This window comes from Streptomyces siamensis (assembly GCF_039543605.1).
GTDB lineage: Bacteria > Actinomycetota > Actinomycetes > Streptomycetales > Streptomycetaceae > Streptomyces > Streptomyces siamensis.
The window spans coordinates 57,672-414,608 of sequence record NZ_BAABKB010000008.1 but is presented as its reverse complement, the minus strand read 5'-3'; the positions used below and the strand labels follow the sequence as shown (position 1 = coordinate 414,608).

At 71.9% G+C, this 356,937-nt stretch carries 313 protein-coding genes, 7 tRNA genes and 1 rRNA gene (1 of these 321 cut by a window edge); 200 read left to right on the top strand and 121 right to left on the bottom strand.

Translation table 11 applies throughout. The annotated features are described in order from the left end of the window. Positions 1-194: 194 nt before the first annotated feature. Positions 195-311 (top strand): 5S ribosomal RNA (gene rrf, locus ABEB03_RS15945). 1,387 nt (positions 312-1,698) lie between these two features. Beyond that, positions 1,699-2,595, top strand: coding sequence for a hypothetical protein (locus tag ABEB03_RS15940; protein ID WP_345648349.1), 897 nt, complete (start codon positions 1,699-1,701; stop codon positions 2,593-2,595). Positions 2,596-2,698: 103 nt separating this feature from the next. Here ABEB03_RS15940 and ABEB03_RS15935 read toward each other — a convergent pair whose 3' ends face one another. Then, positions 2,699-3,991 carry a DUF1015 domain-containing protein gene (locus tag ABEB03_RS15935; RefSeq protein WP_345648277.1) on the bottom strand — a complete coding sequence of 431 codons (1,293 nt, stop codon included), beginning with the start codon at positions 3,989-3,991 and terminating at the stop codon, positions 2,699-2,701. 72 nt (positions 3,992-4,063) lie between these two features. Here ABEB03_RS15935 and ABEB03_RS15930 point away from each other — a divergent pair, with 72 nt between their 5' ends. The 4 genes from ABEB03_RS15930 (at position 4,064) to ABEB03_RS15915 (ending at position 8,237) form a co-directional block, all read left to right on the top strand. Further along, positions 4,064-5,131, top strand: coding sequence for an HAD hydrolase-like protein (locus ABEB03_RS15930; protein WP_345648274.1), 1,068 nt, complete (start codon positions 4,064-4,066; stop codon positions 5,129-5,131). Between the two features lie 69 nt (positions 5,132-5,200). Further along, a complete protein-coding gene (locus ABEB03_RS15925) occupies positions 5,201-6,244 on the top strand; it encodes a FecCD family ABC transporter permease (RefSeq protein ID WP_345648271.1) in 1,044 nt (347 codons plus the stop codon). Between the two features lie 92 nt (positions 6,245-6,336). After that, the gene (locus tag ABEB03_RS15920) at positions 6,337-7,374 is read left to right on the top strand and encodes a FecCD family ABC transporter permease (RefSeq protein ID WP_345648346.1); all 1,038 of its coding nucleotides are present in this window, start codon (positions 6,337-6,339) and stop codon (positions 7,372-7,374) included. Then, positions 7,371-8,237 (top strand): ABC transporter ATP-binding protein, encoded by an 867-nt coding sequence (locus tag ABEB03_RS15915; RefSeq protein WP_345648268.1) that lies wholly within the window; start codon positions 7,371-7,373, stop codon positions 8,235-8,237. The genes ABEB03_RS15920 and ABEB03_RS15915 overlap by 4 nt, the downstream gene beginning before the upstream one ends. Before the next feature lie 133 nt (positions 8,238-8,370). Here the strand turns inward: ABEB03_RS15915 and ABEB03_RS15910 are convergent, their stop codons facing one another. Then, positions 8,371-8,718 carry an SCP2 sterol-binding domain-containing protein gene (locus ABEB03_RS15910; protein WP_345648265.1) on the bottom strand — a complete coding sequence of 116 codons (348 nt, stop codon included), beginning with the start codon at positions 8,716-8,718 and terminating at the stop codon, positions 8,371-8,373. Between the two features lie 42 nt (positions 8,719-8,760). Here ABEB03_RS15910 and ABEB03_RS15905 point away from each other — a divergent pair, with 42 nt between their 5' ends. The 5 genes from ABEB03_RS15905 to ABEB03_RS15885 all read left to right on the top strand — a co-directional run bounded on the left by ABEB03_RS15905 (position 8,761) and on the right by ABEB03_RS15885 (position 14,397). Further along, the gene (locus ABEB03_RS15905; protein ID WP_345648262.1) at positions 8,761-9,150 is read left to right on the top strand and encodes a hypothetical protein; all 390 of its coding nucleotides are present in this window, start codon (positions 8,761-8,763) and stop codon (positions 9,148-9,150) included. A 7-nt stretch (positions 9,151-9,157) separates the two neighbouring features. Continuing rightward, entirely contained in the window at positions 9,158-9,973 is an 816-nt protein-coding gene (locus ABEB03_RS15900; protein ID WP_345648258.1) for a TlyA family RNA methyltransferase, read from the top strand. Further along, positions 9,970-10,875 (top strand): NAD kinase, encoded by a 906-nt coding sequence (locus ABEB03_RS15895; RefSeq protein ID WP_028805222.1) that lies wholly within the window; start codon positions 9,970-9,972, stop codon positions 10,873-10,875. Before ABEB03_RS15900 ends, ABEB03_RS15895 begins: the two co-directional genes overlap by 4 nt. A 179-nt stretch (positions 10,876-11,054) precedes the next feature. Continuing rightward, positions 11,055-12,785, top strand: coding sequence for a DNA repair protein RecN (gene recN, locus ABEB03_RS15890; RefSeq protein WP_345648253.1), 1,731 nt, complete (start codon positions 11,055-11,057; stop codon positions 12,783-12,785). Positions 12,786-13,260: 475 nt separating this feature from the next. Then, positions 13,261-14,397, top strand: a complete 1,137-nt coding sequence (locus tag ABEB03_RS15885; protein WP_345648250.1) for a glycosyltransferase family 4 protein — start codon at positions 13,261-13,263, stop codon at positions 14,395-14,397. A gap of 20 nt (positions 14,398-14,417) precedes the next feature. On the opposite strand, the gene ABEB03_RS15880 is transcribed toward ABEB03_RS15885, so the two are convergent. The 3 genes from ABEB03_RS15880 to ABEB03_RS15870 all read right to left on the bottom strand — a co-directional run bounded on the left by ABEB03_RS15880 (position 14,418) and on the right by ABEB03_RS15870 (position 19,462). Continuing rightward, complete coding sequence (locus ABEB03_RS15880; RefSeq protein ID WP_345648247.1) at positions 14,418-16,046, bottom strand: PucR family transcriptional regulator; 1,629 nt, start codon at positions 16,044-16,046, stop codon at positions 14,418-14,420. 129 nt (positions 16,047-16,175) lie between these two features. Beyond that, the gene (locus ABEB03_RS15875; RefSeq protein ID WP_345648242.1) at positions 16,176-17,564 is read right to left on the bottom strand and encodes an FAD-binding oxidoreductase; all 1,389 of its coding nucleotides are present in this window, start codon (positions 17,562-17,564) and stop codon (positions 16,176-16,178) included. An 89-nt stretch (positions 17,565-17,653) separates the two neighbouring features. Continuing rightward, a complete protein-coding gene (locus ABEB03_RS15870) occupies positions 17,654-19,462 on the bottom strand; it encodes a glycoside hydrolase family 15 protein (RefSeq protein ID WP_345648343.1) in 1,809 nt (602 codons plus the stop codon). Positions 19,463-19,953: 491 nt separating this feature from the next. On the opposite strand from ABEB03_RS15870, the gene ABEB03_RS15865 reads away from it, so the two are divergent. From ABEB03_RS15865 to ABEB03_RS15795, 15 genes are all read left to right on the top strand, one after another. Continuing rightward, complete coding sequence (locus ABEB03_RS15865; RefSeq protein WP_345648239.1) at positions 19,954-21,603, top strand: CTP synthase; 1,650 nt, start codon at positions 19,954-19,956, stop codon at positions 21,601-21,603. A gap of 98 nt (positions 21,604-21,701) precedes the next feature. Continuing rightward, a complete protein-coding gene (locus tag ABEB03_RS15860) occupies positions 21,702-22,328 on the top strand; it encodes an NUDIX hydrolase (protein WP_345648236.1) in 627 nt (208 codons plus the stop codon). Between the two features lie 184 nt (positions 22,329-22,512). Further along, positions 22,513-24,594 carry a tetratricopeptide repeat protein gene (locus ABEB03_RS15855; protein ID WP_345648233.1) on the top strand — a complete coding sequence of 694 codons (2,082 nt, stop codon included), beginning with the start codon at positions 22,513-22,515 and terminating at the stop codon, positions 24,592-24,594. A gap of 171 nt (positions 24,595-24,765) precedes the next feature. Then, positions 24,766-25,881 carry an alanine dehydrogenase gene (gene ald / locus ABEB03_RS15850; protein WP_345648340.1) on the top strand — a complete coding sequence of 372 codons (1,116 nt, stop codon included), beginning with the start codon at positions 24,766-24,768 and terminating at the stop codon, positions 25,879-25,881. A gap of 422 nt (positions 25,882-26,303) precedes the next feature. Next, the gene (locus ABEB03_RS15845) at positions 26,304-27,431 is read left to right on the top strand and encodes a ParA family protein (protein ID WP_345648230.1); all 1,128 of its coding nucleotides are present in this window, start codon (positions 26,304-26,306) and stop codon (positions 27,429-27,431) included. Then, complete coding sequence (locus ABEB03_RS15840; protein WP_345648227.1) at positions 27,416-27,985, top strand: hypothetical protein; 570 nt, start codon at positions 27,416-27,418, stop codon at positions 27,983-27,985. Before ABEB03_RS15845 ends, ABEB03_RS15840 begins: the two co-directional genes overlap by 16 nt. Positions 27,986-28,003: 18 nt before the next feature. Then, the gene (locus ABEB03_RS15835; RefSeq protein ID WP_345648224.1) at positions 28,004-29,401 is read left to right on the top strand and encodes a segregation and condensation protein A; all 1,398 of its coding nucleotides are present in this window, start codon (positions 28,004-28,006) and stop codon (positions 29,399-29,401) included. Next, complete coding sequence (gene scpB, locus ABEB03_RS15830; protein WP_345648219.1) at positions 29,398-30,060, top strand: SMC-Scp complex subunit ScpB; 663 nt, start codon at positions 29,398-29,400, stop codon at positions 30,058-30,060. Before ABEB03_RS15835 ends, scpB begins: the two co-directional genes overlap by 4 nt. Then, entirely contained in the window at positions 30,060-31,130 is a 1,071-nt protein-coding gene (locus tag ABEB03_RS15825) for a pseudouridine synthase (protein ID WP_345648214.1), read from the top strand. The genes scpB and ABEB03_RS15825 overlap by 1 nt, the downstream gene beginning before the upstream one ends. 226 nt (positions 31,131-31,356) lie before the next feature. Then, positions 31,357-32,385 (top strand): sigma-70 family RNA polymerase sigma factor, encoded by a 1,029-nt coding sequence (locus tag ABEB03_RS15820; RefSeq protein ID WP_345648211.1) that lies wholly within the window; start codon positions 31,357-31,359, stop codon positions 32,383-32,385. Then, entirely contained in the window at positions 32,382-33,077 is a 696-nt protein-coding gene (locus ABEB03_RS15815; RefSeq protein ID WP_345648206.1) for a DinB family protein, read from the top strand. The genes ABEB03_RS15820 and ABEB03_RS15815 overlap by 4 nt, the downstream gene beginning before the upstream one ends. Before the next feature lie 31 nt (positions 33,078-33,108). Beyond that, a complete protein-coding gene (locus ABEB03_RS15810; protein ID WP_345648203.1) occupies positions 33,109-34,524 on the top strand; it encodes an MFS transporter in 1,416 nt (471 codons plus the stop codon). Between the two features lie 166 nt (positions 34,525-34,690). Beyond that, the gene (locus tag ABEB03_RS15805) at positions 34,691-35,446 is read left to right on the top strand and encodes an NUDIX hydrolase (RefSeq protein ID WP_345648200.1); all 756 of its coding nucleotides are present in this window, start codon (positions 34,691-34,693) and stop codon (positions 35,444-35,446) included. After that, positions 35,446-36,468, top strand: coding sequence for an ADP-ribosylglycohydrolase family protein (locus ABEB03_RS15800; protein WP_345648197.1), 1,023 nt, complete (start codon positions 35,446-35,448; stop codon positions 36,466-36,468). Before ABEB03_RS15805 ends, ABEB03_RS15800 begins: the two co-directional genes overlap by 1 nt. A gap of 3 nt (positions 36,469-36,471) precedes the next feature. Continuing rightward, positions 36,472-37,224: a nucleotidyltransferase domain-containing protein gene (locus ABEB03_RS15795; protein WP_345648194.1), complete on the top strand. Its 753-nt coding sequence runs from the start codon at positions 36,472-36,474 to the stop codon at positions 37,222-37,224. Here ABEB03_RS15795 and ABEB03_RS15790 read toward each other — a convergent pair. The 4 genes from ABEB03_RS15790 to ABEB03_RS15775 all read right to left on the bottom strand — a co-directional run bounded on the left by ABEB03_RS15790 (position 37,168) and on the right by ABEB03_RS15775 (position 39,851). Beyond that, positions 37,168-37,893 carry a nucleotidyltransferase domain-containing protein gene (locus tag ABEB03_RS15790; RefSeq protein ID WP_345648191.1) on the bottom strand — a complete coding sequence of 242 codons (726 nt, stop codon included), beginning with the start codon at positions 37,891-37,893 and terminating at the stop codon, positions 37,168-37,170. The two genes, ABEB03_RS15795 and ABEB03_RS15790, sit on opposite strands and share 57 nt — an antisense overlap. Positions 37,894-37,914: 21 nt before the next feature. Beyond that, positions 37,915-38,379, bottom strand: coding sequence for a Rieske (2Fe-2S) protein (locus ABEB03_RS15785; RefSeq protein ID WP_345648182.1), 465 nt, complete (start codon positions 38,377-38,379; stop codon positions 37,915-37,917). Beyond that, positions 38,376-38,960: a DUF6529 family protein gene (locus tag ABEB03_RS15780; RefSeq protein ID WP_345648179.1), complete on the bottom strand. Its 585-nt coding sequence runs from the start codon at positions 38,958-38,960 to the stop codon at positions 38,376-38,378. Before ABEB03_RS15780 ends, ABEB03_RS15785 begins: the two co-directional genes overlap by 4 nt. A gap of 201 nt (positions 38,961-39,161) precedes the next feature. Then, the gene (locus tag ABEB03_RS15775; protein WP_345648337.1) at positions 39,162-39,851 is read right to left on the bottom strand and encodes a hypothetical protein; all 690 of its coding nucleotides are present in this window, start codon (positions 39,849-39,851) and stop codon (positions 39,162-39,164) included. Positions 39,852-40,036: 185 nt separating this feature from the next. On the opposite strand from ABEB03_RS15775, the gene ABEB03_RS15770 reads away from it, so the two are divergent. From ABEB03_RS15770 to der, 6 genes are all read left to right on the top strand, one after another. After that, positions 40,037-40,468, top strand: a complete 432-nt coding sequence (locus tag ABEB03_RS15770; RefSeq protein WP_345648176.1) for a YidB family protein — start codon at positions 40,037-40,039, stop codon at positions 40,466-40,468. Positions 40,469-40,589: 121 nt separating this feature from the next. Beyond that, the gene (aroH, locus tag ABEB03_RS15765; protein ID WP_028805244.1) at positions 40,590-40,952 is read left to right on the top strand and encodes a chorismate mutase; all 363 of its coding nucleotides are present in this window, start codon (positions 40,590-40,592) and stop codon (positions 40,950-40,952) included. Beyond that, positions 40,949-42,034 (top strand): prephenate dehydrogenase, encoded by a 1,086-nt coding sequence (locus ABEB03_RS15760; RefSeq protein ID WP_345648171.1) that lies wholly within the window; start codon positions 40,949-40,951, stop codon positions 42,032-42,034. Before aroH ends, ABEB03_RS15760 begins: the two co-directional genes overlap by 4 nt. Positions 42,035-42,291: 257 nt before the next feature. After that, on the top strand, positions 42,292-42,984 hold the full coding sequence (gene cmk, locus ABEB03_RS15755; RefSeq protein WP_345648166.1) for a (d)CMP kinase: 693 nt from the start codon (positions 42,292-42,294) through the stop codon (positions 42,982-42,984). 53 nt (positions 42,985-43,037) lie between these two features. Further along, on the top strand, positions 43,038-43,655 hold the full coding sequence (locus tag ABEB03_RS15750; RefSeq protein ID WP_425589242.1) for a lysophospholipid acyltransferase family protein: 618 nt from the start codon (positions 43,038-43,040) through the stop codon (positions 43,653-43,655). A 77-nt stretch (positions 43,656-43,732) separates the two neighbouring features. Then, positions 43,733-45,208: a ribosome biogenesis GTPase Der gene (der, locus tag ABEB03_RS15745; RefSeq protein ID WP_345648160.1), complete on the top strand. Its 1,476-nt coding sequence runs from the start codon at positions 43,733-43,735 to the stop codon at positions 45,206-45,208. A 57-nt stretch (positions 45,209-45,265) separates the two neighbouring features. Here the strand turns inward: der and ABEB03_RS15740 are convergent, their stop codons facing one another. Together ABEB03_RS15740 and ABEB03_RS15735 are read right to left on the bottom strand one after the other, a co-directional pair. Then, the gene (locus ABEB03_RS15740) at positions 45,266-45,664 is read right to left on the bottom strand and encodes a hypothetical protein (RefSeq protein WP_345648157.1); all 399 of its coding nucleotides are present in this window, start codon (positions 45,662-45,664) and stop codon (positions 45,266-45,268) included. 110 nt (positions 45,665-45,774) lie between these two features. Then, positions 45,775-46,548, bottom strand: a complete 774-nt coding sequence (locus ABEB03_RS15735) for a hypothetical protein (protein ID WP_028805249.1) — start codon at positions 46,546-46,548, stop codon at positions 45,775-45,777. A gap of 536 nt (positions 46,549-47,084) precedes the next feature. On the opposite strand from ABEB03_RS15735, the gene ABEB03_RS15730 reads away from it, so the two are divergent. Both ABEB03_RS15730 and ABEB03_RS15725 read left to right on the top strand, forming a co-directional pair. Beyond that, positions 47,085-47,753, top strand: coding sequence for a transglycosylase family protein (locus tag ABEB03_RS15730; protein WP_345648152.1), 669 nt, complete (start codon positions 47,085-47,087; stop codon positions 47,751-47,753). Positions 47,754-47,871: 118 nt separating this feature from the next. Beyond that, a complete protein-coding gene (locus ABEB03_RS15725; RefSeq protein WP_345648149.1) occupies positions 47,872-48,600 on the top strand; it encodes a LysM peptidoglycan-binding domain-containing protein in 729 nt (242 codons plus the stop codon). Here ABEB03_RS15725 and ABEB03_RS15720 read toward each other — a convergent pair. Genes ABEB03_RS15720 through ABEB03_RS15710 form a run of 3 tightly spaced genes read right to left on the bottom strand, consistent with a single transcriptional unit; the run spans position 48,497 to position 52,756 of the window. After that, positions 48,497-49,216 carry an ATP-binding cassette domain-containing protein gene (locus tag ABEB03_RS15720; RefSeq protein ID WP_345648146.1) on the bottom strand — a complete coding sequence of 240 codons (720 nt, stop codon included), beginning with the start codon at positions 49,214-49,216 and terminating at the stop codon, positions 48,497-48,499. The genes ABEB03_RS15725 and ABEB03_RS15720 overlap by 104 nt on opposite strands. Then, positions 49,213-52,263, bottom strand: coding sequence for a branched-chain amino acid ABC transporter permease/ATP-binding protein (locus ABEB03_RS15715; protein WP_345648142.1), 3,051 nt, complete (start codon positions 52,261-52,263; stop codon positions 49,213-49,215). The genes ABEB03_RS15720 and ABEB03_RS15715 overlap by 4 nt, the downstream gene beginning before the upstream one ends. Before the next feature lie 10 nt (positions 52,264-52,273). Continuing rightward, positions 52,274-52,756 (bottom strand): hypothetical protein, encoded by a 483-nt coding sequence (locus tag ABEB03_RS15710; protein ID WP_345648139.1) that lies wholly within the window; start codon positions 52,754-52,756, stop codon positions 52,274-52,276. Between the two features lie 121 nt (positions 52,757-52,877). On the opposite strand from ABEB03_RS15710, the gene ABEB03_RS15705 reads away from it, so the two are divergent. The 4 genes from ABEB03_RS15705 to ABEB03_RS15690 all read left to right on the top strand — a co-directional run bounded on the left by ABEB03_RS15705 (position 52,878) and on the right by ABEB03_RS15690 (position 56,338). Then, positions 52,878-53,408 (top strand): hypothetical protein, encoded by a 531-nt coding sequence (locus tag ABEB03_RS15705; protein WP_345648136.1) that lies wholly within the window; start codon positions 52,878-52,880, stop codon positions 53,406-53,408. Further along, positions 53,383-54,669, top strand: coding sequence for an ABC transporter substrate-binding protein (locus tag ABEB03_RS15700; protein ID WP_345648133.1), 1,287 nt, complete (start codon positions 53,383-53,385; stop codon positions 54,667-54,669). The genes ABEB03_RS15705 and ABEB03_RS15700 overlap by 26 nt, the downstream gene beginning before the upstream one ends. 121 nt (positions 54,670-54,790) lie before the next feature. Further along, positions 54,791-55,771 carry a helix-turn-helix transcriptional regulator gene (locus ABEB03_RS15695; RefSeq protein ID WP_345648130.1) on the top strand — a complete coding sequence of 327 codons (981 nt, stop codon included), beginning with the start codon at positions 54,791-54,793 and terminating at the stop codon, positions 55,769-55,771. A gap of 351 nt (positions 55,772-56,122) precedes the next feature. Beyond that, positions 56,123-56,338 (top strand): I78 family peptidase inhibitor, encoded by a 216-nt coding sequence (locus ABEB03_RS15690; protein WP_345648127.1) that lies wholly within the window; start codon positions 56,123-56,125, stop codon positions 56,336-56,338. Positions 56,339-56,469: 131 nt separating this feature from the next. Here ABEB03_RS15690 and ABEB03_RS15685 read toward each other — a convergent pair whose 3' ends face one another. Together ABEB03_RS15685 and ABEB03_RS15680 are read right to left on the bottom strand one after the other, a co-directional pair. Next, the gene (locus ABEB03_RS15685) at positions 56,470-57,495 is read right to left on the bottom strand and encodes a phosphatase PAP2 family protein (RefSeq protein WP_345648124.1); all 1,026 of its coding nucleotides are present in this window, start codon (positions 57,493-57,495) and stop codon (positions 56,470-56,472) included. Between the two features lie 239 nt (positions 57,496-57,734). Continuing rightward, positions 57,735-58,904: a glycosyltransferase family 39 protein gene (locus ABEB03_RS15680; RefSeq protein WP_345648121.1), complete on the bottom strand. Its 1,170-nt coding sequence runs from the start codon at positions 58,902-58,904 to the stop codon at positions 57,735-57,737. A gap of 259 nt (positions 58,905-59,163) precedes the next feature. On the opposite strand from ABEB03_RS15680, the gene ABEB03_RS15675 reads away from it, so the two are divergent. Continuing rightward, positions 59,164-60,771 carry an MFS transporter gene (locus ABEB03_RS15675; protein WP_345648118.1) on the top strand — a complete coding sequence of 536 codons (1,608 nt, stop codon included), beginning with the start codon at positions 59,164-59,166 and terminating at the stop codon, positions 60,769-60,771. Between the two features lie 267 nt (positions 60,772-61,038). Then, positions 61,039-62,229 carry an acyl-CoA dehydrogenase family protein gene (locus ABEB03_RS15670; protein ID WP_345648115.1) on the top strand — a complete coding sequence of 397 codons (1,191 nt, stop codon included), beginning with the start codon at positions 61,039-61,041 and terminating at the stop codon, positions 62,227-62,229. Between the two features lie 44 nt (positions 62,230-62,273). Here ABEB03_RS15670 and ABEB03_RS15665 read toward each other — a convergent pair whose 3' ends face one another. Then, positions 62,274-62,711 carry a cell division protein SepF gene (locus tag ABEB03_RS15665; RefSeq protein WP_345648111.1) on the bottom strand — a complete coding sequence of 146 codons (438 nt, stop codon included), beginning with the start codon at positions 62,709-62,711 and terminating at the stop codon, positions 62,274-62,276. A 290-nt stretch (positions 62,712-63,001) separates the two neighbouring features. On the opposite strand from ABEB03_RS15665, the gene ABEB03_RS15660 reads away from it, so the two are divergent. Then, positions 63,002-64,282, top strand: coding sequence for a DUF5685 family protein (locus tag ABEB03_RS15660; RefSeq protein WP_345648107.1), 1,281 nt, complete (start codon positions 63,002-63,004; stop codon positions 64,280-64,282). Between the two features lie 178 nt (positions 64,283-64,460). Here the strand turns inward: ABEB03_RS15660 and ABEB03_RS15655 are convergent, their stop codons facing one another. Continuing rightward, positions 64,461-65,417 carry an ABC transporter substrate-binding protein gene (locus tag ABEB03_RS15655; protein WP_345648104.1) on the bottom strand — a complete coding sequence of 319 codons (957 nt, stop codon included), beginning with the start codon at positions 65,415-65,417 and terminating at the stop codon, positions 64,461-64,463. A gap of 443 nt (positions 65,418-65,860) precedes the next feature. On the opposite strand from ABEB03_RS15655, the gene ABEB03_RS15650 reads away from it, so the two are divergent. The 11 genes from ABEB03_RS15650 (at position 65,861) to ABEB03_RS15600 (ending at position 81,106) form a co-directional block, all read left to right on the top strand. Further along, the gene (locus ABEB03_RS15650; RefSeq protein ID WP_345648101.1) at positions 65,861-66,712 is read left to right on the top strand and encodes an amino acid ABC transporter permease; all 852 of its coding nucleotides are present in this window, start codon (positions 65,861-65,863) and stop codon (positions 66,710-66,712) included. After that, a complete protein-coding gene (locus tag ABEB03_RS15645) occupies positions 66,709-68,463 on the top strand; it encodes an FAD/NAD(P)-binding protein (protein WP_345648098.1) in 1,755 nt (584 codons plus the stop codon). The genes ABEB03_RS15650 and ABEB03_RS15645 overlap by 4 nt, the downstream gene beginning before the upstream one ends. 129 nt (positions 68,464-68,592) lie before the next feature. Beyond that, positions 68,593-69,345 (top strand): amino acid ABC transporter ATP-binding protein, encoded by a 753-nt coding sequence (locus ABEB03_RS15640; protein WP_345648335.1) that lies wholly within the window; start codon positions 68,593-68,595, stop codon positions 69,343-69,345. A 76-nt stretch (positions 69,346-69,421) separates the two neighbouring features. Continuing rightward, entirely contained in the window at positions 69,422-70,501 is a 1,080-nt protein-coding gene (locus ABEB03_RS15635; RefSeq protein ID WP_345648095.1) for an LLM class flavin-dependent oxidoreductase, read from the top strand. Next, complete coding sequence (locus ABEB03_RS15630; RefSeq protein ID WP_345648092.1) at positions 70,498-71,832, top strand: NtaA/DmoA family FMN-dependent monooxygenase; 1,335 nt, start codon at positions 70,498-70,500, stop codon at positions 71,830-71,832. Before ABEB03_RS15635 ends, ABEB03_RS15630 begins: the two co-directional genes overlap by 4 nt. 4 nt (positions 71,833-71,836) lie before the next feature. Further along, positions 71,837-72,619 (top strand): DUF1684 domain-containing protein, encoded by a 783-nt coding sequence (locus tag ABEB03_RS15625; protein ID WP_345648090.1) that lies wholly within the window; start codon positions 71,837-71,839, stop codon positions 72,617-72,619. A 259-nt stretch (positions 72,620-72,878) separates the two neighbouring features. After that, a complete protein-coding gene (locus ABEB03_RS15620) occupies positions 72,879-73,778 on the top strand; it encodes a S1 family peptidase (RefSeq protein ID WP_345648086.1) in 900 nt (299 codons plus the stop codon). A gap of 242 nt (positions 73,779-74,020) precedes the next feature. After that, on the top strand, positions 74,021-75,028 hold the full coding sequence (locus ABEB03_RS15615) for a slipin family protein (RefSeq protein ID WP_345648331.1): 1,008 nt from the start codon (positions 74,021-74,023) through the stop codon (positions 75,026-75,028). Positions 75,029-75,317: 289 nt separating this feature from the next. After that, a complete protein-coding gene (locus ABEB03_RS15610; protein WP_345648083.1) occupies positions 75,318-76,400 on the top strand; it encodes a S1 family peptidase in 1,083 nt (360 codons plus the stop codon). Positions 76,401-76,628: 228 nt separating this feature from the next. Further along, a complete protein-coding gene (locus ABEB03_RS15605) occupies positions 76,629-80,135 on the top strand; it encodes a DNA polymerase III subunit alpha (RefSeq protein WP_345648081.1) in 3,507 nt (1,168 codons plus the stop codon). Continuing rightward, on the top strand, positions 80,132-81,106 hold the full coding sequence (locus tag ABEB03_RS15600) for a DNA polymerase Y family protein (protein ID WP_345648078.1): 975 nt from the start codon (positions 80,132-80,134) through the stop codon (positions 81,104-81,106). Before ABEB03_RS15605 ends, ABEB03_RS15600 begins: the two co-directional genes overlap by 4 nt. Positions 81,107-81,171: 65 nt before the next feature. Here the strand turns inward: ABEB03_RS15600 and ABEB03_RS15595 are convergent, their stop codons facing one another. Further along, positions 81,172-81,546 carry a cupin domain-containing protein gene (locus tag ABEB03_RS15595; protein WP_345648327.1) on the bottom strand — a complete coding sequence of 125 codons (375 nt, stop codon included), beginning with the start codon at positions 81,544-81,546 and terminating at the stop codon, positions 81,172-81,174. A gap of 105 nt (positions 81,547-81,651) precedes the next feature. Between ABEB03_RS15595 and ABEB03_RS15590 the strand changes: the two genes are divergently transcribed. Continuing rightward, on the top strand, positions 81,652-82,095 hold the full coding sequence (locus tag ABEB03_RS15590; protein WP_345648074.1) for a MarR family winged helix-turn-helix transcriptional regulator: 444 nt from the start codon (positions 81,652-81,654) through the stop codon (positions 82,093-82,095). Positions 82,096-82,266: 171 nt separating this feature from the next. Then, positions 82,267-83,127, top strand: coding sequence for an esterase/lipase family protein (locus tag ABEB03_RS15585; protein ID WP_345648071.1), 861 nt, complete (start codon positions 82,267-82,269; stop codon positions 83,125-83,127). A gap of 58 nt (positions 83,128-83,185) precedes the next feature. On the opposite strand, the gene ABEB03_RS15580 is transcribed toward ABEB03_RS15585, so the two are convergent. Next, the gene (locus ABEB03_RS15580; RefSeq protein ID WP_345648068.1) at positions 83,186-84,229 is read right to left on the bottom strand and encodes a lytic polysaccharide monooxygenase auxiliary activity family 9 protein; all 1,044 of its coding nucleotides are present in this window, start codon (positions 84,227-84,229) and stop codon (positions 83,186-83,188) included. A gap of 284 nt (positions 84,230-84,513) precedes the next feature. Here ABEB03_RS15580 and ABEB03_RS15575 point away from each other — a divergent pair, with 284 nt between their 5' ends. The 3 genes from ABEB03_RS15575 to ABEB03_RS15565 all read left to right on the top strand — a co-directional run bounded on the left by ABEB03_RS15575 (position 84,514) and on the right by ABEB03_RS15565 (position 88,102). Further along, positions 84,514-85,182 (top strand): DUF4328 domain-containing protein, encoded by a 669-nt coding sequence (locus tag ABEB03_RS15575; RefSeq protein WP_345648064.1) that lies wholly within the window; start codon positions 84,514-84,516, stop codon positions 85,180-85,182. A gap of 269 nt (positions 85,183-85,451) precedes the next feature. Then, positions 85,452-87,527, top strand: coding sequence for a hypothetical protein (locus ABEB03_RS15570; RefSeq protein ID WP_345648062.1), 2,076 nt, complete (start codon positions 85,452-85,454; stop codon positions 87,525-87,527). A 125-nt stretch (positions 87,528-87,652) separates the two neighbouring features. Then, positions 87,653-88,102, top strand: a complete 450-nt coding sequence (locus tag ABEB03_RS15565; RefSeq protein ID WP_345648059.1) for a GNAT family N-acetyltransferase — start codon at positions 87,653-87,655, stop codon at positions 88,100-88,102. Positions 88,103-88,313: 211 nt separating this feature from the next. On the opposite strand, the gene ABEB03_RS15560 is transcribed toward ABEB03_RS15565, so the two are convergent. Next, on the bottom strand, positions 88,314-88,448 hold the full coding sequence (locus ABEB03_RS15560) for a hypothetical protein (RefSeq protein ID WP_345648056.1): 135 nt from the start codon (positions 88,446-88,448) through the stop codon (positions 88,314-88,316). A 137-nt stretch (positions 88,449-88,585) separates the two neighbouring features. Between ABEB03_RS15560 and ABEB03_RS15555 the strand changes: the two genes are divergently transcribed. Beyond that, on the top strand, positions 88,586-89,200 hold the full coding sequence (locus ABEB03_RS15555) for a class I SAM-dependent methyltransferase (RefSeq protein ID WP_345648053.1): 615 nt from the start codon (positions 88,586-88,588) through the stop codon (positions 89,198-89,200). 114 nt (positions 89,201-89,314) lie between these two features. Here the strand turns inward: ABEB03_RS15555 and ABEB03_RS15550 are convergent, their stop codons facing one another. Next, positions 89,315-89,815 (bottom strand): ribonuclease FAU-1 family protein, encoded by a 501-nt coding sequence (locus tag ABEB03_RS15550; RefSeq protein ID WP_345648050.1) that lies wholly within the window; start codon positions 89,813-89,815, stop codon positions 89,315-89,317. Continuing rightward, on the bottom strand, positions 89,796-90,725 hold the full coding sequence (locus ABEB03_RS15545; RefSeq protein WP_345648047.1) for a GNAT family N-acetyltransferase: 930 nt from the start codon (positions 90,723-90,725) through the stop codon (positions 89,796-89,798). Before ABEB03_RS15545 ends, ABEB03_RS15550 begins: the two co-directional genes overlap by 20 nt. A 70-nt stretch (positions 90,726-90,795) precedes the next feature. Here ABEB03_RS15545 and ABEB03_RS15540 point away from each other — a divergent pair, with 70 nt between their 5' ends. Next, positions 90,796-91,164 carry a GntR family transcriptional regulator gene (locus tag ABEB03_RS15540; protein ID WP_345648042.1) on the top strand — a complete coding sequence of 123 codons (369 nt, stop codon included), beginning with the start codon at positions 90,796-90,798 and terminating at the stop codon, positions 91,162-91,164. Between the two features lie 125 nt (positions 91,165-91,289). On the opposite strand, the gene ABEB03_RS15535 is transcribed toward ABEB03_RS15540, so the two are convergent. Both ABEB03_RS15535 and ABEB03_RS15530 read right to left on the bottom strand, forming a co-directional pair. After that, positions 91,290-92,042 carry a DUF72 domain-containing protein gene (locus ABEB03_RS15535; protein ID WP_345648038.1) on the bottom strand — a complete coding sequence of 251 codons (753 nt, stop codon included), beginning with the start codon at positions 92,040-92,042 and terminating at the stop codon, positions 91,290-91,292. Between the two features lie 83 nt (positions 92,043-92,125). Beyond that, positions 92,126-93,220: a DUF5925 domain-containing protein gene (locus ABEB03_RS15530; RefSeq protein ID WP_345648035.1), complete on the bottom strand. Its 1,095-nt coding sequence runs from the start codon at positions 93,218-93,220 to the stop codon at positions 92,126-92,128. A 167-nt stretch (positions 93,221-93,387) separates the two neighbouring features. Here ABEB03_RS15530 and ABEB03_RS15525 point away from each other — a divergent pair, with 167 nt between their 5' ends. Next, positions 93,388-94,809 (top strand): GH39 family glycosyl hydrolase, encoded by a 1,422-nt coding sequence (locus ABEB03_RS15525; protein ID WP_345648324.1) that lies wholly within the window; start codon positions 93,388-93,390, stop codon positions 94,807-94,809. Between the two features lie 169 nt (positions 94,810-94,978). On the opposite strand, the gene ABEB03_RS15520 is transcribed toward ABEB03_RS15525, so the two are convergent. From ABEB03_RS15520 to ABEB03_RS15500, 5 genes are all read right to left on the bottom strand, one after another. Further along, entirely contained in the window at positions 94,979-98,833 is a 3,855-nt protein-coding gene (locus tag ABEB03_RS15520) for a lipopolysaccharide biosynthesis protein (RefSeq protein WP_345648032.1), read from the bottom strand. Continuing rightward, a complete protein-coding gene (locus tag ABEB03_RS15515; RefSeq protein WP_345648321.1) occupies positions 98,826-99,599 on the bottom strand; it encodes a polysaccharide deacetylase family protein in 774 nt (257 codons plus the stop codon). Before ABEB03_RS15515 ends, ABEB03_RS15520 begins: the two co-directional genes overlap by 8 nt. Positions 99,600-99,619: 20 nt before the next feature. Then, the gene (locus tag ABEB03_RS15510; protein WP_345648029.1) at positions 99,620-100,633 is read right to left on the bottom strand and encodes a glycosyltransferase family 2 protein; all 1,014 of its coding nucleotides are present in this window, start codon (positions 100,631-100,633) and stop codon (positions 99,620-99,622) included. After that, a complete protein-coding gene (locus tag ABEB03_RS15505; RefSeq protein ID WP_345648026.1) occupies positions 100,630-101,448 on the bottom strand; it encodes a glycosyltransferase family 2 protein in 819 nt (272 codons plus the stop codon). Before ABEB03_RS15505 ends, ABEB03_RS15510 begins: the two co-directional genes overlap by 4 nt. A 417-nt stretch (positions 101,449-101,865) precedes the next feature. Continuing rightward, the gene (locus ABEB03_RS15500) at positions 101,866-102,210 is read right to left on the bottom strand and encodes a hypothetical protein (protein WP_345648023.1); all 345 of its coding nucleotides are present in this window, start codon (positions 102,208-102,210) and stop codon (positions 101,866-101,868) included. 529 nt (positions 102,211-102,739) lie between these two features. Between ABEB03_RS15500 and ABEB03_RS15495 the strand changes: the two genes are divergently transcribed. Beyond that, positions 102,740-103,549, top strand: a complete 810-nt coding sequence (locus ABEB03_RS15495) for an SGNH/GDSL hydrolase family protein (RefSeq protein ID WP_345648020.1) — start codon at positions 102,740-102,742, stop codon at positions 103,547-103,549. 3 nt (positions 103,550-103,552) lie between these two features. On the opposite strand, the gene ABEB03_RS15490 is transcribed toward ABEB03_RS15495, so the two are convergent. The 4 genes from ABEB03_RS15490 to ABEB03_RS15475 form a co-directional block, all read right to left on the bottom strand. Then, positions 103,553-105,202: a serine/threonine-protein kinase gene (locus tag ABEB03_RS15490; protein WP_345648017.1), complete on the bottom strand. Its 1,650-nt coding sequence runs from the start codon at positions 105,200-105,202 to the stop codon at positions 103,553-103,555. A gap of 45 nt (positions 105,203-105,247) precedes the next feature. Continuing rightward, positions 105,248-107,107 (bottom strand): nickel transporter, encoded by a 1,860-nt coding sequence (locus tag ABEB03_RS15485; protein ID WP_345648014.1) that lies wholly within the window; start codon positions 107,105-107,107, stop codon positions 105,248-105,250. After that, positions 107,104-108,819 carry a tetratricopeptide repeat protein gene (locus ABEB03_RS15480; RefSeq protein ID WP_345648011.1) on the bottom strand — a complete coding sequence of 572 codons (1,716 nt, stop codon included), beginning with the start codon at positions 108,817-108,819 and terminating at the stop codon, positions 107,104-107,106. The genes ABEB03_RS15485 and ABEB03_RS15480 overlap by 4 nt, the downstream gene beginning before the upstream one ends. Before the next feature lie 122 nt (positions 108,820-108,941). Further along, positions 108,942-110,480, bottom strand: coding sequence for a DUF4331 domain-containing protein (locus tag ABEB03_RS15475; RefSeq protein ID WP_345648008.1), 1,539 nt, complete (start codon positions 110,478-110,480; stop codon positions 108,942-108,944). A gap of 238 nt (positions 110,481-110,718) precedes the next feature. On the opposite strand from ABEB03_RS15475, the gene ABEB03_RS15470 reads away from it, so the two are divergent. The 3 genes from ABEB03_RS15470 (at position 110,719) to ABEB03_RS15460 (ending at position 112,455) form a co-directional block, all read left to right on the top strand. Next, on the top strand, positions 110,719-111,261 hold the full coding sequence (locus tag ABEB03_RS15470) for a sigma-70 family RNA polymerase sigma factor (RefSeq protein ID WP_095933278.1): 543 nt from the start codon (positions 110,719-110,721) through the stop codon (positions 111,259-111,261). Beyond that, positions 111,258-112,070 (top strand): anti-sigma factor, encoded by an 813-nt coding sequence (locus ABEB03_RS15465; RefSeq protein WP_345648001.1) that lies wholly within the window; start codon positions 111,258-111,260, stop codon positions 112,068-112,070. Before ABEB03_RS15470 ends, ABEB03_RS15465 begins: the two co-directional genes overlap by 4 nt. A 115-nt stretch (positions 112,071-112,185) precedes the next feature. Next, the gene (locus ABEB03_RS15460) at positions 112,186-112,455 is read left to right on the top strand and encodes a hypothetical protein (RefSeq protein WP_028801703.1); all 270 of its coding nucleotides are present in this window, start codon (positions 112,186-112,188) and stop codon (positions 112,453-112,455) included. 159 nt (positions 112,456-112,614) lie between these two features. Here ABEB03_RS15460 and ABEB03_RS15455 read toward each other — a convergent pair whose 3' ends face one another. The 3 genes from ABEB03_RS15455 to ABEB03_RS15445 all read right to left on the bottom strand — a co-directional run bounded on the left by ABEB03_RS15455 (position 112,615) and on the right by ABEB03_RS15445 (position 115,791). Then, positions 112,615-113,835 (bottom strand): CaiB/BaiF CoA transferase family protein, encoded by a 1,221-nt coding sequence (locus ABEB03_RS15455; RefSeq protein WP_345647996.1) that lies wholly within the window; start codon positions 113,833-113,835, stop codon positions 112,615-112,617. Positions 113,836-114,043: 208 nt separating this feature from the next. Next, positions 114,044-114,826 (bottom strand): ABC transporter permease, encoded by a 783-nt coding sequence (locus ABEB03_RS15450; protein WP_345647993.1) that lies wholly within the window; start codon positions 114,824-114,826, stop codon positions 114,044-114,046. Further along, complete coding sequence (locus ABEB03_RS15445) at positions 114,823-115,791, bottom strand: ATP-binding cassette domain-containing protein (protein ID WP_345647990.1); 969 nt, start codon at positions 115,789-115,791, stop codon at positions 114,823-114,825. Before ABEB03_RS15445 ends, ABEB03_RS15450 begins: the two co-directional genes overlap by 4 nt. A 63-nt stretch (positions 115,792-115,854) precedes the next feature. Between ABEB03_RS15445 and ABEB03_RS15440 the strand changes: the two genes are divergently transcribed. Then, positions 115,855-116,574 carry a TetR/AcrR family transcriptional regulator gene (locus ABEB03_RS15440; protein WP_095933273.1) on the top strand — a complete coding sequence of 240 codons (720 nt, stop codon included), beginning with the start codon at positions 115,855-115,857 and terminating at the stop codon, positions 116,572-116,574. 61 nt (positions 116,575-116,635) lie between these two features. On the opposite strand, the gene ABEB03_RS15435 is transcribed toward ABEB03_RS15440, so the two are convergent. The 3 genes from ABEB03_RS15435 to hmgA are packed head-to-tail and all read right to left on the bottom strand — an operon-like array spanning position 116,636 to position 120,035. Then, complete coding sequence (locus tag ABEB03_RS15435; protein WP_345647985.1) at positions 116,636-117,853, bottom strand: type ISP restriction/modification enzyme; 1,218 nt, start codon at positions 117,851-117,853, stop codon at positions 116,636-116,638. A 42-nt stretch (positions 117,854-117,895) separates the two neighbouring features. Continuing rightward, on the bottom strand, positions 117,896-118,645 hold the full coding sequence (locus ABEB03_RS15430) for a GntR family transcriptional regulator (RefSeq protein WP_345647982.1): 750 nt from the start codon (positions 118,643-118,645) through the stop codon (positions 117,896-117,898). 49 nt (positions 118,646-118,694) lie between these two features. Next, entirely contained in the window at positions 118,695-120,035 is a 1,341-nt protein-coding gene (hmgA, locus tag ABEB03_RS15425) for a homogentisate 1,2-dioxygenase (protein ID WP_345647979.1), read from the bottom strand. A 200-nt stretch (positions 120,036-120,235) separates the two neighbouring features. Between hmgA and ABEB03_RS15420 the strand changes: the two genes are divergently transcribed. From ABEB03_RS15420 to ABEB03_RS15370, 11 genes are all read left to right on the top strand, one after another. After that, on the top strand, positions 120,236-121,048 hold the full coding sequence (locus tag ABEB03_RS15420) for a nuclear transport factor 2 family protein (RefSeq protein WP_345647976.1): 813 nt from the start codon (positions 120,236-120,238) through the stop codon (positions 121,046-121,048). A gap of 47 nt (positions 121,049-121,095) precedes the next feature. Continuing rightward, positions 121,096-121,713 (top strand): TetR/AcrR family transcriptional regulator, encoded by a 618-nt coding sequence (locus tag ABEB03_RS15415; RefSeq protein WP_345647974.1) that lies wholly within the window; start codon positions 121,096-121,098, stop codon positions 121,711-121,713. A 415-nt stretch (positions 121,714-122,128) separates the two neighbouring features. Next, entirely contained in the window at positions 122,129-124,441 is a 2,313-nt protein-coding gene (locus tag ABEB03_RS15410; protein WP_425589240.1) for a molybdopterin oxidoreductase family protein, read from the top strand. A 121-nt stretch (positions 124,442-124,562) separates the two neighbouring features. Beyond that, positions 124,563-125,966: a CitMHS family transporter gene (locus ABEB03_RS15405; RefSeq protein ID WP_345647967.1), complete on the top strand. Its 1,404-nt coding sequence runs from the start codon at positions 124,563-124,565 to the stop codon at positions 125,964-125,966. Beyond that, positions 125,966-127,210, top strand: a complete 1,245-nt coding sequence (locus tag ABEB03_RS15400; RefSeq protein ID WP_345647964.1) for an MFS transporter — start codon at positions 125,966-125,968, stop codon at positions 127,208-127,210. Before ABEB03_RS15405 ends, ABEB03_RS15400 begins: the two co-directional genes overlap by 1 nt. 101 nt (positions 127,211-127,311) lie before the next feature. Beyond that, positions 127,312-128,001: a hypothetical protein gene (locus ABEB03_RS15395; protein ID WP_345647961.1), complete on the top strand. Its 690-nt coding sequence runs from the start codon at positions 127,312-127,314 to the stop codon at positions 127,999-128,001. Positions 128,002-128,056: 55 nt separating this feature from the next. Beyond that, on the top strand, positions 128,057-128,773 hold the full coding sequence (locus ABEB03_RS15390; protein WP_425589239.1) for a class F sortase: 717 nt from the start codon (positions 128,057-128,059) through the stop codon (positions 128,771-128,773). Between the two features lie 335 nt (positions 128,774-129,108). Next, complete coding sequence (locus ABEB03_RS15385; protein WP_345647955.1) at positions 129,109-130,452, top strand: ABC transporter ATP-binding protein; 1,344 nt, start codon at positions 129,109-129,111, stop codon at positions 130,450-130,452. 20 nt (positions 130,453-130,472) lie between these two features. Continuing rightward, positions 130,473-130,925 carry a DUF3574 domain-containing protein gene (locus tag ABEB03_RS15380; protein ID WP_345647952.1) on the top strand — a complete coding sequence of 151 codons (453 nt, stop codon included), beginning with the start codon at positions 130,473-130,475 and terminating at the stop codon, positions 130,923-130,925. 105 nt (positions 130,926-131,030) lie between these two features. After that, the gene (locus ABEB03_RS15375; protein WP_345647949.1) at positions 131,031-132,419 is read left to right on the top strand and encodes an aldehyde dehydrogenase family protein; all 1,389 of its coding nucleotides are present in this window, start codon (positions 131,031-131,033) and stop codon (positions 132,417-132,419) included. 17 nt (positions 132,420-132,436) lie between these two features. Continuing rightward, positions 132,437-133,519 (top strand): Zn-dependent alcohol dehydrogenase, encoded by a 1,083-nt coding sequence (locus ABEB03_RS15370; RefSeq protein ID WP_345647946.1) that lies wholly within the window; start codon positions 132,437-132,439, stop codon positions 133,517-133,519. Between the two features lie 64 nt (positions 133,520-133,583). On the opposite strand, the gene ABEB03_RS15365 is transcribed toward ABEB03_RS15370, so the two are convergent. The 3 genes from ABEB03_RS15365 to ABEB03_RS15355 all read right to left on the bottom strand — a co-directional run bounded on the left by ABEB03_RS15365 (position 133,584) and on the right by ABEB03_RS15355 (position 136,246). Further along, the gene (locus ABEB03_RS15365; RefSeq protein ID WP_345647943.1) at positions 133,584-134,573 is read right to left on the bottom strand and encodes a DMT family transporter; all 990 of its coding nucleotides are present in this window, start codon (positions 134,571-134,573) and stop codon (positions 133,584-133,586) included. Between the two features lie 119 nt (positions 134,574-134,692). After that, positions 134,693-135,418, bottom strand: a complete 726-nt coding sequence (locus ABEB03_RS15360) for an ArsR/SmtB family transcription factor (protein ID WP_425589238.1) — start codon at positions 135,416-135,418, stop codon at positions 134,693-134,695. Positions 135,419-135,604: 186 nt separating this feature from the next. Further along, positions 135,605-136,246: a TetR/AcrR family transcriptional regulator gene (locus ABEB03_RS15355; protein ID WP_028801683.1), complete on the bottom strand. Its 642-nt coding sequence runs from the start codon at positions 136,244-136,246 to the stop codon at positions 135,605-135,607. Positions 136,247-136,335: 89 nt separating this feature from the next. Here ABEB03_RS15355 and ABEB03_RS15350 point away from each other — a divergent pair, with 89 nt between their 5' ends. The 3 genes from ABEB03_RS15350 (at position 136,336) to ABEB03_RS15340 (ending at position 138,561) form a co-directional block, all read left to right on the top strand. Then, a complete protein-coding gene (locus ABEB03_RS15350; protein WP_345647935.1) occupies positions 136,336-137,487 on the top strand; it encodes an acyl-CoA dehydrogenase family protein in 1,152 nt (383 codons plus the stop codon). 69 nt (positions 137,488-137,556) lie between these two features. After that, complete coding sequence (locus ABEB03_RS15345) at positions 137,557-137,811, top strand: YiaA/YiaB family inner membrane protein (protein ID WP_345647931.1); 255 nt, start codon at positions 137,557-137,559, stop codon at positions 137,809-137,811. A 123-nt stretch (positions 137,812-137,934) separates the two neighbouring features. Continuing rightward, positions 137,935-138,561 carry a TetR/AcrR family transcriptional regulator gene (locus tag ABEB03_RS15340; RefSeq protein WP_095933411.1) on the top strand — a complete coding sequence of 209 codons (627 nt, stop codon included), beginning with the start codon at positions 137,935-137,937 and terminating at the stop codon, positions 138,559-138,561. Positions 138,562-138,582: 21 nt separating this feature from the next. On the opposite strand, the gene ABEB03_RS15335 is transcribed toward ABEB03_RS15340, so the two are convergent. Continuing rightward, positions 138,583-139,044 carry a MaoC family dehydratase gene (locus ABEB03_RS15335; RefSeq protein ID WP_028801679.1) on the bottom strand — a complete coding sequence of 154 codons (462 nt, stop codon included), beginning with the start codon at positions 139,042-139,044 and terminating at the stop codon, positions 138,583-138,585. A 107-nt stretch (positions 139,045-139,151) separates the two neighbouring features. Between ABEB03_RS15335 and soxR the strand changes: the two genes are divergently transcribed. Continuing rightward, entirely contained in the window at positions 139,152-139,649 is a 498-nt protein-coding gene (soxR, locus tag ABEB03_RS15330) for a redox-sensitive transcriptional activator SoxR (protein WP_095933253.1), read from the top strand. A gap of 279 nt (positions 139,650-139,928) precedes the next feature. Here the strand turns inward: soxR and ABEB03_RS15325 are convergent, their stop codons facing one another. From ABEB03_RS15325 to ABEB03_RS15315, 3 genes are all read right to left on the bottom strand, one after another. After that, entirely contained in the window at positions 139,929-140,996 is a 1,068-nt protein-coding gene (locus ABEB03_RS15325) for an RNA ligase (ATP) (RefSeq protein WP_345647923.1), read from the bottom strand. Between the two features lie 85 nt (positions 140,997-141,081). Further along, on the bottom strand, positions 141,082-141,858 hold the full coding sequence (locus ABEB03_RS15320; RefSeq protein WP_345647920.1) for a 3-keto-5-aminohexanoate cleavage protein: 777 nt from the start codon (positions 141,856-141,858) through the stop codon (positions 141,082-141,084). Between the two features lie 478 nt (positions 141,859-142,336). Further along, the gene (locus ABEB03_RS15315) at positions 142,337-142,939 is read right to left on the bottom strand and encodes a hypothetical protein (RefSeq protein ID WP_345647917.1); all 603 of its coding nucleotides are present in this window, start codon (positions 142,937-142,939) and stop codon (positions 142,337-142,339) included. Between the two features lie 286 nt (positions 142,940-143,225). On the opposite strand from ABEB03_RS15315, the gene ABEB03_RS15310 reads away from it, so the two are divergent. Further along, positions 143,226-146,012, top strand: a complete 2,787-nt coding sequence (locus ABEB03_RS15310; RefSeq protein WP_345647914.1) for a penicillin acylase family protein — start codon at positions 143,226-143,228, stop codon at positions 146,010-146,012. Positions 146,013-146,072: 60 nt separating this feature from the next. Here ABEB03_RS15310 and ABEB03_RS15305 read toward each other — a convergent pair whose 3' ends face one another. Then, on the bottom strand, positions 146,073-147,389 hold the full coding sequence (locus tag ABEB03_RS15305) for a serine-threonine protein kinase (protein WP_345647911.1): 1,317 nt from the start codon (positions 147,387-147,389) through the stop codon (positions 146,073-146,075). Positions 147,390-147,475: 86 nt separating this feature from the next. After that, a complete protein-coding gene (locus ABEB03_RS15300; protein WP_345647909.1) occupies positions 147,476-148,753 on the bottom strand; it encodes an exo-beta-N-acetylmuramidase NamZ family protein in 1,278 nt (425 codons plus the stop codon). 579 nt (positions 148,754-149,332) lie between these two features. Between ABEB03_RS15300 and ABEB03_RS15295 the strand changes: the two genes are divergently transcribed. The 3 genes from ABEB03_RS15295 to ABEB03_RS15285 are packed head-to-tail and all read left to right on the top strand — an operon-like array spanning position 149,333 to position 152,396. Then, positions 149,333-150,097 carry an SDR family oxidoreductase gene (locus tag ABEB03_RS15295; RefSeq protein ID WP_345647907.1) on the top strand — a complete coding sequence of 255 codons (765 nt, stop codon included), beginning with the start codon at positions 149,333-149,335 and terminating at the stop codon, positions 150,095-150,097. Then, the gene (locus ABEB03_RS15290; RefSeq protein ID WP_345647904.1) at positions 150,094-151,761 is read left to right on the top strand and encodes a class I adenylate-forming enzyme family protein; all 1,668 of its coding nucleotides are present in this window, start codon (positions 150,094-150,096) and stop codon (positions 151,759-151,761) included. Before ABEB03_RS15295 ends, ABEB03_RS15290 begins: the two co-directional genes overlap by 4 nt. Before the next feature lie 41 nt (positions 151,762-151,802). After that, positions 151,803-152,396: a TetR/AcrR family transcriptional regulator gene (locus ABEB03_RS15285; protein WP_345647901.1), complete on the top strand. Its 594-nt coding sequence runs from the start codon at positions 151,803-151,805 to the stop codon at positions 152,394-152,396. Between the two features lie 213 nt (positions 152,397-152,609). Here the strand turns inward: ABEB03_RS15285 and ABEB03_RS15280 are convergent, their stop codons facing one another. From ABEB03_RS15280 to ABEB03_RS15250, 7 genes are all read right to left on the bottom strand, one after another. Next, entirely contained in the window at positions 152,610-153,824 is a 1,215-nt protein-coding gene (locus tag ABEB03_RS15280) for an acyl-CoA dehydrogenase family protein (RefSeq protein WP_345647897.1), read from the bottom strand. Positions 153,825-153,830: 6 nt separating this feature from the next. After that, on the bottom strand, positions 153,831-154,853 hold the full coding sequence (locus tag ABEB03_RS15275; RefSeq protein ID WP_345647893.1) for a phosphotransferase family protein: 1,023 nt from the start codon (positions 154,851-154,853) through the stop codon (positions 153,831-153,833). Positions 154,854-155,032: 179 nt separating this feature from the next. Beyond that, positions 155,033-155,329, bottom strand: coding sequence for a hypothetical protein (locus ABEB03_RS15270; RefSeq protein ID WP_345647890.1), 297 nt, complete (start codon positions 155,327-155,329; stop codon positions 155,033-155,035). Positions 155,330-155,607: 278 nt separating this feature from the next. Next, on the bottom strand, positions 155,608-155,937 hold the full coding sequence (locus ABEB03_RS15265) for a DUF202 domain-containing protein (RefSeq protein ID WP_345647887.1): 330 nt from the start codon (positions 155,935-155,937) through the stop codon (positions 155,608-155,610). After that, on the bottom strand, positions 155,934-156,326 hold the full coding sequence (locus ABEB03_RS15260) for a YidH family protein (protein WP_345647884.1): 393 nt from the start codon (positions 156,324-156,326) through the stop codon (positions 155,934-155,936). The genes ABEB03_RS15265 and ABEB03_RS15260 overlap by 4 nt, the downstream gene beginning before the upstream one ends. A gap of 244 nt (positions 156,327-156,570) precedes the next feature. Then, on the bottom strand, positions 156,571-157,086 hold the full coding sequence (locus ABEB03_RS15255) for an NUDIX hydrolase (protein ID WP_345647881.1): 516 nt from the start codon (positions 157,084-157,086) through the stop codon (positions 156,571-156,573). Positions 157,087-157,224: 138 nt separating this feature from the next. After that, entirely contained in the window at positions 157,225-158,118 is an 894-nt protein-coding gene (locus tag ABEB03_RS15250; protein WP_345647878.1) for a DMT family transporter, read from the bottom strand. 283 nt (positions 158,119-158,401) lie between these two features. Here ABEB03_RS15250 and ABEB03_RS15245 point away from each other — a divergent pair, with 283 nt between their 5' ends. From ABEB03_RS15245 to ABEB03_RS15225, 5 genes are all read left to right on the top strand, one after another. Then, positions 158,402-160,057, top strand: coding sequence for an FAD-binding dehydrogenase (locus ABEB03_RS15245; protein ID WP_345647875.1), 1,656 nt, complete (start codon positions 158,402-158,404; stop codon positions 160,055-160,057). 163 nt (positions 160,058-160,220) lie between these two features. Continuing rightward, positions 160,221-161,171, top strand: coding sequence for a hypothetical protein (locus tag ABEB03_RS15240; RefSeq protein ID WP_345647872.1), 951 nt, complete (start codon positions 160,221-160,223; stop codon positions 161,169-161,171). 61 nt (positions 161,172-161,232) lie between these two features. Continuing rightward, positions 161,233-162,798 carry an APC family permease gene (locus tag ABEB03_RS15235; protein ID WP_345647869.1) on the top strand — a complete coding sequence of 522 codons (1,566 nt, stop codon included), beginning with the start codon at positions 161,233-161,235 and terminating at the stop codon, positions 162,796-162,798. 114 nt (positions 162,799-162,912) lie between these two features. After that, positions 162,913-163,734, top strand: coding sequence for a molybdopterin-dependent oxidoreductase (locus ABEB03_RS15230; RefSeq protein WP_425589237.1), 822 nt, complete (start codon positions 162,913-162,915; stop codon positions 163,732-163,734). Further along, on the top strand, positions 163,718-164,362 hold the full coding sequence (locus tag ABEB03_RS15225) for a cytochrome b/b6 domain-containing protein (protein WP_345647866.1): 645 nt from the start codon (positions 163,718-163,720) through the stop codon (positions 164,360-164,362). The genes ABEB03_RS15230 and ABEB03_RS15225 overlap by 17 nt, the downstream gene beginning before the upstream one ends. An 18-nt stretch (positions 164,363-164,380) precedes the next feature. Here the strand turns inward: ABEB03_RS15225 and ABEB03_RS15220 are convergent, their stop codons facing one another. From ABEB03_RS15220 to ABEB03_RS15205, 4 genes are all read right to left on the bottom strand, one after another. After that, positions 164,381-165,406 (bottom strand): L-idonate 5-dehydrogenase, encoded by a 1,026-nt coding sequence (locus ABEB03_RS15220; RefSeq protein WP_345647863.1) that lies wholly within the window; start codon positions 165,404-165,406, stop codon positions 164,381-164,383. 13 nt (positions 165,407-165,419) lie between these two features. Further along, on the bottom strand, positions 165,420-166,178 hold the full coding sequence (locus tag ABEB03_RS15215; RefSeq protein WP_345647860.1) for an SDR family oxidoreductase: 759 nt from the start codon (positions 166,176-166,178) through the stop codon (positions 165,420-165,422). Between the two features lie 59 nt (positions 166,179-166,237). Next, a complete protein-coding gene (locus ABEB03_RS15210; RefSeq protein ID WP_345647857.1) occupies positions 166,238-167,635 on the bottom strand; it encodes a GntT/GntP/DsdX family permease in 1,398 nt (465 codons plus the stop codon). A gap of 198 nt (positions 167,636-167,833) precedes the next feature. After that, positions 167,834-168,358 (bottom strand): gluconokinase, encoded by a 525-nt coding sequence (locus ABEB03_RS15205; RefSeq protein ID WP_345647854.1) that lies wholly within the window; start codon positions 168,356-168,358, stop codon positions 167,834-167,836. Between the two features lie 130 nt (positions 168,359-168,488). Between ABEB03_RS15205 and ABEB03_RS15200 the strand changes: the two genes are divergently transcribed. Further along, positions 168,489-169,190, top strand: a complete 702-nt coding sequence (locus ABEB03_RS15200; protein WP_095933227.1) for a FadR/GntR family transcriptional regulator — start codon at positions 168,489-168,491, stop codon at positions 169,188-169,190. A gap of 20 nt (positions 169,191-169,210) precedes the next feature. Here the strand turns inward: ABEB03_RS15200 and ABEB03_RS15195 are convergent, their stop codons facing one another. From ABEB03_RS15195 to ABEB03_RS15180, 4 genes are all read right to left on the bottom strand, one after another. Then, complete coding sequence (locus ABEB03_RS15195; RefSeq protein ID WP_345647850.1) at positions 169,211-169,585, bottom strand: YchJ family protein; 375 nt, start codon at positions 169,583-169,585, stop codon at positions 169,211-169,213. 14 nt (positions 169,586-169,599) lie between these two features. Continuing rightward, entirely contained in the window at positions 169,600-170,979 is a 1,380-nt protein-coding gene (locus ABEB03_RS15190) for a M1 family metallopeptidase (protein ID WP_345647847.1), read from the bottom strand. 77 nt (positions 170,980-171,056) lie between these two features. Beyond that, a complete protein-coding gene (locus ABEB03_RS15185) occupies positions 171,057-174,932 on the bottom strand; it encodes a Pls/PosA family non-ribosomal peptide synthetase (RefSeq protein WP_345647845.1) in 3,876 nt (1,291 codons plus the stop codon). A 327-nt stretch (positions 174,933-175,259) separates the two neighbouring features. Further along, positions 175,260-175,344, bottom strand: a tRNA-Leu gene (locus ABEB03_RS15180). A gap of 187 nt (positions 175,345-175,531) precedes the next feature. On the opposite strand from ABEB03_RS15180, the gene ABEB03_RS15175 reads away from it, so the two are divergent. The 3 genes from ABEB03_RS15175 (at position 175,532) to ABEB03_RS15165 (ending at position 178,298) form a co-directional block, all read left to right on the top strand. Then, positions 175,532-176,857, top strand: coding sequence for a M20/M25/M40 family metallo-hydrolase (locus ABEB03_RS15175; RefSeq protein WP_345647843.1), 1,326 nt, complete (start codon positions 175,532-175,534; stop codon positions 176,855-176,857). Between the two features lie 157 nt (positions 176,858-177,014). Further along, positions 177,015-177,248 carry a chaplin ChpH gene (gene chpH, locus ABEB03_RS15170; protein ID WP_028801648.1) on the top strand — a complete coding sequence of 78 codons (234 nt, stop codon included), beginning with the start codon at positions 177,015-177,017 and terminating at the stop codon, positions 177,246-177,248. A 165-nt stretch (positions 177,249-177,413) separates the two neighbouring features. Beyond that, positions 177,414-178,298, top strand: a complete 885-nt coding sequence (locus ABEB03_RS15165; protein WP_345647840.1) for a chaplin family protein — start codon at positions 177,414-177,416, stop codon at positions 178,296-178,298. 123 nt (positions 178,299-178,421) lie between these two features. Here ABEB03_RS15165 and ABEB03_RS15160 read toward each other — a convergent pair whose 3' ends face one another. Then, positions 178,422-178,610, bottom strand: a complete 189-nt coding sequence (locus ABEB03_RS15160) for a DUF5703 family protein (RefSeq protein WP_028801646.1) — start codon at positions 178,608-178,610, stop codon at positions 178,422-178,424. Positions 178,611-178,657: 47 nt separating this feature from the next. On the opposite strand from ABEB03_RS15160, the gene ABEB03_RS15155 reads away from it, so the two are divergent. Next, complete coding sequence (locus tag ABEB03_RS15155; RefSeq protein ID WP_095933220.1) at positions 178,658-179,344, top strand: hypothetical protein; 687 nt, start codon at positions 178,658-178,660, stop codon at positions 179,342-179,344. Between the two features lie 129 nt (positions 179,345-179,473). Here ABEB03_RS15155 and ABEB03_RS15150 read toward each other — a convergent pair whose 3' ends face one another. Continuing rightward, positions 179,474-181,777 (bottom strand): ATP-dependent RecD-like DNA helicase, encoded by a 2,304-nt coding sequence (locus tag ABEB03_RS15150; protein WP_345647835.1) that lies wholly within the window; start codon positions 181,775-181,777, stop codon positions 179,474-179,476. Then, entirely contained in the window at positions 181,774-182,757 is a 984-nt protein-coding gene (locus ABEB03_RS15145; protein WP_345647833.1) for an aldo/keto reductase, read from the bottom strand. The genes ABEB03_RS15150 and ABEB03_RS15145 overlap by 4 nt, the downstream gene beginning before the upstream one ends. 152 nt (positions 182,758-182,909) lie before the next feature. Between ABEB03_RS15145 and ABEB03_RS15140 the strand changes: the two genes are divergently transcribed. Together ABEB03_RS15140 and ABEB03_RS15135 are read left to right on the top strand one after the other, a co-directional pair. After that, the gene (locus ABEB03_RS15140; protein WP_345647831.1) at positions 182,910-183,965 is read left to right on the top strand and encodes an LLM class F420-dependent oxidoreductase; all 1,056 of its coding nucleotides are present in this window, start codon (positions 182,910-182,912) and stop codon (positions 183,963-183,965) included. 225 nt (positions 183,966-184,190) lie between these two features. Next, positions 184,191-184,979, top strand: a complete 789-nt coding sequence (locus ABEB03_RS15135; protein ID WP_345647829.1) for a ferritin-like domain-containing protein — start codon at positions 184,191-184,193, stop codon at positions 184,977-184,979. Positions 184,980-185,006: 27 nt separating this feature from the next. Here ABEB03_RS15135 and corA read toward each other — a convergent pair whose 3' ends face one another. After that, a complete protein-coding gene (gene corA, locus ABEB03_RS15130) occupies positions 185,007-186,005 on the bottom strand; it encodes a magnesium/cobalt transporter CorA (RefSeq protein ID WP_345647826.1) in 999 nt (332 codons plus the stop codon). 97 nt (positions 186,006-186,102) lie between these two features. Here corA and ABEB03_RS15125 point away from each other — a divergent pair, with 97 nt between their 5' ends. The 4 genes from ABEB03_RS15125 (at position 186,103) to mshC (ending at position 189,607) form a co-directional block, all read left to right on the top strand. Beyond that, positions 186,103-186,789, top strand: coding sequence for a histidine phosphatase family protein (locus ABEB03_RS15125; protein WP_095933215.1), 687 nt, complete (start codon positions 186,103-186,105; stop codon positions 186,787-186,789). 120 nt (positions 186,790-186,909) lie between these two features. Continuing rightward, entirely contained in the window at positions 186,910-187,500 is a 591-nt protein-coding gene (locus ABEB03_RS15120; protein ID WP_345647823.1) for a DUF3090 domain-containing protein, read from the top strand. Continuing rightward, the gene (locus ABEB03_RS15115) at positions 187,464-188,282 is read left to right on the top strand and encodes an SCO1664 family protein (protein WP_345647820.1); all 819 of its coding nucleotides are present in this window, start codon (positions 187,464-187,466) and stop codon (positions 188,280-188,282) included. Before ABEB03_RS15120 ends, ABEB03_RS15115 begins: the two co-directional genes overlap by 37 nt. 95 nt (positions 188,283-188,377) lie before the next feature. After that, on the top strand, positions 188,378-189,607 hold the full coding sequence (gene mshC / locus ABEB03_RS15110; RefSeq protein ID WP_345647817.1) for a cysteine--1-D-myo-inosityl 2-amino-2-deoxy-alpha-D-glucopyranoside ligase: 1,230 nt from the start codon (positions 188,378-188,380) through the stop codon (positions 189,605-189,607). A 90-nt stretch (positions 189,608-189,697) separates the two neighbouring features. Here mshC and ABEB03_RS15105 read toward each other — a convergent pair whose 3' ends face one another. From ABEB03_RS15105 to ABEB03_RS15065, 9 genes are all read right to left on the bottom strand, one after another. Next, the gene (locus ABEB03_RS15105; RefSeq protein WP_345647814.1) at positions 189,698-190,348 is read right to left on the bottom strand and encodes a hypothetical protein; all 651 of its coding nucleotides are present in this window, start codon (positions 190,346-190,348) and stop codon (positions 189,698-189,700) included. A gap of 55 nt (positions 190,349-190,403) precedes the next feature. Next, positions 190,404-192,155 (bottom strand): S8 family peptidase, encoded by a 1,752-nt coding sequence (locus tag ABEB03_RS15100; protein WP_345647811.1) that lies wholly within the window; start codon positions 192,153-192,155, stop codon positions 190,404-190,406. A gap of 432 nt (positions 192,156-192,587) precedes the next feature. Then, positions 192,588-193,766, bottom strand: coding sequence for a PAC2 family protein (locus ABEB03_RS15095; protein WP_345647808.1), 1,179 nt, complete (start codon positions 193,764-193,766; stop codon positions 192,588-192,590). Positions 193,767-193,969: 203 nt separating this feature from the next. Then, positions 193,970-194,641 (bottom strand): FadR/GntR family transcriptional regulator, encoded by a 672-nt coding sequence (locus ABEB03_RS15090; RefSeq protein ID WP_028801633.1) that lies wholly within the window; start codon positions 194,639-194,641, stop codon positions 193,970-193,972. A 140-nt stretch (positions 194,642-194,781) separates the two neighbouring features. Then, a complete protein-coding gene (locus ABEB03_RS15085) occupies positions 194,782-195,840 on the bottom strand; it encodes an LLM class flavin-dependent oxidoreductase (protein WP_345647802.1) in 1,059 nt (352 codons plus the stop codon). A 200-nt stretch (positions 195,841-196,040) separates the two neighbouring features. After that, a complete protein-coding gene (locus ABEB03_RS15080) occupies positions 196,041-197,657 on the bottom strand; it encodes a glycerol-3-phosphate dehydrogenase/oxidase (protein WP_345647799.1) in 1,617 nt (538 codons plus the stop codon). Positions 197,658-197,665: 8 nt separating this feature from the next. After that, positions 197,666-199,204 carry a glycerol kinase GlpK gene (gene glpK / locus ABEB03_RS15075; protein WP_345647795.1) on the bottom strand — a complete coding sequence of 513 codons (1,539 nt, stop codon included), beginning with the start codon at positions 199,202-199,204 and terminating at the stop codon, positions 197,666-197,668. A gap of 140 nt (positions 199,205-199,344) precedes the next feature. Then, the gene (locus ABEB03_RS15070; protein WP_028801630.1) at positions 199,345-200,139 is read right to left on the bottom strand and encodes an MIP/aquaporin family protein; all 795 of its coding nucleotides are present in this window, start codon (positions 200,137-200,139) and stop codon (positions 199,345-199,347) included. An 808-nt stretch (positions 200,140-200,947) separates the two neighbouring features. After that, the gene (locus ABEB03_RS15065; protein ID WP_345647790.1) at positions 200,948-201,712 is read right to left on the bottom strand and encodes an IclR family transcriptional regulator; all 765 of its coding nucleotides are present in this window, start codon (positions 201,710-201,712) and stop codon (positions 200,948-200,950) included. Positions 201,713-201,981: 269 nt separating this feature from the next. Between ABEB03_RS15065 and metH the strand changes: the two genes are divergently transcribed. The 4 genes from metH (at position 201,982) to ABEB03_RS15045 (ending at position 210,236) form a co-directional block, all read left to right on the top strand. Beyond that, a complete protein-coding gene (metH, locus tag ABEB03_RS15060) occupies positions 201,982-205,509 on the top strand; it encodes a methionine synthase (protein WP_345647788.1) in 3,528 nt (1,175 codons plus the stop codon). Between the two features lie 141 nt (positions 205,510-205,650). Further along, positions 205,651-206,352, top strand: a complete 702-nt coding sequence (locus ABEB03_RS15055) for an HAD family hydrolase (RefSeq protein ID WP_345647785.1) — start codon at positions 205,651-205,653, stop codon at positions 206,350-206,352. A gap of 628 nt (positions 206,353-206,980) precedes the next feature. Continuing rightward, the gene (locus tag ABEB03_RS15050; protein WP_345647782.1) at positions 206,981-208,585 is read left to right on the top strand and encodes an ABC transporter substrate-binding protein; all 1,605 of its coding nucleotides are present in this window, start codon (positions 206,981-206,983) and stop codon (positions 208,583-208,585) included. Between the two features lie 67 nt (positions 208,586-208,652). Beyond that, positions 208,653-210,236, top strand: coding sequence for an ABC transporter substrate-binding protein (locus tag ABEB03_RS15045; RefSeq protein ID WP_345648313.1), 1,584 nt, complete (start codon positions 208,653-208,655; stop codon positions 210,234-210,236). 132 nt (positions 210,237-210,368) lie between these two features. Here the strand turns inward: ABEB03_RS15045 and ABEB03_RS15040 are convergent, their stop codons facing one another. Next, on the bottom strand, positions 210,369-211,040 hold the full coding sequence (locus tag ABEB03_RS15040) for a response regulator (RefSeq protein WP_010988071.1): 672 nt from the start codon (positions 211,038-211,040) through the stop codon (positions 210,369-210,371). A gap of 14 nt (positions 211,041-211,054) precedes the next feature. Further along, a complete protein-coding gene (locus ABEB03_RS15035; RefSeq protein ID WP_345647777.1) occupies positions 211,055-211,963 on the bottom strand; it encodes a RecB family exonuclease in 909 nt (302 codons plus the stop codon). A gap of 213 nt (positions 211,964-212,176) precedes the next feature. On the opposite strand from ABEB03_RS15035, the gene ABEB03_RS15030 reads away from it, so the two are divergent. The 3 genes from ABEB03_RS15030 (at position 212,177) to ABEB03_RS15020 (ending at position 215,700) form a co-directional block, all read left to right on the top strand. Further along, positions 212,177-213,973 (top strand): site-2 protease family protein, encoded by a 1,797-nt coding sequence (locus tag ABEB03_RS15030; RefSeq protein WP_345647774.1) that lies wholly within the window; start codon positions 212,177-212,179, stop codon positions 213,971-213,973. Positions 213,974-214,034: 61 nt separating this feature from the next. Beyond that, a complete protein-coding gene (locus ABEB03_RS15025; RefSeq protein ID WP_028801621.1) occupies positions 214,035-214,937 on the top strand; it encodes a tRNA (adenine-N1)-methyltransferase in 903 nt (300 codons plus the stop codon). A 187-nt stretch (positions 214,938-215,124) separates the two neighbouring features. Next, positions 215,125-215,700 carry a hypothetical protein gene (locus ABEB03_RS15020; protein WP_345647771.1) on the top strand — a complete coding sequence of 192 codons (576 nt, stop codon included), beginning with the start codon at positions 215,125-215,127 and terminating at the stop codon, positions 215,698-215,700. Positions 215,701-215,827: 127 nt separating this feature from the next. Here the strand turns inward: ABEB03_RS15020 and ABEB03_RS15015 are convergent, their stop codons facing one another. Further along, positions 215,828-216,133: a ferredoxin gene (locus ABEB03_RS15015; RefSeq protein ID WP_345647769.1), complete on the bottom strand. Its 306-nt coding sequence runs from the start codon at positions 216,131-216,133 to the stop codon at positions 215,828-215,830. Between the two features lie 254 nt (positions 216,134-216,387). Between ABEB03_RS15015 and arc the strand changes: the two genes are divergently transcribed. The 5 genes from arc (at position 216,388) to prcA (ending at position 222,075) form a co-directional block, all read left to right on the top strand. Then, entirely contained in the window at positions 216,388-218,154 is a 1,767-nt protein-coding gene (gene arc / locus ABEB03_RS15010; protein ID WP_095933197.1) for a proteasome ATPase, read from the top strand. 234 nt (positions 218,155-218,388) lie between these two features. Continuing rightward, positions 218,389-219,900, top strand: coding sequence for a depupylase/deamidase Dop (gene dop / locus ABEB03_RS15005; protein ID WP_345647765.1), 1,512 nt, complete (start codon positions 218,389-218,391; stop codon positions 219,898-219,900). 156 nt (positions 219,901-220,056) lie between these two features. Then, positions 220,057-220,275, top strand: a complete 219-nt coding sequence (locus tag ABEB03_RS15000; RefSeq protein ID WP_028801616.1) for a ubiquitin-like protein Pup — start codon at positions 220,057-220,059, stop codon at positions 220,273-220,275. 147 nt (positions 220,276-220,422) lie between these two features. Continuing rightward, the gene (gene prcB, locus ABEB03_RS14990; protein ID WP_425589236.1) at positions 220,423-221,268 is read left to right on the top strand and encodes a proteasome subunit beta; all 846 of its coding nucleotides are present in this window, start codon (positions 220,423-220,425) and stop codon (positions 221,266-221,268) included. Positions 221,269-221,325: 57 nt separating this feature from the next. After that, entirely contained in the window at positions 221,326-222,075 is a 750-nt protein-coding gene (gene prcA / locus ABEB03_RS14985; protein ID WP_028801614.1) for a proteasome subunit alpha, read from the top strand. A 99-nt stretch (positions 222,076-222,174) separates the two neighbouring features. Here prcA and ABEB03_RS14980 read toward each other — a convergent pair whose 3' ends face one another. Then, positions 222,175-223,194 carry a LacI family DNA-binding transcriptional regulator gene (locus ABEB03_RS14980; protein WP_345647759.1) on the bottom strand — a complete coding sequence of 340 codons (1,020 nt, stop codon included), beginning with the start codon at positions 223,192-223,194 and terminating at the stop codon, positions 222,175-222,177. 107 nt (positions 223,195-223,301) lie between these two features. On the opposite strand from ABEB03_RS14980, the gene ABEB03_RS14975 reads away from it, so the two are divergent. The 12 genes from ABEB03_RS14975 (at position 223,302) to ABEB03_RS14920 (ending at position 235,529) form a co-directional block, all read left to right on the top strand. Then, positions 223,302-224,561: an MFS transporter gene (locus ABEB03_RS14975; protein ID WP_345647756.1), complete on the top strand. Its 1,260-nt coding sequence runs from the start codon at positions 223,302-223,304 to the stop codon at positions 224,559-224,561. A 9-nt stretch (positions 224,562-224,570) separates the two neighbouring features. After that, on the top strand, positions 224,571-225,932 hold the full coding sequence (pafA, locus tag ABEB03_RS14970) for a Pup--protein ligase (protein ID WP_062672158.1): 1,362 nt from the start codon (positions 224,571-224,573) through the stop codon (positions 225,930-225,932). 129 nt (positions 225,933-226,061) lie between these two features. Then, positions 226,062-227,063 carry an FKBP-type peptidyl-prolyl cis-trans isomerase gene (locus ABEB03_RS14965; RefSeq protein ID WP_345647753.1) on the top strand — a complete coding sequence of 334 codons (1,002 nt, stop codon included), beginning with the start codon at positions 226,062-226,064 and terminating at the stop codon, positions 227,061-227,063. Positions 227,064-227,132: 69 nt separating this feature from the next. Continuing rightward, the gene (locus tag ABEB03_RS14960; protein ID WP_028801609.1) at positions 227,133-227,504 is read left to right on the top strand and encodes an FKBP-type peptidyl-prolyl cis-trans isomerase; all 372 of its coding nucleotides are present in this window, start codon (positions 227,133-227,135) and stop codon (positions 227,502-227,504) included. 124 nt (positions 227,505-227,628) lie between these two features. Beyond that, positions 227,629-228,582 carry a helix-turn-helix transcriptional regulator gene (locus ABEB03_RS14955; RefSeq protein WP_345647749.1) on the top strand — a complete coding sequence of 318 codons (954 nt, stop codon included), beginning with the start codon at positions 227,629-227,631 and terminating at the stop codon, positions 228,580-228,582. 16 nt (positions 228,583-228,598) lie between these two features. Continuing rightward, complete coding sequence (locus ABEB03_RS14950) at positions 228,599-229,624, top strand: helix-turn-helix transcriptional regulator (RefSeq protein ID WP_095933190.1); 1,026 nt, start codon at positions 228,599-228,601, stop codon at positions 229,622-229,624. Positions 229,625-229,716: 92 nt separating this feature from the next. After that, positions 229,717-229,977, top strand: coding sequence for a hypothetical protein (locus tag ABEB03_RS14945; protein ID WP_425589241.1), 261 nt, complete (start codon positions 229,717-229,719; stop codon positions 229,975-229,977). Between the two features lie 19 nt (positions 229,978-229,996). Further along, on the top strand, positions 229,997-230,191 hold the full coding sequence (locus tag ABEB03_RS14940) for a hypothetical protein (protein WP_345647741.1): 195 nt from the start codon (positions 229,997-229,999) through the stop codon (positions 230,189-230,191). 238 nt (positions 230,192-230,429) lie between these two features. Further along, positions 230,430-230,714, top strand: coding sequence for a Sec-independent protein translocase subunit TatA (gene tatA / locus ABEB03_RS14935; RefSeq protein ID WP_028801604.1), 285 nt, complete (start codon positions 230,430-230,432; stop codon positions 230,712-230,714). 47 nt (positions 230,715-230,761) lie between these two features. Continuing rightward, positions 230,762-231,709 carry a twin-arginine translocase subunit TatC gene (tatC, locus tag ABEB03_RS14930; protein WP_345647736.1) on the top strand — a complete coding sequence of 316 codons (948 nt, stop codon included), beginning with the start codon at positions 230,762-230,764 and terminating at the stop codon, positions 231,707-231,709. Between the two features lie 30 nt (positions 231,710-231,739). Continuing rightward, the gene (locus ABEB03_RS14925; RefSeq protein WP_345647733.1) at positions 231,740-232,630 is read left to right on the top strand and encodes a diacylglycerol kinase; all 891 of its coding nucleotides are present in this window, start codon (positions 231,740-231,742) and stop codon (positions 232,628-232,630) included. A gap of 40 nt (positions 232,631-232,670) precedes the next feature. Next, a complete protein-coding gene (locus tag ABEB03_RS14920) occupies positions 232,671-235,529 on the top strand; it encodes a DEAD/DEAH box helicase (RefSeq protein ID WP_345647731.1) in 2,859 nt (952 codons plus the stop codon). A 249-nt stretch (positions 235,530-235,778) separates the two neighbouring features. Here the strand turns inward: ABEB03_RS14920 and atzF are convergent, their stop codons facing one another. The 4 genes from atzF to ABEB03_RS14900 are packed head-to-tail and all read right to left on the bottom strand — an operon-like array spanning position 235,779 to position 242,416. Continuing rightward, entirely contained in the window at positions 235,779-237,440 is a 1,662-nt protein-coding gene (atzF, locus tag ABEB03_RS14915) for an allophanate hydrolase (protein WP_345647728.1), read from the bottom strand. Positions 237,441-237,483: 43 nt separating this feature from the next. Further along, positions 237,484-240,999, bottom strand: coding sequence for a 5-oxoprolinase/urea amidolyase family protein (locus ABEB03_RS14910; protein ID WP_345647725.1), 3,516 nt, complete (start codon positions 240,997-240,999; stop codon positions 237,484-237,486). Then, complete coding sequence (locus ABEB03_RS14905) at positions 240,996-241,595, bottom strand: urea amidolyase associated protein UAAP2 (protein WP_345647723.1); 600 nt, start codon at positions 241,593-241,595, stop codon at positions 240,996-240,998. Before ABEB03_RS14905 ends, ABEB03_RS14910 begins: the two co-directional genes overlap by 4 nt. Further along, entirely contained in the window at positions 241,592-242,416 is an 825-nt protein-coding gene (locus ABEB03_RS14900) for an urea amidolyase associated protein UAAP1 (protein ID WP_345647720.1), read from the bottom strand. Before ABEB03_RS14900 ends, ABEB03_RS14905 begins: the two co-directional genes overlap by 4 nt. 159 nt (positions 242,417-242,575) lie before the next feature. On the opposite strand from ABEB03_RS14900, the gene ABEB03_RS14895 reads away from it, so the two are divergent. The 6 genes from ABEB03_RS14895 (at position 242,576) to ABEB03_RS14870 (ending at position 248,267) form a co-directional block, all read left to right on the top strand. Then, positions 242,576-243,223, top strand: coding sequence for a TetR/AcrR family transcriptional regulator (locus ABEB03_RS14895; RefSeq protein WP_345647717.1), 648 nt, complete (start codon positions 242,576-242,578; stop codon positions 243,221-243,223). 453 nt (positions 243,224-243,676) lie between these two features. After that, positions 243,677-245,266 (top strand): ATP-binding protein, encoded by a 1,590-nt coding sequence (locus ABEB03_RS14890; RefSeq protein ID WP_345647714.1) that lies wholly within the window; start codon positions 243,677-243,679, stop codon positions 245,264-245,266. Continuing rightward, positions 245,263-245,670, top strand: coding sequence for a roadblock/LC7 domain-containing protein (locus tag ABEB03_RS14885; RefSeq protein WP_345647711.1), 408 nt, complete (start codon positions 245,263-245,265; stop codon positions 245,668-245,670). Before ABEB03_RS14890 ends, ABEB03_RS14885 begins: the two co-directional genes overlap by 4 nt. After that, positions 245,667-246,119, top strand: a complete 453-nt coding sequence (locus ABEB03_RS14880; protein WP_345647708.1) for a DUF742 domain-containing protein — start codon at positions 245,667-245,669, stop codon at positions 246,117-246,119. Before ABEB03_RS14885 ends, ABEB03_RS14880 begins: the two co-directional genes overlap by 4 nt. Further along, positions 246,100-246,720, top strand: a complete 621-nt coding sequence (locus ABEB03_RS14875; protein ID WP_345647705.1) for a GTP-binding protein — start codon at positions 246,100-246,102, stop codon at positions 246,718-246,720. The genes ABEB03_RS14880 and ABEB03_RS14875 overlap by 20 nt, the downstream gene beginning before the upstream one ends. 80 nt (positions 246,721-246,800) lie before the next feature. Next, entirely contained in the window at positions 246,801-248,267 is a 1,467-nt protein-coding gene (locus ABEB03_RS14870; protein ID WP_345647702.1) for a cytochrome P450, read from the top strand. Between the two features lie 137 nt (positions 248,268-248,404). Here ABEB03_RS14870 and ABEB03_RS14865 read toward each other — a convergent pair whose 3' ends face one another. Then, the gene (locus ABEB03_RS14865; RefSeq protein ID WP_345647699.1) at positions 248,405-249,379 is read right to left on the bottom strand and encodes an RluA family pseudouridine synthase; all 975 of its coding nucleotides are present in this window, start codon (positions 249,377-249,379) and stop codon (positions 248,405-248,407) included. A gap of 4 nt (positions 249,380-249,383) precedes the next feature. Then, positions 249,384-250,934, bottom strand: coding sequence for an amino acid permease (locus ABEB03_RS14860; protein ID WP_345647695.1), 1,551 nt, complete (start codon positions 250,932-250,934; stop codon positions 249,384-249,386). A 278-nt stretch (positions 250,935-251,212) separates the two neighbouring features. On the opposite strand from ABEB03_RS14860, the gene ABEB03_RS14855 reads away from it, so the two are divergent. From ABEB03_RS14855 to ABEB03_RS14845, 3 genes are all read left to right on the top strand, one after another. Further along, positions 251,213-251,863 (top strand): PadR family transcriptional regulator, encoded by a 651-nt coding sequence (locus ABEB03_RS14855; RefSeq protein WP_257004633.1) that lies wholly within the window; start codon positions 251,213-251,215, stop codon positions 251,861-251,863. Between the two features lie 184 nt (positions 251,864-252,047). Then, a complete protein-coding gene (locus ABEB03_RS14850) occupies positions 252,048-253,064 on the top strand; it encodes an ATP-binding cassette domain-containing protein (protein WP_345647688.1) in 1,017 nt (338 codons plus the stop codon). Further along, a complete protein-coding gene (locus tag ABEB03_RS14845; protein ID WP_345647685.1) occupies positions 253,061-253,837 on the top strand; it encodes an ABC transporter permease in 777 nt (258 codons plus the stop codon). The genes ABEB03_RS14850 and ABEB03_RS14845 overlap by 4 nt, the downstream gene beginning before the upstream one ends. Positions 253,838-253,998: 161 nt before the next feature. Here the strand turns inward: ABEB03_RS14845 and ABEB03_RS14840 are convergent, their stop codons facing one another. Both ABEB03_RS14840 and ABEB03_RS14835 read right to left on the bottom strand, forming a co-directional pair. Continuing rightward, the gene (locus ABEB03_RS14840) at positions 253,999-254,835 is read right to left on the bottom strand and encodes a siderophore-interacting protein (protein ID WP_345647682.1); all 837 of its coding nucleotides are present in this window, start codon (positions 254,833-254,835) and stop codon (positions 253,999-254,001) included. A 101-nt stretch (positions 254,836-254,936) separates the two neighbouring features. Next, complete coding sequence (locus ABEB03_RS14835; protein WP_345648307.1) at positions 254,937-255,875, bottom strand: 5'-3' exonuclease; 939 nt, start codon at positions 255,873-255,875, stop codon at positions 254,937-254,939. 173 nt (positions 255,876-256,048) lie between these two features. On the opposite strand from ABEB03_RS14835, the gene ABEB03_RS14830 reads away from it, so the two are divergent. The 4 genes from ABEB03_RS14830 (at position 256,049) to ABEB03_RS14815 (ending at position 262,072) form a co-directional block, all read left to right on the top strand. Next, positions 256,049-257,146 carry a quaternary amine ABC transporter ATP-binding protein gene (locus tag ABEB03_RS14830; protein WP_345647679.1) on the top strand — a complete coding sequence of 366 codons (1,098 nt, stop codon included), beginning with the start codon at positions 256,049-256,051 and terminating at the stop codon, positions 257,144-257,146. Beyond that, entirely contained in the window at positions 257,139-259,748 is a 2,610-nt protein-coding gene (locus tag ABEB03_RS14825) for an ABC transporter permease/substrate binding protein (protein WP_345647676.1), read from the top strand. The genes ABEB03_RS14830 and ABEB03_RS14825 overlap by 8 nt, the downstream gene beginning before the upstream one ends. A gap of 869 nt (positions 259,749-260,617) precedes the next feature. Continuing rightward, the gene (locus ABEB03_RS14820) at positions 260,618-261,199 is read left to right on the top strand and encodes a helix-turn-helix domain-containing protein (RefSeq protein WP_345647674.1); all 582 of its coding nucleotides are present in this window, start codon (positions 260,618-260,620) and stop codon (positions 261,197-261,199) included. A 51-nt stretch (positions 261,200-261,250) separates the two neighbouring features. Next, positions 261,251-262,072, top strand: a complete 822-nt coding sequence (locus tag ABEB03_RS14815; RefSeq protein ID WP_345647671.1) for a helical backbone metal receptor — start codon at positions 261,251-261,253, stop codon at positions 262,070-262,072. Here ABEB03_RS14815 and ABEB03_RS14810 read toward each other — a convergent pair. Further along, positions 262,041-263,174, bottom strand: a complete 1,134-nt coding sequence (locus ABEB03_RS14810) for a TDT family transporter (protein ID WP_345647669.1) — start codon at positions 263,172-263,174, stop codon at positions 262,041-262,043. The genes ABEB03_RS14815 and ABEB03_RS14810 overlap by 32 nt on opposite strands. A 70-nt stretch (positions 263,175-263,244) precedes the next feature. Between ABEB03_RS14810 and ABEB03_RS14805 the strand changes: the two genes are divergently transcribed. After that, a complete protein-coding gene (locus ABEB03_RS14805) occupies positions 263,245-264,216 on the top strand; it encodes a LysR family transcriptional regulator (protein WP_345647667.1) in 972 nt (323 codons plus the stop codon). A gap of 188 nt (positions 264,217-264,404) precedes the next feature. On the opposite strand, the gene ABEB03_RS14800 is transcribed toward ABEB03_RS14805, so the two are convergent. Both ABEB03_RS14800 and ABEB03_RS14795 read right to left on the bottom strand, forming a co-directional pair. Further along, on the bottom strand, positions 264,405-265,082 hold the full coding sequence (locus ABEB03_RS14800; RefSeq protein ID WP_345647665.1) for a gamma-glutamyl-gamma-aminobutyrate hydrolase family protein: 678 nt from the start codon (positions 265,080-265,082) through the stop codon (positions 264,405-264,407). Positions 265,083-265,179: 97 nt separating this feature from the next. Then, the gene (locus tag ABEB03_RS14795) at positions 265,180-265,950 is read right to left on the bottom strand and encodes a FadR/GntR family transcriptional regulator (RefSeq protein WP_345647662.1); all 771 of its coding nucleotides are present in this window, start codon (positions 265,948-265,950) and stop codon (positions 265,180-265,182) included. A 77-nt stretch (positions 265,951-266,027) separates the two neighbouring features. Between ABEB03_RS14795 and ABEB03_RS14790 the strand changes: the two genes are divergently transcribed. From ABEB03_RS14790 to ABEB03_RS14770, 5 genes are read left to right on the top strand one after another with little or no spacing between them, the layout of a single operon-like run. Continuing rightward, entirely contained in the window at positions 266,028-267,398 is a 1,371-nt protein-coding gene (locus tag ABEB03_RS14790; protein ID WP_095933161.1) for a glutamine synthetase family protein, read from the top strand. 8 nt (positions 267,399-267,406) lie between these two features. Further along, positions 267,407-268,786 carry an aldehyde dehydrogenase family protein gene (locus tag ABEB03_RS14785; RefSeq protein WP_345647657.1) on the top strand — a complete coding sequence of 460 codons (1,380 nt, stop codon included), beginning with the start codon at positions 267,407-267,409 and terminating at the stop codon, positions 268,784-268,786. After that, positions 268,783-269,574, top strand: a complete 792-nt coding sequence (locus ABEB03_RS14780) for a 3-oxoacyl-ACP reductase (protein ID WP_345647654.1) — start codon at positions 268,783-268,785, stop codon at positions 269,572-269,574. Before ABEB03_RS14785 ends, ABEB03_RS14780 begins: the two co-directional genes overlap by 4 nt. Positions 269,575-269,601: 27 nt before the next feature. Beyond that, a complete protein-coding gene (locus ABEB03_RS14775; RefSeq protein ID WP_345647652.1) occupies positions 269,602-270,858 on the top strand; it encodes a haloacid dehalogenase-like hydrolase in 1,257 nt (418 codons plus the stop codon). Between the two features lie 29 nt (positions 270,859-270,887). Then, positions 270,888-271,805: a DUF2510 domain-containing protein gene (locus ABEB03_RS14770; protein WP_345647650.1), complete on the top strand. Its 918-nt coding sequence runs from the start codon at positions 270,888-270,890 to the stop codon at positions 271,803-271,805. Between the two features lie 31 nt (positions 271,806-271,836). Here the strand turns inward: ABEB03_RS14770 and ABEB03_RS14765 are convergent, their stop codons facing one another. Further along, a complete protein-coding gene (locus ABEB03_RS14765) occupies positions 271,837-273,039 on the bottom strand; it encodes an amino acid deaminase/aldolase (RefSeq protein ID WP_345647648.1) in 1,203 nt (400 codons plus the stop codon). Positions 273,040-273,309: 270 nt separating this feature from the next. Between ABEB03_RS14765 and ABEB03_RS14760 the strand changes: the two genes are divergently transcribed. Next, positions 273,310-275,106, top strand: a complete 1,797-nt coding sequence (locus tag ABEB03_RS14760) for a hypothetical protein (RefSeq protein ID WP_345647646.1) — start codon at positions 273,310-273,312, stop codon at positions 275,104-275,106. Next, positions 275,103-276,329: a type VII secretion-associated serine protease mycosin gene (gene mycP / locus ABEB03_RS14755; protein ID WP_345647644.1), complete on the top strand. Its 1,227-nt coding sequence runs from the start codon at positions 275,103-275,105 to the stop codon at positions 276,327-276,329. Before ABEB03_RS14760 ends, mycP begins: the two co-directional genes overlap by 4 nt. A gap of 12 nt (positions 276,330-276,341) precedes the next feature. Here the strand turns inward: mycP and ABEB03_RS14750 are convergent, their stop codons facing one another. Further along, a complete protein-coding gene (locus tag ABEB03_RS14750; protein WP_345647641.1) occupies positions 276,342-277,310 on the bottom strand; it encodes a serine hydrolase in 969 nt (322 codons plus the stop codon). Positions 277,311-277,458: 148 nt separating this feature from the next. Between ABEB03_RS14750 and ABEB03_RS14745 the strand changes: the two genes are divergently transcribed. Further along, entirely contained in the window at positions 277,459-278,190 is a 732-nt protein-coding gene (locus tag ABEB03_RS14745) for an SseB family protein (protein ID WP_345647638.1), read from the top strand. 7 nt (positions 278,191-278,197) lie between these two features. On the opposite strand, the gene ABEB03_RS14740 is transcribed toward ABEB03_RS14745, so the two are convergent. Continuing rightward, entirely contained in the window at positions 278,198-278,554 is a 357-nt protein-coding gene (locus tag ABEB03_RS14740) for a DUF1844 domain-containing protein (RefSeq protein WP_028801570.1), read from the bottom strand. A gap of 368 nt (positions 278,555-278,922) precedes the next feature. Here ABEB03_RS14740 and infC point away from each other — a divergent pair, with 368 nt between their 5' ends. The 10 genes from infC (at position 278,923) to ABEB03_RS14690 (ending at position 290,217) form a co-directional block, all read left to right on the top strand. After that, positions 278,923-279,609 carry a translation initiation factor IF-3 gene (gene infC, locus ABEB03_RS14735; RefSeq protein ID WP_345648304.1) on the top strand — a complete coding sequence of 229 codons (687 nt, stop codon included), beginning with the start codon at positions 278,923-278,925 and terminating at the stop codon, positions 279,607-279,609. A 152-nt stretch (positions 279,610-279,761) separates the two neighbouring features. Then, positions 279,762-279,956: a 50S ribosomal protein L35 gene (gene rpmI / locus ABEB03_RS14730; RefSeq protein WP_007829094.1), complete on the top strand. Its 195-nt coding sequence runs from the start codon at positions 279,762-279,764 to the stop codon at positions 279,954-279,956. A gap of 97 nt (positions 279,957-280,053) precedes the next feature. After that, on the top strand, positions 280,054-280,437 hold the full coding sequence (gene rplT / locus ABEB03_RS14725) for a 50S ribosomal protein L20 (RefSeq protein ID WP_016642495.1): 384 nt from the start codon (positions 280,054-280,056) through the stop codon (positions 280,435-280,437). A gap of 200 nt (positions 280,438-280,637) precedes the next feature. After that, positions 280,638-281,498, top strand: a complete 861-nt coding sequence (locus tag ABEB03_RS14720; RefSeq protein ID WP_345647631.1) for a TrmH family RNA methyltransferase — start codon at positions 280,638-280,640, stop codon at positions 281,496-281,498. A 51-nt stretch (positions 281,499-281,549) separates the two neighbouring features. Then, positions 281,550-282,722 (top strand): sensor histidine kinase, encoded by a 1,173-nt coding sequence (locus tag ABEB03_RS14715; protein WP_345647628.1) that lies wholly within the window; start codon positions 281,550-281,552, stop codon positions 282,720-282,722. Between the two features lie 180 nt (positions 282,723-282,902). Continuing rightward, a complete protein-coding gene (pheS, locus tag ABEB03_RS14710) occupies positions 282,903-284,027 on the top strand; it encodes a phenylalanine--tRNA ligase subunit alpha (protein WP_028801566.1) in 1,125 nt (374 codons plus the stop codon). Then, the gene (gene pheT / locus ABEB03_RS14705; protein WP_345647623.1) at positions 284,027-286,531 is read left to right on the top strand and encodes a phenylalanine--tRNA ligase subunit beta; all 2,505 of its coding nucleotides are present in this window, start codon (positions 284,027-284,029) and stop codon (positions 286,529-286,531) included. Before pheS ends, pheT begins: the two co-directional genes overlap by 1 nt. A gap of 434 nt (positions 286,532-286,965) precedes the next feature. After that, complete coding sequence (locus tag ABEB03_RS14700; protein WP_345648301.1) at positions 286,966-287,961, top strand: PP2C family protein-serine/threonine phosphatase; 996 nt, start codon at positions 286,966-286,968, stop codon at positions 287,959-287,961. Between the two features lie 252 nt (positions 287,962-288,213). Then, complete coding sequence (locus ABEB03_RS14695) at positions 288,214-289,554, top strand: transcriptional regulator (RefSeq protein WP_095933128.1); 1,341 nt, start codon at positions 288,214-288,216, stop codon at positions 289,552-289,554. Between the two features lie 117 nt (positions 289,555-289,671). Further along, complete coding sequence (locus tag ABEB03_RS14690) at positions 289,672-290,217, top strand: NUDIX hydrolase (protein ID WP_165338362.1); 546 nt, start codon at positions 289,672-289,674, stop codon at positions 290,215-290,217. Positions 290,218-290,244: 27 nt separating this feature from the next. On the opposite strand, the gene ABEB03_RS14685 is transcribed toward ABEB03_RS14690, so the two are convergent. Together ABEB03_RS14685 and ABEB03_RS14680 are read right to left on the bottom strand one after the other, a co-directional pair. Continuing rightward, positions 290,245-290,502, bottom strand: coding sequence for a hypothetical protein (locus ABEB03_RS14685; protein ID WP_028801562.1), 258 nt, complete (start codon positions 290,500-290,502; stop codon positions 290,245-290,247). A gap of 239 nt (positions 290,503-290,741) precedes the next feature. Then, positions 290,742-291,602 (bottom strand): 3-hydroxybutyryl-CoA dehydrogenase, encoded by an 861-nt coding sequence (locus ABEB03_RS14680; RefSeq protein WP_345647611.1) that lies wholly within the window; start codon positions 291,600-291,602, stop codon positions 290,742-290,744. Positions 291,603-291,771: 169 nt separating this feature from the next. Here ABEB03_RS14680 and ABEB03_RS14675 point away from each other — a divergent pair, with 169 nt between their 5' ends. Further along, positions 291,772-293,052 (top strand): glycoside hydrolase family 10 protein, encoded by a 1,281-nt coding sequence (locus tag ABEB03_RS14675; protein ID WP_345647608.1) that lies wholly within the window; start codon positions 291,772-291,774, stop codon positions 293,050-293,052. A gap of 21 nt (positions 293,053-293,073) precedes the next feature. Here the strand turns inward: ABEB03_RS14675 and ABEB03_RS14670 are convergent, their stop codons facing one another. Together ABEB03_RS14670 and ABEB03_RS14665 are read right to left on the bottom strand one after the other, a co-directional pair. Beyond that, positions 293,074-293,277, bottom strand: coding sequence for a DUF1918 domain-containing protein (locus ABEB03_RS14670; RefSeq protein ID WP_095933123.1), 204 nt, complete (start codon positions 293,275-293,277; stop codon positions 293,074-293,076). A 93-nt stretch (positions 293,278-293,370) separates the two neighbouring features. After that, the gene (locus tag ABEB03_RS14665; protein WP_425589235.1) at positions 293,371-294,546 is read right to left on the bottom strand and encodes a DMT family transporter; all 1,176 of its coding nucleotides are present in this window, start codon (positions 294,544-294,546) and stop codon (positions 293,371-293,373) included. On the opposite strand from ABEB03_RS14665, the gene ABEB03_RS14660 reads away from it, so the two are divergent. The 3 genes from ABEB03_RS14660 (at position 294,545) to ABEB03_RS14650 (ending at position 297,171) form a co-directional block, all read left to right on the top strand. Next, the gene (locus ABEB03_RS14660) at positions 294,545-295,981 is read left to right on the top strand and encodes an aminotransferase-like domain-containing protein (protein WP_345647602.1); all 1,437 of its coding nucleotides are present in this window, start codon (positions 294,545-294,547) and stop codon (positions 295,979-295,981) included. The two genes, ABEB03_RS14665 and ABEB03_RS14660, sit on opposite strands and share 2 nt — an antisense overlap. Before the next feature lie 117 nt (positions 295,982-296,098). Continuing rightward, positions 296,099-296,536, top strand: a complete 438-nt coding sequence (locus tag ABEB03_RS14655) for a GNAT family N-acetyltransferase (RefSeq protein ID WP_345647599.1) — start codon at positions 296,099-296,101, stop codon at positions 296,534-296,536. Positions 296,537-296,598: 62 nt separating this feature from the next. Further along, a complete protein-coding gene (locus ABEB03_RS14650; protein ID WP_345647596.1) occupies positions 296,599-297,171 on the top strand; it encodes a histidine phosphatase family protein in 573 nt (190 codons plus the stop codon). Positions 297,172-297,306: 135 nt separating this feature from the next. On the opposite strand, the gene ABEB03_RS14645 is transcribed toward ABEB03_RS14650, so the two are convergent. After that, a complete protein-coding gene (locus ABEB03_RS14645; protein ID WP_345647593.1) occupies positions 297,307-297,759 on the bottom strand; it encodes a DUF6314 family protein in 453 nt (150 codons plus the stop codon). A 137-nt stretch (positions 297,760-297,896) separates the two neighbouring features. On the opposite strand from ABEB03_RS14645, the gene ABEB03_RS14640 reads away from it, so the two are divergent. Then, on the top strand, positions 297,897-300,377 hold the full coding sequence (locus ABEB03_RS14640; protein WP_345647590.1) for an alpha-L-arabinofuranosidase C-terminal domain-containing protein: 2,481 nt from the start codon (positions 297,897-297,899) through the stop codon (positions 300,375-300,377). On the opposite strand, the gene ABEB03_RS14635 is transcribed toward ABEB03_RS14640, so the two are convergent. From ABEB03_RS14635 to ABEB03_RS14625, 3 genes are all read right to left on the bottom strand, one after another. After that, positions 300,364-300,801, bottom strand: a complete 438-nt coding sequence (locus ABEB03_RS14635; protein ID WP_345647587.1) for a carboxymuconolactone decarboxylase family protein — start codon at positions 300,799-300,801, stop codon at positions 300,364-300,366. The genes ABEB03_RS14640 and ABEB03_RS14635 overlap by 14 nt on opposite strands. After that, a complete protein-coding gene (locus ABEB03_RS14630; protein WP_345647584.1) occupies positions 300,798-301,217 on the bottom strand; it encodes a MerR family transcriptional regulator in 420 nt (139 codons plus the stop codon). The genes ABEB03_RS14635 and ABEB03_RS14630 overlap by 4 nt, the downstream gene beginning before the upstream one ends. A gap of 130 nt (positions 301,218-301,347) precedes the next feature. Then, the gene (locus ABEB03_RS14625; RefSeq protein WP_345647581.1) at positions 301,348-302,154 is read right to left on the bottom strand and encodes a LysR family transcriptional regulator substrate-binding protein; all 807 of its coding nucleotides are present in this window, start codon (positions 302,152-302,154) and stop codon (positions 301,348-301,350) included. Between the two features lie 85 nt (positions 302,155-302,239). Between ABEB03_RS14625 and ABEB03_RS14620 the strand changes: the two genes are divergently transcribed. The 6 genes from ABEB03_RS14620 to ABEB03_RS14595 all read left to right on the top strand — a co-directional run bounded on the left by ABEB03_RS14620 (position 302,240) and on the right by ABEB03_RS14595 (position 307,709). After that, on the top strand, positions 302,240-302,653 hold the full coding sequence (locus ABEB03_RS14620) for a DUF5997 family protein (RefSeq protein ID WP_345647578.1): 414 nt from the start codon (positions 302,240-302,242) through the stop codon (positions 302,651-302,653). 200 nt (positions 302,654-302,853) lie between these two features. Then, entirely contained in the window at positions 302,854-303,882 is a 1,029-nt protein-coding gene (argC, locus tag ABEB03_RS14615) for an N-acetyl-gamma-glutamyl-phosphate reductase (RefSeq protein WP_345647575.1), read from the top strand. After that, on the top strand, positions 303,879-305,048 hold the full coding sequence (argJ, locus tag ABEB03_RS14610; RefSeq protein WP_345647572.1) for a bifunctional glutamate N-acetyltransferase/amino-acid acetyltransferase ArgJ: 1,170 nt from the start codon (positions 303,879-303,881) through the stop codon (positions 305,046-305,048). The genes argC and argJ overlap by 4 nt, the downstream gene beginning before the upstream one ends. After that, complete coding sequence (gene argB, locus ABEB03_RS14605) at positions 305,045-305,953, top strand: acetylglutamate kinase (protein ID WP_345647569.1); 909 nt, start codon at positions 305,045-305,047, stop codon at positions 305,951-305,953. The genes argJ and argB overlap by 4 nt, the downstream gene beginning before the upstream one ends. Further along, a complete protein-coding gene (locus ABEB03_RS14600) occupies positions 305,950-307,149 on the top strand; it encodes an acetylornithine transaminase (protein ID WP_345647566.1) in 1,200 nt (399 codons plus the stop codon). Before argB ends, ABEB03_RS14600 begins: the two co-directional genes overlap by 4 nt. Positions 307,150-307,166: 17 nt before the next feature. Then, positions 307,167-307,709, top strand: a complete 543-nt coding sequence (locus ABEB03_RS14595) for an arginine repressor (RefSeq protein ID WP_095933109.1) — start codon at positions 307,167-307,169, stop codon at positions 307,707-307,709. Positions 307,710-307,835: 126 nt separating this feature from the next. Here ABEB03_RS14595 and ABEB03_RS14590 read toward each other — a convergent pair whose 3' ends face one another. The 5 genes from ABEB03_RS14590 to ABEB03_RS14570 all read right to left on the bottom strand — a co-directional run bounded on the left by ABEB03_RS14590 (position 307,836) and on the right by ABEB03_RS14570 (position 312,268). Further along, positions 307,836-308,624 (bottom strand): FAD:protein FMN transferase, encoded by a 789-nt coding sequence (locus tag ABEB03_RS14590; RefSeq protein WP_345647562.1) that lies wholly within the window; start codon positions 308,622-308,624, stop codon positions 307,836-307,838. Continuing rightward, positions 308,617-309,405: an FMN-binding protein gene (locus ABEB03_RS14585; RefSeq protein WP_345647559.1), complete on the bottom strand. Its 789-nt coding sequence runs from the start codon at positions 309,403-309,405 to the stop codon at positions 308,617-308,619. The genes ABEB03_RS14590 and ABEB03_RS14585 overlap by 8 nt, the downstream gene beginning before the upstream one ends. A gap of 19 nt (positions 309,406-309,424) precedes the next feature. Further along, complete coding sequence (locus ABEB03_RS14580; RefSeq protein ID WP_345648293.1) at positions 309,425-310,762, bottom strand: ferredoxin reductase family protein; 1,338 nt, start codon at positions 310,760-310,762, stop codon at positions 309,425-309,427. A 225-nt stretch (positions 310,763-310,987) separates the two neighbouring features. Then, positions 310,988-311,677, bottom strand: coding sequence for a L,D-transpeptidase family protein (locus ABEB03_RS14575; RefSeq protein ID WP_345647556.1), 690 nt, complete (start codon positions 311,675-311,677; stop codon positions 310,988-310,990). 3 nt (positions 311,678-311,680) lie between these two features. Beyond that, on the bottom strand, positions 311,681-312,268 hold the full coding sequence (locus tag ABEB03_RS14570; RefSeq protein ID WP_345647553.1) for a pyridoxamine 5'-phosphate oxidase family protein: 588 nt from the start codon (positions 312,266-312,268) through the stop codon (positions 311,681-311,683). 621 nt (positions 312,269-312,889) lie between these two features. On the opposite strand from ABEB03_RS14570, the gene ABEB03_RS14565 reads away from it, so the two are divergent. The 5 genes from ABEB03_RS14565 to ABEB03_RS14545 all read left to right on the top strand — a co-directional run bounded on the left by ABEB03_RS14565 (position 312,890) and on the right by ABEB03_RS14545 (position 319,125). Continuing rightward, entirely contained in the window at positions 312,890-314,083 is a 1,194-nt protein-coding gene (locus ABEB03_RS14565; RefSeq protein ID WP_095933104.1) for an argininosuccinate synthase, read from the top strand. A 109-nt stretch (positions 314,084-314,192) separates the two neighbouring features. Next, complete coding sequence (argH, locus tag ABEB03_RS14560; RefSeq protein ID WP_345647549.1) at positions 314,193-315,632, top strand: argininosuccinate lyase; 1,440 nt, start codon at positions 314,193-314,195, stop codon at positions 315,630-315,632. Positions 315,633-316,002: 370 nt separating this feature from the next. Then, a complete protein-coding gene (locus ABEB03_RS14555; RefSeq protein WP_345647546.1) occupies positions 316,003-316,974 on the top strand; it encodes an aldo/keto reductase in 972 nt (323 codons plus the stop codon). An 85-nt stretch (positions 316,975-317,059) separates the two neighbouring features. Next, the gene (locus ABEB03_RS14550; protein ID WP_345647543.1) at positions 317,060-317,611 is read left to right on the top strand and encodes a TetR/AcrR family transcriptional regulator; all 552 of its coding nucleotides are present in this window, start codon (positions 317,060-317,062) and stop codon (positions 317,609-317,611) included. Continuing rightward, positions 317,608-319,125, top strand: a complete 1,518-nt coding sequence (locus tag ABEB03_RS14545) for an MFS transporter (protein ID WP_345647540.1) — start codon at positions 317,608-317,610, stop codon at positions 319,123-319,125. The genes ABEB03_RS14550 and ABEB03_RS14545 overlap by 4 nt, the downstream gene beginning before the upstream one ends. Before the next feature lie 80 nt (positions 319,126-319,205). Here ABEB03_RS14545 and ABEB03_RS14540 read toward each other — a convergent pair whose 3' ends face one another. After that, a complete protein-coding gene (locus ABEB03_RS14540) occupies positions 319,206-319,895 on the bottom strand; it encodes a lysophospholipid acyltransferase family protein (protein WP_345647537.1) in 690 nt (229 codons plus the stop codon). Positions 319,896-320,285: 390 nt separating this feature from the next. Here ABEB03_RS14540 and ABEB03_RS14535 point away from each other — a divergent pair, with 390 nt between their 5' ends. The 3 genes from ABEB03_RS14535 to ABEB03_RS14525 all read left to right on the top strand — a co-directional run bounded on the left by ABEB03_RS14535 (position 320,286) and on the right by ABEB03_RS14525 (position 322,580). Continuing rightward, the gene (locus ABEB03_RS14535; protein WP_345647534.1) at positions 320,286-321,449 is read left to right on the top strand and encodes a glycerophosphodiester phosphodiesterase; all 1,164 of its coding nucleotides are present in this window, start codon (positions 320,286-320,288) and stop codon (positions 321,447-321,449) included. A gap of 74 nt (positions 321,450-321,523) precedes the next feature. Continuing rightward, positions 321,524-322,018, top strand: coding sequence for a sigma-70 family RNA polymerase sigma factor (locus tag ABEB03_RS14530; protein WP_345647531.1), 495 nt, complete (start codon positions 321,524-321,526; stop codon positions 322,016-322,018). A 58-nt stretch (positions 322,019-322,076) separates the two neighbouring features. Next, entirely contained in the window at positions 322,077-322,580 is a 504-nt protein-coding gene (locus tag ABEB03_RS14525; RefSeq protein WP_345647528.1) for a GNAT family N-acetyltransferase, read from the top strand. A 191-nt stretch (positions 322,581-322,771) separates the two neighbouring features. Here the strand turns inward: ABEB03_RS14525 and ABEB03_RS14520 are convergent, their stop codons facing one another. Together ABEB03_RS14520 and ABEB03_RS14515 are read right to left on the bottom strand one after the other, a co-directional pair. Continuing rightward, complete coding sequence (locus tag ABEB03_RS14520; RefSeq protein ID WP_425589234.1) at positions 322,772-323,242, bottom strand: hypothetical protein; 471 nt, start codon at positions 323,240-323,242, stop codon at positions 322,772-322,774. Position 323,243: 1 nt separating this feature from the next. Continuing rightward, positions 323,244-323,603 carry a hypothetical protein gene (locus ABEB03_RS14515; RefSeq protein WP_345647525.1) on the bottom strand — a complete coding sequence of 120 codons (360 nt, stop codon included), beginning with the start codon at positions 323,601-323,603 and terminating at the stop codon, positions 323,244-323,246. A gap of 69 nt (positions 323,604-323,672) precedes the next feature. Here ABEB03_RS14515 and ABEB03_RS14510 point away from each other — a divergent pair, with 69 nt between their 5' ends. The 9 genes from ABEB03_RS14510 (at position 323,673) to ABEB03_RS14470 (ending at position 336,053) form a co-directional block, all read left to right on the top strand. Further along, the gene (locus tag ABEB03_RS14510; protein ID WP_345647522.1) at positions 323,673-324,314 is read left to right on the top strand and encodes an HAD family hydrolase; all 642 of its coding nucleotides are present in this window, start codon (positions 323,673-323,675) and stop codon (positions 324,312-324,314) included. 315 nt (positions 324,315-324,629) lie between these two features. Then, positions 324,630-325,721 carry a methionine ABC transporter ATP-binding protein gene (locus ABEB03_RS14505; RefSeq protein ID WP_345647519.1) on the top strand — a complete coding sequence of 364 codons (1,092 nt, stop codon included), beginning with the start codon at positions 324,630-324,632 and terminating at the stop codon, positions 325,719-325,721. Beyond that, positions 325,718-326,464 (top strand): methionine ABC transporter permease, encoded by a 747-nt coding sequence (locus ABEB03_RS14500; protein WP_345647517.1) that lies wholly within the window; start codon positions 325,718-325,720, stop codon positions 326,462-326,464. The genes ABEB03_RS14505 and ABEB03_RS14500 overlap by 4 nt, the downstream gene beginning before the upstream one ends. A 121-nt stretch (positions 326,465-326,585) precedes the next feature. After that, positions 326,586-327,416, top strand: coding sequence for a MetQ/NlpA family ABC transporter substrate-binding protein (locus ABEB03_RS14495; protein ID WP_345647514.1), 831 nt, complete (start codon positions 326,586-326,588; stop codon positions 327,414-327,416). Between the two features lie 201 nt (positions 327,417-327,617). Continuing rightward, positions 327,618-328,253: a GNAT family N-acetyltransferase gene (locus ABEB03_RS14490; RefSeq protein ID WP_345647511.1), complete on the top strand. Its 636-nt coding sequence runs from the start codon at positions 327,618-327,620 to the stop codon at positions 328,251-328,253. Between the two features lie 136 nt (positions 328,254-328,389). Continuing rightward, entirely contained in the window at positions 328,390-329,601 is a 1,212-nt protein-coding gene (cbiE, locus tag ABEB03_RS14485; protein WP_345647508.1) for a precorrin-6y C5,15-methyltransferase (decarboxylating) subunit CbiE, read from the top strand. Positions 329,602-329,946: 345 nt separating this feature from the next. Then, positions 329,947-333,684, top strand: a complete 3,738-nt coding sequence (cobT, locus tag ABEB03_RS14480; RefSeq protein WP_345647505.1) for a nicotinate-nucleotide--dimethylbenzimidazole phosphoribosyltransferase — start codon at positions 329,947-329,949, stop codon at positions 333,682-333,684. Between the two features lie 241 nt (positions 333,685-333,925). Next, complete coding sequence (gene cobA, locus ABEB03_RS14475; RefSeq protein ID WP_345647502.1) at positions 333,926-335,170, top strand: uroporphyrinogen-III C-methyltransferase; 1,245 nt, start codon at positions 333,926-333,928, stop codon at positions 335,168-335,170. Between the two features lie 64 nt (positions 335,171-335,234). Next, on the top strand, positions 335,235-336,053 hold the full coding sequence (locus ABEB03_RS14470; RefSeq protein WP_345647499.1) for a TrmH family RNA methyltransferase: 819 nt from the start codon (positions 335,235-335,237) through the stop codon (positions 336,051-336,053). Positions 336,054-336,129: 76 nt separating this feature from the next. Here ABEB03_RS14470 and ABEB03_RS14465 read toward each other — a convergent pair whose 3' ends face one another. After that, positions 336,130-337,434: a serine/threonine-protein kinase gene (locus tag ABEB03_RS14465; protein WP_345647496.1), complete on the bottom strand. Its 1,305-nt coding sequence runs from the start codon at positions 337,432-337,434 to the stop codon at positions 336,130-336,132. A gap of 196 nt (positions 337,435-337,630) precedes the next feature. On the opposite strand from ABEB03_RS14465, the gene ABEB03_RS14460 reads away from it, so the two are divergent. The 4 genes from ABEB03_RS14460 (at position 337,631) to ABEB03_RS14445 (ending at position 340,095) form a co-directional block, all read left to right on the top strand. After that, the gene (locus ABEB03_RS14460) at positions 337,631-337,906 is read left to right on the top strand and encodes a hypothetical protein (protein ID WP_028801520.1); all 276 of its coding nucleotides are present in this window, start codon (positions 337,631-337,633) and stop codon (positions 337,904-337,906) included. A 199-nt stretch (positions 337,907-338,105) separates the two neighbouring features. Then, the gene (locus tag ABEB03_RS14455) at positions 338,106-338,315 is read left to right on the top strand and encodes a hypothetical protein (RefSeq protein ID WP_028801519.1); all 210 of its coding nucleotides are present in this window, start codon (positions 338,106-338,108) and stop codon (positions 338,313-338,315) included. Positions 338,316-338,791: 476 nt separating this feature from the next. Continuing rightward, positions 338,792-339,733, top strand: coding sequence for a phosphotransferase enzyme family protein (locus ABEB03_RS14450; protein ID WP_345647489.1), 942 nt, complete (start codon positions 338,792-338,794; stop codon positions 339,731-339,733). A 74-nt stretch (positions 339,734-339,807) separates the two neighbouring features. Continuing rightward, positions 339,808-340,095 carry a TFIIB-type zinc ribbon-containing protein gene (locus ABEB03_RS14445; RefSeq protein WP_028801517.1) on the top strand — a complete coding sequence of 96 codons (288 nt, stop codon included), beginning with the start codon at positions 339,808-339,810 and terminating at the stop codon, positions 340,093-340,095. Positions 340,096-340,270: 175 nt separating this feature from the next. On the opposite strand, the gene ABEB03_RS14440 is transcribed toward ABEB03_RS14445, so the two are convergent. From ABEB03_RS14440 to ABEB03_RS14420, 5 genes are all read right to left on the bottom strand, one after another. After that, positions 340,271-340,345 (bottom strand) — tRNA-Val (locus tag ABEB03_RS14440). A 40-nt stretch (positions 340,346-340,385) separates the two neighbouring features. Next, a tRNA-Val gene (locus ABEB03_RS14435) sits at positions 340,386-340,457 on the bottom strand. Between the two features lie 20 nt (positions 340,458-340,477). Next, a tRNA-Val gene (locus tag ABEB03_RS14430) sits at positions 340,478-340,549 on the bottom strand. A gap of 1 nt (position 340,550) precedes the next feature. After that, positions 340,551-340,624, bottom strand: a tRNA-Cys gene (locus ABEB03_RS14425). Between the two features lie 39 nt (positions 340,625-340,663). Beyond that, a tRNA-Gly gene (locus tag ABEB03_RS14420) sits at positions 340,664-340,736 on the bottom strand. Positions 340,737-340,892: 156 nt separating this feature from the next. Between ABEB03_RS14420 and ABEB03_RS14415 the strand changes: the two genes are divergently transcribed. Genes ABEB03_RS14415 through ABEB03_RS14405 form a run of 3 tightly spaced genes read left to right on the top strand, consistent with a single transcriptional unit; the run spans position 340,893 to position 343,625 of the window. Further along, positions 340,893-341,936 carry a chorismate-binding protein gene (locus ABEB03_RS14415; RefSeq protein WP_345647485.1) on the top strand — a complete coding sequence of 348 codons (1,044 nt, stop codon included), beginning with the start codon at positions 340,893-340,895 and terminating at the stop codon, positions 341,934-341,936. Next, positions 341,933-342,757, top strand: a complete 825-nt coding sequence (locus ABEB03_RS14410) for an aminotransferase class IV (RefSeq protein ID WP_345647483.1) — start codon at positions 341,933-341,935, stop codon at positions 342,755-342,757. Before ABEB03_RS14415 ends, ABEB03_RS14410 begins: the two co-directional genes overlap by 4 nt. Positions 342,758-342,803: 46 nt before the next feature. After that, positions 342,804-343,625 (top strand): GNAT family N-acetyltransferase, encoded by an 822-nt coding sequence (locus ABEB03_RS14405; RefSeq protein ID WP_345647480.1) that lies wholly within the window; start codon positions 342,804-342,806, stop codon positions 343,623-343,625. A 130-nt stretch (positions 343,626-343,755) separates the two neighbouring features. On the opposite strand, the gene ABEB03_RS14400 is transcribed toward ABEB03_RS14405, so the two are convergent. After that, positions 343,756-344,274, bottom strand: coding sequence for a DsbA family protein (locus ABEB03_RS14400; protein WP_345647477.1), 519 nt, complete (start codon positions 344,272-344,274; stop codon positions 343,756-343,758). Between the two features lie 204 nt (positions 344,275-344,478). Between ABEB03_RS14400 and ABEB03_RS14395 the strand changes: the two genes are divergently transcribed. Both ABEB03_RS14395 and ABEB03_RS14390 read left to right on the top strand, forming a co-directional pair. Beyond that, on the top strand, positions 344,479-344,922 hold the full coding sequence (locus ABEB03_RS14395) for a hypothetical protein (protein ID WP_345647474.1): 444 nt from the start codon (positions 344,479-344,481) through the stop codon (positions 344,920-344,922). Between the two features lie 145 nt (positions 344,923-345,067). After that, positions 345,068-345,220, top strand: a complete 153-nt coding sequence (locus tag ABEB03_RS14390) for a hypothetical protein (RefSeq protein ID WP_190034526.1) — start codon at positions 345,068-345,070, stop codon at positions 345,218-345,220. 141 nt (positions 345,221-345,361) lie between these two features. Here ABEB03_RS14390 and ABEB03_RS14385 read toward each other — a convergent pair whose 3' ends face one another. Next, a complete protein-coding gene (locus ABEB03_RS14385; protein WP_345647465.1) occupies positions 345,362-345,919 on the bottom strand; it encodes a CGNR zinc finger domain-containing protein in 558 nt (185 codons plus the stop codon). Positions 345,920-346,257: 338 nt separating this feature from the next. Continuing rightward, entirely contained in the window at positions 346,258-346,671 is a 414-nt protein-coding gene (locus tag ABEB03_RS14380) for an SsgA family sporulation/cell division regulator (protein ID WP_003959770.1), read from the bottom strand. A 191-nt stretch (positions 346,672-346,862) separates the two neighbouring features. Between ABEB03_RS14380 and ABEB03_RS14375 the strand changes: the two genes are divergently transcribed. The 7 genes from ABEB03_RS14375 to ABEB03_RS14345 all read left to right on the top strand — a co-directional run bounded on the left by ABEB03_RS14375 (position 346,863) and on the right by ABEB03_RS14345 (position 355,272). Further along, the gene (locus tag ABEB03_RS14375; protein ID WP_345647460.1) at positions 346,863-347,297 is read left to right on the top strand and encodes a TIGR02611 family protein; all 435 of its coding nucleotides are present in this window, start codon (positions 346,863-346,865) and stop codon (positions 347,295-347,297) included. A gap of 82 nt (positions 347,298-347,379) precedes the next feature. Beyond that, a tRNA-Val gene (locus tag ABEB03_RS14370) sits at positions 347,380-347,454 on the top strand. 1,193 nt (positions 347,455-348,647) lie between these two features. Then, positions 348,648-349,937: an ABC transporter substrate-binding protein gene (locus ABEB03_RS14365; RefSeq protein WP_345647457.1), complete on the top strand. Its 1,290-nt coding sequence runs from the start codon at positions 348,648-348,650 to the stop codon at positions 349,935-349,937. Beyond that, positions 349,937-350,905, top strand: coding sequence for a carbohydrate ABC transporter permease (locus ABEB03_RS14360; RefSeq protein ID WP_179332342.1), 969 nt, complete (start codon positions 349,937-349,939; stop codon positions 350,903-350,905). The genes ABEB03_RS14365 and ABEB03_RS14360 overlap by 1 nt, the downstream gene beginning before the upstream one ends. Further along, complete coding sequence (locus ABEB03_RS14355) at positions 350,902-351,780, top strand: carbohydrate ABC transporter permease (RefSeq protein WP_345647451.1); 879 nt, start codon at positions 350,902-350,904, stop codon at positions 351,778-351,780. The genes ABEB03_RS14360 and ABEB03_RS14355 overlap by 4 nt, the downstream gene beginning before the upstream one ends. A 1-nt stretch (position 351,781) precedes the next feature. Beyond that, positions 351,782-352,402: a hypothetical protein gene (locus ABEB03_RS14350; protein WP_345647448.1), complete on the top strand. Its 621-nt coding sequence runs from the start codon at positions 351,782-351,784 to the stop codon at positions 352,400-352,402. A 137-nt stretch (positions 352,403-352,539) separates the two neighbouring features. After that, positions 352,540-355,272, top strand: a complete 2,733-nt coding sequence (locus ABEB03_RS14345) for an exo-rhamnogalacturonan lyase family protein (protein WP_345647445.1) — start codon at positions 352,540-352,542, stop codon at positions 355,270-355,272. A 10-nt stretch (positions 355,273-355,282) separates the two neighbouring features. Here ABEB03_RS14345 and ABEB03_RS14340 read toward each other — a convergent pair whose 3' ends face one another. Next, a protein-coding gene (locus ABEB03_RS14340; RefSeq protein WP_345647442.1) for an SCO7613 C-terminal domain-containing membrane protein crosses the window boundary here: on the bottom strand, positions 355,283-356,937 show its 3' portion. 817 nt of this gene lie beyond the right edge of the window; only the last 1,655 of its 2,472 coding nucleotides appear in the window; the start codon falls outside the window, past its right edge; the stop codon is at positions 355,283-355,285.

Genomic DNA, 356,937 nt, shown 5'->3' with positions numbered 1-356,937 from the left:
ATCTGGAAGCGCCGTAAGGCGTGGAGGTGACTGGTACTAATAGGCCGAGGGCTTGTCCTCAGTTGCTCGCGTCCACTGTGTTGTTCCCAGACAACGAACGGTTGTGCTGGCTGAACAGTTCCACTTGATCAATTGAAAAGTGTGCTAGTTCGCTGCCCGTTCGAGACCCTGTTTTTCAGGGTGTCTGAAAGGGTTTCGGTGGTCATAGCGTGAGGGAAACGCCCGGTTACATTCCGAACCCGGAAGCTAAGCCTTACAGCGCCGATGGTACTGCAGGGGGGACCCTGTGGGAGAGTAGGACGCCGCCGAACAAATTTTGGAGGACCTCTGGTCCCAGCGACTCGCTGGGACCAGAGGTCCTTTTTTGTTTTTCCGAAGCGCGCCGGGTACCCGACTGCGCGAGAATGACTTGCGGTACCGAAGACAGGAGTCACCATGTCCCCCAACTCTCCCGACGAGCGTCCGGAGCGCGATCAGCGCCGCCGGGACAGTGGTGACCGCGGCGGCTACCGTGGCGGCCCGCGCCGCGACAACGACCGTGGCGGCTACGGCCGGCGCGACGACCGACGTGATGACCGCCGAGGCGACGACCGTGGTGGCTTCCGCCGCGACGACAGCCGTGACAGCGGTGGTTTCCGAGCCCGCGACGACCGGCGTGACGACCGTCGCGACGGCGACCGTGGCGGACGACCGCCGTTCCGTCGTGACGACCGGTCCGGTGGGCCTCGTCGCGACGACCGTGACCGTGGTTTCCGCAGGGACGGGGACCGTCCGGCGTACCGCCGTGACGACCGGCCCGGTGGCCCGCGCCGCGACGACGACCGCGGTGGCTACGGCCGCCGTGACGACCGTCGTGACAGCGGCGACCGTGGCGACCGCGGTGGTTTCCGCCGTGACGACAGCCGTGGTGGCGACTTCCGTCGTGACGACCGACGTGACGAGCGCCCTGCCTACCGCCGCGACGACCGCAGGGACGACCGGCGTGACGACCGCCGCGGCGACGACCGCGGTGGCTTCCGCCGCGACGACCGTCGTGACAGTGGGGACCGTGGCGACCGCGGTGGTTTCCGTCGTGACGACCGTGACCGTGGTTTCCGCAGGGACGGGGACCGTCCGGCGTACCGCCGTGACGACCGGCCCGGTGGCCCGCGCCGCGACGACGACCGCGGTGGCTACGGCCGCCGTGACGACCGTCGTGACAGCGGCGAGCGTGGCGACCGCGGTGGCTTCCGCCGTGACGACAGCCGTGGTGGCGACTTCCGTCGTGACGACCGGCGTGACGAGCGTCCGGCCTACCGTCGCGACGACCGTCGTGACAGCGGCGACCGTGGCGACCGCGGTGGCTTCCGTCGCGACGACAGCCGTGGTGGCGACTTCCGTCGTGACGACCGACGTGACGAGCGCCCTGCCTACCGCCGCGACGACCGCAGGGACGACCGGCGTGACGACCGCCGCGGCGACGACCGCGGTGGCTTCCGTCGCGACGACCGCGGCCGTGACGACCGTGGACGCGGTGGCCCGCGTCGTGACGACCGGAGCGGACGCCCCGGCGGCTTCCGCGGTCGCGACGACCGCCGGGGCGGCGACGACCGGCGCGGCGGTGGCGGCCGCTACCGCGAGGAGCGGGACCGCGACCGCGAGCCGATCAAGCGGCTCCCGATCCCTGACGACGTCACGGGCCACGAGATCGACAAGGACGTGCAGCAGGAGCTCCAGAGCCTGCCGAAGGGCCTCGCCGAGGACGTCTCGCGCAACCTGGTGATGGTCGCCCGGCTCATCGACGAGGACCCCGAGGGCGCTTACGCCTACTCGAGGATCGCGCTGCGGCTGGCCTCGCGCGTCGCCGCCGTTCGTGAGGCGGCCGGCTTCGCCGCGTACGCCAACCAGAAGTTCAGCGAGGCGCTCGCCGAGTTCCGCGCCGCGCGCCGGATGACCGGCAGCGTGGAGCTGTGGCCCGTCATGGCGGACTGCGAGCGCGGCCTCGGACGGCCCGAGAAGGCGCTGGACATGGCCGGTGCCCCCGAGGTGCAGAAGCTGGACAAGGCCGGTCAGGTCGAGATGCGTCTGGTGGCCGCCGGTGCGCGCCGCGACATGGACCAGCTGGACGCCGCGATCGTGACCCTCCAGAGCCCGGAGCTGGCCTCGAACTCCGTGCAGCCGTGGACGGCGCGCCTGCGTTACGCGTACGCCGACGCGCTCCTCGCCGCCGGCCGCGAGGACCAGGCCCGTGAGTGGTTCGCGAAGGCCGTCGAGTCCGACAAGGACGGCAGCACCGATGCCTCCGACCGGCTCGCCGAGCTCGACGGTGTCGAGTTCGTCGACGTGCTCGTCGACGACGAGGACGAGGACGGGGCCAAGACGGTCGCCACGCAGCCGGAGGCCGAGGCCGAGGAGACGGCCGGGACCGCTGCCGAAGCGGACGCCGACCTCGACGCCGACTTCGAGGACGAGGACCAGCTCGACGAGGACGAGGACGAGGACGACGAGGCCGACGACGAGGCCGAGTCCGCCCCCGACGCGCAGCCCGAGGCCGGCGGCGACGCGGCGGACCGCGACGCTGCGGACTCCGACGGCGGCGAGGCTCCGCGCGGCTGACACCCTGCCCCGCCCCGCGACAGCGGGGCGGAAGGCGCACGACATGCACGGGCGGCGGGACTCCGGAAGGAGCCCCGCCGCCCGTCGGCGTTTCCGCGTGGGTTCAGCGGGCCAGCGCCCGCAGTACCAGCCCCGAGGCCGGCTTCGGCCCGAACGACGTCGACTTGCGGGGCATCTTGACCCCCTGGCGCGCGAGGTCGCGTACGACCTCCTCGCGGACCGGATGCATCAGGACCGCTGTCCCGCCGTCGCGTTCCGCCTTCTCGACCGTGGCGGTCGTGTCGTGGATGTACGCGATATGCGCGGGCGAGTCCTCGGGGATGGCCCAGATGTGGTCGAGGAGCGTGGCGTGCAGGACGGTCGCGTCGAGGGTGCGCCACGCCTCGGGGCGGTCGGCCGGGATCGTCCGGGCGAGGAGGGCCTGGTCCGGGCGGTCGAGCAGGTGGAAGGCGCCGTCGCCCGCCAGGAGGAAGGCGTTCCCGTCGGCGGCGGCCACCGCCAGGGCCTTCAGCGCCTCGGGGAGGGGCGCGTCGAGGCGGCGTACGCGGAAGGAGTCCCCGAGCGCGGCCAGGGCGTCGGGCACGGGCAGCTGGTGCAGCAGGCGGTGGATGGCGCGGACGCGCAGCGGATAGCGCGCCGTGTCCACCAGCAGTACGAGGCCGAAGTCCCACGGGCTGGGCGAGGGGTGCTCGGCGCGTAGCCGCAGGTAGGTGGCCCAGCGGTGGTGGCCGTCGGCGATGAGCGCCTGGTGGTGGCCGAGATCTGTCTGGATCTCGGCCAGTTCGGCAGGGTCGGTGACCGCCCACAGGCGGTGGCCGATGCCGTCCTCGGTGACGGTCGCGAGGAGCGGCGGGAGTTCGGCCGTCCGCTCGATGACCGCGGCCGTGCCCACGCGGGAACCGTTGCCCCGGTAGGTCAGGAGCAGCGGTTCGAGGTTGGCGGAGGTGGCGCGCATCAGGGCCGCGCGGTCCGCGACGACATGCGGCATGACGTCCTCGTGCGGGAGGACGACCCCCTCCGAAGGCTCCGAGAGGCGCAGGGCGCCGATGACGCCGCGTTGCAGATGGTCGCCGTCGCGTTGTTCGTAGACGTACAGGCCCGGCTCGGAGTCGGTCGTCAGTACGCCCTCGGACAGCCAGCGGCTCAGGGTGTCGGCCGCCTGCCGGTTGCGGGCTTCGGGGGTCACGTCCTGGGGGAGGATCAGCCGGACGATGTTGTGGGGGTCGGCGGACTCGAGTTCGATCAGCCCGTCGGGCCGCACGATGACGTCGTACGGCGGGGACGTCACGGCGGCCAGGCTGCCGACCCGGTCGGGGTCGTAGCGCAGGCCCCGGAACGGGGTCAGTTCGAGGCCGCTGCGCGCCGGTGTTTCCTCCGCGGGACCTGCATAGTTCATTGGGGCATCGTAAGTGCGTCGGTGGCATGAGCGATGATCGGGGGAAAGTGGTCGAACGAGGAGCGATACGCAATGAGCCAGACCGTCCGGACCCGGCCCAAGGGCAGTGACCAGGCATTGAGCGAGGCGTACGACACCGCTCTGCTCGATTTGGACGGAGTGGTCTATGCGGGTGGTAGCGCGATCGCGTACGCCGTGGAATCGCTCGGTACGGCCCGCTCCGGCGGCATGCATCTCGCGTACGTCACGAACAACGCGCTCAGGACACCGGACGCGGTGGCCGCGCATCTGACCGAGCTCGGGACGCAGACCGACGCCGCCGACGTGATCACTTCGGCGCAGGCCGTGGCACGGCTCATCAGCGAGCAGGTGCCCGCCGGTGCGCGCGTGCTGGTCATCGGCGGCGACGGCCTGCGGGTCGCGCTGCGCGAACGCGGGCTGGAGCCGGTGGAATCCGCCGACGACGACCCGGCGGCGGTCGTCCAGGGATACGGCGGGCCGGACCTGCCCTGGGGCCGCTTCGCGGAGGCGTGCTACGCCATCGCGCGCGGTGTGCCGTGGTTCGCGTCCAACACCGACCTCACGATCCCGAGCGCACGCGGCATCGCCCCCGGCAACGGCGCGGCGGTCGAGGTCGTCCGTATCGCCACCGGTGCCGAGCCGCAGGTGGCGGGCAAGCCGCTGCCCCCGATGCACCGCGAGACGATCCTGCGGACCGGGGCGAAGCGCCCGCTGGTGGTCGGGGACCGGCTGGACACGGACATCGAGGGCGCGTTCAACGGCGAGGTGGACTCGCTGCTCGTGCTGACCGGCGTGACGGACGGCGCACAGCTCCTCGCGGCGCCGCCGCAGCACCGGCCGACGTACGTGGACGCGGATCTGCGCGGTCTGCTCACCGGCCAGCCCGAGGTCGTCGAGGCGGGCGAGGGCTTCCGCTGCGGCGGCTGGACGGCGACGGCCCGCCGTTCGAGCGGCTCCTCGGGGCAGGCCCGGCCGGGCGACGCGGGGAGGCTGGAACTGGAGGGCGACGGCGAGGCCATCGACGGGCTGCGGGCGCTGTGCGCCGCGGCGTGGACGGCGGCCGGCGAGGGCACCTGCGCACTGGACGGTGGGAAGGCGCTGGCCAGACTGGGGCTCTGAGCAGGCGTTGTCCCGGCGGGTGCTGACGGGGGATCGAGACGCAATGCGAGGGTAGGCTAACCTAACCTCGTGTTGGTCGACAGTCCTCCCGAACAGCGCGCGGAGTCCGCCTCCGCGCCCCCAACCCGCCGGGCGATACGTGCCTTTGGGCTCCTCGCCTCCGCCGGGATCCTGGTGCTCGTCGCCCTGGCGAGCATCGCGGTCGGTGCGAAAGCGCTGCCGCTGGACCAGGTCTGGCACGGCCTGTTCCACGACTCGGGGACGTACGCCGACGTCGTGGTGCGTGACCGGGTGTCCCGTACCGTGCTCGGCCTGCTCGTCGGTGCCGCGCTGGGGCTGTCGGGTGCCGTCCTCCAGGCGCTCACCCGCAATCCCCTGGCGGACCCCGGACTGCTGGGCATCAACGCGGGCGCGTCCGCCGCGGTCGTCACCGCGATCACGTACTTCGGGGTCACGAGCCTGAGCGGCTACGTCTGGTTCGCCTTCTTCGGCGCGGCGGCCGTCGGAGCGTTGGTCTGGTTCCTCGGCGGCAGCCGCGGCGCGACCCCGGTGCGGCTCGCGCTCGCGGGCACGGCCATCAGCGCCGCGCTCTACGGCTATCTCCAGGCCGTGATGATCACGGATGACGCGGCGCTGGGCAAGATGCGCTTCTGGACGGTCGGATCGCTCGCCTCGGCCACCGACTCGACCATCGAGCAGGTGCTGCCGTTCCTGGTGGTCGGCACGGTCGCCGCGCTGGCCCTGGCCCGGCCGCTGAACGCGGTCGCGATGGGGGACGACACGGCCCGCGCGCTCGGCGCCAACCTCAACCGGACCCGCGCCCTGTCCATGGCCGCCGCCACCGTGTTGTGCGGCGCCGCGACCGCCGCGTGCGGGCCGATCGTGTTCGTCGGGCTCATGGTCCCGCACGTCGTACGGTCCTTCACCGGCCCCGACCTGCGCTGGATCCTGCCGTACGCCACCGTCCTGTCGCCCGTGCTGCTGCTCGGCGCCGATGTCGTCGGACGGCTGGTCGCCCGGCCGGCGGAGCTCCAGGTCGGCATCGTCACCGCCGTCCTGGGCGGCCCGGTCTTCATCTTTCTCGTACGGCGACGGAGGACGGCACAGCTGTGAAGAACACCGGCGACCAGGCCTCCGTCCAGAACATCGCGCACGACGCCGGCACTCCGGCCTTCGCGGAGAAGAGAAGCGACCCGGCCCCGGGCATCCGGGGTGTCCGCGCGGTCCGCGCACGCGGCGGCCTCTCCGTCCGGTTCGACGTCCGGGCGTTCACCGTCGTCGTCCTGCTGCTGGTGGCCGCACTCGCTGCGAGCGTGGTGCTGATCGGCACCGGCGACTTCCCGATCCCGGCCGCGGACGTGCTCAAGACGCTGTTCGGCGACGGAGACCCCGGCCAGGAGTTCATCGTCAACGACCTGCGCCTGCCGCGCGTCCTCGTCGGCCTGCTCGTCGGGGCCTCCCTCGGCCTCGGCGGAGCGCTCTTCCAGTCCATCTCCCGCAACCCGCTGGGCAGCCCGGACGTGCTCGGCCTCGGCCAGGGCTCGACGGCCGGCGCCCTGATCATGATCGTGCTCTTCTCGGGGAGCGCGGACCAGGTCGCGCTCGGGGCGCTCGTCGGCGGACTCGTCACCGGCCTCGCCATCTACCTGCTCGCCTGGAGGCGGGGCGTGCACGGCTACCGGCTGGTCCTGGTCGGCATCGGCGTCTCCGCGATCGTCACCGCCGTCAACGGCTATCTGCTGACCAAGGCTGACATCGTCGACGCGGCCCGCGCCGTCGTCTGGATGACGGGTTCCCTCAACGGCCGTGACTGGGAGCAGGTGTGGCCCCTGCTCGTCCTGTGCGCGGTCCTCGTCCCGCTCGTCCTGGCCAACGCCCGCGGGCTGCGCATGATGGAGATGGGCGACGACGTCTCGAACGCGCTCGGAGTGCGCGTCGAGCGGACACGGCTGCTGCTCATGCTCGCCGCCGTACTGCTCACCGCGGGCGCCACCGCCGCCGCCGGCCCCGTCGGCTTCGTGGCACTCACCGCGCCGCAGCTCGCCCGGCGGCTGACCCGCTCGCCCGGACCCAACCTGGTGCCGTCCATGTGCATGGGCGCGACGCTGCTGATCGTCGCGGACTGGGCCTCGCAGCGGGCCTTCGGCGCGGACCAGCTGCCCGTCGGCGTGGTCACCGGCGTACTCGGCGGCGTGTACCTGCTGTGGCTTCTGGTCACCGAGCGCAAGGCGGGACGCATATGAGCATCAGCGGACCGGACATGAACAACCGGAGGAGCACTGTGAACCGCCTGTCCGCCGACGAGGTCACCCTCGGATACGACCAGCGCGTCATCGCGGAGAAGCTGTCGGTGGAGATCCCCGACAACTCCTTCACCGTCATCGTCGGCCCGAACGCCTGCGGGAAGTCGACGCTCCTGCGCGCCCTGTCGCGGATGCTGAAGCCCACCCGCGGCCGGGTGCTCCTCGACGGCCAGGTGATCCAGTCGATGCCCGCCAAGAAGGTGGCCCGCACGCTCGGACTGCTGCCGCAGTCGTCGATCGCCCCCGACGGGATCACGGTCGGCGACCTGGTCGGCCGGGGCCGCTACCCGCACCAGGGACTGCTGCGGCAGTGGTCGGCGGAGGACGAGCGGGTGGTCCAGGAGTCCATGGCGTCGACCGGTGTCGCCGAACTCGCGGACCGCTACGTCGATGAACTCTCCGGCGGCCAGCGGCAGCGGGTGTGGATCGCGATGGCGCTCGCCCAGCAGACCCCCCTGCTGCTCCTGGACGAGCCGACGACCTACCTCGACATCCAGCACCAGATCGACGTGCTCGACCTGTGCGCGCAGCTCCACGAGGAGCAGGGCCGCACCCTCGTCGCGGTCCTGCACGACCTCAATCACGCGGCCCGGTACGCCACCCACCTCATCGCCCTGCGCGGCGGCGAGGTCATCGCCGAGGGCGCGCCGAACGACATCGTGACGGCCGAGCTGGTCGAGCAGGTCTTTGGTCTGCGCTGCCAGGTCATCGACGACCCGGAGACGGGGACGCCGCTGGTGGTGCCGGCTGCCCGCAGGGCGCGACGGGCGACAGTGGCCGCCGCGGCCGCCGAAGGGGCCTGAGAGAAGGCTCCGGGGCCCGCACGGGCCCCGGGAGCGACAACGGGCCGGGACGGGATCCGACGGATGCAGGTCCCGACGGGCCGCGACGGCGGGACAACGGCGGGACAACGGCTGGAGAAGGGCTGGAGAAGGGCTAGAGAAGGGACCGGAGCCGGAACAGGTCCCGCAGGCCGGCCTCCAGCCGTACCCGGCCCGAACCCCAGGCCTTCGCGAAGTTCAGCTCGCCGTTCACCATCGACACCAGGTCGTCGCCGCTCATCGTGAGCCGTATCTGGGCTCGCTCGCGCGGCGTGCCGGGCAGCGCGTCGAGGACCTCGATCCGGCCGTCCTTGAGGCGGCCCACGAAGGTGATGTCGAGGTCGGTGATACGGCAGCTGAGCGAGCGGTTCAGGGCCGCCGCGCTGCGTACGTCCCCCTCGGCGCCCGCCAGGTTGTCAGAGAGCTTGTCGAGTGCGGTGCGGCACTCCTCAATCGTCGCCATCGCGATCGACGTTACCGCAGCGCTTCGCGGTAGCGTCGGGGCATGAGCGAGTCAGTTCCCGAGGCCGGGGTCCCGGCGCAGCCGCCGGCCGTGGAGCCCGCGCCGCAGGTGACGGCGCCCGAGAGCGGGCCGTCCGGCGTGCACTCCCGGACGGCCGGACCCGAGGGCGAGGAGGCGCGGGACACCGTCCCCGACGTCGAACCCGCGTACGATCCCGCCGCCCCGGCCCCACTGGACGTCCCCCGCACCCCGACCGGCAACGCGGACGTGGACGCCCAGCTGGACCGGCTGACCGACGCCGACCACCTCGCCACGGACGGACACGTCGAGGTGTACGAGGATGTACACCGGGGGCTGCGCGACGCGCTCACCGCGCTCGACGCCCGCCCGGGACCTCCGGCGCCCCCGACGACGTATGGCACTAGGAGCTGAACCGAACGTGGCAGGAGTGGCACGCCGCCGCCTCGACGCCGAGCTGGTCCGCCGGAAGCTCGCACGCTCGCGCGAGCACGCCAGCCAGCTGATCGCCGCGGGAAGGGTCACCGTCGGCAAGACACTCGCGACCAAGCCCGCCACTCAGGTGGAGACCGCGGCCGCGATCGTGGTCACCCAGGACGACAGCGACCCCGACTACGTCTCGCGCGGCGGGCACAAGCTCGCCGGCGCCCTGGAGGCGTTCGTACCGCAGGGGCTGAAGGTCGCAGGACGGCGGGCGCTGGACGCCGGCGCGTCCACCGGAGGCTTCACCGACGTCCTGCTGCGCGCGGGCGCCGCCCACGTCGTCGCCGTCGACGTGGGATACGGACAACTCGCCTGGTCTCTGCAGAGCGATGAACGCGTCACCGTCAAGGACCGTACGAACGTACGCGAGTTGACGTTGGAGGCGATCGATGGGGAGCCCGTGGACCTTGTTGTCGGGGATCTGTCCTTCATCCCGCTCGGACTGGTGCTGCCCGCCCTGGTGCGGTGCGCGGCGCCGGACGCCGACCTGGTGATGATGGTCAAGCCGCAGTTCGAGGTGGGGAAGGAACGGCTGGGGAGCGGCGGTGTCGTCCGCAGCCCCGAACTGCGCGCCGAGGCCGTGCGCGCGGTGGCCGGACGAGCCCGGGAGCTGGGGCTCGGAGTGGAGGGTGTGACCGCCAGCCCACTGCCCGGACCCTCGGGCAATGTCGAGTACTTTCTGTGGCTGCGTGCCGGGGCACCCGAACTCGACCCGGCCGACGTTGACCGTGCAGTGGCGGAGGGGCCGCGTTGACACAGACCCGAGCTCGTACTGTTTTCCTGCTGGCCCACACGGGGCGGCCGGCGGCCATCCGCAGCGCCGAGCTGGTCGTCCAGGGGCTGCTGCGCTCCGGGATCGGCGTACGGGTCCTGGAGGCGGAGGCGGCCGACCTGCCGCTGCCCGGCGAGGTGGAACTGATCGGGGAGGCGACGCCGCAGTGCCTCGACGGCTGCGAGCTGCTCATCGTCCTCGGGGGTGACGGCACCCTGCTGCGCGGCGCGGAGTTCGCCCGAGCCTCCGGGGTGCCCATGCTCGGGGTCAACCTCGGCCGCGTCGGCTTCCTCGCGGAGGCCGAGCGGGACGACCTCGACAAGGTCGTCGACCGTGTCGTCACCAAGGCGTACGAGGTCGAGGAGCGCATGACCGTCGACGTCGTCGTGCACCGCAACGGCGACATCGTGCACACGGACTGGGCGCTCAACGAGGCCGCCGTGCAGAAGGTGTCCGCCGAGAAGCTCCTCGAGGTCGTCCTGGAGATCGACGGGCGGCCCGTGACCGGCTTCGGCTGCGACGGCATCGTCTGCGCGACCCCGACGGGCTCCACCGCCTACGCCTTCTCCGCGGGCGGGCCCGTCGTGTGGCCGGAGGTGGAGGCGCTGCTCATGGTGCCCATCAGCGCGCACGCGCTGTTCGCCAAGCCCCTCGTCACCTCGCCGGACTCCGTGCTGGCCGTGGAGGTGCTGCCGCACGTCCCGCCGGGTGTCCTGTGGTGCGACGGCCGGCGGACCGTGGAGCTGCCGCCCGGAGCCCGAGTGGAGGTGCGGCGGGGCGCCGTGCCGGTACGGCTCGCGCGGCTGCACCACGCGTCCTTCACCGACCGGCTCGTGGCGAAGTTCGCGCTGCCGGTCTCGGGGTGGCGGGGAGCCCCTCACTAGACGCACGCAGGGGCCTGCCACACGCGTGCGGCGGGCCCTTCGTCCGTGTGACGGACCGCTCGCAAACCCACTCCCGCGGGTGACAAGGGCGTCTTTGCGGTCCCTTGTCACCTGCGTCTTCGCTCCGGCGGGGCGGGGCCCGTCGCACACACGGGCTCCGACCTCGTAAGGTCGTGTCCGTGTTGGAGGAGATGCGGATACGGTCGCTCGGAGTCATCGACGACGCCGTCGTCGAGCTGTCGCCCGGCTTCACCGCCGTGACCGGTGAGACCGGTGCGGGCAAGACGATGGTGGTCACCAGCCTCGGGCTGCTGCTGGGCGGGCGCGCGGACCCGGCCCTCGTACGGATCGGCGCGAAGAACGCGGTCGTGGAGGGGCGGATCGCCGTACCCGCCGGCGGGACCGCCCTCGTACGGGCCGAGGAGGCCGGTGCGGAGCTCGACGACGGAGCCCTGCTCATCAGCCGTACCGTTTCCGCGGAGGGCCGTTCACGGGCGCACCTCGGCGGACGCTCGGTGCCGGTGGGCGTCCTCGCGGAGCTCGCCGACGAGCTCGTCGCCGTGCACGGCCAGACCGACCAGCAGGGGCTGCTCAAACTGTCCCGGCAGCGGCAGGCGCTCGACCGGTACGCGGGGGACGCCGTCGCGGTGCCGCTCGCCAAGTACGCGGGCGCCTACCGGCGGCTGCGGGCCGTCTCGGTGGAACTGGAAGAGATCACCACGCGAGCGCGCGAGCGGGCCCAGGAGGCCGACATGCTCCGCTTCGGACTCGACGAGATCGCGGCCGTCGAGCCGCGGGCCGGCGAGGACGTCGAGCTGGCCGCCGAGGCCGAGCGGCTCGGCCACGCGGAGGCGCTCGCCTCGGCCGCCACCGCCGCGCACGCCGCGCTGGCGGGCAATCCCGAGGACCCCGAGGGAATCGACGCCACCACGCTCGTCGCGGGCGCCCACCGGGCGCTGGAGGCCGTGCGGTCCCACGACTCCGCCCTCGCCGCCCTCTCCGGGCGCATCGGCGAGATCGGGATCCTGCTCGGCGACGTCGCGGGCGAGCTGGCCGGATACGCCGACGACCTCGACGCCGACCCGCTGCGGCTCGCCGCGGTCGAGGAGCGCCGTGCCGCGCTCACCCAGCTGACCCGGAAGTACGGCGAGGACATCGCCGCCGTGCTCGCCTGGGCCGAACAGGGCGCCGCGCGCCTCACCGAACTCGACGGCGACGACGAGCGGATCGACGAACTGACCGCCGAACGGGACGCGTTGCGCACCGAACTGGGCGGACTCGCACAGGCCTTGACCGACGCGCGCACGGAGGCGGCCGCTCGTTTCGCCGCCGCCGTCACCGCCGAACTGGCCTCGCTCGCCATGCCGCACGCGCGCGTGTCCTTCGACATCCGGCAGACGGACGACCCGGACGGAGTCGAGCTCGGCGGGCGCACCGTCGCGTACGGGCCCGCGGGCGTCGACGAGGTCGAGCTGCTGCTCGCCCCCCACCCCGGTGCGCCCCCGAGGCCCATCGCCAAGGGCGCGTCGGGCGGTGAACTCTCGCGCGTGATGCTCGCCGTCGAGGTGGTCTTCGCGGGCACGGACCCGGTCCCGACCTATCTGTTCGACGAGGTCGACGCCGGCGTCGGCGGCAAGGCCGCAGTGGAGATCGGACGCCGGCTCGCCAAGCTCGCCAGGACCGCCCAGGTCGTGGTCGTGACGCACCTGCCGCAGGTCGCGGCGTTCGCCGACCGGCAGCTGCTCGTCGAGAAGACCAACGACGGGTCGGTCACCCGGTCCGGCGTGAAGGTCCTGGAGGGCGAGGAGCGGATCCGTGAACTGTCCCGGATGCTCGCCGGACAGGAGGACTCGGAGACGGCGCGGGCGCACGCCGAGGAACTGCTCGCGACGGCGCGCGCCGACGGCTAGGTGGGTGTCGTCCGGATCGGCCCGCGTCCGCGACGCCCGGCACGGCACCTCGCCGCGTTGCCCGCCGGGCGTACGCCGTCGGGGCCCTCGGCCGCCGTGGGTCTGCCTTCGACGGGGCCGCCCTACCGTGCCGCCGTCGGTTCGGCCGGGCCGTTCGCGGGACTTCGGGCGCGTTGGGGGGTGCGGCGGCGTGAACATGTTGTCGCACGCCTTGCGAAGGGGCCGACGCACCCCCGCCAACCCCTCCCACATGCAGGGGACTTCTCACCCGTGTGAGTGATCGGCCCCGGCGAGTCGCCCCGTCCGCCGCGCCCCGTACCGGCGACGGTCCCGGAACACCCGTACGGCCTGGCATCCTTGGCGGAGTACGCGAAGTCCGCGGAGCACGCGGAGCGCGCTGTGCGGCACACTCCCGCACGAACCTTCTGTACGTTTCTTCGTGACCGTCCGATGCCGAAACAGGAGCCCCGGCCGCGTGACCCACGTGAGCAGCCACCCGCCGCACGGCCAGTCCGCCCTGCGCACCGTGCAGGTGCTCGGCGGCGGGAGCGCGGGCAGCAGCGCGCACGTGCGGTCTCTCGCCGCCGGCCTGGTGGCCCGAGGGGTGCGCGTCACCGTGTGCGCTCCCGCCGAGGCCGACCGGGCGTACGGCTTCACGCACGTGGGCGCGCAGCACGTGCCCGTGCCGCGCAGCAGCGATCCCGCCTCCGTGGCCGCGCTGCGGGCGGCGTGCGCGGACGCCGACCTGGTCCACGCGCACGGACTGCACGCCGGCCTGCGGGCGACGCTGGCCCTCAGCGGACTTCGTGTACCGCTCGTCGTCACCTGGCACACGCGCGCGCACGCCGAGGGAGCCCGGGCCCATCTGCTGAGGCTGCTGGAACGGAGGGTCGCCCGGACCGCCGCCGTGGTGCTGGGCACCTCCTCCGATCTGGTGGACCGGGCGCGCAGGAGGGGCGCGCGCGACGCACGGCTCGCCGCCGTCGCCCTGCCCGCACCCCGCACCCCCGCGCAGCCGCAGGACCCCGACCTCTCGCCGCTCAAGTTGCGCGCCGAACTCGGCGCCACCGAACGCCCGTTGCTCATGGCCGTCGGCTCGCTCGACCGGCACCGAGGGTACGACGTCCTGCTGGACGCGGCACGCTCCTGGCGGCGCCTCGATCCCGTGCCGCTGCTCGTCGTCGCGGGGGAGGGACCGTTGCGGGCGGTGCTCCAGCGGCGGATCGAGGACGAAGAGCTGCCCGCCCGCCTGATCGGACGGCGCGGTGACGTCGCGGACCTCCTCTCGGCCGTCGATCTCGTACTGCTGCCCAGCAGTTGGGAGTCCCGCTCGGTCCTCGCACAGGAGGCCCTGCACGTGGGCGTGCCGCTCGTCGCCACCGCGGTCGGCGGCATCCCCGAACTCGTGGGCGACGCCGCCGAACTCGTCCCGTACGGCGACGCGGACGCCCTCGCCGAGGCAGTGGTGCGCCTGCTCGGCGACCCCGCACACCGGGAACTCCTGAAGGAGCGGGGCGTCCGGCAGGCCGCCGGCTGGCCGACCGAGGACGAGACGGTGGCTCAAGTGCTCAGCGTCTACGACGAGTTGACGCAGACCCAGCCCCTCGTCTGAGTCCTCGCGCCACGGACCGGCTACGGGACGTGGCGGCGGGCCCGCAGCGCCAGGCTCAACGCCATGACCGTCTGCGGGTCGTCCAGGTCCGTGCCGAGCAACTCCCCGATCCTGGCAAGGCGGTTGTAGAGGGTCTGCCGGTTCAGGTGCAGCTCGCGGGCGGTCTCCGCCTTGCGGCCCGCGTGCGCCAAGTAGGTCTCCAGAGTGGGCAGCAGAGGCGGCTTGGATCGGTTGTCGTGGTCGCGCAGCGGGCCGATCGCGCGGTCCACGAAGGCCGCCAGGTCCGGATGGTCGCGCAGCCGCCACAGCAGCAGGTCGATGTCCAGGCGGCGTGCGTCGTACCAGGGGCGGTCCGACAGGCCCTGCGCCGCCGTCGCCGTCTCCGCGGCATGCCGCAGACCGGCCGAGGCGGCGGCCCAGCCGCCCGCGACGCCGACGACCACCACCGGCGGCTGTGCACCGGGCCGTTGCATGCCCGCGCGTTCCACACCGGCCCGCAGTGCCGCGGCGACCCGGTCCGCCACCGTCGGGCGTTCGGACTCCGAGCGCAGGCCGACGAGCAGTGGCACGCGGCCCTCGACGGGGCGCACGCCGAGCAGCAGCGGGACGCCGACCGAGGCCAGCTCCTCGGCGACCGCGCGGGCCAGGACCGCCCAACCACCGCCGGGGGAGGGGCCGTCGGCGAGGCGCATCACCATGGGGAGGAGCGGTCCGGCACCGGGCTTGAAGCCGAGCACCCGGGCCTGCGCGGGCGCGTCCTCGGCCGCGATACGGCCCTCGGCGAGATCGGTGAGGAAGTCGCCGCGCCCGCGCGCCGCGAGCTCCTCCTCCTGGCGGGCCTGCATCAGCACGACGGCCAGGATGCCGGCGGCCCGCTCCGCCGCGATCCGGTGCACCGGGGCGACAGGATTGCCGACCGGCAGCAGCACGAGACGCGCCCGCACCGAGCCCGAGCCGGGGCCGCCCCCGGGCACGTCCACGAGCGTCGTACCGGCGGGCGGCTCCTGCTTGTGCTGGCCGCGCAGGCCCTCCCACACCTGGAGCGGGTCGGCACCGGCGGACTTCGTCCCGGCGGCGTACAGGAGCTGTCCGTCCGCCGTCTCCAGGAAGACCGGGTCGCCGCTGAAGTCCGCCAGGATGTCGAGGACTTGGGGCACACCGCCGCCGCCGAGGAGTGCCTCCGTGCAGCGCCGGTGCACCTCCTCGGCCTGCTGGAGCAGCGCGTAGTGGCCGTTGACGATCTCGGTGTGCACCTCCTCCGTGACCGTCACGAACGGCACTTCGCGGTGCAGCTGGACCAGCGGGAGACCGGCGGCCCGTGCCGTGTCGACGAGCGCGGAGGGCAGCCGGGTGAAGCGTGGTCCCAGCTCCACGACGAGCGCGGCGATACCGCGCTCGGCGAGGGTGCGGACGAAGGCGCGCTGGTCCGCGGGGCGGGTGCCTAGCCCGTATCCCGTCGTCAGGAGCAGTTCGCCGCCCTTGAGCAGCGAGGCGATGTTCGGGACCTCGCCCGCGTGCACCCAGCGCACGGTGCGCTGCAGGCGGTCGGCTCCGGCGAGGATCTCCGGCAGTCCGCTGCGCAGTCCGGGCAGCTCGAGGGCCCGCTGCACGGTGATTCCGGCGCCCTGGGTGTCGTAACGGCTGTCCATACGGCGGACGCTACCCGTCGATGCGTTCCGGGGGCATCTTCCGGGGCTCCGGGAAGCTCCGCGGGACCGTCCCCGGCAGGCACCACGGGTCCGGTCGGAGGATGCCGGGCCCGGCGCCGGCCGCCGCGCTCACTCCGGCACGGGCCTGATGTTGTGGTTGAAACGGAAGACGTTGTCCGGGTCCCACGAGGCCTTCACCGCGGCCAGACGTCTGACGTTCTCGGCGCCCAGACCGGCCACGACCCGGTCCGCGCCCTCGTCGCCGATGAAGTTGAGGTAGACGGCGCCGGTGCTCCAGGGCCGTACGCTCTCCCGCACCTCCCTGACCCAGTCGATGCACCGTTCGTCGTCGGCGGGGTCCTCCCAGACGCCGAAGGGATGCACCACCCAGGGCGCGTCCCGGTACGGCACCGGGTAGTCGGCGGGCCCGGTGGTGATCGCGCCGCCCTGCGGGAACAGCACGTGCTGGGTTCCCGTGGGCACGGGCACCCTCTCGCCGAGGGAGTGGAAGACGTCGAGCATGGGGTCGGGGGCCGCCGCCATGTACTCCGCGGACCAGTAGTTGCGCATGTCGGGAGGGTCGTCGAACATCGTCTGGAACTCCGCGTACGGCATGGCCGTCACGATCTCCGCCTCGTGCGGCAGCGCCAGCAGCGGCTGGGCGACCTTGCGCAGATCCTCCTCGGCGCCCGCGTACGTCACCACGGCGGCGAGCAGCCGCGTGCCCACCAGATGGGCGGGGACGAAGTTCTCCGGGGGGCCGGTCAGGTAGAGGATGCCGCCGCCCGCCTCCTGCGGGCCGGTCGTGATGATCTCGCGGTAGGTGCGCAGCACGTCGGGCCCGTGCTCGGGCAGGAAGATCACCAGGGCGAAGGAGAACTCGGGCAGCTCGTGCAGGTGCAGGGTGAGCGCGGTGGCGACACCGAAATTCCCGCCGCCGCCGTGCAGCGCCCAGAACAGTTCCGGGTTCTCGTCGTGGCTCGCGCGGACGGCCGTACCGTCCGCGGTGACGAGCTCGACGCCGAGCAGATTGTCGATGGCGAGGCCGAACGCCCGGTCCAGCCAGCCGGTGCCGCCGCCCAGCACGAAGCCGCCGACGCCGGTCGTGGAGGCGCGGCCCCCGGTGGTCGCCATGTGGTGGGGCTGGGTGGCGGTGTCCATGTGCCTCATGGTGGCGCCGCCCTGGATGCGTACGCTCGCCGATCCGGGGTGCACCGTGACCTCGTGCATCCGCCGCAGGTCGATCACCAGTGCGGCGTCGCCGAGGGCCATGCCCGCCACGCTGTGCCCGCCGCCGCGGACCGCGACCGCCAGGTCCAGGTCCCGTGCGAAGCGGACCGAGCGGATCACGTCGGCCTCGTTCTCGCACTGGGCGATCACGGCGGGCCGCCGGTCGATCATCGCGTTGAAGACGACCCGGGCTTCGTCGTAGCCCGGATCGTCAGGGGCGAGGACCTCGCCGCTCAGATCCGTACGGAGCGCGTCGAGTGCCGCGCCCGCCTTCGAAAGGGGAGCCATCGCAGCCGCCCCCTTTCCGGCAGGGGACAGGACTGATTCAAGCGTAGGCGGGCACGGCCGATCCCTCTTGTTCGACGGGGTGCGCCGGGTCAGCCGCCGTACGCTCCCGAGGCCGTCAGACGCAGTGCCGTGTCGATCAGGGGGACGTGGCTGAACGCCTGCGGGAAGTTCCCCACCTGGCGCTGCAGGTTCGGGTCCCACTCCTCGGCGAGCAGCCCGAGGTCGTTGCGCAGGGCCAGCAGGCGCTCGAACAGCTTGCGGGCCTCGTCGACCCGGCCGATCATCGCGAGGTCGTCCGCCATCCAGAACGAGCAGGCGAGGAAGGCGCCCTCGTCGCCCTCCAGACCGTCCACGCCCGCGTCCTCACCGGCCGTCGGGTAGCGCAGGATGAACCCGTCCGGGGTGGACAGCTCCCGCTGGATCGCCTCGATCGTGCCGATCACCCGCTTGTCGTCCGGCGGCAGGAAGCCCATCTGCGGGATCAGCAGCAGAGAGGCGTCCAGCTCCTTGGAGCCGTACGACTGCGTGAACGTGTTGCGCTCCTTGTCGTAGCCCTTCTCGCACACGTCCCGGTGGATGTCGTCGCGCAGTTCGCGCCACTTCTCCAGCGGACCGTCCGCGTCACCGGACTCGATGAGCTTGATGGTGCGGTCGACGGCGACCCAGGCCATCACCTTGGAGTGCACGAAGTGCCGGCGCGGACCTCGCACCTCCCAGATGCCCTCGTCGGGCTGGTCCCAGTGGTCCTCCAGGTAGCGGATCAGCTTCAACTGGAGCAGCGAGGCGTAGTCGTTGCGGGACAGGCCCGTCATGTGGGCCAGGTGCAGGGCCTCGGTGACCTCGCCGTACACGTCGAGCTGGAGCTGGTGCGCGGCGCCGTTGCCCACGCGGACCGGCATCGAGTTCTCGTACCCGGGGAGCCAGTCGAGTTCCGCCTCACCCAACTCCCGCTCGCCCGCGATGCCGTACATGATCTGCAGGTTCTCCGGGTCGCCCGCGACGGCGCGCAGCAGCCATTCGCGCCAGGCGCGCGCCTCCTCGCGGTAGCCGGTGCGCAGCAGCGAGGAGAGGGTGATCGCGGCGTCCCGCAGCCACGTGTACCGGTAGTCCCAGTTGCGTACGCCGCCGATCTCCTCCGGGAGCGAGGTCGTCGGGGCGGCGACGATCCCGCCCGTCGGCGCGTACGTCAGGGCCTTCAGCGTGATCAGCGAGCGGACCACGGCCTCGCGGTAGGGCCCGTGGTACGTGCACTGCTCGACCCAGTCGCGCCAGAACCCCTCGGTGGCCACCAGGGACTGCTCCGGCTCGGGCAGCGCGGGCGGCTCCTTGTGCGAGGGCTCCCACGAGATGGTGAACGCGATCCGGTCGCCCGGCGCCACGGTGAAGTCGGCGTACGTGGTCAGCGCCTTGCCGTAGGTCTCACAGGCCGTGTCGAACCACACCGAGTCCGGTCCGGCGACGGCGACGGTGCGTCCCTCGTGCTTGTGCACCCAGGGGACCACTCGCCCGTACGAGAAACGCATCCGCAGCGCGGAGCGCATCGGCACCCGGCCGGTGACGCCCTCGACGATCCGGATCAGCTGCGGCGCGCCGTCACGCGGCGGCATGAAATCGATCACCCGGACCGTGCCCCGCGGGGTGTCCCACTCGGATTCGAGGATCAGCGAGTCGCCGCGGTACCTGCGGCGTGCGGCCGTCGGCGGTTCGGCGTCGGCCGCGTGCGCCGGGCCGAGCCGCCAGAACCCGTGTTCCTCCGTGCCGAGCAGCCCCGCGAAGATGGCATGCGAGTCGAAGCGGGGCAGGCACAGCCAGTCGACTGTGCCGTCCCGGCAGACCAGCGCGGCTGTCTGCATGTCTCCGATGAGTGCGTAGTCCTCGATGCGCCCGGCCACGTGCATCTCCAGTCGAACGGCCACGTCGCCCCCCGTCAGGGGCGGTCGCTCTTGCGGTCAGGGGAACGTATGTAATGCGAAGCGTCTGTTGTTGCGGAACGTCGGTGTTGCGCCGCTGCGGAACGTCAATTGTCGGTGCGATTGTCGTTGCGAAACGAACTGACGAGCTCTCTTTGTTCCGGGGTACGGGCGGGGATGGTGCCGTGTGCCGGCCGGGCTCGGCAGCGAGTGTCCGAGCAGGATACGACGCACCTGGAAGATCCGCGTGCCGCTCACGGCAACCCGGGTGGGCCGATCGAGTGAGGGCTGTGCGGGCTCTGTGCCCAGGTGTGCGCGGAGCGTGGCCGGAAGCGGTCCTGTTCTGTCGCTGATACCCTGGTAGCCCGTGGACCGGTGGGCAAGAAACCCCCGAACCGCAGCGACGGCACCTCCGGAAATCTCCGGACCCCACGCCGGCACGCACCCCAGACCGCGACCACGGGAGCCCCCCTTTGGCCATGCCGCCCAAATCCACGACGACCAAGCACATCTTCGTCACCGGGGGTGTCGCCTCCTCCCTCGGCAAGGGCCTCACCGCCTCCAGCCTGGGCGCGCTGCTCAAGGCGCGGGGCCTTCGGGTCACCATGCAGAAGCTCGACCCGTACCTGAACGTCGACCCCGGCACCATGAACCCGTTCCAGCACGGCGAGGTGTTCGTCACCAACGACGGCGCCGAGACCGACCTGGACATCGGTCACTACGAGCGCTTCCTCGACGTGGACCTGGACGGCTCGGCCAACGTCACCACAGGTCAGGTGTACTCGACGGTGATCGCCAAGGAGCGCCGCGGCGAGTACCTGGGCGACACCGTGCAGGTCATCCCGCACATCACCAACGAGATCAAGCACCGTATCCGCCGCATGGCCACCGACGACGTCGACGTCGTCATCACCGAGGTCGGCGGCACGGTCGGCGACATCGAGTCCCTGCCGTTCCTGGAGACGGTCCGCCAGGTCCGTCACGAGGTCGGCCGCGACAACGTCTTCGTGGTGCACATCTCGCTCCTTCCCTACATCGGCCCGTCCGGGGAGCTGAAGACGAAGCCGACGCAGCACTCGGTTGCGGCGCTGCGCAACATCGGTATCCAGCCGGACGCGATCGTGCTGCGCGCCGACCGCGAGGTGCCCACCGCCATCAAGCGCAAGATCTCGCTGATGTGCGACGTCGACGAGGCGGCCGTGGTCGCGGCCATCGACGCCAAGTCGATCTACGACATCCCGAAGGTCCTGCACACCGAGGGCCTGGACGCGTACGTCGTGCGCAAGCTGGACCTGCCCTTCCGCGACGTGGACTGGACGACCTGGGACGACCTGCTCGACCGCGTCCACAACCCGCTCCACGAGATCAACCTGGCCCTGGTCGGCAAGTACATCGACCTGCCCGACGCCTACCTCTCGGTCACCGAGGCGCTGCGCGCCGGCGGCTTCGCCAACAAGGCCCGCGTGAAGATCAAGTGGGTCACCTCCGACGACTGCAAGACCCCGGCGGGCGCCGCGAAGCAGCTCGGCGACGTCGACGCCATCTGCATCCCCGGCGGCTTCGGCGACCGCGGCGTCTCCGGCAAGGTGGGCGCCATCCAGTACGCCCGCGAGAACAAGATCCCGCTGCTGGGCCTCTGCCTCGGCCTCCAGTGCATCGTGATCGAGGCCGCGCGCAACCTGGCCGACATCCCGGACGCCAACTCCACCGAGTTCGACTCCGGCACCGCGCACCCGGTCATCTCCACCATGGCCGAGCAACTCGACATCGTCGCCGGCGAGGGCGACATGGGCGGCACCATGCGCCTGGGCATGTATCCGGCCAAGCTCGCCGAGGGCTCCATCGTGCGCGAGGTGTACGACGGCAAGGAGTACGTCGAGGAGCGCCACCGTCACCGCTACGAGGTGAACAACTCCTACCGCGCCGAGCTGGAGAAGAAGGCCGGTCTGCAGTTCTCCGGCACCTCCCCGGACGGCAAGCTGGTCGAGTACGTCGAGTACCCGCGCGACGTCCACCCGTACCTGGTCGCCACCCAGGCCCACCCCGAGCTGCGTTCCCGCCCGACCCGCCCGCACCCGCTGTTCGCGGGGCTGGTCAAGGCGGCCGTGGCACGCAAGACGGGCAAGTAACGCAAGGGTTGTACGGTGACCGGGGTGCGCGTCTTGCGAGGTGCGCGCCCCGGTTCCGTCACAGGACCGGATCTTTCGCACGTGTGGGAGGACAGGCCATGACGATCAAGGACACCGCCGAGGAGTGGGAGATCCGGGCGACCGAGACCCCGTTCAAGGGCAACAAGACCTCGGTGCGCACCGACGACGTGGTCATGCCCGACGGCTCGGTGGTCCGCCGCGACTACCAGGTCCACCCCGGGTCCGTGGCCGTCCTCGCCCTCGACGAGGAGGACCGCGTCCTGGTCATCCGCCAGTACCGCCACCCCGTGCGCCACAAGCTCTGGGAGATCCCCGCGGGCCTGCTCGACATCCCCGGCGAGAACCCGCTGCACGCCGCGCAGCGCGAGCTCTACGAAGAGGCGCACGTCAAGGCGGAGGACTGGCGCGTGCTGACCGACGTCTACACCACTCCGGGCGGCTGCGACGAGGCCGTGCGGATCTTCCTCGCCCGCGACCTCTCCGAGGCGGAGGGCGAGCGCTTCGAGGTCGAGGACGAAGAGGCCGACATGGAGCTGGCCCGGGTGCCCGTCGCGGACCTCCTCCGCGGTGTGCTCGGCGGCGACCTGCACAACAACTGTCTGGTCGTCGGCGTCCTCTCGCTGATCGCCGCACGGCAGGGCGACGGCCTCGACGCGCTGCGCCCGGCCGAGGCGCCCTGGCCCGCGCGCCCCTTCGAGGTCTGACACCCGCCCACGGGTTCCTGCCGCCGCGCGCGGCACACCGCCGGTCCTACGATCGCCTGATCCGATCGGGGGATGTGTCCGCCGCGCTCCGCACGGTTCGTCGCAGAGCGTGAACTAGGCTCTGGAAACGCCCGAACCGGAGTCCCGGCGGGCTTGCGCGTGCAGTGGGACGGGAGTGTGGCCCGTGACGGAACCGGCCGTGGAAGACGACGGCACGAACGTGTCGGCGAAAGGACAGCCGCCGGCTGTCGAGTCCGTTTCCACGCAAGGTCAGTTCCTCGGCCGCACAAGAGAGTTGAAGGAACTCAGGGCCGACATCGAGCGCGCGGGCCTGGACACCCTCTCCGGGCGCAAGGCGCCTCGCGCGCGCGTGCTGCTCATCGCGGGCAAGCCCGGATCCGGCCGTACCGCGCTCGCCGAGGAGCTCTCCCGGCAGGTTGCCGAGCGTTACCCCGACGGGGTGCTGCGCGCGCGGCTCACCGAACCCGACGGCACCCGGGTGCCCACCGAGCGCACCGCGCGCGAGCTGCTCGTCGCCCTGGGCCTGACGACACCTCCCGGAGCCGACGCCGACGACCTCGGCGAGGCCCTGCGCGAGGCCCTCGCCGTGCGCCGGGTGGTGCTGCTGCTCGACGACGCGGCCGACGCCGAGCAGGTCGACGCGCTGCTCCCGGACGCCCCCGAGTGCCTGGTCGTCGCCGTCTCCGGAGGGCCCCTCACCGGCATCGCGGACGTCCGCCCCTGCACGCTGGGCGGCATGGACACCAAGTCCGCCCTCGAACTCCTCGGCCGATACACCGGCTCGGTCCGTATCACCGTCGACCCGCTGGCCGCCGAGGGTCTGGTCGAGCTGTGCGCGGGCCAGCCCGCGGCGCTGGCGCTCGCCGGCGGCTGGCTCGCCGCCCGGCCCGCGTCGGCCGTCGCCGACCTCACCAAGCACCTGCGCACCGACGGCGAGGAGGGCACGCCCGTCGACCGCGTCTTCCGCCTCTCGTACGGCTCGCTCCAGGCCGCCGCGGCGCGGACGCTGCGTCTGCTGTCCCTGGCCCCCGCGGGCCTCGTGGACCCGCACACCGCCTCCGCGCTGGCCGGCTGTTCGGTCGGCGCGGCCCGCTCCGCCCTGGACGAATTCGTCACGCTCGGTCTGCTGCGCTTTGTCGAGTCGCCGCTGTCGCAGTACGAGGTGCCCGGCTGTCTGCTGCCCCTGCTGCGGGCGATGACGGAGATCCACGACCGCCCGTCCGAGCTCCAGCTGGCCCGCGCCCGCATGCTGGAGCGGACCGTGCGGCTGCTGGTGTCCTGCCGCGCCATCACGGAGACCGACAGCTCGCCGGCCCGCGAGAAGCTCGCCGGGATGCCCCGCGCCCTGCGCTTTCCCACCCCTAGGGCCGCCGCCGAGTGGCTGGAGATCCGGCAGCCCGCGCTGCTGGCCTCGGCCCGGCTCGCGGTCGCCGACGGGGAGCTGGACACGCTGGCCCGCCGCCTCATGGCCGCGCTGGTCAGGGCGCTGGTCGCACACGTCGGGACACGGGCCGCCGCCCCCGAGCTGTACGGCATCCACCGACTCGTCCTGGACGTCGCCGAGCGGCGCAGCCTGCCGCGCGAGAAGGCCGCGGCGCTGCTGAACCTCGCCGACCTGGACGCGCAGACCGGCCGGACCGCCGACGCCCTGGTCCGCTACCGGGCGGCGCTGGACGCCGGACGCGAGGCGAACGACCCGTATGCGACCGGCCGCGCGATGGAATCCGTAGGCGGTGCCCATCAGGAGCTCGGGGACTTCGACCGGGCCGCCGACTGGTACGGCAGGGCGCTCGCCCAGCGCCTGGCCCGTGGGGAGCGCGTGGACGCCGCCCGGCTGTACGGCCGCATCGCCACCGCGCACACGTACGCGGGCCGCTACGGCGAGGCCCTGCGCAACTGGCGCGCCGCCGTCACCGGACACCGGCGCAACGCCGACGTGGCCGCGCAGGCACGGGCGTTGAGCGAGATGGCCCGGGTGCAGGAGTACGCGGGGCGGCCCGAGGAGTCGCTGCGCACCTGCCAGGAGGCCGTCGAATGGGCGCGGCACGCGGACGACGTGCGCCTGCAGGCGGCGCTCCAGCTCAGGCTGGCCGACACGCTGGACCGGCTCGGGGACCCGGCGGCCGCCCGGCTGCACCGCGGCGCGGCGGAGCGCATGCTGGGAGACGAGCTCCCCGAGGGCACATCCAGCCAGGAACATGACGCTAACGCCTACGAAATCCGCAGTGCATCCGCTGAAGATTGATGCATTGAAAGGCTAGACAGAGAGAATCCCTTCATTAGACTGGCTCCGCCGCGTCCTTTCGTGGTGTCTCCCGATGTGCTCCGGTACGTCAGGTATGACATGCATTGCCTGGCTTGCATCGCCTCGGCATGCATAGCCCCAGAACCCTCTGAGCCAAGGACCGTGATCGACGTGAAGGTCGGCATCCCCCGCGAGGTCAAGAACAACGAGTTCCGGGTGGCCATCACCCCCGCCGGCGTGCACGAGCTGGTGCGCCACGGCCACCAGGTCGTCATCGAGCGCGGCGCCGGTGTCGGCTCGTCGATCCCGGACGAGGAGTACATCGCCGCAGGCGGGCAGATCCTCGAGACGGCCGACGAGGTGTGGGCCGCCGCCGACCTGCTGCTCAAGGTCAAGGAGCCGATCGCGGAGGAGTACCACCGCCTCCGCAAGGACCAGACGCTCTTCACCTACCTGCACCTGGCCGCCTCCAAGGAGTGCACGGACGCGCTCCTGGAGTCCGGCACCACGGCGATCGCGTACGAGACGGTCGAGCTCCCCAGCCGCGCGCTGCCCCTGCTGGCCCCCATGTCGGAGGTCGCGGGCCGTCTCGCCCCGCAGGTCGGCGCCTACCACCTGATGCGCGCGGCCGGCGGCCGTGGCGTGCTGCCCGGCGGTGTCCCGGGCGTGCTGCCCGCCAAGGCCGTCGTGATCGGCGGTGGCGTCTCCGGCTGGAACGCCGCGCAGATCGCCATCGGCATGGGCTTCGAGGTGACGCTGCTCGACCGCGACATCAACAAGCTGCGCGAGGCCGACAAGATCTTCGGCACGAAGATCAAGGCCGTCATGTCCAACTCCTTCGAGCTGGAGAAGGCCTGCCTGGAGGCCGACCTCGTGATCGGCGCCGTGCTCATCCCGGGTGCCAAGGCCCCGAAGCTGGTCACCAACGAGCTGGTGTCCCGGATGAAGCCGGGAAGTGTCCTTGTCGACATCGCGATCGACCAGGGCGGCTGCTTCGAGGACTCGCGTCCCACCACCCACGCCGAGCCGACCTTCCCGGTCCACAACTCGGTCTTCTACTGCGTCGCCAACATGCCCGGCGCGGTGCCCAACACCTCCACGTACGCGCTGACCAACGCCACGCTGCCGTACATCGTCGAGCTCGCGGACCGCGGCTGGGTCGAGGCGCTGCGCCGTGACCCCGCGCTGGCCAAGGGTCTCAACACCCATGACGGCAAGGTCGTTTACCGCGAGGTCGCCGAGGCGCACGGCCTCGAGCACGTCGAGCTGGAGACGCTGCTCGGCTGAGTCATCGACCGGTAAAAAGTCGATACTCCCCGGTCCGCGCTTCGCTCGATCGGGGGGAAAACGTCACAGGTCGTCAACACCGCGCACCCGGCCGGACCTTGCCCGACAAGGTCCGGCCGGATGTGTGTCGGGTCACTTTGCGACACTCGTTCAACTCGCCGCGAACATAACCATTCGACCGATTCGCACACCGGTGAAACCTGCCGTGCGACGGCCTTACGCCCTTGACAGAGGGGTGTTCGGTTGCCGACACATCGGGTCGGGTCCGGCGGATTGTGTTGCTGCGGACCGGTGACACGCCATAGAGTCGCCAACCGTCGGCATGGTGCCACGCTGACCTATCTAGAAGTTTCCTGGTCACCAAGGAGGTAAGACGACTTGTGAATGAGTCGACATTTACTCCCGGGGGTGGTCAACCAGGAATGCCGGCGCGGGGCCAGGGCCCCACGGAGCTCAAGGCTGTCGGCTCCGTCGCTGTCCGAACCTTCGCAGCCCACCAGAGTCCCCGGATGACTCAGACAGCACACCAGAGCATGGATGGCCATCACGTGAACGCCATGGCCGGCAACGGAAGTGGCGAGAACCACACCCACTTCGCCGACTACGACGAACTGCCCGAGGGGCACTTCTACGACCCCGACGCCGAGTACGAGCCCGATCCGGAGTACGCGGCCACGCTCGCGCCCGACGCGGCCCGCCAGCGCCGCGAGCGCATCGGCCCGACCGGCCGCCCGCTGCCGTACTTCCCGATCCCGGGCCCGCTGACCGACCACGGCCCCGCGAAGATCATCGCGATGTGCAACCAGAAGGGCGGCGTCGGCAAGACCACGTCGACCATCAACCTGGGCGCCGCGCTCGCGGAGTACGGCCGACGGGTCCTGCTCGTCGACTTCGACCCGCAGGGCGCGCTCTCGGTCGGTCTCGGCGTCAACCCCATGGAGCTCGACCTCACCGTCTACAACCTGCTCATGGAGCGGGGCATGGCGGCCGACGAGGTGCTCCTGAAGACAGCGGTCCCGAACATGGACCTGCTGCCCAGCAACATCGACCTGTCCGCCGCCGAAGTGCAGTTGGTGAGCGAGGTCGCCCGCGAGTCCACGCTGCAGCGCGCCCTGAAGCCGCTGATGGCCGACTACGACTACATCGTGATCGACTGTCAGCCCTCGCTCGGCCTGCTCACCGTGAACGCCCTGACGGCGGCTCACAAGGTGATCGTGCCGCTGGAGTGCGAGTTCTTCGCCCTCCGTGGTGTAGCGCTGCTCACCGAGACCATCGAGAAGGTCCAGGAGCGGCTCAACCCCGAGCTGGAACTCGACGGCATCCTCGCCACGATGTACGACTCCCGCACGGTGCACAGCCGTGAGGTGCTCGCGCGCGTGGTCGAGGCCTTCGACGATCACGTCTACCACACGGTGATCGGCCGCACGGTCCGCTTCCCGGAGACCACGGTCGCCGGTGAACCGATCACCACGTACGCCTCCAACTCCGTCGGTGCCGCCGCCTATCGCCAGCTCGCCAGGGAGGTGCTCGCCCGGTGTCACGCCGAGTGAGTCTGCCGGGGGCCGACGAACTGTTCCGTACCACCGGGGGAATGGCGCTCCAGGCGTCCACGCCCTCCCGCCGGACCAATGGCGAGGCGCGGGTTCCGGCGCCCGCGGGTGACAGCGACGCGGCCGCCGCGGCGGAGGACGCGCCTCAGTCCGTGCCCGTCCAGGGCGGCGACGGCGAGGGCGACGAACACGTCGCGGCCGACGCCGAGCCGGCCGACGCGGGCGAGTCCCGCAGCCGGGGCGCCGCCGCGGAGCGCACGGGACGGCGCCAGGCGCCGCAGGAGGGCTCCTCCGCCGCCCAGCCGTCCCGCAAGCGGGGGCGGGCCGCCAACCGCCGGCCCAGCGGCCGGGAGCGGCACGACGAGAAGATCACGGTGTACGTGTCCGCCGAGGAGCTCATGGACCTCGAGCACGCCCGGCTGGTGCTCCGCGGCGAGCACGGTCTCGCCGTCGACCGCGGGCGCATCGTGCGCGAGGCGGTGGCCGTGGTGCTGGCCGACCTGGAGTCCCGGGGGGACGCGAGCATCCTCGTACGACGGCTGCGTGGGCGGTAGCGGTAGCCTGCGACGGCTATGACCTCGAACGACGCCCCTGTCCCCGCCGCCGGCTCCGGCGGGCGTCGGCGTGTCCTGGGGCGGGGCCCCGGGGCGACGCCCCCGCCCGAGACGCCGACCGCGGCCTCGCCGCCGCAGCCTCCGGGCGGAGCGCCCGCTCTTCCGGCGGAAGCCGAGGCGGCCGCGTCTGCGCAGGTGGACGAGGCGGCGAGCGGGCCGGTCGCGTCGGCCGAGGCGGTCGGCCCGGCCGCGCGGGTCGGGGCGGGTGAGGCGCCCACCCGGGGCGAGCAACCTGCCGCGGTCGTGGAATCCGAGGCGGTCGTGGAGACCGTCGAGGTCGTGCAGTCCGTCGAGGTCGTGCAGCCCGAGGCGGTCGTGGAATCCGTCGAGATCGCGCAGTCCGTCGAGGCCGTGGAGCCTGTCGAGGCCGTGGAGCCTGTCGCCGTCGAAGGTCTTGCCGGCGTTGTACCCGGGGCCGGGGCCGGGGCCGGGGTCGGGGCCGCGACGCAGGGCGCCGCGGACGTCGGTACGGATGCCGTGCCTGCACCCTCCGAGGGCTCCGACGACGCCGGTGACGGGGTCTTCAAGGTGCGGCTCTCGAACTTCGAGGGCCCCTTCGACCTGCTGCTCCAACTGATCTCGAAGCACAAGCTGGACGTCACGGAAGTGGCGCTGTCCCGCGTGACCGACGAGTTCATGGCGCACATCAGGGCGATGGGACCGGACTGGGACCTCGACCAGACGACCGAGTTCCTGGTCGTCGCGGCGACCCTGCTCGACCTCAAGGCGGCCCGGCTGCTGCCCGCCGCCCAGGTCGAGGACGAGGCCGACCTGGCGCTGCTGGAGGCCCGGGACCTGCTCTTCGCGCGGCTCCTGCAGTACCGCGCGTACAAGCAGATCGCGGACATCTTCAACGCGCGGCTGGAGGAGGAGGCCCGCCGGTACCCCCGTACCGTCGGGCTCGAGGCCCACCACGCGGAACTGCTGCCCGAGGTCGTCATCAGCATCGGGCCGGAGGGCTTCGCGAAGCTCGCGGTCAAGGCGATGCAGCCGAAACCCAAGCCGCAGGTCTACGTCGACCACATCCACGCGCCGCTGGTCAGCGTGCAGGAACAGGCCGGGATCGTGGTGGCGCGGCTGCGCGAACTCGGCGAGGCGAGCTTCCGCGCGCTGGTCGAGGACACCGACGACACCCTCACCGTCGTGGCCCGCTTCCTGGCCCTGCTGGAGCTCTACCGGGAGAAGGCCGTCGCCCTCGACCAGGAGGAGGCCCTCGGGGACCTGCTGGTGCGCTGGACGGGCGGCGAGGGCGACGAGCAGCCCCGGGTCACCGACGAGTTCGACCGGCCCCCCGAGGACCCGACGGGCAAGGACGACGCCAAAGGGACCGGCACGGGCAAGGAGGAGAAGGCGTGAGCGAGGACACCAGCGAGATCCCGGCGGGGCTGCGCACCGTCGCCGACCTCGATCTCAAGCCCGCCCTGGAGGCCGTCCTCATGGTCGTCGACGAGCCGGCCACCGAGGAGCACCTCGCCAAGATCCTGGAGCGGCCGAAGCGGCAGATCGCGGACGCGCTGCGGGAACTGGCCGACGAGTACACGGTTCAGGGCCGAGGCTTCGAGCTGCGGCTCATCGCGGGCGGCTGGCGGTTCTACACCCGGCCCGCGTACGCCACGGCCGTGGAACGCTTCGTCCTGGACGGGCAGCAGGCCCGGCTCACCCAGGCGGCGCTGGAGACGCTCGCGGTCGTCGCGTACCGCCAGCCGGTCAGCCGTTCCCGGGTCTCGGCGGTCCGCGGAGTGAACTGTGACGGTGTGATGCGCACCCTCCTCCAGCGCGGTCTGGTCGAGGAGGCGGGCACGGAACCCGAAACAGGTGCGATCCTGTACACGACGACGAACTACTTCCTGGAGCGAATGGGCCTGCGCGGCCTGGACGAGCTCCCGGAGCTCGCGCCCTTCCTCCCCGAGGCGGACGCGATCGAGGCCGAGACGCAGGAAGGTGTTCCGTCGTTCGACCCGGACGCACCTGACGCTCCGGGGACAGACGACGCAGACGACCAGACGGAATTTTGATGCGAAGCAGCGGCAGCGGCAGCGGCAAGAGCGGCGGGCGCGGTAACTTCCGCGGTGCCGGCAACAACAGGGACCAGAAGCAGGGGCAGGGACGCCCCCGCAAGCCCCGCCCCGAGGAGCGCCGCTACGACGTGGGCCCCGGGGCCTCCCCGGACGGCCCGAAGTCCGGACGCGGCAGTGCGGCCCGCGGCGGCGCCAAGGGCGGACCCAAGCAGAGCCAGCAGCGTGGCGGCCGCACCGAGCCCGCGCGCTCCCGCGAGTACGAGACGCGGGCCGAGGAGCGCAACCGGGACCGGTACGCGGGCAAGAAGGACATCAAGCTGCCCAAGACCTTCCCCGGCGCCGAGCAGGAGGGCGAGCGCCTGCAGAAGGTGCTCGCGCGAGCGGGCTACGGCTCCCGGCGCGCCTGCGAGGAACTGGTCGAGCAGGCCCGGGTCGAGGTCAACGGCGAGATCGTCCTGGAGCAGGGGCTGCGCGTCGACCCGGAGAAGGACGAGATCAAGGTCGACGGGCTGACGGTCGCGACGCAGTCGTACCAGTTCTTCTCGCTGAACAAGCCCGCCGGTGTCGTCTCGACGATGGAGGACAACGAGGGACGTCAGTGCCTCGGCGACTACGTGACGAACCGCGAGACGCGGCTCTTCCACGTCGGCCGGCTCGACACCGAGACCGAGGGCGTCATCCTGCTCACCAACCACGGTGAGCTGGCCCACCGCCTGACCCACCCCAAGTACGGCGTGAAGAAGGTCTACCTCGCGCACATCGTGGGTCCGATCCCGCGCGATTTGGGCAAGCGACTCAAGGACGGCATCCAGCTGGAGGACGGGTACGCCAAGGCGGACCACTTCCGCGTCGTCGAGCAGACCGGCAAGAACTACCTCGTCGAGGTGACCCTCCACGAGGGCCGCAAGCACATCGTGCGCCGCATGCTCGCCGAGGCCGGTTTCCCCGTCGACAAGCTGGTGCGGGTGGGCTTCGGCCCGATCACCCTGGGCGACCAGAAGTCGGGCTGGCTGCGCCGCCTGTCGAACACCGAGGTCGGCATGCTGATGAACGAGGTCGGCCTCTAAGGCTCCCGCGACCCACGACGGCCGGTTCCGGAACTTCTCCGGGGCCGGCCGATTCGTTTTCGCCGCCCCGCCGGTCTGTACCGGTGAACGATCCGCCGGTCTGCGCCGGCGGGGACGCTCCGGTCCGCGCCGGTGTGCCCTCCGCCGGATCCGGGCCGGCGCGGGCACCGCCGGTCCGTACCGGCGCGGGAGCCGCCGGGCGTGGGCCGGCGGGAAGGGAGCGGGCATGGCCGCGACGACCGACCGCGAGGAGTTCGTACGGCTCACGGATCCGTACCGGCGGGAGCTGCTCGCGCACTGCTACCGCATGCTCGGATCGGTGGACGACGCCGAGGACCTCGTCCAGGAGACCTATCTGCGGGCCTGGCGGGCGTACGGCGGGTTCGAGGGCCGGGCGTCCTTGCGGACCTGGCTGCACCGGATCGCCACGAACACGTGCCTGACGGCCCTGGAGGGCCGTGTGCGCCGTCCGCTGCCCGCCGGCCTCGGCGGGGCCTCCGACGCGCCCGAGGAGCCGCTGAGGGCCCCCGCGACGGACGTCGAGTGGCTCCAGCCGCTGCCCGACACTCTCGTCGACCCCGCGACCGTGGTGGCGGCCCGGGGGAGCCTGCGGCTCGCGCTCGTCGCCGCGCTCCAGAACCTGCCCGCCCGGCAGCGGGCCGTGCTCATCCTGCGTGACGTGCTGGCCTGGCGCGCGCCCGAGGTCGCCGCGTTGCTCGGGACCTCGACCGCGGCCGTCAAGAGCACCCTCCAGCGCGCGCGTGCCCGGCTCGACGAGGTGGCGCCCGAGGAGGACCTGGTGACCGAACCGGACGTAGCCCGGGACCGCGAGCTGATCGACCGCTACATGGCGGCCTTCGAGCACGCCGACATGGACGCCCTGCTGGAGCTCCTCCAGGACGGTGTCGAACTGGAGATGCCTCCTCACCTGGACTGGTTCCGCGGCACCAAGGACGTGCTGCGTTTCCTGGGGGTGCGGGTCGGCGAGCCGGGACGGGTCCGGATGCTGCCGACGGGGGCCAACGGACAGCCCGCGGTGGGGTCGTACGAGAGGGGCGCGGACGGCGCGTACCGGGCGCACTCCTTGCAGGTGCTCGATGTGACCGGCGCACATGCCCCGGATCTGCGCGACGCGCACGCAGCGCCTGCGCTCGGCGTACGCGGAGCGCGCATCGGGCGGATCACCGCCTTCCTCGACCCGGACCTCTTCGCGCGCTTCGGCCTGCCGAAGGTGCTGCCGCAGGTGCTCCGGTGAACTCCGGCGAGCTCCTGGAGCGTTCGCTCGCGTATGCCCTGGGAAGCGTCGCGGTGGTGGCGCCCGGCACGCTGGGACGGGCCACGCCCTGCGCGCGCTGGGACCTGGGGGAGCTGCTGCGGCACCTCGACGACTCGGTGGACGCGCTGTACGAGGGTGTCACCGACGGGCAGGTGGGACGGTGTCCCACCGCCGGCGCCGCCGATCCGGTGTGCGCCTTCCGGGAGCGTGCCTGCGCGTTGCTCGGCGCCTGGGCGGTGGCCTTCGGCGACGTGCCGCACGCGGGCCGCCCGCCCGGCAGGGACGGGCCTTCGGCCGGGGGCGCCGCGAGTCGCGGCCAGGCCTTCGCGTGCGGCCTCCCGGGCACGGGCGAGCCCCTCGTGGGCGTGGGCGACCGGTCGCTCGGGCTGGGCGTGCTCGCGGCGGTCGGCGCCGTCGAGATCGCGGTGCACGGCTGGGACGTGGCGCAGGCGTGCGGGACGTCCCGGCCGATCCCGCCGGCGCTCGCCGCCGAACTGCTGCCCGTGGCGCGGTGCGTCGTGGACGACGCCGACCGCGGGGTGCGCTTCGCCGAACCGGTGGGCGCGCCGACGTCGTGGCCCCGGCCCGGAGACCGTCTGGTGGCCTTCCTCGGGCGGCGCCCCGGACCGCCGCGATTCCTTTCCGGACGGGGTCCGGTCTGCCTTCCGTGAGTGATCCCTCGACCTCACGGAAGGAACCGACATGGCTGACACCCTGCGCGCCCCGGTCCGCGAATCCGCTTCCGGTGCCGCACCGCCACGACGCGCGTGGACCGTCGTACTGGCCGGACTCGGGGCGCTGCTCTGCTCCCTGGACGTGGTCGTGGTCTCCACCGCGCTGCCCGCGCTGCGGGCGGACTTCGGGGCGAGCCTGTCCGACCTGGAGTGGACGATCAACGCCTACAACCTCGTCTTCGCCTGTCTCACCCTGACCGGTGCCGCGCTCGGCGACCGGTTCGGACGGCGCCGCATGTACGTCGCGGGACTCGCCGTCTTCACCGCGGCCTCGGCCCTGGCGGCTCTCTCGGGAAGTCCCGGACAGCTGATCGCCGCGCGTGTGGTCCAGGGCGCCGGCGCCGCCGTCCTGCTGCCGCTCACGCTCACCCTCATCAGCGACGCGTTCCCGGCGGAGAAGCGGGGCGTCGCCATCGGCCTGTGGGGCGGGGTGACCGGGCTGGGTGTGGCGGCCGGACCGGTGCTCGGCGGCGCGGTCACCGAGGGCCTGTCCTGGCAGTGGATCTTCTGGCTGAACGTGCCGACGGGGCTTGCGATGCTGCCGGCGGCCGCCCGCAGGCTGCGGGAGAGCCACGGCCCGCGTCCACAACTCGACGTCGTGGGACTGCTGTTGGCGGCTGTCGGGCTGACCGGACTCTCGTGGGCACCGGTGCGGGCCCCGGAGGCGGGCTGGGGGAGTGCCGAAGTGCTGGGCGCGCTGGCTGTCGGACTGGTCTTCGTGGCGGCCTTCCTCGCCTGGGAGCACGCGCGGGCCCGCTACCCGATGCTGCCGCTCACCCACTTCCGCCGGCGCGGCTTCTCCACCGCCAACGGCGCCGCGTTCCTGACGTTCATGTCCCTGCTCGGCTCGCTCTTCATGATCTCGCAGCTCTTCCAGCTGGGCCTCGGCAACTCCCCGCTGGAGGCGGGCGTCCGCATCCTGGTGTGGACGGGGATGCCGCTGCTCGTCGCGCCGCTCGCGGGCGCGCTCGCCGACCGGTTCGGCAACCGGCCCTTCATGCTCGCGGGACTCGTCCTGCAGGCCGTCGGGATCGGCCTGCTGGCCCGGCAGGTCGAACCGGGCGTCTCCTACGGCAGCCTGGTCCTGCCGCTGATCGTCGCGGGTGTCGGGATCTCCATGGTCTTCCCCACCGTGGCGAACGCGGTGACGTCGTCGGTGCCGCCCGAGGAGGCGGGCGTCGCGGCCGGGGTCAACAACGCGCTGCGCGAGCTGGGCGGGGTCTTCGGAGTCGCCGTGGCCGCGGCCGTGTTCACGCGGTACGGCGGCTACGGCTCGGCGCGGTCCTTCGTCGACGGCTGCGGACCCGCGCTCTGGGTCTCCGCGGGGGCTGCCGCGGCGGGCGCGGTGGTGGCGGCGTTCGCGCCGTCGCGCGCCGGAGACTGACACCGGGGCCGGGCGGACACAGCCGGGGGACCGCGCACCCCGGATCCGTCCGCCCGGCGCCATATTCCCGCGCTCAAGGGCTTGTTGACGCCCACCCACCCCTTTATAGTCGTACTGACCATAGTCAGAGTGACCATAAAAGTGACGGTGAGCAGGGGGTGGGGGCGTGCGCGGGAAGGAGAGCCGTGCGCCGGGCGGCACAGCACCGGAGGGCTACGACAAGTACGCGTTCGAACCCTTCGCCGTCACCGTCGACCTGGCCGTCCTGACGGTTCGCGCCGGCGCACTCCAGGTGCTGCTCGTCGAGCGGGGACAGGAGCCCTACGCGGGCCGCTGGGCACTGCCCGGCGGCTTCGTGCTGCCGCACGAGTCGGCGGAGGCGGCGGCTCGCCGCGAACTCGCCGAGGAGACCGGCCTCTCGGACCTCTCCGGACTCCACCTGGAGCAGCTGCGCACCTACAGCGAGCCCGACCGCGACCCCAGGATGCGCGTCGTCTCCGTCGCCTTCGCCGCGCTGCTCCCGGACCCTCCCGAGCCGCGCGGCGGCGGCGACGCCGCACAGGCCCAGTGGCTGCGGTTCAACGCGCTTGGCCCGCTCGCCTTCGACCACGACCGGATCCTCGCGGACGCCCACGAACGCGTCGGCGCCAAGCTCGAGTACACCTGTCTCGCGACGTCCTTCTGCCCGCCCCGCTTCACCCTCGGCGAGCTGCAGCAGGTCTACGAGACCGTGTGGGGCACTGCCCTCGACCGGCCCAACTTCCGGCGCAAGGTCCTCGCCACGCCCGGATTCGTCGAACAGGTCCCCGGCGCCGCGCGCCTGACCGGCGGCCGCGGCAAGCCCGCCGCGCTCTACCGCGCGGGCGGCGCCAAAGCCCTGCACCCGCCCCTGCTGCGTCCCAGTTCGGAAGGACGGCCCTGATGACCGCCACGACTCTCGCCAAGCGCGCCGCCACCGGATCTCTCATCGGCCTCGCCCTCGGCGACGCGCTCGGGTACCCGACCGAGTTCAACTCCGTCCCCGCGATCCTCGACAAGTGCGGGCCCTGGCGGCAGATGGCGCTGCCCACGCCCGCGAAGGTCACCGACGACACCCAGATGACGCTGGCGCTGGCGCGGGGCCTGCGCACGGCCATGGACCGCGGACTGCTCGGCCCGCTGCGGATGGAACGGCCGGTCCGCGAGGAGTTCGTGGACTGGTACCAGTCGCCCGACAACAACCGCGCGCCCGGCCGCACCTGCCTCGTCGCCTGCAACCTCCTCAAGAACGAGAAGCGCCGCTGGCAGGAGGCCAGCCAGATCGGCTCCAAGGGCTGCGGCGCCAACATGCGCGTGGCTCCCGTCGGACTGGTCCGCGGACTCAGTGACGAACAGCGCGCCGGTGCGGCGCAGCTCCAGGCCGCGCTCACCCACGGACACCCCACCGCCCTCGCCGCCGCGGACCTCACCGCGCAGGCGATCTGGCTCCTCACCCAGGGCGTCGAGCCGATGGGCCTCGTCGGCCGGCTGCGGTCGTACGCGTACGAGAACCGCCACCGCTACCACTCCCGCTGGCTCGGTGACCTGTGGACCTACAGCGAGGACCCCACGCCCGAGGCGTTCATCACCCGCGGCTGGGACGAGTGCCTCGCCGCCCTGGACCAGCTGCGGCACGCCGTGCGGACCGTCTCGCCCGAGAGCGACCCCTGCATGGCCACCGGCGGCGGCTGGATCGCCGAGGAGGCCCTCGCCACCGGCCTGCTGTGCTTCCTGCTCTTCGTCGACGAGCCCCTCACCGCGCTGCGCCGGGCCGCCTGCACCTCGGGCGACTCCGACTCCATCGCCTGCCTGACGGGCGCCTTCGCCGGCGCCTACCACGGCTCGGACGCCTGGCCGACGGCCTGGGCCGACCGGATCGAGTACCAGGGCGACCTCATGTCACTGGGGGCGCTCTGGGACGCTTGACGGATGACGGACGTCCTCGACATCGACCTCAAGACCGTGGTGGCGCAGCAGCCCGACCCGGTGCTCTTCGCCACGGTCTCCGGAGCCCATCTCTACGGCTTCCCCTCGCGCGACTCCGACGTCGACCTGCGGGGCGTCCACCTGCTGCCCGCCGCCGAACTCGTCGGCCTGCGCGAACCGGAGGAGACCCGGTCGCGCATGTGGTTCGAGGACGGTGTCGAGATGGACCTCGTCACCCACGACCTGCGCAAGTTCGTCCGGCTGATGCTGCGGCGCAACGGCTATGTGCTGGAGCAGCTCCTGTCCCCCCTGGTCGTGCACACCACCGAGGCGCACCGCGAGCTGGTCTCGCTCGCCCCCGGCGTGCTCACCCGCCATCACGCCCACCACTACCGGGGCTTCGCCGCGACGCAGTGGCGGCTGTTCGAGCGGACCGGCGAACTCAAGCCGCTGCTCTACACGTTCCGTGTGCTGCTCACCGGCGTCCATCTGATGCGCAGCGGTGAGGTGCAGGCCCATCTGCCCACGCTCGTCGGGTGCGTGGCCGAGGCCCCCGCCCGGCTGCCCGACCTGATCGCCGCGAAGGCGGAACGGGAGCACGGCGCGGCCGACGTCGACCACGCGCGCGTGCGGGACGACGTGGAGCGGTTGCACACCCTGCTGGACGCGGCCCAGGACGCCTCGGCGCTGCCGGACGCCTCAACCGCCCACGACGCCCTGCACGACTTCGTCGTCCGGGTCCGCCTGGAGGGCTGAGGCGCGGCGCACCCGGACCAGGAAGTCCTCCACGCGGGCCCGGTCCGGCTCGTACGGGAGGGGACTTCCCGCGGCCGCCTCGTCGGTCTCCGCCGCCAGCCGGGACATCCAGGCCTCCACCCGCTCCCACGGGACCTCGCCCCGCTTCACCGCGAGGAGCGGCTCACGCTGCTCGCCCACGTCGATCCGGAGCTCGCCGGTGCGCAGGAGATCGCGGCACGTCGTGAGAAGGCGCAGCAGGTGCATGGCGTGCTTCCAGCGCGGGGCGCCGTGCCTGCGGACGTCGGCGTCGAGCTTCTTGCGCTGCCCCATGGCGTAGCGCGCGAACGTCTCGTGCGCCTGACGGGACAGGAAGGCCTGGCGCAGGGAGAGCAGTTCGCGGCCGGTGGCGTCGGCGTACTCGACGAGCGGGGAGTGCAGGCACTCCAGGACGTTCGGGTTGGCACGCAGGGCGAGGGTGCAGAACCGCTCCAACTCCCAGCCGAACTGTTCCTCGGCCGGGCCCTCCACGTGCGTCGGCGGCTTCTCGAAGCGCCAGAAGAGCGGGGTGGGGACGAGGAACACGCCCCGGCGGTCGATGTCGCTCGTGTCGGTGGCCAGCCCGAAGGCGCGTGACCCCATCACGCAGGAGTAGATCGTGTGGTCACGCACCAGGGCCGCGGCATCCATTCCTGGAGCGTACGTGCTGCCTCAGGTCAGCCGGATCGAATTTCCTTCGACGGTGATCTTCTTGGCGGGCAGCGGACGCGGAGCCGGGCCGGCCTTCACCGCGCCGTCCACGACGCTGAACTTGCTGCCGTGGCAGGGGCAGTCGATCAGGCCGTCGACCACGCGGTTCACCGTGCAGCCCTGGTGGGTGCAGATCGCCGAGAAGGCCTTGAACTCGCCCTTCTTCGGCTGGGTGACGACGACCTTCTGCTCCTTGAAGATCTTGCCGCCGCCCACCGGGACGGCGGCCTTCGTGGTCAGCTCCTTGCCGCCGGACGCCGCCGCGGACGGCGCGGCCGAGGGAGCCTTCGACGTGTCGGCCAGCGGGGCCTCGGAGGGAGACGACTCCGACTCGCTGCTGCTGTTGTCGCCGTATTTGCTGCACCCCGCGAGCAGTGCGGCCGTCCCTGTCGCGAGAACCGTGCGCCGCGTCGAGCGGTTGGTCATGTCGTCACTCCGAACGTACGGAAGAACCAGAGGGCAGAGGTCAGCCAGATGGCCGTGAGCACGGCGAAGACGAGGCCGCCGATGATCGGCAGCAGCCAGCCGGGCAGGCGCTCCGAGCGGAGCAGCAGCATCTTGGCACTGAAGGCGCCGAAGAAGAAGCAACCCAGGAGGGAGTGCCACAAGACGCGCGATTCGTACGTCTGATAGCCCAATGCGTACAGACAGTGCACAGCGACCGGGACGGCCACGAGGAAGGCGATGCGGCCCGACCAGCGGTGCAGCGCCGGCGCCCAGCCCGGGCCCGGCAGTCTGCCGTAGACCATGAACGCCGAGACGACCTGGACGAGCGCGAAGAAGAAGGCGGCCGTCGCGAGCCAGGACTTCACGGCGCCCGTGCTGCTGAAGCCGGCGATGTTGAAGGCGGTCCCGGCCGGGTCGTGCACCTTGCCGTAGGCGCCCAGCCCGACGGCGACCGCCGCGGCGACCAGGGCCGGGACGAGGTAGCGGGCCGGGTGCGAGCGGCGGGGGACGGGCCCCGGCGAGGGGAAGCCCTGGGTGGCGGCGTTCGGGTCCACGGTCATATCGGTTCCCTGGTCAGGAAGGACGGGGTCCGGCGGGGGACGGGACGGGTGCCGGTGGTGCGAGTGCGAGTGCGGGTGCAGGGTCGTGGGTGTTCGCGGAGCGTGCGGCAGGGAGGGACGGGGGCGCTGTGCGGGTGCGGGTACCGATCGGGGTGCGGGCACCGGTGCCGTCGCGGGGCGGCGGACGGAGACCGCTGCGGGTCAGGGAGTGACGGGCTTCGCCGTGATCGTCCGGCCGTCGACCGTCACGGCACCGGTCTCCGGATCGATCCTGGGCGCCGTGGACGGCCTGCCGTCGCGGTCGAGGACGCCGACCTGACGACCGCCCGGCAGCACGATCCAGCCGCCGTCGATCTTCGCGCCGCGCACCGTGGCGGTCGCCCGGTACAGGCCGGACGGCTTGACCGCCTTGTCGGCGGTGAATCCGTAGCGGTGCCCGCCCAGATCGACGGTTCCGCGGATCCGCTTGCCGTCCCGGAGGGTGCCGTCGAGCTTCGCGCCGTTCTTCCCGGTGAGCTTCATGGTGCCGTCGTCCTCTACGTCGCCCTTCAGCCAGGACTCCTTGTCCCGTCCGTCGCAGAAGTAGGCGATCGCCCGGCCGCCGCGCAGTGAGACGGCGACCGCCGACGAGTCGTCGTCGGTACGGCCCGCGTAGTCGGCGTCGGCCGCGGCGCTCCGGGACGGGCGAGCGGACGCCGTCGACGGTGCGGCCGGGGACGCGGGCGTGGGTGCGGTCGGGCCGGCCGTCGCGCCGGGCGACACGGCCGTGGCGGGCGGTTCCTCCTGGGCCGAGGACGCGTTCCTCGTCCCTGTCGTCGCGTTGAGCGACAGCAGGAACACCCCGAGCAGCAGTCCCGTCAGCAGGGTGAGAAGGGGTCCTGGACGCTTCATGCGGGTCATACGGGCCTCCCCCGAGGCGAGCCTCCTGCCATGACAGCGGACGCGCGCCCCGGCGTCCAGAGGCGCACAGGGGTGTTCTCACCACAAGTGGCGGAATACAGCGATTCGCGTGAGATTGGCAGAGTCTGAGGCCGGGAGGCGACCTGCCCCCGGCCCTCCTCTGGAAAGGCGTGACCATGGCGGGTAACGATCTCGGCAGCCTGCTCGGCGGCCTCCTCGGCGGCTCAGGCCAGAGCGGCGCCGCGGGCGCCCCCGGCGCGGGCAACATCCTCGGCGCCCTGCTCGGAGCCCTGAGCGGCGGCGGCTCGGGTGCCGCGGGCGGCAATCCGCTGGGCGGCCTGCTGGACATGCTCACCAAGGCGGGCCTGGCGGAGCAGAAGGACTCCTGGGTCGGCACGGGCGAGAACCAGTCCGTGACGGGCGCGCAGATCCAGCACGCGCTGCCCGACGACGCCCTCAAGCAGGTCGCCGACGAGGCCGGGATCACCACCGACCAGGCCGCGACCCAGATCGCCGAGAACCTGCCCCGGGCCGTCGACAAGCTGACGCCCGAGGGACGGATGCCCGCAGGGTCCCTGGAGGACCTCATCAGGGCGCAGAACCTCTGAGAAGCACCGGTCCGTAGGGGCGTCCGCTCGTCTCGGCAGGCGGGCGCCCCGCCCCCGCGTGTCGCGGGCTGACTACGCTGGTGCGTTCAGACACGTACGTACATCAGCGAGGAGCATCACCGTGGCGGTACGAGCGGTCCGGGGCGCCGTCCAACTGGAACGGGACGAGGCCGGGCACATGGACGAGCAGGTCAGCGAGCTGCTCACCGCCATCCTGGAGCGCAACGCGCTCACCGCGGACGACCTGATCAGCATCTGGTTCACCGCCACGCCCGACCTGCACAGCGACTTCCCGGCCGCCGCGGCCCGGGGACTCGGCATCGTCGACGTCCCGCTGATCTGCGCGCAGGAACTGGACATCGAGGGCGCGATGCCCCGGGTCGTACGGGTCCTCGCGCACATCGAGTCCGACAAGCCGCGCGCCGACGTGGTGCACGTCTACCTCGGCGCCGCCGGCGCACTGCGCAAGGACATCGCCCAGTGAGGACCGCACTCGTCATCGGGACCGGGCTGATCGGCACGTCTGCGGCCCTCGCGCTGGCGGCCCGCGGGGTCGTCGTCCACCTCGCCGACCACGACCCGGAACAGGCCCGTACGGCGGCGGCGCTCGGCGCCGGCACGGACGAGCCGCCGCAGGGGCCCGTCGACCTGGCGATCGTGGCGGCGCCGCCCGCGCACGTCGCGGCCACGCTCGCGGACGCCATGCGCCGCGGGGTCGCGCGCGGCTACCTCGACGTCGCCAGCGTCAAGGGCGGACCGCGCCGTGAGCTGGAGGCACTCGGCCTCGACCTGTCCTCGTACATCGGTACGCACCCCATGTCGGGCCGCGAGAAGTCGGGCCCGCTGGCCGCGACGGGAGACCTCTTCGAGGGCCGTCCCTGGGTGCTCACCCCCACCCGCGACACGGACACCGAGGTCCTGAACCTCGCCCTGGAGCTGGTGTCGCACTGCCGTGCCGTGCCGGTCGTCATGGACGCGGACGCCCACGACCGGGCCGTCGCCCTCGTCTCGCACATGCCGCACCTGGTCTCCAGCATGGTCGCCGCGCGCCTGGAGCACGCGGAGGAGGTGGCGGTACGGCTCTGCGGGCAGGGCATCCGCGACGTGACCCGAATCGCCGCCTCGGACCCGCGGATGTGGATCGACATCCTCTCCGCGAACCCGGGGCCGGTCGCCGACCTCCTCGCGGACGTCTCCTCCGACCTCGACGAGACCGTCCAGGCGCTGCGCTCCCTCCAGTCCTCCGACGAGGCCAAGCGCCGCGAGGGTGTCGACGGCATCCAGGACGTGCTGCGCCGCGGCAACGCGGGCCAGGTCCGGGTCCCCGGCAAGCACGGTTCGGCTCCGCGCGTGTACGAGACCGTGGCCGTCCTCATCGACGACCAGCCCGGTCAGCTGGCCCGCATCTTCGCCGACGCGGGGATGGCCGGCGTCAACATCGAGGACGTACGCATCGAGCACGCCACCGGCCAGCAGGCCGGACTCGTCCAGCTGATGGTGGAGCCCAAGGCGGTGCCGGTGCTGAGCGCGGCGCTGCGCGAGCGGGGCTGGGCGCTGCGGCAGTAGCGGCCGGCCGCCGGGCGGGACGGGCCGCCGACGTGGCCGTCCCGCGGCTCCGCGGCGGTGGCCCCCGGCGGCCTGGCGGGCTCCCGAGGGGCGCGGTCGGGCGTCCGCGGGCGGGCACGGCGGCCGGCCCCGGCGTGGGCCGGTGATCCGGCCGCGGGAAGGGCCAGTGATAAGGGGTCCGCGAAGCCAGTAACCTTGGGCGGGGCGCGATCGTGCCCCCATACCCATCACCCCGTACCAGGAAGGTGTCCGTCACCGTGGAAAAGGCCGCCCGGACCGCTCCGGCTGTGATTGTCGCCATCGACGGCCCCTCCGGCACGGGCAAGTCGAGCACCTCGAAGGCCGTCGCCGCGCAGCTCGGCCTGAGCTACCTGGACACGGGGGCCCAGTACCGGGCGATCACGTGGTGGATGGTGAGCAACGGCATCGACGTCGCCGACCCCTCCGCGATCGCCGCGGCGGCGGAGAAGCCGGAGATCATCTCCGGCACCGACCCCTCCGCGCCGACCATCACGGTCGACGGGACCGACGTCGCCGGCCCGATCCGCACGCAGGAGGTCACCTCCAAGGTCAGCGCGGTCAGCGCGGTCCCCGAGGTACGTGCCCGCATCACCGAGCTCCAGCGCTCGCTCGCCGCCTCCGCCGCGTACGGGATCGTCGTCGAGGGCCGCGACATCGGCACCACCGTGCTGCCGGACGCCGACCTGAAGATCTTCCTCACCGCCTCCCCGGAGGCCCGCGCCGCCCGCCGCAGCGGTGAGCTGAAGGGCGCGGACGTCAACGCCACGCGCGAGGCGCTCATCAAGCGGGACGCGGCCGACTCCAGCCGCAAGACGTCCCCGCTGGCCAAGGCGGACGACGCGGTCGAGGTGGACACCTCCGACCTCACGCTCCAGCAGGTCATCGAGTGTGTGGTCACCCTCGTCGAGGAGAAGCGGGCCGCCAAGTGACCGCACCCTCCGAGAGGGGCGCCGAGGTCGGGCGCCGCATCGGCGTCGGCCTGATGTACGGGCTGTGGAAGCCGCGCGTCCTGGGCGCCTGGAAGGTACCCGCGACGGGCCCGGCGATCCTGGCCGTGAACCACTCGCACAACATCGACGGCCCGATGGTCATGGGCGTCGCGCCCCGGCCCACACACTTCCTGATCAAGAAGGAAGCGTTCATCGGGCCGCTCGACCCCTTCCTGCTGGGCATCGGCCAGCTGAAGGTGGACCGCGAGACCACCGACCGCACGGCCATCACCCAGGCGCTCGGCGTCCTGGAGAACGGCGGCGTCCTCGGGATCTTCCCGGAGGGCACGCGCGGCGAGGGCGACTTCGCCTCGCTGCGGGCCGGCCTCGCGTACTTCGCCGTACGCAGCGGAGCCCCGATCGTGCCGGTGGCGGTGCTGGGAAGTTCCGACAGGCGGAGCCGGTTGGTCAAGGGGCTGCCCCCGCTGCGCAGCCGGGTCGACGTCGTCTTCGGCGACCCGTTCGACGCGGGCGACGGCACCGGGCGGCGCACGCGCAAGGCGCTGGACGAGGCCACCACCCGCATCCAGAAGCACCTGAGCGCCCATCTGGACGAGGCCCGGCGTCTGACCGGACGCCGGGAAAACGCCGGGCGCCCCACCGGGCACTAGGCGACACTTGAGTAGTGGATCTCCCGGAGGCGGGCGGTCCACCGATCACCACGAATGAACGACGAGGTACGGACTTCATGAACGACCACATCCAGCCCGAGGGCTCGGCAGAGCACGACCACGGGGCACTCGGCGACGTCGAGTACGCGGAGTTCATGGAGCTCGCCGCGGAAGAGGGCTTCGACATCGAGGACGTCGAGGGCGCGATCGAGGCGGCGGGCCACGGCCCGCTGCCCGTCCTCGCCGTCGTCGGCCGTCCCAATGTCGGCAAGTCGACCCTGGTGAACCGGATCATCGGCCGCCGTGAGGCGGTCGTCGAGGACAAGCCGGGCGTCACCCGTGACCGCGTCACCTACGAGGCCGAGTGGGCGGGCCGCCGCTTCAAGGTCGTCGACACCGGCGGCTGGGAGCAGGACGTCCTCGGCATCGACGCGTCGGTGGCCGCGCAGGCCGAGTACGCGATCGAGGCCGCCGACGCGGTCGTCTTCGTCGTCGACGCCAAGGTCGGCGCCACCGACACCGACGAGGCCGTCGTCCGGCTGCTGCGCAAGGCGGGCAAGCCCGTCGTCCTGTGCGCCAACAAGGTGGACGGGCCGAGCGGCGAGGCCGACGCCTCGTACCTGTGGTCCCTCGGTCTCGGTGAGCCGCACCCGGTCTCCGCGCTGCACGGTCGCGGCACCGGCGACATGCTCGACGCGGTCCTGGAGGCGCTGCCCGAGGCCCCGGCGCAGACCTTCGGCTCCGCCGTCGGCGGCCCGCGCCGCATCGCCCTCATCGGCCGCCCGAACGTCGGCAAGTCGTCGCTGCTCAACAAGGTGGCGAACGAGGAACGCGTCGTCGTCAACGAACTCGCGGGCACCACCCGCGACCCGGTCGACGAGCTCATCGAACTCGGCGGTGTCACCTGGAAGTTCGTGGACACGGCGGGCATCCGCAAGCGCGTCCACCTTCAGCAGGGCGCCGACTACTACGCCTCGCTGCGCACGGCCGCCGCCGTCGAGAAGGCCGAGCTCGCCGTCATCCTGCTCGACGCGTCCGAGACGATCTCCGTGCAGGACCAGCGGATCGTCACCATGGCGGTCGAGGCGGGTCGGGCGATCGTCCTCGCCTTCAACAAGTGGGACACCCTCGACGAGGAGCGCCGCTACTACCTGGAGCGCGAGATCGAGACCGAGCTCGGCCAGGTGGCGTGGGCGCCGCGCGTCAACGTCTCGGCGCGCACGGGCCGTCACATGGAAAAGCTCGTCCCGGCGATCGAGACGGCCCTGGCCGGCTGGGAGACCCGCGTCCCGACCGGCAGGCTGAACGCCTTCCTCGGCGAGCTGGTCGCCGCCCACCCGCACCCGATCCGCGGCGGCAAGCAGCCCCGCATCCTGTTCGGCACGCAGGCGGGCACCAAGCCCCCGCGGTTCGTGCTCTTCGCCTCCGGTTTCATCGAGCACGGCTACCGTCGCTTCATCGAGCGCCGGCTGCGCGAGGAGTTCGGCTTCGAGGGCACGCCGCTGCACATCTCGGTGCGGGTGCGCGAGAAGCGCGGCGCGAAGAAGAAGTAGCGGACATGAGGAAGGGCCGGCTCCCCCGGGGGAGCCGGCCCTTCCTCATGGGCGGGGTCAGAGACCTCGACGCGGCGCGGGCGGCAGCGCGGCCGGGATGTGGTGCATCCCGGTGCTGTGCTGCCGCCCGCCGGGCTGCCAGATGGCCGTCGCCGTCGTGGTGTGACCCTGCTGCACGGCACTCTGCCGCGCGGAGTGCGCGCCCGCGCTGTAGGAGTTGTACGAGCTGGACGCGCCGTACGCGGTCGCACCGCGCGGCATGCTCCCGAAGGCCGTGAAGCCCAGATCCTCTTCGCCGTGCCGGTCGCCGGGCAGAGTCCTGAAGGTCCTGAGCCACTCGGCGTACAGCGCGTCGTAGATCGGCGTGGCCGATGGACCGCCCGAGGTGTCCTGCGCCGATCGCGCGGGCGGGTCCGGCTGGAAGGGCCGGCGGCGGGGGGCTTCGTAGGTGTGCACGTATGTGCCAACGACCCCGCCGCCCAACGGATGCGGCCACCACGTCGCTTTCGCAGGTCAACCGGAGTGTGCCCGGCGCACTTTCGCGCCCGGGCTCCCCGGGGGCCGGCTCAGGTGCCCGCGAGCGGCATGGTGGCGGCGACGAGCTTTCCGTTGGCCGCCGCCTTGTCCAGCGCGTCGCGCAGCAGGTCCTCGCGGGGCTGGCGGCCGATCGAGCCGACCGGGGCCGCGAACAGGAGCACCTGCTGGTGCTTGTTGGCGGCCGACCGCCAGCTCTCGGCGACCTGGAGCGCCTGGTGGGCCTGCCACCAGGCGACGGGGGAGCCACCGCCGGTGCCCGGCTGGAGCACGGCGTGCAGCTGGCCCATGGCGAGCAGCACGGACCAGCCGTGCAGGACCGGGGGCACCGCGTTCACCGCGGTCACCGGCATGAAGCCCTGCTCGATGAGGAGGGGGAGGAAGTCGTCGCCGATGTCGGTCGAGCCGGGACGCACGATGGGGCCGGTCGGCTCGACGACGAGCGCCGGGTGCAACTCGCCGTTGATCAGGACGAGTCCGCTGGTGACACCCAGCACGGCCTGCTCGGGGACGAACTCGGTGGGGATGCCGTCGGGGTGGATCGAGCGGACGGCGCCCTGCAGCTGCTCCTCGGTGACCTGCACGACCTGTGAGGGCAGGCAGGTGGCGTGGGCGAAGGCCAGGACGGCTGTCTCGTCGCCGATGAACAGGACGGTGCTGGTCCGCTCCTGTTCCGAGTCGCCCGGGGTGCGGCAGGACGTGCAGTCGTAACTGCCGGGGGCGTTCTCTCCGGCGAGCAGCCGGTCGGCTTCTTCGTCGCCGATCTCGGCGCGTACGTCGTCGCTGACGTCGAGCATGCGCGGCACGGTGGCTCCTCGGGAATGCGGTGCGCGGTGATGCCGGGTGGCTCCCGGCCCATGAACCCGGGGGATCCCGGCTCATGAAGATGACAACGGGCGATCTGTGGCCGGAGTCACGCCCGAGCGCGAACGGAATCGAACCATCCGACGCCCAGGGTGAGATCGCCTCCGGAATCGGTCACTCCCAGTCAACTTGTCGGAATGCCAAGGAAGTTGAGTTGGTGAAGTGGGTCACAGGTCGCGAAGATGACAGGTCGATAAATCCTGAAATCACCCAATGAAGTGGGTGGCCGAAAATCGACGATACTCGCGGTAACGGCTAACTGGCCTCGAATGACAAGGAGTTGGTTGATATCGGGGCGGTCGGCTCCCTAGATTCCTCGGCCGTGTGCAACGAGCACCGCTCGGGCAGGTCCGCCGGCCGAACCATCCAGCTCTCAGTACAGCCTCCGGCGGACGGGGCGGAGCGCGCCGACCGCGTCCCATGCGCGGGCCGTCGCGCCCCGCCCTGGGGGACCCCGGGTGTTTCGAGAGGGAATTACATGTCCGAATGTGCCGAGAACACCCATCAGGCTCGTACGGCCGGCAAGGCCCGTACGACGGCGGTCCTCGCCGGGGCGGCACTCCTCGCCCCGCTCGGACTGCTCGCCGCGAGCGGTGACGCCGCCGCGGCCGACAGTGGAGTGTGGGACCGCATCGCGCAGTGCGAGAGCGGCGGCAACTGGCACATCAACACCGGCAACGGCTACTTCGGAGGGCTCCAGTTCTCCGCGGGTACCTGGCGCGCGTACGGCGGCACCGCCTACGCGTCGAGGGCCGACCAGGCCTCCAGGAGCGCGCAGATCGCCGTCGCCACCAAGGTCCAGCGGGCGCAGGGGTGGGGCGCGTGGCCCACCTGTGCGGCGCGCGCCGGAGCCTACGGAAACGCGCCCGCGTCCTCGGGCGCCGGATCGGCCGCGGGGACGGCCGCCACGAAGTCGACACCCAAGTCGGCCCCGTCGAAGCCGAAGCCGTCGAAGACGCCGGCACGCCCGTCGGGCCACACCAACCGTGACGCGTCGCGAGGTGACTACACCGTCCGCAGCGGCGACACGCTGAGCGGTATCGCCGAACGGCACGGCACCACCTGGCGGAAGGTCTACGCCGCCAACAGGGCCGTCATCGGCGACGACCCCGACCTGATCGTGCCCGGGCTGCGGCTCGACCTCTGAGTCGCGCCCCCCTCGTCCCGGGCATGCGGCCCCGCCCGGTCCTCCGACCGGGTGGGGCCCCGGCCGCACCGGGCGCGGCTCGACCGGCCGGGCCGAGGCGCCGCCTAGCGTGGGCGCGATGTTCCTCATGCCGACCCGGCCGGTCACGCCGCCCCTGTCGATCAACCGCCTCCGGCAGGCGGCCGAGCACGCCAGACACGCGGCCGGGCGCCTCGGGCACGCGGCCGCGGCCGCCACCGTCGTGGCCGTCACCGCGCTGGCCGTCCTCGTGCCCTCGGACGCGGTCGCCGCGCCCCCGCCCCCGCTTCCCGGCCCCGACACGACACGGGTGTCGTACGACTGCGCGAAGGACCAGTGGCCCTGGGGCTGCGTCGCCGAGTGCGAGAGCGGCGGCCGCTGGGACGCGAACACGGGGAACGGCTTCTACGGCGGGCTGCAGTTCTGGCAGCCCACCTGGGAGGCGTTCGGCGGACTCAAGTACGCCCGGCGTGCCGACCTCGCCACCCGCGCCGAACAGATCAAGATCGCCGAGAAGGTGGTGGCCTCCCAGGGCTGGGGAGCCTGGCCCGTCTGCTCCCGGAGATACGCGCTCCAGGGCCGCATGCACGTGGTCAAGCACGGCGAGACGCTCGCGTCGATCGCCCGCAAGTACAAGGTCAAGGGCGGCTGGCAGGCGCTGTACAAGGCCAACAAGCAGATCGTCGGAAGCTCGCCGGACAAGCTGAACGAGGGCACCCTGCTGGTCATCCCGGAGGGTTCGGCCGGCTCCCGCCACCTGGGCCTCGTCCTGTTCGGTCCGCCGCTGCGCCCGTCGCTCTTCGCGCAGGCTCCGCCGCCTCTCCGCTGAACACGACCGCGCCCCGGCTCAGTTCGTACACGAACGTCGTCCGGTCGGTCCGCCCGCGCAGCCCCGGCGGCAGTCGCTGCTCCGCGACCACCACACACGCGTCGAGACCGGCCAGCAGGTCGTACGTCCGTGCCGCGACCGCCGGGGACATGCCCTGCGCGGGTTCGTCTACGAGCACCACCCGTGCGCGGGCGAGCAGGGCGCGGGAGACGGCGAGCATCCGCTGCTCACCGCCCGAGAGCGTGCCCGCGCGACGGGAGAGCAGGGGCTCCAGCCGCGGGTAGGCGTCGAGGGCTGGGGAGAAGTCGCCCGCGGCGAGCTCCAGGTTCGCGCGCACGGTGAGCGAACCGAAGACGGCCCGGCGCTCGGGGACGAGGCACAGGCCGAGCCGGGCGCGTTCGTGCGTGGTCCGGCGGGTGACGTCGACGCCGTCCCACACGACCGCCCCGCCGGACAGCGGCACGGTTCCGGCCAGCGCGTGCAGCGCCGTCGTACGGCCGGATCCGTTGCGGCCGAGCAGCACGGTGAGACCGGGGCCCGGGGCGACCAGGGTCACGCCGTGCAGGGCCTCCAGCGGGCCGTAGCGCACGCGCGCGTGGCGCAGGGCGATGCTCAACCGCCGTACCTCCTCTCCAGTACGCGGTCGGCGGGGCCGGACGTGACGACCCGTCCCGCCACCATGACGTGGACGGTGTGCGCCAGGTCGGCGACGAGATCGAGGTCGTGCTCGACGACGAGGAGGGCGGTGCCGTCCGCGGCGAGCGCCCGCAGCACGCGTGCCAGCGCGGTCACTTCGGGGGCGTCGAGTCCTGCCGCGGGCTCGTCCAGCAGCAGCACCCGGGGACTTCCCGCGAGCGCCCGGGCCAGCTCGACGCGCCGGAGCGTGCCGGTGGGCAGCCCCGCCGCGGGGAACGCCCGCACCGGTCCGTCGAGGCCGAGGAGCCGCAACGCCCGTTCCGCGGCCTCCGGATCGGCGGTCCGGCCCTGCTCGGCACCGACCCGGACGTTCTCGGCCACGGTCAGGGAGGGGAAGACGGCGAGCTGCTGGAAGGTCCGCGCGATCCCCAGCCGGGTGCGCGCGTGCGCGGGGAGCCGGGTGATGTCCCGCCCACCGAGCAGCACCCGGCCGCCCGACGGGCGCAGCGTGCCGGCGAGGCAGTGGAAGAGGGTGCTCTTCCCGGCGCCGTTGGGCCCGACGACGGCCGTGACGCGTCCGGGCCGGACGTCCAGGTCGACCCCGTCGAGGGCGGTGAACCCGCCGTACCCGACGCGCAGACCGCGGGCGCGCAGGGACACGGAGAGGGGCGCCCGCGGCTCGGCGCCCACCGGGGGCGCGGAGCCGGCCCCCGGTCCGGTGCGGCACCCCGTCGGGGCGGGCGCTCGGGGCCGACCGCGGGGCGGCGAGGCTGCCGGCGCCCCGGGCCGGGTGTTCGGGGACGGCGGAAGGGCGGCATCCGGTCGGGTGTACGGGGACGGCGGGGGAGTAGGTCCCGGGCGGGTGCGCGGGCCGGGCGGGGCGGTGCGGCCCTGGTCGCTGCCCGGGGCGGGTACGGCGGCAGGGCTCGGTGTGCCGGAGTGCGGCGCGGGGCGGCCGGCCGGTCGGGTGTGCGGGGACGGCGGAGGAGCGGCTCCCGGCCGGGTGTGCGGGCCGGCTGGGGCGGTGTGGCTCTGGCCGCTGGGCGGGGAGGTGTGGCTCTGCTCGCTGCGCGGTGCGAGTACGGCGGCAGGGCCAGGCGTGCCGGGGTGCCGCGCGGGCCGGCCGGTCGGCGGGGTCGCCACGGGCAGCAGTCGCCGGCGCACTCGCGACCCCAGCGGGGTCAAGGACACCACGCGGCGCGGCCGGAGGCGGGAGGCCGCCGTGCGCAGCGCCTCGTAGGGACCGCCGGGGAAGCGGCCGACGAGGACCGCCAGCACGCCGACCAGGGCCGCCGCGACGCCGCCGCGCGCCCCCGCGTCGAGGCCCACCAGCAGAGCCGCCGCGGCCAGTGCGCCGAGGACGCTGTCCGCGCCGAGGACCACGACCGCCGCGAACCACAGCAGCCCGCGGACCGGGTCGTAGGCCGTGGCGTCGAAGGCGCGCAGCCCCATGCCGAGCATCCCGCCGCCCAGCGCGGCCAGCGCGGCACCCGCGACGAACGCGGCCAGCTTCAGGGCCGGGACGCGGACACCCGCCGCCGAGGCGCCCGGCTCGTGGTCGCGCAGGGCGGCGAGGGCGCGGCCCGTCCGTCCCCGGCGCAGAGCGTTCGCCGCCAGCAACGCGACCGTCAGCAGCCCCAGTTCGAGCAGGTAGTACGCCCGGTCGCCGCCGAAGCCGGCCGGGCGGCCGAGGGAGAGGCCCGACGTGGCGTACGGCTGGGCGAAGACGAACCGGCTGACCCCCACCCCCACGGCGAACGTCGCCAGCGCGAGCGCCAGTCCGTGCCGCCGGATGGCCGGCCACCCGGTCAGCACACCGAGCGGCGCGACCAGGAGCACGGCCACCGCGAGCGCGGCCAGTTCGGGAAGGCGCGGCAGGCCGGGGAAGCGGCCCGCGGCGAGCAGCGCGGTGAAGAGGGCGCCCAGACCCGCGTACGCGGCCTGTCCCAGCGAGATCTGGCCGCCGCGACCGGTGACGACGACGAGCGACAGCAGGACCACGCCCAACGCCGGCACCTGGACCGACGTGTGCAGGTCCGAGCCCGCGAACCCGAGGGGCAGCAGGAAGAGGACGACCGCCACGATCCACGCCCCCGGCGGCGTCGTCACGCGGGCCGTCGCCGTGCGCGGCAGCGCGTCACGGGTGCCGATGCCGGGCAGGACGAGCGCCGAGACGAGCAGCGCCACCACGAACAGGTTCGCGCCGACCGCCTGGAGCAGCGGTTCGGCGCGGCCCGCGGGGTGCAGCCGGGTCAACTGGCTCTGCCCGACCGCCACGCCGAGGGCGACGACGACGGCGACGGGGAGACTGCGCATCCGCGCGGCCACCGCCACCGCCATCACCTCCATGACCAGCAGCGGCATCCCGTACGGGTCCAGGCGCACGTACGGGGCGAGGAGCACGCCGGTCAGACCGGCCGTGAAGGAGCCGAAGGCCCAGCCGGCCGCCGCCACCCGGTCGGCGTCGATGCCGCCGAGCACGGCGAGCGGGCGGTCGTCGACGACGGCGCGCAGTTCGACGGCGAAGCGGGTCCGCCGCCGCGAGCCCGGCGGGCGTCCCCTCGGCGAACGCAGTACGGCGCCCACGGCCGCGGCGAGCGCGAGGGCCACCGCCGACTGCCCCCAGGGGTCGGCCGACACCACGGTCGGAGCGTCCGCCCGTGCCCCGGTGCCCCACACCAGTGCCGCCCCGCCGACCAGCAGCACGAAGACGCCGATCGACGCGACCAGTGTCTGCGCCGGGTCGCCGCCGAGCACGGCCAGCGGCCGGAACACGAAGCGCTCCAGCGCCACTCCGATGGCGGGGGCCACCACGAGCAGGGTCACGGCGGTGCCGAGCGCGAGCGGCCAGCCCCACTCGACGGTGAACTGGCGCAGCAGGAAGGCGCACACCATGGCGACGGCGCCGTGCGCGAAGTTGAGCACCCCGGTGGCGCGGTGAGTGACGATCAGACCGATCCCGGTGAGCGCGGCGGCACTTCCCACCGAGAGACCGGCGAGGGTGAGGTCGTACGTCAGCGAGGCCACGGGAGGGCCGTCAGTCGTCCGGACCGGCGGCGGACGGCTCGCAGATCGGGCACGGTCCGAGCTCCCCGCTCGCCAGGACCCGCGAGTCCACCGGCACCGCCTGCGCCTTTCCGGCGACCAGCGGGCAGTCGGCGCGATGCCACAGCGTGCCGCCCGGCACCATCGACAGGTCGCCGCTGGAGGCCAGGGGCGCGCCCACGGCGGGCCCGGACTCCGCCGCCCCGGCGGGCCCGGCCGCCACCAGCAGTCCGTACAACTCCTCGACGCGCGCCGACGCCAGTGCGTTCCTGCCGTGCGTGAGCAGCACCGCGCCCGCGACGATCAGCGCCGCGCCGGGCACCGTGCACGAGGCGAGGTACGGCAGTTGGCGCTCCGCGTAGCGCTCGCCCGAGATGCCGTACCAGCCGATGACGCACAGCACCGCTCCGGCGGCGAGCGCGGCCCACCCGGCCCACAGGACGGGGTGCACGGTCCGCAGTCGAGATGTCCGCATCCGGGCTCCCACACGTCGTGTGTCTGTCCATGTCAGCCAATGGCTTGCACTATGCCTTCTGGAAGCTGACCCTGAAAGCACCGGGCGCACATGGCCCGGACTACACCCGGTGGTGAGCCAGATGGTTCTCGGGAGCGAACTCAGGCGGCCGAGTGGCCGGGCAGCGGCGGCGGTTCTCGTCCTCGCCGCCGCCCTCACGGCATGCGGCGACGACAGCGGCGGTGGAAGCGGCGCACCGCCCGCGCCCTCCGTGGAGCGGTCCGCGGACCCCTCGACCGGCGGCACCGCCCCGTCCGACCCGGCGGCGGCCGAGAAGGAGATCGAGCGGAACTGGGAGAAGTTCTTCGATCCCGCCGTCCCCCAGAAGGACAAGCGGAGCGTCCTGGAGAACGGCGACGCCATGACCGAGGTCCTGAAGAGCTTCAACGGGGACAAGCGCGGCCAGGAGGTGCAGGCGCACGTCGAGAAGATCGAGTTCACGTCACCGCGGGACGCGGACGTCACGTACTCGCTGACCCTGAAGGGCGCGACCGCGCTGCCGGGCGCCTCCGGGACGGCCGTCGAACAGGACGGCACCTGGAAGGTCTCCGTCAAGACCCTGTGCGCACTGGTCCAGTTGAGCGGCAATGAGTCGCCCGGCCCGGGCTGCTGAGGGGCTCGCCCTCGCGCTGCTCCTCCTGCTGGGCACGGCCTGCGGCAGCCGCCTCCCCGAGAGCGACTTCGAGAACCGGTCCACCCCCACCCGGCAGGGAGGCACCGCCCCGATCCGGGTCGGCATCGTCACCAGTGCCACCAGCCCCGTCGGCGGTTCGGCCTTCACCGGCCCGCGCGACGGGGCGAAGGCCTACTTCGACCGCCTCAACGCCCGGGGCGGCATCGACGGGCGCCGCGTCGAGGTGCGGCTGTGCGACGACGGCGGCAGCGGTGTGGGCAACAACGAGTGCGTGCACCGGCTGATCGACGAGGACAAGGTCGTCGCCCTCGTCGCGACCACGGCCCTCGACTACGCCGGCGCCCCCCGCGTGTCGCACGCGCGCGTGCCCGACATCGGGGGCCAGCCGATCGGGCCGGCGTACGACACCTACCCGCACCTGTACGGGATCTACGGGAGTCTCGCGCCCCGGGACGGAACGCCCGGCTGGGGCGGGAAGCTGTACGGGGGCACCGAGGTCTACCGCTACTTCAAGCGCGTGCACGGCGCCCGCACGGCCGCCGTCGTCTCCTACAACCAGTCCGCGTCGGCCGCCTACGCCCGGCTCGTCACCCAGGGCCTGAAGGCCGAGGGCTACCAGGTGGTCACCGAACAGGTCGACTTCGCGCTGCCCAACTTCCGTGCCGCCGCCGCCGATCTGAAGGACCGGGGAGCCGACCTGGTCTTCGACGCTGTCGACACGCACGGCAACGCGCAGCTGTGCAAGGCGATGGACGACGTGGACGCCGAGGTCATCGCCAAGGTCACCAACGTGCAGAACTGGACGTCCACCGTGGCCGAGGACTACAAGGACTCACCGCGGTGCCGCAACGCCCTGTGGGCCACCGGGTCCAGCCGCGACTACGAGGACACCGCGAACCCCGCCGTACGCGAGTTCCGGGACGCGACCAAGGGGTTCGGGTCGCACTCCCAGTGGCAGCTGGAGGGCTGGGCGGCCGCACGGTGGTTCGCCGACGCGGCGAAGTCCTGCACGGCGGCCGGGGTCACCCGCGCGTGCGTCGACGCCTTCATGAACCGCGGTGAGCCCTACACCGCGGGCGGGCTGCTGCTCCCGGTCACGTACGAGCGGCTGGCGGAGCCGCCGACGACACGGCGGGCCTGCCTGTCGGTGGCCCGCTGGAAGGACGGCCGGGGCTGGGTCTCCCAGGGCGACATGAACTCCACCTGCTTCCAGGTACCGCAACTGTCCTACCGGCCCTGAGCCCCCGGGCCGCCGTCAGGACTCCCCGGCTCGGACCGGCAGTCGTGGGGAGTTCCTGCCGACGCGGGCACCGAGTCCTTGCGGACCGAAGATGTCCGCAAGGGCTGACAGACTCGGGCCCATGTTGGACACCTCCGCACGGCTGCTCCGTCTGCTGTCACTGCTCCAGGCCCACCGGGAATGGTCGGGCGCCGACCTCGCGGAGCGTCTCGGCGTCACGCCGAGGACGGTCCGACGCGATGTGGACCGGCTGCGCGAGCTGGGCTACCCGGTCAACGCCAGCCCCGGCACGGGCGGCGGCTACCAGCTCGGCGCGGGGGCCGAACTCCCGCCGCTGCTGCTGGACGACGACGAGGCCGTGGCCGTCGCGGTCGGCCTGCGCACGGCCGCGGGCCAGGGCATCGAGGGCATCGGCGAGACCTCCGTCCGCGCCCTCGCCAAGCTGGAACAGGTACTGCCGCACCGGCTGCGCCGCAGGATCGGCGCTCTGAACGCGTTCACCGTGCCGATGCTGCGCGGCCCGCAGCCCTCGGCGGTCGACCCGGCCGTCCTCACCGAACTGGCCAACGCCTGCCGCGACGGCGAGCGGCTCCGCTTCGAGTACCGCGACCACGGCGGCTCCTCGACCCGCCGCACCGTCGAGCCGCACCGCCTGGTGTGCACCGAACGCCGCTGGTACCTGGTCGCCTGGGACGTCGACCGCGACGACTGGCGCACCTTCCGGGTGGACCGTGTCACGCCCAGGCCGCCGCACGGACCGCGCTTCCCGCCCCGCACCCCACCGGCCGAGGACCTCGCCGCGTACGTCTCCAAGGGCGTCTCCACCGGCGCGTACGCCACGCACGCCGTCATCCGGCTGCTGGTGCCCCTGGAGGAGGCGGTCGAGCGGATCTCACCGTCCGCCGGAACACTCGAGGCCTCCGGTCCGGACAGCTGTGTCCTGCGGACCGGGGCGGCCAGTCTCGACGTCATGGTCGTGCATGTGACGATGACGGGACTCGAGTTCGAGGTCCTCGAACCCGCCGGGCTCACCGACGCGCTCACCGCGGCCCGGGACCGGCTGTCCCGGGCTCTGGAGCGGAGTTCACCGGCACAGCCGTGATGTGCACCGTGGGCCATGGGCCGGCCGACCACATGAGGGGTTCCTGCGCCGGAACGGGTATTTCCCATGGGGCGTCAGATTTCACGGCGGGCCCGGGAATCGGAATGGAAAGGCCGCACCGAGGCATTGGATCCGCACATTCCATCGAGCTGTTCGGGACGGTGCCACGCCGGCTCCGAATTACGTTCGAAGGAGTGCAGAACGCGTAGGGAACCCCTCGTGCGTGTGACGGAGTTCGGCCGAAACACGTGTCGTGATCCTGTGACAGAAGTGTGACCGGAGGGGTATGGGTGACGCTGGGTGGCGATCCGGACTTCCCCGGCCGGGGCGACGCCGCCTAACGTGGCCGTCATGGCACCCATTCCCCCTCATTCCGCAGAGCCCCAGGACAGTCCGGAGAGTTACGTAGGACTGGAGGCGAGCAGCGCCGAGCGCCGTGCCCGGGAGCACGGCTGGACCACGGTGCGCTCGCTGCCCCCGGGCGCGATCATCACCATGGAGTACCTCGTGGGGCGGCTGAACTTCGAGGTCACGGACGGCAGGGTCACGCGCTGCTGGAAGGGCTGACGGCACCGCATCGACGGGACCCGGCGGTCCTGTCGGGACCGACCGACGCGCGAAGGCCCCCGGCTGTCAGGAGCCGGGGGCCTTCGCGGTGCGGGGAGAGGTGTGCGTACCGGCCCCGCCGTCGGTCGTCCTCAGCCGCCCGTCAGAGGGCGGGCCGAGGTGGTGGCCGAGCGCGCCACCCGGTCGGCGTGCGGCGGGCGGCGGCTGCCGACCGGGGTGACCGGGGTGCGCTCCGAGCGGGCCGTGTGCGGGCCGGGGGCCAGGTACACCGGCGCCCGGGGCGCGCGGACGGAGGCGGCCGGCTCCCGCGCGGGGACGTCGCCGTCCGCGGTGGCGGGGTGCGGCACCATGGCGGGCGCGCCGACCGGCGAGGCCGCGGGGGCGGGCACGGCACGGCCGCGACGGGCGCGCAAGGAGTCGCGCAGCGAGAAGATCCCGGCCTCGGCGCGGGCGATCAGCGGCTCGCACCAGGGCAGCGCCAGCAGGATCAGCAGACCCGCGGCCCAGCCGAGGAGTACATCGCTCAGCCAGTGCGTGCCGAGGTACACGGTGGTCAGACCGACGCCGAGCGACGTCACCGCGGAAAGCGCGGACAGCCAGCGCCGGGCCCGTGGGGTCGAGGCCAGATAGGCCAGGATGCCCCAGGTCACAACGGCGTTGGCGGTGTGGCCCGAAGGAAATATATCGCCGCCCAGGCCCATCTCGTTCGAGCCGATGGTGATGGCGTAGTGGGGGCCGAGGCGGCCCATGCCCAACTTGGCGGCGCCGACCGTGATGTTGAGGAGCAGCAGCGAGGCGCCCAGCGTGAGCAGCGGGCGCAGGGTGTGCTGCCGCCAGGAGCGCCACCCCAGCCAGGCGGCGACCATCACGGCGGTGGGGCCGCGCTGGCCGAGCACCACGTAGTAGTCCAGGAACGCGTGGATCTCCGGCCATTGCTGGTAGGGCCGGAAGAACATGACCTGCCAGTCGAATCTGACCAGCCATGAAGTGATGGCGACGGCCCACACGATGGCCAGGTAGAAGGCCAGGGTCGCCGCGAACAGCACGACCCTGTGCCGGCTCATCCTCGGCACGTCGATGTGGGCCGGCCGTTCAGGTTCACGGTCGAGCCGGGCGAAGACCCGGTCCAGACGGGTCAGGTTTCGTTCGGTACGCACTCAATCGACGTTACAGCGAGTGAGCTGCGTTCCAGGCCGAATCACTCGCTTTGTGATGACGATGTGATGTGGGATTCCTCTCAGGTCCGTGTTTATTTTCTATGAATGTCTAATCCTCGGAGAGTGGACTCCGTAATTCCATTGATCCGTCCGTGGTTCGGTTTTATGACGCTTATATATTCGTTCACCGAATGCTGGGCTGGAATTCTCCGGCAGCTCACCGGGCGTCCGGGAGTCGATCATGGCGGACCTGAGCCGTTCAGCCAGAAGGCGCCGTAGACCGCGGAGGCCGCCGCCACGCCGCCCAGGATCGCCGCCGACCTGGGTGTACGCAGCCGGGACAGGGCCAGGGCGAGGGGCAGCAGAAGGGGGAAGGCGGGCAGCAGGAGGCGCGGTTTCGAGCCGAAATAGCTCGACGCGCACAGGGCGAGCGCGGTGACGACCCCCGAGTACACCAGGAGCGGCAGCGGCTGCCCCTGGCGCACGCACGTCACGTACAGCCAGACGACCAGCGCGACGCCGACGATCAGTCCGACGCCGGCCAACGCCGAGGGGAAGGAGGTGAACTTGTCGGCCACGAAGCGCGCGAAGGCGTAGCCGCCGTCGAAGCCGTTGCGCCAGCCCGCCTGCACGTCGAGGTAGCCGAGCGGGCCCTTGCCCGTGCGACGGCCGACCCAGAGCACGTAGCCGGCGGCGCCGAGCGGCGCCAGAAGCATGCCGAGGGCGCGCCGCCACCGGGGCGCGCCGTCCGGGCCGGGCGCGCTTCGGTCCCGTACGAACGACATGACCGCTGTCACCCAGACGGCCGCGACCACCGCCACCCCCACCGGCCGGGTCAGTCCCGCGAGCGCGGCGAGCAGGCCCGCCGTGATCCAGCGGCCGGTCAGCACCGCGTACAGCGACCAGGCGGCGAGCGCCGTGAACAGTGACTCGCTGTACGCCATCGACTGCACGACACCGATCGGCAGCACCGCCCACACCAGCACGGCGCAGACGCCCGCCCGCCGCCCGTACACGTGCTCGGCGACGGCGAAGATCCCCCAGGCCGCGGCGAGCGACGCCGCCGTGCTCACCAGCAGGCCCGCGTCCGCGGACGACAGCGGCGTGAGGGCCGAGCCGAGACGCTCCAGCCAGGGCAGCAGCGGGAAGAAGGCGAGGTTCGAGTGCACGTCCCCGTTCGGCAGCCGCACCTCCCAGCCGTAGCCGAGGTCGGCGACACGGGTGTACCAGAGCGCGTCCCAGCGGGCCGTGAGCAGGGTGTGCGCGCTCTTGCCGTTCGCCGCGCTCCACGCGGCGAGGACCACGAGCCCCAGCGCGCGGACGCCCGCGTACCCGAGCAGGGCGGGGGCCGCGCGGCGCAGGGCCCCCGCGCGGGGCGGCTTCGCGACAGGTGTCTCAAGATCGGTCACGGGCTCGATTATCGATGTCGCCCGGAACCGTCGAGCCCGGCGGGGCGTGGTGCTCCGAGGGGAGCGTGGCGTACGCCACACCCAATGCAGGAAGAACGTGAGAGGTCTGCCACGCGTCATCGCCGGGAACTCGCGTACTGTGGCGGCTCACTCGCCTTTGTTGCGTGGGCCGGGACTCCGCTCCCCCAGGCCACAGCCCCAGGGAGTCCCCACCCTGAGGTTTCCGCCGAACGCGAGGGAACATCTGGGAGGTACGTACATGTCCGGGACGACCACGGCCGCTGCGCGATGCCGTAGGGAGACCGGGGCCGGTGCCAACCGCTGGGTCGTCCTCGTCGTCCTGTGCGTCAGTCTGCTGCTGGTGGCGCTCGACGCCACGGTGCTGCACGTCGCGGTGCCCGCCGTGACCGAGGACCTCAGGCCCGGCGCGATAGAGCTGCTCTGGATCGTCGACATATATCCGCTGGTCTGCGCCTCGCTCCTCATACTCTTCGGCACGCTCGGTGACCGCGTCGGCCGTCGACGCGTCCTGCTGCTCGGATACGCCCTCTTCGGCGTCGCCTCGGCCGTCGCGGCCTGCGCCGACAACGCGCAGGTCCTGATCTTCGCGCGGGCCCTGCTCGGCGTCGGCGGCGCGATGATCATGCCCGCGACGCTCTCGATCCTGCGCCAGGTCTTCCCCGACCGGCGGGAGCGGGCCCTGGCGATCGGCATCTGGAGCGCGGTCGCCGCCGTGGGCGCGGCGGTGGGACCGCTGCTCGGCGGCTTCCTCCTCGAACACTTCTGGTGGGGGTCCGTCTTCCTGGTCAATATCCCGTTGATGCTGGTCAGCCTGCCGATCGGACGGATGCTGCTGCCCGAGTCGAAGGGCGACCGCAACGGTCCCTGGGACATCGTCGGTGCCCTGATGGCGGCTGCCGGACTCTTCGGGCTCGTCCTCGGCGTGAAGCGGCTCGGCGGCGGGGAGGCCCCGTTCGGCCCGCTCACGCTGGGCGCCCTGCTCCTGGGCGGCGCGCTGCTGGCCGGCTTCGTCCGGCGCCAGCGGCGGCGTGCGCATCCGCTGGTCGATCTGCGGATGTTCGCGCGGCCCGCGTTCAGCACCTCGGTGGGATGCATCGTCCTCGCCATGCTCGCCCTGGTCGGTCTGGAGCTGATCGCGGCGCAGTACCTCCAGCTCGTGCTCGGTCTCTCGCCGCTGGAGACGGGGCTGCGGCTGCTGCCGCTCACCGTCGCGGCGATGGCCGCCGGGCTCGCCGGGGCGAAGATGCTGCGGCGGTTCGGCCCGCGCGCGATGGTCAGCCTCGGCTTCTGCCTGACCGCCGCCGCGGTCGTCACGCTGACCGCGATGGGCGGGAACGACAACACGGGGCTGCTGCTCTTCGGCTTCGTGCTCCTCGGCTTCGGTCTGGAGACCACGCTCTTCGGGGCGTACGAGTCGATGCTGAGCGAGGCGCCGCCCGCGCAGGCCGGTGGGGCCGCCGCCATCGGCGAGACCTCGTACCAGCTGGGTGCGGGTATCGGCATCGCGCTGCTGGGGAGTGTGATGAACGCCGCGTACAAGCCGGGGCTCTCGTCGGTTCCCGGGGTTCCGGCCGCCGACTCGACGGCGGCGGGGCACTCGCTCGGGGAGGCGTACGAGGTCGCCGGGCGGCTCGGCGGGGCGCCCGGTGCGGCCCTTCGGCATGCCGCGCGGGACTCCTTCGTGCACGGACTGCATGTGACCCTGCTGGTCAGTGCGGGCCTGCTGATGCTGGGCGCGGTGATGGCGCTGCGGCTGCCGCGGGTCATGGAGTGCCCGGCGCCGGCGGCGGGTCCGGCGGAGATCCCGGCACCCCGCGAGGTCGCCGAGTCCCGCGTGACCGCGTAGCCCTCCCCGCCCGTGCGCCCTCCGGCTCCGCCGGCCGGCCCGTGCGGGTCGTCCGGAAGGGCGCGTGCCCGTGACGCGTGGCCGTGCGTTCGTGACGCGTGACCGTGCGTTCGTGGCCCTGCGTTCGTGACGCGTGGCCCTGCGTTCGTGGCCGTGCGTTCGCGGTCGTGTGGGGGAGGGCCCCTGGACGTGCGGGACACTGCGTCGTAACGTCGGCCGCGACGTCGTAACTAACACTGCTAGTTTTAGCGTGCCGGAGGCTGCCCCATGTCCGCGTCCTCGAAGCTCCCGCCCTTCGACCCCGCCGACCCGCTCGGCATCGACGACCTGCTGGACCCGGAGGACCTCGCCGTCCGCGACACCGTGCGGACCTGGGCGGCCGACCGGGTGCTGCCGCACGTCGCCGAGTGGTACGAGAGGGGCGAGCTGCCCGGCATCCGGGAACTGGCGCGGGAGCTCGGCGCCATCGGGGCACTCGGCATGTCGCTCCAGGGGTACGGATGCGCCGGAGCGTCCGCGGTGCAGTACGGCCTGGCCTGCCTGGAACTGGAGGCCGCCGACTCCGGCATCCGCTCCCTCGTCTCCGTTCAGGGCTCCCTCGCCATGTACGCCATCCACCGGTTCGGCAGCGAGGAGCAGAAGCAGACCTGGCTGCCTCGGATGGCGTCCGGCGAGATCATCGGGTGCTTCGGGCTCACCGAGCCCGACCACGGTTCCGACCCCGCCTCCATGCGCACCCACGCCAAGCGCGACGGCGGCGACTGGGTCCTCAACGGGCGGAAGATGTGGATCACCAACGGGTCCGTGGCCGGGGTCGCCGTGGTCTGGGCCCAGACGGACGACGGAATCCGCGGCTTCGTCGTCCCCACCGACGTGACCGGCTTCTCCGCGCCCGAGATCAAGCACAAGTGGTCGCTGCGGGCGAGCGTCACCAGCGAGCTCGTCCTGGACGACGTACGGCTGCCCGCGGACGCCGTGCTGCCGGACGTCGTCGGGCTGAAGGGACCGCTCAGCTGTCTCTCACACGCCCGCTACGGGATCGTGTGGGGCGCCATGGGCGCGGCGCGGGCCAGTTTCGAGGCCGCCGTCGAGTACGCGAAGACGCGCGAGCAGTTCGGCCGACCCATCGGCGGCTTCCAGCTGACCCAGGCGAAGCTCGCCGACATGGCGGTCGAGCTGCACAAGGGAATTCTGCTCGCCCACCACCTCGGGCGGCGCATGGACGCGGGACGGCTCCGTCCCGAACAGGTCAGTTTCGGCAAACTCAACAACGTGCGGGAGGCGATCGAGATCTGCCGCACCGCACGGACGATCCTCGGCGCCAACGGAATCTCGCTCGAATACCCCGTGATGCGGCACGCCACGAATCTGGAGTCGGTGCTCACCTACGAGGGCACCGTCGAGATGCATCAACTCGTGCTGGGCAAGGCGCTCACCGGACTCGACGCCTTCCGGTAGAGCCCTGGGGACCCCGTGGGGCAGGGCCGGTGAGCGGCCCTGCCTCAGCTCTGGTTGAAGAAACCGTCCGTCTGACGGCCGGCGGCATCGCCGCTGACGATCTCCGTGTTGGCGGGGGTCAGCAGGAAGACCCGGGTGGCGACCCGCTCGATCGTGCCGCGCAGGCCGAAGGTCAGGCCGGCCGCGAAGTCCACCACGCGCTTGGCGTCGGCGGGCTCCATGGACGTGAGGTTGATGATCACCGGGACGCCGTCCCGGAAGAGCTCGCCGATGCCGCGCGCGTCCCGGAAGCTGTCCGGGGTGACCGTGCCGATCCGGCGGCCCTTCTCCTCCGCCGTCTCGGACGCGACCTTCACCCGCGGGTCGGTGACCCAGGCCTCGCCGGACTCCTGTCCCTCGGCGTAGTCGTCGTCGTAGTAACGCTCGTCATCGTTGTCGTCGACGAGGCCAAGCCAGGCACTCGCCTTGCGCACCGATCCCATGGACGCCTCCTCTCACAGCGGTCTTTCGTGCTTTCCGCATCCCCATGGTCGTCCATGATGCGGATGTCGCGCCAAGTGGATAGACGCCGCGCGGGGGTTTCGTGACGGTACTGGTGCACAGCGAATCCGTCGAGAGCCCCGGTATCCCAAGGGTGTTGCTGTGTACGGCTGCTGACTGAGAGTGAAATATGATTTCCCACGGCGTTCGGGTGACGGTCGGTGCGTACGGGTGAACGGAGTGGTCGTTAGGATGCCGCCGCTCAACGTCGTACGTGTCACGGGGGAGTGTCGTGTTCGGAATCGTGAGGCCCTGCAGCCACCGTCTCGGTGAAGGACTCAAGACCCAGTGGATGGCCCACTTGTGCGGGCTGTGCCTCGCGCTGCGCGGTGACCACGGGCAGTTCGCGCGGATCGTCACGAACTATGACGGTCTGCTGATATCCGTTCTGACGGAGGCTCAGGCGGAGCGGGCGACGGGATGGCGCCGGACCGCCGGGCCCTGCCCGCTGCGCGGCATGCGCACCGCCTCCGTCGCTCAGGGCGAGGGTGCGCGCCTGGCCGCCGCCGTCTCGCTGGTGCTCGCCTCGGCGAAGGTCCGCGACCACGTGGCCGACGGGGACGGGCTGTTGGCGCGTCGGCCCGTGGCGCTCGCCGCCCGCCGGGTCGCCGCGAGCTGGGGCAGGGCCGGCGCGCGCACCGGTTCCGACGTCGGCTTCGACACCGCCGTGCTCGTCGACGCCGTGGACCGGCAGATCGGCATCGAGGCGCTGGCCGGGCCCGGAACGCCGCTGCTCACCGTCACCGAGCCGACCGAGACCGCCACGGCCGCGGCCTTCGCGCACACCGCCGTACTCGCCGGCCGGGCCGGCAACGCGGAGCCGCTCGCCGAGGCGGGACGGCTCTTCGGGCGGCTGGCGCATCTGCTGGACGCCGTCGAGGACAGGGAAACTGACGCCGCGTCGGGAGCGTGGAACCCGCTCACGGCCACCGGGACGTCGCTCAGCGAGGCGCGGCGGCTCGCCGACGACGCCCTGCACGGGATCCGGCTCGCGCTGCGTGAGGTCGAGTTCACCGACGGCAAGCTGGCGCACCTGCTGCTGGCGCACGAGCTGGGCCGGTCGGTGGACCGCGCGTTCGGCTCGTCCACCTGCGGGCACACGGCGGACGGCGCGCACGGAGGCGCGGGCGCGCACGGGCCGGCCGGTGGCGTGCACCTGGCCGAGGGTTCGTTCGGGCCGCCCCAGCAGGGCGGTCCGTACGGCCCGCAGAGCCCCCACGCCCCGCACGGTCCCTACGATCCGCAGAACCCGTACGCCGGTGGCGGCACCCCCTTCGGCGGCGGTCCCTCCTTCCAGCCGCCCGGCCCCGGAAGGCGCGGCTTCTGGGCCGGGTGCGCCGCCGCGATCGGCCTCTGCTGCACCTGCAAGGTCTGCTGCGCCGAGGAGTACGAGGGTCCCTGGTCGCGCAAGAAGCGCGAGGGCTGCCTCAGCGACTGCGACTGCAACTGCTGCGAGGCCTGCCAGTGCTGCGAGTGCTGTGAATGCTGCTCGTGCTGCGACTGCGGGCTCTGAGGGTCCGCGGGCGGGAGCGAGTCGCGTGCTCGCCGCGGGTCGGGGGCGCGCCCCGGCCCTTGGCGCGGGGGCGGACACGCCCCCGCCCTCGCCGCGGGTCGGGCATGACCTGCGGCAAGGGCGGGTGGCCGTGTGTTCCGCGGGGCGATCAAGTGCCCTTCAACGGCCGTGAGTCGACTCAGTCCTTCAGCTCCGGCGGCGAGATCCGCGACGTCTCGATGGCCGAGCCGGTCGTCCCCCACTTGTCGAGGATCTTCGCGTAGGTCCCGTCGGCGATCAGCTTGTTCACCGCGGCCCGGAAGGCGGGTGCCAGCTTCGTGCCCTTCTTGAAGGCGAAGCCGACGTCGAGGCGGTGGAACTCGTTGAGGAACTTCACGCCCTGCTGGTGGGCGACGGCGTAGCGCAGGCCGTTGATGGTGCTCATCACGATGTCGCTGCGGCCCTGTTGCAGCGACGACCAGATGGCGCCCTGCTCGCTGTACGTCTGCACCTTGTACGGCTTCTTGCCGGCCTCGGCGCAGGCCTTCTTGTTCTCCTCCAGCGTCGCCTCGAAGGTCGTCCCCGCGGCGGTCGCGACGTTCAGGCCGCACAGCTGCGTCAGTTCGGTGATCTTCGAGAGCTTGCTGTCGGCGCGGGTGGCGAAGCCCTGGCCGTCGTTGATGTAGGTGACGAAGTCGATGGTCCTGCGGCGTTCGTCGGTGACACCGAAGTTGCTGGCGCCGAAGTCGTACTTGCCGCTGTCCAGGGCCGGCAGGATCGCCTCGAAACTGGCCGACTCCTGCTTCAGCTCGATGCCGAGCGTCTTCGCGACCGCGTTCGCGAAGTCGACGTCCTGGCCGGTCAGGGTCTTCCCGTCGGTCAGGTAGGTGGTGCCGGGCGGGGCGCCGGAGATGCTGACCCCGACGGTGAGCGAGGTGGTGCCGGCCGGCAGCAGCCGGGCCGCGGCCTCGTCCTTGTGGACGGCCGAGACGACGTCCGTGGTGGGGATCTTGTCGGCCTTGGCCGCGGCTCGGGCGGTACCCGCCCCGCCGGTGCCGTCCGAGCCGGAGCCGCAGGCGGTGAGCAGCAGTGTCGCGGAGGCAAGAAGGGCAAACGTCGCAAAATACCGATTTCGGGTACGCGTGAACGTACTCATCGTGTGCGGTCTCCTGAAGGCAGGCGGCGAGAAGCGAGAAGGCGTGACGCGGTGCGGCGCGACGCCGGGAGGGGAGGGGTACGCGTGTGAAGGCGGGGAAGGCCGGGAGAACGGCGAAAAAGGCGAGACGCGACAACTGCCCGAGAGGGCGTGCGCGCAGGGGGTCAGCTCAACAGGACGAGGACCACACTCGACCGAAGTCGATGTGGGAGCGCGTGACCAGCCACTGCTGCGGATGCATGCGCCAAGTGGAACAGGCATCCGTTTCCGCGTCAACTGGCCTGAGACGTACGGCTCACAGTGTGGACATGCTTGACAGTGAACGGAAACGGCACCGTACTCTCGATCGACGGCCCTGCTGAGGGGTTCGGCCGTCGGCGCCCCGAGGCGCTCCGTGTGAAGGCATCCACCGTGTTCGATCCGACGTATCACGGAGCCTTCGCATGTCCTCCGACACACTCACCAAGGCCGCCGCAGCCGCACCACAGGAAGCGGCGCCCCTGCGCATCGTCCCGCAACGCCGTCTCGGACTGTGGACCACCGCGGTCGCGGTCCTGGTCCTGCTCGCGCTCGGCCTCAACTCCCTTGCGCACAACGACGCCTTCCAGTGGGACGTCGTCGGCGACTACTTCACCTCGGCCTCCGTACTGCGCGGCCTCTGGCTCACCCTCTGGCTGACCGCGGTCGTCATGGCGCTCGGCTTCGCCCTCGGCACCCTGCTCGCCGCGTTCCGCCTCTCCACCAACCCCGTTCTGCGAGCAATCAGTTGGGGGTACGTCTGGCTCTTCCGGTCGATGCCGATCCTGGTGCAGCTGCTGTTCTGGTTCAACATCGGGGCGCTGTATCCGCAGATCCTCGGTGTGAAGACGGTGGACCTGCTGGGCCCGGTCACCGTCGCCGTCCTCGGACTGACCCTGCACGAGGCCGCGTACGCCGCCGAGGTGGTGCGCGGCGGCATCCTCTCCGTCGACCGCGGCCAGATCGAGGCGGCACAGGCGCTGGGCCTGAGCCGGTGGCGCCGCTGGCGCAGGATCGTGCTGCCGCAGGCGATGCGCTCCATCGTGCCGCCGGCCGGGAACATGCTGATCGGCACCCTCAAGGGCACGTCCATCGTCAGCGTCATCGCCGTACAGGACCTGCTCTACTCGGTGCAGCTCGTGTACCACCGCACCTACCAGGTCATGCCGCTGCTCATGGTGGCCACGCTCTGGTACGTCGTCGTCACCTCCGTGCTGAGCGTCGGCCAGTACTACGTCGAGAAGCACTATGCGCGCGGCTCGGAGCGCACGCGATGAGGCCCTCGCTGGTGATCGTCGGAGCCGGTCCGCGGGGGACCGGCCTGCTGGAGCGGATCGCCGCCAACGCCGCGGAGCTGTACGGGGACCAGGACCTGGACATCCATCTCGTCGACCCCTATCCGCCCGGCGCCGGACGCATCTGGCGCGAAGCGCAGTCACCGCTGCTGTGGATGAACTCGCAGGCCCAGGACGTCACGATGTTCACCGACGCGACGGTGGACATGGCGGGGCCGGTCCTCGAAGGCCCCACCCTGCACGAATGGGCGAGCCTGGACGGACGCACCTTCGCGGACCGGCCCCGGCAGGGCGCCTACATGCGTTGGGTGTACGAGCGTGCCGTGGCCGCGCTGCCGCCGGGCATCCAGGTGCACCACCACGCGCGGCGCGCCCTGCGGGTCGGCGGTCCCGCCGAGGGCCGCCAGCAGGTGTGGCTGGAGGGCCGGCCCCGGCCGCTCCTCGCCGACCTCGTCGTCCTGACCCTCGGCCATCTCGACGCCGAACCCGACGACGAGCAGCGCGCGTTGTCCGCCCATGCCCGCGAGCACGGTCTGGTCCATCTGCCGCCCGACTTCACCGCCGACAGCGACCTGTCCGTCCTCGCCCCCGGCGAACCCGTCCTCGTGCGCGGCTTCGGACTGGCCTTCGTCGACCTGATGGTGCTGCTCACCGAGGGACGCGGGGGACGGCACGACGGAGAGACGTACCATCCGTCCGGCCGTGAGCCCATCCTCTACGTCGGATCCCGGCGAGGCGTCCCCTACCACTCCAAGATCGGCTACGACTGGGAGGGCGAACGGCCCCCGCTGCCCCGCTTCTTCGGACCGGCCGAGGTCGAATCGCTCCTCGCGCGCCCCGGCGGCTTCGACTTCCGCGAGGACGTCTGGCCCCTCATCGAGAAGGAACTGGGCTTCGCCCACTACCACCGGCTGTTCTCCGCGCACCCCGAACGCACCCGCACCGCGTGGTCGGACTTCGAGGAGAAGTACGCGGCCGACGACGCCGCCGGGATCCGGGCCCTGGTGGCCGACGCGGTGCCCGACCCCGCCGACCGGCTGGACCTGACCGCCCTCGACCATCCGCTCGAGGGAGTGCGGTACGCCTCGCCCGAGGACCTCCAGAGCGGCCTGCGCAGTTACATCGAACAGGATCTGAGCCGACGTCACGATGCCGCGTACAGCCCGGACCTGGCGGTCTTCCTCGGGCTGCTCTCGGTCTACGGCCAGCTGGTCCGGCTCGGCGACATCGGCTCGTGGTGGCACGGCTTCTTCAGCTATCTGGCGTCGGGCCCGCCCGGCCCGCGGCTGCGGCAGATGCTCGCCCTGTCCCGGGCCGGAATCCTCAGGTTCGTGGGCGCCGGCATGACCGTCACCGCCGAGCACGGCGTCTTCCGGGCGAGCGGCGCCGGCGTGCCCGGCGCGACCGTCGAGGCCCGCGCACTCGTCGAGGCCCGCCTGCCCCACCCCACCGTCGCACGCAGCCGGGACCCCCTGCTGCGCGAGCTGCACGCCGACGGGGCCGCCACGACCCCCGAGGGGCTGCTCGCCGTCGACCCCGCGGACGGCCGGATCCTGGACGCCTCCGGCACCCCGCATCCCCGGCGCTTCGCGCTCGGCCCGCACACCGACGCCCGGGGTTCCGGCGCCTTCACCCGGCCGCGCACCGGCGGCCCGGCCTTCCGGCAGAACGACGCGACGGCGCGTGCCGCGCTGGACTTCCTGCGCGCACTGCCCCGCCGCGCCGCCGCCTGATGCCGTACCCGTCTCCGTCTCCGTCCTCCGTGAAGGGAACCACCACCGATGAACGCGCCCGACGAGGCCACCGGCGAGAGCGCCGTCTCCGCCGCGGCGGCCGGCACGAACCAGGCCGGGGCCACCGCCATGGTCGACATCACGTCCGTCCGCAAGAGCTTCGGTCCACTGGAGGTGCTCAAGGGCATCGACCTCCAGGTGCGCGCCGGGGAGGTCACCGTCGTCATCGGGCCCTCCGGCTCCGGCAAGTCGACGCTGCTGCGCACCATCAACCACCTGGAGAAGGTCGACCAGGGCCGGATCAGCGTCGACGGCTCGCTCGTCGGCTACCGGCGCTCCGGCGACAAGCTGTACGAGCTGCCCGAACGCGAGATCCTCGGACAGCGCACCCGGATCGGCTTCGTCTTCCAGAACTTCAACCTCTTCCCGCACCTCACGGTGCTGGAGAACATCGTGGAGGCGCCGGTCCACGCCCTGAAGCGGCCCCGTGAGGATGCCGTCGCCGCGGCACGCCGGCTGCTCGACCGGGTCGGGCTCGCCGACAAGGCGGACGCCTATCCGAAGCAGCTCTCGGGCGGCCAGCAGCAGCGCGTCGCCATCGCCCGGGCCCTCGCTCTCGAGCCGAAGCTGCTCCTCTTCGACGAGCCGACCTCCGCCCTCGACCCCGAACTGGTCGGCGAAGTCCTCGACGTCATCAAGGACTTGGCGCACCGGGGCACCACGATGATCGTCGTCACGCACGAGATCGGATTCGCCCGCGAGGTCGCCGACACCGTGGTCTTCATGGACGACGGCCGCATCGTCGAACAGGGCGCCCCCGGCGACGTACTGGAGCACCCCGCGCACGAACGCACCCGGGCGTTCCTCGCCAAGGTCCTGTGAACGGGTCCCGCGAGCACGGGCCCCGAGTGGCCCTGGCCCCATGGATCCCACCACCCCCACCGAAAGGTTCCGCGTCATGACCGCACAGCCCGGCCGGGCGCTTGTGCATCTGGCCGCCGCCCTCGACCGGCAGGAGGTTCATGACGCCGCCTCCCTCGGGGAGTCCGTGCGGCTCGCGGAGCTCGGCGCGCTCGACTTCGTCACGCTCGGCGACTCCTTCGCGCGGCCCGGACTCGACGCGCTCGCCGTCCTGGCCCGGCTCGCGCCCGCCACCCGGCGGATCGGTCTGGTGCCGACCGTGACCACCACCCACACCGAGCCCTTCCACGTCCAGGCCGCCGTCGCGACCCTCGACTGGGTCAGCCGGGGCCGCGCCGGATGGCACATCGACGTGTCGACCACCGAGGGCGAGGCCCGGCTGTTCGGCCGGCGCCACGCCGCTCCCGCCGACGCCCTGTGGCGGGAGGCGGGGGAGGCCGCCGATCTGGCCGCCAAGCTCTGGGACAGCTGGGAGGACGACGCGGTGATCCGCGACGAGGCCACCGGCCGCTTCGTCGACCGGGACAAGCTGCACCACGTCGACTTCGAGGGCGGCGCCTTCGCCGTCCGGGGTCCCTCGACCGTGCCGCGCCCTCCGCAGGGCCACCCCGTGCGGGTGGTCGACGCCACCGAGCGGCACGCCCGGCGGACGGCCGCCCGGTACGCGGACGTGGCGCTCGTCCGGGTCGCGGGCCCGGCGCAGGCGCGTGCCGTGCGCGACGAACTGCGGACGGCCGTGGCCGAGTCCGGACGCGACCCCGAGGGCCTGCGTGTGCTCGCCGGCCTCTCGGTCGACCTCGGCGACGGCGAGCGCGCCGCCGAGCCGGGCCACGGCGGCGGCGGACCCCGGCAGACCGCGCAGGGCCCGCTGTACCGCGGCGGCCCCGTCGACCTCGCCGAACTGATCGCGGCCTGGCACCGGGCCGACGCCGTCGACGGTTTCCACCTCACGCCCGTCGAGCCGCGCCGTGACCTGGAACGGCTCGTCAACGGAACGGTCCCGCTGCTCCAGCACCGCGGACTGTTCCGCACCTTCTATCCGGGCAGCACGCTCCGGGAGCACCTGGGGCTGGCGCGGCCCGCCAACCAGTACGCCGTGACAGGGGGAGCGTCATGACCGTACGCAAGCAGATCCATCTCGCCGCGCACGTCCCCGGCACCGACGACACCGTCCGTTCCGACCCGCGCTCCGGGTCCCCGGCCGAGTTCGCCTCCTTCGCCCACCTGGCGCGCACCGCCGAACGCGGACTCTTCGACTTCCTCCTGGTCGAGGAGGGGCTGCGGCTGCCCGAGCACAAGGGACGCATCCACGATCTCGACGTCGTGGGACGGCCGGAGACCCTGACCGTGCTGAGCGCGCTCGCCGCGGTCACCGAGCGGCTCGGACTCGCCGCCGCGGCCTGTACGGCCTTCCACGAGCCGTACGAACTCGCCCGGCGACTCGCCACGCTCGACCACCTCAGCGGGGGCCGGGCGGCCTGGAACGCGGTGACGTCGCCGGACGCCCGGACGGCCGAGAACTTCCGGCGCCTCGCCCACCCGGACCCGGCAGGCCCTCCCGAAGCTCCCGACTGCGCAGGGACGGTGCGCGACCCGCTCGCCCGTGCCGCCGAATTCGTGCAGGTCGCACGGGAATTGTGGGACTCCTGGTCGCCCGAGGGGACGCCCCGCCCGTTCGCGTACCGGGGCAGGCACTTCGACATCGCGGGCGAGTTCACCGTGCCGCGCGCGCCGCAGGGGCACCCCGTGGTCATCGGATCCGCGGACTCGCCGCAGGACCGTGAGCTCGCCGCGTCCGCCGCCGACGTCGTGCTCACGCGGCACGGCACGCCGGAGGAGAGCCGCGCGGTCTACGGCGACGTGAAGGGACGCCTCGCCGCGTACGGCAGGGCGCCTCAGGACCTCAGGATCATGCCCGGGGTCAGCGTCGTCCTCGGCGACACGGCCGCCGAGGCACAGGAACGGGCGGCCACGGCCAGACGAGAGCGGATCTCCCCGCAGAACGCGATCGTCGCCCTGGAACGGATCTGGGGTGTGGACCTCTCCGCCTACGATCCCGACGGCCCCCTCCCCGACATCGACCCGGACCCCGGATCGACCCTCGTGCGGGGCCGGGCGCGGGCCGCCGAACTCCTCGCGGTCGCCGAGATGTGGCGGACCCTGTCACGGGAGAAGGGCCTGTCCATCCGGCAGACCGTCATCGAGGCGTCCCCCCGGCAGTCCTTCGTCGGCACCCCGCAGGCCGTCGCCGACGAACTCGACGAACTGGTCCGGACGGACGCCGTCGACGGGTTCGTCCTCCTACCGCATCCGACTCCCGGTGGACTCGACGAGTTCGTCGACCGGGTGGTGCCGCTGCTCCAGGAGCGCGGCACGTTCCGCACGGAATACACGGGCACCACGTTGCGCTCACACCTCGGGTTGCCGGAGCCCGTATGGAAGGGTTGATCACATGACGACGGACGCATCCGAGGACTGGAAGCACTGGCACGAGCACCGCACGAAGACGGTGGCCGAACCCTACGGACCGCTCGCCCTCACGGGCACGCACTGGATCGAGGACTATCCGGAGGGTCGACTTCCGGACATCCCCGGACAATGGACGGCCAAGGACGACGGCGTCGTGCTGGAGGCGGTGGACGAGGACGGACTCACCCTCGACGGACAGCCCTTCACCGGCGAGGTCGTGCTCGACGCCGACTACGGGCCGGCCTCCGGAGCGCGCGTGGGACACGGCGAGCGCCGCTTCGTCGTCCTCGTGCGCGAGGGAGTCTGGGGCGTGCGCGACTACGACCCCGCCGCACCCACGCGCCAGGCCTTCGAGGGCATCGAGGCGACCCCTTACGACCCGCGCTGGTCGGTGCCGGGGCACTTCACGCCGTACGGGGAGGACCGCACCGTACGCGTCGAGAACGCGGACGGCGTCGCGCGCGGCCTCGGGCTCGGCGGAGTCCTCGCCTTCACCCTGGACGACCAGGACCTGACGCTCCAGGTGTCGGTGGAGGGCGACGGCTCGCTGTGGGCCGTCTTCGCCGACACGACCAGCGGCGACAGCAGTTACCGCTTCCGGTTCCTGCGCCCGGCGGCGCCCGACGACGAGGGGCGTACGACGGTGGACTTCAACCGTGCCGTGCTCCCGCCGTGCGCGTTCGCCGACCACTTCATCTGCCCGTTCCCGCCGCCCGGCAACACGCTGGACGCGGCCGTCGAGGCGGGTGAGCGCCGACTGCGCTGACCGCCGGAACCCCGAAGGCGGCCGGGGGCCGCGCACGTGCCGGGACCGGGGGCCGACAGCGCGGGGACATACGCAAGTTGAACGCTGCACGGCCGAAAGGTGCCCTTGCGCCGGTCGGCCGTGCCGCCGAATACTCCCTCCAGCGCTTGTCAGGAGCACGGCTTGTCCGGAATCCGGATGAGCGGGCCCCCGGCTGCGCCTCACGGGCCCTCAACCCCACGAGACGAGGACCCCCGACTTCCCTTCGGAGGAACGAAACGTGAGGATCAAGCGCACCACCCCCCGCAGCGGCATAGCGAGACGGACCCGGCTGATCGCCGTGACCACCGGACTCGTGGCCGCGGCCGCGTTCGCGGTCCCCAACGCGAACGCATCCGACGCCCAGACCTTCAGCACCACTCAGCTGAGCAGTGTCAACAAGTCGGTACTCAAGTCCGATGTCGCGGGCACCGCATGGGCGGTCGACGCCAAGACGAACCGGGTGGTCGTCACCGTCGACAGCACGGTCTCGAAGGCCGAGATCGCCAAGATCAAGAAGGACGCGGGCGGCAACGCCGACGCGATCACCATCAAGCACACCCCGGGCAAGTTCAAGAGGCTGATCACCGGCGGCGACGCCATCTACGGCGGCTCCTACCGCTGTTCGCTCGGCTTCAACGTGCACAGCGGGAGCACCTACTACTTCCTGACCGCCGGCCACTGCGGTGAGGTCGCCTCCACCTGGTACTCCAACTCGGGCCACACCACGACGCTGGGCACGAACGTCAGCTACAGCTTCCCGACCAACGACTTCGCGCTGGTCCGCTACACCAACTCCTCGATCGCGCACCCGAGCGCGGTCGGCAGCCAGACCATCACCCGCGCGGCGACGCCCAGCGTCGGCACGACCGTCTACCGCCGTGGCTCGACCACCGGTACGCACAGCGGCCGGGTCACCGCGCTGAACGCCACGGTCAACTACGGCGGCGGCGACGTGGTCTACCAGATGATCCAGACCACCGTCTGCGCCGAGGGCGGCGACAGCGGCGGCCCGCTGTACGGAGGCTCCACGGCCTACGGCCTCACCTCCGGCGGCAGCGGCAACTGCAGCTCCGGCGGCACGACCTTCTTCCAGCCGGTCGTCGAGGCGCTGAACTACTACGGCGTGAGCGTCGGCTGACCGACGGATCACCGACCGACGGATCACCGGCCGTCGGACGACCGACCGACTGACCCACCGACCGGACCGGCAACCCCCCACGTCACCCGGCCGGACCAGCAGCAGCCAGCAGCAGGCGAGCCCCCGCACCCAACCGGCGTGCGGGGGCTCGCCCTTGTTCAGGTGACGGAGTTACCTTCGAAGTACATGCCGTGCGCGCTGTACGCGTCTGATGCGCCCACTTCGGACCCTGGGGGGCCGTGATGGTCGAGGAGCTGGTGGCGGCGGGAGTCGCCGTCGCGTCCGCGGGGCTGGTCTATGCGCTGGCCGGTGCCCGAGTGGTCAAACAGTACGAACGGGGCGTGGTGCTACGGCTCGGCCGCCTGCGCTCGGACGTGCGAGGCCCGGGCTTCACCATGATCGTTCCGGTCGTGGACCGGATCCGCAAGGTCAACATGCAGATCGTGACGATGCCCGTGCCGGCGCAGGAGGGCATCACACGGGACAACGTGACCGTGCGGGTGGACGCGGTCGTCTACTTCAAGGTGGTCGACGCGGCCGACGCGGTCATCCAGGTCGAGGACTACCGGTTCGCTGTCTCGCAGATGGCGCAGACCTCGCTGCGGTCCATCATCGGCAAGAGCGATCTGGACGACCTGCTGTCCAACCGCGAGAAGCTCAACCAGGGTCTGGAGCTGATGATCGACAGCCCCGCGATCGGCTGGGGCGTGCAGATCGACCGTGTGGAGATCAAGGACGTGTCGCTGCCGGAGACGATGAAGCGGTCCATGGCCCGGCAGGCCGAGGCCGACCGTGAGCGCCGTGCCCGGGTCATCAACGCGGACGCGGAGCTGCAGGCCTCCAGGAAGCTGGCGGAGGCGGCCGGGGTGATGTCCGAGCAGCCTGCCGCGCTCCAGTTGCGGCTGCTGCAGACGGTGGTGGCCGTCGCGGCCGAGAAGAACTCGACGCTCGTGCTCCCGTTCCCGGTGGAGCTCCTCAGGTTCCTGGAGAAGGCGCAGCAGTCGGTCGGGGTGCAGCAGCCCGCCGTGCCCGAACAGCCGGTCGAGGCAAGGCAGTCGGCCGGGCTCCAGGACGCACCGCAGCCGGCCGGAGCGCAGCAGTCGGTCGAGGCGCTGCGGCCCTCCGTCCCGGCCCCGGCACCTTCACCGGCCGAGGTCCAGGAGCCCGGTCCATCGGTGCGGGAGCAACTTCCTTCCCCCGAAGTTCCCTTGAGCGAAGAGTCCGAGGGGTCGAAAACAGGACATGACTAGTCCTCACCGTCCGCACAACGGTCACCTGCACGCAGTGTTTGCACCGGAAACCCACGTGGCGCTACCACGCACAGTCAAGGCGCAGGGGGCGTACGCCCGTTGGCGTACGCGCGTCCTGAAGTCGACCTTGTGTGCCCCCTGTGTGCCTGGGAATAGTGGGCTGGGAACAACCGGCACGGACGCGGTTTGACGCGGCTTTTTGTCGTGCGCCGGGCCCGTGCGCGTACGCCTTCCGGTCTCGGAGGTCCCCCACGACCTTCGCGACCGACCCCCCACAGGAGGACGTCAGTTGAAGCACCGACGCATACCCAGGCGGCGTGCCGTCATGACGGGTGCGGGCATCGCCGCGCTCGTCGCCGCGGGAGTCACCTTCCAGACTGCGAACGCGAGCGAGGCGCCGAGGACCAGCACGCCGCACACACTCTCGGTCGCGGCGGCCGGAAAGCTCGCCTCGACCCTCGGCAAGGACCTCGGCGCCGACGCGGCGGGAACGTACTACGACGCGAAGTCCCGGCACCTCGTCGTCAACGTGCTCGACGAGACCGCGGCCGAGGCCGTCACGAAGGCCGGCGCCAAGGCCAGGGTCGTCGAGAACTCCCTCGCCGAGCTGAAGAGTGCCCGCGCGACGCTCAGCAGCGACGCGACCATCCCCGGTACGTCGTGGGCGACCGACCCGGAGACCAACAAGGTCGTCGTCACCGCGGACCGCACGGTCTCCGCGGCCGAGTGGACCAAGCTCTCCAAGGTCGTGAAGGGGCTCGGCGCCAAGGCCGAACTCCAGCGCACCAAGGGAGAGTTCAAGCCCTTCATCGCCGGCGGCGACGCCATCACCGGCTCCGGCGGGCGCTGCTCGCTCGGCTTCAACGTGGTCAAGGACGGGCAGCCGTACTTCATCACCGCCGGGCACTGCACCGAGGCGATCTCGACCTGGTCGGACTCCAGCGGCACCGAGATCGGCAAGAACGAGCAGTCCAGCTTCCCGGACAACGACTTCGGTCTGGTCAAGTACACCGGGAACGTCGAGCACCCGAGCGAGGTCGACCTCTACAACGGCTCCACGCAGGCCATCGCCAAGGCCGGCGACGCCACCGTCGGCATGAAGGTGACCCGCAGCGGTTCCACCACCCAGGTGCACGACGGCACGGTCAAGGGCCTGGACGCCACCGTGAACTACGGCAACGGCGACGTCGTCAACGGACTCATCCAGACCGACGTCTGCGCCGAGCCCGGTGACAGCGGCGGCTCGCTCTTCTCCGGCGACACCGCGATCGGCCTCACCTCCGGCGGCAGCGGCGACTGCACCTCGGGCGGCGAGACCTTCTTCCAGCCGGTCACCGAGGCGCTCTCGGCCTTCGGCGCCCAGATCGGCTGACGGCTCACCGTCCCGGCAGAGTCCCGTCCCCGCGCAGGCTGCGGGGGCGGGACTCCGCCGTGTGCGCCGAAGAGATCCCCGCGGCCCTGGCCGGCCGGTGTTTGCGCAGGTGGGAAGGGCTCGGATGGATCTCGCACAGTAGTTCGAAAATTGGTCTATGGTGGGGGTGAGGTAATTGGGAACGAATGTTCGAGAGCTCGTGCGGGCTCACGGGTGCGGGAGGTGCGTGTGCCGGGATTCACGCATCTGCACACCGTGTCCGGGTTCTCCCTGCGGTACGGAGCCTCGCACCCGGAGCGGCTGGCCGAGCGTGCCGCCGAGCGGGGCATGGACGCCCTCGCCCTCACCGACCGGGACACCCTCGCGGGCTCGGTCCGGTTCGCCAAGGCGTGCGCCGGGGCGGGTGTCCGTCCGCTGTTCGGCACCGAGCTCGCGGTGGGGGAGCCCGAGCGCGGCGGGAAGCGGCGCGCCCCGGTCCGCGGCGGCGCCTTCGTCGACGAGTCGGCACCTCGTGCGACCTTCCTCGCCCGGGACGGCGCGGCGGGCTGGGCCGACCTCTGCAGAATCGTTACGGCCGCGCATGCGGGAGACCCGGGCGACCGGCCCCGGCTGTCCTGGCCGGACAACCACGCCGAAGGCCTGACCGTACTCCTCGGTCCCGCCTCCGACGTCGGCCGCGCGCTGGCCGCCGGACGCCCCGACCGGGCCGCGAAGCTGCTCGCGCCCTGGCGGGAGGTCTACGGCGACGCCCTGCGGCTGGAAGCGGTGTGGCACGGCCGCGAGGGGACCGGGCCGGGATCCCTGCGGCTGGCCGCCCGCACGGTCGGGTTCGCCGCCGAACAGCGGGTGCGCCCGGTGCTCAGCAACGCCGTCCGGTACGCCGACCCCGGCATGGGCCCGGTCGCCGACGTCCTGGACGCCGCCCGGCTGCTCGTCCCGGTCGACCCGCGCCGCGGGCTGGACTCGGGTGAGGCCTGGCTCAAGGACGAGGCCGCCATGCTGGGCGCGGCCGAACGGATCGTCGAGGCCGCGGGCTACCGCCGTGACACCGCGCACCACCTGCTCGAACAGACCCGGGCCACCGCCGCCGCCTGTCTCGTCGACCCGGAGGACGACCTGGGCATCGGCACCGTCCACTTCCCCGAAGCGCACCTCGTCGGCGCGGGCCGCCGCACCGCCCAGCGGGCCCTGGCCTCCCGCGCGGCGGCGGGCATGGTGCTGCGCGGCTACGACCGTGACCGGGCCTACTGGGAGCGGATGCACCAGGAGCTGGACATCATCGCCCATCACGACTTCGCCTCCTACTTCCTGACGGTCGCCCAGGTCGTGGACGACGTACGGGACATGGGCATCAGGGTCGCCGCGCGCGGCTCCGGCGCGGGCTCCCTCGTCAACCACCTCCTCGGCATCGCGCACGCCGACCCCGTCGAGCACGGGCTGCTGATGGAACGCTTCCTGTCCAAGCGGCGCGCGGTGCTGCCCGACATCGACATCGACGTCGAGTCCGCGCGCCGTCTGGAGGTCTACCGCGCGATCATCGCCCGGTTCGGCACCGAGCGGGTCGCCACGGTCTCGATGCCCGAGACCTACCGGGTCAGGCACGCCGTCCGCGACGTGGGCGCCGCCCTCTCCCTGGACCCGGCCGACATCGACCGGATCGCCAAGTCCTTCCCGCACATCCGTGCCCGCGACGCCCGCACGGCGATGGAGGAACTGCCCGAACTGCGGGAGCTGGCACAGGAGTGCCGGCAGGACGGGGAGAAGTACGGGAAGCTGTGGGAGCTGGTCGAGGCGCTCGACGCCCTCCCGCGCGGCATCGCCATGCACCCGTGCGGCGTGCTCCTCTCCGACGCCTCCCTGCTCGCCCGTACGCCGGTCGTGCCGACCAGTGGCGAGGGCCTACCCATGTCGCAGTTCGACAAGGAGGACGTGGAGGACCTCGGACTGCTCAAGCTCGACGTGCTGGGCGTGCGGATGCAGTCCGCGATGGCGCACGCGGTGGCCGAGGTGGAGCGGGCGACGGGCGACCGGCCGGACCTCGACTCGGTGCCGCCGGGCGACCCGGCGACGTACCGGCTGATCCAGTCGACCGAGACGCTGGGCTGCTTCCAGATCGAGTCCCCGGGCCAGCGCGACCTGGTCGGACGGCTGCAGCCCGCGACCTTCCACGACCTCGTGGTCGACATCTCGCTCTTCCGGCCGGGGCCGGTCGCCGCCGACATGGTGCGGCCGTTCATCGAGGCGCGGCACGGCCGGGCGCCGATCCGCTATCCGCACCCCGACCTGGAGCGGCCGCTGAAGGAGACGTACGGGGTCGTCGTCTTCCACGAGCAGATCATCGACATCGTCGACATCATGACCGGCTGCGGACGCGACGAGGCGGACCGGGTGCGGCGCGGGCTCTCCGACCCCGAGTCGCAGGGGCGGATCCGGTTCTGGTTCGCGCAGCACGCGGCGGCGAAGGGGTACGACGCCGAGACCGTCGCGCGCACCTGGGAGATCGTCGAGGCCTTCGGGTCGTACGGTTTCTGCAAGGCGCACGCGGTCGCCTTCGCCGTGCCGACGTACCAGTCGGCCTGGCTGAAGGCCCATCACCCGGCCGCCTTCTACGCCGGGTTGCTCACCCATGACCCCGGGATGTACCCGAAGCGGCTGCTGCTGGCGGACGCGCGGCGGCGAGGGGTGCCGATCCTGCCGTTGGACGTGAACCGGTCCGCGGTCGCTCATCGTATCGAACTGGTGTCTGATTCACGGGGGTCGGAGAGCTGGGGTCTCCGGCTGGCGCTCTCCGACGTGCACGGCATCAGCGAGGCCGAGGCCGCGCGGATCGCGGACGGGCAGCCCTACGGCTCGCTGCTCGACTTCTGGGAGCGGGCCCGGCCGAGCCGCCCGCTCGCCCAGCGGCTGGCCCAGGTCGGCGCGCTGGACGCCTTCGGCGCCAACCGCCGTGATCTGCAACTGCACCTGACCGAACTGCACCGGGGCGCGCGGGGCGGGCGGGCGGATCAGCTCCCTCCCGCACTCCTGGACATGGGGGAGGCGCCCTCGGACGGAGGGCGGACGACGGCACCGGCCGGGCTGCCCGATCTCTCCTCGGCGGAGCGGCTCAGCGCCGAGCTCGGTGTGCTCTCCATGGACGCCTCCCGCAATCTCATGGACGACCACCGCGGGTTCCTGGAGGAGCTGGGCGTGGTCACGGCGCGCCGGCTGCGGGAGGCGCGGCACGGTGAGACCGTCCTGGTGGCCGGGGCCAAGGCGGCCACCCAGACCCCGCCGATCCGGTCCGGCAAGCGAGTCATCTTCAGCACCCTGGACGACGGCACCGGCCTGGTCGACCTCGCCTTCTTCGACGACTCGCACGACGCCTGCGCCCACACCGTCTTCCACTCCTGGCTGCTGCTGGTGCGCGGAGTGGTGCAGCGCCGTGGCCCGCGCAGCCTCAGCGTGGTGGGCGCGGCGGCCTGGAACCTCGCCGAACTGGTCGAACTGCGCGCCCGGGGCGGCCTCGACGTGGTCGCCGCGCACCTCGCCGAGCCCGCAGCACGGAAGCCGGAGCCGGGTGAGCGCGGGGAGCCGGCCGGGCCGGGGAAGTCCGGCGGCGGTCCGGCGCAGGGCCGCACGATCCGCATGTCCACGGGGTACGAGATGCACCCCTGGGCCGATCTGCGTCCCGCGGGCGAAGGGCCCGCGGGTGGAAAGAAGTTGTGGCACCAGAGTCCGGGGAGTGCGGGATGACCATCCTCTGCGTACGTTTCCAGCTGCCTCCGATGTACGAGGCGGGCCTGCCTCGACTCCTCGGACTCCTGGAGGACTTCACCCCCGTCGTCGAGGCGCTGCCACCCGACGGGGCGCTGCTGGACCTGCGGGGTGCCGAGCGGTACTTCGGGCGCAGCGCCGTGGAGCTGGCCTCACTGATCCGGTTGCGGGCGCTCGCCCTGCACGGGATCGACTGCGTGATCGGCGCCGGACCCGGTCCGATGCTCGCACGGATGGCCCTGCGGGACGCCGTGCCGGGGGTGACCCCCGTGGTGCCCGGGGAGTCGGACGCCGTCGCCGGGTTCCTCGCCGAGCGGCCCGTCGCCGCGCTGCCGGGAGTCGGCGGCGCCACCGCCCGCACCTTGTGCGAGTACGGCCTCGACACCATCGGCAAGGTCGCCGCCGCACCCCTGTCCACACTGCAACGCCTCACCGGCGCCAGGGCCGGCCGCGAACTGCGTGAGAAGGCGTCCGGCATCGACCGCGGCCGGGTCGTGCCGAACGCCGCCTCACGCTCCCTCGCCACCGAACACCCCTTCCGAAGGGACGAGTTGGACTCCTCCCGGCATCGTCGCGCGCTGCTCGGTGCGGCCGAGGACCTGGGTGCCCGGCTGCGCGCCCTGGAGAAGGTCTGCCGCACGCTGACCCTCACCGTCCGGTACGCCGACCGCTCCACGACCACGCGCAGCCGCACTCTGAAGGAACCGACCGCCCATACGTCGGCGCTCACCGACACGGCGTACCGCATGTACGAGGCGCTCGGCCTCCAGCGGGCCCGGGTCCGGGGGATCGCCCTGCGCGTCGAGGGGCTCACCCCCGCCGAACAGGCCTCGTACCAGCTCACCTTCGACCCGGTGGACGAGAAGGTCCGCCGTATCGAGGAGGTCGCGGACAGGGCGCGGGCGAGGTTCGGGCCGCATGTGATCGGGCCGGGGACGCTGGCCGCGTGACGTCCCGGGCCCGGCCGGGGCCGGCCGCTGTGACAGGACGTGACCCGGATCGGTTCGCGACGCTCCTAGTTGGCCCACGGAGGCGTGAGGACCGAGCCGTCGGCCAGCTCCGCCCGGAGGCCGACCGACGTGGTGACCCAGGAGACGGCGGTCTCCCGGGTCGGGTTCTCGACGCCGAGGGTGGCGCCCGGATTGATGATCACGGTGTCGCCCGCGGTCACCCGCTCGGTGCGGCCGTCGAGCGTGATCAACAGTTCGCCGGACAGGAGATGGAAGATCTCCTCATGGCTGACGGTGTGCTCCGGGGCCTTGAGCCCCGCGGGGATCTCTCCCCGCCAGGCGCACAACTCCTTGCTCCCGCTGCGGGGAGTGGCGTACGAGACGAATCGGGCGCCGTGGATCTCGTGGACGACGGCTTCGGGCGAACGGACGACGGGCATGGGCGACTCCTGGATCGAGGGAAGATGGTCAAGCTGCTTGACCATTTCGACGGGTTCTATGGTCAAGCTGCTTGACCAATTCGTCAAGGGTGTTTCAATGCACCCGTGCAGAACTCCGAAGCCATGGCCCTCTCCGTCGCTCTGCTCGCCGTCGCGGGCGAGCTGACGCAGCGCATCAACGACGGTGTCGTGGAGCGCGGGTTCGAGGGGCGGCCCGCCTACGGCTTCGCCTTCGCCCGACTCTCCGCCGGTGGTGCGACGGCCACCGACCTCGCCGCTCATCTCGGGGTCACCAAGCAGGCCGCCAGCCAGCTGGTCGACGAACTCGTCCGCAAGGGGTACGTCGAGCGGCACCCGCACCCCGACGACGCGCGCGCCCGCCTGATCGTGCTGACCGAGCGGGGCTGGGCCTGTACGCGCGCCGCGGAGGAGGCCGCCGCCGACGTCGTGCGCGCGTGGAGCGACCTGCTGGGCGAGGGTGAAATGCGCGCGTTGCACGACCGTTTGGCGCGCATCGCGCCCTATGGTCCCATCAGGCCTGCCTGGTGACGGTTCATCGGGTGTAGCCGCCACCTTTAATTACCGCTGGAAGTTTTTACTCGCGCGTAACTTCACACCGGAGCTACTCGCCCGTAACTTGACGAGTGAACAGCATCCTCGTGATCCGGATCACAGGGCGTACGCCGTCGCAACTCCCTTGAGCCGCAAGGAGATCACCCGATGCTGCCCTGGAAACGAGTGCTCAGACCCCTCGCCGCGCTGTTGCTGACCGCCGCGGTCGCCGTCGTCCCCGCCGCCACCGCCCAGGCGGAATCCGCCCCCAGCCACGGCTGGAACGACTACTCCTGCAAGCCGTCCGCCGCCCACCCCCGCCCCGTCGTCCTCGTCCACGGCACCTTCGGGAACTCCGTCGACAACTGGCTGGCCCTCGCTCCCTACCTCGAGGTCCGCGGCTACTGCGTCTTCTCCCTCGACTACGGGCAGTTGCCCGGAGTGCCCCTCTTCAACGGCCTCGGCCCCATCGACAAGTCGGCAGGACAGCTCCAGGTCTTCGTCGACAAGGTGCTCGCCGCGACCGGCGCCGCCAAGGCCGACCTCGTCGGCCACTCGCAGGGCGGCATGATGCCCCGCTACTACCTCAAGTTCCTCGGTGGGGCCGCCAAGGTGAACGCCCTCGTCGGCATCGCGCCCGACAACCACGGCACCACCCTCAGCGGCCTCACCAACCTGCTGCCGTACTTCCCGGGCGCCGAGGACCTGCTGAAGGCGACCACTCCCGGACTGGCGGACCAGATCGCCGGCTCCGACTTCCTGACCAAGCTCAACGCCGGCGGCGACACCGTCGCGGGTGTCCACTACACGGTCATCGCCACCAAGTACGACGAGGTGGCCACGCCCTACCGTTCGCAGTTCCTCAGCGGGCCCGACGTCGACAACGTCCTCCTGCAGGACCTGTGCGGGCTGGACCTCTCCGAGCACGTGGCGATCGGTCTCTTCGACCGTATCGCCTTCCACGAGGTGGCGAACGCCCTCGACCCGGCGCACGCCAAGGCCACCACCTGCGCCTCCGCGTTCAGCTGAGCACGCCGCCGGGGGCTGTCCGGCCTGAGCCGCCGGACAGCCCCCGCATTCCCCGTGTCTAGCGGCCGCGGCGGCCCCCCGTGACCGCGCGGCGCCGGACCGAGGCGAACAGGGTCGCGGCGCCGAGCGCCAGGGCGGCGGCTCCGCCGATCGCGACGTAGGGCGTGCGGGCGTCGCCGCCCGTCTCGGCGAGGTTCCCGGAGGAGCCGGCCGCTTCCGGCCGGTTCGAGCCGTCCGTGCCCGCCCCGGCGGGCTCGGCCGAGGCATCCGCGCCGGCCGCGTCCGTGGCCGCCTTCGGCTCCGCGGACGTACGGGCGTCGTTGTCGCCGTGGCCGTGGTGCTCGACCGTCGACCTGTCGGTGCCGTCCTCGATCTGCTCCTCGGAGGGCGCCGAGGCGGTCGGTGCCGGAGCGGTGCCGCCCGAGGAGCCGCTGCTGTCGCCGCCGCCGTCGTCACTGCCGCTCTTGCCGCCGAAGGTGACGTCGGAGCAGGAGTAGAAGGCCTCCGGGCTGTCCGAGCGCTGCCACACCGCGTACAGCAGCTGCTTGCCGGAGCGCTCCGGGAGCGTGCCGGAGAAGGTGTAGAACCCGCCCGAGGCGACCGGGTCGGTGGCCGTCGCGACCGGGTGCGCCAGATCCAGGTCGTCCCAGGCGAGCGGCTTCGACGGGTCGTAGCCGACCTTGGTCACATACACCTTGAACGTGCCCTTGTGCGGCGCGGTCACACGGTACTTGAAGGTGTACGCGCCGCTGCTCACGGAGGTCGCCGGCCAGTCGGCGCGGGCCAGGTCGAGCCCCTTGAACTCGTCGTTGTTCGCGCTGCACAGCTTCCCGTCGGGTATCAGCTGCTGGTGCCGCCCGTTCGCGTCGCCGATCCGGATTCCGTTCCAGTCGTACAGCGCCTGCGTCCCGCCCGCGGCGACGGCCGCCTTGCAGGCGTCCGACTTCGGGCTCTCGGGGCCCTCCGCGTAGCACTGGGACACCCGGCTGACCGGGTCGCCCATCGAGCCGTGCGCGGACGCGGGGGCGACGGCCAGTGCCGAGAGCGTGAGCGGGGCGATGCCGACGGTGACGACGGCGGCGGCCTTGCGGCGTGCGGACATGAGGGAACTCCTCGGAAACGGTCCTCGGTGTGGGGTGGATCCCGCGGGGGTGATCAGCAAACTAGCCCCAAGAAACCGGAAAATCGCCTGCTGGAGGGGGGTGGGGGAGATCCTTATGGCGCCGTTAAGGCGGGGCTAACGGGGGGCTGAGGAAGGAGGGTGTGGCAGCCCCGTCCAGCTGTGTCCCACTCGCTGCACCGTCCGTGGCCCATCCGCTCCCCGAGCGTTAAGATCCGCTGCCGACCTGCGAGGAGTCCGGACGGGCGGCCTCCAGGAGGTGTGGAATGGTCGGAACGGTCAGGTTGTCGCGCGGGCAGGCCTGGTTCGCCGGCGTCGCGCTCGCCGCGTTCGCGCTGGTGACTCTCGCGGCCGGGCTGGTGGCATGGCACAAGTACCGACTGCTGGTGGGGCCGATGACGCCCGGGCCGTACGTCGACAACCCGCTGGTCGAGGCCGACACGTATTTCAGAAACCTGATGGGCTGGCGAACAGGGCTGCTCCTCGTGGCCCTGGTCCAGTTCAGCATCTGCCTCGCCAACGTGCGCGATGTCGCGGACGTGCTCTGGCGCCAGGGGCAGCGTCGGCGCAGGGCGTGGCTGGTCTTCGGCTGGGTGATACCGGTGGCGCAGCTCTTCGTGCCCAAGATGTTCGTCAACGATCTGTGGGCTGCCGGCCAGCCGGAATCGCGGCGTGGACGCGGACATCCCCTGCTTACGGCGTGGTGGCTCTCCGTCCTGGTGGCGGCGAACTCCTCTGCGTTCGACGATGCCTCCAAGGACCTGAAGAAGGCTGTCACCACGGACCAGGCGCGTCATGCCCTGCGGCAGATCATCATCGGCGACGGTCTCTACATCTGCGCCGCTGTGCTCTCGATCGTCGTCCTCTGGCAGCTCGTCCGCCGGTTGGAGCGCGCCGCGTCGATCGCGCCCGTCGAGGTGCGGGCGACAGGCTGAACACGGCCGGGCGCAACGGCAGCGGGACGGCCTTGGGGGGCCGCTCGGCGGGGCCGCGGAGGACCGGTGGGACGGCGCTGGAGGTGACGTCGGACACCGCTGGGTAAATTTCACCCCACCCGAAGGTAGATTCCCGCCATCGAGCGGATAAAGTCCGACCACCTTTTTGAAGAGAGAACATCCGCACACAGCTGCTTCCGGCCAGGGTCGTCCGATCGTGCCGGTCGGCGAGCGCGCGCGAGGATGTTGAGTTGCCTGGAGCCCCCCAAGTGTCAGCAACGCCCCTGCCCGCCCGGTTGCGCACCGCAGCGGCACGTTTCCTCCTGCCCACGGTGCTCGCGGTGTCGTTCGCCGTTCAGGCGGTGGGCGCCTTCCTGCCCTCCGTCCCCCTTCTCGTGGCCTCCACCGCTGTCGGACTCGCGGCGGACATCGCCCTGCACCGGTGGCAGCGCAGCATGGCCGCCGCCCTCGGCAAGCTGCACGCCACCGTCTTCGTGCGCCAAGTGGTCCGCGACCTCCTGATGGTGGCCGGCCTGATCCGCATCGAGGATCAGGACTACGAGAAGAAGTACCTGGCGCTCGTCTGCGGCCTGCTGGTCTTCTACGCCCTGCACTCCGCCTGCCAGGCGCTGGCGATCCTCGTGCGCCGCACCCGCACCCTGCCCGTGGTGACACGGAACATCGACGCCTCGGCGCTGCGGCTGAGCGCCGCTCCGCCGGCGCTGCTGATGAGCCGCTCCGGTCAGCGGCTCCTCCTGTTCGGCCTGCCTTCGGCGGCCGGCCTCGTGATCACCGCGGCGGGCGGCTCGGCCTGGTGGGCCGCCGCGGGAATCGCACTGTCCGTCGCCTGCGCGACGGTGGCCGTCGGCATGCTGGCGACGCGGCTGAGCCGAGGACGCAGGCCGGTGACGAGCGAGCAGGCGCTGGAGTGGTTCGAGGCATGGCTCGCCGAGTACCGCCCGACCGTGGGCATGTACTTCTCCGGCGGGACGAGCTCGGCCTACCAGGCGAACATGTGGCTGGAGCCGCTGGCCCGGCTGGAGGGCCGCCCGGTGATCGTGCTGCGTGAGCGCTTCATGGTGAAGCACATCGCGTCCACCGACATCCCGATCGTGTGCCTGCCGAAGGTCGCCGACCTGATGAGGCTTGAGCAGTCGACGCTGAAGACGCTGATCCACCCGTCGAACTCGGGGAAGACCTCGCAGGTGCTGCGGATCCCCACCATCAAGCACGCGTTCGTCAATCACGGCGAGAGCGACAAGCTGTCCAGCTGCAACCCGTACGCGAAGGCCTACGACGAGGTGTGGGTGGCCGGTCCCGCGGCACGCGAACGGTACGCCCTGGCGGCCGTGGGCGTCGACGACCGCGACGTCGTGGAGATCGGACGTCCGCAGCTGGACGCCATCGAGCCGTACTCCGGTGCGCCCGCGGGCCCGTACACCACCGTCCTCTACGCCCCCACGTGGGAGGGCTGGGACGGCAACCCGGGCAACACCTCGGTCGTCGAGGCCGGTGAGAACATCGTCCGCGCCCTCCTCGCCGATCCCCGCGTCCGTCTCCTGTACAAGCCGCACCCGCTGACCGGATCGGTCGATCCCCGGGCGGGAGCCGCGAACACCCGGATCCAGGAGATGATCCGCGCCGCGAACGCCGTGCGTGCCGCGGAGCACGCCGCGGAGCGGCCCGCGCCCACCGCGGCGGCGGAACTCGCCCGGCGGACCGCCGAACTCGACGCTCTGACCACGTCCTCGTTCCGGGCGAGCGCGGACGACGCGGAACGGATGCTCGTCCAGACGGTGCCCGCACCCGGCCGGGCCGCGGCGGTGGCCGCCGCGACCGCCGCCTGGGAGGCCGCGTACTGGGCCTCGTTCCCGGCGTGGGAGCACCGGATCGTCGTGGGGGCGCGGCCGAACGTCTACGCCTGCTTCAACAGGGCCGACCTGCTGGTCAGCGACGTCTCCAGCGTCATATCCGACTATCTGGCGAGCGAGAAGCCCTACGCCGTCGCCAACACCAGCGGGCTTTCCGAGCAGGACTTCCGCGACACCTTCCCGACCGTCCGGGCCGGGGTCGTCCTCACTCCGGACGCCGCCGGCGTACCGGCTCTGCTGGAGACCGTGCGCGAGCCGGAGAAGGACCCGTTCGCCGGGGCCCGCAGCGAGCTCAAGCAGCACCTCCTGGGCCCCTCCGACCCGCCGTCCGTCGTCCGCTTCGACGAGGCCGCCCGTGCGCTGTGCGCGGCGGCCGACGGACACCGGGCGGGCATGGCGCTCCGCGCGCTCCCGGTCATCCCGGCACAGCGGGAGGCGGCGGCGACGCCGGACGCCGAGCACGCCAGGGGCTGAGCGCCGCCCCGCACCGGGGATCCCGTGGTCGGCGCCGGAGATCCCGCGGCCGGTGCCGGCGGGGGAGTCGGGTGGCGGCGCCCGGCGAGTACGGATGCCGCGATCAAGTAGGTAGCGTTCGCGGCATGACAGAAGAGGAGATCCGGCCGGCCGTCGCCGCCGACGTGCCGGCCGTGAAGGCCGTGATCGACACGGCGTTCCATCCGTACATCGAGCGCATCGGGCTGGTCCCGGCGCCCATGGAGGCGGATCACGGGGCGAACGTGGCCGCGGGCCATGTGTTCGTCACGGGGGAGCCGCTGACGGGGCTCGTCGTGGTCGAGGCGCGCGAGGACCACCTGTACCTCGACATCATCGCCGTCCGACCCGACGCGCACGGCACGGGCGTGGGGCGCAGGCTTCTGCACTTCGTCGAGGCACACGCGCGTGAGCTCCGGCTCCCCGAGATCCGGCTGCTGACGAACGCGAAGATGTGGGAGAACCAGAAGATCTACCCGAAGTACGGGTACGAGGTCGTGGAGCGCCGCGTGGACGGCCCGTACGACCGGGTCCACTACCGCAAGCGGCTGGACTGAGCGTCCGGGCGGAGGCGGGTGACCGCGGCGCGGGCGGACCGACGGCCGGGCGTCGGGCGGGTCATTCCCGCGCGGATGGACCGGCGGCAGTTTGTGTCACCGAGCGCGTCCGGAGCGACGGCCGGGGTCCGGCGCGGCGCGCGTCCGGAGTGACGGCCCGGCCCGTTGCCACGGTCGGCCGTCATGATCTGGGGGTTGTCGGGCCGCCGGATCAGCCGTCCGGCCACCACGTTCGTGCGATGTCCTTCCGGACTTCGGGGCGCCCGGCGGGGCGCTCGTCGGTCTCGTCCCGCACACGGCGGGAGTCCGACTTCCTCTGGGGCTTCTGCACGGTCACACGGCGCATCGCTGCCTCCTTGTGCCTACCGATTTCCGCGGTCGTACGGAGGTAGACCCTTTCCGGGAGAGTTACTCATCGGCCGGGATCTGTCTGTGGCGCCTGTCACGAATCGGCTGTCAGTGGTGGCTGTCACCCTGGGGCCCATGACGCATCACACTGACACGAATCCGGGAGCGGGCGTCGACTGGGACGCGGAGTCCGTCACCTTCGACGACGAGCCCGACCACGGTCTGCGCGACCCGGTCGTACGCGAGGCGTGGGCGGCCAGGATGGCGGCGTGGCTGCCACGTCAAGCGTCCGACGTCCTCGACGTCGGCTGCGGCACCGGCAGCCTGTCACTGCTCGCGTCCGAGCGCGGGCACCGGGTCACCGGGGTCGACGCCTCGCGCCGCATGGTCGAGCTCGCCCGCGCCAAACTGGCCGGTCGTGACGCGGTGTTCCTTCTCGGTGACGCGGCGGCACCGCCCGTCGGCGAGGAGCGGTTCGACGTGCTGATCTGCCGCCATGTGCTGTGGGCGCTGCCGGAGCCCGGGCGCGTCCTGCGGCACTGGCGCGGGCTGCTGCGCCCGGGAGGGCGCCTCGTGCTCGTCGAGGGCCGGTGGGGGACCCTGAGCCCGGTCGGGCTGCCCGCCGAGCGGCTGGCCGCCCTGGTGGAGCCCCTGGTGGCGGGCCTGACCGTGGAGCCGCTGTCGGGCGACGCGCGACTGTGGGGCCGCGAGGTCGACGACGAGCGGTATGCGGTGGTCGCCACCGCCTGACCCCGGAGTGAGCCCCGCCAGGCGGGTGCCGGGCGGGACTCGGGGCGTCGTCGGGGTCAGGCCGGATCAGGCCGTGCCGCGCGTCGCGGACCCGGGCCGATCCGAACGACACCCCTAGTCCAGCAGGGACTCGAAGTCGCCCTCGCGCGCGAGGTGTTCGAGCTCGTCCAGGGCGTGCTCGGCGGCGGTGGCGGCCTCCGGATCGGTGCTCGCCAGACCGCTGGCCGCGAACTCGTCCTCGTCCAGGCGCAGTACGGTCCTGCCGTCGGCCGAGCGCCACAGGTCGAGGTCGAGGTCCTCGACGACCAGCTCGTCGCCGGAGACCGTCGCCGGGCGCGTGATGTCGCAGTACCAGCCCTTGAGCACGCCCTCGGCGTCGCGGACCTCCTTCACCGAGTACCAGCGGTCGCGCCAGTAGTGCTCGGTGAAGACGTCACCCCGCTCGAACCGCACGAAGCCGAAGTCGCGGGCGTCGTCGCCCGCCCACGGCGCGCGCACGGTCACCCGGTTGCCGTCGTCCCGCAGCAGCTCGGCCGGGTAACTGATCTTCGTACGCCCGTACTTGACGAGTACGACCCTCAACGAGCGCCGTTCGTCAGACGAGTTCGCGGGCATACGTCACCTCCGTCGCGCAGATCTGGTAGCCCAGCCACCGGTTGATCGCGAGCATCGGGCCGTTCCCCGAGTCGTTGCCCGTGAAGGCCTGGGTGAAGCCGGCGGCGCGGGCGCGGTGCAGGGAGTGGTTCTTGGCGAGCTTGGCCAGGCCGCGGCCGCGGAAGGCGCGGGCGGTGCCCGTCATCACCGTGCCGTAGCGCGTGCCGCCGTCGGTGCGGGCCGCACTGAACGCGGCGGGTCGGCCGTCGACCACGGCCACCGACGTCAGTTCATGACTGAGGAGCGGATGGTGCCAGGTCTCCTTCAGCCATGCCGCATAGTCCGTGAACTCGCGGTCGAGATCGCTCGGTTCGTCCAGCAGCGTCTCCGCGTCCAGCTCGAACAGAGGACGCGGGTCGTCCGCGAAGTCCGCGGCGGTGCGCAGCTCGACGCCCGCGGGCGTCTCCTGGAGCGGCGGCAGGGGGGTGTTCGCCAGGTCGAAGCGGAGGAAGTGGGCGGAGCGGCCGGCGCGATAGCCACGCTTCTCGGCGAAGGCGCGGTCCGCGGGCCTGTCGAGCACCCATGTGTGCAGCTTCTTCGCGCCCAGGGCGCCGAGCCGCTCCTCCGCGGTGCTCACCAGCAGCGCGCCCGCGCCGCGTCCGGTCCGCTCCGGGTGCACGTACACGGTGAGGGAACCCTGACCCGGCTCGGGGCTGTCGTACACCATGCCCACCTGCGCGGTGCCGATCAGTTCGCCGTCCTCCTCGGCCAGCAACAGCCGGTAGTGGGAGTCCGGGTGAGCGTGCTCCACGTCATGGGCGACGGACTCGGGCGTGAAGAGCATGAAGGGGAGCGCCAGGTGACGGATGCGGGCGAAACCCTCGGCGTCCGCCGGGTCTCCGAGGCGCAGCTCGCGGACGATCACTGTCATGGGGCCGCACGCTACGCGTGCGTCACGGCGGATGCCTCTCATTTTCGGGCGCGTACGGGACAATCGCTGCGTGACGTTGAAGATCCACATTCATGAGGGGGCCGCTCCTTACGAACAGGTGCGCGCCCAGATCTCCGAGCAGGCCCGTTCCGGAGCGCTGCCGGTCGGCTACAAGCTGCCCACGGTGCGGGGGCTCGCCGAGTCGCTCGGCCTGGCCGCCAACACCGTCGCCAAGGCGTACCGGGCCCTGGAGGCGGACGGGGTGATCGAGACGCGGGGCCGCAACGGCACGTTCGTGGCCGCCGCGGGCGACGCCGCCTCGCGCGAGGCCGCCACCGCGGCCCAGGGGTACGCCGAACGCGTACGCCGCCTCGGGCTCAGCGAGGAGGCGGCCCTCGACGCCGCACGGGACGCCCTGCGGGCGGCGTACGGGGCCTAGGTGCTCCGCGCGCACTTGGCCGACGTCCGGGTGCGGCTGCGTCGTGGGTGGTCGCGCTGTTCCCCGCGCCCGTGCGGGGGCACGGGTGTGGCCGGCGCCCGGTGCATGGAGTGCGCGGGCGGGCGCTACGGGGTCCGCGTGACGGTCAGTCCCGCCGTGCGTGCGGCGCGGGCGAAGGCGACCGCGTCGTGGACCGCCGCCCCGTTCGGATCGTTGTTGAAGTACGCGTACACCTCCTGGCCCTCGGGCCAGGCGTCCGCGATACGCCCCGCCCACGACGCCAGCGACCGCCGGCCGTAGCGCGGCCACTGCCGGGCGCGTCCCTCGTGGAAGCGGACGTAGCCCCATGCGGCGGTCCGCCACAGCGGGGTCGCCGGCCGGGCCAGCACGTCGGCCCAGCACAGCGCCGCGCCCCGCGCCTCCAGCACCTCGCGCACCCGGGGCGTCCACCACGAGTCGTGACGCGGTTCCACGGCGACCCGCGTGTTTGACGGGAAGCGGGCGAGGCAGTCGTCGAGGAGTCCGGGGTCTGCGTGCAGCGTGGGCGGCAGCTGGAGCAGGACCGGTCCGAGACGGTCGCCGAGTCCGGAGGCGTGGTCCATCAGCCGGTGCACCGGCTCCTCCGGGTCGCGCAGCCGCTTGATGTGGGTCAGATAGCGGCTCGCCTTGACGGCCACGACGAAGCCGTCGGGGGTGCGCTCCCGCCAGCTCTCGAACGTCTCGCGCGACGGCAGCCGGTAGAACGCGTTGTTGATCTCGACCGTCGCGAAGTGCGCCGCGTACTCCTCCAGCCAGAGCCGCAGGGGCAGTCCGTCCGGGTAGAGGACGCCGCGCCAGTCCTTGTACTGCCACCCCGACGTGCCGACGTACAGGGTCATGCCTCCATGAAAACACCGGACCGTCCGCCGCACCCGGGCGCGCTGCGCACCGCACCCGGGGGCGGCCTACCGGGGGCGCGGCCTTACAGGTACAGCCCCGCGTCCGCGCCGTCGCGCTGGTCCGGCACCGACGTCGGGCTGGTGCCCCGGCGCAGCGCGTACAGCTCCGCGAGGGTCGCGCCGTCGCGCGGGACGCCCTCCTCCGTGCCGAGCCAGCCGACGGCTTCGGAGCGGGTCAGCGGCCCGACCTCGATACGGGCGAGGCAGCGGCCGGGGCGGACCACGGCGGGGTGCAGACGCTCCAGGTCCTCGTTCGTCGTGACGCCCACGAGGACGTTGCGGCCCTGGCCGAGCAGTCCGTCCGTGAGGTTGAGCAGACGGGACAGCGCCTGGCCCGCCGTGTGCTTCGCCTCGCCGCGGATCAGTTCGTCGCAGTCCTCCAGCAGGAGCAGCCGCCAGCGGCCCTTGCCCGTGGCGTCCTCCTCGCCGATCGCGATGTCCATCAGATAGCCGACGTCGGAGAAGAGCCGCTCGGGGTCGAGGACGCAGTCGACCTGGCACCAGTCGCGCCACGAGCGGGCCAGCGTGCGCAACGCCGAGGTCTTGCCGGTGCCGGGCGGGCCGTGCAGGAGCAGCAGCCGGCCGGCGATGTCCTCGGGGGTCGTCTTCATCAGGTGGTCCATCGCGTCGGCCACCGGCTCGGTGTAGTTGGCGCGGACCTCCTCCCACGTACCGGCCGAGATCTGACGCGTCGTGCGGTACGGGCCGCGGCGCGGCGAGACGTACCAGAACCCCATCGTCACGTTCTCCGGCTGCGGCTCGGGTTCGTCCACGGCGCCCTCCGTCGCCTGGCCGAGCACCTTCTCGGCCAGCTCCGCGCTGGTGGCGGTCACGGTCACGTCGGCGCCGCGGTTCCACCGGGAGACCAGGAGGGTCCAGCCGTCGCCCTCGGCGAGGGTAGCGCTGCGGTCGTCGTCGCGCGCGGAGCGCAGCACGCGTGCGCCCGGCGGGAGCAGGGTCGCCCCGGACCGTACGCGGTCGATGTTCGCCGCGTGCGAGTGCGGCTGCTCGCCCGTCGCGAAGCGGCCGAGGAACAGCGCGTCGACGACGTCCGACGGCGAGTCGCTGTCGTCGACGTTGAGCCGGATCGGCAGAGCGTCGTGTGGGTTGGCAGACATGCCGCCATGATCCGTCACACGGGCTTCGCATGCACCCGGTTTCCGTAGTGCGCCGCGAGTGTCACCCGAGGTCCGGTGCTTCCGGTGTGTCCCTTCCATCCTGTTACAGGGCTGTGCACTCACGGGATCTGTCCGACGGCCAAGACCCGCGGTTACTGTTGCCCATGATGGGACGTCATGGGTGGAATTCGGGGGCACGGCGGTGGCGGCTGACCGCGCTGCTCGGCGTCGGTGTGGCCGCTCTGGCCCTGGTGGTGACCCTGCTCAACACGCTTCCGGGGGACGGCGGGGGTACGGCCGGCACCACCCGCGACGGGGACAAGGTGCACGGCACGCCCGTCACCCCGCCCGGGTCGCCGCGGCCGGACGTGGGCTGGGGCTTCACGCACACCCAGTTCAGTGCCGACGAGGGCAGCGACGCCGCCGTCGAGCGGGCCGAGGGGCTGCTGGAGAAGCAGTCGATGCCGCAGAACCAGCACATCATGGGCTGGGGCGCGGACAATCCCGAGCCGTCCGAGGGGCGTTACGACTTCTCCGCGATGGACCGGCGCATCGACTTCGTCCGCAAGACCGGCGGCACCCCGGTCGTCACCCTGTGCTGCGCACCGGACTGGATGAAGGGCGGCAAGGCGGGCGCCGGCAACACCGACTGGAGTCAGTCCTCCCTGGAGACGGCCCCGGAGCGGTCCCACTACAAGGACTTCGCCGCGCTCGCCGCGACCGTCGCCAAGCGCTATCCGGACGTACGCCACTTCATCGTCTGGAACGAGTTCAAGGGCTTCTGGAACGACAGCGAGGGCCGCTGGGACTACGAGGGCTACACCGAGCTCTACAACCTCGTCTACAAGGCGCTGAAGAAGGTCGACAAGGACATCATGGTCGGCGGGCCCTATCTGGTCATGGACAGCCTCGACCCGCGGCAGAAGGAAGGCGCGTCCACGACGCTGAAGGGCACCTGGGGAGCCATGGACCAGCGGGTCCTCGACGCCTTCGACTACTGGAACAAGAACAAGGCCGGAGCGGATTTCGTCGTCGTCGACGGTTCCAGCTACACCAATGACGACGAGATGCTGCCCGACGAGTTCGCGGCCACCGACAAACTCACCGCGGTCGGGGAGTGGGTGCGGGCGCGCACCCACGACCTGCCGCTGTGGTGGGCCGAGTACTACGTCGAACCGGCCGACGGCAAGGACGAGCGCAACGGCTGGTCCGAGACCCACCGCGTGGCGGTCCAGGCCGCCGGCATGATCGCGATGGTCAAGGGCGGCGCGTCGTCCGGCTTCTACTGGAATCCGGAGGACGAGAAGGGCACCGACTGCCCGGGCTGCCTGTGGACACCGACGGACACCGCCGGCGGGGGCGGGAAGCTCCCCATGTACGACCTGGTGACCCGCTTCGGCAAGGAGTTCGCACCGGGCACGGCGTACAGGTCCGTGTCCGTCGCCGCGGACGACACGCCCAACGTCCGCGTCCTCGCCACCGACAGGACCGTGCTCGTGGTCAACACGCTCGACCGCTCGATCAGCGCGAAGGTCGACGGCAGACGGTTCGAGATGGGCGCGTACGAGGTGAAGTGGCTGACGCGCTGAGCCCCGGGTGCGAGATGCGGGCGCCGATGTGATGAGCCCCCTCGTCCGTGGTGCGGGCGCCGACGTGCCGAGCCCCCGGTACGCGGTGCACGCGTCGCCCTGCTGAGCCGCACGAGCGAGGGGACCCGCGCGGAGAACCGCGCGAGCCCCCTCGTCCTCGGCACGGGCGCTACTTCATGGTCAGGAACCGCTGCACCATCGAGGCCAGCAGCACCGCGAGCAGCGGCAGCGAGAACCAGAAACTGCTCTGCAGCCACCGCAGTTGCCGCACGCTCGGCCGTGCCGCGACACGGACGACCTCCCGGGCGGCCAGCAGCACGATGAGCGCGATCGCCGCCAGGCCGCCCACGACCGACCACGGCGTCCAGGTGATCTGGGGCCCGATCGGTCCGGGCTCGGCCTTCTCGACCTTGCCCGAGGGCTGCTTGCGCAGCGCGTACATGGTGACGTCGTCGTTGGCCAGGACCTTCTTCAGCTCCTGGCGGTCGTCGAGGTTGGTGATCAGCCGCGACTCCCACGTCGCCGAATAGCCCACGTCCAGTTCGAGGTAGACCACCTGACTGCGGTTGATCATCAGGTACGAGTTCGGGCCCGCGTCCTTGAGGGCCTTCACGAGCCCGGAGACCAGCACCGGGTCGGCGGGCGCCAGCGTGGGCACGTACTGCACCTTCTCCATGTCCTTCGCGCCCCACGGCATCGCCGGCGTCACGTTGTCGACCGTGTCGTTGCTCAGCCACAGCAGCCGGACCGTCGGATCGTCGTGCTCGTACACGTAGTTCATGGCCGCGACCTCGCCCGACCTGATCCGCTCGAAGGGCTCGTTGCCCCAACGGGCCACCAGGAAGCCGCTCATGAGCAGCAGTCCCGCCATCAGGGCGGCGACCGGTGCGAGGCTCACCCGGTCCCGCTCACGTTCCTTCGCGGTGATGCCCGTGCGCGGGAAGAACGCGAGTCCGGCCAGCAGGGCCGCGCCCGGCAGCGCGAACATGAAGACCCGCAGGGCCATCTCGCCGCCGTACGACTGCATGCCGAAGCCGAGGAACGGCACGAAGGTGAGGACGAGCAGGGACCGCTCGCGGTACTTGTGGTCGCGCCGCCGCCACCAGCCCCAGCAGGCGAACGCCATCACGCCGCCCGCGAGCAGGACGCGGGTGTACAGGACGAGCTTGTGCGAGGAACTGCCGCCCTGGATGCGCCCGGAGACCGACGTCGACACATTGCTGCCCACGCCGCCGACGCCACCGAACAGGTCGTCGAAGTGCCCCGACCAGTAGGGCTCGGCCATGAAGCTCAGCCAGACCGCGACCAGCACGGCGAACAGGATGGGCAGGCCGCGCAGTTCACAGCGGCCGATGAGCACGAGGACCGCGAGGACGCCCAGCATCACGAACGGGGTCAGCTGGTGCGCGGGCACGGTCGCCGCGAACAGCCCCGTCAGGACCATGAGGAGCACGGCCTGCTGGCGGCGGTTCGTCGGCTCGACCTCCGCCTCGCCGGGACGCGCCTTCGTCCACAGCACCCGCGGGGCCCGGAACCACACGAGCAGGATGGCCACGAAGACGAGGTAGAGCAGATAGGTGAAGCCTTGTGGTGAGAAGTAGTCCTGGCCGACCCAGCCGCTGAGCGCGAAGATCCAGATGCCGGTCCACTTGGCGCGCCAGCCGGCCCGCAGTGAGCGCACCAGCAGGAACATCGGTGCCAGGTAGAGAAGTTGGACGGTCATCGGCCACCAGCGGATGACCTCGGTGAGGTCGCCGGCCCCGCACGCCTTCGCGACGAACGCGGCCACCGCGAAGAAGCCCGGCCAGCTCCAGCGGGCGTCCAGGTCGGGCACCGCGGACCCGGTCCGGTCGATGTAGTCGAGGAAGCCGAGGTGCTGCCACGCCGTCGCGAACCGCGGCTCGGTCTCGATCACCGCGGGCAGCGCGTGCAGCGACACCACGGTGGCGAGCAGTGTGACGTACAGCAGTCCGCGGTGCTCGCGGGCGGTCCACAGCAGCGACGCGAAGACGACGATCAGCAGGGCGGCCCCGACCAGGGTCGGGAGCGGCAGTACGGAGATGAGGCCCAGGCCGCCCATCTCGTCGAGCGAGCGGTCGTCCAGGGCGAGCGCCGGGACCCAGTACAGCAGCAGCGCCGAGATCAGTAGGCAGCCGAGGACCACACCGGGTCGGGACGGGTGCCGCAGCCGTTCGCGCAGCGACGGCAGGACGTCGTCCGGCGGCGCAGGCGGGTCCGTGTCCGGCCGCGCCGCGGCGGCGGAGACGTTCGGCACCGGCTTGCGTGCCATCGCGGCGACACCGTCCGTGCCGTCGGTCTCGAACGGCGCGTCGACCTCGGGTGCCTCCGCCGGACCCAGCGACGCCTCGGAACCCGGTTCGCGCGCCTCGACGGGCAGCCCGACCGAGGGCCCGGGCTGCGCCCGCAGCGCCCAGGTCGGCCGGCGCTCCGGCCGTGCCCTGGGTGTCCCGGTGGGCGGGGTGCCCGGGCCCGGCCGTACGTCCGGCCTGCGCTCCTGGTGGTCGAAGTCGACGTGGACGCCCAGGGCGAGGGTGTCCGCGTCCAGCGCCCACGCGGGCCCGTGCCGCCCCTCGCGGGCCTTCGCGGCGGGAGCCTCGCGGGCCCCCAGGTCGGCGAGGTCGCCGTCCGGCGCGGCGTCCGCGGGCAGTTCGGCGGGCGGCGCGGTGCGCACGATCCGGTACAGCCTGGGGGCGGCGATCATGACGATCACCGCGAGGCTGGAGATCTCCGCGACGCCGGCGCCGGTCAGGCCCATCCGGGGCAGCAGGAGCACGGTCAGGCCGAGGACCAGGACGCACAGCAGGCCCTGCAACCAGGCCAGTCCCGCGGTGCGGCTCTGCGCGCGCAGGACCGCGAAGTACGTCTCCATCACGACCCGCAGCACCGCGCCGACGGCGAACCAGCGCAGCAGCGGGGTCGCCGCGTGCGCGTACCCCTCGCCGAAGACGTGCAGGATGAACGGGGCGCCGAGGAACAGCAGTCCGCACACCGGCAGCATGATCCGGGCCATGCGCTTGAGCGCGGCCCGGGTGTTGGCGGCCAGACGTGCCGGGTCGTGCGAGCCCTCGACGGTCAGCGAGGCGCCCATGTTGATCGCCAGCAGGTTGACCGTGCCGCCGATCGTGGTGGTGATGTAGAAGTAGGCGTTGTCGGCGGAGCTGACCTGCGACGCGATGATCACCGGGACGAGGTAGACCACGGCGAGCGAGAACAGGGAGCCCGTGTAGTCCCCGGCGAGGAAGCGGCCGATCTCCTTGAGGGAGGGCGGTTTCGCGTGGTCCGCGGTTGTTTTCACATGCCGGGGCACCAGTCGCCGGAACACCAGCAGGCCGAGCGGCACCACGGACAGGGCGATCGCGGCGACCCAGGAGACGAAGACGCCCGTCGTGGGGATCGCGGCGGCGAGACCGACGAGCAGCAGCAGTTTGGCCGCGGAGAACACGGTGTTGCCCACCGGTACCCACAGGGCGCTGCGCAGCCCGGTCAGCACACCGTCCTGGAGCGTCAACAGGGACCATGCGACGACCGCGAGGACGAACCCGAGGCCGTTGAGCGGTCCGTGCAGGAAGCGGTACGACGGGCCCCACAGGTTGAGCGTGAGCAGGAAGACCCCGGCGGCCAGCGCCACGACCACCGAACTGCCCGCGTACGTACGCAGGATCAGGCGCCCGGTGCTGCGTCCGGCGACCGGGATGAAGCGGGCCAGCGCGCCCGTCAGCGTCACCGCGGTGAGGCCGGCGAGGAGCTTCATCGCCGCGATGGCGGCGGAGCCCTGGCCGACCGCCGACTCGGAGTAGTAGCGGGCCGCGATCAGCCAGTAGCCGAGCCCGAGCACGGCGGAGATGCCGGTGTTGAGCATCAGCGCGTAGGCGTTGCGGAACAGCTGGTTGCCGCCGTCGGCGCCCTTGCCCTTGCGGCCGGGCAGGCGGAACCGGCGCGCCGGCGGCTGTTCGGGCGCCTCGGCGGGCGTGGAGGCCTGGGCTGTGGTCGTCGTGTCAGACACGGGAACGGATGGCCTTCCGGCGGACCTGTCGTGCTCTTCGGACCATGGCGTACCCCTTGGTGAGGGCGCGGTCCCGGGCGAAGTTGCGGGTGATCGCACGGCCTTCGACGAGCTGCTCGAACTCGTCGATGCCGGTCGTGCGGCGCACGGTGACGCGTTGCAGGGCGTACGGGCCCTGGCGGCGGCGCGCGAGGGCGTTGCCGACGGCGAGCGACTGGGCGAACCCCGCCTCCCGCACCGTACGGCGCACCCTGCGGCTGGAATAGCCGTACGGGTAGGCGAACGAGACCGGGCGCGCGCCCAGTTCGTCGGCGATGATCTCCTTGCAGCGCAGCAGCTCGGACCAGAGCGCCTCGTCGGTGATCTGGTCCAGCTCCGGGTGGGTGTGGCTGTGCCCGCCGATCTCCACCTGCTCCCCGGCGAGTTCGCGCACCTGGTCCCAGTCGAGCATCGCGTCGAGGCCGCCCCCGGTGTCGTACGGGCCCCTGAGCCAGCCGGTGGAGACGAACAGGGTCGAGGCGAAGCCGTGCTTGGCGAGCACGGGCAGTGCGTGCCGGTGCACGCCCTCGTAGCCGTCGTCGAAGGTGATCAGCACGGGGCGGGCGGGCAGTGCGGCCCCCGACCGCCAGGCGGCGGCCAGCCGTGCCGTGTCGACCGGAGTGAAGCCCCGGTCGCCGAGCAGTGCCATCTGCTCGGTGAACGCCTCGGGCGCGACGGACAGGCCGCGGGTCGCGTCGTTGGGGGAGTGGGCGATCGAGTGGTACATCAGGATCGGCACCGGTTCGTTCACGCCGCCACCCCCTCGCCCTCGCGGCCGTCCTCGATCCTGCCCACCGGGACCACCGAGAACACGGCGCCGCCCTTGCGTGCCCGGACGCTCCCGAGGACGTAACCGCCGGCGGCGGTGAGGACCCCCGCGACGATCGCGCCCGCGCGGCCCGCGCCGCCCGGGCGGGCCAGCGCCGCGTCGCGCAGTCCGCGCAGGACGCCGGCCGGCAGCACCCTGGTCGTGTAGCGGCGTTCCGACTCCAGTCCCTTGTCGGCGCCGACGCTTCGCGCGACGAGCGCCTTCGACAGGCCTTCGGCGTACGCGCGCGTGCGGAAGTACCGGAAGTGCTCGCGCACCTCGGGCACCCGGTGGTGGATGACCGCCCGGTCGTCGATCAGCAGGACCGCGTCGGGCCGGGCGCGGGTGAGCCGGATGCACAGCTCGGTCTCCTCGCAGCCCAGTGGACGCTTGTCGCCGTCCCGGCCGATGCCGGTGGCGAAACCGCCCGCCGCGTCGAACGCCGTCCGACGGAAGGAGGCGTTGCCGCCCAGGACATTGCGCACACGCACCCGGCCGGGCGGCAGCCCCTTGTAGGTGCAGCCGACCACCCAGTCGAACTCCTCGGGGAACCAGGCCGGTCGGCGGCCCGATGCCCAGATCGGCATCGTACGGCCGCCGACGGCCATGACCCGCGGGTCCGCGTACCCCTCGGCGAAGTGCCGCAGCCAGTCCCGCTCGGCCACCGCGTCGTCGTCGAGGAAGGCGATGATCTCGCCGCGCGAGGCGGCGATCCCGGTGTTGCGGCCCGCGGACAGGCCGCGGGGGCCCGCGTTGGCGAGCACCCGCACCGGGTCGGTCTCCTTGTACTCCCTGGTCAGCCGCTCCAGGAGCGTGGCGTTGTGGTCCACGACGAGGAGCGTCTCCAGGGCGGGCAGCGACTGCGCCCGCACCGAGGAGACCGCCGCGAGGATGTCCTCCCAGCGGTCCTCGGTGTACACGCAGATCACCACGGAGATGTCCGGCACGCTCAAGACATCTCTCCCTGGCCCGAGTCGAGCTGGGAGGCGTGCGGCCTGCGGCGCAGCGCGCGCCGGTTGGAACGCTCCTTGAGGATCACCTTGAGCACCCGGAACCCGTCCCGCACGGCGCGCAGATTGCTCTTGCCGTGGATGCGGAGGTACTCGTGGCTGGGAATCTCCTGCACCTTGAGACCGGCCTTGACCACCCGGATGTTCATCAGGGTCTCGACCTCGAAGCCGGTGCAGTCCAGCTCGATCTTGTCGAGGCAGTGCCGCCAGAACGCGTTGTAGCCGTAGCAGAGGTCGGTGTAACGGGCGCCGAACTTGGCGTTGACGGTCGCGCACAGGACTCTGTTGCCGAGCTTGCGGATCGGCGTCATGTCGGAGGTGCCGCCGCCGTTGGCGAAGCGCGAGCCCTTGGCGAAGTCGGCTCCGGACACCAGCGCGGACACGTACGACACGATCTCCTGACCGTCCGCCGAGCCGTCCGCGTCGACCATCACGATGATGTCGCCGGTGCACGCCTCGAATCCGGTGATCAGGGCGTCGCCCTTGCCCTTTCCGCGCTGCTCGACGACCTTGACGTCGGGCCACAGGTCACGGGCCACTTCGACGGTGTTGTCGGTGGAATTGCCGTCGACAAGAACGACTTCGTGTATCCAGTCGGGAAGCGTCTTGAAGACGTACGGGAGATTCTCGGCCTCATTCATGGCGGGAATGACGACACTCACCGGAGGCGCAATGGCCAGGTGAGAAGAGATCGGCCGGTACTTGTGTGCCATTGACGGATCTTGGCCCGAAAAGGCGGGCCGCAGGACTGAGCTCATGAGTCTGGTCCCTCTCGTCCGGTGGACCGCCCGCCCCTGGGCGGTCCGGCTCTTTGTCCGGTTCGAAAGGGGGGTTCTCACTTGAGCATGACGAAATGGATCTCCGTGCATGCCGCGTGAGCTTGCAAAGCTGGCCGGCCCCGGAATCGGGAACCGGTCGCGCGGCACGACTCGGCATACGTCTGGCCACCGAGTACGGCACCCCCCAACCGCGCCCCGCGCCGGGAACCATCGCGGTCCTTGAGCCCTCCCCTAGAGCCGCTGATGATGGACCGATGCGGGTGAGATGTACGACGGTATTGACGATTGAGTCTGTATGGCAAGACCTGGAACGAGGCCTCACGTTTTTGTTGGTTTGGCCGTTACCTAACGACTCGAACGGATTTTCCTCATCCGTTTGCGTATTTCGTGATCAATTCAGGTGGCGCCTCCGTTCGCCGTCCGACGGCGCAGTCGACGCGCGAGGACCAGCAGCAGGATGAGGGAACTGAGCGCGGTCACCGCCGCGATTCCGCCGCGCATCGACCAGCGGTGCACGGCCAGCATTCCCTGGGCCACCAGCATGTTGAGGGCGACCGCGCCGGCCAGGGAGGCCACCGCGCGCCCGAACGGTTCCAGTCCGCGCAGCGCGGCCGCGATGGCCACGGACGGCGCCGCGAGCAGGAAGAACAGCGTGAACGGGCCGCGCAGCGGTGAGTCCACGTCGGCGAGTGCGAGGACCGCGCCGACGCCACCGATCACGGTGGCCGCGCCGGCGAGCAACGGCAGCAGGTCCCTCCCCGGATGCTGCCGTGGCCCCTCTGTTTCACCTGATGAAGGTGGCTTGATGCGTATGGTCTGCATTGGCGACTTTGCCCCCTGAAGCGCCGGATGCCGGGCTTCAATGTCGCGCAGCGGGCGGGGGGTCGTCAAGATGCGGAAGGCGCCCATGGCGGTTCTTGGGGTCCTTTGCGCATGCGTTGCCCGCGGGTGCTGCCCTGCCGTGGACAACGGCCTTGCTGATCAACGGAGTTGGCAAGTGTCATCGGTCCGCTCCCTCTCGTTCGGGACGATCTTCGGAAGCCCGGTCCGGGGGTTCGGGTCGCCCTCCTGCCGGTGACGGTCCTGCCCTCCGGACGCGCCGACGCCATCTGACGCAGGGTCATGAACGCGTCGTCAGGGCGACGGACGAGCCGGTGAACAAGTTCGGGCAACAACGGTAAGAGCCGAAAATTCTTGGCATGGACACTTCCAGTCAACACGCGTAGCTGCTACCAAAGTTGTGGCAGAGATCCTGCTAAAGGGAGGTTCCATGAGACGTTCCCGAATTACGGCATACGTGACCTCGCTCCTCCTCGCCGCCGGTTTCGCCCTCACCGGGGCCGCGACGGCGCAGGCGTCCTCGACCGCAGCGGCCACCGGATACGTGGCACTCGGCGACAGCTACTCCTCCGGTGTCGGCGCGGGCAGTTACATCAGCTCCAGCGGCGACTGCAAGCGCAGCACGAAGGCCTACCCCTACCTCTGGGCAGCCGCCCACTCACCCTCGTCGTTCGACTTCACCGCCTGCTCCGGCGCCCGAACGGGTGATGTCACGGCGAACCAGCTGGGCCCGCTCAGCTCCTCCACGGGCCTGGTCACCATCAGCATCGGCGGCAACGACGCAGGCTTCTCCGACGTCATGACGACGTGTGTGCTCCAGTCGGAGAGCTCCTGCCTCTCACGGATCGCCACCGCAAAGGCGTACGTCGACTCGACGCTCCCCGGCAACCTCGACACCGTCTACTCGGCGATCAGCGCGAAGGCCCCGGCCGCCCACGTGGTCGTGCTGGGCTACCCCCGCTTCTACAAGCTCAACGGCAGCTGCATCACGGGCCTTTCGGAGACCGAACGGGCCGCGATCAACGGCGCGGCCGACTACCTGGACAGCGCGATCGCCAAGCGTGCCGCCGACCACGGCTTCACCTTCGGCGACGTCAGGGGCACCTTCACCGGGCACGAGATCTGCTCCGGCTCCGCCTGGCTGCACAGCCTGAACTGGCTGAACATCGGCGAGTCGTACCACCCGACCGCGTCCGGTCATTCAGGCGGCTACCTGCCGGTCCTCACCTCGACGGCCTGACCCTCAGGGCGACACGGAGGCGGAGGCCCCGTCCGTCGGGGTCTCCGTCGCACAGGTGATGGTGAACGCGACCGAGTTCGACGTCGCCCGGACCGGCGCCCGGACCTCCACGCCGATCTCGTTCCGGAACGTCCCGCTCGTGTCGTACGTCGTCGCGACGACCGTCTTCTGCCGGGTTCTGCCGCCCCCCGCGGGGAACGACAGCGTCTTCCAGCCCGGGTCCGTCACCTCGCCCGACGTCGTCACCCAGCGGTACTCGACGTCCACCGGGACACGTCCCACCGTGAACGTCGCCGTGAACGAGGGCGCCCCGTCCCCGGGCGGCGGGCAGGCGCCCGCGTAGTCGGTGTGCTGACCCGTGACCGTCACCCGTACGGACTGCGCGGGGGGAGTGGTCGTCGCATGGCCGCCGCCGGGAGCGCTCGTCGAGGGACTCGGGCCGGTCGAGGCGGTGCTGTTGCTCTCGCTGTGCGTCCCACCCGTGCCGGAGCTCCCGCCGCCGTTGCCCGGAGCACCGCTGCTGCTGCCGCCACTTCCCTGGTCGCCGTCCCCGCCGTCCCGGTTCAGCAGCGCGTACGTCAGCCCGCCGAGGGCCAGCGCCAGCGCGACCAGGCCCGCGACCAGGACCACGGCCGCGCGGCGGTTGCGGTCCGGTTCGCGCGTCGCGGCGGTCGTGGGCGCGGTGCCCGACAACGGTCCGCCCGGGCCCCGGGGGCCCGGCGGACCTTGGGGAGCGGGGCCGAACGTACCGAGCGTCGGCGCGTCGGAGCCCGTCGGCCCCGGAGGCGTGACGGGCAGTGTGTTCCGGCGGGTGGTCGGCGCCGCTCCGCCCGCCGCCACGACGCGCAGGTCGTGCTCGGCCTGGTCCGCGTTCATCCGCTCGGCCGGATCCTTGGCCAGCAGGCCCTCGATGACGGGACCGAGGGAACCCGCCCGCCGCGGCGCCGGCAACGGCTCGTCGACGATCGCCCGCAGTGTGCTCAGCGGAGTGTTCTGCCGGAACGGTGAATTGCCCTCGACCGCCGCGTACAGCAGGACGCCGAGCGACCACAGGTCGGACTCCGGTCCCGGCGTGCGGCCCAACGCCCGCTCCGGAGCGAGGAATTCCGGGGAGCCGATGACCTCACCGGTCATCGTCAGCGCCGAACTGCCCTCGACGGTCGCGATCCCGAAGTCCGTGAGGACGATCCGGCCGTCGTTCGCCATCAGGACGTTGCCCGGTTTGACGTCGCGGTGCAGGACCCCCGCCTCGTGCGCGGCGCGCAGCGCGGCGAGCACCTCGGCGCCGACGTGCGCGGCGCGTGCCGGGGCCAACGGGCCCTCCGCGTCCAGCAGATCGGAGAGGGCGAGGCCGCGGATCAGCTCCATGACGATCCACGGACGGCCGTCCTCGGTGGCCACGTCGTACACCGTCACCACATTGCGGTGCGAGATGCGTGCGGCGGCCCAGGCCTCCCGCTCCAGCCGGGCGTACATCCGCTCGACCTCGGGGTCCGGTAGCCCGGCCGGGGCGCGGACCTCCTTCACCGCCACCTCGCGCTGCAGCACCTCGTCGCGGGCGCGCCACACCGTGCCCATGCCGCCCTCGCCCAAGGGCGACAGCAGACGGTAGCGCCCCGCGATCACACGTTCACTGCCCGGGTCTTCGGACACGTGCGCCCCCTCTTCGCATCCGCGCGATTTCTCCACAAAAGTAGCTCAGCCGAGTACGGATGCGGCCCCCCTGAACACCAATCCAGCCCCAAGCGCTACGACGACGAACGCCGATCCCAGGGGCGCGGCCCTTCGCACCAGCGCCGCGGTGCGGCCCGCGGCCCAGCGCGGACGCCGGGCGAGGACCCGGCTCATCCCGCCGCCGAGCCTGACGACGGCGAACCCTGCCGCCGTCAGCGTCAGCGCGAGGCCGGCGCCGTAGGCGAGGACCAGGAGGAACCCGAACCACGCTTTGCCGAGCGCGGCGGCACCGACCAGCACCACGACCGCGGACGGGCTGGGCACGAGGCCGCCGGCGAAGCCGAGCAGGATCGTGCCGCGCAGGGTGGGCGCGATCTCGTGCGTGTGGGTGAAGCCGCCGTGGGTGTGTTCGAGGGTGCGGGACCGGGGGGTGCCGGGGGAGTGGGGGTGCACGTGGTCGTGCTTGTGGTCATGGCGGTGGTCGTGCTTGTGGTCGTCGTCGTGACTGTGCTGGTGCTTGTGGGTGCTGTCGACGGTGTGTCCCCGTGTCTCGGACGCGTCCGAGGTGTCGGCCGTGCTCGGCACGATGGCGGTGCTGGTGGCGGAGGGCGCGGCGGAGTGCGCGAGGACCAGGGGCCGTTGGCGGTGCCGGGTGCGCTCGGGGGCGCGGGTCCCACCGGGTGGGTGACTGTGGTCGTGGTCGTGGCCGTGGCCGTGATGGTGGTCGTGCCCGTGCGCGCCCGCGTGCGTGTGGTCGTGCGTGTGCCGGTCGGTGTGAGCGTGGTCATGGGAATGACCGTGGTCGTGGTCGTGGTCATGGTCATGGGCATGGGCATGTGCGGGGCCGTGCGACCGGTTCCGCCAGGCACGTCGTACGAGGGTGGCGCCGGCCGCCGTGACCAGGATCCCGCTCGCCACACCCAGCCACGCGATCACGGTCGGCGCCGCGGCGGAACCGGCCGTGACCAGCAGGCCGAGCGCGACCACGCCCATCGTGTGGGTGACCGTCACCGAGGCGGCGAGCGGCATGACGTCCTTGAGCCGGGCCCGGCCCCCGCGGGCCGCCGCCGTCGCGGCCATCAGCGTCTTGCCGTGACCGGGCGCGAGCGCGTGCATCGCGCCCAGCGCGACGGAGATGACGAGGGCCAGCGCGGCGAAACCGAAGGTGAGGTCGTGGCGGGCCACCAGGCCGTCGAGGGCCTCGGTCCATCGGTCGGCGCCGCGCGGCAGCACCGACGAGGCCGGCGCGTTCCGCCGTTCCTCCGTGAGCGCCGGCCCGCCGGAGCGGATCCGCAGGCTGGCGGTGGCGGTGTCGGCGGGCGAGGAGAGCAGCGCCTTCGGGTAGTCCGTCAGCTCCTTGGACACCGACTTGCTCGGTACGTCCGACGCGGTGAGCGTCATCCGGTCGCCGCGCGCCGTGATCTCGCGCCAGCCGGGCCCCCGGTCGCTCCCCGCGCTGCGGAAGCGCAGGGACACGGTGTCCGCCTCGGGGAGCGGCGCCGTCAGCCGGCACTCCACGCGCAGGGTGTCGAGCCCGGCCTGCCCGGGCCTTACCCGCGCGTGGCTCTCGCGGACCGCGAGGGGCACGTCGCGTCCACCGACCGAGAGTTCGCTGCCGCGCGCGGCCGTCGCGCACCGCTCGCGCGCCCAGCCGGTCATCCCCAGCTCGTCGATCCGGGGCTTGGCCTGCGTGGCCGGGATCTCCGCCAGGTCCTCGACGTGGTCGATCCGCAACTGCCCCTGGGCGGCGACGAGTCCGTCGTACCGGTTGACGGTGAAGTTCCCGAGCGGGTGGGCGCTCGCCCGGCCGGCCGGGACGACCGCGAGCGCGCAGGCCGCGGTGAAGGCGGCGGCGCAGGAGGCGAGCAGTCGGCGGGTCCTCACTTCGCGGCCTCCAGTGCCGTACGGGCCTCGCGGGCGCCGAGCGGGGAGAAGCCCGGGTTCAGGTCGAGGGCGGCCTTCAGCGACGCGCGCGCCTCCTTCTCGTGACCGGTGGCGCGCTCGATCATGCCGCGGTGGTAGAGGAAGGACGCGTTGCGGTAGCCGGTGGCGGTGGCCTTGCGGGCGTAGGGCAGGGCCTGCGCGTCGCGTCCGTTGACGTGCAGCGCCCAGGCCATCGCGTCCGCGGTGTGCACGGTGTGGCGGCGGGCCCATTCGGCGCGCGCCGCCTTCAGTGCGGCGGCGTGGTCCCCGTGGTCGGCGGCGGCGAGGGCCGTGTCGAGGTCGGCGTTGACGCCGTTGGCGCGGGCCAGCGAGACCCAGGCCTGCACCAGGGTGTACTGGTCGTGTGCCTTCCGGACGTCTCCCGCAGCGCCCCGGGACTCGTACAACTCGCCGAGTTCCACGAGGGGTTGGGGAAGCGGGTAGCGCTCGACGACGTGTTCCATGCCGCGGATCGCCGCCGCTCCGTCGCCCTGGGCGGCTTGCGCGCGGGCGCGGCCCTCGAGAGCCGGGAGATAGCTGTCGTCGGCACTCAGCGCTCGTGCGTAGTAGGTGAGAGCGGTGCCGTAGTCGCCCTGGCTCCAGGCGAGTTGACCGAGCGCGGTGGCGACGTAGGAGACGTCGCCGCGGGTGGTCGCCGAGTCGAGCGCCTGGCGCAGGACCCGGCGGGCCGTCCTGGTGTCGCCGCGCAGCTCGTGGACGTAGGCGTACCGGGTGAAGACGGGGACGCCCGGTCGTCGCTCGTCGGCCAGGTCGGCGGCCTTCGACGCGTCGTCGTAGCGCCCGAGCTCGACGAGGGCGTCGATGCGGGAGGAGAGGGCGCGCTCGCTGTAGGGGTTCTGCTTCAGGGCCTTGTCCGCGTACTTCAGGGCGCCGGTGAAGTCGTGCCGTGCCGCGGCGAGGGCCGCGCGGCCGGCGAGCGCGGGGTCGTTGTCGGGGCGCAGCCGCAGGGAACGGTCGAGCGCCTCCTGGGCCTGCGGATAGCGGGAGGGGTCGCCCTTGGTGCGGGCCTGCTCCACGTAGGCGAGCCCGAGCGTCGCCCAGCCGCCGTAGTCCTTCGGCTGAGCCTTGAGATGGGCCTGGAGGGAGCTGATGCTCGTGTCGAGGTCGCCTCCGGCGAGCAGTTGCGGCGAGACGGCACCGGGCGCGGAGGCGACGGCGCGCGCGCCGCTGTCCCGGGCCGCCCCCAGCACGATCGCCCCCGCGGTCATGGCGACAGCCAGCGCACCTGCACAGAGGGCGAGTTGGGCGGCGCGTCGGCGCCGTCCGGAGGCGGACAGCCGGCGCACGGCGGCGACGCGCTCGTCGTCGTGCGCGGAGCCCTGCCCGATCGCGCCGCCTTCGGCGTGACCGCCGTCCGCAGCGTCGCCATCCTGCCCGGCGCCCACGGGGCCTTCCCTGTCCCCGGCGGACCCGCCGGCCGGTGTGCTCTCGTCGGCCCCGTCGGCCCCGTCGGCTCCGTCGGCTCCGTCGGCTCCGTCGGCCCCGTCGGCCCGTGCGGCTCCGGCGGTCGGTGCGCCTCCGTCGGCTCGTGCGGCTCCGGCGGACGTGACGGACACGCCGTCCGTCCCGGGCACGGCGACCGTCCCGGGCACGGCGACCGACGGCTCGCCGCGTTCGCTCTCCGGCGCGCTCTCGTTCGTACGCGGGGACATGCCCTCTCCTCAAGGTCCGGTGCGAAACACCTGTGCGGGAACGGTCGTTGGCGAGCTGATGACGGCGCGGCCCGCGCCGTGGGGGACGGTTGCGTGCGGGCCGCGCCAGTCGGTGGACCGGGTCAGTAGGCCCGGTTGTGCATCCGCCGGCGCCACCACAGGAATCCGGTGGTGATCAGCAGGAACCCGGCGGCGCCGGCCGCGGCGGAGGCCGCGATCAGCGTGGTGTCCGTGCCGCCGCCGGTCGCACCCGCGGGCTTCAGCGCGTCGCCCAGCTGGCTGCGCACGTCGGTCCCGCTGGTCGTGCCCTTGGCGAGCGCGCCGCGCGAGCCCGAGGTCGGCTCGGCCACGTACGGGAAGTACTTCTCGAACTTCTTGTCGTTCTTGTCGACCGCGTCGCCCAAGTCGTTCTTGGAGCCGACCAGTTCACCCTCGACGACCTGGAGCGAGGCGTCGATCACGTCGTCGGAGAGGCGGCGTCCGTTCGGGAAGCCCGCGTTGTCGCCGTCGAGCACGCCGAGCCGCTTGGGGTGCATGGTCGGCTTGATCGAGGTGTTGAGCCGCAGTTCCTCGGCCGGGCGGACGTTCGGCGGCTGGTTGAGGCCCTTCACGCCCTTCAGGAAGACGTCGACCAGGTCGTTGCGGGGCTCGGCCGGCGCCTTGATCTTGTAGATCGCCTCGATGAGCTTCGGCAGCTCGGGGTTGGTCACGTTCTTCAGGAACTGGCCGTCGTTCCACGGCGCGGACGCGTTGAACTTGTCCTTGTCCTTCTGCGGGTTGACGACCTCGTTGACCAGCGGCATGCCGAGCCGGGAGACCTGGGTCCAGTCGCCGTGCGCGTCCTTGCGCTGGGTGGTGGACCAGATGCCGACGACCGGCTGGCCCGCCGACTCGCGGATCATGTCGTTCGGCACCTGGAGGGCTATGGAGTTGACGTTGTAGCCCTTCAGCGTGTCCCGGCCGACCTCGCTCAGGTTGCCGCCGTAGAGCAGGTCGAAGACACGCAGGTCCAGGAAGAAGGGGTCGTCCGCCTGGCCCGCGAAGGTCGTCGAACCGCCCGCGAGCTTGTGCACGGCCTGGCCGCGGAGCTTGCCGTAGTCCGGCATCGAGGCCTTGCCGACGTTCGACGGCGCCACCGGGACGTCGTCGGCCACCTTGGTCCGCGACACCAGCTTCTGGTTGTGCAGCCGCAGCAGGTCGATGTCGTACGTCTGCGTGATGTTCAGGTCGGGGTCGTCGAGGCTGGTGACCGGACCCGTGTTGTAGAGGAAGGTGTCGCCGTTCTTGCGGTGTGTCTTGAAGGTGTAGCGGTAGACCAGCTCGCCCTGCGCGTCACCGTTGTTGTCGATGTGGAGGTCGTACTGGGCGTCGTCGGCGAACGTGTAGAAGTTCGGTCCGCCGGCGGGTTCCTCGAAGGGGATCCAGTTCGCCACGATGGTGGTCGTGTCTGGCTTGTCCGGGCTCACGAACGCGTACACGTCCGTGTTGTCGTACTGGGGCTGCCCCGAGATCAGCGGAGCCTCCCGGTGGCTGGAGGCGGATGCCGCCCCCGGTTCCAGCGCGGTCACGCCGGCGGCTGCGAGCCCCCCGGCGGCCAGCGCACCACAGATGAGAGCCGCAAGACTCCTGCGTCCCGCGCCACTCATGGAGATAGGTGTCATGCCGTCCGTCCTCACGTCCCAATTGCCTGACGCACGCCATTCGGAGCGGTCGCCGGGGTGGATTGGTCGAATCCCAAACGTCTTTACGGCGGCTCGCGCGGCTCGTTTCACCGTGCGCTCGTTTCTTCGGCGCCGGACCCGCGTTTTCGGTCCGCTGATCCGTAACCCATCCAGAGACGCGCTCGCTGCGAACACGTAGGGGAAAGGACGGGCCGTGTGCGGCCGGAGAGGGGGACGGGTGGAGGCGGACGAACTTCTGGTGCTCGTGGCCGGAGGTGACCAGAAGGCATTCGAGGAGCTCTACGGACTGGTGTCCGGTCCGGTGTTCGGACTTGTGCGCCGCGTGGTCCGGGACCCCGCGCAGACGGAGGAGGTGGCTCAGGAGGTGCTGCTCGAACTCTGGCGTTCCGCGGCGCGGTTCGACCCCGGGCGTGGCAGTGCGCTGTCCTGGATCCTCACCCTCGCGCACCGCCGGGCCGTCGACCGGGTGCGCAGCGCCCGCGCGGCCACCGAGCGCGAGCAGCGGGAGGGGCGGCGCGCGCACCACCCGGCCTTCGACCAGGTCGCCGAGGAGGTCGAGGCCGGGCTGGAGCGCGAGTGGGTGCGCCGCTGTCTCGACCGTCTGACCTCGCTGCAGCGCCAGTCGGTGACCCTCGCCTACTACGACGGCTACACGTACCGTGAAGTCGCCGAACGGCTCTCGCTGCCGCTGGGCACCGTCAAGACCCGTATGCGGGACGGTCTGGCGCGGCTGCGCGAGTGCCTGGGAGGTGCGGCATGAGCTTCCTCGACCGGCTGATGCGCCGCGATCTGCACTCGCTGGCCGCCCCGTACGCCCTCGACGCCCTCGAACCCGAGGAGCGGCGCCGTTTCGAACGCCATCTGCGGGGCTGCGTGCGCTGCTCCGCCGAGGTGCGCGCGCTGACCGAGGACGCCGTGCGGCTGGCCTGGTCGACGGCGGCACCGGCGCCGGCCGCGCTGCGCGAACGGGTGCTGGCCGCCGTACGCACCACACCCCAGGAACCCGCCCCGCAGCCGTCCCGCGCCCGTCCGGCGCAGTCGTCCTCGCGTGCCCGCGACGACCGGCAGCCCGAACGCGCGCGTGCGCCCCGCCTGCGGCCCCTGATGGCGCCGCTGGCCACCGCCACGGCCGCGGCGGCACTCGTCGTGGCCTCCCTCTTCGCCGTGCAGGCCACACAGACCCGGGACGAACTCGACCGGGAACGTGCGCAGGCACGTGAGATCGCCCACGTTCTGGCGGCGCCCGACGCGCGTGCGACCAGTGAACGCGACGCGCGGGGGCGAGGAATCGGAGTGGTCGCCTCCGCGTCCGAGCGGCGCGCCGTCGTGACAGTGAGCGGACTGGGCACTCCCTCGGGAGGGCGCGTGCATCAGCTGTGGCTCATGCGCCCGGGCGAGAATCCGCTCTCCCTCGGCCTCTTCGACGGCGACACGCCCTTGGTCGCCGACGATCTCAGCACCCGCGCGACGTCACTCGCTGTGACGGTCGAGCCTCACGGAGGGTCAGCACAGCCCACTACGCAGCCGGTTGTCCAACTCGCCCTGGAATCGGTTGGATTCGGAGAGTAATCGTCAACACCCTTACGGGGAAGGTGAATCCTGCGCCCGCGATACACGAGTGCCATGAGGGGGCGATAGGGTTAGCCTGCCCGGGCCGGGTGGACTCGTACGGGTGGGGAGTGACATGGAACAGATAACAGTGCGCAGCAGGGCCCGTGTCCCTGCGATCACCTGCGGGAGCAGCGCGACCAGTTCGCGCCTCGACCGCCATCTCGCGGTGCTGGGCGGTCCTGCCGTCCCGCAGCGAGAGACGGCCGAGGCGACGTCGCTGATGCGTGAGCTCACCGCGCGTGACACCGCGCACGACAGCAACGGCAGGGTCGCGCGTGTGCGGCGGGTCTCGCTCTTCGCACCGCTGAGGCGGCTGCGCCGTTCGCTGTTCGGCGGCCACTGACGGCCGTCGGCACCGGCGTTCCCCGACCCGTGCTCCGGCGGCCCCACCGCCCCGGTGCAGTGCTGCCCTTCCACGTCCGTCATCCCCACGGCAGGCAGCCGCGCCCGGTGGGTCACCACACCGGGGCGCGGGTCACCACCCCTTGTCGAGTCCCCGGACTCAGCGGGCCACCCCCTCCCGCAGCAGCTCCGCGACGTCCGCGTCCGCCATCCCCAGCGCCCGCAGCACCGGCCCGGTGTGCTCGCCGAGCCGGGGTACGGAGCCCATCCGCGCCTCCTCCCCGCCCGGCAGCGTGATCGGCGGCAGCAGCGCCCGCAACGGCCCCACCGGTGAATCCACTTCGCGCCACCGGTCCCTGGCGGCCAGCTGCGGGTGCTCCGCCACCTCCCGCAGGTCCCTGAGCCGCGCGCACGCGATACCCGCGCTCTCCAGCCGGGCCACCGCCTCGTCCGTGTCCAGCACCCCCAGGGCCTTCGCCACCAGCGCGTCCGTACGCTCCCGGTTGTCGACGCGCGCCGCGTTCGTCGCGTACGCCGGGTCGTCCGCCAGTTCCGGCTGCCCCAGCACCTGGTGGGCCAGACGCCGCCATTCCCGGTCGTTCTGCACCGACAACAGCACCCGTCCGCCGTCCGCCGTCGGATAGGCGTCGTACGGCGCAATGACGGCGTGTGCCAGACCCGTGCGCGCCGGGGGTGTTCCTCCGTGCATCGCGTGATGCAGCGGATGCCCCATCCACTCCGTCAGGGCGTCCAGCATCGACACCTCCACCGGGCCGCCGCGACCGGTCGTGCCGCGCCGCACCAGTGCCGCGAGCACCCCCGAGAACGCGTACATGGCCGCCGCGATGTCCGCCGCGGGGATCCCCGCCTTGACCGGCTGCTCGGGCGTGCCCGTCACCGACACGAGCCCCGCCTCGCACTGCACGAGCATGTCGTACGCGCGCTTGCCGGCGTACGGCCCTGACGCCCCGTATCCCGAGATGTCCACGGCGATCAGCCGAGGGTGCCGCGCGCACAGGGTGGCAGCGTCCAGGCCCAGCCGCGCCGCCGCCCCCTGCGCGAGGTTCTGCACGAACACGTCCGCGTCCGCGACGAGCCGGTGCACGACGTCGAGCCCGCGCGGGTCCTTCAGGTCGAGGGCGACGGACTCCTTGCCCCGGTTGCACCACACGAAGTGCGAGGCGAGCCCCGCCGCCGCCGTGTCGTAGCCGCGGGCGAAGTCCCCGCCGTCGATGCGTTCGACCTTGATGACCCGCGCGCCGAGGTCGGCCAGCTGACGGGTCGCGAAGGGGGCGGCGACGGCCTGCTCGACGGCGACGACGGTGATGCCCTCCAGGGGCAGCGGCTGGGACTTCGGGTGTGACTGCATGCCGTGGATCATGGCGTGCGCCTCACACCTTTGTCATGCATGGATGTTGACGAGGCGACTCTCCGGGACCCGGGGTGCCCGATCGTCCGCGCGATTCAGTGGCTGGAACGCCCAAGGGCGGTGCGCGCCCGCACGGCTGCGAATCGCCCAGGCGTGAGCGTCCGGGGTCCGACCGGCACCGCGCGGCACGGGGACCAGATGCGGGCGTTCGGCACGCCGGTCACCGTCCGCCCGTCGCGTACCGGCGGACGGCGGCCGGCAGGAACACGGCGACGATGACGGCGCACCAGGCCAGCGAACCGGCGACCGGGTGCGTCACCGGCCAGGCGCCGTCGGCCGGGGCCGGAGCATTGCCGAACAGGTCCCGCAGCGCGGTGGTCACCGCACTGATGGGATTCCACTCGGCGAGCGTGCGCAGCCAGCCGGGCAGGTTGTCCGTGGGGATGTAGGCGTTCGACAGCAGGGGCAGGACGAAGGTGGCCCCGCCCAGCTGGCCCGCCGCCTCCTCACTCCGCGAGAGGAGGCCCAGCAGGATGCCGATCCATGTGGTCGCGAACCGGAAGAGCAGCAACAGTCCCACCCCGCAGGCCGCTTCGAGGGCCGATCCCTCGATCCGCCAGCCCACGGCGAGCCCCACCAGCATCAGCGGAACCGTGCCGGCGGCGGTGACGACCACGTCCGCGGCCGCCTGTCCGAGCGGCACGGCGGCCCGGCTCATCGGCAGCGTACGGAAGCGGTCCATGACGCCGCGGTGCGAGTCCTGCGCGGCCTGGAACATGCCCGTCATGATCCCGTTGGCGGCGGTCGCCACCATCAGTCCCGGCAGCAGGAAGGCGCGGTACTCCTGGCCGGGCGTGGCGAGCGCGCTGCCGAAGACGTAGCCGAAGAAGAGCAGCATCGTGATCGGCATGGTCTGGGTGAGGATCAGCAGACCCGGGTTGTGGCGGATGCGCCGCAGCTGCCGGCCGAGCATCGCGCCGCCGTCGTACGCCAATGTGCTCATGTCGCGGGCTCCTTCACGTGGGCCGGGGTGCCGGTCCGCTCCCCGGTCAGCCGGAGGAAGACGTCGTCGAGGGTCGGCGGTCGCAGGCTCGCGTCGAGCAACGGCACCCCCGCGGCGTCGAGTTCGCGCACCAGGCGCGGCAGGGTCAGCGTCTGGTCGGTGGTGACGGCGCCCACCGCTCCCCGCTCGCGGTCGAACGACGGCTCACTGCCCGTGAGCCGGTCCAGCACCCCGGCCGCCCCGGTCAGCGCGTCCGCGTGCGCCACGACCACCTCGGCGTACGAGCCGATCAAACCCTTGAGTCCGGCGGGCGAGCCGGTGTGGGCGACCCGGCCCCGGTCGACGAGCGCGATGTCGTCGGCCAGCCGGTCGGCCTCCTCCAGGTACTGCGTGGTCAGCAGCACGGTCGTGCCGTCGTCCTTCAGGGCGCGCACGGCCTCCCAGATCTGGTTCCGGCTCGCGGGGTCGAGCCCGGTGGTGGGCTCGTCCAGGAACAGCACCTCGGGGCGGCGGACCAGGCTGGCGGCCAGGTCGAGACGGCGCCGCATGCCGCCCGAGTAGGTGGAGGCCGGCCGGTCGGCGGCCTCGGTCAGCCCGAAGCGTGCGAGGAGTTCGGCGGCGCGCGCCCCGGAGTCCCTCATCCGGTGCAGCCGCGCGAACAGCCGCAGGTTCTCCCGTCCGGTCAGATCGCCGTCGACCGACGCGTACTGCCCGGTGACCCCGATGGCGCGGCGGACGGCGCCGGCCTCCCGGACGAGGTCGTGGCCCGCGACACGCGCGGAACCCGCGTCGGGCCGCAGCAGCGTGGTGAGCACGCGTACGGCCGTGGTCTTGCCCGCGCCGTTCGGCCCGAGCACTCCGCAGACCGTGCCCCGCGCGACGGCCAGGTCCAGCCCCCGCAGCGCCCGAACCTCCCCGAACCGTTTCTCCAGACCCTCACTAAGTACAGCGTACGTAGTAGTCATGAGGGCACCATAGCGCACTACGTACGGTGTACGTAACTAGGATGGTCCCGAGGTGATCGACCAATGGCAGGGCGCAACGCCGTACCCGAAGTGATCTGGGCCCGTCCGGAGCGAGCGGGCCGCGGCCCGCGGCCGGCCCGCAGCCGCGCGGACATCGCGGCGGCGGCCGTGCGGATCGCGGACGCGGAGGGACTCGACGCGGTCTCGATGCGGCACGTGGCGGCCGAACTGGGCTGCGGCACGATGTCGCTCTACAACTACGTGCCGCGCAAGGAGGACCTGTACGAGCTGATGGTCGACGCCATCAGTGGCGAGCACGAGATCCGGGAACCCTCCGGCGACTGGCGCGCCGACATGACGACGGTCGCCCACCAGACGCGCGCCCTCATGCACCGCCACCCCTGGATGCCGCGCCTGATGTCCCCGGTCTACGGCTTCAGCCCCAACGCCCTGCGCTACCTGGAGCACTGTCTGGCCTGCCTCGACCCGCTCGACATGCCCTACGGCACCAAGATGGAGCTGATCGCGATGCTCAACGGCGTCGTGACGACGTACGTGGGCAACGAACTCGCCACCGCCGAACGCGCACGCACCCTGCCGTGGTCCGAGGAGCAGGAGAACGCGATGCGGATCTCCTATCTCATCGGGCAGGTGTCGACCGGCGCCTACCCGCGGATGGCCGCGGCGGTCATGCAGGACGCGGGCCCGATCGACCTGGAGGCGGTCTTCGAACGGGCGTTGAGCCGGGTGCTCGACGCCTTCGACCCCGCGCGGGCCGGGTGACCCCCGCGAGGGCCGCACACCCGCTGCGCCGGCTCGGGGCGGATCCCGCGCACCCGGTGCGCTAGATCAGGGCGAACTGCCCTTCCGGGCCCTCTTCGTGGTGGTCGAGGACGGAGGCGGGCCTGCGGGCCGCGTCCGGCACCGGAAGGACGCCCGCCCTGCGCAGCCCGTCCGCGGTGACGGGCGCCCCGACGCTCAGGTCCCGCTGCTGCGGCCGCAGTTCGGCGAGAAGGGTGAGCACGGTGACGAGTTCCAGCAGCTCGGAGGTCCACGCCTGCGGCCAGCCGGCCGGCCGCACCGCTTCGAGGGTGCCCGGCTCCGCCACCGCCGTCCTGGCCGCGAACCACTGCTCCAGCACGCGGACTCCGCCCGTCTCGAAGTCCCAGGCCTGCGGGGGCACCGGAGAGATCCGGCCCTCGTCCAGCAGCAGCGCCTCCTCGTCACGGTCGTAGCGCAGACCGACGGGGTGGGCGGGCAGCGGGGCGCGCACGTAGGGGCGACGACCGCCGGGGAGCTTGGGGCGCTCCCCGTCGCGGCGCATCAGCCACAGCATCCGTCGGCCCAACTCGACGCCGTACGCCCACTCCTGGGGGTCCGCGGTGAGCGGGACCACCGGTCCGTCCGGGCCGGACCGCGCGACGGCCACCGCCCAGGCCAGGAAGTCCAGAGGTTCGGGGGAGTGGCCCAGCCGGGTGCCGAGATGGTCCAGCAGACCGGGCGCCAGGTTCGGTTCCAGGCCGCCGGGCCTCCGGTACAGGGGGCGGACGCGACCGGAGCGGGGCGCCGGCGTCCGGCCCGGGACCGCCTTCGCGGGCGGCGGGGCGACCGGCGGCGCCGACGAGACGAGCAGCACGGGCCCGGACGGCTCGGACCCGGTGGGCTGCTCGACCGCGAACACCTGCCGTGCGTCGGCCACCCGCCACAACTCGGGCCGTGCCGCGTCGATCAGCCGGTGGTCCGGGATCAGCCACTGTTCGTCGAAGGGGCCGTGCACCACGCGCACCGGCTCCGGGCACGGACCCGACTCGCGGGCCAGCCGGCCGGTCCCGGTCGACTGCCCCGGCAGCTGGCCGACGGCCGACTGCGTCGTGCGCGAGCGCGTCGGCCCGAACAACGCCTCGCGGTCCGGGCCTTCCGCCTTCAGCAGGGCGTCCCACCGCGCCTTCAGGGACGCCGCGTCGGGGGCCGTCGGCCACCCCCGGCCCAGCCTCGGCGGTGCGACGGACCACGGCATGAGGTCCGCGAGCAGCGGGGCGTCGTCGTGCGTCACGCCCGGCATCGTACGACGCGGCCGCCGGCCGCCGCCTTCGTGCGGCATGCGTCAGTGGGCGTCGAGGGTGACGGTGAAGGAGAACCGGTCACCGCGGTAGTGGATGCGGGCCACGTCCAGGGCGCGGCCGTCCTCGCCGTGCACGATGCCCGTGTAGTGCAGGATGGGGCTCAGCAGCGGCACCTGGAGCAGCCGCGCCGTCTCCGGGTCCGCGAGCCGCGCCTCCACCGTGTCGGTGATCCGGCTGATGCGCACCCCCACCACGTCCCGGAGCACCTTGGTCATGGGCCAGCGCACCAGATCCTCCGGGTCGATCAGCGCGGCCAGCTCGGGACGCACGTAGTTGCGCGCGTGGTTCGTCGGCTCGCCCGTCTTCTCGTCGCTGCGCAGCCGGTGGTACGTGCCCACCTCCGCCAGATCCGGGAAGTGCTCGGCGAGTTCGGCGGACACCGGCACCGACCCGTGGTCGAGCAGCCGCGTCGTCATGCCCGACTGCTGCGCCACGATCGCGTCCACCGAGCCCAGCAGCCGCACGGGTGCGCCCCGCCGCGCGCTCGGCTCGATGAACGTGCCCCGCCGGCGATGGCGGGTGATGAGCCCCTCGTCCTCCAGCTCCTTGAGCGCCTGCCGCATGGTCAGCACGCTCACCCCGTAGTGACCCGCCAGCTGCTCCTCGGTGGGCAGGCGCAGCGGGTCCTGGGGCGAGCGGCCGAGTATCGACGCGCGCAGGGACTGCGACACCTGATACCAGAGCGGCAGCTTGCGGTTCAGGACGATCGAGTCCGGGGCGAAGGAGGTCACGAGGGTATCCGTACCGGTCGCGGGCGTCGAATGCAACGGGTGGTGAATCTCAGTCCGTCGGACGGAAGTGCCGCTGGAGGCCCTGCCACACGTCGTCGTAGGCCTGTTGCAGGTGCTCCGCCCGCGCCGCCTGTGCCGTCGCGGTGACCGGCCAGCGGGTCTCGAACATGAACGCCAGCCCGTCGTCGATCTTGTGCGGACGCAGCTCCGCGGCGCTCGCCCGGTCGAAGGTCTCCCGGTCGGGACCGTGCGCCGACATCATGTTGTGCAGCGAACCACCACCCGGCACGAAGCCCTCCGCCTTCGCGTCGTACGCGCCCTCGATGAGCCCCATGTACTCGCTCATCACGTTCCGGTGGAAGTACGGCGGCCGGAAGGTGTCCTCGCCCACCAGCCAACGCGGCGCGAAGACGACGAAGTCGACCCCGGCGAGGCCCGGGGTGTCCGAGGGGGAGGTCAGCACGGTGAAGATCGACGGGTCCGGGTGGTCGTAGCTGATGGTGCCGATCACATTGAAACGGCGCAGGTCGTAGACGTACGGCAGGTGGTTGCCGTGCCAGGCGACCACGTCGAGCGGCGAGTGGTCGTATGTCGCGGTCCACAGGTTCCCGCAGAACTTGTTCACCACCTCGACCGGGCCCTCGACGTCCTCGTACGCGGCGACCGGCGCGAAGAAGTCGCGTGCGTTGGCCAGGCCGTTGGCGCCGATCGGGCCCAGGTCGGGCAGCTGGAAAGGAGCCCCGTAGTTCTCGCACACATAGCCGCGGGCAGCCGGGCTCGCCCCGCCGTCCGGCGCGGTGTCCAGCAGTTCCACGCGGAAGCGCACGCCGCGGGGGATCAGCGCGACATGGCCCGGCTCCGCGTGCAGCAGCCCGAACTCGGTGTGCAGCAGCAGCCCGCCGCGCTCGGGCACGATCAGCAGCTCGCCGTCGGCGTCGCTGAACACCCGCTCCATCGAGGAGTTGGCGTGATACAGGTGCACCGCCATGCCGGTGCGCTGTGTCGCGTCGCCGTTGCCGCCGAGCGTCCACAGGCCCGCGAGGAAGTCGGTGCCCTCGGCGGGTTCCGGCAGCGGGTTCCAGCGCAGGCGGTTCGGGTCGGGCACGGTCTCCGTGAAGGGGGCCGTGCGCAGCGCTCCGTTGTCCGTGCGGGTGAACGCCGGGTGCGCGGCCGACGGCCTGATCCGGTACAGCCAGGAGCGCCGGTTGTGCGCCCTGGGCTCGGTGAACGCCGTACCGCTCAACTGCTCCGCGTACAGCCCGAGCGGCGCCCGCTGCGGCGAGTTGCGGCCGTGCGGCAGGGCCCCGGGCACCGCCTCCGAGCTGTGTTCGTTGCCGAAACCGGAGAGGTAGGTCAGCCCCTCGGCCCTTTTCCTGGCGTCCCCGCTCATGATCGCTCCCTCGCGCCTGATTCCTATGCATCACCGTAGGATTCGCGGATTCCGTGCGCAAGAGGTCCACTCCGGCCAACCTCCGTCGGCCGGCCTCGTCCGATCGGCGCGCCGACGTAGTCCTCAGGGGCCGCTGTACGGTGCAAGAACCCGACTCCAGGGGGATCCGGCTGTCGGACCCGTGTTCTACGCTCCCAGGCATGTCGAGGACGCGCGGACTGCTTGCCGTGCTCGCGGTGTGCGCCCTGCTGGGCGGGCCGTCGGGCTGCGGCTCCGGCGACGCGCACGAGCGGGAGGACGGACCGTCGGTCTCGCCCGTGGGCAAGGTGCTGGACGAGATGGACGAAGAGGGCCGGAACTACCGCGAGGTGGACAAGGAGGGGGCGCCGTATGTCGCGATCGAGGTCCAGCCGGACTCCGACGACAGCTGGGACGTGACCCTGAAGGTCCGCAACTTCCGCTTCTCGCCCGCCGGTACGCGCCCCGTCCCGGCGGCCGGGCGCGGCATCGCCCACCTCTATGTCGACGGCCGGACCATCGCCCGGCTCCGCACCGCCGAGTACCACCTCGCCGGGCGGCTCGTCCCGCGCGGCACCCATCACGTCACCGCGCGCCTGTACGCCGACGACGGCACCGTGTGGGCCGTCCGCGGAAAGCCCGTCGAGAGCACCGCCGACATCACGGCGTCGGAAGCCGGCACCCCGGGCGCCGTGGGGGCCACGCCGACCGGGGGGTCCACGGACACGGCCACCGACGGGTCGCTGTCCGCGCCCGGGTCCGCCTCGACGACCGGATCCACGTCCGTGGCCGGATCCGCACCCGGCGACGTGTCCACGCCCGCTGCCGGGTCCGCACGCGCCGACGGGGCCGTCACCGCCGACAGGTACCCGTATGCAGACGTATTCACGAGGGAAGGCAGGGTCCCGCGCGGCGCACGTCTCACGTCCGCCCCATGGGTCCCGCGCGCCGTCGTACCCGGCTCCGCCGAGAAGATGAGTGCGCACCGCATCTAGGGCCGTACTGATACGGGAGGTTCACCGGATCCCGGCGGAAAGGCATCATGAAGCCCGTGCCCCATGCGACCTCGCTGCGCAGAGCGCCCGTACAGCGGCGCAGCGCCGAACGACTGACCAGAATCCTCGACGCCTGCGCCGACCTCCTCGACGAGGTCGGCTACGACGGCCTGAGCACCCGGGCCGTGGCCCAGCGGGCCGGCGTGCCCATCGGCTCCGTCTACCGCTTCTTCGGCAACAAGCGCGCCATGGCCGACGCGCTCGCCCAGCGCAATCTGGAGCGCTACACCGAGCGCGTCACGGCGCGCCTGGCGGCGGCCGAGGGCGACGGCTGGCGCACGGCCATGGACGCCGTGCTCGACGAGTACCTGGCCATGAAGCGCACCGCACCCGGCTTCTCCCTCGTCGACTTCGGCAACCAGATCCCCGTCGGCTCCCGCTACTCCGAGCCCAACACCCGTGTCGCCGACCGCCTCACCGACCTGCTCTCCGGCTACCTCGGACGCACCCCCGACGACGATCTGCGCCGCACCTTCCTGATCGCGGTCGAGACCGCCGACACCCTGGTGCACCTCGCCTTCCGGGTCTTTCCGGACGGGGACGAGCGGATCATCGAGGAGACCCGGGAACTGCTGCGCGCCTACCTCGCCAGGGTCCTCGACTGAACCGTACGGGCGCGGGCGGGCGCCCGCCCGCGCCCGGGGAGGCGTGCGCGGGCGTCGGCCGTGCGCGGATCGGGCGCGGCGTGCGGACGTCGCCCGTGTGGACATGCGGGAAGGCGGGAAGGTGCGCGGACGTCGCCCGTGTGGACATGCGGGAAGGCGCGCGGGCGATCCGGCACCTTCCCGACGGTCCTGTGCCGGGCGGGCGTACGGCCTGGGTGTCGACGGGCGGACGAGGTGCGTGCCGGCGGGCGCTGGGCCGGTGTCGCGCCGGCGGGCGTACGGCGTTCGCCCGGGGCGGCGGGCGTTCACGCGGGGCGGCGTACGGCAGGCGTGCGGGGTCCGTGGTCGTGCCGAACGGCCGGCGAATTTCCGACCGGGTTCCCGACAGCCCTCCCCTCCATGCATACCGGTCGGTATGCTCGGGCCCCAGTTCGTGTGCCACCGCCGCCACACCCCTCGGGGAGGACCCGTGTCCCGCACCTCCGGCACCACTTCCGACGCCCGCACCGCCCTGCGGATCTGCCCCCTGTGCGAGGCCACCTGCGGGCTGACCCTCACCGTCGAGGGGAGCCGCGTCACCGGTGCCCGCGGTGACCGCGACGACGTGTTCAGCAAGGGGTTCATCTGCCCCAAGGGCGCCTCCTTCGGTGCGGTCGACGGCGACCCGGACCGGCTGCGCACGCCCCTCGTCCGCAAGGACGGCGAACTGCGCGAGGCCACCTGGGAGGAGGCCTTCGACGCCGTGGCCGCGGGACTGCGCCCCGTCGCCGAGCGGTACGGCCCGAACGCGGTCGGCATCGTCCTCGGCAACCCCAACGTGCACACCATGGCCGGCGCCCTCTACCCGCCCGTGCTGCTCGCCGCCCTGCGCACCCGCAGCCTGTTCACCGCCTCCACGGTCGACCAGATGCCCAAGCACGTCTCCAGCGGGCTCCTGTTCGGCGACGCCAACGCGATCCCCGTGCCCGACCTGGACCGCACCGACCACCTGCTCCTCATAGGCGCCAACCCGCTCGAATCCAACGGGAGCCTGTGCACCGCCCCCGACTTCCCGGGCAAACTCAAGGCGCTCAAGGCCCGCGGCGGCACCCTCACGGTGATCGATCCGCGCCGCACCCGTACCGCACGGCTCGCCGACCGGCACATCGCGATCCGGCCCGGCACCGACGCGCTGCTGCTCGCCGCGATGGCGCAGGTCCTCTTCGAGGAGGACCTCGTCGACCTGGGGGACCTCGCGCCGCACGTCCAGGACGTCGCCGAACTGCGCGCCGAGCTGGCCGACTTCACCCCGGAGGCGGTCGCCGGCGCCTGCGACGTGGACGCGGACACCATCCGGGCCCTGGCGCGCGAACTCGCCGCCGCCCCGACCGCCGCCGTGTACGCGCGCATCGGCAGCTGCACCGTCCCGCACGGCACGCTCGCCAGCTGGCTCGTGGACGTCCTCAACATCCTCACCGGAAACCTCGACCGCCCCGGTGGCGCCCTCTTTCCGCAGGCCGCCACCGACAAGTCGCCCCGGCCCGCGGGACCCGGCCACGGCTTCGCCCTCGGCCGCTGGCACTCGCGCGTGCGCCGGCACCCCGAGGCGAAGGGCGAGCTGCCGCTGTCCGCACTCGCCGAGGAGATCGACACCGCCACCGCCGAGGGCGAGCCGGTCCGCGCGCTCGTCGTCGTGGCCGCCAACCCCGTGCTCTCCGCGCCCGACGGCGCGCGGCTCGACAAGGCCCTGGACTCGCTCGACTTCATGGTCAGCGTCGACCCGTACCTGAACGAGACCTCGCGGCACGCCCATGTCGTCCTGCCCCCGCCGCCGCCCTCCCAGAGCCCGCACCACGACTTCGCGTTCAACACCCTCGCCGTACGCAACCAGGTCCGCTACACCCGCCCCGCCGTCCCCCTGGAGACCGGCCGGATGGCCGAGTCGGAGATCCTGGCCCGGCTGATCCTGGCCGCCACCGGCATGCACGGCGCGGATCCGTCCGCCGTCGACACGATGGTGATCGACCAGACCCTCGGCAAGGCGGTCCGCGAGGAGCACTCGCCCGCGCACGGCCGCGACCCGCGCGAACTCGCCGCACAACTCACCGGGGACACCGGCCCCGAGAGGCGGCTCGACATGATGCTGCGCCTCGGCCCCTACGGCGACGGCTTCGGCGTACGGCCCGACGGGCTGACCCTCCAGAAGCTGCTCGCGCACCCGCACGGCATCGACCTCGGCCCGCTGGGACCTCGCCTGCCGCAGCCGCTGAAGACCAGGAGCGGCAAGGTCGAACTGCTTCCGCAGCCCCTCGCGGACGATCTGCCGCGCCTGCGGGCGGCGCTGGCGCGGCGCCCCGACGGGCTCGTCCTGATCGGCCGCCGCCACCTGCGCTCCAACAACAGCTGGATGCACAACGTGCCCGCCCTCACCGGCGGAACCAACCGCTGCACCCTGCACATCCACCCCGAGGACGCGGAACGCCTCGGCGTGCGCGACGGAGCGGACGTACGGGTGAAGGGCGCCGGGGGAGAGGTGGTCGCCCCCGCCGAGGTCACCGACGGCGTCCGGCCGGGCGTGGTGAGCCTGCCGCACGGCTGGGGCCACGACCGCCCCGGCACCCGCATGCGGCATGCCTCCGCCGCCCCCGGAGTCAACGTCAACCAGCTCCTCGACGGCAGCCTGCTCGACCCGCTGTCGGGCAACGCGGTCCTCAACGGAGTGCCCGTCGAACTCACCGCAACGTCGTGACCTGGAGTTTTGCGCTTATTGCTCGCGTGTCAACGTCTTGTTAACGCCGTTTGACGGGACCTAACGTCGTCGCACCGCCTGCCCGGTGGGATGTTCAAGGGCGAACGTTAGGTATCCACTCATGCTGACCATCCTCGGCTTCACCATGATCGCGACCTTCCTGGTCCTGATCATGCTGAAGAAGATGTCGCCGATCGCGGCGCTCGTGCTGATCCCGGCACTCTTCTGTGTCTTCGTCGGCAAGGGCGCCGACCTCGGTGACTACGTCATCGACGGCGTCACCGATCTCGCCCCGACGGCGGCGATGCTGATGTTCGCGATCGTCTACTTCGGTGTGATGATCGACGTCGGCCTCTTCGACCCGATCGTCCGGGGGATCCTCAAGTTCTGCAAGGCCGATCCGCTGCGCATCGTCGTCGGCACCGCGGTCCTCGCCGCGATCGTGTCGCTGGACGGCGACGGCTCGACCACCTTCATGATCACGGTCTCGGCGATGTACCCGCTGTACAAGCGGCTGAAGATGAGTCTCGTCGTGATGACCGGCGTCGCCGCCATGGCCAACGGCGTGATGAACACGCTGCCCTGGGGCGGCCCGACCGCCCGCGCCGCCACCGCGCTCAAGGTCGACGCGTCCGACATCTTCGTGCCGATGATCCCCGCGCTCGCCGTCGGCCTGCTCGGCGTCCTGGCCCTCGCCTACGTCCTCGGCCGCCGCGAGCGCAAGCGGCTCGGCGTGCTCATCCTCGACGAGGTGCTGGAGCCGCAGGAGGCCGAGACGGTGCTCGTCGCCGCGGGCGGCGGTGACGCCGGCCGGCCCGTGCGCACCGGTGGGGCCGGTTCCGGAACCGACGCCGACGCGGACCCGTCCGGCGAGGACGACGCGTTCAAGGGACTCGACCCCGAACGCCCCACCCTGCGCCCCAGGCTCTACTGGTTCAACGCGCTCCTCACGGTCACCCTCCTCACCGCCATGATCATGGAGTGGCTGCCGATCCCGGTGCTCTTCCTGCTCGGCGCCGCGCTCGCGCTCACCGTCAACTTCCCCCACATGCCCGACCAGAAGGCCCGCCTCGGCGCCCACGCCGAGAACGTCCTCAACGTCTCCGGCATGGTCTTCGCCGCCGCCGTGTTCACCGGCGTCCTCCAGGGCACCGGCATGGTCGACCACATGGCCGGCTGGCTCGTCGACAACATCCCCGACGGCATGGGCCCGCACATGGCCTTCGTCACGGGTGTCCTGAGCATCCCGCTCACGTACTTCATGTCCAACGACGGCTTCTACTTCGGCATCCTCCCGGTCCTCGCCGAGGCCGGACACGCGCACGGCGTCTCCTCCCTGGAGATCGCCCGCGCCTCGATCGTCGGCCAGCCGCTGCACATGTCGAGCCCGCTGGTGCCCGCCGTGTACGTCCTGGTCGGCATGGCCAAGGTCGAGTTCGGCGACCACACGCGGTTCGTGGTGAAGTGGGCGGCGCTCATCTCGCTGGTGGTGCTCGGCGCCGGAATCCTCTTCGGCATCATCTGATGCCCGACGCCTCACCTCGCGAGCGGCCCGGCAGGGGCTGGCTGCTGCGCCTCGTCATCGCCTTCGGCTTCGCGCAGGGGGCGGTGTCGATGGCCCGGCCCGCCGTCTCCTACCGGGCCCTCGCGCTGGGCGCGGACGAGCGCGCGATCGGTGTGATCGCCGGTGTGTACGCGCTGCTGCCCCTCTTCGCCGCGGTGCCGCTCGGCCGCCGTACCGACCACGGCCGGTGCGCGCCGCTGCTGCCGCTGGGCGTCGTCCTCATATCCGGCGGCTGCGCGCTGAGCGGCGTCGCCGGCACCCTGTGGTCGATGGCGGTCTGGAGCGGGGTGATGGGACTCGGGCATCTCTGCTTCGTGATCGGCGCACAGTCGCTCGTCGCCCGCCAGTCCGCCGCCCACGAACAGGACCGCAACTTCGGGCACTTCACCATCGGGGCCTCGCTCGGCCAGCTCGTCGGGCCGGTCGCGGCGGGTGCCCTGATCGGCGGCCCCGACATGGCGGGCACCAGTGCGCTCGCGCTGCTCGTCGCGGGTGCGCTCGCGGCGGTCGCGCTCACCTCGCTGTGGCGCATCGAGCACCGTACGGCGGTCAAGGCACCCGGCACCGAGGGCGATCGGGTCCCGGTGGGACGCATCCTGCGGACCAGGGGCGTGCCCGCGGGCATCTTCGTCAGCCTCGCCGTGCTGTCCGCCACCGACATCCTCACGGCGTACCTCCCCGTGGTCGGCGAGCACCGGGGGATCGCGCCGTCCGTGGTGGGGCTGCTGCTGAGCCTGCGCGCGGCGGCCACCATCGCCTGCCGTCTGGTGCTGACCCCGCTGCTGCGGGTGCTGGGACGCGCGCTGCTCCTCACGGTGACCTGTCTGCTGGCGGCCGTCCTGTGCGCCGGCATCGCGCTGCCGCTGCCGGTGTGGGCGCTGGCCGTGGTGCTCGTCGTCCTGGGCTTCTGCCTCGGGGTCGGCCAGCCGCTGTCCATGACGACGGTGGTGCAGGCCGCTCCCGACGGCGCCCGCTCCACGGCGCTCGCGCTGCGGCTGACGGGCAACCGGCTGGGGCAGGTGGCGGCGCCCGCCGCGGCGGGGCTGGTCGCCGGAGTCGCGGGCGTGGCCGCACCGTTCGTGATGCTCGGCGCGCTGTTGCTGCTGTCCTCGGGGATCGCGCTGCGGTCGCCGGCGAAGCCCGGCCGGGTGCGTGCCGGGGGAGCGCGGACGGGGGTTCCGTTGCGCCGCAAGAGCGATATCTGACGGGGTGCCGGGCGGTGTTGCCGCTCTTCTCCGGGCAGATGTGAAAGAGAGTCAGATGAACGCCTGATTTGTATGAAAATCATCTGACTTGGAGGACGTGCATGCCCACCTCGCCTCTGTCGTTCCGGCCGGCGCCATCGCGCACCGCCGCCGCACGCGCGGGCGCCGCCGTCGCCCTGGCGGCGCTCACGGCCGCGGGCGCCGCGGCACTGGGGACCCCGGCCGCATTCGCCGCTCCCGGGGACAACGGCGACGTCAAAGTTCACAGCACGACCACTTCCGTCGACGACCAGCGGGACGAGCCGAAGGTGTGCGGGTTCTACCTGGACGCCTTCAACTTCGACCCGAACCAGTCCGTGAGCTGGTCGATCGCCGCCCAGCCCCCCGTGGTCGACGGCTCCGTCCTCTCGGGCACACTCGCCCTCCCCGCGTCCGGCCACGGCCGGACCGCCGACCTGGTGCTGCCCTCCGGCCAGTACAAGCTGACCTGGGCGATCGCGGGCGGCAACGGCGCGGGCAAGCACAAGGTCTTCAAGGTCGACTGTGCCGGTGCCACGCCGAGCCCCACCCCCAGCCCCACGACGACCCCGCCGGGCGGCGGAACCGGCGGGCCGGGTGGTGGCCCCGGCGGGTCCGACGGTGGGCCCAACGGCGGACCTCCCGCGGGCGGCGGCGGACTCGCGCGCACCCAGGACTTCTCGCCGGTCGCCGGCGCGGCGGCCGTGGGTCTGGTCGTGACCGGGGGAGTCGTGTACCTCAGGCTGCGCCGGCGTACCGATGGTGCGGCGTAGGCGCTCCCGGAGGCCCTGGTACCGGACGCGCGCCTACCGTCTGACGCGGACCGCCGTGCTCGCCACCGCACTGGTGGCGGGCGGCGTCCGGTGGGCGGGAAGCGACGAGCCGACGGGGTCCGGGGCGGTGGTCGTGGCCGAGTCCCCCGGCCCGGCCGCCGCCACGGGGCCCGGGAGGGACGTGGGTCGCACGGACCGGGCGAACACGCGGCGGCCCGGCGCCGGGGCGCGCGGCGCACGCGCCGGACGGACCGCTCCCGCCCGGCCGGCCCGGCCGGCCCGGCCGCCGAGACCGCTTCCGCGCTCGCGTGCGACGGCCATCGACATCCCGTACTTCCGGCTGGCGGCCCCGGCCGTCGCCGTCCGGCTCGATCGCGAGCGGCGCCTGACCGTGCCGCCCGTGGACGACCCGAAGGTGGTCGGCTGGTACGAGGGCGGAGCCACGCCCGGCGAGCGGGGCACGGCCGTCGTCGTCGGGCACCGCGACACCAGGACGGGACCCGCGGTCTTCGCGGCGCTCGGGCGGCTGCCGGTCGGCCGGCTGATCGAGGCCCGGCGCGCCGACGGACGGGTCGCCGTCTACACGGTGGACGCCGTGAAGACGTACGAGAAGGCACGCTTCCCCAACAAGGAGGTGTACGGCGACAGGCAGCGGCCCGAGCTGCGTCTGATCACGTGCGGCGGTGTCTACGACCGCAGGAAGGGCTACGCCGGCAACATCGTCGTCTTCGCCCACCTCACTGAGACACGGGGGCGCGCCCGCACCACGTGAGGGCGCGCCCCCGCACCCGGCGGTCGCGCAGGGCGGGGCACCGCGGTCCGGTGCCCCGCCCGGGCCGTGCCCGACGGTCCGGCCCTCGACGGCCGGGAGCCCGACGGCCCGGCGCCCGGGTGCCCGATGTGCCGGTGCCGGGCGGGGCGGCTGTGGCCGGCGGTACCTGATCGTCCGTTTACGCCCGTGCCGAACCGGATGGTCCGATCCCGCCGGATGTCTTCCCCCGGGCGTGCGCGGTCCGTTAACTTCCGTGACTCATAAGTCCCGTACGACCCGCACGGGACGTTCGACAACACGCTCTGGCGTCCAGTGAGCCCCCGGGGGCACCTCTCATGACACGCGCCATCTCCCTGCACAGCGTCAGCAAGTCGTACACACGTGGCGTCCGCGTGGTGGAGCGGTTGTCGCTCGACATCCGGCCGGGCGAGTTCCTGGTCCTGCTGGGGCCCTCCGGCTGCGGCAAGTCGACGGTGCTGAGAATGATCGCCGGACTCGAAGAGGTCACCGAGGGCGAGGTGCGTCTCGACGGCGAGTACGCCAACGATCTGCCGCCGTCCGGGCGTGACATGGCCATGGTCTTCCAGAACTTCGCTCTGTATCCGAGCATGACCAGCCGCGACAACATCGGCTTCCCGCTGCGCATCGAGGCGCCCGGCGACGACCCGCGCCCGCGGGTGGACGCCACCGCCCGGATGCTCGGCATCCAGGACCTCCTCGACCGCTTCCCGAACCAGCTCTCCGGCGGCGAACGCCAACGCGTCGCCATGGGACGGGCGATCGCGCGGCATCCGTCCGCCTTCCTGATGGACGAGCCGCTGTCCAACCTGGACGCCAAGCTCCGCAACCACCTGCGGGCCGAGATCGCCCGGCTCACCAGGGATCTGGGCACGACGACGGTCTACGTCACCCACGACCAGGCGGAGGCGATGTCGCTCGGCGACCGGGTGGCCGTGCTGCGCGGCGGGGTGCTGCAACAGCTCGGCACGCCCCGGACGGTCTACTCGCTGCCCGCGAACGTCTTCGTCGCCGCCTTCATCGGCACTCCGCGGATCAACCTGCTGCGCGGCCTGGTCCGGGCACCGCTCGACGGCGCGATGTCGATCAGCCTGGGCAAGCAGTACCTCCGGCTGCCCGAACCCCTGTCCCTGGACCACCAGTTGCTGCGGGTCCAGCAGGGCCGCGAGGTCATCGTCGGACTGCGCTCCGAGGCCGTACGGCTCGCGAAGCCGTCCGCCGCCCGGCCCGGCGAGGTGGCCATCAGCGGGCTCGTCGAGCACGTGGAGTACCAGGGGCACGAGGTCCTCGTCCACTTCAACACGGGGTCACGGCCCGCCGTCGTACCGGAGCTGGAGTCGCCGCGTCCCACCCGTCCGGTCCGGCGACGGCGGCGCGAGGGCACGGTCCTCGACCGGCTGCGGGAGCGCGCCGGGGCCCTGCGGGCCGGCCCGGTGGTGGTCCTGGAGCATCCGGGGGACGCGGAACCCGACGTCCCCGACCTGGCGCCGCCCGAGGGCCGGCTGCCCGGGGACCTCGTCGTCCGCACCACGCCCGACATCGAGCTGCGGCACGGCATGCAGGTCCCCCTCCTCGTGGACCTCGCCCATCTGTTCGTCTTCGACCAGCACGGTGAACGCATCTGTCCGGCTCCGGCGCGGCTGCCGGACCTGGAGGAGTGAGTTCCGCTAGGCAGACCCGCATGACCCCGTACAGCCTGCGCGCCCGTCCGGTCGCCGCCACCGCCACCGTCCTGCTCCTCGCCGGCGCTCCCGCCGCCCAAGCCGTGTTCGGTGGCGACGAGCCGCGGGCGGCGGTGCGCGGAGCCGCGTACGTGGAGACCCGGCTCCTCTTCGGCACGGCGCGCCCCGACGGCGGACCCGCCGTCACCGACCGGCAGTTCATGGACTTCGTCGACCGCGAGGTGACGCCGGAGTTCCCCGACGGACTCACCGTGCGGGAGGGGCGCGGCCAGTGGCGGGACGCGCACGGCGTGATCGAGCGGGAGCGGTCGTACGAGCTCGTGCTGCTCTACCCGGTCGCGCGGGCCGCCGCCGGCGACCGGAGGATCGAGGAGATCCGGAGTGCCTACGAGCGGACGTTCGCCCAGGAGTCGGTGGGCCGCGTCGACGACCGGGAGCAGGTCGACTTCTGACGGACGGCCCCCGAGGATGCCCTGGGGCCGGCCACCTCTGGCGCCCCAAAACTATCATCGCTAGTTTAGGGTCCGGACGACGCGTCCCCGCCCGGGAGGAACACGATGAAGGCACATGACGGCATGTACATCGACGGCACCTGGCGCCCCGCCGCCGGCCGGGACACGATCGAGGTCGTGAACCCGGTCGACGAGCAGGTGATCGGCCGGGTCCCGGCGGGCACGGCCGAGGACGTCGACGCCGCCGTGCGCGCGGCCCGCGCCGCCTTCCCGGGCTGGGCCGCGACCCCGCCCGCCGAACGGGCCGCGCGGCTCGCCGCGCTCCGCGACGCACTCGTCGCGCGCAAGGACGAGATCGCCGAGACCGTGACGGCCGAGCTGGGCTCGCCGCTCGCGTTCTCGCAGGCCGTGCACGCGGGCGTGCCGATCCTGGTCGCCGGCTCCTACGCGGAACTGGCCGCGACGCACGACTTCGAGGAGAAGGTCGGCAACTCGACCGTCTACCAGGAGCCCGTCGGCGTCGTCGGCGCGATCACCCCGTGGAACTACCCGCTGCACCAGATCGTCGCCAAGGTCGCCCCGGCGCTGGCGGCGGGCTGCACCGTCGTCCTGAAGCCCGCCGAGGACACCCCGCTCACCGCGCAGCTCTTCGCCGAGGCCGTGGCCGACGCGGGCATCCCGGCCGGTGTGTTCAACCTCGTCACCGGCCTCGGCCCGGTCGCGGGCCAGGCCCTCGCCGAGCACCCGGACGTCGACCTGGTCTCCTTCACCGGCTCCACCGCGGTCGGCCGGCGGATCGGCGCCACGGCCGGGGCCGCCGTCAAGCGGGTCGCCCTCGAACTGGGCGGCAAGTCCGCCAACGTCATCCTGCCCAGTGCCGACCTGGCCAAGGCGGTGGCCGTCGGGGTCGCCAACGTGATGTCCAACTCGGGCCAGACCTGCAGCGCCTGGACCCGGATGCTCGTGCACACCGGGCAGTACGAGGAGGCGGTCGAACTGGCCGCGGCCGCCGCCGCGAAGTACGGCGACCGCATCGGCCCCGTCGTCAACGCCAAGCAGCGCGACCGCGTCCGCGGCTACATCGACAAGGGCCTGGCCGAAGGCGCGCGGCTCGTCGCGGGAGGCACCGAATCCCCGCACGCACAGGGGTACTTCGTCAGTCCCACCGTCTTCGCCGACGTGACCGAGGGGATGTCGATCGCCCAGGAGGAGATCTTCGGGCCGGTCCTGTCGATCATCCGCTACGAGGACGAGGAGGACGCCCTGCGGATCGCCAACGGCACGGTGTACGGGCTCGCGGGCGCGGTCTGGGCGGGCGAGGAGGCCGAGGCGGTCGCCTTCGCGCGACGGCTCGACACGGGGCAGGTCGACATCAACGGAGGACGCTTCAACCCCCTCGCCCCGTTCGGCGGTTACAAGCAGTCGGGTGTCGGGCGCGAGCTCGGATCGCACGGCCTGTCCGAGTACCTCCAGACCAAGTCCCTCCAGTTCTAGGCCCTAGGAGCACGCACATGGTTCGCGCCGCCGTCCTTCCCTCCGTGGGCGCTCCCCTGGAGATCGCCGAGATCGACCTCCCCGAACCGGGCCCCGGACGGGTCAGGGTCAGGCTCGCCGCCGCCGGGGTCTGCCACTCCGACCTCTCCCTGTCCGACGGCACCATGCGGGTGCCCGTCCCGGCCGTCCTCGGACACGAGGGCGCCGGCACCGTCGTCTCCGTCGGCGAGGGCGTCACCCATGTCGCGCCCGGCGACGGCGTCGTCCTCAACTGGGCGCCGTCCTGCGGCGCCTGCCACGCCTGTTCGCTCGGCGAGGTGTGGCTGTGCGCCGATGCCCTGACCGGCGCGGCGGACGTGTACGCGCGCCGCGCCTCGGACGGCAGCGACCTCCATCCCGGCCTGAACGTCGCCGCGTTCGCCGAGGAGACCGTCGTCGCCGCGAGCTGCGTCCTGCCCGCACCGGACGGAGTCCCCCTGACCGACGCGGCCCTGCTCGGCTGCGCCGTCCTCACCGGTTACGGCGCCGTCCACCACTCCGCGCGGGTACGGCCCGGCGAGACGGTCGCGGTGTTCGGTGTCGGCGGGGTCGGGCTCGCGGCCCTCCAGGCCGCCCGGATCGCGGGTGCCTCGAAGATCGTCGCCGTCGACGTCTCGCCCGAGAAGGAGTCCCTCGCGCGGGACGCGGGAGCGACCGACTACGTCGTCGCCTCCGACACCACCGCGCGCGAGATCCGCGGCCTCACCGGCAAGCAGGGCGTCGACGTCGCCGTCGAGTGCGTGGGGCGCGCCGTGACCATCCGCACCGCCTGGGACTCCACACGGCGCGGCGGCCGCACCACCGTCGTCGGCATCGGAGGCAAGGACCAGCAGGTCACCTTCAACGCGCTGGAGATCTTCCACTGGGGCAGGACCCTCGCGGGCTGCGTCTACGGCAACTGCGACCCGGCGCGGGACCTGCCGGTCCTCGCGGAGCACGTCCGCGCCGGGCGCCTGGACCTCGCGAGCCTGGTCACGGACCGGATCGCCCTCGACGGCATCCCGGCGGCGTTCGACAACATGATCGCGGGCAAGGGCGGCCGGGCCCTGGTCGTGTTCTAGCCGTGCCCGCCCGTTCCCGGGCCGATGCCGGTCCGGGAACGGGCGGACCGGTGCCGGTCCGGAATCAGGCCTGTTCCGGCTCGGGGCGGCGCTCCGGGGCGGCCGCCGCCGTCCCGGCGTCCGGGGGCACGAGTTCCGAGGCCGCCGCCCTCCCGGCGCGGGGCCTGGAGCGCGACACCGCGACACCCGCCAGGCACAGCGCCCCGCCCGCCAGGGTGAGCGGCCCCGGCACCTCGCCGAGGAACAGCCAGGACATCAGGACCACGAGGGCGGGCACCGCGTAGGTCGTCGCGCCCATACGGCTGGCGGTGGTGCGGGCCAGCGCGTACGCCCAGGTCGTGAAGGCCAGCGCGGTCGGGAAGAGGCCCAGGTAGATCATGTTGAGCGTGGCGGACGCCGGCGCCTTCGCCGCCTCCGTCACGAGCTGCCCGGCGAAGGGGAGACAGGCGACGGCCCCGACCAGACAGCCGAACGTCGTGACCTGGAGCGCGCCGGCCCGCCCGAGCGCCGGCTTCTGCGCCACCACGCCGCCCGCGTAGCCCACCGCGGCAAGCAGACACAGGACGACCCCGAGGACCGACGAACCGCCCTCGCCGGACATCGACAGGCCGACCGCGACGGCACCCGCGAACGACACGGCCATGCCCGCCAGCAGCCGGGGCGGCATCGGGTCCCCGAGCAGCCGGGAACCGAGAAGGGCGATGAGGATCGGTCCGATGTTCACCACGAGTGCCGCCGTGCCCGCGTCCACCTGCTGTTCGCCCCAGTTCAGGACGACCATGTAGAAGCCGAACCACAGCAGCCCGGATATCGCGATCCCGGGCCAGGCCGCCCGGGGCGGCCACCCCTCCCTGCGGATCAGGCAGACGGCCCCGAGCGCGAGGGCCCCGGCGAGCAGCCGCCCCAGTGCCAGCGCGCCCGGTGAGTACGCCTCGCCCGCGCTGCGGATCGACACGAAGGCGGAGGCCCACAGTCCGACGGTGACGGTCGCGGCGCCCGCGGCGAGCAGCCGCGTGCGTCCGGCGGGCGGGGCGGGCCGGGAGGTGTTCATCATGCTCCTGAGGCTAGGCGGGGGGCGGGCGGAGGTCTCGCGGATTTCGGACGCCTGCCTGGGGCCCGGCGCCGGAGCTGATGCCGCTCGCCGTGCGCGGGGAAGGGACGGGCAGGGGCTGGTCAGCGCAGGGCGGTCGCCTCGACACCCAGGAGCTCCGCGAGGGCCCGCTCGCCCTCGGGGGTCACCTTGACGGCCCGCTCCGTGCCGACGCGCACACACCACTTCGCGTCCAGGGCGTGCCGGCACAGGGCCGCGCCGGCGCCGCCCGCGAGGTGCGGCCGGCGTTCGGTCCAGTCCAGACAGGCCCGGGTGAGCGGGCGGCGGGCGGTGAGGTCGAGGCCGATGCCGACGGACTCGAACCACCGCAGTCCGGCGTCGGTGAGGGCGAACCCGGTGTCCTGGCGGAGCAGGCCGCGGGCGGTGAGGGCATCGGTGAGGGCGATGCCGAGGCGCCCGGCGAGATGGTCGTAGCAGGTGCGGCCGCGGGCCATCGCCGACACCGCGCTCGACTCCCGGAGGGTGTGCGGGCGTTCGGTTCCGGCCGGCCCGACGTGGGCGGCGAGATCCTCGACGATCTGCGCGACGCGGGGACTCGCCAGCCGTACGTAGCGGTGCCTGCCCTGCCGTTCCTCGGTGAGCAGCCCGCCCGTGACGAGCCTGCCGAGGTGCTCGCTGGCCGTGGAGGGGGCGACCTGGGCGTGCCGAGCCAGCTCGCCCGCCGTCCAGGCCCGCCCGTCGAGCAGGGCGAGCAGGAACCCGGCCCGCGTCTCGTCCGCGATCAGCGCCGCGAACCCCGCGAGCCCGGCTGCCCTGCTGTGCGTCCGCCTCGTCATGCCCACCAGCATGCGCCACGGACGTTGCGGCCCCCACCGAAACGTCCTCGCCGCCGGGGTGCCGGTTCGTCCGTGGGCCCGGACGCGCAGGCCGGGGTCCGGCTACGTCCGCGGAGCCCGGACGTGACCGCTGCAGGTGGCGTGGGCATGTCCCGGGCGGGGCCACGGGGGAGGCCGACGTCTGCCCGGACCGTCCGCTCAGCTGCCCACCGTCAGCTGCGCGTACTGGGCCGACAGGCCGTCCAGCAGGGCGGTGAGGCCCGTCTCGAAGGCCCGTTCGTCGATCTTCTCCTGCTGCTCGGCGAGCAGGTGCGCCTGCCCCAGGTGGGGATAGTCCGCCGGGTCGTACGCGTCCGCGTCGTCGACGAAGCCCCCGGCGAACGAGCCGAGCGCGGAGCCCATGATGAAGTACCGCATCAGCGCCCCGATCGAGGTGGCCTGGGAGGGCGGCCACCCCGCCTCGACCATCGCGCCGAACACCGCGTCGGCGAGCCGCAGGCCCGCGGGCCGCCGCCCGGGGCCGCGCGCGAGCACGGGAACGATGTTCGGGTGGTCGCGCAGGGCGGCCCGGTAGGAGACGGCCCAGTCGTGCAGCGCGGTGCGCCACTCGCGGCCGTCCTCGAACATCGTCAGGTCGACCTGTGCGCTGACCGAGTCCGCGACCGCCTCCAGGATCTGGTCCTTGGTGCGGAAGTGGTTGTAGAGGGACGGCCCGCTGACGCCGAGTTCGGCGGCGAGCCGGCGCGTCGAGACGGCTGCGAGGCCCTCGGCGTCCACGAGCGCCCGCGCGGTGTCCACGATGCGGTCGGTGCTCAGCAGGGGCTTGCGCGGTCGGGCCATGGCGCACATAGTAGGGCTGCATTCGGAAACTAGCAGTGCTAATTTAAATGTACTGCTTTCAATGTCCGCAATCTGTGGGGTGACTCGGTATGAACCTGGAGCTCAGCGAGGAGCAGACCGCCGTCCGGCAGCTCGCCAAGGACTTCGTGGACCGCGAGATCGCCCCGCACGTCGTCGAGTGGGACCGCACCGAGGAGGTCGACCGGTCCATCGTGAAGAAGCTGGCCGAGGTCGGCTTCCTCGGGCTGACCATCGACGAGGAGTACGGCGGAAGCGGCGGCGACCACCTGGCGTACTGCCTGGTCACGGAGGAGCTGGGACGCGGCGACTCGTCCGTCCGCGGCATCGTCTCCGTCTCGCTGGGCCTCGTCGCCAAGTCGATCGCCCACTGGGGCACCGAGGAGCAGAAGCGGCGCTGGCTGCCGGGGCTCACGGCCGGCGACTTTGTCGGCTGCTTCGGGCTCACCGAGCCCGGTACGGGATCGGACGCGGGCAGCCTGGCGACCCGGGCCGTGCGCGACGGCGACGACTACGTCATCAACGGCACCAAGATGTTCATCACCAACGGCACCTGGGCCGACGTCGTCCTGCTGTTCGCCCGCTCCACCGACGCGCCCGGCCACAAGGGCGTCTCGGCCTTCCTGATACCGACCGACACCCCCGGCCTGAGCCGCCGCACCATCCACGGCAAGCTCGGGCTGCGCGGGCAGGCCACCGCGGAACTGGTCCTGGAGGACGTACGGGTGCCGGCGAGCGCGATGATGGCGCCCGAGGGCAAGGGCTTCGCCGTCGCGATGTCCGCGCTCGCCAAGGGCCGGATGTCGGTGGCGGCGGGATGCGTCGGCATCGCCCAGGCCGCGCTGGACGCCGCGGTGCGGTACGCGTCCGAACGGGAGCAGTTCGGGAAGCCCATCGCCCAGCACCAGCTGGTGCAGGAGCTGATCAGCGACATCGCCGTCGACGTGGACGCCGCACGGCTGCTGACCTGGCGGGTCGCCGATCTCGTCGACCGCGGCCTGCCGTTCGCCACCGAGTCGTCGAAGGCCAAGCTGTTCGCCTCCGAGGCCGCCGTGCGCGCCGCGAACAACGCCCTCCAGGTCTTCGGCGGCTACGGCTACATCGACGAGTACCCGGCGGGCAAGCTGCTGCGCGACGCCCGCGTGATGACCCTCTACGAAGGCACCAGCCAGATCCAGAAGCTGGTCATCGGGCGTGCGCTGACCGGGGTTTCGGCCTTCTGAGTATGTCCCGCGCGTTCCTGAGTATCTCGGCGGATGTGACGGCCCGGCCCCGGCGGCGACGCTTTCCCCATGAGTGAGACACCGGTCAAGCAGCAGAACACGGCCGCCTTCTACGGACAGGCCGTCGCCTCCTTCTCGGTCGCCATGGCCGCGACCGCCCTGGGCATCTTCAAGCTCCAGGCCGACGCCTGGGTGCGGGGCTTCCTCGCCATCGCCGTCCTGTACCTGGTGACGTCCGCCTTCACCCTGGCCAAGGTGATCCGTGACCGTCAGGACGGCACGCGCGTCGGCGGGCGGGTGTACGACCCCTTCGAGAAGCTCTGATCCACCCCGGGGCGGAGGAATTCGCCCCGGGCGGGGGCCTCCGTCCTGAGCGGGGGATCTAAGCGGGCGCTCAGGTTCAGGGGTATGGTGTTCACCCTGTCGGTGGAGAAGGGGCGAACAGCGATGAGTACGGCGGAGGAGACGGCCGGCGGCGAGATGCAGCCGTGGGCCGAGGTCACCCCGGACGCGGCCCGGCGGCTGCTCGTCGCCGCCGTGGAGGCCTTCGCCGAGCGCGGGTACCACGCGACGACGACCCGGGACATCGCGGGCCGCGCGGGCATGAGCCCGGCCGCCCTGTACATCCACTTCAAGACCAAGGAAGAGCTGCTCCACCGGATCAGCAGGATCGGCCACGCGAAGGCCCTCGACATCCTGCGGACGGCCGCCCGTGGCGAGGGTGACGCGACCGAGCGCCTCGCGGACGCCGTGAGCTCCTTCGTACGCTGGCACGCCGGAGGGCGCACCACCGCGCGGGTCGTGCAGTACGAGCTGGACTCGCTCGGACCCGACGCCCGCGCCGAGATCATCGGCCTGCGCCGCCAGGTCGACGCCGAGGTGCGCGGGATCATCCAGGACGGCGTGGCCGCGGGCGACTTCGACGTGCCGGACGTCCCCGGCACCACCCTCGCCGTGCTCTCCCTGTGCATCGACGTGGCCCGCTGGTTCAACGTGGACGGACCCCGGACACCGGACGAGGTCGGCGCGCTCTACGCCGACCTCGTGCTGCGGATGGTGGGAGCCGGGAAGTAGCCCGGGCGCACCGGGCGGCCGTCAGAAGTAGTAGCGGGACACCGACTCGGCCACGCACACCGGCTTGTCGCCGCCCTCGCGCTCGACGGTCACCGCGGCCGTGACCTGCACGCCGCCGCCCGCCTCGGTGACCTCCGTGAGGACCGCGGTGGCGCGCAGCCGGGAGCCCACCGGCACCGGGGCGGGGAAGCGCACCTTGTTGCTGCCGTAGTTGACGCCCATCTTCATGCCCTCGACGCGCATGACCTGCGGCACCAGCGCGGGCAGCAGCGACAGGGTGAGGTAGCCGTGCGCGATGGTCGTGCCGAACGGACCCGCGGCGGCCTTCTCCGGGTCCACGTGGATCCACTGGTGGTCGCCCGTGGCGTCCGCGAACAGGTCGATCCGCTTCTGGTCGACCTCCAGCCAGTCGCTGTGTCCCAGCTGTTCGCCCACCGCCGCCTTCAGGTCGTCGGCGGACGTGAAGATCCTCGGCTCTGCCATGTCCCTGGCCTCCCGCGTCGCAATGTCTAAGCAACTGCTTAGCATGGTCGGGTGGAGGGCTCCTGTCAACGCACCGCGGGCATGCCGGGGTGGGTTAGGTTCGAGGGGTGCCCCAGATTCCAGAGAAGATCCACGAGCTCACGGTCGGCCAGCTGTCGGCCCGCAGCGGCGCGGCCGTCTCCGCCCTGCACTTCTACGAGTCCAAGGGCCTGATCAGCAGCCGCCGCACCAGCGGGAACCAACGCCGCTACCACCGTGACGCGCTGCGTCGCGTCGCTTTCGTCCGGGCGGCGCAGCGCGTCGGCATCCCGCTCGCCACGATCCGCGAGGCCCTCGCCGAACTTCCCGAGGAGCGCACCCCGACACGGGAGGACTGGGCCCGGCTCTCGGAGGCCTGGCGCTCCGAACTCGACGAGCGCATCAAGCAGCTGGGCCGGCTGCGGGACCACCTCACCGACTGCATCGGCTGTGGCTGCCTGTCCCTGGAGAACTGTGTGCTCTCCAACCCGGACGACGTCTTCGGCGAGCGTCAGACCGGCTCCCGGCTCATGGTGGAACGCTCCGGCCGCACCGCGCGGCCGGAGCCGGCGAACGACTGCCGCTGAGCCCGGTCACCGGCCTCGCGTGAGCGGGCGCGCGACAGCCTCCGAGCTCACGTCACCGGGCCGACGGGAGCCGGTGAGCGACGGCCGCCGGCCCCGGTCACCGGCCTCGCGTGAGCCGGTGCGCGACTGCTGCTCGGCCCCGTCGCAGGCCTCGCGGGACCGGGCCGCGACGGCCGCCGGGCGGCGTCGCAGGGCCCCGTGTCCGGGCGGCTTCGGCGGCGCACCTGCGCCACGTCCGGTCCCGGGGCGTCGGCGCCCGGGACCGGAGCGCGCGGTGGGTCACTCGTACTCCGTGCCGCCCTTGCGGGTCAGGTACGCCGGGCTGACCGCCTTCGCGATGGCCCGGCCGCCCGTCACCGGGCTGTAGCGCTCGGTGGACGTGCGGACGACCACGCCCTCGCGCAGGTGCAGGTCGCGCCCGGACACCGTCTCCCGGCCGGTCGCGGTCTCCAGGACCTTGGCGATGTCGTACGGCCCCTCGTACAGCCTTGGTACCAGCGGCAGTTCGCCCTCCAGCAGGGCGGCCGCGTCCAGCCAGCGGACCTCGCCGTCGATTTCCGCGGACACGTCGAACACGGCGTGGCCGAGGGACTCGCGGCGCCCGTCGGCGCCGTACGACAGGTCCTGCACGCCCGCCCCGTACACCTCGCCGAAGATGCCGACGCGGCGCGCGCCCAGCCGGCCGGCGAGCCGCGCCGCGGCCTCCGCGACCCCGTGCCCGCGCACGGCCCGCCAGTACAGATTGCGCGGATCCTCCTTCAGGGCGAGGGACTTGGCTCCGAAACCCTTCGAGGAGACGTACACGCGGTCCTCGTCGGCGACGTACGTCAGCAGGCAGGCCGATCCGTGCAGCTTCTCGGTCAGGACGACGGGCTCGCCGGGGGTGAAGATGTCCGGGTAGCGCTGGAGGTTCTCGATGTCGACCCAGGGCAGCAGGTCGGGCGCGGACTCGACGTCACCGTCCATCGTGGGCGGGACGGGCGGCACCCACTTGACGATGCCGAGCAGCTCGGCGAAGTCGGTCCCCTCCTCGGCGGCCCGCGCCAGGTCGACGTCCGCCAGCGCCCGCGGGCGGCACACGATGCCCTGCGACAGCTCACCGCGCAGCCGTACCGCCTTCACCCGGTCCGAACCGCTCCCCGCCAGGCGGCCGGTCAGCCCGAGCTCCTCGATCAACCCGGCCGGGAGCACGGACTGCTCCGGGATGTAGACGGCTCGCTCGCCGGTGCGATAGGCGCCCTTGGCGACCACGGCCCGGTAGAGGCCGACCTGGGCCAGTTCGAGGGCGTCGGCGTTCGGATGCTCGTGGATGGTCAGCACTTCGGCGGTGACGCGCAGCGTCGACATCGGGACTCCTCGGGTTCCTCAGCTGTGTTTCATCGCCTCCCACTGTCCGGACGGGAAAGTGCTGGATCGAGCGGATTTGCTGCTGCTAGCGTGTGGCGCCTTCATTGCGCGCCGTGCGGTACTCGGCCAGTGCCCGCGTCACCAACTGGGCATTGGAATCGGCCCGTTGTCCGTCCGGCAGGGTCAGGGTGTCCTCCAGGCCGATGCGGGTGGCCAGCCCCTGCCGACCCGCGAGCCGCAGCACCGGCCAGGTGCCGCGGTCGAGGCCGTGCAGCAACACGGGCCGGCCGTGGTGCCGCTCCGAGCGGGTGGGGTCACCGGCACGCGAGGGGCCCGCGCCGAGATCGGCGAGCAGGGCCAGGGCCGACTCCTGCGCCGAGCGCGGCGAGTCGTCCATGACCTCGGCCAGGACGCGCAGGACGCGCGGCCCGAGGGGCGACGCGGCGAAGCGCTCCGCGCCGTCCGTGCCCGACCAGATGCCCGCCTCCACGTCGATGCCACGGTCGAGGAGCGCCGCCGCCACGTCCTCGGCGCCCGGCTCGTGCCAGTTGACCGAGGCGTGGTCGGGCAGGACGGTCCAGGACCGGACCCGCTCCACGCGGGCCGCCGGATCGGGCTCGGCCCACGCGCCCGTGGTCACCCCGACCGGGACGTCCACCCGTGCCCGTATCGCCTCCAGCGTGGCCGCCAGGGCCTTCGGAGACAAAGTGTCCTGGCCGCAGGGGGACTTGGGATGGACATGGATGTCCGACGCCCCGGCCGCGACGGCCTCGGCCGCCGACCGGGCCATCGCCTCCGGCGACATCGGCACGACGGCACCGTCGGCCGACCCGCGCGCTCCGTTCAGACAGACCTGCACCATGCCTCGATGGTGCCACCCACCACCGACAACCGGCCCCCGACGGTCACGCGCCCGACCGCACTCCGCGGGCGACTGCGGCGCGGAACGGCCGGGGCGGCGCCGCAGGGGTCGACGAGCCGCAGGCACCTCCCGGGGGCGCCCTCAGCCGAGTTGACCCCCAGGACCGGCAGGTCGCGGCGCTGCACCGCGTGGACCGGCCTCAGGGCGGCACGCGCGGTCGACGAGCTGCGGGCGGCGCTCAGTGGATCGGCGAGTCGCGAGCGGCGCCGAGTGGGTCGACGAGTCGCGAGCGGCCCCGGTCGGCGGTCCGGCCCAGGCGGCCCCACGGCGTCGACGGGCCGCGGCGGCCCACGGCGTCGACGGGCTTCAGGCAGCCCCGCGGGGTCGACGGCCCTCGGCGGCCGAGGTCGGCCGACGGGCAGGCGGGCCAGGAGCGTTCGCGCGGGGGTGCGGCTCCGTCGACGCACCCCCGTCCTGCTCAGGCCGACATCAGCAGCCTTCCACGCCTGGACTCCGCCAGGGCCTCGGGTGTCAGAACGGGCCGCGGCACCACGATTCCGCAGCTCGTGCAGACGGGTCCTGACGACGGCTCGTGGGCCAGGTCGTACCTCCAGGTGAGGCGCTCCCCGGCGCACACCGGGCAGACCGTGCCCGGCTCGCGCTCCAGCGCGGCGATCAGCCGGCGCAGCACCTCGGCCAGTGGTTCACGGGGATGTACACGGGGGTCGTCGCACCATGCGACGCCGAAGCCGCCCCAGGTCAGCCGGTGCCAGTCGTCGACACTGCCCGGCCTGCGCAGTCCGTCGTGCTTCTCCTTCTTGCGGCGCTGCGCGAACTCGACCTCGTAGGCGAGCCAGACGGAGCGGGCCTCCTCCAACTCCTCCAGCGCGGCCACGAGCCGCGCCGGATCGGGGGACCGGTCCTCCGGACCGAACCCGGCCCGGGAGCACAGATGGTCCCAGGTCGCCCGGTGCCCATAAGGGGCGAACCTCTCAAGGCACTTGCGCAGCGAGTACCGCCGCAGTGCCAGATCGCACCTCGGATCCCGCACCTGTCTCGCCAGACTCCGGAAACCCGCCATCGCCCTGCACCTCCGTCACACCTGCACCTGAACTTCGGTCACTTCGGCGTCGTCGTACGGACGTCGCCGAATAGACGTATCGACAAGCGATTCGGCTCCATCCTTTTTTCCGATGACCGCCACCAGCCGACCGCCGAGTCCCTCCCGGCCTGCCTCCCACCGTTGTCAGCCGCCTGTCGACGACCCGGCCCGGGTGCGATGAATCCAAAAAACTGACGCATGTTCATCTTCCAACTCGGGGATACCGGCGGTAACGTCCGGCCCACCCCCGTCGGGAGGAGCTGCCATGCCACGGCGCACCCCACGTACCGTCCTCGACAGACTGAGAACTCCCCGTCGATTCCCCAAGTTCCTCAAGAGCGCATCCGTATGCGTGCTCATTGCCGGTCTTTTGTCACCGCTTTCCCAGGCGGCGGCGACCGCGGCGCCCTCGGCCGCCGCCGCGAACGACTACTGCGGCGGCCAGTGCTCCGACATCCTCCCGCCCGGTGAGAACGGCAACGCGACCCTCGTCGAGATCCTGCTCAACCAGGCCTTCGGTACCCAGCCGGGCCACGCGGAGGACCAGCTCGCCCCCTACGGCAACCTGGCCAAGGGCTACTCCGGGCTCACCGACACCAAGATCAACGACTTCTTCAACGACGCGTCCTTCGGCGTCCCTTCGGACCAGGTCGCCTCCACCACCAGGCCGCGCAGCGACGTGACGATCGTGCGGGACAAGAAGACGGGCGTCCCGCACATCACCGGCACCACCCGCTACGGCACCGAGTTCGGCGCGGGCTACGCGGCCGCCCAGGACCGGCTGTGGCTGATGGACGTCTTCCGGCACGTCGGACGCGGCCAGCTGACCTCGTTCGCCGGCGGAGCCCCGTCCAACCAGGGGCTGGAGCAGGAGTTCTGGCGCAACGCCCCCTACACCGAGGCGGATCTCCAGGCCCAGATCGACAACGCCACCGCCCAGGCCGGCGAGCGCGGCAAGCAGGCCCTCGCCGACGCCAACGCCTACATCGCCGGCATCAACGCCTACATCGACGCCTCAGACAGCGGTCGCTACTTCCCCGGCGAGTACGTCCTGACCGGACACAAGGACTCCATCACCAACGCCGGCACCATCGACCACTTCAAGCTCACCGACCTGGTCGCGCTGGCCTCCGTCATCGGTGCGCTCTTCGGCTCCGGAGGCGGCGGCGAGGTCAACAACGCCCTCTCGCTGCTCGCCGCCCAGTCCAAGTACGGCGTGGTGGAGGGCACCAAGGTCTGGGAGTCCTTCCGGCAGCGCAACGACCCGGAGGCCGTGCTCACCGTCCACGACGGCGAAAGCTTCCCCTACGCCGTCAAACCGGACGACGCCCAGGGCCAGGCCCTGCCCGACGCCGGTTCGGTGACCCGGGAGCCGCTCGTCTACGACCGCACCGGCAGCGCGGGGACCGCCGCCGCCACCGGCGCCTCCACGACGGCCGCCAAGACCTCCGTCAGCTCGGCGAAGCGCGGCATGTCCAACGCCCTCGTGGTGAGCGGCAAGCACACGGCGAGCGGCCACCCGATCGCCGTCTTCGGCCCGCAGACCGGCTACTTCGCGCCGCAGCTGCTCATGCTCCAGGAGATCCAGGGACCGGGCCTGAGCGCCCGCGGCGCCTCCTTCGCCGGCCTGAGCATGTACGTCGAGCTCGGCCGCGGCCAGGACTACTCCTGGAGTGCCACCACGTCGGGCCAGGACATCATCGACACCTACGCCGTCGAACTGTGCCAGGACGACTACCACTACCTGTACCACGGCACCTGCACGGCGATGGACAAGGTCGAGCGGACCAACTCCTGGAAGCCGACGGTCGCCGACGGCACCGCGGCGGGCTCGTACCGGATGCAGGTCTACCGGACCAAGTACGGCCCCGTGGAGTACCGCGCGACCGTCGGCGGGAAGAAGGTCGCCTACACCACGCTGCGCTCGTCCTTCATGCACGAGGCCGACTCGATCATCGGCTTCCAGATGCTCAACGACCCCGACTACGTGAAGAGCCCGCAGACCTTCCAGAGCGCGGTGCAGCACATCAACTACACCTTCAACTGGTTCTACGCCGACTCCTCGCACACCGCGTACTACAACAGCGGGGACAACCCGGTGCGCGCCACCGGCGTCGACGCCGACTTCCCGGTGTGGGCGCAACCCGCGTACGAGTGGCGGAACTGGGACGCCGCGACGAACACCGCCCAGTACACCCCGGCCTCCGCGCACCCCAACTCCGTGGACCAGGACTACTACATCTCCTGGAACAACAAGCAGGCCAAGGACTACGCCGCGGCCCCCTGGGGCGAGGGTTCGGTGCATCGCGGCAACCTCCTGGAGGACCGCGTCAAGAAGCTCGTCTCCGCGGGCGGAGTGACCAGGTCCGCGCTGGTGAAGGCCATGGCCGACGCGGCCCTCGCCGACCTGCGGGCCGAGGACGTGCTGCCGAAGCTGCTGAAGGTGATCAACAGCTCGACGGTCACCGACCCCGCCGCCGCGGCGGCGGTGAGCAAGCTCTCGGCGTGGGTCACGGCCGGCGCCAGGCGCACGGAGACCTCGGCCGGGTCCCACACGTACGCCGACGCCGACGCGATCCGCATCCTGGACGCCTGGTGGCCGCTGCTGGTGAAGGCGGAGTTCGAGCCGGTCCTCGGCAGCGACCTGTACACCGCGTTCACCGGCAGCATCCCCGTCGACGAGGCGCCGTCGGCCGGGCACGGACCGACCGGCTCGCACGCCGGAAGCTCCTTCCAGTACGGCTGGTGGAGCTATGTCGACAAGGACATCCGGGCCGTGCTCGGCGAGTCGGTGCAGGGCGGCCTGACGCAGAAGTACTGCGGTTCCGGCAGCCTCGGTGCCTGCCGTGACGCACTGATCAGCACCCTGAAGGAAGCCGCGGGCAAGACCGCCGCCCAGGTCTACCCCGGCGACGACCAGTGCTCGGCAGGCGACCAGTGGTGCGCCGACTCGATCGTCCAGCGCACCCTCGGCGGCATCAAGCACGGCAAGATCAGCTGGCAGAACCGGCCGACCTACCAGCAGGTGGTCGAGTACACCTCGCACCGGTAGCCGGCCGGCACGAGAACGCCGGCGGCCCCAGGGGTCGCCGGCGTCCTCGCGGGCGGCGGGTCAGCGGACCCGGCCCGCCGCCAGCACCAGCTGCGCCAGTTCCCGGTGGCAGATGTCGCTGTGGGCCCCGGACGGCGCACCGCCGCGCCTGACCACGGCCGCGGCGTCCACGTTCACGCAGCCGGAGGCGGGCAGTCGCGTGCGCAGGGCCTCGGCCAGCGCGTATTTCTTCGTCCCCGGCACCGCCTGCACCCCGTCGTGCCCCATCGCACCCCACTTGGCGCCCAGCAGCCGGTCGAGGCCGAACTCCGCCGTGGCCGTGCGGGAGTCGCCCGCCATCCGCGAGGCCAGCGGATAGATCTTCCCGAGCGCCGAGTCGAAGTGGGAGTAGCAGCACACCAGGGGGCCGTCGACGCGGTGGTGCTGGCCGTCGAGAACCCCGCTCGCCCGCGGGTCGTGCGGCAGCCGTGCGGCGAACGCGTAGTGCGAGAAGGCCCCTTGGAGCAGGGTCACCGACTTCACGGAACGCACACCCTGCGGCAGCCCGCGCAGGGCGAAGGAGACCAGCCGTCCACCGAAGCTGTGCCCGACGAGATGGACACGTACGTCCGGGGCCGTCTGCGCGAGGTGGCCCACGGCCCGCCCGAGCCCCCGCTCGCCGACCGTCCCCGCGCGCCGCTTCATCGCGTAGTAGGTGGCCTGGCGCAGCAGTTCGTGCGCACCGTCCCACAACCGGGGCAGCGCGAAGGCCTCACCGTCCCCGGACCCGGCGAGCGCCCGCGCGAACTCGTCGCACACCGCCGCCGTGTCCCCGAAGAGCATCAGCGGATCGCCCTCCGGCACACCCTCCGCCAGCGTGTCCGCGGCGAAGGACGTCTGCGGCCCCTGCGGCCGGACCTCGACGAGCAGCCGCACGAGACGGCCGAACTCCTCCAGCGAGGCGCCCTCGTCCGGCTGCTGGTCCAGCAGCCGCGCGATCTGCTCGACCACCGTCGCCCGCCCGGGGAAGACCTCCAGGAGCGCGTGCCGGGTGTTCTTGTCCAGCACCGGCTGCACGGTCGCCGTGTCCTGCGCGGCCGCCGGCCGGGGGAAGTCGGGAATCGGCTCGTCCGAGAACCGCATCGACGGCCACACCACACCCACGTACCCCAGGCGCGCGTTCGGGGCGAGTCCGGGGACGGGTTCGAAGAAGCGGCTGTAGAGGCGGGTCGCACCCGAGCGGTCGTTGTTCCAGCCGTGCGCGAACACGATCAGATCGCGGACCCCCCGCCGGGGCACCTCCGCGAGCAGCCGGTCGAGCTCCCGGCCGTCGGCGTCCCCGTCCGCGTCGAAGGTGAGTTCCCAGTAGGGAGAGACACTCACTTCCGGATCGGCCATGACGGACCCCCTCGTCCCCCGTGGGCGGTGCGATACGGGCGTATCGTCCTACCGGGGCACGAGGTTGGCCATACGTCACGGCTCACTCACTTGTAGACGAGATACTCCTTGCGCATCTGCCGGAAGGCCTGCAGCTCGTCCTGCCAGGCCGCCACGACCTCGTCGGCCGTCGCCCCGGCGTCGATCTTCGTGCGCACCAGGGTCGAGCCCGTGAGTTTGTCGATCCAGTTGTCGGAGCGCCAGGCGAAGCCGCTCCAGACCTGCTTGGCCGTCACGAGCAGCGCGATGCCGGTGCGTACGGGGTCGAAGGCGGCCCGGTCGTGCACATGGATCTGCACGCCCCCGATGGTCTTGCCCTGGAACTTGGAGAACGTGGGGGCGAAGTACGCCTCCCTGAAGTGCACGCCGGGCAGCCCGAGGCGTTCCGCCGCCGCGGCCCACCGCCCGTCGACGCCCTCGGCGCCGAGCAGCTCGAACGGGCGGGTGGTGCCCCGCCCCTCCGACAGGTTGGTGCCCTCGAAGAGACAGGACCCCGAGTAGACCAGGGCGGTGTCGGGCGTCGGCATGTTCGGGCTCGGCGGCACCCAGGGCAGCCCGGAGGCGTCGTAGAAGTCCGAGCGTTTCCAGCCGGACATCAGGACCGTGTCCAGCTTCACCGGCGTCGTCAGGAACTCCTTGTTGAACAGCCGCGCCAGTTCCGCCACGGTCATCCCGTGCGCCTGGGAGACGGGCTGCCGTCCGACGAAGGTCGCGAACTCCTTGTGCAGGACGGGCCCGAGCGCGTCCCGCCCCGTCACCGGGTTCGGCCGGTCCAGCACCACGAAGCGCTTGCCGGCGAGCTGTGCGGCTTCCATGCAGTCGTACAGCGTCCAGATGTAGGTGTAGAAGCGGGCGCCCACGTCCTGGATGTCGAAGACCACGGTGTCCACACCGGAGGCGGTGAAGACGTCGGCGAGCGGCTGCCCGCTCTTCTGGTACGTGTCGAAGACGGGGAGCCCGGTCGCCGGGTCGTCGTAACGGCCCTCGGAACCACCGGCCTGCGCGGTGCCGCGGAAGCCGTGCTCGGGGCCGAAGACGGCGATCACGTTCACCCGGGCGTCGGTGTGCATGACGTCGACGATGTGCCGGACGTCGCGGGTGACGCCCGTCGGGTTGGTGACCACGCCGACCCGCTCGCCGTCCAGCAGCGCGTAGCCGTCCCCTTCGAGGCGCTCGAAGCCGGTGCGCAGCTTGGCGCGGCCGCCCGGGGCCGCCGAGGCCGGTACCGGAGCCAGGGCCGCCGCGGCGGTGCCGGCGGCGAGGACGGCCCGTCTGGACAGGGGGGTCCCCCCACGTCGTGCGGAGCCGGAAGCGTCGGGGCGCATGGTGTGACCTCCGTGATCGCGGAAGCTGGCATGGGCACGCTACGCGCTCCGCGGGGTGATCCGGAATACCCGCGAACGCGGCGCGAACCGCGCTCCGTGAGCCGCCCCGAGCCGACGCCGCCAGGTCCGGGACGGTCCCGCCGGGTACGCGCCGATACCGCCGAGTCCGCGCCGGTACCGCCGGGTCCGTGAGGTGGCGCCCGGGACGTGCCCCGGACCGCGCCTGGTGCCGCCCGGGTGAGGCCGTGGGGTCTCGCACCCGGACCACTTCACCCTGACCGGAATCAGTGGACGGCGCCTGTCAGGTGTGCCGGATGGCGCAACAGGGTCCCCCGCCCGACCGTGTTCCCCGTTCCCGCGGCCCACGCGAGCGTGCTCCCGCGTGTCCGGGAGAGCCGCGCCGCAGGGGTGACGCCGTCGGGGGCGTACGGTCGGGCTGCCTCGCCGCGCCGCGGGGGAGCCGCACAGATCACACCGCCCGGGCCTCCCGCGACGCCGGACACCCCTTCCCTCGCAACATACCGACTGGTTAGTCTGGCGCTGCAGCAGAGCCGATTCGCGTCGCGTCGAAGGAGACCGATGGTGGAAGCCGTGCAGGATGCCCGAGTGGTCGTCACCGGAGCGGGAGGCGGTATCGGAGCCGCCCTGGCCCGGCGCTTCGCCGCCGAGGGGGCCAGGGTCGTCGTGAACGACCTGGACGCCGCCAAGGCCCGGGCCGTGGCCGACGAGATCGGCGCCGTCGCGGTCCCGGGCGACGCGTCCACGATCGTCGCCGAGGCGCGCGACGCCCTCGGCGGCACGATCGACGTCTACTGCGCCAACGCCGGTCTCGCCTCCGCCGGCACCGAGGCCGCCGGCGAGAAGGTCTGGGAGCTGGCCTGGGACGTCAATGTGATGGCCCACGTACGCGCCGCCCAGGAACTGCTCCCGGCCTGGCTGGAGCGCGGCAGCGGCCGGTTCGTCTCCACCGTCTCCGCCGCCGGACTGCTCACCATGATCGGCGCCGCGCCCTACAGCGTCACCAAGCACGGCGCGTACGCCTTCGCCGAATGGCTCTCCCTGACGTACCGCCACCGCGGCCTCAAGGTCCACGCGATCTGTCCGCAGGGCGTGCGCACCGACATGCTCGACGCCACCGGAAGCGCCGGTGACCTGGTGCTCCAGCCCACCGCCATCGAGCCCGAGGACGTCGCCGACGCGCTCTTCAAGGGCATCGAGGAGGACCGCTTCCTGATCCTGCCGCACCCCGAGGTCGCCGGGTTCTACGCGGCACGGGCCGCGGACCCCGACCGCTGGATGACGAACATGAACCACATCCAGCAGAAGTGGGAGGCGGGCCGGTGACCACTTCCGGCTACGCCGCCCAGCCGTGGCTGGCACTGCTCGACGAGGCCCAGCGTGCCCCCGTGAGCCCGCCCGACACCCTGGTGCACGCGATCCGCGCGGCCGTGGCGCACACCCCCGACCGCACCGCGCTGGCCTACTTCGACGGCCGGCTCAGCTACCGCGAGATCGACGCGCTGAGCGACTCGGTCGCCGGGCACCTCGCCGCCGGTGGCCTGGAGCGCGGCGACCGGGTCGCCGTCCTGCTCCAGAACTCCCCGCAGTTCGTGGTCGCCCTGCTCGGCGCCTGGAAGGCCGGCGCGACCGTCGTCCCCGTCAACCCGATGTACAAGTCGGCCGAGGTCCGGCACGTGCTCGACGACGCCGCGGTCGTCGCACTCGTCTGCTCCGACCGGGCCTGGGACTCCTATCTGCGGGAGACGGCCGCCGACTCCTCCGTACGCCTCGTCCTGACGGCGTGCGAGCTGGACCTCCAGACGCGCAACGACACCCGCGTACTGAACTTCGAGCGGCTGCCCGCCGCCGCGGGCACCGCCGACCTCGTGGACGTCGCCCGGCAGGGCCACCCGGCACCCGGCGGGCGTGACCTCGGACCCGCCGACATCGCCCTGATCAGCTACACCTCCGGCACGAGCGGCACCCCCAAGGGAGCCACCAACACGCACGGCAACATCATGTACAACGCCGAGCGGCAGCGGACCGGCCTCGGCCTGCCCGAGTCGCCCGTGTACTTCGCGATGGCGCCCCTGTTCCACATCACCGGCATGGTCTGCCAGCTCGCCGCCTGCCTCAACAGCCGGGGCACGCTCGTCCTCGCCTACCGCTTCGAGCCGGGGGTCGTCCTCGACGCGTTCACCGAGCACGCGCCCCACTACACCGTCGGCCCGTCGACCGCGTTCATGGCCCTGGCCGCGCACCCGGCGGTCACCCCCGGGCACTTCGCCTCCTTCACGGTCATCTCCTCCGGCGGCGCCCCGCTGCCGCCCGCCCTCGTCGAGAAGTTCCGCGCCGGCTTCGGGCCGTACATCCGCAACGGCTACGGCCTCACCGAGTGCACCGCGCCCTGCGCCTCCGTGCCACCGAGCCGAGAAGCGCCGGTCGACCCGGTCTCGGGGACACTCGCGGTGGGTGTGCCCGGCCCCGACACCGTCGTGCGCATCGTCGACGACCTCGGGCAGGAGGTGCCGTTCGGGGAGCAGGGCGAGATCGTCGTACGGGGACCGCAGGTCGTCCCCGGCTACTGGCACCGCCCCGAGGCCACCGCCGAGACCTTCCCGGACGGTGAGCTGCGCACCGGCGACATCGGCTTCATGGACGCCGACGGCTGGCTGTACGTGGTCGACCGCAAGAAGGACATGATCAACGCGTCCGGTTTCAAGGTGTGGCCCCGAGAGGTCGAGGACGTCCTCTACACCCATCCGGCGGTCCGCGAGGCGGCCGTGGTCGGGGTGCCGGACGGCTACCGCGGCGAGACCGTCAAGGCGTACATCAGCCTGCGTCCGGGCGCCGAGGAGGACCCCGACGCGCTCGCCGCGTACTGCAAGGAGAGACTGGCCGCCTACAAATACCCGCGGGAGGTGGAGATCCTCCCCGACCTGCCGAAGACGGCAAGTGGGAAGATCCTCCGTCGGGAACTGCGTTCCCGCTCCCATGAGTCCCAGTAGACGACAACGCGAAGACAACCCTCGGAAGGCAGGTGGCGGCAGTGCCCAGGACGACGGACGGTGACGGCACGCCCGTCCCGCAGCGGCTCTTGGCCGCCGCCACCCGGCTCTTCGCGGAGCAGGGGTACGACCGGACCTCCGTGCAGGAGATCGTGGAGGCGGCCGGCGTCACCAAGGGGGCGCTGTACCACTACTTCGGGTCCAAGGACGACCTCCTGCACGAGGTCTACGCGCGCGTGCTGCGCATCCAGCAGGAGCGGCTGGACGCCTTCGCCGACGCGGACGCGCCCGTCGAGGAGCGGTTGCGCGGGGCCGCGGCCGACGTCGTCGTCACGACGATCGACAACCTCGACGACGCGTCGATCTTCTTCCGCTCCATGCACCACCTCAGCCCCGAGAAGCACAAGCAGGTGCGTGCGGAACGGCGGCGCTACCACGAGCGCTTCCGCGCGCTGATCGAGGAGGGCCAGAAGAAGGGCGTCTTCTCCACGGCCACGCCCGCGGACCTGGTCGTCGACTACCACTTCGGCTCCGTGCACCACCTGTCCACGTGGTACCGCCCCGACGGCCCGCTCAGCCCCCAGCAGGTCGCCGACCACCTCGCGGATCTCCTGCTCCGTGCGCTGAGGCCGTGACCGCCGGGGCTCCGACCCCGTACCCCCGTATCGGCCTGGACGGCCTCGTCCTCGAGCGCCGGACGGGCCGGGACTCTCCGGCGCCGGGCGGCAAAGGTCCAGCCCCTCCGGCGCTCGATGAGCTGGGTCCGGGGGCGGAGCCCCGGGGACGGGACGGGCAGGGGCGGCGGGGCGAGAACCCCTGAGGCCGCCCCACCGCCCGTGGAGCCACGCTCACAGGTACTGCTTGATCTCCCGCCGCGCCAGCGACCGCTGATGCACCTCGTCCGGTCCGTCGGCCAGCATCAGCGTGCGCGCGCTCGCCCACAGCTCCGCCAGCGGGAAGTCCTGGCTGACGCCCCCGGCCCCGTGCAACTGCACGGCCTTGTCGAGGATGTCGACCACGGTACGCGGCGTGGCGATCTTGATGGCCTGGATCTCGGTGTGCGCACCCTTGTTGCCGACCGTGTCCATCATCCACGCGGTCTTCAGCACCAGCAGCCGCAGCTGCTCGACGGCGACCCGGGCGTCGGCGATCCAGTTCTGCACGACGCCCTGCTGGGCGAGCGGCTTGCCGAACGCCGTACGGGAAACGGCCCGGCGGCACATCAGCTCGATCGCCCGCTCGGCCATGCCGATCAGCCGCATGCAGTGATGGATCCGCCCCGGCCCGAGCCGCGCCTGGGCGATGGCGAAGCCGCCGCCCTCCTCGCCGACCAGGTTGCCGACGGGCACCCGCACCTGGTCGAAGACGACCTCGGCGTGACCTCCGTGCGAGTGGTCCTCGTAGCCGTACACCTGCATGGCGCGCCGTACCTCGACGCCCGGGGTGTCGCGCGGCACCAGCACCATCGACTGCTGACGGCGGATGTCGGATCCCTCGGGGTCCGTCTTGCCCATCACGATGAAGATCTTGCAGTCCGGGTTCATCGCCCCGGAGATGTACCACTTGCGGCCGGTGATGACGTACTCGTCGCCGTCCCGCCGGATGTGCGTGGTGATGTTCGTGGCGTCGGAGGAGGCCACCTCCGGCTCGGTCATCGCGAACGCCGAACGGATCTCACCGGCGAGCAGCGGCTCCAGCCACTGCTTCTTCTGCTGCTCGTCGCCGAACTGCGCGAGCACCTCCATGTTCCCGGTGTCGGGCGCGGCGCAGTTCAGCGCGGTGGGCGCCAGGTGCGGGCTGCGGCCGGTGATCTCGGCGAGTGGCGCGTACTGGAGGTTGGTCAGCCCGGCGCCGTACTCCGAGTCGGGCAGGAAGAGGTTCCACAGGCCCTGCCTGCGGGCCTCGGCCTTCAGCTCCCCGACGACGGCCGGGGTGTCCCAGGGCGACGCCAGCCGGGCGCGCTGTTCCTCGGCGACGGCCTCCGCCGGATAGACGTACTCGTCCATGAAGGCGAGCAGCTTGGCGCGCAGCTCCTCGGTGCGTGCGTCGAATGCGAAGTCCATGACGGATCAGCCTTCCTGAAGGGTGGTCAGGCCGTGCTCGATGAAGAAGGGCACCAGCTCGCCGATGCGGTCGAAGCCGGCGCCGACCGTCTGGCCGAGCGTGTAGCGGTAGTGGATGCCCTCCAGGATCACGGCGAGCTTGAACCAGGCGAAGGCCGTGTACCAGGAGACGGCGGACACGTCGCGTCCCGAGCGCGCGGCGTACCGCTCGACGAGCTCGGCCGGGTCGGGGTGCCCGGCGGCCGAGGCGGTCGTGCTGATGGGGGAGTTCGGCAGGTCCAGCGGCGCGCTGTACATCACCAGCAGGCCGAGGTCGGTGAGCGGATCACCGAGCGTGGACATCTCCCAGTCGAGGATGGCCTTGATGCGGTCGTCGGTGCCGATCAGCACGTTGTCGAGCCGGTAGTCGCCGTGCACCACGGCGGGCGCCGGGGAGTGCGGCAGCTCGCGTCCCAGGGCGGCGTGCAGCTCGTCGATCCCCGCGAGCTCACGGTTCCTGGACGCGTCCAGCTGCTTGCCCCAGCGGCGCAGCTGCCGGTCGAGGAATCCCTCCGGGCGGCCGAAGTCGCCGAGGCCCACTTCCTCCGGGTCGACCGCGTGCAGCTCGACCAGCGTGTCCACCAGACCGAGGACGGCGTCGCGGGTGCGCTGCGCGCCGAGCGGGGCGAGCTGCTGCGCCGTGCGGTACGGCGTTCCCTCCACGAATTCCATGACGTAGAACGGCGCACCGAGCACCGACTCGTCCTCGCACAGCAGCAGCGGGGCGGGTACCGGCACGGCCGTCGGGTGCAGGGCGCTGATCACCCGGTGCTCGCGCTTCATGTCGTGCGCGGTGGCCAGCACATGGCCCAGCGGAGGACGTCGGACGACCCACTTCGCGGTGCCGTCGGTGACCGCGTAGGTGAGGTTCGACCGTCCGCCTTCGATCAGCCGGCCGGTCAGGGGGCCGTGCACCAGTCCCGGGCGCTCACGGTCGAGCAGGCCGCGCAGCTGGTCGAGATCGAGACCTGGCGGGTGGTCTGGGCTCATCATTGCTCCTACGCACATGGAAACCGGATGTCGACCATGATGCCGACCGGTCGGTATGTCGTCCAGTGGGTGCGCGAAACGTGATCGGCGTCTCCCCGGGGCCGCGCGCAACGTGCGGGCCGCGCGGCCGAGGGGAGACGCCGTGAGGGGGTGCCGGGTCGGCGCCGGAGGGCGACTGCTCAGTGGTCGTCCCAGTGCCCGTCGTGCCGGGCGTGCCGGTGGCCGTCGTGCAGGTAGTCGAGGTGGTCGCCGTGCGCCACGGCCGTGTGCCCGCAGTCTTGGCCGTGCTGGTGCGCGTGTTCCTCGTGCGCGACGTGGCCGCTCGGCTCGCACTCGTCCCAGTGCCCGGAGTGCTCGCGGTGCAGGTGTCCGTCGTGCGCGTAGTCGACGTGGTCCCCGTGCCGTACCTGGGGGTGACCGCAGTCCGGGCCGTGGGTGTGCTCGTGGGTCGGGTGCTCCTGGTGAAGGGTGGTCATGCTGCTCACCTTCGGAAGTGGCGTGGAATGACGGCTCAGGCTAGCGCCGCGAAACGTGTCAATCGTGACTTTTCGGGCATGCGTGCCGTCCGTGTACTCCGGAGGGTCGAGACCGTCGTGCGCCCGCGGAGCCGACGGGTCCGACGAGCGGGGACGGCGGGCGGGCCCGCCCGCCGTTGACCAGCCCCCTCCGTAGTAGGCCGATCGGTGGGCCGACCGGGGCGGCGGACCAGGGGCACCCGAGGGGAGTGGCCCCGGAGGGCCGGCGGAACTGTCCCTCAGAACACGAGCGCCAGCGCGCACACGGCCAGCGCCACCGTGCACAGGGCCGCCGCGGTCGCGTGCCGGGGCGCGAGTGCCGCCGGGCCGCCCGGGCCGGCCGTCGACAGGGTCCGGATGCGGTGATGCGCCAGCGCCAGAAAGCCCAGCCACAGCGCGCAGCACAGCGCACAGGCCAGCAGGCCGGCCACCGAGCGGCCGCCGTGCAGCGCCGTCTTCATGGCGAGCAGGGCGGCGACCGTGCTCGACAGGGTCGTACGGCGCCAGGCGAGGCGGGTGCGCTCCGGCTGGAGGCCCGGGTCCCGCTCGTCCCGGGCCTGCGAGGTCACCCCGCCCACCCGGCGAGCACCACGAACACCATCGCGAGCGCGACGACGGCGACGGCGATGCTCAGCAGTGCGGGGAAGCGCGACACCGGCAGGTCCTCGCCGCGGCGCATGGCGCGCTCGCAGCGCACCCAGTGATTGACGGCGCGCAGCGAGCAGAGCACGCCCGCGCCCAGCAGGGCGAGCGCGAGGCCGACGCGCCAGGCCCAGCGCAGGTCCGGCAGGAACTGGTCCACCGCGAAGCCGCCGCCGATCAGCGCGAGCGCCGTGCGCAGCCAGGCGAGGAAGGTCCGCTCGTTCGCCAGCGAGAACCGGTAGTCCGGCGTCCCGCCCTCCCGTCGGATCTCCTGGGGCGCGAACCACAACCGGACATTCCGCACGAGTTCGATCACGCCCAGGACCCTACCGGTCCGGTGCGGGGCGCATCCCGGGGTCCTCCGCCCGCTGCCCGGCCCCTCCGCCCGAGGTGGTCTGTCGGCACGGCCCCTCTGCGCGGGGCCCGCCCCTCGGTCTGCTGCCGGGCCCTCCACCCGAGGCCTGGCCCCGCGGCCCGCTGCCCGGCCCCTCCCTCCGAGGCGGTCTGCGGCACGGCCCCGGCTCCGCCGCCCGGGTCCTCGGCCCGCCCCGCCCGGTTCCTCAGTCCGCCGAGCGGTGCTCCTTGAGCCGCTCGTAGGCGGCCAGGCCGTCCGGGACCCACGTCCAGTCCGCCAGACGGCCCTCCAACTCCTCGTCGGAGAGGAAGTCGTGCCAGGCGACCTCTTCCACCTGCGGGTTCACCGGCAGCTCGCAGCGCACCTCGTACACGGCCGACCACCAGCTCTGCCCGGCACCGTCGTCGTACAGGAACTTGAACAGCGGCACGGGCCGCGGGAGCCCCTGGACGCCGAGCTCCTCCTCCGCCTCACGCAGCGCGGCGCCGTCGTAGGACTCGCCCGCGCCGACGACCCCACCGACGAACATGTCGTAGAAGGAGGGGAAGACCAGCTTCGTGGGCGTGCGGCGATGGACGAAGACACGGCCCTCGGCGTCCCGCGCCAGGACGAACACGGCCCGGTGGCGCAGCCCGCGCGCGTACGCCTCCCCTCGCCGGGACTGCCCGATGACCTGGTCGTTCTCGTCCACGATGTCGAGGATCTCGTCGGCGGCGCTCATGCCCCCATCCAAGCAGTCCCGGGCGACGTGCGGGCGGTGTGCCCGCCGCCCGGTGCGGAGGTCCCACGCCCCGCGCGGTCCGCGTCGTCCGGACCGGCCCCCGCTCCTACGCGGTCGGCGTCGTCCGGAGCGTGCCCTTCAACGCGGCTGGAGGTCTCGCGACCGTTCCGTCTCCGAGGTGCCGGCGGGCATCGCCGGGTGCAGTCCCAGCAGCACGATGCCCACCACGACGGCGGCGAGGCCCGCGGCCTCCCACGCGAGCGCCCCGGCGTCCATGCGCAGCCGGTCGCCGAGGAAGCCCACCCCGCAGACGATGCCGGCGATCGGCTGGGCGGCGGTGAGCGCGGGCAGCGACATCCGCAGCGGCGCGGTCTCGAAGGCGCTCTGGACCAGGATCAGGCCGGTCACGCCGAGCACCAGCACCACGTAGGGCTGCCAGCCGGTGAGCAGTTCGCCCCAGCCGCCCTCGCCGAACCGCTGGCCGCTGACCCGGGTCAGCGCGTCCTGGACGCCGTACAGCAGTCCGGCGGCGAGGGCGAGCAGCACCGGAGCCGCGCTCAGCCGGGACCGCTTGGCGTACGTGGTGAGGACCAGGGCGAGGCCGATCATGATCCCGATGATCAGCCAGTGGCGCAGCGGATCGGTGACGGCGTCGCCGCCCTCCGGCTGTCCGGCCACGATGAACGCGGTGACCCCGCCGGCGAGCAGCGCGAGCCCGGCCCATCCCTGCCGGCCCAACGGTTGTTTCGTCTGATGACGGGAGAGGGCGAGCGCGAAGAGGAGATTCGTCGCGAGCAGCGGTTCCACGAGGGAGAGCTCGCCCTTGCCCAGGGCGATCGCACCGAGGACCAGGCCGCAGACCATGAGCCCTATGCCGCCGAGCCAGCGCGGGACGCGGATGAGGTCGAGCAGCAGTCGGGGGGAGAGGAAGTCGCTGAGCGGCGCGTGCGAGGCCGCGTTCTGCTGGAGCACGAAGCCGAAGCCGAGACAGCAGGCCGCGCTCACGGCAAGGATCAGAACGAGAACCGACACGCTGAGTACCTCTTGACGTCAGGCGGGCCACGGTTGCGTTCCCGCCGACTGTAGTGCCATGGGCCGGGGCCTGCCCCCGGGAGTACCCGGAATCAGGCAGTTGACTCGGTCACTCTTCTTGCCGAAGGATCTGACCGACCAGTAACAAGCTGTGGTCGACGGCGACGTCAACCTCCACCAATGTCTCATCAACCAACGACGAAGCCGGTCGGTTCGTGACAAACGTCATGAATCCCCCCATGACGACCGATCCGACCAGTCGGAATGCCGAGAGGACGGGCCCATGGCCTACGACGCAGATGTGATCGTGATCGGAGCGGGCCTCGCCGGGCTCGCGGCGACCGCGGAGCTCGTCGACGCGGGCCGCAGGGTGATCCTCCTCGATCAGGAGCCCAAGCAGTCGATCGGCGGGCAGGCGCACTGGTCGTTCGGCGGGCTCTTCTTCGTCGACTCGCCCGAGCAGCGCCGCATGCGGATCAAGGACAGCCACGCGCTCGCCCTTCAGGACTGGATGGGCACGGCCGCCTTCGACAGGCCCGAGGACCACTGGCCCCGGCAATGGGCCGAGGCCTACGTCGACTTCGCGGCCGGCGAGAAGCGGTCCTGGCTGCACCGGCAGGGCGTGCGGTTCTTCCCCGTGGTGGGCTGGGCCGAGCGTGGCGGCTACGACGCCAACGGGCACGGCAACTCGGTACCCCGCTTCCACATCACCTGGGGGACCGGGCCCGGCCTCGTCGCGCCCTTCGAGCGGCGGGTGCGGGCGGGTGCCGCCCGCGGGCTGGTGCAGCTGAAGTTCCGCCACCGCGTCACGGGTCTGTCCCGCAGCGGGGGCTCCGTGGACACCGTCACCGGCGAGATCCTGGAACCGTCCGGTATCGAACGCGGCCAGGCCAGCAGCCGCAAGGTCACCGGCGCCTTCGAGTTCAAGGCCCAGGCGGTGATCGTCACGTCGGGCGGTATCGGCGGCAACCACGACCTCGTGCGGGCCAACTGGCCGGAGCGGCTGGGCAGCCCGCCCGAGCGGATGATCGCAGGCGTGCCCGCGCACGTGGACGGCAGGATGCTGGGGATCGCCGAGGAAGCCGGTGCCCGCCTCATCAACCGCGACCGGATGTGGCACTACACCGAGGGCATCCAGAACTGGAACCCGATCTGGGAGAACCACGGCATCCGCATCCTCCCGGGCCCGTCCTCCCTGTGGCTCGACGCGCGCGGCAACCGCCTGCCGGTGCCGCTCTTCCCCGGCTTCGACACGCTGGGCACGCTCGAACACATCATGCGGACCGGGTACGACCACACGTGGTTCGTGCTCGACCAGCGGATCATCGGCAAGGAGTTCGCGCTCTCCGGCTCGGAGCAGAACCCGGACCTGACCGGCAAGTCGGTCAAGGACGTGATCGGCCGGGCGCGCGCCGACGTGCCGGGTCCGGTCAAGGCGTTCATGGACCACGGGGCGGACTTCGTCGTGGAGAAGGACCTCGGGGCGCTGGTGCGCGGGATGAACGCGCTCACCAAGGAACCGCTCATCGACGAGGCCGCGCTGCGCCACGAGATCGTCGCCCGCGACCGCGAGATCGCCAACCCGTTCACCAAGGACCTTCAGGTCACGGCGATCCACGGTGCCCGCAGGTTCCTCGGAGACCGGCTGATCCGCACGGCCGCGCCGCACCGCATCCTCGACCCCAAGGCGGGACCGCTGATCGCCGTCCGGCTCAACATCCTCACCCGCAAGACGCTCGGAGGACTGGAGACGGACCTCTCCTCGCGCGTCCTCACGGAGGGCGGTGACCCGCTGGAGGGCGTGTACGCCGCGGGTGAGGCCGCCGGGTTCGGCGGCGGCGGGGTCCACGGCTACCGCTCGCTCGAAGGCACCTTCCTCGGCGGCTGCCTGTTCTCCGGACGCACCGCGGGACGGGCGGCGGCCAAGGCGGTCGGCTGACCGGGAAGCGGAGTGCCGGCAGCGGGCCGTGGGGGCAACCCCGCGGCCCGCAAGGGGAGTTGACACGTGTAGCGAACCGGTCGCCCTTGACGTGAAGCCTTGGCTGCCGGTTGGCTGTGCGTGATCGGCTCCCGACGAACCGCGCCTGTGAGGACGACCCGCGGTGTCACCACCCCCGCCTCCCCTCGGCCGCGGTCGCAAGCGCGCGGCCCATGCCTTCGACCCCGCGCTCGACGACGCCGAACTCGGCACGGCACGCACCGCGTTGAACCAGGGCCGCTGGACGGCCGTGCGCGCACTGCTCACCGCGACCGGCGACGACTGGGACCGCCGCGGCCACCGCGTCACCGTGCTGGCCCAGGCGCCCGCCGCGCTCGCCTGGGTCCGCGACTGGCAGCTCGCGGAACCCGAGTCCGCCGACGCCGCGGTGCTTTTCGGCTGTGCCACCGTCCAGCGCGCGCTGGACGGCAAGGCGCGGCCGGAGCGCGCCCGCGAGGCCTGTCACGCCGCCGCGGCGCTCGCGCCCGCCGACCCCACGCCGTGGCTCGGCCTGCTCGTCCTGGAGCGGACCCTCGGCACCGAGGACGAGGTGGTGCGGCTCTTCGACGAGGTCCGCCACCGCTACGCCGACCACCATCACGCCCACCATCTGATGGTGGCCCGGCTCGCCGAGCGTCGCGCCGCCGCGGGCCAGGACCCGCTGCACGAGGTCTACGACTTCGCCAACTGGGCGGCCGAACAGGCCCCCGCCGACTCGCCCCTCGCCGTCCTGCCGGTCGTCGCGCACGCCGAGCGCTACCGCGTGCTCGCCGGCGCCGGCAGCGAACCCGCCGACCCGGTCGCCTCCGGGCACTGGGTCGGACGCCGGGCCCGCCAGGTGATGAAGGCCGCCTTCGACTGGTGGCTGGAGTGGGAGCACGAGGACCACCCGCGCCGCCTGGTCGACCTGAACTTCCTCGCCCACGCCAAGTTCTGCGAGGGGCGCGGTGCCGAGGCCGCCGCCCTGTTCCACCGCATCGGCGAGCACGCCACCGAGGCGCCGTGGTCGTACCCCGACCGCGACCCCCACCGAGCCTTCCGTGCCGCACGCGACAGCGCGCTCGGCACGGTCTGAACAGCACCTCCGCGAGCACCGCGACCCCCGGAAAACCGCACACCCGAAAGGACGACCCGCGATGACGACGGGCAGTTCGAGCACATCGAGTACGTCGAGCACGGGCAGACCGGACGCCGACGGCGCCGGCATCAGCACGTTCAAGGGACAGGACCGCGCGTTGCGCGCCGACCGGCTGGGCACGGGGGGACTGCTGCTGTCCGTCCTCGCCGCCACCGCGCCCCTCATGGTGGTCGCGGGTGTCATGCCCACCACATTCGCGGTGATGGGCATCGTCGGGCAGCCGCTGCTCTTCGTCATCCTCGGCGTGGTCCTCGTGCTCTTCAGCGTCGGATACGCCGAGATGAGCCGGCACGTCCACAACGCGGGCGCCTTCTACGCGTACATCTCGCGGGGCCTCGGCGGCACCGCGGGCGCGGCGGCGGCCCTGGTCGCCCTCGTCGCCTACAACGCCCTCCAGGTCGGCATCTACGGCATCTTCGGCTTCGAGGTCTCCGGACTCTTCTCCACCTACCTCGACCTCGAGATCGCCTGGTGGATCCCCGCGCTGGTGGCCGTCCTGCTCGTCGGCGCGCTCGGCTGGCTGAAGATCGACGTCAACGCGCGCGTGCTGGGCGTCCTGCTCGTCATCGAGGTGGCCCTCGTCGTCATCTTCGACGTCGCCGCGGTCGCCGACCCGGCGAAGGAAGGACTGTCGCTGCACGCCTTCAACCCGGACACGCTCACCGGCGCGGGCGTCGGCACCGCGCTGTGCTTCTGCATTGCGGCCTTCCTCGGCTTCGAACAGGCCCCCGTGTACGCGGAGGAGACCAGCCGTCCGCACATCCTGGTGCCGCGCGTGATGTTCCTCGCCGTCGGCGGCGTCGCCGTGTTCTTCGCGCTCAGCTGCTGGGCGCTCACCGTGGCCACCGGCCCCTCGGGCATCGTCGGAGCCTCCCAGAAGCAGAGCGCGGGCCTGCTCTTCTTCCTCACCGAGTCACGACTCGGCGGCACCTTCACCGACGTGCTGCACGTCCTGTTCGTGACCGGCATGTTCGCCGCCATGCTCAGCTTCCACAACGTCGTCGCGCGGTACGCCTTCGCCATGGGCCGGGAGGGCCTGCTGCCCGCGGCCTTCGGACGCACCACCGGATCGAGCGGCGCCCCCGGTTCCGGCTCGCTGCTGCAGACCGCGGTGTCCCTGGTGTTCGTGATCGCCTTCGCGGTCGCCGACGACAAGCCCACCGGTGACCCGACCGCACCCGTGCTGCACCTGTTCACCTGGGGCGGCAACATCGGCGCGCTCGGCGTCATCGTGCTGATGGCGATCGCCTCGCTGTCCGTCATCGTCTTCTTCACCCGGCGCGGTGCCGCCGGCGCCCAGGCCTGGCGTCTGGTCACCTCGGCGCTCGCGGGCATCGCCCTGCTCGTCATCGCGGTCTACACGGTCAAGGACTTCGACGTCCTCGTCGGCGCGGGCCCGGACTCCTCGCTGAGCTGGCTGCTGCCGTCGATCATCGGGGCCGCCCTGGTGATCGGTGTCGTCCAGGGGCTCGTGCTGCGCGCCCGCAAGCCCGAGGCACACGCCCGCATCGGTCTCGGCAACGAGGCGTTCCAGCTGGACAAGGCGGCCGAATCCGCGTCCTGACACCGCCACACCGGACCGGGTCCGCCCGGACGGCCCGTGGGAAAAGATGACGGAACTCTGACGGGCACCCGCCACCGCTGGCCTTTTGGGGGTCGCGGGTGCTCGAATCAGTGTGTGAAGCCAGAACCATCCGAGGAGCCGGGCCCGGGCCGCGACGCGAGGCCGGACCCCGAGGGCCCCGGGAGAACGGACCCCGAACGGCCCCGGGAAACGGACCCCGAACGGCCCGAGGAGCGCGGCGCGCCGATCGGCCGCCGGGTGCTGCTCGGCACGCTCGGACTCGGCGCGCTGGGCGTGCTCGCCGCGTCCCCGCTCCAGCGCGCCCTCGAATCCTTCCTGGCCGGGGCCTCCGAGAAGGACCCCACCGGCCTCACCGGCCTGCTGCCCAACGGCGGCGGCTTCCGCTACTACTCGGTGGCGTCCTCCGTCCCGCACAAGACCGCCGCCGACTACCGCCTCACCGTCGACGGCCTGGTCGACCGCCCGGGGAGCTACACCCTCGCCGACCTGCGTGCCCTGCCCCAGACCCGCCTCGTGCACGACGTCCAGTGCGTCACCGGCTGGCGGGTGCCGGGCACCCCCTTCGAGGGCGTACGCCTGTCCCACCTCCTCGACGCCGCCGGAGTGCGCTCCTCCGCCGGGGCGATCCGCTTCAAGTGCTTCGACGGGACGTACACGGAGAGCCTCACGCTGAAGCAGGCCCGCCGCTCCGACGTGCTGGTGGCGCTGCGGATGCAGGACAAGCCCCTCGGCCACGACCACGGCGGCCCGGTCCGGCTCTACGTCGCCCCGATGTACTTCTACAAGTCCGCCAAGTGGCTCTCCGGCATCACCGTCACCGAGGACGTCCGTCCCGGGTACTGGGAGGAACGGGGCTACGACGTCGACGCCTGGGTCGGCCGTTCGAACGGACGCGACGATGAACCCACGAGTTGACGACACCCCCGCCCGGCCGGCGGACGTCGGGTCCGCCGCACGCGTACGGCGCTTCAGCCGTACGGAACGCTGGGTGCACCGGACGACGGCCGCGCTCATGGGCACCTGCGTGGTGACCGCGGCGTTCCTGTACATCCCCGAGTTCGCCGCGCTCGTCGGGCGCCGCGAGCTGGTGGTGAGGGTCCACGAGTGGGCGGGACTGCTGCTGCCCGTGCCGGTCCTGGCGGGACTCGCCTCTCGCGCCTTCCGCGCCGACCTGGGTTTCCTGAACCGCTTCGGGCCGCACGACCGGGTCTGGCTGTCGGCGGCCCTGCGACGCGACAAACGCCGTCAGTCACGTCCCGCCGGCAAGTTCAACGCGGGCCAGAAGGTCTACGCCGCCTGGATCGCCGGGGCCACGCTGGTGATGCTGGGCACCGGCCTGCTGATGTGGTTCACCCATCTCACCCCGCTGATCTGGCGCACCTCGGCCACCTTCGTACACGACTGGCTGGCCCTGACGATCGGCATCGTCCTCGCCGGACACATCGGGATGGCGCTGGGCGACCCGGAGGCCCGCCGCGGGCTGCGCACCGGTTCGGTGAGCCGCCTGTGGGCGGACCGGGAGCACCCGCTGTGGCGCCCCTGAACGGCCGGGGTCCGCTGCTCAGGAGGCGAAGTCCAGCAGCACCTTGCAGGACCGGCTCCGGTCGGCGGCGAGGGCGAACGCCGACTCCGCTTCCCGCACCGGCACCACGGCGCTGACCAGTTGGTCGAAGGCGGGCTCCGCCGCGAGCAGCGCCAGGGCGTCGTCGAACTCCGCGCCGAAGCGGAACGCGCCCCGCAGCTCGATCTCCCGGCTCACCAGCAGATTCCCCGCGAACGGGCTCCGGCCGGGCGGCAGCATGCCGAGCTGCACGACGACCGCGCCGCGCCGCACCAGGCGCAGACAGGTGTCCAGGCCCGCGGCGACCCCCGACGCCTCGACGGCGACGTCGACCTCGGCGGGCCACGCGGGGTCGTCGGGATCGTCGGCCCGTACGACCGCGTCCGCTCCGGCCGCGACGGCGTACGACAGCGCCCGGGGCAGCAGGTCCGTGACGGTGATGCGCGCGGCGCCCGCGGCCCGGGCAGCGGCCACCACGAGACAGCCGATGGGCCCGGCCCCCGTCACCAGCACATGCCGGCCCGCCACGTCCCCGGCCCGCCGCACCGCGTGCAGCGCGACGGAGAGCGGCTCGGCGAGGGCGGCCCGCCGCAGGTCCAGCCCCGCGGGCAGGGCCCGCAACTGCCCGGCCGGCACCACGAACCGCGCGGCGAAACCGCCCTGGACGTGCGGGGTGCGTGCCGCGCTGCCCAGATACCGGGTGTCGCGGCACACGTTCGAGCGGCCCTCCAGGCACTCGGGGCAGGCGCCGCAGGGGGTCGCCGGGTGCACCGCGACGGGCGTGCCCGGCGCGGGTCCGTCTGCCCCGGCACCGTACGAGACCACGGTGCCGACAACCTCGTGGCCCAGCACCATCGGCTCCCGGAGCCGGAAGTCCCCGACCCCGCCGTGCCGCCAGTAGTGCAGGTCGGAACCGCACACCCCGCCGTACCGGACGGCGACCAGCGCCTGTCCGGGGCCGGGGGAGGGCACCGGGAGCTCGTCGACCCGCAGGTCGCCCTGTCCGTGGATCACACAGCCGAGCATCGTCACGTCCCTCTCAGAGCACGCTCGTCATACCGCCGTCGACGTACAGCACCTGCCCGCCGACGAAGTCCGCCGCGGGGGAGGCGAGGAAGAGCAGCCCGCCGACCAGGTCGTCGGTACGGCCCCACCGCCCGGCCGGGGTGCGCCGCCGCACCCAGGAACTGAACTCCTCGTCGTCCACGAGCGGCCGGGTGAGCTCGGTCTCGATGTAGCCGGGACCGAGCCCGTTGACCTGCACCCCGTGCGGGCCCCAGTCGGCGCACATGCCCTTGGTGAGCATCTTCAGCGCGCCCTTGGTGGCCGCGTACGGCGCGATGCCCGGGCGGACGACCTCGCTCTGCAGCGAACAGATGTTGATGATCTTTCCGTGACCGCGCGCGGTCATCCCGCGGGCGGCCTCGCGGCCCACGAGGAACGCACTCGTCAGGTTGGTGTCCAGGACGCGGTGCCAGTCCGAGTCCGTGAACTCCAGGAGCGGGGCGCGCAGTTGCATGCCCGCGTTGTTGACGAGTATGTCCAGCGGGCCCACCCGCTCCTCGACGTCCGCGATGCCCGCGGCCACCGAGGGTCCGTCGGTGACGTCGAACACCGCGGTGCGGACGTCGCCGGGCAGTTCCGCGGCGGCCTTGTCGAGCCGTCGGGCGTCCCGGCCGTTGAGGACCACGGTGCAGCCCGCCTCCAGCAGTCCGCGGGCGAGCGCGAGCCCGATGCCGCGGCTGGAGCCGGTGACCAGCGCCGTGCGGCCGCTGATGTCGAAGAGGGGGTGAGCCATTGCCGTACTCCTTGGGTTCCGGCACTCCTGTGGTGCCTACCGGATCACGAGGGACAGGGCTAGATCACCAGGGACAGCAGCAGGACGAGTCCGCCGGCCACCACCGAGATGATCGTCTCCATCACCGACCAGGTCTTCACGGTCTGCCCGACGCTCAGGCCGAAGTACTCCTTGACCAGCCAGAAGCCGGCGTCGTTGACGTGGCTGAAGAAGAGCGAGCCCGCGCCGATCGCCAGCACCAGGAGGGAGGCGTGGGTGGTCGACATGTCGGCCGCGAGCGGGGCGACGAGTCCGGCCGCCGAGATGGTGGCGACGGTGGCCGAGCCGGTCGCGAGCCGGATCGCGACCGCGATCAGCCAGGCCAGCAGCAGCGCGGGGATCGACCAGTCCTTGGAGATGTCCAGGATCATCTGGCCCACGCCGGAGTCGATCAGCGTCTGCTTGAAGCCGCCGCCCGCACCCACGATGAGCAGGATGCCGGCGATCGGGGCGAGGGACTTCTCGACGGTCGTCGACAGTCGTTCCTTGGTGAACCCGGCGGCCCGGCCCAGCGTGAACATGCCGACGATGACGGCCGCGAGGAGGGCGATCAGCGGCGAGCCTATGACGTCGAACACGCGCTGGACCATGTGCGTGGGGTCGTCCACGACGATGTCGACCAGGGCCTTGGCCAGCATCAGCACGACCGGCAGCAGCATCGTGGCGAGGGTGGCGCCGAAGCCGGGGCGCTTCTCCAGGTCCTCGGAGGCGCGCTGCGGGATCATGCGGTCGGGGGCCGGAACGTCCACCCAACGGGCCGCGTAGCGGGAGAAGACCGGACCGGCGATGATCACCGTGGGGATGGCGACCAGGACGCCGAGCGCGAGGGTCACGCCGAGGTTCGCCTTGACGGCGTCGATCGCGACGAGCGGGCCGGGGTGCGGGGGGATCAGGCCGTGCATCACGGACAGGCCGGCGAGCGCCGGGATGCCGATGCGCATCAGGGAGTAGTTGCCGCGCTTGGCGACCATCAGCACGACCGGGATCAGCAGGACGATGCCGACCTCGAAGAACAGCGGCAGGCCGATGACGGAGGCGATGAGCACCATCGCCCACGGCATGGCGCGGCCGCCCGCCTTGGCGAGGATCGTGTCGACGATCTGGTCGGCGCCCCCGGAGTCGGCGAGCAGCTTGCCGAGGATCGCGCCGAGCGCGATCAGGACACCCACACCGGCGACGGTGGAGCCGAGCCCGGAGGTGAAACTGACGATGACTTTGTCGAGCGGGGCCCCGGCGACGGCGCCGAGGGCGAGCGAGCCGATGGTCAGGGCCAGGAACGCGTGCAGCTTGAACCGGGTGATGAGCAGCACGATGACGGCGATGCCCGCCAGTACGGCGATGCCCAGCTGAGCGTGGCCCGCCGAGGTGATCGGCTCGACGGCGTCCGCTGCCAGCATCTCGACGCTGAGTCTGGTCACGGTTGATCCCTTGCTTGAGTGAGGTACGCGGGAGGGGGGACGGGGTGGGGAGGGAGGGGGACGGGGGAACGGGCTTCGCGGGCAACGGCGCGTGACCGGCCGCGCCGGTGGCCACGTCATGTCCGTGGCTGCGCCGTGCAGGTGGCGACGCCCTGCCGGGCGGGGCCGCCGCACCGGCGGAGTCGCCTGCGCGCTCGACTACGCGGGCAGGTCGAGATCCCGCAGCGCGGCCACGGCCCGCTCGGTGATCTCCTCGGGGCCGCCGGACACGTCCACGCCGACGCCCGCCTCGTCCGCCTCCAGCGGCTGGAGGGTGGCGAACTGCGAGTCCAGGAGCGCCGTCGGCATGAAGTGGCCCTGGCGGTGCGACATCCGGTCCTCGATGAGCTTGCGGTCACCGGTGAGGTGGACGAAGACGACTCCGGGGGCGGCCGCCCGCAGCCGGTCCCGGTAACTGCGCTTGAGCGCCGAGCTGCTGACCACCCCGCCGAGCCCGGCCCGGTCGTGCGCCCAGCGGCCGATGGCGTCCAGCCAGGGCCACCGGTCCTCGTCGGTCAGCGGCGTTCCCGCCGACATCTTGGCGATGTTGGCCGCGGGGTGGAAGTCGTCGCCCTCGGCGTAGGGAACGCCGAGCCGGGCGGCGATCAGGGGACCGATCGTGGTCTTCCCGGTGCCTGCCACGCCCATGACCACGACGACGTGGGGGGTACGCGTCTGCTGCATCGTGCTCTCGCTGTCTTCGTCGACATCTGATGTCGACGACACTGAAACCTATTAGGTACGACGAATTCAAGAGTGTGTGACGTATAAGTCTGACTTTTTGTTCGCGGCCCCTGCCTCGTACGCTGACCTCATGACCACACGGGGCCGGGGGCTGCACGGACATGTACTGGAGACCCTCGGGCCGGCCATCACGGCGGGCGAGTATCCGCCGGGCAGCGTGCTGCGCACCGACGAACTGGCGCAGCGCTTCGAGGTGTCACGCTCCGTGATGCGCGAGGCGGTCCGGGTGCTCGAATCCATGCACCTCGTCGAGTCCCGCCGCCGCGTCGGCGTCACCGTCCGCCCCAAAGCCGAGTGGAACGTCTACGACCCCGAGGTCATCCGCTGGCGGCTGGCCGGTGCCGACCGCCCGCACCAGCTGCGTTCCCTCACCGTGCTGCGCTCCGCCGTCGAACCCGTCGCCGCCGGCCTGGCCGCCCGGCACGCGACGGCCGAGCAGTGCGCCGAGCTCACCGAGTGCGCCCTGGGCATGGTCGCCACCTCACGCGGCCATCAACTGGAGGCGTATCTCGTCCACGACATCGCCTTCCACCGGGTGATCCTCTGCGCGTCGGGCAACGAGATGTTCGCACGCCTCGGCGACGTCGTCGCGGAGGTCCTGGCGGGTCGCACACACCACGAGGTCATGTTCGAGGACCCGGACCCGGCCGCCGTCACCCTGCACGTCCAGGTCGCCGAGGCCGTCCGGGAGGGCGACGCGGCCCGCGCCGAGCAGCTCACCCGCGAGATCACGGTCGGCGCGCTCCAGGAGCTGGACATCCTGGCACCGTGAGGGCGACCCTGCCCCGCCGCCTACTCCTGGAAGTCCCCGTCCACGTACACCCACGCGCCGTCGACCCGCTCGAACCGGCTCCGCTCGTGCAGCGAACCGCCCCGGTAGGAAGCCCGGAAGGTGACGGTGCCGGTGCCGTGGAACGCCGAACCCTGCTCCGTGGCGAGGACCTCCAGACCGGTCCAGCGCATCCCGGGGTCGAACTCCACCCGCGACGGCCGCGTCCGAGGATGCCAGGTCCGCAGCAGATACCCCTCGTCCTCCTTCACGAAGGCGCAGTACCGCGACCGCATGAGCGCCTCGGCGGTCGGTGCCGCGGCCTCACCGCGATGGAACCGCCCGCAGCACTTCGCATACGGCTCGGGAAGCCCGCAAGGGCAGGAACGACTCGTCATGGCTGCCATTGTGCCTACGCCGAGTCGGCCTTCCCCGGCGGGTAGGCGGGCCGCGCCGGAATCGCCGCCCCGGGCACCGGCAGCGGCGGAAGCGCCCTCCCGTGCAGCCACGCCGTGAACAACTCGTCGAGCGGCTCGGCCGTGTAGCGCGAGACGTGCGAGGTGAACGTCGTCGTCGTGACCGCCCCGCCCCGGTGCACGGCGGCCCAGCGGCGCAGCATCCGGAAGAACGCGTCGTCCCCCAGGGCCTGCCGGACCGCGTGCAGCGCCAGACCGCCGCGCTCGTAGAGCCGGTCGTCGAACATCAGCTTGCGGCCCGGGTTCGCGAGGACCAGGTCCTGGGGCTGCGCGGACAGCTTCCGGTGCGCGGCGGCGGCCAGTTGGTGCGCCGTACGGCCGCCCGAACGCTCCGACCACAGCCACTCCGCGTACTTCGCGAAACCCTCGTTCAGCCAGATGTGCCGCCAGTCCGCGATGGACACGCTGTTGCCGAACCACTGGTGCGCCAGTTCGTGCGCCACCAGCCGCTCCGAACCCCGCGCCCCGTCCACGTGGTTGGCGCCGAACATCGACAGACCCTGCGCCTCGACGGGGACGTCCAGTTCCTCGTCCGTCACGACGACCGCGTACTCGCCGAACGGATACGGCCCGAAGAGCTCCTCGAACAGCTCCATCATCGCGGGCTGCCGTGCGAAGTCCCGGGAGAACTCGGCGAGCAGGTGCGCGGGCAGATGGCCGGACTGCGGCACGCCGCCCAGGCCCGGGTCGCCCAGCAGCACCGTCTGGTACTTGCCGACCGAGAGCCCGACCAGATAGCTGGAGGTCGGCGCCGACTGCTCGTACACCCAGGTCGTCGTCGACGCCCTCGTCGTCCGCGTGAGCAGCCGCCCGCCCGCCACCACCGAGTACGCGGACGGCGTCGTCACCGAGATCTGGTACGAGGCCTTGTCGGCCGGCCGGTCGTTGCACGGGTACCACGACGGCGCGCCGACCGGCTGGCTCGCCACCAGCGCCCCGTCCTCCAGCTCCTCCCAGCCGAGACCGCCCCAGGGACTGCTGACCGGCTTGGGATTGCCCGACCAGTGGACCTCGACGGTGAACGCGGCCCCCGCCCGGACCGGCTTCGGCGGCCGGATCCGCAGCCGGCCGCCCCGGTGCGTGTAGTGCGGCGCCTTGCCGTCCACCCGGACCCGGCCGATCCGGAAGTCGGCCAGGTTCAGCTGGAATTCGGCGAGCGGGGCACGGCCGGCTATGGCGTTGATGCGCGCGGTGCCGGAGAGCCGGTTCGGGCCGGGGCGGTAGTCCAGCGTGAGCTCGTACCGGTGCGCCCGGTAGCGGGGATCACCGTTGGCCGGGAAGTACGGGTCCGAATCCGGTGTCTGCTGAACGCTCACTGCTGCGTCTGCTCCCTGCCCTGTGCTCGTACGACGTGCCGCTGTACCGCCCTTCCTCTCCGATCCGGTCACGTCCGCTAGGAACGCCATGCCTCGATCGGGTTGCCCAGCCAGCGGGTTTCGTCGGGAACGGACTCCGCCGCCATCACCAGCGACGCCGGACCCAGGGTGGAGCGAGCCCCGATGGTGCTGCCGGGAAGGACGATTCCGCCCGGGCCCAGGGTGGCGCCCTCACGGAGGACAACAGTATCCGTCCGCAAGATCCGGTCGTGGAAGAGGTGCGTCTGCAGGACACAGCCCCGATTGACCGTGCACGCGTCCCCGAGCGACACCAGATCCGTCTCCGGCAGCCAGTAGCTCTCCACCCAGGAGCCCCTGCCGATCCGGGCACCGAGCCCGCGCAGCCACGCCGTCATCAACGGCGTACCCGGCACCGACCCGGCCAGCCACGGCACCGCCACCACCTCGACGAACGTGTCCGCCAGCTCGTTGCGCCACACGAAGCCGCTCCACAGCGGATGTTCACCGCTCCGGTGCCGCCCCACGAGCAGCCATTTCGCCACGATCGACACCAGGCAGGCGACGCCGCCGGTACCCAGCAGCACCAGCCCGCCGAACAGCGGCGCCCAGGCACCGAGTGCGCACAACGCCGCGACCGTCAGCACGACCAGCGCCGCCGAGCAGAGCACCGGCACGATCCGGCACAGCTCCACCAGCGCGCGCGCCCACAACAGCCGCGCGGGCGGGTCGTACGTACGGCTCTGGTCGCCGTCCTGCGCCGCGCGCGGCAGCTTCACCGGCGGCAGCCCCAGATACGAACTGCCCTTCTTCGCCTTCTTCGGCGTCGCGGACAGCACCCCGACCAGGCCGCCGTCGGGCACGCTGCGGCCCGGCGCCGTCATCCCGGAGTTCCCGAGGAACGCCCGGCGCCCGATCTCGGCCCGCCCGATCCGCATCCAGCCACCGCCCAGCTCGTACGGAGCGGTCAGCGTGTCGTCCGCGAGGAAGGCGCCCTCACCGACCGTGGTCAGACTCGGCAGCGCCAGCACCGTGGACACCTCGGCGCCCCGCCCGATCCGCATGCCGAGCAGCCGCAGCCACACCGGCGTGATCAGCCCCGCGTACAGCGGGAACAGCGTCTCCCGGGAGCGGTCCATCAGCTGGGTGACCGTCCACGCCTGCCAGCCGACCCGGCTGTGCGTCGGGTGCGTGCCCTCCCGCAGCCCCAGGCTGAGCAGCCGTACGAAGACCAACAGCAGCAGCGCGTACGCGAGACCGAAGGCGAGGGCCGACGGGACCAGGGCGAGCGCCGCCCCGCGCAGCGCGCCGCCCAGTCCGGCGTCCGCGTTCACGAACACCCGGGCCACCAGCAGCGCGGCCACACCCGCCAGCACCGGCAGCCCGCTCAGCGCGAACCCCGTCGCCCCGTACATCGCCCGCCACGCCGTGCCGCGCTGCGGACGTTCCTTGGGCCAGGCGCGCTTCGCCTTGCCGAGCTTGACCGCGGGCGCCCCGGCCCAGCGCTGCCCGGTCGGGATCTGGCCGGCCACCGCCGAACCCGGCGCCACCTCGGCACGCTTGCCGACCCGCGCCCCCGGGAACAGCATGCTCCGCGTCCCGACGACCGCACCGGCACCCACCTTCACTGCACCGATCTCCAGCCGGTCACCGTCCAGCCAGTGCCCCGACAGATCCACTTCGGACTCCACGGCCGCCCCCCGGCCCAGCTTGAGCATGCCGGTGACCGGAGGCAGCGAGTGCAGATCCACGTCCCTGCCGACCTTGGCGCCCAGGGCGCGGGCGTACCGCTCCAGCCACGAGCCGGTGAGTGAGGTCGCGCCGCTGAACTCGGCGAGCCGCTCGGCCGTCCACAGCCGCAGATGGACGCTCCCGCCCCGCGGGTAGCGGCCCGGGCCGACCCCGCGCAGCAGCAGCCGCGCCCCGCCCGCCGCGATCGCGAGCCGGCCCGGCGGACTGAAGAGGACGACCGCACCCGCCGCGACGAGCCACCACGAGGCGCCCGGCGCCCATGGATACGGTCCGAACCAGTGCAGTACGTTCCCCACCGCGGCCAGCGCCACGGTCCAGCGCAGCCCGAGGACGGTGAACAGCGGAACCAGCAGCAGGAGCTGCGTCACCTTCGCCCGCAGCGGAACCGGCGCCACGAAGCGCGCGGCGCCGTCCTCCTGCGCGGATCTCTCCAGACGCCGGGCGAGCTTGCGCAGCACGGGCTGCGCGTAGATGTCGAGCACCGCGGCGCTCGGGTAGCGGGTGCGCAGCCTCGTCGTCAGCTGCGCGGCGGCCAGGCTGCCGCCGCCGATCGCGAAGAAGTCGTCGGAGCCACTGCCCACGGGTATCCCGAGCACCTCGCTCCACTGCTCCGCGAGCCAGGCCTCGGTGCCGTAGAGCTCCTCCTGCGCACCACCGGTCTCCAGGCCTTCCAGCGGCCAGGGGAGCGCCGCCCGGTCGACCTTGCCCGAGGTGCGGGTCGGCAGATCCGCGACCGGGGCCAGTAGCGGGACCAGCGCGGCGGGCAGCTCGGCCCGCAGCTTCTCCACGGCGGTGGTGTGGTCCCAGCCGTCCTGGGTGACGACATAGCCGACCAACAGCTGATTGCCGCCGCGCGCGGTGCGCACGGCCGCGGCCGCGCCGGCCACACCGGGCAGCGCCTGGAGCGCCGCGTCCACCTCGCCGAGCTCGATCCGGCGCCCGCCGAGCTTGATCTGCTCGTCGGCCCGGCCGAGGAAGACCAGCCCCTCGGGCTCGGCCCTGACCAGGTCACCGCTGCGGTACGCCCGCTCCCAGCCGAGCGCGTCCAGCGGCGCGTACCTCTCGGCGTCCTTCTCCGCGTCCAGGTACCGGGCCAGCCCGACCCCGCCGATGACCAGCTGCCCGCTGCCGCCCATCGGCACGAGCTCCCCGTCCTCGTCGACGACGGCCAGCTCCCAGCCGTTCAGCGGAAGCCCGATCCGCACCGGCTCCTCCCCGCTCATGAGCGAGGCACAGGCCACCACGGTCGCCTCCGTCGGCCCGTACGTGTTCCAGACCTCCCGGCCCTCCGTGACGAGCCGCTGCGCGAGCTCGGGCGGGCAGGCCTCGCCGCCGAAGATCAGGAGCCGGACCTCGTTGAGGGTCTCCGGCTCCCACAGGGCGGCCAGCGTGGGCACGGTCGAGACGACCGTGATGTCCTGCTCCACCAGCCAGGGGCCGAGGTCGGCGCCGCTGCGGACCTGCGCGCGCGGCACCGGCACCAGACAGGCGCCGTACCGCCAGGCCAGCCACATCTCCTCGCAGGAGGCGTCGAAGGCGACGGACAGGCCCGCCATCACCCGGTCGCCCGGGCCGATGGGGTCCTCGGTGAGGAACAGCGCGGCCTCGGCGTCCACGAACGCGGCGGCACTGCGGTGGGAGACGGCGACGCCCTTGGGCTTCCCGGTGGAGCCGGAGGTGAAGATGATCCAGGCGTCGTGCTCGACGCCGGGCCGGGCGGCGCGGGCGCCCGAGACGCCGGTGACGGTCAGCTCGTGCCCGGCCCCCACGACCGCGCACACCTCGGCCTCGCCGAAGACCAGCTCGGCCCGCTCGTCCGGGTCCTCGGCGTCCACCGGCACGTACGCGGCACCGGCGGCGAGCACGGCGAGGACGGCTGTGTACAGATCGTTGGTGCCGGAGGGGACCCGCACACCGACCCGGTCGCCGAGCCCGACCCCGGCCGCGGCGAGCCGCCCGCGCAGGGCCTCGACCTCGACGGCCAGGGCGCGGTAGGTCAGCGAGCGCCGGCCGTCGTCGAGCGCGGGCTCGTCGGGGTGGGCCCGTACGGCGGCGTCGAGGATGTCGACGAGCGTGCGCGGCGAGGCGGCGGAGGAGGCGGAGAAGCGAGCCTGGTCACCGAACTCCGCACGCACCTCGTCGTCCGACAACGCGAGCACGGGGTCTTGCTGGAGGGCTGCCATCGGGTCCTCACGTGTTGTTTCCCGGAGAGTCCGGGGCGCTGGTGGGCCCGCAGGTATGCCTGGGGATATTCCGGTCCAGCTCCAAACAAGCGTGGAATTTTAGTACGACGCTAGCCGCGGACCTGGGCGCCAGCCATGCGAGGAGGCCTTCCGGGGGTCTCGGAACCCCGGCTTCCGAGGCTCTGACATGGAGATACGTCACCGTGACGAGATCTGCCCCACATCTGTCCGTAACCTTCCGGACACGGGGAGCGAGGGGCGGTCGATGGCGCCGGCACGACGAGCGAGGGCCACGACCTGATGGTCGTGGCCCTCGCTCTTCCTGTGTGTCCGAGGGGGGACTTGAACCCCCACGCCCGATAAAGGGCACTAGCACCTCAAGCTAGCGCGTCTGCCATTCCGCCACCCGGACAAGGTGTCTGTCGTGCGGGGTTTCCCTCGCGGCGACAGAGGAAACATTACCAGGCTTTCGAGGGCCCCCGATCACCCCCCGTCGTCGCGTGAACGGCGTGTGACGGGCCGGGTCCTGCCTTGGGGCCCGGAAGCGGTCGGGGAGAGGATGAGGGAGACCACCAGCAGTGACAGTGGGAGGAAGCAGCGTGAGCGAGTCGAACACGGCCAGGAGCGTCTCCGGCCAGGACGAGGTCGTCGACCTCTGCCGCGAGCTGATCCAGATCGACACCAGCAACTACGGCGACCACTCGGGTCCGGGCGAGCGCAAGGCCGCCGAGTACGTGGCCGAGAAGCTTGCCGAGGTGGGGCTCGAACCGCAGATCTTCGAGTCGCACAAGGGCCGTGCCTCCACGGTGGCCCGTATCGAGGGTGAGGACCCCTCGCGGCCCGCGCTGCTCATCCACGGCCACACCGACGTTGTACCGGCCAACGCCACGGACTGGACCCACCACCCCTTCTCGGGCGAGATCGCCGACGGGATGGTGTGGGGCCGCGGCGCGGTCGACATGAAGGACATGGACGCCATGACGCTGGCCGTCGTGCGTGACCGGCTGCGCACCGGGCGCAAGCCGCCCCGTGACATCGTCCTCGCCTTCCTCGCGGACGAGGAGGCGGGTGGCACGTGGGGCGCACGGCACCTGGTGGACAACCACCCGGACCTCTTCGAGGGCGTCACGGAGGCGATCGGCGAGGTCGGCGGTTTCTCCTTCACGGTCAACGAGAAGCTGCGGCTCTATCTCGTCGAGACCGCCCAGAAGGGCATGCACTGGATGAAGCTGACGGTGGACGGCACCGCCGGTCACGGTTCGATGATCCACAGGGACAACGCGATCACCGAGCTGTCCGAGGCCGTCGGGCGGCTCGGCCGCCACCGGTTCCCGGTCCGCGTGACCAAGACGCTGCGGCACTTCCTGGACGAACTCGGCGACGCCCTCGGCACCGAGCTCGACCCCGAGAACATGGACGAGACGCTCGCCAAGCTCGGCGGCATCGCCAAGCTCATCGGCGCCTCCCTCCAGAACACCGCCAATCCGACCCAGCTGGGCGCCGGATACAAGGTCAACGTGATTCCCGGACAGGCCACCGCACATGTGGACGGCCGTTATCTGCCCGGGTACGAGGAGGAATTCCTCGCCGACCTGGACCGCATTCTCGGCCCGCGGGTGAAGCGCGAGGACGTGCACGCGGACAAGGCGCTGGAGACCGGTTTCGACGGCGCGCTCGTGGACGCCATGCAGACCGCGCTGTCCGCGGAGGACCCGATCGCGCGCGCCGTGCCCTACATGCTGTCGGCCGGCACCGACGCCAAGTCCTTCGCCGACCTCGGCATCCGCTGCTTCGGCTTCGCCCCGCTGAAGCTGCCGCCGGAGCTGGACTTCGCGGGCATGTTCCACGGCGTCGACGAGCGGGTCCCGGTGGATGCCCTGCAGTTCGGTGTGCGCGTGCTCGACCGCTTCATCGACGCGTCCTGAATTACTCCGGTAAAACGAAACTCCTGTAATCGACCGCGCGTGCGGGCCCCACTGAGAAGAGTGAATCCGACGATAAGCTCGTAGCTCCATTACTCCCTCCTCGTTACACGTGATGCGAACCGAAGCTGGGATCGCATGTGCCAACAATGGAGGAAGAATGATCAAGAAGGTCGTCGCCGCTGCCGCTGCCACTGGTGGTCTGGTTCTCGCGGGTGCGGGCCTGGCCGTCGCCGACTCGGGTGCCCAGGGTGCTGCCGTGCACTCCCCGGGCGTCGTGTCCGGCAACGTGATTCAGGTGCCCGTTCACATCCCGGTGAACGTCTGCGGCAACACGGTCTCCGTGATCGGGCTGCTGAACCCCGCCTTCGGCAACAGCTGCGTCAACAAGTGACGTCGTGACTCACCCCATGAGGGTCACTTCGTGAGGGTCTGAGCCCGTCGGCCCCGGAGTCCGCACCATGCGCTCCGGGGCCGACCGGCTTTCCGCGCACGCGTCGGGTGGGTGTGTGCGCGTTCCGGACGGTCCAAGCCAACGGCTAAGGCAGGGATTACAGCTATGCGACAGGTCACCCGCAAGGGCCTGATGACCGTGGCGGCGGCGAGCGGCGTACTCGCCGTCACCGGCGGCTACGCACACGCCGACTCGGGTGCGAACGGCTCCACCGTGAACTCGCCCGGCGTGCTGTCGGGCAACACGGTGCAGGTGCCGGTGCACGCGCCGGTGAACGTCTGCGGCAACACCGTGAACGTCGTCGGGTTGCTCAACCCGGCGGTGGGCAACACATGCGTCAACCGTGGCGGCAACGGCGCGAACGGGGGCGGGTACGGAGACGGGAACCCCCACTCCGGCGGCTCCCGGGCCGACGGTCACGCCGCGGGCTCGCCGGGCGTCGGCTCCGGCAACCACGTCCAGGTGCCGGTCGACGCTCCCGTGAACGTCTGCGGGAACAGCGTGAACGTCGTCGGGGTGGGCAACGCGGCGGCGGGCAACGAGTGCGCCGGCGGTGCCGGCGGCGGACACTCCACGACCCCGCCGGGCGGCGGACACGAGACGCCGCCTCCGGGCACCCCCGGGCAGCCGGGGCGCCCCGGAAACCCGGGTACACCGGGGCACCCGGGCCAGCCCGGCACGCCCGGAAATCCCGGCACACCGGGCACCCCCGGAAACCCGGGCACACCGGGCAACCCGGGTACGCCCGGAAACCCCGGGACGCCGGGTCAGCCGGGGAACCCGGGTACCCCGCCCGGCTCCGCAGGACATCACCCCGGCGGTTCCTCGCATGTGAATCAGCCGGGTGCGCAGTCCGTCACCCAGCCGCGCGGCGCCGGGATGCTCGCCCACACCGGCGGTGAGCTGCCGCTCGGCGTGGTCGTCCCCGCGGGCGCCGGCGCGCTGCTGGCCGGTGCGGTGCTCTACCGCCGGGCACGATCGGCGGTGTAGCCCGAAGGCCGCCGGAGCCGACCGGTGCAGGTGTGACCACGACGCCACACACTTCCCCGGTGGCGTCGAGAACGGAGCGGGCCCCGCCAGTGGCGGGGCCCGCTCCGTTTCAGCCGCCCGTCGTCACCATGTGGCGCGCACCTGGCGGATGATCCGCCGGCGCAGCCGCACCTTGCGGCTGCCGTCGCGCAGCAGGCTCAGGCGGTCCAACTCCCAGTGTCCGTACTCGGCATGGTCCGTCAGCAGACGTGTCGTCTCCTTGCGGGAGACCCCGCGAGGTACGTACACGTCGACAAATTCGTATTCCGGCATCGCATCTATTGTGCGGGCTGGGGCCCGGTACGGATAGCGTCTGCACTATGTCTGATGCTGCGCAGCCCACCGCTGCCGAGGTACGCGCCGCCGCCGAGGCGGTCAAGACCGCGCTCGACCGCCACCTGGCCGCGGTCGAGCGCAGGACGGGTGAGGACGACCCGGCCGTCTACGAGGCGTTCAACGAGCTGGCCGCCGCGGCCGAGGAGTACGACGAGCTGCTCTACGACCGCTACGACGAGGTCACCCCCTTCGAGATCCCCGGTACCGACGACACGCTGCCGCCGTACACGGGCCCCGAGGAGCCGAACGCGCTGAGCGTGCTGATCCGCCGGGACTACGCGGTGGTGGAGCCGCAGCGGCTGCTGGCGCAGGCCCAGCGGGTGGAGGCCGTGGAGGAGGACGGAGCCACCGCGGACGCCGGCTTCGACGCGGCGTCCGGCACCGTCCACGGGGCTCTGGGGATCCTGTTCGGCGAGTTCGAACCGGACGAGATCGCGTCCCGGCACAAGGAGTTCGGCCTGGAAGAGGGCGACTCCACGCTCTGGGTGACCGCCGCCGACGAGCCCTCGGAGCCCGGCGAGTGGCTGGAGGCCCCCTTCGAGTCGACCGACCCGCAGCGGGTCGTCTGCCGTTTCGACGTCAGCGCGGTCTTCGACGAGGAGGCGGACGACGACCTGGAGGACGGCCTCGGCCCCCACGGGGACCTGGAGCCGCTGGACGCGGATCGCTGAGCCGGGCGCGGCACGGGAAACACGACAGTGGCGGCCACCGGAGCCGGTGGCCGCCACTGTCGTGTGCGGAGAACGCGGGCGGGGCCGGAGCCCGCTGTGGCGCCCGCCCGCGGCGCCTCCCGGGCGCCGTCAGCCGGCCGCGGGGACCTGCGCCTTGAGCAGGGCCGGCAGGCGTGTGGTGCGCGGCTTCTGCGGGACCTCGGCCACCGCGCGCGGCAGGGCCTGCTCCACCCCGTGGACCACGGACAGATGACGCCCGGCCCGGCCGAAGGCCGTGTACACCCAGGGCCTGGTCAGGGACTGTGCCGCGTCACCGGGCAGCACCACGACCGCGGCGGGCCAGGTCGTGCCCACCGCCTGGTGCGCCGTGAGCGCCCAGCCGTGCCGCACGGACTGCTCGACCCGCTCCTTCGGTACGACGACGGGGACACCGGCGCACTCCAGGTGCAGGCCCTCGGCATCGGCCTTCACCACGTGCCCGGGCACCGAACGGCCCGATGCGGGGGAGTAGGCGATCCGGTCGCCGGGGTCGAAGCCGCCGAAACGGCCGGGACCCGGGTTCAGCCGCTCCTTGAGCGCGGCGTTCAGCGCGCGCGTGCCGACGGCGCCGCCGTGTCCCGGCGTGATCACCTGCGTCTGCTCGGCCGCGATGCCGATGGCCCGCGGCACCGAGTCCGCGACCAGCTGCACGGTCCGGTGCACCGCTTCGCCCGCGTCGCGGACCGGGACGATCACGACCTCCTTGCCCGGCGCGTCCACCTGGAGGAGCTCACCGATCCCGATGCCGGAGACCAGCTCGCCGATGGGCCCGGGGTCCGGTGTGCGCGAGGCGACCGCCGGACAGACGTGGGCGGCGATGAGATCCGCGAAGACCCGGCCGGGTCCCGCCGACCACAGCACGCCCGGGTCCCCGCTCAGCACGAGCCGTGCCCCGTCCGGCAGTGACTCGGCGAGCACGGCCGCCGTCTCGACGTCCAGCTGCGGCGCGTCCATGACGACGAGGAGATCGAGGTCCAGGGCGCCGTCGGCGTCCCGGCCCGGGCCCTCGGCGCCGGACAGGAGTCCCGCGACGGTGCTGACCTGGAGGTCATCCGCCCCCTCGGGTCCGTCCCGGAGGCCGTCCTCGGCCGCCCGGGACGCGAGGCGCCGGTGGCCGCCCGGTGTGTGCGTGGCGGCCCAGCCGCGCAGGCCGAGACTCCGCACCGCGTGCAGCAGCGCCGCGACCTCGGCCCCGGAGGCGTCGCCGCCGGTGTGGAGGACCAGACCGTGGCCCGCGACCGCGCGGATCAGCTCCGCCGCGGAGCGTGGCGCCGACGTGGCGGCGTGCTCCCAGTCGGCGGCGGGACCGTCGTCCTTGGGCAGGGAGTTCATCACCCGGGCGAGGCCGTCGGCGAGGCTCTCCTCGGCCAGCGCGTACCGCTCCAGGCCGATGAGGACGCGGACCGGGCGCTCCTCCGGCTCCTCGGTGTCCTCGCGGGCGGGGGCCGCCGTGTCGAGGGCGTCCTGGAACACCAGGGCCTCGCCCTCCGCGAGCGTGCTCTGCACGGCCTCGTCCGGGTCCGGCACCGAGCGCTGGGTGAGCGCCGCGGTCAGGGCCGGGGCGTCGAGGGCGGTGTGCCCGGCGAGGGCCGCCTGCTCCAGGAGCCACACGGTCAGGGCCCGGCCGCGCCGCTCGTCCTCGGGGCCGCACTCGGCGCCGAGCAGCGCGCGGGCGAACCCGTCGGCCTGCTCGGGCCGGACCCCGGCGACCCGCAGCAACTGCCACGGGTCCTCGCGCAACTGCCGGTCGGCGTCTTCGCCCAGGGCGGCGGCGACCTGCGGTGCGAGGGTGTCGGGCGCACCGGCGGCGGCCAGTACGGCACGCACGGCCGTGACGGCCTCCGGTGCGGCGGCCGCGGGCGCGGTGGCCGACGCGGTCACGGGCTGGGGCCGCCGCTCCGGCTCCGGGACGACGACCCTGCGCGGCGCGGGCTCCGGATCGTGGAACGCGCCGGCCACGGGCTTCTCGCCGCTCTCCACGGCCCGGACCGCGGCGAGCAGGTCCGCGGCCTTCCCGCTGAGCTTGCCCCCGGCCTCGACCGGTCCCTGCTTCCCGGCCTTCCGCCGTTCGATCCGCTCCCGCTCCACGCGCTGGGCCGCCAGCTCGGCCTCGGCCTCGGACGGTTGCGGCGCGTCCTTGGAGTCCGTGGAGCCCTCGGCGCCGCTCCCGCCGTCCGCGGAGCTCTCGTCGTCCCCGTCCGCGGAGGTCCCGGTGTCGTGGTCCGCGCCTCCCGCGGCGTCGCCGTCCGCTGCCCCGTCCTCGGAGGGAGCGTCCGTCTCCTGCCCGGTGGCCCCGGCGTCGGCGTCGGCGCCGGTCTGCGGGGTGTCGGCGGCCGTGTCCGCGCCCGGCGTCCCCGGCCCGGTGTCCTCCGTGGTCTCGGGCTCCGTGCTCACAGCGTGCTCCAGTCGTGATCGGGATAGTGGTGCACCGGTGCCGACACGTCGTCGAGCGCCCGGCAGATCTCGTCAGGAAGACTAAGGGTCTCCACTGACAACGCCGCCGTGAGCTGCTGCGCGTTGCGTGCGCCGACGATGGGCGCGGCCACGCCGGGCCGGTCGCGGACCCAGGCGAGGGCGACCTGGAGCGGTGTCACCGCGAGGCCGTCCGCCGCGGTGGTCACCGCGTCGACGATGCTGCTCGCGGTGTCGTCCAGGTAGGGAGCGACGAACGGGGCGAGGTGCTCGGAGCCGCCCCGGGAGTCCGACGGCGTGCCGCCCCGGTACTTGCCGGTGAGCACACCCCGGCCGAGCGGCGAGGAGGGCAGCAGACCGACCCCCAGGTCGAGGGCGGCGGGCAGCACCTCGCGTTCGACGCCCCGCTGGAGGAGGGAGTACTCCATCTGCGTGCTGGCCAGCCGGGTGCGCGCGCCCGGCGCCGCGAGCTGCCAGGTCGCCGCCTTGGCGAGCTGCCAGCCGCAGAAGTTGGACACGCCCGCGTAGCGCGCGCGGCCGCTGCCGACCGCCATGTCGAGGGCCTGGAGGGTCTCTTCGAGGGGAGTGTCGGGGTCGTACGCGTGGACGTGCCACAGGTCCACGTAGTCCGTGCCCAGGCGCGCGAGGGACGCGTCGAGGGCGGACAGCAGATGGCCGCGCGACCCGTCGAAGCGGCGGTACGGGTCGGGTACGCTCCCCGCCTTCGTCGAGATGACCAGGTCCCGGCGCGGCACGAGCCCTTCTATCAGGCGCCCGAGGAGATATTCCGCCTCCCCGTCGCCGTACACGTCCGCGGTGTCGACGAGGGTCCCGCCCGCTTCCCAGAACGCCTTCAAGAGGTCCGCGGCGTCATGCTCGTCGGTGTCCCGGCCCCACGTCAGGGTGCCGAGTCCGATCCGGGACACACGCAGGCCGGTACGGCCGAGATGCCTCTGCTCCATGGACGCCGAGATTACTGTCCGGAACTCACGGCGTGGGGGCCCTGTGGACAACCGGGACCGGTGGGACCGCAACCCGTGCCTGCCGCGCCGCCCGGCAGCGCGCTAGGGTCTCCGGCACAAGGGACGTTACTGATCGGTAAGGGGAATCGGCCATGCAGCTCGGGATCAACCTCGGCTACTGGGGTGCCGGAATGGACGCGGACAATCTCGCCGTGGCCCAGGAGGCCGACCGGCTCGGATACTCCGTCTGCTGGGCGGCCGAGGCCTACGGCTCCGACGCGGCCACCGTGCTCAGCTGGGTCGCCGCCCAGACCGAGCGGATCGACGTCGGTTCGGCCATCTTCCAGATCCCGGCGCGCCAGCCCGCGATGACCGCGATGACCGCCGCGACCCTCGACTCGCTCTCCGGCGGCCGGTTCCGCCTCGGCCTCGGCGTCTCCGGACCGCAGGTCTCCGAGGGCTGGTACGGCGTCAAGTTCGACAAGCCGCTGGCGCGCACCCGCGAGTACGTGGAGATCGTGCGCCGGGCGATGACGCGGGAGCGGCTCTCCTTCGAGGGCGAGCACTGGACGCTGCCGCTGCCCGGCGGCCCGGGCAAGCCGCTCAAGCTGACCGTGCACCCGGAGCGCGAGCACATCCCGCTGTACATCGCCGCGATCGGCCCGAAGAACCTCGAGCAGACCGGCGAGATCGCCGACGGCGCACTGCTGATCTTCCCCTCCGCCGAGCACCTGGAGGACACCGCGATCGGGCATCTGCGCGCGGGCCGGGAGAAGGCCGGGAAGACGATGGACGGCTTCGACGTCTGCCCGACGCTGCCGCTCGCGCTCGGCGACGACAAGAACGTGACGGCGCTCGCCGACATGTTCCGGCCCTACACGGCGCTGTACGTGGGCGGCATGGGCAGCCGCAAGCAGAACTTCTACAACCAGCTCGCGCAGCGCATGGGCTACGAGAAGGAAGCCGCCGAGATCCAGGACAAGTACCTGTCCGGCGACAAGGAGGGCGCCGCCGCCGCCATTCCGCACGCGCTGATCGACCAGACCACCCTGCTCGGCTCCGTCGACCGCATCGCCGACCGGATGAAGGCCTACGCCGCGGCCGGGGTCACCACGCTCACGCTGGCTCCCGCGGGCTTCACGCTGGAGGACCGGATCGCCTCGCTGCGCGCCGGTTCCGAGGCGCTGGAGCGGGCCGGGCTCGCGTAGCGGGACGGCGCCGGGCGCCGGAAAGTTCTGCGGCCGTGGTGGGGGCTCGGGGGTCTACCCCGCCACGGCCGTCACAGGGAACAACGCGCCGCCACCCCCTTGGTTACGCGCCTGTGCCACCCCGCCCGTCCGTCGTTTGGCGGATTTGTCCGACACATCGGTTGCCGCACTCCTGGCATCCCATTTGACTCGTTTTCTGCGGAGCCCTGCAGAGAGGTGTCAGAGATGCTTTCGGCCAAGAGTCTCTTCGAGGAGATCCTCGACAACGACGAGTCGTTCCGGCTGTTCTGCTCCATCGCCGCCAGCGGGGAATCGCAGGGGGGATGGGAGAACGGGCGGATCGCCGCACTGGTCCCGCGCGAGCAGCGCGAGCTCGCGCCCAAGATCGCCCGGCACGGCGCCGACGAGGACAAGCACGGCAGGATCTTCAACGCGCTGATGAAGAAGCGCGGTCTGCAACCCGTGGCCGTGCCGCCCGACACCGACTACACCATGCTCCTGGAGCGGCACGGCATCGGTCTCGCCCACGAGAAGCTCAAGGGCGACCAGCCCCTCACCGTGCAGGACATCGTCACCTACCTGGCCCACAGCCGGGTCACCGAGCAGCGCGCCTCCGAGCAGATGGAGCTGCTGCGCAAGCACTTCGCCGACCACCCCGACATCGGCCGCGCGGTGAGGATGATCTCCCACGACGAGGACAACCACCTCGCCTACTGCCACGAGGAGCTGCTGCGCTTCGCGTACGCGGGACACGGCCGGGCCATCCAGCGCGTGCTGCGCGAGTGCGCCCTCGCCGAGATCCGCATCTACCGCGACGTCAGCCTCGCCGTGATGGCCCACATGGGGCGCATCCTCGGCTGGTCGAGGCCCAGGGCCGCGGCGCTCGCCGCCGGCATCCACGCCGTCTACGCGTACGAGCGGCTGGCCGGCTGGCGCCGGATGGTCTCCCTGAAGATGCCCGAGCGGCGCGACGCGCTGGGCGGCCCCGCCGCGGCGGCCCCGGAGTTCGCCTGAGTCCGGGCCGCACGGCCGTACCGCGTCCTACATCCAGCCCCGCCGTTTGAAGGTCCGGTACAGCAGGACCTCCAGAACGACCATCCCCAGGATCACCGCCGGGTACGACAGGAGCCAGTGCAGCTCGGGCATGTGGTCGAAGTTCATCCCGTAGATCCCCGCGATGAGGGTGGGGACCGCGGCCATGGCCGCCCACGCCGAGATCTTCCGCATGTCGTCGTTCTGCCGCACGCCCATCTGCGCGAGATGCGCCGCGAGGATGTCGGAGACCAGCCGGTCCAGGCCCTCCACGGTCTCGTTCACCCGTGTCAGATGGTCGTTGACGTCGCGGAAGAAGGGCTGCGCCGTCTCGTTCACGAAAGGCACTCCCGTGCTGTACGAGCCCCCTCCGGACAGCCGGGTCAGCGGCATCGCGAGCGGCACCGTGGCGCGGCGGAACTCCAGGATCTGCCGCTTGAACCGGTAGATCCTGGACGCGGTGTTCCGCGAGTCGCCGCCGGTCGGCGAGAAGACCTCCGCCTCCAGCTCCTCCAGGTCGGTCCCCAGTTCGGTCGCCACCTCCAGGTAGTGATCGACCGTGACGTCCGCGAGCGAGTAGAGCACCGTCGTGGGCCCCTTGCGCAGCACCTCGGGTTCCGACTCCAGCCGCCGTCGCAGGGCGGCCAGCGGCGAGCTCCTGCCGTGCCTGACCGTCACCACGAAGGCGTCACCGATGAAGACCATGACCTCGCCGGTGGACACCTCGTCACTGTCCGGCTCGTAGAAGACCGGCTTGAGGACGATGAACAGGGAGTCGTCGTACACCTCCAGCTTGGGCCGCTGGTGCGCCTTCAGCGCGTCCTCGACCGCCAGCGGATGCAGCCCGAACTCGCTCGTGACGAGGTCGAACTCCTTCTCCGTCGGCTCGTGCAGCCCGATCCACACGAAGGCGTCGCCCTCGGCGCGCGCCTCCGCCAGGGCGTCGGACAGATCCTCGGGGTCCTCCGTCCGCCGCCCGTGACGGTAGATGGCGCAGTCGACGATCACGGAGCGTATTCTCCCGCCGCCGGGGGCGGGCCGCACTCCGGGCGCCGTCCCGGCCGGCCCGGACAGGTCACCCGGGCGCCCGTCTACCCTGGGCCGCATGCCCACGCTGATCCTCGTCCGGCACGGACGTTCCACCGCCAACACCGCGGGACTGCTCGCCGGGTGGACGCCCGGCGTCGCCCTCGACGAACGCGGCGCCCAGCAGGCCGCGGCGCTGCCCGGCCGGCTCGCCGGGCTGCCGATCTCCGAGGTCGTCTCCAGCCCCCTCCAGCGCTGCCAGGAGACGATCCAGCCGCTGCTCGACGCCCGCCCCGGGCTGCGCGCGCACACCGAGGAGCGCATCGGGGAGGCCCACTACGGAGACTGGTCCGGCCGCAAGCTCGCCGAGCTGAAGGACGAGCCGCTGATGGAGGTCGTCCAGGCGCACCCCTCGGCGGCGGCGTTCCCCGGCGGCGAGTCGATGCGGGCCATGCAGACGAGGGCCGCCGAGGCGGTCCGCGAGTGGAACGCGCGCGTGGAGCGCGACCACGGCGGTGACGCCGTCTACCTGATGTGCTCGCACGGCGACATCATCAAGTCCCTCGTCGCCGACGCACTCGGACTTCACCTGGATCTCTTCCAGCGGATCTCCGTCGAACCGTGCTCGATCACCGCGATCCGCTACACACGGCTGAGGCCCTTCCTCGTGCGCCTCGGGGACACCGGCGACTTCGCCTCCCTGGCACCGCGCGAGGAGCCCCCGGGCGGCGACGCTCCGGTGGGGGGCGGTGCGGGCGCACCGTGATCGTCGGCCGCAGTAGGGTGAAGCGGTCGAAGCAGCACAGTAGTTGTCAGCAGGTTCTCAGCAGCCGATGCGGGCCGGCGCAGTCAGCCGGTCCGCATGTCGATCCAATGGAGACAGGACGTGTCCCGTCAGGTGTTCCTCTACGACCCCCCGGACCGTTTCGTGGCCGGTACGGTCGGGTTGCCCGGGCGCCGTACCTTCTTCCTGCAGGCTTCCTCAGGCCACCGGGTGACCAGCGTGGCTCTGGAGAAGACCCAGGTCGCAGCGCTCGCCGAGCGCATGGACGAGCTCCTCGACGAGGTCGTACGCCGTACCGGGGGCAGCGCGCCCGTGCCGGCCATGGCCCCGACCGAGGTGTCCGACACCGCCCCCCTCGACACCCCCGTCGAGGAGGAGTTCCGCGTCGGCACCATGGCGCTGGCCTGGGACGGTGACGAACAGCGCATGATCGTCGAGGCCCAGGCCCTGGTCGAGCTGGACGCGGACTCCGAGGAGGACCTCGCGGAGGCCGAGGAACGGCTCCTCCAGGACGAGGAGAACGGTCCGCCGATGCTCCGGGTCCGGCTCACCGGAGCACAGGCCCGCGCCTTCGCCAAGCGCGCTCTCGACGTCGTCAACGCGGGCCGGCCCCCCTGCCCGCTCTGCAGCCTCCCGCTCGACCCGGAAGGACACGTATGTCCGCGCCAGAACGGATACCGCCGCGGAGCGTGACCACGGCCGAGCTGCTCGCCAAGGGTGAGCTGAAGGTGCGCGGACAGATCCGTGAGGCCTCGAACGCGGTCCTGTACTGCTCCGTGTCGTACGAGGGACGCGACGCGTTCTGCGTCTACAAGCCCATCGCCGGGGAGCGCCCCCTGTGGGACTTCCCCGACGGCACGCTCGCGCAGCGCGAGGTCGCGGCGTACGAGGTCTCCGAGGCGACCGGCTGGGGGCTAGTACCACCCACCGTGCTGCGCGACGGACCCTACGGCGAGGGCATGTGCCAGCTGTGGATCGAGGCGACCCCCGAGGCCGAGCTGCTCGCCCTGGTGGACGGTGAGGAGCCCGACGACGGCTGGAAGGCCATCGGGCTCGCCGAGGTGGGCGAGGGGCGCACGGCGCTGCTGGTGCACGCCGACGACGACCGGCTGCGGCGGCTCGCCGTCCTCGACGCCGTGATCAACAACGCGGACCGCAAGGGCGGACACCTGCTGCCCGCCGGGGAGGGCCGCCTCTACGGCATCGACCACGGGGTCACCTTCAACGCCGAGAACAAGCTGCGCACCCTGCTGTGGGGGTGGGCCGGGGAGCCCCTGACGGCGGAGGCGGTCGACGTGCTCGTCGCGCTGCGCGACGGGCTGCTGCCCGGGGCGCCGCTGGCCACCCGGCTGGCGGAACTCATCACCGCGAACGAGACCGACGCCACACGCGCGCGCGTGGAGGAGCTGCTCGCCTCCGGGAAACACCCGGAACCGGGCGGGGAATGGCCCGCGATCCCCTGGCCGCCGGTGTAGCGGCACACGTTCGGGTCGCGGCGCAAGAGCGCCTTCCGAGCCATCAGTCGCTGGCCGGTTCGTATACGGAACTTCCGTCCGGTTAGGCTCATGACATGCATGCCTGGCCCGCTTCTGAGGTCCCCGCCCTGCCTGGTGAGGGCCGCGACCTCCGGATCCACGACACCGCGACCGGTGGGCTCGTCACCCTCGACCCCGGTCCCGTCGCCCGTATCTACGTATGCGGCATCACGCCGTACGACGCGACCCACATGGGTCACGCGGCGACCTACAACGCGTTCGACCTCGTTCAGCGCGTGTGGCTCGACACCAAGCGGCAGGTTCACTACGTCCAGAACGTGACCGACGTCGACGACCCGCTCCTTGAGCGGGCGCAGCGCGACGGCGTCGACTGGGTGGGGCTCGCCGAGCAGGAGACCGCGCTTTTCCGCGAGGACATGACCGCCCTGCGGATGCTGCCGCCGCAGCACTACATAGGCGCCGTCGAGGCGATACCCGGCATCGTGCCGCTCGTGGAGCGGCTGCGGGACGTCGGCGCGGCCTACGAGCTCGAAGGCGACGTGTACTTCTCCGTCGAGTCCGACCCGCACTTCGGTCAGGTGTCCCGCCTCGACGCCGCGGCCATGCGGCTGCTCTGCGCCGAGCGGGGCGGTGACCCGGACCGTCCGGGCAAGAAGAACCCGCTCGACCCGATGCTCTGGATGGCCGCCCGCGAGGGCGAGCCGAGCTGGGACGGCGGTTCGCTGGGGCGCGGCCGGCCCGGTTGGCACATCGAGTGCGTCGCCATCGCCCTCGACCACCTCGGCATGGGCTTCGACGTCCAGGGCGGCGGCTCCGACCTCGCCTTCCCGCACCACGAGATGGGCGCCTCGCACGCCCAGGTGCTGACCGGCGAGTTCCCGATGGCCAAGGCGTACGTGCACGCCGGCATGGTCGCGCTCGACGGCGAGAAGATGTCGAAGTCCAAGGGCAACCTCGTCTTCGTGTCCGCGCTCCGGCGCGACGGGGTCGACCCGGCCGCCATCCGCCTGGCGTTGCTCGCCCACCACTACCGCGCCGACTGGGAGTGGACGGACGCCGTCCTGGAGACCGCCGTCGCGCGGCTGGAGAACTGGCGCTCCGCGGTCTCCCGCCCCGACGGGCCGTCCGCCGACGCGCTCGTCGAGGAGATCCGCGACGCCCTCGCGAACGACCTGGACGCGCCGGCCGCGCTCGCCGCGGTCGACCGCTGGGCCGCGCGCCAGCACGAGACGGGCGGCACGGACGAGGGCGCCCCCGGCGTCGTGTCCCGTGCCGTGGACGCCCTTCTGGGAGTGGCGCTGTAACGGTTCCCGCACCCCGAACGCGGTCGGGCGCCGGGCGGATCGATCCGCCCGGCGCCCTGTGCGTGGAGCCGTCCCCCGTTGCCGGCCGTGCTACTGCCTGTTGACGATGACGGCCTGCAGGGTGCCGGTGCCGGAGTCGTAGATCCCGATGACCTGCTGCCCGAAGGCGAAGGCCTCCTGGACCTCGTCATGCGTCACCTGGTTCGGGTTCACCAGCTGGCGCCAGGCGTTGTCGATGTACAGGTAGAGGATCGACGGCTGCCCCGGCAGCGGGGTGACGACGTCCCAGAACTTCGTGGCGATGCCGCTCACCAGCGCCGCCCGCTCGACGGCGCTCGGCAGCACGAGGGGCTGCCCCGGCTGCTGCGCCTGCTGCCCGCCGAGCTGCTGGAGCAGCTGCTGGAACGGCTGCTGCTGACCGAGCTGCTGGAGCTGCTGCTGCAGGTGCGGCGGAATGTGCTGCTGCGGGATCTGCTGGCCGATGCCCTGCTGGCCGATGCCCTGCTGGCCGATGCCCTGCTGGGCGTACGGCTGCTGCATCTGCTGGCCGATGCCCTGCGGCCCGTACGGCTGCTGCATCTGCGGGCCGAAGGGCTGCTGCTGCCCCATGCTCTGCTGCGGGCCGAAGGGCTGCTGCTGGCCCATGCTCTGCTGCGGTCCGAACTGCTGCGGGGGAGCCGTGCTCGGGCCCTGCTGCCCGAGCTGCTGTCCCAGCTGGCTCATCTGCGGGGTGGTGCTCATACGGGTGCCACCTTCCCTCATTGGTCGAGCGTGTGTGAGCAGTGGTCGGATGCCGTCAGCCCGTGACCACCAGGCCGACGATCTCGTCGTCCGAGAACCAGACACGTACGTCGGGCCGTCCCCCCGCGAAGGCGGAGTGCACCGCCTGGCGGATCTCGGGGGACGGGTCGTTCAGGTTGCGCCATGCGCCCGCCACGTACAGCCGGAGCCTGGGCGGGACTTCGCGCGGATACGGCAGCAGCTCGTCCCAGTACCGCTCGGCCTGGCCCGAGCCGACCGCCTCCGGCAGCAGATGGGTGACCGCCGCCTTGATGTCCGGCCGGCTGCCGATCCGCTGGGAGGCGGGCCGGCCCGGCGCGTCCTGCTGCGGGGAACCCGTGGCCCGCAGCACCGCGCGGGCACGCTCCGGGGACATCGGCTCCTGGCCCGCCGCCTTGAGCATGCCCTGCAGCGCGGCCAGGGCGCCGACCACCACCGGGGAGGCGGAGGAGGTCCCGGAGAACGTGTCCGTGTACCAGGCGATCTCCTCGGCGCCGCCCTGCAGATCGCCGGGCCGGTCCCAGAAGCCGCCGGTGGTCGTCACCTCACGTCCCCAGCCCTGCGCGTCCACGCGCGCCCCGTAGTTGGAGAACGCGAGCCGTGAACGGTCCGGGCCGTGGTCGCGGCCGTGCGTGCCGGGCGGCGGCGCGCCCGCGCCGACCAGGACCGCGCCGGATGACTGGTTGGAGGGGTTGAACGGATTGCGCCACCACTCCGGGAACTCGGCGGGGCGGCGCTCGTACAGCGCGTCGTCGAGCGACTCGCCGCCATTGCCCGCGGCCGCCACCACGAGGACGCCCCTGGCGGTCGCGTACCGGATGGCCGCGAAGTCGTCCGGCCACCATTCGACGGCGATGTAGCCGCGCTGGTCGTCGCGTTGCTCGAAGTCGAACCGCGGCCCCGGGGCGTGCAGTTCGACCAGCAGGACGTCGCCGGGGCCCAGCCGGTCGGCCGCCGCGTGGATCGCCGCCGCGGTGCCGCCGGGCTGGAAGGACGCGGCGGCGGTCACCGCGTCGGGCACGATGCCGGTGACGCCGTGCTCGCCTCGGTCGCCGCCGATCACCCCGATGACGGCGGTGCCGTGGTTGCGCCAGGCCACGTCCTGCAACGGGGTGCCGACGACGACTCCGGCGAGCTTCGCCGCCAGGTCCTCGTGCCCGAGCTGCCAGGCACCTTCCACGTCGATCACCGTCACGCCCTGGCCCGTGCCGCCCGGCCGCTGCCAGGCCCAGTACGCGTCGATGCCCTCGGGCGCCGGACGCAGATAGCCCTGACGGCTGGTGAAGTCGGGGGTGACGGGCGCCCCTTCCTTCAGCCGGCGGCTCTCGTCCGCGCTGTCGTCGGTCCACCCGGCCGGGGCCGCCGAGGCGGGAACGGCACCGGGCTTCACGTACGCCGTGTCGATCTCCGGCAGCGCCGCGATCCGCGAGCGCAGTTCCTGGGCCCGGCTCGCGCCGCCGCGCACCCGGTAGAACAGCGCGAGGTCGGGCCCGCTCTCGGCGCCCGGTGCCACGGACTGCTGGTGCAGCCGGTCCTCGCTGCCGAACAGCGGCTCCATGGCGAGCTGTTCGTCGCTGAGGAACATGTTGAGGGCCGAGACGTCGGCGCCCACCGCCGAGCGGACGCCCTCGGCCCGGGCACGGAGCCGGGCCTCGGGACGTGCGACGACGATCAGCTCCTGCTCGGCTCCTCGGTAGGTGAATCCCGCTCCGTCGGGCCCCGGCCCGGAGGTCCCCGGGCCCTGCGCCGGCTGTACCTGGTCGGTCATCGCGTACCGCTCCCTTCGATCCCTGCGGGTGCCGGTCCCTGCGTGTGCTGTGCAGTGCGCTGTCCTGTGCGGTGCCGTGCCGCGGGCCGCTGTCCTGCCCTGTGCCGTCCGCTGTCGCGGGGCGACGCGTTGCCGCGTCCCGTCCCCGGTCCGCGTCTTCGGGGCACAACCTGGCACGCCCACGGCGACTCGTCCACCCCGTCTTCGCCAACTTGGTTTGAAAACAAGTTGAATTGGGAAACCTGTGCAATCTGCCTGGAAACAGCTGTCCCGTAGCAATCCGGCCAAAGGCTGCCGAGGCGTACGGCAACTGCCGCGGTGGCAGGGGTGTTTGTGCCGTGAGCCGACTCCGGGGACGACCGAGGGGCGGTGCGCCTGATGCGCACCGCCCCTCCTGGCCGGTCGTTCGGGAGCTTCAGCCCCCGGGGACGGTCAGTCCTCCGAGGAGTCCTCGGACGAGTCGCCGTCCTCGTCCCTGCCCGCGTCCGGACCGGTGTCCGAGTCCGAACCGGACGCCGGGCCGGCGTCCCTGGCGGATCCCGATTCCGGGCCGGTGTCCGTGGTGGATCCCGATTCCGGGCCGGTGTCCGTGGTGGATCCCGATTCCGGGCCGGTGTCCGTGGTGGAGTCCGTACCGGGGCCCGCGTCGGCGTCCGTGTCCGGACGCAGCGGCTTCGGCGGCCGGGTGCGGCCGGCGGGGCCGTCCCGCAGGAACGACGCGGACTCGCCGCCCTCCGTGGCGTGACCGCCGGCCTGCGCCGTCGGGCCGCCGCCGTCCCGCCGGCGCAGATAGCGCTCGAACTCGCGGGCGATCGCCTCGCCCGAGGCCTCCGGCAGCTCGGCGGTGTCCCGGGCCTCCTCCAGCGTCTGCACGTACTCGGCGACCTCGCTGTCCTCGGCGGCCAGCTGGTCCACGCCCAGCTGCCAGGCCCGCGCGTCCTCGGGCAGTTCGCCCAGCGGGATGCGCAGGTCGATGAGGTCCTCCAGACGGTTGAGGAGGGCCAGCGTCGCCTTCGGGTTGGGCGGCTGCGACACGTAGTGCGGCACGGCCGCCCACAGCGACACCGCGGGGACGCCCGCGTGCGTGCACGCCTCCTGGAGGATGCCGACGATGCCCGTGGGGCCCTCGTACTTGGTCTCCTCCAGGTCCATCGTGCGGGCCAGGTCGGGGTCCGACGTGACCCCGCTGACCGGCACCGGACGTGTGTGCGGGGTGTCACCGAGCAGCGCGCCCAGGATGACCACCAGCTCCACGCCCAGCTCGTGCGCGAAACCGAGGAGTTCGTTGCAGAACGAGCGCCACCGCATCGACGGCTCGATGCCGCGGACCAGCACCAGGTCGCGCGGCTTGTCGCCACCGACCCGGACCACCGACAGGCGCGTGGTCGGCCAGGTGATCTTGCGGACACCGGCGTCCAGCCACACCGTGGGACGGTTCACCTGGAAGTCGTAGTAGTCCTCGGCGTCCAGCGCCGCGAAGACCTCGCCCTTCCACTCCTTGTCCAGATGCGCGACAGCCGTGGAGGCGGCGTCGCCGGCGTCGTTCCAGCCCTCGAACGCGGCCACCATGACTGGGTCGATCAGCTCGGGAACCCCCTCCAGCTCGATCACCCAGCGCCTCCTTCCGACGTGCCCTCGCGTACGCCCCAACCTTACGGCGTGCCGAGGGGCCCACCGCAGCCCCCTTGCACGGGGGAGTGAACGGATCACTGCCCCGCCCGGGGGCCGGAAACACCCTTGATCGCCGCCCCGCGCCGCCCCTCAGTCATCCGAGCTGTCCCGGGAAGGCCGCCGGGACGGGGTCTAGAGCTGGTCTAGAGCGTCGAGCGCAACCACTGCTCCACGCTCGCGATGTGCACCGTCGCCCACGACCTGGCGGCCTCCGCGTCCCGGTCGCGCAGGGCGGACAGGATCGCGCGGTGCTCGTGCAGGGTGCGGCTGACCGCGTCCTCCTGGGTCAGACCGCGCCAGATCCGGGCCCGGGTGGTGGGCCCCGAGAGGCCGTCGAGGAGCGAGCACAGCACCGAGTTGCCGGAGGTCTGCACGATGCCCCGGTGGAACTCCAGGTCGCAGGCGACGAGCTCCTCCACCGAGGGCGCCGCGCCGAGGGCGTCCAGCTGGGCGGTCAGCGCGTCCAGTTGCTGCTCGCCGATGCGGGTGGCCGCCATGGCCGTGGCGGCCGGCTCGAGGATGCGGCGCACGGCGAGGAATTCGAGGACCGTGTCGTCGCGGTGGAAGTCGACGACGAAGCTCAGCGCCTCCAGCAGGAGCTGGGGGTCCAGGCTGGTCACATAGGTGCCGTCGCCCTGCCGTACGTCCAGGATGCGGATCAGCGAGAGCGCGCGCACCGCCTCCCGCAGGGAGTTGCGCGACAGCCCCAGTTCGGCGGCGAGCTCGCTCTCCTTCGGCAGCCGGTCACCGGGACGCAGCGCGCCGGAGACGATCATTCCCTTGATCTTCTCGATCGCCTCGTCGGTGACTGCCATGCCGGGCCTCCCTGGTCCTCAGAATGCCTTTCAGACATCCGATGTCTCAGCCTCATTATGGGGTTTCAGCAGGCTGAACGGGACGAAAACCGAGGCACTGGGGCACACCCGCACGACGCGACGCCTCCAGCGCGGACCGCCTACTCCCACAGGGTGCTCGGCGCCTCCCTGCGCACCACCGGCGCGATCTCCCGCGCGAACCGGTCCAGGGTCTCGACCTGTTCCGCCGTCGACTGCCCGAAGGCGTCCACGGTGATCGACTGGAGGTCGTGCCGGTACACCGCGTGGCAGCCGAGGATCTTGTCGATGATCTGCTGGGGCGAGCCGATGAGCTGGGGCCCGTCCGCGATGGCGTCCTCGATGGTGCGGAACGGCGTGTTGTAGCCCGCCCGGCCCTCCAGGTGCGGTCGGAAGGACTGGCGCACCCTGGCCTCGTAGAGGTCCTTGTAGCGCGCGACGGCCTGCTCGTGCGTGTCCGCGATGAGCAGCCCGCCCGAGCCGGCCGCGACATGCGCGCGTGCCGGGTCGTGCCCGTGGGCCGCGAAGCGTTCCCGGTAGTGGTCGATCAGCCGGGCGTACGCGGCGCGCGGCTGGATCGCGTTGGCGGTGAACAGGGGATCGCCGTGCCGCGCCGCCAGTTCGGGGGAGTTGAGGGAGGTCGCCGAACCGTGCCAGACGCGCGGCGGTCCGGCGTAGGGCCGCGGCAGGGTGGTCACGTTCTTCAGCGGGGCCCTGAACTCGCCTTCCCAGTCGACGTTCTCCTCGCTCCACAGTCGGCGCAGCAGCTCGTACTTCTCCTTCTGCAGGTCCCACTGCCGCTCCTCCGCGAGGCCGAACAGGTCGAAGTGCCCGGCCTCCGCGCCCTTGCCGACCACCAGCTCGATGCGGCCCCGGGAGAGCTGGTCGAGCGTCGCGTAGTCCTCCGCGACGCGCACGGGGTCGAGGATCGCGACGACGGTGACGCCCGTGAGCAGCCTGATGCGGTGCGTCCGGGCCGCGAGCGCGCCGAGGACCACGGTCGGGGCGGACGACAGAAAGGCTCCCGCGTGCCGTTCACCCACCGCGAAGGCGTCGTATCCCAGACGTTCCGCCGCCGTCCCGACGTCGACGACCTGCGCCAACCGGTCGGCGGGGGAGGGGAGATCACCGCTCAGCGGGTGCGGGGAGTGCCCGATGATCGTGAGTACTTGGAACTTCATGGCGTCCCTTCGGCGAGGCCGACCCGGCCCGGAGGGGAACCGGAGGCATCCTCCCACTCTCGCCGCGGGACATTGCGGGCGTATGTATGCGGTGTGGCAGCGTTGCCGGGGCTCCCTCGGGCCGGTGCCTCCCACGGGCCGGACACGCCGAAGGGGCGGCTCTCCCCCGTGGGAGCCGCCCCTTCGGACCGAGCTGACGCCTACTTCCCGTCGAGCAGGTCCTGCACCTTGCCCCGGACCTCGTCCGTGGCGAGACCGCGGATCGTCAGCGTCGTCCGCCGGCGCAGCACGTCGTCCGCCGTCTCCGCCCACTCGTTGTCACGGGCGTAGACGACCTGGGCGAGGATCTCCGGCGCGTCCGGGTGGACGCGCTCGCCGAGCTCGGGGTTCTCGTTCGCCAGGCGGGCGATGTCGAAGGCCAGCGAACCGTAGTGCGTGGCCAGGTGCTTGGCGGTGTCGGCAGCCATGCGCGGGCCGGGCGCCGGTCCGTCCACGAGCAGCCGGTGGGCCACGGCGCGCGGGTTGGCGACACCCGGCAGCGGAAGCTTCTTCGGCAGTTCGGAGATCGGCTCGAAGTCCTCGCCGAGCGGGTGGCCCGGCAGCGACTCCAGCTTCTTCATGACCGTACGGCCGATGTGCCGGAAGGTCGTCCACTTGCCGCCCGCGACGGACAGCATCCCGCCCCGGCCCTCCGTGACGACCGTCTCGCGCTTGGCCTTCGAGGTGTCACCGGGGCCGCCCGGCAGCACTCGCAGACCGGCGAACGAGTAGGTGATCAGGTCCCGGGAGAGCTGCTGGTCGCGGATGGAGAAGGCGGCCTCGTCCAGGATCTGGGATATGTCCTTCTCGGTGACGGCGACCTCGGCCGGGTCGCCCTCGTACTCCTCGTCGGTGGTGCCGAGGAGCAGCATGTCCTCCCAGGGGAGGGCGAAGGTGATGCGGTACTTGTCGATGGGCGTGGCGAGCGCGGCCTTCCAGGGGGAGGTGCGCTTGAGGACCAGGTGCGCGCCCTTCGACAGCCGGATGGACGGAGCCGCGTTAGGGTCCTCCATCTTGCGCAGGTGGTCGACCCAGGGGCCGGTGGCGTTGAGCACGAGACGGGCGTTCACGCCGAACTCGTCGCCGGACAGCCGGTCCTTGAGGTCGGCGCCGGTGACCCGGCCCTTGGTGAAGCGCAGGCCGGTGACCTCGGCGTGGTTGAGGACGACGGCACCCGACTCGACGGCCGCGCGGACCGTCATCAGAGCCATCCGGGAGTCGTTCATCTGGTCGTCGCCGTAGACGGCGACGGCCTTGAGGTTGTCGGTGCGCAGCTCGGGCACGTCCTGCGCGGCCTTCGAGGGGCTGAGCAGGTGTCCCACGCCGTCACCGAATCCGGAGAGCGCGGAGTAGGCGAAGACGCCCGCCCCGAGCTTCGCGGCGCCGTGCGGCCCGCCCTTGTACACGGGGAGGTAGAACGTGAGCGGGTTCGCCAGGTGGGGGGCCACCTGGCGGGAGACCGCACGGCGCTCGAAGTGGTTCTCCGCCACCAGCTTCACCGCGCCGGTCTGCAGGTAGCGCAGACCGCCGTGGAGAAGCTTGGAGGAGGCGGAGGAGGTGGCGGCGGCGAAGTCGCCGGCGTCCACCAGAGCCACCCGCAGCCCGGACTGCGCGGCGTGCCAGGCGGTGGAGATGCCCAGGATGCCGCCGCCGATGACGAGGAGGTCGTACGTCGCCTTGGAGAGCTGCTCCCGGGTCTCGGCGCGGCTCGGGTTCGAGCCGGAGGCCGGGTGCGTACCGAGGGCAGGCACGGACTGCAGGGTGGCTTGACTGGTCATGCGGGTTCTTACTCCTCGTCCTCGATCCAGCCCATGGTCCGCTCGACGGCCTTGAGCCAGCTCTTGTACTCACGGTCGCGGGTCTCCGCGGCCATGTTCGGGGTCCACTCCGCGGCCCGGCGCCAGTTGGCGCGCAGGTCCTCGGTGTTGGACCAGAAGCCGACGGCGAGACCGGCGGCGTAGGCAGCGCCGAGGCAGGTGGTCTCGGCGACCATCGGGCGCACCACGGGGGCGTCCAGGACGTCGGCCAGGGTCTGCATCAGCAGGTTGTTGGAGGTCATGCCGCCGTCGACCTTGAGGGCCGAGAGCTCGACGCCGGAGTCCTTCGTCATGGCGTCGGTGATCTCACGGGTCTGCCAGGCGGTGGCCTCCAGGACGGCGCGCGCGATGTGCGCCTTGGTGACGTACCGGGTCAGGCCGGCGATCACACCGCGGGCGTCGGAGCGCCAGTACGGGGCGAACAGACCGGAGAAGGCCGGTACGAAGTAGGCGCCGCCGTTGTCCTCGACCGAGGAGGCGAGGGTCTCGATCTCGGCGGCGGACTTGATGAGGCCCATCTGGTCCCGCATCCACTGCACCAGCGAACCGGTGACGGCGATGGAGCCCTCCAGGGCGTAGACCGGCGCCTCGTCGCCGATCCGGTAGCCCACGGTGGTCAGCAGTCCGCTGTACGAGTTGATGATCTTGTCACCGGTGTTCATCAGCATGAAGGTGCCGGTGCCGTACGTGGACTTGGCCTCGCCCTCGGAGAAGCAGGTCTGGCCGAACAGGGCCGCCTGCTGGTCGCCGAGCGCGGAGGCGACGGGGATGCCGCCGAGCAGGTCGCCGAGCTTGCCGCCGGTGATCTCGCCGTACACCTCGGCGGAGGAACGGATCTCCGGCAGCATCGCCAGCGGGACGCCGATGGACTCGGCGATCTTCTCGTCCCACTGCATGGTGTGCAGGTTCATCAGCATGGTGCGGGAGGCGTTGGTCACGTCGGTGACGTGCTTGCCGCCGTTGACACCGCCGGTCAGGTTCCAGATGACCCAGGTGTCCATGGTGCCGAAGAGGATGTCCCCGGCCTCGGCGCGCTCCCGCAGACCCTCGACGTTGTCGAGCAGCCAGCGGGCCTTGGGGCCGGCGAAGTACGACGCGAGCGGCAGGCCGGTCTCGCGGCGGAAGCGGTCCTGGCCGACATTGCGGCCGAGTTCCTTGCAGAGCGCGTCGGTGCGGGTGTCCTGCCAGACGAGGGCGTTGTGGACGGGCTCACCGGTGTTCTTGTCCCAGAGCAGCGTGGTCTCACGCTGGTTGGTGATGCCGATGGCCTTGATGTCGTCGCGGGTGATGCCGGCCTTCTCGATGGCCCCGGCAACGACCTCCTGGACGTTGGTCCAGATCTCGGCGGCGTTGTGCTCGACCCAGCCCGGCTTCGGGAAGATCTGCTCGTGCTCCTTCTGGTCGACGGAGACGATGCGTCCGTCGCGGTCGAAGACGATGCAGCGGGACGAGGTCGTCCCCTGGTCGATCGCGGCGATGAAGGGGCCGGCGGTGTGTGCGTCGGTCACGGTGTGCTCCTGGAAGTTCCGTTGAGAGGGGCTTTTCTACGGCGCGGTGCTTCAAGCGGTGCTGTGGTGCTGTACGGCTTGCGGGCTGGCGAGCGGGTGCTCCGAGCCTTGCTCAAGCTGTGCGCTTACAGGCTGTCCTCTTAAGCGAAGGCGACGTTGTATATGCCTGCCGCGATCGCGCCGCCGATGAGCGGACCGGCGATCGGGATCCAGGCGTAGCTCCAGTCGGAACCGCCCTTGTTGGGCAGGGGGAGCAGGGCGTGCACGATGCGCGGACCGAGGTCACGGGCCGGGTTGATCGCGTACCCCGTGGGGCCGCCCAGGGAGAGGCCGATGCTCACCACCACGAGCGCGGTGATCAGGGCGCCGAGGGTGCCCAGGCCGTTGCCGTTGTCGTTCAGGCCCTGGGTGAGGACCGCGAGGACGAGCACGACGGTGCCGATGATCTCCGTGGCGAGGTTCTGCACCACGTTGCGGATCTCGGGGCCGGTGGAGAAGACACCGAGCACGGGGCCGGCGCCGGTCTCCTGGGCCTCGACGGCCTTGGTCTTGGTGGCCTGCGCGCCCGGACCGCCGACGATCTCGCGGTCGGTGAGGTGCGCGTGGAACTGGCCGTAGTAGGCCGCCCAGACCAGTGCGGCACCGATCATCGCGCCGAGCATCTGGCCGGCGAAGTAGGTGGCGACGTTACTGAAGTCGTTGTCCTTGATCGCGAGCGCGAGCGTCACGGCCGGGTTCAGGTGCGCGCCGGAGAGGGGCGCCGAGATGTAGACCGCGGTGAGGACCGCGAAGCCCCACCCGAAGGTGATGGCGAGCCATCCGGCGTTGCGCGCCTTGGAGGCCTTCAGTGTGACGGCGGCGCAGACGCCACCGCCCAGCAGGATGAGTACGGCGGTACCGATGGTCTCGCCGATGAAGATGTCGGAGCTGGACACCCGCGACTCCTTTGTCCTTCGTCCAGGGGAAGCCGAACCCCGGGTCCCTCCGGTGGTTCGTGCTCTCGGGGAATGAGAGCGATGCCGGCCCTTGGCCTTGCCACACTCTAGCGCGTATTGCCGGTAGGTGTTCGACAATGCCGACCGATGGACGGGAGTCTTGCTCTCGCGTAAGCGCCCCGTCAAGAGCTCTGGTATCGAAAACTCGATCGTTATTGATCGATGCGGGTTATCGATCTTGAGAGGGCTCCGCACCGCGTCCGACCGGGCACTTTGCGCTCCGCTTGGTGATCGGTGTTTCTACGCGCCGGGCCCTTGCGGGGCCGCGGGCGCGGGGGCCGGGGTGGCCCGTCGGCGGGCGCCCCGTCAGGGGCGCGGGGAACTGCGCGCTCGGCCTCCGCGGGGGCGCGGTCGCGTGTGCCGGGGGTGGTTCCTGGGCGGGTGCGGGTTGTGGTGGGTTGCTCGCGCCGTTCCTCGCGCCCCTGTCGGGCGCCTGGCGGGCCGGCGCCGCCGGGGAGGAGGGTGCCCGGTCAGGGGCGCGGGGAACTGCGCGCTCGGCCTCCGCGGGGGCGCGGTCGCGTGTGCCGGGGGTGGTTCCTGGGCGGGTGCGGGTTGTGGTGGGTTGCTCGCGCCGTTCCTCGCGCCCCTATCGGGGCGACCCTGCGGCTCCGTGGGGACGGCTCGCTCGGCCCTCCCGAGGTCGCAGGCGCGTGTGCCGACGGGCCCGGGGCGGGTGTGTCGGGCGCTGTGCGCGGCGCCAAAAGGACGGGCCCCCGGAACGCGCAGGTTCCGGGGGCCCGCGTAGGCGTCAGAAGCGACCGGCGCCCAGGTCCCGGGACACCGCACGCGCACAGTCCCGTACCGCCGCGATCAGGTCGGGCCGCAGCTCGCCGTCCTTGCACACCCGCTCCACCGCACCGGTGATCCCCACCGCTCCCACAGGCATCCGCCGCCGGTTGTGGATGGGCGCGGCGATCGAGGCGACCCCCGTCCAGGTCTCCTCGACGTCCTCGGCGTACCCCCGCGCCCGGGTCATGTCGAGCACGCCCTCGAACTGCTCGAGCTCGCTGACCGTACGCGGCGTGAACGTCTTGCGCTCGGCCTCCAGGACCTCGCTGTGGGCCACCGGGTCGTACGCCGACAGGACCTTGCCGAGGGCCGTGGAGTGCAGCGGTTGCATGGCCCCGACCTCCAGGACCTGACGGCTGTCGTCGGGCCGGAACACGTGGTGCACGATCAGCACGCCCTGCTGGTGCAGCACACCGAGATAGACGCTCTCCCCGCTGGAGCGGGCCAGGTCGTCGGTCCACACCAGCGCACGCGCCCGCAGCTCGTGCACGTCCAGATACGTGGTGCCCAGCCGCAGCAGCTCCGCGCCCAGCTGATAGCGCCCGGAGGCCGTGTCCTGCTCGACGAACCCCTCCTGCTGGAGGGTCCGCAGTATGCCGTGGGCCGTACCCTTGGCCAGGCCCAGCGACGAGGCGATGTCCGACAGGCCCAGCTGCCGCTCGCCGCCCGCGAGCAGCCGCAGCATCGCCGCCGCCCGCTCGAGCGACTGGATGTTCCGTGCCATCGCCGTGCTGCCTCCGTCCCCTTCGACCGTCGGCGCGCAACTCACTGCCGCCGTTCGGCAATGTCGAACACTACCGGTCGTTGCCGATCTCCCGCTAATGGGTGCTCGTCACATGTTCGGTCCGTGCCCGCACCCCGGCCCCGCGCGCCACACCCGTCCGCCCCGTGGACGCCCCTGACCCTCCAGTGGCGCTCCGGGCTACCCTGACGGCGTGCGCCTTCCATGGGAAGCGCAAAGCCGACAGCCGTCGCACTCCAGGGAGCACCTTCATGGCCTCGTTGCCGAACCCGTCCCTTTCGTCCGATCTCTCCGAGAGCCGGAGGCGAACCGACGCCCTCCGAGAGGCGCTGGCCACCCGTGTCGTGGTGGCAGACGGCGCGATGGGCACGATGCTCCAGGCGCAGGACCCCACGCTGGAGGACTTCGAGAACCTCGAAGGCTGCAACGAGATCCTGAACCTCACGCGCCCCGACATCGTCCGCTCCGTCCACGAGGCCTACTTCGAGGTGGGCGTCGACTGCGTCGAGACGAACACCTTCGGCGCGAACCACTCGGCGATGGCCGAGTACGACATCGCCGACCGCGTCCACGAACTGTCCGAGGCGGGCGCCCGGCTCGCGCGTGAGGTCGCCGACGAGTTCGGCGCCCGCGACGGCCGCCAGCGCTGGGTGCTCGGCTCCATCGGCCCCGGCACCAAGCTGCCCACGCTCGGTCACGTCTCCTACACCACGCTGCGCGACGGCTTCCAGGCGAACGCCGAGGGCCTGATCGCCGGTGGTGCCGACGCCCTGATCGTGGAGACCACCCAGGACCTCCTGCAGACCAAGGCCTCGCTGCTGGGCGCGCGCCGGGCGATGGACGCGACCGGAGCGAACCTGCCGCTGCTGTGCTCGATGGCCTTCGAGACGACCGGCACGATGCTGCTGGGTTCCGAGATCGGCGCGGCGCTCACCGCGCTGGAGCCGCTCGGCATCGACATGATCGGCCTGAACTGCTCGACCGGCCCCGCGGAGATGAGCGAGCACCTGCGCTACCTCACCCGCCACTCCCGCATCCCCCTGCTGTGCATGCCGAACGCCGGCCTGCCCGTCCTCACCAAGGACGGCGCGCACTTCCCGCTCGGCCCCGAGGGACTGGCCGACGCCCAGGAGACCTTCGTACGCGACTACGGCCTCTCCCTGGTCGGCGGCTGCTGCGGCACCACCCCCGAGCACCTGCGCCAGCTGGTCGAGCGGGTCCGCGACGCCCGGCCCGGCGAGCGTCGCCCGCAGCCGGAGCCCGGCGCGGCCTCCCTCTACCAGACCGTGCCCTTCCGCCAGGACACCGCGTACATGGCGATCGGCGAGCGCACCAACGCCAACGGCTCCAAGAAGTTCCGCGAGGCCATGCTGGAAGGCCGCTGGGACGACTGCGTGGAGATGGCCCGCGACCAGATCCGCGAGGGCGCGCACATGCTCGACCTGTGCGTCGACTACGTGGGCCGCGACGGCGTCTCGGACATGGAGGAGCTGGCCGGACGCTTCGCCACCGCGTCCACGCTGCCGATCGTCCTCGACTCCACCGAGGTGGACGTGATCCGCGCCGGCCTGGAGAAGCTGGGCGGCCGCGCGGTCATCAACTCGGTCAACTACGAGGACGGCGACGGCCCCGAGTCCCGCTTCGCCAAGGTCACCCGGCTGGCGCAGGAGCACGGAGCCGCGCTGATCGCGCTGACCATCGACGAGGAGGGGCAGGCCCGCACCGTCGAGACCAAGGTGGCGATCGCCGAGCGGCTCATCGAGGACCTGACGGCCAACTGGGGCATCCACGAGTCCGACATCCTCATCGACTGCCTCACCTTCACGATCTGCACCGGCCAGGAGGAGTCCCGGGGCGACGGCATCGCGACGATCGAGGCGATCCGCGAGCTCAAGCGCCGCCGCCCGGACGTGCAGACCACGCTGGGCCTGTCCAACATCTCCTTCGGCCTCAACCCGGCCGCCCGCATCCTGCTCAACTCGGTCTTCCTCGACGAGTGCGTCAAGGCGGGACTCGACTCGGCGATCGTCCACGCGTCCAAGATCCTGCCGATCGCCCGGTTCGACGAGGAGCAGGTCAAGACCGCCCTCGACCTCATCTACGACCGGCGTGCCGAGGGCTACGACCCGCTGCAGAAGCTGATGGCCCTGTTCGAGGGCGCCACCACCAAGTCGCTGAAGGCGGGCAAGGCGGAGGAGCTGGCCGCGCTGCCGCTGGACGAGCGGCTCAAGCGGCGCATCATCGACGGCGAGAAGAACGGCCTGGAAGCCGACCTCGACGAGGCCCTCACGGACCGCCCCGCCCTCGACATCGTCAACGAGACACTGCTCGACGGCATGAAGGTCGTCGGTGAGCTGTTCGGCTCCGGCCAGATGCAGCTGCCCTTCGTGCTCCAGTCCGCCGAGGTCATGAAGTCGGCCGTCGCCTTCCTCGAACCGCACATGGAGAAGTCCGACGCCGAGGGCAAGGGCACCATCGTGCTCGCCACCGTGCGCGGCGACGTCCACGACATCGGCAAGAACCTCGTCGACATCATCCTGTCCAACAACGGCTACAACGTCGTCAACCTCGGCATCAAGCAGCCGGTCTCCGCGATCCTGGAGGCGGCCGAGGAGCACCGCGCCGACGTCATCGGCATGTCCGGGCTCCTGGTCAAGTCCACGGTGATCATGAAGGAGAACCTGGAGGAGCTCAACCAGCGGGGCCTGTCCGCCGACTACCCGGTGATCCTCGGCGGTGCCGCCCTGACCAGGGCGTACGTCGAGCAGGACCTGCACGAGATCTACGAGGGCGAAGTGCGCTACGCCCGGGACGCCTTCGAGGGCCTGCGCCTGATGGACGCGCTGATCAGCGTCAAGCGCGGGGTGCCCGGCGCGGTGCTGCCCGAGCTGAAGCAGCGCCGGGTGCGGGCCGCGGCGAACACGGTCGTCGAGGAGCGGCCCGAGGAGGGGCACGTCCGCTCCGACGTCGCCGTCGACAACCCGGTGCCGACGCCGCCGTTCTGGGGGACCCGCGTCATCAAGGGGATCCAGCTCAAGGAGTACGCCTCCTGGCTGGACGAGGGTGCCCTGTTCAAGGGGCAGTGGGGCCTCAAGCAGGCCCGCACGGGCGACGGGCCGACGTACGAGGAACTGGTGGAGACGGAGGGCAGGCCGCGGCTGCGCGGACTGCTGGACCGGCTCCAGACCGAGAACCTGCTGGAAGCGGCGGTGGTCCACGGCTACTTCCCGTGCGTGTCCAAGGACGACGACCTGATCATCCTGGACGAGCGGGGCAACGAGCGGACCCGGTTCACCTTCCCCCGGCAGCGCCGCGGCCGGCGGCTGTGTCTGGCCGACTTCTTCCGCCCGGAGGAGTCCGGTGAGACGGACGTCGTGGGCCTCCAGGTCGTCACCGTGGGCTCGCGCATCGGCGAGGAGACCGCCAAGCTCTTCGAGTCCAACTCCTACCGCGACTACCTCGAACTGCACGGTCTGTCCGTGCAGCTGGCCGAGGCGCTCGCCGAGTACTGGCACGCGCGCGTGCGGTCCGAGCTCGGCTTCGCCGGCGAGGACCCGGCCGCCATCGAGGACATGTTCGACCTCAAGTACCGCGGGGCCCGCTTCTCGCTCGGCTACGGGGCCTGCCCCGACCTGGAGGACCGGGGCAAGATCGCCCGCCTGCTGGAGCCGGAGCGCATCGGCGTCCACCTGTCCGAGGAGTTCCAGCTGCACCCGGAGCAGTCCACGGACGCCATCGTCATCCACCACCCGGAGGCGAAGTACTTCAATGCCCGCTGAGTGTGCCGCGCGGCACACCGCCGCGCGTCGCAACGCGCACTGATCGGATAAGTCGTACACTGGTCGGTCCACTGCAGGCCGGCTGTCCCTTTGCCGAAAAGGGGCGGCCGGCCTGATCGTCCCTCAAGGAGGTGCGCCCGGATGACCAGTACGGTTCCCGCGCTCGGTACCCGTACGGCCGAAGGCTCCGCCCTGCAGGCCGTGCTTCTCGACATGGACGGCACCCTGGTGGACACCGAGGGCTTCTGGTGGGACGTGGAGGTCGAGGTCTTCAAGACCCTCGGTCACACGCTCGACGAGTCCTGGCGCCATGTGGTGGTCGGCGGTCCGATGACCCGCAGCGCCGGTTTCCTCATCGAGGCCACCGGAGCGGACATCCCCCTCGCCGAGCTGACCGTCCTGCTGAACGACGGGTTCGAGGACCGTATCGGCCACTCGCTGCCGCTGATGCCGGGCGCGGCCAGGCTGCTCGCCGAGCTGGCGGCCCACGAGATCCCCACCGCCCTGGTCTCCGCCTCACACCGCCGGATCATCGACCGCATCCTGGGCTCCCTGGGCCCCCAGTACTTCGCCCTGAGCGTCGCGGGCGACGAGGTGGAGCGGACCAAGCCGTTCCCCGACCCGTATCTGCTCGCGGCCGCGGGGCTCGGCGCGGATCCGGCCCGATGCGCCGTCGTCGAGGACACCGCGACGGGTGTCGCGGCCGCCGAGGCGGCGGGCTGCCGGGTGGTGGCGGTCCCCTCGGTCGCGCCGATCGCACCGGCCGCCGGACGCACCGTGGTCAACTCGCTCGAACAGGTGGACCTGCCCTTTCTCCACGGTCTGATGACGCACATGCACTGACCCGTGCACCGACCGTGCGGAACGAATGCTTCGGCACGGGAGACGGAATCACGCTGCGTGGGAAAAGCGAATACCCTGCGTACCGGCTCGAGGGCCGGAGTGGGCGGGATCGACTCACTCAACGTGTGAATCCGCGCCACCCAGCGTGTTTACCCGAATCGGCGGGAGCGTGGGGCCGAATCCACGGAATTGCCGGACGAGCCCCACAGGGACCCCACAGGAAGCCCACAGAGACCCCCGGGGTGACCCGGGGGAGCCTTCCCGAGGCATGCATTTCCCGACCGGATGGCTGAATTCCGGTACTCGCCAACCCAGTTGCTGCTGTGACGTTCGTCACTTTCCAGGGGGTCGACAACCGGCCCCCCATATGCCGCCATCCGCCAATTCGGGGTGGTCGGCGCGCCCTTGTGTCCCGATTGGTGGAATGCTGCACTAAACCTTCCGCTGTCGGGTTATCGGTGCGTCCGCGCCCGGTTTCGCAGCGTGATGGGGGCTCAACTCCGGTGCCTGCGGGCGGTCGTGCTGGTGCGGACTAATCTCATCGCGAGAACATCGCCGTATCCCCGTGACCCGCCGCACACCCTCGCCCGCGGGCCCGTGGAATCTACAGCTCTGGAGAACTTCGAGCATGAACCGCAAGACTTTGGTGCTGCCGGCCGTGGTCGGCCTGCTCGCCCCTGTGCTCGCCGCGTGTGGTGGGTCCGACGGCGGCAGCAACAGCGGCGATGCCATCGTTGTCGGTACCACGGACGTGTTCACCGAATCGAAGGATGCGCCGGCTCCGGTCGACCCGGCCTACGCCTACGACGTCGGTACCTGGAACATCCTTCGCCAGACCGTGCAGACGCTGATGATCCAGCCGCGCGGCGACGGCGAGCCCGAGCCCGAGGCCGCCGAGAAGTGCGGCTTCACGGACACCGGCAACGAGCGTTACAGCTGCACGCTCCGCGAGGGCCTGAAGTTCGCGAACGGCGACAGCATCACCGCCAAGGACGTCAAGTTCTCGATCGACCGCGCCCGGTCCATCAAGGCCGACAGCGGCGTGTTCGCGCTGCTGTCCACGATCGACACCGTCGAGACGCGGGGCGACCGCGAGGTGATCTTCCACCTCAAGACGGCGGACGCCACCTTCCCGTTCAAGCTGTCGACGCCGGTCGCCGGCATCGTGAGCGCCAAGGACTACGAGAAGAACAAGCTCCGCGACGGCTTCGCCGTGGACGGTTCCGGCCCGTACACCCTGGAGTCCGAGGTCAAGGGCGACAAGCTCGTCAAGGCCGTCTTCACCAAGAACCCCAACTACAAGGGGCAGCTGACGGTGAAGAACTCCAAGGTCGAGATGCGCTCCTTCGACAGCGCCGACGCCATGGGCGCAGCGCTCGAGAAGGGCGACATCGACCTGATGACCCGCTCGATGACGCCCGACCAGATCAACAAGCTCGGCACCGCCACCGACAGCGACATCGACCTCAACGAGATGCCGGGTCTGGAAATCCGCTACCTGGCCTTCAACACCGACGCCCCGACGGTGAAGACCCGGGCCGTCCGCCAGGCCATGGCGCAGATCATCAACCGCGGCGAGCTGGTCTCCAAGGTGTACGGCTCCCAGGCCGAGCCGCTCTACTCGCTCGTCCCGGCGACCATCACCGGTCACTCCAACTCGTTCTTCAACAAGTACGGGGACCCGAGCGTCAGCAAGGCCAAGTCGACGCTGACCAAGGCCGGCATCACCACCCCGGTCAAGCTCACCCTGCACTACACGACCGACCACTACGGTGCGGCCACCAAGCCCGAGTTCCAGGTGCTGAAGAAGCAGCTGAACGACAGCGGTCTGTTCGACGTCAGCATCGCCGGCACGACCTGGGACAAGTTCCGTCCGGCCGAGAAGGCGGGCGACTACGACGTCTACGGCATGGGTTGGTTCCCCGACTTCCCGGACGCCGACAACTACCTGGCGCCGTTCCTCGACAAGGACAACTTCCTCGGTTCGCCGTACACGAACAGCCAGGTCAACAACAGCCTGATCCCGGAGTCCCGGCGCGAGGCGGACCGCCTCACCGCGTCGAAGAGTCTCACCGAGATCCAGGACATCGTGGCCAACGACGTGCCCGTGCTGCCGCTGTGGCAGGGTAAGCAGTACATCGCCACCCGGGACGACATCACCGGTTCGGAGTGGGCGCTCAACTCCTCCTCGACGCTCCAGCTGTGGGAGCTCGGCCGAGGTGTGAGCGGCTGACAGACCTCCCCGCCCCGGGGCCTTCACGGCCCCGGGGCGCCGGGACCCGACGACAAGGCTCATGCACGTGAACATGCGCAAGAAGTGGCCGGTTCTGTCCATAGCGACGGGGCTGGCCGTCGGCGTTCTCACCGGATGCGGCTCGGACACGGGCGGCTCCTCGGGCGACGGCTCCGCCATCGTCATGGGAATGTCGGACGACGTCCTGGCGACCGACCCCGCATCGGGCTACGACCCCGGCTCCTGGCTGTTGTTCAACAACGTGTTCCAGTCGCTGCTGAGCTTCCCCAAGGGCGGCACCGAACCGGAGCCCGAGGCGGCCGAGGACTGCGCGTTCACCGACACGGCGACCACCGTCTACAAGTGCACGCTGCGCGACGGGCTGAAGTTCAGCAACGGCGACGCGCTCACCTCGAAGGACGTGAAGTACTCCTTCGACCGCCTGCTGAAGATCGACGACGCCGCCGGACCGGCGATCATGTTCCCCATGCTCGGCTCGGTGCAGACCCCGGACCAGAAGACCGTCGTCTTCCACCTCAAGTACGCCGACGCCACCTTCCCGAGCAAGATCGCCTCCGGCGCGGGCTCGATCGTCGACCACCGGCAGTACTCCTCGGACGGACTGCGCAAGGACAACCAGGCCGTGGGCTCGGGCCCGTACAAGCTGGACTCGTTCAGCAAGGACAAGGCCGTCTTCTCCGTCAACGACAGCTACCGGGGCAACGCCGAGGTCAACAACACCGGTGTCACGCTCAAGTTCTTCCACGGCGACCAGGCCGCCCTGAAGGACGCGCTGCTGAGCGACCAGGTCGACCTCGCCTACCGAGGCCTCTCCGCCAACGACATCGCGGACATCGAGGGCGACACCACGACCGGCATGGGCATCAACGTCGTCGAGGGCAACAGCGCAGAAGTCCAGCACCTCGTCTTCAACATGGACGACCCGGTCACCGGCAAGCTGGGCGTGCGCAAGGCCATCGCCTACCTCCTCGACCGCGAGGCCCTGGTCAGCCAGGTCTACGAGGACACGGCGACGCCCCTCTACTCGATCATCCCGGCGGGCATCACCGGCCACAACACGTCCTTCTTCGACACCTACGGCGCCCGCCCGTCGAAGTCCAAGGCCCAGGCCGCGCTGCGCTCCGAGGGCATCACCGGCAAGGTGCGCCTCACCCTCTGGTCGACCCCCTCGCGCTACGGACCGGCCACCGACCAGGAGTTCGCCGCGATCGCCAAGCAGCTCGACGCCAGCGGGCTGTTCGACGCGACCGTGAAGTCCGTCCCGTACGACGAGTACGAGGAGGACGTCGCCAAGGGCAAGTACGGCGTGTACGTGAAGGGCTGGGTGCCGGACTACCCGGACCCGGACAACTTCACCGCCCCCTTCTTCGGCAAGGGCAACGTGCTGAGCAACAACTTCACCAACAGCACCATCACCGGCCACCTCATCCCGAAGACGGCGGCCGAGAGCGACCGCGCCTCCACCGACGCCGACTACGGCAAACTCCAGGACGTGGTGGCCGACGAGCTGCCCATGATCCCGATCTGGCAGGCCAAGCAGTACGCCGTCGTCCGCGACAACGTCTACGGCCTGGAGTACTGCCTCGACGCCTCGACCGTCTTCCGCTTCTGGGAGATCAGCAAGGGCTGACCGCGACGCGCGGCCGGCCGTGCGCGGTCCGCGCGGACGACGAAGGGCGCCCCTGTCCGGATCTCTCCGGACAGGGGCGCCCTTCGTGCCGTCGAGGTGCGGCCGCCCGCGCGCCGCTCCAGGTGTGCGGGCCTACTGCGCGCCGGGGCGCACCAGCCCGCTCTCGTAGGCGTACACCGCCGCCTGCACCCGGTCGCGCAGCCCCAGCTTGGTCAGGACATGGCCCACATGCGTCTTGACCGTGGTCTCGCTGACGAACAGGTCGGCGGCGATCTCCGCGTTCGACAGCCCGCGGGCAACCAGCTTCAGCACCTCGACCTCGCGCTCGGTCAGCGTGTGCAGGGTGTCCGGCACCGGCTCGTCGCCCGACGGCAGATGGCCCGCGTACTTGTCGAGCAGGCGGCGCGTGATGCTCGGCGCGAGCATCGCCTCACCGGCCGCGACCACCCGGATCGCCTGCACCAGCTCATTGGCCGGCGCGTCCTTGAGGAGGAAGCCGCTGGCGCCCGCGCGCAACGCCTCCACCACGTACTCGTCGAGGTCGAACGTCGTCAGCACGAGAACCTTCGCCGGACCGTCCCGGCCGGGACCGGTGATCTGCCGGGTCGCCTCGACACCGTCCATCCGCGGCATACGGATGTCCATCAGAACCACATCGGGCTGCAGGGCACGGACCTGGTCGAGGGCCTGGAGGCCGTCTCCGGCCTCGCCGACGACCGCGAGGTCCTGCTCCGCCTCCAGGATCATCCGGAAGCCGGTGCGCAGCAGCGGCTGGTCGTCGACCAGTAGGACGCGGATGGCCACGTAAGTCTCCTTCGCTAGTCCGGCCCCATTCTGCCCTGCTCGGTACCACCGGACTGCGGCGCCCTGACAGGGAGCGGATACGGCGGGGGAGTACCGCCGAATTCCGGACACACGGCCTGGTGGTCGCACCAGCCACAGAGCTTGGTCGGCCGCGGCCGCCAGTCGCCCGTCTCGGTGGCCTGCCGGATCGCGTCCCACAGGGCCAGCAGCTTGCGCTCGACGCGCTCCAGGTCGGCGATCACCGGGTCGTACGTCAGCACGTCACCGCTGCCGAGGTAGACGAGCTGGAGCCGGCGCGGCACCACCTGTTTCAGCCGCCACACCACCAGGGCGTAGAACTTCATCTGGAACAGGGCACCCTCCGCGTACTCGGGGCGGGGGGCCTTGCCCGTCTTGTAGTCGACGATCCGGACGTCGCCGGTGGGCGCCACGTCGACGCGGTCGATGATGCCGCGCAGCTTCAGCCCGGAGTCCAGCCGCGCCTCGACGAACAGCTCCCGCTCGGCGGGCTCCAGCCGCGTCGGGTCCTCCAGCGTGAACCAGCGCTCCACCAACTGCTCGGCCTCACCGAGCCAGCGGGCCAGCCGCTCGCCCTCCGGGTCGTCGGCGAACAGCTCCGCGACCTCCGGCTTGGTCTCCCGCAGCCGGTCCCACTGCCCCGGGATCAGCGACTTGGCGCGCGGCGCGGTCCGGTCGACCGCCGGGGCGTCGAAGAGCCGTTCCAACACCGCGTGCACCAGCGTGCCGCGCGTCGCCGCCTCGCTCGGCTTCTCGGGCAGCCGGTCGATCACCCGGAACCGGTACAGCAGCGGACACTGCATGAAGTCACTGGCGCGCGAGGGCGAAAGCGACGCGGGCGGCGCGGCGGCCGGGCCTGTGGGGCTGTCGGCGCCCGTCCCCGTGCCCTCGGTGCTGGTTTCCATGACGAAGACCTTACGGCCCGCCACTGACAGTGCCGCACCCCTGCGCGGCCGTGAGTGGACGGCCGTGACGGCAGAGGGCCCGGGTGCGGGCGAAGGCGCGGAAAACGGAGGGGGTGCCGGGGCGGAACGCATCGCGACGGCCGCATACCATCGACCAGAGACCCTCCCGTTCCGCAGGACCGGGGCGGGGGACGCTTCGAACGAGGGGACATCGTGGACGAGAGCGGCGGGAGCGGGCAGCCGCGTACCGACGAAGCGACCGAGCGCCACGAGAGGCCTCCGGCCTCGCCGGGGCCGGCCGCGGACGCCCCGCGCCCCGGACCGGCAGCGTCCGACCCGCACGGCGGGCCGGAGCCCGCGGCACCGGGCGGCGACGAGTCCCGGCCCCCCTCCGGCGCCCCCGGCGCGGACACGGCGGAGAACGGCGGCCCGGGAGCCCGCGCGTCCGCCTCGGACAAGCCGGCCGGAAGTGCCGGGGACGGCGCCACGGGCGGTGCCTCGCGCGGCACGGACGACGAGGTTGCCGGGAGCGCTCCGCGCGGTGCCGGGGACGGCTCCGAGGCGTCCGGGAAGCGCTCCCGCACCGACAGCTCCGAGCCGGCCGGCGGCACCCCCGACCCGTCCGAGCGCGACACCGCCACCGAAACTCCCGACGGACCCCGCGCCCCGTCGGGCGCGGTGCGCGAGGCGCGGTCCGGCGGCGACGACTCCGACGACGCCCCCACGAGCATCCTCACGAAGCCGGCCGGCACCGCCGAGCCGCGGGAGCACCCGGCGTCCGCCGCCCCGGTGGAAGAGGCCCGCACCCGCGCACGGTCGGAGGGCGGCGGGGGCCGTCCCCCGCGGCGCGGCCGGGAGCCCGGCGGCGGACTGCTCATGGGGCGGCCCTTCGGCGTCCCGGTGTACGTCGCGCCGAGCTGGTTCCTCGTGGCCGCATTGATCACCTGGGTGTTCGGCGGCCAGCTCGACCGCGTGCTGCCGGAGCTCGGCGCCGCCCGCTACCTGGTCTCCCTCTTCTTCGCCGTCGCCTTCTACGCGTCCGTACTGGTCCACGAGCTGGCCCACACCGTCGCCGCCCTCCGCTTCAAGCTGCCGGTGCGCCGGATCCAGCTCCAGTTCTTCGGCGGGGTGTCGGAGATCGAGAAGGAGGCCGAGACCCCGGGCCGGGAGTTCGTGCTGGCCTTCGTCGGCCCGTTGCTCTCCCTCGTCCTGTCCGGCGTCTTCTACCTGGCCATGCAGACCGTCGAACCGGGCACCGTACCGGGCGTCCTGCTCGCCGGCCTGATGATCTCCAACCTCATCGTGGCGGCCTTCAACCTGCTGCCCGGCCTGCCCCTCGACGGCGGCCGCATGCTCCGCGCCGTGGTGTGGAAGCTCACCGGCAAGCCGATGAGCGGTACCGTCGCCGCCGCCTGGTTCGGCCGGGCCCTCGCCGTCTCCGTACTGATCGGGCTTCCCCTGCTCACCCAGTCCGGAATGATCGGAGACGCCCCGGACGACATCGGCGGCATGGACACCGTCACCGACGCCCTGCTCGCCGCGATCCTCGCCGCGATCATCTGGACCGGCGCGGGCAACAGTCTGCGGATGGCCCGTCTGCGCGAGCACCTGCCCGAGCTGCGGGCCCGTTCGCTCACCCGGCGCGCGGTCCCGGTGGAGACCGACACCCCCCTCTCGGAGGCGCTGCGCCGCGCCAACGAGGTCGGCGCCCGCGCCCTCGTCGTGGTCGACGCCGACGGCGAACCGCTCTCCCTCGTCCGTGAGGCCGCCATCGTCGGTGTACCGGAGCACCGTCGGCCCTGGGTCGCCGTCAGCGGCCTCGCCCAGGACCTGACCGACGGGATGCGGGTGTCCGCCGAGCTCGCCGGCGAGGAACTCCTGGACGTGCTCCGCGCGACGCCGGCCACCGAGTACCTGGTGGTCGAGGAGTCCGGCGAGATCTACGGTGTGCTGTCGGCCGCCGACGTGGAGCGCGCCTTCGTGAAGGCGATGGCGCGGCACCCGTCCTAGGGCTCCGCCCGTCTCCCGCGGACTGGTCGGTGGCCCCCGCCGGGACCGGTAGGCTGTTCACATGTCCGAACCGACCGGTGCCGCCCGCAGGCGCGGGCCCTTCAAGGTCGGGGACCAGGTTCAGCTGACCGACCCCAAGGGCCGCCACTACACGTTCACGCTCGAAGCGGGGAAGAACTTCCACACCCACAAGGGTTCCTTCCCGCACGACGAGCTGATCGGCGCTCCCGAGGGCAGCGTTGTCCGCACCACGGGGAACGTCGCCTATCTCGCGCTGCGCCCCCTGCTCCCCGACTACGTCCTGTCCATGCCCCGCGGCGCCGCCGTGGTCTACCCCAAGGACGCGGGGCAGATCCTGGCCTTCGCCGACATCTTCCCCGGCGCACGCGTCGTGGAGGCGGGGGTCGGCTCCGGCTCGCTCAGCAGCTTCCTGCTCCGTGCCATCGGAGACCAGGGCATGCTGCACTCCTACGAGCGCCGCGAGGACTTCGCCGAGATCGCCCAGCAGAACGTGGAGCGCTACTTCGGCGGCCCGCACCCCGCCTGGCAGCTCACCGTGGGCGACCTCCAGGACAACCTGTCCGACACGGACGTCGACCGCGTCATCCTCGACATGCTCGCCCCCTGGGAGTGCCTGGAGGCCGTCTCCAAGGCGCTCGTCCCCGGCGGCATCCTCTGCTGCTACGTCGCGACCACCACCCAGCTCGCGCGGACCGTCGAGTCCATCCGCGAGATCGGCTGCTTCAACGAGCCGACGGCCTGGGAGTCGATGATCCGCAACTGGCACATCGAGGGCCTGGCCGTCCGCCCGGACCACAGGATGATCGGCCACACCGGCTTCCTGCTCACCGCCCGTCGTCTCGCGGACGGCGTCGAGCCGCCCATGCGCCGCCGCCGTCCCGCCAAGGGCGCCTACGGCGAGGACTACGCCGGCCCCAACGCCGACGGTGGAGCCGCCCGCTGACGCGAGCGGTACACACCCAACGCACCACGAACGTGGCCGAGTTCCCGGGAGCGCCCGGGAACTCGGCCACGGCCGTTTTCTGTTGACACGCAGCCAGAAGTACGGACCCCGCCGTTCCACCACGGTGTGACGTGTGGCACCATGCGGGACACCCCCACCGGCACAGCCCTCACGGGAGACACTCCTAGTGCAGCAATCCGCCGTCCCGGAACTGGCACACACGCACACCAGCCCCATCCAGTGGGTCGCCACGGCCACCGCCATCGCCGGTGTGGTCGCGCTCTCCTCCGTCCTGCAGCCCGACTCCGCGACAGCGGCCCAGCCGGGCCCGGGCGCCAGGACCGCGGCGGCCCCGGCGGCGGCTCCCGACCCGACCGGCGTCGCCTTCCCGATCGAGTGCGGCCCGGCCAAGGCCCTCGTCCAGAAGAAGGCGTCCGGCGACCTCGACGGCGACGGCCGCCCGGAGACCGTGGCCGTCGTCCGCTGCGACGCCGGCTCGGGCACCCCGCCCAGTGGCGTCTACGTCCTAACCCAGGGCAGGGGCGAGAAGAAGCCCCGAGTCGTGGCCACCCTGGTCGATCCCAAGGACCGGCTGAGCGTCACGGACTTCGCGGTGCGCGACCGGGCGGTCACCGCGACCCTCCTCGGCTACTCCTCGGCCGACGTACCGAGTTGCTGCCCGGATGTGAAGGACCTCGCCAAGTGGCAGTGGAAGGGCGGCGCTTTCGTCCGCTCCACCCCGTCCGAAGCACGGAGTGTGTGAGCACACTCCGTGTAGTCCCGGCGTCGTCCCGTCGTGGCCCCGACCGGTTCCGAACAAAAAAGAACACCCCCCGCGGGGCGGGGGGTGTGAGAAACCGGACAGCGGGTGACCCGGAGTGCCCGGGTGGTCACTCCGCGTCGGGACCGTAGACCTCGACCCTGTCCGAAACCCGACGTACGTGGATGCACTCGCCGGGACACTCCTTCACGGAGTCCTGCACGTCGCGCAGAAGCGGCAACGGCACGGGCGTTGTGGCGCCGGGGGCCTGGAGCAGCTCGTCCTCGGGACTCTTCACGTACGCCAGACCGTCGATGTCCAGCTCAAAGACCTCCGGGGCGTACTGGGCGCAGATCCCGTCGCCGGTACAGAGGTCCTGATCGATCCAGACCTCGAGCGCCTCGCCGTCAACCCCGGCCTCCTGCTGCACGGTCATTTCTCCTGCCGTTTCCTGCGTCGAGCGACCCGAAGCGGCTGCAAGTCGGGCCAGCTCTGACGGGTGTTGAACACTTCGACCCTACCTCCGTCCGCTTCCCAATCATGTTGGGTGGGTATTCCCCTGGCGTGAGGGAGAGCGCAAGGGTGAAGATCGGACACACCCCGACAGTCTTTGTGATCTAGGGGTTTCAATCGACACCCACCCAGGTAGGGTCTGGAAGCGTCCAGCTCCCCTTGGAGGAGGTGAGGACCGTGGCAGCCCACGACGACGACATGAACCGCGGCATCCGCCCGGGACGGGGGTCCGATGACCCCGCCGGACAGATTGCCTACCTTGAGCAGGAGATCGCCGTCCTGCGACGCAAGCTCGCCGACTCTCCGCGTCACACGAGGATTCTCGAAGAGCGGATCGTCGAGCTGCAGACCAACCTGGCCGGCGTGTCCGCACAGAACGAGCGACTCGCGAACACGCTCCGTGAGGCCCGCGACCAGATCGTGGCCCTCAAGGAGGAGGTCGACCGGCTGGCACAGCCGCCGGCGGGCTTCGGTGTCTTCCTCACGGCGAACGAGGACGGCACGGCGGACATCTTCACCGGGGGCCGCAAGCTCCGGGTGAACGTCAGCCCCAGCGTGGAGCTCGACGAGCTCAGGCGCGGCCAGGAAGTGATGCTCAACGAAGCCCTCAACGTGGTCGAGGCCATGGAGTACGAGAGCGTCGGCGACATCGTCACCCTCAAGGAGATCCTGGAGGACGGCGAGCGCGCCCTCGTGGTGGGGCACACCGACGAGGAGCGGGTGGTGCGGCTCGCCGAGCCGCTGCTGGACGTCACCATCCGTCCCGGCGACGCCCTGCTGCTCGAACCCCGTTCCGGCTATGTCTACGAGGTCGTCCCGAAGAGCGAGGTCGAGGAACTCGTCCTCGAAGAGGTCCCCGACATCGGCTACGAGCAGATCGGCGGCCTGGGCAACCAGATCGAGATGATCCGCGACGCGGTCGAGCTCCCGTACCTCTACCCCGACCTCTTCAAGGAGCACGAGCTGCGGCCACCGAAGGGAGTCCTGCTGTACGGGCCTCCCGGATGCGGCAAGACGCTCATCGCCAAGGCCGTCGCCAACTCGCTGGCCAAGAAGGTCGCCGAGGTGACCGGTCAGGCCACGGGCAAGAGCTTCTTCCTCAACATCAAGGGCCCCGAGCTCCTGAACAAGTACGTCGGTGAGACCGAGCGGCAGATCCGCCTCGTCTTCCAGCGTGCCCGGGAGAAGGCCAGCGAGGGTACGCCCGTCATCGTCTTCTTCGACGAGATGGAGTCCCTCTTCCGCACCCGTGGCTCGGGTGTCAGCTCGGACGTGGAGAACACCATCGTCCCGCAGCTGCTCGCCGAGATCGACGGTGTGGAGGGCCTGCAGAACGTGGTGGTGATCGGCGCCTCGAACCGCGAGGACATGATCGACCCCGCCATCCTGCGGCCCGGCCGGCTCGACGTGAAGATCAAGATCGAGCGTCCGGACGCCGAGGCGGCGAAGGACATCTTCGGGAAGTACCTCACCCAGCGCCTCCCGCTGCACTCCGAGGACGTCGGGGAGCACGGCGGCGACAAGGCGGCCACCGTCCACGGCATGATCCAGACCGCCGTGGAACAGATGTACGCCGAAACCGAGGAGAACCGCTTCCTGGAGGTCACCTACGCCAACGGTGACAAGGAAGTCCTGTACTTCAAGGACTTCAATTCCGGCGCGATGATCGAGAACATCGTCGGCCGAGCCAAGAAGATGGCGATCAAGGACTTCCTCGAACACAACCAGAAGGGTCTCAGGGTCTCCCACCTCCTCCAGGCCTGCGTGGACGAGTTCAAGGAGAACGAGGACCTGCCGAACACGACGAACCCGGACGACTGGGCCCGGATCTCCGGAAAGAAGGGCGAACGGATCGTGTACATCCGTACCCTCATCACCGGAAAGCAGGGCGCGGACACCGGACGCTCCATCGACACGGTGGCCAACACCGGTCAGTACCTGTAAAAGACAGGGCGGCTGCGGGTGCCCTTCATGGGTACCCGCAGCCGACTGTTTTGCGGGGCACGGCTGGAGCACAGCAATGACGCAAATGATCTCCCCACCAGCGCAGAGGCGTTCTAGGCTCTTTCGTACCGCCGAGTCGCGCAGTGCGGGGACGGGCACCGCACACGCACCGGAGCGCCAGCGGTACTTGAGCAGCGCCCCCGACCGAGGGCGCCGCCGGGCAAGGAGGGCCGCATGACCGTACGGCGAGTAATGGGCATCGAGACGGAGTACGGGATCTCCGTCCCCGGCCACCCCAACGCCAATGCCATGCTCACCTCGTCCCAGATCGTCAACGCTTACGCGGCGGCGATGCACCGGGCGCGCCGCGCCCGCTGGGACTTCGAGGAGGAGAATCCGCTGCGGGACGCGCGAGGCTTCGACCTCGCCAGGGAGGCCGCCGACGCCAGCCAGCTCACCGACGAGGACATCGGCCTGGCCAATGTCATCCTCACCAACGGCGCGCGGCTGTACGTGGACCACGCGCACCCCGAGTACAGCGCTCCCGAGGTCACGAACCCGCGCGACGCCGTCCTCTGGGACAAGGCCGGCGAGCGCATCATGGCCGAGGCCGCCGAGCGGGCCGCCCAGCTCCCGGGCGCCCAGCCGATCCACCTCTACAAGAACAACACCGACAACAAGGGCGCCTCCTACGGCACGCACGAGAACTACCTGATGAAGCGGGAGACCCCCTTCTCGGACATCGTGCGCCACCTGACGCCCTTCTTCGTCTCGCGCCAGGTCGTCACCGGAGCGGGCCGCGTCGGCATCGGCCAGGACGGGCACGAGCACGGCTTCCAGCTCAGTCAGCGCGCCGACTACTTCGAGGTCGAGGTGGGTCTGGAGACGACGCTGAAGCGCCCGATCATCAACACCCGCGACGAGCCGCACGCGGACGCGGAGAAGTACCGCCGGCTCCACGTGATCATCGGCGACGCGAACCTCTCCGAGATCTCGACCTACCTCAAGCTGGGCACGACGGCCCTGGTCCTGTCCATGATCGAGGACGGCTTCATCGCCGTGGACCTCGCCGTCGACCAGCCCGTACGCACCCTCCACCAGGTCTCCCACGACCCGACGCTCAAGCGGCTCGTCACGCTCCGCAGCGGCCGGACACTCACCGCTGTCCAGTTGCAGATGGAGTACTTCGAGCTGTCCCGCAAGTACGTGGAGGAACGGTTCGGGGCGGACGCCGACGAGCAGACCAAGGACGTCCTGCTGCGCTGGGAGGACACCCTGAACCGCCTGGAGAACGATCCGATGAGCCTCGCCGGAGAGCTCGACTGGGTCGCCAAGCGGGAGCTCATGGAGGGATACCGGCGCCGTGACGGCCTGGACTGGGACGCCGCGAAGCTCCACCTCCTCGACCTCCAGTACGCGGACGTGCGCGCCGAGAAGGGCCTGTACAACCGCCTGGCGGCCCGTGGACGCATGAAGCGCCTGCTGGACGAGGCCGAGGTCGACCGGGCCCGTACGAAGCCGCCGGAGGACACCCGCGCGTACTTCCGCGGGCGCTGCCTGGAGCAGTACGCGGACGACGTGGCGGCCGCGTCCTGGGACTCGGTGATCTTCGATCTGCCGGGCCGGGACTCGCTCCAGCGCGTCCCAACCCTGGAGCCGCTTCGCGGAACGCGTAATCACGTCAAGGAGCTCCTGGACCGCTGTCGCACGGCCGAGGACCTGGTCAGGGTGCTGTCCGGCGGCTGACCGGCCACCCGTGCGGGGAGGGGCCGGACAGGGTGGAAAACCCGGCGCACGGGAATCATCGAGGTGGCCCCCGTACGTTGTAGCAACTGCGGGGCCGATGTCGGACCCTGCTTGTAGGGTCTGATCAAGAACGTCGAACCGAGCGGGGTGAGGGTTATGGCGACCAAGGACACCGGCGGCGGACAGCAGAAGGCGACGCGCTCCACCGAGGAGGTCGAGGAGCAGGCGCAGGACGCGCAGGCCTCCGACGACCTCAAGGAGCGTCAGGAGAAGCTGTCGGACGACGTCGACTCCGTGCTGGACGAGATCGACGACGTCCTCGAGGAGAACGCCGAGGACTTCGTGCGTTCCTTCGTCCAAAAGGGCGGGGAGTAACGCCAGTTGTCCGTCCCGGGGCCGGTCTGATCCATTAGGTCGGCGCCGGGACGGATGACCGGCGTACGCGCGGGTATGGTCCGTGCACAGATTTGATGATCGGCTCGGCCGTCCACGTCGGGCCGCAGCCTACGTGGAAGGAATCGCGTGGAAGCCAACCCTCGCAGCACCGGGCGTCTGCCGGCTGCCTTCCTGACGCCCGGCTCGTCCTCGTTCATGGACTTCCTGGCCGAGCACCAGCCGGACATGCTCCCTGGCATGCGGCAGCTGCCGCCCACCCAGGGCGTGATCGAGGCCCCGCACGGCACGACCATCGTCGCCGCCACGTTCCCCGGCGGTGTGGTCCTCGCCGGTGACCGGCGCGCGACCATGGGCAATGTCATCGCACAGCGCGACATCGAGAAGGTCTTCCCGGCCGACGAGTACTCGGCGGTGGGCATCGCCGGCACGGCCGGTCTGGCCGTCGAGATGGTGAAGCTGTTCCAGCTGGAGCTGGAGCACTTCGAGAAGGTGGAAGGCGCCCAGCTCTCCCTGGAGGGCAAGGCGAACCGCCTCTCCACGATGATTCGTTCCAACCTCGGCATGGCCATGCAGGGCCTCGCCGTGGTGCCGCTCTTCGCCGGGTTCGACGTGGACCGCGGCAAGGGGCGCATCTTCTCCTACGACGTCACCGGCGGCCGCTCCGAGGAGCACGGGTACGCCGCCACCGGCTCCGGCTCGATCTTCGCGCGCGGTGCCATGAAGAAGCTCTACAGCAAGGACCTGACCGAGGACCAGGCCACGACCCTGGTCGTCCAGGCCCTGTACGACGCGGCAGACGACGACTCGGCGACCGGTGGTCCCGATGTCGCCCGCCGGATCTACCCCATCGTCACCGTGATCACCGAGGACGGCTTCCGCCGGCTCACCGACGAGGAGTCCTCCGAGATCGCCCGCTCGATCCTGGAGCGGCGTCTGGAGCAGCCCGACGGCCCGCGGGCCGCACTGCTCTGAGCCCGGCCTCTTTATCAAGGTGATCCAGTGACTTCGACAGAAAGGGATGGATAACCGGTGTCGACGCCGTTCTACGTCTCACCCCAGCAGGCCATGGCCGACCGGGCGGAATACGCCCGCAAGGGCATCGCCCGCGGCCGCAGCCTGGTCGTACTGCAGTACGCCGACGGCATCGTGTTCGTCGGTGAGAACCCGTCCCGCGCGCTGCACAAGTTCAGCGAGATCTACGACCGGATCGGCTTCGCCGCCGCCGGCAAGTACAACGAGTACGAGAACCTCCGGATCGGCGGCGTCCGCTACGCCGACCTGCGCGGTTACACCTACGACCGTGACGACGTGACCGCCCGCGGTCTCGCCAACGTGTACGCCCAGACCCTGGGCACGATCTTCTCCAGCGCGGCCGAGAAGCCGTACGAGGTGGAGCTCGTCGTCGCCGAGGTGGGCGAGACGCCCGAGGGCGACCAGATCTACCGGCTGCCCCACGACGGATCCATCGTCGACGAGCACGGCTCGGTCGCCGTCGGCGGCAATGCCGAGCAGATCAGCAGCTACCTGGACCAGCGCCACCAGGACGGCATGTCGCTGGCGGAAGCCCTGAAACTGGCCGTGCAGTCGCTGTCCCGCGAACCGAACGGCGGTGAGCGGGAGATCCCCGCGGAGCGCCTGGAGGTCGCGGTGCTGGACCGCACCCGCCCGCAGCAGCGCAAGTTCAAGCGGATCGTCGGGCGTCAGCTCGCCCGCCTGCTGGAGGCGGGCGGCGCCACCACCGCCACGGAGGCCGAGGAGTCGGCCGAGGACGAGGAGTGACCTCGGCTTCTTCCGCAGTGCTCCGCGCGCCCCGGCCGCCCGTTCGGCCGGGGCGCGCCGCTGTGCCGGAGGGGCTCGGGGGTGCCTGTGCGGGGCCGCTCAGGCGACCGGAGCGCCTGGCGGGGCCGTGGAGCCCCGTACGACGAGGGTGACCGGGATGTCGCCTCGAGGGGGAGTCCGGCCCTCCAGGACCGCCAGGAGGGCCTCCATGCCCCGTTCCCCGAAGAGCTCGGCGTCCAGCCGCACGGTCGTCAGCTCGGGGTCGATGGCCCGGGCCAGGGCCAGATCGTCCAGGCCCGTGATGGAGAGGTCGTCGGGGACACGCAGCCCGAGGCGCCGTGCCGCCTTGTAGGCACCGGCCGCCAGCTTGTCGTCGTCGCAGACCAGCGCGGTGGGCCGGGGATCGGTGGCGAGCGCGGACGCCGCGGCGGTCAGGGCGCCCTCGATGGAGATCGGGGCCCGCGTCGTGCGCAGCTCCGTTCCGGGGACCGCGGCGAGCCGCGCGGCCAGCTCGCGTGCGCGTACCTCGAAGGTCCACGAGGCGATGTCGGCCGCGAGGTGCAGGAAACGGCGGTGCCCCAGGGCGAGCAGGTGATCGGCGACCTGCCGTACCCCGTCCGCGATGTCGAGATTGACCGTGGCCGCGCCGAGGCTGCCCGCCGGATCGCTGTCGAGCATCACGAGCGGGAGTTGGTCGCCGCGGATCGCGGTGAGTGCGTCGGCGGCCATGGACGAGGCGATCACACCGTCCAGCGCGGCCGCCGCCGAGCCGAAGGGGTCCCGGGCGGGGCCGATGCCCTCGGGGGAGGGGTACAGGACCACGCCGAAGCCGTGCGCGGCCGCCACCCGGGCCGCACCGGTGTAGACGCCCGCGAAGAACTCCGTGGTGAGCGCCGGGACGACCAGGAGGACGGTGCGGGTGCGGCCCAGGCGCAGATTGCGGGCCGCGAGGTTCGGGCGGTAACCGAGCTCCTGGGCCGCCTCGCGGACGCGTTCCGCCGTCGCCTCGGAGACCCGGCCGCGCCACTTCTCGCCGAGCACCAGGGAGACCGCGGCCTGGGACACTCCGGCGGCCTGGGCCACGTCCCGGCTCGTGGGGCGCGTGCTACCTCGTGCCACCGTCGACCTGCTCCCTCGTCTGGACTCCCGGTCAGCGCACATGGTACGTATGGAAGACGACGTTATACGTAAAACCTCATACGTCACGCACGACGGAAGGGCAGGGCATGGCCGCGGGATACCTGGAGATCCTCAGGGCGAGGCATGCCGCACGGCTCCTCGTCGGCACCCTGGTCGGGCGGCTGCCGAACGCCACCGCCGCCATCGCCGTGGTGCTCTTCGTCCGCGCCGAGGGCGGCACCTACAGCCTGGCCGGCGCGCTGGCCGCCGTGTACGGGGTGGCCAACGCCGTGGGGCAGCCCCTGCTCGGGCGTCTGGTGGACCTGCACGGCCAGCCCCGCGTCCAGCTGCCCGCCGCGCTCGTGTCGGCCCTCGGAATGGGCGTCTTCGCCTTCGCGGGCACGGAGCCGCTGCCGCTCGCCTACGTCTCCATGGCCGTCGCCGGACTGTTCACACCGCCCCTGGAGGGCGGTCTGCGGGCGCTGTGGCCCTCCGTGCTGCGCAGGGAGGAGCAGGTGCACACCGCGTACGCCATGGACGCGGTGGCGCAGGAGGTCATGTTCACCGTCGGACCGTTGCTCGTGACGTTGTGCGTGGCGCTCTGGTCCGCCCAGGCCGCGCTGCTCGTCCTGAACGTCATCGGGGTGCTCGGCGCGCTCTCCGTGGTCGTCTCGCCGCCCTCGCGCGCGTGGCGCTCGGCCCCGCGCGAGGCGCACTGGCTCGGCGCGCTGCGCTCCGCGGGCCTGCTGGCCCTGCTCGCCGCCTTCCTGTGCATCGGGGTGGCCCTCGGCTCCATCACCGTGGCCGCCGTGTCGTACGCCGACGACCACGGCGGGGACGCGGTGTACGGCTGGCTGATGGCCGGCATCGGCCTCGGCGCGCTCGTCGGCGGCACCGTGTACGGCATGCGGCAGTGGGGCGGCGCGCCGGAACGGCGACTGCGCGGGCTCGTGGCCCTTCTGGCGGTGTGTTACCTGCCCCTCACGCTGGTGCCCGGCCCCGTCGCCATGACCGCGCTCACCACCCTCGCCGGCGTCTTCCTCGCGCCCTGCATCGCCTGCGCCTTCGTCCTGGTCGACCGGCACGCGCCGAAGGGGACGGTCACCGAGGCGTTCTCCTGGCTCGTGACCACGTTCACCGTCGGCGCGTCGGTCGGAACGGGTCTGACGGGCCCCGTGGTCGAGCGGGGCGGGGCCGTGTGGGGCTTCGCCGTGCCGAGTGCCGCCGGGGCCGCCGCACTGGTGGTTCTGCTGGCCACGGGGCGGGTCCTCGCAGCTGCCGGACGAGGTGCGGTCGTTGCGGTCTCATCGGAAAATGATCCAAACCGTGCCGTCGAACCCCGTTTCAGCTCGGGGGATCGGGCGTAATGTTCAGTCATGGACCGCCGCATTTTCGGGCTGGAGAACGAGTACGGCGTCACGTGTACGTTCAGGGGACAGCGCCGCCTGTCTCCCGACGAGGTGGCGCGGTACCTCTTCCGCCGTGTCGTGTCATGGGGCCGCAGCAGCAATGTCTTTCTGCGGAACGGTGCCCGCCTCTATCTCGACGTGGGATCACATCCGGAATACGCGACACCCGAATGTGACAACGTGACGGAACTCGTCACCCACGACAAGGCCGGCGAGCGCATTCTCGAAGGACTCCTGGTCGACGCCGAACGACGCCTGCACGAGGAAGGAATCGCGGGCGACGTCTATCTGTTCAAGAACAACACCGACTCGGCGGGCAACTCCTACGGCTGCCACGAGAACTACCTGGTGGCCCGGCACGGGGAGTTCTCCCGGCTCGCGGACATCCTCATCCCGTTCCTGGTCACGAGGCAGCTGCTGTGCGGTGCGGGCAAGGTGCTCCAGACCCCGCGCGGCGCCGTGTACTGCGTCAGCCAGCGGGCCGAGCACATCTGGGAGGGCGTCAGCTCCGCGACGACCCGCTCGCGTCCCATCATCAACACCCGGGACGAGCCGCACGCGGACGCCGAGCGCTACCGCCGCCTGCACGTCATCGTCGGCGACTCGAACATGTCCGAGACGACGATGCTCCTGAAGGTGGGGGCCACGGACCTCGTGCTGCGCATGATCGAGGCGGGCACCGTGATGCGCGACCTCACCCTGGAGAACCCGATCCGGGCGATCCGCGAGGTCAGCCACGACATCACAGGCCGCCGCAAGGTGCGCCTCGCCAGCGGGCGGGAGGCGTCCGCCCTCGAAGTGCAGCGCGAGTACTACGAGAAGGCCGTGGACTTCTGCGAGCGCCGCGGCATCCGCACCGGCACCGTCGAGCAGGTCCTGGAGCTGTGGGGCCGCACGCTGGACGCGATCGAGGCCGAGGACCTCGACCGGATCGGCACCGAGATCGACTGGGTGATGAAGTACAAGCTCATCGAGCGGTACCGGGCCAAGCACAACATGACGATGTCTCACCCGAGGGTCGCGCAGATAGACCTCGCCTACCACGACATCCACCGTCGCCGAGGCCTGTACTACCTGCTGGAGAAGAAGGGACAAGCCACCCGGATCTGCAACGATTTGAAGATCTTCGAGGGCAAGTCCGTACCGCCGCAGACCACTCGGGCGCGACTGCGCGGCGACTTCATCCGGCGCGCCCAGGAACAGCGCCGCGATTTCACGGTCGACTGGGTCCACCTGAAGCTGAACGACCAGGCGCAGCGCACCGTGTTGTGCAAGGACCCCTTCCGCTCCGTCGACGACCGGGTGGAGAAGCTGATCGCGGGAATGTGAGCCGCATGTTCCGAAAGTGATTCCGGAACGCAACGCGGGGCGCCGTACGTTTTCCGTACGGCGCCCTTCTCACGTCGTAGAGTTGCGCGCACGCCATCAACCAAGATCGACCGATACGAGGCCCCCACCGTGCGCCGACGCTCACTCCTTCTTGCCGTACCCGCTGGATTGGTCACACTCGCCGGATGCGGTGACGACGGCAAGTCAGACACGGCGAAGTCCAGTGCCAGCCCCTCGCCTTCGGGCTCCCCCTCGGCGGCGCCGCCGCCGAAGATCGTCGACGGTCCGCTGCCCGGCATCACCGCCGGTACGAAGTTCGACGAGAAGCCGACCGTCGCCAAGGGCACCGGCGAGCCGTCGGAGAACCTCGCGGTGCGCACGGTCATCGCGGGCAACGGCCAGACCGTCGCCGAGAACGACTACATCCAGGCCAATTACCTCGGCCAGATCTGGGACACGGCGAAGGTCTTCGACAACTCCTACGACCGCAAGACGCCGCTGGTCATCCAGCTCGCGCAGGGCGGCATCATCGACGGCTGGCGGTACGGCCTGGTCGGCAAGAAGGCGGGCAGCCGCGTCGAGATGGCCGTCCCGCCGACCTGGGGGTACGGCAAGCAGGGCAACACCCAGGCGGGCATCAAGGGCACCGACACGCTGGTGTTCGTGGTCGACATCCAGCAGACCTTCAACGCGAAGAGCTCCGCCAAGGGCAAGGACGTCCCCCAGACGGACGCGAACCTGCCGAAGGTCGGTACCAACACCGACGGCAAGGCGCCCTCCATCGAGGTGCCCAAGGCCGCCGCGCCCACCAAGCTCGTGGCGAACTACGTCATCGAGGGCGACGGCGAGGAGGTCCAGGCCGACAGCAGCGTGCTGGTGCAGTACAAGGGCGTGCTCTGGGACGGCGGCAAGGAGTTCGACTCGACCTACGGCAGGGGTCAGCTGACGTCGTTCTCCCTCCAGCAGGTCGTCAAGGGCTGGGCCCAGGGTCTGACGGGCAAGAAGGTCGGCAGCCGCGTCCTCATCGTCGTCCCGCCGAGCCTGGGCTACGGCGACAACCCGCCGAGCGGCAGTGGCATCAAGAAGGACTCCACCCTGGTCTTCTCCGTCGACATCCTGGCGAAGATGTAACCCTCCCAGGGATGTGAGACTGTCGGTGTTGCCGTAAGGCAACCAAGCGAACAAGCAGGAGCCAAAGACGTGAGCATCGAGAAGCCCGAGATCGACTTCCCGGGCGGCGAGCCCCCGGCGGACCTCGAGATCAAGGACATCTGGGAGGGTGACGGAGAGGTGGCCCAGGCGGGCCAGAACGTCACCGTCCACTACGTGGGTGTCGCCTTCAGCACCGGCGAGGAGTTCGACGCCAGCTGGAACCGCGGGACGCCGTTCCGCTTCCCGCTCGGCGGCGGCCGCGTCATCAAGGGCTGGGACCAGGGCGTGCAGGGCATGAAGGTCGGCGGCCGTCGCCAGCTGACCATTCCGGCCCACCTCGCCTACGGCAACCAGAGCCCGACGCCGGCGATCAAGCCCGGCGAGACGCTGATCTTCGTCGTGGACCTGGTCGCGGTCTGATCGTCCTGCGACCGGAAGCGATCACCTGGGGCCCATGCCTGTACAGGCATGGGCCCTCGGCTTTTGCCACGACACCCCGGGGCGGTACGGTCGACGATCGGAAGCACCATAGGGAAGGGCGTCGATGGCCATTGCCAAGGCCGAGCGGCTGATGAACCTGGCGCTGTGTCTGCTCGGGACACGCCGGCCGCTGAGCAAGCGCGAGCTGCGCGAGTCCATCGAGGCCTACCTCGAAGCGAGCTCGGACGACTCCTTCAACAGGATGTTCGAGCGCGACAAGGACGATCTGCGCGAACTCGGCCTGGTCATCGAGACGGTGGAGAACCTCGACGGCGAGGTCGGCTACCTCGCCCGCCGGGACAGCAACCGGCTGCCGCCCATCACGCTCGACGCCGAGGAGGCCGCGGCCCTCGGCCTGGCCGCCAAGGTCTGGCAGCAGGCCCGGCTGGCCGGTGCGGCGAGCGGGGCCCTGCAGAAGCTGCGCGCCGCCGGACTGCCCGAGGACGTGGACCCCTACGAGGCCCATGGCGCCCTGGAACCGCACATCCCCGTCCACGAGGCGGCCTTCGAGCCGCTGATGCTCGCGTGCCGCGACCGCCGCCCGGTCGTCTTCGACTACCGCAAGGCCACCGCCGCGCACCCGGAGTCCCGGCAGGTCGAGCCGTGGGCCCTCGAATGCTGGCGCGGCCACTGGTACCTGGCCGGCTGGGACCGCGACCGCGGCGCCGAGCGCGTCTTCCGGCTCTCCCGGATCACCGGCCGGGTCCGCACCCGCGCCGGACGCTTCACGGCCGAGGTGCCCGACGTCGTCACCGTGCGTGAGACCGTCGCGGGCTGGGCGGGGGAGATCGCCGACCGATCCGCGCTGATCCGGCTGCGGACCGGCGCCGGCTACCCGCTGCGCGCCAAGGCGGTCTCCGTACGGGAACTGGGCGACGGCTGGGACGAGTTGGAGATTCCGTACGGGCACGGCCTGGACGCCTGGCTCGTCGAGTTCGGGCCCGACGTGGTGGTCCTGGAGCCCGCGGAGCTGCGGGCCGACGTCGTGGACCGGCTGCGCGCCGTGGCCAAGGGCTGAGGGGGAACGTAAGAAAGTGGCAGGAAAACCGGCCAGGCCCGCGAACGCGATCGACCAGACCCGGCGGATGCTCTCCCTGGTGACCTACCTGCGCGAGCGCCCCGGCGCGCGCGTCGGCGACGTCGCGCGCGCCTTCGGGATCACCGAGGACGAGCTGATCTCCGACCTCGACGTGCTGCCCCTGTGCGGGACCAGCTTCCGCGGCGGCGACCTGCTGGACATCGACACCGACGGCGACCGTATCTGGTGGCACAACCCGGACGACGTGGCGGAGCCGCTGCGCATCGCCGCCGACGAGGCGACCGCGCTGCTCGTGGCGGCCCGCGCGGTGGCCACGCTGCCCGGCCTGCGCGAGGGCGACCGGCAGGCGCTGCTGCGCGCCACCGCCAAGGTGGAGGCCGCCTCCGGCGAGGCGGCGGGCGCGAGCTCCCGTCTGTCGGTGACCTTCGAGTCCGAGGGCGGGGTCTTCGCGGACGTCGACCGGGCGATCTCCGAGCGGCGCCGGCTGTGGATCCGCTACTACTCGCCGTCACGTGACGAGCTCTCCGAGCGCGAGATCGACCCGATCCGGCTGGTCAGCGTCGGTCACACCTACGTGGAGGCCTGGTGCCGCCGCTCCGAGGCGCGTCGCACCTTCCGGCTCGACCGGGTCGCCGAGATCCGCATCCTGGACGAGCCGTCGGCGCCGCCCGAGATCGAGCTCAGGGACCTCTCCGAGGGGCTCGTGCAGCCGGCCGCGGAGGACCCCGAGGTGGTCGTCGAGGTCGGTCCGGGCGGGCGCTGGGTCGCCGAGTACTACCCGCACGACAGTGCGGATGAGCTTCCGGACGGCGGGCTGCGTATCACCCTGCGGACCCCCGATCCGGCGTCGCTGCGGCGGCTGGCACTGCGTCTGGGCCGTGACGGCCGGATCGTGTCGCCGCAGGGCCTCGCGGACAGCGCCCGTCAGGCGGCCCGCGACGCGCTCGCGGCCTACGACGGGCTCGACGCGCCGCGAGGGGTTCAGGACGGGCCGTACGACAGGCAGGAGCAGGAGCTTTGAGCACGTCGTCGAAGTCTGGCGGGCAGGAGAAGGCGACCATGGCGCAGCGGACCGGCGCGCCGGTCCGCGCCGGCGTGGTCGGCGCGCCCGAGATGTCGGCCGTGACGGCCTTCGCGGGGATGCGAAGGGTGGTCGAGGTGATGTTCAAGGCCGCCTGTCCCGACTGCCGGGCGGGCTTCGAGCTCGGGGCCGGCGCCCTGCGCCTGGCCATCGGCGCGAGCAGCCGTACCACCTTCTACTCCTTCACCTGCCCCGAGTGCGGCTCGGCCGTCCGCAAGCCGGCGGGGGAGCGCATCGTCGAGCTGCTCACCGGGGGCGGGGTGCGCACCCTGCGTCTGCACTCCACCGTCTAGAACCTCTAGGGTCGACGTCATGTTCTGGCCGATGTTTGCGATCGCTGCGGGTTTCCTGGGAATCGCCGTGCTCGGTGTCCTCGCCGTCCGTGTCTTCGTGGAGGCGGAGCGTCTGGGCCGCCAGGTTTCCGAGTCCGCGCGCCGGATCGGCGGGGCTGCCGAGGAACTGGAGACGGCCGCCGCACGCGCCGCGAGCTCGGTCGACGCACTGTAAGACGTGGGTGTGATGCGTTTCGAGGGGCTTTCGCCCTGTCACCTTTCGGGCAACGACAGGTACGCTGCTGGTCGTGGCCCGAAGAACGAGGCGCGGGTCGCGAACTGGGAGTACGCACAGGGATTGCCGCGCGTTCACCCCTGAGCGTTACGATCGCTGTCAGCACGACGATCGGACACATGTCCGGCCGATCGGACAGCACCCCGACCATGCAGCCTCGGTGAGAAGGTAAAGACTTATGTTCGGAAGGCTCGGAGCTCCCGAGATCATTCTCATCCTCGTCGTCATCATCCTGCTGTTCGGCGCGAAGAAGCTTCCGGACATGGCGCGCTCCCTCGGCAAGTCCGCCCGGATCCTCAAGAGCGAGGCCAAGGCGATGAAGGACGAGGGCAGCAACCCTGCTCCGGCGGGCCCGCCGAACACCGACGAGCAGCCCCCGGCTCAGCGCACGATCCAGGCCGCGCCCGGCGACGTGACCAGCTCCCGTCCGGTCAGCGAGCCCACGGACACGACCAAGCGCTGACGCAGGGCCGGTGACGTCCGGCCCGCTGCACGAGATGGGAACGTGGGTTGCTCAAGTCTGCCCGCAACACGGAGAAGGATCCCGAGGGGCGGATGCCCCTCGCGGAGCACCTTCGTGAGCTGAGGAACCGGCTCGCGAAGGCGATGCTGGCCATCGTCCTGGTCACGGTCGTCGCCGCCTTCTACTACAACGACATCATCAACTTCTTCACCAAGCCGGTCCTGGACTCGGTCGGGTGTCCGAAGACCTTCGCCGAGCTGGCGAAGATGCCCAAGGGCGACCAGTGCGCGCAGATCACCATCAACGGTCTGCTGGCCCCGTTCACCCTGGCGCTGAAGGTCTCCCTGATGGCGGGTGTCGTGCTCGCCTCGCCGGTCTGGCTCTACCAGCTCTGGGCGTTCGTCGCGCCGGGCCTGCACAGGAACGAGAGGAAGTACGCGTACGCCTTCGTCGGGACCGGCGTCCCGCTGTTCTTCGGCGGCGCCTTCTTCGCGTACAAGGTGCTGCCCACCACGGCGAAGGTGCTGATCGACTTCACACCGAACGGCGTCAGCAACCTGCTGCCGCTCGACGACCTGCTCGACCTCGTGACGCGCATGGTGGTCGTCTTCGGCCTGTCCTTCGAGCTGCCCCTGCTGCTGGTCATGCTCAACCTCACGGGCGTCCTCACCGGCAAGCGGATGCTCGGCTGGTGGCGCGGCATGATCATGGGCATCACCGTCTTCGCGGCGCTCGCCACCCCCAGCACCGACCCGCTGACGATGCTGGCGCTCGCCGGGCCGATCTGGATCCTGTACTTCGGCGCGGTCGTCTTCTCGCTCCTCAACGACCGGCGCAAGAAGCGCCGCGACGCCGAGGGACCGGGCGACGACGAGGCCTCCGACCTCGACCTGACGCCCGAGGACATCGGCGCGGTCGAATCCGTGTCGGCCAGCCGGGCCCTGCCCGAGCAGGCGGGTACGGACCGGGTGAACGGTTATGACGACGTGACCTGACGAAGCCCGTCGACCTCGTAGGGTCACCCTGTGGCCAGCGAGATCACCCTCTTCGTCAATCCCACCGCGGGACGCGGCCGGGGCGCCCGAGCGGCGCAGCCGGCCGCTTCGGCTCTCCGGGCGGCGGGATTCAACGTCCGTACGGTCCTCGGCGAGAATCCGAGCGACGCCCTCGCGCAGGCGCGTGCCGCCGTCGAGAGCGGCACCGACGCGCTCATAGCGGTCGGTGGCGACGGCATGGTGAGCCTCGCCCTCCAGGCGGTCGCCGGAACCCGCACCCCGCTCGGCCTGATCGCCGTCGGCACCGGCAACGACTTCGCGCGCGCCCTGGACCTGCCCGTCCAGGACCCCGCCGCGGCGGGCCGGCGGATCGCCGATTCCCTGAAGGCGTCCCGGCTGCGCGACATCGACCTGGGCCGGGTCGACGGCACCTGGTTCGGCACCGTCCTCGCCTCGGGCTTCGACTCCCGCGTCAACGACCGCGGCAACCGCATGCGCCTGCCCGCCGGCCGCTTCAAGTACGACCTCGCGATCCTCGCCGAGCTCGCCGCCTTCAAGCCCTTCCCGTTCCGGATCACGCTCGACGACGGCGAGGCCCGGGAGATCGAGGCGACGCTCGTGGCGGTCGGCAACGGATCGTCGTACGGCGGCGGCATGAGGATCTGTGCGGACGCGGACCTGGAGGACGGGCTGTTCGACGTCACCGTCGTCGGCGACTGCAGCCGGACGACGCTGCTCAAGGTGTTCCCGAAGGTCTACAAGGGCACGCACCTCGATCATCCGGTGGTGAGCGTGCACCGGGCCGCGAAGGTCGAACTGCTCGCCGAGGGCATCACCGGGTACGCGGACGGGGAGCCGCTCGGGCCGCTGCCGCTGACCGCGGAGTGCATACCGGCGGCGGTGCGGGTGGTGCTCGCCTGAGCTGCGGGGACCCCGTGTCTCACAGCATCTGATCCGGATATTGATCGTCGTGTTGTCAGTGCCGCCCGGTAGTCTCGAAAGCACGATGACAGAGGACCTCTCACCGGCCGAGCGGTACGCGGCAGCACGCAGGCGCGCTGCCGAGCAGGCCACCGCGCTCGCCACCTTCCGCGAGATGTACGACTTCGGCCTCGACCCCTTCCAGATCGAGGCCTGTCAGGCACTCGAAGCGGGCAAGGGTGTGCTCGTGGCCGCGCCCACCGGCTCAGGCAAGACGATCGTCGGCGAGTTCGCCGTCCATCTCGCCCTCCAGCAGGGCAAGAAGTGCTTCTACACGACGCCGATCAAGGCGCTCTCCAACCAGAAGTACGCCGACCTGTGCCGCCGTTACGGCACGGACAAGGTCGGCCTGCTCACCGGGGACAACAGCGTCAATTCCGGGGCGCCGGTGGTCGTCATGACCACCGAGGTGCTGCGCAACATGCTGTACGCGGGCTCGCAGACCCTCCTCGGACTCGGCTATGTCGTCATGGACGAGGTGCACTACCTCTCCGACCGCTTCCGCGGCGCCGTCTGGGAGGAAGTGATCATCCACCTCCCGGAGTCCGTGACGCTGGTGTCGCTCTCCGCGACCGTGTCGAACGCGGAGGAGTTCGGCGACTGGCTGGACACCGTCCGTGGCGACACCCAGGTGATCGTCTCCGAGCACCGCCCCGTGCCCCTCTTCCAGCACGTGCTGGCCGGGCGCCGGATGTACGACCTCTTCGAGGAGGGCGAGGGCCAGAAGAAGGCCGTCAACCCCGACCTCACGCGGATGGCGCGCATGGAGGCCAGCCGGCCGTCGTACCAGGACCGCAGGCGGGGCCGGGCGATGCGCGAGGCCGACCGTGAGCGGGAGCGCAGACAGCGCTCCCGCATGTGGACGCCGGGCCGCCCCGAGGTCATCGAGCGGCTCGACTCCGAGGGCCTGCTGCCCGCCATCACCTTCATCTTCAGCCGCGCGGCCTGCGAGGCCGCCGTCCAGCAGTGCCTGTACGCAGGCCTGCGGCTGAACGACGACGAGGCACGCGCCAAGGTCCGCGCCATCGTGGAGGAGCGCACCTCCTCCATCCCGCGGGAAGACCTGCACGTCCTCGGCTACTACGAATGGCTGGAGGGCCTGGAGCGCGGCATCGCGGCCCACCACGCGGGCATGCTGCCCACGTTCAAGGAGGTCGTCGAGGAACTCTTCGTACAGGGCCTGGTCAAGGCCGTCTTCGCGACGGAGACCCTCGCACTCGGCATCAACATGCCCGCCCGCTCGGTGGTGTTGGAGAAACTCGTCAAGTGGAACGGCGAGCAGCACGCCGACATCACCCCCGGCGAGTACACCCAGCTCACCGGCCGCGCCGGGCGCCGCGGCATCGATGTCGAGGGCCACGCGGTCGTGCTGTGGCAGCGCGGCTTCAGCCCCGAGCACCTGGCGGGCCTCGCCGGCACCCGCACCTATCCGCTGCGCTCCAGCTTCAAGCCGTCGTACAACATGGCGGTGAACCTGGTCGAGCAGTTCGGGCGGCATCGCTCGCGGGAGCTCCTGGAGACGTCCTTCGCGCAGTTCCAGGCCGACAAGTCGGTCGTCGGGATCTCCCGGCAGGTCCAGCGCAACGAGGAGGGACTCGAGGGCTACAAGGAGTCCATGACCTGCCACCTCGGGGACTTCGACTCGTACATGCGGCTGCGGCGCGAGCTCAAGGACCGTGAGACCGACCTGGCCCGGCAGGGCGCGGTGCAGCGTCGGGCCGAGGCGGCGGTCGCGCTGGAGAAGCTCAAGCCCGGAGACGTGATCCACGTGCCCACCGGGAAGTACGCGGGCCTGGCGCTGGTCCTGGACCCCGGCCTGCCCGCGGGCCGGTCGAACGGCCACCGCGGCTTCGAGCAGCACGACGGCCCGCGCCCCCTGGTCCTCACGTCCGAACGCCAGGTCAAGCGTCTGGCCGCCATGGACTTCCCGGTGCCCGTCGAGGCGCTGGAGCGGATGCGCATCCCGAAGTCCTTCAACCCGCGTTCGCCGCAGTCCCGTCGTGACCTCGCGTCGGCCTTGCGCACGAAGGCGGCGCACATCGTCCCCGACCGGCACCGCAAGAAGCGTTCGCAGGCGGCCGACGACCGCGAGATCTCCCGGCTGCGCACGGAGATCCGCGCCCACCCCTGCCACGGGTGCAACGACCGTGAGGACCACGCGCGTTGGGCCGAGCGCTATCACCGGCTGCTGCGCGACACCTCGCAGCTGGAGCGCCGCATCGAGGGCCGGACGAACACCATCGCCCGCACCTTCGACCGGATCGTGGCCCTGCTCACCGAGCTGGACTATCTGCGTGGCGACGACGTGACCGAACACGGCAAGCGGCTGGCCCGGCTCTACGGCGAACTGGACCTGCTCGCCAGCGAATGCCTGCGCGCCGGGGTCTGGGAGGGACTCGGCCCCGCCGAACTCGCCGCCTGCGTCTCGGCGTTGGTGTACGAGTCCCGGGTCGCCGACGACGCGATGGCGCCCAAGGTGCCGTCCGGCAAGGCGAAGGCCGCGCTCGGCGAGATGGTGCGCATCTGGGGCCGGCTCGACGCCTTGGAGGAGGAGTTCCGGATCACCCAGACGGAGGGCGTGGGCCAGCGCGAGCCGGACCTGGGCTTCGCCTGGGCCGCGTACGAGTGGGCCTCCGGCAAGGGGCTCGACGAGGTGCTGCGCGAGGCGGAGATGCCCGCGGGCGACTTCGTGCGGTGGTGCAAGCAGGTCATCGACGTCCTGGGTCAGATCGCCGCCGCGGCGCCCTCCGGGGTGGAGGGTTCGACGGTCGCGAAGAACGCGCGCAAGGCGGTCGACGCCCTGCTGCGCGGGGTCGTGGCCTACTCCTCGGTGGGCTGAGACCGGGCCGGGCGCCCCGGCGGGTGCGTCCGGCAGGACCGGGTGACAGGCGGCCGCCGGGACACGTCGACCGCCGCCCGCCCTGACGTTCCGCGGGGTGCGCCGCCTTCCGAGCGGCGGCGGCGCACTTCCCCGGGCGTCGGCTCAGGCTCGAGGCAGGGCTGCCCCGGACGGGAGGCGGCGCGACGCGTCCTCGGGTGCAGGCTCCCGGGTGACCGGTGCCGGGCCGGCCCGGGGCCGCCCAGGGGATCAGTCCTCGGCGCGCAGGTGGGCGCGCCAGCCGCCCAGGTCCGTGATGTCCTGGGCGCCTTCGAGCGCGGCCGGTTCGCAGAGAAAGCCCGGCACGTCGCTGCCGTCGGCCAGCTCCACCCGGCCGAGCGCCATCGGCCGGGGCAGCGCGTCGAGCAGCCGGCCGAGCCCCTCCGCGGGCAGCCGCCACACCTCGGTCTCGACGGCCCCGCCCTCCTCGGGGCCGACATGGACCAGCCCCGGCTTGGGCGGGGTCGTGGACAGCGCGTACAGGCGGTACACGGGTGCCGTGGTCGTCGTCCGCTCCAGTTCGGCGCCCAGGGACAGCAGCTGCGGGTTCAGCGGCTGACCGGACAGATGCGCGCCGACCACGGCGATCCTCAGCGGCGGCTGGAGCAAGCGGGCGATGTGCGCGAGGCGCTCGTCGGTGAACGCGCGGCCGATCAGCATCACACCGAACGGCGCACCGGAGGGAGTGGGACCGGCCGGTACGGCGACGGCCGCCAGATCGAAGAGGTTCGTCGAGTTGGTGAAGCGGCCCAGTCGGGCGTTGGCGCCGAGCGGGTCGGCGGCGACCTCGGCGAGGGTGGGGTGGCCGGGCGCGGTCGGCAGCAGCAGGGCGTCCGCGTCGCCGAGCTCGGCGAGCGCCCGGGCGCGCAGCCCGTCCAGTCGCTCCTGGTCCGCGAACACCTGGTGGGCCGGGATGTCCCGGGAGCGGGTGATGATCCCGGCGACGGTCGGGTCGAGCCCCGCGCCGCCCTCGCTCAGCAACTTGTCGACAAAGCTCCCGACGGCGGCGTAGCGCTCGGCGACGAACGCACCGCCGTAGAGCATCTCGGCGGCTTCCGTGAACACGGTGAGATCGAGCGTGGACACCTCCGCGCCCGCCGCGACGAGCCGCTCGACGGCCGTCTCGTACGCCTGTGCCCACCCCTCGTCGAGGTCGCCCAGCTGCGCGGTCGGCGGCACGGCGACCCGCCACGGGCCGGGGAGCCGCTGGGGGAGTGCCGGCAGGTCGCGGCCCGGCGGGGACGCCATCTGGGCGAGCACCCGCTCGGCCTCCGGCAGGGTGCGGGCGAACACGGTCACGCAGTCCAGCGAGGCACACGCCGGGACGACCCCGGCCGTGGGGACCAGACCCCGGGTCGGCTTGAGTCCGACGATGCCGTTGAACGCGGCGGGGACACGACCCGAGCCCGCGGTGTCCGTGCCGAGGGCGAAGTCGACGATGCCCAGGGCCACCGCGACGGCCGAACCCGAACTCGAGCCGCCGCTGACACGGTCCGGGTCCAGCGCACCCCGGACGGCACCGTAGGGAGAGCGGGTGCCGACCAGGCCGGTGGCGAACTGGTCCAGGTTCGTGGTGCCGAGCACGATCGCGCCGACGGCGCGCAGCCGGGCGACGACCGGGGCGTCCACCTCCGGGGTGTACGCGTAGGCCGGGCAGCCCGCGGTGGTCGGCAGGCCCCCGACGTCGATGTTCCCCTTGACCGCGAACAGGCGGCCCGCGAGCGGCAGCCGCTCGCCCGCGGCCACACGTTCGTCGATCCCTCGGGCCTCCTCCTCGGCCTCCGAGCGGGGGCGGAGGTCGATCCAGATCTCCGGGCGGTCCGTCGCCTCGATGCGGGCGTATGCCATGCGGACCCTGGTCACGGCGGACATCGGTGCTCCTTGCGCTGGAGGTACGGCGGGACGGGCGGTGGTGCTACGACTCGTGCGGAGCCAGGATCAGCAACGCGGTACCCGCCTCCACCTGGTCGCCCGGCCTGGCGAGTACCTCGTGGACCAGGCCGTCCATCGGCGCGGGTATCCGCGACTCCATCTTCATGGCTTCCAGGGCCAGCAGTGGCTGACCGGCCGTCACCGTGTCGCCCGGGCGGACGTTCAGCTGCCAGACGGACGCGGCGAACTCGGCCTCGACCAGACGGCCCCCCTCCGGCACGGCGACCTCGGCCGCGGGGACCGCCGGGGCGGACGCCGCCTCGGCGCGGGCGAACTCGCCCGCCGCCTCCCAGGCGTCCCGCTCCGCCGCGAACGCCGCGCCCTGCCGGGCCCGGAACTCCGCGATGGACTCGGCGTGCTCGGCGAGGAAGGCCTGGTGGCCGGCGAGCGAGAACTCGCCCTCCTCGACACGGGGGACGAACCGGCCCGAGACGATGTCCGCCCGGAGTTCGAGCAACTCGTCCGCCTCGACCGGGTACCACTTGATGCGGTCGAAGAAGCGCAGCAGCCACGGTGAGCCCGGCTCGAACGCGCCGCGCTGCTGCCAGGCCGACCACACCTGGGTGGTGCGCCCGACGAACTGATAGCCGCCGGGCCCCTCCATCCCGTAGACGCAGAGATAGGCCCCGCCGATGCCGACCGAGTTCTCGGCGGTCCAGGTGCGCGCCGGGTTGTACTTGGTGGTGACCAGCCGGTGGCGCGGGTCGAGCGGCGTCGCGACCGGCGCGCCCAGGTACACGTCCCCGAGGCCCAGGACGAGGTACTCCGCGTCGAAGACCGTGCGGTAGACGTCGGCGACCGAGTCCAGGCCGTTCACCCGGCGGATGAACTCGATGTTCCACGGGCACCAGGGCGCGTCGTCGCGGACCCCCGCCATGTAGCGGGCGATCGCCTCACGGGTCGCCGGGTCGTCCCAGGACAGCGGGAGGTGGACCGTCCGGGACGGCACGGTCAGCCGGTCCCCGGCCGGCAGCGTCCGTGCGATCTCCCGGACGGTGGCGAGGAGTTCACGCTGCGGCAGCCTGCCCGGGTCCGCCTGGATCTGCAGCGAGCGGATGCCCGGTGTCAGATCCGTGACACCGTCGATCCCGGCCGCGGCGACCGCCTCCATCAGCGCGTGCGCCCGCATCCGCAGGGCCAGGTCCAGCTGCGCGGGACCGAACTCGACCAGCAGGTTGTCGTCGCCGCTGCGGCGGAAGGTCACGTCGCCGTCCCGCGCGAGCACGCCGCCGTCCACGATCGCCGGGCGCACCGAGCCGTCCTCGGCGAGCGGGGTGAAGCGCACCGTGTCTCCCGGGCGGAGCTGCCCGAGCTTCCAGCGTTCGCTGCTGACGACGGTCGCAGGGCAGACGAAGCCGCCCAGCGAGGGGCCGTCGGGGCCGAGCAGCACCGGCATGTCGCCCGTGTAGTCGACCGCGCCCACCGAGTACGGCGTGTCGTGGATGTTCGACGGGTGCAGGCCCGCCTCACCGCCGTCGTTGCGCGCCCAGCGGGGTTTCGGTCCGACCAGCCGCACCCCCGTCCGTGCCGAGTTGAAATGGACCTTCCAGTCGGCGGCGTAGAAGTCGCGGATGTCGTCCTCGGTGAAGAACTCGGGTGCGGCGTGCGGGCCTTCGAGCGCGCCGACCTGCCATCGCGAGCCGAGGACCGGCCGGTCGGCGGCCGGAACCGGTGTTCCGGAGACCACCGAGCCGCCGTGCAGCACGTCGCCGGTGCGCAGCGCCCGGCCGCCGTGCCCGCCGAACCGGCCGAGCGTGAAGGTGGCCGCGCTGCCGAGGAACAGGGGTACGTCCAGACCCCCGCCCGCGAACAGCACATAGGTCCGCAGCCCGTGCTCGTCGGGGGCACCGACGTCCAGCACGGCCCCGGCGGGCACCGTCACCGGCTCCCACTGGGCGACCGCCGTGCCGTCCACGGTGACCGCGGCGGGGGCGCCCGTGACGCACACCGTGGTGGCGTGGGTGAACCTCAGCGACGGTCCCCGCAGCGTGCATTCGAGGCCCGGCGCGCCCTCGGGGTTGCCGAGCGCCCGGTTGCCCAGCCGGAACGACAGGTCGTCCATGGGGCCGCACGGCGGTACCCCGACCTGCCAGTGACCGGTGCGGCCCGGCCAGTCCTGCACGGTGGTGAGTGTTCCGCCGGCCACCACCTCGATGCGCGGCGTCGGGTCGGTGACGCCGGCCAGCGTCGCCGTCGAGTGCGCCGCCGCCCGGAAGGACGGTTCCGCGAGCGCTGCCCGCACCAGGCCCAGATTCGTCTCGATGCCGTCGATCCGGGTGCGGGCCAGGGCCTCGTCGAGCCGCCGCAGGGCCTGCTCCCGGTCCGGACCGCGGGCGATCACCTTCGCGAGCATCGGGTCGTACGACGTGGTCACCTCGGTGCCCGTCTCGACCCAGCCGTCCACCCGGACACCGCCGGGGAACTCGACCCGGGTCAGCAGGCCCGCGCTCGGCCGGTGACCGCGGGAGGGGTCCTCGGCGTACACCCGCGCCTCGACGGCGTGACCGCGGGGCGGCCCCGGGTCCCGCACGACGTCCGACTCGCCGCGTGCCAGGCGCAGCATCCAGGCCACGAGGTCGATGCCGAGGACCTCCTCGGTCACCGGGTGCTCCACCTGGAGGCGGGTGTTGACCTCCAGGAAGTACGCCTCCTCGCGGGCGGCGTCGTACACGAACTCGACCGTGCCCGCCGAGCGGTAGCCGACGCTCGCGCACAGGTCACGGGCGCCGGCGGCGAGCCGGTCGCGCACCTGCGGCGGGAGTCCCGGGGCGGGCGCCTCCTCCAGGACCTTCTGGTTGCGCCGCTGGAGCGAGCAGTCCCGGTCGCCGAGGGTGACGACGTGGCCCGCGCCGTCGCCGAAGACCTGCACCTCGACATGGCGGGCGTTCTCGACGAGGCGTTCCAGGAAGACGCCGGCGGAGGAGAAGGACGCCGAGACGACGCGCTGCACCCGCTCCCAGGACTCGGTCAGTTCGCCGGCGGAGCGACATGCCGACATGCCGATTCCACCGCCACCGCCGGTGGCCTTGAGCATCACGGGATAGCCGATCCGCGAGGCCGCGTCGAGCGCCTCCTCGACGGAGTCCAGCAGGCCGGTGCCGGGTGCCAGTGGCACCCCCGCCGCCCGGGCCGCCGCGCGGGCCGTGTGCTTCGCCCCGAACAGTTCCAGCTGTTCCGGCGTCGGGCCCACGAAGACGATCCCGGCGTCCTCGCAGCGGCGGGCGAAGGCGGCGTCCTCGGAGAGGAAGCCGTACCCGGGGTGGACGGCGCCGGCGCCGGTGTCCTTGGCCGCCTTCAGGACGAGGTCGGCGTCGAGGTACGACTCCTTGGCGGGCGCGGGCCCCAGCCGTACCGCCTCGTCGGCGAGCCGGACGTGGGGCGCGCCGCGGTCGGCGTCGGAGTACACCGCGACGGTGCGCAGGCCGAGTTCGCGCGCCGTGCGGATGATGCGTACCGCGATCTCCCCGCGGTTGGCGACAAGCAGCGTGTCGAAGGTCATCGCGCCGCTCCGACGGTCATCTCCACGGCGGTCGGCTCGAAGCCGTTGCAGGGGTTGTTGATCTGCGGGCAGTTGGAGACCAGGACGATGACGTCGCGCTCGGCGCGCAGGGTCACCCTGAGTCCGGGGGCCGAGATGCCGTCGACGATGCCGAGCGTGCCGTCCTTCTCGACCGGCACGTTCATGTACCAGTTGACGTTCGAGACGAGGTCCCGCTTGCCGAGGCCGTAACGGGCGCCCTCCGCCAGGAAGTTGTCCACGCACGCGTGCTGGGACCAGGTGTGGTGCCCGTACCTGAGGGTGTTCGACTCCTTGGAGCAGGCGCCGCCGACCGTGTCGTGCCGGCCCACCTCGTCGTCGACGACGGTCATCAGCGGGGTGTGCTCGTTCGACATCAGGACGCTGCCGGTGGTCAGGAAGATGTTGCCCTGCGCGTGGATCGTGTCGGGCGCGCTGTAGCGCACGGCGGTGTCCGCGGCGTCGTACAGCAGGAAGTCGACGGCCTGGTTGCCGTGCAGATCGGTGATGGTGAGCGTCTCGCCGGCGCGGACGACGGCCGACCAGGCGGCTCGGGCGGGAACGACGGTCGTGCTCATGCGAGCCCCCTCGCGGCGAGGAATTCGGCGGTGTTCAGGAAGGCGCGGCGGCCCTCGGGCGTGGCCTCCCACAGCGGGTCGCCCGGCTCGGTCGGCGCCGCCCGCCAGGCGAGCACCTCCAGCGGGCCGCTCACATATCGGGGGCGGGGGTCGGCCGGGTGCGGCACGTTCGCGATCAGTACGGTCACGTCCTGCTCGGCGCGCAGCGTCACGCTCCCGCCGGGTCCGGACGAGCCGGTGAAGCGCAGCGAACCGTCGTCGCCCACCTCCACCCCCTGGAAGAACGACAGCGAGGGTGGCAGATCACGCGGGGCGAGTCCGTTCTTCGCGGCGGCCAGCTTGAACAGCTCACGGCCGGCCGGGGAAGCGGACTGCGGTGTCCCGTCCCCGTACCGCTCGGTGTTGCGCAGCAGGGTGGAGGTGCCGCACAGGGCGTCATGGCGCCCCGAGGTGTCGGTGACCACCGAGGCCAGCACCCGGCCCTGGTCGGACAGCAGGAGCTGACCCTCGCCGAGGTAGGCGTTCCACTGGACCTTGACGGTGTCCGCCACGTTCAGCCGTTCCCAGGGACGGCCGGCGACATGGAGCAGGAGGTGCGCGCAGGCGTCGCCGGCCAGGTCGGTCAGCCGCATCTCGGTGCCGCGCGCCAGCACCTTGTGCGTGTAGTTGCCGCCCGCCACCGTCTCGGCCCACACCAGGTGGCCCGCCTCGCAGGGCGGGGCGGGCCAGGCGCTCGCCGGGACGACGGGCATGGCCTCGGTGCGCGTGCCCTCCTGGGCGCGCGCATGGGCGCGGGCTCCGTAAGTGGTCGCTGTCGCCATCGCGGGACCTCCGGCTCCGGGTGTCATTTCTGTCGCGCGACAGAAATTAGGGGCGGGCCGGGTCGCGGGCATTGCCCGGCTGTTGCCGCCCGGTTACCGATCCCTCACCGGGATCGGGCCGGAGATCGCCGGGCGGCGCCCTGTGCGAGGATCGAACGCATGGGAACAGCAGGCGCACCGGGAGGGCGGCGGGTCGGCAGGCCGCGCGCCGCGCAGCGGCCGGACAGCGGGCTGTCGCCGCGCGACGAACTGCTCGCCGCCGCTGCCGAGTTGTTCACCACGCGCGGATACGCGGCCACGACCACCCGGGCCGTCGCCGAGCGTGCCGGCATGCGCCAGGCCTCCATGTACCACTACGTGTCGGGCAAGGAGGAGCTGCTCGCCGAGCTCCTGGAGTCCACGGTCACGCCCTCGCTGACCCTCGCCCGTGAACTTCTCGCGGACGACGACGCGCCGGCCGAGGGCCGGCTGTGGGAGCTCTGCCGTACCGACGTGGCGCTCCTGTGCGGCGGTCCGTACAACCTGGGTGGTCTCTATCTGCTGCCCGAGGTGCGGGCGGAGCGGTTCGCCGGCTTCCATGCCGTGCGCGCCGAACTCAAGGACGCCTATCGGCAGTTGCTCGCCGCGACCGCGGCCGGGGGAGTGCTCGCGAAGAGCGAGCTCGATCTGCGGACGGATCTGCTGTTCGGTCTGATCGAGGGAGTCATCCTCGTGCACCGCTCCGATCCGGACCGGCCGGTGTCGGCCTTCGCGGAGGCGACCGCGGACGCGGCACTGCGCATCGCCGGGGTGCCGGCCGGAGCCTGAGCCGTGCGTGCCGCCGGGGTGCCGGCCGGAGCCTGAGCCGTGCGTGCCGCCGGGGTGCCGGCCGGAGCCTGAGCGGTGCGTGCCGGCCGGAGCCCGGTCGGGCCCGACGCTGCCCCCTTTCACGCCTTCCGGACCTCGTCCGGAGTTCCGCCTCCGGCGGCGATTTCACCTGGCCGTGGTGTGGATTTCGCATGCTCGTACCCCGTCACGCACCGTGTGCGAATGAAGCCGCAGCGTGCAAATGGGCCGAGGGTACTCCTGTCGCGAGGGCGAATTCAGGTGCTTGCTGAATATGACACAGCGATGATCCGGTCGGACTAAGCTCGCCCGCAGCGCACCGAGTTGAGATGTATTCGGGCGCTTGTTCCCAAAAGTTCCGAAGATTCAGTTTGATCCGTGCTTTTTCCCCCACAAACCTCCCCACCCCCAGTCGACCTGTCTCAGAGGGCATACATGGTGAGTGTTCAATCGCCTCCCGGTGGCCGTGAACTTCCCTACGCGCGCGTCCTGTTGCTGCCGGCCATACTGATGGCCGCGGTGACCGGCGCCGCCGTCGCCTTGGTGACGGAGTCGGCGCGACCAGCTGTCGGTGTGTGCGGCGGCATCGCCACACTGCTGGTCATCGCGATCGGCGCCGAGGCCGTACGCCGCGGCCGCGTCGCCCGTGATCTGCGCGCCGAGTTCGCGCAGCGCTCCGCCCTGCTCGAACAGCGCATCGCCGCCCACGACCAGGAGATCGTGCGCCTCTCCGAGGACGTCCTGCCGACCGCGCTCGACCGGATGCACGGCGGTGACTCACCCGCGGAGGTGGTCCGCACCCTGGACCGGGACAACCCGGAGTACGCCGACATCCCCGCGTCGCAGCGCGCGCTCCTGAAGAAGATGCTCAAGGCCATCGACGTCGAGGAGTCGATGCGCGACGCCGCGCAGCGCTCCTTCGTCAACATCGCCCGGCGCGTCCAGGCCATCGTCCACCAGCAGAACAACGAACTGCGCGAGATGGAGGAGGACCACGGGCGCAACCCCGAGGTCTTCGACGACCTGCTGCGCATCGACCACGGCACCGCGCTGATCGGCCGCCTCGCCGACTCCATCGCCGTGCTCGGCGGCGGCCGTCCCAGCCGCCAGTGGCCCAACGCCGTACCGCTGTTCAGCGTGCTGCGCGGCGCGATGTCCCGGATCCTCGAATACCGCCGCATCGAGCTGCACAACATCGTCGACATCGCCGTCAAGGGCGAACACGTCGAACCGATCATCCACGCGCTCGCCGAGCTCCTCGACAACGCCACGCGCTACTCGCCCCCGCACACCAAGGTGCACGTCACCGCCATCGAGGTGCAGACCGGCATCGCCGTCGAGATCGAGGACGGCGGCGTCAGCCTCAGCGACGAGGCCCGAGGCAAGATCGAGGAACTGCTCCGGCTGGCCGCGGCCGGCGTCGACCCGAACGTGATGGGCCAGGCCCCCCGGCTCGGCATGGCGGTCGTCGGACGACTCGCCCAGATGTACAACATGCAGGTCTCGCTGCGGCAGTCCGCCTACGGCGGTGTCCGCGCCGTCCTCGTCGCCCCGCGCGACATGCTCACCAACGACTTCGCCCCCGGTCTCGCGCACGGCGTCGGGGTGAACTCCACCGCGGGCATCGACACCGGCGGTGTGGAGGGACCGGCGCGCAAGCCGAAGAAGCGCAAGCCGACCACCGGACCGCGCATCCCCTCCTCGAACGACGGGTCCCACGACGACGACGTGCCCGTGGTCACTGAATGGACCCCCAACGGACTGCCGCAGCGCCGCAGCCGTGTGAAGGTCCCGCTCAGCCAACGGATCGCCGAGGCCCGGGCCGAGGCCGAGGCCGCCGAGGCCGCGGCGGCCGCCGCTCCCGCCTGGGCGCAGGAGCCCGAACCGCAGGAGAAGGAGCCCGAACCCGGCCTGTGGGTCGAAGCGTTCATGAACGGCCTCAAGGGTGACCCGGACCCGACCGCATTCACGATGAACAACCAGGCGGCCCCTGCCGAGGCCGACGACGAGGGGGACCTCAAGTGATCCAGCAGCGAGCCAACTTCGACTGGATGCTCAAGGAGCTCGCCGACGGCGTACCGGGCATCCGGCAGATCGTGGTGCTCTCGGCCGACGGACTGCGCATCGCCCGCTACGGCGGCGAGCCGGACGCCGCGGACCGGGTCGCCGCGGCCTGCGCGGGCCTGCAGAGCCTGGCCGGAGCCGTCGCGAGCGAGATCCCCAACAGCGACGGCCGGATGCGCATGGTCATCATCGAGATCAACGGGGGCTACTTCTACCTGATGTCCGCCGGACCCAACGCCTACCTCGCGGTCCTCGCCAACCAGACCGCGGAGCCCGGACTGATGAGCAACCGCATGCGTGACCTCGTCGTCCGGATCGGAGCCCATCTCACCAGCCCGCCGCGGCGCAACGGGCAGACCGTATGACTCCTCCGCAGCGCCGGCGGCGCCATCCCAAGGAAGAGGCCCCGGATCCCCCGACACCGGAGTCCCCCCACGTCCAGGAAGGCGCGGAGGGCGCGGACGAGGAGGGCGAGGGAAAGTCGAAGAACCCGGAGCGCCTGTACGTGCTCACGGGCGGCGGCGAGGGCGGTGACCGGGCCGAACTCGACCTGGTCACCCTGGTCGTGGCGCGCGCCGACGTGTCGCCCCCTGTCGCCCAGCCGGAGCAGTCCGCGCTGCTGCGGCTCTGCCAGGCCCCACTGTCCGTGGCCGAGCTGTCGGCCTATCTCAACCTGCCGTTCAGCGTGGTGACCGTCCTGCTCACCGAGATGCTGGCGGCCGAACTGGTACACGCGCGCGCCCCGATCGTCCGCTCGGCGCTGCCCGACCGTTCCCTCCTCGAAGCGGTGATGCATGGACTTCAAAAGCTCTGACACCATCACGGGCCCTCGCGCCGAGGACCATCTGCCGCACACGGCACAGGCCGCGGTGAAGATCGTGATCGTGGGCGGCTTCGGGGTCGGCAAGACGACCATGGTGGGTTCCGTCAGCGAGATCAAACCGCTGACCACCGAGGAGACGATGACGCAGGCCGGCATCGGCGTCGACGACAACTACGGCTCCGAGAGCAAGACGGCCACCACCGTCGCCATGGACTTCGGCCGCATCTCCATCACGGACCAGCTGGTGCTCTACCTGTTCGGCACACCCGGACAGGAGCGCTTCTGGTTCCTGTGGAACGGCCTCTTCGAAGGAGCCCTCGGCGCCGTTGTGCTGATCGACACCCGCCGTCTGGAGGTCAGCTTCGACGTGATCGGCCGTCTGGAGGAGCGCGGCGTGCCGTTCGTCGTGGCGGTGAACGACTTCCCCGACGCGCCCGGCTACCCGATCGAGGACCTGCGGACGGCGCTCGACCTGCCCGAGGAGATCCCGATCGTGAAGTGCGACGCGCGCCGCAGGGCCTCCAGCCGGGACACCCTGATGACGCTGATGCGCTTCCTGCACTCCCTGGCGATCACCTCGGCGCGGGTCTGACGCGACCTCGACGACAAAGCCGTAGAACCCTTCTGCCACTCCCCAAGACCCGGATCCCCCTCAGTTTCGGAGCGATCACCGTGACGTCTGAATCCCACTCCCCGACCGGTACGGACGACCCCACGCTCGGACCGCCGCCCGGCTGCCCCGCCCATGGTCTCGGCCCTGGCGGGCTGCACCGCCTGTACGGACCCGAGGCGGAGGACCTGGGAGCCCTCTACGAGAAACTCCGCGCGGAACACGGCGCCGTGGCCCCCGTGCTGCTCCACAACGACGTACCCATCTGGGTGGTGCTCGGCCACGGCGAGAACCTGCACATGGTGAGCACGCCCCAGCACTACGCGCGCGACAGCCGGCTGTGGACCGCCGTCCAGGACGGCACCGCGGGCGCCGACCATCCGCTCGCGCCGCACATCGCCTGGCAGCCCATCTGCTCGCACGCCGAGGGCGACGAGCACCTGCGGCTGCGCGGAGCCGTCACCGGCGCCATGTCCACCATCGACTTCCGCAGCCTGCGGCGCTACATCAACCGAGCGACGCAGCGCCTGGTCAACGAGTTCTGCGAGCTCGGGAAGGCCGACCTGGTCGGGCAGTTCGCCGAGCACCTGCCGATGTCCGTGCTGTGCGAGATCCTCGGCATGCCCGAGGACTACAACGACCGCATGGTGCACGCCACCCGCGACCTCCTCAAGGGCACCGAGACCGCGATCGCCAGCAACGAGTACGTCATGGGCGTGCTGACCCAGCACACCCTGCGGCGCCGCGCCAACCCCGAGGAGGACTTCACCAGCCACCTCATCAACCACCCGGCGAGGCTCACCGACGACGAGGTCGCCCAGCATCTGCGCCTCGTCCTGCTCGCCGCCTACGAGGCGACCGCCAACCTCATCGCCAACGTGCTGCGCATGGTCCTCACCGATCCGCGTTTCCGGGCCCAGCTCAACGGCGGCCAGATGACGGTGCCGGAGGCGGTCGAGCAGTCCCTGTGGGACGAGCCGCCGTTCAGCGCGGTCCTCGGCTACTTCGCCAAGCAGGAGACGGAGCTGGGCGGCCGGCGCATCCGCAAGGGCGACGGACTGCTCTTCGGCATCGCCCCGGGCAACGTCGACCCGCGGGTGCGCCCCGACCTCGCCGCCAACATGCAGGGCAACCGCTCCCACCTCGCCTTCGGCGGCGGTCCTCACGAGTGCCCGGGACAGGACATCGGCCGTGCCATCGCCGACGTCGGCGTCGACGCGCTGCTGCTGCGACTGCCGGACACCGAACTGGACTGCAAGGAGGACGAGTTGCGCTGGCGGGCGTCGATGTCCTCGCGCCATCTCGTGGAGCTGCCGGTGACGTTCGCACCGCGGCCGCCGCAGGACGTCATGCAGCGCCCCTCGGTCAACGCGCTGCCCCGCCAGCGGCCGAACTGGCAGGTCACGACCGAGGCGTCGGAGCCGAGTCCCGCGCCGCAGCCGGTGGCCCCGCAGGCCCCGCCGACACCCGAACCCGCCGCCCGACTCGGCGCCTGGCAGCGCTTCCTGCGCTGGTGGCGCGGCTACTGACGGAACGGCACCGCACGGTGGTGGCCGGCCGCCGCCCGCGCCGGGCACGGCCGGCCGCCGGTCGGGCTCGGCGCGGGTGGCGGTCGGGCTCGGCGCGGGCGGTGGGCGGCTCCACCGGGCGGGGGACCGGCTTCGGATCAGGGCCCGGCAGGGTGCGACACGGCCCCGTCCGCCCCGGCCCACGCCTCGTACGACGTCCAGGCCTCCAGCTCCCGCGCACTGGTGAACCGGTGCTCGTGCCCCGTGACCGGATCGGTGAACTCCAGGGTCCGCGCCAGCAGTTGGAGGGGGCGGCGGAAGTCGTCGGCCGGTACCGGGCCGGTCACCACCGGGTAGAGCGGATCGCCGAGGATCGGCACGCCCAGCGCGTTCATGTGCACGCGGAGTTGATGGGTCTGCCCCGTGCTGGGCGTGAGCCGGTAGCGGCCCAGCGGGCCGCGCCGTTCCAGCAGGTCGATCCCGCTGACGGCGTTCGGCTCGCCGGGCACCTCACGGGCTGCCAGCACCCCGCGTTCCTTCACGATCCGGCTGCGGACCGTCCGCGGCAGCGCGAGACCGGGGGAGTACGGGGCCACGGCCTCGTACTCCTTGCGGACCAGCTTGTCGCGGAACAGCGTCTGGTACGCGCCGCGTTCCCCGGGGCGCACGGTGAACAGCACCAGCCCGGCCGTGAGCCGGTCCAGTCGGTGCGCGGCACCGAGCGCGGGCAGCTCCAGCTCGCGCCGCAGCCGGGCGAGCGCGGTCTGGGCCACATGACTGCCGCGCGGGGTGGTGGCCAGGAAGTGCGGCTTGTCCGCCACCACGATGTGCGCGTCGCGGTACACCACGTCGAGCGCGAAGGGCACCGGCTCCTCGTCGGGCAGCTCCCGGTGGAACCACACGAACATCCCCGGCACGTACGCGGCGTCGGCCGTCACGGGCCGTCCGTCCTCCCCGACGATCAGCCCCGCGCCGATCATCGCGTCGATCACGCCGGTCCCCGCCGCGAGCCGCTCGACCAGATGGTCCCGGACGGTGGCCCAGCCCCCGTCCCACGGCAGCCTGACCCGCACGGGGTCGACCCCGTCGCGCTGCGGGAGGGGGGAGGGCGGAATCCGGGGCTTGCGTCTCACCTGGTCAAGCGTACGAGGCCGGTACCACCTCGGGAGCCTCGGTGACCGTCGCCCGCACCCGGTACGCGCGGTACACCGCCCCCGCGAGCACCGTCACTCCCAGGAACAGCAGGGTGAACCAGCGGAAGTACCAGTGTCCGCCCGCAGGGTCGTACACGGCGGCCCGCGGCCAGGCGAGGTTGACGGTCATGAAGAGGCCGTACAGCAGGGCGAGGACGTTCACGGGGACGCCCCAGCGGCCGAGCGAGAAGAGCGGGGCGCCGGTCTCGTCGGTGCCGCCCGCCCGGAACCCGCCGCGCAGCCGGCGTACCAGCAGGGGCCCGGTCACCATCGCGTACGCCAGGTACAGCATCACGATGCAGGTGGTGCCGATCGCCAGGAACGCGTCCGGCGACGCGAAGTTCAGCAGCAGCAGCGCGGCCGCGAGGACACCGACGACGAGGGCGGGCGCGCCGGGCATGCCGGTGCGCGGGGCGACCCTGGCGAGCCGGCCGGAGAAGGGCAGCTGTCCGTCGCGCGCCATGGAGAAGAGCATGCGGCAGGCCGCCGTCTGGATGGCCAGGGTGGCCACCGCGACGGCCACCGCCACGTCGGCGAGCAGCGCGCGTCCGACCCCGTCGCCGAGGCTGCTGGTCAGGACGTAGCTCAGACCGTCCACGCCGAGGCGGCCGTCGGTGAGGCTGGGCGCTGCCAGCAGCCCGCCGAGGACGATCAGACCGCCGAGCAGGCCGGCCGCGCCGAGTGCGGTGAGGATCGTACGCGGTGCGGTACGGCGGGGGTTGTGGGTCTCCTCGCTCATCTCGCCCGCGCTGTCGAAACCGATCATCACGTACGCGGCCATGAACGAGCCCACCATCAGGGCGCCGAAGAGGCCGGTGCCGCCCTCGCCGGTGTGGAACGTGATGCCGGGGGAGCGCTCGGAGTGGGTGAACAGCAGCACGATGATCAGGACCGCGCCGATGATCTCGGCGGTCACCCCGATCCTGTTGACGGCCGACATCACGCGGTTGTCGACGACGTTGACCAGAGTGGTGAGGGTCAGCAGGATCACTCCGAGGACGGCCGCGTTGGCGGCGCCGTCGGCGCTGGTGGGTGCCGGGTCGTCGCCCACCAGCTGGAAGCCCGACCAGATCGCGGGCAGCACCATCTGGAGCGCGAGGGCCGCCGCGGCCACCACCACGATCTGCCCGATCACCATGATCCAGCCGGCGAACCAGCCGAAGGACTGGTTCGACAGCCGGGACGACCACTGGTAGATCGCGCCCGAGAGGGGGTAGCGCGCGGCCAGTTCCGCGAAGCAGGCGGCGACGGCCAACTGGCCCACGAGTACGGCCGGCCACGTCCAGAAGAAGACCGGGCCGCCGAACGCGTACCCGAAGGCGAAGAACTGGAAGACGGTCGTGAGGACCGAGATGAAGGAGAAGCCGGCGGCGAACGAGGCGTACCGGCCGAGGCTGCGGTGCAGCTCCTGGCGGTAGCCGAACTCGGCGAGGCCCGTGGCCCCGTCGGGCCGCGGCGGGTCGGGGCGGACGTCGGCGGGGGCGGTGCTCGTCATGGCGGCAACCTGCTTTCGCACAGCGGCGCGAGGATTCCTGTCGAGCGACAGAAATTAGGGAGGGGCTGTTTCGCCGGCGTCACGCGTCCGTGTCCGGGGCGCACCTAACTCCTCACGCTCTTGCGGGGACCCACAGGACGCGATACATCGTGTGTATTGACGGCTCCCGAAGGTCGCGATATGTTCGGTCACGGATATTCGGTGGCGAGGTGCCACGGATATGCGGTGGCGAATTGCCGCGTTCGGTGGCGATCACGCCGGAGAAGGGGGTGGATGCCGTGGCGGCCAAGCGCCGGAAGCTCGGCAACCCGCTGGCCCTCGCGGTCATGGTGCTGCTCACCGAGCGGCCGATGCATCCGTACGAGATCGCCCAGACCCTGCGCCGACGCGGCAAGGACGCCAGCTTGAAGATCAACTACGGCTCGCTCTACACCGTCGTGCAGAACCTGGAGAAGCACGGGTTCGTCGAGGTCGCCGAGGTGCAGCGGGAGGGCAACCGCCCCGAGCGCACGCTGTACGGCATCACGGACGCCGGGCGCGAAGAGGCCACGGAGTGGCTGTCGGACCTGCTGGCCGTCCCGGCGCGGGAGTATCCGATCTTCGAGGCCGCGCTCTCCCTGATGTGCGTGCTGCACCCCGACGAGGTGGCGCGGCTGCTCGCGGAGCGGCTCACCATGCTGGAGGTGCAGGCCGCGAGCCTGCGCGGCGGCCTGGCGAAGCTGTCCGAGACACTGCCCCGGCTCTTCCTCGTCGAGTCCGAGTACCAACTGCACATGATCGAGGCGCAGGCCGTCTGGGTCCGGGGCTTTCTCACCGAGATCAAGGACGGCACGTTCCCCGGCGTCAAGGAATGGCGGACCTTCCTCGAAACGGGTGAGGCTCCGCCGGAGTTCCAGGATCCGGAGGGCGGCGGCCTCGAAGGAAAGTAACCGAGAAAACAGACCCCGGCAGAGCTGTTGCAGCAGCCCCGCCAGGGTCTCGAACCCCGAACCGGCTCCGCCGTGCGGCAGACCGGGCCATCGAGGTGCGGCACACCCAGGATAGCCCGGCGCTCTTCACGCGGATCGGCTCGGCCCTGCCCGAGAACACCGCTCACTCAGGAGAGCCGTCGACATGAGTACCACCCGCGCGCCCGCCATCGAGGCGCGCCGACTGACCAAGACCTACCCCGGCGACGTCACCGCGCTCAGCGGCATGGACGTCACCGTCGCGACCGGAACCGTGCTCGGACTCCTCGGCCCGAACGGCGCCGGCAAGTCCACCACGGTCAAGATCCTCACCACCCTGGCCCGCCCCGACTCGGGCTCCGCCACCGTCGCGGGCCACGACGTGCGGCGCCACCCCGACCGGGTGCGCCGTGCGATCGGCGTGGTCGCCCAGAACTCCGGTGCCGACCCGGTGGCCACCGGCCGGGAGAACCTCCGGCTCCAGGGCAGGCTGTACGGGCTCAAGGGCGCGGCGCTGAGCCGTCGCGTGGACGATCTGCTGGAGCGCTTCACCCTCGCCGACGCGGCGAACCGCCAGGTCAAGACCTACTCGGGAGGCATGCGCCGCCGTCTGGACGTGGCCCTGGGGCTCGTCCACCGTCCCGAGGTGCTCTTCCTGGACGAGCCGACCACCGGCCTCGACCCGCAGGCACGCACCGCGATGTGGGACGAGATCGCCCGGCTCGCCGGCGACGAGGGCCTGACCGTCCTGCTCACCACGCACCACCTCGAAGAGGCCGACCGGCTCGCCGAACGCATCGCGATCGTCGACCGCGGCCGGGTCGTCGTCGAGGGCACCCCCGACGGCCTGAAGGGCGAACTGCGCGGCGACGCCGTCCACGTGGAGCTGCGGGAGGCCGTCGGCGAGGCCGGCCGTACGCTGCTGAGCGGCGCCCTCACCGCGCTGCCGGGCGTGCACGAGGCGCTGTTCGACGGCCGGCGCGTCAGCGTCCGCGCCGACGACGGGGCCGGCACGGTGCCGGCCCTGCTGGGCGCGCTGGAGCGTGCCGGGGTCGGTGTCGCCTCCGCCACCGTCGCCCGTCCCTCGCTCGACGACGTCTACCTGCGCTACGCGGGCCGCCGCTACGCCGAGGCGGACGCCGAGTCCGCCCGGGACCTCGCCGTCACCGGAGGTGTGCGATGAGCACAGCCGTCTCCCAGACCTGGTACATGACCCAGCGTCAGCTCATGGTGTTCGTACGGCAGCCCGCGTACCTGCTGATCACCCTGATCCAGCCGGTGGTCTGGCTGTTCCTGTTCGGCAGCCTCTTCAAGAAGGTCGTCGAGCTCGGCGGCTTCGGCACCACCTCCTACCTGGACTACCTCGTGCCCGGGGTCGTCGTGATGAGCGCGCTCAGCTCCAACATGTGGGCGGGCATGACCACGCTGGACGAGATCCAGCGGGGCACCCTCGACCGTTTCCTCACGACGCCCGTGAGCCGGGCGGCCCTGATGAACGGCAATGTCGTCAACAACGGCGTGGTGACCGCCCTGCAGTCGGTCGTCATCGTGCTGCTCGGACTGCTCGGCGGCGCCGACTACCCGGGCGGCCTCGGTGGCGTCGCGGTCCTGGTCGTCGCCTCGGTGCTGCTCGGCACGGTCTTCGGGGCACTGTCCAACGCGCTCGGCATGCTGGTCCGGGAGCGGGAGTCGATCATCGGCATCAACACCTTCCTGCTGCTGCCGCTGACGTTCCTGTCCAGCGCCTTCATGGCCCCGTCCCAGATGCCCGGCTGGATGCGGCGCATCGCCGACTTCAACCCGCTCGACTGGGCGATGGTCGCGGGCCGCTCGGCGATGTCCGAACACCCCGACTGGAGCGACGTGTTCGGCAGGGGAGGCGGTCTGCTCGCGCTGGCGGTGGTGTCGGTGTGGCTGTCGATCCGCACGTTCCGCTCGTACCAGCGGTCGGTGTAGGACGGGCTGGGGTTGCGGCGGCGTTCGGTGCAGCGGAGTTCACCGGGCCGGCCGGGCCGGTAGGGCCTGCCGGGCGGAGGCCGAAACGGTGCCACCGGTGTCTGCCGGTGCCCGCCGGCGTTCATCGGGGCGGTCACGTGTGCGTGGCCGCCCCGCGCGGGTTACGCGGACGCCTCCTGCTCCGCCTCCACCTGTGCGTTCCACTCGCGCTTCGACGCCTGCCAGCCGTCCTCGTTGTGGCCGAGGCGCCAGTAGCCGGAGATCGACAGGTCCTCGCGCGGGATCTCACGCTCGACGCGCAGCATCCGGCGCAGCTCCTTCACGAAGGCCGCCTCGCCGTGCACGAACGCCTGCATCCGGCCCGCCGGGAACTCCAGCGCGCGAACCGCCTCCACCAGCGCCTCGCCGATCGGCCGGTTTCCGCGGTGCAGCCAGACGACCTCCACGTCGGAGTCGATCTTCTGCTCCTCCTCCGGTCCCGCGACCTCGACGAAGGCGTGGGCCACGGCTCCGTCGGGCAGCGCCTCCAGGGCGGTCGCGATCGCGGGCAGCGCGCTCTCGTCACCGGCCAGAAGATGCCAGTCGGCGCCCGCGTCGGGGGCGTAGGCGCCACCGGGACCCATGAACCGGACGACCTCGCCCGGCCGGGCCCGCAGCGCCCATGGCCCCGCCAGCCCCTCGTCGCCGTGCACCACGAAGTCCAGGGCCAGCTCGCGGTGTTCGGGGTCCCACGCCCGCACCGTGTACGTCCGGGTCACGGGCCACTGCTCACGCGGGAACTCCGCCCGGACGCGCTCCATGTCGAACGGTTCGGGATACGTGACGCCCTCGGGGCCGAACAGCAGCTTCACGTAGTGATCGGTGCAGGAACCCGCGGTGAAGTCGGCCAGACCGTCGCCGCCCAGCACGACACGCTGCATGTGCGGGGTCAGCCGCTCCGTCCGCACCACCTGCGCGGAGTGGGGCTTCCGGGGCTTGCGTGCGGGGCGTTCTGCCATGACGGCCTCCTGGATCACATGCTTAGGTTTACCTAAGTTAGCACCCTCTTCTCTGCGTCACCTATGCGTGGGGCGGTATCACTTATGCCGGAAGAGTTCGGCTATGCGTGCAGGGTGGCGAGCAGTCGCTGGAGCGAGCCGCCCAGACCCCAGCGGGTGGCCAGCGCGTCCAGGGCGGCCGGATCCCGAGGCGCGTGCGGCAGCGTCGTGTCCACGTCCGGCAGGGGCACGTCGCCCGCGACCCGGACCACCTTGGGCGCCACCGCGACGTACGGACGCGACTCGTCGAGGCGCTTGCGCTGCGACGGCGTCAGCCGGGACGTCGGGTCGTCGACGGCGGCCATGATCCCGGCGAGGTCGCCGAACTCGGCGAGCAGCTTGGCGGCCGTCTTCTCGCCGATGCCCGGCACGCCCGGCAGACCGTCGCTCGGGTCGCCGCGCAGCAGCGCCAGATCCGCGTACCCGGCGCCGTCCACGCCGTACTTCTCACGCAGCCACGACTCGTCCGTGAGCTGGAGCGTGCCGACGCCCTTCAGGGGATACAGGACGCGAACGCCCCTCTTGTCGTCCACGAGTTGGTACAGGTCGCGGTCGCCGGTGACGATGTCGACCGGGCCGGTGGCGCGGCCGGTGAACGTGCCGATCACGTCGTCCGCCTCGTACCCCGCGACGCCCACGCGGGCGATGCCGAGCGCGTCCAGGACGGCCTCGATGACCGGGACCTGCGGTGACAGCGTGTCCGGGACCTCCTCCTCGTCCGGACCTCCCTCGTGCTCCTCGGCCACCCGGTGGGCCTTGTAGGACGGGATGAGGTCGACCCGCCACTGCGGGCGCCAGTCCGCGTCCATGCACGCCACCAGGGCGTCGGGGCGGTGGTCCTTGACGAGGCGGTCGATGAATTCCAGCAGCCCGCGCACGGCGTTGACCGGTGTGCCGTCCGGGGCCTTCACGGATTCCGGGACACCGAAATAGGCGCGGAAATACAGCGAGGCGGTGTCGAGAAGCATGAGTCGTCGCGTCTGCTCTGTCACGCTCCGCATCATGCCGTACGCCACCGACACTGCCGTGGCACCGACGGTGACGTGGGCCACTCTCGTGTTTGCTCCGTGTAAGCGGGGGCAGGCGCCGCCTCTGAGCGAAGTCGGTTGCGCTTTCAACCGCACAGGCCGTGCGGCCGTGCGGACCGTTCCAACCGTGCGAACGAGAGGTACACGTGTCATCCAGGCTAGAAGCCGAACATCTGCACAAGGTGTTCGGCAGACGACCGAAAGAGGCCGTGGAGCGGCTCCGCGAGGGGACCGACCGCGAGGAGCTGCGGGCCGACGGCACCACCGCCGCGGTCATCGACGCATCCTTCACGGTCGAGCCCGGCCAGATCTTCGTCGTCATGGGCCTGTCCGGATCCGGCAAGTCCACGCTCCTGCGCATGCTGAACGGACTGCTGGAGCCCACCGCGGGACACGTACGCTTCGACGGCCAGGACCTCACCGAACTCAGCGCCCGTGAACTGCGCGAGGTCCGTTCGAAGAAGATCAGCATGGTCTTCCAGCACTTCGCTCTCTTCCCGCACCGCAGTGTCCTGGAGAACGCCGCCTACGGCCTGGAGGTCCAGGGCGTACCGGCCGCCGAACGCCGGAAGCGGGCCACCGAGGCACTCGAACTCGCGGGCCTCGCGGGCTGGGAGAAGTCCTGGCCCGACGAACTCTCCGGCGGCATGCAGCAGCGCGTCGGCCTCGCCCGCGCGCTCGCCACCGACGCCGACCTGCTGCTGATGGACGAGTCCTTCAGCGCGCTCGACCCGCTGATCCGCCGCGACATGCAGGACCAGCTGATCGAGCTCCAGCGCAAGCTCAAGAAGACCATCGTGTTCATCACGCACGACCTCAACGAGGCGATGCGGCTGGGCGACCGGATCGCCGTCATGCGGGACGGCCGTATCGTCCAGATCGGCACCGCCGAGGACATCCTGGTCCGCCCGGCCAACGACTACGTCGCCTCCTTCATCCAGGACGTCGACCGCTCGCGCGTGCTGACCGCGGGAGCCGTCATGGACACCGACCTGCGCGGCGACGAGGCGGACTGCTCCTGCGAGACCGCCACACCCGACACCTCCTTCGTGGACCTGTGCGCCATCAGCGCCCGGCTGTCGCACCCGGTCGCCGTGGTCGACAAGAAGCGCGGCCTCGTCGGCGTCGTGCCCCGGCAGCGGCTGGTCGGCTTCCTCGGCGACGAGCAGGGGGCACCTCGGCCCTGCGGCACCCCGCGTGACGGAGACGGCAAGCTGAACAAGGCGGTGCAGGCCGATGCCTAGGATTCCCTTCGGCGACTGGGTCAACGACGCGGTCGACTGGCTGCTGCACCACATGGCGTGGCTCTTCGACTTCTTCAAGGTCGTCTTCGAGGGCGCCTACGACGGCATCGACGCCGTCCTCCAGGCTCCTCAGCCGCTCCTCCTCGCCGGCATCTTCGCGGTCGTCGCCTTCTGGCTGCGCGGCGCCTTCGCCGGTGTGCTCGCCTTCGCGGGATTCGCCTTCATCGACTCCCTCGGCCTGTGGGAGGACGCGATGGTGACCCTGTCGCTCGTCCTCGTGTCGACGCTCATCGCACTCGTGATCTCCGTGCCGGTGGGCATCTGGGCGGCGCGCTCCGACCGGGTCAGCGGCCTGGTCCGGCCGGTGCTCGACTTCATGCAGACGCTGCCCGCGATGATCTACCTCATCCCGGCGATCCTGTTCTTCGGCACCGGCGGCCCCGCCGGCATCGTGGCCACGCTGATCTTCGCGCTGGCCCCCGGCGTCCGCATGACCGAGCTGGGCATCCGTCAGGTCGACAAGGAACTCGTCGAGGCCGCCGACGCGTTCGGCACCACACCGCGCAGCACGCTGCTGCGCATCCAGCTGCCCCTCGCGCTGCCCACCGTCATGGCGGGTGTCAACCAGGTCATCATGCTGGGCCTGTCCATGGCCGCCATCGCGGGCATGGTCGGCACCGGCGGCCTCGGCGGCGACGTGAACGAGGCCATCGGCCAGCTGAACGTCGGCCTCGGCTCCGAGGCCGGCGTCGCCATCGTGATCCTGGCGATCTACCTCGACCGCATGACCAGCTCGCTCGGCAGCCAGGTCTCGCCGCTGGGCCGCCGTGCCGCCGCCAAGCTGCGTGCCGCGCAGGGCCTGAAGATCTGGTCCTACCGTCCCCGGCCCGCGGTGGCCGTGGTCGGCGTCGTCGTGCTCGCGCTCGTCGCGGGCGGCATGAATGTCTTCGGCGGCGGGGCGAGCGAGTCCACCGCGCCCGACGGCAAGAACGTCGGACAGGGCAAGAAGGTCACCATCGGCTACATCCCGTGGGACGAGGGCGTCGCCTCCACCTTCCTGTGGAAGGAGGTCCTCGAACAGCGCGGATTCCAGGTCGACGCCAAGCAGTTCGACGCGGGCCCGCTCTACACCTCCCTCGCCCAGGGCGACATCGACTTCGAGACGGACTCCTGGCTGCCGACCACGCACGAGCAGTACTGGAAGAAGTACGGCGAGCAGCTCGACGACCTGGGCTCCTGGTACGGCCCGACCTCCCTGGAGCTCACCGTGCCCGCCTACATGAAGGACGTCGACTCCCTGGCGGACCTCAAGGGCAAGGCCGGCCGGTTCGGCGGCAAGATCACCGGCATCGAGTCCAGCGCCGGGATGATGAGCCTGCTCAAGAGCAAGGTGCTCAAGGAGTACGGCCTCGACAAGGAGTACAAGGTCGTCGACAGCTCGACGCCCGCGATGCTGGCCGAGCTGAAGCGCGCGTACGCCAAGCAGGAGCCCATCGTGGTCACCCTCTGGTCGCCGCACTGGGCCTACAGCGACTACAAGCTGAAGAAGCTCAAGGACCCGAAGGGCGCCTGGGGCAAGGGCGACGGGGTGCACACCCTCTCCCGCAAGGGCTTCGCCCAGGACAACCCGGTCGTCGGCCAGTGGCTCAAGAACTTCAGGATGAGCGAGCAGCAGCTCACGAGTCTGGAAGCGGAGATCAACAAGGCGGGCAAGGGCAAGCAGCAGGACGCCGTGCGCGCCTGGCTGAAGAAGAACCCGGGTGTCGTCGACAAGCTGGCGCCCGTCAAGAGCGCGGCCGCCCCGGCCGAGGCGAAGCGCCCGCTGGACGTCGCCTGGTTCCCCTGGGACGAGGACGTCGCCGTCACCTACCTGTGGAAGAACGTGCTGGCCCGTCGCGGCTACACGCTGAACCTCAAGCAGATGGACGTCGGTCCCGTCTACACGGGCCTGGCCTCCGGCGACATCGACCTCAACTTCGACGCGTGGCTGCCGTACGCCCAGGCCAACTACTGGGACCAGCACAAGGACGACCTCAAGGACCTCGGCACCTGGTACCGGCCGACCTCGCTGGAGATCGCGGTGCCGTCGTACGTGAAGGACGTCAAGTCCCTCGCCGACCTCAAGGGGAAGTCCGGCACCTTCGGCGGGAAGATCATCGGCATCGAGCCGGGCACCGGCGAGATGAACCTCCTCAAGAAGAAGGTGCTTCCGGGGTACGGCCTCGACAAGGAGTACAAGGTCGTCGACGGCTCCACGCCCGCGATGCTGGCCGAACTGAAGCGCGCGTACGCCAAGAAGGAGCCCGTCGCCGTCGTTCTGTGGTCGCCGCACTGGGCCTACAGCGAGTACAAGCTCACCAAGCTCGCGGACGACAAGAAGCTGTTCGGAGAGGGCAACACGATCCGGACGATCTCCAGCAAGAAGTTCCCGGACCAGTACCCGCAGCTCACCGAGTGGATCAAGAACTTCCGGATGACCGAGGGCGAACTCGGCAGCCTGGAGAGCGAGATCAAGCAGCGCGGCCAGGGGCACGAGGAGGACGCCGTCGCCGCGTGGCTCAAGGAGCACCCGGACATGGTGGGGCGGATGACGCCGCAGTAGTTCCACCGGTCGTCCACCGGATGTGATCCACCCAGGGGTGGTCTTCGTCGCACGGGTCCCGTGCCGAAGGCCACCCCGTCCTCGTTCCCGGCCCCGTGCCGCCGGCGAGCGCGCGCGAGGGGGCGCGGAGGAACGGGCCGCCTCCGCCTTCGACGCCGCCTTCGACGCCGCCTCTGACGCCGGCCGAGGCTCGGACGCCGGCCCGTACTCGCGCCCGACGCCGACGCCGGCGACGTACTGACGTACGAGAAAGATCCGGACAACCGCATCGCCTGCGCGGCCACCTCGGGCCCGGCCGCACCGGCCCGCTCGACGTGCCGTCAACTCACCTGCACAGGAGGTGACTTCATGAGCCGCCGCACGGCCGTCCGCTCGCCCTTTCGGCCGACCCTCGGCCCCGGAGGGACGCCGGCGCTCCGGACGTCGCCCGACGGCCCGAACCAGGGCGCAACGACGCGGAGTTGAGCGCTGCGCACCCGCGCGGCGAGCGTTGCGGAATCTCTCGCACCCGTGCCTACGATCCCGCGGCCGGGCGGACCTGCCGGAGAACCCCTCGTCCCCGCGGCGCCGGTCCGGTCCCGCCGGACCCGCAGCAGACCCGCCGCGCGCCCCGCCGAGCCATCCGGCCCCGCCGGCCAGCCATTTCACCCCGTGCGGCGGGTGCGTGCCGGACAGGTCCGGGCAACCCGTCCGATGGCGCGAACTGTAACCCTGGCCCTGCATCCATGTGACAGCGATGTGACGGGTGCATGAAACGGTTTGCCGAACATGCGTAGGGTGCAAACAACTCATCAGAAGTAGTGGCCCGTCGAACCGGCGGACCGCGGCATCCGTATCGGACCGACGACGCAAGGGAGGGAGCCGGAGCGATGGGCGACCACAAAGATCAGCCCCTTCGGGTGGGCGCGGCCGTCCGGCGGCGACGCCGGGCACTGCGGCTCACCCTCGCCGTCGTGGCCGAGCGCAGCGGCCTGTCGGTCCCCTTCCTCAGCCAGGTCGAGAACGAACGGGCCCGGCCCAGCAGGAGTTCCCTCGAGCGGGTGGCCGACGCGCTCGGCACCACCGCCGTGGAGTTGCTCGCCGCGGCCGACCCGGCGTGCAGCGTCGACGTCGTGCGCGCCGACGTGGGCGCGGAGTTCACCCCCGAGGCCCAGGTGCGCCCCCTGGTACGCGGTCACCATCAGATGCACGCCACGGAGTTCACCGGCGACCACGAGGAGGGACGTGAACTCCAGCACCGCAACGACAAGTTGATGTTCGTCGCGGACGGCGCCGTGGAGGTCGAGGCGGAGGGGCGCGCCCATCGCCTCGGACGCGGCGACACGCTCTACCTGACGGGCGGGGTGCGCCACCGCTGGCGGGCCACGGTGCCGGACACACGGGTCGTCGTCGTCGAGGTCGCCGACCACATCGACGCGGTCGAGGACCGGCGCAGCTCCGGCAAGCGCTGACCCCGCCGGGCGGCGGCCGCACGTGCCGCGGCCCGCTGCGATACTGACGCCATGTCCGGCACCTCCGGTGACACCGTCCGCACGTCCGCCTCCCCACCGGCGTCCACGCCTGCCGACGAACGGTCCGTCGTTCCACGGCCCGGCCGCACCCCGCCGCGTGTCGTGTCGCTCGTACCCTCGCTCACCGAGGCCGTGGCCCTCTCCGTGCCCGGTGCCCTGGTCGGTGCGACCGACTGGTGCAGCCGACCCGCGGACCTCGACGTCGTGCGCGTCGGCGGCACGAAGAACCCGGACGTCGACCGGATCGTGGGGCTCGCCCCCGACCTGGTGATCGCCAACGAGGAGGAGAACCGGGAACCCGATCTGACCGCCCTGCGCGAGGCCGGCATCGAGGTGCTGGTCACCGAGGTGCGCGACGTGCCGGGAGCCTTCCGCGAACTGGCCCGCGTGCTGGACGCCTGCCGCCCCGGAACACGCCCGCGCTGGCTCGACGAGGCCGAGGCGGCCTGGACGCGGCTGCCGGAACCGGCCCGCCGCACGACCGCGGTCGTGCCGGTGTGGCGACGGCCCTGGATGGTCCTCGGCCGGGACACCTTCGCCGGCGACGTCCTGGCACGCCTGGGTGTGGACAACGCCTACGCCGGCCACACGGACCGCTACCCCCGTGTACCGCTCCCCGAGCTCAAGGCCGCGGCGCCGGATCTCGTCGTCCTGCCCGACGAGCCGTACCGCTTCACCGCGGACGACGGACCAGAGGCGTTCGAAGGCCTGCCCTGCGCACTCGTCGACGGCCGCATGCTGACCTGGTACGGCCCCTCGCTCGCCGAGGCACCCGGCGTGCTCAGCGCGGCGCTGCGAGCAGCTCGCCCCTGAACAGCCCGCGGGCCGTGCACCCGGCCGCCACCGCCCACGCGGCCACGAGCAGCACGTACAGGGCGACCGCCAGGCCGTCGAAGGCGACCAGGCCGGTGTGCCGGGCCAGCCCCTCGGCGCCGGTCACGCACGTCCCGACGGGGAAGGTGAACGCCCACCAGGTCATCGCGAAGCCCATGCCCCGGCGGCGGGCCCGCAGCACCATCGCGCCGGCGAGCCCGAGCCACAGCAGTGCGAAGCCGGTCACGGGAACCCCGTAGAGGACGGCGAGGAGGCCGAATCCCTGGTCGTACGGGGCGTGCATGACCCCCGGCGCGACGTCGGCGAACTTGCCCGTCGCGGTGGTCGACTGGCCCAGCGGCCCCAGCACCAGGAACAGGGTCGGGGTGAGCGCGAGGGGCAGCGGACCCGCCGTGACGAGTCGCGCGAAGATCATCGGAAGTACCAGGAACGTGGCCAGCAGGCTCAGCCCGAACATCCCGAGGCAGCCGAGCAGCAGGGTCTGGCGGGCCTGCCCGGCCGGGAGATGCGGCACGAGGAGCGGGCCGAGGGCGGCGGAGACCATAGGGGCGACGAGCGGCAGCAGCCACACCGGTGTGGCCTGTCCGGGCTCGATGCGGTGCCGCACGACCATCAGGTACGGGACGGCCACCGCGGCCAGCAGCCCCACCACCGTGCCGACGGTGAACAGGACGACGTCCAGTGCGAGCGCGGCCCGCGGTCCGATCCAGTCCTCGCCGACGACCAGCGCGCCGCCGCCGACGGCCAGCAGGGCCATGGCGAGACAGCCGTAGAAGGGCGCCATGGCCGGATCGAGGAGATGGGCGCGGGCCTGGTCGCGGTGACGGGCCCAGTGCACGGCGCGGGCGGCGAGCAGTGTCACGAGCATCGCGAGCGACAGCGCCCACACGGCGGCGCACGCGGCTCCGAGGCCCGGCACGTGACCGGGAAGTCCGGCGCCCGCCGTGGCCACGACGGCCGTACCCATCACCGAGGCGTACCAGTTCGGCCCCAGGTGACGCACGGTGGCGGCGCGGGGGGTTCCGGCCGTGCGAGGGGATCCCGATGTGCGGACGGCGAGGGGCTGGGCAGCGGTGACCATGGCTCCACCGTCCCGCGCCGAAGGACTCCCCACCAGGGAGCACCGTTCTATGAGGGCATAAGCTGGGTTTATGGGCAGGACGGAACCGGCGACCGGGAACACCGAGCACGAAGCGGCCGCGGGCAGAGGCGGAGAGACGGCCGGCAGCGGCATCGCGCACCGGGTGCCGGAACTCGGCGCGCTGGAACTGCTGCTCGCCGTGGCACGGCTCGGCAGCCTCGGGCGCGCGGCGCGCGAACTGGGCATCACCCAGCCCGCGGCCAGCAGCCGTATCCGCTCGATGGAACGCCAGCTCGGGGTGGCCCTCGTGGACCGTTCACCCCGCGGCTCGCGGCTCACCGACGAGGGGGCGCTCGTCACCGACTGGGCCCGGCGGGTGGTGGAGGCGGCCGAGGCGTTCGACGCCGGGGCGCAGGCCCTGCGTGACCGGCGGGACTCCCGGCTGCGGGTGGCCGCGAGCATGACCATCGCCGAATACCTGCTCCCCGGCTGGCTGATCGCGCTGCGCGCGCAGCGCCCCGACACGGCGGTGTCGCTCCTCGCCGGCAATTCCGCCGCCGTCGCGGAGAGGCTCCTCGCGGGCGAGGCCGACCTCGGCTTCGTCGAAGGGCTGTCGGTGCCGGTGGGCCTCGACTCGGTGGTCGTCGCGCGGGACCGGCTGATCGTCGTCACGGCGCCCGGGCACCCGTGGGCGCGGCGGCGGGCGCCGCTGTCCGCGGGCGAGCTCGCGGCGACGCCGCTCATCCTGCGGGAGGAGGGGTCGGGAACGCGGCAGGTGCTCGACGCGGCGCTCGGAGGGCTCGCCCGGCCGTTGATCGAGCTGTCCTCCACCACCGCGGTCAAGGCGTCCGCGGTCAGCGGGGCCGGGCCCGCCGTCCTCAGCGAGCTCGCGCTCGGGGAGGAGCTGTCGGCCCGTCGGCTGGTCACCGTGGAGCTCGCCGACGTCCGGCTCGACCGCGCCCTGCGAGCGGTCTGGCCCACCGGCCACCGCCCCACCGGCCCGGCCCGGGATCTCCTGGCCCTGACCCGCGCCGCCCGCTGACGACAGGCCCTCGCCCCGCCGCCCCTGCCGTCCCGTCCCCGAGGCTCCGCCCCGCACCCCGCTTCTCGATCGCGGAGGGGGTTCAATCTCCGGCGCCGGGGCTGGAAATTCGGCCCGTCCGGCGTTTGAGGACGAGGCCGTTCAGGCCGATCCGGGGGTCTGGGGGCGGAGCCCCCAGGAGGCGCGCGTCAGCTCGCCGCGCGGACCAGCGCCCTCATCACCCGCACGTCCTCGCCCATCTCCGGATGCCACTGCACCCCGAGGACCCACCCGGGCCCGGGGAGTTCGACGGCCTCCACCGTCCCGTCCGCGGCGTGCGCCGAGGCGAGCAGCCCTTCGCCGAGCCGTTCCACCGCCTGGTGGTGATAGGTGGGCACGGCCGAAGCCTCCGGCACGACACCGGCGTACAGCGTCCCCGGTACGGGCGTCACCTCGTGTCGCCCGAAGACGCCGACCGCCTGGGTGTGCCCGTCGATGTGCTGGACGAGCGTGCCCCCGAGGGCGACGTTCAGCAGCTGCATGCCGCGGCAGATCCCGAGCAGTGGGGTGCCGGACTCCAACGCGGCCCGGATCAGGGCCAGTTCCCACGCGTCGCGCGTGGGCGCCGGCGGTCCCGTGCGCGGCGACCGCTCGGCGCCGTAGCACCCCGGGTCGACGTCCGGCCCCCCGGCGACGACCACTCCGTCGAGGCGGGCCACGGCCGTGGCGGCCCGGTCCGGATCGTCCGGCGGCAGCATCACGGCGAGCCCGCCGGCCCGCTGCACGAGCCGCGGATACCCGGCGGGCAGCAGCGCGGCCTCCAGTTCCCACACACCCCAGCGGGCCCCGTCCAGATACGTGCTGACGCCGATCAGCGGCCTGTCCACGCGGCTCTCCCTCGCATCGATCCCCGACCAATGGAACGCATGCATACCTTTGCCGGGCGTGGGGCGACAAGGCGGACGGGTGCGCGTCGTGTGCGGCTCACGCGAGGAACCCCCGCAACAGCGCCGCCGTCCCCGCGCAGTGTTCCCGCATCATCTCCCGGGCCCCGTCCGCGTCCCCGTCGAGCACGGCCTCGACGAGCGCCGTGTGCTGCTGCTGGGAGTGCTCCAGATTGCGTACCAGCAGGGGGATGCAGTCGAGGAGGTCGTTGACGGAGGCGCGCACGGCCGCGTACTGGGCCGCCAGCGACGGCGAACCGCACAGCTGCGCGAGGGTGAGGTGGAGCCCCGTGTCCAGCCGTCGGTACTCGGTCAGCGGAGCGTCGTTCGTGCGGGCGAGCGCCTCGCGCAGCCGCTTCGCCCGCCCGCCGTCCAGCCCGTGCGCGGCGCACAGTCCGGCCGCGCCCACCTCCAGGACCTCGCGGAAGCGCAGTACGTCCTCGATGTCGACCGCGGCGACCCGGCGCCGCAGCTCCTGCTCGCCGGGGGCCTGTGCGCGCGGCAGCACGAACGTGCCGCCGTACCGGCCGCGCCGCGACTCGACGAGGCCCTGGTCCTGGAGCACCTTGAGGACCTCGCGCAGGGTGACGCGGCTGATCCCGAGCCGTTCCGCCAGGTCCCGTTCGGCGGGCAGCCGTTCGCCGTCGGGGACCAGGCCGAGCCGGACGACCTGGAGGATCTGCTCGAGCGCCTCCTCGAAGCCGTTGCCCGCCCGCACCGGCCGCAGCACGGTCGTCAGCCCGTCGCCCGGACCCCGCGCGGCGCGGCGCGGACCGCGCCCCGGGCCGCTGTCTGGACTCGCCTGCGCCATCCGGTCGTGCCCCCTTCCCAAGCAATGGTTCTCGGCAATACCTTATGGCTCTCGGCTGACCCAAGGAGGCTTTTCCGGTGGCAGACCGCACACCCCCGCTCGGCGTAGAGGAACTGCACACCCTCGTCGCGGGCGGCGAGATCGACACGGTCGTCCTGGCCTTCCCCGACATGCAGGGGCGACTCCAGGGCAAGCGGTTCGCCGCGCGCTTCTTCCTCGACGAGGTCCTGCACCACGGCACGGAGGGCTGCAACTACCTCCTCGCCGTGGACACCGAGATGAACACGGTCGACGGATACGACATGTCCTCCTGGGACCGGGGCTACGGCGACTTCGCGATGCGCCCCGACCTCGGCACCCTGCGTCGCGTCCCGTGGAACGCGGGCACCGCCCTGCTCATCGCCGACCTCGCCTGGAACGACGGCTCGCCGGTCGTCGCCGCGCCCCGCCAGATCCTGCGCCGCCAGCTCGACCGCCTGGCGGAGCTCGGCTACACCGCCCAGGTCGGCACGGAGCTCGAGTTCATCGTCTTCAAGGACACCTACGAGCAGGCCTGGGACGCCCACTACCGCGGCCTGACCCCGGCCAACCAGTACAACATCGACTACTCGGTCCTGGGCACCGGGCGCATCGAGCCCCTGCTCCGCCGCATCCGCAACGAGATGCAGGGTGCCGGCCTCACCGTCGAGTCCGCGAAGGGCGAATGCAACCCCGGTCAGCACGAGATCGCCTTCAAGTACGACGAAGCCCTGGTCACCTGCGACCAGCACGCGATCTACAAGACCGGCGCCAAGGAGATCGCCTCCCAGGAGGGCGTCTCGCTCACGTTCATGGCCAAGTACAACGAACGCGAGGGCAACTCGTGCCACATCCACCTCTCGCTCGCGGACGCCGACGGCAGGAACGTCATGGCGGGCTCCGACCGGGACCCCGACGGGATGTCGCCGGTCATGCGGCACTTCCTCGCCGGGCAGCTCGCCGCCCTGCGCGACTTCTCGCTCCTCTACGCCCCCAACATCAACTCCTACAAGCGGTTCCAGCCGGGCTCCTTCGCGCCGACCGCCGTCGCCTGGGGTCACGACAACCGCACCTGCGCGCTCCGTGTCGTCGGCCACGGCCGGTCGACGCGCTTCGAGAACCGCCTGCCGGGAGGCGACGTCAACCCGCACCTGGCGGTCGCCGGCCTGGTCGCGGCCGGCCTGTACGGCATCGAGCAGCAGTTGGAGCTCCCCGAGGCGTGCGCGGGCAACGCGTACGCCGCCGAGTACGAGCACGTGCCCACCACCCTGCGCGAGGCCGCCGAGCTCTGGGAGAACAGCCCCATCGCCAAGGCCGCCTTCGGTGACGAGGTGGTCGCGCATTACCGCAACATGGCGCGCGTCGAGCTGGACGCCTTCGACGCCGCGGTGACCGACTGGGAGCTGCGCCGCTCCTTCGAACGCATGTGAGGCCCCTCTTGTCGAACGAGCACGAACTCCGCGTCCTCAACCCGGCCACCGAGGAGGTCGTCGCCACCGTCCCGGCCGCCACCGCGGAGGACGTGGACGCCGCCGTCGCGCGGGCCGCGCACGCCCAGACGGCATGGGCGGCACTCGCGCCCGCCGACCGCGCCCGGCTGCTGCGCCGCTTCGCGTCCGCCGTCGACGGGCACATCGAGGAACTGGCCCGGCTGGAGGTCCGCGAGGCCGGCCACACCCTCGGCAACGCCCGCTGGGAGGCGGGCAACGTGCGTGACCTGCTCGACTACGCGGCCGGGGGAGTGGAGCGGCTGACCGGACGTCAGATCCCGGTCCCCGGCGGCCTCGACGTCACCATCCTCGAACCGCTCGGCGTCGTCGGCGTCATCGCGCCCTGGAACTTCCCCATGCCGATCGCCGCCTGGGGCACCGCGCCGGCCCTCGCCGCGGGCAACGCGGTGATCCTCAAGCCCGCCGAGACGACACCGCTGACCGCCCTGCGGCTGGCCGAACTCGCCCTGGAGGCAGGGCTTCCCGAGCACCTCTTCCAGGTGCTGCCGGGCGCCGGACCCGTCGCGGGCAACGCCCTCGTCGAGCATCCGGGCGTCGCCAAGATCGTCTTCACCGGGTCGACGGTCGTGGGCAAGCAGGTGCTGGCGAAGGGCTCCGCCCTCCTCAAGCGCGTCACCCTCGAACTCGGCGGCAAGAGCCCCAACATCGTGTTCGCCGACGCGGACGTCGAGGCCGCCGCTGCCGCCGCGCCCATGTCCTTCCTCGACAACTCCGGCCAGGACTGCTGCGCCCGCACCCGCATCCTCGTCCAGCGCTCGGTGCGCGACCGCTTCCTGGACCTGCTCGCCCCCGCGATCGAGTCCGTCAGGGTCGGCGACCCCGCCGACGAGCAGACACAGATGGGCCCGCTGATCTCCCGGGCGCAGCTGGAACGCGTTCGCTCCTACGTCGACGCCGACGCGCCCGGCATCCGCGGCAAGGCCCCGGAGGGACCCGGTTTCTGGTTCCCGCCCACCGTGCTCACCGAGGTCGCGCCCGACGCCCGCGTCGCCGTCGAGGAGGTCTTCGGCCCGGTCGCCGTGGTCATCCCCTTCGAGGACGAGGCGGACGCCGTCCGCCTCGCCAACGACACGCCGTACGGTCTCGCCGGCTCCGTCTGGAGCCGGGACATCGGCCGGGCACTGCGGGTCTCGGGCGCCGTCCGCGCCGGGAACCTCTCCGTCAACTCCCACTCCAGCGTCCGCTACTGGACCCCCTTCGGCGGCTTCAAGCAGTCGGGGATCGGCCGCGAGCTGGGCCCGGACGCGCTCACCGCCTTCACCGAAACCAAGAACGTCTTCATCAGTACGGAGGGCCCCGCACAGTGACCGAAGCCACCGAGGGAAACATCTGCCGCCGCCTGGTCGGCCGTACCGCCGTCGTCACCGGCGCCGGCAGCGGGATCGGCCTCGCCACCACGCGCCGGCTGGCCTCCGAAGGCGCGCGCGTCGTCTGCGGCGACGTCGACGAACAGCGCGGCAAGGCCGCCGCCGACGAGGTCGGCGGCACCTTCGTCAAGGTCGACGTCACCGACCCGGAACAGGTCGAGGCGCTCTTCAAGGCGGCGTACGACACGTACGGCTCCGTCGACGTCGCCTTCAACAACGCCGGCATCTCGCCGCCCGACGACGACTCCATCCTGGAGACCGGACTGGAGGCCTGGAAGCGCGTCCAGGAGGTCAACCTCACCTCCGTGTACCTGTGCTGCAAGGCGGCCATCCCCTACATGCGGCGCCAGGGCCGGGGCTCCATCATCAACACGGCGTCCTTCGTGGCCCGGATGGGCGCGGCGACCTCGCAGATCTCCTACACCGCCTCCAAGGGCGGTGTGCTGGCCATGTCCCGCGAACTGGGCGTGCAGTTCGCCAGGGAGGGCATCCGGGTCAACGCCCTGTGCCCCGGACCGGTCAACACCCCGCTGCTCCAGGAGCTGTTCGCCAAGGACCCGGAACGGGCCGCGCGGCGGCTGGTGCACATCCCCGTCGGACGGTTCGCGGAGGCCGACGAGATCGCCGCGGCGGTCGCGTTCCTCGCCAGCGACGACTCCTCGTTCGTCAACGCCACCGACTTCCTGGTCGACGGCGGGATCTCGGGCGCGTACGTGACGCCCCTGTAGCGGACAAAGGTGTACGGTCCACGTCATATGCGACACCTCCTCGTGTGGACCCTGGCAGCGGCCGCCGCCCTGGCGGCCGCGCCCACCGCCCCCGTCGCCGCCCCGGCCGCGACCGGCAGCGCCGACTGCCCACGGCTGTCCGGCACTTGGTACGGAGACAACCGCGCCCGTCTGCAACAGGTGATCGACACCCAGGGCACCTGCGCCGGCCGCCCCCGGGACACCCGCCCGGTCGCCGCCTTCGACTGGGACAACACGATCACCAAGAACGACGTCACGGACGCCACCCTCGTCTGGGCCCTCACCCACGACGAACTCCTGCGCCCGGCCCGCTGGAAGGACACCAGCGCCTGGCTCACCACAGCCGCCGACGAGGCCCTCACCGCCGCGTGCGGCTCGGGCGCGGGCGCCCCGCTGCGAACCTCCGCGAACCCCCGCTGCGCCGACGAGATCCTCCAGATCCGCGAGAACGGCACCACCGTGAGCGGGGCCCCGGCCTTCGCCGGCACCTGGAACCACCGGCGCACGGTGCCCCAGTACGCATGGGTGCCCCAGCTCTTCGCCGGCCGTACCCCCGCGGAGCTCTCCTCCTATGCCCGACGCGCACGCGAGCGCGCCCTCGCGGCCCCCGTGGGCTCGGTGCAGCGGGTCGGCACCCGCACCGTTCCCGCGTACGTCCGCTACTACGACCAGCAGCGCGACCTGATCCGCACCCTGCAACGGGCCGGATTCGACGTGTACATCGTCTCGGCGGGCTCCGAACCGGTCACCGAGGTCTGGTCCCGCGGGGTCGGGGTGGACGCCCGTCACACCCTCGCCATCCGCTCCGTGCTCGACCGCCACGGCCGGATCACCACCCGCAACGAGGGCTGCGGCGGCGTCCCCGCGAGCAGGGGCGAGGCCATCCCGTACATCGACGGCAAACGCTGCTGGATCAACCAGGAGGTCTACGGAGTGCGCGACGCCGCCGCCTGGCAGCCGCAGGACGCCCGCCACCGCCCCGTCGTTGCGGGCGGCGACGCCGACACCGACGTCACCTTCGTCGGCGACGCCACGGGCGCCCACCTGGTCCTCAACCGCAACAAGAGCGAACTGATGTGCCGGGCGTACGACGACGCCGACGGCCGCTGGGTGGTCAACCCGATGTTCATCGAGCCGCTGCCCCGCAAGCCGGACGCCTACCCGTGCGCGACGACCGCCTACAACGCGCCGGACGGCGGCCGCGGCCCCGTGCGCAGACCGGACGGCTCCGTCGTGCCCGACCGGACGGACACCGTGTACTGATCTTCAGGGCCACGTCCTAGAGTGCCGGGATGAGCATGACACCTCCGCCCGGCTGGTACCGCGACCCGTCGTACCCGCTCGTCGAGCGCTGGTGGGACGGAACCGCGTGGACCGACCACCGGCGCCAGCCCGAGGTCCCCACGCAGCCCCCGGCACCCCCGGCAGCGTCCGGGAACGGGGGCTCCGGCCGGGCCAAGGCCGTCGCGCTGACCGCGGCCGGAGCGGTCCTCGTCGCGTCGATCGCCACCGGCGCCGTGCTCCTCGGCAAGGACGACGGGAAGGGGGAGGCGGCCACGAAGACCACGCCGACCGCCCCGGCACCCGCCACCGGGGCCGGCTCACCGTCGCCGTCGGCCTCCGCGAGCCCGTCCGGGGACCCGTCCGAGGTCGTGGACGAACTCAACGGCATCACCCTGCCGTTGCTCGACGGCTGGGTCCGGCCCAAGTACGTCGCCGAGGACGACATGGTGATGACGACGCCGGGCACCTACGACTGCCCGGGGGACCCCGGCCTCTGCCGCCACGGCCGGGTCCTGTCGCGCACGGTCACGGCCAACGACGAGAAGTCCCCGAAGATCCTTGCCGAGCAGGACATCGAGGACGCGGCGGACGCCTCGTACGACCGCGACCTGGTCGACAGCAGGCCCTACCGCGGCATCACCTCCCACCAGGTGGTGAAGTCGGGCCAGGTCGCCGTCGCGGGGCGGGCCGGCTACTTCGTGCGCTGGCGCGTCAGGACCGGGGTGGGGCCGGGAGGGTACGTCGAGTCGCTGGCCTTTCCGTCCAGCGTCGGCTCGGAGTCCCTCGTCATCGTCCGCTTCGCCTTCGACGCGGGCCCCGACGGACCGCCCCTGGCCGACATGGACAGGATCACCAAGGGCATCCGCCCGGTCGGCGACTCGGGCACCGGCGGGGGAGTGGGCAGCAGCATCGGACCGTCGACGTGAGACGGGCCCGGAGGGTCGACGTGAGACCGGCCTAGAGGAAGGTGTGCCCTTCGCCCCGGTACGTCGGGACCGCGGCCGTCACCGCGTCGCCCTCCACGAGGTGCAGCGTGTCGAACCGCTCGCACAGCTCGCCGGCCTTGGCGTGCCGGAACCACACCCTGTCGCCGATCAGCAGGTCGTCCGCGGGCGCGCCGATCAGCGGCGTCTGCACCTCACCGGGACCCTCCTGCGGGTCGTACCTCAGTCCCTCCGGCAGGTGGGGGACCGGAAGCCGGTCGGCGCCCGGGGCCCCCGAGGCCGGGTAGCCGCCGCCGAGGACCGTCACGATCCCCACGCCCGGCCTGCGGACGACGGGCTGCGCGAACAGTGCGGCCGGACGCCCGCTGAAGGACGTGTAGTTGTCGAACAACCGCGGCACGTACAGCCCGGACCCCGCCGCGATCTCGGTGACCGAGTCCTCCGCGGCCGTGTGCTGGACACTGCCCGTGCCTCCGCCGTTGACGAACTCGAGGTCCGGTGCCACCGCCCGCACGGCCCGGACGACCTCGGCGCGCCGCCGGGCCAGCTCCTTGCGTGCGGTGGCCTGCATCAGCCGGATGGCGCGCGACCGCAGCGGCCGCCCGTCGACGGCGTCGCCCACGCCCGCGATGTGCCCCTCGTACGCCATGATCCCGACGAGCCGGAACCCGGGCCGCCGGGCGACGGCGCGGGCCAGGTCGGCGACCTGGGCCGGGGAGTGCAGCGGCGAGCGCAGGGCCCCCACCCGGACCCGCCCGCCGAGCAGCTTGAGGGACGTGTCCAACTCCAGGCAGACACGCACGACCTCGGTGCCGCCCTGCCGGGCCTCGTCGATCAGGGCCAGCTGCGCCGGGTCGTCGATCATGACGGTCACCGCGGCGGCGAGCTTCGGATCGCCGGCCAGCTCGGCGAAGGCCCCGCGGTCCGCCGACGGGTAGGCCAGGAGCACGTCGTCGAAGCCGGAGCGCGCGAGCCACAGCGACTCGGCGAGGGTGAACGACATGATGCCCGCGAAGCCGTCGCGGCCCAGGACGCGTTCCAGGAGGGCGCGGCAGCGGACGGACTTGCTGGCGACACGGATCGGCTTGCCCCCGGCCCTGCGGACGAGGTCCTCCGCGTTCGCGTCGAAGGCCTCCAGGTCCACGATCGCGACAGGCGCGTCGAGGTGAGCGGTGGCCCGGTCGTACCGGGCCCGGTCTGCGGCGCGGGCAGTCATGTCCGAAGCCTGCCAGACTCGATTACCGCAGGGTAGGGGGACGTTCCGGGCAGATGCCCCGGGGCCCCGGACTGGTTCCCTCCGGACGCGCGTCAACCCGTAGAGTGACGCGCACGCAGGGAGGAACGACCTTGCCCCGGCGGGCCCTGCCCGGGGTGACGGTCCACCGGTGCGGGTATGCGTGCCCGTGGCGGGCTTCCGCGGACACGAAACGGCCCCGCCGAGCTCCGCGGCGGACCGAATGCCCGGGTACGAGGAAACGGGGGGTGCATGAGCACGGAAGCGCGCCGCGCCTCCATCCCTCCGCGCCCGACGACCCCGCCGCAGTCGTCCCCGGCGGTGGCGCAGCCGCCCCCGGACACCCTCCCGGAGCAGGCTGCGCAGACCCCGTCGGCCACCACGGAGGGGACGGCGGCGCCGCCGTCCCCGGTCCGCGAAGAGTTCCCGGAGGCGGGTCCCGCGACCGATTTCCGCGAGGAGACGCCCGGCCGACGGGCCGTGTCCGACCCGGAGCGCCAGGTGCCGCCGCGTCCCACCGGCGCCCCCGCGGGGCACACCCCGGCACCCCACCGGCAGGACCGGTTCGCACAGGACACCGCGCCGCCCCGCGCGGCGGACCGGTTGCCCGACGGCGGCCCGACGTTCCCGTCCCTGCGTGCGGGCGCGCGGCCGGACACGGTGGTCCCGCCGCGGCTCACCCCGCCCCTTCCCGTCGACGGCCCCACGTTCCCGCCCCGCCCGGTGGAACCCCCGGCCACGGGCGCCGGTGCGGCGCCGCGGGCCGGAAGCACCTCACGCGTGCCGTCGCCACCGAGCTCGTACGACTTCTTCGCCCCGTCCACCGACGTGGTGGCGCACGGGACCGGCACCCCCGGTGACCAGTCGCCGCGCCGGCCCGGTACCCCGGCCCACGGGCCCGGGGACGGGCCCGCCCGTCCCGCCGGCGCACCCGAGCGGGACGCGGAGCAGTCCACCGGCACGGCGTCCGGCCTGCCCGCCGCGCGTCGGCCGGGCACCGTCACCCCGCCGCCGCCCCCGGCCTCCGCCCGTTTCCCGGACGCTCCGCCGGCCGCACCCGGGCCCGCCCGGCCCGGCGTACCGCCGCGCACCGGCCCGCCCGAGGAGAACAGCACGGAGACGACCAGGCGGCTGCGGCCCGTCCCGGCCCAGGAGCCGGCCGCGCCCCCGCACACCCCGCCCCGCGCCCCCGTACCCCCGTCGCGCACCCCGGGAGCGGAGCGCCCCTTCGTCTCGTTCGCCGAGCCCGACACCCACGACGGGACCGGCGAGCGTCCCCGCACCTCCCGCGGCGGCAGGACCCGCCCCCGCATCGTGGCCGCCGCGGCCTGCGTCGTCCTCGGAGTCGGGCTCATCGGTGGTGCGGCGACGGGCAGTTGGCTCACCGGCGGTACCGACGGCGAGGGCTCGGGCGACGCGTTCGCGTCGGCCGGCGACCTGTGGCACAGCGTGCCCGTGGACCGACTCTTCCCGCCCACCGTGCGGGGGGACGGAGCCGGCCCGGGCGGCGCCGACCGCGTCTGGACCCGGATCGCCGTCGCCCCGGACACCGGCTGCAAGGACGCCTTCGACCCCCTCCTGCGCAAGGCCCTCGCCCCGGTCGGCTGTCTGCGGCTGCTGCGCGCCACGTACACGGACGCCACCCGCAGCCATGTCACCACCGTCGGCCTGCTGTTCACCAAGGCGGACGCGGCGGCGATGACCTCCCTCAAGGCCCGCTTCGCGAAGGAGGGCCTGGAGCGCCGCACCGACCTGATGCCCCGCCCGTACGCCGCCGAGGGAACCGTCGCCGACCACTTCGGCAACGCCCAGCGTGCCTCCTGGACGGTGTCGGTGCTGACCGACGCCCCCGTCGTGGTCTACGCCGTCTCGGGTTTCGCGGACGGCCGTGCCGTCACCACGCCGCAGGCGGCCGAGGACGCCATCGAGCCCGGCGCGACCACGACCCCGGCACAGGCGGGCCTCGGCCACGAGGCCCAGGGCCTCGCCGACCGCGTCGAGCGGGGCCTGCGCAAGACCGTCACCTCGGCCACGGAGAAGCCGTCATGATCCGCAAGGCCGGACCGGTCCGCACCGTGGGGCGGTCCCGCCCGACCGGGGCGACCCGCCGGGCCGGGCTGCTCGCTGTCCTGCTGGCCGGCTCCCTCGCCCTGGTGCCGTCCACCACCGCGTACGCCGACGGCATACGTGCCAAGCAGTGGGCCCTGGACGCGATGCACACCCAGGAGGCCTGGCGGACCACCAAGGGCAAGGGCATCACCGTCGCCGTCCTCGACACGGGCGTCGACGCCCGGCACCCGGACCTCGACGGGAACGTCCTCACCGGCAAGGACATGGTCGGCTTCGGCGCGAGCCGCGGCGACCGGGCGTGGGCCAGGCACGGCACTGCCATGGCGGGCATCATCGCCGGGCACGGTCACGGCCCGGGCGACGACGACGGAGTCATGGGCATCGCCCCGGAGGCGAAGGTCCTCCCGGTCCGCGTCATTCTGGAGGACGGCGACTCCGCCCGGACGAAGGCCCGCAACACCCGGGGCAACGCACTCGCCGAAGGCATCCGCTGGGCCACCGACCACGGCGCCGACGTCATCAACCTCTCCCTCGGCGACGACTCCAAGTCCGCCCACCCCGAACCGGCGGAGGACGAGGCCGTCCAGTACGCCCTGCGCAAGGGCGCCGTCGTCGTCGCCTCGGCCGGCAACGGGGGCGAGAAGGGCGACCACATCTCCTACCCGGCCGCCTACCCGGGTGTGATCGCGGCGACCGCCGTGGACCGCTACGGCACCCGCGCCTCCTTCTCCACCCGACGCTGGTACGCCACGGTGAGCGCGCCAGGCGTCGACGTCGTCATCGCCGACCCGGACGACCGCTACTACGAGGGCTGGGGCACGAGCGCGGCGTCCGCCTTCGTCTCCGGCGCGGTCGCGCTCATCAAGGCGGCCCACCCAGGTCTGTCCCCGGCGCAGATCAAACAGCTGCTGGAGGACACCGCCCGTAACTCTCCGGCCGGCGGCCACGACGACTCCCGCGGGTTCGGGTTCGTCGACCCCGCCGCCGCCATCAAGGCGGGTGGCCGGCTCAAGCCCGAAGGACTCCACTCGGAGGCGTACGGCGGGAAGTACTTCGGCTCGGGGCCCGACGCCGCCGAGGGCGACGACGACTCCTCGGGTTGGGCGGGGCCGCTCGCGGGCGGCCTCGGCGCGGCCCTGCTGGCGGCGGCGGTCGTGCTGTGGCGCGGCCGCCGTGACCCGGGCCGGTACGGCGACGCCTAGCCGCACGGGGCCTCAGCCCGTGTCCGTGTCCCGGAACGCCGACACCGCCGCCCGTGCCGCCGCCTCCACCAGCGAAATCCCCTTCGCCTGCGTGGAGTTGCCGTTCGACAGGGTTGCCACCAGGTAGGTGCGTCCGTCGGCGGTGACCCGCCCGATGCTGTTGATGTCCCACAGTCCGGTCGTGCTGCGCGCCAGCCACCCGTTCTTCAGGGCCCACGCGGAGCCGTCGGCCACCGCCGACACCCCCCAGTGCTGGCCGGCCGCGACACCGCCCATGAGTCCCTGCACATAGGTGCGCGAACTCTTCGAGAGCTCGGTGTCGCCGACGCCGAACACCTGTCGGAGCAGGGCGAGTTGATCGGCAGCCGTGGTCTGCGTCAGCCCCCACAGCGCGCCGTCGCCGCCCTGTGTGCCGTACAGGCCGAAGCGGGCGTTCGCCGAGTCCAGGCCGTCCGCCCGCCCGATCTCCTCCCACAGCGCGGACGCCGCCGCGTTGTCGCTGTTCTCGATCATCGCGGTGGCGTACGCCTTCTCCTGCGCCGTGAGATGCCGGTCCGCGTCCTGGACCTGGAGCAGCAGCGCCGCCAGGATGTCGACCTTCACGATGCTCGCGGTGTCGAAGGAGCCGTCGCCGTACACGGAGCTCTCGCCGGACGTGAGGTCGAGGACCGCGACCGACACCTTCGCCCCGTCCTCCGCCGTCACCGACTTCATCGCCGCGGCGAGCAGTGCCTCACGATCGACCGAGGGCTCCGCCACGGGTTCCACCGACGCCTCCTCGCTGACGGCGGGCGACGCCGAGGACGCCGCCGGGGACCCGGACGACGATACGGGCCCGGAGCCGTCGTGCGCCTGGGCCTTCATGTAGAAGGTGCCGACCGCGGTGCCGCCCACCAGCACGGCGGAGGCCACCAGGGCGGACAGCAGGGGTGTGCGTCGGGCGGTGCGGGCGCGGCGCCCTCGGGCTCTGTGACGGTCCATCCCGCGATGCTGGGCGCCGGGGCTGTGCCCGTGGTTAGACGCATGTGAGATGTGTGTCAGGGAAGGCTGAGAAACGCATGAGCCCTGTCACCACCGGGTTACCGGGGCCGCACAAGCGCAGCAGCATCACCCCGATAAGGTCGGGACCGTGGCGAACAAGAACATTCCCGACTCCGGCTTCTCCGACGACGACGGCAGCGCCGACCCGAAGCTCAGCGCGGCGCTCGCGGCCTGGGCCGAGGACCGCACCGCCGTCGGGCCCGTCCTGGAGGCGCTCAAGGGCGCCCGGCTGCTCGTGCCCGTGGTGGCCGTACTCGGCGAGGTCGAGGAGGACGAGAACGGACTGCGCCACGAGAAGACCAGCGACATGGCGGTGCCGACCCTGAAGGCCGGCCACCGCACGGCGCTGCCCGCCTTCACGTCCACCGAGTCGCTGGCCCGCTGGGACCCCGCGGCCCGCCCCGTCGCCGTACCCCTGCACCAGGCGCTGCAGGCCGCCGCGCACGAGAAGGCCGACACGATCGTCCTGGACATGGCGGGGCCCGTGCCCTACGAGCTGACGGGCCAGGCGCTGCTGGCGCTCGCCGAGGGACGCACCTCGACCGACCCGCTCGCCGACCCGGCCGTCGTGGCCGCGGTGCGGTCCGCGGTCGCCGCCGAGCCGCTGGTCCTGCGCGCCCACCTCGGGCCCGGCCGTGCCGACGGCACCCTCGCCCTCGTGCTCGACCCGTCCGCCGCCCCGGCCGAGGCGGCCCGCTCGGTCGCCGAGCGGCTCGCGGCCGACGAGACACTGAGGGCCCGCCTGGTGCGCGGCCTCGACCTGGCGCTGCTGCCGGCCGAGGCGACGCCGCCGGGCGAGCCCCTGTACGTACGTCGGTGAGTGAAGGTCAGCCGTAGACCGGGCCCGTGTACTTCTCGCCCGGACCCTGGCCCGGCTCGTCCGGGACGATCGACGCCTCGCGGAACGCCAGCTGGAGCGACTTCAGACCGTCGCGCAGCGGCGCCGCGTGGAACGAGCTGATCTCGGTCGCGCTCGCGTCGAGCAGCCCGGCCAGCGCGGTCACCAGCTTGCGCGCCTCGTCCAGGTCCTTGTGCTCGTCCCCCTCCTCGGTCAGACCGAGCTTCACGGCGGCGGCGCTCATCAGGTTCACGGCGACCGTCACGATCACCTCGACCGCCGGGACCTCGGCGATGTCGCGGGCCATGGTGTCGTAGTCGGGGGTCTGGGGAGGGGTGTCACTCATACCTGACACGATAGGCCCAGGTGCGCGGCCGTCCGCGCGGGGGAGCCCGGGACGCCCGGTTAGCGCGGGCCCCGGGGAGCTGCTAACCTTGTGTAACGACCGGTCGGACACGTATGTGCTCGACCCACAAGTGGAGGCTCCGATCTCCCACCTGACCGTCCTCCGGGGCGGCGGGTCACCCGGTCAGGCGGCCACCACCGTTCCGTACGGACGGTGGAGTCGCCCGATAGTGCGCCCCGCGGTTCACCGCGGCGGTGCTCCGGTAGTCATGGAGCCCCGCCTGTGTACCGTCCCGGGGCATTTTTCATGCCCCGCGGTGGTTGGTCCACGTGTCATCAGAGACATACGCGGCTGTCCGCCAGACCGCCGTGTGGTGCTACCGAGGAGGATCCATCAGCGCCGAGCCCCGCATCAACGACCGGATTCGCGTTCCCGAAGTGCGACTTGTCGGTCCCAGCGGCGAGCAGGTCGGGATTGTTCCGCTTGCCAAGGCCCTTGAGCTTGCTCAGGAGTACGACCTCGACCTCGTCGAGGTGGCGGCGAACGCTCGCCCGCCCGTCTGCAAGCTCATGGACTACGGGAAGTTCAAGTACGAGTCGGCCATGAAGGCCCGTGAGGCGCGCAAGAACCAGGCGCACACGGTCATCAAGGAGATGAAGCTCCGGCCGAAGATCGACCCGCACGACTATGACACGAAGAAGGGTCACGTCGTCCGGTTCCTCAAGCAGGGCGACAAGGTCAAGATCACGATCATGTTCCGTGGTCGCGAGCAGTCCCGGCCCGAGCTGGGCTACCGACTGCTGCAGCGTCTCGCGGAGGACGTCCAGGACCTCGGTTTCGTCGAGTCGAACCCGAAGCAGGACGGCCGGAACATGATCATGGTTCTCGGTCCGCACAAGAAGAAGACCGAGGCGATGGCCGAGGCCCGTGAGGCCCAGGCGGCCCGCAAGGCGGAAGCGAAGGCCAACCCCGGTCGCTCGCAGAACGCCGCCGAGGTCGAGACCGAGACCGAGACCGCGGTCGAGGCTCCGGCCGAGGCTTCCGCCGAGGCCTGATCCCAGGACCCACGCCCCGGGGGCGCTCAGGACGGGAGTCCGAGCCGCCCGGGACAGCAGTCCGGGGATGTCAATCGATACATATGACGTTCCATCGTGCCCGGTTTCACGACCGGGCACCGGAACGCCACTGACGAGGAGATAACGGCGCTATGCCGAAGAACAAGTCGCACAGCGGTGCCAGCAAGCGCTTCAAGGTCACCGGCTCCGGCAAGGTGCTCCGTGAGCGCGCCGGCAAGCGCCACCTGCTCGAGCACAAGTCGTCCCGTCTGACGCGTCGCCTCACCGGCAACGCCGAGATGGCCCCGGGCGACGCCAAGAAGATCAAGAAGCTTCTCGGCAAGTGACGCACCGGCGCCTCGGCGCCGCGCGTCTGGACCGGGACCCAATCGATTTCGGGCCGTGTGACGACCACCACGGCCCCGCTACAAGGAGTTAAACAAAGTGGCACGCGTCAAGCGGGCAGTAAACGCCCACAAGAAGCGCCGGGCGATCCTGGAGCAGGCCTCCGGATACCGCGGTCAGCGTTCGCGCCTGTACCGCAAGGCCAAGGAGCAGGTCACCCACTCGCTGGTCTACAACTACAACGACCGCAAGAAGCGCAAGGGCGACTTCCGTCAGCTGTGGATCCAGCGCATCAACGCCGCTGCCCGCGCCAACGGCATCACGTACAACCGCTTCATCCAGGGTCTGAAGGCCGCGAACATCGAGGTCGACCGCAAGATCCTCGCGGAGCTGGCCGTCAACGACGCCAACGCGTTCGCCGCGCTCGTCGAGGTCGCGCAGAAGGCGCTGCCGTCGGACGTCAACGCGCCGAAGGCCGCGTGACGCTGCACCGGCTCTAGGCCGGTGCGACCGGAGGACCCGCAGGCCCGAGGCCTGCGGGTCCTGCTGCGTCCGGACGGGCGGCGGCCCGTGCGCGCGTGCGGCCGGACACGTCGTGCACACGGCGGCCCGCATCCCGGCAGACACCCGTCGACCGCGGGCCCGCGCCCGACAAGTACCCGTGAACTTCCGAAGGTGAGCCCATGCCTTTTGCCGCCCCCGAGCTGATCTCCCCGCGTTCGCCCCGCGTCCTGGCCGCGCGGCGGCTGGCCAAGCGGAACTTCCGGGGCAAGGAGCAGCTGTTCCTCGCCGAGGGCCCGCAGGCCGTGCGGGAGGCGGCGGCCCACCGGGCGCACGGTCGGGCCACCCTCGTGGAACTCTTCGCGACCGTCGAGGCGGCGGAGCGGTACGCCGACATCATCAGCGAGGCCCGGGACGCCGGCGCCCGTGTGCACCTCGCGGACGAGACGGTGATCGCCGACATCTCGACCACCGTGACCCCGCAGGGAATCGTCGGCGTCTGCCGGTTCCTCGACACCCCCTTCGAGGACATCCTCGAAGCCCGGCCCAGGCTCGTCGCCGTCCTCGCCCACGTCCGCGACCCCGGGAACGCCGGCACCGTGCTGCGGTGCGCCGACGCGGCCGGCGCCGAGGCCGTCGTCCTGACCGACGCCTCCGTGGACCTGTACAACCCCAAGGCCGTGCGCGCCTCGGTCGGCTCGCTGTTCCACCTCCCCGTCGCGGTCGGCGTGCCCGTGGAGCGGGCCGTGCAGGGCCTCCAGGACGCCGGGGTACGGATCCTCGCCGCGGACGGCGCGGGCGACGACGACCTCGACGACGAGCTGGACAAGGGCACCATGGGCGGCCCCACCGCCTGGGTGTTCGGGAACGAGGCCTGGGGGCTTCCGGAGGAGACCCGGGCGCTGGCCGACGCCGTCGTGCGCGTACCCATCCACGGAAAGGCCGAGAGCCTGAACCTCGCCACGGCCGCCGCCGTATGTCTCTACGCGTCCGCCCGTGCACAGCGCGCCTCCGGAGGGTGCCGCTCCGTCACCGACAGCTAGTAGGGTGACGGGCTCGGGGGCCCTGCGCCAGACGAGAGGTGGGGTACGGGGATGAGTGTCGGCACGAGCGGTGCGCAGAAGGCGCCGCGAGCACGAGAGGTGCGCGGCACACCCACGTCCCGGCACGGCGACCCCACCACCGGACGTGTCCCGGCCGACCTCGGCGTCGACCCCGACGATCTGCCCGACGGGCTCGTGGTGGCCGACGAGCACGGCGTGGTGATCTGCTTCAACGCCGCCGCGGCCCGGATCACCGCGGTCCCCGCCGCCGACGCGCTCGGACGCAGGCTCGACACGGTGCTCCCGCTGGAGGACCTGGAGGGCCGCAGATGGTGGCAGCTGACCGACCCGTACGGCGGTCTCGCGATCCGCAACGCCCAGCCCGAGCGCAATCTGCTGCTGCCCGGGGCGCGCGAGGTCCTCGTCTCCGCGCGCTACGTGCGGACGCGCCCCACCGGCCCCGTGCACCGCGTCGTCGTCTCCCTCCGTGACACCGAGGCCCGCCGCCGCACCGAGCGCAGCCACGCCGAACTGATCGCGACGGTCGCCCACGAGCTGCGTTCGCCGCTGACCTCCGTCAAGGGCTTCACCGCGACGCTGCTGGCGAAGTGGGAGCGGTTCACGGACGACCAGAAGAAGCTCATGCTGGAGACCGTCGACGCCGACGCGAACCGGGTCACCCGGCTCATCGCCGAACTGCTCGACATCTCCCGCATCGACTCGGGCCGTCTCGAGGTGCGCCGCCAGCCCGTCGACATCGGTGCCGCCGTCGGCCGGCACATCCAGGCGTACGTCGCCTCGGGCCAGTCGGCCGACCGCTTCCTGCTGCGCATCGAGCAGCCGCTGCCCGCCCTGTGGGCCGACCCGGACAAGATCGACCAGGTGCTCAGCAACCTGCTCGAAAATGCCGTGCGTCACGGCGAGGGAACCGTCACCATTGATCTGGCACCCTCGGTGTCCCCGCACGAGCGGGAGGACGGCGAGAACACCGCCACGTCGGTCACGGTGAGCGACGAGGGCACCGGCATCCCGGAGGAGTCCATGAACCGCGTCTTCACCCGCTTCTGGCGGGGCAGCAAGCGCGGCGGCACCGGTCTGGGGCTCTACATCGTCAAGGGCATCGTCGAAGCCCACGGCGGCACCATCACGGTCGGCCGCGCCCCCGGCGGCGGCGCCGAGTTCCGATTTACGTTGCCCGTGGGCACCCCGGCGCATCTCCTCTGACGCCGAAGAGGCCCCACGGGCGCACGCATGAGGGGGCCACCCCTTGGACTGCGCGTCCAAGGCTGTCTCCCACCCCGTTAGACTCGGCCTTTGGCACCTTTGCGTCCCCGTTTCAGGGACGACGCGTCCCCCGAGTCGGGACGGGGACCCTCAGCCAGCCAACCGGAAGCACGGGAAGAGATGTCGGCACCGAATAAGTCGTACGACCCTGTAGAGGTCGAGGCCTTGAAACCGGAAGAGATCGAGCGCATGCGGGACGAGGCGCTCGCCGCCTTCGCGGCCGCCGGTGACCTCGACGCGCTCCAGGAGGCCAAGGTCGCCCACACCGGCGGCACCTCGCCGCTGGCCCTCGCCAACCGCGAGATCGGCGCCCTGCCCCCGCACGCCAAGGCCGACGCCGGCAAGCGCGTGGGCCAGGCCCGCGGCGCCGTGAACAAGGCCCTCGCCGCACGCCAGGCCGAGCTGGAGGCCGAGCGCGACGCCCGCGTCCTGGTCGAGGAGGCGGTGGACGTCACGCTGCCCTACGACCGCGTACCGGCCGGCGCCCGCCACCCGCTGACCACCATGATGGAGCGGGTCGCCGACGTCTTCGTGTCCATGGGATACGAGGTCGCCGAGGGCCCCGAGGTCGAGGCGGAGTGGTTCAACTTCGACGCCCTGAACTTCGGCCCGGACCACCCCGCCCGGCAGATGCAGGACACCTTCTTCGTCGAGGGCCCCAAGGGCGACCACGGCGAGTCCGGTGTCGTCCTGCGGACGCACACCTCGCCCGTGCAGGCCCGCGCCATGCTCGACCGCGAGCCGCCCGTCTACATCGTCTGCCCCGGCCGTGTGTACCGCACGGACGAGCTCGACGCCACGCACACCCCGGTCTTCCACCAGATCGAGCTGCTGGCCATCGACGAGGGCCTGACCATGGCCGACCTCAAGGGCACCCTGGACCACATGGTCCAGTCGCTCTTCGGCTCGGACATGAAGACCCGGCTGCGCCCGAACTACTTCCCCTTCACCGAGCCGTCCGCCGAGATGGACATGCTCTGCTACGTCTGCAAGGGCGAGTCCGTCGGCAACCCCGACCGCCCCTGCCGGACCTGCTCCTCCGAGGGCTGGATCGAGCTCGGCGGCTGCGGCATGGTCAACCCGCGGGTGCTCGTCGCCTGCGGCGTCGACCCGGTGAAGTACAGCGGATTCGCCTTCGGGTTCGGCATCGAGCGGATGCTGATGTTCCGCCACAACGTCGAAGACATGCGAGACATGGTCGAGGGTGACGTCCGGTTCACCCGGCCGTTCGGGATGGAGATCTGATGCGGGTCCCGCTTTCTTGGCTGCGGGAGTACGTCGACCTGCCGGCGACGGAGACCGGGCGCGACGTCCAGGCCAAGCTCATTTCGGCAGGCCTGGAGGTCGAGACCGTCGAGCAGCTCGGCGCCGACCTCAAGGGCCCCCTCGTCGTCGGCCAGGTGCTGACCATCGAGGAACTGGAGGGCTTCAAGAAGCCCATCCGCTTCTGCACCGTCGACGTCGGCACGGCCAACGGCACCGGTGAGCCCCAGGAGATCGTCTGCGGCGCCCGCAACTTCGCGGTCGGCGACAAGGTCGTCGTGGTGCTGCCGGGCGCCGTCCTGCCCGGCAACTTCGCCATCGCCGCGCGCAAGACGTACGGCAAGACCTCGCACGGCATGATCTGCTCCGGCGACGAGCTGGGCATGGGCGACGACGGCAGCGGCGGCATCATCGTGCTGCCGCCCGAGATCGAGGTCGGCACCGACGCGATCGAGCTGCTCCAGCTCGTCGACGAGGTCCTCGACATCGCGGTCACACCCGACCGCGGCTACTGCCTCTCGCTGCGCGGCATCGCCCGCGAGGCCGCCATCGCGTACGGCCTGCCGCTGCGCGACCCGGCGCTCCTCGACGTACCGGCCCCGAACGCGTTCGGCTACCCGGTGCAGGTCGGCGACCCGGCCGGCTGCGACCGCTTCACGGCGCGCACGGTGACCGGTCTCGACCCCGAGGCCCGCTCCCCGATCTGGCTCCGGCGCCGCCTGCAGAAGGCGGGCATGCGCCCGATCTCGCTCGCCGTCGACATCACCAACTACGTGATGCTGGAGCTCGGCCAGCCCCTGCACGCCTACGACCGCTCCCGCGTCCAGGGCGCGATCGGTGTGCGCCGCGCCGAACAGGGCGAGAAGCTCACCACCCTCGACGGCGTCAAGCGCACCCTCGACGCCGAGGACCTGGTGATCACCGACGACCGCGGTCCCATCGGCCTCGCGGGCGTCATGGGCGGCGCCAACACGGAGATCGACGACACCGAGGGCACCACCACCGAGGTCGTCGTCGAGGCCGCGCACTTCGACGCGATCTCGATCGCGCGGACGGCCCGCCGTCACAAGCTGGCCTCCGAGGCGTCCAAGCGCTTCGAGCGCGGTGTCGACCCGCAGGCCGCGTCCGCCGCGGCGCAGCGGACCGTCGACCTGCTCGTGCTGCTGGCCGGCGGTACCGCCGACGCCGGCGTCACCGAGGCCATCGCGCCGTTCGCGCCGCACACCATCACCATTCCGGCGAACCACCCGGACAAGGTCGCGGGCGTCGACTACGGCCGCGAGACCGTCGTCCGCCGTCTCCAGCAGGTCGGCTGCGACGTCTACGGGCAGGACGAGCTGATCGTCACCGTGCCGTCCTGGCGGCCCGACCTGACCGACCCGAACGACCTGGCCGAAGAGGTCATCCGGCTGGAGGGCTACGAGAACCTGCCCTCCACGCTGCCCAAGCCCCCGGCGGGCCTCGGCCTCACCGGCCGGCAGCGCCTGCACCGCCGTATCGGCCGCGCCCTGGCGGGTGCCGGATACGTCGAGGCACTGAACTACCCGTTCATCGGCGAGCACGTCTTCGACCAGTTCGGCCTCGCCGCCGACGACCCGAAGCGGAAGGTCGTCAAGCTGGTCAACCCGCTCTCCGACGAGGAGCCCGCGCTCCGTACGACGCTGCTGCCGGGCCTGCTCGGCGCGCTGCGCCGCAACGACGGCCGCGGCAGCCACGACCTGGCGCTCTTCGAGACCGGTCTGGTCTTCCACCCGCAGCGGGAGCTGCGCGTCGCGGGACGGCTGCCGGTCGACCGCCGTCCCACGGACGAGGAGATCGCGTCGCTCACCGCCGCGCTGCCCTTCCAGCCCCGGCACGCCGCCGTCGTCCTCGCGGGCGCCCGCGAGCAGGCCGGCTGGTGGGGCAAGGGCCGCCCGGCCGACTGGGCGGACGCCGTCGAGGCCGCGCGCATCCTGGCCCGCGAGGCGGGGACCGAACTCCTCGTCCGCTCCGGTCAGTACGGGCCGTGGCACCCGGGCCGCTGCGCCGAGCTCGCCGTCCTCGTCGACGGCACCGAGAAGGTCATCGGATACGCCGGTGAGCTGCACCCCGGCGTTCTGAAGACCCTGGGCCTGGCCCCGCGCACCTGCGCGATGGAGCTGGACCTGGACGCGCTGGAGGAGGCGAGCGCGGGCCTGCCCAAGGGCCCGAAGATCTCCACCTTCCCGGTCGCCACGCAGGACGTCGCGCTGGTGGTCTCCCGCGAGATCCCGCACGCCGACGTCGAGGCCGCGCTGCGCGAGGGCGCGGGTGAGCTCCTGGAGTCCATCCGGCTCTTCGACGTCTACGAGAGCGAGCAGCTCGGCGAGGACAAGAAGTCCCTCGCCTATGCGCTGCGGTTCCGTGCCACCGACCGCACCCTGACCGTCGACGAGGCCTCCGCGGCCCGCGACGCGGCCGTCGCCCTGGCGGCCGAACGCACCGGGGCGGTGCTGCGCGGGGCGTGAGCCCGGCACAGTCGAGGGCGTGATGAGGGGTACATCCGGTAGTCCGGATGTACCCCTCACTCTTTGGGGTGACAACTCCGGGCGATCTGGCCCGATCGGGGCATGCGGTCGAAAGAATCGGACCGGTCTCTCGGAGGCCTTCTGTGCTGTCAGGGCCTATTGGGGGGCCAATCGGCATGATCCGTATCAAGGCTGGGGCTCCCCGCAGGGCGAAGCCCCGGACGCATTCGCGGGTGCTGGAGCGGGCGGGCCTGGGGCCGCGGGGCAGGGGCGATCGACTGCGAGCCGGACTCACCCGGGCCGTGCGGCGAAGAGGGCCCCGGACCGGCCGGGGGCATGTCGCGTACGCGGGCACCGAGACGACGGTCCGCCGCGACGGGCGGCACCCGCTGCGCCGGGTGCTGAGCCTGGGGCTGCCCACCGTCTGGGGCGCGATGGCGATCACGTACAAGATGGCCTGCCCGCTCGCGCAGGAGGACGGGCTGGGCGCGCGAATCGTCACCAGCGCGGTGTTCTTCGCGGTGGGCACGGGCCTGATACTGCACGTCAGGGGCGCGCTGCTGCGAGAGCTGCGGCAGATCCGCAAGGTCGCGGGCGCCACCCAGAACGTGCTGTTGCGCCCCCTGCCCTCGTGCATCGACGGGCTGAACGTCGCGGCGGCACAACTGTCCGCCGACCGCGGCGCGAACGTGGGCGGCGACCTGTACGAGGTGATCGCCACCGAGCACGGGGTACGGATCGTCATGGGCGACGTCCGGGGCCACGGCATCGGTGCCATCGGCACCGTCGCCGCCGTCCTCGGCAGCTTCCGCGAGGCCGTGCACGACGAGCCGGAACTCGGCTCCGTCCTCGAGCGGCTGGAACGCGCGCTGGCCCGGTACCTGCGTGAGCGGGCCAGGGCCGAGCACCCCTCGGCAGGGACCGATCCGGACAGTCCGGTCGCCGAGGAGTTCGTCACCGTGCTGCTGCTGGAGATCCGCCGCGACGGAGACGTGTACGCCCTCAACTGCGGCCATCCCTGGCCGTATCTGCTGCGCAGTCACACGGAACGGGCGGGTGCGCGCGGTGTCGTCGAGCGGCTGTCCACGAGCGAACCCCTGCCGCCGCTCGGGCCGTTCCCGCTGCCGGCCGAGCTGCCCGCCGAGCACTGCGGTCGACTGCTGCCGGGGGAAGGTCTCTTCCTGTACACCGACGGGGTGGAGGACGCGCGCGACGGGCACGGCCGCTTCTTCCCGTTGCAGGCCGTGCTCGCCGACATGGTCCGTGTCCAGCCCGCCTCACCTCGATCCGTCCTGCGTGGTGTGCTCACCCGGGTCCTGCGCCATGCCGGCGGAACGCCCGCCGACGACGTCGCGTTGCTCGTGCTGCGCAACGACCGCCGACGCGTCCCTGTGCAACAGGGCGCCTCCGTCGCCCAGCAGGTGACCTGACGCCGCGGCGTGCGCCGTCCGCCCCGCCACGGAGTGTCGGGCAGGCAGCTGGGCGGACGGCGCGGAAGCGGGCCGCCGCACTGTACGAGGGGGAGCCGGCGGCCCGGCCGGCCTCTTGCGAGGCATTTCAGTCAACCGGCCAGAAACGCTCTGCGACAGCGCGCGCACTGCCCGGATACGGGCATTCCTTTCACACCCCGTGTGAAAGCGGACGCACTACTCTGACGGCACCGAGCCACCCGGGGGGCCTCCATGCAGCCCAACACACTGCTCGACGCGATACTCGACGAGGCCGGCATCTCGCACGCGGGACTCGCCGCCCATGTCAATCAGGCGGGCAGAGCACGTGGACTCGCGCTGCGGTACGAACACACGGCCGTGGCGCGCTGGTTGAAGGGGCAGCGTCCCCGCGGCCAGGTACCCGACCTGATCTGCGAGGTGCTCGCGGGCCGGCTGCACCGGCCCGTCACGCTCGACGACATCGGACTTGGCGTGCCCGGTGAACCGGCCACTCCGCACGGCACCTCGCTGTCCGGCTTCGTGGAACGGGCCACCGCCCTGTGGCGCTCCGACGAGCAGCAGCGCCCGCACATACTCGGCGCGCCCGCCGTCACCGGTACGCCCGCCGTGATGCCGGTGTGGGAGTGGGAGAACCCGCCCGAGGACGTGGACGTCTCGCGGGGCGGACGGCACCGCGTCAGCATGGCGGACATCGACATGCTGCGGGCGGCCCGCGCCCACTACGAGCAGATGTATCGCAAGGCGGGCGGCATCGCGACCCGCACCCGGATCGTCGGGTTCCTCAACTCCGAGACGGCACCGCTGCTGCGCGGCAGCTACACCGACGCCACCGGCCGCCAGTTGCACCGTGCCACGGGCGGCCTGGTCGCCATCGCGGGCATCTGCGCCTACGACTCCGACGCGCACGGACTCGCCCAGCGCTACTTCCACCAGGCGCTGCGCCTGGCGAAGGCCAGTGGGGACAGGGGACTCGGGGCCTACGTCATAGCCCTGCTGGTCAACCAGTCGCTGTTCATGCGTGAGTACCGGCAGGCCGTGGCCTTCGCCGAGGCCGCGCTGCGCGCCGCCGGGCGGCACATCACGCCGGCGCTCGCCTCCGACCTCTACGCGATGCAGGCGAAGGCGTACGCACACCTCGGTGACGGCAGCAGTGCGCTGTCCTGCATACGGCGTGCCGAGCAGGCCGCCGAGCGCATCCGGCGCGGGTACGAGCCCGACGAGACCGGCTATGTCCAGCCGGGCCTGGTCAACGTGCAGGTGGCGGAGGCCCTGCTCAGCCTCGGCGACCTGGTGGCGGCGGGGGAGCACGCCGCGGCAGCCGTCGACAACCCGGCGCACGACCGGGGGCGGGTGCACCGGCTGGCGATGCTCAGCCAGATCGAGCTGCGCCAGGGCAACGCCGACAAGGCGGTGGCCACCGCCGTTCAAATGGCCGAACAGGCGCGGGGGATGGAGTCCCAGCGGCTGCGCGACAGACTGCGCGCGGTGCGCGAGCACCTGGTGCGCAGCGGCTGCGCGGGCACGGCCGAGGCCGCCGAGCTCATCGACGGGGCATTGCGCGTACCGCTGTAGGGAAGGCGTCACGAAAAGGTTCGACCGCCGCTGCACCGTGCCCCGACCGCCGTGAGCCTGCTGTCAGGACGCTCCTGCTGCGATATTGCCATCTACTCGGCGGAAGGTGGCAGAACCGTGCAGTGGACGAAACAGAACGAACAAACTGTGTACGCAAACCGCTGGTTCAGCGTCAATCTCGCAGATGTGGAGCTGCCGGACGGTCGGCACCTCGATCACTTCTTGATACGGCTGCGGCCCGTGGCCGTGGCCACTGTGGTGAATGAGGCCAACGAAGTGCTGCTCCTGTGGCGGCACCGCTTCATCACCGACAGCTGGGGATGGGAGCTTGCGGCGGGTGTCGTCGAGGACGGCGAGGACATCGCCGTCGCGGCGGCCCGCGAACTGGAGGAGGAGACCGGCTGGCGGCCGGGACCCCTGAGGCATCTGATGAGCGTCGAGCCCTCCAACGGGCTCACCGACGCCCGGCACCACATCTACTGGGCCGACGAGGGTGCGTACATCGGACACCCCGTGGACGACTTCGAGTCCGACCGTCGGGAGTGGGTTCCCCTGAAGCTCGTCCCCGACATGGTCGCCCGCGGCGAGGTCCCGGCCGCCAACATGGCTGCCGCACTGCTCCTTCTGCACCATCTCAGGCTCGGGCAGGACGCCTTGCCCTGATCCGTCCCCCCCACGGCGTCCGGGGACCTAGTGGCCCAGAGCCTGCCAGACCGCCACGGCCAGCGCGCCCACGGCCGCGAGGACGGCGAGGGTGGGCAGTGGCCAGCGGGTGTGTTCGAGGGCGACGACCCGTGCGCTCAGGTCGTCGAGATCCTTGGCGGTCTGGTCGTCGCGCTGAGTGAGCAGTGCCAGGCCCCCCTCTATGCGAGTGAGCCCCACTTCGAGGGACCGGCGTAACTCTGCGAGTTCCCCTGGGACCACGGGATGCTCGGGGTCGGCGGTCACGAGTCCGCTCCTTTCCGTAGTCGTGCCATCCCTTACATGCGCACGGAAAGTCAACTCGCCTGGTGGACGCGTGGGGAGCGTGTGCGACGGGCATATGCGGGCCCGGCGCGCACACGGTGTGTGAATGGCGCGGGCCCGGCACCGAAAAGGGTGCCGGGCCCGCGCGAGCCGATACTCGTGATCAGCTCACGATCCGTAGTCGGCCAGGGGTGTCGGCCGTGGACCGTGCAGTCCCGTTGTCAGGCGTAGGTGTAGAAGCCGGATCCCGACTTCCGGCCCAGGCGACCCGCGTCCACCATGCGCTGGAGCAGCGGGGGAGCGGCGTACAGCGGCTCCTTGTACTCCTCGTACATCGAGTGGGCGACCGAGGCGACCGTGTCGAGGCCGATCAGGTCGGACAGCTTGAGCGGGCCCATCGGGTGGGCGCAGCCGAGCTCCATGCCGTTGTCGATGTCCTCGCGGCTCGCGATGCCCGACTCGAACATCCGGATCGCCGACAGGAGGTACGGGATGAGCAGCGCGTTGACCACGAAGCCCGAGCGGTCCTGGGCGCGGATGGCGTGCTTGCCGACCGCCTTCTCGGCGAACAGCTGAGCCCGGCTGAGGGTGCCCTCGGAGGTGGTCAGCGCCGGGATCAGCTCGACGAGCTTCTGGACCGGCGCCGGGTTGAAGAAGTGGATGCCGATGACCTGGTCGGGCCGCGAGGTGGCGACCGCGAGCTTCACCAGCGGAATCGAGGAGGTGTTGGAGGCCAGGATCGCGTCGGGCCGTGTCACCACCTGGTCGAGGACCTGGAAGATCTCGGTCTTGACCTGCTCGTTCTCGACGACGGCCTCGATCACCAGGTCGCGGTCGGCGAACTCGCCGAGGTCCGTGGTGAAGCTGAGCCGGTCCTGGGTGGCCTTGAGCTCCTCCTCGGAGATCTTCCCGCGCTCGGCGGCCTTGGAGAGGGAGTTGAAGAGCCGGGTACGGCCGATCTCCAGGGCTTCGCCGGTGGTCTCGGCGACCTTGACGTCCAGACCGGCGCGGGCGCACACCTCGGCAATGCCCGCACCCATCTGCCCGCAGCCCACCACTCCGACGCGTTCGATGTCGGTCACATCGTCCCCTTCGCTGATCTGCACGGCCGGCAGGACCTCCGTGTTTCGGTGCCTGCTCCGAACGTGCACGTTACCGCCAAGTATCGATGATCGATCGTCGGGGTCCGGCATCCTGGGGCGAAATGGCGGTCCGTGACGGCGCGGACCGGGTGCGTGAAGGGATGCGGAGATGGGGCTGCTGTCGCGCCGGACGTTCGCGGCGACCGCGGTGGCGGCACTGTCGGGACTGGCCGCCCAGGGGGACGCCGGGGCCGGCGTGGAGCCCGCCCCGGCCCCGAGGCCGGCTCCGACACGGCCTCACCGGACGGCGGGCGAGTTCCGCGGCATGTGGCTGGCCACGGTCTCCAACCGCGACTGGCCCTCGCGCGGCGGACTGAGCCGCGACCAGCAGCGCGCCGAGCTCCTCGACCGTCTCGACACGGCCGTACGGCTGAGACTGAACACGGTGATGTTCCAGGTGCGCCCCGCGGCGGACGCGCTGTGGCCCTCGCCGTACGAGCCGTGGTCCGAGGTCCTCACCGGCGTCCAGGGCCAGGACCCCGGCTGGGACCCGCTGGACACCGCGGTCCGCGAGGCGCACGTACGCGGTCTGGAACTGCACGCCTGGTTCAACCCGTACCGCGTCGCGAATCACACCGACCCGGCCCGGCTGGCCCCCGCGCATCCCGCCCGCAGACACCCCGACTGGATCGTGCCGTACGGCGGGCGGCTCTACTACAACCCCGGACTGCCGCAGGTCCGGGCCTTCGTGCAGGACGCGATGCTCGACGCGGTGCGCAGATACCCGGTCGACGCCGTCCACTGGGACGACTACTTCTATCCGTATCCAGTCGACGGCGAGGCCTTCGACGACGACGCGGCGTACGCGGAACACGGCGCGGACTTCCCGGACCGGGCCTCCTGGCGGCGTCACAACATCGACCGGCTGGTGCGGGAGATGTCGGAGGCCCTCGCGCGCACCCGGCCCGCCGCGGACTTCGGGATCAGCCCCTTCGGGGTGTGGCGCAACACGGCGACCGACCCGCTCGGATCGGCGACGGCGGCCCACATCCAGACGTACGACGACCTGCACGCCGACACCAGGAAGTGGGTCAGGGAACAGTGGATCGACTACATCTGTCCCCAGCTCTACTGGAACATCGGCTTCGCCGACGCGGACTACGCCGAGCTGCTGCCCTGGTGGGCGGACGTCACCCGGGGCACACGCGTGCGGCTCTACGTCGGGGAGGCGCTGTACAAGGCCGGAGCACCGGGGCAGCCCGAAGCCTGGCGGGACCCGGCCGAACTCTCCCGGCACCTCACCCTCGCCGGTGACTGCGCCGAGGTGCGCGGGCACGCCTTCTTCTCGGCGACGGAGGCCGGCTCCGACCGCATCGGCGCGATGGCGCGGGTCGTCGCCGACCACTACCAGCGGTCGGCGACACCTCCGCGGCGAGGGCGCCGGGCGTGAGAGCCGATGGTCACTGCTGCCTCAGGTCCTTTGCTGCCTCATGTCCTTGTGGCGGATCTCGGAGTCGGGGCCCGGTGAGCACACGGCCTCGTGCCCGTCCTCGAATCGCACGCGGTACGGGGGAGCGCCCTGCGCTCCCATCACCTCGGTGATCTCCGCGACCTTGTCGTGCTGACCGACAACCCTGCCGTGCTGCACAAGCTGGTCGCCCTTGTTTGCACGCATCTGAACGGTCTCCTCGTCGTGTACGGGAGTGTGCGGTCCGTGGCCGCAAGTCTACGGCTGGTGGCGCCGGTTGGACCGGCCCGTGCGTGCCGGTCAGCTCCGCGCCCGCTGGGTGAGCGCGATGCAGACCAGAACGGCGGCGGCCGTCAGGGGTGCGGCCGGTGTGAGCTGCTCGCCCAGGAGCAGTACCGACCACACCAGTGTGAGCAGCGGCTGCGCCAGCTGCAACTGGCTGGCCTTCGGAATCCCGATGGACGCCATACCCCGGTACCAGACGACCAGACCGAGGAACTGCGAACCGGCCGCCACCCACAGCAGACCCGTCACGCTGTGCGCGGTCAGCCGGACCGGCTCGTGGGACAGCGCGACCAGCATGCCCGGCAGGGTGAGCGGCAGGCACAGGACCAGCGCCCAGCCGACGACGTGCCAGCCGGGCATGACCCGGGCGAGCCGGCCGCCCTCCGTGTAGCCCACCGCGCAGATCAGCAGCGCGCCGAAGAGATAGGCGTCCGCGCCGGTCAGGGCGCCGCCGCTCTGCTGCACGGTGAACGCGATCACCGCCGCCGCTCCCGCGAGGGCGGCGCACCAGAACATCCGCGAGGGCCGCGCGCCGGTGCGCAGCGTGGAGAACAGCGCGGTCGTCAGCGGCAGCAGCCCCACCACCACGGCGGCGTGCGCGGTGGTCGAGGTCTCCAGGGCGAGCGTCGTCAGCAGGGGGAAGCCGAGCACGACGCCGGCGCCCACGACGGCGAGCCCCGCCCAGTGCCGGCGGCCCGGCAACGGCACCCGCAGCGCCACCAGGCAGCCGCCGGCGATCACCGCCGCCAGCACACTGCGGACGGCCACGAGGGACCAGGGGCCGAAGCCCTCCAGGCCCCAGGCGGTGGCCGGAAAGGTGAGAGAGAAGGCGGTGACGCCGAGGGCGGCCTGGAGGGTGCCTCCGCGGCGGGCCGCGCGGCCGGCTCCGCCGCCGGCGGGGGGCGCGCTGCGGTCCGTGGGCGTGCGGCGGGCGTCGGTTCCGCCCGGCAGCCGGTCCCGGCCCGCGGCGGTGGACGTGCTCCCGGCGGCAGCGGTGGAGGTGACGGCGGACGTGCTTCCGGCGGTAGCGGTGGCGGTGGTGCCTGCCGCGGCGACGGGACCGGCCGGGCGGTCGTCCCGGGCGGTCGCGGTGCCGCTGTCCGTGACCTGGTGGCCGTCTCCGGCGGCGCCGGTCCCGGCGGTGGTGACCGCTATCGGGGTTTCGGCAGTAGCGCTATCCTGTGCTCTCATGCAAGAGCGTAGCAGTGTGGCCGAGCTGGCGAATCAGCTGCGGCGAGAACTCGACCGCTACTCGCCAGGTGGAAAGCTGCCGTCGAGTCGCGCGCTCGTCGAGCGGTTCCGCGTCAGCCCGGTGACCGTGTCACGGGCACTGGCGCAGCTCGCCGCCGAAGGGCTCGTCGTCACCCGCCCCGGCGCGGGGGCGTTCCGCGCCCGGCCGCGCGCCGCCGCCGGGCCCACCGGGGACACCTCATGGCAGGAGGTGGCGCTCAGCGCCGACGCGGCCGCCGAACTCGTACCGCGCACGGTGGACGCGTCCGGAGTCCTGGTCTCCCTGGACGCCCCGGCGCCCGGCGTCGTCGAGTTCAACGGCGGCTATCTGCATCCCTCGCTCCAGCCCGAGCGGGCGATGGGCGCGGCCCTGTCCCGGGCGGGGCGCCGACCCGGCGCCTGGTCGCGGCCGCCCATGGAGGGACTCGCGGACCTGCGTGAATGGTTCGCGCGGGGCATCGGCGGCGCGATCACCGCGGCCGAGGTGCTCGTCACCGCGGGCGGCCAGTCGGCGCTGACCACCGCCCTGCGCGCGCTCGCACCGCCCGGCGCACCCGTGCTCGTCGAGTCACCCACGTATCCGGGCATGCTGGCGATCGCCCGCGCGGCCGGGCTGCGGCCCGTGCCGGTACCCGTCGACGCCGACGGCGTGAAGCCCGCCCTGCTCGCCGACGCCTTCGCGGCGACCGGCGCGCGGGTCTTCGTCTGCCAGCCGCTGTTCCAGAACCCGACCGGCGCCGTCCTCGCCCCCGAGCGCCGGGGCGAGGTGGTGCGCATCGCGCGTGACGCCGGCGCCTTCGTCGTCGAGGACGACTTCGTGCGGCGCCTCGTGCACGAGGACAGCGGTCCGCTGCCGCGCCCGATGGCAGCCGAGGACCCCGACGGGGTCGTCGTGCACGTCGGGTCCCTGACCAAGGCGACCTCGCCGAGCTTCCGGGTCGCCGCGCTCGTGGCGCGCGGTCCGGTCCTGGAGCGGTTGCGCGCCATCCAGATCGTCGACAGCTTCTTCGTGCCGCGCCCGTTCCAGGAGGCCGCGCTCGAACTCGTCGGCTCGCCCGCCTGGCCGCGTCATCTGCGCTCCCTGTCGGCCGAGCTGAAGGCGCGCCGCGACGCGATGGCCTCCGCGCTGCGGCTGCGACTGCCCGAACTCGCCCTGCCTCACGTCCCGTCCGGCGGCTACCACCTCTGGCTGCGGCTGCCCGACGGCATGGACGAGGCCACGCTGGTCGCAGCGGCCCTGCGCAGCGGCGTGGCCGTCACGCCCGGCCGTCCCTACTTCAGCGCCGAACCCCCGGCCGCGCACCTCCGGTTGAGCTTCGCGGCGGTCGCGAACGCGGAGGAGATCGCCGAGGGCGTACGCAGGCTCCGGGCCGCCTGTGACGAGGTGCTCGGCTGACGGCCGGCGCGGGCCCGCGCCGACCGGGTGGAACGGAGCCTCGGCCGTCTCCGGCAACAGGGCGGAGGGACGAAAACGGCTCGACGCCCCGGGCCCGTCACTGCGACCCTCCCCGCCATGAGCGATGTGCACCCCCTCCCCGAGGGCTACGAGATATCCGCCGACACCACCCGGATCGATGTCGACCGTGTCCACCGGTGGCTGTCCGCGGACGCGTACTGGGCGCTCGGCCGCCCCCGTGAGAAGCAGGACCGCGCGATCGCGGGATCGCTCAACTTCGGTGTGTACGAGGAGGCGTCCGGCGAGCAGGTCGCCTACGCCCGGGTGGTGACCGACGAGGCCACCTTCGCGTGGCTCTGCGACGTCTACGTCGCCCCCTCGGCACGCGGCAGGGGACTGGGAACCGCGCTGGTCGCAGCGGTCCGCGAGCACCTCGGCCCGCTCGGGCTGCGCCGCGTCCTGCTCGCCACGCACGACGCGCACGGTGTCTACGCGAAGCTGGGTTTCACGCCGCTCGACCGGCCGGACCAGTGGATGGCGCTGATGCTTCGGTAAGTCCGCGTATACCTTGCGTAACGGCCCTTGACCTGCGGAGTCCCGCGTTCCACGATCTGCCCATGCATCTTCGGGTCACGTTCGTCGCCGCCGCGCGCAGCTCCTCGCTGCTCGCGGAGCGCTTCGAGGACGACAGGCCGTTGGACCAGGCGGGCTGGGACGAGGTGCAGCGTTCGGCCGCCGGGCTGGTGCCGCTGGCGGCGTCCGAGCTGCGCTACTGCTCACCGACCCCCCGCAGCAGGGCAACCGGCGACGCCCTCGGCTACGCGCCCCTCGTTCAGCTCGCGCTGCGCGACTGCGACATGGGCCGCTGGCGCGGCTTCACGCTCGGTGAGGCGATGGCCCGCGAGCCCGACGCCGTGGACGCCTGGCTCGCCGACCCGCGCTCGGCCCCGCACGGCGGCGAGTCCCTGCTGGGCTTCATCCAGCGTGTCGGCGGATGGCTCGACACCCGGCCCGTCGACGACGGGAGCCGTATCGTCGCGGTGGCCGAGCCGTCGGTGGTGCGCGCCGCCCTCGTCTACGCGCTCAGGGCCCAGCCGTCGACGTACTGGAACATCGACGTGCGCCCCTTGTCGACCGTCACTCTCACCGGCAACAACCGCCGCTGGAACATGCGCCTGGAGGCTGCCTAGCAACGCGTGCAGCGCTGACTCCGCCCCTGGGCAGGGGACCCCGGCGTTCACGTGCGTGCGCCGACCCGGTCCGTTCGTCGCACCCCGGCACCCCGGCACACCGCTTTTGGGCGGTCACTCCCCTCTGTTGGGCGGTCAGTCCCCTCGCGCATAGTCCGTGGTCAGAACCAGGTCCTTGGCCGGCCCCCCGACCCGCCACACCGTGCGCCAGCGGTCCGACGCGAACACCGAGAACTCGCCCCGGTAGAGGTCGGCGGAGCAGGGATGGTCGGCGGTGTGCCGGCCGGTCGTCAGATCCAGGTCGTGGAAGGGGCGGCCGTCGGAGAACTGTACGAGGGCGGCAGCCGGGATTGCCCCCGGCAGGAACCGCAGCGTCCGCTCGGCGGGCCGGGCGACGCCCTGCCAGGTGAACGTGCCCGACTCGTGGTGCAGCAGTCCCGCGTGTTCCGCACCCTCCGGTGGTCCGAAAACCGTCGTACCGGTGAAGTGCCCCTCCGCGCCGCTCGCGAGGTCGCGCACGGTGCGCCTCACCCGCCAGCTCCCGGCCAGGTACGAGAGCACATCCGGCACTGGCCAGAACTCGCCCATGGTGTCCCGCTCTCCGTCCCGTGCGACGCCGCGCGACCCATTGACGCGCTCCTGCCCCCTCCCTATCTTGCCGTTCGAAGTGCTGATCGATGTCCGACATTTCGAACAACTCCACACCACAGAGCCGCGGAGTATTCATGTCATCCACCCGCACCCGCTGGAGACTCGGACTCACCGCCACCGCCCTCCTGGTGGCCTCCACCGTCGTCCCGGGACCGGCGCGAGCCGACGCGGACGACGTCACCGACTACGCGATCACCGTGCACCCCGAGCGGTCCGACGCGAAGATCGACGACACCATGTACGGCGTCTTCTTCGAGGACATCAACCGCGCCGCGGACGGCGGCCTCTACCCCGAGCTCGTGCAGAACCGGTCGTTCGAGTACAGCACCGCCGACAACTCCTCCTACACGCCACTCACCTCGTGGACCGTCTCCGGTACCGCCCGCGCCGTCAGCGACGACGGACGCCTCGACGCCCGCAACCGCACCTACCTCGCCCTGGACGGCGGCTCGTCCGTCACCAACGCGGGCTACAACACCGGCATCAGGGTCGAGAGCGGCAAGGCGTACGACTTCTCGGTGTGGGCCCGCGCCGACGCGAGCACGCCCCTCACCGTGACGTTGCGGGACGCCGAGGGCACGCTCGCCGAGGCCCGCCGGCTCACGGTGCGCGGCGGCTGGGCCCGGTACCGGGCGCGATTCACACCCGACCGCACCACCAGCACCGGCCGCCTCGCCGTCGCCGCCGAGGGCGCCGTCGCGCTGGACATGATCTCGCTGCTGCCCCGCGACACCTACAAGGGGCACGGTCTGCGCAAGGATCTCGCCGAGAAGATCGCCGCCCTCCATCCGGGCTTCGTGCGCTTCCCGGGCGGCTGCCTCGTCAACACCGGCAGCATGCAGGGGTACGACGAGGCGTCCGGCTACCAGCGCAAGCGCGCGTACCAGTGGAAGGACACCGTCGGCCCGGTCGAGCAGCGCGCCACCAACGCCAACTTCTGGGGATACAACCAGAGTTACGGGCTCGGCTACTACGAGTACTTCCAGTTCGCCGAGGACGTCGGCGCGATGCCGCTGCCCGTGGTGCCCGCACTCGTCACCGGCTGCGGCCAGAACAAGGCCGTCGACGACGACACCCTGCTCCAGCGGCACATCCAGGACACCTTGGACCTCATCGAGTTCGCCAACGGGCCGGTGACGAGCGAGTGGGGCGCGCGACGCGCCCGCATGGGCCACCCCCGGCCCTTCCACCTCACCCACCTGGAAGTGGGCAACGAGGAGAACCTGCCCCGCGAGTTCTTCACCCGCTTCGAGAAGTTCCGCACCGCCGTCGAGGCCGCGTACCCCGACGTCACGGTGATCTCGAACGCCGGCCCCGACGACTCCGGAAGCACCTTCGACACGGCCTGGCAGCTCAACAGGGACGCGAACGTCGACATGGTCGACGAGCACTACTACAACAGCCCGCAGTGGTTCCTGCAGAACAACGACCGCTACGACTCCTACGACAGGAACGGCCCCAAGGTCTTCCTCGGCGAGTACGCCTCCGGCGGCAACACCTTCAAGAACGCCCTCTCCGAAGCCGCGTACATGACCGGCCTGGAGCGCAACGCGGACGTCGTGAAGCTCGCCTCGTACGCCCCGCTGCTCGCAAACGAGGACTACGTGCAGTGGCGTCCGGACATGATCTGGTTCAACAACCACGCCTCCTGGGGTTCGGCCGACTACGAGGTGCAGAAGCTCTTCATGAACAACGTCGGCGACCGCGTCGTACCGTCGACCGCCACCGGCACACCCACGCTGAACGGACCCCTCTCGGGCGCCGTCGGCCTGTCGACCTGGGCGACCACGGCGGCGTACGACGACGTGTCGGTCACCGGAGCCGACGGCGGCACGCTGCTCGGCGACGACTTCGGCGGCGACGCCTCGCAGTGGACCCACACGGGCGGCGGCAGCTGGAGCGTGCAGGACGGGCAGTACGTGCAGACCGACGTGGCCGCCGAGAACACCATGGTCACGGCGGGCGACCCGGCCTGGCACGACTACGACCTGCACGTGAAGGCCATCAAGAAGTCAGGAAAGGAGGGCTTCCTCGTCGCCTTCGGCGTCAAGGACACCGGGAACTACTACTGGTGGAACCTGGGCGGCTGGAACAACACCACCTCCGCGGTCGAACAGGCCGTGGACGGCGGCAAGTCGTCGCTGATCTCCAAGCCCGGCTCGATCGAGACGGGCCGCGCCTACGACGTCGACATCAAGATCCGCGGACGCCAGGTGACCCTCTACCTGGACGGCCAGGAGTGGGGGAGCTTCACCGACGACAAGCCCGCCGAGCCGTTCCGCCAGGTCGTCACGCGGGACGCGAAGAGCGGCGACGTCGTCGTCAAGGTGGTCAACGCCCAGGCGGCGGCGGCCCGTACGGCCATCGACCTCGGTGGTGCGAAGGTCGCCCCCGAGGCCCGGGTGACCACTCTCGCGGCCGGGCCCGAGGCGGTGAACTCGGAGACGGCCACGCCGGTCGCTCCGGTGACGTCGACCCTCGAAGGGGTCGCCGACAGGTTCACGTACACCTTCCCGGCGAACTCCGTCACCTTCCTGCGGATCAGGCAGAGGTAGCGGCGGTCGGCGTGGGCTGCTGCCCGACGGGCAGCAGCCCACGCTCGGCGAACACCTTCTTCGCGACCAGCGTCGCGTTCAGCGCCTTCGGTATTCCGCAGTACACCACCGAGTGCAGCATCGCCTCGACGATCTGCTCGGGCGAAAGCCCCACGTTCAGCGAGGCGTTGACGTGCACTTCGAGCTGGGGCTCGCAGCCGCCGAGGGCGGTGAGCATGCCGATCGTCACCAACTGGCGGTCGCGCGCGACGAGCCCGGGCCGGTCGTAGATGTCGCCGAAGGCCCACGCGACGATCTGGTGGCCGAGTTCGGGGCTGATGTCGGAGAGCGAGTCGACGACCCGCTGCCCGACCTCGCCGTCGACCCGCTTCAGGACGCCCATGCCGTGCTCGAAACGCTCTTCGCGGGTGGTGGCGTCGTTCATGTCTCGTCGTCCGTTCCCGGCTGCTCGAGCAGCCGTTCGTAGTGGTCGATCTTGTCGTCGAGGGCGGCCGCGTTGCGGCTCAGCGCGCGCATCCGGTCCGCGAGGTCGGCGCGGTGCGCGCGGAGCATCACCAGCCGGTCGGGGACGGTGGTCCCGCCCCGCGAGCGCAGCTCGGCGAACCGCTGCATGTCCGCGATCGACATGCCCGTCCCGCGCAGCCGGATCAGGAAGTCCAGCCAGGCCAGGTCGGCCGCCGCGTAGCGCCGCTGGTTCCCCGAGGTCCGGCCGACCCGTTTGATGAGGCCGGCCTTCTCGTAGTACCGCAGCGTGTCGTGCGAGAGGCCGGTGCGCTCCACGACCTCTGCGATCGTGAGCGTCGGCTCCTGGCCGCCCGGGAGGGGCTGTCCGCTGGTCATGACAAGACCGTAGAACCTGGAGCGCGCTCCAGGTCAAGCGCCATCGGTGATCACCTCCGACGGGCCGGCCGCAAGGCTTCGGGACGGGCGGGCGCGTGCTCGGCACCACCCCTCGCCGAGACCGCCCGGGTCAGGAGCGGCGGCGCGGCTTGCCCCGCCGTGCCCCGCCCTTCGCGCCACCGGCCCCGCCCTTCGCACCGCCGCCGCGCCGGCCCTGCCCGCCCGACGTGCCGCCCGTGGACTTCTGCCGCGAGCCGCCACCGGTGCCGGACCGCTTGGGCGACGTCTTGGCGGCGGGCTCGGCCTTCGGCCGGGCGGCGGCCGGAGTGCGGCCGCGCGAGCTGTTCACGGTGCGGCCGCGGACGATCCCGATGAAGTCCTCCACCATGTCGGTGGTCTCGTCCGCGGGCCAGGACAGGGCGACGCGCGACTCCGGCGCGTCCGTGACGGGCCGGTAGGTGAGGTCCTTGCGGTGGTGGAGACGGGCGAGCGACTGCGGCACGACGAGGACGCCGATGCCCGCCGCCACCAGCTCGACGGCGTCCGCCGTGGTGGCCGGCCGCTCGAAGGCGGGCTTCCCCGGCAGGCGCTCCCATTCGAGGGTGTCGTCCAGGGGGTGCAGCACGATGTCGTCGGCGAGATCCTCCGTGGTGACCTCGTCGACGGCCGCCACGACGTGGTCCTTGGGGACCACGACCACCGTGGTCTCGGTGTAGAGGGGGATCGCGCTGAGATCGGTCCGGTCGACCGGCAGGCGGACGAAGCCCGCGTCGGCGCCCCCGCCGCGCAGCAGCCCGAACGCCTCGGCGGCGGTCACCGCGACCAGGGTCAGGGGGATGTCGGGAAGCCGCTCGTTCCAGATCCGCACCCACTTGGTGGGTGTGACCCCCGGAACGTAGGCGAGCCGGAACGAGGGGGGTGCTTCGGAGCCAGTCACCTCGTCAGGTTACCGGTCGTGAGGGTCGCGGCGGCGGGCAGAGGTCCTGGTCGGCGGTGCCTCGCACGCTCGTTACCCTTGACGCATGACGTCGCACCAGACCACCCAGACGATGAAGCCCGCCACCGCGGCCAAGAAGCTGGGTGTGTACCTCGAGGCCACCCCCGCCGAGTTCCGGGAGGGTGTCGTCTCGCGTGCCGAGCTGAATGCGCTGCAGGCCGACCCTCCGCAGTGGCTGCGGGACCTGCGCCGTGACGGCCCGCACCCGCGGCCCGTGGTCGCGTCCAGGCTGGGCGTCTCCATCGCCGGTCTTGCCCGGGGCGGGGTCACCGAGGCGCTCACCACCGAGCAGATCGAGGCGCTGAAGGCACAGGACCCGGAGTGGTTGCGGCGCGAGCGCGCCACGCAGGCGGATGTCCGCAAGGAGGCCGCCCGGATCAAGGAGAAGAAGGCGGAGCAGGCGGCCCGCGCGGCGGGAGCCGACGACTCGCGTTCCTGATCCGTCGCCGTCGACGGGGCGGCGGCGCCCGCGCGCCCCGTCCCGTCGTCCGAGCTGCCCCCGTGCCCTGCCCGGGTGCGTCGGCGGACTTCAGGGCTCGATGATTGTCATGGGCATGAATAGCGCTCCGCGTATTCATGCGGTGGATTGCATAAACGTGCATCGAAACGTATAGTCATGCCATCCAAGAGGAGGGTTCCATGACGGTACGAGCGGCAGTCGCGGGAGCGAGCGGGTACGCGGGCGGAGAGCTGCTGCGCCTGCTCCTCGTGCACCCCGGCATCGAGATCGGCGCCCTGACCGGCAACTCCAACGCGGGCCAGCGTCTGGGCGCGCTCCAGCCGCATCTGCTGCCGCTCGCGGACCGCGTGCTGCAGGAGACCACGACCGAGGTGCTCGCCGGTCACGACGTCGTGTTCCTCGCCCTCCCGCACGGACAGTCCGCCGCCGTCGCCGAGCGGCTCGGCCCGGACGTCCTCGTGGTCGACATGGGTGCCGACTTCCGGCTGAAGGACCCGGCCGACTGGGAACGGTTCTACGGCTCCGCGCACGCCGGGACCTGGCCCTACGGCCTCCCCGAACTGCCGGGTGCCCGCGCTGCGCTGGAGGGGTCCAAGCGCATCGCGGTGCCCGGTTGCTACCCCACGGCCGCCACGCTCGCGCTCTTCCCGGCATACGCGGCCGGGCTCGCCGAGCCCGAGGCCGTGATCGTCGCCGCGTCCGGCACGTCCGGTGCCGGCAAGGCACCCAAGGCGCACCTCCTCGGCAGCGAGGTCATGGGCTCCATGTCGCCGTACGGCGTCGGCGGCGTCCACCGGCACACCCCCGAGATGATCCAGAACCTCGGCGGGGCGGCGGGCGAGCCGGTCACCGTCTCCTTCACGCCCACCCTGGCGCCGATGCCCCGCGGCATCCTCGCCACGTGCAGCGCCAAGGCGCGGGACGGCGTCACCGCCGAGTCCGTGCGCACCGCGTACGAGAAGGCGTTCGCCGACGAGCCGTTCGTGCACCTGCTGCCCGAGGGACAGTGGCCCGCCACCGCGTCCGTCTACGGTTCCAACGCCGTTCAGGTCCAGGTCGCGTACGACGCCGCCGCGCACCGCATCATCGCGATCAGCGCCATCGACAACCTGACCAAGGGCACCGCGGGCGGTGCCGTCCAGAGCATGAACATCGCCCTCGGTCTCGACGAGACCACAGGGCTTTCCACGATCGGAGTCGCACCGTGAGCGTCACGGCAGCCAAGGGATTCCAGGCGGCGGGCATCGCCGCCGGGATCAAGGAGAACGGCAACCCGGACCTGGCCCTCGTGGTCAACGACGGTCCGCGCCGCGCCGCCGCGGGCGTCTTCACCTCGAACCGCGTGAAGGCCGCGCCGGTGCTCTGGTCGCAGCAGGTCCTCACCGGCGGCGAGCTGACCGCCGTCGTCCTCAACTCCGGGGGCGCCAACGCGTGCACCGGACCGAAGGGCTTCCAGGACACGCACGCCACCGCCGAGAAGGTCGCCGAGTCCCTCACGGCCGCGGGCACCGGCGAGGTGGGCGCGGGCACGGTCGCCGTGTGCTCGACCGGCCTGATCGGCGTCCTGCTGCCCATGGACAAGCTGCTCCCGGGCGTCGACCAGGCAGTCGCCCGGCTCAGCGCGCACGGCGGCGAGAAGGCCGCCATCGCCATCAAGACCACCGACACCGTCCACAAGACGTCCGTGGTGACGAAGGACGGCTGGACCGTGGGCGGCATGGCCAAGGGCGCGGGCATGCTCGCCCCCGGACTCGCCACCATGCTCGTCGTCCTCACCACGGACGCGGACGTCGACAGCCAGGCCCTGGACCGGGCGCTGCGCGACGCGACCCGGGTCACCTTCGACCGGGTCGACTCCGACGGCTGCATGTCCACCAACGACACGGTGCTGCTGCTCGCCTCCGGCGCCTCCGGCGTCACCCCCGACCACGCGGAGTTCGCCGAGGCCGTCCGCACCGTCTGCGACGACCTCGGCCAGCAGCTCATCCGCGACGCGGAAGGCGCCAGCAAGGACATCAAGGTCGAGGTGATCAACGCGGCGAGCGAGGCCGACGCCGTCGAGGTGGGCCGCTCGATCGCCCGCAACAACCTCCTCAAGTGCGCGATCCACGGCGAGGACCCCAACTGGGGCCGGGTGCTGTCTGCGATCGGCACCACCGCCGCCGCATTCGAACCCGAGCAGCTGAACGTCGCCATCAACGGTGTCTGGGTCTGCAAGAACGGGGGCGTGGGCGAGGACCGTGAACTCGTCGACATGCGCTACCGCGAGGTCCACATCGTCGCCGACCTCGCCGCGGGCGCCGAGACCGCCACGATCTGGACCAACGACCTCACCGCCGACTACGTCCACGAGAACAGCGCGTACTCCTCATGACGAACGTGACCCGGAAGCACACCGCCCTGCCCAAGGCGCAGACCCTCATCGAGGCGCTGCCCTGGCTGACCCGGCACCACGGCAAGACCGTCGTCATCAAGTTCGGCGGCAACGCCATGATCGACGACGAGCTGAAGGCCGCCTTCGCCCAGGACGTCGTCTTCCTGCGGCACGCGGGCCTCAAGCCCGTCGTGGTGCACGGCGGCGGCCCGCAGATCAGTGCCGCCCTCGACCGGCACGGCATCGTCAGCGAGTTCAAGGCCGGCCTGCGCGTCACCACCGAGGACGCCATGGACGTCGTACGGATGGTGCTCGCCGGACAGGTGCAGCGCGAGCTCGTCGGACTGCTCAACCAGCACGGACCGCTCGCGGTCGGACTGACCGGCGAGGACGCCCACACCATCACCGCCACCAAGCACCGGCCCGAGATCGACGGCGAACGCGTCGACATCGGACGGGTCGGCGAGATCACCGACATCGACACCGGTGCCATCGAGGCGCTTCTCGCCGACGGCCGGATCCCGGTCGTCTCCTCGATCGCCCGCTCCCAGGACGACGGACATGTCTACAACGTCAATGCTGATACGGCGGCTGCGGCTCTCGCTGCGGCACTTGGCGCCGAAACCCTCATGGTCCTCACGGACGTCGAGGGTCTCTACGAGGACTGGCCCGACAGCGACGAGGTGATCAGCCGCCTCACCGCCTCCCAGCTGGAGAAACTGCTGCCCGAGCTGGCCAGCGGCATGGTGCCGAAGATGCAGGGCTGTCTGCACGCCGTCCGTCACGGCGTCACCACGGCCCGCGTCATCGACGGCCGGGTCCAGCACTCGATCCTGCTGGAGATCTTCACCGACGAGGGCATCGGCACGATGGTCGTGCCCGACGCAGAGGGGGACGCCGTATGACCGGCAACGCGACGAACGCCGAACTCACCCAGCGGTGGCAGGGCGCGCTGATGGACAACTACGGCACCCCGCGGCTGCCCCTGGTGCGCGGTGAGGGCGCGAAGCTCTGGGACGCCGACGGCAAGCAGTACGTCGACTTCGTCGGCGGCATCGCGGTCAACGCACTCGGCCACGCCCACCCCGCGGTCGTCGAGGCCGTCGGCCGGCAGATCGCCTCCCTCGGCCATGTCTCCAACCTGTTCATCGCCGAACCGCCCGTCGCCCTCGCCGAACGGCTCCTCCAGCTCTTCGGCCGCGACGGCAAGGTCTACTTCTGCAACTCGGGCGCCGAGGCCAACGAGGGCGCGTTCAAGATCGGCCGGCTCACCGGCCGCACCCACATGGTCGCCACCACGGGCGGCTTCCACGGCCGGACCATGGGCGCCCTCGCGCTCACCGGGCAGCCGGCCAAGCAGGAGCCGTTCCTGCCGCTGCCCGGCGACGTCACGCACGTCCCGTACGGCGACGCGCAGGCACTCGCCGAAGCGGTGACCGAGGACACCGCGCTGGTGATCATCGAGCCCGTCCAGGGCGAGAACGGCGTCGTCGTGCCGCCCGCCGGCTACCTCAAGGCCGCCCGCGCCATCACCGCCGCCACCGGAGCCCTCCTCGTCCTCGACGAGGTGCAGACCGGCATCGGACGGACCGGCCACTGGTTCGAGTACCAGGCCCACGAGGGCGTCCTGCCCGACGTCGTCACGCTCGCCAAGGGCCTCGGCGGCGGGCTGCCCCTGGGCGCCACCGTCGCCTTCGGCCGGGCCGCCGCCCTGCTCAAGCCCGGCCACCACGGCACGACCTTCGGCGGCAACCCGGTCGTCTGCGCCGCCGGGCTCGCCGTGCTCGACACGATCGCGGGCGAGGGCCTGCTCGACAACGTGAAGCGGCAGGGCGAGAAGCTGCGCGGCTCGATCGAGTCCCTCGGCCACCCATTGGTCGACCATGTCCGGGGTGCGGGGCTGCTCCTGGGTATCGTGCTCACCGAGCCGCTCGCGCCCCAGGTGCAGCAGGCGGCTCAAGACGCCGGTTTCCTGGTGAACGCGCCCGCCCCCGATGTCGTACGGCTGATGCCACCGCTGAACCTCGGCGACGACGAGGTGGAGGCGTTCCTCCAGGCCCTTCCCGGCGTCCTCGACGCAGCCAACGGGGACGGATCCTGAGAAATGGGACGACGACGATGAGTCAGGCGCACGACCACGAGCCCGTCGGGCCTGCCGTGCCGCAGACCCGCACCGCACGCCACCGCCGGATCGTGGACATCCTCAACCGGCAACCGGTGCGATCCCAGAGCCAGTTGGCGAAACTCCTCGCCGACGACGGACTGAGCGTCACCCAGGCGACGCTCTCCCGGGATCTGGACGAGCTGAACGCGGTGAAGATCCGCAACAATGACGGCGACCTCATCTACGCGGTGCCGAGCGAGGGCGGTTTCCGCACCCCGCGCGCCCCGCTGGGCGAGTCGGCGAAGGAGGAGCGGATGCGGCGGCTCTCCGCGGAGCTGCTGATCTCCGCGGAGGCGTCCGCGAACCTCGTGGTCCTGCGCACCCCGCCGGGGGCCGCTCAGTTCCTGGCCTCGGCGATCGACCAGGCCGAGCTGCACGACATCCTCGGCACCATCGCCGGTGACGACACGCTGCTCCTGATCAGCCGCAACCCCACGGGCGGCCAGGCACTGGCCGACCACCTGCTGCGGCTGGCCCAGAACGGCAACGGGCACTGATCCGTGAGAGGCGGAGGGGCGCCCCCTGCCCGGGGGCGCCCCTCCGCTTCCCGCGTTCGTGATCCCGGCCGCGGGCCGTCCGCGGCCCCGCGCCGCCGGGCCGCGCGGCCCGGCGGGCTCTTGTGCTCACCCCAGGCGGTGGGCGAGACCGCCGGTGCACCTGACCTCGTCGCCCGCCGTGATGAGCAGCGCCTCGATGTCGGGGAGCGATTCCAGCCAGTCCAGAGCCTGCCGCGAGCCCATCGCGAACGCCGCCGTGGCCCAGGCGTCCACCCAGGTGAGCCGGGGGCCCACCACGGTCACCGCGACGAGATCGGTGACGGCGGACTTGCCGGTGCGCGGGTCGACGATGTGGGCGCCGCGCTCGGCGGTCCCGGACGTGGCCACGGCCAGCTCGGCGGCGCCGGCCGCGGAGACCACCGCGGCGAGCGACCCGGGCCGCAACGGGTCCGACACCCCGACCCGCCACGGGCGGTGCGGCCCGGGAACCCCGAACAGCTGGACGTCACCGCCGCCGTTGACACTCACCCCGCTCGCCCCGGCCGCGACGAGACGCTCCGCCGCACGCTCGGTGGCCCAGCCCTTGACGATCCCCGTCGGATCCAGCTGTCCCTCGTACGTCGTGCTGAACCAGCCGTCGCTCAGGCGCTCCGCCTCCGCGCCGAGGCCGAGCACCTCGGCCACCTCCGGGTCGCACTCCTCGACGCTCAGCTCACCACGTACCAGCCGGGTGATCTGGCTGTCGTCGCGGTAGGTGCTGAACACCTCGTCCACCCGGTGGAGTCCGGCGACCGCCTCCGCCAGTGCCGTCCGCACGGCCTGCGGCTCGCCTCCCCGTACGTCGAAGGAGAAGACCGTGCCCATGACCTCCTCGGCGTGACGCAGCGCGGGCGGCGCCGCGGCCGGCTCAGCCACCGGCCTTGTCCAGGGCGGACTGGAGGGATTCCTTGTAGCCGCCGCTGGTGTAGGTGGCTCCGGAGACGGCGTCGATGTCCGCGCTGCCCGCGGCGACGGCCTCCTGGTCGAGCTTCGGTACGGCATCGTTCGTCACCTCGCTGCTGCGTCCGCCGCTCGGGGCCTGCACGGCCTCCGACTTGGTGATCTTCCCGCCGTTCACGGTGATGCGGACCTGGACGGGTCCGTACTGGGTCTTCGCCACCTCTCCGGTGACGGTCCTCGCCTGCGCCGCCGCACCGCCGCCGGCGGGGGAGGACGGCGCGGACGCCGCTCCGCCGCCGGCGCTCTTCGCCTTGTCCAGGGCGGACTGGAGGGACTGCTTGTAGCCGCCGCTGGTGTACGTGGCTCCGGAGACCGCGTCGATGTCCGCGCTCTGTGCCGCCACCGCCGCCCGGTTCAGCCTCGGCACGGCCAGCTCGGTCTTCTGGTCGCTGGTCCCGCCGCTCGGCGCCTGCACGGCCTCGGCCTTGGTGATCTTCCCGCCGTTCATGGTGATGCAGACCTGGACGGGCCCGTACTGCGTCTTCACCACGTCTCCGGTGACGCTGCCGGACTGTGCGTTCGAGGCACCTCCCTGGGGCGATTCCTGGGCCGCGGCGCTCTGCTGCGGTGCCGCGCCGCCCGCCGCCGACGCGGACGCCGGGTCGGACGCGGGCTTCAGCGACAGCAGCAGGACGATCCCGGACACGGTGGCGGCGGTGGCGAGCACGACGCGCCGAATGGGGTGGCTCTTCTTCATCGCTCCTGACTCCCGTCGCTCACATCTCGAACGACTCGTGATGGATGCGGCGGGCGGGAACGCCCGCCCCGCGCAGTGCTTCGTAGACCTGCTGTGCGAAGCCGGGCGGCCCGCACAGGAACACGTCGTGGCGCTCGATGTCCGGCAGTTTCCGGCGCAGGCTGTCCGGCGAGATGTCCGGACGCTCACCCTCGGGACTGTTCACCGCGTACATCAGGCGGGCCCCGCGCTCCTTGGCGATGGCGGCCAGTTCGTCCCACAGGGCCAGGTCCTGCGTGCTGTTGGCCCGGTACAGGAGCGTCAGGTCGCCGGACGCGCCGGGCAGCGTCTCGAACAGCGCCCGCATCGGCGTGATGCCGACGCCGCCCGCCACCAGGAGCACCTTGCCGCGGCTGCGCCTGGACGCCGTCAGCGCCCCGTACGGGCCCTCGGCCCACACCCGGGTGCCGGGCTCCAGGTCGCGCAGCGCCTCGCTGTGGTCGCCGATCGCCTTGACGGTGATCCGCAGCATGGTGGGCCGGGGCGCGGCGGACAGCGAGTACGGGTGGGAGCTCAGCCGCATCCCGGGCGCCAGGAAGCGCCAGCGGAAGAACTGTCCCGCCTCCGCGCCCATCCGGTGCAGCTTGCGCCCGCTGATCAGCACCGACACGATCCCGGGCGTCTCCTCGATCACCGCCTCGACCCGCAGCCGGTGCTTCAGGTTGAGGCGGATCGGCGCGAGGATCCGGTACCAGACCACGAGCGCGGTCACCGATCCGTACAGCCCGTACCAGACGGTCTTCGCGGTCGGCTCGACGGCGAAGTCGTTCCCGGTGGAGAGCTGGTGCCAGAACGTCAGGAACACGGCCGCGTACGTCAGCAGGTGGACGTGGTACCAGGTGTCGTACGGGATCAGGCGGCGCACACCGCCGATCGAGATGAACGCGATGAGCACCAGCAGGCCCGTGCCGATGGCCGCCTTGCCCATGTCGGGCAGCTGGTTGACGGAGTCGACCGTCTGCTGCACGATCCCGCCGAGCCCCTTGCCGGACTGCAGGGCGTAGCCCCACATCGTCAGGAAGAGGTGGGCGAGGACCAGGCAGATCGTGTACCGGCCGCTCATGGCGTGCCAGCGGGCGACCCGGTCCGAGCCCACCCGCCGCTCCAGGGCGGGGACCCGGGCCATCTGGAGCACCACCAGTGCCATCAGATAGCCGGCGAGCAGCCCGGTGATCCGGCCCGCGTTCAGGATCCTGCTGTTGTCGTCCGCGATGGACGGGGTGTTGTTCCACCACAGCCAGACGACTCCTGCCGCGCCTGCCCAGACGGCGACGAGCAAGGGGACGGCGGGCGAGCGGCGTGGGCGGATTCGGCGCATGGTCTGGCGCCGCGCGGCGCGACCACCGGCGATCGTGGACACGGTTCCTCCGTGTGCGTCCGTGGGGACGGGGCGAGGGGAGTGGCTCCCTGGCCCAGAGATACGGCCCACGACCGCCGTGTGTTCAGCGGACCGCCGAGGACGTGCCGACCGGAGCCCGGAGGCCCGTGCCGCGGGTGCCCGTGCCGCGGGTGCCCGTGCCGCGGGTGCCCGTGCCGGGCGGGGCTAGTACGTGGTGATCGCCGTGGGGCCGTCCGCCGTTCCGATCGCGATGTGCGGGTCGCGCGCCGGATCGGCCCATGCCAGCACGCGCCGCATCGCCTCCCGGGACACGGACACACAACCGGCGGTCGCGCCGCGCCCATTGACGTGCAGGAAGATTCCGGCGCCGCGCCCGCGCACGGGCCGCGCGTAGTTGAAGCCGATCACGAAGGCGTGCTCGTACTGCTTCGTGTACGCGATCAGGTGCTCGGACTCGGCGGCGCGGCAGTCGGCGGGCCGGGGCTCGGTCCAGCGGTTGTACGAGCGGGAGTCGTTGTCCTGGCACCACCAGGAGTCCTGGTGCACCCGGCGGTACGAGGCCCGCGTCCCGCCGGGCGCGGGCCCGATGCCGAAGGCGTACGGGAGGTCGTACAGGCCCGTGGGGGTGGTGTTCGTGCCCTGGTGGCGTGAGCCGCCCTCGGTCAGCCCCTTCGCGCCGAAGCGGGCCGCCGCCGAGCCGGACTTCACCCAGTGCCCGTCGCGCAGGTCCCACCAGGTGAGCGTGCCCGACGTGGCGTCGGCGCGGGACGCCTCGGCGGTGATCAGCTGGGTGCCGCCGCCCGTGTCCGCCATCCGCTCGGGCAGGAGCGGCGGACCGCCCGGAGCCATCGCGAGGAGGGACACGGACGCGAGGGCGACGGCTCCGAGGCGCATGATTCAGAACGTACTGGGCGGCAGCGGCAACGGCAGTCCGGGAAGGCCGTCCAGGCTGCTCGCGATGTGCTCCTTCTTGGTGAAGTACGCGCTCAGCGAGGCGTCGTCCTCGCGGGCGAAGCGCTTCCCGTGCAGATCGCGGTCCGACTCGTACTCCATGAAGGGCACCGCGTAGCCGCAGGAGTCCCGGACGAGCTCGGCGCTCACCACGATGATCGCGCGCAGGCCGTGCGAGGCCGGGTCGATGTCCGGGAAGTGCCCGAGCAGTTCGCCGAAGCGCGGGTCGTCGCGGAAGACGGGTTCGCCGTGGCCGTGCAGCCGGACGATGTTCGGCGGCCCCTGGAAGGCGCACCACATGAGGGTGATACGGCCGTTCTCGCGCAGGTGCGCGATGGTCTCGGCGTTGCTGCCCGCGAAGTCCAGATAGGCCACGGTGAGCTCGTCGAGGACGGCGAACGATCCGCTGAGTCCCTTGGGGGAGAGATTGATCGTGCCGTCCCCGGACAGGGGCGCGGTCGCGGTGAAGAAGAGGGGCTGCGCCTCGATGAAGGTACGCAGGCGGCCGTCTATGCGCTCATAGGTCTTTCCCATGTCTAACGATTATCGGGGAAAGTCTTTCGTCTGTCTAAGGGAATTGTGCGTTCCGATGCACCGCCGCCGCCCCGGCGAGCGCGGAGCCGGAGATCAACGCTCCGGACAACACCACGGCGGACGCGCCGCCGATCAGCGCCACGCGGCGCCTGTGGTACTTCGGAAGAGCCCTGGACATGCGGGAGCCTCACTCTGGTCGGGGGAGGGGGACCGTCCGGCGGTCGTCCGGTCGGTCTGTTCGGTCCTCGGTCGGTCCTGGTCGTTCCGGCGTGTACGGGCGCGGCGCCTGCGTCCGGGGAGAGGTCCGGGAAAGCGCGTTCCACGGTTCGGACACCGGTCTAAATCTCGATCCGACGTGTCCGCGGGGCACCCGCCCGGCCGTCGCGCCGGTGCCCGGGCGGCGGGTCCGACGCGTCCGGGCCGTCACCCGCGCGGCGCATCCCGCCATGTCCTCGCCTGGGGGTCGTCGGCCCGCGCATACCCGCCTGACCTGGCCTTCCGGCGTGCATGGCGGGTTGCCTCTGCCGTCCGGTCCGGCACATCCGACCTACTCGGATTGACGAACCATGCAGACTCCTGCATACTCATGCATGTCAGCGAATGCACTGTGAGGAGAAACCCGTGACCGAGCGCGTCGTACTCGCCTACTCGGGCGGCCTGGACACCTCCGTCGCCATCGGCTGGATCGCCGAGGAGACGGGCGCCGAGGTCATCGCCGTTGCCGTGGACGTCGGCCAGGGCGGCGAGGACCTGGACGTCATCCGCAAGCGCGCGCTCGCCTGCGGTGCCGTCGAGGCCGAGGTCGCCGACGCCAAGGACGAGTTCGCCGACGAGTACTGCCTCCCGGCGATCAAGGCCAACGCCCTCTACATGGACCGCTACCCGCTGGTCTCCGCCCTGTCGCGGCCGACCATCGTCAAGCACCTGGTCGCCGCCGCCCAGAAGCACGGCGCCAGCACGGTCGCCCACGGCTGCACCGGCAAGGGCAACGACCAGGTCCGTTTCGAGGCCGGCATCGTCGCCCTCGCCCCCGACCTCAAGTGCATCGCCCCGGTCCGTGACTACGCGATGACCCGGGACAAGGCGATCGCCTTCTGCGAGGAGAAGCAGCTCCCGATCGCCACCACCAAGAAGTCCCCGTACTCCATCGACCAGAACGTCTTCGGGCGTGCCGTCGAGACGGGCTTCCTGGAGGACATCTGGAACGCGCCGATCGAGGACATCTACGAGTACACCTCGAACCCGGCCGAGGTCCGCGAGGCCGACGAGGTGATCATCACCTTCAAGCACGGCGTCCCGGTCGCCATCGACGGCAAGGCCGTCAGCGTCCTGCAGGCCATCCAGCAGCTCAACGAGCGCGCGGGCGCCCAGGGCATCGGCCGGATCGACATGGTCGAGGACCGGCTCGTGGGCATCAAGTCCCGCGAGGTGTACGAGGCTCCGGGCGCGATCGCCCTGATCACCGCCCACCAGGAGCTGGAGAACGTCACCGTCGAGCGCGAACTGGCCCGCTACAAGCGGCAGGTCGAGCAGCGCTGGGGCGAACTGGTCTACGACGGCCAGTGGTTCTCCCCGCTCAAGCGCGCCCTGGACGGCTTCATCGACGAGGCCAACCAGCACGTCAACGGCGACGTCCGGATGACCCTGCACGGCGGTCGCGCCGTCGTCACCGGCCGGCGTTCCGAGTCGTCGCTCTACGACTTCAACCTCGCGACGTACGACACGGGCGACACCTTCGACCAGGCCGCGGCCAAGGGCTTCATCGACATCTACAGCCTGTCGTCGAAGATCGCCGCGAAGCGGGACCTCGGCTAGAGCCCGGCACGGCCTGCGAGACACCTCACACGCACTAGCCTGACAACCGCCTCCTCACTCCTGGGTGGGGAGGCGGCGGCACATCCAGACCTTCCTAGGAGCAACGCAAGTGAGCAGCAACAGCGGTGACGTACGGCTCTGGGGCGGCCGTTTCGCCGACGGTCCCGCCGAGGCCCTGGCCAAGCTGTCCGCGTCGGTCCACTTCGACTGGCGTCTCGCGCCGTACGACATCGCCGGTTCGCGTGCCCACGCGCGCGTGCTGAACCAGGCGGGCCTGCTCACCGAGGACGAGCTCACGCGCATGATCGCGGGGCTCGACCGGCTCGAGGCCGACGTCGCCGACGGCTCGTTCGTCGGCACCATCGCCGACGAGGACGTGCACACCGCCCTGGAGCGCGGCCTGCTGGAGCGCCTCGGCCCCGACCTCGGCGGCAAGCTGCGCGCCGGCCGCTCCCGCAACGACCAGGTCGCGACCCTCTTCCGCATGTATCTGCGCGACCACGCCCGGATCATCGGCGGACTCGTCGCCGAGCTCCAGGACGCGCTGGTCGGCCTGGCCGAGGCCCACCCGGACGTGGCCATGCCCGGCCGCACCCATCTCCAGCACGCCCAGCCGGTCCTCTTCGCGCACCACGTCCTCGCCCACGTCCAGTCCCTCTCCCGGGACGCGGAGCGGCTGCGCCAGTGGGACGAGCGGACGGCCGTGTCGCCCTACGGCTCGGGCGCCCTGGCCGGCTCCTCCCTCGGCCTGGACCCGGAGGCCGTGGCGAAGGATCTCGGCTTCGAGCACGGCAGCGCCGCCAACTCCATCGACGGCACGGCCTCCCGCGACTTCGTGGCGGAGTTCGCGTTCATCACCGCGATGATCGGCGTGAACCTCTCCAGGATCGCCGAGGAGGTCATCATCTGGAACACGAAGGAGTTCTCCTTCGTCACCCTCCACGACGCGTTCTCCACCGGCTCGTCGATCATGCCGCAGAAGAAGAACCCGGACATCGCCGAGCTGGCACGCGGCAAGTCGGGCCGTCTGATCGGCAATCTGACCGGCCTGATGGCGACCCTCAAGGCCCTCCCGCTCGCGTACAACCGCGACCTCCAGGAGGACAAGGAGCCGGTCTTCGACTCCTGCGACCAGCTGGAGGTCCTGCTCCCCGCCTTCACCGGCATGATGGCCACGCTCACCGTCCACCGCGAGCGCATGGAGGAGCTGGCCCCGGCGGGCTTCTCCCTCGCCACCGACATCGCCGAGTGGCTGGTCAAGCAGGGCGTGCCCTTCCGGGTCGCGCACGAGGTCGCCGGCGAGTGCGTGAAGGTCGCCGAGGCCGAGGGCAAGGAGCTGGACGGCCTGACCGACGAGCAGTTCGCGAAGATCTCCGCCCACCTCACCCCCGAGGTGCGCTCCGTCCTGAACGTGCCGGGCGCCCTCGCCTCCCGCAACGGCCGCGGCGGTACGGCACCCGAGGCGGTCGCCGTCCAGCTCGCCGAGGTCAAGGCGGACGTGGCGGCCCAGCACGCGTGGGCGACGGCGAAGGACGCGAAGCAGGGCTGAGAACGGTCGGCACGCGCGCGTGGGGTTCACGGGGCCCCGCGCGCGCGTGCCGTTCGCCTTACCTCGTACGGGGGTTCGCGGACACTGCGGCGCATGCCGTTCGCCGGAACCCATACGGGTGTTCGCGGGCCGCACAGGATGTTCCCTCTGGTGCCCGCCTTCGGTGACCCCGTGCGCGTGCGCCGATCCCGGCCCGCGTGCCTGCCCACCGCGGCCCGCACGCGCGTGTGCCCACCGCGGAGCCGGCGACCACTGCGCGCCGTCGCGGGTGGTCGCACGGCATTGGCGGGCCCGACCCACGCGTGAAGCACCGTCATCGCGGTTACGTTGGTCATGAGCCGAACCGGAGCCGACCGAAACGGAGCCAGCGATGTCCTTCGCCCGTCTCGCCACTGCGACGACTCCCACCTGCCACATCGGTCTGGGGCTCGCCGCCGTGGGCCGCCCCGGCTACATCAACCTCGGCCGCGAGGCCGACCTGCCCTCCGTGCGCAGCGTCGACGTCCTGCGCGCCCGCACCCACGAGCTCCTCGACGCCGCCTACGCGCAGGGCGTGCGCTATTTCGACGTCGCCCGCTCCTACGGCCGTTCGGAGGAGTTCCTCGCCGCGTGGCTGAACGAGCGGCCGGACATCGACGACGTGGTGGTCGGCAGCAAATGGGGTTACACCTACACGGCGGGCTGGACCATCGAGGCCGAGCACCATGAGGTGAAGGACCACAGCGCGGCGACGTACGAGCGCCAGCGCGCGGAGACCGCCGAGCTGCTCGGCGACCGGCTCGACCTCTACCAGATCCATTCGGTCACCCCGGACAGTCCTGCCCTCACCGACAAGGAACTGCACGCCGGCCTGGCCGAGGCCGCCGCGGCGGGCGTCACCGTCGGCTTCTCCACCAGCGGGCCCGCCCAGGCGGACGCCATCCGCGCCGCGCTCGCCGTGACGGTCGACGGCGAACCCCTCTTCCGTACCGTCCAGTCCACGTACAACATGCTGGAGACCTCCGCCGCTCCCGCGCTCGCCGAGGCCCACGACGCGGGGCTGACGGTGATCGTCAAGGAGGGACTGGGGAACGGCCGGCTGGCCGACCCGAACGCGCCGGAGGAGCTGAAGGCCGTCGCGGCCGAGGCCTCACTGGGCACGGACGCCGTCGCCCTCGCCTGGGTCCTGCGGCAGCCCTGGGCCGGGGTCGTCCTCTCCGGCGCGGTCACCGCGAACCAGCTCGCGTCGAACCTGCACGCCGCGGTCGTCGACCTCGACGACGACCAGCTCGCCCGCCTCGACGGACTCGTCGAGGGCCCGCAGGCGTACTGGGAGCGGCGCGGCCGGCTGCCCTGGCACTGAGCGGCAGCGTCCCACCCGCACACATCGGTGAGACGCTCGCATATTCAATGAGACATTCGTGTCTCATGTGCGTTACTATTGTCTCATGGCCGTCGACCGTGAACACGTGCTGCGCAGCGCAGCCGCCCTGCTCACCCGCAAATCCACCGCCACCATGGACGAGGTCGCCAAGGCGGCCGGGATCAGCCGGGCCACCCTGCACCGCCAGTTCGCGGGCCGGGACGCGCTCGTGCGCGCGCTGGAGTCGCTCGGCATCGCCGAGTGCGAGGCGGCCCTGGACGCCGCGCGCCTCGACGAGGGCACCGCTCGGGAGGCCGTGAGCCGCCTGGTGAAGGAGCTCGAGACGGCGGCCGGCCTGCTCGCCTTCCTCTACACCGAGAACCAGCTCTTCGAGGGCGACGGGCAGAACGAGGGCTGGGCCCGGCTCGACGCCCGCATCGCCGCGCTGTTCCGGCGCGGCCAGGACAGCGGCGAGTTCCGCATCGACCTCACCCCGGCCTGGCTCACCGAGGCGCTCTACGGACTCATGGCCTCGGCCGCCTGGGCCGTGGCCGAGGGCCGGGTCGCCGCCAAGGACTTCCACCACATGATCGCCGAGCTGCTGCTCGGCGGCGCACTACGGAGAGAGGAACCATGACCAGCACCCTGCAGCCGGCGTTCGCGGCGGAGGCGGAGAAGCGTCCGGGCCGCTGGCTCGCGCTCTGCGTCCTCGTCCTGGCCGTGCTGCTGGTGGCCGTCGACGCGACCGTCCTCGGCCTGGCCACCCCGTACATCAGCGAGGACCTGAGGCCCTCGGGCACCCAGCTCCTGTGGATCGGCGACGTCTACTCCTTCGTCATCGCCGGACTGCTCGTCTCCATGGGCAGCCTCGGCGACCGCATCGGCCGCAAGAGGCTGCTGCTCGTCGGCGCCACGGTGTTCGGCCTGATATCGGTGCTCAACGCCTACGCCACGACACCGGAGATGATGATTCTGGCGCGGGCGCTCCTCGGTGTCGCGGGCGCGACGCTGATGCCCGCCACGCTGGCCCTGATCCGCAACCTCTTCCACGACCCGCGCGAGCGCAGCCTCGCCGTCGGCATCTGGGGCGCGACGGCCTCCGCCGGTACCGCGGTCGGCCCGGTCGTCGGTGGATTCCTGCTCGAACACTTCTGGTGGGGCTCCGTCTTCCTCATCAACCTGCCGGTGATGGTCGTCCTCGTCCTCGTCGGCATCAAGCTGCTGCCCGAGTCGAGGAACCCGGACCACGGGCCCTGGGACCTGTCCAGCGTCGTCCTCTCGCTCGTCGGCGTGATCGGCGTCGTCTACGCCGTGAAGGAGGCCGCCGCGCACGGGCTCTCGCCGGAATCGGCCGGCGCGGGCCTGCTGGGCGCCGCCGCCCTCTACTGGTTCGTGCGCCGCCAGCTCACGCTGCCCGCACCGCTGCTGGACGTCAGGCTGTTCCGCAACCGCGGCTTCTCGGGAGCCGTGCTCGCCGATCTGCTGACCGTCCTCGGCATGTCCGGGCTCGTCTTCTTCCTCTCCCAGTACCTGCAACTCGTGCAGGGCAGGGGGCCGTTCGAGGCCGGGCTCGCCGAGATCCCGGCCGCCGTGGGCGCGGTCGCGGCCGGTCTGGTCGCGGGCAGCGTCGCCCGGCGCTTCTCGGTGCGCGCGGTCGTCTCCGGCGGTCTCGCCGCGGTGGGCCTGGCGCTGGGCTCGCTGACCTTGCTGAGCCAGTCGACCGGCTATCCGCTGCTGGGCGCCGCCCTGCTGGTGGTCGGTGTCGGTGCGGGCTTCTCCTTCACCGTCACCGCCGACGTCATCCTCTCCAGCGTCCCGAAGGAGGAGGCGGGTGCCGCCTCGGCGGTCTCCGAGACGGCCTACGAGCTCGGCGCCGCACTGGGCATCGCCCTGCTCGGCTCCATCGTGACGAGCGTCTACGCCGGCTTCACGGGCCCCGCGGGCACACCGGCCGCGGCTCACGAATCGCTCGGCGGCGCCGTCGAGTCGGCCGCGGAGCTGCCGACCGACACCGCGGCGGCACTGATGGACTCGGCCCGTACCGCGTTCGTCGACGGCCTCGCGATCGCGGCGGGTGCCGGAGCGCTGGTGCTGCTCGCCACGGCGGTTGCCGCGTGGTTCCTGCTGCGCGGGCAGAAGCTGGAGGCGTGACCGTACGAAACGGGTGAGCCCCGGCCGGCAGTCGCCGGCCGGGGCTCACCCGTGAGAAGCGCGGTGCCTCGTGCGAGGCGTCAGGCGGCCTTCGCCTTCGTGGCGTACATGTCCACGTACTCCTGGCCGGACAGTCGCATGACCTCGGCCATCACGGAGTCGGTCACCGCCCGCAGGACGTAGCGGTCGCGGTCCATGCCCTCGTACCGGGAGAACTCCATGGCCTCGCCGAAGCGGACCGTGACCCGTCCCGGGCGCGGAATGCCGGCGCCGCCCGGCTGGATCTTGTCGGTGCCGATGATGGCGAAGGGGACGACGGGAGCGCCGGTCATCAGGGTCAGGCGGGCGATGCCCGTGCGTCCCCGGTAGAGCCGGCCGTCGGGGGAGCGGGTGCCCTCCGGGTAGATGCTGAAGACCTTGCCCTCCTCCAGCACCCGGCGGCCGGTCATCAGCGCCGCGACACCGCCGCGGCCGCCGTCGCGGTCGACCGGGATCATGCCGACGCCGGTGAAGAACCAGGCCATGACCTTGCCCTTGACGCCCTTGCCGGTGACGTACTCGTCCTTGCCGATGAAGAAGACCTGACGGTCGCAGAACAGCGGCATGATCATCGAGTCGATGAACGTGAGGTGGTTGCCGGCCAGGATCACCGGGCCGTCGCCCGGGATGTTCTCCACGCCTTCCACCCGTGGGCGGAACATCAGGCGCATGATCGGTCCGAGCACTGCCTTGATGAGCGCGAAGCGGGACAACGGGCCCTCCGGTGTCAAGGGATCGGTATGAGGTCTGTGCAGGTGAGGACGATACTCGCGGCCCCCCGGTGATTGCACATCGGGTTCACCGAGTGGATACGCATTGTTGACGCCTGTTTACCTGCGGTGCCGCCTCGGCGGGCGGCTGTCACGCGGTCGACACGATGTGACGGACATCGCGCGTCGCGGCGGCGAACGAGTGAACGTGTCGCGGTCGGCCGTCGTCCGCCCCTGTCTTCCCGCCTACCCACCGCTGCCGCCGCGAAGCCGACGGACCGTCATCTTCCGCATCCCGTACGACATCCAGGGTCACCCACGTGTTCGACCGCAGGCCTCCCTCCGGTCACACCGCGGCACCTACGATCGTCCCGCTTTCGACAGGCGGGGCCTACAGCGGGAGGAGCGCTCATGGTGGCGCAGGATTCGGACGGACAGGGACGGGGCACGGCGCGGCGCGCGCTGCTCGGTGCGGCGGTGCTCGGGGCGGGCGGAGCCGTCCTCGGCGCGACGGGCGCGGCGAGAGCGGACGGCCGGCAGGGCTCGGGCGGCTACCGGAGCCTGCCCAAACCGACCGTCATCGGACATCGCGGGGCAAGTGGTTACCGGCCGGAGCACACCTTCGGCTCGTACCAGCTGGCCCTCGACATGGGCGCCGACGTCGTCGAGGCGGGCGACCTGGTGCCCACCAAGGACGGCCACCTGGTGTGTCGGCACGAACCGGAGATCGGCGGGACCACGGACGTCGCGGCGCACCCCGAGTTCGCCGACCGAAAGACCACGAAGACGCTCGACGGCGTCGCCACCACCGGCTGGTTCACCGAGGACTTCACCCTCGCAGAGCTGAAGACGCTGCGGGCCGTCGAACGCATCCCCGCCAACCGTCCGCACAACACGCTCTACGACGGCCGCTGGGAGATACCGACCTTCGAGGAGGTGCTCCGCTGGCAGGACGAGCAGACCCGCAAGCGCGGCAAGCAGGTCTGGATCTACCCCGAGACCAAGCACCCCACCTACTTCCGCAAGCTCGGTCTCGGGCTGGAGGAGCGGGTCGCCAAGCTGCTGCGCAAGTACGGCAAGGACGGGAAGAACGCGCCGGTCATCCTCCAGTCCTTCGAGCCGAGCAGCATGCAGCGGCTCAACAAGCTGGTCGACAACCCGCTCGTCGTGCTGCTGTCCGGCGCGAGCAGTCGCCCTTGGGACTTCGTCGAGGCGGGCGACCCGCGCACGGTCGCCGACCTGATCAAGCCCGAGGGCCTGAAGTGGATCGCCTCGTACGCGCAGGGCATCGGCCCCACGCTCGACCTGGTCATCCCCAAGGACGCGAGCGGCAACCTCACCACGCCGACCACGCTCGTCGCCGACGCGCACAAGGCGGGCCTGATCCTGCACCCCTACACCATGCGCAACGAGAACCCCTTCCTCCCCGCGAACTTCCGCAAGGGCACCGACCCGACCGCCTACGGCGACGCGTTCGGGGCCTTCAAGACGTACTTCGCGACGGGCATCGACGGCGTCTTCTCCGACAACGCGGACACCGCGCTGCTGGCCCGCGCCGACTTCGTCAACGGATGACCCGGCCACCCCGGATGGGGTGACAGACGGCCGCCCCGGCAACCTGACGCCGGGGCGGCCGCGTCGTGCCGCACATGACCCACGAGATGGTTTCCTCTCTGCGCCCGCTGCTCGCCGCCGAGGCCTCGGCCGAGGCGTACGCCTCCGGCGCCGAGCAGGGAGACCTCGAACAGGCCGTCTGGCTCCGCCTGCTGGAACGCCTCGACGCGGGCGGTCCGCCCGCGGACCCGCAGGGCTGGCTGCGTCGCGCCGTGCGCTCCGAGGCCCGCCGCAGCCGTCGCACCGCCCGTGTCGAGCAGCCCTTCGCCGCCGAGCCCGCGGACCTCGGCGGGCCCGGGCCCGAGCAGCAGGCGATGACGTCCGAACGGCGGCGCGCGCTGCACGACGCCGTGCGCCGGCTGCCGGGCCGCTGCCCGAGTCTCATGGCGGCGCTGCTCTCGCCGAAAGACCTCACATACCGGGAGATCGCGGGGGAGTTGGGTATCTCACAGGGCAGTCTGGGCCCGGAACGTTCCAGATGCCTGGGATGTCTGCGGCGATTGCTGACGGTGGAGGTTGCGGCTCACTGACGGCGGGGATAGGAGTGAGGGACTACCGGCGGAACAGGTGAGCGGGAGGCATGCACACATGGGCATGAGCGTGACCATCTCGGCGGCGACCGAAGAGGACGCCGAACAGATCCTCAAGCTGCAGTACCTCTGCTACCAGAGCGAGGCCGAGCTCTACGGCGACTACGGAATCGAGCCGCTCACCCAGCCGCTCGACTCCCTCAGGGCGGAACTCACCGGCGGCACCGTCCTCGTGGCGCGGCTCGGGGCGGAGGTGGTGGCCTCGGTCCGCGGCGTGGTGGACGACGACGGCACGGCCCGCATCAACAAGCTCATCGTCCACCCGCGCATGCAGCGGCACGGGCTCGGCGGACGGCTGCTCGCCGCGATCGAGGCACAGCTCGGCGCGGACGGCACGGCCAAGTCCTTCCAGCTCTTCACCGGGCACCGCAGCGACCGCAATCTGCGCCTGTACCGCAAGCACGGTTACGCGCCCGTCTCCACCGAGCGCGTCGACGAGCGGCTCACGCTGGTGACGCTGGCGAAGGGCGCCGACGCGAGCGCGTACGCGACCAGCGCCTGACCGGCTCCGGGCCCCGGTCGCCGACCGGGGCCACCGCGGCCCACCCGCGAACGGCCGGGTGTCACCGCGACTCGGGCCTGCGAGGGGCCGGCTCTCCGGCGCGCCCGACTCCCGCCGCCGGGCGGCCGGTCGGGCTCGGCGGCCAGCCGGGTTCAGCGGTCGGGCCTGCTCGGCGTCAGGCCTGCTCGGTGTCAGACCGGCCGGGCCGTCGTGCGGGCCTTGCGCAGCCAGTACATCGCCGACAGCGGCAGCAGCACCGGAATGAACAGATAGCCCATCCCGTAGTCCGACCACACCGTGGCGTCGGGGAAGGCGGAGGGCTCCACCAGTGTCCAGGTCCCCACGATCAGCACGCCCGCGAGCTCGGCGGCACAGCACACCAGCGCCGCCCGGCGGGCCGTCTCGCCGCCGCGCACCAGCGAGTACGTGATGAAGCCGTAGACGACACCCGCCACCGCGGACAGCGAGTAGGCCAGCGGTGCCTTGTCGAACTCCGTGGAGATCTGCACGGCGGACCGCGAGACGGCGCCGACGACCATCACGCCGTACAGCCACAGCAGCAGCATCCCGGGGCCGCTGATGAGCCGTGTCCGCTTCTTCGGCGTCCCGTCCGGCACGCCCGTGCCGCCGGGCACGGTCCCGTTCTCGTCCGTGGCCGTCATCTCAGCCTCCCCAGATGTCATAGAGCCGCACCTCGAGGACGGCGAGGACCACACCGCCGGCCGCCACCGTGACCGAACCCCAGCGGGTGCGCTCCGCGAGCGACATGAAGCCCGCGGCCGGAATGCACGCGAAGGCGCCGAGCAGGTACGCCACGAAGATCGTCGTGCCCTGCTCCGGCTTCTCACCGCGGGCCAGCTGGACGATGCCGATCACCAGCTGGACCACGGCCAGCAGCGACACCACGGCCATGCCGATGAAGTGCCAGTCCTTGGTGGGCTGATCACGGTAGGCGGCCCAGCCGCACCAGGCGGCGAGCGCGAGCGCGGCGACGGCGGTGGCGACCGTCAGGGCATCAAGCATGCCGTGACCCTATTACGGGCCAAAAGGCCCGATGCGCTCGCCCCCGGGGTGCCCCGTAGGGTCGACGGCATGAAGATCCATGCAGATGCCCTCCTGTTCGACAACGACGGAACGCTCGTCTCATCCCTCGAGTCGGTGAACCGCTGCTGGACGCGATGGGCGACGGAGTACGGCATCACGGCTGACGACTTCGCCCGGATCGAGCTGCACGGCCGCCCCGCCGTCGAGATAGCCGCCGACCTGCTGCCCGCCGACATCGTGCCCGAGGCCCTCGCGCGCATCGAACAGCTGGAGGTCGAGGACGTGCCCGGTGGGGTCGTGGCGCTGCCCGGCACCCTCGCGCTGCTCGACGCGCTGCCCGCCGAGCGCTGGGCCGTGGTCACCTCGGCCACCCGCAGGCTGGCCGAGGCCCGGCTCGAAGAGGTCGGCATCCGCCCCAAGACGATGATCGCCGCGGACGACATCACCCGCGGCAAGCCCGACCCCGAGCCCTACCTCCTCGCGGCCCGTGAGCTGGGCGTCGACCCGGCGCGCTGCGTCGTCCTCGAGGACGCCCCGGCCGGTCTCCAGGCGGGCCGCGCGGCCGGAATGACGACAGTGGCATTGACCACAACGCACCGTGTCCACGAGCTGGACGCCGACCTGGTGGTCGAGGACCTCTCCGCCTTGTCCGTACTGGTCACCGACCACGGCGTGGAGATCTCCGCCTGACGGAACAGCGTGTCCACCGCTGTCCGCTATTCGGACAGCGGTGGCAGGCCCCACCTGTGGGTCTGCTTTACTTGCACCCATGACCACGACGAGCAGCCGCATCCTTGCGACCGAGGCGACCATGACGCCCGGTGCTCGTTGTATGTGTCGAATGTGCGCCTTCTAGAGGGCCCCCGCACCACCGCCTGGTCTCGCGCCCCGAAGCGAGACCGCCGCGCCGTGTCCGTACCGCGTACGTGACGCCGGCTGCCCCGCGCACACGTTCTCCTTCCGGTTCCTTCGCCATCGCGAGAACCGTGCCGCGTTCCCGACCGCATGCACCCGTGCCCGGCGCACACCCACGCCCTGCACTCGACAGTGACGGAAACCCCAGTGATCACGACAACGGGCCTCACCAAGGTCTACCGTTCGCGCGGCCGAGAGGTCGTCGCCCTCGACGGCGTCGATCTGCACGTCCGCGAAGGCGAGGTGTACGGCGTCATCGGCCAGTCCGGCGCCGGCAAGTCCTCGCTCATCCGCTGCGTCAACCTCCTGGAGCGCCCCACCTCCGGCACGGTCACCGTCGCCGGACAGGACCTCACCGCACTCGCCGGCCGCGGCCCCCGCGCCGGCAAGGAACTGCGCCAGGCGCGCAGCGGCATCGGCATGGTCTTCCAGCACTTCAACCTGCTGTCCTCGCGCACCGTCCAGGACAACATCGAGCTGCCGCTCGAGATCCTCGGCGTCTCCGGCAGGGAACGCAGCCGCAAGGCCCTCGAACTCCTCGACCTGGTCGGCCTCTCCGACAAGGCCAAGGCCTACCCGGCGCAGCTCTCCGGCGGCCAGAAGCAGCGCGTCGGCATCGCCCGTGCCCTCGCCGGCGACCCCAAGGTGCTCCTGTCCGACGAGGCGACCAGCGCCCTCGACCCGGAGACCACCCGCTCCATCCTCCAGCTGCTGCGCGACCTGAACCGCCAGCTGGGCCTGACCGTCCTGCTCATCACCCACGAGATGGACGTCGTCAAGAGCATCTGCGACTCCGCCGCGCTCATGGAGAAGGGCAGGATCGTCGAGTCCGGGACCGTCAGCGAACTGCTCGCCACGCCCGGCTCCGAGCTCGCCTCCGCGCTCTTCCCGGTCAGCGGCGACGCCTCCGGCGACGACCGCACCGTCATCGACGTCACCTTCCACGGCGAGGCGGCCACCCAGCCCGTCGTCTCCCAGCTCGCCCGCACGTACAACATCGACATCTCGATCCTCGGCGCCGCGATGGACACCGTCGGCGGCAAGCAGGTCGGCCGCATGCGCATCGAACTGCCCGGCCGCTACGAGGACAACGTCGTACCGATCGGCTTCCTCCGCGAGCAGGGCCTGCAGATCGACGTCCTGGGCCAGGAGCCCGTACTGGTCGAGGAAGGTGCCAAGTGACCTGGTCCGAGATGCAGCCGCTGCTGTCCCAGGCGTGTTGGGACACGCTCTACATGGTCGGCTGGTCCACGCTGATCGCCGTCCTCGCCGGCCTTCCGCTGGGTGTCCTGCTGGTTCTCACGGACCGCGGCGGCCTGGTGCAGAACACCGTGGTGAACAAGGTCATCGGGCAGGTCGTGAACATCGTCCGCTCGATGCCCTTCATCATCCTGATGGTCGCTCTGATGTCCTTCACCCGCTGGATCGTCGGTACGACCATCGGCCGCGAGGCCGCCATCGTGCCGCTCGCCGTCGGCGCCATCCCGTTCTTCGCGCGGCTCGTCGAGACGTCCGTGCGTGAGGTCGACGGCGGTCTGGTCGAAGCCGTGCAGTCGATGGGCGGCAACACCTGGACCGTCGTCCGCAAGGTGCTCGTGCCCGAGTCCCTGCCGTCGCTGATCTCGGCCACCACGACCACGGTCGTCGCCATCATCGGCTACTCCGCGATGGCCGGCACCGTCGGCGCGGGCGGCCTCGGCGACCTCGCGATCCGGTACGGCTACCAGCGCTTCGAGTCCGATCTGATGTGGCTCATCGTGGCCGTCCTCGCCGTCGTCATCGCCGTCATCCAGTTCGCGGGCGACTCCGGTGCCCGCGTCCTGCACCGCCGCGCGGGCAAGGGCGGAGAGCCGCTCCGCTTCCGTGTCCTCGCCGGATTCCTGCCCGGCGGTCCGGTCGGCGCCACGCCCACCAAGACCCGCTGACGCGCGACTTCCCGCCCCACCGGGCGGCCCGGCCGGCGCGCAGGCCGGCCAGGAGCCGCCGAAACCCCGACTCCCCGTCCCACCCGGCGGGTTGCACCACCCATGGAGAAAGGCACTTTTCGTGCGTAACACCACCAAGATCACCGCAGCTGTCCTCGCCACCGGCGCCCTCACCCTGGGCCTGACCGCCTGCGGCTCCGACAAGGCCGACACCAAGGCCAAGGCGTCCGACCCCCTCGTCGTCGCGGCCACCCCCGTGCCGCACGCCGAGATCCTCGAGTACGTCAAGGACCACCTGGCGAAGAAGGCCGGCCTCAAGCTGGAGGTCAAGGAGTTCACCGACTACGTCACGCCGAACACGGCGACCGAGGACGGGTCCGTGGACGCCAACTACTTCCAGACCCAGCCGTACCTGGAAGACTTCAACAAGAAGAACGGCACGCACCTCGCCTCGGTCGCGACGGTCCACCTGGAGCCCCTCGGCCTCTACTCCGAGAAGGTCAAGAAGGCCGACGACCTGAAGAAGGGCGGCACCGTCGCCCTCCCGAACGACGCCGACAACGAGGCCCGAGCCCTCCGCTTCCTCGCGGCCAGCGGCCTCATCACGCTCAAGAGCGGCTCCGAGGGCACCGCGACCCCGCAGGACATCGCGAAGAACCCGAAGGACCTCCAGTTCAAGGAGATCGAGGCGGCCCAGACCCCGCGCTCCCTGAAGGACGTCGACGCCGCGGTGATCAACGGCAACTACGCCATCGGCGCCGGTCTCTCGCCCGCCAAGGACGCCCTCGCCCTGGAGTCCACGAAGAACAACGCGTACAACAACGTCCTCGCCGTGAAGCAGGGCAACGAGAAGGACCCGCGCGTCGAGAAGCTCGCCAAGCTCCTCACCTCGCCCGAGGTCAAGAAGTTCATCGAGGACAAGTACGCCGGTTCCGTCCTGCCGTCGTTCTAGTCGTCCCGCACGTCCGCCGGGCCACGGGGACGGCCCCTGAGTCGTCCCCGTCGTCAGGCGCCTGTGTCGCCGCACGGGGTCCACTCCCTGCCCGGGGTGGACCCCGTGGTGCGGTTCAGTGCTTTCATGCTGCATGCTGGGCAGTTCAGCAGGCCCGACGGTTTTGAAGGCCCGAAGTTCCCGACGGTTACGGAGCGGCGCATGACGAGCACCTTCCCCAGCATCTCCATCAGCACGGAGCGGTTGGTGCTGCGTCCCCTCGACGAGGACGACGTCCCCGCGCTGGCCGAGATGATGAACGACGAGCAGGTCGCGGCCTGGACCGACGTGCCGCAGCCCTTCAGCGAGGACGGGGCCCGCAACTGGGTCACCGAGTACGCACCCGCCGAACGCGCCGCGGGTCGCGGCCTCGACCTCGCCGTCACCGAGTTCCTCACGCAGCGCCTCGTCGGCATCGTCCAGCTCGGCAAGACGAACTGGCACATCCGCTCCACCGAGCTGTCGTACATCATCGCCCCCTGGGCCCGCGGCGAGGGTTACGCCTCCGAGGCGGCGCTCGCCACCGCCCAATGGCTGTTCGGCGACCAGAAGTTCGAGCGCATCGAGATCCGCACCGCGGCCGACAACGCCGCGTCCCAGCAGGTCGCCCAGAAGATCGGCTGCATCAGCGAGGGCGTCCTGCGCAACGCCTGCATAGCGCACGTGCGGACGGACGACGGCTGGGCCGACGTCCGCACCGACTTCATCGTCTGGAGCCTGCTGCCGGAGGACCTCGAAGGCGTGGCCGATCAGCTCGCCGACGCCGGCGGTTTCACGTCGTTCTCCGACTGGAACTGACACCGGCCCCGGACCGCGGGACCGCTCCCACCGGCCCGGACCCTCGCGGCGACCGCCCAGGCGCACCAGGTACCCTCACGGAGCCCGCCCTCGGGCTGCCCGACTACCTGCGAAGACCCTCTGGAGACTGACGACGATGGCCGACCGGGTCACGGTGATCGGCTGGGACGGCTCGCCGCTGACCGCCGCGGCGCGCTCCGCCCTCGGCGCCGCGACGCTGGTGGCCGGCGCGGCCCACCATCTGGCGCTGCCCGAAGTCCCCGAGGCCGCCGAGCGCATCCGCCTCGGCAGTGTCGCGCTGGCCGCCCGCCGGATCGCGAACCACCGGGGCACCGCCGTGGTCCTCGCCGACGGCGACCCGGGCTTCTTCGGGGTCGTACGGACCCTGCGGGCCCCCGAGTTCGGCCTGGAGGTCGAAGTGGTGCCCGCCGTCTCCTCGGTGGCCGCCGCATTCGCGCGGGCCGGCATGCCGTGGGACGACGCTCAGGTGGTCGTCGCACACCCCCGCACCCTGCGGCGCGCGGTGAATGTATGTCGAGCCCACACCAAGGTCGCCGTACTCACCTCGCCGGGCGCCGGGCCCGCCGAACTCGGCCTGCTTCTCGAAGGGGTGCACCGCACCTTCGTCATCTGCGAGGAACTGGGCACCGCCCGCGAACAGGTCACGATCCTGACCTCGGACAAGGCAGCCGACCACACCTGGCGTGACCCCAACGTCGTCATCGTCATCGGCGGCTTCGTGGCCGCGGCCGAGGACGGCGGCTGGATCGCCGGACGCGACCCCGCCCAGGGACTGCGCGGCTGGGGACTTCCCGCCGCGACGTACGGCGGCGCGCTCGGCGAAGGCGAAACGGATCTGCTCCGTGCCGCCCAACTCGCCCGTCTGGGACCGCGCGTCGGCGACCTCGTCTGGGACATCGGTTCCGGCAGCGGAGCCTTCGCCACCGAGGCCGCGCGCACCGGTGCCGCTGTCATCGCGGTCGACCGCAGTCCGGGCGCCTGCGCGCGCACCGAGGGTTCCGCCCGCCGCTTCGGCGTCCAGATGCAGATCGTGCACGGAACCGCCCCGCACGTCCTGGAGAACCTTTCCGAACCCGACGTAGTACGCGTCGGTGGCGGGGGAGCGGCGGTCGTCTCGGCCGTCGCCGACCGGCGCCCCCAGCGCATCGTGACGCACGCCGCGACCCGTGACGACGCCGAACTCGTCGGCCGGAACCTGACCGAACACGGTTACGAGGTCGAGTGCGCGCTCATCCAGTCCGTCGAACTCGACACGAGGGCCTGGACGGAGAAGGAACGGAGCGTCGCGTTCCTGCTCAGCGGCCGTCTGCCGGATCGCGCCCCGTGATCCTGTTGTCGTACTGCGCGCGGTAGGCTGGCCGATCGTTGTACCGCTCCCGGGTGATCAGCCTTTCGTAGGTCAATGTCCGGAAAACGCGCCCGTTTTGAGGCGTGTGTGGTACGGCAGAGCCGGAGGGCGCGCAACGTGGCGCAGTCCACAGCGGGCACTCGCGGATCACGCTGTCGCGAGGGCGGAACGACCGGGACAATGCCAGTTAATGGCTTTGTCGTCTTTGTTGGCCGGTCGTTCGTGCCGCTGGGCACGCACGCTCGTTCTTCACTGTGGGGCGGTCGGTGCGCCGTTCCGGGCGAGCTGGACTTGGAAGCACTAACCGATGGGCGAGGGGTACGCATGACCGACACCGGCCAGGTCCCGGGCGACGGGCTGCCGGAGAGCGCAGGCATGGTGGAGCAGCCGGGCGTCTCCGCGCCGGGCGCGTACACCTACCTCGACCCCTCCGAGACCCCCGCCGAGGACGACGACCTGCTCCTGATGCCGGGAGCGCAGGGCGCGTGGGGCAACGAAGTGGCGCCACCGGCGCCGATGCCCTTCGTCCACGAACCCGGCCCGCACGAGGCCTCCGGCCGGGACAGCGGCGCGGTCGACCTCGGGGCCGTCCGCGCGCAGGAGCCGGGGCCCGCCCCGCAGCCGGTGACCCCGCGCCGCCCGCTGCACCTCGGACCGCCCACTCCGGACGTCTCCGCGAGCCCGGTGCGCTCGCTGGCCGACCGCGGGCCCGCGGGTGCGCCGGTGACTCCCATGGCCCCCTCGGCTCCCGTGGCGCCCGTGCGGCACGCCGGTCCGCCGACGGTCGGGCCCGAGTACCTCGACGTCCCGCAGTTGGGCGAGACCCCGCCGCAGGGCGCGGTTCCGTGGGGCGCTCCGCCGGTGGCCCCGGAGGCGGGTGCCGCAGAATCGGTCGTCCCTGAGGCGGCGCAGCTCCCGGAACGGACGCCGGTCCCGGATTCCGTGCCGGGCACCGAGGCGCCGCAGGCCGCGGAAGGCGCCCCGGCGCCCGGGTTCGAGCAGAGCCCCGAGGCCCAGGTCCCGGCCCAGGGCCAGGTCCCGGAGGCCGCCGGGGCTCCCGTGCCGGACGCCGTCGAGGTTCCCGTCCAGATCCAGGCCCCGGACGCCGCCCAGGCCCCGGACGGTGCGCCGGTCGCCGAGGACGTGCCGGCCGCCCAGGCACCCGTCGCCGACGGGCCGCAGGACCCGCACATGGCGCCGCCGGTCGCGGAGACGCACCACGCCGAGGACGCCTCGGCCCCGCAGGACCCGCGCGTCGTCCAGGACCCGCGTGTCGCGCAGGCTCCCGAGCCGATGGCCTTCCCCGCCACGGACGCTCCGCTCCTCCCGCCGGTGCCGCAGGAGACGGGGCACACCGCGGGCGTCCACATCGCCGTACCCGGTCTGCTTCCGTCCGAGGGCGAGCACTTCACGCCCGCCCAGGGCGTCCCCGTCCAGGACTTCGCACCCACCGACCCGGTGCACCAGGCCCCGCCGCAGGGCCAGGCGCCGGTGGCCGAGCCGGTGGCCCAGGCCGAGCAGCTCGGAGCTCCTGCCGTCCACGACCCGGAACAGGCCGTCCAGTACGCGGACGTCGCCGCCCAGGCCGAGGCCGCGCGGACGTTCCCGGCGGCTGTCGCGCACGCCCCCGAGGCCGTGCAGCACGCGCTCTCCGCCGAGACCTCGCACGGGCAGCCGGTCCCCGGCCTCGAAGCCGTCGCGGCCCAGCAGTTCGAGGAACCCGCCGTGTTCGCGCAGGGCGAGCCCGCCGAGTCGCTGCACGGCGTTCCGGTGGGTGTGGCCGCTCACGGGCAGACCCCCCGGGCGTCGGCCGGCCGGCCGCACGGGGAGCCGTACCTCTCCGGCGAGAGCGCCGGTGGCGCCGGTCTCCCGCTCGCCACCCCGCCGGTGGCTCAGGAGGACCACACGCTCGGCCAGTTCGTGCCCGTGGAGGGCACCGTGCCGACGACCCCGCACCTGGCCCCGACCCCGCCGCACGCCATGACCGTGCCGCCGCTCCCCGAGGAGGAGCAGCCCACGGCCGAGGAACCGGCCGACGAGATGATCGTGGTCGCGCCCGCCCCCGCGCCGGTGGAGGAAGCCGCCGCAGACTTCGCCGAGGCCCCCGCCGCCGAGCCGGAGACCGTCGCTGCGGTCGTCGTGCCGGCGCCCCGCGAGGGCGAGGCCGAGACCGGGGCCGACACCCCGGCCGAGGCACCCACCGCCGAACCCGAGCCGCTCACCGCGGACCCGGAGCCCGTAGTCGCACAGCAAGCGGACGACCTGGACACCCAGGTCGCCGACCAGGAAGAGAGCACGGCCGCAGTGGAAGACGTACGAGAGTCCACCGGCCCGGCGGCCCCCGGCTACGACGACGCCGAGCGCGAGGCGGTGCTCCGGGTGATGCGCGAACGCCGCGACATCCGCAACGGCTTCCGCAACGACCCGATCCCGCACGACGTGCTGCTGCGCGTCCTGGAGGCCGCGCACACCGCGCCCTCCGTCGGCCATTCCCAGCCGTGGGACTTCGTCGTCATCCGTTCCGCCGACACCCGGCGCGCGATGCACGAACTGGCGGCCCGTCAGCGCGAGGCGTACGCGAAGTCGCTGCCCAAGGGGCGCGCCAAGCAGTTCAAGGAACTGAAGATCGAGGCCATCCTCGACACCCCGGTGAACATCGTCGTCACCGCCGACCCGACCCGCGGCGGCCGCCACACCCTGGGCCGCCACACGCAGCCGCAGATGGCCCCGTACTCCTCCGCGCTCGCGGTCGAGAACCTCTGGCTCGCCGCCCGCGCCGAGGGCCTCGGCGTCGGCTGGGTCAGCTTCTTCGACGAGCGCGAGATGGTCCGCGCCCTCGGCCTGCCGGAGCACCTCGAAGTCGTCGCCTACCTGTGCGTCGGCTACGTCGACGAGTTCCCGGACGAGCCCGAGCTGATGCAGGCCGGCTGGTCCAAGCGCCGTCCGCTGTCCTGGGTCGTCCACGAGGAGACCTACGGCCGGCGCGCGCTGCCCGGCGAGGAGCCGCACGACCTGCTCGCCGAGACCGTCTCCAACATCCGCCCCCTGGACGCCAAGGCGCTCGGCGAGGCGTGGGAGCGCCAGAAGCGGATGACCAAGCCCGCGGGCGCGCTCGGCATGCTGGAGATCATCTCCGCGCAGCTGTCGGGCCTGTCCCGGATGTGCCCGCCGCCCATCCCGGAGCCGGCCGCCGTCGCCATCTTCGCGGGCGACCACGGCGTGCACGCCCAGGGCGTCACCCCCTGGCCGCAGGAGGTCACGGGGCAGATGGTGGCCAACTTCCTGGGCGGCGGAGCCGTCTGCAACGCGTTCGCCAACCAGGTGGGCGCCGAGGTCTGTGTCATCGACGTGGGCGTCGCCTCCGACCTGCCGGCCACGCCGGGCCTGCTGCCCCGCAAGGTCCGCGCGGGCACCGCCGACATGACGACGGGCCCCGCGATGACCCGCGAGGAGGTCGTCGCCGCCATCGAGGTGGGGATCGAGACGGCCCGCGACCTGGTGGCGGCCGGCAACAAGGCGCTGCTCACCGGCGAGATGGGCATCGCCAACACCACCGCGTCCGCCGCCCTCATCTCGGTGTTCACGGACACCGACCCCTCCGAGGTGACCGGCCGCGGCACCGGTATCAACGACGAGACCCTGGCCCGCAAGACCGAGGTCGTGCGTCGCGCCATCGAGCTCCACCAGCCGGACCCGGCCGACCCCATCGGTGTGCTCGCGGCCCTCGGCGGCCTCGAACACGCCGCGATCGTCGGGCTGCTCCTCGGCGGCGCGTCGCTGCGTACGCCCGTGATCCTGGACGGCGTCAGCGCCGGCGCCGCCGCCCTCGTGGCCCGCGCCATCGCCCCCGAGGTCCTCGCCGCCTGCATCGCGGGTCACCGCAGCGCCGAGCCGGGCCACGTGGCCGCGCTGAACAAGCTGGGCCTGCGCCCGCTGGTCGACCTGGACCTGCGCCTCGGCGAGGGTACCGGCGCCCTGCTCGCCCTGCCGGTCGTGCAGAGCGCGGCGCGCGCGATGCACGAAGTGGCGACGTTCGACTCCGCGGGAGTAACTGAGAAGTAGGCGATCGGCGGTGCTGTCCGGGCGCTTCGTGCGAAGCGCCCGGACGCCACCACGCGCCCGTCCGCACCTGCGGAGCCCCGGGCGCGGTCCCGCGGTCCGAGAAGCGACGATCCGGCGGGTGAAAAATCCCACCCGCCCCCGCCGCTCACCGGCCCGCACCATAAAATCCGCACGTCAGGGGCCACTCCAACGCCGCAGCGGCCTCATCCCGCACCGCCCTGCACGAGGAGCCGCACCTCCCATGGCCGAACACCCCGCCTACCCCGTAGGCCTCCGCCTCGCCGGCCGCCGCGTAGTCGTCCTCGGCGGCGGTCAGGTGGCCCAACGCCGTCTCCCGGCGCTCATCGCGGCAGGCGCGGACATCCACCTCGTGTCCCCGCAGGCGACGCCGTCGGTCGAGGCGATGGCCGACGCGGGCGAGATCGCGTGGACGCGGCGACCGTACGAGGACGGCGACCTCGCCGACGCCTGGTACGCGCTGATCGCCACGAGCGACCAGGGGGCGAACACGGCCGCGTCGGCCGAGGCGGAGCGGCACCGCGTGTGGTGCGTCCGCTCGGACGACGCGGACGCGGCGACCGCCTGGACCCCGGCGACGGGCCACAGCGAAGGCGTCACGGTCGCCGTCCTCACGACGGACGCCCGGGGCCGCGACCCCCGCCACACCGCCGCGATCCGGGACGCCGTGGTCGAGGGCCTGCGCGACGGCACCCTGGTCGCGCCGCACCACCGGACCCGCACACCGGGCGTGGCCCTGGTCGGCGGCGGCCCCGGCGACCCGGACCTGATCACCGTCCGCGGCCGTCGGCTGCTCGCCGAGGCCGATGTGGTCATCGCGGACCGGCTCGGCCCCCGCGACCTGCTCGCCGAACTTCCACCGCACGTCGAGGTGATCGACGCGGCGAAGATCCCCTACGGCCGCTACATGGCCCAGGAGGCCATCAACAACGCGCTGATCGAGCACGCCAAGCAGGGCAAGTCCGTGGTCCGGCTCAAGGGCGGCGACCCGTTCGTCTTCGGCCGCGGCATGGAGGAGGCGCAGGCGCTGGCCGAGGAAGGCATCGCCTGCACGGTCGTCCCCGGCATCTCCAGCTCGATCTCGGTGCCGGGCGCGGCCGGCATCCCCGTCACGCACCGCGGTGTCGCCCACGAGTTCACCGTGGTCAGCGGGCACGTGGCCCCCGACGACGAGCGCTCCCTGGTCGACTGGCCGTCCCTGGCCAGGCTGACCGGCACCCTCGTGATCCTCATGGGCGTCGACAAGATCGGGCGGATCGCCGAGACCCTCGTCGCGCACGGCAAGCCGGCCGACACCCCCGTAGCCCTGGTCCAGGAGGGCACGACCGCCGCGCAGCGCCGCGTCGACGCGACCCTGGCCACCGTCGCCGAGACCGTCCGCGAGCAGGACGTGAAGCCCCCGGCGGTGATCGTCGTCGGAGAGGTCGTGAACGTGGGCGTGCAGAGCTCCCCGAAGACATCCGAGTAACCACGGGTAACCCAACCCGTTCCCAGCCGTTGGCACCGAACCCAGGACAAGGCAGTATCACCCTGTGGCCGATCTCATCACCGTCGAGAACCCCGACGACCCGCGTCTGAGCGACTACACGGGCCTCACGGACGTGGAGCTGCGCCGCAAGCGCGAACCCGCCGAAGGCCTGTTCATCGCCGAAGGCGAGAAGGTCATCAGACGGGCCAAGGACGCCGGGTACGAGATGCGCTCGATGCTCCTGTCCGCGAAGTGGGTCGACGTCATGCGCGACGTCATCGACGAGCTCCCGGCACCCGTGTACGCGGTCAGCCCGGACCTCGCCGAACAGGTCACCGGCTACCACGTGCACCGCGGCGCGCTCGCCTCCATGCAGCGCAAGCCGCTGCCGACGGCCGAGGAACTGCTTCGGTCGGCGCGCCGCGTCGTCGTCATGGAGTCGGTCAACGACCACACCAACATCGGCGCGATCTTCCGCTCCGCCGCCGCCCTCGGCATGGACGCGGTCCTGCTCTCGCCGGACTGCGCGGACCCGCTGTACCGGCGGTCCGTGAAGGTCTCGATGGGTGCCGTCTTCTCCGTCCCGTACGCCCGCCTCGACTCCTGGCCCAAGGGTCTGGAGACGGTGCGCGACGCGGGCTTCACGCTGCTCGCGCTCACCCCGGACGAGAAGGCCAGGTCCCTCGACGAGGCCGCCCCCCACCGCATGGACCGGGTCGCCCTGATGCTCGGCGCGGAGGGCGACGGACTGTCCACGAAGGCCCTGATGGCCGCCGACGAGTGGGTCCGCATCCCGATGGCCCACGGCGTCGACTCCCTCAACGTGGGCGCAGCGGCGGCCGTCGCCTTCTACGCGGTGGCCACGGGCCGCCCCCAGGTCTGACGCCCTCGGACCCACCGAACGTTCGCCCCGACCGTGGTGCGTCCCGCCGTCACTCCTCGGCAGCGCGCCGCACCGGTCAGGTGTCCTCGTGGTACCGCCCGGCCGTCGCCCCTGTGGCGGACGGCGCCGGGGGTGACGCCTGCTCCTGCCGTACGTCCTTGCGTCCGCCGTCGCCGTCCAGGCCCCGGGCGGGCCCCTGGCAGCCCTGAGCCGCCGCGATGCCCAGCGCCACGAGCAGGGTCACGACGACGAACACGAACAGCCGCTGGCGCAGCAGCCGCGGGTTGGCGGGCCGCCTGCCGGTGCCGGTGGTCCGGGGCGCGGGGCGCCCGGCACCGCTGCGCGGGGCGGGCCTGGCCCCCGAGCGGCCGGTGTTCCGCACGGGCGTCGGCCGCGAGCCCGACCGGGAGCCGCCGTTCGTGCCGCCCGTGCGCGGCGGGGGAGTGCCCTGCGTACGGCGCTGGGTGCGCTGCTCGGCGTACTGCTCCGCCAGGCGGCCGGTCGGCCGGTCGGGGTCCGTGCGGGGCGCGGGCGGCCGTGCGTCCGGCATCCCCTGGGCCTCGCGGGCCGCGATCTCCTTGAGCCGCAGGGACAGTTGGAGGGTGCTGGGCCGCTCCTCGGGGTCCTTCGCCAGACAGGCCCTGACCAGCGGGGCCAAGGCGTCCGGGACACCCTGGAGATGGGGCTCCTCGTGCACCACCCGGTAGAGCATCACTTCGGAACTGCCGTGACCGAAGGGTGAGTCGGAGGTCGCGGCGTAGGCCAGGGTGGCGCCCAGCGCGAAGACGTCGGTGGCCGGGGTGACCGCGGCGCCGCGCACCTGTTCGGGGGCGAGGAAGCCGGGGGACCCGACCGCCGTGCCGACGTGCGTGAGCGTGCTGGCGCCCGTCGCCCAGGCGATGCCGAAGTCGATGATCCGCGGCCCCTTCGGGGACAGCAGGATGTTGGACGGCTTGAGGTCGCGGTGCACGACACCGGCCTCGTGCACGGCGACGAGACCCTCGGACAGCGCGGCGCCCACGGCGGCGACGTCCGCGGCCGCCATCGGGCCTTCCTCGGCGATCTTGTCGTGCAGCGAGGGGCCGGGAACGTACTGGGTGGCGAACCAGGGTCGGTCCGCCTCCAGGTCCGCGGCGACGAGCCGTGCCGTACAGCCGCCCCTGATGCGCCGGGCCGCCGAGACCTCGCGGGCGAAACGCGACCGGAACTCCTGGTCCTCCGCCAGATCCGGCCGGATCACCTTCAGTGCGACCCGCTGGCCACGCCGGTCGGAGCCCAGGTAGACAACGCCCATCCCGCCCGCGCCGAGCCGCCTGTGAAGCCTGAACGAGCCGACGACACGCGGGTCCTCGCGCCTCAGGCGCATCATCGCCATGTCCATCCCCGCTGCCCTGTCCGTTTGACGAGCCACAGCTTACGTTTCCGCGGCCGGGTGCGCGCAGAGGCCGCGCCCTCTCGGCCCGATCGATTGTCAGTGCCGGGTGGGAAACTTGAAGGGTGGTCAGGGAGCTTGCGGACAGCACCACATTGGGCTGCCCGTGATCCCAACCGTCCGTCGCAGAAGGGGGATTGGGCCCGTGAAGGGTGACCGTGTGGAGATAGTCGTGGACGCCGGAGACACGACGCGTACGTACGAGGTGGTGGCGAGCAGGGCGGGCCGCCGGGTGGAGACGGCGGTACGCCGAGGTGTGGTGGAAGTGAGCGAAGTCACCCGAAGCGGATCGGTGGTGCGTACCGCCCGCTTCATGGCGACCCGGGTGCTGGCTCTGGTGGAGCAGCCGGTCCCCAGGGAGGACAGCTCGGAACAGTCGGGGCAGACCGGACGTCCCCTCGGGGAAGACCCTGAGTCCTAGGTCCTCATCTCCACCCTGGGGAGTACACCGCAGGTCATCGCTCATCCTCCGGGAGGCCCGGCAATCGGTACGAAGGCATGACGACCCCCGGGTGCCGCGCCCCTAGATTTGAGGTCAAGCGGCGGGTGCAGCACTCGTCCCCCGAGGTCAGACGCCCGCCGCTGCCAACCACAACAGAAATTCGGTCAGGAGAGGGACCATGGCCCACACGGCACCGCGGACAGCGATCCGCACGCAGGGACGCAAGGCGTACGCCGCGGCGTTCGGCGACAGCCGCCAGGGCCGCCGCCACCCCCTGGTGGCGACAGCGATGGTCCTTCCTCTGGCGGCCCTGCTCGTGGTCGTCTTCGGCGGCTGGGACGCAGTGGTCACACAGGCGTCGTCCGTGGGCGTGATGCTGGGGCGCTGAGCGGCGCCCCAGGCCCGGAAGAGCGGTCCGGGCGGGGACATCCGGCCATGAAACCCCGTGGGGACGGGGGTGCGGCGGACGGCACAAATGCCCGCGCAGCTGGGGAGCTGCGCGGGCATTTTCTTTGCCCGCGCCCGGGCGGCGGGTGCTTTCCCGCTTTCCCCGCGCCCGGGCGGCGGGTGCTTTCCCGCTTGCCCTGCGCCCGGGCGGCGCGTGCTTTGCCTGCGTCCGGGCGGTGGGCGACGATCCCCCTCCGCACCGGACGCCGCGGACTGTTCCGAACGACACCCGCCGGCCCTCGCCCGGTCCGCCGCCCCGCTCACCGACGGACTCTCCTCCGCAGGGAGGACCGGCCTGCGCGTACCGCGTGGTGCTCGCGCCGGCCCACCGGACGGGGCGTGCGACCGGTGCGGTGCGACCGCCCGCACGACCGCTGCGTACGCTCGGCGGCGGAGTCGCACCAGCCAGGGGGATCCGTGACCACAGACGCTCTGCCCACCGGGCTCGCCGCACACGCGCGCCGTGCGGCGCATCCGGGTGCCCAGGACTGCTCCTGCGCGGTCACGGACACGGTTCTCGCGGACCGTGACGACGGCACCGTCGTCCGGCACGGCGACACCGTGGCCAAGGCCCACGCCCCGGGTACCGACCCCGAAGAGCTCGCCCTCCGCGTCTCCGTGGCCGGCGCGCTCCCGGACGTCCTCCTCCCCCCGCTGTCGCCGGCGCCGGCCCGCGTGCACGATCGCACGGTGACCCTCTGGCCGTACGGCACCCCGGTGGACCCCGAGACGCCCGAAGCCGCCCCCTGGGAGGCGGTGGGCGCTCTCCTGGCACGCCTGCACCGGGCCGCGGCCCCCGCGGGGCTGCCGCCGATGCGGGGCCCCGCGAAGGCGGCCCGCGCGCTCGCGCGGCTCGCGGCGGTCGGCCCGCACCCGGCCGCCGCACCGGTCGTGCGCGCCTGGGCCACCCTGCCCGGCTGGGCCCGCGCCGAGGCCCCCATGCCCGACACGACGACCCTGTGCCACGGAGACCTGCACCTGGGCCAGCTCGTGCGCCGGCCCGCGCCCGCCGGACCCTGGCTGCTCATCGACGTCGACGACCTGGGTGTCGGCGTCCCGGCCTGGGACCTGGCCCGACCGGCCGCCTGGTACGCCTGCGGCCTGCTGCCGCCCGACGAGTGGCTCCGCTTCCTGGCCGCCTACCGGCGGCACGGCGGCCCGGCCGTCCCTGCGGACGGCGATCCGTGGCCCGCCCTGGACGTCGCGGCCCGCGCGCTCACCGTGCAGACGGCGGCCCTGGCGATCGCCAAATCGGTGGCCGCGGGGCAGCCGTTGGACGAGGTGCAGCAGGCGGTGATCGACGCCTGTGACCGAATGGGCACCGTCCCGCCCGAGTTGGCACGCGGTTTCGCGTCGTAAGGTGCAACCGACCGAGGCCAGGTGGTGTCTGTCCTGGCGAAAGCAGTACCGAGCGGCGAGGAGTTGAGCCGAGCATGCAGTGTCCGAAGTGCCACGCGCCGATGCACACGTACAACCGCAACGGCGTCCAGATCGAGCAGTGCAGCGGCTGCCGCGGGATATTTCTCGACTACGGCGAGCTGGAGGCGCTGACCCGCGTGGAGGCGCAGTGGTCGCAGCCCGCGCCGCCCCCGGCCGCGCCGCAGGCCTACCCGTCCGCGCCCGCGCCCGCCTGGGGCGCCCCGCAGCACGGCGGCCACGGCGGTCACTACGGCGGCCACCACCGCCACAAGAGCTTCGGGCACATGCTCTTCTCGTCCTGAACCCCTGCCGTCTCCTGAGCCCCGCGCGTCCCGGACGAGAGAGCCTCTCCCGTCCGGGACGCGCGGGCCGCGGGAGACCTGCCGGCGGAGGGGCCCCTCTCCCTGAGCCGAGGGGCCCCTTCCCGTGCGTGCACGACGAAGCCCCCGACCGTACGAGACGGCCGGGGGCTTCGGCTGGTGCGCGATACTGGGATTGAACCAGTGACCTCTTCCGTGTCAGGGAAGCGCTCTCCCGCTGAGCTAATCGCGCAGGTCACGCGGCCGGAGCCACGCCTGCTGCTGGTACTGCGTGCGCGATACTGGGATTGAACCAGTGACCTCTTCCGTGTCAGGGAAGCGCTCTCCCGCTGAGCTAATCGCGCGGGGGATCCTTGCGGACCAGTGGACGATACTGGGATTGAACCAGTGACCTCTTCCGTGTCAGGGAAGCGCTCTCCCGCTGAGCTAATCGTCCTTGGAGGTGGAGACGGGATTTGAACCCGTGTAGACGGCTTTGCAGGCCGTTGCCTCGCCTCTCGGCCACTCCACCAGGAGTGCGGGGGTTCGGGAAGATCCCCCACTTCCTGCGAGCGGACGACCAGGTTCGAACTGGCGACCTCAACCTTGGCAAGGTTGCGCTCTACCAACTGAGCTACGTCCGCTTGTCGTTTCCGTTCCGCTTGCGCGTCCCGGCGACGTGTTGAACTCTAGCGGATTCCCGGGCCAGCACAAAAACGCGTTTGTGCAGCGTGCTGCCCTCCGACCGCCCGAGGACATGGTCAGGGCACCCGCAGGTCACCCGCCCTAGACTCGTCAGCGTGCTCGACCTCCCTCCTCTCGCCCGCTTCGGCGGCCTCGTCGCGACCGGTCTCGTCGACGTCACCAGCGACCCCGCCGCCCTGGACTCCGCCGGTTTCTGGGCCGTCTCGGCCGACTTCGAAGGCCGTCTGACCTGCGCCCGCTTCCGGGACGTACGGGAGGAGCCCGTACCCGCCCCGGTGCCGGGCCGCTGGCGGGGACCCGCCGCCGGTGACTGGACGTCGTCCCTCGACCGCGCCGCGTACACCGCGGGTGTGCGCCGCATCCGCGAGCACATAGCGGCCGGCGAGGTCTATCAGGCGAACCTCTGCCGGGTGCTCACCGCGCCCGTCGCGTCCGACGCCGACGTCGACGCGCTCACCGCACTGCTGGCCCGCGGCAACCCGGCCCCGTACGCCGGAACGATTCGGCTGCCCGCGCACGGCGTGGAGATCGCCACCGCGTCCCCCGAGCTCTTCCTGCGCCGCCACGGCCGGAGCGTCGAGTCGGGCCCGATCAAGGGGACCGGCCGCACCGAGGCGGACCTCCTGGAGAAGGACTACGCCGAGAACGTGATGATCGTGGACCTCGTCCGCAACGACATCGGCCGGGTCTGCGCCACCGGCACGGTGAGCGTCCCCGACCTCTGCGTCGTGGAGAAGCACCCGGGGCTGGTCCACCTCGTCTCCACCGTGCACGGCGAGTTGCGGGACGACGCGGGCTGGCCGGAGCTCCTCGACGCCGCCTTCCCGCCGGGGTCGGTCACCGGTGCCCCCAAGTCGAGCGCCCTGCGGATCATCGACTCCCTGGAGACCGCGCCCAGGGGCCCCTACTGCGGCGGTATCGGCTGGGTGGACGCCGACCGCGGCACCGGCGAGCTCGCCGTGGGCATCCGTACCTTCTGGATCGACCGGGAGGAAGGCGCCCTGCGGTTCGGCACCGGAGCCGGCATCACCTGGGGCTCCGATCCCGACGGGGAGTGGCGGGAGACCGAACTGAAGGCCGCCCGCCTGCTCGCGGTAGCGTCGGGTGAGTACGAGGCAAGTGGAGGGACCCTTTCGTGAAGATCTGGCTCGACGGCGGGTTGCAGGACACCGAGTCCGCCCGCGTCTCCGTCTTCGACCACGGACTGACCGTGGGCGACGGCATCTTCGAGACCGTGAAGGCGGTCCACGGGCGGCCGTTCGCGCTCACGCGCCACCTCGACCGGCTCGCCCGTTCGGCACACGGCCTCGGCCTGCCCGAGCCCGACCGCGACGAGGTGCGCCGCGCCTGCGAAGCCGTCCTCGACGCGAACCCGATGCCGCTCGGCCGGCTGCGCATCACCTACACCGGCGGACACGGCCCCCTCGGCTCGGACCGGGGCGAGCACGGCCCGACCCTCGTCGTCGCCGTGGGGGAGTCCACCCGGCGCCCCGACACCACCGCCGTCGTCACCGTCCCCTGGACCCGCAACGAGCGCGGCGCGCTCACCGGCCTGAAGACGACCTCGTACGCCGAGAACGTCGTCGCGCTGGCCCGCGCCCGCGAACAGGGAGCCACCGAGGCGCTGTTCGGCAACACGGTGGGGCAGCTGTGCGAGGGCACCGGCTCGAACGTCTTCGTCGTCCTCGACGGCGAGATCCACACCCCGCCGATCGCCTCCGGCTGCCTCGCCGGCATCACCCGCGCGCTCACCGTCGAATGGACCGGCGCCAAGGAGACCGATCTGCCGCTGGACGTCCTGGAGGACGCCGACGAGGTCTTCCTGACCTCCACCCTGCGCGACGTGCAGGGCGTGCACCGGGTCGACGGCCGTGAACTCCCGGGCGCGCCGGGTCCGGTGACCGCGAAGGCCATGCGGATCTTCGACGAGCGGGCCGGGCACGACCTCGACCCCGCCTGAGAAAAATCGGCTGCTCCCGGTCGCGCCAACGGGTAGAACACCCGTGATGACGACCACCCTGCGGCCGACCGAGCCGCTTCAGCGCTCCGCCGACGGGACGCGTTCACGTCACTACAACGTGTGCGTGAACAGTCGTCCCGTCGGCGCGATCCACCTCGCGACCGACCCCTTCGCGCCGTCCGTCGCCGTGATCCAGGACCTCCGCATCGAGGAGCCGGACCGCGGCCGCGGCCGGGGGACCGTGGCCGCGCTGGCCGCCGAGGAAGTGCTGCGCGGCTGGGGCTGCGAGCAGATCGAGGTGGCCGTTCCCGGCGACGCCGCGGCCGCGCTCCGGCTCGCCGGCGCACTCGGGTACGTCACGCGCAACCGCACCATGGAGAAGGCGCTCGGCGACACCCCGCCCGACCTGCCCGCGGGGAGCGCCGGCCGCCCCATGACGGCCGCCGAGTACGAGGTCCGCGATCGGGCACGCCGGGAGGCCTACGCGCAGGACTGGATCCGGCGAGGCATGCCGCAGGGCGAGGCGTACGCCAAGGCCCACCGGGACCACGACCTGCTGCTGCCGCAGGGGACCGCCACCGACGGCATGCGGCTCAGCGTCCTGGAACACGACGGTGTGCCGGTCGGAAACCTGTGGCTGGGCCGGCGTGCCGGGAACGCGTTCGTCTACGACGTCGAGGTCGACGAGGCCCGTCGCGGCCGGGGGCACGGCCGTACGCTCATGCTTCTCGCCGAGGCCCAGGCGGTGGCCGCGGGGGACCGCCGGATCGCCCTCAACGTGTTCGCGGGGAACGCCCCGGCCGAGCGGCTCTACGCGTCACTCGGCTACGGGACGACGACGCACCACCTGTACAAGAGTCTGCTGTAGGTACAAGGCCCGGCTGTGGACGCGTCACGTCCACGGGCTGGGATCCACCCGGCCTGGTGTCCCGCCCGGTCCGGGCCTTCGGCAGGGCCCGGTCCGGGCCTTCGGCAGGGCCCTCGCCGGGCCTTCGGCGTCAGGCCTGCTGCTCGGCCAGCAGACGGTCGGTGATCTCCTCGATGCGTTCGCGCAGGCCCTCCTGGCTCTTGCCGCCGTCGAGACGCTCACCGCCGATGACGTACGTGGGAGTGCCCGTGACCCCGATCGCCTTGCCCTCGGCCTGGTCGGCGTCGACGATCAAGATGTGCCGGCCGTCGATCAGCGCCGTGTCGAACTCCTCGGCGTCCAGGCCGAGTTCCCGGGCGACCTCGATCAGGAAGGGCTCTCCCTCGCGGTCCAGCTCCTCGACTCGGCCGAGCACCGCCTCGACGTACTCCCAGGAGCGGCCCTGGTCCGCCGCCTCCTCGACGGCCTGGGCCGCGGCGAAGGCATGCTTGTGCTTCTCCAGGGGGAAGTGCCGCAGCCGCAGCTCCAGGCGGTCGCCGTAGTGGTCGCGCAGCGCGCGCAGGTCGGCGAGGGCACCGCGGCAGTCGGGGCACTGGAGTTCGCACCAGACGTCCAGGACGACGGGGCGCGCGGAGGAGGAGTCGTTCATGACGGCCAGTCTCCCAGCCCCGCCGGGGTCGCCCCAACCGGGACCCCGCGCACCCGTACGGCTCCCCGACCGGGACCTGGGGAGGACAGCGACCCGGAGATGTCCCTGAGGTGTACTCGGACCATGGCATATCGGGCACCGGGCGGTGCACGATGGAAGGGACGAACCGCCCTGCCCGACACGCATGCCCGCCTGGAGGCCCCGATGATTGCCGAGACCGTCTGTTCCGCCGTCGCCGCGGCCGGCCTGGGCATCGCCGCGGTCACGGCCTATCGCAAGCGCTTCCTGTCCGCCGCCCGTATCGCCGCGTACTCGCTGGTGCCGCTCGGGCTCGTGATGACGGGCGTCGTCGGCTGGCTGGCCGACACCGCGTTCAGCCCGACCGCGTGGGCCGGGTTCGCCGTGCTCGGTGTCTCGTGGCTGCTCTTCATGACCACGCGTTCCGTGGAGCGGCGCGGCGGCGGGACCCGGAAGGAGCGCAAGGCGGCCAAGGCCGCCCAGCGCGACGCGGTGGCCCCCGCGGCGTCCGCGCCGTCGCTGGCGCCGAGCACCCGCCCGGCCGCCCGTCCCGCGACGAAGCCCGCCGCCGGCTCCTCGTCGGACGACTTCACCGACATCGAGGCCATCCTCAAGAAGCACGGCATATGACCGGCTGAAACGACACAAGGCGGCACGCGTCCGGCGCGGAACCGATCACGTTCGGATCCGCTCGTAACATGATCCAGCGAACTCCCGTACATTCCGGGCGTGTTGATCGCGCGAGGGGTGTCCCCTGGGTCATCATCGCCGCGAGATGCTGGATACAACACAGAGCGACACCGTCGCTCCTCCCGAGGAGCGGCGTGGTTGTCTCTTCGCGCTCTCCCAGCCGCCGCTGATGATCTTCCTTGCGGTGATCGGCTGTTTGCTGCTCATGGCTTCGCTGCACGACCTGCTGCTGCTCTGAGCCGTACACGGAGCCCCTGGCGCCACCCGCCGAGGGCTCCGTCAGTCCACCCCCGCCGCAGCCCGGCTGTCAGAGGCGCGCCCATGTCCGAAGCGGGCCGACGCGTCGTTGCGTACGACCCCCTGGCGCGTCGGCCTCCGGTCAGCTCGCCGCTTCCTTGCGACGCGCCCGGTAGGCGGCCACATGCAGACGGTTCCCGCAGGTGCGGCTGTCGCAGTAGCGGCGCGAACGGTTGCGGGAGAGATCCACGAAGGCGCGCCGGCAGTCCGGGGCCTCGCAGCGGCGCAGCCGCTCCTGTTCCCCGGCGACCACGAAGAAGGCCAGCGCCATGCCGCAGTCCGCCGCGAGGTGGTCGGCGACCGAGGCGCCCGGGGCGAAGTAGTGCACATGCCAGTCGTAGCCGTCGTGATCGGTCAGCCGGGGCGTGGTGCCGGCCGCGGCGACCAGTTCGTTGATCAGCGCGGCGGCGGTCCGCGGATCGGCGGCGGCGAAGATCCCCGCGAACCGGCCGCGGATCTTGTGCACGGCCGCCAGGTCGTGCTCCGACAGCACCCCGACATCACTGATTTCATGCTTTCGTACGAAATCGGTGAGTGACGCGACATCCGCGAGCGTGTCCGTCGTCTCCTCGTCCGGCGCGGAGTTCACCAGATCGACCACGGCGTCGAGCGCGCACCGGGTGTCGTGGGTGATCAGCACGTTTCGCTCCCTGGCCTGGAGGGGTCGGGCCGGCGCCCGCCCGATGCAGGCCGATGGTAGTGCGTTCCGGCGCGGGAGAGTCGGCGCGGGGCGTCGGGTGCGGGGGAATCGGCCGGAAGCGGGGGAGCCGTGCGGCCGAGGTGTCGATCACACTGTGTCACGGCGCGATGCGGTGCAGTGACCGGTGGCGAGGGCGGGGCGTGCAGGGCTGCCGACGCGCACCGGCGCCGCCTCCGTGGTGGTCCCACGGCGACGGCGCCTGTGTGTGCCCTATGCGGTTGTCTAGGCCCGAGCCGTCTCCCCGAGTGGACGGCGCCGGGCGGCTCTGTGGGGCCTCCTCAGCTCTCCGCCAGGATGTGGGAGAGCTCGGTGTCGAGATCGAAGTGCCGGTGCTCCGTGCCCGGGGGCACGGCGGCGTCCGTCCGCTTCAGGAACGACTCCAGGGCCCGCGCCGGGGCTTCGAGCAGGGCCTCGCCCTCCGGGGAGCTCAGGGCGATGCATACGACGCCCTGACCATGGCTCCGGGACGGCCAGACTCGGACGTCTCCGGTACCGGTGGGCCGGTGCAGGCCCTCGGCGAGGAGGTCGCGGGCGAACACCCACTCGACGGTTTCCTCGGCTCCGGTGTGGAAGGTTGCGTGCACGGCGTAGGGATCGGCCGTGTCATACCGCAGTCCTGCGGGTACAGGCAGTGAGGACTCGCTCGACACAACGAGGCGCAGGTGCAGCTCGCAGCTGACCGTGGTGTTCATAAGCGCCAGGGCCTTTCGCTCAGTGTGCGCTCGGGGATTCGCACGTCGGCGAAATCGACATGCCACCTACGGTGCCGTTGTAAACCCCTCTGAGTGTTTTGCGTGTCTTTACGTAACTCATCCGGCCGAGAGTGCGTTCGTCGGATAGGGCCATTCCGGTGACCGGTTTCCCTCCGGTAGGGTTTGGCCGTATGAATACGGGGAGTGACGGGCCGGGCGGGATCGCCATGGCCGACGACGGGGAGAACTCCGAGCGACCGCTCGGTTCACGGGCGCCGGAATTCATCAAGGCGCGCCGCGCACTGCACCTGAGCTGGCAGGTCGGCGTTTTCGTGGTGGGGCTCGCGGTGGTCGTCGCGGGCGTGATCATGCTTCCGCTGCCGGGTCCGGGCTGGCTGGTGATCTTCGGCGGCATGGCGATCTGGGCGACCGAGTTCGTCTGGGCGCAGCTGGTGCTCCGCTGGACCAAGCGCAAGGTCACGGAGGCGACGCAGCGCGCACTCGACCCGAAGGTGCGGCGCCGCAACATCATCCTGACGACTGTCGGGCTCGTGATCGTGGCCGTGCTCGTCGGTGTCTACGTGTGGAAGTTCGGCATCGAGATGCCATGGAACATCAAGGAGTGACGGGGCCCGCCCGGACGTCGTTCCGGCGCTTCCCCGCTGGTCGGGGCACCCCCTGACATGGGGTAATGTTCTCTCTGCGCCCGGGCGATTAGCTCAGTGGGAGAGCGCTTCGTTCACACCGAAGAGGTCACTGGTTCGAACCCAGTATCGCCCACCAGTACGACAGGCGGCCGGGTCCACGCACGACGTGGACCCGGCCGCCTTCGTCGTTCCCGTGCGCTCGCGTCGCGCCGGGCTCGACCCTCGTCACCTGCGCGTTCGCACGGACGGCGGGCGGTCGGCTGGCGGTCGGCTGGGGTGGGGGCGAGGTCCGCGCCGCGGTGCCGGCGCGCGGGCCCGACCGGTTCACGCGCGCGCCTGCCGGCACCTCCGTGGAGCCCTTCGCGTCACCTGATCGGCATACGGGGAGTGACATGTCGGCCGTCGCCGGACGGCCTCGGCGCCCGACGGCTCGACGGGGTGGGCCGTCGTCGCTCGGATCCAGCCACCGGGGAGGGTGGGGTCGCCCGGCCCGTGGCCCTGACGGCGCCGAGGGTCTGCCCGAGCCGCGCTTCGGCGTTCTGGTCGCCGACGGGACGGCCGGACGTTCCTGAGGGGCCCTGCGCGCCCCTCAGGGCTGCGCCAGAGGCCGGGAGCGACCTGACCGGGACGTACCTTTGGCGCGCCGGTGAGGAGCCCGCCTGTGCCCAGCCCTCCAGGCGGCCGCGGGAGGTACGGCCAGGAGTACCGACCGCGACTGCGAGTGACCCGCCGATGGCGTGCCGCCGAAACCGTGTCCGCGAAGCGTCCCGGCGCTGGTCGGCGCCCCTCGGCGCCTCCGGGCGCGCCACTCCGTGCGGAAACGCTCCGCGGCGATGGGAGCCCCTCCATGAACTCGCCTCCGGCGGCGCCGAAGCACACCCCTGGCGGGCGCTTCACTGCCGCCGATCGCATGGCGCCGGCGGGCAGCTCACCCACGCGAGCCCCTCCGCGAACTCGCCGCCGGCGACCGCGGGCATCCTCCCCGCCTCGGCGGAGGCGAGCATCGTCCTCGTCCGCGACGGCGGGCATCCTCTTCGCCTCCGGCGACGGTGAGCCCCCTCCGCGACGTACCCCGCGCTCGGCACCGTTCACAACCCGCCGCACGGGCCCCGTCGCGTTCGACGGGTCGGCCGCGGGCGTGCGACCTGCGAGGCCATGTGTCCCTTCGCGCTCCGTCCCGGCACGTACGTCGTCGAGCCGGAGGGGCGCGGCACATCAATTCCTGTCCGAATCATTGACGCGCCCCGACGCCCTCCGTACCTTGTGCCAGCAAGCGCTTACTTGAAACGATTCAGGCAGGCGGAGACGACGCTGCGGGGAGGCCCGACTGTGGGGAACAACGGGAGTGTTGAGAGGCGGACCGTCCTCAAGGCGGCCGGAGCTTCGCTGGCCACACTGGGGCTGGCCGCGACGACGGGCTGCGGCGGGGACAGCGGCAGCGCCGGGGACGGGACGGTCACCATCCGCTACGCCTGGTGGGGTGCCGACGAGCGGGCGAAGAGGATCAACGAGTCCATCAAGCTCTTCGAGAAGAAGTACCCGAAGATCAAGGTGAAGACGGACTTCCAGGATTATGTGGCGTTCTGGGAGAAGTTCCAGACCCAGGCCGCGGGCGGGAATCCGCCGGACGTTTTCCAGAACGCCGTCGGATTTCTTCGGAAGTACGACAAGAGGGGCGTACTGCTCGACCTCAGGTCGCAGATCGACGCGGGAAATCTGAGCCTCGACAACTTCCGTGCCGGAGTCGAGAAGGTCGGGCAGGTCGACGGAAAGCAGCTCGGCATTCCCGTCGGATCCAACACCATGTCACTTGTCATCGACGAGAAGGTCTTTGAGAAGGCGGGAATCAAGCCGAAGCAGGGCTGGACCTGGGACGAGTACTTCGCCGCGCTCAAGAAGATCCACGACACCCAGAAAGTGCCGGGCGACACCGGCTACTTCAGCATCATGTACCTCTACGACCTCTACCTCCGGCAGAACGGCAAGGCGTTCTTCACCAAGGACGGACTCGGCTTCGACGAGGCCGATCTGACGGAGTGGTGGACGGACGGCTACAACCGCGTCAAGGCCGGCATCGTCACCGACCCCAAGCGGGTGGAGCAGGACAAGCCGAAGTCGTCGCTCTCGGCGGGCCACGCCGCCTCCGAGTTCACCTGGGACAACTTCACGGTCCGTTACACGGCGGAGGGCGACAGCAGCTACGGTCTCGCCCCGATCCCGACGACCGACGGCAAGCAGACCGGCCAGTACCTCGCCTCCCTGATGCTGAGCGCGTCCGCGCGCACCAAGCACCCCAAGGAAGTCGCACAGTTCATCGACTTCATGGTCCACGACCCGGAGGTCGGCAGGATCATGGGCTACGACCGCGGCATCCTCGCCACGACCGACCAGTTCGAGGCGTACAAGCCGACCGACGCGCCCAACAAGGCGATCGCGCAGTACGAGACCGATGTGGCCGGCGCCGGAGTCCTCGGTGCCATCACCCCGCACCCGGCCGGGGCCGACACCGTCGAGGCCGCGTTCCTGCGCATCGGCGGCGACATGTCCCAGGGGACGACCAAGGTCTCCGACGCGGTGAAGCAGTTCTTCTCCGAGGCGAAGACCGCCCTCGCCGCCTGATGGGAACCGCCGTGACGCTCGTCAAGGACTCTCCGCCCGACGCCCCGGAGAAGCGCCCCGCAGCCCCCGCCGCCGGAAAACGGCGGGGCCGCCGGGAGAACCTCGCCGGCTATCTCTTCATGTCCCCGTGGATCGCCGGCTTCCTGCTGCTGACGGCCGGCCCGATGGCCGCGTCCCTCTACTTCGCGTTCACCGACTACAACCTCTTCAATTCGCCGCGGTGGATCGGGTTCGACAACTTCACCAAGATGTTCGACGATCCGCGGTGGCAGAAGTCCGTGGAGGTGACCGCCAAGTACGTCGTCATCGGCACCCCGCTCAAACTGCTCCTCGCGCTCGGGGTCGCCCTGCTGCTCGCGCAGAGCCGACGCGGCCAGGCCTTCTACCGCGCCGCGTTCTACGCCCCGTCGCTGATCGGCGCGAGCGTCTCCGTCGGCTTCGTCTGGCGCGCGCTGTTCTCCGACGACGCCGTCGTGGACCGTACGCAGTCCTTCCTCGGCTTCCACACGGGCGGCTGGGTCGGTGACCCGAACTGGGTGCTCTACAGCCTGGTCGCCCTGACCGTCTGGCAGTTCGGCGCGCCCATGGTGATCTTCCTCGCCGGGCTCAAGCAGGTCCCGAAGGAACTGTACGAGGCCGCCGAGGTCGACGGCGCGGGACCGTTGCGCCGCTTCTGGAACATCACCCTGCCGATGATCTCGCCGGTGCTGTTCTTCAACGTGCTCCTGGAGACCATCCACTCCTTCCAGATCTTCGGTTCGGCGTACGTGGTCTCCAACGCCACCTGCGGACCGGCCGACGCCACGCTCGTCTACACCTGCTACCTGTACCAGAAGGGCTTCAAGGAGTCCCAGATGGGCTTCGCGTCCGCCATGGCCTGGATGCTGCTGCTGGCCGTGGCGCTGGTGACGGCCGTCCTCTTCTGGTCGCAGAAACGGTGGGTGCACTACGAGGAGGACGCCCGATGAGCACCACCACGACCACCGCGCGCAGGCCCCTGCGGCCGGGACGGAGGCACGGCGGATCGCTCGCCTGGCACCTCGGTGCCCTGCTGGTCCTCGCCGTGGTCCTCTATCCCGTCGTCTGGGTCGTCGGGGCCTCGTTCAAGCCCGGCCGGGAGATCATCGGCAGCCTCGACCTGTTCCCGACCCGGCCCATCCTCACCAATTTCAAGGGGCTGGCCGACGGCATCGCCGACATCTCCATCGCGACCTTCTTCCAGAACTCCCTCTTCTACGCGCTCGGTTCCGTCGTCGGCATCCTGATCTCCTGCTCGCTGACGGCGTACGCCTTCGCCAAGATCCGGTTCGCCGGCCGGAACCTGCTGTTCTCGCTGATGATCGGCACGCTCCTGCTGCCGTACCACGTGCTGCTCATCCCGCAGTACGTGATGTTCCAGAAGATGGAACTGGTCAACACCTACGTGCCGCTGCTGATCGGCAAGTACCTGGCCACCGAGGCGTTCTTCGTCTTCCTCATGGTGCAGTTCATGCGGAATCTGCCCCGGGAACTGGACGAGGCGGCCCGGCTCGACGGCTGCGGGCACCTGCGGATCTACTGGTCGATCGTGCTGCCGCTGTGCCGCCCGGCCCTCATCACCAGCGCGATCTTCACCTTCATCAACGCCTGGAACGACTTCATGGGCCCGCTGATCTACCTCAACGAACCGAGCAAGTACACGGTCTCGCTGGGCATGATGATGTTCCGCGATCAGGAGGGCGTCGCCAACTACGGCGGGATGATCGCGATGTCGCTGGTGGCGCTGCTGCCGGTGCTCCTCTTCTTCCTCGCCTTCCAGCGGTATCTGATCGACGGCATGGCGACGTCCGGACTGAAGGGCTGACATGGCCACCACCCAGCCACGGGCGCGGGCCGGGGCCCGCGCGGGGCGCACGCCCAAGGAGTCCGTCCTCGCCGAACGCTTCGCCGTCTTCGCGGAGTGCCTGCTCACCGGGGTGTGGATCGCGGTGGCCGCGCTGCCTCTGGTGACGTACCCCGCCGCCTTCGCGGCCGGGGCGCGGCACCTGCGGCGGCGAACGACCCACAGAGCCGGCGGATGGAAGGAGTTCGCCGCCGACTTCCGGGCGGCCGTCCGGGGCGGCTGGATCGCCGGTCTGGCCGGATGGGCCGGGGCGGCCGCGGTCTGGGTGGACGTCCAGGCCGTGCGCGCCGGGCTGCCCGGCGGACCGGTCGTCGGGGCCGTCGGCCTCTTCGCCCTGATCGCGGGTGCCGTCGCCGGACTGCGCGCGGCGGCGTCCTGGGAACCGGGGGAGTCCTGGCGCGAGCTGCTCGCGGCCGCGGGCCGCCGCACCGTGCTCGATCCCGCCGGTTCCTTCCTGCTCGTCGGCGGACTGGCCGTGGTGGCCTCCTCCGGCTGGTTCGTCCCGCCGCTGGCGGTGCCCGTGCTCGGGTTCGTCGCGGCCGCGGCCGTCGCGGTGGAGGAGCGACACCGGCACCGCCACTGACGGACGGCCCGGAGAACAACCGCACGCACGGCCGGTGCCCCGCGACGGCGCCGGGAACCCCACGTAAGGCCGGTGCCCCCGGGCGCCGCGTCTCTGTCTGTCATGCCCCTGACATCATCGCTCGGAAAGGAAAGGCCATGTCTCCCCTTCCCCGCAGATCCCTCCTCAAGGCGGCCGCCGTCGCCGGCGCCGCCGCGCAGTTCAGCTGGGCGCTCGGCACCCAGCGCGCCCAGGCGGCGCCCGCGACCGCGGCCGGCACGGACCCCGTCACCCTGGAGTGGCTGGAGGACGGCGGCCTCGGCGCCGCCCCCGGCTCCACCGTCGGTGTGCCCTGGCCGAAGGGAGTCCACCGGGAGGACCAGACCTTCGCGCTCACGGACGCCGACGGCAAGGCCGTCCCCGTGCAGACCTGGCCGCTCGCCCACTGGCCGGACGGCTCTCTCAAGTGGACCGCACACGCGGTGAGTTCCGACGCCGGGAAGTACACGCTCACCGCCGGCGCACCGGCCGCCCCCGACAAGAAGGTGACCGTCGACAGGAACGGCGCCACCGTCGACGTGTCCACCGGCGTCATCGCCGCGAAGATCGGCAAGAGCGGCTCGGTCCTGGTCAAGTCCGTGACCCGGGGATCCACGGAGATCGCCAGGAACGGCCGCCTTGTCCTCGTCCGCCAGCCGGAGATCGAGGACGAGGACCAGGGCGCGGAGAAGTACGAGCGCTTCGAGAGCGCCATCTCGCGGACCGAGGTCGAGCAGGACGGCCCGGTGCGCGCCGTGGTCCGTATCGACGGCAAGCACCGCAAGGGCGACCGGAGCTGGCTGCCCTTCTCGATCCGGCTCTACTTCTACGCGGGCGCCGACTCCTTTCGCATGGTGCACACCATCACCTTCGACGGGAAGCAGGAGCCGGGGAAGTCGAGCGGCGACTTCATCCGCGGCCTGGGCGTGCGCTTCGGCGTCCCCCTGCGCGACGCGTCCTACGACCGGCACATCAGGATCGGCGGCGACGACAGCGGTCTGCTGCGCGAGGCGGTCAAGGGCGTCACCGGACTGCGGCGCGACCCGGGCGCCGCCGTGCAGGCCGCCCAGTTCGCGGGACAGAAGCTGCCCGACCCGTCCACCTGGGACCAGCGGGTGACGACCCGGCTCCAGTACATCCCCGAATGGGGCGACTACACCCTCTCCCAGCTGTCCGCCGACGGCTTCACCCTGCGCAAGCGCACGAAGAAGGGGCACGGCTGGATCGGCGCGGGCGGCGGCCGGCGTGCCTCCGGCTTCGGCTACGTCGGCGGGCCCACCGGCGGTCTCTCCTTCGGCCTCAGGGACTTCTGGGAGAAGTACCCCGCGCAGCTCGACATCCGTGACGCCCACACCGACGAGGCCGAAGTCACCCTGTGGCTCTGGTCGCCCGAGGCGCAGCCCATGGACCTGCGCTTCTACCACGACGGCATGGGCCAGGACACGTACGCCGAACAGCTCGAAGGCCTCAACATCACCTACGAGGACTACGAGCCGGGCTTCGGCACCCCGTACGGCATCGCCCGCACCTCCGAACTCCTCTTCTGGGCCAACGAGTCGACACCCGCGCCGGAGAAGCTCGCCGAACAGGTCGCGGCCGTCCGGGTGCTGCCGCAACTGGCCGCACCGCCCAAGCAGCTCATCGGGGCGAAGGTCTTCGGCCCCGGCCTCTACTCCGAGCCCGACCGCTCCACGCCCGCCAAGGCGAAGATCGAGGACCACCTCGACTTCCTCTTCACCTACTACAAGGACCAGGTGGAGATGCGCAGGTGGTACGGCTTCTGGGACTACGGCGACGTCATGCACTCCTACGACCCGGTCAGACACCAGTGGCGCTACGACGTCGGCGGCTACGCCTGGGACAACTCCGAGCTGTCGCCGGACCTCTGGCTCTGGTTCGCCTACCTCCGCAGCGGCCGCGCGGACATCTTCCGCTTCGCCGAGGCGATGACCCGGCACACCGGCGAGGTCGACGTCTACCACCTCGGCCAGTGGGCGGGACTCGGCACCCGGCACGGCGTCCAGCACTACGCCGACAGCGCCAAACAGCAGCGCATCGCCAACACCACGTACCGGCGCTACTACTACTTCCTCACCGCGGACGAACGCGTCGGCGACCTCATGCACGCCAACGTCGACTCCGACGAGACGTTCCTGGTCCTCGACCCGATCCGCAAGATCCGCACCGAGCCCTACACACCCGACCGGCACGCGCTGTCCATCGGCTTCGGCACGGACTGGAGCGGACTCGTGTCCGCCTGGCTGACGGAGTGGGAGCGCAAGGGCCCGAAGTGGGAGAAGGCCAAGGCACGCGTGCTGTCGACGATGGAGACCATCGCCGCCCAGCCGAACGGTTTCGTCCAGGGCACCGGGCTGTACGACCTCGACACGGGCAGGTTCGCCGTCGCCGCGGCGCCCGCGGTCGGAGTCTCGCACCTCTCCGCCGTCTTCGGCCTCAACGAACTGTGCGCCGAGCTCATCGACCTCGTCGACATGCCCGCCTTCAAGGAGGCCTACCTCGACTACTGCCGCTACTTCAACGCCACCAAGGCCGAACAGGCGGCGCGCTACGGCTCCGACTTCGGCTCCCTGCTGCTCTTCCAGGGCCACTCGCGCCTGGACGCGTACGCCGCCGTGCAGACCGGTGACGCGAAGCTCGCCACGCGCGCGTGGACGAAGTTCTACAGCTCCGACGGCTACACCGAGTCCTCGCCCTGGAAGACCACGAAGCTGAGCGGTCCGGTCACCCTGGTGCCGGGCAGCGAGGCCGACTGGGTGTACACGAACGACACCGCGCTCTACGGGCTCGCCGCCATCGAGAACCTGGCGCTGCTCGGCGACAGGATGCCGTAGGCCTCGGCCGTCAGCGCATCTTCCCCAGCACCTCCCGCACTCGCCGCGCGTCGCGGATCCGCTGCTCGTACGTGGCACCCAGCGCGAGCAGCAGCAGACCGGCGAGTGCGGGAGGCGCCCAACGGGGGAGCGCACCGACCACCTGCACCAGATACGGGGCGAGTTCGTGCAGCGCGTCCAGCGCCAGGACCGTGCCGCCCACCACGAGCGGCGCCTGGAGACGGTGCCGGGCACCCACCAGGGTGACCAGCAGGGCCGCCGTGCCGAGAAGCAGCGGGCGGAGCCAGTGCGTGTCGCCCCATGCCGCGAAGAGACTCGGCACCAGCGTCGCGGTCAGGCCCGGCCCGTACGCCGTCCACGACGAGACCGTGCCGTCCCGGCGGCGCCGGACCACGCCGACGACCAGCGCCGGAACACTCACCACGACCGTGTACGCCTCCGGAGAGCCGACGTCCCAGGACGCCAGGCGGACCCAGGCGGCGAGCACGAACAGCGCCGCGGCCGCGTACCCCACCGGGCGCCGGTCCTCCCGCACGGCCGTGCCCGCGGCGATCACCCCGCACAGGGCCAGGACCAGGGCCAGCGTCGGCGGATCGGTCACCGCGAGCCCGATGGCGAGCAGCCCGGCGGCGACCCCCGCCACCTCGGACGACACGCTCGTCGCGGCGTCGTCCGTACGCGCCGCCGACACCGCGGCGGCCACCGGCACGACGAGTACCAGCAGGGCGATCCGGTGCGCGGGAAGGTCCAGGGACGCGCCCGCGGCGCAGGCCAGCGCGGTCGCGTACACGAGCGAGACCGGTGCGGCGACCGGACCGAGGCCCGGCCGCAGGGCGGCGGCCGCGAACAACAGGACCAGTGCCCCGAGGACGGTGAGGGTCGCGCCCTCCGAGGCCAGGGAGAGGAACGCGAGGCTCGCCGACGTGAGGACGGCGAGGACGAGAGGCGTCACCACGGACCGCGCCCGGGTGGCCAGAGCCAGGGCAGCCACCGCCGTCAGACCGTGCACCGACAGCCCCGCCGTGTAGGGGAGTTCGAGCGAGGCAGGGACGACGGACACCGCGGCCCAGACCAGCGCTGTCGCGGTGGCCAGGGCCTGCGGACGCCAGTCCGTACCGCGGACCGCCGTCACCAGGACGCCGGCCACCAGCACGAGCACGAGGGGCGCCGTGCTCGCGTGCGCGGGCCATGGGACGTCCGTCGTGACCGCTTCCCGGGCGGTCGCCGGGGCACCGGACCAGATCCGGCCGGTCCAGTCGGCCGGGCCCAGCAGGGCGAGGCCGGCCGGAGGCAGTGCCCACACCACCGCGAGGGCCTGCACCGCACCCGAGGCCCACCCGAGGCCCCGCTTCATCGGCTCGGCGAGCGGCGTGCGCACCGCGCCCAACAGGGCGACGGCACACACGAGATGGGCCGGCACCGTCCAGTCCGGCGACAGCGAGACACGCAGCACGCCGCCGACCGCGGCGACCGTGAGCAGACCTCCCGTCAACGCGCCGCCGGTCGCGACGCCCGGCTTCGGGGTGCGCCACGCCGCCACGAGGGCGATCGACGCGGCAAGGAGGAGGAGCGCCGCCGCACGGGCGGCGGCGCTCGGGCCGGAGGCCGTCCAGGACAGCCAGCCGGCGGCAAAGGCGCCCCAGCCGCCCAGTCCGTACGCGCCGA

Excerpts from the sequence above, each read along its gene's own strand:
- ABEB03_RS15935 (WP_345648277.1), bottom strand. The coding sequence starts at position 3,991 with ATGAACTATGCAGGTCCCGCGGAGGAAACACCGGCGCGCAGCGGCCTC.
- ABEB03_RS15930 (WP_345648274.1), top strand. The coding sequence starts at position 4,064 with ATGAGCCAGACCGTCCGGACCCGGCCCAAGGGCAGTGACCAGGCATTG.
- ABEB03_RS15915 (WP_345648268.1), top strand. The coding sequence starts at position 7,371 with ATGAGCATCAGCGGACCGGACATGAACAACCGGAGGAGCACTGTGAAC.
- ABEB03_RS15910 (WP_345648265.1), bottom strand. The coding sequence starts at position 8,718 with ATGGCGACGATTGAGGAGTGCCGCACCGCACTCGACAAGCTCTCTGAC.
- ABEB03_RS15905 (WP_345648262.1), top strand. The coding sequence starts at position 8,761 with ATGAGCGAGTCAGTTCCCGAGGCCGGGGTCCCGGCGCAGCCGCCGGCC.
- ABEB03_RS15880 (WP_345648247.1), bottom strand. The coding sequence starts at position 16,046 with ATGGACAGCCGTTACGACACCCAGGGCGCCGGAATCACCGTGCAGCGG.
- ABEB03_RS15875 (WP_345648242.1), bottom strand. The coding sequence starts at position 17,564 with ATGGCTCCCCTTTCGAAGGCGGGCGCGGCACTCGACGCGCTCCGTACG.
- ABEB03_RS15870 (WP_345648343.1), bottom strand. The coding sequence starts at position 19,462 with ATGCACGTGGCCGGGCGCATCGAGGACTACGCACTCATCGGAGACATG.
- ABEB03_RS15865 (WP_345648239.1), top strand. The coding sequence starts at position 19,954 with ATGCCGCCCAAATCCACGACGACCAAGCACATCTTCGTCACCGGGGGT.
- ABEB03_RS15860 (WP_345648236.1), top strand. The coding sequence starts at position 21,702 with ATGACGATCAAGGACACCGCCGAGGAGTGGGAGATCCGGGCGACCGAG.
- ABEB03_RS15845 (WP_345648230.1), top strand. The coding sequence starts at position 26,304 with ATGCCGGCGCGGGGCCAGGGCCCCACGGAGCTCAAGGCTGTCGGCTCC.
- ABEB03_RS15835 (WP_345648224.1), top strand. The coding sequence starts at position 28,004 with ATGACCTCGAACGACGCCCCTGTCCCCGCCGCCGGCTCCGGCGGGCGT.
- ABEB03_RS15825 (WP_345648214.1), top strand. The coding sequence starts at position 30,060 with ATGCGAAGCAGCGGCAGCGGCAGCGGCAAGAGCGGCGGGCGCGGTAAC.
- ABEB03_RS15820 (WP_345648211.1), top strand. The coding sequence starts at position 31,357 with ATGGCCGCGACGACCGACCGCGAGGAGTTCGTACGGCTCACGGATCCG.
- ABEB03_RS15810 (WP_345648203.1), top strand. The coding sequence starts at position 33,109 with ATGGCTGACACCCTGCGCGCCCCGGTCCGCGAATCCGCTTCCGGTGCC.
- ABEB03_RS15800 (WP_345648197.1), top strand. The coding sequence starts at position 35,446 with ATGACCGCCACGACTCTCGCCAAGCGCGCCGCCACCGGATCTCTCATC.
- ABEB03_RS15795 (WP_345648194.1), top strand. The coding sequence starts at position 36,472 with ATGACGGACGTCCTCGACATCGACCTCAAGACCGTGGTGGCGCAGCAG.
- ABEB03_RS15790 (WP_345648191.1), bottom strand. The coding sequence starts at position 37,893 with ATGGATGCCGCGGCCCTGGTGCGTGACCACACGATCTACTCCTGCGTG.
- ABEB03_RS15785 (WP_345648182.1), bottom strand. The coding sequence starts at position 38,379 with ATGACCAACCGCTCGACGCGGCGCACGGTTCTCGCGACAGGGACGGCC.
- ABEB03_RS15780 (WP_345648179.1), bottom strand. The coding sequence starts at position 38,960 with ATGACCGTGGACCCGAACGCCGCCACCCAGGGCTTCCCCTCGCCGGGG.
- ABEB03_RS15775 (WP_345648337.1), bottom strand. The coding sequence starts at position 39,851 with ATGAAGCGTCCAGGACCCCTTCTCACCCTGCTGACGGGACTGCTGCTC.
- ABEB03_RS15770 (WP_345648176.1), top strand. The coding sequence starts at position 40,037 with ATGGCGGGTAACGATCTCGGCAGCCTGCTCGGCGGCCTCCTCGGCGGC.
- ABEB03_RS15750 (WP_425589242.1), top strand. The coding sequence starts at position 43,038 with ATGTACGGGCTGTGGAAGCCGCGCGTCCTGGGCGCCTGGAAGGTACCC.
- der (WP_345648160.1), top strand. The coding sequence starts at position 43,733 with ATGAACGACCACATCCAGCCCGAGGGCTCGGCAGAGCACGACCACGGG.
- ABEB03_RS15730 (WP_345648152.1), top strand. The coding sequence starts at position 47,085 with ATGTCCGAATGTGCCGAGAACACCCATCAGGCTCGTACGGCCGGCAAG.
- ABEB03_RS15725 (WP_345648149.1), top strand. The coding sequence starts at position 47,872 with ATGTTCCTCATGCCGACCCGGCCGGTCACGCCGCCCCTGTCGATCAAC.
- ABEB03_RS15710 (WP_345648139.1), bottom strand. The coding sequence starts at position 52,756 with ATGCGGACATCTCGACTGCGGACCGTGCACCCCGTCCTGTGGGCCGGG.
- ABEB03_RS15705 (WP_345648136.1), top strand. The coding sequence starts at position 52,878 with ATGGTTCTCGGGAGCGAACTCAGGCGGCCGAGTGGCCGGGCAGCGGCG.
- ABEB03_RS15700 (WP_345648133.1), top strand. The coding sequence starts at position 53,383 with ATGAGTCGCCCGGCCCGGGCTGCTGAGGGGCTCGCCCTCGCGCTGCTC.
- ABEB03_RS15695 (WP_345648130.1), top strand. The coding sequence starts at position 54,791 with ATGTTGGACACCTCCGCACGGCTGCTCCGTCTGCTGTCACTGCTCCAG.
- ABEB03_RS15690 (WP_345648127.1), top strand. The coding sequence starts at position 56,123 with ATGGCACCCATTCCCCCTCATTCCGCAGAGCCCCAGGACAGTCCGGAG.
- ABEB03_RS15675 (WP_345648118.1), top strand. The coding sequence starts at position 59,164 with ATGTCCGGGACGACCACGGCCGCTGCGCGATGCCGTAGGGAGACCGGG.
- ABEB03_RS15670 (WP_345648115.1), top strand. The coding sequence starts at position 61,039 with ATGTCCGCGTCCTCGAAGCTCCCGCCCTTCGACCCCGCCGACCCGCTC.
- ABEB03_RS15665 (WP_345648111.1), bottom strand. The coding sequence starts at position 62,711 with ATGGGATCGGTGCGCAAGGCGAGTGCCTGGCTTGGCCTCGTCGACGAC.
- ABEB03_RS15655 (WP_345648104.1), bottom strand. The coding sequence starts at position 65,417 with ATGAGTACGTTCACGCGTACCCGAAATCGGTATTTTGCGACGTTTGCC.
- ABEB03_RS15650 (WP_345648101.1), top strand. The coding sequence starts at position 65,861 with ATGTCCTCCGACACACTCACCAAGGCCGCCGCAGCCGCACCACAGGAA.
- ABEB03_RS15645 (WP_345648098.1), top strand. The coding sequence starts at position 66,709 with ATGAGGCCCTCGCTGGTGATCGTCGGAGCCGGTCCGCGGGGGACCGGC.
- ABEB03_RS15640 (WP_345648335.1), top strand. The coding sequence starts at position 68,593 with ATGGTCGACATCACGTCCGTCCGCAAGAGCTTCGGTCCACTGGAGGTG.
- ABEB03_RS15635 (WP_345648095.1), top strand. The coding sequence starts at position 69,422 with ATGACCGCACAGCCCGGCCGGGCGCTTGTGCATCTGGCCGCCGCCCTC.
- ABEB03_RS15630 (WP_345648092.1), top strand. The coding sequence starts at position 70,498 with ATGACCGTACGCAAGCAGATCCATCTCGCCGCGCACGTCCCCGGCACC.
- ABEB03_RS15625 (WP_345648090.1), top strand. The coding sequence starts at position 71,837 with ATGACGACGGACGCATCCGAGGACTGGAAGCACTGGCACGAGCACCGC.
- ABEB03_RS15615 (WP_345648331.1), top strand. The coding sequence starts at position 74,021 with ATGGTCGAGGAGCTGGTGGCGGCGGGAGTCGCCGTCGCGTCCGCGGGG.
- ABEB03_RS15600 (WP_345648078.1), top strand. The coding sequence starts at position 80,132 with ATGACCATCCTCTGCGTACGTTTCCAGCTGCCTCCGATGTACGAGGCG.
- ABEB03_RS15595 (WP_345648327.1), bottom strand. The coding sequence starts at position 81,546 with ATGCCCGTCGTCCGTTCGCCCGAAGCCGTCGTCCACGAGATCCACGGC.
- ABEB03_RS15585 (WP_345648071.1), top strand. The coding sequence starts at position 82,267 with ATGCTGCCCTGGAAACGAGTGCTCAGACCCCTCGCCGCGCTGTTGCTG.
- ABEB03_RS15580 (WP_345648068.1), bottom strand. The coding sequence starts at position 84,229 with ATGTCCGCACGCCGCAAGGCCGCCGCCGTCGTCACCGTCGGCATCGCC.
- ABEB03_RS15575 (WP_345648064.1), top strand. The coding sequence starts at position 84,514 with ATGGTCGGAACGGTCAGGTTGTCGCGCGGGCAGGCCTGGTTCGCCGGC.
- ABEB03_RS15565 (WP_345648059.1), top strand. The coding sequence starts at position 87,653 with ATGACAGAAGAGGAGATCCGGCCGGCCGTCGCCGCCGACGTGCCGGCC.
- ABEB03_RS15560 (WP_345648056.1), bottom strand. The coding sequence starts at position 88,448 with ATGCGCCGTGTGACCGTGCAGAAGCCCCAGAGGAAGTCGGACTCCCGC.
- ABEB03_RS15555 (WP_345648053.1), top strand. The coding sequence starts at position 88,586 with ATGACGCATCACACTGACACGAATCCGGGAGCGGGCGTCGACTGGGAC.
- ABEB03_RS15550 (WP_345648050.1), bottom strand. The coding sequence starts at position 89,815 with ATGCCCGCGAACTCGTCTGACGAACGGCGCTCGTTGAGGGTCGTACTC.
- ABEB03_RS15545 (WP_345648047.1), bottom strand. The coding sequence starts at position 90,725 with ATGACAGTGATCGTCCGCGAGCTGCGCCTCGGAGACCCGGCGGACGCC.
- ABEB03_RS15535 (WP_345648038.1), bottom strand. The coding sequence starts at position 92,042 with ATGACCCTGTACGTCGGCACGTCGGGGTGGCAGTACAAGGACTGGCGC.
- ABEB03_RS15530 (WP_345648035.1), bottom strand. The coding sequence starts at position 93,220 with ATGTCTGCCAACCCACACGACGCTCTGCCGATCCGGCTCAACGTCGAC.
- ABEB03_RS15525 (WP_345648324.1), top strand. The coding sequence starts at position 93,388 with ATGGGACGTCATGGGTGGAATTCGGGGGCACGGCGGTGGCGGCTGACC.
- ABEB03_RS15515 (WP_345648321.1), bottom strand. The coding sequence starts at position 99,599 with ATGTACCACTCGATCGCCCACTCCCCCAACGACGCGACCCGCGGCCTG.
- ABEB03_RS15505 (WP_345648026.1), bottom strand. The coding sequence starts at position 101,448 with ATGAGCTCAGTCCTGCGGCCCGCCTTTTCGGGCCAAGATCCGTCAATG.
- ABEB03_RS15495 (WP_345648020.1), top strand. The coding sequence starts at position 102,740 with ATGAGACGTTCCCGAATTACGGCATACGTGACCTCGCTCCTCCTCGCC.
- ABEB03_RS15480 (WP_345648011.1), bottom strand. The coding sequence starts at position 108,819 with ATGTCCCCGCGTACGAACGAGAGCGCGCCGGAGAGCGAACGCGGCGAG.
- ABEB03_RS15475 (WP_345648008.1), bottom strand. The coding sequence starts at position 110,480 with ATGACACCTATCTCCATGAGTGGCGCGGGACGCAGGAGTCTTGCGGCT.
- ABEB03_RS15465 (WP_345648001.1), top strand. The coding sequence starts at position 111,258 with ATGAGCTTCCTCGACCGGCTGATGCGCCGCGATCTGCACTCGCTGGCC.
- ABEB03_RS15460 (WP_028801703.1), top strand. The coding sequence starts at position 112,186 with ATGGAACAGATAACAGTGCGCAGCAGGGCCCGTGTCCCTGCGATCACC.
- ABEB03_RS15455 (WP_345647996.1), bottom strand. The coding sequence starts at position 113,835 with ATGATCCACGGCATGCAGTCACACCCGAAGTCCCAGCCGCTGCCCCTG.
- ABEB03_RS15450 (WP_345647993.1), bottom strand. The coding sequence starts at position 114,826 with ATGAGCACATTGGCGTACGACGGCGGCGCGATGCTCGGCCGGCAGCTG.
- ABEB03_RS15445 (WP_345647990.1), bottom strand. The coding sequence starts at position 115,791 with ATGACTACTACGTACGCTGTACTTAGTGAGGGTCTGGAGAAACGGTTC.
- ABEB03_RS15440 (WP_095933273.1), top strand. The coding sequence starts at position 115,855 with ATGGCAGGGCGCAACGCCGTACCCGAAGTGATCTGGGCCCGTCCGGAG.
- ABEB03_RS15435 (WP_345647985.1), bottom strand. The coding sequence starts at position 117,853 with ATGCCGGGCGTGACGCACGACGACGCCCCGCTGCTCGCGGACCTCATG.
- hmgA (WP_345647979.1), bottom strand. The coding sequence starts at position 120,035 with ATGAGCGGGGACGCCAGGAAAAGGGCCGAGGGGCTGACCTACCTCTCC.
- ABEB03_RS15420 (WP_345647976.1), top strand. The coding sequence starts at position 120,236 with ATGTCGAGGACGCGCGGACTGCTTGCCGTGCTCGCGGTGTGCGCCCTG.
- ABEB03_RS15415 (WP_345647974.1), top strand. The coding sequence starts at position 121,096 with ATGAAGCCCGTGCCCCATGCGACCTCGCTGCGCAGAGCGCCCGTACAG.
- ABEB03_RS15410 (WP_425589240.1), top strand. The coding sequence starts at position 122,129 with ATGCTCGGGCCCCAGTTCGTGTGCCACCGCCGCCACACCCCTCGGGGA.
- ABEB03_RS15405 (WP_345647967.1), top strand. The coding sequence starts at position 124,563 with ATGCTGACCATCCTCGGCTTCACCATGATCGCGACCTTCCTGGTCCTG.
- ABEB03_RS15400 (WP_345647964.1), top strand. The coding sequence starts at position 125,966 with ATGCCCGACGCCTCACCTCGCGAGCGGCCCGGCAGGGGCTGGCTGCTG.
- ABEB03_RS15395 (WP_345647961.1), top strand. The coding sequence starts at position 127,312 with ATGCCCACCTCGCCTCTGTCGTTCCGGCCGGCGCCATCGCGCACCGCC.
- ABEB03_RS15385 (WP_345647955.1), top strand. The coding sequence starts at position 129,109 with ATGACACGCGCCATCTCCCTGCACAGCGTCAGCAAGTCGTACACACGT.
- ABEB03_RS15380 (WP_345647952.1), top strand. The coding sequence starts at position 130,473 with ATGACCCCGTACAGCCTGCGCGCCCGTCCGGTCGCCGCCACCGCCACC.
- ABEB03_RS15375 (WP_345647949.1), top strand. The coding sequence starts at position 131,031 with ATGAAGGCACATGACGGCATGTACATCGACGGCACCTGGCGCCCCGCC.
- ABEB03_RS15370 (WP_345647946.1), top strand. The coding sequence starts at position 132,437 with ATGGTTCGCGCCGCCGTCCTTCCCTCCGTGGGCGCTCCCCTGGAGATC.
- ABEB03_RS15365 (WP_345647943.1), bottom strand. The coding sequence starts at position 134,573 with ATGATGAACACCTCCCGGCCCGCCCCGCCCGCCGGACGCACGCGGCTG.
- ABEB03_RS15360 (WP_425589238.1), bottom strand. The coding sequence starts at position 135,418 with ATGCTGGTGGGCATGACGAGGCGGACGCACAGCAGGGCAGCCGGGCTC.
- ABEB03_RS15355 (WP_028801683.1), bottom strand. The coding sequence starts at position 136,246 with ATGGCCCGACCGCGCAAGCCCCTGCTGAGCACCGACCGCATCGTGGAC.
- ABEB03_RS15350 (WP_345647935.1), top strand. The coding sequence starts at position 136,336 with ATGAACCTGGAGCTCAGCGAGGAGCAGACCGCCGTCCGGCAGCTCGCC.
- ABEB03_RS15345 (WP_345647931.1), top strand. The coding sequence starts at position 137,557 with ATGAGTGAGACACCGGTCAAGCAGCAGAACACGGCCGCCTTCTACGGA.
- ABEB03_RS15340 (WP_095933411.1), top strand. The coding sequence starts at position 137,935 with ATGAGTACGGCGGAGGAGACGGCCGGCGGCGAGATGCAGCCGTGGGCC.
- ABEB03_RS15335 (WP_028801679.1), bottom strand. The coding sequence starts at position 139,044 with ATGGCAGAGCCGAGGATCTTCACGTCCGCCGACGACCTGAAGGCGGCG.
- ABEB03_RS15325 (WP_345647923.1), bottom strand. The coding sequence starts at position 140,996 with ATGTCGACGCTGCGCGTCACCGCCGAAGTGCTGACCATCCACGAGCAT.
- ABEB03_RS15320 (WP_345647920.1), bottom strand. The coding sequence starts at position 141,858 with ATGGTGCAGGTCTGTCTGAACGGAGCGCGCGGGTCGGCCGACGGTGCC.
- ABEB03_RS15315 (WP_345647917.1), bottom strand. The coding sequence starts at position 142,939 with ATGGCGGGTTTCCGGAGTCTGGCGAGACAGGTGCGGGATCCGAGGTGC.
- ABEB03_RS15310 (WP_345647914.1), top strand. The coding sequence starts at position 143,226 with ATGCCACGGCGCACCCCACGTACCGTCCTCGACAGACTGAGAACTCCC.
- ABEB03_RS15305 (WP_345647911.1), bottom strand. The coding sequence starts at position 147,389 with ATGGCCGATCCGGAAGTGAGTGTCTCTCCCTACTGGGAACTCACCTTC.
- ABEB03_RS15300 (WP_345647909.1), bottom strand. The coding sequence starts at position 148,753 with ATGCGCCCCGACGCTTCCGGCTCCGCACGACGTGGGGGGACCCCCCTG.
- ABEB03_RS15295 (WP_345647907.1), top strand. The coding sequence starts at position 149,333 with ATGGTGGAAGCCGTGCAGGATGCCCGAGTGGTCGTCACCGGAGCGGGA.
- ABEB03_RS15280 (WP_345647897.1), bottom strand. The coding sequence starts at position 153,824 with ATGGACTTCGCATTCGACGCACGCACCGAGGAGCTGCGCGCCAAGCTG.
- ABEB03_RS15275 (WP_345647893.1), bottom strand. The coding sequence starts at position 154,853 with ATGAGCCCAGACCACCCGCCAGGTCTCGATCTCGACCAGCTGCGCGGC.
- ABEB03_RS15270 (WP_345647890.1), bottom strand. The coding sequence starts at position 155,329 with ATGACCACCCTTCACCAGGAGCACCCGACCCACGAGCACACCCACGGC.
- ABEB03_RS15255 (WP_345647881.1), bottom strand. The coding sequence starts at position 157,086 with ATGAGCGCCGCCGACGAGATCCTCGACATCGTGGACGAGAACGACCAG.
- ABEB03_RS15245 (WP_345647875.1), top strand. The coding sequence starts at position 158,402 with ATGGCCTACGACGCAGATGTGATCGTGATCGGAGCGGGCCTCGCCGGG.
- ABEB03_RS15235 (WP_345647869.1), top strand. The coding sequence starts at position 161,233 with ATGACGACGGGCAGTTCGAGCACATCGAGTACGTCGAGCACGGGCAGA.
- ABEB03_RS15225 (WP_345647866.1), top strand. The coding sequence starts at position 163,718 with ATGAACCCACGAGTTGACGACACCCCCGCCCGGCCGGCGGACGTCGGG.
- ABEB03_RS15220 (WP_345647863.1), bottom strand. The coding sequence starts at position 165,406 with ATGCTCGGCTGTGTGATCCACGGACAGGGCGACCTGCGGGTCGACGAG.
- ABEB03_RS15215 (WP_345647860.1), bottom strand. The coding sequence starts at position 166,178 with ATGGCTCACCCCCTCTTCGACATCAGCGGCCGCACGGCGCTGGTCACC.
- ABEB03_RS15205 (WP_345647854.1), bottom strand. The coding sequence starts at position 168,358 with ATGCAGCAGACGCGTACCCCCCACGTCGTCGTGGTCATGGGCGTGGCA.
- ABEB03_RS15200 (WP_095933227.1), top strand. The coding sequence starts at position 168,489 with ATGACCACACGGGGCCGGGGGCTGCACGGACATGTACTGGAGACCCTC.
- ABEB03_RS15195 (WP_345647850.1), bottom strand. The coding sequence starts at position 169,585 with ATGACGAGTCGTTCCTGCCCTTGCGGGCTTCCCGAGCCGTATGCGAAG.
- ABEB03_RS15185 (WP_345647845.1), bottom strand. The coding sequence starts at position 174,932 with ATGGCAGCCCTCCAGCAAGACCCCGTGCTCGCGTTGTCGGACGACGAG.
- chpH (WP_028801648.1), top strand. The coding sequence starts at position 177,015 with ATGATCAAGAAGGTCGTCGCCGCTGCCGCTGCCACTGGTGGTCTGGTT.
- ABEB03_RS15165 (WP_345647840.1), top strand. The coding sequence starts at position 177,414 with ATGCGACAGGTCACCCGCAAGGGCCTGATGACCGTGGCGGCGGCGAGC.
- ABEB03_RS15160 (WP_028801646.1), bottom strand. The coding sequence starts at position 178,610 with ATGCCGGAATACGAATTTGTCGACGTGTACGTACCTCGCGGGGTCTCC.
- ABEB03_RS15155 (WP_095933220.1), top strand. The coding sequence starts at position 178,658 with ATGTCTGATGCTGCGCAGCCCACCGCTGCCGAGGTACGCGCCGCCGCC.
- ABEB03_RS15145 (WP_345647833.1), bottom strand. The coding sequence starts at position 182,757 with ATGGAGCAGAGGCATCTCGGCCGTACCGGCCTGCGTGTGTCCCGGATC.
- ABEB03_RS15140 (WP_345647831.1), top strand. The coding sequence starts at position 182,910 with ATGCAGCTCGGGATCAACCTCGGCTACTGGGGTGCCGGAATGGACGCG.
- ABEB03_RS15135 (WP_345647829.1), top strand. The coding sequence starts at position 184,191 with ATGCTTTCGGCCAAGAGTCTCTTCGAGGAGATCCTCGACAACGACGAG.
- ABEB03_RS15125 (WP_095933215.1), top strand. The coding sequence starts at position 186,103 with ATGCCCACGCTGATCCTCGTCCGGCACGGACGTTCCACCGCCAACACC.
- ABEB03_RS15115 (WP_345647820.1), top strand. The coding sequence starts at position 187,464 with ATGTCCGCGCCAGAACGGATACCGCCGCGGAGCGTGACCACGGCCGAG.
- mshC (WP_345647817.1), top strand. The coding sequence starts at position 188,378 with ATGCATGCCTGGCCCGCTTCTGAGGTCCCCGCCCTGCCTGGTGAGGGC.
- ABEB03_RS15105 (WP_345647814.1), bottom strand. The coding sequence starts at position 190,348 with ATGAGCACCACCCCGCAGATGAGCCAGCTGGGACAGCAGCTCGGGCAG.
- ABEB03_RS15100 (WP_345647811.1), bottom strand. The coding sequence starts at position 192,155 with ATGACCGACCAGGTACAGCCGGCGCAGGGCCCGGGGACCTCCGGGCCG.
- ABEB03_RS15090 (WP_028801633.1), bottom strand. The coding sequence starts at position 194,641 with ATGGCAGTCACCGACGAGGCGATCGAGAAGATCAAGGGAATGATCGTC.
- ABEB03_RS15085 (WP_345647802.1), bottom strand. The coding sequence starts at position 195,840 with ATGAAGTTCCAAGTACTCACGATCATCGGGCACTCCCCGCACCCGCTG.
- ABEB03_RS15080 (WP_345647799.1), bottom strand. The coding sequence starts at position 197,657 with ATGACCAGTCAAGCCACCCTGCAGTCCGTGCCTGCCCTCGGTACGCAC.
- ABEB03_RS15065 (WP_345647790.1), bottom strand. The coding sequence starts at position 201,712 with ATGGCACGGAACATCCAGTCGCTCGAGCGGGCGGCGGCGATGCTGCGG.
- metH (WP_345647788.1), top strand. The coding sequence starts at position 201,982 with ATGGCCTCGTTGCCGAACCCGTCCCTTTCGTCCGATCTCTCCGAGAGC.
- ABEB03_RS15055 (WP_345647785.1), top strand. The coding sequence starts at position 205,651 with ATGACCAGTACGGTTCCCGCGCTCGGTACCCGTACGGCCGAAGGCTCC.
- ABEB03_RS15050 (WP_345647782.1), top strand. The coding sequence starts at position 206,981 with ATGAACCGCAAGACTTTGGTGCTGCCGGCCGTGGTCGGCCTGCTCGCC.
- ABEB03_RS15035 (WP_345647777.1), bottom strand. The coding sequence starts at position 211,963 with ATGGAAACCAGCACCGAGGGCACGGGGACGGGCGCCGACAGCCCCACA.
- ABEB03_RS15025 (WP_028801621.1), top strand. The coding sequence starts at position 214,035 with ATGTCCGAACCGACCGGTGCCGCCCGCAGGCGCGGGCCCTTCAAGGTC.
- ABEB03_RS15015 (WP_345647769.1), bottom strand. The coding sequence starts at position 216,133 with ATGACCGTGCAGCAGGAGGCCGGGGTTGACGGCGAGGCGCTCGAGGTC.
- dop (WP_345647765.1), top strand. The coding sequence starts at position 218,389 with ATGACCGTACGGCGAGTAATGGGCATCGAGACGGAGTACGGGATCTCC.
- ABEB03_RS15000 (WP_028801616.1), top strand. The coding sequence starts at position 220,057 with ATGGCGACCAAGGACACCGGCGGCGGACAGCAGAAGGCGACGCGCTCC.
- ABEB03_RS14975 (WP_345647756.1), top strand. The coding sequence starts at position 223,302 with ATGGCCGCGGGATACCTGGAGATCCTCAGGGCGAGGCATGCCGCACGG.
- pafA (WP_062672158.1), top strand. The coding sequence starts at position 224,571 with ATGGACCGCCGCATTTTCGGGCTGGAGAACGAGTACGGCGTCACGTGT.
- ABEB03_RS14955 (WP_345647749.1), top strand. The coding sequence starts at position 227,629 with ATGGCCATTGCCAAGGCCGAGCGGCTGATGAACCTGGCGCTGTGTCTG.
- ABEB03_RS14945 (WP_425589241.1), top strand. The coding sequence starts at position 229,717 with ATGTCGGCCGTGACGGCCTTCGCGGGGATGCGAAGGGTGGTCGAGGTG.
- ABEB03_RS14940 (WP_345647741.1), top strand. The coding sequence starts at position 229,997 with ATGTTCTGGCCGATGTTTGCGATCGCTGCGGGTTTCCTGGGAATCGCC.
- tatA (WP_028801604.1), top strand. The coding sequence starts at position 230,430 with ATGTTCGGAAGGCTCGGAGCTCCCGAGATCATTCTCATCCTCGTCGTC.
- atzF (WP_345647728.1), bottom strand. The coding sequence starts at position 237,440 with ATGTCCGCCGTGACCAGGGTCCGCATGGCATACGCCCGCATCGAGGCG.
- ABEB03_RS14910 (WP_345647725.1), bottom strand. The coding sequence starts at position 240,999 with ATGACCTTCGACACGCTGCTTGTCGCCAACCGCGGGGAGATCGCGGTA.
- ABEB03_RS14905 (WP_345647723.1), bottom strand. The coding sequence starts at position 241,595 with ATGAGCACGACCGTCGTTCCCGCCCGAGCCGCCTGGTCGGCCGTCGTC.
- ABEB03_RS14900 (WP_345647720.1), bottom strand. The coding sequence starts at position 242,416 with ATGGCGACAGCGACCACTTACGGAGCCCGCGCCCATGCGCGCGCCCAG.
- ABEB03_RS14895 (WP_345647717.1), top strand. The coding sequence starts at position 242,576 with ATGGGAACAGCAGGCGCACCGGGAGGGCGGCGGGTCGGCAGGCCGCGC.
- ABEB03_RS14890 (WP_345647714.1), top strand. The coding sequence starts at position 243,677 with ATGGTGAGTGTTCAATCGCCTCCCGGTGGCCGTGAACTTCCCTACGCG.
- ABEB03_RS14880 (WP_345647708.1), top strand. The coding sequence starts at position 245,667 with ATGACTCCTCCGCAGCGCCGGCGGCGCCATCCCAAGGAAGAGGCCCCG.
- ABEB03_RS14875 (WP_345647705.1), top strand. The coding sequence starts at position 246,100 with ATGGACTTCAAAAGCTCTGACACCATCACGGGCCCTCGCGCCGAGGAC.
- ABEB03_RS14860 (WP_345647695.1), bottom strand. The coding sequence starts at position 250,934 with ATGACGAGCACCGCCCCCGCCGACGTCCGCCCCGACCCGCCGCGGCCC.
- ABEB03_RS14850 (WP_345647688.1), top strand. The coding sequence starts at position 252,048 with ATGAGTACCACCCGCGCGCCCGCCATCGAGGCGCGCCGACTGACCAAG.
- ABEB03_RS14845 (WP_345647685.1), top strand. The coding sequence starts at position 253,061 with ATGAGCACAGCCGTCTCCCAGACCTGGTACATGACCCAGCGTCAGCTC.
- ABEB03_RS14840 (WP_345647682.1), bottom strand. The coding sequence starts at position 254,835 with ATGGCAGAACGCCCCGCACGCAAGCCCCGGAAGCCCCACTCCGCGCAG.
- ABEB03_RS14835 (WP_345648307.1), bottom strand. The coding sequence starts at position 255,875 with ATGCGGAGCGTGACAGAGCAGACGCGACGACTCATGCTTCTCGACACC.
- ABEB03_RS14825 (WP_345647676.1), top strand. The coding sequence starts at position 257,139 with ATGCCTAGGATTCCCTTCGGCGACTGGGTCAACGACGCGGTCGACTGG.
- ABEB03_RS14820 (WP_345647674.1), top strand. The coding sequence starts at position 260,618 with ATGGGCGACCACAAAGATCAGCCCCTTCGGGTGGGCGCGGCCGTCCGG.
- ABEB03_RS14815 (WP_345647671.1), top strand. The coding sequence starts at position 261,251 with ATGTCCGGCACCTCCGGTGACACCGTCCGCACGTCCGCCTCCCCACCG.
- ABEB03_RS14810 (WP_345647669.1), bottom strand. The coding sequence starts at position 263,174 with ATGGTCACCGCTGCCCAGCCCCTCGCCGTCCGCACATCGGGATCCCCT.
- ABEB03_RS14805 (WP_345647667.1), top strand. The coding sequence starts at position 263,245 with ATGGGCAGGACGGAACCGGCGACCGGGAACACCGAGCACGAAGCGGCC.
- ABEB03_RS14795 (WP_345647662.1), bottom strand. The coding sequence starts at position 265,950 with ATGGCGCAGGCGAGTCCAGACAGCGGCCCGGGGCGCGGTCCGCGCCGC.
- ABEB03_RS14775 (WP_345647652.1), top strand. The coding sequence starts at position 269,602 with ATGCGACACCTCCTCGTGTGGACCCTGGCAGCGGCCGCCGCCCTGGCG.
- ABEB03_RS14770 (WP_345647650.1), top strand. The coding sequence starts at position 270,888 with ATGAGCATGACACCTCCGCCCGGCTGGTACCGCGACCCGTCGTACCCG.
- ABEB03_RS14765 (WP_345647648.1), bottom strand. The coding sequence starts at position 273,039 with ATGACTGCCCGCGCCGCAGACCGGGCCCGGTACGACCGGGCCACCGCT.
- ABEB03_RS14760 (WP_345647646.1), top strand. The coding sequence starts at position 273,310 with ATGAGCACGGAAGCGCGCCGCGCCTCCATCCCTCCGCGCCCGACGACC.
- mycP (WP_345647644.1), top strand. The coding sequence starts at position 275,103 with ATGATCCGCAAGGCCGGACCGGTCCGCACCGTGGGGCGGTCCCGCCCG.
- ABEB03_RS14750 (WP_345647641.1), bottom strand. The coding sequence starts at position 277,310 with ATGGACCGTCACAGAGCCCGAGGGCGCCGCGCCCGCACCGCCCGACGC.
- ABEB03_RS14740 (WP_028801570.1), bottom strand. The coding sequence starts at position 278,554 with ATGAGTGACACCCCTCCCCAGACCCCCGACTACGACACCATGGCCCGC.
- rpmI (WP_007829094.1), top strand. The coding sequence starts at position 279,762 with ATGCCGAAGAACAAGTCGCACAGCGGTGCCAGCAAGCGCTTCAAGGTC.
- ABEB03_RS14720 (WP_345647631.1), top strand. The coding sequence starts at position 280,638 with ATGCCTTTTGCCGCCCCCGAGCTGATCTCCCCGCGTTCGCCCCGCGTC.
- ABEB03_RS14715 (WP_345647628.1), top strand. The coding sequence starts at position 281,550 with ATGAGTGTCGGCACGAGCGGTGCGCAGAAGGCGCCGCGAGCACGAGAG.
- pheS (WP_028801566.1), top strand. The coding sequence starts at position 282,903 with ATGTCGGCACCGAATAAGTCGTACGACCCTGTAGAGGTCGAGGCCTTG.
- pheT (WP_345647623.1), top strand. The coding sequence starts at position 284,027 with ATGCGGGTCCCGCTTTCTTGGCTGCGGGAGTACGTCGACCTGCCGGCG.
- ABEB03_RS14700 (WP_345648301.1), top strand. The coding sequence starts at position 286,966 with ATGGCGATCACGTACAAGATGGCCTGCCCGCTCGCGCAGGAGGACGGG.
- ABEB03_RS14695 (WP_095933128.1), top strand. The coding sequence starts at position 288,214 with ATGCAGCCCAACACACTGCTCGACGCGATACTCGACGAGGCCGGCATC.
- ABEB03_RS14675 (WP_345647608.1), top strand. The coding sequence starts at position 291,772 with ATGGGGCTGCTGTCGCGCCGGACGTTCGCGGCGACCGCGGTGGCGGCA.
- ABEB03_RS14670 (WP_095933123.1), bottom strand. The coding sequence starts at position 293,277 with ATGCGTGCAAACAAGGGCGACCAGCTTGTGCAGCACGGCAGGGTTGTC.
- ABEB03_RS14660 (WP_345647602.1), top strand. The coding sequence starts at position 294,545 with ATGCAAGAGCGTAGCAGTGTGGCCGAGCTGGCGAATCAGCTGCGGCGA.
- ABEB03_RS14665 (WP_425589235.1), bottom strand. The coding sequence starts at position 294,546 with ATGAGAGCACAGGATAGCGCTACTGCCGAAACCCCGATAGCGGTCACC.
- ABEB03_RS14655 (WP_345647599.1), top strand. The coding sequence starts at position 296,099 with ATGAGCGATGTGCACCCCCTCCCCGAGGGCTACGAGATATCCGCCGAC.
- ABEB03_RS14650 (WP_345647596.1), top strand. The coding sequence starts at position 296,599 with ATGCATCTTCGGGTCACGTTCGTCGCCGCCGCGCGCAGCTCCTCGCTG.
- ABEB03_RS14645 (WP_345647593.1), bottom strand. The coding sequence starts at position 297,759 with ATGGGCGAGTTCTGGCCAGTGCCGGATGTGCTCTCGTACCTGGCCGGG.
- ABEB03_RS14640 (WP_345647590.1), top strand. The coding sequence starts at position 297,897 with ATGTCATCCACCCGCACCCGCTGGAGACTCGGACTCACCGCCACCGCC.
- ABEB03_RS14635 (WP_345647587.1), bottom strand. The coding sequence starts at position 300,801 with ATGAACGACGCCACCACCCGCGAAGAGCGTTTCGAGCACGGCATGGGC.
- ABEB03_RS14630 (WP_345647584.1), bottom strand. The coding sequence starts at position 301,217 with ATGACCAGCGGACAGCCCCTCCCGGGCGGCCAGGAGCCGACGCTCACG.
- ABEB03_RS14620 (WP_345647578.1), top strand. The coding sequence starts at position 302,240 with ATGACGTCGCACCAGACCACCCAGACGATGAAGCCCGCCACCGCGGCC.
- argC (WP_345647575.1), top strand. The coding sequence starts at position 302,854 with ATGACGGTACGAGCGGCAGTCGCGGGAGCGAGCGGGTACGCGGGCGGA.
- argB (WP_345647569.1), top strand. The coding sequence starts at position 305,045 with ATGACGAACGTGACCCGGAAGCACACCGCCCTGCCCAAGGCGCAGACC.
- ABEB03_RS14600 (WP_345647566.1), top strand. The coding sequence starts at position 305,950 with ATGACCGGCAACGCGACGAACGCCGAACTCACCCAGCGGTGGCAGGGC.
- ABEB03_RS14595 (WP_095933109.1), top strand. The coding sequence starts at position 307,167 with ATGAGTCAGGCGCACGACCACGAGCCCGTCGGGCCTGCCGTGCCGCAG.
- ABEB03_RS14585 (WP_345647559.1), bottom strand. The coding sequence starts at position 309,405 with ATGAAGAAGAGCCACCCCATTCGGCGCGTCGTGCTCGCCACCGCCGCC.
- ABEB03_RS14580 (WP_345648293.1), bottom strand. The coding sequence starts at position 310,762 with ATGCGCCGAATCCGCCCACGCCGCTCGCCCGCCGTCCCCTTGCTCGTC.
- ABEB03_RS14575 (WP_345647556.1), bottom strand. The coding sequence starts at position 311,677 with ATGCGCCTCGGAGCCGTCGCCCTCGCGTCCGTGTCCCTCCTCGCGATG.
- ABEB03_RS14570 (WP_345647553.1), bottom strand. The coding sequence starts at position 312,268 with ATGGGAAAGACCTATGAGCGCATAGACGGCCGCCTGCGTACCTTCATC.
- ABEB03_RS14555 (WP_345647546.1), top strand. The coding sequence starts at position 316,003 with ATGTCCTTCGCCCGTCTCGCCACTGCGACGACTCCCACCTGCCACATC.
- ABEB03_RS14550 (WP_345647543.1), top strand. The coding sequence starts at position 317,060 with ATGGCCGTCGACCGTGAACACGTGCTGCGCAGCGCAGCCGCCCTGCTC.
- ABEB03_RS14545 (WP_345647540.1), top strand. The coding sequence starts at position 317,608 with ATGACCAGCACCCTGCAGCCGGCGTTCGCGGCGGAGGCGGAGAAGCGT.
- ABEB03_RS14535 (WP_345647534.1), top strand. The coding sequence starts at position 320,286 with ATGGTGGCGCAGGATTCGGACGGACAGGGACGGGGCACGGCGCGGCGC.
- ABEB03_RS14530 (WP_345647531.1), top strand. The coding sequence starts at position 321,524 with ATGACCCACGAGATGGTTTCCTCTCTGCGCCCGCTGCTCGCCGCCGAG.
- ABEB03_RS14525 (WP_345647528.1), top strand. The coding sequence starts at position 322,077 with ATGGGCATGAGCGTGACCATCTCGGCGGCGACCGAAGAGGACGCCGAA.
- ABEB03_RS14520 (WP_425589234.1), bottom strand. The coding sequence starts at position 323,242 with ATGACGGCCACGGACGAGAACGGGACCGTGCCCGGCGGCACGGGCGTG.
- ABEB03_RS14515 (WP_345647525.1), bottom strand. The coding sequence starts at position 323,603 with ATGCTTGATGCCCTGACGGTCGCCACCGCCGTCGCCGCGCTCGCGCTC.
- ABEB03_RS14510 (WP_345647522.1), top strand. The coding sequence starts at position 323,673 with ATGAAGATCCATGCAGATGCCCTCCTGTTCGACAACGACGGAACGCTC.
- ABEB03_RS14505 (WP_345647519.1), top strand. The coding sequence starts at position 324,630 with ATGCACCCGTGCCCGGCGCACACCCACGCCCTGCACTCGACAGTGACG.
- ABEB03_RS14490 (WP_345647511.1), top strand. The coding sequence starts at position 327,618 with ATGACGAGCACCTTCCCCAGCATCTCCATCAGCACGGAGCGGTTGGTG.
- cbiE (WP_345647508.1), top strand. The coding sequence starts at position 328,390 with ATGGCCGACCGGGTCACGGTGATCGGCTGGGACGGCTCGCCGCTGACC.
- cobT (WP_345647505.1), top strand. The coding sequence starts at position 329,947 with ATGACCGACACCGGCCAGGTCCCGGGCGACGGGCTGCCGGAGAGCGCA.
- cobA (WP_345647502.1), top strand. The coding sequence starts at position 333,926 with ATGGCCGAACACCCCGCCTACCCCGTAGGCCTCCGCCTCGCCGGCCGC.
- ABEB03_RS14465 (WP_345647496.1), bottom strand. The coding sequence starts at position 337,434 with ATGGACATGGCGATGATGCGCCTGAGGCGCGAGGACCCGCGTGTCGTC.
- ABEB03_RS14455 (WP_028801519.1), top strand. The coding sequence starts at position 338,106 with ATGGCCCACACGGCACCGCGGACAGCGATCCGCACGCAGGGACGCAAG.
- ABEB03_RS14445 (WP_028801517.1), top strand. The coding sequence starts at position 339,808 with ATGCAGTGTCCGAAGTGCCACGCGCCGATGCACACGTACAACCGCAAC.
- ABEB03_RS14405 (WP_345647480.1), top strand. The coding sequence starts at position 342,804 with ATGACGACCACCCTGCGGCCGACCGAGCCGCTTCAGCGCTCCGCCGAC.
- ABEB03_RS14400 (WP_345647477.1), bottom strand. The coding sequence starts at position 344,274 with ATGAACGACTCCTCCTCCGCGCGCCCCGTCGTCCTGGACGTCTGGTGC.
- ABEB03_RS14395 (WP_345647474.1), top strand. The coding sequence starts at position 344,479 with ATGATTGCCGAGACCGTCTGTTCCGCCGTCGCCGCGGCCGGCCTGGGC.
- ABEB03_RS14390 (WP_190034526.1), top strand. The coding sequence starts at position 345,068 with ATGCTGGATACAACACAGAGCGACACCGTCGCTCCTCCCGAGGAGCGG.
- ABEB03_RS14380 (WP_003959770.1), bottom strand. The coding sequence starts at position 346,671 with ATGAACACCACGGTCAGCTGCGAGCTGCACCTGCGCCTCGTTGTGTCG.
- ABEB03_RS14375 (WP_345647460.1), top strand. The coding sequence starts at position 346,863 with ATGAATACGGGGAGTGACGGGCCGGGCGGGATCGCCATGGCCGACGAC.
- ABEB03_RS14360 (WP_179332342.1), top strand. The coding sequence starts at position 349,937 with ATGGGAACCGCCGTGACGCTCGTCAAGGACTCTCCGCCCGACGCCCCG.
- ABEB03_RS14355 (WP_345647451.1), top strand. The coding sequence starts at position 350,902 with ATGAGCACCACCACGACCACCGCGCGCAGGCCCCTGCGGCCGGGACGG.
- ABEB03_RS14350 (WP_345647448.1), top strand. The coding sequence starts at position 351,782 with ATGGCCACCACCCAGCCACGGGCGCGGGCCGGGGCCCGCGCGGGGCGC.
- ABEB03_RS14345 (WP_345647445.1), top strand. The coding sequence starts at position 352,540 with ATGTCTCCCCTTCCCCGCAGATCCCTCCTCAAGGCGGCCGCCGTCGCC.